Source organism: Micromonospora sp. CNZ286 (assembly GCF_014207755.1).
Map to the genome: position 1 here is coordinate 4,053,865 of NZ_JACHIZ010000001.1, position 461,373 is coordinate 4,515,237.

Annotated in this window: 347 protein-coding genes, 1 tRNA gene, 3 rRNA genes, 14 pseudogenes and 1 riboswitch (2 of these 366 cut by a window edge); of the genes and pseudogenes, 133 read left to right on the top strand and 232 right to left on the bottom strand. The window is 72.1% G+C overall.

Annotated elements, in window-relative coordinates; genetic code table 11:
- The 5 genes from FHX31_RS17875 to FHX31_RS17895 all read right to left on the bottom strand — a co-directional run.
- Positions 1 to 3,321, bottom strand: the 5' end (the start) of a protein-coding gene (locus FHX31_RS17875; protein WP_184976818.1) for a type I polyketide synthase. Its footprint begins 26,493 nt before the window's first position; the window shows 3,321 of its 29,814 coding nt (coding positions 1-3,321); it begins with the start codon at positions 3,319 to 3,321; its stop codon lies beyond the left edge, outside the window.
- 26 nt (positions 3,322 to 3,347) lie between these two features.
- Positions 3,348 to 25,919, bottom strand: coding sequence for a type I polyketide synthase (locus FHX31_RS17880; RefSeq protein WP_184976819.1), 22,572 nt, complete (start codon positions 25,917 to 25,919; stop codon positions 3,348 to 3,350).
- 324 nt (positions 25,920 to 26,243) lie between these two features.
- Complete coding sequence (locus FHX31_RS17885) at positions 26,244 to 27,104, bottom strand: metallophosphoesterase family protein (protein WP_091328799.1); 861 nt, start codon at positions 27,102 to 27,104, stop codon at positions 26,244 to 26,246.
- A gap of 245 nt (positions 27,105 to 27,349) precedes the next feature.
- A complete protein-coding gene (locus FHX31_RS17890) occupies positions 27,350 to 46,621 on the bottom strand; it encodes a type I polyketide synthase (protein ID WP_184976820.1) in 19,272 nt (6,423 codons plus the stop codon).
- 44 nt (positions 46,622 to 46,665) lie between these two features.
- Positions 46,666 to 52,248 (bottom strand): type I polyketide synthase, encoded by a 5,583-nt coding sequence (locus FHX31_RS17895; RefSeq protein WP_184976821.1) that lies wholly within the window; start codon positions 52,246 to 52,248, stop codon positions 46,666 to 46,668.
- Between the two features lie 286 nt (positions 52,249 to 52,534).
- Here FHX31_RS17895 and FHX31_RS17900 point away from each other — a divergent pair, with 286 nt between their 5' ends.
- Positions 52,535 to 53,296 carry a thioesterase II family protein gene (locus FHX31_RS17900; RefSeq protein WP_013477282.1) on the top strand — a complete coding sequence of 254 codons (762 nt, stop codon included), beginning with the start codon at positions 52,535 to 52,537 and terminating at the stop codon, positions 53,294 to 53,296.
- 66 nt (positions 53,297 to 53,362) lie between these two features.
- Here the strand turns inward: FHX31_RS17900 and FHX31_RS17905 are convergent, their stop codons facing one another.
- From FHX31_RS17905 to FHX31_RS17915, 3 genes are all read right to left on the bottom strand, one after another.
- Positions 53,363 to 54,250 (bottom strand): class I SAM-dependent methyltransferase, encoded by an 888-nt coding sequence (locus FHX31_RS17905; protein WP_013285627.1) that lies wholly within the window; start codon positions 54,248 to 54,250, stop codon positions 53,363 to 53,365.
- A gap of 29 nt (positions 54,251 to 54,279) precedes the next feature.
- Positions 54,280 to 55,842, bottom strand: coding sequence for a bifunctional 3-(3-hydroxy-phenyl)propionate/3-hydroxycinnamic acid hydroxylase MhpA (gene mhpA, locus FHX31_RS17910; RefSeq protein WP_184976822.1), 1,563 nt, complete (start codon positions 55,840 to 55,842; stop codon positions 54,280 to 54,282).
- Between the two features lie 70 nt (positions 55,843 to 55,912).
- Positions 55,913 to 70,753, bottom strand: a complete 14,841-nt coding sequence (locus FHX31_RS17915; protein WP_184976823.1) for a type I polyketide synthase — start codon at positions 70,751 to 70,753, stop codon at positions 55,913 to 55,915.
- A 224-nt stretch (positions 70,754 to 70,977) separates the two neighbouring features.
- Between FHX31_RS17915 and FHX31_RS17920 the strand changes: the two genes are divergently transcribed.
- Both FHX31_RS17920 and FHX31_RS17925 read left to right on the top strand, forming a co-directional pair.
- Positions 70,978 to 71,811, top strand: a complete 834-nt coding sequence (locus FHX31_RS17920) for a hypothetical protein (RefSeq protein WP_232236800.1) — start codon at positions 70,978 to 70,980, stop codon at positions 71,809 to 71,811.
- Positions 71,792 to 72,832: a 3-dehydroquinate synthase family protein gene (locus tag FHX31_RS17925; protein WP_184976824.1), complete on the top strand. Its 1,041-nt coding sequence runs from the start codon at positions 71,792 to 71,794 to the stop codon at positions 72,830 to 72,832. The genes FHX31_RS17920 and FHX31_RS17925 overlap by 20 nt, the downstream gene beginning before the upstream one ends.
- Before the next feature lie 100 nt (positions 72,833 to 72,932).
- Here FHX31_RS17925 and FHX31_RS17930 read toward each other — a convergent pair whose 3' ends face one another.
- Positions 72,933 to 74,123, bottom strand: a complete 1,191-nt coding sequence (locus FHX31_RS17930; protein WP_013285622.1) for an ATP-grasp domain-containing protein — start codon at positions 74,121 to 74,123, stop codon at positions 72,933 to 72,935.
- A gap of 896 nt (positions 74,124 to 75,019) precedes the next feature.
- Here FHX31_RS17930 and FHX31_RS17935 point away from each other — a divergent pair.
- Positions 75,020 to 78,622, top strand: coding sequence for a non-ribosomal peptide synthetase (locus FHX31_RS17935; protein WP_486481691.1), 3,603 nt, complete (start codon positions 75,020 to 75,022; stop codon positions 78,620 to 78,622).
- A gap of 127 nt (positions 78,623 to 78,749) precedes the next feature.
- Positions 78,750 to 82,451, top strand: a complete 3,702-nt coding sequence (locus tag FHX31_RS17940; protein WP_184976826.1) for a non-ribosomal peptide synthetase — start codon at positions 78,750 to 78,752, stop codon at positions 82,449 to 82,451.
- A gap of 75 nt (positions 82,452 to 82,526) precedes the next feature.
- Here FHX31_RS17940 and FHX31_RS17945 read toward each other — a convergent pair whose 3' ends face one another.
- Genes FHX31_RS17945 through FHX31_RS17955 form a run of 3 tightly spaced genes read right to left on the bottom strand, consistent with a single transcriptional unit; the run spans position 82,527 to position 85,550 of the window.
- Positions 82,527 to 83,222, bottom strand: coding sequence for an HAD-IA family hydrolase (locus tag FHX31_RS17945; protein WP_013477291.1), 696 nt, complete (start codon positions 83,220 to 83,222; stop codon positions 82,527 to 82,529).
- Between the two features lie 37 nt (positions 83,223 to 83,259).
- Positions 83,260 to 84,390 carry a Gfo/Idh/MocA family protein gene (locus FHX31_RS17950; protein WP_013477292.1) on the bottom strand — a complete coding sequence of 377 codons (1,131 nt, stop codon included), beginning with the start codon at positions 84,388 to 84,390 and terminating at the stop codon, positions 83,260 to 83,262.
- On the bottom strand, positions 84,387 to 85,550 hold the full coding sequence (locus FHX31_RS17955) for a DegT/DnrJ/EryC1/StrS family aminotransferase (protein ID WP_013477293.1): 1,164 nt from the start codon (positions 85,548 to 85,550) through the stop codon (positions 84,387 to 84,389). The genes FHX31_RS17950 and FHX31_RS17955 overlap by 4 nt, the downstream gene beginning before the upstream one ends.
- A 332-nt stretch (positions 85,551 to 85,882) precedes the next feature.
- Between FHX31_RS17955 and FHX31_RS17960 the strand changes: the two genes are divergently transcribed.
- The 4 genes from FHX31_RS17960 to FHX31_RS17975 all read left to right on the top strand — a co-directional run bounded on the left by FHX31_RS17960 (position 85,883) and on the right by FHX31_RS17975 (position 88,275).
- A complete protein-coding gene (locus FHX31_RS17960) occupies positions 85,883 to 86,314 on the top strand; it encodes a type II 3-dehydroquinate dehydratase (RefSeq protein WP_013285616.1) in 432 nt (143 codons plus the stop codon).
- Between the two features lie 91 nt (positions 86,315 to 86,405).
- Entirely contained in the window at positions 86,406 to 86,759 is a 354-nt protein-coding gene (locus tag FHX31_RS17965; protein ID WP_013285615.1) for a DoxX family protein, read from the top strand.
- A gap of 8 nt (positions 86,760 to 86,767) precedes the next feature.
- The gene (locus FHX31_RS17970; protein ID WP_184976827.1) at positions 86,768 to 87,703 is read left to right on the top strand and encodes an ROK family protein; all 936 of its coding nucleotides are present in this window, start codon (positions 86,768 to 86,770) and stop codon (positions 87,701 to 87,703) included.
- 11 nt (positions 87,704 to 87,714) lie between these two features.
- Positions 87,715 to 88,275 (top strand): NADPH-dependent FMN reductase, encoded by a 561-nt coding sequence (locus FHX31_RS17975; RefSeq protein ID WP_013285613.1) that lies wholly within the window; start codon positions 87,715 to 87,717, stop codon positions 88,273 to 88,275.
- 139 nt (positions 88,276 to 88,414) lie between these two features.
- Here the strand turns inward: FHX31_RS17975 and FHX31_RS17980 are convergent, their stop codons facing one another.
- From FHX31_RS17980 to FHX31_RS17990, 3 genes are all read right to left on the bottom strand, one after another.
- Positions 88,415 to 89,638 (bottom strand): glycosyltransferase, encoded by a 1,224-nt coding sequence (locus FHX31_RS17980; protein ID WP_013285612.1) that lies wholly within the window; start codon positions 89,636 to 89,638, stop codon positions 88,415 to 88,417.
- Positions 89,639 to 89,728: 90 nt separating this feature from the next.
- Positions 89,729 to 91,141: a glycosyltransferase family 2 protein gene (locus FHX31_RS17985; RefSeq protein ID WP_184976828.1), complete on the bottom strand. Its 1,413-nt coding sequence runs from the start codon at positions 91,139 to 91,141 to the stop codon at positions 89,729 to 89,731.
- A gap of 301 nt (positions 91,142 to 91,442) precedes the next feature.
- The gene (locus tag FHX31_RS17990; protein WP_184976829.1) at positions 91,443 to 92,057 is read right to left on the bottom strand and encodes a TetR/AcrR family transcriptional regulator; all 615 of its coding nucleotides are present in this window, start codon (positions 92,055 to 92,057) and stop codon (positions 91,443 to 91,445) included.
- A 297-nt stretch (positions 92,058 to 92,354) separates the two neighbouring features.
- Here FHX31_RS17990 and FHX31_RS17995 point away from each other — a divergent pair, with 297 nt between their 5' ends.
- Positions 92,355 to 92,501: a hypothetical protein gene (locus tag FHX31_RS17995; RefSeq protein ID WP_184976830.1), complete on the top strand. Its 147-nt coding sequence runs from the start codon at positions 92,355 to 92,357 to the stop codon at positions 92,499 to 92,501.
- A 273-nt stretch (positions 92,502 to 92,774) separates the two neighbouring features.
- On the top strand, positions 92,775 to 94,301 hold the full coding sequence (locus tag FHX31_RS18000; protein ID WP_184976831.1) for an FAD-dependent monooxygenase: 1,527 nt from the start codon (positions 92,775 to 92,777) through the stop codon (positions 94,299 to 94,301).
- Positions 94,302 to 94,384: 83 nt separating this feature from the next.
- Here FHX31_RS18000 and FHX31_RS18005 read toward each other — a convergent pair whose 3' ends face one another.
- On the bottom strand, positions 94,385 to 94,996 hold the full coding sequence (locus tag FHX31_RS18005) for a TetR/AcrR family transcriptional regulator (RefSeq protein WP_071095660.1): 612 nt from the start codon (positions 94,994 to 94,996) through the stop codon (positions 94,385 to 94,387).
- A 130-nt stretch (positions 94,997 to 95,126) separates the two neighbouring features.
- Between FHX31_RS18005 and FHX31_RS18010 the strand changes: the two are divergent.
- A pseudogene (locus FHX31_RS18010) lies at positions 95,127 to 95,988 on the top strand (SDR family oxidoreductase).
- Between the two features lie 105 nt (positions 95,989 to 96,093).
- Positions 96,094 to 97,749 carry a ribosomal protection-like ABC-F family protein gene (gene abc-f / locus FHX31_RS18015; protein ID WP_184976832.1) on the top strand — a complete coding sequence of 552 codons (1,656 nt, stop codon included), beginning with the start codon at positions 96,094 to 96,096 and terminating at the stop codon, positions 97,747 to 97,749.
- A gap of 893 nt (positions 97,750 to 98,642) precedes the next feature.
- Here abc-f and FHX31_RS18020 read toward each other — a convergent pair.
- From FHX31_RS18020 to FHX31_RS18030, 3 genes are all read right to left on the bottom strand, one after another.
- Positions 98,643 to 99,818 (bottom strand): zinc-dependent alcohol dehydrogenase, encoded by a 1,176-nt coding sequence (locus FHX31_RS18020; protein WP_184976833.1) that lies wholly within the window; start codon positions 99,816 to 99,818, stop codon positions 98,643 to 98,645.
- The gene (locus tag FHX31_RS32730; RefSeq protein ID WP_184976834.1) at positions 99,815 to 100,735 is read right to left on the bottom strand and encodes an SRPBCC family protein; all 921 of its coding nucleotides are present in this window, start codon (positions 100,733 to 100,735) and stop codon (positions 99,815 to 99,817) included. Before FHX31_RS32730 ends, FHX31_RS18020 begins: the two co-directional genes overlap by 4 nt.
- Positions 100,736 to 101,167: 432 nt before the next feature.
- Positions 101,168 to 102,277, bottom strand: coding sequence for a hypothetical protein (locus tag FHX31_RS18030; RefSeq protein ID WP_184976835.1), 1,110 nt, complete (start codon positions 102,275 to 102,277; stop codon positions 101,168 to 101,170).
- A gap of 597 nt (positions 102,278 to 102,874) precedes the next feature.
- Here FHX31_RS18030 and FHX31_RS18035 point away from each other — a divergent pair.
- Positions 102,875 to 103,699: an aldo/keto reductase gene (locus FHX31_RS18035; protein WP_402881383.1), complete on the top strand. Its 825-nt coding sequence runs from the start codon at positions 102,875 to 102,877 to the stop codon at positions 103,697 to 103,699.
- A 675-nt stretch (positions 103,700 to 104,374) separates the two neighbouring features.
- Positions 104,375 to 105,262, top strand: a complete 888-nt coding sequence (locus FHX31_RS18040; protein WP_184976837.1) for a hypothetical protein — start codon at positions 104,375 to 104,377, stop codon at positions 105,260 to 105,262.
- Positions 105,263 to 105,602: 340 nt separating this feature from the next.
- Here FHX31_RS18040 and FHX31_RS18045 read toward each other — a convergent pair whose 3' ends face one another.
- On the bottom strand, positions 105,603 to 106,286 hold the full coding sequence (locus tag FHX31_RS18045) for a TMEM175 family protein (RefSeq protein ID WP_402881380.1): 684 nt from the start codon (positions 106,284 to 106,286) through the stop codon (positions 105,603 to 105,605).
- 399 nt (positions 106,287 to 106,685) lie between these two features.
- On the opposite strand from FHX31_RS18045, the gene FHX31_RS18055 reads away from it, so the two are divergent.
- A complete protein-coding gene (locus tag FHX31_RS18055; RefSeq protein WP_184976839.1) occupies positions 106,686 to 107,786 on the top strand; it encodes an L-dopachrome tautomerase-related protein in 1,101 nt (366 codons plus the stop codon).
- A 680-nt stretch (positions 107,787 to 108,466) separates the two neighbouring features.
- On the opposite strand, the gene FHX31_RS18060 is transcribed toward FHX31_RS18055, so the two are convergent.
- Complete coding sequence (locus FHX31_RS18060; protein WP_184976840.1) at positions 108,467 to 108,877, bottom strand: hypothetical protein; 411 nt, start codon at positions 108,875 to 108,877, stop codon at positions 108,467 to 108,469.
- On the opposite strand from FHX31_RS18060, the gene FHX31_RS18065 reads away from it, so the two are divergent.
- A complete protein-coding gene (locus FHX31_RS18065; RefSeq protein WP_402881376.1) occupies positions 108,876 to 109,256 on the top strand; it encodes a hypothetical protein in 381 nt (126 codons plus the stop codon). The genes FHX31_RS18060 and FHX31_RS18065 overlap by 2 nt on opposite strands.
- Before the next feature lie 213 nt (positions 109,257 to 109,469).
- On the opposite strand, the gene FHX31_RS18070 is transcribed toward FHX31_RS18065, so the two are convergent.
- Positions 109,470 to 109,784, bottom strand: a complete 315-nt coding sequence (locus tag FHX31_RS18070; RefSeq protein ID WP_184976841.1) for a YrhB domain-containing protein — start codon at positions 109,782 to 109,784, stop codon at positions 109,470 to 109,472.
- 175 nt (positions 109,785 to 109,959) lie between these two features.
- Between FHX31_RS18070 and FHX31_RS18075 the strand changes: the two genes are divergently transcribed.
- The 4 genes from FHX31_RS18075 to FHX31_RS18085 all read left to right on the top strand — a co-directional run bounded on the left by FHX31_RS18075 (position 109,960) and on the right by FHX31_RS18085 (position 114,283).
- Complete coding sequence (locus FHX31_RS18075) at positions 109,960 to 110,352, top strand: hypothetical protein (RefSeq protein ID WP_184976842.1); 393 nt, start codon at positions 109,960 to 109,962, stop codon at positions 110,350 to 110,352.
- Position 110,353: 1 nt separating this feature from the next.
- Positions 110,354 to 111,319, top strand: coding sequence for a hypothetical protein (locus tag FHX31_RS32735; RefSeq protein ID WP_402881372.1), 966 nt, complete (start codon positions 110,354 to 110,356; stop codon positions 111,317 to 111,319).
- Between the two features lie 121 nt (positions 111,320 to 111,440).
- Positions 111,441 to 112,784, top strand: a complete 1,344-nt coding sequence (locus tag FHX31_RS18080) for a DUF4132 domain-containing protein (RefSeq protein ID WP_402881391.1) — start codon at positions 111,441 to 111,443, stop codon at positions 112,782 to 112,784.
- Entirely contained in the window at positions 112,781 to 114,283 is a 1,503-nt protein-coding gene (locus tag FHX31_RS18085) for a hypothetical protein (RefSeq protein WP_151013924.1), read from the top strand. Before FHX31_RS18080 ends, FHX31_RS18085 begins: the two co-directional genes overlap by 4 nt.
- A gap of 603 nt (positions 114,284 to 114,886) precedes the next feature.
- Here the strand turns inward: FHX31_RS18085 and FHX31_RS18090 are convergent.
- The 3 genes from FHX31_RS18090 to FHX31_RS18100 all read right to left on the bottom strand — a co-directional run bounded on the left by FHX31_RS18090 (position 114,887) and on the right by FHX31_RS18100 (position 118,035).
- Positions 114,887 to 115,669, bottom strand: coding sequence for a transposase family protein (locus FHX31_RS18090; protein WP_091331585.1), 783 nt, complete (start codon positions 115,667 to 115,669; stop codon positions 114,887 to 114,889).
- Between the two features lie 260 nt (positions 115,670 to 115,929).
- Positions 115,930 to 116,795, bottom strand: a protein-coding gene (locus FHX31_RS18095) for an IS5 family transposase (RefSeq protein ID WP_013474031.1) whose coding sequence is annotated in 2 segments (ribosomal slippage) — positions 115,930 to 116,462 and positions 116,462 to 116,795 — 867 coding nt in all. Because the reading frame shifts where the segments join, the coding sequence is not laid out codon by codon here.
- Between the two features lie 13 nt (positions 116,796 to 116,808).
- The gene (locus FHX31_RS18100; protein WP_184976844.1) at positions 116,809 to 118,035 is read right to left on the bottom strand and encodes an ATP-binding protein; all 1,227 of its coding nucleotides are present in this window, start codon (positions 118,033 to 118,035) and stop codon (positions 116,809 to 116,811) included.
- Positions 118,036 to 118,493: 458 nt separating this feature from the next.
- Here FHX31_RS18100 and FHX31_RS18105 point away from each other — a divergent pair, with 458 nt between their 5' ends.
- The gene (locus FHX31_RS18105; protein ID WP_184976845.1) at positions 118,494 to 119,024 is read left to right on the top strand and encodes a hypothetical protein; all 531 of its coding nucleotides are present in this window, start codon (positions 118,494 to 118,496) and stop codon (positions 119,022 to 119,024) included.
- A 57-nt stretch (positions 119,025 to 119,081) separates the two neighbouring features.
- On the opposite strand, the pseudogene FHX31_RS18110 reads toward FHX31_RS18105, so the two are convergent.
- Positions 119,082 to 119,222 (bottom strand): annotated as a pseudogene (locus FHX31_RS18110) (IS5 family transposase); the annotation flags it as partial.
- Here FHX31_RS18110 and FHX31_RS18115 point away from each other — a divergent pair.
- Together FHX31_RS18115 and FHX31_RS18120 are read left to right on the top strand one after the other, a co-directional pair.
- Positions 119,194 to 119,648: pseudogene (locus tag FHX31_RS18115) on the top strand (IS5 family transposase); the annotation flags it as partial. The pseudogenes FHX31_RS18110 and FHX31_RS18115 sit on opposite strands and share 29 nt — an antisense overlap.
- A 161-nt stretch (positions 119,649 to 119,809) precedes the next feature.
- Positions 119,810 to 120,709: a 2-hydroxyacid dehydrogenase gene (locus tag FHX31_RS18120; RefSeq protein WP_084213228.1), complete on the top strand. Its 900-nt coding sequence runs from the start codon at positions 119,810 to 119,812 to the stop codon at positions 120,707 to 120,709.
- Between the two features lie 251 nt (positions 120,710 to 120,960).
- Here the strand turns inward: FHX31_RS18120 and FHX31_RS18125 are convergent, their stop codons facing one another.
- Entirely contained in the window at positions 120,961 to 121,107 is a 147-nt protein-coding gene (locus FHX31_RS18125; RefSeq protein ID WP_170215199.1) for an alpha/beta fold hydrolase family protein, read from the bottom strand.
- A gap of 122 nt (positions 121,108 to 121,229) precedes the next feature.
- Between FHX31_RS18125 and FHX31_RS32740 the strand changes: the two are divergent.
- Positions 121,230 to 121,451 (top strand): annotated as a pseudogene (locus FHX31_RS32740) (transposase); the annotation flags it as partial.
- Between the two features lie 45 nt (positions 121,452 to 121,496).
- On the opposite strand, the pseudogene FHX31_RS18135 reads toward FHX31_RS32740, so the two are convergent.
- A pseudogene (locus tag FHX31_RS18135) lies at positions 121,497 to 122,333 on the bottom strand (IS5 family transposase).
- 20 nt (positions 122,334 to 122,353) lie between these two features.
- On the opposite strand from FHX31_RS18135, the gene FHX31_RS18140 reads away from it, so the two are divergent.
- Positions 122,354 to 122,677 (top strand): hypothetical protein, encoded by a 324-nt coding sequence (locus FHX31_RS18140; RefSeq protein WP_184976847.1) that lies wholly within the window; start codon positions 122,354 to 122,356, stop codon positions 122,675 to 122,677.
- Between the two features lie 94 nt (positions 122,678 to 122,771).
- Here FHX31_RS18140 and FHX31_RS18145 read toward each other — a convergent pair whose 3' ends face one another.
- Together FHX31_RS18145 and FHX31_RS18150 are read right to left on the bottom strand one after the other, a co-directional pair.
- Positions 122,772 to 123,140 carry a hypothetical protein gene (locus FHX31_RS18145; protein ID WP_184977894.1) on the bottom strand — a complete coding sequence of 123 codons (369 nt, stop codon included), beginning with the start codon at positions 123,138 to 123,140 and terminating at the stop codon, positions 122,772 to 122,774.
- Complete coding sequence (locus FHX31_RS18150) at positions 123,025 to 123,492, bottom strand: NIPSNAP family protein (protein ID WP_184976848.1); 468 nt, start codon at positions 123,490 to 123,492, stop codon at positions 123,025 to 123,027. Before FHX31_RS18150 ends, FHX31_RS18145 begins: the two co-directional genes overlap by 116 nt.
- A 118-nt stretch (positions 123,493 to 123,610) precedes the next feature.
- Here FHX31_RS18150 and FHX31_RS18155 point away from each other — a divergent pair, with 118 nt between their 5' ends.
- From FHX31_RS18155 to FHX31_RS18180, 6 genes and pseudogenes are all read left to right on the top strand, one after another.
- Positions 123,611 to 124,186, top strand: a complete 576-nt coding sequence (locus tag FHX31_RS18155) for an Rrf2 family transcriptional regulator (RefSeq protein WP_123111895.1) — start codon at positions 123,611 to 123,613, stop codon at positions 124,184 to 124,186.
- A gap of 149 nt (positions 124,187 to 124,335) precedes the next feature.
- Positions 124,336 to 124,431, top strand: a pseudogene (locus FHX31_RS32745) (IS5/IS1182 family transposase); the annotation flags it as partial.
- A 601-nt stretch (positions 124,432 to 125,032) separates the two neighbouring features.
- Positions 125,033 to 127,870, top strand: coding sequence for a LuxR family transcriptional regulator (locus tag FHX31_RS18165; protein WP_221488096.1), 2,838 nt, complete (start codon positions 125,033 to 125,035; stop codon positions 127,868 to 127,870).
- Positions 127,871 to 127,873: 3 nt separating this feature from the next.
- Positions 127,874 to 128,752: an alpha/beta hydrolase gene (locus FHX31_RS18170; RefSeq protein WP_030504793.1), complete on the top strand. Its 879-nt coding sequence runs from the start codon at positions 127,874 to 127,876 to the stop codon at positions 128,750 to 128,752.
- 262 nt (positions 128,753 to 129,014) lie between these two features.
- A complete protein-coding gene (locus tag FHX31_RS18175; protein ID WP_387034063.1) occupies positions 129,015 to 129,770 on the top strand; it encodes an ABC transporter ATP-binding protein in 756 nt (251 codons plus the stop codon).
- Complete coding sequence (locus FHX31_RS18180; protein ID WP_184976849.1) at positions 129,767 to 131,386, top strand: hypothetical protein; 1,620 nt, start codon at positions 129,767 to 129,769, stop codon at positions 131,384 to 131,386. The genes FHX31_RS18175 and FHX31_RS18180 overlap by 4 nt, the downstream gene beginning before the upstream one ends.
- 18 nt (positions 131,387 to 131,404) lie before the next feature.
- Here FHX31_RS18180 and FHX31_RS18185 read toward each other — a convergent pair whose 3' ends face one another.
- The gene (locus tag FHX31_RS18185; protein WP_221489009.1) at positions 131,405 to 132,610 is read right to left on the bottom strand and encodes an IS256 family transposase; all 1,206 of its coding nucleotides are present in this window, start codon (positions 132,608 to 132,610) and stop codon (positions 131,405 to 131,407) included.
- 244 nt (positions 132,611 to 132,854) lie between these two features.
- Between FHX31_RS18185 and FHX31_RS18190 the strand changes: the two genes are divergently transcribed.
- Positions 132,855 to 133,637, top strand: a complete 783-nt coding sequence (locus FHX31_RS18190) for an IS5/IS1182 family transposase (protein WP_013473820.1) — start codon at positions 132,855 to 132,857, stop codon at positions 133,635 to 133,637.
- Positions 133,638 to 133,797: 160 nt separating this feature from the next.
- Here the strand turns inward: FHX31_RS18190 and FHX31_RS18195 are convergent, their stop codons facing one another.
- Together FHX31_RS18195 and FHX31_RS18200 are read right to left on the bottom strand one after the other, a co-directional pair.
- Positions 133,798 to 134,547, bottom strand: a complete 750-nt coding sequence (locus tag FHX31_RS18195) for a cation efflux transmembrane domain-containing protein (RefSeq protein ID WP_184976851.1) — start codon at positions 134,545 to 134,547, stop codon at positions 133,798 to 133,800.
- On the bottom strand, positions 134,547 to 134,876 hold the full coding sequence (locus FHX31_RS18200; RefSeq protein ID WP_375547166.1) for an ArsR/SmtB family transcription factor: 330 nt from the start codon (positions 134,874 to 134,876) through the stop codon (positions 134,547 to 134,549). Before FHX31_RS18200 ends, FHX31_RS18195 begins: the two co-directional genes overlap by 1 nt.
- 226 nt (positions 134,877 to 135,102) lie before the next feature.
- Between FHX31_RS18200 and FHX31_RS18205 the strand changes: the two genes are divergently transcribed.
- On the top strand, positions 135,103 to 135,330 hold the full coding sequence (locus FHX31_RS18205) for an NUDIX domain-containing protein (protein ID WP_486481720.1): 228 nt from the start codon (positions 135,103 to 135,105) through the stop codon (positions 135,328 to 135,330).
- A 105-nt stretch (positions 135,331 to 135,435) separates the two neighbouring features.
- The gene (locus FHX31_RS18210) at positions 135,436 to 136,218 is read left to right on the top strand and encodes a transposase family protein (protein ID WP_091331585.1); all 783 of its coding nucleotides are present in this window, start codon (positions 135,436 to 135,438) and stop codon (positions 136,216 to 136,218) included.
- Between the two features lie 801 nt (positions 136,219 to 137,019).
- Here FHX31_RS18210 and FHX31_RS18215 read toward each other — a convergent pair.
- Together FHX31_RS18215 and FHX31_RS18220 are read right to left on the bottom strand one after the other, a co-directional pair.
- Positions 137,020 to 137,550, bottom strand: a complete 531-nt coding sequence (locus tag FHX31_RS18215) for a hypothetical protein (protein ID WP_184976852.1) — start codon at positions 137,548 to 137,550, stop codon at positions 137,020 to 137,022.
- A complete protein-coding gene (locus FHX31_RS18220; RefSeq protein ID WP_184976853.1) occupies positions 137,510 to 146,593 on the bottom strand; it encodes a LamG-like jellyroll fold domain-containing protein in 9,084 nt (3,027 codons plus the stop codon). The genes FHX31_RS18215 and FHX31_RS18220 overlap by 41 nt, the downstream gene beginning before the upstream one ends.
- Before the next feature lie 939 nt (positions 146,594 to 147,532).
- Between FHX31_RS18220 and FHX31_RS18225 the strand changes: the two genes are divergently transcribed.
- Positions 147,533 to 148,546, top strand: coding sequence for an HNH endonuclease (locus FHX31_RS18225; RefSeq protein WP_184976854.1), 1,014 nt, complete (start codon positions 147,533 to 147,535; stop codon positions 148,544 to 148,546).
- 234 nt (positions 148,547 to 148,780) lie between these two features.
- Here the strand turns inward: FHX31_RS18225 and FHX31_RS18230 are convergent, their stop codons facing one another.
- From FHX31_RS18230 to FHX31_RS18250, 5 genes and pseudogenes are all read right to left on the bottom strand, one after another.
- The gene (locus FHX31_RS18230; protein WP_184976855.1) at positions 148,781 to 149,902 is read right to left on the bottom strand and encodes a restriction endonuclease; all 1,122 of its coding nucleotides are present in this window, start codon (positions 149,900 to 149,902) and stop codon (positions 148,781 to 148,783) included.
- 70 nt (positions 149,903 to 149,972) lie between these two features.
- A complete protein-coding gene (locus tag FHX31_RS18235; RefSeq protein WP_084588886.1) occupies positions 149,973 to 150,752 on the bottom strand; it encodes a transposase family protein in 780 nt (259 codons plus the stop codon).
- Between the two features lie 43 nt (positions 150,753 to 150,795).
- Complete coding sequence (locus FHX31_RS18240) at positions 150,796 to 151,542, bottom strand: EVE domain-containing protein (RefSeq protein ID WP_184976856.1); 747 nt, start codon at positions 151,540 to 151,542, stop codon at positions 150,796 to 150,798.
- A gap of 194 nt (positions 151,543 to 151,736) precedes the next feature.
- Positions 151,737 to 152,264 (bottom strand): annotated as a pseudogene (locus FHX31_RS18245) (transposase); the annotation flags it as partial.
- Between the two features lie 76 nt (positions 152,265 to 152,340).
- A complete protein-coding gene (locus FHX31_RS18250) occupies positions 152,341 to 152,700 on the bottom strand; it encodes a hypothetical protein (protein WP_184976857.1) in 360 nt (119 codons plus the stop codon).
- A 240-nt stretch (positions 152,701 to 152,940) separates the two neighbouring features.
- Here FHX31_RS18250 and FHX31_RS18255 point away from each other — a divergent pair, with 240 nt between their 5' ends.
- Both FHX31_RS18255 and FHX31_RS18260 read left to right on the top strand, forming a co-directional pair.
- Positions 152,941 to 153,996 (top strand): DUF6236 family protein, encoded by a 1,056-nt coding sequence (locus FHX31_RS18255; RefSeq protein WP_184976858.1) that lies wholly within the window; start codon positions 152,941 to 152,943, stop codon positions 153,994 to 153,996.
- Positions 153,997 to 154,368: 372 nt separating this feature from the next.
- Positions 154,369 to 154,767, top strand: a complete 399-nt coding sequence (locus FHX31_RS18260) for a hypothetical protein (protein ID WP_184976859.1) — start codon at positions 154,369 to 154,371, stop codon at positions 154,765 to 154,767.
- Here the strand turns inward: FHX31_RS18260 and FHX31_RS18265 are convergent.
- The 8 genes and pseudogenes from FHX31_RS18265 to FHX31_RS32750 form a co-directional block, all read right to left on the bottom strand.
- Positions 154,764 to 154,937: an FAD-dependent monooxygenase gene (locus FHX31_RS18265; RefSeq protein ID WP_184976860.1), complete on the bottom strand. Its 174-nt coding sequence runs from the start codon at positions 154,935 to 154,937 to the stop codon at positions 154,764 to 154,766. The two genes, FHX31_RS18260 and FHX31_RS18265, sit on opposite strands and share 4 nt — an antisense overlap.
- A gap of 157 nt (positions 154,938 to 155,094) precedes the next feature.
- A pseudogene (locus FHX31_RS18270) lies at positions 155,095 to 155,403 on the bottom strand (transposase family protein); the annotation flags it as partial.
- Between the two features lie 126 nt (positions 155,404 to 155,529).
- Entirely contained in the window at positions 155,530 to 160,164 is a 4,635-nt protein-coding gene (locus FHX31_RS18275) for an SAV_2336 N-terminal domain-related protein (RefSeq protein WP_184976861.1), read from the bottom strand.
- Positions 160,161 to 161,120, bottom strand: coding sequence for an AAA family ATPase (locus FHX31_RS18280; protein WP_221488097.1), 960 nt, complete (start codon positions 161,118 to 161,120; stop codon positions 160,161 to 160,163). The genes FHX31_RS18275 and FHX31_RS18280 overlap by 4 nt, the downstream gene beginning before the upstream one ends.
- A 13-nt stretch (positions 161,121 to 161,133) precedes the next feature.
- On the bottom strand, positions 161,134 to 163,212 hold the full coding sequence (locus tag FHX31_RS18285) for a trypsin-like peptidase domain-containing protein (protein ID WP_184976862.1): 2,079 nt from the start codon (positions 163,210 to 163,212) through the stop codon (positions 161,134 to 161,136).
- A gap of 4 nt (positions 163,213 to 163,216) precedes the next feature.
- Complete coding sequence (locus FHX31_RS18290) at positions 163,217 to 163,540, bottom strand: trypco2 family protein (RefSeq protein WP_184976863.1); 324 nt, start codon at positions 163,538 to 163,540, stop codon at positions 163,217 to 163,219.
- A gap of 702 nt (positions 163,541 to 164,242) precedes the next feature.
- A complete protein-coding gene (locus tag FHX31_RS18295; RefSeq protein WP_184976864.1) occupies positions 164,243 to 165,055 on the bottom strand; it encodes a hypothetical protein in 813 nt (270 codons plus the stop codon).
- 66 nt (positions 165,056 to 165,121) lie between these two features.
- Positions 165,122 to 165,250 carry a hypothetical protein gene (locus FHX31_RS32750; protein ID WP_486481692.1) on the bottom strand — a complete coding sequence of 43 codons (129 nt, stop codon included), beginning with the start codon at positions 165,248 to 165,250 and terminating at the stop codon, positions 165,122 to 165,124.
- Between the two features lie 323 nt (positions 165,251 to 165,573).
- On the opposite strand from FHX31_RS32750, the gene FHX31_RS18300 reads away from it, so the two are divergent.
- Both FHX31_RS18300 and FHX31_RS18305 read left to right on the top strand, forming a co-directional pair.
- A complete protein-coding gene (locus tag FHX31_RS18300) occupies positions 165,574 to 166,224 on the top strand; it encodes a DUF6308 family protein (protein WP_184976865.1) in 651 nt (216 codons plus the stop codon).
- Positions 166,225 to 166,427: 203 nt separating this feature from the next.
- Positions 166,428 to 167,744 carry an ISL3 family transposase gene (locus FHX31_RS18305; RefSeq protein WP_184976866.1) on the top strand — a complete coding sequence of 439 codons (1,317 nt, stop codon included), beginning with the start codon at positions 166,428 to 166,430 and terminating at the stop codon, positions 167,742 to 167,744.
- Here FHX31_RS18305 and FHX31_RS18310 read toward each other — a convergent pair.
- The 4 genes and pseudogenes from FHX31_RS18310 to FHX31_RS18325 form a co-directional block, all read right to left on the bottom strand.
- Positions 167,741 to 168,529: a restriction endonuclease subunit S gene (locus tag FHX31_RS18310; RefSeq protein WP_184976867.1), complete on the bottom strand. Its 789-nt coding sequence runs from the start codon at positions 168,527 to 168,529 to the stop codon at positions 167,741 to 167,743. The two genes, FHX31_RS18305 and FHX31_RS18310, sit on opposite strands and share 4 nt — an antisense overlap.
- Entirely contained in the window at positions 168,526 to 168,846 is a 321-nt protein-coding gene (locus tag FHX31_RS18315; RefSeq protein WP_184976868.1) for a hypothetical protein, read from the bottom strand. The genes FHX31_RS18310 and FHX31_RS18315 overlap by 4 nt, the downstream gene beginning before the upstream one ends.
- A gap of 5 nt (positions 168,847 to 168,851) precedes the next feature.
- Positions 168,852 to 169,823 carry an IS481 family transposase gene (locus FHX31_RS18320; protein ID WP_184976869.1) on the bottom strand — a complete coding sequence of 324 codons (972 nt, stop codon included), beginning with the start codon at positions 169,821 to 169,823 and terminating at the stop codon, positions 168,852 to 168,854.
- Positions 169,824 to 170,524: 701 nt separating this feature from the next.
- Positions 170,525 to 172,055 (bottom strand): annotated as a pseudogene (locus FHX31_RS18325) (type I restriction-modification system subunit M); the annotation flags it as partial.
- Positions 172,056 to 172,433: 378 nt separating this feature from the next.
- Between FHX31_RS18325 and FHX31_RS18330 the strand changes: the two are divergent.
- Positions 172,434 to 172,673 (top strand): annotated as a pseudogene (locus tag FHX31_RS18330) (integrase core domain-containing protein); the annotation flags it as partial.
- 54 nt (positions 172,674 to 172,727) lie between these two features.
- Here FHX31_RS18330 and FHX31_RS18335 read toward each other — a convergent pair.
- Together FHX31_RS18335 and FHX31_RS32755 are read right to left on the bottom strand one after the other, a co-directional pair.
- Positions 172,728 to 173,519 carry a hypothetical protein gene (locus FHX31_RS18335; protein ID WP_184976871.1) on the bottom strand — a complete coding sequence of 264 codons (792 nt, stop codon included), beginning with the start codon at positions 173,517 to 173,519 and terminating at the stop codon, positions 172,728 to 172,730.
- Positions 173,520 to 173,763: 244 nt separating this feature from the next.
- Positions 173,764 to 173,856: pseudogene (locus FHX31_RS32755) on the bottom strand (transposase); the annotation flags it as partial.
- A gap of 560 nt (positions 173,857 to 174,416) precedes the next feature.
- Here FHX31_RS32755 and FHX31_RS18345 point away from each other — a divergent pair.
- From FHX31_RS18345 to FHX31_RS18365, 5 genes are all read left to right on the top strand, one after another.
- Positions 174,417 to 175,265: an MvdC/MvdD family ATP grasp protein gene (locus FHX31_RS18345; protein ID WP_184976872.1), complete on the top strand. Its 849-nt coding sequence runs from the start codon at positions 174,417 to 174,419 to the stop codon at positions 175,263 to 175,265.
- On the top strand, positions 175,265 to 176,014 hold the full coding sequence (locus FHX31_RS18350; RefSeq protein ID WP_184976873.1) for a hypothetical protein: 750 nt from the start codon (positions 175,265 to 175,267) through the stop codon (positions 176,012 to 176,014). Before FHX31_RS18345 ends, FHX31_RS18350 begins: the two co-directional genes overlap by 1 nt.
- Positions 176,015 to 176,367: 353 nt before the next feature.
- A complete protein-coding gene (locus tag FHX31_RS18355) occupies positions 176,368 to 177,588 on the top strand; it encodes a hypothetical protein (protein WP_184976874.1) in 1,221 nt (406 codons plus the stop codon).
- 440 nt (positions 177,589 to 178,028) lie between these two features.
- Positions 178,029 to 178,643: a superoxide dismutase gene (locus FHX31_RS18360; RefSeq protein WP_184976875.1), complete on the top strand. Its 615-nt coding sequence runs from the start codon at positions 178,029 to 178,031 to the stop codon at positions 178,641 to 178,643.
- A 5-nt stretch (positions 178,644 to 178,648) separates the two neighbouring features.
- The gene (locus FHX31_RS18365; protein WP_184976876.1) at positions 178,649 to 178,909 is read left to right on the top strand and encodes a superoxide dismutase; all 261 of its coding nucleotides are present in this window, start codon (positions 178,649 to 178,651) and stop codon (positions 178,907 to 178,909) included.
- A gap of 63 nt (positions 178,910 to 178,972) precedes the next feature.
- Here the strand turns inward: FHX31_RS18365 and FHX31_RS18370 are convergent, their stop codons facing one another.
- The 3 genes from FHX31_RS18370 to FHX31_RS18380 are packed head-to-tail and all read right to left on the bottom strand — an operon-like array spanning position 178,973 to position 181,756.
- Complete coding sequence (locus FHX31_RS18370) at positions 178,973 to 179,509, bottom strand: NifU family protein (RefSeq protein ID WP_184976877.1); 537 nt, start codon at positions 179,507 to 179,509, stop codon at positions 178,973 to 178,975.
- Between the two features lie 4 nt (positions 179,510 to 179,513).
- Complete coding sequence (gene feoB / locus FHX31_RS18375) at positions 179,514 to 181,466, bottom strand: ferrous iron transporter B (protein WP_184976878.1); 1,953 nt, start codon at positions 181,464 to 181,466, stop codon at positions 179,514 to 179,516.
- Positions 181,463 to 181,756, bottom strand: coding sequence for a FeoA family protein (locus FHX31_RS18380; protein ID WP_402882180.1), 294 nt, complete (start codon positions 181,754 to 181,756; stop codon positions 181,463 to 181,465). Before FHX31_RS18380 ends, feoB begins: the two co-directional genes overlap by 4 nt.
- Positions 181,757 to 181,883: 127 nt before the next feature.
- Between FHX31_RS18380 and FHX31_RS18385 the strand changes: the two genes are divergently transcribed.
- The 5 genes from FHX31_RS18385 (at position 181,884) to FHX31_RS18405 (ending at position 186,087) form a co-directional block, all read left to right on the top strand.
- Positions 181,884 to 182,561 carry a response regulator transcription factor gene (locus FHX31_RS18385; protein WP_184976879.1) on the top strand — a complete coding sequence of 226 codons (678 nt, stop codon included), beginning with the start codon at positions 181,884 to 181,886 and terminating at the stop codon, positions 182,559 to 182,561.
- Between the two features lie 2 nt (positions 182,562 to 182,563).
- Positions 182,564 to 183,949, top strand: a complete 1,386-nt coding sequence (locus FHX31_RS18390; protein WP_184976880.1) for a sensor histidine kinase — start codon at positions 182,564 to 182,566, stop codon at positions 183,947 to 183,949.
- A 102-nt stretch (positions 183,950 to 184,051) separates the two neighbouring features.
- Entirely contained in the window at positions 184,052 to 184,594 is a 543-nt protein-coding gene (locus tag FHX31_RS18395; RefSeq protein ID WP_184976881.1) for a phosphatase PAP2 family protein, read from the top strand.
- A 33-nt stretch (positions 184,595 to 184,627) separates the two neighbouring features.
- Complete coding sequence (locus tag FHX31_RS18400; RefSeq protein ID WP_184976882.1) at positions 184,628 to 185,314, top strand: DedA family protein; 687 nt, start codon at positions 184,628 to 184,630, stop codon at positions 185,312 to 185,314.
- Positions 185,315 to 185,340: 26 nt separating this feature from the next.
- Complete coding sequence (locus FHX31_RS18405; RefSeq protein ID WP_184976883.1) at positions 185,341 to 186,087, top strand: ABC transporter permease; 747 nt, start codon at positions 185,341 to 185,343, stop codon at positions 186,085 to 186,087.
- On the opposite strand, the gene FHX31_RS18410 is transcribed toward FHX31_RS18405, so the two are convergent.
- The 8 genes from FHX31_RS18410 to FHX31_RS18445 form a co-directional block, all read right to left on the bottom strand.
- Positions 186,080 to 186,982, bottom strand: a complete 903-nt coding sequence (locus FHX31_RS18410; protein WP_402882285.1) for a COG4705 family protein — start codon at positions 186,980 to 186,982, stop codon at positions 186,080 to 186,082. The two genes, FHX31_RS18405 and FHX31_RS18410, sit on opposite strands and share 8 nt — an antisense overlap.
- 891 nt (positions 186,983 to 187,873) lie before the next feature.
- Positions 187,874 to 189,178 carry an AcrVA2 family anti-CRISPR protein gene (locus FHX31_RS18415; RefSeq protein WP_184976884.1) on the bottom strand — a complete coding sequence of 435 codons (1,305 nt, stop codon included), beginning with the start codon at positions 189,176 to 189,178 and terminating at the stop codon, positions 187,874 to 187,876.
- Complete coding sequence (locus FHX31_RS18420) at positions 189,175 to 189,858, bottom strand: GGDEF domain-containing protein (RefSeq protein ID WP_184976885.1); 684 nt, start codon at positions 189,856 to 189,858, stop codon at positions 189,175 to 189,177. The genes FHX31_RS18415 and FHX31_RS18420 overlap by 4 nt, the downstream gene beginning before the upstream one ends.
- Before the next feature lie 242 nt (positions 189,859 to 190,100).
- On the bottom strand, positions 190,101 to 190,379 hold the full coding sequence (locus FHX31_RS18425) for a hypothetical protein (protein WP_184976886.1): 279 nt from the start codon (positions 190,377 to 190,379) through the stop codon (positions 190,101 to 190,103).
- A gap of 232 nt (positions 190,380 to 190,611) precedes the next feature.
- On the bottom strand, positions 190,612 to 191,064 hold the full coding sequence (locus FHX31_RS18430; protein ID WP_184976887.1) for a hypothetical protein: 453 nt from the start codon (positions 191,062 to 191,064) through the stop codon (positions 190,612 to 190,614).
- Between the two features lie 5 nt (positions 191,065 to 191,069).
- Positions 191,070 to 192,116: a DUF4192 domain-containing protein gene (locus FHX31_RS18435; RefSeq protein WP_402882280.1), complete on the bottom strand. Its 1,047-nt coding sequence runs from the start codon at positions 192,114 to 192,116 to the stop codon at positions 191,070 to 191,072.
- A 419-nt stretch (positions 192,117 to 192,535) separates the two neighbouring features.
- The gene (locus FHX31_RS18440) at positions 192,536 to 193,378 is read right to left on the bottom strand and encodes a TRM11 family SAM-dependent methyltransferase (RefSeq protein ID WP_184976888.1); all 843 of its coding nucleotides are present in this window, start codon (positions 193,376 to 193,378) and stop codon (positions 192,536 to 192,538) included.
- Positions 193,371 to 193,880 (bottom strand): hypothetical protein, encoded by a 510-nt coding sequence (locus tag FHX31_RS18445; protein WP_486481693.1) that lies wholly within the window; start codon positions 193,878 to 193,880, stop codon positions 193,371 to 193,373. The genes FHX31_RS18440 and FHX31_RS18445 overlap by 8 nt, the downstream gene beginning before the upstream one ends.
- A gap of 387 nt (positions 193,881 to 194,267) precedes the next feature.
- Between FHX31_RS18445 and FHX31_RS18450 the strand changes: the two genes are divergently transcribed.
- Entirely contained in the window at positions 194,268 to 194,996 is a 729-nt protein-coding gene (locus tag FHX31_RS18450) for a hypothetical protein (protein ID WP_221488099.1), read from the top strand.
- Between the two features lie 167 nt (positions 194,997 to 195,163).
- Here the strand turns inward: FHX31_RS18450 and FHX31_RS18455 are convergent, their stop codons facing one another.
- Positions 195,164 to 197,137, bottom strand: coding sequence for a hypothetical protein (locus FHX31_RS18455; protein ID WP_041784359.1), 1,974 nt, complete (start codon positions 197,135 to 197,137; stop codon positions 195,164 to 195,166).
- A 400-nt stretch (positions 197,138 to 197,537) separates the two neighbouring features.
- Between FHX31_RS18455 and FHX31_RS18460 the strand changes: the two genes are divergently transcribed.
- The 14 genes from FHX31_RS18460 (at position 197,538) to FHX31_RS18525 (ending at position 214,703) form a co-directional block, all read left to right on the top strand.
- Positions 197,538 to 197,828, top strand: coding sequence for a pilin (locus FHX31_RS18460; protein WP_013477380.1), 291 nt, complete (start codon positions 197,538 to 197,540; stop codon positions 197,826 to 197,828).
- A gap of 2 nt (positions 197,829 to 197,830) precedes the next feature.
- Positions 197,831 to 198,811, top strand: coding sequence for a conjugal transfer protein TrbL family protein (locus FHX31_RS18465; RefSeq protein WP_013477381.1), 981 nt, complete (start codon positions 197,831 to 197,833; stop codon positions 198,809 to 198,811).
- Positions 198,812 to 198,814: 3 nt separating this feature from the next.
- Positions 198,815 to 199,708 carry a PrgI family protein gene (locus tag FHX31_RS18470; protein WP_184976890.1) on the top strand — a complete coding sequence of 298 codons (894 nt, stop codon included), beginning with the start codon at positions 198,815 to 198,817 and terminating at the stop codon, positions 199,706 to 199,708.
- A complete protein-coding gene (locus FHX31_RS18475) occupies positions 199,705 to 201,456 on the top strand; it encodes a VirB4 family type IV secretion system protein (RefSeq protein WP_184976891.1) in 1,752 nt (583 codons plus the stop codon). The genes FHX31_RS18470 and FHX31_RS18475 overlap by 4 nt, the downstream gene beginning before the upstream one ends.
- The gene (locus FHX31_RS18480; RefSeq protein ID WP_184976892.1) at positions 201,453 to 203,912 is read left to right on the top strand and encodes a type IV secretion system DNA-binding domain-containing protein; all 2,460 of its coding nucleotides are present in this window, start codon (positions 201,453 to 201,455) and stop codon (positions 203,910 to 203,912) included. Before FHX31_RS18475 ends, FHX31_RS18480 begins: the two co-directional genes overlap by 4 nt.
- Positions 203,913 to 204,113: 201 nt before the next feature.
- Positions 204,114 to 204,965 carry a replication-relaxation family protein gene (locus FHX31_RS18485; RefSeq protein WP_184976893.1) on the top strand — a complete coding sequence of 284 codons (852 nt, stop codon included), beginning with the start codon at positions 204,114 to 204,116 and terminating at the stop codon, positions 204,963 to 204,965.
- A 307-nt stretch (positions 204,966 to 205,272) separates the two neighbouring features.
- A complete protein-coding gene (locus tag FHX31_RS18490) occupies positions 205,273 to 205,968 on the top strand; it encodes a hypothetical protein (RefSeq protein ID WP_184976894.1) in 696 nt (231 codons plus the stop codon).
- Positions 205,969 to 206,054: 86 nt separating this feature from the next.
- Positions 206,055 to 206,783: a hypothetical protein gene (locus FHX31_RS18495; protein ID WP_184976895.1), complete on the top strand. Its 729-nt coding sequence runs from the start codon at positions 206,055 to 206,057 to the stop codon at positions 206,781 to 206,783.
- A 14-nt stretch (positions 206,784 to 206,797) separates the two neighbouring features.
- Positions 206,798 to 207,391, top strand: a complete 594-nt coding sequence (locus tag FHX31_RS18500) for a hypothetical protein (RefSeq protein ID WP_184976896.1) — start codon at positions 206,798 to 206,800, stop codon at positions 207,389 to 207,391.
- 39 nt (positions 207,392 to 207,430) lie between these two features.
- Positions 207,431 to 208,792: a MarR family transcriptional regulator gene (locus FHX31_RS18505; protein WP_486481694.1), complete on the top strand. Its 1,362-nt coding sequence runs from the start codon at positions 207,431 to 207,433 to the stop codon at positions 208,790 to 208,792.
- A 66-nt stretch (positions 208,793 to 208,858) separates the two neighbouring features.
- Entirely contained in the window at positions 208,859 to 209,848 is a 990-nt protein-coding gene (locus tag FHX31_RS18510) for a DUF932 domain-containing protein (protein WP_184976897.1), read from the top strand.
- Positions 209,849 to 210,030: 182 nt separating this feature from the next.
- A complete protein-coding gene (locus FHX31_RS18515; RefSeq protein WP_184977895.1) occupies positions 210,031 to 210,228 on the top strand; it encodes a hypothetical protein in 198 nt (65 codons plus the stop codon).
- Positions 210,229 to 210,240: 12 nt separating this feature from the next.
- Positions 210,241 to 211,269, top strand: a complete 1,029-nt coding sequence (locus FHX31_RS18520; protein ID WP_184976898.1) for a C40 family peptidase — start codon at positions 210,241 to 210,243, stop codon at positions 211,267 to 211,269.
- A 554-nt stretch (positions 211,270 to 211,823) separates the two neighbouring features.
- Complete coding sequence (locus tag FHX31_RS18525; protein WP_184976899.1) at positions 211,824 to 214,703, top strand: hypothetical protein; 2,880 nt, start codon at positions 211,824 to 211,826, stop codon at positions 214,701 to 214,703.
- A gap of 291 nt (positions 214,704 to 214,994) precedes the next feature.
- On the opposite strand, the gene FHX31_RS18530 is transcribed toward FHX31_RS18525, so the two are convergent.
- The 4 genes and pseudogenes from FHX31_RS18530 to FHX31_RS18545 form a co-directional block, all read right to left on the bottom strand.
- Entirely contained in the window at positions 214,995 to 215,462 is a 468-nt protein-coding gene (locus FHX31_RS18530) for an NUDIX hydrolase (protein ID WP_184976900.1), read from the bottom strand.
- A 185-nt stretch (positions 215,463 to 215,647) separates the two neighbouring features.
- Positions 215,648 to 215,740: pseudogene (locus FHX31_RS18535) on the bottom strand (VOC family protein); the annotation flags it as partial.
- A 98-nt stretch (positions 215,741 to 215,838) separates the two neighbouring features.
- Positions 215,839 to 216,333, bottom strand: a complete 495-nt coding sequence (locus FHX31_RS18540) for a transposase (RefSeq protein ID WP_184976901.1) — start codon at positions 216,331 to 216,333, stop codon at positions 215,839 to 215,841.
- A gap of 47 nt (positions 216,334 to 216,380) precedes the next feature.
- Complete coding sequence (locus FHX31_RS18545) at positions 216,381 to 216,755, bottom strand: IS110 family transposase (protein ID WP_184977827.1); 375 nt, start codon at positions 216,753 to 216,755, stop codon at positions 216,381 to 216,383.
- Here FHX31_RS18545 and FHX31_RS18550 point away from each other — a divergent pair.
- Positions 216,728 to 216,934 (top strand): transposase, encoded by a 207-nt coding sequence (locus FHX31_RS18550; protein WP_184976902.1) that lies wholly within the window; start codon positions 216,728 to 216,730, stop codon positions 216,932 to 216,934. The genes FHX31_RS18545 and FHX31_RS18550 overlap by 28 nt on opposite strands.
- 254 nt (positions 216,935 to 217,188) lie before the next feature.
- Positions 217,189 to 217,362: a hypothetical protein gene (locus FHX31_RS18555; RefSeq protein ID WP_184976903.1), complete on the top strand. Its 174-nt coding sequence runs from the start codon at positions 217,189 to 217,191 to the stop codon at positions 217,360 to 217,362.
- 6 nt (positions 217,363 to 217,368) lie between these two features.
- Here FHX31_RS18555 and FHX31_RS18560 read toward each other — a convergent pair whose 3' ends face one another.
- Both FHX31_RS18560 and FHX31_RS18565 read right to left on the bottom strand, forming a co-directional pair.
- Positions 217,369 to 218,202: a hypothetical protein gene (locus FHX31_RS18560; RefSeq protein ID WP_184976904.1), complete on the bottom strand. Its 834-nt coding sequence runs from the start codon at positions 218,200 to 218,202 to the stop codon at positions 217,369 to 217,371.
- A complete protein-coding gene (locus FHX31_RS18565; RefSeq protein WP_184976905.1) occupies positions 218,199 to 222,086 on the bottom strand; it encodes a P-loop domain-containing protein in 3,888 nt (1,295 codons plus the stop codon). Before FHX31_RS18565 ends, FHX31_RS18560 begins: the two co-directional genes overlap by 4 nt.
- Positions 222,087 to 222,189: 103 nt before the next feature.
- Between FHX31_RS18565 and FHX31_RS18570 the strand changes: the two genes are divergently transcribed.
- On the top strand, positions 222,190 to 222,720 hold the full coding sequence (locus tag FHX31_RS18570; RefSeq protein WP_184976906.1) for a hypothetical protein: 531 nt from the start codon (positions 222,190 to 222,192) through the stop codon (positions 222,718 to 222,720).
- Between the two features lie 513 nt (positions 222,721 to 223,233).
- Here FHX31_RS18570 and FHX31_RS18575 read toward each other — a convergent pair.
- Positions 223,234 to 223,764: a hypothetical protein gene (locus FHX31_RS18575; protein WP_184976907.1), complete on the bottom strand. Its 531-nt coding sequence runs from the start codon at positions 223,762 to 223,764 to the stop codon at positions 223,234 to 223,236.
- 301 nt (positions 223,765 to 224,065) lie between these two features.
- Here FHX31_RS18575 and FHX31_RS18580 point away from each other — a divergent pair.
- Positions 224,066 to 224,931, top strand: a protein-coding gene (locus tag FHX31_RS18580) for an IS5 family transposase (protein ID WP_013474031.1) whose coding sequence is annotated in 2 segments (ribosomal slippage) — positions 224,066 to 224,399 and positions 224,399 to 224,931 — 867 coding nt in all. Because the reading frame shifts where the segments join, the coding sequence is not laid out codon by codon here.
- Here FHX31_RS18580 and FHX31_RS18585 read toward each other — a convergent pair.
- Together FHX31_RS18585 and FHX31_RS18590 are read right to left on the bottom strand one after the other, a co-directional pair.
- Complete coding sequence (locus FHX31_RS18585; protein ID WP_184976908.1) at positions 224,915 to 225,454, bottom strand: HEAT repeat domain-containing protein; 540 nt, start codon at positions 225,452 to 225,454, stop codon at positions 224,915 to 224,917. The two genes, FHX31_RS18580 and FHX31_RS18585, sit on opposite strands and share 17 nt — an antisense overlap.
- A 179-nt stretch (positions 225,455 to 225,633) precedes the next feature.
- A complete protein-coding gene (locus FHX31_RS18590; RefSeq protein ID WP_184976909.1) occupies positions 225,634 to 225,786 on the bottom strand; it encodes an SMI1/KNR4 family protein in 153 nt (50 codons plus the stop codon).
- A gap of 146 nt (positions 225,787 to 225,932) precedes the next feature.
- Here FHX31_RS18590 and FHX31_RS18595 point away from each other — a divergent pair, with 146 nt between their 5' ends.
- Positions 225,933 to 227,177 carry an IS256 family transposase gene (locus FHX31_RS18595; protein ID WP_013284934.1) on the top strand — a complete coding sequence of 415 codons (1,245 nt, stop codon included), beginning with the start codon at positions 225,933 to 225,935 and terminating at the stop codon, positions 227,175 to 227,177.
- Between the two features lie 311 nt (positions 227,178 to 227,488).
- On the opposite strand, the gene FHX31_RS32445 is transcribed toward FHX31_RS18595, so the two are convergent.
- Complete coding sequence (locus FHX31_RS32445; RefSeq protein WP_221488100.1) at positions 227,489 to 228,535, bottom strand: BTAD domain-containing putative transcriptional regulator; 1,047 nt, start codon at positions 228,533 to 228,535, stop codon at positions 227,489 to 227,491.
- A 113-nt stretch (positions 228,536 to 228,648) separates the two neighbouring features.
- Here FHX31_RS32445 and FHX31_RS32450 point away from each other — a divergent pair, with 113 nt between their 5' ends.
- A complete protein-coding gene (locus FHX31_RS32450; protein WP_221488101.1) occupies positions 228,649 to 229,047 on the top strand; it encodes a hypothetical protein in 399 nt (132 codons plus the stop codon).
- Between the two features lie 451 nt (positions 229,048 to 229,498).
- Here the strand turns inward: FHX31_RS32450 and FHX31_RS32455 are convergent, their stop codons facing one another.
- On the bottom strand, positions 229,499 to 229,801 hold the full coding sequence (locus FHX31_RS32455) for a hypothetical protein (RefSeq protein ID WP_221488102.1): 303 nt from the start codon (positions 229,799 to 229,801) through the stop codon (positions 229,499 to 229,501).
- Positions 229,802 to 230,259: 458 nt separating this feature from the next.
- On the opposite strand from FHX31_RS32455, the gene FHX31_RS18605 reads away from it, so the two are divergent.
- Positions 230,260 to 231,063: an IS5 family transposase gene (locus FHX31_RS18605; protein ID WP_486481695.1), complete on the top strand. Its 804-nt coding sequence runs from the start codon at positions 230,260 to 230,262 to the stop codon at positions 231,061 to 231,063.
- A gap of 77 nt (positions 231,064 to 231,140) precedes the next feature.
- Here the strand turns inward: FHX31_RS18605 and FHX31_RS18610 are convergent, their stop codons facing one another.
- Positions 231,141 to 231,617 (bottom strand): hypothetical protein, encoded by a 477-nt coding sequence (locus FHX31_RS18610; protein ID WP_184976910.1) that lies wholly within the window; start codon positions 231,615 to 231,617, stop codon positions 231,141 to 231,143.
- 510 nt (positions 231,618 to 232,127) lie between these two features.
- Here FHX31_RS18610 and FHX31_RS18615 point away from each other — a divergent pair.
- Positions 232,128 to 233,336, top strand: a pseudogene (locus FHX31_RS18615) (IS256 family transposase).
- A gap of 311 nt (positions 233,337 to 233,647) precedes the next feature.
- Here the strand turns inward: FHX31_RS18615 and FHX31_RS32760 are convergent.
- On the bottom strand, positions 233,648 to 235,039 hold the full coding sequence (locus tag FHX31_RS32760) for an AfsR/SARP family transcriptional regulator (protein ID WP_402884145.1): 1,392 nt from the start codon (positions 235,037 to 235,039) through the stop codon (positions 233,648 to 233,650).
- A 2-nt stretch (positions 235,040 to 235,041) separates the two neighbouring features.
- Entirely contained in the window at positions 235,042 to 236,223 is a 1,182-nt protein-coding gene (locus tag FHX31_RS32765; RefSeq protein WP_402884146.1) for a LysM peptidoglycan-binding domain-containing protein, read from the bottom strand.
- 167 nt (positions 236,224 to 236,390) lie between these two features.
- Here FHX31_RS32765 and FHX31_RS18625 point away from each other — a divergent pair.
- The 4 genes from FHX31_RS18625 (at position 236,391) to FHX31_RS18640 (ending at position 241,599) form a co-directional block, all read left to right on the top strand.
- Positions 236,391 to 237,256, top strand: a protein-coding gene (locus FHX31_RS18625; RefSeq protein WP_013474031.1) for an IS5 family transposase whose coding sequence is annotated in 2 segments (ribosomal slippage) — positions 236,391 to 236,724 and positions 236,724 to 237,256 — 867 coding nt in all. Because the reading frame shifts where the segments join, the coding sequence is not laid out codon by codon here.
- A gap of 215 nt (positions 237,257 to 237,471) precedes the next feature.
- Positions 237,472 to 239,394: an Hsp70 family protein gene (locus FHX31_RS18630; protein ID WP_184976911.1), complete on the top strand. Its 1,923-nt coding sequence runs from the start codon at positions 237,472 to 237,474 to the stop codon at positions 239,392 to 239,394.
- A 780-nt stretch (positions 239,395 to 240,174) separates the two neighbouring features.
- Entirely contained in the window at positions 240,175 to 240,384 is a 210-nt protein-coding gene (locus FHX31_RS18635; protein ID WP_030504821.1) for a helix-turn-helix transcriptional regulator, read from the top strand.
- Positions 240,385 to 240,387: 3 nt separating this feature from the next.
- Positions 240,388 to 241,599 carry a tyrosine-type recombinase/integrase gene (locus FHX31_RS18640; protein ID WP_184976912.1) on the top strand — a complete coding sequence of 404 codons (1,212 nt, stop codon included), beginning with the start codon at positions 240,388 to 240,390 and terminating at the stop codon, positions 241,597 to 241,599.
- 112 nt (positions 241,600 to 241,711) lie between these two features.
- On the opposite strand, the gene FHX31_RS18645 is transcribed toward FHX31_RS18640, so the two are convergent.
- The 9 genes from FHX31_RS18645 to ald all read right to left on the bottom strand — a co-directional run bounded on the left by FHX31_RS18645 (position 241,712) and on the right by ald (position 250,295).
- A tRNA-Pro gene (locus tag FHX31_RS18645) sits at positions 241,712 to 241,788 on the bottom strand.
- Between the two features lie 148 nt (positions 241,789 to 241,936).
- Positions 241,937 to 243,343: a ribosome biogenesis GTPase Der gene (gene der / locus FHX31_RS18650; RefSeq protein WP_013285600.1), complete on the bottom strand. Its 1,407-nt coding sequence runs from the start codon at positions 243,341 to 243,343 to the stop codon at positions 241,937 to 241,939.
- Complete coding sequence (gene cmk / locus FHX31_RS18655; protein ID WP_013285599.1) at positions 243,340 to 244,020, bottom strand: (d)CMP kinase; 681 nt, start codon at positions 244,018 to 244,020, stop codon at positions 243,340 to 243,342. The genes der and cmk overlap by 4 nt, the downstream gene beginning before the upstream one ends.
- Before the next feature lie 171 nt (positions 244,021 to 244,191).
- The gene (locus tag FHX31_RS18660) at positions 244,192 to 244,962 is read right to left on the bottom strand and encodes a pseudouridine synthase (RefSeq protein ID WP_030274358.1); all 771 of its coding nucleotides are present in this window, start codon (positions 244,960 to 244,962) and stop codon (positions 244,192 to 244,194) included.
- Positions 244,949 to 245,947, bottom strand: coding sequence for an SMC-Scp complex subunit ScpB (scpB, locus tag FHX31_RS18665; protein WP_184976913.1), 999 nt, complete (start codon positions 245,945 to 245,947; stop codon positions 244,949 to 244,951). Before scpB ends, FHX31_RS18660 begins: the two co-directional genes overlap by 14 nt.
- A 4-nt stretch (positions 245,948 to 245,951) precedes the next feature.
- Positions 245,952 to 246,977, bottom strand: coding sequence for a segregation and condensation protein A (locus tag FHX31_RS18670; RefSeq protein ID WP_221489021.1), 1,026 nt, complete (start codon positions 246,975 to 246,977; stop codon positions 245,952 to 245,954).
- A gap of 101 nt (positions 246,978 to 247,078) precedes the next feature.
- The gene (locus FHX31_RS18675; RefSeq protein ID WP_013285595.1) at positions 247,079 to 248,002 is read right to left on the bottom strand and encodes a ParA family protein; all 924 of its coding nucleotides are present in this window, start codon (positions 248,000 to 248,002) and stop codon (positions 247,079 to 247,081) included.
- 194 nt (positions 248,003 to 248,196) lie between these two features.
- Positions 248,197 to 249,168, bottom strand: coding sequence for a site-specific tyrosine recombinase XerD (locus FHX31_RS18680; RefSeq protein WP_091328886.1), 972 nt, complete (start codon positions 249,166 to 249,168; stop codon positions 248,197 to 248,199).
- 11 nt (positions 249,169 to 249,179) lie between these two features.
- Positions 249,180 to 250,295, bottom strand: coding sequence for an alanine dehydrogenase (gene ald, locus FHX31_RS18685; protein ID WP_013285593.1), 1,116 nt, complete (start codon positions 250,293 to 250,295; stop codon positions 249,180 to 249,182).
- Between the two features lie 288 nt (positions 250,296 to 250,583).
- Here ald and FHX31_RS18690 point away from each other — a divergent pair, with 288 nt between their 5' ends.
- A complete protein-coding gene (locus FHX31_RS18690; RefSeq protein ID WP_030274369.1) occupies positions 250,584 to 250,835 on the top strand; it encodes a TM2 domain-containing protein in 252 nt (83 codons plus the stop codon).
- Between the two features lie 63 nt (positions 250,836 to 250,898).
- On the opposite strand, the gene FHX31_RS18695 is transcribed toward FHX31_RS18690, so the two are convergent.
- From FHX31_RS18695 to recN, 9 genes are all read right to left on the bottom strand, one after another.
- Positions 250,899 to 251,504: an NUDIX domain-containing protein gene (locus tag FHX31_RS18695; RefSeq protein ID WP_013285591.1), complete on the bottom strand. Its 606-nt coding sequence runs from the start codon at positions 251,502 to 251,504 to the stop codon at positions 250,899 to 250,901.
- A gap of 34 nt (positions 251,505 to 251,538) precedes the next feature.
- Entirely contained in the window at positions 251,539 to 253,269 is a 1,731-nt protein-coding gene (gene pyrG / locus FHX31_RS18700; RefSeq protein ID WP_013285590.1) for a CTP synthase, read from the bottom strand.
- A gap of 356 nt (positions 253,270 to 253,625) precedes the next feature.
- Positions 253,626 to 256,142, bottom strand: coding sequence for a hypothetical protein (locus tag FHX31_RS18705; protein WP_184976915.1), 2,517 nt, complete (start codon positions 256,140 to 256,142; stop codon positions 253,626 to 253,628).
- Positions 256,142 to 257,275 (bottom strand): glycosyltransferase family 4 protein, encoded by a 1,134-nt coding sequence (locus FHX31_RS18710; RefSeq protein WP_013477408.1) that lies wholly within the window; start codon positions 257,273 to 257,275, stop codon positions 256,142 to 256,144. Before FHX31_RS18710 ends, FHX31_RS18705 begins: the two co-directional genes overlap by 1 nt.
- Positions 257,272 to 258,969 carry a lipid II flippase MurJ gene (gene murJ, locus FHX31_RS18715; RefSeq protein ID WP_184976916.1) on the bottom strand — a complete coding sequence of 566 codons (1,698 nt, stop codon included), beginning with the start codon at positions 258,967 to 258,969 and terminating at the stop codon, positions 257,272 to 257,274. Before murJ ends, FHX31_RS18710 begins: the two co-directional genes overlap by 4 nt.
- A gap of 1 nt (position 258,970) precedes the next feature.
- Positions 258,971 to 259,834 (bottom strand): hypothetical protein, encoded by an 864-nt coding sequence (locus tag FHX31_RS18720; RefSeq protein ID WP_013477410.1) that lies wholly within the window; start codon positions 259,832 to 259,834, stop codon positions 258,971 to 258,973.
- Positions 259,835 to 259,895: 61 nt separating this feature from the next.
- Complete coding sequence (locus FHX31_RS18725) at positions 259,896 to 260,837, bottom strand: copper transporter (protein WP_013285585.1); 942 nt, start codon at positions 260,835 to 260,837, stop codon at positions 259,896 to 259,898.
- A gap of 27 nt (positions 260,838 to 260,864) precedes the next feature.
- Entirely contained in the window at positions 260,865 to 262,043 is a 1,179-nt protein-coding gene (gene steA / locus FHX31_RS18730; protein ID WP_013477411.1) for a putative cytokinetic ring protein SteA, read from the bottom strand.
- Between the two features lie 118 nt (positions 262,044 to 262,161).
- The gene (recN, locus tag FHX31_RS18735; RefSeq protein ID WP_013285583.1) at positions 262,162 to 263,919 is read right to left on the bottom strand and encodes a DNA repair protein RecN; all 1,758 of its coding nucleotides are present in this window, start codon (positions 263,917 to 263,919) and stop codon (positions 262,162 to 262,164) included.
- A 79-nt stretch (positions 263,920 to 263,998) separates the two neighbouring features.
- Between recN and FHX31_RS18740 the strand changes: the two genes are divergently transcribed.
- Positions 263,999 to 264,973 carry a helix-turn-helix domain-containing protein gene (locus FHX31_RS18740; protein ID WP_013285582.1) on the top strand — a complete coding sequence of 325 codons (975 nt, stop codon included), beginning with the start codon at positions 263,999 to 264,001 and terminating at the stop codon, positions 264,971 to 264,973.
- A 46-nt stretch (positions 264,974 to 265,019) separates the two neighbouring features.
- Here FHX31_RS18740 and FHX31_RS18745 read toward each other — a convergent pair whose 3' ends face one another.
- From FHX31_RS18745 to FHX31_RS18765, 5 genes are all read right to left on the bottom strand, one after another.
- Positions 265,020 to 268,748, bottom strand: coding sequence for a S8 family serine peptidase (locus FHX31_RS18745; protein ID WP_184976917.1), 3,729 nt, complete (start codon positions 268,746 to 268,748; stop codon positions 265,020 to 265,022).
- Positions 268,749 to 269,216: 468 nt separating this feature from the next.
- Positions 269,217 to 270,101 (bottom strand): NAD kinase, encoded by an 885-nt coding sequence (locus tag FHX31_RS18750; RefSeq protein WP_013285580.1) that lies wholly within the window; start codon positions 270,099 to 270,101, stop codon positions 269,217 to 269,219.
- The gene (locus tag FHX31_RS18755) at positions 270,098 to 270,946 is read right to left on the bottom strand and encodes a TlyA family RNA methyltransferase (protein ID WP_013477413.1); all 849 of its coding nucleotides are present in this window, start codon (positions 270,944 to 270,946) and stop codon (positions 270,098 to 270,100) included. Before FHX31_RS18755 ends, FHX31_RS18750 begins: the two co-directional genes overlap by 4 nt.
- A gap of 21 nt (positions 270,947 to 270,967) precedes the next feature.
- Positions 270,968 to 271,195, bottom strand: coding sequence for a hypothetical protein (locus tag FHX31_RS18760; protein ID WP_013477414.1), 228 nt, complete (start codon positions 271,193 to 271,195; stop codon positions 270,968 to 270,970).
- A complete protein-coding gene (locus tag FHX31_RS18765; RefSeq protein ID WP_091328896.1) occupies positions 271,192 to 271,758 on the bottom strand; it encodes a phasin family protein in 567 nt (188 codons plus the stop codon). Before FHX31_RS18765 ends, FHX31_RS18760 begins: the two co-directional genes overlap by 4 nt.
- Before the next feature lie 111 nt (positions 271,759 to 271,869).
- Between FHX31_RS18765 and FHX31_RS18770 the strand changes: the two genes are divergently transcribed.
- The gene (locus FHX31_RS18770; protein ID WP_013285576.1) at positions 271,870 to 272,205 is read left to right on the top strand and encodes an SCP2 sterol-binding domain-containing protein; all 336 of its coding nucleotides are present in this window, start codon (positions 271,870 to 271,872) and stop codon (positions 272,203 to 272,205) included.
- Positions 272,206 to 272,218: 13 nt separating this feature from the next.
- On the opposite strand, the gene FHX31_RS18775 is transcribed toward FHX31_RS18770, so the two are convergent.
- Together FHX31_RS18775 and FHX31_RS18780 are read right to left on the bottom strand one after the other, a co-directional pair.
- Complete coding sequence (locus FHX31_RS18775; RefSeq protein WP_327653073.1) at positions 272,219 to 273,289, bottom strand: HAD-IIA family hydrolase; 1,071 nt, start codon at positions 273,287 to 273,289, stop codon at positions 272,219 to 272,221.
- Entirely contained in the window at positions 273,286 to 274,296 is a 1,011-nt protein-coding gene (locus tag FHX31_RS18780) for a Replicase polyprotein 1ab (RefSeq protein WP_402884579.1), read from the bottom strand. The genes FHX31_RS18775 and FHX31_RS18780 overlap by 4 nt, the downstream gene beginning before the upstream one ends.
- Between FHX31_RS18780 and FHX31_RS18785 the strand changes: the two genes are divergently transcribed.
- On the top strand, positions 274,273 to 275,928 hold the full coding sequence (locus FHX31_RS18785; protein ID WP_184977896.1) for a hypothetical protein: 1,656 nt from the start codon (positions 274,273 to 274,275) through the stop codon (positions 275,926 to 275,928). The genes FHX31_RS18780 and FHX31_RS18785 overlap by 24 nt on opposite strands.
- 94 nt (positions 275,929 to 276,022) lie before the next feature.
- On the opposite strand, the gene rrf is transcribed toward FHX31_RS18785, so the two are convergent.
- From rrf to tyrS, 4 genes are all read right to left on the bottom strand, one after another.
- Positions 276,023 to 276,139, bottom strand: a 5S ribosomal RNA gene (rrf, locus tag FHX31_RS18790).
- Positions 276,140 to 276,214: 75 nt separating this feature from the next.
- Positions 276,215 to 279,324: ribosomal RNA gene (locus FHX31_RS18795) — 23S ribosomal RNA — on the bottom strand.
- Between the two features lie 375 nt (positions 279,325 to 279,699).
- Positions 279,700 to 281,214 (bottom strand): 16S ribosomal RNA (locus FHX31_RS18800).
- Together the 16S, 23S and 5S rRNA genes form the textbook arrangement of a ribosomal RNA operon.
- 607 nt (positions 281,215 to 281,821) lie before the next feature.
- Positions 281,822 to 283,105: a tyrosine--tRNA ligase gene (gene tyrS, locus FHX31_RS18805; RefSeq protein ID WP_030271096.1), complete on the bottom strand. Its 1,284-nt coding sequence runs from the start codon at positions 283,103 to 283,105 to the stop codon at positions 281,822 to 281,824.
- Between the two features lie 101 nt (positions 283,106 to 283,206).
- Between tyrS and FHX31_RS18810 the strand changes: the two genes are divergently transcribed.
- The 4 genes from FHX31_RS18810 to FHX31_RS18825 all read left to right on the top strand — a co-directional run bounded on the left by FHX31_RS18810 (position 283,207) and on the right by FHX31_RS18825 (position 285,590).
- A complete protein-coding gene (locus FHX31_RS18810; RefSeq protein ID WP_013285572.1) occupies positions 283,207 to 283,596 on the top strand; it encodes a PaaI family thioesterase in 390 nt (129 codons plus the stop codon).
- A gap of 86 nt (positions 283,597 to 283,682) precedes the next feature.
- On the top strand, positions 283,683 to 284,909 hold the full coding sequence (locus FHX31_RS18815) for an NRAMP family divalent metal transporter (protein ID WP_184976918.1): 1,227 nt from the start codon (positions 283,683 to 283,685) through the stop codon (positions 284,907 to 284,909).
- Positions 284,906 to 285,286 carry a hypothetical protein gene (locus FHX31_RS18820; protein ID WP_013285570.1) on the top strand — a complete coding sequence of 127 codons (381 nt, stop codon included), beginning with the start codon at positions 284,906 to 284,908 and terminating at the stop codon, positions 285,284 to 285,286. The genes FHX31_RS18815 and FHX31_RS18820 overlap by 4 nt, the downstream gene beginning before the upstream one ends.
- Complete coding sequence (locus FHX31_RS18825) at positions 285,273 to 285,590, top strand: hypothetical protein (RefSeq protein ID WP_013285569.1); 318 nt, start codon at positions 285,273 to 285,275, stop codon at positions 285,588 to 285,590. Before FHX31_RS18820 ends, FHX31_RS18825 begins: the two co-directional genes overlap by 14 nt.
- A 30-nt stretch (positions 285,591 to 285,620) precedes the next feature.
- Here the strand turns inward: FHX31_RS18825 and FHX31_RS18830 are convergent, their stop codons facing one another.
- The 3 genes from FHX31_RS18830 to FHX31_RS18840 all read right to left on the bottom strand — a co-directional run bounded on the left by FHX31_RS18830 (position 285,621) and on the right by FHX31_RS18840 (position 288,271).
- On the bottom strand, positions 285,621 to 286,976 hold the full coding sequence (locus FHX31_RS18830) for a hemolysin family protein (RefSeq protein ID WP_184976919.1): 1,356 nt from the start codon (positions 286,974 to 286,976) through the stop codon (positions 285,621 to 285,623).
- A gap of 146 nt (positions 286,977 to 287,122) precedes the next feature.
- A complete protein-coding gene (locus FHX31_RS18835; protein WP_114920033.1) occupies positions 287,123 to 287,758 on the bottom strand; it encodes a hypothetical protein in 636 nt (211 codons plus the stop codon).
- Positions 287,759 to 287,767: 9 nt separating this feature from the next.
- Positions 287,768 to 288,271 (bottom strand): GNAT family N-acetyltransferase, encoded by a 504-nt coding sequence (locus FHX31_RS18840; protein WP_047894418.1) that lies wholly within the window; start codon positions 288,269 to 288,271, stop codon positions 287,768 to 287,770.
- Between the two features lie 133 nt (positions 288,272 to 288,404).
- Between FHX31_RS18840 and ppdK the strand changes: the two genes are divergently transcribed.
- From ppdK to pflA, 5 genes are all read left to right on the top strand, one after another.
- Positions 288,405 to 291,065: a pyruvate, phosphate dikinase gene (ppdK, locus tag FHX31_RS18845; RefSeq protein WP_184976920.1), complete on the top strand. Its 2,661-nt coding sequence runs from the start codon at positions 288,405 to 288,407 to the stop codon at positions 291,063 to 291,065.
- 12 nt (positions 291,066 to 291,077) lie between these two features.
- Positions 291,078 to 291,521: a hypothetical protein gene (locus FHX31_RS18850; RefSeq protein WP_030271088.1), complete on the top strand. Its 444-nt coding sequence runs from the start codon at positions 291,078 to 291,080 to the stop codon at positions 291,519 to 291,521.
- Between the two features lie 167 nt (positions 291,522 to 291,688).
- Complete coding sequence (adhP, locus tag FHX31_RS18855; RefSeq protein ID WP_091328909.1) at positions 291,689 to 292,699, top strand: alcohol dehydrogenase AdhP; 1,011 nt, start codon at positions 291,689 to 291,691, stop codon at positions 292,697 to 292,699.
- Positions 292,700 to 292,765: 66 nt separating this feature from the next.
- Positions 292,766 to 295,009: a formate C-acetyltransferase gene (gene pflB, locus FHX31_RS18860; RefSeq protein ID WP_123109675.1), complete on the top strand. Its 2,244-nt coding sequence runs from the start codon at positions 292,766 to 292,768 to the stop codon at positions 295,007 to 295,009.
- Positions 295,006 to 295,791 carry a pyruvate formate-lyase-activating protein gene (gene pflA / locus FHX31_RS18865; RefSeq protein WP_184976921.1) on the top strand — a complete coding sequence of 262 codons (786 nt, stop codon included), beginning with the start codon at positions 295,006 to 295,008 and terminating at the stop codon, positions 295,789 to 295,791. The genes pflB and pflA overlap by 4 nt, the downstream gene beginning before the upstream one ends.
- 12 nt (positions 295,792 to 295,803) lie before the next feature.
- On the opposite strand, the gene FHX31_RS18870 is transcribed toward pflA, so the two are convergent.
- On the bottom strand, positions 295,804 to 296,274 hold the full coding sequence (locus FHX31_RS18870) for a cyclic nucleotide-binding domain-containing protein (protein WP_013285560.1): 471 nt from the start codon (positions 296,272 to 296,274) through the stop codon (positions 295,804 to 295,806).
- A gap of 158 nt (positions 296,275 to 296,432) precedes the next feature.
- Here FHX31_RS18870 and FHX31_RS18875 point away from each other — a divergent pair, with 158 nt between their 5' ends.
- On the top strand, positions 296,433 to 297,341 hold the full coding sequence (locus FHX31_RS18875) for a universal stress protein (RefSeq protein WP_013285559.1): 909 nt from the start codon (positions 296,433 to 296,435) through the stop codon (positions 297,339 to 297,341).
- A gap of 70 nt (positions 297,342 to 297,411) precedes the next feature.
- Positions 297,412 to 298,296: a universal stress protein gene (locus tag FHX31_RS18880; protein WP_184976922.1), complete on the top strand. Its 885-nt coding sequence runs from the start codon at positions 297,412 to 297,414 to the stop codon at positions 298,294 to 298,296.
- 177 nt (positions 298,297 to 298,473) lie between these two features.
- On the opposite strand, the gene FHX31_RS18885 is transcribed toward FHX31_RS18880, so the two are convergent.
- A complete protein-coding gene (locus tag FHX31_RS18885; protein ID WP_013285557.1) occupies positions 298,474 to 299,100 on the bottom strand; it encodes a CE1759 family FMN reductase in 627 nt (208 codons plus the stop codon).
- Positions 299,097 to 300,194 (bottom strand): LLM class flavin-dependent oxidoreductase, encoded by a 1,098-nt coding sequence (locus tag FHX31_RS18890; protein WP_013474920.1) that lies wholly within the window; start codon positions 300,192 to 300,194, stop codon positions 299,097 to 299,099. The genes FHX31_RS18885 and FHX31_RS18890 overlap by 4 nt, the downstream gene beginning before the upstream one ends.
- Before the next feature lie 139 nt (positions 300,195 to 300,333).
- On the opposite strand from FHX31_RS18890, the gene FHX31_RS18895 reads away from it, so the two are divergent.
- From FHX31_RS18895 to FHX31_RS18905, 3 genes are all read left to right on the top strand, one after another.
- On the top strand, positions 300,334 to 300,972 hold the full coding sequence (locus tag FHX31_RS18895; RefSeq protein ID WP_184976923.1) for a DNA-3-methyladenine glycosylase: 639 nt from the start codon (positions 300,334 to 300,336) through the stop codon (positions 300,970 to 300,972).
- A 154-nt stretch (positions 300,973 to 301,126) separates the two neighbouring features.
- Complete coding sequence (locus FHX31_RS18900) at positions 301,127 to 301,552, top strand: hypothetical protein (RefSeq protein WP_013285554.1); 426 nt, start codon at positions 301,127 to 301,129, stop codon at positions 301,550 to 301,552.
- Between the two features lie 72 nt (positions 301,553 to 301,624).
- Entirely contained in the window at positions 301,625 to 301,978 is a 354-nt protein-coding gene (locus tag FHX31_RS18905) for an MmcQ/YjbR family DNA-binding protein (RefSeq protein ID WP_013285553.1), read from the top strand.
- 277 nt (positions 301,979 to 302,255) lie between these two features.
- Here the strand turns inward: FHX31_RS18905 and argH are convergent, their stop codons facing one another.
- The 25 genes and pseudogenes from argH to rpe form a co-directional block, all read right to left on the bottom strand.
- Positions 302,256 to 303,719, bottom strand: a complete 1,464-nt coding sequence (gene argH, locus FHX31_RS18910; RefSeq protein WP_030271078.1) for an argininosuccinate lyase — start codon at positions 303,717 to 303,719, stop codon at positions 302,256 to 302,258.
- 14 nt (positions 303,720 to 303,733) lie between these two features.
- A complete protein-coding gene (locus FHX31_RS18915; protein ID WP_030271077.1) occupies positions 303,734 to 304,939 on the bottom strand; it encodes an argininosuccinate synthase in 1,206 nt (401 codons plus the stop codon).
- Positions 304,936 to 305,448 carry an arginine repressor gene (locus FHX31_RS18920; protein WP_030271075.1) on the bottom strand — a complete coding sequence of 171 codons (513 nt, stop codon included), beginning with the start codon at positions 305,446 to 305,448 and terminating at the stop codon, positions 304,936 to 304,938. The genes FHX31_RS18915 and FHX31_RS18920 overlap by 4 nt, the downstream gene beginning before the upstream one ends.
- Positions 305,445 to 306,371, bottom strand: a complete 927-nt coding sequence (gene argF, locus FHX31_RS18925) for an ornithine carbamoyltransferase (protein WP_030271073.1) — start codon at positions 306,369 to 306,371, stop codon at positions 305,445 to 305,447. Before argF ends, FHX31_RS18920 begins: the two co-directional genes overlap by 4 nt.
- Entirely contained in the window at positions 306,368 to 307,567 is a 1,200-nt protein-coding gene (locus FHX31_RS18930) for an acetylornithine transaminase (protein WP_184976924.1), read from the bottom strand. The genes argF and FHX31_RS18930 overlap by 4 nt, the downstream gene beginning before the upstream one ends.
- Positions 307,564 to 308,451 (bottom strand): acetylglutamate kinase, encoded by an 888-nt coding sequence (argB, locus tag FHX31_RS18935; RefSeq protein ID WP_013285547.1) that lies wholly within the window; start codon positions 308,449 to 308,451, stop codon positions 307,564 to 307,566. The genes FHX31_RS18930 and argB overlap by 4 nt, the downstream gene beginning before the upstream one ends.
- Entirely contained in the window at positions 308,448 to 309,620 is a 1,173-nt protein-coding gene (gene argJ, locus FHX31_RS18940; RefSeq protein WP_123109669.1) for a bifunctional glutamate N-acetyltransferase/amino-acid acetyltransferase ArgJ, read from the bottom strand. Before argJ ends, argB begins: the two co-directional genes overlap by 4 nt.
- Positions 309,617 to 310,618 carry an N-acetyl-gamma-glutamyl-phosphate reductase gene (gene argC / locus FHX31_RS18945; protein ID WP_184976925.1) on the bottom strand — a complete coding sequence of 334 codons (1,002 nt, stop codon included), beginning with the start codon at positions 310,616 to 310,618 and terminating at the stop codon, positions 309,617 to 309,619. Before argC ends, argJ begins: the two co-directional genes overlap by 4 nt.
- Before the next feature lie 172 nt (positions 310,619 to 310,790).
- On the bottom strand, positions 310,791 to 313,352 hold the full coding sequence (locus FHX31_RS18950; protein ID WP_184976926.1) for a phenylalanine--tRNA ligase subunit beta: 2,562 nt from the start codon (positions 313,350 to 313,352) through the stop codon (positions 310,791 to 310,793).
- A gap of 26 nt (positions 313,353 to 313,378) precedes the next feature.
- The gene (gene pheS, locus FHX31_RS18955) at positions 313,379 to 314,440 is read right to left on the bottom strand and encodes a phenylalanine--tRNA ligase subunit alpha (RefSeq protein ID WP_013474913.1); all 1,062 of its coding nucleotides are present in this window, start codon (positions 314,438 to 314,440) and stop codon (positions 313,379 to 313,381) included.
- Between the two features lie 168 nt (positions 314,441 to 314,608).
- Positions 314,609 to 315,493, bottom strand: coding sequence for a TrmH family RNA methyltransferase (locus FHX31_RS18960; RefSeq protein WP_184976927.1), 885 nt, complete (start codon positions 315,491 to 315,493; stop codon positions 314,609 to 314,611).
- Between the two features lie 32 nt (positions 315,494 to 315,525).
- Positions 315,526 to 315,918: a 50S ribosomal protein L20 gene (gene rplT / locus FHX31_RS18965; RefSeq protein ID WP_013285541.1), complete on the bottom strand. Its 393-nt coding sequence runs from the start codon at positions 315,916 to 315,918 to the stop codon at positions 315,526 to 315,528.
- A 32-nt stretch (positions 315,919 to 315,950) separates the two neighbouring features.
- Positions 315,951 to 316,145, bottom strand: a complete 195-nt coding sequence (gene rpmI, locus FHX31_RS18970; protein ID WP_007075851.1) for a 50S ribosomal protein L35 — start codon at positions 316,143 to 316,145, stop codon at positions 315,951 to 315,953.
- Between the two features lie 20 nt (positions 316,146 to 316,165).
- Positions 316,166 to 316,813: a translation initiation factor IF-3 gene (infC, locus tag FHX31_RS18975; protein ID WP_013285540.1), complete on the bottom strand. Its 648-nt coding sequence runs from the start codon at positions 316,811 to 316,813 to the stop codon at positions 316,166 to 316,168.
- 325 nt (positions 316,814 to 317,138) lie between these two features.
- A complete protein-coding gene (locus FHX31_RS18980) occupies positions 317,139 to 317,612 on the bottom strand; it encodes a PH domain-containing protein (RefSeq protein WP_030271068.1) in 474 nt (157 codons plus the stop codon).
- Entirely contained in the window at positions 317,609 to 318,571 is a 963-nt protein-coding gene (locus FHX31_RS18985) for a DMT family transporter (protein WP_013474911.1), read from the bottom strand. The genes FHX31_RS18980 and FHX31_RS18985 overlap by 4 nt, the downstream gene beginning before the upstream one ends.
- The gene (gene hisG / locus FHX31_RS18990; RefSeq protein WP_013285537.1) at positions 318,568 to 319,413 is read right to left on the bottom strand and encodes an ATP phosphoribosyltransferase; all 846 of its coding nucleotides are present in this window, start codon (positions 319,411 to 319,413) and stop codon (positions 318,568 to 318,570) included. The genes FHX31_RS18985 and hisG overlap by 4 nt, the downstream gene beginning before the upstream one ends.
- A 43-nt stretch (positions 319,414 to 319,456) precedes the next feature.
- Entirely contained in the window at positions 319,457 to 319,720 is a 264-nt protein-coding gene (locus FHX31_RS18995; RefSeq protein WP_013285536.1) for a phosphoribosyl-ATP diphosphatase, read from the bottom strand.
- Between the two features lie 44 nt (positions 319,721 to 319,764).
- Positions 319,765 to 320,262 (bottom strand): 6,7-dimethyl-8-ribityllumazine synthase, encoded by a 498-nt coding sequence (ribH, locus tag FHX31_RS19000; protein WP_013474910.1) that lies wholly within the window; start codon positions 320,260 to 320,262, stop codon positions 319,765 to 319,767.
- 4 nt (positions 320,263 to 320,266) lie between these two features.
- Positions 320,267 to 321,532 (bottom strand): bifunctional 3,4-dihydroxy-2-butanone-4-phosphate synthase/GTP cyclohydrolase II, encoded by a 1,266-nt coding sequence (locus tag FHX31_RS19005; RefSeq protein ID WP_184976928.1) that lies wholly within the window; start codon positions 321,530 to 321,532, stop codon positions 320,267 to 320,269.
- On the bottom strand, positions 321,529 to 322,224 hold the full coding sequence (pnuC, locus tag FHX31_RS19010; protein WP_013285533.1) for a nicotinamide riboside transporter PnuC: 696 nt from the start codon (positions 322,222 to 322,224) through the stop codon (positions 321,529 to 321,531). Before pnuC ends, FHX31_RS19005 begins: the two co-directional genes overlap by 4 nt.
- Positions 322,214 to 322,835 (bottom strand): annotated as a pseudogene (locus tag FHX31_RS19015) (riboflavin synthase); the annotation flags it as partial. The gene pnuC and the pseudogene FHX31_RS19015, both read right to left, overlap by 11 nt.
- A 1-nt stretch (position 322,836) precedes the next feature.
- On the bottom strand, positions 322,837 to 323,898 hold the full coding sequence (ribD, locus tag FHX31_RS19020) for a bifunctional diaminohydroxyphosphoribosylaminopyrimidine deaminase/5-amino-6-(5-phosphoribosylamino)uracil reductase RibD (RefSeq protein ID WP_184976929.1): 1,062 nt from the start codon (positions 323,896 to 323,898) through the stop codon (positions 322,837 to 322,839).
- Between the two features lie 170 nt (positions 323,899 to 324,068).
- A riboswitch (FMN riboswitch) is annotated at positions 324,069 to 324,241 on the bottom strand.
- Between the two features lie 73 nt (positions 324,242 to 324,314).
- Positions 324,315 to 325,271 carry a response regulator gene (locus FHX31_RS19025; protein WP_013285530.1) on the bottom strand — a complete coding sequence of 319 codons (957 nt, stop codon included), beginning with the start codon at positions 325,269 to 325,271 and terminating at the stop codon, positions 324,315 to 324,317.
- A 1-nt stretch (position 325,272) separates the two neighbouring features.
- The gene (rpe, locus tag FHX31_RS19030) at positions 325,273 to 325,953 is read right to left on the bottom strand and encodes a ribulose-phosphate 3-epimerase (RefSeq protein WP_013285529.1); all 681 of its coding nucleotides are present in this window, start codon (positions 325,951 to 325,953) and stop codon (positions 325,273 to 325,275) included.
- A 261-nt stretch (positions 325,954 to 326,214) separates the two neighbouring features.
- Between rpe and FHX31_RS19035 the strand changes: the two genes are divergently transcribed.
- Together FHX31_RS19035 and FHX31_RS19040 are read left to right on the top strand one after the other, a co-directional pair.
- Entirely contained in the window at positions 326,215 to 327,102 is an 888-nt protein-coding gene (locus tag FHX31_RS19035; protein WP_013285528.1) for a septum formation family protein, read from the top strand.
- Between the two features lie 77 nt (positions 327,103 to 327,179).
- Positions 327,180 to 328,070: a septum formation family protein gene (locus tag FHX31_RS19040; protein WP_013285527.1), complete on the top strand. Its 891-nt coding sequence runs from the start codon at positions 327,180 to 327,182 to the stop codon at positions 328,068 to 328,070.
- A gap of 43 nt (positions 328,071 to 328,113) precedes the next feature.
- Here FHX31_RS19040 and FHX31_RS19045 read toward each other — a convergent pair whose 3' ends face one another.
- The 20 genes from FHX31_RS19045 to pyrR all read right to left on the bottom strand — a co-directional run bounded on the left by FHX31_RS19045 (position 328,114) and on the right by pyrR (position 352,639).
- A complete protein-coding gene (locus tag FHX31_RS19045; RefSeq protein WP_013285526.1) occupies positions 328,114 to 329,862 on the bottom strand; it encodes a M28 family metallopeptidase in 1,749 nt (582 codons plus the stop codon).
- A 236-nt stretch (positions 329,863 to 330,098) separates the two neighbouring features.
- Positions 330,099 to 331,718 carry an RsmB/NOP family class I SAM-dependent RNA methyltransferase gene (locus FHX31_RS19050; protein ID WP_114920017.1) on the bottom strand — a complete coding sequence of 540 codons (1,620 nt, stop codon included), beginning with the start codon at positions 331,716 to 331,718 and terminating at the stop codon, positions 330,099 to 330,101.
- Positions 331,715 to 332,641, bottom strand: coding sequence for a methionyl-tRNA formyltransferase (fmt, locus tag FHX31_RS19055; protein WP_047892442.1), 927 nt, complete (start codon positions 332,639 to 332,641; stop codon positions 331,715 to 331,717). Before fmt ends, FHX31_RS19050 begins: the two co-directional genes overlap by 4 nt.
- A gap of 5 nt (positions 332,642 to 332,646) precedes the next feature.
- Complete coding sequence (def, locus tag FHX31_RS19060; RefSeq protein ID WP_013285523.1) at positions 332,647 to 333,207, bottom strand: peptide deformylase; 561 nt, start codon at positions 333,205 to 333,207, stop codon at positions 332,647 to 332,649.
- A gap of 42 nt (positions 333,208 to 333,249) precedes the next feature.
- Positions 333,250 to 334,512 (bottom strand): cytochrome P450, encoded by a 1,263-nt coding sequence (locus FHX31_RS19065; protein ID WP_184976930.1) that lies wholly within the window; start codon positions 334,510 to 334,512, stop codon positions 333,250 to 333,252.
- 94 nt (positions 334,513 to 334,606) lie between these two features.
- Positions 334,607 to 335,587, bottom strand: coding sequence for an AAA family ATPase (locus FHX31_RS19070; protein WP_013285521.1), 981 nt, complete (start codon positions 335,585 to 335,587; stop codon positions 334,607 to 334,609).
- A 229-nt stretch (positions 335,588 to 335,816) separates the two neighbouring features.
- Positions 335,817 to 337,874 carry a primosomal protein N' gene (locus tag FHX31_RS19075; protein WP_184976931.1) on the bottom strand — a complete coding sequence of 686 codons (2,058 nt, stop codon included), beginning with the start codon at positions 337,872 to 337,874 and terminating at the stop codon, positions 335,817 to 335,819.
- A 59-nt stretch (positions 337,875 to 337,933) separates the two neighbouring features.
- Positions 337,934 to 339,124 carry a methionine adenosyltransferase gene (gene metK / locus FHX31_RS19080; RefSeq protein WP_013285519.1) on the bottom strand — a complete coding sequence of 397 codons (1,191 nt, stop codon included), beginning with the start codon at positions 339,122 to 339,124 and terminating at the stop codon, positions 337,934 to 337,936.
- A gap of 97 nt (positions 339,125 to 339,221) precedes the next feature.
- The gene (gene coaBC, locus FHX31_RS19085) at positions 339,222 to 340,430 is read right to left on the bottom strand and encodes a bifunctional phosphopantothenoylcysteine decarboxylase/phosphopantothenate--cysteine ligase CoaBC (RefSeq protein WP_184976932.1); all 1,209 of its coding nucleotides are present in this window, start codon (positions 340,428 to 340,430) and stop codon (positions 339,222 to 339,224) included.
- A gap of 14 nt (positions 340,431 to 340,444) precedes the next feature.
- The gene (rpoZ, locus tag FHX31_RS19090) at positions 340,445 to 340,711 is read right to left on the bottom strand and encodes a DNA-directed RNA polymerase subunit omega (RefSeq protein ID WP_013285517.1); all 267 of its coding nucleotides are present in this window, start codon (positions 340,709 to 340,711) and stop codon (positions 340,445 to 340,447) included.
- A 3-nt stretch (positions 340,712 to 340,714) separates the two neighbouring features.
- Complete coding sequence (locus FHX31_RS19095) at positions 340,715 to 341,266, bottom strand: nucleoside/nucleotide kinase family protein (RefSeq protein ID WP_013285516.1); 552 nt, start codon at positions 341,264 to 341,266, stop codon at positions 340,715 to 340,717.
- Positions 341,267 to 341,291: 25 nt separating this feature from the next.
- Positions 341,292 to 341,609, bottom strand: coding sequence for an integration host factor, actinobacterial type (gene mihF / locus FHX31_RS19100; protein ID WP_013285515.1), 318 nt, complete (start codon positions 341,607 to 341,609; stop codon positions 341,292 to 341,294).
- Positions 341,610 to 341,784: 175 nt separating this feature from the next.
- Positions 341,785 to 342,624: an orotidine-5'-phosphate decarboxylase gene (gene pyrF / locus FHX31_RS19105; protein WP_184976933.1), complete on the bottom strand. Its 840-nt coding sequence runs from the start codon at positions 342,622 to 342,624 to the stop codon at positions 341,785 to 341,787.
- Between the two features lie 85 nt (positions 342,625 to 342,709).
- Positions 342,710 to 343,984: an adenosylmethionine--8-amino-7-oxononanoate transaminase gene (locus FHX31_RS19110; protein WP_184976934.1), complete on the bottom strand. Its 1,275-nt coding sequence runs from the start codon at positions 343,982 to 343,984 to the stop codon at positions 342,710 to 342,712.
- 102 nt (positions 343,985 to 344,086) lie between these two features.
- A complete protein-coding gene (locus FHX31_RS19115) occupies positions 344,087 to 345,094 on the bottom strand; it encodes a quinone-dependent dihydroorotate dehydrogenase (RefSeq protein ID WP_013285512.1) in 1,008 nt (335 codons plus the stop codon).
- Between the two features lie 130 nt (positions 345,095 to 345,224).
- The gene (gene carB, locus FHX31_RS19120) at positions 345,225 to 348,572 is read right to left on the bottom strand and encodes a carbamoyl-phosphate synthase large subunit (RefSeq protein ID WP_184976935.1); all 3,348 of its coding nucleotides are present in this window, start codon (positions 348,570 to 348,572) and stop codon (positions 345,225 to 345,227) included.
- Complete coding sequence (gene carA, locus FHX31_RS19125; RefSeq protein ID WP_030271042.1) at positions 348,565 to 349,737, bottom strand: glutamine-hydrolyzing carbamoyl-phosphate synthase small subunit; 1,173 nt, start codon at positions 349,735 to 349,737, stop codon at positions 348,565 to 348,567. Before carA ends, carB begins: the two co-directional genes overlap by 8 nt.
- Before the next feature lie 61 nt (positions 349,738 to 349,798).
- Positions 349,799 to 351,076: a dihydroorotase gene (locus FHX31_RS19130; RefSeq protein WP_184976936.1), complete on the bottom strand. Its 1,278-nt coding sequence runs from the start codon at positions 351,074 to 351,076 to the stop codon at positions 349,799 to 349,801.
- The gene (locus FHX31_RS19135; RefSeq protein WP_013285507.1) at positions 351,073 to 351,999 is read right to left on the bottom strand and encodes an aspartate carbamoyltransferase catalytic subunit; all 927 of its coding nucleotides are present in this window, start codon (positions 351,997 to 351,999) and stop codon (positions 351,073 to 351,075) included. The genes FHX31_RS19130 and FHX31_RS19135 overlap by 4 nt, the downstream gene beginning before the upstream one ends.
- A 58-nt stretch (positions 352,000 to 352,057) precedes the next feature.
- On the bottom strand, positions 352,058 to 352,639 hold the full coding sequence (pyrR, locus tag FHX31_RS19140) for a bifunctional pyr operon transcriptional regulator/uracil phosphoribosyltransferase PyrR (RefSeq protein WP_013285506.1): 582 nt from the start codon (positions 352,637 to 352,639) through the stop codon (positions 352,058 to 352,060).
- Between the two features lie 286 nt (positions 352,640 to 352,925).
- Here pyrR and bldD point away from each other — a divergent pair, with 286 nt between their 5' ends.
- Positions 352,926 to 353,414, top strand: a complete 489-nt coding sequence (bldD, locus tag FHX31_RS19145) for a transcriptional regulator BldD (RefSeq protein WP_013285505.1) — start codon at positions 352,926 to 352,928, stop codon at positions 353,412 to 353,414.
- A gap of 62 nt (positions 353,415 to 353,476) precedes the next feature.
- Here the strand turns inward: bldD and nusB are convergent, their stop codons facing one another.
- The 4 genes from nusB to aroB form a co-directional block, all read right to left on the bottom strand.
- Positions 353,477 to 353,887 (bottom strand): transcription antitermination factor NusB, encoded by a 411-nt coding sequence (gene nusB / locus FHX31_RS19150; RefSeq protein WP_174361785.1) that lies wholly within the window; start codon positions 353,885 to 353,887, stop codon positions 353,477 to 353,479.
- A 23-nt stretch (positions 353,888 to 353,910) separates the two neighbouring features.
- The gene (gene efp / locus FHX31_RS19155) at positions 353,911 to 354,468 is read right to left on the bottom strand and encodes an elongation factor P (RefSeq protein WP_013285503.1); all 558 of its coding nucleotides are present in this window, start codon (positions 354,466 to 354,468) and stop codon (positions 353,911 to 353,913) included.
- Positions 354,469 to 354,554: 86 nt separating this feature from the next.
- Positions 354,555 to 354,995, bottom strand: coding sequence for a type II 3-dehydroquinate dehydratase (gene aroQ, locus FHX31_RS19160; RefSeq protein WP_013285502.1), 441 nt, complete (start codon positions 354,993 to 354,995; stop codon positions 354,555 to 354,557).
- Complete coding sequence (gene aroB / locus FHX31_RS19165) at positions 354,992 to 356,068, bottom strand: 3-dehydroquinate synthase (protein WP_013474895.1); 1,077 nt, start codon at positions 356,066 to 356,068, stop codon at positions 354,992 to 354,994. The genes aroQ and aroB overlap by 4 nt, the downstream gene beginning before the upstream one ends.
- A gap of 92 nt (positions 356,069 to 356,160) precedes the next feature.
- Between aroB and FHX31_RS19170 the strand changes: the two genes are divergently transcribed.
- The gene (locus tag FHX31_RS19170; protein ID WP_013474894.1) at positions 356,161 to 356,703 is read left to right on the top strand and encodes a DUF2243 domain-containing protein; all 543 of its coding nucleotides are present in this window, start codon (positions 356,161 to 356,163) and stop codon (positions 356,701 to 356,703) included.
- Positions 356,700 to 357,503, top strand: coding sequence for a cytochrome c oxidase assembly protein (locus tag FHX31_RS19175; RefSeq protein ID WP_184976937.1), 804 nt, complete (start codon positions 356,700 to 356,702; stop codon positions 357,501 to 357,503). Before FHX31_RS19170 ends, FHX31_RS19175 begins: the two co-directional genes overlap by 4 nt.
- On the opposite strand, the gene FHX31_RS19180 is transcribed toward FHX31_RS19175, so the two are convergent.
- From FHX31_RS19180 to FHX31_RS19230, 11 genes are all read right to left on the bottom strand, one after another.
- A complete protein-coding gene (locus FHX31_RS19180; protein ID WP_013474892.1) occupies positions 357,493 to 358,002 on the bottom strand; it encodes a shikimate kinase in 510 nt (169 codons plus the stop codon). The genes FHX31_RS19175 and FHX31_RS19180 overlap by 11 nt on opposite strands.
- On the bottom strand, positions 357,999 to 359,177 hold the full coding sequence (aroC, locus tag FHX31_RS19185) for a chorismate synthase (protein WP_013285497.1): 1,179 nt from the start codon (positions 359,175 to 359,177) through the stop codon (positions 357,999 to 358,001). Before aroC ends, FHX31_RS19180 begins: the two co-directional genes overlap by 4 nt.
- A 158-nt stretch (positions 359,178 to 359,335) precedes the next feature.
- Positions 359,336 to 360,148 carry a shikimate dehydrogenase gene (locus FHX31_RS19190; protein ID WP_184976938.1) on the bottom strand — a complete coding sequence of 271 codons (813 nt, stop codon included), beginning with the start codon at positions 360,146 to 360,148 and terminating at the stop codon, positions 359,336 to 359,338.
- Positions 360,148 to 361,347 carry an endolytic transglycosylase MltG gene (gene mltG, locus FHX31_RS19195; RefSeq protein WP_013285495.1) on the bottom strand — a complete coding sequence of 400 codons (1,200 nt, stop codon included), beginning with the start codon at positions 361,345 to 361,347 and terminating at the stop codon, positions 360,148 to 360,150. The genes FHX31_RS19190 and mltG overlap by 1 nt, the downstream gene beginning before the upstream one ends.
- On the bottom strand, positions 361,344 to 361,805 hold the full coding sequence (gene ruvX, locus FHX31_RS19200; protein ID WP_013474890.1) for a Holliday junction resolvase RuvX: 462 nt from the start codon (positions 361,803 to 361,805) through the stop codon (positions 361,344 to 361,346). Before ruvX ends, mltG begins: the two co-directional genes overlap by 4 nt.
- Before the next feature lie 184 nt (positions 361,806 to 361,989).
- A complete protein-coding gene (alaS, locus tag FHX31_RS19205) occupies positions 361,990 to 364,671 on the bottom strand; it encodes an alanine--tRNA ligase (RefSeq protein ID WP_013474888.1) in 2,682 nt (893 codons plus the stop codon).
- A complete protein-coding gene (locus tag FHX31_RS19210) occupies positions 364,668 to 364,973 on the bottom strand; it encodes a hypothetical protein (protein ID WP_013285491.1) in 306 nt (101 codons plus the stop codon). The genes alaS and FHX31_RS19210 overlap by 4 nt, the downstream gene beginning before the upstream one ends.
- Positions 364,974 to 365,005: 32 nt before the next feature.
- Complete coding sequence (locus FHX31_RS19215) at positions 365,006 to 365,467, bottom strand: DUF948 domain-containing protein (protein ID WP_013285490.1); 462 nt, start codon at positions 365,465 to 365,467, stop codon at positions 365,006 to 365,008.
- A 146-nt stretch (positions 365,468 to 365,613) separates the two neighbouring features.
- Positions 365,614 to 366,231 carry a hypothetical protein gene (locus FHX31_RS19220; RefSeq protein ID WP_013285489.1) on the bottom strand — a complete coding sequence of 206 codons (618 nt, stop codon included), beginning with the start codon at positions 366,229 to 366,231 and terminating at the stop codon, positions 365,614 to 365,616.
- Between the two features lie 2,912 nt (positions 366,232 to 369,143).
- A complete protein-coding gene (locus FHX31_RS19225; RefSeq protein ID WP_184976939.1) occupies positions 369,144 to 370,634 on the bottom strand; it encodes a replication-associated recombination protein A in 1,491 nt (496 codons plus the stop codon).
- A 74-nt stretch (positions 370,635 to 370,708) separates the two neighbouring features.
- Entirely contained in the window at positions 370,709 to 370,921 is a 213-nt protein-coding gene (locus FHX31_RS19230; RefSeq protein ID WP_013285485.1) for a hypothetical protein, read from the bottom strand.
- A gap of 132 nt (positions 370,922 to 371,053) precedes the next feature.
- Here FHX31_RS19230 and FHX31_RS19235 point away from each other — a divergent pair, with 132 nt between their 5' ends.
- Positions 371,054 to 371,794: a GNAT family N-acetyltransferase gene (locus tag FHX31_RS19235; RefSeq protein WP_184976940.1), complete on the top strand. Its 741-nt coding sequence runs from the start codon at positions 371,054 to 371,056 to the stop codon at positions 371,792 to 371,794.
- Positions 371,795 to 371,881: 87 nt separating this feature from the next.
- Here FHX31_RS19235 and FHX31_RS19240 read toward each other — a convergent pair whose 3' ends face one another.
- The 4 genes from FHX31_RS19240 to aspS all read right to left on the bottom strand — a co-directional run bounded on the left by FHX31_RS19240 (position 371,882) and on the right by aspS (position 376,592).
- On the bottom strand, positions 371,882 to 373,231 hold the full coding sequence (locus tag FHX31_RS19240; protein WP_091328949.1) for an MFS transporter: 1,350 nt from the start codon (positions 373,229 to 373,231) through the stop codon (positions 371,882 to 371,884).
- Positions 373,228 to 373,851, bottom strand: a complete 624-nt coding sequence (locus FHX31_RS19245) for an ArsR/SmtB family transcription factor (RefSeq protein WP_184976941.1) — start codon at positions 373,849 to 373,851, stop codon at positions 373,228 to 373,230. The genes FHX31_RS19240 and FHX31_RS19245 overlap by 4 nt, the downstream gene beginning before the upstream one ends.
- A gap of 61 nt (positions 373,852 to 373,912) precedes the next feature.
- Positions 373,913 to 374,722, bottom strand: coding sequence for a sugar nucleotide-binding protein (locus FHX31_RS19250; protein WP_184976942.1), 810 nt, complete (start codon positions 374,720 to 374,722; stop codon positions 373,913 to 373,915).
- A 64-nt stretch (positions 374,723 to 374,786) separates the two neighbouring features.
- On the bottom strand, positions 374,787 to 376,592 hold the full coding sequence (aspS, locus tag FHX31_RS19255) for an aspartate--tRNA ligase (RefSeq protein WP_114920002.1): 1,806 nt from the start codon (positions 376,590 to 376,592) through the stop codon (positions 374,787 to 374,789).
- Between the two features lie 149 nt (positions 376,593 to 376,741).
- On the opposite strand from aspS, the gene FHX31_RS19260 reads away from it, so the two are divergent.
- Positions 376,742 to 377,440: a DUF998 domain-containing protein gene (locus FHX31_RS19260; RefSeq protein WP_049794876.1), complete on the top strand. Its 699-nt coding sequence runs from the start codon at positions 376,742 to 376,744 to the stop codon at positions 377,438 to 377,440.
- 59 nt (positions 377,441 to 377,499) lie between these two features.
- Here FHX31_RS19260 and FHX31_RS19265 read toward each other — a convergent pair whose 3' ends face one another.
- Complete coding sequence (locus FHX31_RS19265) at positions 377,500 to 378,549, bottom strand: S1 family peptidase (RefSeq protein ID WP_013285478.1); 1,050 nt, start codon at positions 378,547 to 378,549, stop codon at positions 377,500 to 377,502.
- A gap of 202 nt (positions 378,550 to 378,751) precedes the next feature.
- Complete coding sequence (locus FHX31_RS19270; protein ID WP_071095749.1) at positions 378,752 to 379,228, bottom strand: winged helix-turn-helix transcriptional regulator; 477 nt, start codon at positions 379,226 to 379,228, stop codon at positions 378,752 to 378,754.
- Positions 379,229 to 379,284: 56 nt separating this feature from the next.
- Here FHX31_RS19270 and FHX31_RS19275 point away from each other — a divergent pair, with 56 nt between their 5' ends.
- Entirely contained in the window at positions 379,285 to 379,785 is a 501-nt protein-coding gene (locus FHX31_RS19275; RefSeq protein WP_013285476.1) for a PaaI family thioesterase, read from the top strand.
- 113 nt (positions 379,786 to 379,898) lie between these two features.
- On the opposite strand, the gene FHX31_RS19280 is transcribed toward FHX31_RS19275, so the two are convergent.
- The 3 genes from FHX31_RS19280 to FHX31_RS19290 are packed head-to-tail and all read right to left on the bottom strand — an operon-like array spanning position 379,899 to position 382,992.
- Positions 379,899 to 380,840 carry an acyl-ACP desaturase gene (locus FHX31_RS19280; protein ID WP_013474878.1) on the bottom strand — a complete coding sequence of 314 codons (942 nt, stop codon included), beginning with the start codon at positions 380,838 to 380,840 and terminating at the stop codon, positions 379,899 to 379,901.
- 51 nt (positions 380,841 to 380,891) lie between these two features.
- Complete coding sequence (gene hisS, locus FHX31_RS19285; RefSeq protein WP_114919999.1) at positions 380,892 to 382,232, bottom strand: histidine--tRNA ligase; 1,341 nt, start codon at positions 382,230 to 382,232, stop codon at positions 380,892 to 380,894.
- Positions 382,233 to 382,272: 40 nt separating this feature from the next.
- Positions 382,273 to 382,992, bottom strand: a complete 720-nt coding sequence (locus FHX31_RS19290; protein ID WP_030271023.1) for an MBL fold metallo-hydrolase — start codon at positions 382,990 to 382,992, stop codon at positions 382,273 to 382,275.
- Positions 382,993 to 383,228: 236 nt separating this feature from the next.
- On the opposite strand from FHX31_RS19290, the gene FHX31_RS19295 reads away from it, so the two are divergent.
- Both FHX31_RS19295 and FHX31_RS19300 read left to right on the top strand, forming a co-directional pair.
- Entirely contained in the window at positions 383,229 to 384,098 is an 870-nt protein-coding gene (locus FHX31_RS19295; RefSeq protein WP_114919998.1) for a peptidylprolyl isomerase, read from the top strand.
- Positions 384,099 to 384,192: 94 nt separating this feature from the next.
- Complete coding sequence (locus FHX31_RS19300) at positions 384,193 to 385,035, top strand: peptidylprolyl isomerase (protein WP_114919997.1); 843 nt, start codon at positions 384,193 to 384,195, stop codon at positions 385,033 to 385,035.
- 71 nt (positions 385,036 to 385,106) lie between these two features.
- Here FHX31_RS19300 and FHX31_RS19305 read toward each other — a convergent pair whose 3' ends face one another.
- From FHX31_RS19305 to ruvC, 8 genes are all read right to left on the bottom strand, one after another.
- On the bottom strand, positions 385,107 to 387,578 hold the full coding sequence (locus FHX31_RS19305; protein WP_013285470.1) for a RelA/SpoT family protein: 2,472 nt from the start codon (positions 387,576 to 387,578) through the stop codon (positions 385,107 to 385,109).
- Positions 387,579 to 387,804: 226 nt separating this feature from the next.
- Complete coding sequence (locus tag FHX31_RS19310; RefSeq protein ID WP_184976943.1) at positions 387,805 to 388,371, bottom strand: adenine phosphoribosyltransferase; 567 nt, start codon at positions 388,369 to 388,371, stop codon at positions 387,805 to 387,807.
- Positions 388,372 to 388,468: 97 nt separating this feature from the next.
- On the bottom strand, positions 388,469 to 389,656 hold the full coding sequence (secF, locus tag FHX31_RS19315; RefSeq protein ID WP_184976944.1) for a protein translocase subunit SecF: 1,188 nt from the start codon (positions 389,654 to 389,656) through the stop codon (positions 388,469 to 388,471).
- A gap of 1 nt (position 389,657) precedes the next feature.
- Positions 389,658 to 391,565, bottom strand: a complete 1,908-nt coding sequence (secD, locus tag FHX31_RS19320; RefSeq protein ID WP_184976945.1) for a protein translocase subunit SecD — start codon at positions 391,563 to 391,565, stop codon at positions 389,658 to 389,660.
- Between the two features lie 224 nt (positions 391,566 to 391,789).
- Positions 391,790 to 392,134: a preprotein translocase subunit YajC gene (gene yajC / locus FHX31_RS19325; RefSeq protein ID WP_036345294.1), complete on the bottom strand. Its 345-nt coding sequence runs from the start codon at positions 392,132 to 392,134 to the stop codon at positions 391,790 to 391,792.
- Positions 392,135 to 392,274: 140 nt separating this feature from the next.
- Complete coding sequence (gene ruvB, locus FHX31_RS19330) at positions 392,275 to 393,339, bottom strand: Holliday junction branch migration DNA helicase RuvB (RefSeq protein ID WP_013285465.1); 1,065 nt, start codon at positions 393,337 to 393,339, stop codon at positions 392,275 to 392,277.
- A complete protein-coding gene (ruvA, locus tag FHX31_RS19335) occupies positions 393,336 to 393,938 on the bottom strand; it encodes a Holliday junction branch migration protein RuvA (RefSeq protein WP_013285464.1) in 603 nt (200 codons plus the stop codon). The genes ruvB and ruvA overlap by 4 nt, the downstream gene beginning before the upstream one ends.
- On the bottom strand, positions 393,935 to 394,462 hold the full coding sequence (gene ruvC, locus FHX31_RS19340; protein ID WP_013474872.1) for a crossover junction endodeoxyribonuclease RuvC: 528 nt from the start codon (positions 394,460 to 394,462) through the stop codon (positions 393,935 to 393,937). Before ruvC ends, ruvA begins: the two co-directional genes overlap by 4 nt.
- 184 nt (positions 394,463 to 394,646) lie before the next feature.
- Between ruvC and FHX31_RS19345 the strand changes: the two genes are divergently transcribed.
- Positions 394,647 to 395,429 carry a 3-hydroxybutyrate dehydrogenase gene (locus FHX31_RS19345; protein ID WP_047892838.1) on the top strand — a complete coding sequence of 261 codons (783 nt, stop codon included), beginning with the start codon at positions 394,647 to 394,649 and terminating at the stop codon, positions 395,427 to 395,429.
- 14 nt (positions 395,430 to 395,443) lie between these two features.
- Positions 395,444 to 397,363, top strand: a complete 1,920-nt coding sequence (locus FHX31_RS19350; RefSeq protein WP_013285461.1) for a helix-turn-helix domain-containing protein — start codon at positions 395,444 to 395,446, stop codon at positions 397,361 to 397,363.
- Between the two features lie 37 nt (positions 397,364 to 397,400).
- Here the strand turns inward: FHX31_RS19350 and FHX31_RS19355 are convergent, their stop codons facing one another.
- From FHX31_RS19355 to FHX31_RS19365, 3 genes are all read right to left on the bottom strand, one after another.
- Entirely contained in the window at positions 397,401 to 398,009 is a 609-nt protein-coding gene (locus FHX31_RS19355) for a TetR/AcrR family transcriptional regulator (RefSeq protein ID WP_013474870.1), read from the bottom strand.
- An 11-nt stretch (positions 398,010 to 398,020) separates the two neighbouring features.
- Positions 398,021 to 399,586 (bottom strand): MFS transporter, encoded by a 1,566-nt coding sequence (locus FHX31_RS19360; RefSeq protein WP_123109644.1) that lies wholly within the window; start codon positions 399,584 to 399,586, stop codon positions 398,021 to 398,023.
- Positions 399,587 to 399,705: 119 nt separating this feature from the next.
- Positions 399,706 to 400,767 carry an FAD-dependent monooxygenase gene (locus FHX31_RS19365; RefSeq protein WP_184976946.1) on the bottom strand — a complete coding sequence of 354 codons (1,062 nt, stop codon included), beginning with the start codon at positions 400,765 to 400,767 and terminating at the stop codon, positions 399,706 to 399,708.
- A 54-nt stretch (positions 400,768 to 400,821) separates the two neighbouring features.
- On the opposite strand from FHX31_RS19365, the gene FHX31_RS19370 reads away from it, so the two are divergent.
- Positions 400,822 to 401,379, top strand: coding sequence for a TetR/AcrR family transcriptional regulator (locus FHX31_RS19370; protein ID WP_184976947.1), 558 nt, complete (start codon positions 400,822 to 400,824; stop codon positions 401,377 to 401,379).
- 58 nt (positions 401,380 to 401,437) lie between these two features.
- On the opposite strand, the gene FHX31_RS19375 is transcribed toward FHX31_RS19370, so the two are convergent.
- The 4 genes from FHX31_RS19375 to FHX31_RS19390 all read right to left on the bottom strand — a co-directional run bounded on the left by FHX31_RS19375 (position 401,438) and on the right by FHX31_RS19390 (position 405,384).
- Positions 401,438 to 402,079: a transcriptional regulator gene (locus FHX31_RS19375; protein WP_232236670.1), complete on the bottom strand. Its 642-nt coding sequence runs from the start codon at positions 402,077 to 402,079 to the stop codon at positions 401,438 to 401,440.
- A gap of 90 nt (positions 402,080 to 402,169) precedes the next feature.
- Positions 402,170 to 403,246 (bottom strand): alcohol dehydrogenase catalytic domain-containing protein, encoded by a 1,077-nt coding sequence (locus FHX31_RS19380; protein ID WP_457604112.1) that lies wholly within the window; start codon positions 403,244 to 403,246, stop codon positions 402,170 to 402,172.
- Entirely contained in the window at positions 403,243 to 404,685 is a 1,443-nt protein-coding gene (locus tag FHX31_RS19385) for an aldehyde dehydrogenase family protein (RefSeq protein WP_184976948.1), read from the bottom strand. The genes FHX31_RS19380 and FHX31_RS19385 overlap by 4 nt, the downstream gene beginning before the upstream one ends.
- A 45-nt stretch (positions 404,686 to 404,730) precedes the next feature.
- Positions 404,731 to 405,384 (bottom strand): TetR/AcrR family transcriptional regulator, encoded by a 654-nt coding sequence (locus FHX31_RS19390; RefSeq protein ID WP_013285453.1) that lies wholly within the window; start codon positions 405,382 to 405,384, stop codon positions 404,731 to 404,733.
- An 87-nt stretch (positions 405,385 to 405,471) separates the two neighbouring features.
- Here FHX31_RS19390 and FHX31_RS19395 point away from each other — a divergent pair, with 87 nt between their 5' ends.
- A complete protein-coding gene (locus tag FHX31_RS19395; RefSeq protein ID WP_071095773.1) occupies positions 405,472 to 406,644 on the top strand; it encodes an acyl-CoA dehydrogenase family protein in 1,173 nt (390 codons plus the stop codon).
- Positions 406,645 to 406,648: 4 nt separating this feature from the next.
- Here the strand turns inward: FHX31_RS19395 and FHX31_RS19400 are convergent, their stop codons facing one another.
- Both FHX31_RS19400 and FHX31_RS19405 read right to left on the bottom strand, forming a co-directional pair.
- Positions 406,649 to 407,686, bottom strand: a complete 1,038-nt coding sequence (locus FHX31_RS19400; RefSeq protein ID WP_184976949.1) for an aminotransferase class V-fold PLP-dependent enzyme — start codon at positions 407,684 to 407,686, stop codon at positions 406,649 to 406,651.
- Positions 407,687 to 408,030: 344 nt separating this feature from the next.
- The gene (locus tag FHX31_RS19405) at positions 408,031 to 408,915 is read right to left on the bottom strand and encodes a hypothetical protein (RefSeq protein ID WP_184976950.1); all 885 of its coding nucleotides are present in this window, start codon (positions 408,913 to 408,915) and stop codon (positions 408,031 to 408,033) included.
- A gap of 913 nt (positions 408,916 to 409,828) precedes the next feature.
- Here FHX31_RS19405 and FHX31_RS32770 point away from each other — a divergent pair.
- Positions 409,829 to 410,770: a golvesin C-terminal-like domain-containing protein gene (locus FHX31_RS32770; protein ID WP_402883359.1), complete on the top strand. Its 942-nt coding sequence runs from the start codon at positions 409,829 to 409,831 to the stop codon at positions 410,768 to 410,770.
- 39 nt (positions 410,771 to 410,809) lie between these two features.
- On the opposite strand, the gene dnaE is transcribed toward FHX31_RS32770, so the two are convergent.
- The gene (gene dnaE / locus FHX31_RS19415; RefSeq protein ID WP_184976951.1) at positions 410,810 to 414,343 is read right to left on the bottom strand and encodes a DNA polymerase III subunit alpha; all 3,534 of its coding nucleotides are present in this window, start codon (positions 414,341 to 414,343) and stop codon (positions 410,810 to 410,812) included.
- 184 nt (positions 414,344 to 414,527) lie between these two features.
- Between dnaE and FHX31_RS19420 the strand changes: the two genes are divergently transcribed.
- The 4 genes from FHX31_RS19420 (at position 414,528) to FHX31_RS19435 (ending at position 417,057) form a co-directional block, all read left to right on the top strand.
- A complete protein-coding gene (locus tag FHX31_RS19420; protein WP_013474861.1) occupies positions 414,528 to 414,869 on the top strand; it encodes a PadR family transcriptional regulator in 342 nt (113 codons plus the stop codon).
- Positions 414,866 to 415,810 carry a permease prefix domain 1-containing protein gene (locus tag FHX31_RS19425; RefSeq protein WP_184976952.1) on the top strand — a complete coding sequence of 315 codons (945 nt, stop codon included), beginning with the start codon at positions 414,866 to 414,868 and terminating at the stop codon, positions 415,808 to 415,810. The genes FHX31_RS19420 and FHX31_RS19425 overlap by 4 nt, the downstream gene beginning before the upstream one ends.
- Before the next feature lie 145 nt (positions 415,811 to 415,955).
- Positions 415,956 to 416,495 carry an RNA polymerase sigma factor gene (locus FHX31_RS19430; protein WP_047893756.1) on the top strand — a complete coding sequence of 180 codons (540 nt, stop codon included), beginning with the start codon at positions 415,956 to 415,958 and terminating at the stop codon, positions 416,493 to 416,495.
- On the top strand, positions 416,488 to 417,057 hold the full coding sequence (locus tag FHX31_RS19435) for a hypothetical protein (protein ID WP_013285444.1): 570 nt from the start codon (positions 416,488 to 416,490) through the stop codon (positions 417,055 to 417,057). The genes FHX31_RS19430 and FHX31_RS19435 overlap by 8 nt, the downstream gene beginning before the upstream one ends.
- Before the next feature lie 9 nt (positions 417,058 to 417,066).
- On the opposite strand, the gene FHX31_RS19440 is transcribed toward FHX31_RS19435, so the two are convergent.
- Positions 417,067 to 418,431 (bottom strand): serine/threonine-protein kinase, encoded by a 1,365-nt coding sequence (locus FHX31_RS19440; RefSeq protein WP_184976953.1) that lies wholly within the window; start codon positions 418,429 to 418,431, stop codon positions 417,067 to 417,069.
- Positions 418,432 to 418,549: 118 nt separating this feature from the next.
- Between FHX31_RS19440 and FHX31_RS19445 the strand changes: the two genes are divergently transcribed.
- A complete protein-coding gene (locus FHX31_RS19445; RefSeq protein ID WP_114919988.1) occupies positions 418,550 to 419,149 on the top strand; it encodes a hypothetical protein in 600 nt (199 codons plus the stop codon).
- Between the two features lie 52 nt (positions 419,150 to 419,201).
- Here FHX31_RS19445 and FHX31_RS19450 read toward each other — a convergent pair whose 3' ends face one another.
- Positions 419,202 to 419,762, bottom strand: coding sequence for a GNAT family N-acetyltransferase (locus FHX31_RS19450; protein WP_114921240.1), 561 nt, complete (start codon positions 419,760 to 419,762; stop codon positions 419,202 to 419,204).
- 87 nt (positions 419,763 to 419,849) lie between these two features.
- Here FHX31_RS19450 and FHX31_RS19455 point away from each other — a divergent pair, with 87 nt between their 5' ends.
- From FHX31_RS19455 to FHX31_RS19470, 4 genes are all read left to right on the top strand, one after another.
- On the top strand, positions 419,850 to 421,136 hold the full coding sequence (locus FHX31_RS19455; RefSeq protein ID WP_184976954.1) for a sensor histidine kinase: 1,287 nt from the start codon (positions 419,850 to 419,852) through the stop codon (positions 421,134 to 421,136).
- Positions 421,133 to 421,810, top strand: coding sequence for a response regulator (locus FHX31_RS19460; protein ID WP_184976955.1), 678 nt, complete (start codon positions 421,133 to 421,135; stop codon positions 421,808 to 421,810). Before FHX31_RS19455 ends, FHX31_RS19460 begins: the two co-directional genes overlap by 4 nt.
- Positions 421,811 to 421,891: 81 nt before the next feature.
- Positions 421,892 to 422,785: an ABC transporter ATP-binding protein gene (locus FHX31_RS19465; protein WP_013474854.1), complete on the top strand. Its 894-nt coding sequence runs from the start codon at positions 421,892 to 421,894 to the stop codon at positions 422,783 to 422,785.
- On the top strand, positions 422,782 to 423,843 hold the full coding sequence (locus FHX31_RS19470) for an ABC transporter permease (protein WP_013285437.1): 1,062 nt from the start codon (positions 422,782 to 422,784) through the stop codon (positions 423,841 to 423,843). Before FHX31_RS19465 ends, FHX31_RS19470 begins: the two co-directional genes overlap by 4 nt.
- Positions 423,844 to 423,910: 67 nt before the next feature.
- On the opposite strand, the gene FHX31_RS19475 is transcribed toward FHX31_RS19470, so the two are convergent.
- The 7 genes from FHX31_RS19475 to pgsA form a co-directional block, all read right to left on the bottom strand.
- Positions 423,911 to 424,660 (bottom strand): YebC/PmpR family DNA-binding transcriptional regulator, encoded by a 750-nt coding sequence (locus FHX31_RS19475; RefSeq protein ID WP_013285436.1) that lies wholly within the window; start codon positions 424,658 to 424,660, stop codon positions 423,911 to 423,913.
- Between the two features lie 230 nt (positions 424,661 to 424,890).
- Positions 424,891 to 425,496: a pyridoxal 5'-phosphate synthase glutaminase subunit PdxT gene (pdxT, locus tag FHX31_RS19480; RefSeq protein WP_013285435.1), complete on the bottom strand. Its 606-nt coding sequence runs from the start codon at positions 425,494 to 425,496 to the stop codon at positions 424,891 to 424,893.
- A gap of 73 nt (positions 425,497 to 425,569) precedes the next feature.
- Positions 425,570 to 426,481: a pyridoxal 5'-phosphate synthase lyase subunit PdxS gene (gene pdxS / locus FHX31_RS19485; protein WP_184976956.1), complete on the bottom strand. Its 912-nt coding sequence runs from the start codon at positions 426,479 to 426,481 to the stop codon at positions 425,570 to 425,572.
- A 126-nt stretch (positions 426,482 to 426,607) separates the two neighbouring features.
- Complete coding sequence (locus tag FHX31_RS19490) at positions 426,608 to 427,111, bottom strand: hypothetical protein (protein ID WP_013285433.1); 504 nt, start codon at positions 427,109 to 427,111, stop codon at positions 426,608 to 426,610.
- 83 nt (positions 427,112 to 427,194) lie between these two features.
- Positions 427,195 to 428,355 carry a glycosyltransferase family 4 protein gene (locus FHX31_RS19495; RefSeq protein ID WP_184976957.1) on the bottom strand — a complete coding sequence of 387 codons (1,161 nt, stop codon included), beginning with the start codon at positions 428,353 to 428,355 and terminating at the stop codon, positions 427,195 to 427,197.
- A gap of 9 nt (positions 428,356 to 428,364) precedes the next feature.
- The gene (locus FHX31_RS19500; RefSeq protein ID WP_184976958.1) at positions 428,365 to 429,297 is read right to left on the bottom strand and encodes a phosphatidylinositol mannoside acyltransferase; all 933 of its coding nucleotides are present in this window, start codon (positions 429,295 to 429,297) and stop codon (positions 428,365 to 428,367) included.
- Positions 429,294 to 429,914: a phosphatidylinositol phosphate synthase gene (pgsA, locus tag FHX31_RS19505; RefSeq protein WP_013285430.1), complete on the bottom strand. Its 621-nt coding sequence runs from the start codon at positions 429,912 to 429,914 to the stop codon at positions 429,294 to 429,296. Before pgsA ends, FHX31_RS19500 begins: the two co-directional genes overlap by 4 nt.
- 252 nt (positions 429,915 to 430,166) lie before the next feature.
- Between pgsA and FHX31_RS19510 the strand changes: the two genes are divergently transcribed.
- Positions 430,167 to 432,323: an elongation factor G-like protein EF-G2 gene (locus tag FHX31_RS19510; RefSeq protein ID WP_013474852.1), complete on the top strand. Its 2,157-nt coding sequence runs from the start codon at positions 430,167 to 430,169 to the stop codon at positions 432,321 to 432,323.
- Positions 432,324 to 432,484: 161 nt separating this feature from the next.
- Here the strand turns inward: FHX31_RS19510 and FHX31_RS19515 are convergent, their stop codons facing one another.
- The 4 genes from FHX31_RS19515 to thrS form a co-directional block, all read right to left on the bottom strand.
- A complete protein-coding gene (locus FHX31_RS19515) occupies positions 432,485 to 433,486 on the bottom strand; it encodes an aldo/keto reductase (RefSeq protein ID WP_184977831.1) in 1,002 nt (333 codons plus the stop codon).
- Positions 433,487 to 433,746: 260 nt separating this feature from the next.
- Positions 433,747 to 434,370, bottom strand: coding sequence for a CG0192-related protein (locus tag FHX31_RS19520; protein WP_184976959.1), 624 nt, complete (start codon positions 434,368 to 434,370; stop codon positions 433,747 to 433,749).
- Between the two features lie 32 nt (positions 434,371 to 434,402).
- Entirely contained in the window at positions 434,403 to 434,963 is a 561-nt protein-coding gene (locus tag FHX31_RS19525; protein ID WP_013285426.1) for an HIT family protein, read from the bottom strand.
- A 74-nt stretch (positions 434,964 to 435,037) separates the two neighbouring features.
- Positions 435,038 to 437,056, bottom strand: coding sequence for a threonine--tRNA ligase (gene thrS, locus FHX31_RS19530; RefSeq protein ID WP_030270305.1), 2,019 nt, complete (start codon positions 437,054 to 437,056; stop codon positions 435,038 to 435,040).
- A 203-nt stretch (positions 437,057 to 437,259) separates the two neighbouring features.
- Here thrS and FHX31_RS19535 point away from each other — a divergent pair, with 203 nt between their 5' ends.
- A complete protein-coding gene (locus tag FHX31_RS19535; RefSeq protein WP_184976960.1) occupies positions 437,260 to 438,198 on the top strand; it encodes a DUF1775 domain-containing protein in 939 nt (312 codons plus the stop codon).
- A 110-nt stretch (positions 438,199 to 438,308) separates the two neighbouring features.
- Here FHX31_RS19535 and FHX31_RS19540 read toward each other — a convergent pair whose 3' ends face one another.
- On the bottom strand, positions 438,309 to 439,238 hold the full coding sequence (locus tag FHX31_RS19540) for an ADP-ribosylglycohydrolase family protein (protein WP_013474848.1): 930 nt from the start codon (positions 439,236 to 439,238) through the stop codon (positions 438,309 to 438,311).
- 73 nt (positions 439,239 to 439,311) lie between these two features.
- On the opposite strand from FHX31_RS19540, the gene FHX31_RS19545 reads away from it, so the two are divergent.
- The 3 genes from FHX31_RS19545 (at position 439,312) to FHX31_RS19555 (ending at position 441,926) form a co-directional block, all read left to right on the top strand.
- Positions 439,312 to 440,001: a response regulator transcription factor gene (locus FHX31_RS19545; protein WP_013285422.1), complete on the top strand. Its 690-nt coding sequence runs from the start codon at positions 439,312 to 439,314 to the stop codon at positions 439,999 to 440,001.
- 29 nt (positions 440,002 to 440,030) lie between these two features.
- Positions 440,031 to 441,422: a HAMP domain-containing sensor histidine kinase gene (locus FHX31_RS19550; RefSeq protein ID WP_176739827.1), complete on the top strand. Its 1,392-nt coding sequence runs from the start codon at positions 440,031 to 440,033 to the stop codon at positions 441,420 to 441,422.
- A gap of 228 nt (positions 441,423 to 441,650) precedes the next feature.
- A complete protein-coding gene (locus FHX31_RS19555; RefSeq protein WP_114919980.1) occupies positions 441,651 to 441,926 on the top strand; it encodes a hypothetical protein in 276 nt (91 codons plus the stop codon).
- Here FHX31_RS19555 and FHX31_RS19560 read toward each other — a convergent pair.
- Positions 441,883 to 442,908 (bottom strand): adenosine deaminase, encoded by a 1,026-nt coding sequence (locus FHX31_RS19560; protein WP_071095795.1) that lies wholly within the window; start codon positions 442,906 to 442,908, stop codon positions 441,883 to 441,885. The two genes, FHX31_RS19555 and FHX31_RS19560, sit on opposite strands and share 44 nt — an antisense overlap.
- On the bottom strand, positions 442,905 to 443,696 hold the full coding sequence (locus FHX31_RS19565; protein ID WP_184976961.1) for a trans-aconitate 2-methyltransferase: 792 nt from the start codon (positions 443,694 to 443,696) through the stop codon (positions 442,905 to 442,907). Before FHX31_RS19565 ends, FHX31_RS19560 begins: the two co-directional genes overlap by 4 nt.
- Before the next feature lie 84 nt (positions 443,697 to 443,780).
- Here FHX31_RS19565 and FHX31_RS19570 point away from each other — a divergent pair, with 84 nt between their 5' ends.
- Both FHX31_RS19570 and FHX31_RS19575 read left to right on the top strand, forming a co-directional pair.
- Positions 443,781 to 444,764: an aldo/keto reductase gene (locus FHX31_RS19570; RefSeq protein WP_013474845.1), complete on the top strand. Its 984-nt coding sequence runs from the start codon at positions 443,781 to 443,783 to the stop codon at positions 444,762 to 444,764.
- Positions 444,765 to 444,846: 82 nt separating this feature from the next.
- A complete protein-coding gene (locus tag FHX31_RS19575) occupies positions 444,847 to 445,038 on the top strand; it encodes a hypothetical protein (protein ID WP_013285417.1) in 192 nt (63 codons plus the stop codon).
- An 81-nt stretch (positions 445,039 to 445,119) separates the two neighbouring features.
- Here FHX31_RS19575 and FHX31_RS19580 read toward each other — a convergent pair whose 3' ends face one another.
- The 7 genes from FHX31_RS19580 to FHX31_RS19610 form a co-directional block, all read right to left on the bottom strand.
- A complete protein-coding gene (locus FHX31_RS19580) occupies positions 445,120 to 445,323 on the bottom strand; it encodes a cold-shock protein (RefSeq protein ID WP_007075740.1) in 204 nt (67 codons plus the stop codon).
- A 287-nt stretch (positions 445,324 to 445,610) separates the two neighbouring features.
- Positions 445,611 to 445,883: a DUF4235 domain-containing protein gene (locus FHX31_RS19585; protein WP_013285416.1), complete on the bottom strand. Its 273-nt coding sequence runs from the start codon at positions 445,881 to 445,883 to the stop codon at positions 445,611 to 445,613.
- On the bottom strand, positions 445,880 to 446,221 hold the full coding sequence (locus FHX31_RS19590) for a DUF3618 domain-containing protein (protein ID WP_013285415.1): 342 nt from the start codon (positions 446,219 to 446,221) through the stop codon (positions 445,880 to 445,882). Before FHX31_RS19590 ends, FHX31_RS19585 begins: the two co-directional genes overlap by 4 nt.
- Entirely contained in the window at positions 446,218 to 446,652 is a 435-nt protein-coding gene (locus tag FHX31_RS19595) for a phage holin family protein (protein ID WP_013474843.1), read from the bottom strand. Before FHX31_RS19595 ends, FHX31_RS19590 begins: the two co-directional genes overlap by 4 nt.
- Positions 446,653 to 446,893: 241 nt before the next feature.
- A complete protein-coding gene (locus FHX31_RS19600; protein WP_013474842.1) occupies positions 446,894 to 448,090 on the bottom strand; it encodes a mechanosensitive ion channel family protein in 1,197 nt (398 codons plus the stop codon).
- A 77-nt stretch (positions 448,091 to 448,167) separates the two neighbouring features.
- Entirely contained in the window at positions 448,168 to 448,989 is an 822-nt protein-coding gene (locus FHX31_RS19605) for a DUF1206 domain-containing protein (protein ID WP_013474841.1), read from the bottom strand.
- A gap of 65 nt (positions 448,990 to 449,054) precedes the next feature.
- On the bottom strand, positions 449,055 to 449,414 hold the full coding sequence (locus FHX31_RS19610; protein WP_013474840.1) for a hypothetical protein: 360 nt from the start codon (positions 449,412 to 449,414) through the stop codon (positions 449,055 to 449,057).
- A gap of 99 nt (positions 449,415 to 449,513) precedes the next feature.
- On the opposite strand from FHX31_RS19610, the gene FHX31_RS19615 reads away from it, so the two are divergent.
- Together FHX31_RS19615 and FHX31_RS19620 are read left to right on the top strand one after the other, a co-directional pair.
- Positions 449,514 to 450,740 carry a cysteine desulfurase-like protein gene (locus tag FHX31_RS19615; RefSeq protein WP_013474839.1) on the top strand — a complete coding sequence of 409 codons (1,227 nt, stop codon included), beginning with the start codon at positions 449,514 to 449,516 and terminating at the stop codon, positions 450,738 to 450,740.
- On the top strand, positions 450,737 to 451,024 hold the full coding sequence (locus tag FHX31_RS19620) for a GNAT family N-acetyltransferase (protein WP_184976962.1): 288 nt from the start codon (positions 450,737 to 450,739) through the stop codon (positions 451,022 to 451,024). The genes FHX31_RS19615 and FHX31_RS19620 overlap by 4 nt, the downstream gene beginning before the upstream one ends.
- Positions 451,025 to 451,069: 45 nt before the next feature.
- On the opposite strand, the gene FHX31_RS19625 is transcribed toward FHX31_RS19620, so the two are convergent.
- On the bottom strand, positions 451,070 to 452,569 hold the full coding sequence (locus FHX31_RS19625; RefSeq protein WP_184976963.1) for a glycoside hydrolase family 3 protein: 1,500 nt from the start codon (positions 452,567 to 452,569) through the stop codon (positions 451,070 to 451,072).
- A gap of 139 nt (positions 452,570 to 452,708) precedes the next feature.
- Here FHX31_RS19625 and FHX31_RS32775 point away from each other — a divergent pair, with 139 nt between their 5' ends.
- The 4 genes from FHX31_RS32775 (at position 452,709) to FHX31_RS19640 (ending at position 456,266) form a co-directional block, all read left to right on the top strand.
- On the top strand, positions 452,709 to 452,831 hold the full coding sequence (locus tag FHX31_RS32775) for a hypothetical protein (protein WP_013285408.1): 123 nt from the start codon (positions 452,709 to 452,711) through the stop codon (positions 452,829 to 452,831).
- Positions 452,832 to 452,898: 67 nt separating this feature from the next.
- Entirely contained in the window at positions 452,899 to 454,530 is a 1,632-nt protein-coding gene (locus FHX31_RS19630; protein WP_013285407.1) for a RecQ family ATP-dependent DNA helicase, read from the top strand.
- A 63-nt stretch (positions 454,531 to 454,593) separates the two neighbouring features.
- Complete coding sequence (locus FHX31_RS19635) at positions 454,594 to 455,097, top strand: hypothetical protein (RefSeq protein ID WP_013285406.1); 504 nt, start codon at positions 454,594 to 454,596, stop codon at positions 455,095 to 455,097.
- A 125-nt stretch (positions 455,098 to 455,222) separates the two neighbouring features.
- Positions 455,223 to 456,266 (top strand): AraC-like ligand-binding domain-containing protein, encoded by a 1,044-nt coding sequence (locus FHX31_RS19640; RefSeq protein WP_013285405.1) that lies wholly within the window; start codon positions 455,223 to 455,225, stop codon positions 456,264 to 456,266.
- A gap of 177 nt (positions 456,267 to 456,443) precedes the next feature.
- Here FHX31_RS19640 and FHX31_RS19645 read toward each other — a convergent pair whose 3' ends face one another.
- The 6 genes in view from FHX31_RS19645 to FHX31_RS19670 are tightly spaced (at most 55 nt apart) and all read right to left on the bottom strand, a layout consistent with a single transcriptional unit that may run on beyond the window.
- Complete coding sequence (locus FHX31_RS19645) at positions 456,444 to 457,433, bottom strand: DNA topoisomerase IB (protein ID WP_013285404.1); 990 nt, start codon at positions 457,431 to 457,433, stop codon at positions 456,444 to 456,446.
- Positions 457,417 to 458,376, bottom strand: a complete 960-nt coding sequence (locus FHX31_RS19650; protein WP_184976964.1) for a glycosyltransferase family 9 protein — start codon at positions 458,374 to 458,376, stop codon at positions 457,417 to 457,419. Before FHX31_RS19650 ends, FHX31_RS19645 begins: the two co-directional genes overlap by 17 nt.
- The gene (locus FHX31_RS19655) at positions 458,373 to 459,074 is read right to left on the bottom strand and encodes an SDR family oxidoreductase (protein WP_013285402.1); all 702 of its coding nucleotides are present in this window, start codon (positions 459,072 to 459,074) and stop codon (positions 458,373 to 458,375) included. The genes FHX31_RS19650 and FHX31_RS19655 overlap by 4 nt, the downstream gene beginning before the upstream one ends.
- Before the next feature lie 55 nt (positions 459,075 to 459,129).
- Positions 459,130 to 460,620 (bottom strand): PfkB family carbohydrate kinase, encoded by a 1,491-nt coding sequence (locus FHX31_RS19660; RefSeq protein WP_013285401.1) that lies wholly within the window; start codon positions 460,618 to 460,620, stop codon positions 459,130 to 459,132.
- Positions 460,617 to 461,309, bottom strand: a complete 693-nt coding sequence (locus FHX31_RS19665; RefSeq protein ID WP_184976965.1) for a D-sedoheptulose-7-phosphate isomerase — start codon at positions 461,307 to 461,309, stop codon at positions 460,617 to 460,619. The genes FHX31_RS19660 and FHX31_RS19665 overlap by 4 nt, the downstream gene beginning before the upstream one ends.
- A protein-coding gene (locus tag FHX31_RS19670; protein ID WP_013285399.1) for a glycosyltransferase crosses the window boundary here: on the bottom strand, positions 461,309 to 461,373 show its 3' portion. Its footprint extends 1,153 nt past the window's final position; only the last 65 of its 1,218 coding nucleotides appear in the window; its start codon lies beyond the right edge, outside the window — the gene reads right to left on this strand; it ends in the stop codon at positions 461,309 to 461,311. The genes FHX31_RS19665 and FHX31_RS19670 overlap by 1 nt, the downstream gene beginning before the upstream one ends.

Consider the following 461,373-nt stretch of genomic DNA (forward strand, 5'->3'; position numbering starts at 1 on the left):
GGCCTGCACCAGCGTCATCGTGGCGGCCGTGCCGAGCGGCACCGCCGGCCGCCCGGGGTGGGGCCGCTCCAGCAGGCCCAGCAGGGAGACGATCCCGGTGAACGGGGCGTTCCCCACGGTCTGGGCCACCCGCGACGTCACCTGGTCGCGCTCGGCGAGCGGGTCCACCGCCAGCCGGGACACCTCGCCGCCGGCGGCGCTCAGCGCCCCCGCGAGCGCCCCGGCCCACTCGGTCGTGGCGGCGTCGTCGGCGGGCTCCACGAGCAGCCAGCGGCCCGACGGGGTGACCGGTGCGGGGGCGGCGGTCCGCTTCCACACCACCCGGTACGACCAGCCGTCGACGACGGCGTCCCGCAGCCGCGCCCTGCGCCAGGACGACAGCACCGGCAGGGCCGGGGCGAGCACGTCCAGGGCCGCGCCGTCGACGCCGATCTGCGCCGCGAGCGCCGCCACGTCGGAGCGCTCGACGGCCGACCAGAACTCGACGTCCACCACGTCCGGGCTGACCGGGCCGGTGGCCGAGGCCGGCATCTGCTCGGGCCAGTAGCGCCGCCGCTGGAACGCGTATGTGGGCAGGGCGACCGGGGTCGCTCCGGTGCCGGCGTAGAGGGCCGCCCAGTCGACGGGTGTTCCGTTGACGTGCAGCTCGGACAGGGCGGCGAGCAGGGCCCGCGACTCGGGGCGGTCGGCGCGCAGGGCGGGTACGGCGACGACCGGGGTGTCGTCGTCGGCGTCCGCCGGCTCCCGCCCGCTCAGCACGTCCCGGGTCATGGCGGTCAGGACGCTGCGCGGGCCGACCTCCAGGAACGTGTCCACCCCGGCGGTGCGCAGCGCGGCGACCCCGTCGGCGAAACGCACAGCCTCCCGGACGTGCCGCACCCAGTAGTCGGGACTACGGATCTCGTCGACGTCGGCCAGCGCACCGGTCACGTTCGACACGACCGGCAACGCCGGCGCCTCGAACGTCAACCCGTCCAGGACCACCCGGAACTCATCCAGCATCGGCTCCATCAACGGACTGTGGAACGCATGACTCACCGACAACCGGCGCGTCCGCACACCCCGCCCACGCCAGACCCGCTCCACCTCGTCGAGCGCCTCCACCGCACCGGAGACCACCACCGACGTCGGCCCGTTGACCGCCGCGACCCCCACACCGGTCGAGCCGTCCAGCGTCGCCAGCACATCGGCCTCGGCCGCCGCAACGGCCAGCATCCCGCCACCGGCCGGCAACGCCTGCATCAACCGGCCCCGCGCCGCCACAAGCTCACACGCATCCGCCAGCGACAACACCCCCGCCACATGCGCCGCCGTGACCTCGCCGATCGAATGACCGCCGACCATGTCGGGGGCGACGCCGAAGGACTCGACGAGCCGGAACAGCGCCACCTCGACCGCGAACAGACCGGCCTGCGTGAACACCGTCCGGTCCAGCAGCTCCGCCTCGGCGGAACCCTCGGGTGCGAACAGCACCTCCTTGAGCGGGCGCGGCAGCAGCGCGTCGAGCTGTGCGCACACCTCGTCCAGCGCGGCGGCGAAGACCGGGAACTCCGCGTACAACTCCCGGCCCATGCCGGCGCGCTGCGCGCCCTGACCCGAGAAGAGCACCGCGAGCGGACCCCGGTCGGCGGCCTGCCCGGCGACCAGCGCGCCGGACGGCTGCCCGGCGGCCAGGGCGCGCAGCCCGGCCAGCAGCTCCTCGCGGTCGGTGGCGGTGAGCACCGCGCGGTGTTCCAGCGCGGAGCGCGACACGACCGACGACCAGCCGACGTCCACGGTGCGGAGGGCCTCGTCGTCCTCCAGCCACCGGGTCCAGCGGCCCGCCTGCGCGCCGAGCGCGGCCTCGGAGCGGGCGGAGAGCAGCACGGGCACCGCCGGCAGGGCGACTGTGGGTGCCGGTCCGGCGTCGGCGGGCTCGACGGCATCCGGCGTCGGTGGCTCCTCGATGATGGTGTGCGCGTTCGTGCCGGAGATGCCGAACGACGACACGGCCGCCCGGCGGGGACGGTCGGTCGCCGGCCACGGCGTCGCCTCCGTCACCAGCGACACCTCGCCGGCCGACCAGTCCACCTTCGACGTCGGCTCGTCGACGTGCAGGGTGGACGGCACCAGCCCGTGCCGCATCGCCATCACCATCTTGATCACACCGGCCACGCCTGCGGCGGACTGACTGTGACCGATGTTCGACTTGATCGAGCCGAGCAGCAACGGCCGGTCGGCGGGGCGGTCCCGCCCGTACGTGGCCAGCAGGGCCTGCGCCTCGATCGGATCGCCGAGGACGGTGCCGGTGCCGTGCGCCTCGACGGCGTCCACGTCGGCCGTGGTCAGCCGGGCGTTCGCGAGGGCCTGCCGGATCACCCGCTGCTGGGCGGGGCCGTTGGGGGCGGTGAGGCCGTTGGACGCGCCGTCCTGGTTGACGGCGCTGCCCCGGATCACGGCGAGGATCGGGTGTCCCTTGCGCTGCGCGTCCGACAGCCGCTCCACCAGCAGGATGCCGACGCCCTCGGACCAGCCCGTGCCGTCGGCGGCGGCGGCGAACGACTTGCAGCGGCCGTCGGGGGCGAGCCCCCGCTGCCGGGAGAAACCCACGAACGGGCCGGGGGTGGCCATGACGCACACGCCGCCGGCCAGGGCCAGGTCGAAGTCGCCCTGCCGCAGCGCCTGGCACGCCAGGTGCAGGGCGACCAGCGACGACGAGCAGGCGGTGTCGACGGTGACCGCGGGGCCCTCCAGGCCGAGGGCGTACGCGATCCGGCCGGAGACGACGCTGGTGGCCGTACCGGTCAGCAGGTAGCCCTCGTCGGCGCCCTCGGCCTCGCTCTGCGGGCCCATGCCGTAGCCGTTGGCGGCGGTGCCGACGAAGACGCCGACCTTCTGCCCCCGCATCGAGGCGGGTGCGATGCCGGCGTGCTCGAACGCCTCCCACGACGTCTCCAGCAGCAGCCGCTGCTGGGGGTCCATCGCCACGGCCTCGCGGGGCGAGATGCCGAAGAACTCGGCGTCGAAGTCGGCCGCGTCGTAGAGGAAGCCGCCCTCGCGGGTCGTGGAGCGGCCGGCGCGGTCGGCGTCCGGGTCGTACAGGTTGTCCAGGTCCCAGCCCCGGTCCGTCGGGAAGCCGCCGATCGCGTCGCTGCCGGAGGCCACCAGGTCCCAGAGCTGCTCGGGGCTGGCGACGCCGCCCGGGTAGCGGCAGGACATCGCGACGATCGCGATCGGCTCCCGGGCGGCGGCGGTCAGCTGCTGGTTGAGCTGGCGGAGGCGGCCCGTCTCCTTGAGCGACGCGCGAAGCGCCTCGACGACCTTGTCTGCGGACGTAGACATCATGAGCTCCGTACTGGGGACAACGGTCAGGAATCGGTTCCGTCAAGCGCCAGCCTGACGAGGGTGTCGGTGTCGAGGTCGTCGAGGTCCAGGGCCTCGTCGGTGGGCTCGGCCCCGGTACCGCCGTCGGCGTCGGCGAGGTTGAGCAGCAGGTCCAGCAGCCCCGCCTCGCGCAGGCGGGCCAGCGGTATCGCCGCGAGCGTCTGCCGGACGGCCGCCTCCGCCGGGTCGCCGTCGTCCGCCTGCGCCGCCTCGGGCAGCAGGCCGTCGAGCAGGTTCTCGGCGAGCACGGCCGGGGTCGGGTGGTCGAAGACGAGGGTCGCGGGCAGTGACAGGCCGGTGGCGCCGGCCAGTCGGTTGCGCAGCTCGACCGCCGTCAGCGAGTCGAATCCGAGTTCCTTGAACGCCCGCTGGGGCTTGACCCGGTCCGTGCCCGCGTGACCGAGCACGGCCGAGGCGTGGGTACGGACCAGGTCGACCAGGTGCCGGACCCGCTCGGGGCGGGGCAGGGTGAGCAGGTGCTCCCGCAGGGCATCGGCAGCGCCGGGCTGCTGCTCCCCGGCGTGGGCGTGCAGCGCCTCCCGGGCCTCGGCGATGTCGTCGAGCAGCGGCCGGGCGCGGGCCGAGGCGTACGCCGGGGCGAAGACCGCCCAGTCGACGTCCGCCACGGTCAGTGCCGCCCTGGGCAGGCCGGCGGCGTACCGCATGGCGTGCACGGCGTCGGCCGGCGCCATGGCGGTCAGGCCGCGCCGGGCCAGCATCTGCTGGGCTTCGCCGGTGGCCATGCCGCCGTCGGCCCACGGTCCCCAGGCCACGGACGTCGCCGCCAGGCCCCGGCCGCGCCGCTGCTCCGCGAGCGCGTCGAGGAAGGCGTTGCCGGCGGCGTACGCGGACTGCCCGCCGCTGCCCCACACCCCGGCGATGGAGGAGAAGAGCACGAACGCGTCCAGCGGCCGGTCGCCGAGCAGGGCGTCCAGGTGCAGCGCGCCGGCCACCTTGCCGTCGAGCACGCCCGCGAACGCGGCCAGGTCGGTTTCGGCGATCAGCCCGGACTCGCCGGCGCCCGCCGCGTGGACCACGGCCGTCAGCGGCGCGGGATCCTCGTCGAGGCGGGCCAGCAGCTCCGCCACCTGGTCGCGATCGGCGACGTCGCAGGCCACGACCGACGCCCGTACGCCCTGGGCGGTGAGCTCCCCGCACAGCTCGGCCGCCCCGGGGGCGCGCTCGCCCCGGCGGCTGGTCAGCACGACGTGCTCCGCCCCGTTGGCCGCCGCCCAGCGGGCCACGTGCGCGCCCAGCGCGCCGGTGCCGCCGGTGACCAGCACGGTGCCGGACGGCCGCCACCGCTGCGCCGCGTCGGGAACGGTGGGTGCCGAGCGGACCAGGCGACGGACGAACACCCCGGAGGGGCGCACGGCCAGCTGGTCCTCGTCGCCGGCGCCGGTCACCACCCGCACCAGCCGGTCCCAGGCCGTCGCGTCGACCTGCTCGGGCAGGTCCACCAGCCCGCCCCATAGGTGGGGGTGTTCCAGGCCCGCCACGAGCCCCAGGCCCCAGAGCCCGCTCTGGGCGACGGCGTGCACGGTGTCCCCGTCGCCGGTGCTGACCGCGCCCCGGGTCAGGCACCACAGCCGGGTCGTCGCCCCGGTGTCGTGCAGCGCCTGGAGCAGCAGCAGCGTGGCGGCCGCCCCGACCGGCACGGCCGGGTGGGCGGGGTGCGGCTGGTCGCGGAGGCCGAGCAGGGAGAGCACGCCGGTGACGGGGCCGTCGGCCAGCGCGTCGCCCAGCCGTCGGGCGAGGCCCACCCGGTCGGTGCCGACCGGGTCGACGGTGAGCCGGACCACGTCGGCGCCGACCTCGGCGAGGGCCTTGGTCACCGCCTCCGCCCGGGTGCCCTCCGCCAGGTCGTCCTGCGCCGTCACGAGCAGCCACACACCGGGCCGCGCCGGTTCGGCGGTGATGTCGGTGCGCTTCCATCCGACCCGGTACGACCACGCGTCCAGGACGGCCCGCTGCGTACGCGCCCGGTGCCAGTTCGACAGGACCGGCAGGGCCGGGGTGAGGGCGTCCAGGGCGGTGCCGTCGTCGCCGAACTGCGCGGCCAGGGCGTTCAGGTCGCCGCGTTCGACGGCGTTCCAGAAGTCGGCGTCGCCGCCGTGGGTCGCCGTCTGTCGCGGCCGGCTCGCCGGCTCGGGCCAGTACCGCTCGCGGTGGAAGGCGTACGTGGGCAGGTCGACCCGGGCGGCACCGGTGTCGGTGAACCACTGCGTCCAGGACACCGGGACGCCGTGGACGTGCAGCTCGGCCAGGGCGTGCAGCAACGCCTGCGTCTCGGACCGGTCCCGGCGCTGCACGGCCACCGCGAGCGCGTCCTCGGCGAGCACGTCGGCGTTCATCGCGGTCAGCACACTCTGCGGGCCGACCTCCAGGAACGTGTCCACACCCGCCTCACGCAACGCGGTCACCCCGTCGGCGTAGCGCACAGCCTCCCGCACATGCCGCACCCAGTACTCCGGGCTGCGGATCTCCTCGGCGTCAGCCAGCGCACCGGTCACATTCGACACCACCGGCAACAACGGCGCTGCGAAGGCCAGCCCCTCCAGCACCGCCCGGAACTCCGCCAGCATCGGCTCCATCAACGGACTGTGGAACGCATGACTCACCGCCAACCGACGCGTCCGCACACCCCGCCCACGCCAGACCCGCTCCACCTCATCCAACGCCTCCACCGCACCCGACACCACCACAGCAGCCGGACCGTTGACCGCCGCAACACCGACGTCCGCCAACCCCGCGATCGACTCCCCCACCGAAGCCTCGTCCGCCGCCACCGCCAACATCCCGCCACCCGCCGGCAACGCCTGCATCAACCGACCCCGCGCCGCCACAAGCTCACACGCATCCGCGAGCGACAACACCCCCGCCACATACGCCGCCGTCACCTCACCGATCGAGTGACCGGCCACCACGTCGGGAACGATCCCGAACGACTCCACCAGACGGAACAACGCCACCTCGACCGCGAACAACCCGGCCTGCGTGAACACCGTCCGATCCAACAACTCCGCCTCAGCAGTCCCCGCCGACGCGAACAACACCCCGCGCAACGGACACGGCAACAACGAATCCAGATGTCCGCACACCTCATCCAACGCCGCCGCGAACACCGGGAACCCGCCATACAACTCCCGGCCCATACCCACACGCTGCGCACCCTGACCCGAAAACAACAGCGCAAGCTGACCACGCTGACCCGCCGCGCCGGTCACGACAGCTCCCGACGGATCGCCGGCCGCCACGGCCGCGAGACCCGCCAACAGCTCATCCCGGCTCGCGCCGGACACAACCGCCCGGTGCTCCAGCACAGACCGCGACGCCACCGACGACCACGCCACATCCACCACACGCGGAGCCTCGCCGGCCGCCAGCCACCCCGCCCACCGACCCGCCTGCGCCGACAGCCCGGCCACGTCGCGGGCCGACAACAGCACCGGCACGACCGCCGGCACCTCGCGTGCGACGACCTCACCCTCGATCGTCCCGGCCGGCGGCTGCTCGATGATCACGTGCGCGTTCGTGCCGGAGATCCCGAACGACGACACCGCCGCCCGACGCGGCCGGTCCACCCGCGGCCACGGAGTGGGCTCGGTCGCGAGGGCCACCGCCCCCGCCGACCAGTCGATGTGCGGGGACGGCTCGTCCACGTGCAGGGTCGGCGGGACGAGGCCGTGGCGCATCGCCATGACCATCTTGATCACACCGGCGACACCGGCTGCCGCCTGTGCGTGCCCGATGTTCGACTTCACCGAGCCGAGCCACAACGGCTCCCGCCCCTGCCGGTCCTGCCCGTACGTCGCCAGGACGGCCTGCGCCTCGATCGGATCACCCAGCGTCGTACCCGTACCGTGCGCCTCGACCACGTCCACATCGGACGGCGACAGCCGCGCCGACGCCAGGGCCTGCCGGATCACCCGCTGCTGCGACGGGCCGTTCGGCGCGGTCAGCCCGTTCGACGCACCGTCCTGGTTCACGGCGCTGCCGCGTACGACCGCCAGGATCCGCCGTCCCTCACGCTGGGCGTCCGACAGGCGTTGCACCAGGAGCACGCCCACGCCCTCGGACCAGCCCGTGCCGTCGGCCGACGCGGCGAACGACCGGCACCGGCCGTCGGCCGACAGGCCCCGCTGCCGGGAGAACTCCACGAAGGTGCCGGGCGTGGCCATCACCGTCACGCCGCCGGCCAGCGCCAGGTCGCACTCGCCGCTGCGCAGCGCCTGCACCGCGAGGTGCAACGCCACCAGGCTGGACGAGCAGGCCGTGTCCACGGTCACCGCCGGGCCTTCGAGCCCGAACGTGTACGCCACCCGGCCCGACAGCACGCTGCCCGAGTTGCCGGTGCCGATGTAGCCCTCGACCTCGGGCGTCTCCATCAGGCGCGTCGAGTAGTCGTGGTAGATGACGCCCGCGAAGACACCGGTCCGGCTGCCCCGCAGGCCCGACGGGTCCAGGCCCGCCGACTCGAACGTCTCCCAGGACGCCTCCAGCAGCAGCCGGTGCTGCGGGTCCATGGCGAGGGCCTCGCGCGGCGAGATGCCGAAGAAGCCGGGGTCGAACTCCGCCGCGCCGTACAGGAAGCCGCCGTGGCGGGTGTACGAGGTGCCGGCGTGGTCGGGGTCCGGGTCGTACAGGGACTCCAGGTCCCAGCCCCGGTCGGCCGGGAACTCCCCGATGCCCTCCCCACCGGTGCTGACCAGCCTCCACAGCTCGTCGGGAGACTCCACCCCGCCGGGGTAGCGGCAGGCCATGCCGACGATCGCGATCGCCTCGTCGGCGTCGCCGGCCGTCGCCTCTTCGGCCGCGACGGCACCGGACCGGGTGCCGGCGAGTTCCGCGTACACGTGGGCCGCCAGGACCTGCGGGGACGGGTAGTCGAACACCAGGGTCGAGGTGAGGCGCAGGCCGGTCGCGCCGTTCACCCGGTTACGCAGCTCGACGGCGGTCAGCGAGTCGAAGCCCAGGTCCTTGAACGCCCGGTCCGCCGGCACCGCCTCGGCGCCGCCGTGCCCGAGGACCTGCGCGACCAGGCCCCGGATCAGCTCGTCGACCTGTGCGAGGCCCTCCTCGGCGCTGAGCCCGGTGAGGCGCTCGGCCCATCCGCCGGGGGCGCCCTGGCCGGCGCGGCGGCGGGTCGTCGCCACGTCGACCAGGTTGCGCAGCATCGGCGGTACGACCGCGCCGGCGGCTGCCGCCCGCAGCGCGGGTACGTCGATCGCGGCCGGCACCAGCACCGCCCGCTCCGCCCCCACGGCGGCGTCGAAGAGTTCCAGGCCGGTGCGGGCGTTCATCGGCCGCAGGCCGGCGCGTGCCGTACGGGCCCGGTCGTTGCCGCCGATCGACGCGGCCATGCCTGCCGTGTCCCACATCCCCCACGCCAGACTCACCGCCGGCAACCCGAGCTGCCGCCGATACACCGCCAACCCGTCCAGGAACGCGTTACCCGCCGCATACCCCGACTGACCCGGCGAACCCAGCACACCCGCAACCGACGAGAACACCACGAACAAGTCGAGATCCAGACCCGCCGTCGCCTCATGCAACAACCAACCCGCCGACACCTTCGGCGCCAACACCCCCGCCAACCGCTCCGCCGTCAGCCCCTCCACCACACCGTCATCCAACACACCAGCCGTGTGCACCACACCCGCCAGCCGACCCTCGGCGGCCACCTCCGCCACCAGACCGAACACCTGGTCCCGGTCCGTCACGTCACAGGCAACGACCCGCACCGACGCACCCAACGCCGACAACCGCTCCGACAACTCACCCGCACCGGCGGCCTCCGGGCCGCGCCGCGACACCAGCACCAGCGACCGCACGCCGTGCACCGACACCAGATGCTCCGCGACCAACGCACCCAACGCACCCGTACCGCCGGTGACCAGCACCGCACCGTCACCCACGACCGGCGTCTCCACCGACGCCGCAGCGACCGCACGCACCAGACGCGGCACGAACACCTCGCCCGAGCGGACGGCCAACTGGCCGCCGGCCGGGTCCGCGGCGAAGCGGGCCAGGACGCCCAGCGTGCCGGGGTCGATCGCGTCGTCGACGTCGGCCAGGACGATACGGCCCGGGTGCTCGGACTGCGCGGAGCGCAGCAGGCCCCACACCGCCGCCGCGGCCAGGTCGGTCACCCGGTCCCCGTCGCGGACGGCCAGCGCGCCCCGGGTCACCACCACGAGCTTCGAGTCGGCCAGCGCGTCGACGGCCAGCCACGCCTGCACCAGGCCCAGCACGTCGGCGGTGACCGTGCGGACGGTCCGCGCCGGGTCGCCGTCGTCGGCGGGCGACGCGGCCGGCGTGAAGAGCAGCAGGCGCGGCGGGGCGATGCCGGCGTCGATGGCGGCGCGCAGCTGCCGGATCGTCTCGGCGGAAGGGCCGCCGGGAACGCCCGGCAGGGCCGGCCCGCCCAGCACCGCCCAGCCCGACGCGTCGTCGACCGGGTCGGCCTCCTCGGCCTGCCAGGCCACCTCGAACAGGGAACGCGACGCCGCGCTCGGGGCGGCCACGCCGGTCAGCTCCCGCAGGACGAGGGAGTCCACAGACACCACCGGCGCGCCCGCCTCGTCGCGGGCGGTCAGCCGCACCGCGGAGCCGTTGCGGGTCAACCGCACCCGCAGCAGCCTCGCGCCGGAGGCGTGCACCTGCACGCCCTCGAACGCGAACGGTACGCGCGGCCCGCCCGACTCCTCGGTGCCGGGCAGCAGCCCGATCGGGTGCAGGGCGGCGTCCAGCAGCGCCGGGTGCACGCCGAAGCGCGCCGCCTCGGTCGCCGCGTCGTCCGGCAGGACCACCTCGGCGAAGACGTCGTCCTCGCCGGTCCACACCCGGCGCAGCCCCTGGAACGCCGGCCCGTACGACAGGCCGTGTTCGAGCAGCGCCGGATACCAGCCGGTCAGGTCCACCTCGGTGGCGCCGGCGGGCGGCCAGGCGGCCGGCTGCGGTTCGTCGGCCGTGGCCGGTTCCAGCACGCCCTCCGCGTGCCGGGTCCAGCCCGCCTCGGGATCGTCGTCGGGGCGGGAGTAGACGGCGACGGGACGCTGCGGGGACTCCGACGCGGACACCCGCACCTGGATCCGTACGGCGCCGGACTCGGGGAGCACCAGCGGCACGAGCACCGTCAGGTCCCGCAGCCGCGGCAGGTCCGCCTCGTCGCCGGCGCGGACGGCCAGCTCCACGAGGGCCGTGCCCGGGACCAGCGTCACGCCGGAGACGACGTGGTCGGCCAGCCAGGGGTGGGTGGTCGGGGAGATCCGGCCGGTCAGCACGATCTCGTCGTCGCCGGCCAGGTCCACGGCAGCGCCGAGCAGCCCGTGCTCGGCCACGCCGAGGCCGGCGCCGCTGACGTCGCCGGCGCGCAGCCGGCCCACGGCCGGCCAGAAGCGCTGCCGCTGGAACGGGTACGTCGGCAGGTCGACGGGGCGGGTTCCGGCCGGCAGGAGCGCGGTCCAGGTGACCGGCGTGCCGTGCGCGTACAGCTCCGCAAGCGCATGGACCAGCGACGCCGGCTCGGGTCGGCCGGGGCGCAGGGTCGCCACGACCGTCGCCGCGTCGTCGTCCGGCAGGCAGGCGCCCACCATGCCGGCGAGCACCGCGTCGGGGCCCAGTTCGAGGAACGTACGGACGTTGCGCTCACGCAGGCTCGCGACCCCGTCGGCGAACCGGACGGTCTCCCGTAGGTGGCGGACCCAGTAGTCGGGGGTGCCGATCTCGTCGGGGTCCGCGATCCGGCCGGTCAGGTTCGACACGATCGGCAGGACGGGCCAGTGGAACGTCAGCCCGTCGAGCACCTGCCGGAACTCGGCCAGCATCGGCTCCATGAGCGGGCTGTGGAACGCGTGGCTGACGGTCAGCCGGCGCGTACGCACACCCCGGTCCGTCCAGGCCCGCTGCACCTCGTCGAGGGCCTCGGCGGCGCCGGAGACCACCACGGCGGTGGGGCCGTTGACGGCGGCGACGCCGACCCGGTCGGCGAACGGGACGATCGACTCGGCCACCGCCGCCTCGTCGGCTGCCACGGCGAGCATGCCACCACCGGCCGGCAAAGCCTGCATCAGCCGACCCCGCGCCGCGACCAGCGCGCACGCGTCGGCCAGGGAGAACACACCCGCCACATGCGCCGCCGCGATCTCACCGATGGAGTGCCCGGCCACCAGGTCCGGCACGACACCCAACGACTCGACCAACCGGAACAACGCCACCTCGACCGCGAACAGCCCCGCCTGGGTGAACACCGTCTGGTCCAGCAGCCCCGCCTCAGGCGTACCCACCCCGGCGAACAACACCTCCCGCAGCGCACGCGGCAACAGCGGATCCAGGTGAGCACACACCTCGTCCAGGGCCGCGGCGAACACCGGGAACGCCCCGTACAGCTCACGACCCATACCGGCGCGCTGCGCGCCCTGACCGGAGAAGAGGACGGCGGTGCGGCCGCTGCGGGCGATTCCCCGCACGACGGCGGCCGAGGGCTCGTCGTCGGCCAGCGCGCCGAGGGCGGCGAGCAGTCCGGCGCGGTCGCCGGGCAGCAGCACGGCGCGGTGCTCGAAGGCGCTGCGGGCGGTGGCGAGCGCCCGGCCGACGTCGGCGACGGTCAGGTCCGGCTCGCCGTCGACGAGGGTCCGCAGCCGGCGCGCCTGCTCGTGCAGGGCGGCGGCGTCGCGGGCCGACAGGACGCAGGCGACGAGGTCGCCCGGGACGCCCGTGGCGGGTGCGGCCTGCGCCGGGGCGGGCTCGGGGGCCTGCTCGACGATGGTGTGGGCGTTGGTGCCGCTGATGCCGAACGACGACACCGCCGCGCGGCGGGGCCGGTCGACGGCCGGCCACGGCCGCGCCTCGGTGAGAAGGGCGACCGACCCGGCCGTCCAGTCGATGTGCGGGGACGGCTTCTCGGCGTGCAGGGTCGGCGGCAGGATGCCGTGCCGCATGGCCAGCACCATCTTGATCACACCGGCGACACCGGCCGCCGCCTGGGCGTGGCCGATGTTCGACTTGACCGACCCCAGCCACAGTGGATGGTCCTGCGGTCGGCCCTGCCCGTACGTGGCCAGCAGCGCCTGCGCCTCGATCGGGTCTCCGAGGGCGGTGCCGGTGCCGTGCGCCTCGACGGCGTCGACGTCGGTGGTGGCGAGCCGGGCGTTGGCGAGCGCCTGCCGGATCACCCGCTGCTGGGCGGGGCCGTTCGGCGCGGTCAGGCCGCTGCTGGCGCCGTCCTGGTTGACGGCGCTGCCCCGGACGACGGCGAGCACCCGGTGGCCGTTGCGCTGCGCGTCGGAGAGGCGCTCCAGCAGGAGCATGCCGACGCCCTCGGCGAAGCCGGTGCCGTCGGCGCCTGCGCCGAACGCCTTGCACCGCCCGTCGGGCGACAGGCCGCGCTGCCGGGAGAACTCGGTGAGCATGCCGGGGGTGGACATGACGCTCACCCCGCCGGCGAGGGCGAGGCGGCACTCGTCCTGCCGCAGCGCCTGGGTGGCCAGGTGCAGCGCCACCAGCGACGACGAGCAGGCGGTGTCGACGGTGACGGCGGGGCCCTCCAGGCCGAACAGGTACGAGATGCGGCCGGAGGCGACGCTGCCGGCGCTGCCGTTGCCGACGTGGCCGTCCAGGTCGTCGGTGCCGCCGGCGGCCTGGGAGGCGTAGTCGTGGTAGATGAGCCCGACGTAGACGCCGGTGCTGCTGCCCCGCGCCGAGTGGGGGTCGATCCCGGCCCGCTCGAATGCCTCCCAGGAGGTCTCCAGCAGCAGCCGCTGCTGCGGGTCCATCGCCAGGGCCTCGCGGGGGGAGATCCCGAAGAAGGCGGCGTCGAACTGGGCGGCGTCGTGGAGGAAGCCGCCCTGCCGCGGTACGGCGTCCGGGTCCTGGTCGCCGGCGCGCAGGTCGTCGAGGTTCCAGCCCCGGTCGGTGGGGAAGGGCGAGATGACGTCGGTGCCGGCGGTGACCACGTCCCACAGCTGCTCGGGGGTCTGCACGTCGCCGGGGAACCGGCAGGCCATGCCGATGATGGCGATCGGTTCGTCGAGGGCGGCGGCGGTGCCGGCCGCCACGGGCCGGTCCACGGTCGCCGCGCCGCCGAGCTCCCGGTCCAGGAACTCGGCGAGCACCACGGGGGTCGGGTAGTCGAACGCCACGGTCGCGGGCAGCCGCAGGCCGGTGGCGGCGGAGAGCCGGTTGCGCAGTTCCACCGAGGTGAGCGAGTCGAAGCCCAGTTCCTTGAAGGCGCGCTGGGCGTCGACGGTCTCGGCCGAGCGGTGCCCGAGCACTGCAGCCACGCTGGTGGCCACCAGGTCGAGCAGGTGGGAGCGCCGCTCCGCCGGGCCGAGCGTCGCCAGCCGGTCCCGTACGGAGGCGGTGTCCGCGAGGCCGCGCCCCACCGCGCGCCGGGCCGGTCCGCCCGCGCGGACGAGGTCCCGCAGCAGGCTGGGCACGTTCTGGCCGGTCGGCCGCGACGCCGGCGGCAGGTTCATGAGGACGAGGTGCGCCGCGTCGCGCTGTCGCGCCAGCTCGTACAGTGCCACGCCCTGCCGGTCCGTCAGCGGGGCGCTGGTGGCGCGGATCGCCTTGCGGTGCTCGCTGCCGCCCAGGTGGGCGGTCATGGCGCTGCTGGTGGCCCACATGCCCCAGGCGATGCTGGTGGCGGGCAGCCCCTGCTCGCGCCGGTGCTCGGCGAGGGCGTCGAGGAACGCGTTCGCCGCCGCGTAGTTGCCCTGCCCCGGCGAGCCGAGGGTGGCCGCCACCGACGAGAACAGCACGAACGCCGACAGGTCCAGATGCGCGGTGGCCTCGTGCAACACCCAACCCGCGTCCACCTTCGGCGCCAGCACCGTACGCAGAGCGGACTCGTCCAGCGAACCGATGGTCGCGTCCGCGATCACCCCGGCGGTGTGCACCACAGCCGTCAACGGGTGCCCCGGGTCGATCCCGGCGACCAGCTCGGCGACCTGGGCGGGGTCGCTGACGTCGACGGCCACGGCGGTGACGTCGGCGCCCGCGTCGGTCAGCTCCCGGAGCAGGGTGGCGTACGCGTCGTCCCGGCCGGGTGCGCGGCGGGAGGCCAGCAGCAGGTGCCGGGCCTGGCCGGTGGCGACGAGGTGCCGCGCGAACACGCCGGCGAGGGCGCCACCGGCGCCGGTGACGAGCACGGTGCCGTCCGGGTCGGCGGGGGCGGGCACCCGCAGGACGACCTTGCCGATGTGGCGGGCCTGACTCATGTGGCGCAGTGCCTGCCGGGCCTGGCGTACGTCCCACGCCCGCAGGGGCAGCGGGCGCAGCGCGCCCCGCGCGAACAGGTCGAGCAGCTCGGCGAGCATCTCCCCGATGCGCCGGTGCCCGGCCTCGTTGAGGTCGAACGCGCGGTAGGTGACGCCCGGGTGCCCGGCGGCGACCGCCTCCGGGTCGCGTACGTCGGCCTTGCCCATCTCCACGAACCGGCCGCCGCGCGGCAGCAGCCGCAGCGACGCGTCCACGAAGCCACCGGCGAGGGCGTCGAGCACCACGTCCATCCCGGCGCCGCCGGTGGCCGCGCCGAAGGTCTGCTCGAACTCGGTGGTCCGCGACGACGCGATCCGCTCCTCGGCCACCCCGAGTTCCCGCAGCACGCCCCACTTCCCGGGGCTCGCCGTCGCGTGGACGGTGGCGCCGAGGTGGTGGGCGAGCTGGATCGCGGCCATCCCGACGCCACCCGCGCCGTTGTGGATCAGCACCGACTCACCGGCCCGCAGGTCGGCCAGGTCCCGCAGCGCGTAGTACGCGGTCAGGAACACCACCGGCACGGAGGCGGCCTGCGCGAAGGACCAACCGGCGGGGATCCTCGCCACGAGGTCGCGGGTGGCGATCACCTCGGGGGCGAAGGCCGGCTCGAACATGCCGAGCACGCGGTCGCCGGGGACCAGGTCGGTCACGCCCGGGCCGACCTCGATCACGACGCCCGCGCCCTCGCTGCCCAGCACGGCCGCCGGATCCGGGTACATGCCCAGCCCGATCAGCACGTCACGGAAGTTCACGCCGGCCGCGCGCACCGCGATGCGCACCTGACCCGCGTCCAGGGCGACGGAGGTGGCGGGCACCATGCCGACACCGTCGAGGGTTCCGGGGCTGACCGCCCCGACCCGCCACAGTCCGTCCGGCGGGACGAGTTCGTCGGCGGCCTGGCCGGCGGGCCGGCCCAGGCGGGGCGTGCGCACCTCGTCGCCGCGTACGGCCACCTGGCCGCCGGTCGGCGAGGGGTTCTCGGCGACGGCGGCGAGCACGGCGAGGGTGGCCGGGGTGAGGTCCCCGTCGACGTCGGCGAGGACGATCCGCCCCGGGTGCTCGGACTGCGCCGAGCGCAGCAGACCCCAGACCGCCGCGCCGGGCAGGTCCCGCACCGCGTCCGCCGGGGTGGCGGCCACCGCCGCGCGGGTCAGCACCACGAGCGTGGTGTCGGCCAGCGCCTCGCTGTCCAGCCAGCGGTGCAGCACGGCCAGGACACGGGCGGTGGCCGTACGGACTTCGTCGGGCAGGTCGCCCTCCGGGGTGCCGGCGGGCACGGGGACCACGAGCGCGCGGGGCGCCTCGACCGTGCCGGCCGCGACCGCCGCGGTCAGCTCGTCGACGGTCGGGAACACCGGCGTGGCGAGGCCCGCCGGGGCGGGTCCGTCGCCGAGCAGCGCCCAGCCGGAGACGTCCCGCGCCGGGGTGACCGCCTCGACCGGCCACGTCACCTCGAACAGCGACCGCTGCGCGGCCTCCGCGCCGGTGGCGTCGGTCATCTCCCGCATGGCGAGCGACTCGACTGACACCACGGGCGCGCCGGACTCGTCGCCGGCCACCAGCCGCACGCGCGAGCCCACCCGGGTCAGCCGTACCCGCAGCGTCCTGGCGCCGGAGGCGTGCACCTGCACGCCCTCGAACGCGAACGGCACGCGCGGTCCGCCGGAGCGCTCGGCCGTCAGCAGCCCGACGGGGTGCAGGGCGGCGTCCAGCAGCGCCGGGTGCACGGCGAAGCCGGCGGCGTCGTCGGCCGCCTCGTCCGGCAGGGCGACCTCGGCGTACGCCTCGTCGCCGGCGGTCCACAGCCGCCGCAGGCCCCGGAACGCCGGCCCGTAGGCCAGGCCGCGCTCCGCGAGCGCCGGATACCAGCCGGCGAGGTCCACCTCGGTGCCCCCGGCCGGCGGCCAGGAGCCCAGCGTCGGCTCGTCGGTGGCCTGCTCCAGCAGACCGTCGGCGTGCCGCGTCCAGGAGTCCCCGGGGTCGCCGTCGGGCTGCGAGTGCACCGCCACGCTCCGGGTTCCGGAGCCGTCGGCCGCGCCGACGCGCACCTGCACGCGGACCGCGCCCGGGTTCGGCAGCACCAGCGGCGCGGCGACGGTCAGCTCCCGCACCCGGGAGGTGCCGACCTCGTCGCCGGCGCGCACCGCGAGCTCGACCAGGGCCGTGCCCGGCAGCACCACGGCGCCGCCGACCACGTGGTCGGCCAGCCACGGGTGCGTGGACGCCGACAGCCGGCCGGTCAGCACGACCTCGTCGTCGCCGGCGAGGCGCACCGCCGCGCCGAGCAGCCCGTGCCCGGCCGCGCCCAGCCCCGCGCCCGACACGTCGCCGGTGGCGGAGCGGTCCAGCGCCGGCCAGAACCGGTCCCGCTGGAAGGCGTACGTGGGCAGGTCGACAGGGGTGGCGCCGGAGCCGGCGAAGACGCGCGACCAGTCGACGGGCACACCGGCGACGTGCAGCTCGCCGAGGTTGGCCAGCAGCTGCCGCGGTCCGTGCTCGTCGCGGCGCAGCGAGCCCACCACCACGCCGCCGCCGGCCGCCCGGTCGAGCGCGTCCTGCACCGCGATCTTGAGTACGGGGTGCGGGCTGACCTCGACGAAGGTCCGGAAGCCCTGCTCGATCAGCTGCTCCACGACCGGCGCCAGCCGGACTGTTTCCCGCAGGTTGCGGTACCAGTAGTCGGCGTCGAGCCCGGCGGTGTCGATCGGCTCGCCCGTGACGGTGGAGTGGAAGGCCACGGTGCTGGTGCGGGGGTCCACAGTGCCGAACCCGGCGGTCACCTCGTCGCGGATCGGGTCGACGTGGCCGCTGTGCGCCGCGAAGTCGACGGCGACCTGACGGGCGCGGACGTCGCGCTCGGCGCAGTGCGCGAGCAGCTCGGCGACCGACGCCGAGTCGCCCGCGACCACGGTCACGGCGGCGCCGTTGAGGGCGGCGACGGAGAGGCTGCCCCGCCACGGCGCGATGAGCCGCTCGGTGTCGGCGGCCGGGAGCGGGACGGAGACCATGCCGCCGCGACCCGCGATCGCCAGCAGGCCGCGGCTGCGCGCCACGACGAGCCGCGCGGCTTCGGCGAGGGTCAACGCGCCGGCGACGCAGGCCGCGGCGAGTTCCCCCTGCGAGTGCCCGACGACGGCGGCCGGTTCCACGCCGCACGAGCGCCAGAGCTGCGCGAGGGACACCATGACGGAGAAGAGCGCGGGCTGGACCACGTCCACCCGGTCCAGGGGTGGCGCGCCGGGCGCCTGCCGCAGCACGTCCTCCAGGGACCAGTCGACCAGCCGGGACAGTTCCTCGGCGCACTCGCCCATCCGCTGCCGGAAGACCGGCGAGGTCTCCATCAGGTCCAGCGCCATCGACGTCCACTGGGAGCCCTGGCCGGGGAAGACGAAGACGACCTTCGACGCGGCGTCCGCGCCCGCCGGGGAGCTGCCGCCGTCGGCGAGGGCGGCCAGGCGGGCGAGCGCGTCGTCCCGGTCGGCGGCCACGACGACCGCCCGGTACGGGTGGTGCGCCCGCTGGGTGGCCAGGGAGAAGCCGAGGTCGCGCGGGTCGAGGCCGGCGTCGCCGGCGAGCCGTTCGCCGAGGCGGGCGGCCTGCGCCCGGAGCGCGCGGGGGCTTCTGCCGGAGACCGGCAGGGGTACGGCGGCGGGCCCGACCAGGCCGGGAACGTGCCCCGCCGGTGCGGGCGTCGCCGGGGCCGGCTCGTCGGGCGCCTGCTCGATGACGGTGTGCGCGTTGGTGCCGCTGATGCCGAACGACGACACGGCGGCCCGGCGCGGCCGGTCGACGGCGGGCCACGGCCGGGCCTCGGTGAGCAGGGCGACGGCCCCGGCGCTCCAGTCGACGTGGGGCGAGGGCTGGTCCACGTGCAGGGTCGGCGGCAGCACGCCGTGCCGAATCGCCAGCACCATCTTGATCACGCCGGCTACCCCGGCCGCCGCCTGGGAGTGGCCGATGTTCGACTTGATCGAGCCGAGCCAGAGCGGCTCGCCGTCGGCGCGGTCCTGCCCGTAGGTGGCCAGCACCGCCTGCGCCTCGATCGGGTCGCCGAGGACGGTGCCGGTGCCGTGCGCCTCGACGGCGTCCACGTCGGCCGGGTCGAGCCGCGCGTTCTCCAGGGCCTGGCGGATGACCCGCTGCTGGGACGGGCCGTTCGGGGCGGTCAGCCCGTTCGACGCGCCGTCGGAGTTGACCGCGGAGCCGCGCAGCACCGCGAGCACCCGGTGGCCGTTGCGCCGGGCGTCGGAGAGGCGCTCCACGAGCAGCATGCCGACGCCCTCGGACCAGCCGGTGCCGTCCGCGCCGGCGGCGAACGCCTTGCACCGCCCGTCGGGGGCCAGCCCGCCCTGCCGGGAGAATTCGGAGAACATGCCGGGCTGCGCCATGAGTGCCACCCCGCCGGCCAGGGCCATGTCGCACTCGCCGCCGCGCAGCGCCTGGGCGGCGAGGTGCAGCGCCACCAGGGACGAGGAGCAGGCGGTGTCGACGGTGACCGCCGGGCCTTCGAGGCCGAACATGTAGGCGACCCGTCCGGAGGCGACGCTGCCCGCCGTGCCGGTCAGCAGGTGCCCCTCGAGGCCGTCCAGGTCGTCACGTCCGCTGGTGGCGTAGCCGGAGGAGGCGGCGCCGACGAAGACACCGGTGGCGGTGCCGCTGAGGGCGGCGGGGTCGATGCGGGCGTACTCGAAGCTCTCCCAGGCGGTCTCCAGCAGCAGCCGCTGCTGCGGGTCCATGGCGAGGGCCTCGCGGGGGCTGATGTTGAAGAAGCCGGCGTCGAAGTCGGCCGCGTCGTAGAGGAAGCCGCCCTGGTGGGTGACGGTGCCGCCGGCCTGGTCGCCGTCCGTGCCGTACAGCCGGTCGAGGTCCCAGCCGCGGTCGGCCGGGAAGTCGCCGACGGCGTCGGCCCCGGAGGTGACGAGCTGCCACAGCTGCTCGGGGGTGGCGACGCCGCCGGGGTAACGGCAGGCCATGCCGATGATGGCGATCGGCTCGTCGGCGTCGGCGGTGACGACCGTACGGACGGTGGCGCCGGTGCCCGTGGCCGGGCCGAGCTGCGCGAACAGGTGCTCGGCCAGCCGGGCCGGGGTGGGGTGGTCGAAGGCCAGCGTGGCGGTCAGCCGCAGCCCGGTGGCCGCACCGAGGCGGTTGCGCAGTTCCACCGAGGTCAGCGAGTCGAAGCCCAGGTCCTTGAAGGCCCGGGCGGCGGGAACCGACTGCGCCGAGGCGTGCCCCAGCACCGTGGCGGCCTGGCCGCAGACCAGGTCGACGAGCGCCTGGCGGGCATCGGCCTCGGAGAGGCCGGCGAGTCGCTCGCGCCACGACGCGCCGGCGGTCGGCCGGTCGCCGGCGGTACGGCGTCGGCCGCCGCCGCGCAGCAGGTGCCGCATCAGCGGCGGCACACCGCTGGCCTCGCCGGTGACGTGGAGTCGGGCCGCGACGACGACCGGCCGGGCGGCCGGCAGGGCGGCGTCGAAGAGTTCGGCGCCCTCGGCCGGGGAGAGCCGGCTCATCCCGACGCGCCGCAGCCGCTGCTGGTCGTCGCCGTCGAGGTGGGCGGTCATCGTGCTGTCGGTGGCCCACATGCCCCAGGCGATGCTGGTGGCGGGCAGCCCCTGCTCGCGCCGGTACTCGGCGAGGGCGTCGAGGAACGCGTTCGCCGCCGCGTAGTTGCCCTGCCCCGGCGAGCCGAGGGTGGCCGCCACCGACGAGAACAGCACGAACGCCGACAGGTCCAGATGCGCGGTGGCCTCGTGCAACACCCAACCCGCGTCCACCTTCGGCGCCAGCACCGTACGCAGAGCGGACTCGTCCAGCGAACCGATGGTCGCGTCCGCGATCACCCCGGCGGTGTGCACCACAGCCGTCAACGGGTGCCCCGGGTCGATCCCGGCGACCAGCTCGGCGACCTGGGCGGGGTCGCTGACGTCGACGGCCACGGCGGTGACGTCGGCGCCCGCGTCGGTCAGCTCCCGGAGCAGGGTGGCGTACGCGTCGTCCCGGCCGGGTGCGCGGCGGGAGGCCAGCAGCAGGTGCCGGGCCTGGCCGGTGGCGACGAGGTGCCGCGCGAACACGCCCGCGAGAGCGCCCCCGGCGCCGGTGACCAGCACGGTGCCCTCGGGGTCCACGGGCGCGGGGATGCGCAGCACCACCTTGCCGACGTGGCGGGCCTGGCTGACGTGCCGCAGCGCCTGCCGGGCCTGACGCACGTCCCACGCCCGTACGGGCAGCGGGCGCAGCGCGCCCCGCGCGAACAGGTCGAGCAGCTCGGTGAGCATCTCCCCGATACGGGTGCTGCCCGCCTCGTTGAGGTCGAACGCGCGGTAGACCACGCCCGGATGCCCGGCGGCGACCGCCTCCGGGTCGCGTACGTCGGCCTTGCCCATCTCCACGAACCGGCCGCCGCGCGGCAGCAGCCGCAGCGACGCGTCCACGAACTCACCGGCCAACGCGTCGAGCACCACGTCGACGCCGGCACCGCCGGTGGCCGCCCCGAAGGTCTGCTCGAACTCGGTGGTCCGCGACGACGCGATCCGCTCCTCGGCCACCCCGAGTTCCCGCAGCACGCCCCACTTCCCGGGGCTCGCCGTCGCGTGGACGGTGGCGCCGAGGTGGTGGGCGAGCTGGATCGCGGCCATCCCGACGCCACCCGCGCCGTTGTGGATCAGCACCGACTCACCGGCCCGCAGCCCGGCGAGGTCCCGCAGCGCGTAGTACGCGGTCAGGAAGACCAGCGGAACCGACGCGGCCTGGGTGAAGGACCAGTCGGCGGGCATCCTGGCGATCCGCTGCCGATGTGCCACCGCCTGCGGGCTGAAGCCGAGTTCGAACATGCCGAGCACGCGGTCGCCGGGAGCCAGGTCGGTCACGCCCGGGCCGACCTCGACCACGACGCCCGCGCCCTCGCTGCCCAGCACGGCCGCCGGATCCGGGTACATGCCCAGCCCGATCAGCACGTCACGGAAGTTCACGCCGGCCGCGCGCACCGCGATGCGCACCTGGTCCTCGCCCAGCTCGGCGAGCGTGGCCGGCACCGGCGCGATCCCGTCCAGGGTGCCGCCGGTGACGGGGGCGAGGTGCCACGGGCCGGGCGGCGGCGTCAGCTCGTCGCCCGCGGGTCGCGCCAGCCTCGGCACGAGGGTCCGCTCGCCACGCACCGCAAGCTGGCCGCCGGAGACCGACGGGTCGACCGCCGCCCCGGCCAGCACGGCGAGGGTCGCGGAGGTCAGCTCGCCGTCGATGTCGGCGAGGACGATCCGCCCCGGGTGCTCGGACTGCGCCGAGCGCAGCAGGCCCCAGACGGCGGCGGCGGCCAGGTCGCCGACCCGATCGTCGTCCGCGGCGGCCACCGCGCCGCGGGTCACCACCACGAGCTTCGACTCCGCCAGCGCGTCGGCGGCGACCCAGGCGCGCAGCACGTCCAGGACGGAGCCGGTGAGCGTCCGTACGGCCTCCGGCACGGCGACGCCGGGGTCGCCGGCCGGCACCGGCAGCAGCACCTGCCGGGCCGTGGTGCCGGCCGCCGCCAGGGTCGCCACGTCCGCGAAGACCGGCAGCTCCGCCAGCGCGGCCGGGACGGCACCGCCCAGCGCCGCCCAGCCCGCGAGGTCGTCCACGCCGTCGATCTGCTCCGACTGCCAGGTCACCTCGTACAGCGAGCGGGCGGCGGCGCCCCGGGTCGCCGTCGCGGTCATCTCCCGCAGCACCAGCGAGTCCACCGACACCACCGGCGCGTTCGAGCCGTCGCAGGCGACCAGCCGCACCCCGGAGCCGTCCCGGGTCAGCCGCACCCGCAGCGTCCGGGCGCCCGAGGCGTGCACCTGCACGCCCTCGAACGCGAACGGCACGCGCGGGCCGCCCGTGGCCTCGGCCGCGAGCAGCAGCGCCACCGGGTGCAGCGCGGCGTCCAGCAGCGCCGGGTGCACCCCGAACGCGCCCGCCTCGCCGGCCGTCCCGTCCGGCAGCGCCACCTCGGCGTACGCCTCGCCGTCGGCCGCCCAGGCCCGCCGTACGCCCTGGAACACCGGCCCGTACGACAGGCCGTGCTCCGCCAGTGCCGGATACCAGCCGGTCAGGTCCACCTCGGTCGCGCCCGCCGGCGGCCACTCGCCGAGGCCCGGCTCGTCGGTCGACACCGGTTCGAGCAGGCCGTCGGCGTGCCGCACCCACTCGGTCTCGTCGTCCTCGGGCTGGGAGTACACGGACACCGTCCGCACGGCGGCTTCGTCGGCCGCGCCGACGCGCACCTGGACCCGTACCGCGCCGGACGCGGGCAGCACCAACGGCGCCGCCACGGTCAGCTCCCGTACCCGCGACGCGCCGACCTCGTCGCCGGCGCGGACCGCCAGCTCCACCAGGGCGGTGCCCGGCACCACCACGGCGCCGGCGATCACGTGGTCGGCCAGCCACGGGTGCGTCGACGTCGACAGCCGGCCGGTCAGCACCACCTCGTCGTCGCCGGCGAGCCGCACCGCCGCGCCGAGCAGCGGGTGCCCCGCGACGCCGAGGCCGGCGCCCGACACGTCGCCGACCCGCCACGGCAGCACCTCGGGCCAGAACCGCTCCCGCTGGAAGGCGTACGTGGGCAGGTCGACCCGGGCGGCGCCGGTGTCGGCGAACCACTCCCGCCAGGACACCGGCACCCCGTGCACGTGCAGCTCGGCGAGGGCGTGCAGCAGCGCCTGCGCCTCGGGCCGGTCCGGGCGCTGGGCGGCGACGGCGAGCACGTCGTCGCCGGGCAGCGCGTCGGCCGTCATCGCGGTCAGTACGCTCCGCGGCCCGACCTCCAGGAACGTGTCGACCCCGGCGTCGCGCAGCGCGGCGAGCCCGTCGGCGTAGCGGACCGCCTCGCGGACGTGGCGAACCCAGTAGTCCGGGGTGCGGATCTCGTCGGCGTCGGCGAGCGCACCTGTCACGTTCGACACCATCGGCAGCGCGGGCGCGGCGAAGGTCAGCCGCTCGACGATGCCGCGGAAGCGCTCCAGCACCGGCTCCATCAGCGGGCTGTGGAACGCGTGGCTGACGGTCAGCCGGCGGGTACGCGCGCCCCGGTCCCGCCAGACGCGCTCGACCTCGTCGAGGGCGTCGACGGCGCCGGAGACCACGACGGAGGCCGGGCCGTTGACGGCGGCGATGCCGACCCGGTCGGTCAGCCCGGCGATCGACTCCGCCACGGCCGCCTCGTCGGCGGCCACGGCGAGCATGCCCCCGCCGGACGGCAGCGCCTGCATCAGCCGGCCCCGCGCCGCCACCAGCAGGCAGGCGTCCTGGAGCGACAGCACCCCGGCCACGTGCGCGGCGGCGATCTCCCCGATCGAGTGCCCGCCCACGTAGTCCGGCGCGACGCCCATCGACTCGACCAGCCGGAACAGCGCCACCTCGACGGCGAAGAGTCCGGCCTGGGTGAACGCGGTCTGGTCCAGCAGCTCCGCCTCGGCGGAGCCCTCCGGTGCGAACAGCACCTCCTTGAGCGGGCGCGGCAGAACCCGGTCGAAGTGCCCGCACGCCTCGTCGAGGGCGGCGGCGAAGACGGGGAACTCGGCGTACAGCTCACGGCCCATGCCGGCGCGCTGCGCGCCCTGGCCGGAGAAGAGCACCGCCAGCGGACCCCGGTCCCCGGCCTGGCCGGCGACCACGATGCCCGACGGCTCGCCGGCCGCCAGGGACCGCAGGCCCGCCAGCAGACCCGTGCGGTCCCCGGCGAGCAGCACCGCGCGCCGGTCGAGCGTCGTGCGGGCCACCGCCGAGGAGAAGGCCACGTCGAGCGGGCGCTGTCGCTCGTCGCCGGTCAGCCGGCGGACCCACCGGTCGGCCTGGGCGGCGAGCGCGGCCGGCTGCGCGGCGGAGAGCAGCACGGGCACGACGGTGGGACGACGGGACCAGGTGGCGTCGTCGCCGGCCGGGTCGGGGGCCGGCGCCTGCTCCAGAATCAGGTGGGCGTTCGTGCCGCTCATGCCGAAGGACGACACGGCGGCCCTGCGGACGTGCTCGCCGCCGGCCCACGGGCGCGCCTCGTCGAGCAGGGCCACCGCGCCGGTCGACCAGTCGATGTGCGGTGAGGGCCGGTCCACGTGCAGGGTGGGCGGCAGCACGCCGTGCCGCATCGCCATCACCATCTTGATGACGCCGCCGGCGCCGGCCGCGGCCTGGGGGTGGCCGATGTTCGACTTCAGCGAGCCCAGCCACAGCGGGCGGTCGGCGGTGCGGCTCTGCCCGTACGTGGCCAGCAGCGCCTGTGCCTCGATCGGGTCGCCGAGCCGGGTGCCCGTGCCGTGCGCCTCGACGGCGTCCACGTCGGACGGGCTGAGCCGGGCGTTCTCCAGCGCCTGCCGGATGACCCGCTGCTGCGAGGGGCCGTTGGGGGCGGTCAGCCCGCTGCTGGCGCCGTCCTGGTTGACGGCGCTGCCCCGGATCACCGCCAGGACGGGGTGCCCGTTGCGCCGGGCGTCGGAGAGCTTCTCGACGAGCAGCATGGCGACGCCCTCGGACCAGCCGGTCCCGTCGGCGTCGGCGGAGAACGCCTTGCACCGCCCGTCGGAGGCGAGCCCCCGCTGGCGGGAGAACTCGACGAAGGCACCCGGCGTGGCCAGCACTGTGACGCCGCCGGCCACGGCGAGGGAGCACTCGCCGTCGCGCAGGGCCTGACCGGCGAGGTGCAGGGCGACCAGCGACGAGGAGCAGGCGGTGTCGATGGTGACGGCCGGCCCCTCCAGCCCGAAGGAGTACGCCAGCCGGCCGGACATGACGCTCGCGGCGGTGCCGGTGAGGACGTAGCCCTCCGTGCCCTCGGGCAGTTGCCGCAGCACGGACGTGTAGTCCTGCCCCGCGGTGCCGACGAACACCCCCGTACGGCTGCCCCGCACCGACGCGGCGTCGATGCCGGCCCGCTCGAAGACCTCCCAGGTCACCTCGAGCAGGAGCCGCTGCTGCGGGTCCATGGCCAGCGCCTCGCGCGGCGAGATCCCGAACAGGGTCGGGTCGAACAGGCCGGCGTCGCGCAGGAAGCCGCCCCGGTTGCTGTACGTGGTGCCGGGGCGGTCGGGGTCGGGGTCGTAGAGCCCGTCGAGGTCCCAGCCCCGGTCGTCGGGGAATGTGCCGGTGGCGTCCACCCCGCCGGCGACGAGGTCCCAGAGGTCCTCCGGTGAGGCGACGCCGCCGGGGAAACGGCAGGCCATGCCGACGATCGCGATCGGCTCGGCGTCCTCGTCCTCCAGCTCGGTCAGGCGCCGACGCGCCAGGCGGAGCTCGGAGGTCACCCACTTCAGGTGTTCGAGGAGCTTGTCTTCGTCCGCCATGACCCACCCGCCCAGAGCTTGCTATCGATCGGAATCTGCCGATTCGTTGACCACACCACCGCCGACGGCCGGCTTCGTGCACAGGTGGGCGGAGACGCGGCCGTTCGGCTCACGGACCCCACACCTGTTCCTGATTCCGGTTGTCGTGCCTGCTCAGGCGCCCGCCACGCCGGACAGGTCCGCCGACACATGCCCGCCACCGTGACTGGACGGTACTGAGCGCCAAAGGCCCGCCCAACCCCTAGAGAACCCCTGATCGACCGGCCCGCGAGCGGCGTCGCGGCAGGCCCGGCGAGCGGCGGTGACCAGCGCCGCGAGGGCCGCTCAGGCGGGCTGTCCGGCGGCCGACGGCAGGATGCGGCGCAGCCGGCCGGGAGGCGTCGAGCGGCGGCGCCACTCCCGTGGGTAGCCGACCGAGACCTCTTCGAACCGGACCCCGTCGTACCAGGTGGTGCGCGGGATGTGCAGGTGGCCGTAGACGGCGACGCGGGCGTCGAAGCGGACGTGCCAGTCGGCCGTGGCCTCGGTGCCGCACCACTGGGCGAACTCGGGGTACCGCAGGATCCGGGTGGGCTCGCGCACGAGCGGGAAGTGGTTGACCAGGACGGTGGGCAGCCCACCGCGCTCGGCGGTCAGCCGCCGCTCCGTCAGGGCCAGCCGCGCCCGGCACCAGGCGTCCCGCGTCGGGTACGGGTCAGGATGCAGCAGGATCTCGTCGGTGCAGACCACGCCGACCTCGTGGGCCCGTGCCAGGGCCTGCTCCTTCGTGTACGTCCCCGGGGGCCGGAAGGTGTAGTCGTAGAGCAGGAACAGCGGCGCGATCAGGACCGGGTCGTCGCCCTGCTGGTCCCAGACGGGGTACGGGTCCTCCGGGGTGACGACCCCGAGCCCCCGGCACAGTTGCACCAGATGCTGGTAGCGCGCGTCCCCCCGCAGCTGGATCGGGTCCTCGCGGGGAGTCCACAGCTCGTGGTTGCCGGGGGCCCAGATGACCTTGGCGAAGCGGCGGCTGAGGAGTCCCAGCGCCCACTCGATGTCGCCGACGAACTCCCCGACGTCGCCGGCGACGACGAGCCAGTCGCCGGCGCGCTCCGGCCGCAGCCGCTCGACGATGGCCTTGTTCTCCGCGTGCACCACGTGCAGGTCGCTGATGGCGAGCAGTTGAGGCAAGCCGGATCCGGCCATGCGGACCTCCCGTCCATCCGGGGCACCGCACGCACCCACATCCGTACCGCTCGGCTGCCGGTGGGCAGGGCGAGACGGCCTGGCGTGCTCCGACCCTACGGAGCCGGGCCCGCACCGGCACACCCCTAGACGGGATACGTGGACCCCTAGGCAGCCGCGCCTGCCCGACGGCGCCGGTCAGGCGTCCGGCACCGTCGGGTGTCCCTTTCCCCGGCCCGTCCCGCCCGGGGTCGGGCAGTGTCCGCTCAGGACTTGCCGAACTCCCGCTGGATGATGTCGAAGAGCTCGTCCCGGCTGGCCGACTCCAACTCCTCCGCGGCGGCCGGCGCCGGTGCGGTGGCGGCGGGTCGGCCCCGCCACCGGGTCAGCAGGTCCTCCAGCCGACCGACGACCGCGTCGTCGACCTGGTCGCCCGGCAGCCCGCCGAGGAGCTTGTCGAGGCGTTCGATCTCGGCCACGATCGGCAACGCCGGCTGCTCGGGCGCCAACTCGGCCCGCAGGTGACCGGCGAGCGCGTTCGGGGTGGGATGGTCGAAGACGAGGGTGGCGGGCAGTCCGATGCCCGTTGCGGCGGTCAGCCGGTTGCGCAGCTCGACTGCGGTGAGCGAGTCGAAGCCCAGTTCGAGGAAGCCGCGGGCGGGCCTGATCCCGCTCGGCGTGGTGTGTCCCAGCACCGCCGCGGCGGTGCCGCGGACCAGGTCGAGCAGGATGCGGTCGCGCTCCGACCCGGAGGCGGCGGCGAGCCGCTCGCGCAGCGCCGACGCCGCGCCGCGGTCCTCGCCCTTCGGCGCCTCCTCGGCCTGTGCGGGCTGTGCTTCGGGGATGTCGGTGAACAACCGCGACGGACGCAACGCCGTGAACGACGGCACAAACCGATCCCACCGCACATCCGCCACCACCACCTGCCCCTCACCACCATCCAACGCCCGCTGCAACGCCACCACCGCCAACTCCGGAGCCATCCCCGGCAAACCACGCCGACTCAACTGCTCCCCCGCCACCCCCACCGCCATACCCGCCTCAGCCCACGGCCCCCACGCCACCGACGTCCCCACCAACCCACGCCCACGCCGCGACACCACCAACCCATCCACAAACGCATTCGCCGCCGCATACCCCACCTGACCCGCAGAACCCCACACCCCCGCAATCGACGAAAACACCACAAACGCATCCAAATCCAAACCAGCAGTCAACTCATCCAACACCACCGCACCACCAACCTTCGCCCGCAACACCTCCTCCACCTCACCCACACCCACCTCACCCAACGGCGTCAACTGCGCCACACCAGCCGCATGCACCACCGCCCGCAACCGCTCACCCCGACCCACCAAATCCCCCAACAACCCCGCCACCGCACCACGATCCGCCACATCACAACCCACCACCGACACCCGCACACCCAAACCCTCCAACCGCCCCACCAACTCACCCACACCCGACGCGCCACCACCACCCCGACTCACCAACACCACATGCTCCGCACCCACACCCACCGCCCACAACGCCACCCGCGCACCCAACGCCCCCGTACCACCCGTCACCAACACCGTCCCCGACAACCGAAAACCACCACCAACACCCGCACCCACACCCGCACCCGAACCCGCACCCGCACGCACCAACCGCCGCACAAACACACCCGACGACCGCAACGCCACCTGATCCTCAACCCCCGACGACAACACCCCACACAACCGACCCCACACACCCCCACCCAACACACCCGGCAAATCCACCAAACCACCCCACCGCAACGGCACCTCCAAACCCACCACCCGACCCAAACCCCACACCGCAGAACCCGCGACATCCGCCAGCTCGTCCGAGCCGCCGACCGACACCGCCCCGCGCGTCAGCCACCACAACCGGCCCGACCCACCGACGTCGGTCAGCGCCTGCACCACGGCCAGCGCCGTCGACACCTCGGCGGCGGCCGGAACCGGGGACGCCTCCCGCGGCTCGGCCAGCGACAGCAGGGACACCACGTGGGCGTCCCGGGCGTCGGAGCTCATCGCCTCCAGCAGCAGCCGCGCCACCCGGTCGCGGTCGGCGCCGGCCGGGACCAGCACCGGGACCGCCCGGTCGGCCCGGGCAGCCAGCGCCGCGGCCACCGGGTGGTCCTCCTGCCCGGGCGCCATCAGCAGCAGCCAGGTTCCCGCCAACGTCGCGGAGTCCGGCACGGCGGCCGTACGCCACGTCGCCCGGTACCGCCAGGAGTCGACGACCGCCCGCTGCTGCGTCGCCCGCCGCCACCGGGCGAGCTTGGGCAGCAGCGCCGTGGACGGCTCGTCCGCGCCCACGGCGAGATCCTCGCCCAGCACGCCGAGGTCCCCGGACTCGACCGCCGCCCAGAACTCCTCGTCGGACGGGGCGTCGGCCCGCTCCGGAGCCGAGCCGGGCTGGGGGTCCTCCAGCCAGTAGCGCTGCCGGTCGAAGGCGTAGGTGGGCAGTTCCACCGCGCGCGGCCGGGTGCCGGTCTGGCCGAGGTACGCCGCCCAGTCGACGGCCACGCCGGCGGCCCAGAGCTGCCCGGCGGCACTGGTGAGGGTGGTGACGTCGGGCTGGCTGCGGCGCAGCGTGGCGACGTACCGCACGTCGTCGGCCGTGTCCGCCTCGGCGGCCATGGCGGTGAGGACCGCGTCCGGGCCGACCTCCAGGAAGGTGTCCACCCCCTGTGCCCGCAACGCCGCCACACCGTCGGCGAAGCGCACCGGCTGCCGCACGTGCCGCACCCAGTAGCCGGGCTCGGTGATCTCTGCGGCGTCCGCGACCGCGCCGGTCACGTTCGACACGATCGGGATCCTCGGCGACCGCCAGTCGAGCCCCGCCACCACCGACCGGAACTCCTCCAGCATCGGCTCCATCAACCGCGAGTGGAACGCGTGACTGACCGCCAGTTCCTTCGTCCGCCAACCCCGCTCGCGAGCGGTCGCCACCACCGACGCCATCTCGCCGACGGCACCCGACACCACCACCGACGCCGGACCGTTCACCGCCGCCACGTCCACCGCCGCGCCGGTCACGCCGATCAGCTCGGCGACAGCCTCCTCCGACGCGCCGACCGCCGCCATCACCCCACCAGCCGGCAACGCCTGCATCAACCGGCCCCGCGCCGCCACCAGGGTGCACGCATCCGCCAGGGACAGCATCCCGGACACGTACGCGGCCGTCACCTCACCGATCGAATGACCCGCCAAGTAGTCCGCCCGCACACCCCACGACGCGAGCAACTCCCACAACGCCACCTCGACCGCGAACAACCCCGCCTGCGCGAACACGGTCTGATCCAACAGAGCCGCAGTCTCCGAACCCGGCTCCGCGAACACCACCTCGCGCAACGCACGCGGCAGGCGCGGATCGATCTCCGCGCACACCGCGTCGAACGCCGACGCGAACACCGGAAACGCGTCGTACAGCTCCCGGCCCATGCCCACGCGCTGCGAACCCTGACCCGTGAACAACACCGCCCGACGACCCGCCGACACCACACCCGAGACCCGGCCCTCGGCCACCGCCGCGAGGCCCGCCGCCAGCTCGTCGACGTCCGAGCCCCACACCACCGCCCGATGCTCCAACGCCGCCCGCGACGTCGCCAACGACCACGACACATCCACCGGCGACAGACCACGACCACGCACGAACGACGCCAACCGCCCGGCCTGACCCGACAGACCCCGCTCCGAACGACCCGACACCACCCACGGCACCGGCACCGCGACCGGCGCGACGGGCGCGACCGGTGCCGGGGCGGCCTCGGGCTGCTCGATGATCACGTGCGCGTTCGTGCCCGAGATACCGAACGACGACACACCCGCACGCCGGGGACGCCCCACGCCCGGCCACTCACGCGAGGCCGTCACCAACTCCACCGCACCCGACGACCAATCCACATGCGACGACGGCACATCCACATGCAAAGACGCCGGCACCACCCCATGCCGCATCGCCAAGACCATCTTGATGATCCCAGCCACCCCCGCAGCCGCCTGCGTATGACCGATGTTCGACTTCACCGACCCCAGCAACAACGGCACATCCCGACCCTGCCCATACGTCGCCAACAACGCCTGCGCCTCGATCGGATCACCCAACGACGTACCCGTACCATGCGCCTCCACCACATCCACATCAGCCGCCGACAAACCCGCAAACGCCAGAGCCTGCCGGATCACCCGCTGCTGCGACGGACCATTCGGCGCCGTCAAACCATTCGACGCACCATCCTGATTCACCGCCGAACCCCGCACCACCGCCAACACCCGACGCCCGTCACGTTGCGCGTCCGACAGCCGCTGCACCACGAGCACCCCGACGCCCTCGGACCAGCCCGTGCCGTCCGCGGCGTCGGAGAACGACTTGCAGCGGCCGTCGGCGGACAGGCCGCCCTGGATCGAGAACTCGGCGAACGTGCCCGGTGAGGCCATCACGGTGACGCCGCCGGCCAGGGCGAGGTCGCACTCGCCCGACCGCAGCGCCTGCGCCGCCAGGTGCAACGCCACCAGCGACGACGAACACGCCGTGTCCACAGTCACCGCCGGACCCTCGAAACCGAACGAGTACGCCACCCGACCCGACAACACGCTTGTCGCGTTGCCGGTGAGCAGGTGGCCGCCGACCTCCTGGGCCCGACCGACCGACCCGCTGGCGTACCCCTGGAAGCTGGCCCCGGCGAAGACGCCGACCGCGCCGCCCCGCAGGGTGGTCGGGTCGATGCCCGCCGACTCGACGGCCTCCCACGAGGTCTCCAGCAGCAGCCGCTGCTGCGGGTCCATGGCGAGCGCCTCCCGCGGCGAGATGCCGAAGAACTCGGCGTCGAACTCGCCGGCGTCGTAGACGAAGCCGCCCCTGCGGGCGAAGGACGTGTCGGACAGGCCGCTGCTGAGGAAGCTGTCCCAGCCCCGGTCGAGGGGGAACTCGGAGATGCCGTCGCGTCCCGTGGCGAGCAGTTGCCACAGTTCTTCCGGGGACGCGACGCCACCCGGGAGGCGGCAGCCCATGCCGACGATCACGATCGGGTCGTCGTCGACGGTGGCGACCCTGCGGTCGGCCGGCGCGTCGCCCGATGCTCCGAGCACGGTCTCCCGGATGAAGGCGACCAGGGCGGCCGGCGTCGGGTGGTCGAAGACGAGGGTGGAGGGCAACGCGAGGCCCGTCGCGGCGGTCAGCCGGTTGCGCAGCTCGACTGCGGTGAGCGAGTCGAAGCCGAGACGCTGGAACGCCCGGTCCGGCCGCACCGCCTCCACGGTGGCGTGGCCGAGCACCGTGGCGACCTGGGAGCGTACGAAGTCCAGGAGGGACGCCTCGACCTCCGGCGACGTCAGGGCCGCGAGCCGCTCGCGCAGTGCGGAGGCCCGGTCGGTGGGGCCCGTCTCGGCTCGGGACGCCGCCTCGATCGCCGCCTGTGCTTCGGGGATGTCGGCGAACAGACGCGACGGACGCAACGCCGTGAACGACGGCACAAACCGATCCCACCGCACATCCGCCACCACCACCTGCCCCTCACCACCATCCAACGCCCGCTGCAACGCCACCACCGCCAACTCCGGAGCCATCCCCGGCAACCCACGCCGACTCAACTGCTCCCCCGCCACCCCCACCGCCATACCCGCCTCAGCCCACGGCCCCCACGCCACCGACGTCCCCACCAACCCACGCCCACGCCGCGACACCACCAACCCATCCACAAACGCATTCGCCGCCGCATACCCCACCTGACCCGCAGAACCCCACACCCCCGCAATCGACGAAAACACCACAAACGCATCCAAATCCAAACCAGCAGTCAACTCATCCAACACCACCGCACCACCAACCTTCGCCCGCAACACCTCCTCCACCTCACCCACACCCACCTCACCCAACGGCGTCAACTGCGCCACACCAGCCGCATGCACCACCGCCCGCAACCGCTCACCCCGACCCACCAAATCCCCCAACAACCCCGCCACCGCACCACGATCCGCCACATCACAACCCACCACCGACACCCGCACACCCAAACCCTCCAACCGCCCCACCAACTCACCCACACCCGACGCGCCACCACCACCCCGACTCACCAACACCACATGCTCCGCACCCACACCCACCGCCCACAACGCCACCCGCGCACCCAACGCCCCCGTACCACCCGTCACCAACACCGTCCCCGACAACCGAAAACCACCACCAACACCCGCACCCACACCCGCACCCGAACCCGCACCCGCACGCACCAACCGCCGCACAAACACACCCGACGACCGCAACGCCACCTGATCCTCAACCCCCGACGACAACACCCCACACAACCGACCCCACACACCCCCACCCAACACACCCGGCAAATCCACCAAACCACCCCACCGCAACGGCACCTCCAAACCCACCACCCGACCCAAACCCCACACCGCACCACCGTCCAGGTCGGTCAGAGGCTCGGAGTCGTCCACGGAGACGGCACCGCTGGTCAACCACCACAGCCGACCCTCGACCTCGGTGACTGCAAGCGCCTGCGCGACCGCCAGTGCCTCGACGACACCGGCGCCGGCCAGCGACATCAGCGAGATCATCCCGGCGACCGGTCCTGCGGCCGCCGAGGCGGCGGACAGCCGACGCGCGATCCCGTCCCGGTCCAGCTCGTCCAGCACCACGGGGATCATCTCGGCACCCCGCTCCGCCAGCCCGGCCAGCAACGGGTGGTCCTCCTGGCCGGGGACCATCAGCACCAGCCAGGAGCCGGTCAGGTTCTCGTTCCCGGTCACGTCCTGGCGCCGCCAGACCACGCGGTAGCGCCAGGAGTCCACAGTCGACCGCTGCTGTGCGGCCCGCCGCCACTGCGCGAGCTTCGGCAGGACCGCGCTGAACGGTTCGTCCGCACCGACGCCCAGCTCGCCGCCGACCAGGTCGGGGTCGCCGGACTCCACGGCCGCCCAGAACCGCCCGTCGAGAGCTTCGCCGTGCGCGTCCCGGCGGGCCACGGGCACCGCCTCGGGCCAGTACCAGGTGTGATCGAAGGCGTACGTGGGCAGGTCGACCACGCCCGGCCGGGCACCGGCCTGGCCGTGGTACGCAGCCCAGTCGACCGGCACACCCGCCACCCACAACTGCCCCAGCGCCGACGTCAACACGCCGACCTCCGGCTGATCCCGCCGCGACACCGCGACACACCGCACCCCGGCATCAGCGACGATCTCCGCCACCATCGCCGTCAACGTCGCATCCGGGCCGATCTCCAGGAACGTGTCCACGCCCTGCCCCCGCAGAGCAGCCACCCCGTCGGCGAACCGCACGGGCTGCCGCACATGCCGCACCCAGTACTCCGGGTCAACCAACTCCAGCGGCTCCGCGACCGCGCCGGTCACGTTCGACACGATCGGGATCCTCGGCACCCGCCAGTCCAGCCCTGCCACCACCGACGCGAACTCCTCCAGCATCGGCTCCATCAACCGCGAGTGGAACGCGTGACTGACCGCCAGTTCCTTGACCCGCCAACCCCGCTCACGCGAGGCCGCCACCACCGAAGCGACCTCGCCGGCGGCACCCGACACCACCACCGACGCCGGACCGTTCACCGCCGCGATATCCACGCCCGCACCGGTCACGCCGATCAGCTCACCAACCGACTCCTCCGACGCACCCACCGCTGCCATCACACCGCCGCTGGGCAGGGCCTGCATCAACCGGCCCCGCGCCGCCACCAGGGTGCACGCATCCGCCAGGGACAACATCCCGGACACGTACGCGGCCGTCACCTCACCGATCGAGTGACCCGCCAGGTAGTCCGCCCGCACACCCCACGACGCGAGCAACTCCCACAACGCCACCTCGATTGCGAACAGGCCCGCCTGCGCGAACACGGTCTGATCCAACAGAGCCCCATCGGCGGTGCCCGTCTCCGCGAACACCACCTCGCGCAACGCACGCGGCAGGCGCGGATCGATCTCCGCGCACACCGCGTCGAACGCCGACGCGAACACCGGGAACGCGTCGTACAGCTCCCGACCCATACCCGCACGCTGCGAACCCTGACCCGTGAACAACACCGCCCGACGACCCGCCGACACCACACCCGCCGACCGGCCCTCGGCCACCGCCGCGAGGCCCGCCGCCAGCTCGTCGACGTCCGAGCCCCACACCACCGCCCGATGCTCCAACGCCGCCCGCGACGTCACCAGCGACCACGACACATCCACCGGCGACAGACCACGACCACGCACGAACGACGCCAACCGCCCGGCCTGACCCGACAGACCCCGCTCCGAACGCCCCGACACCACCCACGGCACCGGCAGAGCCACGGAAGCGCCCCCGGCAGATGCCGGGAAAGACTCCGGCTCCGCCGCGACCTCGGGGACGGCCTCGGGCTCCGGCTGCTCGAGAATCACGTGCGCGTTCGTGCCCGAGATGCCGAACGACGACACACCCGCCCGCCGAGCCCGGCCAACACCCGGCCACTGCCGCGACTCGGTCACCAACTCCACCGCACCCGACGACCAGTCCACATGCGACGACGGCACATCCACATGCAAAGACGCCGGCACCACCCCATACCGCATCGCCAAGACCATCTTGATGACGCCCGCCACCCCCGCAGCCGCCTGCGTATGACCGATGTTCGACTTCACCGACCCCAGCAACAACGGCACATCCCGACCCTGCCCATACGTCGCCAACAACGCCTGCGCCTCGATCGGATCACCCAACGACGTACCCGTACCATGCGCCTCCACCACATCCACATCAGCCGCCGACAAACCCGCAAACGCCAGAGCCTGCCGGATCACCCGCTGCTGCGACGGACCATTCGGCGCCGTCAAACCATTCGACGCACCATCCTGATTCACCGCCGAACCCCGCACCACCGCCAACACCCGACGCCCGTCACGTTGCGCGTCCGACAGCCGCTGCACCACGAGCACCCCGACGCCTTCGCCCCACGCGGTGCCGTCCGCAGACTCGGCGAAGGCCTTGCAGCGGCCGTCCGCCGACAGCCCGCCCTGGCGGGAGAACTCGATGAAGGCGCCGGGGGTGGCCATCACGGTGACGCCGCCGGCCAGGGCGAGGTCGCACTCGCCCGACCGCAGCGCCTGCGCCGCCAGGTGCAACGCCACCAGCGACGACGAACACGCCGTGTCCACAGTCACCGCCGGACCCTCGAACCCGAACGAGTACGCCACCCGGCCCGACAACACGCTCGCGGAGGCGCCGGTCGCGCCGAATCCGGCGAGCGCCTCCCCGGCCTGGCGTACGACGGTCTCGTAGTCCTGGCCGTTGGTGCCGGCGAACACCCCGACGCGGCTGCCGCGCAGCGCGAGGGGTTCGATCCGGGCGTCTTCGAACGCCTCCCAGGAGACCTCCAGCAGCAGCCGCTGCTGCGGGTCCATGGCGAGCGCCTCCCGCGGCGAGATGCCGAAGAACTCCGCGTCGAAGCCACCCGCGTCGGCCAGGAACGCCCCGCGCGAGACGTAGGAGTCGGTGCCGGCCAGCGACTCCAGGTCCCAGTGCCGGTTGGCCGGGAAGTCCGACATCGCGTCGGCACCGGCCGTCAGCAGGTCCCAGAGCCCCTCCGGGGACTCGGCTCCGGCCGGGAATCGGCAGCCCATGCCGACGATGACGATCGGGTCGTCGCCCACGACGGGGCCGGTGGCGGCGGGGACGGGCAGCGCCTGCCCGCCGAGCAGCTCGGCGTGGATGTGGCCGGCCAGGGCGGCGGAGTTCGGGTAGTCGAAGGCGAGCGTGGTCGGCAGCGCGAGGCCGGTCGCCACGTCGAGCCGGTTGCGCAGCTCGACGGCTGCCAGCGAGGTGAAGCCGAGATCCTGGAACGCCCGGTCCGGCGCCACCCGCTCGACGGACTCGTGGCCGAGCACGGCGGCGACCTCGGCGCGTACCAGCTCACCGAGGACGCGCAACTGCTCCGTGCCGGGCATCCCCGACAGGCGGAGGCGCAGGTCGGCCGCCGGCACTGGGGCGTCGGCGGGCACCGCCGCGCCGGCCTCGGCCAGCAGGTCGCGGACCAGCGGGTGGGCGCGCCGAGGACCGGTGGCGGCCACCCGGGCCCAGTCGATGTCGGCCACCACGAGGTACGTCTCGTCGCGGTCCAGCGCCCGGCTGAAGGCGCGCACGGTTGTCTCCGGCGCCATCGCGCCGAAACCGGTGCGGCTGAGCCGCTGTTCGAAGTCGCCCGCGCTCACCCCGCCGTCGGCCCACAGGCCCCAGGCGAGCGAGGTCGCCGGCAGCCCCTCGGCGCGGCGGCGCTGCGCCAGGGCGTCGAGGAACGCGTTGCCCGGCGCATACGTGGCCTGGCCGGCGGCGCCCATGAGGCCGGCGAGGGAGGAGAAGAGGACGAAGGCGGAGAGGTCGCTGCCCCGGGTCAGCTCGTCCAGGTTGCGCGCGGCGTCGACCTTCGCCCGCAGGGCGGTGGCCAGCTGGTCGACACTCACGGCGTCGACGACGTTGTCGTCGAGGGCCGCGGCGGTGTGCACGACCGCGCTCAGCGGAAGCTCAGCGGGGATCGAGTCGAGCAGCGTCGCGAGCGCGGCCCGGTCGGCCACGTCGCAGGACGCGAGGGTGACCCGGGTGCCGAGCCCGGCGAGTTCCTCGGCGAGGGCGGTCGCGCCGGGCGCCTCGCCACCCCGCCGGCTGACCAGGAGGAGGTGTTCGGCTCCTTCGGCGGCCAGCGCGCGGGCGATGTGTCCCCCGAGTGCCCCGGTGCCGCCGGTGATCAGCACCGTGCCGCGCGGCGTCCAGGAACCGCGCGCACCGGTGTCGCCGTACGTCGCACGAACGAGCCGGCGGGCGTGGCCGCCGGTGCCGCGCAGGGCGATCTCGTCCTCCTGGCCGGTGCCGGCGATCAGCGTCCGGAGCATGCGCACGACGCCCTGGTCGGGCTGCTCGGGGAGGTCGACGAGCCCGCCCCACCGGTGCGGGTGCTCGGCGCGCAGCACGCTGCCGAAGCCCCACGCCATGGCCTGCACGGGGTCGACGTGCCGGTCGCGGGATCCGACGGAGACCGCGCCGCGGGTGGCGATCCAGAGCCGGGCGGTGATCCCGGCGTCGCCGAGCGCCTGCGCGAGCGCGACCGTGCCGGCGAGGCCCGTCGGCACGGAGGCGGCCCCGGCGTACGGCCGGGTGTCGAGGGCCAGCAGGGAGAGTACGGGCAGCACGTCCCCGTCGCGGCCGGTCGACGCCTCGGCGAGGTCATGGGCGAGGCGCTTGCGGTCGCACGTGGCGTCGACCTCGACGATCCGCCCGCCGGCGGCGCCGAGGGCGGCGGCCCAGTCCGTCACGGCCGCGTCGGCGTCGGCCGGTACGACGAGCAGGAAGTCGGTCGCCTCGGCGCGGGCGGCGTCGTCCGTGAGCGGCTGCCAGGCCACCCGGTAGCGCCAGGAGTCGAGGGCCGCCTCGGCGTCCCGGCGGCGTCGCCAGGTGGACAGCGCCGGCAGCACGTCCGCGAGCGGGGCGTCGGCGTCGACGGCCAGGCTCTCGGCGAGGGTCGTCAGGTCCTCCGCCTCGATCGCCCGCCAGAAGTCCTCGTCGGCGGCGGTACGCCGGGCGGCGGGGGGACGGTAGGACCGCGTCGCGGCATTGATCCAGTAACGTCGATGGTCGAAGGCGTACGTGGGCAGGTCGACCACGCCCGGCCGGGCGCCGGTCTGACCGTGATAGGCGGCCCAGTCGACCGGCACACCCGCCACCCACAACTGCCCCAACGCCGCCGTCACCGCAGCGAGCTCCGACTGGTCCCGCCGCGACGCCGGAACCCGCCGCACCCCCGCATCCGCGACGATCTCCGCCACCATCGCCGTCAACGTCGCATCCGGGCCCACCTCCAGGAAGGTGTCCACCCCCAGCGCCCGCAACGCCGCCACACCGTCGGCGAAGCGCACCGGCTGCCGCACGTGCCGCACCCAGTACTCCGGATCCACCAGCTCCAACGGGTCCGCCACGGAACCCGTCACGTTCGACACCACCGCGACGCGCGGCACCCGCCAGTCGAGCCCCGCCACCACCGACCGGAACTCCTCCAGCATCGGCTCCATCAGGCGGGAGTGGAACGCGTGACTGACCGAGAGTTCCTTGACCCGCCAACCCCGCTCGCGAGCGGTCGCCACCACCGACGCCACCTCGCCGACGGCACCCGACACCACCACCGACGCCGGACCGTTCACCGCCGCGACGTCGACCGCCGCTTCCGCAGCATCGATGATCTCCCGCACCGCGGACTCGGGCGCACCCACCGCCGCCATCACCCCACCAGCCGGCAGCGCCTGCATCAACCGGCCCCGCGCCGCCACCAGGGTGCACGCATCCGCCAGGGACAACATCCCGGACACGTACGCCGCCGTCACCTCACCGATCGAATGACCCGCCAGGTAGTCCGCCCGCACACCCCACGACGACAACAACTCCCACAACGCCACCTCGACCGCGAACAACCCCGCCTGCGCGAACACGGTCTGATCCAACAGAGCCCCATCGGCGGTGCCCGTCTCCGCGAACACCACCTCGCGCAACGCACGCGGCAACAAGCCGTCAAAACGGGCGCACACCTCGTCGAACGACGCCGCGAACACCGGAAACGCGTCGTACAGCTCCCGGCCCATGCCCGCACGCTGCGAACCCTGACCCGTGAACAACACCGCCCGACGACCCGCCGACACCACACCCGAGACCCGGCCCTCGGCCACCGCCGCGAGGCCCGCCGCCAGCTCGTCGACGTCCGAGCCCCACACCACCGCCCGATGCTCCAACGCCGCCCGCGACGTCGCCAACGACCACGACACGTCCGCCACCGCAAGGCCGGACCGTTCCCGCACGAACGACGCCAACCGCGCCGCCTGACCCACCAGACCCCGCTCGGAGCGCCCCGACACCACCCACGGCACCGGCAACCCGACGGGCGCGGCAGACGCCGCGGCGGGCTCCGGCTCCGGCTGCTCGATGATCACGTGGGCGTTCGTGCCGGAGATGCCGAACGACGACACGGCAGCCCTGCGTGCGCGGCCCGCACCCGGCCACTCGCGCGCCTGGGTCACCAGCTCCACCGCACCCGACGACCAGTCCACATGCGACGAGGGCTCGTCCACGTGCAGCGTCGCCGGCACGGTCCCGTACCGCATCGCCAAGACCATCTTGATGACGCCCGCCACCCCGGCGGCGGCCTGCGTGTGACCGATGTTCGACTTCACCGACCCCAGCAGCAGCGCGTCCCGGTCGTCGCGGTCCTGCCCGTACGTGGCGAGCAGCGCCTGGGCCTCGATGGGGTCGCCCAGCGTCGTGCCCGTGCCGTGCGCCTCCACGACGTCGACGTCGGCGACACCCAGCCGGGCGTTCGCGAGGGCCTGGCGGATCACCCGCTGCTGCGAGGGGCCGTTCGGCGCCGTCAACCCGTTCGACGCACCGTCCTGGTTGACGGCCGTGCCCCGCACGACCGCGAGGACCCGGCGCCCGTCGCGCCGCGCGTCCGACAGCCGCTGCACCAGCAGCACGCCGACGCCCTCGGACCAGCCCGTGCCGTCCGCCGCGTCGGAGAACGACTTGCACCGGCCGTCGGGGGCCATGCCCCGCTGGCGGGAGAAGTCGATGAACGTCTCGGGCGTCGCCATCACGGTGACGCCACCGGCCAGGGCCAGGTCGCACTCGCCCGACCGCAGCGCCTGCACCGCCAGATGCAACGCCACCAGCGACGACGAACACGCCGTGTCCACAGTCACCGCCGGACCCTCGAACCCGAACGAATACGCCACCCGACCCGACAACACGCTGCTGGCGGTGCCGACGCCGAGGTAGCCGTCGAGGGCCTCCGGAACGTCGGCCAGCCCGGCGGCGTGGTTGTGGTACATCATGCCGGCGAACACGCCGACGGGGCGGCCCCACAGCGCGAGCGGGTCGATCCGGGCGTCCTCGATGGCCTCCCACGCGGTCTCCAGCAGCAGCCGCTGCTGCGGGTCCATGGCGAGCGCCTCGTGCGGCGAGATCTTGAACAGGCTGGCGTCGAAGTCGCCGGCGTCGGCCAGGAAGCCGCCCTCGCGGGCGTAGCTGCTGCCCCGGCGCGCGCCGGACGGGTCGTACAGGTCGGCGACGTCCCAGCCCCGGTCGGCGGGGAAACCGGTGATGCCGTCCCCACCGGCCACGAGGAGGTCCCACAACTGCTCGGGGCTGCGCACGCCGCCGGGGTAGCGGCAGCTCATGCCGACGATCGCGATCGGCTCGTCGAGCGCCGCGACGGCGGCGACCGGGGTCGCCTGGGCGTCGGCCCCGGTTCCGGTCTCGGCGTCCAGGTGCTCGGCGAGGGCGAGCGGGGTCGGGTGGTCGAAGACCAGGGTCGCCGGCAGGCGCAGGCCGGTGACCGCGCCCAGGCGGTTGCGCAGTTCGACGGCGGTCAGCGAGTCGAAGCCCAGCTCGGTGAACGGGCGTCCGGCCTCGACGGCTGCGGCGTCGGCGTACCCCAGGACCGTCGCGACCTGGTCGAGGACGAGCCGCAGCAGGGCCGCGGCGCGCTCCTCGCGGTCGAGCCCGGCCAGCCGCTCGGTCAGGGCGGCGGTCTCCGCCGGGCCGGAGCGCGCGGCGCGGCGCCGGGGCGCGCGGACCAGGCCGCGCAGGACCGACGGCAGGGTGCCCGCCTCGGCCTGGGCGCGCAGCGCCGGCCCGTCCAGCACCATCGGCACCGTCGCGGGCAGGCCGGTGAGCAGCGCGGCGTCGAGCAGGGCGAGGCCGTCCGCCTCGGGAAGCGGCCGTACGCCCGCGCGGGCCAGCCGGTCGGTGTCGGCCCGGTCGAGGCCGGCTGTCATGCCGCCGCCCGACTCGGCCCACGGTCCCCAGGCCAGCGAGTGCGCGGGGAGGCCCGCGGCCCGCCGCCGGTGCGCGAGCGCGTCCAGGAAGGCGTTGGCCGCCGCGTAGTTGGCCTGGCCGGGGCTGCCGGTCACGCCCGCCGCCGAGGAGTACGTGACGAAGAGCGCGAGGCGGCTGCCGGCGGTCAGGTCGTGCAGGTGCGCGGCGGCGTCCACCTTCGGCCGGAGCACCTCGTCGAGGGACTCGGCGGTGAGCGAGGTCAGGGTGCGGTCGGCCAGCACGCCCGCGGTGTGCACCACGCCGGTGAGCGGGTGCGCGGGGTCGATCCGGTCCAGCAGCGCGGCGAGGGCGTCGGGGTCGGCGGCGTCGCACGCCTCGACCGTCGCGGTGGCGCCCAGGTCGGCGAGGTCGGCGAGCAGGTCGGCGGCGCCGGCCGCGGCGGGCCCGCGCCTGTTGGTCAGCACCAGGTGGCGGACCCCGTGCCGGGTGACGAGGTGGCGGGCGACGAGCGCGCCCAGGGCACCGGTGCCGCCGGTGACCAGCACCGTGCCGTCCGGGTCCAGCGCCGGCGCCGGCGCGTCGGGTTCCGGGGTGGCGACGAACCGGGGCACCCGGACCACGCCGTCGCGCACCGCCGCTTGCGGCTCGTCGGCCGACAGCAGGCCGGCGAGGGCGGAGGCGGAGCTCTCCTCGTCGTCGAGGTCGACGACGAGGAACCGGCCGGGGTGTTCGGCCTGGGCGGACCGGAGCAGGCCCCACACGGCGGCGCCGGCCAGGTCGGCCACGTCGGCGTCGGCGTCCACGGCGACGGCGCCGCGGGTGAGGACCACCAGCCGGGATCCGCCGGTGTGGCGCTCGGCGGCGAGCCAGCCCTGGAGCACGGCGAGGACCTCGGCGAGCAGGTCGTGGACCGGGCCGGGGCCGGTCGCGGCAGCGCCGGCCGCCTGGTACAGCACGACGTCGGGCACCCCCGCGTCGCAGAGCGCGGCGAGGTCGGCGTGCCGGTCGGCGGTCACGCCGGTCGGCAGCGGCGTGGGGCGGTCGCCGAGCACCGCCCAGGTCGTGCGGTCGGGCGCGCCCACGCCGCCGGCGTGCCGGGGCCAGTCGAGGCGGAACAGCGCGCGGCGCCACGGGGATCCGCCGGCGGTGAGCTCCCCCGCCGGCAGGGGCCGCAGCACCAGGGAGCCGATCCGGGCGACGGGCGCACCGGTCGCGTCGGCGACCAGCATGGACACCGTGTCCGCACCGGTGGGGGTCAGCCGTACCCGCAGCGTGTCCGCACCGTGGGCGGACAGGGTCACGTCGGACCAGGCGAACGGCATCCGGGCCTCGCCGGGGTCGACGATGCCGAACCCGACCGCCTGCACGGCGGCGTCGAGCAACGCCGGGTGCAGCCCGTACGCGCCGGCCTCGTCGGCCGCCGGCTCGGGCAGCGCCACCTCGGCATACACGTCGGTGCCGACGCGCCAGGCGGCGCGCAGCCCGGAGAAGGCCGGGCCGTACGCGAAACCGGCCCGCGCCGCCCGCCCGGTCAGCTCCGACACGTCCAGGGAGGTGGCGTCGCTCGGCGGCCACTGCGCCGGCGTGCCGGTGTCCTCATCCGGCTCCGGGGTGAGCAGGCCGGTGGCGTGTCGCACCCAGATGTCGTCGGTGCCGGCGCGGCGGGCGTGGACGGTGAGCTGCCACGCTCCGCCACCGGCGCGTTCGGCGGCGACCTGCACGTCGACGCCGCCAGTCTCGGGCAGCACCAGCGGCGCCTGGAGGGTCAGCTCGGCGAGCCGTTCGGCGCCGACCTCCGCGCCGGCCTGCAGCGCCAGCTCCACGAACCCGGTGCCGGGCAGGAGCACGACGTCGCGCAGGGCGTGGTCGGCCAGCCAGGGCTGGGTCTCCACGGACAACCTGCCGGTGAGCGTCACCTCGTCGCCGTCGGCCGAGCGGAACACCGCGCCGAGCAGCGGGTGGCCGGTCGGGGTCAGCCCGGCGGCGGTCACGTCGGCGGGCTGCGGCAGGGGCAGCAGCCAGTAGCGTTCGCGTTGGAACGCGTACGTGGGCAGGTCGACCGGCACGGGCGGGCCGGCGAACAGGGCCGCCCAGTTCACCGGCACGCCCCGGGTCCACAGGGTGGCCGCGGCGGCCAGGGCGCTCGTCGCCTCGTCGTGCTCGGCGCGCAGCACGGGGACGCAGACCGCCTGGTCCGCGCCGACGATCTCCTGGGTGAGCGCGCAGAGCGCCCCGCCCGGTCCCACCTCGACGTACGCGCCCACACCCAGCTCACGCAGGGCGGTCACGGCGGCGTCGAAGCGGACCGTGTCGCGGACGTTGCGCAGCCAGTACGCCGGGGAGCACACCTCTTCGGGGTCGAGCACCGCTCCGGTCACTGTGGAGACCACGGGGATGCGGGGCGCGGCGAAGGCCAGTTGCCCGAGCACGTCGCCGAACGCGTCGAGCATCGGGTCCATGCGGGCGGAGTGGAACGCGTGGCTGACCCGCAGCCGCCTGGTGCTGCGGCCGAGGGCCGCGAAGTGCGCGGCGACCGCCAGCACGGCGTCCTCGTCGCCGGAGACGACGACGGACTCCGGGCCGTTGACGGCGGCCAGCCGGGCGCCGGCCGTCCCGGCGACGGTGGCCAGGTGCGCGCGCACCTCCGCCTCGGTGGCACGGATCGACACCATGGCGCCACCGGTGGGCAGCGCCTGCATCAGGGTGCCCCGGGCGGCCACCAGGCGGGCGGCGTCGGGCAGCGACAGGACGCCGGCGATGTGCGCGGCGGCCACCTCGCCGACCGAGTGCCCGGCCACGAAGTCCGGCACGACACCCCAGGACTCGACGAGCCGGTAGGCGGCGACCTCGACGGCGAAGAGCGCCGCCTGGGCGTACCCGGTGCGGTCGAGAACGTCGGCGGGGCCGTCGAGCACGCCGCGCAGCGGCCGGTCGAGGTGCTTGTCCAGCTCTGCGCAGGCGGCGTCGAATGCCTCGGCGAAGGCCGGGAAGGCGGCGTACAACCGCTGGCCCATGCCGACGCGCTGGGCGCCCTGGCCGGTGCAGAGCACCGCGACGCGGGTGGGGCCGGCGACCCCGCGCCGCACGGACGCCGCCGGGACCCCGTCGGCCAGCGCGCCGAGCCCGGCGAGCAGCTCGTCCCGGTCGGCACCGAGCAGCACCGCCCGGTGTTCCAGGACGGACCGGCCGGTGGCCAGGGCCCGGCCCACGGCGGCCGGCGTGGCATCGGGGTGCTCGGCGAGCCAGGAGCGCAGCCGGTCGGCCTGGGCACCGAGCGCTGCGGCGCTGCGCGCGGAGACGACCCACGGCAGCGGGTCGGGGCCGGTGACGGCGTCGGTGGCCGGCTGCGGCGCGGGCGGGGCGGCCTCGACGATGACGTGGGCGTTGGTGCCACTGACGCCGAACGAGGAGACGCCGGCGCGCATGGGCCTCGTCGCGCTCGGCCACGGGCGCGGCTCGCGGAGCAGGCTCACCGCGCCGGCCGACCAGTCGACGTGCGGGGACGGCTCGTCGACGTGCAGGGTGCGCGGCAGGACGCCGTGACGCATCGCCATGACCATCTTGATGACGCCGGCGACGCCGGCGGCGGCCTGGGTGTGCCCGAGGTTCGACTTGATCGACCCGAGCCACAGGGGCTGGTCGTCGGCCCGGTCCCGGCCGTACGTGGCGAGCAGGGCCTGCGCCTCGATGGGGTCGCCGAGGCGGGTGCCGGTGCCGTGGGCCTCGACGGCGTCCACGTCAGCCGGGGCGAGCCGGGCGTTGGCGAGGGCCTGGCGGATCACGCGTTGCTGCGACGGGCCGTGCGGCGCGGTGAGGCCGTTGGAGGCGCCGTCCTGGTTGACCGCGCTGCCGCGCACCACGGCGAGCACCCGGTGGCCGTTGCGCTGGGCGTCGGAGAGCCGCTCCAGCAGCAGCAGCCCGGCACCCTCGCTCCAGCCGGTGCCGTCGGCGGTGGCCGCGAAGGACTTGCACCGCCCGTCCGGGGACAGGCCGCGCTGCCGGCTGAAGCCGATGAACGTGTCGGGGCTGGACATGACGGTGACGCCGCCGGCCAACGCGAGGGTGCACTCGCCGGAGCGCAGCGCCTGCACGGCGAGGTGCAGCGCCACCAGTGAGGACGAGCAGGCGGTGTCGACGGTGACGGCCGGGCCCTCGAACCCGAAGGTGTACGAGATCCGGCCGGAGACGACGCTGCCGTGGTTGCCCGTGCCGACGAACGCCTCCACCTCCTGCGGTACGCCGTTGAGCCGGGAGACGTAGTCGTGGTACATGACGCCCGTGAAGACGCCGGTGCGGCTGCCCTTGAGCGAGTCCACGGCGAGGCCGGCCCGCTCGACCGTCTCCCAGGCGACCTCCAGCAGGAGGCGCTGCTGCGGGTCCATGGCCAGCGCCTCGCGGGGCGAGATGCCGAAGAACCCGCCGTCGAACTCGCCGGCGTCGTGCAGGAATCCGCCCTCGCGGGTGTACGACTTGCCGTGCGCGTCCGGGTCGGGGTCGTAGAGGTTCTCCACGTCCCAGCCCCGGTCCGCCGGGAAGGGTGTGACGGCGTCGACGCCGGACTCGACCAGCCGCCACAGCGCCTCCGGAGTCCGCACCCCGCCCGGGTAGCGGCAGCCCATCCCCACGATCGCGATCGGCTCGTGGTTCTGCTCGTCGACGGCCCGCAGGCGTTCGCTGGTCTCGTGCAGGTCAGCGGTGACGCGCTTGAGGTACTCGCGGAGCTTGGCTTCGTTCGCCATCGGGTTGATCACCTGTCGCTAAGGGGCAAGCGGCGGACTCGGGCTCAGGATCGGCCGAACTTCTGATCGATGAAGTCGAACAGCTCGTCGTCCGAGGCGTCATCGAGGGCCTGGCTGACGTCGTCGGGCCGGGCGGTGGCGTCGCTCCACCGGGTGACCAGCGTCCGGAGGCGGACCGCCACGGCGGTACGCGTCTCGTCGTCGGCGGCCAGCCGCTCCAGCTCTTCCGGCGCGGTCGCGGCGAACGCGGCCTCCAGCCGGTCCAGCTCGGCGAGCAGGCCCGGTTCGGGCTTCGGCGGGACGGCGTCGACCAGCAGGAAGTCGGCGAGGGCGGCGGGCGTGGGGCAGTCGAAGATCAGGCTCGCCGGCAGCCGGATGCCGGTGAGGGCGGTCAGCCGGTTGCGCAGCTCCACGGCCGTCAGCGAGTCGAAGCCGAGGCCGGTGAACGTCTGCCCGGACGGTACGACGGTGGCCGGCGGGTAGCCGAGCACCTCGATGACCTGCGCCTTGACGAGTTCCTCCACCAGCCGGCCGCGTTCAGCCTCGGGCGTGCCGGCGAGGCGCTGCGCGAAGGACGGACCGCCGTCGCCGCCGCCCTCGACGACGCGCCGCCGGGCCCGGACCAGGCCGCGCAGCGGCGCCGGGAGCTGGCCGGCGTCGGCCTGGCGGCGCAGCGCGGCGAGGTCGAGCAGCGCCGGCACCAGGTGGGGGCGTCCACCGTGCAGGCCGGCGTCGAAGAGGCGCAGCGCCTGGCCGGTGTCGAGCGGGCTGAGGCCGTTGCGGCTCATCCGCTGCCGCTGGGCGGCGTCGAGTGCGCCCGTCATGCCGCTGTCCGCGGCCCAGAGGCCCCAGGCCAGGGACGTGGCGGCGAGGCCGGAGGCGTGCCGGTGCCCGGCGAGGCCGTCGAGGAACGCGTTCGCGGCGGCGTAGTTGCCCTGCCCGGGGCCGCCGAGGACGCCGGCGACCGACGAGAAGAGGACGAACATCGCCAGCGGCCGCGATCGGGTCAGCTCGTGCAGGTGCCAGGCGGCGTCGGCCTTGGCGGAGAGGACGGCTGACAGCCGGCCGGGGGTCAGCGCCGAGATCACCGCGTCGTCGAGGACGCCGGCGGCGTGCACCACGCCGGTGAGCGGGTGCTCGGCGGGAACGTCGTCCAGCACCGCGGCCAGGCGGTCCCGGTCCGCCACGTCGGCGGCGACCAGGCGGGCCTGCGCACCCAGCGCGGCCAGCTCGGCGAGCAGCTCCGCGGCGCCGGGGGCGTCGGTTCCGCGGCGGCTGACCAGCAGCAGATGGCGCACCTTGTGCGTACTGACCAGGTGCCGGGCCAGCAGACCGCCGAGGGCGCCGGTGGCTCCGGTGACCAGGACCGTCCCGTCGGGGTCGAGGCCGGCGGCCGGCGCCGGGTCGAGGACGGCTGGCGCGAGCCGGGGCGTCAGCACCTGCTCGTCCCGGACCGCCAGTTGGGGTTCGCCGGTGGCGACCGCACGGGCCACCAGGTCCACGGTGCAGGACTCCGGCTGCCGCGCCTCGTCGAGGTCCACGAGCACGAAGCGGTCGGGGTGCTCGGCCTGGGCCGAACGCAGCAGGCCCCAGACCGCCGCGCCGGGCAGGTCGCCCGCACGGCAGGTGTCGCCGGCGGAGACGGCCCCGCGGGTCAGCACGACCAGCCGCCGCGCCGCCAGCCGGTCGTCGGCGAGCCAGCCCTGGACGGCGGTCAGCACTGCGGTGAGCCGGCTGCGCGTCGCGGCGGGGACCGGGGCGTGCTCGTCGTCGGCGTACGCGGCGAGCAGCACCAGTTCCGGGTCGATCCGGCCGGAGTCGACCGCCTCCGCCAGCTCGGCGAGCCTGTACCTGGCGATCTCGGACAGGTCGGACGGTGCGTCGCCGAGGAGCACCACCCGGACGGTCGCCGGGGTTCCCGGCCGCACGCTCTGCCAGCTGACGGCGTACAGCGAGTCGGCGGCGGAGTCACCGGCGCGCACCTGGTCGGCGGTGACGGGGCGAGAGACCAGGGAGTCTATCCGGGCGACGGGTGCGCCGGCCGGGTCGGTCAGGGTCAGGGTCACGCCGCCGCCGCTGCGCCGGGCGCGTACCCGCAGCGCGGTCGCGCCGACCGCCGAGAGGGTGACGCCGGTCCAGGCGAAGGGCAGGCGTACGCCGGAGGCATCCTCCCCGTCGGAGTCGAGCAGACCGACGATGTGCAGCGCCGCGTCCAGCAGGGCGGGATGCAGGCCGAAGCCGGCGACCTCGGTGCCGTCGGGCACCGCCACCTCGGCGCACACCTCGTCGTCGGTGCGCCAGACGGCGCGCAGGCCACGGAAGAGCGGACCGTACTCGACGCCCAGACGGGACAGTTCGGTGTAGATGCCGTCGACCGCGACGGCGGTGGCGGCGCTGGGCGGCCACGGCGCCGGATCGGACCTGTCGGGCTGCGGTACGGCCGGGGCGAGGATGCCCGCCGCGTGACGGTCCCACTCGCCGTCCGGGTCGGCGGCGGCTCGGGAGTGGATGGTGACCGTCCGGCGACCGTCCTCGTCCACCGCGCCCAGCTTCACCTGCACCGCCCGGGTGCCGTCCTCGGCGAGCGCCAGCGGAGCCTGGAGGGTCAGCTCGTCGAGGGTGTCGCAGCCGACCTGCGCGCCCGCGTGCAGGACCATCTCGACCAGGGCGGCGCCGGGCACCACCACCGAGTCCCAGACGACATGTTCGGCGAGCCACGGGTGTGTCAGTACGGAGAGTTCGGTGCCGAAGACCCGTACGTCGTCGTCGGCCACGCGTACGGCGGCGTCGAGCAGCGTGTGGTCGACGGGGCGGACGCCGAGCCCGGGCGCCGCCTCAGCCCCCGTAGTGGTGTTGAGCCAGTAGCGCTGATGGTCGAAGGCGTACGTGGGCAGGGCGATGGTGCGGGGACGTGCCCCGGCCGCCCGCTCGGGGCCGGACCCGTCGAGGGCGGTGAGGTATCCGGTCCAGTCGACGTGGCCGCCGGTGACGTACCATTCGGCGAGGGCGGCGCGCAGCGTGTCGGCCTCGGAGTGGCCGGCACGCATCGTGGCGACGTACCGCACGTCGCCGGCCGCCTCCACACAGTCCTGCGCCATGGCGGTGAGTACGGCGTCGGGGCCGATCTCGAGGAACTGCACGACGTCCTGCTGGTGGAGCGTGCGCACCGCGTCGGCGAACCGCACGGGCTGGCGTACGTGCCGGACCCAGTAGCCCGGGTCGGTGAGTTCGTCCGCCTCCGCCACCGCGCCCGTCACGTTCGACACGACCGGCACCCGCGGCACCCGCGGCACCCGCCAATCCAACCCGGACACCACCGACGCGAACTCATCCAACATCGGATCCATCAACCGCGAGTGGAACGCGTGACTGACCGCCAGTTCCTTGACCCGCCAACCCCGCTCACGCGAGGCCGCCACCACCGAAGCGACCTCGCCGGCGGCACCCGACACCACCACCGACGCCGGACCGTTCACCGCCGCCACGTCCACCGCCGCGCCGGTCACGCCGATCAGCCCGGCGACAGCCTCCTCCGACGCACCCACCGCCGCCATCACCCCACCAGCCGGCAACGCCTGCATCAGACGACCCCGCGCCGCCACCAACGTGCACGCATCCGACAGCGACAACATCCCGGACACGTACGCCGCCGTCACCTCACCGATCGAATGACCCGCCAGGAAATCAGCCCGCACACCCCACGACGCCAACAACTCCCACAACGCCACCTCGACCGCGAACAGACCAGCCTGGGCAAAGACGGTCTGATCCACCAGGGCAGCCTCATCCGACCCCGCCTGCGCGAACACCACATCCCGCAACGCACGCGGCAACACACCATCGAAACGGGCGCACACCTCGTCGAACGCCGACGCGAACACCGGAAACGTCTCGTACAGCTCCCGGCCCATACCCGCACGCTGCGAACCCTGACCCGTGAACAACACCGCCCGACGACCCGCCGACACCACACCCGACACCGCCGAGCCGCCTTCAGCAACAGCCGACAGACCAACGGCAAGCTCGTCCACCGACGAACCCCACACCACCGCACGATGTTCCAACGCCGCCCGCGACGTCACCAGCGACCACGACACATCCAGCGGCGACACATCCGACTCACGCACGAACGACGCCAACCGCGCCGCCTGACCCACCAGACCTCGTTCCGAACGACCCGACACCACCCAAGGCACCGGCACCCCGACCGCCGCCACCCCGCCCTCGAGGTCGGCCCCGGTTTCAGCCTCCGGCTGCTCCAAAATCACGTGCGCGTTCGTCCCCGAGATACCGAACGACGACACACCCGCCCGCCGGGGACGCCCCACGCCCGGCCACTGCCGAGACTCGGTCACCAACTCCACCGCACCCGACGACCAGTCCACATGCGACGACGGCGCATCCACGTGCAAAGACGCCGGCACCACCCCATACCGCATCGCCAAGACCATCTTGATGATCCCAGCCACCCCCGCAGCCGCCTGCGTATGACCGATGTTCGACTTCACCGATCCCAGCAACAACGGCACATCCCGACCCTGCCCGTACGTCGCCAGCAACGCCTGCGCCTCGATCGGATCACCCAACGTCGTACCCGTACCGTGCGCCTCCACCACGTCGACGTCCGCCACACCCAAACCCGCGTTGGCGAGCGCCTGCCGGATCACCCGCTGCTGCGACGGACCGTTCGGCGCCGTCAACCCGTTCGACGCACCATCCTGATTCACCGCCGTGCCCCGCACCACCGCCAACACCCGACGCCCCTCACGTTGCGCGTCCGACAACCGCTGCACCAACAACATCCCGACACCCTCGGCGAGCGCTGTGCCGTCCGCCGCGTCGGCGAACGCCCGGCACCGGGCCACCGGGGACAGGTTTCCCTGCCTGGTGAAATCGATGAACACCGCAGGGGTGGGCATGACCGTGACGCCGCCGGCCAGCGCGAGATCGCACTCGCCGGACCGCAGCGCCTGCACCGCCAGGTGCAACGCCACCAGCGACGACGAACACGCCGTGTCCACGGTCACCGCCGGACCCTCGAACCCGAACGAATACGCCACCCGGCCCGAGGCGATGCTGCCCGCGTTGCCGAGGCCGAGGTAGTCCTCCACGCCCGCCGGCGGGGTCTGCGGCGGATGCGCGTACCCGCTGTGGGTCATGCCGGCGAAGACCCCGGCCCGGGCGTTCTTCAGGCTGGTGGGGTCGATTCCCGCCGACTCGACGGCCTCCCACGAGGTCTCCAGCAGCAGCCGCTGCTGCGGGTCCATGGCGAGCGCCTCACGCGGCGAGACCTCGAACAGCCGGGAGTCGAACTCGGCGGCGTCGGCCACGAATCCGCCCTCGCGGACCGAGGAGGTGCCCGGCCGGGACCGCTCCGGGTCGTAGAGCGCGTTGAGGTCCCAGCCACGGTCGGTGGGGAAGGAGGCGATCGCGTCACCGCCGGACGAGACGAGGTCCCACAGCTCCTCGGCCGTGCGCACCCCGCCGGGAAACCGGCAGCCGATACCGACGATCGCGATGGGCTGCTGCGCGTCGGCCTCGACGTCCCGGAGCCGTTGCCGGGTCCGCCGCAGGTCGGCGGTGACTCTCTTGAGGTACTCCCGGAGCTTCTCTTCGGTGTCCATCATCCCAGCCCATCGCGATTCACGGCGGAGACTCGACGTAAGCGACGGTACGAATGCGCAGAGTTCTCAGGCGACACCTGTGTCTGTCGTTCGGCTCGCTCGGCCGAGAGCCACGCAGATCCCCATCTGCCGGGAGAAGTTATTGGTTACGCGCGAGCGCGGACAACCCCTAACCAGGCAACCGACCAGCTAGGGGTGTCCGGTCCCGACCCGCCGCACTAGCGTCGCCTCGACCGGGTCCACGCCCGATCCGGTCGGCAACCGCAGCCGCCGGAAGGACCACCAGAGGATGACCACGCCAGAAACCGACAACGGCTTGTGGGTGCGACGCTTCCACCCCGCCCCGGGCGGCGCGAGGCGCCTGGTGTGCCTGCCCCACGCCGGCGGGTCGGCAAGCTTCTACTTCCCGGTGTCCCGCGGTCTCTCCCCCGCGGTGGAGGTGCTGTCGATCCAGTACCCGGGGCGGCAGGACCGGCGCCACGAGAAGTGCATCGGCGACATCCACGACCTCGCGCGCGAGGTGTTCACCGTGCTGCGGCCCTGGCGGGACGAGCCGCTGGCCATCTTCGGGCACAGCATGGGGGCCAGCCTCGGCTTCGAACTCGCCCGGCTCATCGAGCAGGACGGCGGCAGCGTCGCGCATCTGTTCGCGTCCGGGCGCCGGGCGCCGTCGAAGTCACGGCACGAGACGGTGCACCTGCTCGACGACGAGGGGCTGCTGGCCGACGTCCGGAAGCTGAGCGGCACCAACTCCGCCGTCCTCGGGGACCCGGAGATGCTGCGCGCCGCGTTGCCGGCGATCCGCAACGACTACCGGGCCGCCGAGCGGTACACCTACCGGCCGGGGCCGCCGCTGAGCTGCCCGATCACCGTCCTCACCGGGGACGACGACCCGAAGACGACTGTCGACGAGGCTCGGGCGTGGTCGGACCACACCACTGGAGCGTTCGACCTGAAGGTCTACCCGGGCGGGCACTTCTTCCTGGCCGAGCACCAGCCGGCGATCCTGCGGGCCGTCTCGGCAACCCTGAGCGCGGCACCGGCGGTCTGATCTCACGCCGACGGGGCCCGTCCACCGGTCGTCACGACCGGTGGACGGGCCCCTCGGTACGCGCTGTCACCGCTTGTGGCCGACCGCGATCACGTAGTCGAGCTGCGCCAGCTCACGCTTCATGAGGTCCTGGTTCTTCCAGTGGGCCGCCATGCTCTTGCGGACGGCCGGCTTGACGACGGCCCGGAACGCGGGGTCGTTGGTCCGCTCGGCCATGTACGCCCGCCAGCCCTCCCACGTCCGGTCCTTGATCGAGCGGACCTCCGGGTTGGCGAAGCCGGCCTCGACCAGCTCCTGCCGGTACGTGTCCCGGTCGTGCCAGTTCTCCTTGGGAATGCTGAACTTGACGAAACTCAGCGGGCCGGACTGGATGGCCGCGCGGACGACGTCGCCGCTGACCGGGATGATGTCGGCTGTGGCGAGCACGCCGCCCGGGCGCAGCACCCGCAGCGCCTCGGCGAAGAACGCGCTGCGCGGGTAGAAGTGGAAGGCGGACTCCAGGGCGACGACCCGGTCGAAGGTGTTGTCCTCGAAGGGCAGTTCGGTGGCGCTGCCGAGCCGGAAGTCGGTCCGGTCGGCGAGCCCCTCCTCCTGCGCCCGGCGCTGCGCCGCCTCGACGTGGTGCGGGGTGATGTTCAGGCCGTACACCTTGGCGACCTGGCGCTCGCGCAGCCACTTGAAGTCCTGGTCCCCGTAGCCGAAGCCGACGTCGAGCACGGTGTCGTCCGGCTTGAGCCCGGCGGCGTCGGCCAGCTTGTCGGCCAGCGCGTCGGCGGCCGTGTCGATGTCGGTGACCCCGTCGGACCAGTAGCCCACGTTCATGTAGTGGGTACGGCGGGCCGCGAACTCCACATCGGGTGACTGGATCTCGTAGAAGCGCCGGACCCGGGTGATGGGGTCGGCGGTGAAGACCGTGCGGATCGCCCGGCCGGCGATCTTCAGGTTCTCGAACATGTCGGTTCCTTCCGGTGGGTGGATGCCGATCAGCCGCGCCGGATCTGCCGGCGCAGATCCTCGACGAGCGCGGGCACAGCGGCCGGGTCGGCGGCGGTGCCGAAGACGTAGAAGTCGGGCCGGACGAGGACCGCCACCGCGTCGTACCGCTTGAGGTGGGCCAGGTACACGTCGTCGAGGTCGAAGGCGGTCGGCGCGGCGCCGGATCCGGGTGCGGGCGCACCGGCGGGAACGATCCGGACGACCCGCGCGCCGAGCGCGTCCAGGAAGGCCCGGGCGTCGGCGTCGAGCAGGTCGTCGGGGTCCTCGGCGCAGAGCAGGACGAAGCCGGTGCCGACGACCTCGTCGAAGAGCCCGGCGCGGCCGTCGACCTCGACGCGACCCTGCGGCATCGGGGCGCCGGCGGCCTCGCAGCCGCTGTGCCGGACCCCGCCGGACAGGGGCTCCAGCAGGGACCGGGTGCGCGGGCGGGCGGTACGCCGGCGCAGCTCGGCGAGCATCGCGGCGTCGCGGCCGGCCGCGGCGGCGCGGTCGGTCTCGCAGATCACAGTGCCCGAGTCGATGGACATCCGGATGGCGTGCTGCACGTGCGCGCAGCGCTCCTCCTGGTAGGTGTCCAGCAGAGCCTCGTCGGCCAGGCCGCGGTGCACCAGGTCGAGCTTCCAGGCGAGGTTGAGGGCGTCGCGGAAGCCCGAACTCATCCCCTGCCCCATGAACGGCGGCATCACGTGCGCCGCGTCGCCGGCGAGCAGGATCCGCCCGGAACGCCAGCGCTCGGCCGAGCATGCCTGGGTGGTGTAGACGCCGTACCGCTCCAGGGTGGCGTTGTCCGGGGTGATGTCGAAGAGGCCGAGCAGCCGCCACACACTCTCGGCGCTCTCGAACTCCTCCCGGCTCTCCCCCGGCACCCGCATGAACTCCCACCGCCGGTGTCCCGGGCCGGCCGACACGGCCGTGCGGGGCCGCGCCGGGTCGCAGACCTGCAGGTTGTTCGGCTTGAACTCGCGGGCCTCGTGCGGGACCACGTCGCAGACCAGCCAGTCGTACGTGAAGCCGAGGTCGGTGACGCCGCTGCCCAGGTGCTCCCGCACGAAGCTGTTGGCCCCGTCGCAGCCGATGACCCAGCGGGCCGCGCGGACCTCCTCGCCGTCCGGGCCGGCGATGGTCACCTCGACCCCGTCGGCGTGCTCGACCAGGCCCGTCACCTGGTACGGGCGCAGCACCGTGACACCCGGCAACTCCGCGCCCCGCTCGGCGAGCAGCGCCTCCAGTCCCGGCTGGTAGAAGGAGACCGAGTCGGGCCAGCCCATCGGCCCGTCGCCGGTGACCTTGACGTGCAGCAGGGTCCGGCCGAAGCCGTTCTTGAAGGTGTACTCGCCCGACGACTCCACCACCGGGCCGAGGCGGTCGGCGACGCCGGCGGCGGCCAGGACACGGCTCGCCTCCCCGTCGTACGACACCGCGCGGGGGAAGTTGTACGGGGTGGCCCACCGCTCGACCGCCGTGACGGTGAGCCCTCGCTGCGCCAGCAGGATCGTGAGCATCTCACCGACGGGGCCGTAGCCCACGATCAGGACGTCGGTCCTCAGCATCGGTATCGGTTCCTCGGGGGTCGGTCGGACACGGGGTCGGCTTGTGGCGTGCGGGGCGGCCGGACGGCCATCAGATACCGAGTTCGGAGTCGATGAGGTCGAACAGGTCGTCGTCGCTGGCCAGTTCGAGGTCGAGGTCGGGATCGCCGCCCGAGCCGGCGCGCATCGTCCGCCACTTGGCGATCAGCACCTCCAGGCGGGACCCGATCTGGTCGTGCAGCTCCGGTTCCACAGTGGCCTCGGTCAGCGAGCGCTCCAGGTTCTCCAGGTCCGCGAGGACCGGCGGGACCGCCGGTCCGGTGTCCGGCGCCAGCTCGGACACCAGGTACGTGGCCAGCTCGTTCGGGTCCGGGTAGTCGAAGATCAGCGTGGCCGGCAGGCGCAGGCCGGTGGCCGTGGTCAGCCGGTTGCGCAGCTCGACGGCGGTCAGCGAGTCGAAGCCGATCTGACTGAACGCCCGGCCCGGGGCCACCGCCGCCCGGCTGCCGTGCCCGAGCACGCTCGCCGCCTGCTCGCGTACCAGGTCGACCACCAGGGTGTGGCGCTCAGGCCCGTCGAGCGCCGCCAGCTGGTCGGCGAGCGTACGCCCGCCGCCGGTCGGGGTGGCCGCCCGCGCGGTCGGCCGCTCCCGGCGCAGCAGCCCACGCAGCAGCGCCGGTGGCCGCTCGACCCGCTCGCCGAGCGCGGCGACGTCGATCCTCGTCGGCACCAGCACCGGCTCGGCCAGCCGCAGGCCCGCGTCGAACAGGGCCATCCCCAGCTCGGACGGGATGGCGAGCTGCCCGTCGCGGGCGGTGATCCGGGGATCGGTGCGGTCCAGCTTGGCGGTCATCTCACTGGCCTGCTCCCACAGCCCCCAGGCGAACGACCGGCCCGGCAGCCCTTCGGCGCAGCGGGCCAGGGCGAGCGCGTCGAGGAAGGCGTTCGCCGCGGCGTAGTTCGCCTGACCGGGTACGCCGAAGACGCCGGCGCCGGAGGAGAAGAGCACGAACCCGGCGAGGTCGAGGTGACGGGTGAGCTCGTGCAGGTGCCACGCGGCGTCGAGCTTCGGCGCGAAGACCGTGTCGACGCGCTGCGGGGTGAGGGCGGTGACCACCCCGTCGTCGAGCACTCCGGCGAGGTGCACGACGGCAGTCAGCGGGTGCCGGTCCGGTACCGCCGCCAGCACCCCGGCGAGGTCGTCCCGGTCGGACACGTCGGCTGCCACCACCGTGGCCTCGGCACCCAGGGCCCGCAGCTCGTCGACCGCCTCAGCCGCACCGGGGGCCCGCTCGCCGCGGCGGCTGACCAGCAGCAGCCGCCGGACGCCGTGCGTCTCGACCAGCCGCCGGGCGACCAGCCGGCCCAGGGTTCCGGTACCTCCGGTCAGCAGCACCGTGCCGTCGGGATCCCACTCCCGGGGCATGGTGAGCACCACCTTGCCGACGTGCCGGGCCTGGCTGACGTGCCGGAACGCCTCCGGTGCCTGGCGGACGTCCCACACCTGGGTGGGCAGCGGGGTGAGTATCCCGCGCTCGAAGAGCTCCAGCAGCACGACGAGCATGCGCTGCACCTCGTCGGGCTCCTCCAAGGTCAGGTCGAAGGCGGTGTAGGCCACCCCCGGGTGGTCGGCGGCGACGCGGTCGGCATCGCGGATGTCGGTCTTGCCCATCTCGACGAACCGCCCGCCGCGCGGCAGCAGCCGCAGCGAGGCGTCGACGAACTCGCGGGCCAGCGAGTCCAGGACGACGTCGACGCCCCGGCCGCCGGTGGCGGCGGCGAAGCGGGTCTCGAAGTCGAGGGTCCGGGACGAGGCCAGGTGTTCGTCGTCGAGACCGAGCGCGCGCAGAGCGCCCCACTTGGCGGGACTGGCGGTGGCGTACACCTCGGCCCCGAGGTGGCGGGCGAGCTGCACGGCGGCCATGCCGACGCCACCGGCCGCCGCGTGCACCAGCACCGACTCGCCGCGGGTGAGCCCGGCCAGGTTGACCAGCCCGTGGTAGGCGGTCAGGAAGACCACCGGCACGGAGGCGGCCTCCACATACGACCAGCCGACCGGCATCGGGGCCAGCAGGCGGCGGTCGGTGACCGCGACGGGCCCGAAGCAGCCCACGAAGACCCCGAACACGTGGTCGCCGGGCCGCAGGTCGGTCACCTCGGCGCCCACCTCGACGACCTCGCCGGCACCCTCGCCGCCGAGCGGTCCCGCGTCGCCAGGGTAGAGGCCGAGTGCATTGAGCACGTCGCGGAAGTTGAGGCCGGCGGCGCGGACGCGTACCCGGACCTCGCGGGGGCCGAGCGCGGCGTCGGCGGCGTCGGTGGCGACCAGAGTGAGGTTCTCCAGGCTGCCCCGCACCGGCGCGTCCAGCCGCCACGCGGCGGCGGGTGGTGCGGACAGCTCACCGGCCGACCCGGCCCGCGCCAACCGCGGCACGTACGCCGCGCCGACCCGGATCGCGGCCTGCGGCTCGTCCGCCGCCAGCAGGGCGGCCACCTCATCGGGGCCGATCCCGTCGTGGTCGACGTCGACGACGACGATCTGGCCCGGGTTCTCCGACTGGGCGGAGCGCACCAGACCCCACGCCGCCGCGGCGGCCGGGTCGGTCACCTCGCCGGCGTGGTGCACGGCCACCGCGCCTCGGGTCACCAGCAGCAGCCGCGACGCCGCCCAGCGGGGCTCGGTGAGCCAACGCCGGACCAGGTCGAGGGCCTGTACGGCGGCATGGCGTGCCGCGCGGGCGGCGGGCTGCGCGGGGTCCGCGTCGAGCGGCACGAGCACCGCCGCGGGCAGAGCCAGGCCCGCGTCCACGGCGCCGGCGAGCCCGTCCAACCCATGGTGCAGCGGGAACCCGTCCAGGCCGGGGGCGACGGTCACGGCGTCGACCGGAGTGGCCGACTCGACGGGCGGCAGCGGCGTCCAGTCGACGCGGAACAGGGCGTCGCGGGTGGCGCGATCGTCGGCGACGGCCAGCTCGGTGGCGGAGATCGGGCGCATCGTCAGGGCGGCCACCTCGGCCACCGGGGCGCCGGTCGGATCGGCGACGGTCAGCGCGATGGCGTGCGGCCCGACCCGGTTCAGCCGTACCCGCAGGGCGGTCGCCCCGGTGGCGTGCAGGCTCACGCCGCTCCAGGCGAACGGCAGCAGGAGCTGGCCGGCCCCGGCCCCGGCGAGCCCGCCGAAGTGCGCGGCGTGCAGGGCGGCGTCGAACAGGGCGGGATGCAGGCCGTACCGGTCGGCGTCGACCCGCTGGGCCGCCGGCAGCTCCACCTCGGCGTAGACCTCATCGCCGCTGGTCCACACCGCGCGCAGGCCCTGGAACGCCGGCCCGTACTCGTACCCGTCGGCTTCCAGGCCGGCGTAGAAGCCGGTCAGGTCCACGGGCCGGGTGTCGGGCGGCGGCCAGACGGTGAGCTGCGGAGACACCGCGGGCTGATCGGCGCGGAGGGTGGCGCTGGCGTGCCGGGTCCACGGCTGTCCCGCCGGCGCGTCGGCGGGCCGGGAGTGCACGGTCACCGGGCGGCGTCCGTCGCCGGCGCCCGCGCCGACCGCCACCTGCACCTGCGTCGCTCCGCCGGCGGGCAGGGTCAGCGGCGCCTCGATGACCATCTCGTCGAGGAACGGGTAGCCGACCTCGTCGCCGGCGCGCAGGCAGAACTCCACCAGGCCGGTGCCGGGCACCAGCACGCTGCCGGTGACCCGGTGATCGGCCAGCCACGGCTGCGCGTCGGCCGACAGCCGCCCGGTGAACAGGTGGCCTCTCGTCTCGGCCAGCACGACCGACGCGCCGAGCAGCGGATGACCGGCGGTGTCCAGACCCGCGGCGCCGACGTCGCCGGGGCCGGAGATCGGCCGGGGCCAGTAGCGGCGGTGGGCGAACGCGTAGGTGGGCAGGTCGACGCGCCGGCCGCCGGCCAGTGCGGGCCGCCAGTCCACCGCGACCCCGGACACGTGGAGCTGGGCCAGGGAGAGCAGGAACCGCTCAAGGCCGCCCTGGTCGCGTTGCACCGAGCCGACCACCACGGCATCGCCGTCGTGGTCGGCGAGGGTCTCCTCGACGCCGACGGTGAGCACCGGGTGCGGGCTGCACTCGACGTACGCGTCGTGGCCCTCGGCGGCCAGCGAACGGATCGCCCGTTCCAGCTCGACGGGCCGGCGCAGGTTGCGGTACCAGTAGTCGGGCCCCATCTCCTCGCCGTCGAGCCAGCGCAGGTCGGTGGTGGAGAACAGCGGCACGGCGGCCGGACCGGGGGTGATGCCGGCCAGCACCTCGGCCAGCTCGTCGCGGATGCGTTCCACCTGGGCGGAGTGGGAGGCGTAGTCGACGGCGATCCGACGCACCCGGGTCTGCTCGCCGGCCAACTCGGCGAGCAGCTCCTCGACCGCCTCCGGCTCGCCGGACACCACGACGGCGGCCGGCCCGTTCACGGCGGCGACCGAGATCCGCTCGCCGAAACGGGCGATCCGGTCGCGGACCGTGTCGGCGGGCAGCGCGACGGAGGCCATCGCCCCGTGCCCGGCCAGAGCCCGCAGCGCGCGGCTGCGCAGCGCCACCACCCGGGCCGCGTCGGGCAGGGACAGCACCCCCGCGACGCAGGCGGCGGCGATCTCGCCCTGGGAGTGGCCGACCACGGCGGCCGGCTGCACACCGTACGAGCGCCACAGCTCGGCCAGCGACACCATCATCGCGAACAGGGCGGGCTGCACGACGTCGACCTCGTCGAGGCCGGGCGCGCCGGGCGCCTGGCGCAGCACGTCCACCAGCGACCAGTCCAGGTACGGTCGCAGCGCCGCGTCGCAGGCCGCCATGCGTTCGGCGAACACGGGGGCCTGGTCGAGCAGGTCCAACCCCATGCCGAGCCACTGTGCGCCCTGCCCGGGGAAGACGAAGACGCAGCGGCCCGCGGGGCGGGCCTCGCCGCGCGTGACCGCCGGGTCGGGCCGGCCCTCGACGAGCGCGTCGAGGGCGTCGGCGGCCCGCTGCGCCGAAGCGGCGACCAGCACCGCCCGGGAGTCGAAGGTGCCTCGGGTGGTGGCCAGCGACCAGGCCACGTCGAGGGGCCGCCGGCCGGGCCGGGCGGCGAGGTCCGCCCGCAGCCGGCGCGCCTGGCCGATGAGCGCCTGCGGGGTACGCGCCGACAGCAGCCATGGCAGCGCACGCTCCTGCGGCGGCTCGGATCCGGCGGCCTCCGGCGTCGTTTCGGCGACCGACTCGACGATCACGTGGGCGTTGGTGCCGCTGATGCCGAACGACGAGACGCCGGCGCGCACCGGCCGGTCCGCCGCCGGCCACGGGCGGGCCTCGGTGAGCAGCTCCACCGCGCCCGAGTCCCAGTCGATCCGCGAGCTGCGGCGCTCGGCGTGCAGGGTGCGCGGCAGGACGCCGTGACGCATCGCCATGACCATCTTGAGCACGCCGGCGACGCCGGCCGCGGCCTGGGTGTGCCCGAGGTTGGACTTGACCGAGCCGAGCAGCACCGGCGGTGCGCCGGGCGGACGCTGCCCGTACGTGGCGAGGATCGCCTCGGCCTCGATGGGGTCGCCGAGCGACGTGCCGGTGCCGTGGGCCTCCACCACGTCCACCTCGGCGGCGGTCAGCCCGGCGGCGGCGAGCGCGGCCTTGATGACCCGTTCCTGCGACGGCCCGTTCGGGGCGGTCAGCCCATTGGACGCGCCGTCGGAGTTGACCGCCGAGCCGCGTACGACGGCCAGGACCGGGTGGCCCCGGCGGCGGGCGTCGGAGAGCCGCTCGACCACCAGCATCCCCACGCCCTCGGACATGCCGAAGCCGTCGGCGTCCTCGGCGAACGCCTTGCACCGCCCGTCGGCGGCGAGACCCCGCTGGCGGCTGAAACCGGTCAGCCCGGCCGGGGTGGCCATCACGGACACGCCACCGGCCAGCGCCAGGTCGCAGTCGCCCTGGCGCAGCGCCTGCACGGCCAGGTGCAGCGCCACCAGGGAGGCGGAGCAGGCGGTGTCCACGGTGATGGCTGGTCCCTCCAGCCCGAGCGCGTAGGCGACCCGGCCGGAGAGGACGCTGCCGGCGGTGCCGGTGAGCAGGTGCCCCTCGTCGGCGGTGACCTCGCCGTCGTCGGAGACGACGCCGGGGGCGACCCGGCCGGCGTAGTCCTGCCCGTGGGTGCCGGCGAAGACACCGGTCCGGCTGCCCCGCAGGGTGGCCGGGTCGATGCCGCCGCGCTCCAGCGCCTCCCAGGAGGTCTCCAGCAGCAGCCGGTGCTGCGGGTCCATGGCGAGGGCCTCGCGGGGGCTGATGCCGAAGAACTCGGCGTCGAAGTCGGCGATGCCGGTGAGGAACCCGCCGGAACGCACGTACGACCGGCCGGGCGTGCCGGGCACCGGGTCGTAGAGGTCGGCCAGCGGCCAGCCCCGGTCGTCGGGCAGGTCGCCGATGACGTCGGCGCCCGCGTCGAGCAGCCGCCACAGCTCCTCCGGGGAGCCGATACCGCCAGGGAAACGGCAGGCCATCGCGACGACGGCGACCGGCTCGTCCAGGGCGACGGTGCTCGCGTCGGTGACCCCGGTGGCCGCGGTGCCGAGCAGCCGGGCGTGCAGGTGCGCGGCGAGCAGCTCGGGAGTGGGGTGGTTGAACACGGCGTGCGGGGCGAGCCGGACGCCGGTGACGGCGGTGAGCCGGTTGCTCAGCTCCACGGCCATCAGCGAGTCGAAGCCGAGGTCCTTGAACGGGCGGCGCGGCTCGACCTGCTCGGGCCCGGCGTGCCCGACCACTGTGGCGCACCGGGTACGGACGAGGTCCAGCAGCAGCTCGGCGCGCTCGGGCTCGGCGAGTTCGGCCAGCCGGTCGGCGAAGCCCTTCGCGGCGGCGGGCGCGGAGGCGGCGTTGACCGCCCGGCGGGGCGGCGGGGGCAGCAGTGCCCGCAGCAGGGCGGGCACCTCGCCGGAGGTCCGTACGGCAGCCAGGTCGAGCCCGATCGGTACGAGCGCCGGCCGGTCCACGTCCAGGGCGGCGTCGAACAGCGCCAGTCCGGCAGCCGTGTCGAGGGGGCGGGTGCCGCCGCGGGCGAGCCGGGCCAGGTCGGCCGGGCTGAGCCGGCCCGCCATCCCGTCCCGGGCGGCCCACAGCCCCCAGGCCAGGGCGCTGCCCGGCAGGCCCTGGGCACGGCGGTGCGCGGCGAGCGCGTCGAGGAACGCGTTGCCGGCGGCGTAGTTGCCCTGGCCGGGGCTGCCGAAGGTGGCGGCGGCCGAGGAGAAGAGCACGAACGCGGCCAGGTCGAGGCCGGCGGTGAGTTCGTGCAGGTGCCAGGCACCGTGCACCTTGGAGCGCAGAGCCCGTGCCCAGCGGGCGGGGTCGAGGTCGGTGATCAGGGCGTCATCGGTGGCCCCGGCTGCGTGCACGACGGCGACGAGCCGGCCGGCCAGTGGGGCGATCACCTCGGCGAGCGCCGCCCGGTCGGCGACGTCGGCCGCGACCACCCGGACTGTGACGCCGGCGTCGGTCAGTGCTGTCGTCCAGTCGCCGGACCGGCCGCTGCGGCTGACGAGCACCAGTTCGGTGACGCCGTGCGCAGTGGCGAGGTGGGTGGCGACCTGCCGGCCGATCCCGCCGGTGCCGCCGGTGACGAGTACGGTGCCACCGGCCAGGGCCGCCCGCGGCGTACCGGCCGGGGTCTGCGCCACGGGGCGGAGGCGGGGCAGCAGCGCACGCCCGTCGCGGACGGCCACCTCGGGTTCGTCCTCGGCGGCGGCCAGCGCCGAGCGGATGGCGGCGTCGTCGGTGGTGTCGAGGCTGAGCAGGAGGAAGCGGTCGGGTTGCTCGGCCTGGGCGACGCGGAGCAGCCCGGCCACCGGGGCGTGCACCGGGTCGCCGTCGCGCAGGGCGAGGGCCAGGCGGGTGGTCTCCGCGCGAGGGTCGGCCAGCCAGGTCTGGAGGACGCCCAGCACGGCGAGGCTCACGGCGTGCGCCCGGTCGGGCACCGGCCGGCCCGGCTCGCCGTCGCCGACCCGCAGCACGAGCAGCGGCGGCAACGGCCCGTCCGGGGGCGTGTCGTCGGCGATCGTCCAGGAGGGCGCCGGGGTCGCCGGGAACGCCGCGGGCAGCCAGTCGACGACATACAGTCCGGCGGGGGTGGCCGCCGTCGTCGGCGGGCCGGCGGGCGGCAGGTCCACCGCCCGCAGCACCACCCGGTCGGCATCGAGCACGGGCCTGCCCGCGTCGTCGACGGCGCTCAGCGTCACCGCGTCCGCCCCGCCGGGGGCCAGGCAGACACGCAGCGCGTGCGCTCCGACGGCGTGGCGGCGCACGCCCGCCCACTCGGTGGGCAGCAGCCGAGCGGTGGGCCCGGCGTCGGCGACGGGCGCGAAGTCGGCGAGCGGGAGCAGGCGCAGCGCCGCCTCCAGCACCAGCGGGTGCACGCCGTACCGCTCGGCGTCCGGGTCGCGGGCGTCCTCCGGCAGGCGTACGTCGACGAAGAGCCGGTCGGCGGTGACCCAGGCGCCCCGGACCAGCTCCCCGGCCAGCGCGCGGTGCTGTGGTGCGCTCAGATCCACCGGCCGGGCCCCGGTGGGCGGCCAGACGGGGGCGAAGGCGCCCCGACCGCTCCCCGGGTCGACGGGCGCGAGCACGGCCTCGGCGACCGCACGCCAGGGCAGCCCCTCGCCGGCCCGGACGTGGCAGTGCGCCACCCGGTGTCCGTGCCCGTCCGGCGCGCCGACACCGATCTGCACGTCGAGGGTCGCCTCGGTGGGCAGCGGCACCGGCTCGGGGACGTGCAGCCGCCGCACGCTCGGGGCGCCGAGCTGGTCGCCGAGGTGGGCGAACATGTCCAGCAGGGCGGAGGCGGGCAGCAGCGGGGCCGTGCCGTCGCCGGGTGCGGCCAGCCACGGTGAGGTGGCCGTTGACACCTGCCCGGTGCAGACCACCTGCGCGGTGCCGGCGACCGCCAGCAGCCCGCCGAGCAGCGGGTGCCCGACGTCGGCCAGCCCGGCGCCGCCGGGACCGCCGACACCGGTGGGAGCGGGCAGCCAGTAGTGCCGGCGCTGGAAGGCGTACGTGGGCAGGTCGACGCGGCGGTGCGGGCCGGGGCCGGCGAGGACGGCACGGTCCACGGCGACGCCCCGCACGTACAGCCGCGCCACGGCGGCGAGCAGCGCCTCGGCCTCCCCGGCGGTGTCCCGTACGGCGGGGACGAAGGCCAGTTCGTCGGCCTCGGCGACGAGGCAGTCCTGGGCCATGGCGGTGAGTACGCCGGCCGGGCCGATCTCCAGGAAGGTGGTGACGCCTTGCCCGTGCAGGGCCCGTACCCCGTCGTGGAAGCGGACGGTGCCCCGCACGTGCGCCACCCAGTGCTCGGGCGAGCAGAGCCGGGCCGGGTCGACGGGGTGACCGGTCAGGTTGGACACCACCGGCAGGTGCGGGGTGCGGTACGTGAGGCCGGCGGCCACCGCGCGGAACTCGTCGAGCATCGGGTCCATGCGCGGCGAGTGGAACGCGTGCGACACCCGCAGCCGGCTGGTGCGGCGCCCGGCCGCGCGCAGCGTGTCCGCGACGGCCAGCACCGCGTCGGTGTCGCCGGAGAGGACGACGCTGGTGGGGCCGTTGACGGCGGCCAGGCCCACCCGGTCGGTGAGGTACGCGGCGACCTCGGCCTCGTCGGCCTCGACGGCGACCATCGCGCCCCCGGCGGGCAGCTGCTGCATCAGCCGGGCACGGGCGGCGACCAGCGCCGCCGCGTCGGCGAGGGAGAACACCCCGGCGACGTGCGCGGCGGCCAGCTCGCCGACGGAGTGGCCGAGCACCGCATCGGGGCTCACACCCCAGGACTCCAGGAGGCGGTAGAGCGCCACCTCGAAGGCGAACAGCCCGGGCTGGGTGTACAGGGTCTCGTCGAGCAGGCCGGCCGGTTCGGTGCCCTCGGCGGCGAGGACGACGTCCGCGACGGGGTACGGGGCGTGGCCGGCCAGGCAGCGATCGAGTTCGGCGCAGGCGGCGTCGAAGGCGGTGGCGAAGACGGGGTACGCCGCGCACAGCTCGCGGCCCATCCCGGCGCGCTGGCCGCCCTGCCCGCCGAAGAGCAGGCCGAGTCGGCCGTCGACGACCCGGCCGGTCGACACGCTCGGCAGGTCCGGGTCCGGGCCGCTGCGGGCCAGCGCACCGAGCCCCGTCCGGGCGGACTCCGCGTCGCCGGCCAGCACCACGGCCCGGTGTTCGAGGGCCGCGCGCGTGGTGGCGAGGGCGTGCCCGACGTCGACCGGGCCGGCGTGCGCCCCCGGCCCGTCGAACCACGCCAGCAAACGGGCCGCCTGACCACGCAGCGCCTCGTCGGAGGCCGCCGAGAGCAGCCACGGCACGGGCGGCCGGACGGTGCCGGGCGACGGCGGCCCGGCGGCGTCCTCGGCGGTGGCCGGCGGGTCGGCGGGCGCCTCGACGATGACGTGCGCGTTGGTGCCGCTGATGCCGAACGACGAGATGCCGGCTCGGCGAGGCCGGCGTACGTCGGGCCACGAGCGGGCCTCGGTGAGCACCTCGACCGCGCCGGCCGACCAGTCCACCTCGGACGTCGGGGCGTCCACGTGCAGGGTGCGCGGCAGCGTCCCGTGCCGCATGGCGAGCACCATCTTGATCACCCCGGCGGCACCGGCGGCGGCCTGGGTGTGGCCGAGGTTGGACTTCAGCGACCCCAGCCGCAGCGGTTCCGCGTCGCCGCGTCCCACTCCGTACGTGGCGAGCAGCGCCTGGGCCTCGATGGGGTCGCCGAGCGACGTGCCGGTGCCGTGGGCCTCGACCACGTCCACGTCGGCGGCGGAGAGCCCGGCCGCCTCCAGCGCCCGGCGGATGACCCGCTCCTGGGCGGGCCCGTTGGGGGCGGTCAGCCCGTTGGACGCGCCGTCGGAGTTGACGGCGGAGCCCCGCAGCACGGCGAGGACGGGGTGCCCGTGCCGGCGGGCGTCGGAGAGCCGTTCCAGCAGCAGCACCGCGACGCCCTCGGACCAGCCGGTGCCGTCGGCGCCGTCGGCGAACGCCTTGCACCGGCCGTCCGGGGCGAGCCCGCGCTGCCGGCTGAACTCCACGAACGCCTGCGGGGTGCCCATCACCGCCACGCCGCCGGCCACGGCGAGGGAGCAGTCCCCGGCGCGCAGCGCCTGGGCCGCCAGGTGCAGCGCCACCAGCGACGAGGAGCACGCCGTGTCGACGGTGACCGCCGGCCCCTCCAGCCCCAGCGCGTAGGCGACCCGGCCGGAGACGACGCTGCCGGCGGTGCCGACGCCGAGGTAGCCCTCGGTGCCGGGCGGCGCCTGGCGCAGGTTCGCGGCGTAGTCGTGGTGCATGACGCCGGTGAAGACGCCCGTGGCGCTGCCACGCAGCGAGGTGGGGTCGATGCCGGCCCGCTCGAACAGCTCCCAGGCGGTCTCCAGCAGCAGCCGCTGCTGCGGGTCCATGGCGAGCGCCTCGCGCGGGCTGATCGCGAACAGGGTGGCGTCGAACTCCGCGGCGCCGGTGAGGAAGCCACCGACCCGGGCGTACGAGGTGCCGGGGCGGTCGGGGTCGTCGGAGAAGAGGTTCGCCAGGTCCCAGCCCCGGTCCGTGGGGAACTCCGTGAGTCCTTCCCGGCCCTGGTCGACCAGATCCCACAGCTCCTCGGGGGAGGCGACGCCGCCGGGGAGCCGGCAGGCCATGGCCACGACGACCACCGGGTCGTCCCCCGTGGACGGCACCGCCGCCGGGTCCGTCGTGGGAGCGGCCTGCGCGGCGGCACCCCGCAGGCGGGCGGCGAGGTGCCGGGCGAGGGCCTGCGGGCTGGGCCGGTCGAACGCGACAGTGGCGGAGAGCCGTACCCCGGTGGCCCGGGCCAGCCGGTCGCGCAGGGCGACCGCGGCGACCGAGGTGAAGCCGAGTTCCTTGAACGCGCGGCCGGGGCGGACCGCGGCCGGGCCGGGCAGCCCGGCCACCTGGGCGGTGGCGGTGCGGACCAGGTCGAGCAGGAGCCGGTCCCCCTCGGCGGTGGTGAGCCCGGCCAGCCGGCGGCGCAGCTCGGCGGCGTCCCGGTCGTCCGTGGCGTCGCCGGGCTCCGCGACGGGCCCACGCCAGGCCGGGTGGGCGGCGTCGACGTGGCCCGCCGGGCGGGCGAGCACGACCAGGTCGTTGCCGTCGTGGGCCACGTCGAACGCGGCGAGGTCGGCGCGCACGGCCGCCGGCACGGTGCCCGCTCCGGGTCCGGTCGCCGCCGGGACGCCGGGCAACGACCCGCCCTCGGCGGGCCCGGTCGTGCCGACGAGCCGGGCCGGATGACCGGCGGCCCGACGGCGGGCGACCAGGGCGTGCAGGGCCCCGACGGCCGAGGCGGCCCGCTCCCGGCCCGCGGCGCCCAGCAGCAGGGCGGACGGCACGAGGACGGTGAACGTCGCCCCCGGGTGCCGGCTCGCCGAGTCCAGCCTCGCGGCGAGCCGGAGCAGCCGGGCGGCGCCCTCGACGTCGGCCAGGTCGTCGCCGCACGGGCCGAGGAAGACCGCGCCGAACGCCTCGTCGCCCACCCGCTCGGCGGGCAGCACGACGGCTTCCGCACCGGTGGCGGTGAGTTCGGCGGCCAGGTCCGCCACGGCCGGGGCGGGCGTCGCGCCGGTGGACAGCAGCCGCAGCCGGCGGACGCGGTGCGCGGCGACGAGGTGCCGGGCCAGCGCGGCGCCGGTCGGTCCGTCGGCACCGGTGACCAGCACCGGGCGCTCCGGGTCGGCCACGGTCGCCGGCCGTGCCGGCGCGGTCGCCGGTGCGGGCACGAGGGCCGCGTGCCGGGCTGCCCCGCCCCGCAGGGCGACCTGCGCGGCACCAGCGTCCACGACGGCGGGCAGCAGGGCGAGCGAGCGGGCCGAAGCGTCGTGGTCGACCAGCACGATCCGGTCCGGGTATGCGGCCTGCAGGCTGCGCCCGACCGCCCAGACGGCACCGGCCGCCGGATCCGGCCCGGCCCACCCGGCGGCGTCGCCCGCCCCGGTGGCCGCGTCGCCGGACAGGCCGTGCGCGCCGGGCCGGGTCGCCCCGTCGCTGGCCGGGCCGGTCAAGAGCACCAGCCGGGTGCCGGCGAAGCCGTCGTCGTCGAGCCAGCCACGCAGCCGGCCGGCGAGATCCGCCGCGTCGGCGTCGGCCGGCCCGGCCAGCAGCACCGTCACGTCGGGGGCGTCGGGGGCCGCCCGCAGGGTGACCAGGTCCCGGTGGGCCCGGAACCGCTCCCCCGGCGACGCCGCGCGCAGCGGCTCCACCAGCGGCTCGCTCCCGGCGCCGACAAGCGCCCAGCGGCGGGCCGGGCCGGCGGCGTCCTGCGCGGCCGCCGGAACGGGCGCCGTCACCTGCGGTACGGCGGCCAGGTCCAGCGGTCGCCAGGCGAGCAGGCTGAGCGCCTCGTGGTGGCTGCCGTTGACCGCCCGCAGCCGCGCCGGCCCGTCGGACAGGAGCCGGCGGGTGACCTTGCCGGACGGGGTGCGGGGCACCTGCCCGATCTCGTACAGCGCTTCGGGAACCTTGTGGTAACTGAGCCTCTCCCGGCAGGCTGCGAACCCCGCGGCGGGGTCGAAGCCCTCCGGCCCCGGCACCACGAACGCCACCGGCACCTCGCCGAGCACCTCATGCGGCCGGCCGGTCACCGCCACGTCGGCGACGCCGGGCACCGCGCGCAGCACCTCCTCCACCTCGGCCGGGTGGATCTTCTCCCCGCCCCGGATGATCAGCTCCTGGTGGCGGCCGGTGACGAAGATGTTGCCGTCGGCGTCGCGGCGGGCCAGGTCGCCGGTGCGGTACCAGCCGTCGCGCAGGGCGGCGGCGGTGACCGCCGGCAGGTTGTGGTAACCGAGCATGACGCTCGGACCGCTGACCCAGACCTCCCCCTCGGCGCCGGTCGGCACGTCCAGACCCGTCTGCGGGCTGACCAGGCGCACCTCGACGCCAGGCACCGCGCGTCCACAGGAGCCCTCGACCCGGGGCTGCTCCGGCCGGGTGACGGCGATCGAGCCGCAGGTCTCCGTGCTGCCGTACGCGTCGAGCAGCGGCGCGTCGAAGACCTCGTCGAACGCCCGCCGCAGCGCGCCGGTGGTGATCGCCCCGCCGACCAGGCAGACCCGCAGGGCCGGGGCGCGGAAGCCGGTCTCCCGGGCGGCGGTGACCAGGTGGTGGTACATGGCCGGCACACCGGCGAGCACTGTGGCCTCGTCCTCGTCGACCGCGCGCAGCACGTCGTCGGCGGAGAAGCCGTCGATGAGCCGGGCCGTGGCCCCGACCGCCGTCACGCTGAGCACGCACCCGATGTGGGAGAGGCTGTGAAACAGCGGCAGTGGCCAGACCACCCGGTCGGCGGCGGTGAGCCCGGGGATCGGCACGTAGCAGGCGGCGACCGACCAGAGGCAGGTGCGCTGGGTGGAGAGCACACCCTTGGGCCGGCCGGTGGTGCCGGAGGTGTAGAGCATCCAGGCCACCTCGTCGAGGCCCAGGTCGTCGCGGGCGCCCACGGCCGGCTCGGTATCGACCAGGTCGCGCCAGGCGACGACCTCGTCCGGAACCGGGCTGTCCCCGGTGACCACGATCCGCAGGGCCGGCCGGGAGGTACGCAGCCGCAGCATCTGGTCGAGGTGGCGCGGGTCGGTGACCACCAGCACCGCACCGGAGTCGTCCAGCAGATGGGCCAGTTCCGCGTCGGTGCTGTGCGGGTTCACCGGCACGCCGACCGCGGCGGCCCGCGTGACGGCCAGCCAGGTCTCCACCGTCTCCACGCGGTTGCCGAGGCAGAAGGCCACCCGGTCGCCCCGGGCGACCCCGGCCGCCGCCAGGTGACCGGCCAGCCGACGGGTCCGCGCCGCCAGGTCGGCGTATCCGACCGCCCGGCGGTCGTCGCGGAATGCGACCTTGTTCCCCAACCTGGCGGCGTGCGCCTCGATCAGATCGGACAACGGCTGGATCAGGTCGCTCCGAAGCATGTCACCACATCCATCCGTCGGCGAGACTCCTCATCCGCGGCGTAGACCTCGCTCGCCGTAGCGGCCCAAGTCTTCCGAGCACCCTGCCGACGTCCTACCCCTGTCACCCCCTAAGTCGTCCCCAGTTCGGAGCGCCGATCGGGTGGTGGAGCGGGCCTGCGGGCCGATGATGGGGCGACCCCGCAGACCGTCGAGTCCCGTGCTCCACCCGCCCGTCAGCCGAGGTGCCGTCGTTGGAACGCTGCTGGTTGTTCGCCCGTTCGGCCGTACCGGCCGACGGCTGCCCGGGCACGCGGCTGACCGAGCTGGTCGGCACCGTCCTGACCGGTCTGGTCGCCGCCGCCCGCCGAGCCGATCCCGGCATGAACTGGTTCTTCGACCCGGAGGGCTCCCCCGCCGAGCGTCTGAGCCTCGGCTTCCATGCCGTCCCCGCCGCGCTCGACGCGGTACGGGCGGGGCTGCTCGCGTACGACCCGGGAGCGTCCCTCGCCAGCGACCGGCGCGTCGTGCGCGACCCCGCCCGGGGCGGCCCGCTCGCGTTCGCGGGCAGCGAACTGGCCCTCACCCTGCTCGGCGGGGACGTGCCCTGGCTGGCCGGCGGCGAGCTGCCGCTGGCCGTGGCGCACCTGCGACACCTGACCGGGCTGATGCCGGCGGCCGACCGCCTGGCGTTCCTCTTCCTGCACTGGCAGGAGCGCAGCCAGCGGCTCACCGGCGCACAGCGGCGGGACCTGGCCGCGCAGGCCGACGACGGGGCGGAGAAGATCGTCCTGTCGGCCGGTGACCTACCGCTGGGCGGGGATGTGGCAGTGGCGTGGCAGCGCTACCTGGACCGGGTGACCGACGTGGTGGGCCACGACCACCCGACGGCGCCGTCCGGTTTCCTGCTGGCGCACCACGCGCAGCTCACCCACGATCGGTGGGGCATCCGGCCGGAGGTCGACTCGCTGGCCGCGCTGGCGCTGCGCCTGTCGATGGTGCGGGGCCGCCCGGCCGCGACCGCGCCGGTCCGCGTTCCGCAGAGGAGGCAGCAACCACATGCACGCGCCGGTACCTGACCGTCCCGCCGCCGGCGAGCCGGCCCACGTCGAGGTGGCGCTCGGGGAACGGTCGTACCCGGTGCTGATCGGTCCCGGCGTGCGCCACCGGCTCCCGGCGGAGGTGGCGCGGACCGGCGCCCGACGGGTCGTGGTGGTCTCGGCCCGGCCACCGGAGTGGACGCCCGACCCGGGCGTGCCGCACCGGGTGGTGCCGGCCCGCGACGGCGAGCACGACAAGAACCTGACCACTGTGGAACAGCTCTGCCGAGCGTTCGCCGAGTTCGGGCTGACCCGGACGGACGCGGTGGTCTCCTGCGGCGGCGGCACCACCACGGACGTGGTCGGGCTGGCCGCCGGTCTGTACCACCGGGGCGTCCCGGTGATCCACTTGCCGACCTCGCTGCTGGCCCAGGTGGACGCCAGCGTCGGTGGGAAGACCGCCGTCAACCTTCCGGAGGGCAAGAACCTCGTGGGCGTGTACTGGCAGCCCCGGGCTGTGCTCTGCGACACCGAGCACCTGGGGACGCTGCCGCAGCGGGAGTGGCGCAACGGGTACGGGGAGATCGCCCGGGCGCACTTCATCGGTGCCGGCGATCTGCGTGACCGGCCGGTGGCGGAGCAGATCGCCGCGTCAGTGGCGTTGAAGGCCCGGGTGGTGGCCGCGGACGAGCGGGACTCCGGCCTGCGGCACATCCTCAACTACGGCCACACGCTCGGGCACGCGTTGGAGCGGGCCACCGACTTCGGCCTGCGCCACGGCGAGGCGGTCGGCGTCGGCACGGTCTTCGCGGGCCGGCTGGCCGGCGTCCTCGGCCGGGTACCGGCCGAGCGGGTGGCCGAGCACCACGACGTGGTGGCGGGCTACGGGCTCGACACCACGCTGCCCGCCGGCGTCGACCACGACGAGCTGATCGCGCTGATGCGCCGGGACAAGAAGGCCACCTCGGGCCTGTCCTTCGTCCTGGACGGACCGGGCGGAGTCGAACTGGTCGCCGACGTCCCCGAGGTCGCTGTGCGTACCGCACTCGCCGGCATGTGAGGCCGGCACCGTCCGGTGCCCGTTCGCCGGCCGGCGCCGCGGGGCGGCCGGGCCGGCGAACGGATGACGAGCCGCCGGAGCCGAGCCCCGGATCGGCGCGTCAGCTACCCAGGGCCCGCTGGATCTGCGCCACCAGCACGCCGCAGGCGTACCGGTCCGCGGCCCCGACCATGCCGACAATGGTCGCCGGCAGCGGGCCGTTGTCCGTCTCCGCCGGGTCGTGGTGCATGAACACGACGAACTGCCCCCGGTCGATGAACGGTGCGAGGATCGGTTCGGCGTCGACGCCGGGGGCCAGTGAGAAGAACGTGGTCATGGCGCATGGATGCTGGTCCAGCAGCGAACCGCGGTGCAGCAGCGAGGTGGTGGCCCCGCTGACCCGGAAGTTCGGGTCGATGACCCGCAGGGCGCCGTCGCGGCCGATCCCGGCGTCGAAGGAGCAGTAGCCCCGGTACCCGAGCTCACTGGCCTTCCGGACCCCTACGGTCAGCGCTTCGACCAGCTCCTCCGGGGGCTGGTCGTCGTCCATCACACAACCGACCCACGTCGAGGTGGGCTGCGGCAGGTGTACGGACGAACCGAAGTAGTGCACCGCTCCGCTGTCGGTCACGCCGAACTGGATACCCCAGATGGTCTGGAAGGGCACCTCCTCTTCGACGATCCACTGCTCGCTCACCTGTTCCAACTGGTTGAACAGGGAACGGTTCCGCCGGTCCCGCAACCGACGGGTGAAGATCGCAATTCCGCTGGACACCTCGACCCCGGCCGGTTTGATGACCGCCGGCCGGCGGTCGCGCGCCACGATACGGCGCACTTCGGCGGGGGTGGCGACCTGCCGGCGGGGCAGATACTCCGGCGCGACCAGAGTCTCCAGCACGGTCTTGTTGTTGAGGCGGGCGAGCAGATCTGCGGGCACCCGGGCGCGAGCGGCCCGCAGTCGCGGGTCATGCGGAGGAAACTGGAACTCCAGCATCTCGCCCCGCTCGACGGCTTCCCGCGCGTACCGCACCGCCTGCGCGCCGGAACGGAATGCCCGCAGGTCGCTGGGCGTCTTCAGACCACTCCGGCTGAGCAGACGCAGCGACTTGTCCGCGCTGGAGCCGGTGCTGCAGATCGCCGCCGACTGGTGCGGAAGGGTCAGGTGCAGACCCGTGATCATGTCCAGGCCGTTGTAGAGAGCGGCGCCCGCGCCGGCGAGATAGGGGCTGTCGGCGGTGGCCGACGGGTCGGGCGGCCGGGCCAGGACCACCCCGTCGTGTGCGAACACCTGTACCTGGATGGGCACCTGCATTTAGTCTCCTGACATGCCGGCCCGGTGCGGGCCTCGGGGTGGCGGTGAAACCGGTGCGCCACGGCCACGAACAGCGGAGAACGTGGCCGAAGGGGTGGCTCCCGGTCCTGATCCGGCCGCTCGGCCGCGAGAGCCGGGCGTGCCGCGTGCACCGACCGGACGGTCGTGAGCTGGACCGGCCGGGAAGCCGGCTGGCTTATGGCCAGCGTTGCGGCGGCGAGGTGCACACCGCCGGTCAGCGGCTGAGTTTCCAGCCACCGACCGGCGTCATGATCGAAAGATCATAGTCACTATGCATTGCCCCGGGATGGGCCAGACAGGCGAACGCGAACGGCTCTTTCGCCGCCGAAGCCGCCGATACTCCTAGCGGGGCCATCGACTCGGGCTGACCGAAAAGCTGTTCTTCAGAAGAGCTGGAGTCGCCGGACGGCGCTGTCGCAGCCCGCGCTGTCGAGTGCCCGGATCCGGACGGCCACGCCCCCCTGCCAGCTCACATCGCCGGCCCGGCCTCGACGCGGCCGGCGGGCACCGCCGACACGTCCCAGGCCTGCCCGGGGAGGAGATCTCCGGCTGATGCGCTAGGGGTCGACGTGCCGATCTCTAGGGGTGTACGCCACTCCACAGCGCTTCGTATGGTCGGGCCCCATCGGCTCGTCGTTCCCACTCTCAGCGCACCGGATCGGGTGGCCCGCGAGCGGTGCCGCCCGTCAACGCGCCTCGCGCCACCCCCGCCGTCCGGCGTGCGGCATCCCGGCTGACCGATCGTCGCGGCCCTGCGCCTTTCGGTCGTCCCCTTTCGATCGGAGGTCGAGCTGTTGTCTGTCGGGTTCGATGGCGCCCAGGCCGCGGACGGCGCGGTTGCTCTGGAGCTCGTGGGGGACCTGCGGAGGCCGGCGGTGTGGCCCGCGCGGGCGGCCTCGGTGCACCGGGTACTGCCCGCCTGGCCGTCGCGCGTGACACCGGCCGGGCACGTCGTGGTGGCGGGGCTCGTGGCGGTCCTGGCCCGCTGGACCGGCCAGGACGAGGTGGTGCTCGGGCTGGCCCCGGCCGGCGGGGTGGTGGCGCGGGTGGACGTCTCGGGCGACCCGGGATTCGGGGAGTTGGCGGCGCGGGTGGGACTGGCGTGGACGGCGCCGGTGGCGGTTCCGAACCGGCCGGACCCGGTGGCGGTGGAGTTGGCCGACGGCCCGGTGGCGGAGACGGGACCGGCCGCGGTGGACGTCGACATGGTGGTACGCGTGGCGGCGGACGGGTCCGTGCTGCGGGTGGACTACGCGGTGGAGGGATTCTCCGCGCAGTTCGTACAGGGACTCGTGGATCAGGTCGTCGTGCTCGTCTCCGCCGGGACGGCGGCGCCGCAGGTAGCCCTGTCGAGGTTGCCGTTGCTGGACGCCGCGGAACGGGAGCGGTTGCTGACGTGGGGATGCGGCCCGGTGCGGGAGATCCCGGGTGAGCCGATCCACGAGCTCGTGCTGGGCTGGGCGCAACGGTCGCCGGAGGCGGTGGCGGGTGTCGCGGGTGACGAGGTGCTGACGTACGGGGAACTGGATCGCCGGTCAGGACTGCTGGCGGCGTACCTGCGGTCGGTGGGTGTCCGTGCCGGTGACGTGGTGTCCGTGGCGCTGGAGCGCGGGTTGTGGTCGCTGGTGGCCGCGATGGGCGTGCTGCGGGCGGGTGCCGCGTACACGCCGATGGACGTGTCGTGGCCCGCGGAGCGGATGCGGGTGCTGCTGGCCGACCACGGCGCGCGGGTGGTGTTGACGGTCGGTGCGGTAGCGCCCCGGATCCCCGCCGGGGACGGGGTCACGGTGGTGGCGCTGGACGACGGCTGGCCTGCGGTACCGGCCGGTGCGGCGACGGATCTGCCTGTGGTGCCGGTGGACGCTCCGGCGTTCGTCATCTACACGTCGGGTTCGACAGGCACGCCGAAGGGCGTGGTGCTGTCGCACGAGAGGCTGACGAACTTCCTGGCGTGGATGACCGACGAGTGCGCCATCGGCCCCGGCAGCCGGATGCTGCACTCGGCGGCACCGGTCTTCGACGCCGCGTTCGGGGAGATGTTCGCCGCGCTCACCGGCGGGGGTTGCGTCGTCGTGTGCCCGCGCGACGATCTGCTCGACGCGCGCCGGCTCACCGATCTGGTCAACAGCCACGGCGTCACGCACACGTTCGGCCCGGCCACCAACATCGCCCCGCTCGACCCGGCCGCCTGTCCCGGCCTCCGCTGCATCATCTTCGGCGGCGAGGCCGTCCCGCCGCGGTTGGCCCAGCGGTGGCTGACGGCGGGCACGCGGGTGGTCAACGCGTACGGGCCGGCCGAGATCGCCGTGGCGTGCACCTGGTTCGACGCGTCGGCCGGGTGGGGTGGCGCGTACGTACCGATCGGCTGGCCGATGCCGAACCGGCAGGTCCGCGTCGTCGACGCGAACCTCGACCTCATGCCGGCCGGGGTTCCCGGGGAGATCCTGATCGCCGGCTTCGGCGTCGCCGACGGTTACCTCAACCGTCCCGAACTGACCGCCCAGCGGTTCGTCACCGACCCGTACGGCGGCGGGCTCGCCTACCGCAGCGGCGACCTGGGGAGATGGAACAGCGCGGGCGCACTGGAGATCCTCGGCCGGATGGACCACCAGGTGAAGGTCAACGGCATCCGCATCGAGCTGGGCGAGATCGAGAGCATCCTCGCCCAGCACCCGGAGGTGGAGACCGCCGTCGTCGTCCGCCGCGAGGACCGGGGCGTGGCCCGACTCGTCGCGTACGTCACCGGGCGCGACGGCCGCACCCCGGCCACCGGCGACCTGCGCGACCACGCCGCGGCCCACCTGCCCAGCTACATGGTCCCCGCCGCCGTCGTCACCCTCGACCGGTTCCCCCTCGGCGGCACCGGCAAGATCGACCGGAATGCCCTTCCCGCACCCGGCGCCCAACGCCCCGACCTCGGCGTGCCGTACGTGGAGCCGGCCACCGAGGGCGAGCGCCTCGTCGCGGAGGTGTTCGCGAGCGTGCTCGGCATCGAGCGGGTCGGCGCCCGCGACAGCTTCTTCCACCTCGGCGGCACGTCGTTGCAGTCCGCAGCCGTCGCCACAGGCATCGACGAGGCCGCCGACGTGGTCGTGCCCGTCTCGCAGATCCACCGCACCCCCACCCCGCACGAGCTGGCCCGGTGGCTCGCCACCGCCCCCCGCCGTACGGACACCGGCTCGACCGCCGGACAGACCCGGCAGCGCCCGGGACCGGTCCCGCTCGCGCAGCAGGTGGCGAAGTGCCTGATGTCGCCGCTGGAGGTCGTCGTCCCGGTCACCTGGTGGATCGAGGGTGAGCTGGACCTACGGGCCCTGATGGCCGCCCTCGGCGACCTACACCACCGCCACCAGGCCCTGCACGCCCGCTACCGGCGCACCGACCCACCAACAGCAATCATCCCCCCCAACCCCGGCATGCCCCAGCTACGGCTACTCGCCGACGCCGCCACCGAACACGACGCCCTCGACCAACTCGCCGAAGCAGTACAGCAACCACTCGACTACACCCAGGGCCGCAACTGGCGCGCCGCCCTGATCCGAAACAAAACCACCAACCGAATCCTGTTCGGCATCGGCATCCACCACATCGCCTTCGACGGCTGGTCATACGGACTACTCGTACGAGACCTCAGCCACGCCTACACCGCACGACAAGCCGGCCACACACCCACCTGGCAACACCCCGCACCCACACTGCACCAGTCCTACGACGAATACACCCGCCTACGCGACGCCGCCGACCTGCAAACCCAACGAACCTACTGGCGCGAACAACTACGCGACCTGCCCCGCCAAGGCACGGGCCCGGCCACCGCGCCCCTGGAACAGGCCCTCGCCTGGGGACCGAAGGCGGGCCACACCGTCACCGTCACCCCCGAGGTGCTCGACCGCTGGGACCGGGCCGCCCGCGACCACCGCTTCAGCCGCTCCAGCTACTTCGTGGCGGCCTTCGCCTCGGCGCTGCGCGCCATCCATCAGCAGGACGACATCGCCCTGCTGATGGTGGTGGCCAAGCGCGGCAGCCGCGTCCTCGACTCCGCGTTCACCACCCGGCTCAACCTCAACTGCGTGCGGGTGCGCTTCGACGGGCCGCAGGACGACAAGCTGGTCCTGCGGGTCGACGAGACGATCCGCGATCTCATGCGGGCCCAGGACGTTCCCTTCGCGGAGACCGCCGACGATCCCGCCGCCGGGCTCTCCGGCGAGGTGGTCGCGAGCCTGCCGACGTTCGTGTTCCAGGACAACGTGGTGGTGCCGCTGGAGCTGCCCGGCTGCCGGGCCGAGGAGGTCGTCGACCCGTACGCCCGGGAGGTGCCCAACGGGCTCACGGTCGAGGTGCTGCCCCGCGTCGACCATGCTCTCCTGCGCGTCACCATCCGCACCGACTACCTGCCGTACAGCTTCGCCGAGGAGCTGAACCATCACATGCTGCGCTTCCTCGAAGACGGGCCGGCGGGTACACCCACCGCCGGCTGACCGTCCGCCTTTGCGTACCGGACCGCTCGTCGTCGCGTGGCACGCGGCCCGTTGTCCCGAGAGTTCGTGGTTGTCCCCTCCGGCGCACCCCTCTGGGTGGCGCCGGCCCTGATCGGAGGCTGGCTCAATGTCTGTCGGAATCGTCGGTGCGCAGGCCACGGATGTCGCTGGGCCCGGCTTCGAGATCCTCGACCTGATGGGGGACCTGCGCCGGCCGGCCGCGTGGCCGGCCCGGGCGGCCTCCGCGTACCGGCCGGTCGACCTGCCCGTCCCGGCGGGGGCGCGCTCCCCCGGCGCGGTGCTGCTGGCCGGTCTGCTGGGGGTGCTGGCCCGGTACACCCGCCAGGCCGAGGTGACGGTCGGTCTGTCGTCGGGCGGCGTGCTGCGGGTCGACGTCGCGGATGAACCGGGCTTCGGCGAGCTGACGTCGCGGGTGGCCGCGGCGCTGACCGGCCCGGTCACGCGTGACACGGGCGCGGCGGGGCCGGTGGTGGTCGGGCTGGTGGACGCCCCGGTGGCCGAGGTGGGGCCGGACGTGGTGGACGTGGACATCGTGGTGACCGTCGCGGGGGACGGGTCGGCGCTCCGGGTGGACTACGCTGCCGACGGCTTCTCGGCGGACTGGGTGCGGGGTCTGGTGGACCAGACCGTGTCGTTGCTGTCGGCCGGGGTCCGCGAACCCGGAATGCCGCTGGGCGCGCTGCCGCTGCTGGACGCGACCGAGCGCGAGCGGCTGCTCGCGTGGGGCCGGGGCCCGGCCCGCCCGGTGCCGGGTGAGCCGCTGCACGAGCTGGTGCTCGAGTGGGCGCGACGCACGCCGGACGCGGTGGCCGGAGTCGCCGCCGGGGAGGTGCTGACGTACGCGGAGCTGGCCCGTCGCTCGGGGGCGCTGGCCGCGCAGCTACGGTCGATGGGCGTACGGCCCGGGGACGTGGTGTCGCTGGCGTTGGACCGCAGCATGTGGACCCTCGTCGCCACCCTGGCGGTGCTGCGCGCCGGGGCGGCGTACACGCCGATGGACGTATCCTGGCCGGCGGACCGGATGCGGATGCTGCTGGCCGACCACGGCGCTCGGGTCGTCCTCACCGTCGGCGAGGTCGCCCCGCGTGTCCCCAGACCTGACGGCGTACGGGTCGTCGCCCTCGATGTCGACTGGCCCACCCTGGCGGCGGCCGAGGCGGCCGACCTGCCGGTGGTGGCCCCGTCCCGGCCGGCGTTCGTGATCTACACGTCCGGCTCGACCGGGACACCGAAGGGTGTCGTGCTGACCCACGAGCACCTGACGAACTTCGTCACCTGGATGCGGGAGGAGTGCGCGGTCGGCCCGGACAGCCGCATGCTCCATTCCTGCTCCCCGGTCTTCGACGTGGCCCTCGGCGAGATCTACACCGCGCTGACCTCCGGCGCCCGCGTCGTCGTCAGCTCCCGCGACGACCTGCTCGACGCCCGCCGGTTGACGGAGCTGATCGCCAAGGAGCAGGCCACCCACGCGTTCTGCCCACCCACGAACCTCGCCGCCGTCGATCCCGCCGACTGCCCCAGCCTGACGTGCGTGACCCTCGCCGGGGAACCCATTCCGCCCCGCATGGCGCAACGCTGGACGGCCGCCGGTGCCCGCCTGATCAACGCGTACGGGCCCGCGGAGGCCTCCGTCGCCTGCACCTGGTTCGACGCGTCCAAGGGCTGGCCCGGCGCGTACGTGCCCATCGGCCGACCCATGCCCAACCGGCAGATCCGCGTCGTCGACGCCAATCTCGACCTCGTCCCCATGGGCGTCCCCGGCGAGATCCTCATCACCGGCGCCGGCGTCGCCGACGGTTACCTCAACCGCCCCGAACTGACCGCCCAGCGGTTCGTCACCGACCCGTACGGCGGCGGGACCGCCTACCGCACCGGCGACCTCGGCCGGTGGAACGCCGCCGGAGCGCTGGAGATCCTCGGCCGGATGGACCACCAGGTCAAGGTCAACGGCATCCGCATCGAACTCGGTGAGATCGAGGCGACTCTCGAACAACACCCGGACGTCGGCACCGCCGTCGTCACCCGTCGCGAGGACCAGGGCACCGCCCGGCTCGTCGGCTACGTCACCGGACGCGACGGACGCGTCCCCGTCACCGCCGACCTGCGGGCACACGCCGCTGCCGTGCTCCCGCCCTACATGGTTCCCGCCGTGATCATGGTCCTGGACCGGTTCCCCACCGGCGGCACCGGCAAGATCGACCGACGGGCGCTACCGGAGCCGGGCTCGCGCCGTCCCGATCTCGACGTGCCGTACACCGAACCGGCCACCGACTCCGAACGCCTCGTCGCGGGGATCTTCGCGACGGTGCTCGGGCTGGACCGGGTCGGGGCACTCGACGGGTTCTTCCACCTCGGCGGCACCTCCCTGCAGTCCGCCGCCGTCGCTGTCGCCCTCGACGAGGCCGCCGACGTCGCCGTGCCCGTCTCGCAGATCCACCGCACCCCCACCCCGCAGGGGCTGGCCCGCTGGCTCACCACCGCCCCCCGCCGCCCCGGGGCCGAGCCGGCGCCGTCCGTCACCGGCCGTCCCGGCCCGTCGAAGCCCGTCCCGCTGACCCCGTCCGTCGCGAAGTGCGTCGTGCTCCCCTTCGAACTGGTCTGCCCGACCACCTGGTGGATCGAGGGTGAACTGGACCTACGGGCCCTGATGGCCGCCCTCGGCGACCTACACCACCGCCACCAGGCCCTGCACGCCCGCTACCGGCGCACCGACCCACCAACAGCAATCATCCCACCCAACCCCGGCATGCCCCAGCTACGGCTACTCGCCGACGCCGCCACCGAACACGACGCCCTCGACCAACTCGCCGAAGCAGTACAGCAACCACTCGACTACACCCAGGGCCGCAACTGGCGCGCCGCCCTGATCCGAAACAAAACCACCAACCGAATCCTGTTCGGCATCGGCATCCACCACATCGCCTTCGACGGCTGGTCATACGGACTACTCGTACGAGACCTCAGCCACGCCTACACCGCACGACAAGCCGGCCACACACCCACCTGGCAACACCCCGCACCCACACTGCACCAGTCCTACGACGAATACACCCGCCTACGCGACGCCGCCGACCTGCAAACCCAACGAACCTACTGGCGCGAACAACTACGCGACCTGCCCCGCCAAGGCACGGGCCGGCCGCAGGAGATCCTGGAACAGACCCCGACCTGGGGCCCCAAGACCGGGCACATCGTCGCCGTCCCGCCCGAGCTGGTGCGGCGCTGGGACCGAGCCGCCGTCGAACACCGCTTCGGCCGTTCCACCTACTTCGCCGCCGCCTACGCCTCGGCGCTACGCGCCATCCACGGGCAGGACGACATCGCCCTGCTGATGATCGTCGCCCAGCGCGGCAGCCGCGTCCTCGACTCCGCCTTCACGAGCAGGATCAGCAGCAACTGTCTCCGGGTCCGGTTCGGCGGCCCGGAGAAACACCTGATGCGGGGCCTCCAGCAGGCCGCGGACGACCTGATGGCCGCACAGGACGTCTCCTTCCTGGAGATGGTCACCGACGACCCGGTCCTCGACCTGCCCCGCGAGGTGATCAACAGCCTGCCCTCGTTCGCCTACCAGGACAACCTCGTCCTCCCGCTGGACCTGCCCGGCTGCCGGACCGAGGAGGTCGTCGAACCGTACGCCCGGGAGTGGTCCGGTGCCTGCGTCGCCGAGGTGCTGCCCGGCGACGAGAGTGTCCTCCTGCGGGTCACCATCCGTACCGATCTGGTCCCGGCCCCCGTCGCCGAGATCCTGGCCACCGGCATGCTGCGCTTCCTGGAAGCCGGCCCCGAGGCGGTCAGCGACACCCGCTGACCGCCGCTTGCCGGCAGGCTCGGCGGCAGCGCGCCGTGCGGCCCGCGCGAGCAGCCCGGCGCGCTCCGGTCCGGGTCAGTGGACGAGGGCCGCCGGGCAGTGCGCCAGCAACTCCGCCGGGGCGTGCACGACCAGGTCGGGGCCGGCGGCGAGCAGCGCCGCGATGTCCCCGCCGTGCCACGTCGTGGCGACGGCCGTCGCCCCGGCGTCCCGGCCGCTGAGCAGGTCGATCACCGCGTCGCCCACCATCATGGCCTCGTGCGGCGGCACGTCGAGGTTGCCCAGTGCCTGGAGCACGATGTCCGGGGCAGGCTTGGGACGGGCCACCTCGTCGGAGCCGATCACCTGGCCGAAGAGGCCCAGCACGCCGAGTTGGTCGAGCAGGGAGCGGGCCCGCGGGCCGGCCTTGCCGGTGGCGATCCCCATTCGGATGCCACGCGAGTGCAGGGTCTCCAGGGTCTCCCGGACGCCGGGGAAGAGCGGCACGAGGTGGGCCATCCGGTAACTCTCGCGGACGAACGGCTCCTCCATCTCCAGGGGCAGCCCCATCAGGCGCATGATGTCCGGGAAGTACCGGCCCATGTGCCGGTTGTACTCCTCGAACGGTGCCGGCCCGTCGCCCACCACCTCGGCGTACGCGATGCTGAACGCCTCACGCATGACGGCCGAACTGTCGACGATGACGCCGTCGAGGTCGAACACGACCGCGCGGATCGGGCCGCGCGCCGGCGACGGCGGGGTCACCTCGACTGTGGACGATGGACGGCTCATGGCTGCTCCCGGAAGGGGTTGGGGCCGAGGGTGGTTCTCACCCGGCGCGATGGCCCACCAGTGCGTGCTGGCGCTCCGGCCGGGTGGGCCGGGCGCACTGGTAGATCCGTTCGATGATGTCGATGGTCCGGCGGGCCTCGACGACGGCCGCGCCCCGGGCGGCCGGGTCGGCGAGCAGCCCGGGCAGGGCGTCGAGCTGGTGGTCGTACTCCGCGCCGATCGGCTCCCCGGGCAGCGGCAGCCGCGCGGTCCGGCCGTCGCGGGTACGCGTCAGCACCGGCGTGGGCTCCCGGTTGGGACTGAAGCCGAACGTGCAGCGCAGCGTCGCCGACCCCGCGGCGCCGTGCACGGTGACGGTGGTGCGGTCCAGCGACTCGTGCGAGGCCCAGCAGGCGTGCAGGGCGACGGAGGCGCCGGTGTCGGTGAGCAGGAAACCCCGGGCGGTGTCCTCGACGTCGCCGGGAACGTGGCCTGCGGTGTCGGCCCCGCCGCGCCAGGCGGCGTGGGCGGCGCTGTCGTTGACGAAGTCGTCCGAGACGCTGCCGATCGCGTGAGTGACCCGGGCCGGGCCGAGCAGCGGCAGCACCGTGTCGAGCAGGTGCCAGCCGAGGTCCACCAGCGCGCCCCCGCCGGACTGGTCGCGGCGGGTGAACCAGCCGCCCGCGTCGGGCACCCCTCGGGCGCGAACCCAGGCCACATCGACGTGCCGGATCGGGCCCAGCCCGCCGGCCACGTCGGCCAGCGCCCGGATGTCGGCCCGGTAACGGGCAGCGCTGCCGGCCAGCAGCACCGCGCCGCCGTCGCGCTCCGCGTCGGCCAGGATGCCCGCCTCGGCGGAGGTCAGGCAGACCGGCTTCTCCAGGAACACCGGTACGCCCCGGCGCAGCAGCCGGACGGCGACGACCGCGTGCAGGTGGTTCGGTACGGCGACCACCGCCAGGTCGACCGTTCCGGCGGGCAGGTCCTCGACGTCGGCGTACGCGGACGCGACGGCGTGGGTGTCGCGGGCCTGATCGCGCACCACGGGCTGCGGGTCGACCACGGCGACCACCTCGAAGCCGGGGTGTGCGGCGAGCCGGGGCAGCCAGATCTCCCGCCCGGCCCAGCCGAGGCCGACCACCGCGACCCGCACCGGCCGGCCGGCCGCGGCCGGGGGCCGGGCCGTCATCCGGCGAGGACGTCGGCGAGCACGGCGGCGATCTCGTGCATCTGCTGCTCCGTGCCGAGCAGGGTGCGGTGGTGCAGCCAGACGCAGTCGGAGTGGATCTGCTCGGTGTTGGGGCAGCGGGCCGCGATCGCCTCTACCGACTCGTCGGACGCGCCGGCCATCCAGAAGCCCTCGCACCGGTAGATCGCCCGGAACGCCACGAACGCCGGGACGCCCCGGGCGATGAGCGCGTCCACCACGGCACGGCGGCGCTCGATGCCGATCCCGGGGACACGGAACATCGCCATGTAGTGCGGGTTGCGGTCGGTGCGGGGGTCGGTCGCCTGCGGGACGACGCCCGGGATCTCGGCGAGCAGGCTCGACAGCAGCGGCCAGCGCTGCTCGCGCAGCGCGATCTGCTCGTCGAGGCGGGTCAGCTGGGCGCGTAGCACAGCGGCGGTGAACTCGCTCATCCGGTAGTTCGAGCCGGTGGTGCTGTGCAGGTATTCGCGGTCGGTGCGGGGCCGGCCGCAGCTGTGCACGAGGAATGCCCGCTCGCGCAGTTCCTCGTCGGGGAAGACGACCGCTCCGCCCTCGCCGGCGGTCATGAGCTTGCCGTTCTGGAAGCTGAAGGCGGCCACCGAGCCGAGCGCGCCGGCCCGCCGGCCCCGCCACTGCGCGCCGTGGGCGTGTGCCGCGTCCTGCAGCAGAGCCACCCCGGCGTCGGCGGCGAGCTTGTCGAGCGCGTCCATGTCGGCGAACTGCCCGGCCATGTGCACCGGCATGATCACCTTGGTACGGGGGGTGATCGCGGCCTCGACGGCGGCGGGGTCGACGCAGTAGGTGTCCAGGTCGACGTCGACCGGCACGGCGACCGCGCCGAGACGCTGCGCGGCCAGCGAGGACGAGATGAACGTGAAGGCCGGGACGATCACCTCAGTACCGGGGCCGACGCCGAGCACCTCCAGCGCGACTTCCAGCGCGTGGGTGCCGTTGGTGACGGCGAGCGCGTGGGGGCTGCCGTGGTAGTCACCGAACTCCCGCTCGAAGGAGTCGACCTCACTGCCGCCCATCCGCCACCACTGACCCTGTTCGAGGGCGCGGATCAGTCCGGTTCGCTCCTCGTCGCCGTACTGCGGCCACTCGGGGAACTCGGACACCGTCGAGGGCTGACCACTCATGACTTCCCACTTCCCAACTCGGGCAGACCAGGGGCTTCGACTGACCATCGGGCGGGACGACCCGAGACCGCCGGTACGCGGTCCGGGCACAGCGGAGCACCGGATGGCCGCGCGGTACGTGACGCCTCCGTCCGGAGCCGGCGGCGTCGCTCAGCAGGGAGGACGGTAACCGACGCGGATACGCGGTCACCGCCCCTAACAGCCCCTAGCCACCCCTTAGTCCACCCGCGCCTCGGGCGCCGCCGGTTCGCCGGGAGCCGTTGGCGTAGTAAGACTGCGGTGACCAGTCATCAGGCTCTGCGGGACCAGGGCCGTGCCCCACGAGGTGAAGCGTGTCGGACGTACTGCTGCTGAACGGCCCGAACCTGGGCATTCTCGGCCGGCGGGAACCGGAGATCTACGGCACCGACACCCTGGACGACATCCAACGCGCCGTCGGCGAGGAGGTCGCCACCCGGGGCTGGGGTGTGGTCGCCGAGCAGCACGACTGCGAGGGTGCGCTGATCCGCACGATCCAGAACAGCTACGACACGGTGGGCGCGATCGTCAACCCGGGCGCCCTGATGATCGCGGGCTGGAGCCTGCGCGACGCGCTGGCCAACTACCCCCGGCCCTTCGTCGAGGTGCATCTGTCCAACGTGTGGGCGCGGGAGAGCTTCCGGCACGACTCGGTGATCGCCCCGCTGGCCAGCGGGGTGATCGTCGGGCTCGGAGCGCTGGGCTACCGGCTGGCCGCGCGCGCCCTCACCGCGACCGTCCGATGACGACCGGGCACCCCGCCGTCCAGTGCCGTGGGCGCCGGCGTGCCGGCAGCGCGGTCGTCCGCACGTCCCGACTCTTCCCGAAGGACCTCACGTGGAGATCTCCGTCCTCGTCCTGACCCTCGTCCTCGCCGCCGTGTTCGTGGGCACCGCCGTGCCGAAGCTCACCGGGCAGGCACAGATGCGCGAGCGGATGGACCACCTCGGCGTCTCGCCGGGGCTGACACGCGCGCTGGGGGTGCTCGAACTCGCCGCGGTCGCCGGGCTACTGCTCGGCCTGCTCTGGCCGCCCCTGGGCATCGCCGCGGCGATCGGTCTCGCCCTGCAGATGGCGGGCGCGGTCGTCTACCACTCCCGGGCCAAGGACCCGGCCGCGACGATCCTGACGCCGGTGATCTTTGCCGTGGCCGCCCTCGCGCTCGTCTACCTGCACGTGCGGCTGGGCTGAGGCCGGCCGTGTCCGGTCCGCAGCGCCACGGCCGCGTCCTCGGCATCGACGTCGGCGGCACCAAGGTCGCGTTGCGCGCGGAGGCGCCCAGGCAGCCGGCGTACGACCGCACCTTCCGCTGGCCCCGGACTGCCGACCCGGCCGCCGACCTGACGGTGCTGGCCGTCGAGGTGGACCGGCTGCGCGACCGGTGGGGACCGGTGGACGCGGTCGGGGTGGCCATGCCGGCGACCACTGACACCGGTGGCACCGTCACCACTTGGCCCGGGCGCCCCGGCTGGGTGGGCCTCGACCTCACCGGCGCGCTGCGCCGCCTCTTTCCCGACGCGGCAACCGCCGTCGCCGACGATGGTGATCTCGCCGCCCTTGCAGAGGCGCGCTGCGCCGGCGCGGACGACGTGGTCTACCTGGGCGTCGGCACCGGGATCGGCGGTGGCGTCGTACTGGCCGGCCGGCCGGTGCCGGGCCGGTCCTCCGCCGAGATCGGTCACGTGGTCGTCGCTCTCGATGGTGAGCGCTGCGACTGCGACCGGCATGGCTGCCTCCAGTCCATCGCGTCCGGCCCCGCCACCCTGCGCCGTGCTGCCGCCCGCCGGGGCGGCGAGGTGGGCTTCGATGACCTGCGGGCCGGACTCGACGGGCGCGAGCCCTGGGCGGTGGCGGCGGTCGAGGAGAGCTGCCGGGCGCTGGCGGCGGCGGTGGTGAGCCTCGGCGAGATCCTCGATCCGGCGCTGGCGATCGTGGGCGGCGGGTTCGCCGCCGGCCTGCCCGGCTTCGTGCCGCTCGTCGCGGAACGGGCACGCCGCGCCGGCCGGCCCGGGCGTCCGGCGCCACCGGTGCGTCCCGCCGCCCTCGGCGGGCTGTCGTCCCTGCACGGCGCGGTGGAGCTGGCTCGTGACCTGACCGGCACGCCGGCTCCCGCGCGCCCCACCCCCATCGCGTAGAGGAGAGCAGCATGGTCAGGATCGGTGTCATCGTCGGCAGCACGCGACCCGGCCGCAAGGCCGACGCCGTGGCCCGCTGGGTGCGCGACGTCGCCGCCAAGCGGGGCGACGCCACTGTCGAGCTGGTCGACATCGCCGACTACGCCCTGCCACACTTCGACGAGGTGCTGCCACCGTCGATGGCGCCGTCGCGACGCCCCGCCGTACGCCGCTGGGCGACGACCGTGGCCGGGTTCGACGGCTTCGTCTTCGTCACGCCGGAGTACAACCACTCCATCCCGGGCGCACTGAAGGATTCCCTCGACTTCCTCTACCAGGAGTGGCAGCACGCCGCCGCCGGCCTCGTCAGCTACGGCGTGCACGGCGGCACCCGGGCGGCGGAGCACCTGCGGCTGGTGCTCGGGCAGCTCGGCGTCGCCGACGTCCGCTCCCAGGTCGCGCTCTCTCTGACGACCGACTTCGTCAACTTCCGCGACTTCCGGCCGGCCGCGCACCACGAGCAGGCCCTCGGCACCATGCTCGACGAGGTGGTCGCCTGGGCCGGCACACTGCGGACGCTGCGCCGGGCCTGACGCCGCTGCGGCTGCGCGGGCCGGTGACGGGGGTCGGGCATCCAGCGTCGACCCGCCCGCTCGGCACGGCACGGCACCGGTCGCCTGGGTCCGTGGCCGGGCCCCGCCCGGTCGTGAGCCAGGGGGCGGGGCTGCCCGCTCAGGCTCCCGGTGCGACGACCAACCGCTCCGCGGCGACCTGCGCCGCGTCGGTGCGTACGACGCCGGCGAACTCGCGGGCGCGGGCGGCCACCTCCGGCCGCAGCGCGGCGCCCAGAGCCTCGGTCAGCGACTCGACGGTCGGCACGGAGCCGGGGTGTGCGGTGCCGATGCCGAGCGCGGACACCCGGCGCGCGAAGTAGTGCTGGTCGTACACCTGCGGTACGACGACCTGCGGCGTCCCGGCCCGCGCGGCCGTGGTCGTGGTGCCCGCGCCGCCATGGTGGACCACCACGGCCACCTCCCGGAACAGGTCCTGCTGGTTCACTTCGCCGACCACCAGGCAGTCGGGGGACCGGTCGACCGGCGAGAGCGGCGCCCAGCCCCGGGAGACGACCAGCCGGCAACCGACCGCGCGCACGGCCCGCACGGCCGTCTCCAGCAGACCCGGGGGTGCGGCGACGCTGCCGAATCCGACGTAGACGCACGGCCCGCCGGCGTCCAGGAAGGCCGTCAGCTCGGCGGGCAGGGCCCGCTTGTCGGGCAGGAGCCAGGCGCCCGGTTGGTAGACGGCCGGATCGGCGACGTCCGGCCAGGGTGCCAGGGTCGGGTCGGTGGCCAGCCACGGCCGGTCGGTGTGGATGTGGTCGCTGACGTCGTCGACCGTGCCCAACCCCACCGCCGACCGCAGCGCGTTGAGGGGCGCGGCGAAGGTGTCGTTGACGTGCCGCAGGTTGGCGGCCCACAGGTCGCTGTTGTCGGCCGACGCGGGCGCCGGGACCTCCCCGAACACCGGCAGCGGCAGCGGGGGGTGGTGGGGTGAGGGAAGGGCCGCAGGGCAGAGCGCCGCGAAGACGTACGGGATGCCGCGCTTCTCCGCCACGGTGCGGGCGGCGATCTGGAGGCCCGTCGACGCGACGAGGACGTCACAGTCCCGGGCTGCGGCCGACAGCACCTCGAACTGGATGCCGATGGAGGACTCGGCGAGCTTGCGTACCTGCGCGGGCGAGGGTTTCGGCACGGCGGCCCGCGACCTGGGCGCCGCCGACCTGCGCCAGGGCGGGCCGACGGGCACGAAGGGAATCCTGAAGCTGGCCACCCAGCGGGCGAAGTCGGGCGGGGCGCAGAGGCGGACCTGGTGGCCGAGGGCCGTCAACCGCGACGCGAGCGCCACCAGTGGTTGGACATCGCCGCGCGACCCGAGAGTCGACAGCAGTACGCGCATGATACTCGCCTTTCCGTCTTTTGCGCCGGATCCGGGCGCGGCTGGGCCAGGCCCGACAGCGTTGTCGGGCCTGGCCGCACCGTCGATCTGCTATCCCCGCGTCGTGGAGCGCCCCGGCACCAGGGCAGCGGGTCGCGCTCTGGCGGCGGTCTGGGCGGGTACCCGGCGCGCGGCGCCGGGCGCGGGTCGGAGGGGCCGCAGGATCAGTACGTGGCCGAGCCCCTCGACCGCGCGCAGCTCGGCCGCGCAGGCCGCGGCCTGCGCCTGGCGCAGGTAGTCCAGCGTCTGCGGGTCGGCGGCGCACATCCCCGGCGTCGAGTCGGCGGTGGCGACCAGGTGGACCTCGCCGGCCAGCAGCAGCGAGGCCGAGATGAACTGGCAGAGTTCCGGCCACAGCAGGTACCGCCAGAAGTCCACGCTGATCACCGCGTCCAGGCTGCCCGGCGGCATGGGCGGGGCGACGCCGAGCAGGTGGAAGTTGGTCCGCCCGATCGGTGCGGCGTAGTCGTAGGTCAACGCCGAGGTGGGCAACCCGGAATCGGCGCGGCCGGTGCCGATCCAGAGCGTGCGGTGCCCCCGCACCTGGCCGGCGAGGCGCGCGGCGGCGGGCCCGATGGCGCAGGCCGACCGCTCGACGCACTCGTCGATGAGCGCGCGATAGTGCAGGATGCGCCGGATCGCCTCGTACCCCATGACGGCGGTAAGGAACTCCCACTCCAGGCACGGATAGAGCCGGGCCGCCTGCTGGAAGTTGGCCTTCATCTCCATCCAGTTGCGGGTGATGTTCTTGTGGTGCGGCAGGTGGACGACCCGGGCGTCGTCGTCGTAGCCGAAGTTGACGCCGTCGGGGAGGCTGCGGTCGACGCGGTAGAACAACTCGACGTCCTCCACGCCGTAGCTCAGACCGAACGCCTCGCGGTAACCACCGACCTGGGCGAAGTGAGCGCTGGTCAGCGAGATGTTGTGCGTGTAGGCGATGACCCAGCCGGCCCGGAGCCACTCGCCCCCGTCGTCGGGAAACCCCGTGGCGAACCGCAGGTCGCCGCCGTGCGGGAAGGCGCGTGCGACCGCGTGCGACTCCCCGGCCAGCACTGCCGGCAGGTCAGCGAGGCCGATCTCGTCCCGCCGCCCGATCAGCACCGCCGCGTTGCCGGGCACGCTGTGCCAGGCGAGGTGCCGCTCCAGCAGGTCGGGCACCGCCCACGAGTCGGCGTCGAGGAAGACCAGCAGAGGTGCGCAGGCACGGCGCGCCCCCTCGTTGCGGGCGACGGAGCGGCCCTTGCGCTCGGCGAGTTCCAGCACGCGCAGGCGGAGACCGGCACCCTCGGCGAGCGCCTCGGCGTACCCGTCGGACGAGCCACCGTCCCGGACCACGATCACCTCGAAGCGTTCCGGCGGCAGCGTCTGCCGGGTCAGCGCCCTGAGGGTCAGCGCGAGGCACTGCGGATCCTGGTAGGTCGGCATCACCACGCTCAGCGCCGGAGGGTTGGTGGGCAGCGACATGGCGATCCTCTCCGTCAGACGATCTTGCCGTCGGGGGGCGGCGACATCGTCAGACGATAACTCTCCGCGACGACATCCTTACGCATCAATAGGGGTCTATAGGGGTGCACTGTCCCGACATGACAGTCGCCGCCTGACCGGAACCTAACCACGCGCAGGAGCAGCAGCCGCGACAGGAAGCAGAGGGTTAGATCAACCCGATTCGGCCGGCGAACTCACGTACGCCTGGCAGGTTGCGGCTGTCGCGGCCGAGGAGTTCGGTGGCGAGTTGCTGCGCCCATGGCCGGTAGCGGCCACGCCGTCAACAACGCTCATGGTCACTGCAACGAGTTGATGTGCCGTACGCGGCCATGAACATGTCCAGCAGTCCGTCGACCGCGTTCTCGTCGATGGGGCGGGTTGACAGCAGCCAGCGGTAGTAGAGAGTGCCGCATAGCACCTCGGCGGCGAATTCCAGGTCCGCTCCTGGGGCGAGTTCACCGGCGCGCTGAGCGCGGGTGATCCGGTCGAGGGTGCTCTGCTCGACGGTGGCCAGGAACCGTTCGTGCAGGGTCGCCCGTAGCGTGGAATCGGCCTGCGCCTCGGCGATGACTCCGCGGTAGACGGGGCCGATCGGCGGGCTGGATAGGGCCAGGCTTGAGCGTAGGAACTGTTCGCGCAAATCCGCACGGACGTCCGGGGCGTTGCGGTAGTCCAGATCGCTGGTCCACACGAGGCTGAGCGCGTCGAGCAGCAGCGCCGCGATGGACGGCCAACGCCGGTAGATCGTGTGCTTTCCGACCCCGGCCCGCCTGGCGACCGCCTCGATGCTCAGTCCCGCGTAACCGACCTCCGCGGCCAGATCGAGGGTCACTCGCAGCAGTTCTTCAGTGCGTGCAGCGCCTCGGCGCCGTGGCGTGGCAGGCGTGTCGGTCATGCCGCGATCCTATCGGCACACGGCGTGCCGTTGACAATGCAGCGGGCTGCGTGCGACATTAGGCCCCGATCGGCACGGTGCGTGCCGATGGAGGAGTGTGGTGGCATGTCGCCACCCGCGGGCCCAGGATTGCGCCTCATCAAATCCGCAAGGAGTGATCTGCCATGAGCAGCACCGAAAACAGTGAGCACGAAGGATTCGCGGCCGAGGAGCGGGCCGCGATGAGGACCACGCCCAGGAGTTGAAGAAGGCCGTGCGCCGACGGCCCGCAACCTGTCGGCGACCGCCGACCACCGGATGGCCGCAGCGGCCAAGCCCGACTTCGAGCCGGTAGGGGTGCTGCACCAGGTGAAGGCGCCCACGCTGGTCATCGAGGGCAGCCACGAGCCGGTCAAGCCGGGGCACGGCACGATCATCCCGAGCAGATCCCGGGAGCGCGGCTGATGATCGTGCCGTGCCCCGGCTTGGGCCACATGCTGCCGCCGGAGGCGCACGAGGAACTGGTCGCCGCCATCCTCGCGCACACGGCGGGATGACACGATCAAAGATCGGTCGAGATGAATCTTCATGATTTCACCCGGCAACGCGCCGCTGGGTGAGGAATCGTCAACCGAGGCCAGAATCCACGGAAATGGGGAGTAGCGAAGTGCGTGTGCTGTTGACCGCGTGCGGGTCACGCGGGGATGCGACGGAAGCGTACGAGCGGAGTCGCCAGTGATGAACGCCGACGTGGTCATTGTGGGCGCCGGTCCGACCGGGCTGATGCTAGCCGCTGAGCTGCGTCTGGCCGGTGTGCGACCGCTGCTGCTGGAGCGGCAGCCGCAGCGCCGGGACACCCCCAAGGCCGGTGGTCTCGGCGGGCAAATCCTGGAGCTGCTGCGCTACCGGGGCTTACTGGAACGCTTCGAAGCCGCCTGCCCCGGCCCCGGCCTCGCCCCCCGGTTCCCGTTCGGCGGCGTGCACCTGGACTTCACCCAGCTGCCGGATCCCCCGCTGCACGCCCTGCCGCTGCCGCAACCGCTGCTGGAGCGGCTGCTCGATGAACGCACCGGCGAACTCGGTGTCGACGTCCAACGTGGGCACGAGGTGATCGGGGTAAGCCAGGACGAGGCCGCGGTGACCGTGGAGGTGCGGGGCCCGGACGGGCCGTACCGGATCAACGCCCGCTACCTGGTGGGCTGCGACGGCGCGCGCAGCCGCATCCGCGACTGGGCTGGCATTGGCTTCCCCGGCACCACCTATCCGGAGGTCAACCGGCTGGCCCAGGTCACCCTGCCCGACACGGTGACCGTGCTCGGCAACGGCGATCTCGACGTGCCCGGCTTCGGCACCATCCGCGCCGGCTTCACCCGCACGGACCACGGCCTGCTCGGCGTCGGCTCATCGCCCGACTCCAAGGTCGTCTCGGTCTACACCATCGAAGACGAGAACACCGAATACGACGACGACGTCTCGATGACCGTCACCGAACTGCAGGACAGCGTCCGCCGCGTGCTCGGCGCGCACCTGCCGGTCGCCGAGGCGCTTCGGCTGTCGCGCTTCACCTTCAAGGCCCGCCAAGCCGAGCGCTACCGGGCCGGGCGGACCCTGCTGGCCGGGGATGCGGCGCATCTGTTCCCGGCCACCGGGGTAGCCCTCAACGCCGGCATGCTGGACGCGGTCAACCTGGCCTGGAAGCTGGCCGCCGACCTGCACGGCTGGGCGCCGCCCGGCCTGCTGGACACCTACCACGGCGAACGCAGCCAGGCCGCCGCCCGAACCATGCTGCACACCCGCGCCCAGGTGGCACTCCGGCGCGGGCACGACGCGGCCGCCGAAGCACTGCGGGAGGTCTTCTCCGAACTGCTCACCGACGAGCAGCCGCTGCGTCGCATGGGAGCGCTGGTATCCGGTACCGACATCCGTTACCCGATGCCCGGCGCCGGCCACCACCCGCTGGCCGGCACCTTCGCCCCCGACCTCACCCTGCACACCGACCAGGGTGTCACCAGCGTCGCGGAGCTCATGCCTGGTGCGCAGCCCGTCCTCCTCGACCTCGCCGACCGGCCGGACCTGCGCGAGGCCGCCCGGGACTGGCGGCATCGCGTCAACCTCCACACCGCCAAGACCGACGATCGACCGGCCGACGCGCTCCTGATCCGGCCGGACGGCCACATCGCCTGGGCCGCGACCCTCGATGAACCCGCCGACACCGCCGCGCCCGCGCTGCGCGAAGCGCTCTCCGGCTGGTTCGGCACGCCCTGAAACGACGCCAGATCGCCCACGCTCACGGATGCGGGGCCCCTGACCTTGGCGTCCAGAGGAACTCAAGGGATGTTTCGCAAGCCTCAGCGACGCGGGCGCAGCCCGTTGAGAGCGGTCTCGACGATACTGTCGGCATAGTCGGGGGTGAGCGCTCTGCTGCGCTGGAGCCATCGGTTGAGCAGGGGCCCCCAAAGCATGTCGACGGCCACGTCGAGGTCGAGGTCCTCGGCCAGCTGCCCAGCCCGCTGGGCGCTGCGCAGTCGCTGCTTCTTCAGTTCTCTCATCGGGCTGTCCAGCCGTTCGGCGTAGAGAGCGGCGAGTGTCGAATCATGGGTGATCTCTGTGTTCAGGGCGCGCATCGGCTCGTCGTAGCGCGGATCGTTGAGTTCCTCGATCGTGGCTCGAAGTACCCCCTTCAGGTCTGCCTCCAGATCACCAGTGTCGGGCAGGGCGCTCCCTCCGCCGTCTGGCTGCTCGCTGAGCATGAGGAAGGAATCGAAGAGGACCGCCCCCTTGGAGGGCCACCAGCGGTAGATCGTTTGCTTGCCAACACCCGCCCGGGCTGCGATGCCCTCGATGCTCAGCTTGGCGTATCCCACCTCCTGCACCAGCTCGAAGGCTGCGGCGAGGATGGCCCGCCGGGAGGCTTCGTTCCGGCGGGTCGCGTTGGAGGGGGACGTGCGGTGTGTCGTCATACCGCAACCCTAACAAGCTAACTAGACGAGACGGTCCGTCTTGACCCAGCGCAAGGGGAGTTGATACCGTCGCCATTATGACGAGACGGACCGTCTCGTCTAGTCAACGCAGCCGATCGGAGTCCTGCATATGCACACCCCGAATAGCGCCTCCTCCCGCACCTGGTTCATCACCGGAGCCAGCCGCGGCCTGGGCCGTGCGTTCGCTCTCGCCGCACTGGAGCGCGGCGATCAAGTGGCCGCCGCCGCCCGCACCATCGCCCGGCAGGACTTCGACGACCGGTACGGAGATCGGCTACTTGCCCTTCCCCTGGACGTGACCGACCGCGACGCGGTGTTCGCCGCCGTGAACGCCGCCGTCGAGCACTTCGGTCGGCTCGACATCGTGGTGAACAATGCTGGGACCATGTCCTCGGGCATGGTCGAGGAGTTCACCGAGGCCGAGGCGCGCGCCCAACTGGAGGTCAATCTCTTCGGGGCGATGTGGGTCTGCCAGGCCGTCCTGCCGCACCTGCGGGCCCAGTCATCCGGTCACATCGTGCAGGTCTCCAGCATCGCCGCCCTGGGCGGTTTCCCGAGCACCGGCATGTACAGCGCGAGCAAGTTCGCGCTGGAGGGCATGAGCGAGGCACTGGCGGCGGAGGCCGCGCCGTTCGGTATCAAGCTCAGCATCGTCCAGCCCGGCGGCTACTGGACCAACCTGTACACCAGCATGACGACGACGGCAGCCTTGGCGGAATACGGCCCGTTGCGCGCCGAGCTGGAAAAGCACTGGGCCGAGGGCTCGATCGACAGTGAGCCGCGTCTGGCCGCCGACGCGCTGCTGAAGCTGGTCGACAGCTGAAGACCCGCCGCTGCGGCTGCTGCTCGGCAGCATGGTCTACGACCTGGCCTTCGACATCTGCCAGCGGCGGATGGAGACCTGGGCTGCCTGGGAGCAGGTCAGTCGCGCTGCCGAGCACGCCGTGCCCGCCCCCGAAATCGCTAGTTGACCGACGGACCGGCGTCAACACCGGCCTTTCCGGCACCAGAACCGCCGCACCGCCAACTCCGGCAGCGACAGTCCACTCGACCGCGCCGACATCAGGAGGACGCTCATGCGCATCGGTCATCCCTCATCCGACACTCAACTCGCCCTGTCCGGCGTCACCAAGCGGTATGACGACAGGATCGTGCTGAACGAGGTCTCGCTCACGGTCAAGCCCGGCGAAAAGGTCGGTGTGATCGGCGACAACGGGTCCGGAAAATCCACTCTGCTGCGCCTGCTCGCCGGACGAAGCCGACCCGACAACGGCTCCGTCACCGTCGCGGCGCCCGGTGGCGTCGGCTATCTGGCCCAGACCCTGGACCTGCCCGGAACGGCCCTCGTCGGCGACGCCGTCGATCTCGCGCTGGCGGACCTGCGCGACCTGGAGCGCCGGATACGGCAGGCCGAGTTCGGCCTGGGTGAGGCCACGCCCGTCGAGCTGGCCCTCTACGGCGAACTGGTCGCCCGGTTCGAAGCCCGCGAGGGATATCAGGCCGACACCCGGGTCGAGATCATGCTGAACGCACTCGGCCTGCCCGGACTGGACCGCAACCGCCTGCTCGGCACCTTGTCGGGCGGGCAGAGGTCCCGGCTCGCGCTGGCCGTGACCCTGGCCGCAGCTCCCGAGGTGCTGCTCCTCGACGAACCCACCAATGACCTCGACGACCAGGCCGCCGCCTGGCTGGAGAGCCACCTGCGAAATCACCGGGGTACCTTGATCGCGGTCACTCACGACCGGCTTTTCCTGGAGCGGGTCACCTCCACCATCCTGGAGGTAGACCACGATCTGTCCACTGTTCACCGTTACGGCAACGGCTACACCGGATTCCTGGAGGCCAAGGCGGCGGCCAAGGCACGCTGGGCGAGAGAGCACCAGGAGTGGCGCGCCGAGTTGATCCGCCAGGAAGGGCTGGCTGATTCTCATGCGAAACGGCTGGCCGCCATCCCGCGCAAGGCCCCGGCCGCCTTCAGCGGGGCGGGCGCGTTTCGCGCCAGATCACGGGCGCACGGGGCGATGAGCAGGATCCGCGGCGCTCGTGCACGGCTGAAACGGCTCCATCTGAACCGAGTTCCGCCGCCTCCGCCGCCTTTGCGGTTCACCGCCCACGTCACCGTTGCCGACATCGGCACCGCCGGCCCTCTCGTGGAACTGACGGACGTGCGTGTCGGCGAGCGCCTGTACGTCGAGTCACTGCGGATCCAACCGGGAGCACGCCTGCTGGTGACCGGACCCAACGGAGCGGGCAAGACCACGCTCCTGCGCGTCTTGGCCGGCGAACTCGCCCCCGACACCGGCACAGTCCGCCAGGCTCCCCGCGTGGGTCACCTGCGTCAGCAGAACGGCATGGTGTACAACTCAGGCACGGTCCTGGAAGCGTTCGCGGCAGGGCGACCGGGAGATCCAGCCGAACACGCCGATGCGCTACTCGCGCTGGGACTGCTCCGCGCCACCCATCTCGCCTCGCCGGTCAAAGCTCTCTCTCCCGGACTGCGTCGCAGGCTCGAACTCGCCCGCATGGTCAGCGAACCGGCCGATCTGCTGCTCCTGGACGAACCCACCAACCACCTGTCCCCAGACCTGATGGACGACTTGCAGAATGCTCTGACCGATTACGAGGGTTCACTCGTCATCGTCACCCACGACCGGCGCATGCGGGCTGCCTTCACCGGCTCCCACCTAGAGCTCAAGGCGGGCAGGGCGACCCTGCCCCACATCGCTGTGTGACCACGACGGGGCCCGCTCGTCGTTCACAAGCACATCCTGGCTGACCCGGGCAACGACCCGCACGTCATCAACCTGAGGGGCCGGCTCCAGTGCGGAACGACATGGCTGATATCGGCGGGTAATCCCGCATAGGTGAGCCGAGTTCTGCCGTCGCCGCCGGGACGGACCGCGCCAACGCCCGGCCACTCGCTCCGCTGCCCGAACCGATCATCGCCCCGGACGCTCGCCCACCTTGCACATCCACCGACGTAACCGGTCGGTGGCATCCTCCATGAGTACGGACATGCCGCTTGACCTGCCTGGATGGAAACCTCGGCAGGCACAGGGCCAGCTTCTACACCACTCACCCGGCGTCGTGGCAGCTGCCGACACCTAGGCACTTGATTCGAGATCAAGGAAGCAACATGCCGGCCCATCCGGCATTGGCGCGGAGCCGCAGGCCAAAGCCGGTGAACGCCGAGGGGAACGACCTCAACCCGCGGCACGGTTACCGCCATCAAAGATCATTCGCTACCGGATGTTACCGCCGTTACCTGGGAAGATCTCCATCTCCCCAGGTCAACCGGTCGGGACGGCCGGATTCGAACCGACGACCCCTTGACCCCCAGTTTTACAACGATTCTGTCACGCCATACCGGAACAGGTCGAAGCATCCTAGAAGCCCGACAGACGACGGCCCGAATTGCTGTCCCATCCCGCTTGGTACCGCCTCATCCGCAGGTGGCGATCTTCTCAGTTACCGGGTTCGTTACCGCGGATCGTCAAGCGCTTCCCATGCCAGGAAGTTCGGCCGGGCTCCTGCGTCGCGCGACTGTCGGCAGCTTCTCCCATCGATCGGCAGACTCCGACCGACCCCGCATTCGGCCACCGTGGTGGCCGAATGCGGGTGCTTGTCAGGGTTTGAGGACGACCTTCTCGCAGTGGTCCTGCTTGTTCTTGAAGATCTCGAAGCCGCGTTCGGCCTCGTCGAGCGGCAGGGTGTGGGTGATGACCCGGGTCGGATCGATCTCGCCGCGCTCGATGCGCTGCAGCAACGGCTTCATGTAGCGCTGCACGTGGCATTGCCCCGTACGCAGGGTCAGCGAGCGGTTCATCCACGCGCCGACCGGGAACTTGTCGAGGAAGCCGCCGTACACGCCGATCACCGACACGATCCCACCGCTGCGGCACGACAGGATCGCCTGCCGCAGCGCGTGGGGGCGCTCGGTCTCGGAGCGGACCGCCTGCTTGACCCGGTCGTAGGCGTGGACGTGCGCGCTGCCGTGGCTGGCCTCCATGCCGACCGCGTCGATGCACTTGTCCGGTCCCCGCCCGCCGGTCAGTTCCAGCAGCCGGGACCGCACATCGACCTCGTCGAAATTGATCGTCTTGTGGCCCGCCCGTTCCGCCATCTGCAGCCGGTACGGCTCCTTGTCGATGGCGATGACCGTCGCGGCGCCGAGCACCCGGGCACTGTCCATGGCGAACTGCCCGACCGGGCCTGCGCCCCACACCGCTACCACGTCGGTGGACTGGATGTCGCACAAGTCCGCGCCCATGTAGCCGGTCGGCAGGATGTCGGAGAGGAACAGCGCCTGCTCGTCGGTCAGATCGGACTCGATCTTCAGCGGACCGACGTCGGCGAACGGCACCCGCGCATACTGTGCCTGACCTCCGGCGAAGCCGCCCGTCAGACGGGAATAGCCGAACATCCCGGCGACCGGGTGACCGAACATCTTCTCCGAGATCCCGGCGTTGGGATTGGAGTTCTCACAGCAGGAGTAGAGCTCGGCGGCGCACGCGCCGCAGGCGCCGCAGGCGATCGGGAACGGCACGACGACCCGGTCGCCGACCCGTAGCTTGTCCGCGGGCACTCCTGAGCCGACCTCGATCACCTCGCCCATGAACTCGTGGCCCATGACGTCGCCGTCCTGCATCGTGGGCACATATCCGTCCACCAGGTGCAGGTCCGAGCCGCAGATCGCGGTGGAGGTGATCTTTACGATCGCGTCGCGGTTGTTCAGGATCTTCGGGTCCGGCACGTCACGGACCTTGACCTTGTTGCGGCCCGCCCAGGTGTTCGCCCTCACGCGTGCGCTCCCTTCGCGAGCTCGGAATCCGACAGCGGTTGCGCCGGACGCTGCGGGAACTCCTTGCGAGCCCGCTTGCCCCAGGGGGCGCCGTCGGAGCGGACCACCTCGCCGGTCTCCAGCACCTGCTTGAGCCGGCGCAGGTCGTCGTCGAGCTGCTGGTGCGGTTCCTCGCCGAAGTACTTGGCGACCGCCTTGCCGACCGCACCACCCGGCATGTCGTAGGTCAGCAGGACCTGCACCTCGGTGCTCACACCATCCGGTGCGGGCACGAACCGGACCGTACCGGCGTTCGGCACATCGGCGTTCCCGGTCGACCGCCACGCGATCTTCTCGCCGGCCACCTCGTCGACGATCTCCGCGTCCCACTCGACGCTCTTACCGAACGGAGCGGCGGCGAACCAATGACTCGTACGGTCACCGGTGACGCGAACCTCCTCGAGATGAGCCATGAACGTCGGAAGGTGACCCAGATCGCGCCAGAACGCATAGACCTCCGATGGAGGCTTGCGAACGGTCGTCGCGGCCGTCAACTCCATGGATCCTCCTCTGCGTGCGCCTCGCACCGCCGGCACGGAGCCGATCTCCTTCGCCCGGGTGGCCTGCACAGCGGTCAGCAGATCCACCACAGTGATCCCGACGATGGCGCCAGTGACAGCGACGAGCCGCCGCCGGCGGCGCCCGCAACGGTGGGCGATGGCCATTCCGAGCGCGGTCAGGTCCATCGCGTCACCCACGACCCGGGTCCACACCCAGACGCTCTTGCGCCGGCTCGTCAGGAGCCCGGCCGCGTGTACCAGTTCCCGCGCCCCGACCAGCGGAGCCACCGCCCGAGACGTCGCCGAGTCGTCCACGCCGCTGATCCGGCGCACCGTCTCCGGCGCCGCCAGTTGTGCCACGCCCAGACCCAGACTCATCCAGCCGAGCCTCCGCCCCCGCTGCTGCGCCTCGTCCTGCCTTGCCCTCGCTGCCTCTCGATTCGCCAGTTGAGTCACGGGTAACCTCCGTGTCCGATCGCACCTGGCCGAGCATTCCGGTCCACGGCGAACCGGAGCCCGAACTAGCGGGGCCGGAATACCCCCCGAGTACCACCTGAACCCGCCAATCGATCGCTGCACGGAAATCGTATGGCTGGCCCGGGCCGCCCGTGCGGGCACTCATCGTGACGGTAACCAGCCTGCGGACATCGGGACTGGCTCCGACCACGCAGACCGGATGCCCCCCGTGTGGTGGGCCGCCGAGTCGCTTCCGCAGCAGCCTGCGGTCGCCGACATGCCCGCCCCGTCACGCCCCACCTGTGTGACGTCGCGACTCGGGGCATGCGCCCGCTCACCCCCGCGCGCAGTGGGTCATCCGTCCGTCTCATCCCGCCAGCCGCCGGGTTCCGGGTGGTAGCCGTAAGCGGCAGCCCGCACCGTTTCCTCGTCCTCCAGCCCGGAGCCGATCGCGCCACCGACGGTGGCCAGCGAACTGGTGATCCAGGCAAGCGTCAAGTAGTCGGTGACATCGACCGGTCGCTGCAAGGTCTGTTCCAGCACGGACGTGTCGATCAGCAGCGCCCCGACGAGCACTGTTCCCGCGAACAGCACCAGGTAGGACACCGCCGTGGCCAGCGTAAGGGTGCAGATCGTACCCAGGTTGAACATCCGGGCCAGCTCAGGCGGTGTCTCGCGGCCTGGTTTCTCCCACAGGTCGTGGGCGATGATCAGCCAGGCCACCAACGCGGTCAGCCCGAGTAGCATGATCACGGCGAGCCGGAGTCCGCCGAGCGCATCGCCCATCTGCCAGACGGTGTTCGTGGTGAGCGCGAACGCGGCCGTGCCGAACGCGCCGACCAGCAGCTTGGACAGGCCCAGCAGGGCACGCCCCGGGCGGTTGGCCTTGACCATCCCGGTCAACAGCCGCACCCGGCCGGTCAGCCGCGAGTCGACGTAGCGCAGTTCCCCGGCGTCGGTCTCGCCGACGACCTTGTGGATGGCGGTAACCCGGCTTGCCATCTCGGCCGGTGCCCAGCCGGCCGGCGTCACCCGCTGGTCGGAAGCGTCGGTGAGTAGTCGGCTCACCAGATCCGGAACGGCCGCGCGGGCCGCTCGCAACTGCCCAAGTCCCAGCGCAGGCAGCGACACCACCGCGACTCGGCGACGCGCGGAGGTCTGCGCCACCAGCGGCACCCGCTCGGCGTGCAGCGGCAGGTCGGTCAGGCAGATTGCGACGTCCCACCGGTCGTCGGTACGCCGCTGGGCAACATCGTCGAGCAGCGCCTCAACGCCGCCGTCGCGGCGCGGCGCCACCTCACCCCAGCCTTCCCGGACGGTCCACCGCACGCCGGCGTCCACCCGCTCGGAGAGCCGGCCGGTCAGCTCGGCGGTGAGCCGCGCGGCCACCCGGGCCGGGTAATCCGGCGGGGTCGCCACCAGTCCGACGACGATCTCCGGTCGGTGCCGCTCGCTGTGGATCATCCGTGCTCCTCACTTGTAGCCGGGCATGTCGCCGTCCACTTAGCGACCCGGGGTCGTCGTGACCTCTCCGACCGTTGTCATGGCGCTCCCCTCTCAGTGTCAGCACCCAGGTCTGCCCGCCACTCCGATCTGGGGGAAGTGGGCCGGAATCAGCGATGTCGTAGCTGCGCCGCAAGTCGGAGGAGCCGTTGCGGGACAGCCCGTACGAGCGGAAACAGGAGCAGGACGACCACACCGCTGGCACGTTGACCAGCCAATCAGCCACACCCGTCCCGGCGTGGGCCATGACCCCGGGCAGCGTCCGAAGCCGTTCGACGGCGAAGAACCGGGACGTGACGTGACGTGCCGTTTCGCCGTGCCGACCGGTCGGGGGTGCGTCGCTTGCTCGCGGTCACCCCCACGGTGCGGGCATCGGCGAAGGGGCCGCCCGAGGCCGCTCGAGGGCGGACAATCCGCTAGACGCCCACTGCACAGTGAGAGCCGTCGCGGAGAAGAGGTCACGCTACGAGGGGGTGTACTCCCTGTCGTGGTGGGTAACGCAGGCAACCCACTGGTACCCAGGCTCCCGGAAGGGTCGCCATGCCCCTCGCTGCCGCCGTGATCGAGCTGCCATCCGGCCAGACCATGCCCGTACTCGGCCAGGGAACCTGGTACCTGGGCGAGCGCCCCGCGAGGCGGCAGGACGAAATCGCCGCCCTACGCACCGGGCTCGACCTGGGGATGACCATGATCGACACTGCGGAGATGTACGGTGACGGCGCTTCCGAGGAACTCGTCGGCGAGGCGATCATCGGACGACGCGCCGAGGTCTTTCTGGTCGACAAGGTGCTGCCGTCCAACGCCAGCCGACGGGGAACCGTGCAGGCCTGCCGCCGCAGCCTGCAACGACTCGGCGTCGACCACATCGACCTCTACCTGCTGCACTGGCGCGGCGCGCATCCACTCGCGGAGACGATCGAGGCGTTCGCCGAACTCGTCGACGCCGGTGACATCGGGCAGTGGGGCGTAAGCAACTTCGATCTTTCCGACATGACGGATCTACTCGATGCGGGAGGGAACTCCTGCGCGACCAACCAGATCCTGTACAACCTCACCCGCCGCGGTCCCGAGCATGACCTGCTGCCGTGGCTACGCGAGCACCAGATCGCAGTGATGGCGTACTCCCCCATCGAGCAGGGCCGACTACTCGGCCATCCCCAGGTCGGGGAGGTCGCCGCCCGGCACGGGGCCACGCCGGCTCAGGTGGCGCTGGCCTGGCTGCTGCGGCAGGAGATGGTCGCGGCCATTCCCCGATCGTCCAAGCCGGAACACACACGGGAGAACGCGGAAGCGCGCGACCTGCAGCTGACTGAGGAGGACGTAGCGGCACTCGACACGGCATTCCCACCGCCGGCCGGCCCGCAACCGCTGGAGATGTTGTAGCGCCACCGACCGTTTCATCGGACGGCGCCGGTCGAGGTCGGCGCCATCCGCTCGGCGATCCGGCGGTGCAGGGCGGTGAGCGCCGGGGCTGACGGTGGCGGTCAGTGGCGGCGGGTCGGCCAGCCTGCGAGCCACCTCCGGGAGCCAGGCGAAATCGGCGTCGAGTCGGGAACGACCCCGGCGCGGGCCCGGAACCGCTCCACAGGGAAGAACGCGTCCCCGACTGTTCCTCCAGCAGGTTGGGGGTGCCGCGCCAGGTCGTGGCCAAACGCCAGCCAAGTCGCGCACAGCAACGCGACGATCAGCGGTGGAAGGCGATGGCTACACGCTGGGCCCGTTGTGGTGCTCCTGCAGCGCGTGCGACACGACGATGGCCGAAAACGGCAGCAGCGACTTGGTGAACAGCACGAACAGGTTCATCCAGTGCAGGCCGCGATCGATTTCTGAATGCGCTTGAAGGCCGCCTTGTGGGTGAGCCAGACGACGGCCACGTACGAGTAGGACTTCTCTCAGCGCAGCTGACCCGCCGTCTCCTCGGCGCACCTCTGAGCCGTTTGATGCGTCGGCACACGGGTAGACCGCGACCCGGTCCGAGGGGGTGGGCCGAGGGTCGGAGCCATACCGATGGTGGGCTCCATCCGGTCCGCATGCTAGGCGAGGCCCGAGGAGTACGGGATGGCCGAACCGGAGATTCGGGACACGGGCGCACGGGAGTCGCCCGCGCCACCGCGCGAGCAGGTCGATCGGCAGCGCGATGCCGAGGAGGGCGCGGACGTCGCCGGTCGGGGCCAGAACCTCGGTCCCGCCGGCAAACCAACGGGTGCCGAGCCCGGCAGACGCCCCGCCGCCCCGCAGCGTGGTGAGCACGACCTTCCCCAGCCGGCTGGCGGGCACAGCAGCAAGACGATGACAGACCCGGACGTCGTGCTCCAGGTCCCGCAGGTCAGGGTCGAACAGATCTACGTCGAGGTCGACAACCTGGACGCCTCCGTCTCACTGCGAGCCCGGCTGGGTAGCCTGCTCCAGCTCGACGTGGGCGTTCAAGCGCATCTCGGCACCGTGAAGATCGACATCAAGGGCATCGAGGCCGAAGCGATGCTCGAGGTTCGGCTCGAAGAGGTCCGCGGCATTCTCGACAGCGCCCTCCGCACCATCGAGCGCAACCCGCAGATCATCGAGTCGCTGGTGAAGACGGTGGACACTGCCGTGAACCAGGTCGGGCAGACAACTCAGCAGGTGCTCGGGCCGCAGGGGCCGCTAGCGCAGACGCTCGACCACGTCGGGCAGACAGCGCAGGAGGCGCTGGGGCCCAACGGGCCGCTGTCGCAGACGCTGCAGCAGGCCACCCAGCAGGTCGGTCAACAGCTCGGACAGACCACCCAGCAACTGGCTCAGAACCGCGGGGCGGCGGCCGACGGCGGTGGGGGTCTGGGTGGCGTGCTGGGCGGATCTCCGGCCCGAGTGGCGTGGCAACGGATGAAGAGGATCGTCAACAGCAGCCGGCCACTGAGGCGGGTCACGGCGCGGCTGGTAGAACCGCAGGGGCAACAGCCGCAAAGCTGATCGACGTCCACCGTGGTGCCTAGTACTCCAACGTGACCCGGCTTCGGCGTTGGGCGCGGCATGGGCATGAGGACGGCCACCGCGTTGTCATCGATGGTTTGTCAAGACGACCGAAGATCGTGCGGTGCCCGTGGGCCACAGGCTGGACCCCGCCCGGTGGCGGGTCATTCTGAACGAGGCGGAGACGCGTGTCGCACGCCGGTTCGTGCCGGCGGAGCGCCGCGGAGTTCGTGGAAAGGCTGCTGTCGGGCGTGGAACGCAAAATCTGCTGGCCCCTGGCGGAACGGGCGGGTCACGACGATCGGCAGGCCATGCAGCGGCGTAGCCGGTCGCCGGACCGTCAGCGCCCCGAGGGCGGGGGGCGATGCGCGATCCGGCGGGTGAGAGGCACCTGGTACAGACCGGCGCTGGTGACGGCGTAGAACACCGGCAGCACGACGAAAATCACCAGGCCGGCGAGTGGTGCGACCAGGTACCCAATGAGCCCTGCGGCGGCGTAGAGAATGGCCCCGACCAGTGCCCGCACCCGCTCGGCGGGGAAGTGCCGCTCGCTCACCTCCTCCCGGAGCAGGTCTTCGCGCCGAGCCAGGTAGTGGAAGAACGCCAGCCAGCTCGCGCAGAGCAGCGCGCCGATCAGCGCGTAGAAGGCGACGGCCACGCGTTGGTCCTGCTGGTCGTGCTCCTGAAGCGCGTCCGAGACCACGGCGGTCGGGAACGGCAGCAGCGCGATGGTGAACAAGACGAAGAGGTTCACCCAGTGCAGGCCCCGATCGCTCTCCTTGACCCGATTGAACGCGCCCTTGTGGTTCAGCCAGACGATGGCCACGTAGGCGTACGAGGCGAGATAGGCGAGGTAACCCGGCCACTGCTCCAGTAGCCCCGACAGCAGGCGACCGGGCGCTACGTCCGGCACCCGGAGATCCAGCACGAGCAGCGTGATGATGATGGCGAAGACGGCGTCACTGAACGCTACGGCACGGCTGGTGTCCGACCGGGTGCCGATGTCGTCGGTTGGCCTGCTCACGGCCGGGTGGCTACCCACCGACGCCCACGATAAGCGGCTCCTTCCAACCGAACCAATAGTGCGGATCATGAGGTGGAGGGCGAAGCGGATTGCAAGAATTTGACTGCCAGGCGATCTTGAGCGGTAGGGGCGGAATCTTCACGCGAGGCAGTCAATGAAGGCAGTCGTGTACGACGGGCCGCGGACGGTCAGCGTCAAGGAGGTGCCGGACGCCAGGATCGAGCGACCGACGGACGCCTTGGTACGCATCACGACGACGAACATCTGTGGTTCGGACCGACACATGTACGACGGGCGCAACGGTGACTTCGTTGAGCACGTTCCAGGCCGACAGCACCTAAGCGTTTGCCGCTCAGGGCTTCGGGAAGAAGGCGTCGCGCCGACAGTCAGGAGCAGCGGATGAACGGGCCCCTAGCCGACGAACCCGTCGGCGACCTCGAACTCGTGCACACCTTCGCCGGGCCCATGCCCACCGGGGTGAGCGTCTCGCACACCGGCCGGGTCTTCGTGAACTTCCCCAAGTGGGGCGACGACGTGCCCGCCACGGTGGTCGAGCTGCGCGACGGCCGCGAGGTGCCCTTCCCGGACCAGGACTGGAACCAGCCCGCCCGGGACGACGACGCCGGCGCATTCGTGTCGGTGCAGAGCATCGTGGTGGACCCGGCCGACCGGCTCTGGGTGGTCGACACCGGCAGCCCAATGTTCCGGCCCACGAAGCCGGGCGGGCCCAAACTGGTCCGCGTCGACCTGGACAGCAACTCGGTCGCCCAGGTCATCACCTTCCCGGCCGACGTCGCGCTGCCCTCGACGTACCTCAACGACGTGCGGTTCGACCTGCGCAGGGGTGACGCCGGGATCGCCTACCTCACCGACTCCTCGGACTCCGGGCCAAACGGTATCGTCGTGGTCGACCTGGCCAGCGGCGCGTCCTGGCGGCGGCTGCACGACCACCCGTCCACCAAGGCCGAGCCGCTGTCCACCTACCGGCCCATCGTCGAGGGACGGCCGTTCCTGGAACGCCCAGCCGACGGACCGCCGAAGCCGCTGTCGATGGGGTCGGACGGGATCGCCATCTCGGCCGACGGCTCCCGGCTGCACTACTGTCCCCTCGCCTCCCGCCGCTGGTACAGCGTCGCCACCGACGCGCTCGCCGACCGCGACCTCAGCGAGGACCTGGTCGCCGCCACGGTGGCGGACGAGGGTGACAAGGGCGGCGGCTCCGACGGCCTGGAGACCGACGACGCCGGCAGGTTCTACCTGACCTCGTACGAGAACAACGCCGTGCTGCGCCGCCGGCCGGACGGAGAGTACGAGACCGTCGTGCACGATCCCCGTCTGCTCTGGCCGGACACCATGTCCGTCGCCACGGACGGGCACCTCTACGTCACCGCCAACCAGCTGCACCGGCAGCCGAAGTACCAGCGGGGACAGGACCTGCGGCGCAAGCCGTACGCCCTGTTCCGCACCCGCATCGACGCCGGACCGGTCCTGCTGCGCTGAACCGGCCGGAAGCGACGGGGACCGAGACGCGACGGTGTCCTTCACGGCGCTGTCACGGGCCCGTCCGAGCTTCCCTGACTCGCCGGCATGGACGGGTGACACGGGCGCCGCCGACCGCTGGGGCGCCCGAATTGCCAGGGCTCGACTGCGCAACCGTCCCCCAGGAAGACCAGGACCAGGAGCAGGACCAGGGCAACCGACGACTATGTCGCGCACCGAGGGCTCGTCGAACCGCCCGACGTAACGACAGCTGGCAACGTCTGCAGCGCTTGACGCAGAATCAAGAGACCACAATGCGGCTTCATCCGGGATGCAGATGAAGCCGCAGGTCAGAGCGTTGTACAGCGCGCACGCCGACCGGCCAACCGTCCACGCGGTTACCGCCAATAAAGATCATCCGTTACCGGATGTTACCGCCGTTACCGGAGAAGATCTTCATCTCCCCAGGTCAACCGGTCGGGACGGCCGGATTCGAACCGACGACCCCTTGTAACGGAAAGTAGCCGAAATGGGCTTGTCATTACTTGCCTGAAATGGTCGCTGAGCTGCAAGGACGTCACTGAGCCCTCACCGACTCTTATCACTCTTCGCCGATATTTGGCTTGGGTTTTCGGGGGGTAAACGGGGGCCAGGTTCAACGTCCGCCACGTCTGACCGTCTATCCACCGGTCTTGCCAGCCTTATAGATCGTGCACCGACCGGACTTGCGGCAGCCCGTCCTCGGTCAACACGATCGTCACCGGGACCTCACGCGGTGGCGGTCTCTCGGTGGTATCCCGTAACCCGCGGTGCGCGGGACATTCGCACGATGGCTGCAGCGGGTCAGGACACCCGACGAGGGCAGACATCAGCCGCTGGACCCCGTCGACGTCGACCGGCCACGTCCAGTCCATGTCCCACGGCTCCTCCCACGGCGGGTGGAAGCAATCGTGATCAAAGCGCACCAGAAGTCCAGCACCACACTCCGGGCAGGCCACCACGCTGCTCCAGCGATAGTTGACCTCGTGCCCCGAGGCACCGTGCGGAACGCCCCAACGGCTGATGAGCACCACCGTGCGCTGATCCGCCCGGCACACGACGCAGATGCCCATGGCCGCACCTCCCCTGCCGTACGCCCGCAACCACACTGTAGAGATCGACGACAACCCACGGGACGGGGCGAAGGAGGCGAACGCTGCGAGGATCGAGATGAGGTGGGCTCGGTACCGTGACGAGGTGATTCCGAGTTGTCCCGACTGCCACGCCGCGGGCGTCCCTCTGCTCTTCGGACTCCCGGCGCCGGAAGCCAGAGAGGCTGCAGCCGCAGGCGAGCTTGCGCTCGGCGGATGCTTCCTCCCCGAAGAACCGGTACCGAACTGGCAGTGCCCACGGCAACACCGATGGCACGACGCCGATGAGCGGACATGGAACACGCAACTCCTAGCCGCACTACTCGCACACGGCTACACCGAGCGGGATGACGACGCTTGAGCCGGCAGCAGGCGCGGGCGCCGGCAGCTGCGGTGCTTCGGGCGTCGTCGTCGTAGCCGAAGTTGACGCCGTCGCAGAGACCGTGCTCCCCACCGATAACGGCCTCTTACTCCTACGGGACGTCGCCGCGGGCACGCCAGCACACCATCGACCCGCCTTCGAGACATCGCGCATCCCCCGCTCCGACGCGTGGCTCCCAAAGAGGGCTCGGGCTTACGGCTGCGGGGAGGCGCAGAGTGCGCAGGTGTGTCGGCCGTTGGTGTGCTCAGCGACGTAGTAGTCGATCGATCGAGCCATACCCGTGTGGTGGGCCTGCCCCGTTCTCCGGTCCACAAGGACCGGCGCGTTACCCATGACGGAGTCGAGGAAGGATCCAGTCTCGATGTACCGCACCGACTGGTAGTGGAACACCCAGAAGGCCGGGCGCTCCTCCACGTCAGCGATGGCAAGCGGCGGCACGTCCGGAAACGAGGACATCTCCTGCAGCACCGCCGCCGCGGTGCTTCTCGCCTCCTTCTCCGTAACCACCGCCACATCATGCCCTCAAAGAGGCACGCTGCCGGCAGCGACGACGCCCGGCCCGCCGGGGCATTGCGTGGAACACAGCGGCGGTGACACCCGCTGCCCGGGCGGATGACCGCAGCGGTTCCGTCGGACTGTCGTGCCATGATGCCGCTCACCTCAAGGCAAGGAGCACGGCGCGATGGCCACGGTTACGGTTCGGGACGAGACAGCGACGGGCAGGGCGATCGATCAGTGGCCGTTGGCAGGCCTGCCCGAGCGCATCTCCGCGCGGGAGCTGGTCCGGTTGCGCGTGCGCGAGGAGGTGGCGCGGTTCAACGCCGACCAGGCCGACCTCTTCCGGGGTCTGGTGCGGCCGACCAACGCGGAGGCGACGTTGAACGGCTATCGGGTCGGTCGGGGACGGCGGCTGGACTGGAAGCGTCAGGCGGACGCGGCGTGTGCCGCCTTCGCCCGCAACGGCTTCGTGCTGTTGGTGGGTGATCGCCAGGTCGAGGATCTCGACGAGGAGATCGACCTGCTTGCGGACCCCGAGGTGGCCTTCGTGCGACTCGTCCCCCTGGTAGGTGGCTGAGATGGGTGACTGGACGCGCCTGCTTCCCGCGCTGAGCGCCCCGGATCGCCGGCGGGTGGAAACCGGAATCGCCGAAGCCGACGTCCACGTTCGGCCGCTGCTCCGTCCGATGGACACCTACTTCTGGGCGACGTCGGTGACCCGCACGCCGGAATGGGCGGCCACCAAGGCGTGGCCGGGTGAACTTCGCCGCCGTGCCGCGCTCGCCGTGCACCTGCAGGCGACCACCAGCTCGATCCCGTCCGCGCTGAACGACGTCGTGCGGAGCCTCGCCGACGGCGTGCACGACTGGACCCGGGCGGATCTCCTGTGGAGTCTGGAGGTTGCCGGCCAGGGGCACGGCTACGACAACGGCGCCCACCTGGAGTTGCCGGCGATGATCGCCGTGCGTCTGGCTCCCGCGGACCTGGCGGATCTGGCGCCGGCGCTCTCGGCCCTGTTCGACGAGATCGCCGAGGACTACTTCATGGCAGCCGGGCCACGTCGGCGCGTCGCCATGCTGATCGGAGAGGCGCTCGACCGTGCCACCGGTCGCCGCGTGCCGTCCTGGTTGCTGCACCACGGCGACGAGTTCGGTCCCCTCGTACGCGCCGGCATGGGTGACGTCCTCGCCGCGCCGGGCGTGCCCGAGTTGCTGGCGCACTGCGCCTCGCTCGACAAGCCGGCGCCACCGGCGAAGTGGTTGCGCGTCCTCGACGAACGGCTCACGACCGCGGCCGACGGCGCGAAGGCGGTCCGCGGTCCTGGAGGCGTTCACCGCGCACCGTCGCCGCGTGCACGAAGACTCGGACCGCTTCCTGCGTGGCCTGGTGTGGGCGCTGTCGCGAGAGTCGGACGAAGCGGCGACGGACCTGCTGGCCCGGGTCACCGCCACCGCCTCGGCCGCGCCCCGCCAGGCGTCCGGTTTCCCCCATGCCCAGCGCACCGCGATCGCGGCCGTACAGCTGCTCGCCGGGCGCGACGGTGAGGCACCGGTGCGGACCCTGGCCCGGCTCGCGGCGACCGTGAAGAACAAGGCGGTGCGCGCCCGGGTGCAGTCCGCGCTGGCGCGCCTCGGCGCGTCGCGGGGGTGGTCGCTCAGCGAGGTGATGGAGCTCGCCGTCGACGACCACGGGCTCGACTCCACCGGCAGCCGACTGACCGAGGTCGGCCCTTACGAGGCGACGGTGCGGGTCGTGGGCGAGAAGGCCCGTCTGACCTTTGCTCGCGGCGGCGTTGGGCTGAAGGGCGTCCCGGCCGTGCTCAAGGAGACGCACGCCGACGAGCTGAAGCAGCTACGTGACATGGTGAAGGGCATCAGCGCGACGCTGACCGCCGAGCGGCAGCGGGTGGAGGCGCTGCTGTCCGAGGACCGCGTCTGGGCGTACCCGGACTGGGTGTCCCGCTTCCTCGACCACCCGATAACCGGGACGTACGGGCGGCGGCTGCTCTGGGAGACCAGCACCGACGGGCGCGACTGGTCGGCGGGCCTGCCCCACGAGGACGGCGACGGGTGGACGCTCGCCGGTCTCGACGGGCGACCGGCGCGTGGTGAGCGGGTCCGGCTGTGGCATCCCATCCACGCCTCGGTGGACGAGACCCTCGCCTGGCGGGAACGGGTGCTCGCCACCGGCCTGACGCAGCCGTTCAAGCAGGCATTCCGTGAGGTCTACCTGCTCACGCCGGCCGAGGAGCGGACCGGCTCCTACTCCAACCGGTTCGCCGCGCACATCCTGCGCTACCGCCAGGCGAACGCGCTCATGCGCGCCCGCGGCTGGCAGGCCGGCTACCTCGGCACGTGGGACGGCGGGTACGACAGCGAAGCCACCAAGCTCTTCGGCGGTGGTGCGTGGCGGGCGTCCTTCCACCACCAACTCGTCGACACCGACGACCCGCGCGACTACGACGTCCACTACTGCTCGACCGACCAGGTGCGCTTCGCCCGATCCGACGGCGCGACCTGGCAACCCGCACCGGTCGCGGACGTACCGCCGCTGGTGTTCACCGAGGCGATGCGGGACGTGGACCTGTTCGTCGGCGTCACCTCGATCGCCACCGACCCGCAGTGGGCCGACCGCGGCGAGGACCGGTTCCGGGACTACTGGCACCGCACTGCGGTCGGCGCGCTGAACCCGTCGGCGCAGGTACGTCGCGACGCCCTGGCCCGGCTGCTCCCCCGCATGGCCATCGCCGACCGGGTCACCCTCGCGGACCGATACCTGCACGTACGCGGGAACCTGCGGAGTTACCGGATCCACCTCGGCTCGGGCAACATCATGATGGAGCCCCACGACGCCTACCTGTGCATCGTCCCCGCACGCGGCGGCACCGGACGGCTACACCTGCCGTTCGAGGACGACCCGATGCTGTCGACGATCCTGTCCAAGGCGATCATGCTCGCCGCCGACGACACGATCACCGACCCCACCGTGCTGCGGCAGCTCGCCGCATGACCGACTGGGCGCGACTTGACGTCAGCTACTGCCAGTACGAGGTGACCACCGTGCCCGGCGCGACCGGCCTGGGCATCCACACCATCGGCGACACCCTCCTTCAGGTGGGCGGGCCGAGCCGGCTCACCGGCTTCTGCGGCATCCACACGGGGCCGATCGAGGCACGTCTGCGGGTGCTGCCGGAGCCCCCGACGCAGATCGACGCCGGTTGGGACGCGATCAGCGAGGCGACCCTGTGGAGCCCCAGCGGCCGGTTGTCGGTCATCGGCCTGATGGGCGGCGTCACGGAGACCATCGTCGACGTCGCCGTCCCACGCGGGCTGATCCGAATACGGGTGCACGCCCGTCACCGCCTGCATGAAACGGTACGCACCGACGACGACCCGCCCGAGCAACACGAACTGCACGTCTGGGCGGCGCGCGAGGAGACACCGTGGCGCACCGTGCTGGCCGGCCCCGAGCGTCGCGGCTGGGAGCAAAAACCGGAGAAGGCCGCCGAGTGGGCGATGCTGTCCCTTGTTCCCCGCCCGTCCACCCGGCCGGCGATCCTGCCGCCGCTGCCGCCTGACCCGTACGAGGACGACACTGGTCTCGCCCGGGTGACGGTGGTGCGCCACCGGCCCGCACCGGTCGGCCTGCCGGTGGTTGTGCTGCCCGTCGGTGACCTGCAGGTGCGCCTGGGGCGGATCGACGCAGAAAGTCTCCGGTGGTCATGGGAGACGGCCGACGCGCCGATCTTCCCCGAACCGCTGACCACCCTGCCCGACGACGAGCCCACCACGGTACGGCTGACGACCGGCACGGACGGCGTAACGCTGCGGCACGAGGGAGTGCGGGGCCGGCACGCCGCCGCCCTCGGCCTGATCTGGGACCACCTGCTCGACGGCACCGGGACGTACCCGTGGGTCGAGACTCTGCGGGAGCGGGCCGCCGAGGCGACCGCACGGACGGAGGAGCTCCGCCGGTTCCGGGCCGAACAGGAAGCCGAGCGGTGGGGAGGTCCTCCGCCGTCGAGGCGTGTCCGCGAACTGCGCGGCCAGGCCCAGCCCTTGGCGCGCCTCGACCGTCGGCTGCTCGACCGGATCGACGCGCTGCCCTCCGAGCGCCAGCGGCAGGTGGCCTGCTGGGCAGCCCGCCGCGCGATTCGGGTGGCCGGCCTGGAGCAACTCGGCTGGATCGCCGACGCTCTCGCCGCCGCCGAGGACGGCCGCCCACTGCCCCCCGCCTTCACCGAGCAGCGTGGTGCCGCCGCGTACCGGCGGCTGCTGTCCGACCCGGAGGTACCCCGCACCACCATCCCGCTGCGGCCGAGCCCGACCGCGTTCGGCTCACAGGCTGTCACCGAGATGCTCCAGCAGGCCGCCGCGTTCCCCGCCCTGACCGCGCTGGCCAACGTCGACCCGCTGGCCGCCGCGATCGACGCCGTCTACAACGCAGCGTTCGCCCACGGCGACGACCGCCACCGCTTCCTCACCGAGGCCCATGCCATCCTGCCCTGAGCCTTGATCGCCATCCGCTACCTATCGAGACTGCCATGAAACGGCGGTACACTTTCTGCGACGCTCAAATAGCACCAGCCGCTCAGAGGAACGAGGGACTCGGACCCAAGACAACCTCTTGTCGAGTCCCCTCAGGACTTGTCATTGGTTGTCAAAACTCCTTGTAACGGTAAGTAGCCAAAGCGGGCTGGTTATCACTTGCCTAACGTGGTCGCTGAGCTGCAACGACATCGCTAGCCCTTCACCGTCCCTTGTCACTCTTCGCCAACATCTGGCTCGGGTTTTCGGGGGGGGGGGGGGGGGGGGGGTAAATGGGGGCCAAGGTTGAACCTCCGCCACGTCTGACCGCCTACGGGCCGGGCCCTGCACGTCTCATAGATCGCGTACCGTGACCCTCGCACAGGCGGGCGAGTCTCGACGGTCCCGGCGTTTGCCATGCGTGGAGCTTCTTGGACTTGGCGCGAGGCTCGAAGTCCAAGCGCCCGGACAGCTTAGGCGTGTTAGGCGTGTCGTCCCTAGGGTCGCGGTCGAGCTAAACCCGAGCGACCTTCGCCGCCTCGTCGCGGTTGTCCTCAGCGGCCTCCGCTGACCACTGAGCCATTTTCATCCTGCGTGGCGGTCGGCTTCGACGCGGTGCAGGACGAGGATGGCCTGCACGATCGCGGTCGCTCGGCGTGGGCAGCAGCGCAGCTTGACCAGGATTTTCCAGGTCTTGAGGGTGGCGATCGCGCGTTCGCCGCGGGCGCGGATCTTCGCGTGCGCTCGGTTGACGGCCTTCTGCCGGCGTGACAGCTTCGGCCGGAAGCGGCGCCGCTTGAACGGGGTGCGCACGCTGCCGGGGGCGCCTTGATAGCCCTTGTCCGCGAAGGTCATCACGTCGGTGCTGGCCAGGGCGTCGATGATGCCGTGGGTGCGGGCGGCGGTCAGGTCGTGCGTCGAGGCGGGCAGCGCGGCCGAGGCCCAGACGAGACGCCCGGCCGCGTCGGCGATGACCTGCACGTTCACGCCGTGACGCTTGTGTTTTCCGGAGTAGTACGGCTTCTGGTTGGCGACCCGGTCGATCGGGATCAGGGTGCCGTCGAGGATTGCGTAGGCGAGCAGACGGATCCTGGTCATGGCCGTGGCCAGGTCGTCGGCGGTCGCGGCGAGCAGGTCGATGGCCTCGTGGACATAACGCCAGGCGGTCGTGACGCCGATGTCGAATCCGGCGGCCAGGCGGGTGTAGGTGTCGCCGTTGCGCAGGTGGGCCAGGGCGAGCAGGGCTTGCCGGCCGGGGTCGAGGCGTCGCCACCGAGACCGTTGCTGCTGGCGGCGGGTTCGGATGAGGGCGGCGAGGTGGTTCAGGCTGCGGGTGGACAACGGAATCGCGGCAGGGTAAGACAGCACAGCGAGGCTCCCGGTTGGGGCATCTGATCTTGGTCGATTGCTGTCTTACCGGGAGCCTCGTCCTACCTGGACACCGGCCTCCCACACCGCCCGTGACCTGCGCCGTCACGATGAAAATGGCTCATTGATCACGGCGCGGTTTGTGAAGCGGCACGGTATCGGTCGGACTTGTCGGATGGGCGGTGGGCGTTGATCGAGCCAGTGCCGACCGCGCGGCAGGCAGCGCGGGTGGGGTTAGGGACTAGGGCCTGTCCTGTCGATCATGGAAGCCAGATGATGGCGGCGATGAGGATCAGGCTGGCTCGGTAGAGGGATGCGCGTTTGGCGTAGCGGGTGGCCAGGTCACGCCATTGCTTGAGTCGGTTGAAGCAGCGTTCCACGACGTTGCGTTTGCGGTAGGTCGCCTTGTCGAAGGCGGGTGGTCGCCCGCCGGTGCTGCCCTTGGCGGCGCGGCGGGCGATCTGGTCGCTGCGTTCGGGGATGACGTGCCGGATCCCGCGTTGGCGCAGGGCTCGACGGGTGGAGTCATGGGCGTAGCCCTTGTCCGCGATCAGCACGTCCGGACGTTTGCGGGGCCGGCCCGGTCCGGGCTGGTTGACGCGGATCGCGTCGAGCAGGGCGAGGAGCTGGGGGTTGTCGCCGGCCTGGCCCGGGGTGAGCAGGATCGACAACGGCCGGCCGCGTCCGTCGACTGCGAGGTGGATTTTCGTGCTCAGTCCTCCGCGTGATCGGCCGATGGCCTCGCCATCTTGCGCACCAGGCGTCGCCGGACTTGTCGGGGAGCCCCCTTTTTGCGGGCGCCAGCGGCATGCTGATGCGCCCGCACGATCGACGAGTCGATGCTGATCGTCCACTGCACCGGTGTGCCGTCGTCGTGCACCTGCGCCGCCGCGAGGATCCGATCCCATGTCCCGTCGGCGCTCCACCGACGCAGCCGCTCATGGCAGGTCTTCCACGGCCCGAAACGTTCGGGCAGGTCACGCCACGGCGCACCCGTGCGCAGCTTCCACAAAATCCCGTTGATGACCTGCCGGTGATCTCGCCACCGCCCACGAGCACCGCCCGGCTCCGGTAGCAGCGGCGCGATCACCGCCCACGCCTCATCGGTCAACTCACCACGACGCACCACCGACACATCGTCAACGACCAACCCCTACAAGATCGGCAGGACACGCCCTAGGCACGACCGATTCCAGCACGTGTCCGGCTCGCTCGTGCAGCACGCGTCGCTCCGGCTCCGCAACGGCGTCGTAGATCGCCCGACCTGCCAGCACGTGGCGGAAGGACACCCGCCGGCCGTCGCGCTGGTGCAACAGGCGGTGGGCGGCGGCTTCGGCGAGGCCGGCGTTGAAGTCCGTCGGTGCGAGCGTGCTGATCGACAGCAGCAGTCGCTCGGCGATGGGGTCGGCGGCGACGGCGGCAGCACGCAGCACCGCTTGGGCGCACGCGCTGAGGCGGCTGGCATGTTCGAGCACGGTGTCCCGCACCGTCGGTGGCACCACGATCTGGTCCAGCGCCAGTCGCTTCCAGCTCTGGCCACGGCGGACAAGGTCGCCGCGGCGAGCCATCAACCGCACCAGTTCCTCCACGGCGAGCGGCACTCCCTCGGTGCGGGCGTGCAGGTGCTGAGCAAACTCGTCGGAGACGTGCTGGCCCGCCAGCATCGATGAGGCGAGCGCCGCCGTCTCAGACTGGTCGAGTGGGTCAAGCACGAGCCGGAGCCGCGCCCGGTGCGGCCGTAGCCGTCCCGACAGGCGCAGCAGCCAAGGGTCACCGACCAGATCCTCCGGGCGGTAGGCCACCACCAGGCTGGGGCCCTGACCGTCTCTGTCCGCCAAGAACAGCAGGAATTCCCGGGTCGCGTCGTCGGACCACTGCGCATCGTCGACGACGAGCAGGTTCACACCGAGTCTGTCGAGCAGTTCGGCGAGGGCCCGGAGCACCCGGTGCCGCGACACGCTCGCGTCCTCGGCGGGTTCGAGGGCCGGCGGGAGGTCCGCGGCCCACTCGGGGAACAACGGCCGCAAGGCCCCCGCCAGTCCGCTGAGGCGCAGATCCGCCAGCGTGCCGACGCCGGCACCGAGGACCGCGTCGACGATCGGCCCCAACGTGCAGGGTTCCCGGAGCGGCGGACAGACCGCCGACAGCGTGGAGTGCGCGGCACTGGCGGACGACGAGAGAAACTCGTCCAGCAGGCGCGTCTTCCCGACGCCGGCCTCACCCTCGACAAGCACCAGCGCCGGGGTGGTCGTGAGAACCCGACTCAGCCGAGCCAACTCGTCGTCACGGCCGATCAGGCTCGGGGTCGACACCTCGCCCCTGCCGGCGTCTCCACCCGCACCGCCGTGCGTGACCTCCCCGACCATCACCGCCTCCTCACCGCTGCGTCCCCGCCCTGCCGAAGCTCGACCAGCTACCCGATGCTGATCGTCGGTGGGTAAAGCGGTGACTGCCAGCTCGTCCCTGCTTCGTTGTCGTCGCCGGCACGGCAGCCCCGGCTGGGCCTGACGTCAGCATGCCGCCGAGAGCGGCGACCTGCCCGTGCATTTCCGCGAAGCGAGGCCGGAGTTGGCCGGCGGCGGCGCGTCTGCCGCCACGTCAGTTCGGTCGTCGGCCGCGACGATCGTCACCTCGCGGACTGTAGCGCAGAACGCTGTCCGCCTCGGTCGCCAACGGGTGCCGGGCCGCTGGTCAGGCCCTCTACGGGCTGAAGACGACGCTGCTCGGACATGGACTCATCCTCGTAACTCGCAGGACATGTCCACAATCCTTGGTACACCTCACACCGTCCGGAGCGACGCTCATCTGCCCCTAGACTGCCCCGATGGATGCTGAGTTTGCCGCCAACGCCGCAGCCACCACCGCGATCTTCGGAGTCTTCGGGATTGTCTGGTTCGGCTGGGCGCAGGAGGCACCGCCCAAGTCGTGGCGTCCGTGGCTCGGCATCGGCTCGGTGTTGTCCCTGGCCGCAGCGATCATCGGCGGCATCGTCACCGCACGCACCTGGGACGAGGGCAACTCCGTGGACGAGACGACGGGGCCGGTCTTCGGCGTGATCGTCCTGATCGAGGTGATCCTCTGTGCCGTCGGCGCGATCTGGCTCCAGCAGACCGGCCGCACATCCCTGGTCCCGGTCTGGATCGCCCTGGTCGTCGGCTTGCACTTCATCCCTCTAGCGCCACTTCTGGGCTATCCGGCCCTCGCGATCTGGGCCGTGATCGTTCCCCTGGTCGCGCTCGTCAGCGTAGCCGTCGCCCGACGGTACGACCTGACCCCCAGCGCCGTCGTCGGTGCCGGCACGGGCATGGCCCTCCTGGCCGGATCGGCGACCGCACTGGTGCACGCGCTCACCTAGGCGGTGTCTCGAAGTGTGTAGCCACTCGTTGATCACGGTGACGTGGATGGTGGCTTCTTAGCGGACGGCCAGCTTCTCGTATCGGGTGGCCAGCCCTCGGTGGCGTTTGAGGCGGTTGATGCCGCACTCCACGGCGTGGCGCTGCCGGTAGACCTCGAGGTCGAATGCGGGTGGCCGACCGCCGGCGGAGCCCTTGGCAGGCTCGAAACACCACGTCATCACTGACGCGGGCGGCATCCCCCTTGCCGCGAGCCTGACCGGCGGCAACCGCCACGACGTCACCCAACTGCTGCCCCTGGTCGACAAGGTCCCCCGGATCAACGGGCATCCGCGGCAGGCCCCGGCAGCGGCCCGACCGGACCTATGCAGATCGCGGCTACGACTTCAACAAGTACCGTCGCGAGCTACGGACGCGCGGCATCGCCCGTCATCGCCCGACGCGGAGTTGCCCACGGCTCCGGCCTCGGCACCCGACGCTGGGTCGTCGAGCAGACCATCGCCCTGCTGCACCGGTTCCGCCGCCTGCGCATCCGCTGGGAGATCCGCGACGACATCCACGAAGCCTTCCTCACCCTTGCCTGCGCCATCACCTGCTGGCGCCGCCTCCAATACTCAAAGAGTTAGGAGTTGTAAGACGTGCCATCGGGCATGCGCGTCGATCGCAGGGCTGTTGCAACCGTTCGCGTGACCCGGCTCAGTGATCCTGCGCACGTTCGTGCCGATGAACGGATGTCGGCCGCTGTGCTCCCGGACATCCGACTGTCCGCCGAGGCATGATGATCGGCATGCGTTACCTGCTGCCTCACCCCGACGCCGTGGCCGACCTCAGCGATCTTGACGTCGGGCTTTACGACGGCACGCAACCCCTCCCGGAGAACCTGGACGACGTCGAGTTGTACGCGGTGCCGTACGGGATCATCGATCCGCGCCTGTGTGAGCCGATCACTCAGATGCCTCGGCTCAACGTCGTGCAGACAGTGACCGCTGGTTACGACCACGTCCTGCCATTCCTGCGGCCTGGTCTGACCCTGGCCAACGGCCGGGGCGTTCACGATGCGGCTACCGCCGAACTCGCCGTGGCGCTTACGCTCGCCGCCCGGCGCGGACTGCCGCAACTCGTTCGGGCGGGCGACGAGGGCCGCTGGGACCCGTACTGGTCGCGTGGACTAGCTGACGCCCGGGTTCTCATCGTCGGCTACGGCTCGATCGGAGCCGCGATCGAACGCCGGCTCGCCGGGTTCGAGGTAGCCGTCAGCCGGGTGGCCCGGACTGCCCGCCCCGGGGTCCGGCCGATCTCGGAGATCGCGGACATGCTGCCGCACGCGGACGTCGTCATCCTTTCCGCACCGCTAACCCCGGAAACCGAAGGCATGGTGAACTCGGACTTCCTAGCCAAGATGGCCGACGGGGCCCTGCTGGTAAACGTGTCAAGGGGCCGAGTGGTGGACACCGACGCGCTGCTCACCGAACTCAGCAAAGGCCGGATGCACGCCGCCTTGGACGTTACAGAGCCCGAGCCGCTGCCCGCTGGTCACCCGCTGTGGTCCGCGCCGAATGTCCTTATCAGCCCGCACGTCGGCGGCCTGACCGCTGCGTTGTCACCCCGGGCTCGCCGCTTGTTGGTCAACCAGGTCCGGCGGCACGCCGCCGGCGAACCACTCGCGAACGTTGTCGTCGCGCCATGATCGCCCACTGCAGACGTCCGAGGTAGCGGCGACCCTCGCCCACGGGCACGTACCGCTGATGCTTCAGCCCAGGGCGGACGGGGCCGGTCGAAACAGTGGCCCAGGCTTGAAAGGTCAGACCCGGGTGTATGCATCGGCGTGCTGGGGCAGCTGGTGTTCGAAGCAAGGCTTCCTCTGGTGACGAAGCATGCGTGCAATTGACGCTGGGATCGGTCCAGGCGGCAGGCCAGATCGTGATGCTGCCGGTCGCACTACGCCGGTGCCTCGCTGAAGAACTCGTGCAGAGCGCTCGCCATCAGGTCGGGGGCCGTCGTAGTCGCGAGGTGCGACTCGCCGGGCCAGATAGCTCGGCGAGCTGTGGGCAGGGCGTCGGCGAGAGCCGTCATCGTGGTGGGCATCGGCTCCCATGTGTTTGCGCCTTACATCAACAGCGTCGGAATGGTGATCGAGGACCACTGGGACGGATCTGTACTCTCGTCGGTGAGGTGCCGTGAGGTCGTGCAGCCAGCCGATCGCCGAGCTCCGCACGCGCGGTATCACACCTGTCATCGCCCGACGCGGCATCGCGCACGGCTCTGGACTCGGCACTCGACGCTGGGTCGTCGAGCAGACCATCGCCCTGCTGCACTGGTTCCGCCGCCTCCGAATCCGCTGGGAGATCCGCGACGACATCCACGAAGCGTTCTTCACCCCCGCCTGCGCCGCCATCTGCTGGCGCCGACTCCAACGCTCAAAAAGTTAGGAGTTCTAAGAGGGCATCTGATCTCGTTTGGTGAGGTTGGTCCGATCAGGTGGTTTCGTTTCGCCAGGTTGGGGTGGGTTCTCCGGTGAGGTAGCGGCTCATCGTGTTAGCCATCGCCCAGTGGATCATCGCCCGGGTGCGTTGGGGAAGGGTCTCGTAGTCACGGACGAGTCGTCGGTGCTGCATCAGCCAACCGAAGGTCCGTTCCACGACCACCGCCGGGGCTGGACGTGGAAGCCCTTCCCGGCGTGGCGGGGTACGCGCTTGACGTCGATTCCCAGCCGTGCGCCGTGCGCTCGTACGGCGGTGTTGTAACCGCCGTCGACCCACGCCTTGACCACGTCCGGATGGTCCGTGGACACGCTGGTGAGCAGGTGCCGGCCGGCGGTGGAGTCCTGCACCGACGCGGCGGTGACGATCACGGCGAGGAGCAGGCCAAGGGTGTCGGTGGCGATGTGCCGCTTGCGTCCCTTGATCTTTTTCGCCGCGTCGATGCCCTGGCTGTCCTCGCCGACGTTGGTGAAGGTCTTCACGCTCTGCGAGTCCAGGACCACCGCTGACGGGCTCGCGCGGCGGCCCCGGGCCGTGCGAACCCGTTCCCGCAGCAGGTCGTGGATCCGCTGCGTGGTCCCGTCTGCCTCCCACTTGGCGTAGTAGGCGTACACCGTCTTCGCTGGCGGGAAGTCGTGCGGCAGGTACTCCCAGGCGATCCCTGTCCTTGGCCACGTACAGGATCGCGTTGACGTTCTCCCGGAGATCATGCACCGGCCGGCTGATGCCCGAGCCCACCCGCGCCGCCCGCCACGCGGTCAGGACCGGCTCGATCAACGCCCACCGCTCATCCGACAAGTCCGACCGATACCCACGCCGCTTCGTACCCACGCGGCGATCAACGACCCGAAGTGCCTGACGCCACGGCCGAACGTGAATCAACCGCTACACAGATCAGATGCCCTATAAGAAGGAGAAGCGGGCGACCGACGCCCAAGAAGCGGAAGGAATCAAAGTTCGGCAAGCAGTACGTCGCCAACACCGGACCGGCCAAACGCGCCCGCCGCAACGCCACGTCGGCCGAACAACTGTCGGAGTTGCCGGTCGCCGAGGCTGCCAAGCTCGTCCGCGACCTCGACAAGGCCCAACTGAAGTCGGCACTGCGCCGCGATCGCGACGGCAAGTCCCGCAAGACCCTCATCCAGCAGCTAAAGAAGGAACTCGACCGGCGCTGACGGACGCCCACACCGGGCTCGCGTACCGCCGCCGGTACGCGGGCCGCCTGGCGGAGGCAGCGAGGAAGCAGGCCGGGGCTGGGCGAAGGACCGGTCATCCAGCCACCGCCGGGTGGGGCGGCGCAGCCGTCGGCACCGGGTGGCCCGATGTGGCGGTCGGCTGCAGGTGACTCACCTTGCTTGTCGCCCCGGCATCCGACAGCCGATCGGCGATTCGGCGCCAGCCAGGGTCGTCATCAAGCCGGGCCGCAGCCATGGACCACTGTTCCCCGTCCCGAAACACAGTAAGCGACACCACGAAGCGGCCGTCTCGCACCGGTAGCCGCGGAAAGGTGTTCTCCGCCGGCTCAGTGCGCCACATCGCCACCGGCACGCCCAGAGCCCGCTGGAGGATCGGGTGCCCGGCGGTGGTCAGCCATGCTTCCAGGTCGGCGGTCGGCAGCGACCACACCTGGGCGACCACCCAGGGTCGGGTCGACCGTCGGTCCCGGTTGCCCGGTGGCCACTGACACGCCAGGGCGGTGGTCCGGCTCGGTCGGTCGCAGCAGGAGGACGTCATCGCTGTCGATCATCGTGGCGTTGGCCGCGTCGCGGTGCGCCTGCCACAAGGGCCCGGAATAGAAGGACTCCAGCGCTTCGCGGCGCTGGTCCATGGAGGCGAAGCCTCGGAACCACACGAACCTGTCCGGGTCATTCCGGTCCCGGAACTGTCCGCCCAGCCGCATCCCGGCATGCTCCTGCCCCGCGATGAACCACGGCTGGAAGACCCGCTGAAGGTCATCGAAGTGACCGGGCCGCAGCGCGTAACGCCGCATCTCCACTACGGCACAGCTGGCGAAGTCGGAAGGCTGCACATCGGCCCCTATCTGTAACAGACGTTGTTACGAGTTCTCGTGGTCGGAGGCAGAAGCGCAACCCCTGGACGGAGACCTCATGGCCGGTAACAGTCGCCTCACCGTGGCCGTCCATGCCCTGTGCTGGCTCGCCCTGGCGCAACGGCACGGCCACACCGGACTGACCAGCGACCAGATCGCCGCAAGCCTGGAGAGCAGGCCTGCCGCTGTCCGTCGCGCCCTCGGCCCACTGCGCGATGCCGGGCTGGTCACCACCGACGTCGGACCCGGCGGCGGGTGGTCGCTGCGGATGCCAGCCACCACCGTCACCCTCGCCGACGTGTATGCGGTGGTCGAGCCGGGCCCGGCGTTCGCACTGCACCCGCATCAGCCCCGACGGGACTGCCCCGTCGGGCACGGCATCGCGCCCGTCCTGGACGACATCTACGACCGCGTGGCCCAGGCCGTCACCGGCGAGCTGTCCCGGCACACGATCAGCGAGGTGCTTGACACGCTACTGACGCAGCACCCGCTGCCGATTCCGTGGGCAGGTGTGCCGCCGCGCGCAGCGCTGGAACCTCCGGCTCAGGCGGCACCTCACGAGACGGGCTCGCCGCGACGTGGCGCGAGGGCCACTGAGACCAGCACTGAGACCACAAAGGGAAAGGCCCGGTGACTCGCGAAGAGTCGCCGGGCGTCTCGCCTTTTCAGGAGCGGTGGCGGCGGGAACTGAACCCGCGGAGGGCGTAAGAGGGCATCTGATCTGTGTAGCGGTTGATTCACGTTCGGCCGTGGCGTCAGGCACTTCGGGTCGTTGATCGCCGCGTGGGTACGAAGCGGCGTGGGTATCGGTCGGACTTGTCGGATGAGCGGTGGGCGTTGATCGAGCCGGTCCTGACCGCGTGGCGGGCGGCGCGGGTGGGCTCGGGCATCAGCCCGGAACGCTGGCGCGCTCACCGCACGATATCGGCGCGGTTGGTGCTCCGACGTGTTTGTCTGGCGTACCTAGCGCTGCACTGGAAGCCGTACGCCGACAACCGGATGATCTATAGCGGCCCGCCGACAAGACACGCTGGAACTTGACAGGGAAGTGGGATGCCCGTCCCCCGACGACCGCTTCTGGGCCGACCTTAAAGCCCACAGTCCTGCCGAGTGTGCGGACGCCGTCGCCTTCGACCACGCGATCCGAGACGGCTCCGCGCGGGCCACCGCCGACGGTGGTCTTTACAAGAATTCGGGGCGGTTCAGCGTCGGTTCGACCTGAGGATCGGCTTATGCGCGATCTGTGATTGCGCGGATCTTCGTCAGTGCACAGGTTCACCGCCTTCTGCGGGCGTGACAGCTTCGGTCGGAAGCAGCCGGGGGAACCGAGCCGGCTGCGACCTGCCGGGCTGCGGTGCCCCGCTTGATCGGGGTGCCACGCTGCCGTGGGTTCCCTAGGTGGCCCCTTGCCGGTGAAAGTCATCGCGTCTGTCCTGGTCAATGCCTCGATGATGCCGTGTGTGCGGGCTGCGGTCGGGTCGTGGACCGCATCTCGGTGAAGCCGGACGAGGCGGCCGGTGGCGGCGGCCATGACCTGCACGTTCACGCCGTGTCGCTGTTTGTGAGAAGTGACTCTGTGGGGATGGGACGGCGTGGAAGTCTCCTAGAGTGGTTGTTCGTGCTTTACGGCAGGTCGGCGGAGGTCAGCGCACTCGACAAGGTGATCGCGCGGGCTCGCGACGGCGTTGGTGGTGCGGTGATGTTGCGGGGCGAGGCAGGCGTGGGCAAGACGGCCCTGCTCGACGCGGTAGCCGTGCGTGGCGGCGCGATGCGTGTGCTGCGGACCACCGGCGTCGAGGCTGAGACCGACCTCGCGTTCGCCGCGCTGCACCAGGTGCTGTGGCCGGTGACCGGCATGCTCGACGCGCTGCCCGGACCGCAGCACGACGCTGTGTGCGCGGCGCTGGGGCTCGCCGCAGGCACTGCCGGCGACCGGTACCTGCTGGGCGCTGCCGTGCTCTCGCTGCTGGTCGAAGCCGCCGCACCGGACGGGCTGATCTGTGTGGTCGACGACTTCCAGTGGATCGACCAGGCCTCGGCCGACGCACTGCTGTTCGCCGCTCGGCGGCTGGAGACCGAAAAGATCGCGATGTTGTTCGCCGTGCGCGGGGACGCTCCGGTCAAGGGTGTGCCTCTGACGGTGGAGGTGCGTGGCCTCCCCGGAGCCGCCGCAGCCGAGATGCTGGAGTCCCGCTGCGGTGTGCAGCCCTGTGTGGCGCGGGAACTCGTCACGCTGACCCGCGCGAACCCGCTCGCGCTGGGCGAGATAGCCGCCTGCCTGACACCCGCGCAACTCGCCGGCAGCGAACCGCTGCCCGACCCGCTGCCCGGTGGGACCCGACTGTTCGGCGACCGGGTGGCCGCGTTGTCCGCCTCCGCCCGGCTGCTCGCGCTGGTTGCCACCGTGGAGGCTGACCTCGACCTGGTCCTGCGCGCCACTGACCGGTTGTCCGCCGAGCGGACGGTACTGCCCGGAGAGAACATGGGGGCGTGGACCGGGCGGATGGCGCTGGCCGAGCTGGAGGAGTCCGGGCTGGCCGAGCTTTCGGGTACGCGCGTGCGCTTCTGCCATCCGCTCATCCGGTCGGCGGTGCACGAGGCGGACACCCCGGCCAGGATCCGCCGGGTGCATGCGGTACTGGCGGAACTCACCGAGGGTGAGCGTCGCGCCTGGCACCTGGCCGGAGCCGCCATGGGCCAGGACGAGCAGGCCGCCATCGAGTTGGTGACCGCCGCGGAGCTGGCGCGCGACCGCGGTGGGTACGGCACCGCTGCCGCAGCCCTGGCCCGGGCCGCCGAGCTGACCCCCGAGCCGCGCACCCGTGCTGCCCGCCTGAAGGACGCCGCCGTCGCGGCCTGGCTTGGTGGTCGCCCCGGGCAGGCGGAGTCGCTGCTGGCCGAGGCCCGTGACCAGGCTGGCGCGGATGCCGGCCTCGCAGTGGAAATCGCCCAGCTCAGGGGCAGGTTTGAGTTGAACTCCGGCAACGCCGCCGAGGCCGTGCGGATCCTGGCGGGGGGCGACAGCCTGGAGATGCTGGCCGATGCCGCGGAGGCCGCTTCGTACGTCGGCGACACGGCGGCCATCATCGAGCTCGGGCGGAGGGCGGCAGGGCACCGCGAGGGATTCTTGCGGGACACGGTTGCCGGGATCGGTCTGGCGCTGGATGGCGACGCTGCCGGACCGGGTCTGCTGCGGCGGGCGCTGGCGCGGGTCGGCGAGCTGGGGGAGGCGGCGGAGTACCTGTGGGCGGCGGCCGCGGCCAGCCATCTGGGCGAGTCGGATCTGGCGACCGAGATGGCCGAGCGGGCCGGACGGGTGGCCAGGGTGTCGGGGATGACCGGGCAGCTGCCGGTCGTGCTGGAGTTCGTGGCGACGGCCGAGCGCATCGCCGGGCGGCTGGCAAGCAGCCAGGCCATCTCCGAGGAGGGCCTGGAACTGGCCCGCGAGGCCGGCTATGAGAACACCGTGGCCGCGCACCTGGCCAACCTGGCGGTCCTGGCGGCGCTGCGAGGCGAGGAGGAGATTTGTGAACGGCAGGCCCGCGAGGCGCTGGCCATCGCCATACCGCACCGGGTAGGTCTGCGGGCAGGGGTCGCCGCGTACGCGCTGGCGCTGCTCGACCTGTGCCTGGGACGCTACGCGACGGCGCATGACCGCTTCACGGCCATCGCCGAGGCGGGACCGGGTGTCGGGCATCCCACCGTGGTGTGGCGGACGGCGCCGGATCGTGTCGAGGCCGCCATGGGCGCGGGCGACGAGGTGGGTGCACGGGCGGCGCTCGAGGCGTACGAGCGATGGTCGGCGCACGCCGCGACGCCCGAGTCGCGCGCCCTGCTGGCCCGCTGCCGGGGCTTGGCCGAGTCGTCCGAGGACGCCTTCGGCGAGGCGTTGCGGCTGCACACCAACCCGTTCGAGGCGGCCAGGACGGCTCTGCTGCTGGGTGAGCGCCTGCGCCGCGCGCAGCGGCCGGGCGACGCGCGGACGCATCTGCGGATGGCGTGGGAGACGTTCGAGCGGGCGGGCGCGAGGCCGTGGGCGAGGCGCGCACAGGGTGAACTGCGGGCGGCGGGCGAGAGCGGGCAGGCCCCGGGCTCGGCCGTGCTGGACGCGCTGACCCCGCAGGAGTTGCGCATCGCGGGCCTGGTCGCCGACGGGTTGTCGAGCAAGCAGATCGCCGCCCAGCTGTTCCTGAGCCCCCGCACGGTCGAGTACCACCTGTACAAGATCTATCCGAAGCTGGGCATCGGCTCCCGTACGGAACTGGCGCGACTAGTAGTTCTACAGAAGGCGCCTGCGGCGGAAGAAGACATGCTCTGAGACATGCATGATGTGAACATCTGGAGTGAAGAGTTCGGCGCCGTAACGGATGCGCCGATCCTATTGATCATGGGGTCGATGTCGCAGGGCGTCCTGTGGCCGGACGAGTTCGTCGGCCGCCTTGTCGCCGGAGGCCGCCGGGTAATCCGGTACGACCACCGTGACACTGGCAAGTCGGGCACGGTCGACTTCGCGGCACAGCCGTACACCTGGGACGACATCAAGAACGACGTGTACCGCGTGCTGGACGCCCACAGCCTGGAGAGCGCCCACCTGGTCGGCCACTCGGCCGGCGGGCTACTCGGCCAGTTCATCGCGGTGGAGCAGCCGGACCGGGTACGTTCACTGACCGTCATCGCCTCCTCGCCGCTCGGCGGCGGCGAAGGTCAGGTGATCCTGCGGGCCCTGATGGGGCAGCCGCAGCCCGAGGACAGCCTGCCCGAGCCGACGCCGGAGTTCCTGGCCTTCTACCGGTCGCTGATGACCGCCACACCACCAGAGGACCGGCGCACCCAGATCAACAGCATGATCGCCGAACAGCGCGTGCTGCACGGCACCGGGCTGCCGTTCGACGAGGACGCGGCGCGCCGGCTACAGGAACGAATCTACGACCGGGCCCGCGACCTGACGGCGGTGGCCAACCACCGGCTGGCCGCTGCGGCCAGCCCGGACTTCGAGCCGGTGGGCGTGCTGCACCAACTGAAGGCGCCCACGCTGGTCATCGAGGGCAGCCACGAGCCGGTGAAGCCGGGTCACGGCGCGATCATCGCCGAGCAGATCCCGGGAGCGCGGCTGATGATCACTGCGGGCATGGGACATACGCTTCCGCCGGAGGTGCACGAGGAACTGGCCGTCGCCATCCTCACGCACACCGCCGAGTGATAGCTCATCCGACTGCACAAAACGGTGAACTGGTCGTGTGGTAGCGGAGCCGAACGAACGTCGCTCTGCTGTAGCAGCGGGCGACTGCTGGCGTGCCGTCACTTAGATGGCCGCTCGGCGGTCAGCGCATTTCGTTGTGTATGCGCTGCTCCGGCAACCCGCTTCGACGTCCTGTCGCATGGACGAGATCCGCGGCCTGATCGACGAATAGTGCGGCCGAATTGACCGGTCTGCCGTTCCTTGCCGGAAAGAGACGATGCAAGTGCTCGATTCCACTGTCCCCGCCGTTGAGGTAACTGACCTCACCCAGCGTTTCGGCGCTGTACTCGCCGTCGACCGGGTCAGCTTGAGCATCCCATCGGGAATGTGCTATGGCATCGTCGGCCCGAACGGGGCCGGCAAGACCACCACGCTGACGGCCATGTGCGGGTTGCGGGAGCCGACCTCCGGCACGATCAGGATCGCCGGTCATGACCTACGAACCGATCGGCAAGCCGCGCTCGCCCAGCTCGGAATCATGATGGACGGGCTGTCGCTACCCGAACGGCTGACCGCCACCGAGGTGCTGCGCTACAGCGCCGGGCTGCGTGGGCTGGATGACAGCTGGCGGGTCCGCGCCGAGGACCTGCTGGAGATCCTTGGCCTCGACGCTACTCCACGCACGCTGATCGTGGAGTATTCCACCGGCATGCGCAAGAAGATCAATCTGGCGCTGGCGATGCTGCACCTCCCCCGGGTGCTGGTCCTCGACGAGCCGTTCGAGGCAATCGACCCGGTCTCGGCCCGCTCCATCGAACAGGTGCTCACACAGTACGTCGCCGCCGGCGGCACGGTGGTCATGTCGAGCCACATGATGGACTTCGTCGAACGCAACTGCCGCCGGGTGGCGTTGGTGGCCGGTGGCCGGGTGTTGGTCGAGGGGCCGGTAGACAAGGTGGCAGCGAACGGGACGCTCAACGAACGCTTCGTCGATCTGGTCGGCGCCGATCCGGTCCGCCCGCTGAGGTGGCTGACATGACCCGAGCCCTGTTCGTGCTGAAGCTACGCCTGCTCCGCAACGGCCCGCACAACGAGCGCGGATTCAGCCTGGTCACCGGTATGGCCCTGGCCGCGTTGGTGGTCGTCGGCGCAGCAGTGGCCAACCGCGGACTGCTCCACGAAGGCTGGATCGCCGTGGCGCTCACCGGATGGGGAGGCATGTGGCTGTTCGGCCCTCTGACCCAGCCACGCCACGATCCGTCGGTCATCTCGCGCGACTGGTTACGCGGCTATCCGCTACGGCCATGGCGCGCGGCTCGGGCTTTGTCCTGGACCGAGCTGCTGGGCGTCGGCCCGCTGGTCACGCTGACCTGTCTGTCGTCCCTGGTCGTGCTGGCCGCACCGGGCGGCCTGACGGCGGCCACGATCGGCGCGGTGGCGATGGTGGCACAGCTGTATCTGCTGGTCTGGGCGGGTAAGACGGTGGCGGTGATCGCGGCCTGGCTGTTGCAGACCCGGGCCGGGATGAGGCTGGCCGCCACCCAGACCGCCGTCATGCTCGCGCTGTCGTTCGCTGGCTGGGTGCCGATCGCGGCCTGGTTGCTGCCCCGCCTCGGTCAGAACGACACCACCCTGGTCCTCCCAACCTTCGGGCAGCTACCCGCGCCGATCATCGACGTGCTCGCCCTCCTGCCCACGGGATGGGGGTACCGCGCCGCGATCGCCGCCCGTGACAACGCCGGGACGGAAGCGGTCGTCGTGCCGCTGATGGCCCTCCTGGCCCTGGGTGCACTGCTGCACATGGGCTGGACCACCCTGACAGCGCGGGCCCTACGCCGACCACCTCGTCTCGTGACGCCGCGACGCCCTCACGCACCGGATCGTGGGCTGTCGCTTCCGTTCACGACGCCGCAGGTGTCCGCTGTCGTCTCGCGAGAGCTGGCCACCTGGTCGCGGGATCCCGCGCGCGGTGTGGAACTGCGTAGCGCCTGGCTGACCCCGCTGTTGATGGCGCTCATCATCGGGGTCACCGACTGGAGTTGGGCGCTGCCCCTCGTGGGTTCCGCGGCGGCGGTGTTCGGCGCGATGGTCGCGGTCAACACCTACGCCTTGGACGGCACGGCCCTGTGGCAGCTGCTCACCACACCGGGCGCCCTTCAGGCTGACGTACGCGGCCGGATGGCGGCATGGTTCTTGTTATTCGGCGTACCGTCGATCGTGCTGGCGGCCGTGTTGTGGGCCGTGACCCGCTCTCCGCTGGGCGTCGTCGCCGTCAGCGGCGCCATCGCCGCAGCCGCAGTGGCCTGCGCCGTGGCACCGCTGATCGCGCTCCTGATGCCGGCTGTCGGCACCGATGCCCGCGATCGCCGCTACCCTGGACAACGAGCAGGCGATCCGACCGGTGGACAAATGACGATCTTCCCCGTGGTCCTGCTGGGCGCCATTCTCCCCGGCATCATCGGCGCCACCACCGGGGGTCACTTGTGGGCGCCGGTGCTCGCGGCCATCCTGCTAGCCGCGGTCAGCCTCTCCCTGACCCCCACCCTCACCGCGCGTCTGCTGCAGCGGCGAGGCGCCAGCCTGCTCGACGTGATGGTCTCCAGCGACGCTGCCCTGTTGCACCGCCCTACAAGGGAGTGTCAAGTTAACGGCTGATCTTGGTTGTTGAGGTGGTCAGTGGTTGGCCGGGGTGAGCCGGCCCTCGAACGCGATCTGGAACGCGTTGAGTGGTGCTTTCCAGCGCATGGTCCACCGCCGGCGGCCGGCGCCGGTGGGGTCGAGGCTCATCAACGCCATGTACACGCACTTGAGCGCGGCCTGCTCGTTCGGGAAGTGACCGCGGGCGCGGACGGCCTTGCGGATGCGGGCGTTGACGCTCTCGATCGCGTTCGTGGAGCAGACGACCTTGCGGATCTCCACGTCGAAGGCGAGGAACGGCACGAACTCCGCCCAGGCGTTCTCCCACAACTTCACGATCGCCGGATACTTGCGGCCCCAGGTCTCGGCGAACTCGAGGAACCGCTCGGTCGCGGCGTCCTCGGTGGGCGCGGTGTAGACAGGCTTGAGCGCCTTTGCGATCTTGTCCCAGTCCTGCCGGGCCGCGTACCGGAACGAGTTGCGCAGCAGATGCACCACGCACGTCTGCACGATCGTGCGCGGCCACACCGTCTCCACCGCCTCCGGTAGGCCCTTCAATCCGTCGCAGACGAGCATGAGCACATCGGCCACGCCGCGGTTCTTCAGTTCCGTCAGCACGTGCAGCCAGTGCTTGGCGCCTTCACCGCCGTCACCGGCCCAGATGCCGAGGATGTCACGGTGCCCGTCGACGGTGACCGCCATGGCGAGGTAGATCGGCCGGTTCGCGACCTGACCGTCCCTGATCTTGACGTTGATAGCATCGATGAACACGACCGGATACACCGGGTCGAGGGGCCGGTTCTGCCACTCGGCCATCCCGTCCATCACCTTGTCAGTGATGGTGGAGATGGTCTGCTTCGACACTTCCGCGCCGTACACCTCAGCCAGATGGGCGGCGATCTCCCCGTGCGTCAGCCCCTTGGCCGACAACGACAACACCATGTCATCGACCCCGGTCAGGCGCCGCTGCCGCTTACGCACGATCTGCGGCTCGAACGTCCCCGCCGCGTCACGAGGGACCCGGACCTCGACCGGCCCGACATCGGTGAGCACCGTCTTGGTTCGGCTGCCGTTACGCGTGTTCCCGCTGCCCCGACCAGCAGGATCGTGCTTGTCGTAGCCGACGTGGTCGGTCATCTCACCGTCCAAGGCCGACTCCAGGACCCGCTTCGTGAGCTGCTGTAGCAGCCCACCCTCGCCGGTCAGCTTCAGCCCGTCGCCACGAGCCCGATCGACCAGCATCGCGATCAGCTGCTCATCCGTGACCGCACCCACCGACCCACCGGCCGGCTCCTGCCCCGAGGTGATCTCGGTCGTCATCTGGCGTCTCTCCCTTGATCGGTCGATCAGCCGTTATTTGAGCCTTTTTCATCCTGATCTTGCAGGTCAGCGTGGGTAGGCGGGGGCCGTAGATCGATGAGGGCGAGGCTCCAGGTAAGACAGCAAATCGACCAAAACCCGATGCCCCAACACGGGAGCCTCGCCTGTGCTGTCTTACCCGTCCACGATCTCGTTGTCCAGCCGGACCCTGAACCACCTCGCTGACCGTATCCGCCACCACCGTGACCAGCGTCGATCCAGGTGGCGGCGCCTCGACGCGGGACGGCAGGCACTGCTCGCTCTGGCTCACCTGCGCAACGGTGATACCTACACCCGGCTGGCCGCCGGGTTCGCCGTCGGCGTGAGTACCGCTTGGCGGTACGTGCAGGAAGCGATAGCCCTGCTCGCGATGGCCGCGAACGACCTGGCCACCCCCATCAACCGGATCCGCCGGCTGGCGTACGCGATCCTGGATGGCACCCTGATCCCGATCGACCGGGTCGCCGACCAGCGGCCGTACTACTCGGGGAAGCACAAGCGCCACGGCGTGAACGTGCAGGTCATCGCCGACGCGGCGGGCCGCCTCGTTTGGGCTTCGCCGGCGCTGCCCGGCTCTGTCCACGACCTGACCGCGGCCCGGACCCACGGCATCATCGAGGCGCTGACCAGCGCAGAGGTGACGACCTTCGCGGACAAGGGCTATCAGGGAGCCGGCGGGAGCGTGCGCACGCCGTTCAAGCGGCGCCGCTTCCGGCCCAAGCTGTCACGCCGACAGAAGGCCGTGAACCGGGCCCACGCGAAGATCCGCGCCCGCGGCGAACGGGCGATCGCCACCCTCAAGACCTGGAAGATCCTGGTCAAGCTGCGCTGCTGCCCACGGCGGGCGACCACGATCGTGCAGGCCATCCTCGTTCTGCACCACGTCGAAGCCAACCGCTACGCAGGATGAAAAAGGCTCACTGTCGTCCACATTCGCGACATCTAATCATAGCGGAGCTGACAGTCCCGACTTTCGCTCGTTCCTTCACACGACTCTCACAACTGCTCGCCGACCAGGGCTCGGATGAAGGCGCAGCTGAGCAGGTAGATCCCCAGAACGGCGGCGGCCATCAACGCGGCTCGCCGGTCTCGCCCGTGCCGCAGCAACCGTCGGCGCAGGCAGCGGTCGCAGTGGACCCGGACGGCGGGGCGCTGGCCGAGACGGTGTGCAGGGCGGCGTTCGGGGTGCAGCAGCTGTCGCCCTTCCACGCTTCGCGGCCTTCCTTGACAGCGACGGCCGCGATGACCAGCGCGGCGATCGGGTCGGCCCACGACCAACCGAACAGGCTGTTGACCGCCAGGCCCACCAGCAGGACCGCGGACAGGTAGGTGCACAGCAGGGTCTGCTTCGAGTCGGCCACGGCCGTGCGGGAACCGAGTTCGCGTCCGGTGCGGCGCTGCGCGTACGAAAGCCCCGGCATCACGGCGAGCGACACCGCGGCCAGGACCAGCCCGACCTTGGAATGTTCGGCCTCGGCGCCGCCGATCAGCACGCGCACCGATTCGACGCTGACGTAGGCGGCGAGGGCGAAGAACGAGATCGTGATGATGCGCAGCGCCTTCCTCTCCCGCGCTTCGGGGTCACGGCCGGCGAACTGCCACGCCACCGCCGCCGCCGACGACACCTCGATGATCGAGTCGAGGCCGAAGCCGATCAGCGCGGTCGACGACGCGATCGTCCCGGCGGTGATCGCCACGACCGCCTCGATGACGTTGTAGGTGATGGTGGCAGCGACCAGCAGCTGCACCCGCTTGGTGAGCACGGCCCGCCGGAGCGGGCTGGGGCCGGACGGTGTCAGCTGGAACAGCGGCAGGCTCATCAGCAACAGCCCTTCTCGGCCGAGGCCGGGCACGCGGCCGGGTCGACCGCGAGGACCAAGCCGAGTAGGTCACCCAGGGCGCGCGCCATCCGGGCGTCGGCCAGCTCGTAACGGGTCCGCCGGCCCTGCGCGACCGCCACGACCAGGCCGCACCCGCGCAGGCACGCCAGGTGGTTGGACAGGTTCTGCCGGGTGGTGCCCAGCACCTCTGCCAGCTCAGCCGGGTACCCGGGCTGCTCGCGCAGGGCCAGCAACAGCCGCGCCCGGGTCGGGTCCGACAGGGCATGACCGAAGCGGGCCAGGAGCTGCGCGTGCGTCAACGTCTCCACCCGACAACAGTACATTCGCTGCTGTACAGTTCGCCGGGATCGCCGTGCTGGTTGCCGTCTGCGCCGTCTCAGCTCCCGGTTTGACGATCGTGCCGTGGCTCCCCGATAGACAGGAGCCACGAAGAGGCATAATCACAGGACCACACCCAAGCTGTCCGCGTGCCGCTGCTCTCCGTTAGTCCGGGAAAACCTTGCCTATGGAATCCTGCTGCAGCCTGGAGGACACCTGGAGCCGACCGACACCTCGCTGATCGATGCGGCGATGCGGGAACTGACGGAGGAGACCGGTGTTGATCCCACCGATGTCGCCCCGACCTCACATGTGCCCGTGTACGTCGAATACGGGAAAGTGCCGGCCCGCCCCGACAAAGGCGAACCGGAACACTTTCATCTCGACTTCGGGTACTGCTTCACCACAGCCTGGGGACTGTACAATGAGCCATTTTCATCGTGACGGCGCAGGTCACGGGCGGTGTGGGAGGCCGGTGTCCAGGTAGGACGAGGCTCCCGGTAAGACAGCAATCGACCAAGATCAGATGCCCCAACCGGGAGCCTCGCTGTGCTGTCTTACCCTGCCGCGATTCCGTTGTCCACCCGCAGCCTGAACCACCTCGCCGCCCTCATCCGAACCCGCCGCCAGCAGCAACGGTCTCGGTGGCGACGCCTCGACCCCGGCCGGCAAGCCCTGCTCGCCCTGGCCCACCTGCGCAACGGCGACACCTACACCCGCCTGGCCGCCGGATTCGACATCGGCGTCACGACCGCCTGGCGTTATGTCCACGAGGCCATCGACCTGCTCGCCGCGACCGCCGACGACCTGGCCACGGCCATGACCAGGATCCGTCTGCTCGCCTACGCAATCCTCGACGGCACCCTGATCCCGATCGACCGGGTCGCCAACCAGAAGCCGTACTACTCCGGAAAACACAAGCGTCACGGCGTGAACGTGCAGGTCATCGCCGACGCGGCCGGGCGTCTCGTCTGGGCCTCGGCCGCGCTGCCCGCCTCGACGCACGACCTGACCGCCGCCCGCACCCACGGCATCATCGACGCCCTGGCCAGCACCGACGTGATGACCTTCGCGGACAAGGGCTATCAAGGCGCCCCCGGCAGCGTGCGCACCCCGTTCAAGCGGCGCCGCTTCCGGCCGAAGCTGTCACGCCGGCAGAAGGCCGTCAACCGAGCGCACGCGAAGATCCGCGCCCGCGGCGAACGCGCGATCGCCACCCTCAAGACCTGGAAAATCCTGGTCAAGCTGCGCTGCTGCCCACGCCGAGCGACCGCGATCGTGCAGGCCATCCTCGTCCTGCACCGCGTCGAAGCCGACCGCCACGCAGGATGAAAATGGCTCATAGTACGTGTGGGTGATGGCGACGGTGAGGTCCCGCATCACCTTGGCGCCGGTGAAGTTGCGGACGTCGGTGACGTACTGGATCTGTCCGTCGGGCCCGACCAGGGTCGACTCGCCTGGGATCAGGTCCGCAGCGTCGACCCAGTCGCCGGTGGTGGCGTCCCAGAAGGGATGGTGTGCGGTGGTGTGCAGAACCGATCCGGTCGGTCCGCGGGTACTGCGTTCCCCTTCACCCTCACCGGTGGACCGCGCCGGCTGGTCGGCAGGCTTTGCCGACACGGTCACGTCGGTCAGCTCGGTGTCTCGGTTGACGTGTAGCAGGGTCACCTGCTGATCGCTGTGTTCACCGGTGGTGGGGTCGGTTGTGGCTACCGTGTCACCGATGTTGACCTCAACGATCGGTCGTGCGGTGTCGTCGGCCATCAGGACCCGGGTGTTCGGGTCGAAGCTGTGCCGGTCGCATCCGGCTGCCTTCGGCTCGTTGTCCTGAACACGATCTCGGTCACGCTGGTGCTCGGGCCGGTTCTGCTTCGACGAGGTCCGTTCGGGCTTCTCCTGCCGCTTCGGCGCCTGCTTCGCCTTCGGCGGCGTGGCCGGCTTGGACGGCTTGGGCTTCGGCTTCGGCTCCGTCACTCGATAGGGTGGCTGTCCGCGATCCGAGCGGCGAACTGCTGGCTAGTCTCGCCTTTGAGCCTCGCCGCCGCTCTGGATGCCAATGCGAGCAGTTCTACGCGCTGCCTCGGTGAACCGCCCAGGATCTTGCAGAAGTCTCCACACAACCGGGGCGGTTCACTATCCGGAACGCACCGCGTCCCTCAACTCCTCGAGGATTCCCTGAAGAAATCCATTCAGGTTGGCTCCACAACTCGTAATCCCATTCTCCTCCACTTCATAGACGGATCCTACCCACGCGCCACCACTCAGCCGGCACACCTGACCAGACTCGCCGATCAGCGCGAAAAGACCTCCACCACCATCAGACCCAAATACTACAATTCTACCGTCAAGTGCACCGCGAATCTCCGAGGGCTGCAGCCCTTGAATCCCTTCCAAAACTTCTTCCGCCGAGAGGACGAAAATTCCGTTGCCCACGTCGGGGAGGCTTACTCGCTCCACGACTGCATAAAACTCCAGCAGATCGGCATGCACGGCCATTTCAGCCAGAGATCGAACTCCCGGCAACAAGCTCGCACTTTCCGCTCGCACCACGACGTTTTCGTCCGGCGGATATCCATATTTACCTTCAAATGCCGAAAGATACTGAACCAAAAGGCCGGCGACGTCATCGACCCAACGGCTTAGCCTCTCGCCAGAAATAGGCACCGTACCCCCTGTCAATCTGAGCGGCCACGCTTTCAATCTGAGTTCGCGTCGGGTTCGGATTGAGATCCTTGAACCATTTCCACTGATTAGTAATGTCTTGGTGAACGTTGGCGCCTCGAGACTTCATCCTACTACCAGGCAGACCACGCACATTGGACGGGGCGTCGAAATCGAAGCCAGCGAACTCTGGATGACTCCTATACTCCTGAGGTATCGCATGGTGAGCGTCCCAATCGAGCGGCAGGCGCATGTACCCATTCTTGGCCAGCCAAGCGTTGAACCTGCCACGATAGTTTTCGAGCTTGATTGTCGGAAATTCCGGATCGTATTCAGATTGCGCATCTGATCCAGCGACCGGTGGCGTGCAGTCGCCTTGCCAGATCCCAGCACTTCGACTGCCGTCCGCGCGGAGCAACCCTCCGGAGAAGCATGCGTCTTGGAGTTGCCCCTGCGCCGGGAGGCCGGAGTCCCCACTGAAACTTGGTGCAGATTCGCCATTCCCGTCCGATTGAACACGGGGTGCTGGAAGGTTGTTGGGGTTATTTCCGATCTGGCGGTTGCCGGCGACCATCTGCTCCGACAGCGGGCGGTTGCTGTCGGTCTTATCCGGTCTGGCATTGACGTCGAGAAGCCAGGGGGTGCGGCAGAGTTGGCCACCGGTGAGGCCTGCGGCGAGAGATTTCAGGACGCACGGTGGGATTGGCGGTGGGGTGTTGCAGTTCCTGGTGCAGGGTGCGCCGTTGCCGGGTCCGCTGCCAGCGTTCGGCGCGGTTCCTGGCGGGCTTCCTGGTGCGTAGACCCAGCTACACGAAGCGGAGTGCGGATTCCGTTCGCAGTAGTGCTGCGTAGGCAGACTGGGGGTGCCGCTTCCATAGCCAGGCGACGAGCCAGAGTGGCTTGGTGTGGGAGATGGCTGGCTTGAAGGCGCTGGGCCTGGGCGGGAAAGTGGCCCTCGAGGTGCTTGCGGGCTAGGGCTTGGGTGTGGCTTAGTTTCGCTCCAGCGCCATTGAATATCCGGAGCAGAAACCCCCGTCTTTTTTGTCTGGGTAGCAACATAAAATAGGACAGCGATTCCGACGACGACCAACGCAGCCGACGGGCTGATTGCGCAGGCTCCGCAGTGTCCAGATGGGTCACTCACGGTCGTGGGGCTGGAGTTGGCGTAGCTGTAGCGGTTCGTCTGCGTGACGGGGTCTGGGCTGAGAGTCCAGGTGTCGCGGCTGGTGAAAGCGCCAGCCGAGCTGTCGTACCAGCGGGCGTGGGCGTTGGTTTGGGTGGTGTCGGGGTCGGTCCAGCCGCCTTGGTAGCCGAGGGGCAGGGTGCCGGTGGCTGCGGTGGGCTGGCCGTAGGGCTGATAGGCGCGGGAAGCGGCGAGGTCGCCGGTGCTGGGGTTGGTGGCGGCGGTGAGGTCGTTGTGGATGCGGTCGGTTATGAGGTTGCGCGCGGCGGCGGTGCCGGCCTTGTCGGACAGCGGCTGCCCGTCGGGGCTGCGGAGTATGACGGTGTCTTGGCTCGGTGTGTCGGGCGTGCGGATGGGTTGGTTGGTCAGGTCGTTGTAGAGGAAGGGCAGGGTGTTGCGTTGGGTGAGGCGGTCGAGGGCGTCGTAGGTGTAGTTGATGGTGTAGCCGGTGCTGGTGGCTTGGGTGAGGCGTTCGAAGGCGTCGAATGTGTTGGTGTCGACGGTGGTGCCGGTGGTGTGGGTGGAGAGGGTGCCTCGGGGGGTCCAGGTCCAGGCTTCTGCGGGTTGGGCTGCGCCGTTGGCGGTGGTGGTGCGGTTGCGGGCGTCGTAGGTGGTGGTTCGGGTGCCGGTGGGGTTGGTGACGGTGGTGCGGTTGGAGGCGTTGTCGTAGCCGTAGGTGGTTTGTTGGTTGGTTGGTGATTTCCAGTTGGTGAGTCGGGCGAGGCCGTCGTAGCCGTAGGTGTTGGTGCCGGCTCCGGTGACGCCGGTGGTGGTTTTGGTGAGGAGCAGGTCGTCTTTGTCGTAGGTGTAGGTGGTGGAGGCGGTGGTGGTGCCGTTGGGTTTCTTGTAGGTGTCGGTGGCGAGGCGACCGAGGCTGTCGTAGGTGTAGGCCCGGGTCGGTCCGCCGCTGCCGTAGGTGGTCTGGCCGAGTTGGCCGTTGTTCTTGTAGACGTTGGTGGCGGTGACTCCGGTGAGGGGGTCAGCGGTGGTGGCGAGGGCGCCGGCGGTGTTGTAGGTGAAGGTTGCGGTGCCGGCAGCGTCGGTGCGGTTGGTGAGGTTGCCTTCGCCGTCGTAGGTGTAGGTGGCGTCGCCTGCCGCGCCGGTGACGCTGGTGAGCTGGTCGCGGTCGTTCCAGGTGTAGTTGGTTGCGCCGTTGGGTCCGCCGACGCTGGTGATGCGGCCGTTGAGGTCGTAGCCGAGTTGGCGGGTGGCGGTGGTGGCTTCGGCTCCGGTGCCGGTTTCTTGGGTGAGGTTGCCGAGCTTGTCGTAGGTGAGGATTCGGCTGACGTTGCCGGGGAGTCGGTAGGTGACGGGTTGCCCGGCGGCGTCGTAGGTGGTGGTCCAGGTGCGGTCAGCGGGGTTTGGGTGGGCGGTGGTGGCGGGTTCGATGACTGAGGCGGTCTGGCCCCATGGGGTGTAGGTGTAGGTGGTGGCGCTGGTGTTGCCGTCGACCATGCGGGTGCGTTGGCCGGTCAGGTCGTAGCCGAGTTCGACGGTGACGGCCGTCGTCGCGTCCGCTGGGTTGACGCGCTGAGTGATGGCGGTGAGTTGACCAGCGTTGTCGTACCCGTACTGGCTGGTTCGTCCTTCGCGGCTGGTGACGGTGAGCGGCTGGCTTGCGCCGTTGTAGGTGGCGGTTGCGGTTCGCAGGGTGGTGGCGCAGGCGCCGGTCGTGGTGGTGGTGCAGTCGGCGGTGGCGGTGAGGCGCCCGGCGAGGTCGTAGGTCTGGGTGGTGACGGGGTCGACGTAGGTGGTGTCCTTGCCCTTCACCGAGGTGAGGGGCCGGCCGGCCATGTCGTAGGTGTACTGGGTGAACCGGCCGGTCGGGTCGGTGACTTTGAGTGGCTCGGCGGCGGTGTTGTACGTGGTCGTGGTGGTGTGGTTGAGCGGTGTGGTGACGGTGGTGAGGTTGCCGGCGGGGTCGTAGGCGAGGTTGGTGGTCAGGTAGAGCGTGTTGCCGGTGGTGCGGTCGCTGACGGTGGCCGTGATTTGTTGGCCGAGGTCGTTGTAGGTGGCCGAGGTCGATCCGCCGGTGGGGTCGGCTGCGGACAGTAGGTCCCCGACTCGGTCGTAGGTGTAGGTCCAGACGGGTGTGGTTTTGGGTCCGTCGTCGTCGGGGTCGGGCAGGGTGCGGGTGAGCGGTCGCCCGTAGGGGTCGTAGGTGTGGGTGGTGATCCGGCCGAGGGGGTCGGTGGTGTGGTCGACCAGGCCTTGGTTGTTGTAGGCGGTTTGGTAGGTGCCGGTGAGGGCGACACCGCCTGGAGTGGTGTAGGTCGGCAGGGTGACGTTGGTAGGCCGGCCGGCGGGGTCGACGCTGGCGGTGGTGGTGTTGCCGTTGGCGTCGCGAATGTGGGTGGTGTCGCCGAATGTGTTGTAGCCGATGGTGGTGATGGGCGCGGCGGTGGTGCTGGCGCCGTTATTCCAGGCGGTGCGGGTGGCGCCGGTGGTGGTGACGGGGTTGCCGAGTGGGTCGTAGGTGGCGCTGGTGGTGACGCCGGCCGGGTCGGTGGTGTGGGTGACGAGGCCGCGGGCGTCGCGTTGGTAGGCGGTGGTGAGGTCGGCGGGGGTGCCGCCGGTGTTGGCGACGGTCTCGGTCAGGATCCGGCCGATGTCGTCGTAGGTGTAGCTGGTGGATTCGGCGCGGCCGGGTGAGGCAGCACCGGTGCGCGTGAGGGTGGCGATGGTGCCATCCAGGTTGCGGGTGTAGATGACCGCGCGGTCCAGGCCGGCAGGGTCGAGGTGTTCTTCCTTGATGTAGCCGGCCTTGTCGTAGATCGTCGTGGTGCGGATGTCACCCATGGCGATCTGCAGGTTGGGTTGTCCGGCGGCGTTGTAGTCGCTTTTGCTGAGCTGGGTTTCGCTGGTGATGTCGCCGCTGGTGTTGCGGCGGACCCTGCTGCTGGTGGCGGGCAGGTTGTCGCCGTAGTAGGTGTAGGCGGTTTCGCGGCCCATGGCGTCGACGACGGAGGCGAGGCGGCCGGCGGGGTCGTAGGCGCGGGAGTCCAGGACGAGGCGTGTGGCGGTGGGATTCATCGGGTCGACGCCGTCGCCGACAGCGGCGGTCTCGGTGCGACGGTGTGCCTCGTCGTAGGTGTACTCATAGATGAGGCCGCTGGGTTGGGTGACCTTGGTGAGGTCTCCCCTGCTGTCGTAGTCCTGGTCAACCGTTTTGGCGTCGGGGGTTGTGGTCAGGTCGGGGCGGCCTGCGGCGTCGTAGGTCCAGATCCAGGTGCGGTCGGGGTCGTCGCCGGTGATGTCGTCGATGACCTGGCGGGTACGTAGGCCGAGGTCGTTGTAGGTGTAGGTGCTCTTTGCCTGGTGCGTGACGCCGGTGACCGCGTTGGTGACGGGTGGGCCGGTGGTGGTGGCGACCTGCGACAGGGCGTTGTAGGTGTAGCTGGTGGTGCTGAAGGCGTTCCCGTCGGCGGGGGCAATCGTGATGGTGGTGACGCGGCCGAGTGCGTCGCGGGTGTAGGTGGTGGTCAGCCCAACAGGGTCGACGGTGCGGACCAGGTCACCGGAGGAGTTGTAGTAGTTGCGGGTGGTTTTGCCGTTGCGGGCAGTTGCGGTCAGTTGCAGCCCGGCCGGGATGGTGCCGGTGCCGGCGGGTTCGGCGGCCTCGGAGCCGGTGGAGTAGGTGTAGGACTCCGTGGGCGAGGTGGAGTAGCCGGCGGGTGCGGGGTAGCTGACGGCGGTGATGTGCCCGATGGTGTCGAGGGTGTGCGTGACGCGGTAGGTGGTGTCGGTGGCGGAGGCAGAACGGGCGTCTGCCGTCCAGGTCCGCACGTCGTTACGCGGGTCGAGCGGGTTCGTGGCGTTGAGGTAGTAGCCGGCGTAGCTGGTGTTGCATTCGGTGCTGGTTCTGCAGGTGGTGCGGCCGAGGACGTTGCCGCGGGCGTCGGTGTCGTAGGTGGTGGTGTTGTTGTTGGCGTCGGTGTACTTGGAGACGAATCCGCGGGCGTTGTAGGTCCACTTCTGTTCGCCGAAGGTGTCCTCGCGGCTGACGAGGCGGCCGCCGTGATCAATGTCGTGGCGGTAAGTGATGGGTTCGGCGTTGTCCGGTGCCAGGACAACAACGCGTTTGCCGTTGTCCGGTGTGGGGTTGCCGAGATCCCAGGTGGCGCCGTTGCGGTCGGTCAGGGTGGTCACGCGGCCGCTTGGCCCGTCGTAGGCGACGGTGAGGGCGGTATGTCCGCCGGGATCGGTGACGGTGGTGAGCCGTTGGGTCGCGGTGCGGGCGGCCCAGTGCGCGGAGACCTGGTTGGCGCCGAGGGGGTGCTTGTAGTAGGCGGCTTCGTCGATGAGGCCGGTGAAGGGAAAGTTCCCGGTCGGGGTGCCGGTCCAGCCGCTGCCGCCGCGGCCGTTTCCGATAGAGGCGTGGGCCATGTCGCGGTAGTCGATCAGCTGGCCGGTCAGCTGGCCGATCCTGACGCCGTCGAGGTACAGCTGCTGGGCGTCAACGGCGCCGGAGAGCACGACGTGGTGCCATTGCCCGTCGTCCACGCGGGCCGCGGACGTCATCTGGGTTTGGCTTTGGGTGGTCGTCCAAATCTTGGCCCGCAGCACGCCGTTGGTGTCGACGTAAAGCATGGGCAGTGTCTGGGAAGGGGTGTGGCTGAGGTCGGTGTTCTGCATGCCGAACAGAACGCCGTTCTCGCCGGTGCCGGCCTTGAACCACAGTTCCACGGCGACGCCCATGGAGGTGTTCGTCAGGTTCTTCGGCAGTTCGACGGCGGTGGCGCTTGTAGCGCCGAAGTCAGCGGCGGTGTCCGGAGATCCGGCCAGTGCCCCTGCTACGCCGAGGGTGACGTCTTGATAGGAGCCGTCACGGTCACCGGCTTTCGTGGCGACGACGTTGGTGGCGTCCTGCGTGTCTGCAGCCTCGCCGAGGGGCCAGTAGGCAGCCGGGTTGTCATCGGTGACCACCGAGCGGTAGTGCGACGACGCGGTGTAGGCGTAGGTGGTGCATGACTGTGCAGACAGCGGCGTGCAGACTTGGGTAAGGGTGTCGCCGGTGTAGGTGTAGGTCCACCTGGGCCCGGTCTCGCCACTGGCGGGGGCGTCGGTCGCGACAGAGGTGACGTGGCCGCCGGTCCAGGTCAGGTGCAGTGAACGGTTGCTGCCGTTGTCAGTGATCGTGGTCAGCTCGTTGTTGCTGTTATAGGTGTAGCTCTGGATACGGCCATCGGCGTCTGCGACGGAGGTCAGCCGGCCGTTGGCGTTGAAGATCCGCCGGGTGCCGGTGGAGTCGCGCAGGGTCCAGACGGTCGGGCTGCCAGCGGCGACCAAGGTCAGGGTTGATCCCTGTGGGGAGGCGTAGGTGCCGTCCGGGTTGCGGCCGAAGCGCAGCTGTCCGCCGGAGGCGAGCGTCACCAGAACGTTGTCGGAGCCGTCGGAGTCGGTGGTCAGCCGCTGATCGATCGGGCTGCTCCAACCCGCACCGAACGCCCCGGATGCTCGCAGGTCCTGCGAATTGTAGGTCCGGGTCATCGTCAACGCAGGTCCAGCGACCGCCACGGCAGCGTCGGTCACCGTGGTGGAGTAGTTGCCGACGTACGGGTTGAGGCCCGCCACCGCCGGGTCGTTGCCGGCCCCGGCGAGATGGCTCGACACCTCAGGCTGCGCCACTGTCGGCGTGAACACGTACGGCCCGAGTTCCGGGGTGGATGCCTGGGTGTCGGACAGGGTGACATACCAGTGTGCGGGCTGCTGCCAGGTCAGCAGCCCGGTAGGCACTGCCCAGGCCGTCGACGATCGCCATGCCGTGCTCTGACAGCCGGACGGTGCCGCCGGGGTGCCCTTGCAGATGCGGAACTTCACCTGCCGGCCGCCGGCCGGGGTGTTGTCCGGGTCGAGGTAGTCCACCCACAGGCTCGGGGTGAGGGAGTCGGTGAAGCCGTTATGCGGCGGGAACACGCCACCGTCGCCGACGGTCGGCGCGCCATTGCTCACGGTGAAGGTGCTCTGGCCGAACGGGATGCCGTAGGTGCTGTTGAACGAGGCGCCGGACGGATTCACCATGTCCAGGCGGAGGATGTAGGTCCCCAACCCGAGCGACTCGACCTGGATGGGCACGTCGGCGTACTGGTGCGGGCCGACGTTCTTCGGCATCGCGTAGAGCGGCCCGCTACGCAGAAGCGTCCCGCCGGCGCTGAGAATCTTGTACGTCAGCCGATAACCGTTCGTCGGGGTCCAGGTCGTCGAACCCCAGTTCGTCACCCGTGCCGTAATCCTCCCGGCCGACGCGGCAGTGACCGGCGGGTTGAAGCTCGGCGAGGGAAGCGAGTACTTGGCGCCCTGGTCGGAGTAGTTCAGGTCGATGTATGGGCGGGCCGTGGAGTTCGAGAAGTTCGCCGATGCGAACCGCTTCCAGGCGTAGCTGTCGGTCTCCGACGCCCGCACCGTCAGCCCGTAGAACGCCTCGGTGCCGTGCAGCCACTTCATCACCCGGTCCGGCGGCAGCGAGAAGCCGGCCCAGTTGCCGCTCGGGCAGTCGTAGTAGCCGTGAGCGAACGACCCGGTAGCGAGCCGGTTCGCCGAGTCGTACGACGGGCCTGCCCACGTCTTGGTCGTCGATCCCGACCATGACTTGGTCACCGCGTACACGTTGACGCTGCGGGCTCTGCAGGAGTAGGACCAGAAGTTCCACATCTGCAACGTCGCGCCAAGGACATAGCGGTTCGGCCTCGACGCCTTCAGATCGTTGAAGTGCAGGTACGACGCGGCCCGCTCGGTGCCACCGTTGTACGTGCCCACCAGCAGGTCACCCTCGGCGGAATTGTTGCGGTTGGCGTGGTCACGCTTCGACACGTACGTGTCGTCGGTCTCCGCGTTGTCGGTGAACGAGGGGTCGACAATGACCGGGAACACCCGCGAAGGATCCCGCAGCCAGTGGGCGTCCAGGTCGACCTGCAACAGCCACCCGGAAGCCTGACGCTGCAGCGAGTATCGGACGTTGTCCGTCCGCTCCCCCGTACCACGACGGGGGTGGATGTTCGAATCAACCATGAACCCCGGAGGGACGACACCCCGCACCGCACCACTTGCGTCGGTGAACTCGACTTCACCGGTGGCGTCGTTGAGCGCCGGAGTGACGCCCTTGACGGTCAGCGGGAAGGTCCATGTCGTCGGGGCGTCAGCGGAGTGCAGGACGATCTCTTCCTTAAGGCCCCACTCCATCGGCGTCAGCTTCACGTCTGACGCCGCACGCACACCGACGAACGTGGCCGTCGACTCCTCAACCGACGACGAAACCGCAGCAGCACCGTCAACCGCGAAGGACACCGCAGCGTCCTCGCCCAACGACAATGTCGCCACCTGCGGATCGTTGCTACGCGAGGCGATACTCACATCCGCGGCGGATGCCGGCGCGTACCGGCCATCGACCCGTCGAGACAACCGGTTATCGATCGGCTTCCACGCTCCGGCGCCGTCACGGATGAAGGCCGGACCGTCGTAGACCCGCAGCGTCTTCGTGCCATCAGGATTGACGAACTCGGTCGTGCGCTCCGTACGGGCATCCGACCGCTCGACGGAACGGCCGGCGACGACTCCACCGCTGGCGCCCCCCACCTCCGAGAGCGAAGACGCCTCTTGCCCGGCCTCACCCTGCCCAGGCACCTTCACCGCAGGGAACGTCTGCTCGGCACCGACCGCGCCCGGCACAGGCGGACGCGCTGCGCTGCTTCCGGCTGACCCGGCAAACGACGTCCGCGCGGTTGTCGCCTCATGCGACGGTAACCCCGCTACCCCTGCGCGTTGAGAAGGCTTGACCGCGGTGGCGCCCGCCGGCGCCGCAGGCGATGCCGTCACCGGCTGCGGAGGCACCGCCGACAGCAACGACGCCACCATGCTGAACGTCAACAAACCTGCGAGGGAGTACCTGCGCCGAGCCCAGCGGCCCACAGCCGCAACACTCATGGCGGATCCACGAAACGCACCGGCCACCGCAGTCTCCTCAAGGTCAGCAGGGTGCGCTGACAGTAAAGATCACTAACGGACCAGAGCAAGAGGCAGCACAAACTGCAAGGACGACTCAGCCAAGATCGATCAAATCCGACACGACGATCTACACAGCGTCACTCGCGAGCGGACGTTCAACCAGCTCGAGCTGATGCATTGCGCAGCGAAAGACATCAATCAGGCGGTTCGCGACAGGACGCACCTGGATGACCTGATACCGGTGATCAGGGGGTGTTGCGGGCGGCAAAGCAGATCTGACTCGGACAGCGGGTACCGCGCGGACGGGTAGCCTTGAGACTTATCGGAAGGCGGGCTCGGTCGGCGGGCGAATGTGATCACGGGTGGTACATGACTCGCCCTCAGCCCATGCACGCCGTCGCGAGCAGGCGCAGCCACCCGCCGTGCCTCGCTCTGGGCAGCACGAGCCCGGGCCGCCCGGCCCAACACCCGGCGCTCGGAGGAGCGAGGGTCTTGAACCCAAGACAACCTCTTGTCGAGTCCCCTCAGGACTTGTCATTGGTTGTCAAGACCCCTTGTTACGGTCCGTAGCGGTCACAGCCTTGTCGTTGATTGTCAGAGACAGGCGCTGAGCTGCAATAACACCACCAATCGATAGTCATCGTTCATCACTGATTGTCAGTCGCCAGCGGGGGTTTTCGGGGGGTAAACGGGGGACGGGACGCACGGTCCGGCGGCAGGCCCCGCCCACCGAAATGGCACGCCGGTCACTATCGGCGCTAAGCAGCAGCAGAATGGCACCGAGCGCCGCCACCGGAACCTGCTCGATATGCTCGTCGGCGGCGAGCTACATGTTCCACCGACCGACCTGAGGACCTGTCAGTGACAAGACCGTTGCGTCCCGGCGAGATCGGTTACCGCGGTACTGACGACGTGGTACTCCGCGGCGCCCTCTACGAGGTGTGGAAGAGCCGGTGCGCCTTCTGCACTCGGCCGCAGGCGTTCTACGAGACACAGATCGACCACGTGATCGCCAAAACCACCACCACGGCCGAGTTGCAAGAGCTGATCGACTTCCACGGTCTGACCGTCGACTTTCACCTACACCGGCCAGGTAATCTCGTCCTGATCTGTACGACCTGCAACACCAAGAAGGGCAAGCGCAACCTGCAGGCCAGGTCGATCTCCCTTCTGCTCGACGAGGCTCGAAGCTACACCAGCGAAGTAGACCGCCTCACCCGCGAGCACGTCACTGCCCGCAAGGTCGCCAAGGGCCTCATCACCGCAGTACGCGCCAACTTGAAGGACCCGAAAACCTGCACGGAGTTCCTCGACAACGCTCCAGCCATCGTGCAGACCCTGGCCGTGCTGGATGAGCGTAAAGCCGCCGATTACCTCGTTGACCGCAGCTTCGACCTCGATGGTGTGGACGTGTCGCTGTCGCTCAACGCCCTCGGTCGCACGGCTGAGGCCATCATCGCTTCACTCTGCAGCGGTTCTCTCAGCGAGGCGACGGCGGACGGCGTCGCGCAGGTGCTAGCCAAGCTCACAGAAACGGTAACCTCCCAGTTTCACCGGAGAGGATCGGACGACGCGGACTGGAGGCCCACGGAATCGGAACAGATGGCGATCTCCCTCGACTTCAGCAACTACGCGCGTCGGGGTGACTACCTGGAGGTGAACCTGGAGGGCGTACTATCTGCCGAGTTCGTTGCCAGCGCCGCCCAAAGCAACGACTGGGGCGACGGCCTTGTCGATCTCGCGGCTTGGGGCATCGTCGACTGCACCTTCGCCCTCGCGCTCAGGTGGGACCTGCGGTTCGAGGACGAGCCGGACGCAGATATCGAGGTAGAGATCACCGAAATCTACAGCGACCACTCCGTCACCCGGAACTGACCTACCGACCCGTAGCGTCAGATGTGGGATCGCCTTGGTCATTTGCCGCAACGGACCACCATCACCGAACAGTTCCACATCCTGCTCACGGGCCTGCGCAACCAACGCCTCCGCCTGCTGCCGACCCACCAGACGAGGCTCATCTGGAAAGACAGGGGCGGGCGGCCACCCTGCCGGTCACCGTCGCCGGCGCCCTGGCCGGGCCTGATACAAGGCTAGTTCGGCCGCCACAAGTCATCGGGTCGGATCGATAGAGAGCTGTTGGGCAACGGCCTCGACGCGGCGCTGGGCAACCAGAGCCGTGGTCGTTACCCGATAGCCCTCGCCCTTCGAACCATGGAGTACCCCCAGTAACGGACTGGCCAGCGTGTCCAGCACCGCCTGCAGTTCATCCTCCGTCGTGCCTTCCGCCACCGACTGGTCGGCAAGGATGAGGAGTAGGTCACGGGCGGACAACCGCCCGAACACCGTCGACCGCTCGCGGATGGCCTCACACATGGCAGCCGCGAGGATGATGAGTCTTCCAACCTCCCCAGCACGCTCGTCAACGGCTTCGGTGTCGAGACTGCCGCCGTGGGCGAAGAGTGACCGGTAGTCGTCGACCCCGAGCGGGGTCTTGGCGTGTTGGCGGCAGATGCCGGCGAGCTGATCGGCGGAAATGATCGACACCTTGTGCTGCTTGGCTCGGTCGAGAAGGCGCCTACCCGAGGGATTGGGGGCAACGAGCGCGATGTGGTCCGCATCGTGCTTGTTCTTGTGATCTCCGAGGGTGACCCAGTCGACCTGCTGGTCGCCCACTGTCCCGGAGGCGCTTGTCTTGCAGTCGACCACTACGCGGTAGGAGTCCGTGCGGCCGAGCGTGGCGTCGAGGAGGACGTCTGTCTTGCCAGAGCCTCCGAGCCATTCAGCCTGAAAGCCGAGGAAGGCGAATGCATCTCGCACGGCGCGCTCGAAGCGGTCGGGGTGCGAGCTATCGGTCGCGGAGCTCTTGATTGCATCGGAGATAGCGTCAACGGTGTCAGAGACAGGAGGCGAGACCTCGATCGGAGGCTCCGATCGGAGTGGCTCGACGACGGCCTCTATGGGCAGACGCGCGGCTGGGTCATGAAGTGACAGCTCGGTCAGCAGAGCATGGCCAGCATCTGTCGCCCTCACCTTGCCGTCACCTGTGTCGGCAAGCATCCCGGCAGATTGCAACCAGCCACGTCGGTTGACGACCTGAGTCTGGGTGTCCCACCCCATGCCGTACCGGTCATTGGCGACAGCCAGGAGTTGCTCATTGGTCAGCGGCTCTCGGGCAGCAGCGAGTAGCTCGCCGACAAACTGGCACCGCGCATGAAGAAGCGCAATGACCACCCTGTCGTCGTCGCTAGCTAAGGGACGTCTCGTAACTGGGTGAAGGCGTTGCTCGGCATCAAGCCGATGGTCAGCCGGCGAGGATGATGTTGTGGAGGTTCGCGATGCCGGAAGCGGCGTCGGCCAATGTGTGGGCGGCGCGGCGGTAGTCGCGCAGGATCTTGAAGCACTTCATCCTGGCCAGAGCGTGTTCGACTCCCGCTCGGACGGTGCGGTGCTGGACGTTGAGGGCTTCCTTCCAATCCGGGAGCTGGCTGCCGTCGGTGGGCTTGCGGTACGGCATGATCACCTCGGGGTTGCCGCGGTAGCCGCCGTCGGCCATCACCGGCCGCCCGTCCAGCTTCGCCTTGATGCCGGACGTGCGGTAGACGATGGTGTCGTTGCGGTTGCCCGGCTGCGGGTCGCCGACGGCGAGGACCAGGCGGGTGCTGGCGTCGATGGCGACTTGCAGGTTCGTCGAGTACCGGTAGTTCTTGCTCCGGGCGGCCAAGCGGTGATCGCGGGTGGGGATCAGAGTCCCGTCGACGATCGCGATCTGCTCGACTGGCCGCTTACGCACCGGCGCCAGGGCCAGCAGCGGCGCGAGGGTGTCGATGACCCGATGGGCAGCCGAGTGCGACACCCCGAACAGCGGGCCGATCTGCCGCATTGTCAGGTTCGTACGCCAGTAGGTGGCCACCAGCAGCACCCGATCCGGCAGGTCCAGGGCCCACTGCCGGCCCGGCCGGCCGTCAGCGATGCCGTCACCGCCACGCTCGGCGACCAACCGGACCAGCTTGCGGAACTGGGCGGGCTGCAACCCGGTGAACGGAAAGATCCACTCAGAGTCGGCCGCGGTGATCACCTGCACCCAGGCATCCTGCCCGACCATCCTCAACAGACAGACGGCAGGGTTACGAGACATCCCTTAACCAGCTTTCGGTCCACGGTCCGAGACGACAGATGCCGTCGTGCACCACTACTACGCCGACCTTGCGTAAGAAGGATTCGCGTAGCCGAGCGGCGACTGGCTTGACCTTCAGCACCGTCTCAAGGATCGCCGCCAACTCGGCAGGCGTCGGTCGCTCCTCCGCTACGACCAGGCACACCCTCTTCAAAGAAAGCAGGTAACCGTTGTAGCCGCCGGGCATCGGGAGCACACCCTTTGCGCGTTGCGGCCAGGCGAACGCAGTTGGTAGTGCACTCTTCTCGGCTGGAACGAGTCCAGGGGGAGCCGGAAGGAGGTCGCTCAGGGCCCGCCAGTCGTCCTTCTCCACGGGGAACACCGTCCCGCGCGGCGCAACCAACAGCTGGTGCTGCTGGAACTCAGCGACCGCCCGCACCCTCTCCTTGGAGACGAACGGCACGGCTTGTACTCGCAGGAGCACCCGCGTTGCGTTGTCGGCACTCTCCTCCTCGGCGAGGACGAAGGACTTCTCGGCTGGCTCCATCGGCCGCAGCTGAGGGTCGGCGACGACTCGCCCGAGCCCGACAATGCCCGCATCCTTACCGCTGCGCCAGAGCACCGCCACGTCGCCGACATGAACCTCGCCGGTGTACTGCGGAACTCGCCACCAAATTCGGTCTAGCGCAGTGAGCGCGGCGTCAATGTCGTACAGCTTGGGGTTCGATTGGAAGAACCACACTCGCGCCTGCTCCATACGATCATGTTCCCACCTGCTCTCGCTGCACTCAACGCTGTACATGCCGACGACGTCCGTGCAGGTCGCTGACGCTCTTGACCTTCAAGCTCACCTCGGGCTGATCGCGGGAATAGCTCGCACCCGGACGTCACCCTTGACGAGGCGATAATGCGGCTCGACTGGCGCACTAGGTGTTACGCCCCTTCGGGGCCCGGGCGGTGCGACCAGTCAGTCATCTCCTCGATCACCTTGTCGGTGATCCGTGAGATCGTCTCCTTGCTGACCGAAGCGCCGTAGATCTCGGCGAAGTGAGCGCTGATCTCTCCGGTCGTCAAACCTTTGGCATACATCGACAACACCACCTCGTCGACCCCGGACAGGTGCCGCTGCCGCTTACGCACGATCTGCGGCTCGAACCTGCCGGCCCGGTCCCGAGGCACGTCGATCTGTACCGGACCGGTGGCGTCGGTCAGCACCGTCTTCGACCGGGTCCCGTTGCGGACGTTGCCCGAACCGGCACCGTCGGCTTCGTGTTTGGCATAGCCGAGATGCTCGGTCATCTTCTCGTTCAACGCGGTCTCCAAGACCGTCTTGGTCAACTGCTTCAGCAGCCCATCCGGGCCCGTCAGCGACAGACCCTGCTCCTTCGCGGCCCGCACCAGCTCGGCGGCGGCTTTCGCCTCCGCCGACGGCTCAGGCCGCTTCTTACGTCCGGTCTGGTCGTTCAGTGTCGCGGTCATCACGGCACCCTCCTCACCAGGCACAACGCCCGGCAGGTCAGGCCGGAAATACCGTTAGATCCACAGACCCCACGGCCTAGCCGGTGAGGAACATGCCGGTCACGCCCACCACGGCCAGGATGACCGCGGCAGCGAGCAGGTACGACCGCGGGCGCGGCTCCCGGACGACGTAGGTGGTCAGACCGAACGCGCCGCTGAGGATCGACATGGCGTACCACGGGAAGCTCGCCGGCGTGGCCTGGCCGATGAACAGCATCCAGGGGGCGATAACGGCGACGAAGATGGTGGCGTAGGCGATCGTCTGCCGCAGGTTCCGGTTGGCGGTGTGGTGAAGCCGTCCGACGGACTCCCGGTAGTCCTCCACGGCCGCGGCCCGTTCCTCGTCGCTGATCTGCCGCCGCTTGTTGCGGCTTCCATAGCCCCGACCCCCACTCATGCCGCAGAAGATACCAACGACAGTCACCCTGCCGACGCCCTGAGTAACGAAGGCGGCCGCCTGAGCCGCGAGCAGTTGCGCACGCTGCAGTGGATGGGCGGGGCAGCGTCAGGTGCCGCGCAGGACCCGTCCGAGACAGTGGCCGCTCAGGCCGTGATGTCGTGGGGCGGTGCGGGTCGCCGATGCTCTTGTACTCTCCGGCATGCCTTGAACCATTCCTGCGCAGCAGACGGTAGATTCTTGGGCATCAATCGCCGCAAATTCTTCCCGGTGGGGGTTGGCATGGCTGGGATGCTCTACTACCCGTTCGCAAACGCGCCGGTGCGCGTTCTCCAGCAAGCGATCTTGTACTGGGACGATCTCGCCACGGTCGTAGCTCCAGGATGGGAAGACCGGCTCAGCGCACGGATGAAGGAGGTCCAAGACGCCGGCCTTTACCGGCCGCTCGAGGCGCACCGAGCGTTCGGGCCCTTCGAGCTTCACGAGATCGAAGGGGAACTCGATCATGCGCTTAAGCAAGTGCCGCTCGATGCCCTTATTCCGCCGGCCGAACCGCCACCGGGCGAGTTCAGCACCCTCCACGTGGACAAGCTCCACAAGAGTGTCGTGAAGGAACTGCTTCGGCAAAGGCTTGTCTACCGGCACCCGGACAGCGGTTCGCGGCTGGTCGCCGCGCCGGCGCTGCTGAACGTCGTCGTCAGTCTCATCGCCAGGCGTCTCGCTGCCGGCATCAACGCTCAGTCGGGCTGCACCGGCCCAGAAGGCTTACGCCCCCACACCGACATCAAAGAGGCGCATCTGCTTGGCACTGACCCGGATCTCGGCTACGACGTGACGGCGTGCTGGCAAGTGAACGTGGGTCCGCTTCTGCCAGTACCCCGAGACGACGTGCTGATCGGTGATTTGGTGCGCTTCAGGACGAGGTACAACGCCGAGCGGCAGAGACTGATGCTTGCCATCGACGACCTCCTTCACCAACTGAAGCAGGCGGACCGTCACCCACAGGACGCCTATCGCCTGGTGGAGCGAGAACTGACGGAAGCGACAGCGGAACTGGAGGCCGCGGCACGCAGCACGAGGTGGAGTTGGGTAACCCGTCCGGTCGCAGCGTTTGTCGCCCTCGCCGCCGGATTCGGGGCAGCCGCGCAACCAGATCTGAACGTACCTTTGATGGCTCTCTCCAGCGGAGCAGTCAACGTCGCTACGACACGGTCGAGACGGGATGTCAGTACCGGTGCCGCCGACTACACCTACCTGCATCGCACACAGAAACTGGTTGGAGGGGCCGCCGCCTGAGAACCACGGACAGGTGCCAGCAGGAGCCAACTGGCGGGGCGAAGCAGCCACACGCCGAACTCCCGCACGTCTCGGACCTGGCGCAGCGGCATGCCGACCAGGCGGTCACCGACCCGCACTTAGACGCCCAACCGGCCACTCGGCCGGCCCGCGCCGTCAGCGACGCCCGTCGAGGTCAGCGGGGCCAGAATCACCTGCCGCAGGCGACGCTACGCCCGCCGCAGCGGGTCAGCCGGGCGCTGCAGTTGGCGCGGCCGGGCGACCGAGGAGTCCCCGGCTGGGGACGATCAAAAGGTAACGCGCGACTCACCCGGCGTGTTCACCAGTGCATCGGCCAGTGATAATCAAGCCGTGGCGCGCCGAGGACGACAGGTGAAGACGCCCGACGAGTTGGCTCGGGCAACGGTTGAGGCTGCGCGAGTCAACAGGGCCGGGGCCGTGCGCGCAGCCATCATCAACAGGGATGGGACGCTGCGCGCCGCCAAGATGAACGTGGCCGTAGTCTTGGGCGCTGCGTTGATCGCAGGTACGTGCGCCGTTGTGGGCACCGGCGTTGATGGCTACTTCTCGGTGCAGGCGGCGCGCGTCGGGCCGACCTCGTCGCCCACCTCGTCGGTAGACGAGGGCTATTGGTACCCGATCAACTGGCCCGGTAGCTCGGGCAAGGCAGGCTGGATCCACTCGGACTACGTCTGCGTCGTGGGCGAACTACGCGGCGGCCAGTTGAGACTTCCCGACACCCCCGCCGCCTGCCAGGAGCCGGGTGCCTAGCCCGACGTTGCGAGAGTACCGTGGTAGCTGTCCAGCAGGGCCGGGTCGGCGTCGGTTTGCAGCGCCTGAGCGAGTTTCCAGCCGAGGTTCACCGCGTCTTGGATGCCGGTGTTCATGCCCTGTGCGCCGGCCGGGCTGCGGATGTGCGCGGCAACCCCGGCCAGGAACACCGGTCCGGCCTGCTAGGTGGTGGCGGCCGGTGGTACGGCCAGAAGTTCGTCGCCCATGCCGGGTCGTGCAGCCGCTCTTGTCCTGGTTGGCTGGTGTAGCAGCAAGCCAGCCAAACGATCACCACGCAGCGATGAGTCCGCTAGCTCACACGGTGGCTTGGTAGCCCCTGTCCGCGAACGTCATCACGTCGGCGCTGCTCAGCGCGCCGATGATGCCGTGACTACGGGCGGCGCTCAGGTCATGGGTGGCGCCGGGCAGCGCCGGCGATGCCCAGACCAGGCGACCTGCCGCGTCCGCGATGGCCTGCACGTTCACGCCGTGCCGTTTGTGCTTGCCCGAGTAGTAGGGCTTCTGGTCGGCGACCCGGTCGATCGGGATCAGCGTGCCGTCGAGGATCGTTTATGCCAGCTTACGGATGCGGTCCATCGCCGTAGCCAGGTCGTCGGCCACTGCGGCGAGCAGGTCAGCACCTCCCGATGCTTCCGGAAGGGGTCAGAATTCAGCCGGAACCACGGGGTCAGTTTTCAGGCGGAGCCGACAGGCTCCGGCGGTGAGCCCAGGTCGACGTCGAGTCGGGCGATGTCGAGGGCTTCATACCTCGCCAGTGTGGGGTGATCTGGGTGGTGTCGGTTGGGGGTGCCGGCTTGTTGCGCTGTCTTGCAGGTCGGCCAAGGTGGAGGCTGCCGCGTCGCGGCGTGCGGTGAACGCCCGTGGCTCGGTGGCTGCGAGCTCGTCGAAGTACTGCACACCTTCCGCAACTGCATCCAGGATCTGGTCCGACGTCTCTCCGAGAATGCGCGCTACGTATCCCACCTTCCACAGAGACGTAGCGAGCTCGGGCAAGTAGGCGTCGCGGCTGAAATTGACCAGCTCCCGGTAGAGGGTGACGGCCTCCTGGCTGACTTCCAGCGCTTCGGCCCGCCGACCTACTTCCGCCAACCGCACCGCATGGCTGCTCACCGACCTGGCGAGGTCAGGCAGGTAAGCGGCGGGGTTGGCCTCCGCCAGCCGCCGGTACACCTCGACGGCCTCCTGGCTGACTTCCAGCGCCTCAACCCGACGCCCCACCTCCGCCAACCGCACCGCATGGCTGCTCACCGACCTGGCGAGGTCAGGCAGGTAAGCGTCGCGGCTGAAATTGACCAGCTCCCGGTAGAGGGTGACGGCCTCCTGGCTGACTTCCAGCGCCTCAACCCGACGCCCCACCTCCGCCAACCGCACCGCATGGCTGCTCACCGACCTGGCGAGGTCAGGCAGGTAAGCGGCGGGGTTGGCCTCCGCCAGCCGCCGGTACACCTCGACGGCCTCGATGGTGGCGGTCAACGCCGTTTGTTCATCGCCGGCTTGGGACGGGGTCGCCTCCCACACGAGGCGGCGGATCAGATCGTCCGTCTCCCTCCGCGAAGCCGTGGCCATCGCGTTGAGGTCGATCGGATCGCTGCGGGCGGCCAGCGCCTTGGCCGCCAGCAACGCGTGGAGGAACGACGTGCCGGCGACGTCGGCGATGCGAGCAGCGATCCGGTCGACCGCTCCCGGCGGGGCGGCCCGCACCAGCTCCGATGCCTCTGCCGGGTCGGTCAGGACGCGGCGCACGACAGATCGCAGCGCGTAAGGGTCGGCGTACTGGTCGGTGTCGAGGTCCATGACGACGGGATGCAATTCGGACAACGACTCAAGAAGGACGCGGCGGGTGGCGAGTAACAGCCGCAGACGCCGGCCGGATCGGACGAGCGGCGCGATCAGGTCGTGGAGGAGCCGGCTCGGGTCGCGTGACTCGTCGATCGCGTCGATCGCGACGGCGCCCCAAGGGGTGCGCCGGTCGGCTGCCGACAGCACCGCCGAGAGGTCGGCCGTGAGGCCCCGGCCAGTGCTGTCGATCATGAGGAACGACCCCAGCCGGGCGACTACCTCCTCGGCGGTGGAGCCGGCCGCTGAAACCGTACCGATGATCGCGCCTACCGGTGGCAGGTCCGAGTGGGAAGGCAAGAAGGCACGGCGCATCCGCGGGTCGGACACCGCGGCCACGAAGTTCAACAGTGCAGTTTTGCCAGACCCTGGGTCTCCAGTGACGACCAGCGGTCGGCGGTTCGAGGGATCGGCCAGCCAGGCCGTGATGTCCGCAATCGCGCTGCGCCGCCCGACGAAATCCTCTATAGAAGGCACCTCGACCCGTCGTGGCGACCGGGGGAAGAACGGTATCGCTACAGGACTCAGGAGGATGGCCTCTGCCCGCTGGCTGCGGCCGGGGCGGAGGGACGCGGCCAAGCGGTCGTTGACGCGGGACACCAGCTCATCGAGCCGGAGCAGCGACGGGGCAAACTCCTCGGCCATCCAGTCCCGCATCGCCTTCGACAGCGCTCGAGGGAAAGCGTCCACGTGCGCCTGCGCCTGCGCACCCGTCGACGCGATCACCGCGAACGAGGGCTGGGAGTACCGCCGCGCCAGCGAGGCGAACTCCCGCGCCGCCTGGCCCGCGAATGAGCTGTCCACTATGACGAGGTGATGTTGCACGGGCGAACCCTCGAACAGCGCCTGGGCGAGCTCCGCCACCGCGACGCCCGAGCCCTGTAACCTGCGGGAGACTGAATCGGTACTGAGGAAGCGGTATTCGCCGTTGCTGAGTGTGACGCCGTGGCCGGACAGATAGAGCACCAGCAGGTCGTCGGGCCGGCGGTCGGGCGCCCGGAGGAAACGCGCCACGTCCATGAAGATCGCCTCCCGGGTGGGGGTTGGCGCCCCAATCGCGACGTGGGCGTAACCGAGCGCCGCGAACAGCTCGACGACCTCCGCCGCCGGTTCTGCGGGCAGCGGCGTCAGATTCGGATCGAGGTACTCGGTGACGTTGCACAGCAGCAGGTAGCGGCGGCCATCGCCGGAGAGCGTCCGGTCGGTGACTGTCGGGGTCGCTGGCTGCGATTCGCCGGTGGCGCGCAGGGCGGCCGAGATGGCCGCGCCAGTCACCGGTGAGGCCAGGTAACTCTCCGGCCGGTGGCTGCCTGTACCGCTGACCACATGCTGCGTGACCGGCGAGCCGAACAGTGTCCGCAGCTCAACCCCACTGGCGAAAGCGTCGACGGAATTCACCAGGTCTACCCAGGTGTCGACCGAGCCCGGCCAGCTCCCCCGGCGTGGGGCTGCGGCCGTGGGCGCGGCGGGCGCGGGGTCGAGCCGGTCGAACACCATGGCGCCGCCCAGCGGCGACTCCAGCGTGACCAGAAGCCGTACCGGCCATTCGGGATGCTGGCACAGCGCCTCGTAGGCGACGACCGCGCCGAAGGAGAACGCCACGATCACCCTCGTCTCGTCGGTCACCGCGGCCGCGACCCGGTCACGTGCTGCCTGCCTGACGTCGCCATCGGCGAAGTACTGCGACACGGCGCTCATCGGCCGCAATTCCTCCTCAGACCCGGCTCGCCCCGCCGCCGGGTACTTCGGGTTGTGATCGAAGAGGTCGGCGTAGCGGGCAAGCGAGACTCCGCCGTCGAGCAGCGCCCGGGCCCTATCGCCGTCCCCGCTCGCGCGCAAGCCATCCGCCATGGCCGAGATCCACGCGTCCGCAGTGGCCGCACGCGACCCCCGGATCACCAGATCGGGAACGCAGACAATCACCGCACCCGTCCGCCGCGGCTGCCCCGCCAGCGCAGCCGCCGGCATGCCCGACCCGTCCGGCGCCGGCGTGGCCGGGCCGTGCTGCGGGGAGTCAGCCGGCATGTCGACGTCGAGTCCCAGCCGCATGGCCATGCCGCGGCCCATGGCAGCGAACGGCACCAGGTCCCCGTCCACCGACGTGGTCCCGCGCGGGTCCGCCAGGACAGCGCGCACCGTGTCACCTGACCCGCCGTGGCGTTCGAGGTAGCCGCTGAGTACCTCGTACACATCCCACTCCTGGCTGGTCGTGGTGCCCTCGTAGAGCAGGTCGGCGACGCCGGGGCGGAACCGCAGGAGCAGACTGTCCCGGCCGGTACCGTCCGGTAGCCGCTCCATCAGTCCGCCGACCATGAGCTCCGCGACTTGCCCGGTCTCCGGATGGGGCACCAGGTGCTCGTGCAGCACCCGGATCAGCGGCAGCGACAGCACGGGCGCTCCGGCCAGGATCCGCGCCAAGCGCTGCGCGCCTTCGCTGGCGCGGGCTTGGAACACCCGTACCCGTTGCGCTGCCGACGCGGCGCGCATCGCAGGAGCGGCCGCGGTCGCCTGCCGAGGATGCGCCCGGATCGCCTCGGTCCAGGTGCTGCCGGTCACCACCGCGCGGGTCCAGCGCATGATCGCCTCAGGTCGCAGCCCGAACACCGGCACGGACACAGCGGAATGGTCCTCGTCCTCGTCGCTCCACCAGGCCGTAAGGGTCTGCATCGACGAGTTCGGCGACGCGGGGCGGGGCGACCGGACGGCCGCGGTGGGCTGGCCGATCGCCGTGTACGCCCAGTAAGGCTCGGGCAGCAGGTGCACCAGCGCGGTGGGCATCGCTTGTGCCCACCGCCGCAACACCTGCCACAGCGGGCCGCCGCGCCAGGCGTCCGCGGTGCCGTCGGTGAGTAGGAGCACCAGCCGGCGACCGGCCGGGTCGACGAGGTGATCGGCGTGGTGCACCGCCCCGGCGCTGTCCCGCACCCGCGGCCGGGCGGGCGCGGCAGCGCCCATCGACTGGTCCAGCGACCAGCGCGTGACGGAGCGGAAGGCGCCGGTGCGGCGGAGGGTGCCCTCCAGCTCCGTGATCGTTTCAGCCCACACCATCGCCCCGGGCGTGCGGTCCACGACGACGGCGACGTCGAGTCCGCGTTCGCGCTCTGAACGGGTGACGATGACCAGGCGTTTGGCGTCCGCGGTCGCGTCCACGGTGGCGTCGATGTCCAGGACCGGACGTCCGGGCCGGCGTACGCGGCGGAACAGCGACAGGGCTGTCACCGTGGTCATGCTGGGCGTCGCGATAGGAATCCGGAGTCCCACCTCGATCGCGCGCCCGGTTTCCGTTGTCGCGCCGGGCCGGCCGCCGGGCAGCGAGAGGTCCGCGACGGGCTGCGGGCTGGTGACGTCCGTGGTCGCCTGCGCGGCCCGCGTCGCCGTGGGCGTCGCCGCGTCGGCGTGTTCACGGCCGCTGGTGACGGCCGGTCCCGGGGTGGGCGCGGTGCTCCCGCGGGTGGCCACCAGCCACAGGGCGTCGGCGAGGTGCTCGCCGTCATGGTCGGGGAAGGCTTCGGCGAGGACATGGGCGAGCCGGTCGATCACTGACCGCTCAGCTCCTCCAGCAGCGTGCGCTCCAGCCGCTCGCGGGTAGTGGCGTCGGTGACGTTCTCCTTGCTCACCAGGTAGAGGTAGTTCAGCAGCTGGTCGATGGCTAGCTGCTCGCCGGCGAGCAGGCGCTGGGCGAACTCCTCGATCTTCTTGCGGTCCTTACCCTTAACATTGTCGATGTACCCGTCTACAACGCTCGTTAGGAACCCCTGCTGCGGCGTGGGCATCTCGAAGCGGACGCACCGCCGCAGGAACGGCGGCGGGAAGGTCCGCGCCCCGTTGCTGGTCATTACGATGACCGGCCAGTGGGTGCGGCGCACTACCCCTCCCTCGACCGTGTACGTTGCCCGGTCCGAACCGCGAACCTCGTGGACCACCGCCTCGCCGTCCCTGCGGCGGGCCCCGCGCGCGTCACGCACCAGGGGCGGAACGTCGAACTCGCCCTCCTCCAGGACGTTGAGCAGGTCGCCAGGCAGGTCGAAGTCGCTCTTGTCGATCTCGTCGATGAGCACCGCGCGGGGCTTGAGTCGACTGGCCAGCGCGGTACCGAGCGGCCCGAGGGTCACGTAATCCTCGACTCGCGCGGCGTCATCGCCGTCCGCGCCGGCAGCGCTCTGCGAGGCGTGTAGCCGGCCGAGGGCGTCGTACTGGAACAACCCGTCGATCAACGTGGTGCGCGAGGTAATGTGCCAGTTGAGCGGCTCGCCGAGGCCGAGCTCCGCGGCGACGAGGCTGACCAGCGTCGACTTGCCGGACCCGGGAGCACCAGTGAGCAGCAGCGGGCGACGCAGGTGCAGCGCAGCGTTCACCGCGTCGCGCAGACCGTCGGAGATGACGAACCGGGTGATCGCCACCTCGCGCCACCGCCACGGGGGCGGCTCCGGCAAAGCCTCCCACGCCCGGCCGGTCGGGTCGGACCGTCCGTCGCCGGTGAAGATGCGCCAGGTCACCTCAAGTCCTCCTTCACAATTGTTCCAGGGACATCTGCTCGGCCGCGACCGGCGGCGGCAGGTCGAACTCCGCCCGGCCCCGCGGGTCGTCCCAGACGACCACCGGCAGGTCGGTCAAGTCCGGCAGTTCGTCGGGGATGACCGCCCTGCGTGCGGCGACAGGAATCTGCGACACCCGCCTGGTGATCGACCTCCGTTGACGGGTGTCACCGCCCCGGCGGAACCAGACCAGGAACCCGTAGCCCTCCCTGAGCAGCAAGCGCAGCGGGTCCGATCCGCCGGCGGCCGGGTGACGACCGATCAGCCAGGCGTGCGCCTTGTCGTCCCTGGCCCACCGCTTGAGGCGCGTCTGATCGGCGAGCATGGCGTCGGCGAGCAGGCCAGGAACCTTGGCCCAGCTCGCCCGCGACACCCGCTCCACACACCTGCCGTGCAACGCCGGCACCTGGCGCCGCTGCGACCAGCGCAGCCGCGGCTGGTGGCGGTCGCTGAGCGACTCCCGATCGTCGCCGACGTCGAACAGTGGCCAGTGCTCGATGCCCTCGCCGAGCAGCCCAGCCGGCATGGCGAGGTCCACCAGCAGCGGCCAGGCCGGCGGCACCGTTGCGAACACGTTCTTCAGCGCCTCGACTAAGCCTTCCTTCGTTGTCACCGCAGTGAGCTCACCGGTCAATTCGCTGATCGTCGTCGCGTGACGGGTGGTGTAGGTCCACGTGATCCGGCTCGGCCACGGCGGCGTACCCGGCGACGGCGCTCCGCCCGGGCCCGGCAGGGGCTCGCCGCCGAGATCGATCAGCAACCACGCCGGCGAGCTATGGCGCTCGGTGTAGTGCTCCTCCGCGTCGGCCGGCTGGTGCCCGAGTGACTCGACCCAGCCGGCCAGCGCCGGGCACTCCGAGGGCGGTACACCGAGCGCGGCCGCGACTCCGATGACGAACCTAGCCAGCGCGGCGAGGTTGCCCACCACTGCCCGACGCCGTTCGCAGCGGTCGGCCTCGGCGGCCTCCACCAGCAGCGCGTCCACCGACGCGCCGGTCGGCCACGCGCCCACCTCGCGGCGGTAGATCGCCTGCATCCGGCCGAGCCCCAGGGTGCCGCCGCCAATATCGAGAAGGATGGGCTTGGCCTCGACAGCGTGGCGCAGCGCTGGCACGAGGTCAGACAGCCGGGAGGGCTGCGGGCCGGTTACCACCGCGCACAGCCCGGCGGCGGTCCACCGCGCCGGCGGCGTGACACCAGCCGTGTCGAACGCCGTCCGGTACCTGTCGACCACGTCACGGGAGAGCGCCACCTCGTGATGGTCCGGTGGCACCGGCAGCTCGGCTGGCACCGTCTCGGCGTTGCCGACCCTGCCGCCCGGCAACGCCGCCAGGTCGGCGACGCCGGTGACGCCCAGTCGCGCCCACCAGGCAGCGGGATGTTCCACACCGGGGCCCCACAGCGGGTGGGCGGGGTCACGTTCCACAGCGCGCACCGGTACTGCGGTGATCGTGGACTGTCCTTCCCGCGGAGCGTGCTCGATGACGACTCCGAGCAGGCAACCGTCGGCAATCACGGGGCCTCCCGACATCCCCGACCACGCCGAATCGGTCAGTGTGCGTTCCTCCGGCGGCAAGGGCCGCGGCGCCCACTGCACCAGGACGCTCAGCAGCCCTCCGACCAGCTTCGCCAGCACCGGCACGATGCCGACGGTGTCGACGAGCTCGCGCACTACCACCGGCGACTGTCTCTTGGCGAACCACGGGTAGCCGTACGCATGGCACGGCACCGACGCCTCGAACGCACCGTCGCGGTCGAGGCGGGCCAAGGGCAGTGGAGGCAGATCCACCGACGGGTCGACGATCTCGATCAGGGCGAGGTCCGGGCGGGGGCCGTCCGTGTCACCGACGAAGCGGTGGTCGATCATTGCTTTCCGAAGCCGCTTGCCGGGGGTACGGACCCGCACTGCCGCCGCACCGGCGACGACGTGCGCCGCGGTGAGCACAGTACGACCGGCGACGATGCATCCCGACCCGTACCGATAGCGCGGCGCAGCCGTCTTTCCGAAGTCGGCGATCACCTCCACCAGCCGCGCCTGCAGCGAGACGCCCAATCATCTACCCTTCGAGCTCGTCGCTCGCACTGGCGACCTTGACCGGTAGCCCCGACCGATCGACCGGGCCACCGAACACCACGGTCACCGTTTGCTCATTGCTGCGCTGGCGGCTGCCACCACCTCCCAGCTCCAGCTGCACGACCGGAACTTTGAACCCGGCCTTGCCGTCAGCCGAGCGGGTCGCCGTCACGGTCAACTCCACCGTCATCGACTCCACCGGAAGCTGGATGTCGCCACCGGCACCCGCGGCGCGAGCCTTGAGCAGATCATCACGCAACGCCGCGATTGCTTCCGCCAGCCCGATACCGTCCGACGAGTCTGCCATCCGACCATCCTCCAGCCACTACGAGTGGCAACGACCTTAGCGCCCAGCAACGCAACGGCGCATCGGCCTGACGGACGTGCAGCGCGCGAAGTGCCTCGAACGGACGCGCACGGCTTTCCGGCCCCCGCCGGTTATCGACGCCCAACGATTCTGTACGCCGGCGGTGCGCAGTCGTCGTCCATGGTCATACAGATAGACCTTGAAAGGACGGGTCCGATTACGGCGGCTTGGGGTTGATTGTTCATGCCGGGTCCGGGTGTTGGCGGTACTGCCCGGCCCCTATGGGCAGACCCTGCTAGCCTCCCCGGCAGCAACCGGGCGACGTCGATTCTCAACTCACGGAACCCATACCGACGCCACCACGACGGCCCCCAGCGCCGTGCGTCGATGCGGTATGGGGTGGCGCTGGTGCCGTTGAGTGCTGTTCACGTTGAGAACGAGGAGACTTGAACCCACAACAACCCCTTATCGAGTCCCCTCAGGACTTGTCATTGCTTGCCAAAACCCCTTGTAACGGAAAGTAGCCGAATTGGGCTTGTCATTACTTGCCTGAGGTGGTCGTTGAGCTGCAAGGACGTCACTGAGGCCTCACCGGCTCTTGTCACTCTTCGCCAACATTTGGCTTGGGTTTTCGGGGGGTTAACGGGGGGCCAGGTTGAACGTCCGCCACGTCTGACCTTCTATCCATCGGTCCTGCCAGCGTTATAGATCGTGTACCGGCCGGACCTGCGGCAGCCCGTCCTCGGTCAGCACGATCATCACCGGGACCTCACGCGGTGGCGGTCTCTCGGTGACCTCGCGCAACGTGCGGTGCGCGGCACCTTCGCAGGACGGCTGCAGCGGGTCCGGACACCCGACGAGGGCAGACGTGAGCCGCTGGACCCCGTCGGCGTCGACTGGCCACGACCAGTCCATGTCCCACGGCTCCTCGTCGCCGTCCGCGCGGAGATACGGGTCAGCCCAGGCGGTCCCGGCGGCCACGATCCGTCGGTGCGGGGTGCTGGCGTAGACCCAGATGCGGTCCCCGGCCCGGATCTGATGGAAGCAGGAGGAGAGGTGCCAGTCGTCGTATGCGCCGTCGGCTGGCAGGTTCCCAAACATCTCTGGCACGTCTTGGTCGTAGCCCCACATTTCGGTCCGGTCGTTTACCAGACAGATCCACTCGGCGTCCGGGCGCGCGCGGCCGAGCACCTCGTCGACAAGCCGGTGGCTGTGCCCGGCGCCTTGCACGGTTCCCGCGGTGAGGAGGGCGGAGGTCAGGTGCCGGACTGCGGCGGCGAAGCGCTCGTCGGCGAGCGCCGTAACCAACTGGTCGTACGGACCGCACACCCGAGCCTGGTCCGGTCCCGCGTCCCGGTAGTCCGACCGCTCCTCGGTGAGGCCCGGAAACTCCCGGGACAGGGCTCGGGCGGTCGGCCAGTGTCGGCGGAGCACGGATCGCCGGACGACGACGAACCCCTCGGTTACGTCCTGGGTTTCCGGATCGAGCGGTTGGTGCAGAGCGAAGGTCTCCATCGTTCGCATGCACACCGCGGACAGCCGACGCGGGCTGCTCTTGGTGTTCGGCAGGCAGGAAAGGGTTCAGTACTCCCGCTCCGTGCCGGCCGGGTTGGGCACCGCGACGTCCAGGTACGCCCGGTTCGCCTCGACCACGGCGGAGTAGTACCCGCTCTCGCTCAGCCGCTCGAACTGGTTCTTGCCGTTGGCCACCATATGCTTCGCCGACTCCTCGTCCGGGCCTTGAGGCCGACGACCCGAGCGCCCCCAAGTGGGCGATGAAGGAATGGTGATGCTGGCAAATACGCTGACGAGCACGCTGCCCACCGGAGAAGGCCGGGGGCCAGAACGGGAGCAACAGCCGATGTGGGACGGCCCGCCCGGGTGGCTGTCGTCACCCAAGCGCTTTTCTCGGTGGCCGCCGGGAGGTTGGCACGGCTTATTGGACGGAATCAGGCTGGGACCTGATGGAGACTCCGCCGAGTAATCAGGAAGCAGGCGCCACAGTGGTCCCAATCGAGGTCGCCGGTCGACCGGTGAACGACCCGCTTGGCGTCTTCGTCGGCTACTGCAAGCGACATGCCCGCACGGTCCGCGCCTACGACTGGCTGGCCGGCACGCACCCCGTGCTGACGCCGAAGCTCATCAAGGTAACTCGCGCACCGTACATGGGCAGCAGAATGAGTCGCGAGCAGGAACGCCACCTGCTCCGGTTGAGCGAGACCGCGCCCTGGGACGACGTCCCGCTCGACGCCCACCTCCGCGACGCCGACCCGATGCTCGACGACGGCCACTACGACCGTGCGCTCCGGCTGTACCAGCACTTCTTCCAGGATCGTCCGCGAGGGCTCGGGCACGCGAAGGTGAGCAAGGCCTTACACCTGGTGCGGCCTGGCCTGTTCCTCATCCTCGACAGCGCACTCCTGCGGCGGTACCGGCGGGCCGCCGAGATCGCGGCACGTGAACTGCAGCAGGCAGGCAGCCGGCACGCACCACCGCGGCGGGCCTACTGGGCGGCATACCGCACCGATCTGCTGCGCGCTGCCGAGGGCCTCGCGTTGTTGCGGGGCGCCGCACACGACCACGACGATCCACTGGTCGCCGAGGCGGCAGATCGCCTGTCGGACGTACGCCTGCTGGACATCCTCGCCTGGATGCCGGACCGAAGGGCTTCAACGGCCTCGTGACCGTCAACCCTGCGACGCCAGCACCAATAGGGTAGTCGTAGGGCGTCAGGACCGGGCCTCAGACCGATACGGTCGGCGATATGACGGCTCTTCGAACTTGAGCGGGGTTCGCGGGTGAGTCGACCCGAGCGTGAAGGGCTCGCAGCCCGTCAGTGATCATCTGAGTGTCTAGTTCGGATGGTCACAAGTGAAGAGCTGCGAGCATGGTCAACGATACGACCCGGCTGCTGGGCCTGGACGGCCTGGTCACTGAGCGGGTCGAGGTGGACGTCACCGGCGTCCCGGTGGTGGACCTGTCCACCGGCTGTGAGCAGGCACGATGCTGCCCGCAATGCGGGCAGCGGGCGCTGAAGGTGAAGCAGTGGACCACAACCCGGCCACGGGACCTGCCAGTCGGAGGCCGGACGGTACGGCTGCGCTGGCGCAAACGTCGCTGGTACTGCCCGACGCCAGGCTGTCCGCGTAAGTCGTTCACCGAGCAGGTCGCGCAGGTCCCGGCCCGTGCCCGGCTGACCAGCCGGCTGCGGCAGGCAGCCGGGGCGGCGGTCGCCGACGCGGGTCGCACGATCGTGCAGGCCGCCCGGGACCACGGCATCTCCTGGCCGGTCGTCGCTGCCGCGTTCACCGCCCACGCGAGCGCGGTGTTGCCAGCCGAGCCGGAGCCGGTCGCGGTGCTGGGCATCGACGAGGTGCGCCGCGGCAAGCCGCACTGGATCTGGGATGAGCAGGCCGGTTCGTGGACCGTGACGGCGGACCGCTGGCACGTCGGCTTCTGCGATCTGTCCGGTGGTCAGGGCCTGCTGGCGCAGGTCGAAGGCCGTACCACAGCGGCGGTGACCGGCTGGCTGACCGCCCGCCCTCAGGCCTGGCGTGAGCAGGTGAAGGCGGTGGCGATCGACATGTGCACCGTGTTCAAGTCCGCGATCCGGCAGGTGTTACCGCACGCGGTGCTGGTAGTCGACCACTTCCACATCGTGCAACTGGCCAACCGGGCGGTCACCGAGGTCCGTCGCCGCATGACCCTGACCCAGCGGGGGCGCCGCGGTCGCGGCAGCGACCCGGAATGGCGGATGCGTAACCGGCTGACCCGCTCGGCCGCCCGCATGCCCGGCAAGCACGTCGACCGCCTCGTCGACACCCTCGATGCCCTCCCGGCGGCGATCGGTGCTCCGATCCTGGCCGCGTGGAACGCGAAAGAAGACCTGCTCGACCTGCTCGCGGTCGCCCGCACCCAGCCGAACAGGGAACACGTCCACCGGCTGCTGCACCGCTTCTACGCCCGCTGCTCCGCCTCTGACCTGCCCGAACTCCACCGGCTCGCCACCACGATCGAGACCTGGTGGCCACAAATCCTGGCATTCCTGACGACCGGCATCACCAACGCCGGCTCGGAAGGAACCAACCGGGTTATCAAGACCATCGCCCGCGACGCCTACGGCTTCCGGAACCCCGAAAACCAACGCCTACGCACCCGCACCGCCACCACCCGACGCCACCGCGGACACCTCAACCCCGCTTAAATTCGAAGAGCCCTCAAACTCACGAGGCCCTTGACACCTTCGGCGGTCATGACTGGCGTTCGCATCACGTCCATGAAGTTGACGATCGGCGTTCCGTGGCCGAAGTACTGGCTGGCCTTGTTCAGGCCGTTCTTGAACTCCAGAAGCTGCGAAACAGGCAGCTCGGTCCAAGGCTCGCTGTAGCCCGGCAGACGGGTACGACCCGTGAGGAGATCTTGCATCATGCCTTGCTTGATGGAGCGCCGCTTCGTGATCTGGCGATGGAGCGAGTCAATGAGGTCGTCTGCATCAGCGAGCGCTCCAGCAATCCGGCGCTGCTCGTCCAAGCTTGTTGGAATTCGAAGCGGAATCGACCGAAGCTGGCTCGAATTCAACGACGGCAGCGCAGTGGTGGCCACAAGGCTGGACAGCCTGAAGCCAGTGAGAAGGTAGTGGGCGAAGCGTCCGTCCATCCGCGCAGGATTGACGACATAGGCAGCCATATTGTTGTCTATGCAACTGTCTTGCGTGAGGATTCGCTTCCGCTCAAGGAAGACCGCGGCCCCCACTTTGGCGAAGATGATGGCGCCAGCAGGTATTCGTGTCGCCCCAAGCTGCTTGCGCAAGCTCTCGGAAATGTAGTTGTTAGCGCGGCGCATGAAGATCTCGTTGCCCGCGAGGTTCATGTCAGAGACTTTGAAGAATGGCAACTCGCCCGACTTAGCGCCTTGGAACCGCGTCGGGAACCCGCTACCACCCTTAAAGTAGCCCACGTCTCCGGCAGGTCGATTGACCGCGACGGTCATCCGCGGACTCCCATCTCGGCCAGGTGCTCCCTCACCTTCGCGGTGAGCTCTTCCACCTTGGCGTCAAGGTCGCCAGCGGTGAGCTCGTACCGCTCAGCCAAAGTTCGAAGCCGAGTGACAAGCGCTTGGCCCAGTGTCGTGACCTCTGCCTCGATTCGAGCACCTACCGCCCCGCCCCACTTGTCGTCGATGACAAGCGCCTGGACGTCCTCCGTGGTGAGCTTGGCGTACTGACCCAGAGCCAACTCGTCGAGTTTCATAGTCGCCTCCTTGACCGCCTTCTTCGCAGCGGCCTCAGCGTCGTACAGCTTGACCACGTGCTCTAGGTGTAATGCCCAGCAGCGTTGTTGACGCGGCTGATGGGTGGTTTGCCGCCGAGCGAGGTGTGGTTGCGGTGGTGGTTGTAGGTGTGCAGCCAGGCGGGTAGAGCGTCAGCGCGTTGCTGGTTGTTGGTGAAGGGTTGGGCGTAGGCCCATTCGTCGCACAGGGTGCGGTTGAAGCGTTCGGCTTTGCCGTTGGTCTGTGGTCGGTAGCGGCGGGTGAAGCGGGCGGTGGCACCGAGGTCGGTCAGGGTCTGGTGCCAGGCTCGGCCGCGGCGGTAGGCCAATGCGTTGTCGGTCATGACGCGTTCGACGCGGGTGATTCCGTGGGTGGCGAAGTGCTCGGCGGCGCGGCGGAGGAAGCCGGCACAGGTGTCGGTCTTCTCGTCGGGGTGGATCTCGGCGTAGGCGAGACGGGTGTGGTCGTCGATGGCGCAGTGCACGTAGTCGAAGCCGACACGGCCGGCGGTGCGGGCACGGCGGTGTTCCAGGCTGTCGCGGCCCAAGATGCGCCAGCCGCCGCCGTCGCGAACCCGGCCGAGTTTCTTGACGTCGACGTGGATCAGCTCGCCGGGCCGGTCGCGCTCGTAGCGGCGGATGAGCTGACCGGTGGGCCGGTCGAGCCAGGCCAGGCGGTGTAGACCGTGCCGCGTCAGAACGGCGTGCACCGTCGAGGCCGGCATCCCGAGCAACGGTCCGAGCCGGCGAGCCCCGAGTTTGCGTTCCTGGCGCAGTTGGCAGACCCGCGCCTCCAACTGGGCGGGCGTCTTGTGTGGCTGGTGGTGAGCCCGGCTGGATCGATCCCGCAGACCAGCGTCGCCCTCGGCCCGCCACCGCTGCAGCCACTTGTAGCCGGTGGCCCGAGAACAGCCCAGTTCCTTCACGACGTGGGCCACCGGCCGACCCTGGTCAACGACACGCGTGATGAGCAGCCGCCGGCCGTGGATGGTCAGCCGGGCATTACGGTGGGCCATGGAGACCTCCGGTTCCGTGTGGGCGTCAGCACCTCACACCTCGCCGGAGGTCTCGCCTCGTCTCAAGCCGCCACGCCGTCAACAACCCTCATGGGCATTACATCTAGGGCCTGAAGCTCATCGGGGGCAGCACCCTCGCGCTTGGCGATGCGGAGGCGAGCGGTGGCCTGCGCCTTGGTGATCTTGTCGTCCTCGACGGCTTCCCAGAGCAGACCCTCCTCGACGGCGTGCTCGTCGGTGTAATCCTCGAGCGCCTGCGAGGCAGTCTCCTGCTCGACGATGAGGGCCTCGAGCTCCGTCTTCTTCTCGGGGAAGAAGCGAGCGACGACGTACTCGGGCGGGATAAGGTCCATGACCCAGCGCTTGGCGGTCGCACGGGCACCGGTAACGATGTGCGCGTCCTCGTACTTGCTCTTGTTGTTCTTGTCCTTCCAGGTCCGAGCCAGTCGAGGCTTCGCAGAGCCGTCCCAGCCCTCGCTCACGATGAGCGCGACATCGTCGTGCATCGACGCGTTCCAGTAGCTCATCAGCTGTTCGTACACGCCGTACTCATCAATCAGCGGGCGCGGGCGGAACGCCTCCAACAGCGCCTCAGAGACGTCGTGAATCAACTCGGTAGCGCTAGTCGATTGGGTGATGTCGACGAGCAACTTGCGCTTGTCGGCCCACCAGTCCTCGACGGTCTCCGTCGTGCCCCTCGCGAACGCCTGGTACTCGGATGAATCGGCAACCTTGCCCTGGACATCGGCCTTGTCGACCGTCAGCTGCGAGTAGCCGTCACGGAGCGGCTTGAAGAGCTCGGCCCGCAGGCTCGGGAAGGCGTCCCAGTACGGCTTGAGCAGGTCGAGGTCGCGGTTCGGGATGCCGCCCTGGAGGTGGGCATGCAGGTCCTGGACGTCCTCGGGTCCGGAGCTGTCGATGTAGCGCGGAATGTTGAGGTTGTAGTCGTTCCTGGGATCGCGGATCTCGCTCAGCGGCACCATGCGCGAGTAGCCGTCGATCTCCTTTTGATTCACGAAGGCGTCGACGATCTTGTGCATGTCGCGCGGCCGCAGACGGTTCTTCGGACCGTCTTTCTCGAAGCCCTTGCTGGCGTCGATCATGAAGATGCCGGTCCGCGCTTGGGCGTCCTTCTTGTCGAGCACGATGAGGCAGGCCGGGATGCCGGTGCCGTAGAAGAGGTTTGCGGGGAGGCCGATGATCGCCTTGAGGTACCCGCGCTTGATCAGCTCGGTGCGGATTGTGGCCTCCGCGTTGCCCCGGAAGAGCACACCGTGAGGCAGAACGACCACGCCCTTGCCGGTCGATTTGAGGGACTTGACCATGTGGAGCAAAAACGCGTAGTCGCCGTTCTTGTCCGGCGGCCAGGCATAGCCGTCGAAGCGGCCGTACTCCTTTTCAAAGCCGTTTTTCCAGGTCTTCACCGAGAACGGCGGATTGGCGACCAGGTAGTCGAAGGTCATGAGGTTGTCACCCTCACGGAACTTCGGGTTCGAGAGCGTATTGCCCTGCACGATCTCGTGGGTCTCGTTGCCGTGCAGGATCATGTTCATGCGGGCGAGCGCCCAGGTGGCGTTATCGTTCTCCTGGCCATAGATGGTCAGGCCGTTCGGGGCAGCATCTGCCACCTTGATCAGCAGAGAACCCGACCCGCAGGTCGGGGTCGTAGACGGTGGTCGACTTGGGTGTGCCCGCCGGGATCTGCAGAAGCTGAGCCATGACTCGCGAGACCTCAGCAGGCGTGTAGAACTGCCCCTTGCTCTTACCCGACTGCGTGGCGAAGTGACGCATCAGGTACTCGTAGGCGTCGCCAAGCAGATCGTCCCCCTCGGCCTTGGAGCCGGTGAAGTCCATGTCCTGGAAGATGCCGATGAGATTGGAAACCTTGTCCTGGAGGTCTTTGCCAGAGCCAAGCTTGGTGGGGTCGTCGAAGTCGGCGTTGTTGATCACGCCCTGGAGGTCGTTGGCCTCGGCGAGCCTGCGGATGGCGACGTTGACCTTGTCGCCCACGTCAGACTTGCCCTTGAGCGTGATCAGGTAGTCGAAGGAGCCGTCCTTGGGCACCTCGATGAGCGCATAGGGGTCGGCTTTGGCCTTGTCCGACACGTACTTCACGAACAGCAGCGTCAGGACATAGTCCTTGTACTGGCTGGCGTCCATGCTGCCGCGCAGCTCGTCAGCGCTACTCCACAGTGAGTAGTAGAGATCGGACTTCCTGAGAGCCACTACCACCCCACCCCCCTCTTATCAGCACCGACGCGGTGCAGCTGCCTTGGCCGCGACCCGCCCATGCCGGCCGTCCGATCTGTCCCACTTCGTCACTTCCCCGGCAGAGCGCGCGGGGACTGTCATGGAAGTTACTCTAGGAGCAGCCACCGACAGGAACCCCAGGGGCCACGCCGACCGGCCCGACGCGATGACGCGCAAACGGCTTGCGAGGGAGGGTCCGGCGGCCGGGTCCTGCAGCAGCCAACCGCAGAAGTTGTCATCCGCCGTTCGGCAATCGGATTAATTAACGGCGCAATCAACGGCCGATGTGAGCGCAGCGAATCGCGGTGCATGCCTCGAAGAGGCCCTCGCGATGGGAGGATAAGCGCAACGGAATCCGCTTGTCGCTCGGCCGGCGCGGGCAGTTGGGACAACGCTGTCGCCGAGTCGTTCTTTGCCACGATCAAGACCGAAGTGATCCACCGCCAGCCGCGGCCGACCCGCGCTGCCGCCCGGCAAGCGATATTCGAGTACGTGGAAGGCTGGTACAACACCCGCCGGCGGCACTCCAGCCTCGGCTACCTCAGCCCCCCGCCTACGAAGCCAGCGCCGTCGTCGACCCACTGCCGGCCAGCAAGGTAGCGCGAGATCAACACATCGGCCCTGTCCGTCGAAACGGGTCAAGCCCAGCTCAGGTCACCGCAGGTCAGCGGGCCCGGCGGGCAACGACTGCGTCGCGCGATCGTCGCGCTCACCGGCACGTGGCTGCGGCACCGTCGCCTGGATCGCGGCGGCCGCGAGCGCAACCACGGCCCGGCGGCGCAGCCGCAGCCGCAGCCGCCACCATCGCTGCGGTGTCTCGACGGCTGGAGACAGGTGAGCTTTCACCGCGGTCAACAGCACGTCCATCGCCTCGTACAGCTCGGCGTCGGCCTGGTCCCGAGCGGCCTTGGCCTTCCCCGGCCGCCACAGGTTGACCTGCCCGTACGCCTGGCCGGACTCGGCCGCGACCTGCCCGAGCTTCAACGCCGCCTCGCGGACCTCGCCGTCGGCCAGCACCGCCGCCCGGCCGGCGACCGCGAGCACCCGCTGCAGCGGCGCCTGCAGACCCATCGCGGCGGCCAACTCCCGCTGGTTAGCCCCAATCGCCACCTGGGCCGCCCCAAGCGCATGACCGCTGGTGGTCTTCGCCGCCATGTACTCGAGGAACGCACTGCCCAGCGTCATCAGCTTCGGCTGCCACGAGTTGTGCGCCGGCACGTACACCCGCAGCGCCAAGTGCAGGGCGCCTACCGCCTCGAACAGCTCCTGGCCCAGCTCCTCGATCTTCTTGTTCGTGCTCGCGACCTTGTCGCGGGCACGCTCGCGGGCGCGCTGACGCTCACCGAACCGGTAGGTCAGCCACGTCGCGCCCAGGGCGCACCCGCCGGTGACGATCTGGGGCAGCACATCGACGACACCGGACAGCAGGGTGGAGATCGCACTCATGGACAGCAGGATGGGCCACGGCTGCACCTACCCCAACGCGCCACACCCGACTGGCCGACCTCCCGGCGTCATAGCAGCTCTACCGCGCCAAAGCCGTCGATCGTCTCCTGGTCGAGTGGATGACATGCCCACAGGCTAGACGGCTGTCCGTGTCAACGACGGCTGAAAAGGATCGTGCGGACGAGGGTGGCGCGCGGACGTGGGTGCCTTCGCAAGCAGGTTGCGTAGTAGTGGGCGTGGCCTGGCAGCGTTGCGACAAGGCTCCGCGTAGAGCGGCGCCGATCGCGGCCACAAGGCCGGCGTGGGCGTCGGAGATGACCAGGTGGGCGCCGGTCAGCCGCAGGTGGTGGTCAGGGATCGCAGGAACGCCAGCCAAGTGGCGCCGTCCTCATCGGAGCGAGGTCCGGGCCCGACACTTCGCGTTGGCCGTCCGCGCTGACGCCGACGGCGATCAGGGCGTGGATACAATCCACTGCCCACCGCACTCCGCGGCTCCATGATCGGTTCCGCCGCCACCAGCGTCCTGGTTCTCAAAGCGATACTGAGGAGGGACCTGATGCCCGATAGCATGTGCCGTTCAGGCGACTGATGCTCGCGGTTGGGTGCGGCGTACGGAGGGACTCGTCTACAGATGGATTTGTATCGTTTGCTGGCACAGCAGCAGCATGAAGCCGAACAACCGACCAATGGCGTGCGACCCAACGCTCCGAGACCTCGGCCGAGTCCCGGTCCCATGACGAGCCTCACCGCAACAGCCGAAACCACCGACGAAGGACGCTCCGGACCGTTGTTGGGCTCCATCGCGCCGTGACTCCGCCCACGCCGGTAATCCTCGTCGGAGAGCGAGGAGACCCTCACGTCGAAGCCGTCGCTGAATTACTTCCCGCGCGAGGCACGGTGGTCATCGACGCCACAACGCTGAGCGACGGACTGAGAAGTCTCGATCCAGTCCGTACGGTGCTGGTCGACGTGGTCGGCAGCACGGTCGACGTCAGCTCCGGCAGGCACGCTCGTGGCTGGCTTCGCCGACTCGCGCCTGCGGGGTGGGACCATGGCACTGTTCTCGGTGGGCACGACGCCGCCGTTTTGTCCTCGCGACTGGTTCTGCTTGCTGCCCTGCTGCGTGACCCTTCACTGACCCTGGTGACGCCGGTTGATGAGCTGTTCGCCGCGGAGAACAAGCTGGTGCAGTATCGCGCCGCCTGTGAGACTGGCATCCGTTATCCGACCACCCTGATCAGTGGCAACGTAGTTGACCTTGCTGAACGACTCGGGGAGCCGTTTGTCCTCAAGCCGCTAGGCCCCGGCAATTTCGAGGACCACCTACGCCAGAACGTCGTCTACGTGCGCCCCGTTTTTGCCGCCGACGTCGCCGGAGCCGGTCTGCTCGATGCCCCATTCCTTGCTCAGCGGCTGATCCGCGCGAAGGCCCACCTACGGGTGGTGACCGTCCACGATCAGGCGTGGGTGACCGAACTCGACGGCACCGAACTACCAGTCGACTGGCGTGAGCATCGGCCCGCCCACCGCGCCTTCAAGGTATCCAACGGCTGGACGGAGGTGGAGAACGCCGCCGTGCAGTTGGCCGCTCACCTGGGCGTCGGCTTCAGTAGTCAGGACTGGGTCGTCGACAATGACGGCCCCGCATTCCTCGACCTGAACCCCGGCGGTCAGTGGCTGTTCCTGCCGGACTCCGTGACGACGTCTGTCGCACGTGCCCTCGCCGACTGGCTAGCAGGACGCTAGTGCATGCCATCAAGGGCCGGTTCGCTGAAGCACGCGTATACGGCTGGTATGTGCTGGCGCTGCTTCGACCGGGCGTAGAAGTGCCTACATTCGGTGAACCAGGGGCGTTCACCGCAGATGTCAAACGTTTCACTCCTGACGACCTCAAGATCATCGTCGAAGAAGGCCGCCGCCAGATTGATCGCCAACTGGCAGACCTCGAGAAGAACCGGGCACGTGCCGCCACGCTGCTCACCATCGGTCTTGCTGAACTCGCGGTACTGGCGGCCAGCGCCAACCGCATCTTTCCTCTCGGTGTTCCCGCGCGGGCCGTCTGGGCCGTTAGCGCTCTTCTAGTGGTGCTCACAATCGGCGGCGCCGCGTCTCTGCTCACCTCCCGAGCGGACTTCGGACGCTTGGAAACGCGACAGCTTGCGGTAGGGCCGATGCCAGTCTTGCGTGAGGCGGCCCTCGGCTACGCGCACGCGGTGGGGCCCGGCGAGGAAACCGTCCGTACCCGCATTACGGTACTTCGTGACGGCGTGTTGCTCGCCGTGATTGCGGCGTTGTTGTATGCGGTAATCTGGCCGTTCGTCGCAACAGCGAAAACACAACCTGATCCGGCCCCTAGCCCTTCGTTCTCCGGAGCAAACACATGTCCCGTGACCTGTACACGATCCTCGCCAGATCGGCCGAGCCCGACGACGACCGCAACCCGCAACCGCGCCCCGACAAGCGCAACCCCCACACCGTCCTCACTCATGCGGTAGAGACGATCGACAACGACCGGGCAAGTTACCTCCTGGGCAACATCACCATTTAGCTTGATCTTGAAACTGGGATCGGTGGCACCAGGCGTACGGGAATGGGATCCGTCGGCGGTGCCGCTGAGGTGTTCGGCGGCGTCGACCTTGCCCAGCTCGACACCCCGTCGAGTCAACGATGACGGCGATCTTCCGAAGCCTCTGGCCGGATCTTTCGCTTCACCGCTTCCGGCAGGCCCGGGCGCGGTCACGGCGTTTCCCGCTCCGGCGGAGGTACGGCGACCGGACCGTCGTCATGCCCACGCGAGGCGGTGTAAACGCCTTGCCCCAGGGGCGGAGCCACATGATCTCATGGTCGGATGTCCGTGAAACCACCGCTTGAACTCGGCCCGCAGCACCCTATGTTTGCCATCGCCGCGATCAAGCACATTCCCGCTACCGGTCAGGTGGAAATCACACGAACCGACGGGCGGACCGTACGAGGAAACATCGGGACGACTACGGGACACGATGCCATTCGTGAATCCGTCTTCGTTCCTCGCACGTCATCCTTGAAGATCGAATTGACCAGCGGGACCAACCTCACGATGGAGATCGGCACGCTGCTGACCTCGGTGAACCGGCCGGTGGTCTACCTCGATCAGAACCACTGGATCGACCTCGCCCGGTACTGCACCGGGTCCTCGCAGATCTCCGAGGACCGGGCACGGGTCTGCCGCCGGATCACCGAACTCGTCGAGGCCGGAAAGATCATCCTGCCGGTGTCCGGCGCCCACCTGGTCGAAATCGCCAAGAAGGCCGACCGGCAGCGCCGGGACGTCGCCCAGGTGATGGTGAAGCACTCCCAGGGGTGGCAGATGATCAGCCCCTTGCGGGTACGAGCCCACGAGCTCCATCACCTCTTCGGCTCCGAGCCTGCCGCTCTCGGCAAGTCCCAGGTTTTCACCCTCGATCCCCACGCCCTATGGGCCGACGACAAGAACCGCCAGCGGCCCGCAGACCGCCCGGCCGGCACGCTGCCCGCCGAGATCCAGGGGCTGATCGACCGGATCACCTGGGCCGAGGCGTTGCTGGAGACCTTCGTTGACCCGGAGTCGACGATCTCGGACATCGGCACGGAGATGGCGGAGAAATGGGCGAACTCCTTCCAGGAACTCGCGATCCACGTGCGGAACACCCCTCAAGCCCGGCCGCACCTGCGCGACGTGACCAGAGTGCGGGCGCTGAGCGACTTCATCCAGGACGTCGCCCGGGCAGCTCTCGTTGCCGGCTGGAGCACGGAGGAGTTCCAGCAGTGGTGGACCCTCCGCGCCGAGACCGAGATCGCGGCCATTCCCATGCTCGGGCGATTCCGGGAACTGGTGCACCTACGGCTCTCCAACGCCGACGACAAGTGGCACCGCAACGATCTCAACGACACCCTCTTCCTATGCACGGCCAGCGCCTACGCCGACGTCGTCGTCGGCGAGAAGAAGATGATTAGCTACCTGATGAGAGCGCAGGGAAAGGTGCCGGACGGTGCCCGGCTGTTCCGCCGGATTGAGGATGCGCTACCCGCCATCGAGACGGCAGCAGCCTGAGCCGCACCCAGCGGAGACGGGCATCGCACGGTGCTACCGCTCGGCGCGCGCCCGCGCCCTCGTAGCTCAGGGGGTAGAGCGTCGGTTTCCTAAACCGATGCTCCGTGTGTAGCCGCAGGCCGATGACCTACGGCTCTTCTCTTTTCAGGTGTCCTGCGCCGGTCGCACGTGCGCGCCGCTGTGATCGCCTGCGGAAGCTCAGCGGAGTGCATAAGTGCTGTTCAGCTCTACTTTTTCATCGACCGCTTTTTCGGTCTCTTTCGACGTGCTGCGCCCGACTCGGCGTCTGGTCGTCCCAGCCTGGCCCAGGCTTATTGCCAATTTTTGGCAACTACGTAATGCTGGCGGGAGTGGGCGGGTGCTCCGGCAACGCGATGATCTGAACGACCGCCGGGGTGCCCGCCCAGCTCACGTGACGACGATGGTGCGAGGAGTTGCTGGTGGCCGTCTACTCTCTGCCCGACATGCCGTACGACTACGGTGCGCTGGAGCCGGCGATGTCCGGTGAGATCCTGGAGCTGCACCACAGCAAGCACCACGCCGCGTATGTCAGGGGCAGTAACGACGCTCTGGAGCAGCTGGCCGAGGCCCGCGACAAGGGCGACTTCACGGCGTTGGTCGGGTTGGAGAAGACGTTCGCGTTCAACCTGTCCGGGCACGTGCTGCACTCGATCTTCTGGAACAACCTGTCCCCGGACGGCGGCGACCGCCCCGACGGGGAGCTGGCCGCGGCGATCGACGAGCACTTCGGCTCGTTCGACAGCTTCACCGGGCAGCTCTCGGCGGCGACCAAGAGCGTGCAGGGCTCCGGCTGGGGCGTCCTGGCGTGGGAGCCGCTGGGGCAGCGGTTGATCGTGGAGCAGGTGTACGACCACCACGGCAACGTCGGGCAGGGCTCGACGCCGCTGCTGGTGTTCGACGCGTGGGAGCACGCCTACTACCTGCAGTACCGCAACGTGCGCCCGGACTACGTCGACCGGCTGTGGAACCTCGTGGACTGGGCCGACGTGACCGCCCGCTTCGACGCCGCCCGCGCCGCCGCGCCGAAGCTCTGACCGGCGTGACCGGCCCGCATCCGGCCGCCGCCGACCTTGTGCAGCGCGCCGCCGGGGTCATCGCCGCCCGCCACCGCGGTGACCTCGCCGGCGCGGAGGCGCTGCTCGCGTCGTTCGACTCGGAGCAGACCCGCACACTCGGTTTCTATCTGCTCGCCGACCTCGTCCTCGGGCTCGTCCGCGCCCAGACCGGTCAGTCCCTGGACGACCTGGTCCGGGAACTCACCCTGCTCGTGGCGGCCACACCGCCGCCCCCGCCCGGCTGATGGCGCGCAGCGACGCCGCTGATCGCGTTCGTCCGTCGCGCAACACCGGAAACCCGGTCTGTGTCAGCCTTGGGCCGGGTCAGCGGTGACGCCGCGCAACTGCGGGTGGTGCTTGCGAAGCTGGTCCTCCAGCCCTTGGCGGAGGGTGGTGCGGGCGGCGGGGCAGCCGTGGCAGGCGCCGGCGAGTGCGACGGTGACGGTTCCGTTGCGAACGTCGACGAGCTCGATGTGGCCGCCGTGGGAGCGGGCGAGGTCGCCGACGGATCCGTCGAGCAGCTGCTGGGCGGCGTCGCGCAGCGGGGCGTCGTCCGGTTCGTCGCAGGAGTCCGCCCTTGTCCAGCCGGACGGGTCGGCGAGGGCGGCGTGAAGGGCCGTACGGACCCTGGCGCCGTCGTGTGACCACTGTCGCCCGGGATGCAGCGTGGTGAGGATCGCGGCGGGTTCGACGCGCACCTGGGCGAGGGTGCCGTCGTCGCGCAGGGCGGCGAGCGGGGCGGGCAGGGTGGCAGCGACGCCGGTGAAGGGCAGCACGCCGGCGGGAGTGATCCAGCGCAGTTGCTCGGGGTGGCCCGCGATGGGCTGAGGGTGGATAGGAATCATCAGGTCACCCGGTGAGCAGCGCGGTGATCGTCTTGGCCGTGTAGGCCATGATCCAGGCCAGCGCGGTCAGGTAGGCGAATGCGATCAGGGGCCACTTCCAGCCGCCGGTCTCCCGCCGGATGATGCCGACGGTGGCCATGCACTGCAACGCGAAGGCGAAGTAGACGAGCAGCGCCGCGATTGTCGGTGCGGTGAACAGCGGCTGCCCGGCGTGCGGTCCGTCGGTGTAGGTCATCGCCTGGAGCGCCTTGGACGGTTCGTCGGGGTTCTCCGCGGCGGCCACCTGGCCGAGGGTGGCGACGAACGTCTCCCGTGCCGATTGCGCCGACAGCACGCCGATGTTGATCCGCCAGTCGAAGCCGAGCGGGTCGAAGACCGGCGCGACGAGGTGGCCCAGGGCGGCGGCGTAGCTGTGGTCGGCAACGTAGGCCGAGACCGCGGTCTGATTGCCCGGGTCGACGCCGTGGGCGCGCAGGTCGGCGGTCGAGTGCAGGGGCAGGTTCAGCAGCAGCCAGAGGCTGACGGTGGTGACCGCGATGATGGTGGTGCACTTGCGCAGGAACGATCTGGCCGAGTCGCCGACCGCGATCAGCACCGAGCGGGCCGAGGGGATCCGGTACGGGGGCATCTCCATGTAGAACGGCAGCAGCGGGCCGCTGCGCTCGCCGAGTTTCTTGAACACCCAGGCGGCGGTCATCGCGGAGACCGCGCCGAGCAGGTACATGCCGAACATGACCAGGCCCTGCGCCCCGAACGGCCCCCACCGGGCGGTCGGGTCGACGAGCAGCCCGATCAGCAGCACGTACACCGGCAGCCGAGCCGAGCAGGTCATCAGCGGCGCCGCCATCATGGTGGCCAGGCGGTCCTTTGCCGACGGCAGGGTGCGGGTGGCCATGATGCCCGGGATCGCGCAGGCGAAGGACGACAGCAGGGCCACGAACGCGCGGCCTTCCAGGCCGGCGCGGGCCATCACCCGGTCCATCAGGAACGCGGCGCGCGACATGTAGCCGACGCCCTCGAGCAGGGAGATCAGCAGGAACAGCAGCATGATCTGGGGTACGAAGACGAGCACCGCGCCGATGCCGCCGATGATCGCGTCGCCGAGCAGTCCGGCCAGCCACGGGTTGCCGACGTGGGTGGTGACCAGCCCGGACAGCCATCCGAAGAACGTCTCCACGTAGCCCTGCAGGGGCGCGGCGAGGGTGAACACGGTCTGGAAGAAGGCCACCATGACGGCGAGGAACACGATGGTGCCCCACAGCGGGTGCAGCAGGACCGCGTCGATGCGCTGGGTGATGCGGTGGCGTTCCGGGGCCCGGTAACGGGCGAAGCTCAACACCGACTCCGCCCACGCGTCCGCTTCCGCCGGGTCGTCCGGTGGCGGCAGGGCCGGTGTCGACCACGTCGACCACCGCTCGATCTGGTCACGTAGCTGGTCGATGCCCTGCCCACGGTTGCCGAGCACCCGCACCACGGGCACGCCCAGTGCCTGCTGCAACGCCGACAGGTCCAGCTGGCCCTGCCGTACGGTCATCTCGTCGGTGAAGGTCACCACCAGGCAGGTGGGCAGGCCGTGGCGCAGCACCTGCGCGACGAACCGCAAGGATCGGCGCAGCGTGGTGGCGTCCACCACGACGAGCAGTGCGTCCGGCGGTGTCTCACCGTCGAGGCGGCCGTCGAGCACGTCGACCATGATCTGCTCGTCCGGGCTGATCGGGTCGAGGCTGTAGGTGCCGGGCAGATCCTCGATCAGGTACCGCCGGTCACCGGCCTGAAGGGTGCCGACGAAGCGGGACACCGTCACACCCGGGTAGTTGCCCGTCTTGGCGTGCAGACCGGTCAGCGCGTTGAAGATGCTCGTCTTTCCGGCGTTCGGGCTGCCCGCCAGGGCCAGCCGGGGCAATGCCGTGTCAACGGCGCCACCCCCGACGGCGGTGTGGCAGCCCGGGTCCGTCACCGTACGTCCCGGATCAGTACGTGTGCGGCCTGCGCGCGGCGCAGGCACAGGTCGTAGTCCTTGACCCGGTACACCACCGGGTCCCGCAGCGGGGCGCGACGGACGACCTGCACCGGCGTCCCGGCGGTGAACCCGAGGTCCGCGAGCCGGCGGGCCGTCGCAGGGGGTGCTCCGTCGGCCAGCCCCACGATTGTGGCGCGGCTGCCCGGCGGCAGGTCTGCCAGCCGACCCGGGTCGACGGCATACACCGCGGGTCCGGTTCGTGCGACAGCAGGACGTCTCAGCAGCACCAGCTCACCATAAGGTAAGGCTCGGCTCACCTGCGAGGGCGTGTGACGAATTCCGGCGGCGGTGACCCGTGCGCCTTCGGAGACGTACCGTGCGTGCGGGTGTCGACGTTCGGAAGAGGGTGGGCGGGTGCGGGTGCTGGTCGTCGAGGACGAGACCGCCCTGGCGCAGGTGCTGCGCGCCGGCCTGACCGACGAGGGTTTCGCCGTGGATGTGCACCACACGGGGACTGACGGGCTGTGGGCGGCCACCGAGAACCCGTACGACGTGATCGTGCTGGACATCATGCTGCCCGGTCTCAACGGGTACGAGGTGTGCCGGCGGCTGCGGTCACGGGGCGTGTGGACGCCGGTGTTGATGTTGACCGCCAAGGACGGCGAGTACGACCAGGCGGATGCGTTCGACCTCGGGGCCGACGACTACCTGGTCAAGCCGTTCTCGTTCGTGGTGCTGGTGGCCCGGCTGCGGGCTCTGGTGCGCCGGGGCGCGCCCGCCCGCCCGGTCGTGCTGACCGCCGGGGACCTGAGCGTGGATCCGGCCCGGCGGCAGGTCAGCCGGGCCGGCCAGGCCGTCCGGGTCACCGCCCGGGAGTTCGCGCTGCTGGAGTTCCTGATGCGCCACCGCGGTGACGTGGTGTCCAAACGGCAGATCATCGACAACGTCTGGGACGCCCACTTCGACGGCGACCCCAACATCGTCGAGGTGTACGTCGGCTACCTCCGCCGCAAGATCGACCAACCGTTCGGGCGCCGGGCCATCCAGACCGAGCGGGGCATGGGCTACCGCCTGGCCGCCGATGGCGGCTGAGCATGGCCATCGGGTGGATCCGCCGGCACCTGGGAGTACGGCTGCGTTCGGCGCTGGCCGCCGCCGCGGTCGTGGGGGCGGCCTTCGCCGTCGGCGCGGCGGCGTTCGTCCTCATCGCCCGCGCGGATCTCGCCGGCAACGTGGATGCCGCCGCGCGGCAACGGGCGGTCGAGGTGGTCGCGGCGGTGGCCGCCGGCGACCGGGACGCGCTCGCCCAGACGCTGAAGCCCAGCCCGGGAGAACAGACGCTGGTGCAGGTCCTCGACCCGTCCGGGCGGGTCGAGGCGGCCTCGGCCGCGCTCGGCGACGCCGCGCCGCTGTCCCCGCTACGGCCCCGGCCCGGTCAGCTGCTGCGCGAGCAGCGGCTGCTGCCGTTCGCCGACGAGGACCCCTTCCGGATTGCCGCCGAAGGGGTGGCCACCGGCTCCGGCACCCGCACGGTGCTGGTCGCGCAGTCGCTGCGGCCGGTCAACGAGAGCACCGAGGGGGTCGCGGCGATCCTGGCCGCCGGGCTGGCGCCCATGCTGCTGGTGGTCGGCGCGGCGGTGTTCTGGTTCGTCGGGCGTTCGCTGCGCCCGGTCGAGGCGATCCGCCGACGGGTCGCCGGCATCACCGCCCGTGACCTGCACGCCCGGGTGCCGGTGCCGGCCGCCCGAGACGAGGTTGCGGCGCTCGCCGAGACGATGAACCTGATGCTCGAGCGCCTGGAGACCGCCGCGGCGAGCCAGCGCCGGTTTGTCGCCGACGCCAGCCACGAACTGCGCAGCCCCCTGGCCACCCTGCGCGCTGGCCTCGACCGCCTGGCGCTGGCACCCGTACCGCAGGGGCACGGCGAGCTGGTCGAGTTGCTGCGCCGCGAGACCAGCCGGCTCGGTGATCTCGTCGCGGACCTGCTGCTGCTCGCGCGTATCGACGAGCGGGGCGCCACCGGGCGCCGCGACGACGTCGACCTCGACGATCTCGCCTACACCGAGCGGGAGCGGCTCGCCGGGCAGCACCCGGATCTCATCGTCCGGGTCGACCTCACCCCGGTGCGGGTGACCGGGGACGCCCATGACCTGGGCCGGGCGTTGCGGAATTTGGCCGACAACGCCGCCCGGCACGCCCGCACCCAGGTGACCCTGCGCGTGTCGGTATGCAACGGGTGGGGGTGCGTCGAGGTTACCGACGACGGGCCCGGTGTCCCCGACGCCGACCGGGAGCGCATCTTCGACCGGTTCGTCCGTCTCGACGACAGCCGCACCCGCCCGGAGGGCGGCACCGGCCTGGGCCTCGCCATCACCCGCGAGGTCGTGGCGGCGCACGGCGGCCAGGTGCAGGTGCTGCCCGGTCCGGGCATGACCGTCCGGATCCGGCTGCCCCACCACGTCGCTTCCGAAGATCACTGAACCCCCGACTTCGGCGATTTCAGGCTCCTCTCAGGTGGCTGGCGGCACCCTTGGCCTGATGGGCGCCTGTATGAACCGGAACCCGTCAGCCACGGGGGAGCGATGAACTATCACCTGTTCCAGATCATCAACGCCGTAGCCGGCCGCAGCGATCCCGTCGACGACGTCTTCGAATGGTCGGCGAGGTGGCTGATCTACGTCCTTGCTGCCACGGCGGCCGTACCCGTCCTGGCCCATCTGCGGCACCGGCGCGCCGCCCTGGTGCGCGTCGTCGTCTCCCTCGGGCTGGCCTTCGCCGTCGGGCAGGCCATCGCCGCGCTCAGCACCGAGGTACGGCCGTTCCAGACCCACCCCGTGCACCAGTTGATCCCGCACGCCGCCGGAGCGTCGCTGCCCAGCGACCACGCCACCGCGGCGTTCGCGGTGGCTTTCGCCGTCGGGGCGTTTCTGTCCCGCCGGTGGGGGGTAGCGCTGAGCGTGCTCGCCACCATCATCGGTTTTGCCCGTGTCTGGACCGGAGTGCACTACCCCGGCGACATCCTCGCCGGTGCGCTCGTCGCCGCCGGGGCGGTCACCGCCGTCGACCTCGGTGGACGCGCATGCGACCGCCTGTTCAGCCGCCGCCACTCCGACCCCACCGCCTGAGATCCCCCGCCCCTCGCTCCGGAGGTCCCCGCCATGTCCACGCCTCAAGCGCTGCTCGCCGCGGGCCCCAGCTTCATCGACCCGGAATGGCTGATCTCCACCTTCGGGCTGATCGGGATCCTCGCGATCATCTTCGCCGAATCCGGCGTGCTGATCGGGTTGTTCCTGCCCGGCGACTCGCTGCTGTTCACCGCCGGGCTCCTCGTCGCCGACGGCCGCTACCTGCACCAGCCGCTCTGGCTCGTCTGCCTCCTCGTGGCCGTCGCCGCCATCGCCGGTGACCAGGTCGGCTACCTGTTCGGCAAGCGGGTGGGCCCGAGCCTGTTCCGTCGGCCCAACTCCCGGCTGTTCAAGCAGGAGAACGTTCACCGGGCCAACGCCTTCTTCGCCCGCTACGGCGCCCGCTCGATCGTGCTGGCCCGCTTCGTGCCGATCGTGCGGACCTTCACCCCCGTGGTCGCCGGGGTCAGCCGCATGCACTACCGCACCTTCGTCACCTACAACGTCCTCGGCGCCCTGCTGTGGGGAACGGGCGTCACCGTGCTCGGCTACTTCCTCGGGCAGATCAGCTTCGTCAAGTCGAACATCGAGTTCATTCTGATCGCCATCGTGCTGGTCTCCGTCGTGCCGATCGGCATCCAGTTCCTGCGCGCCCGCCGCCGCTCGGCAACCCCGGTCACCGAGGCGACGGTGTCCGGAAACGCCTCCCGTAGGGACTGAACGACCGCTGAGGCGACACCGACCGGATGACCTCGACGATGCTGGTACTCGGGCCGAGACTCGCCGTCGCGCTGGTGCTGCTGACCGCCGCCGCGGCCGCCATCGCCACCGTCGGACGGCTCGGGCACGGCAGACAGATCGCCGTCGCCGCCGCCCGCGCCGCGCTGCAACTGGCCGCCGTGTCCCTGGTGATCACCGCGATCGTCGGCTCGCTGTGGGCCACCGCCGCGTTCGTCCTGCTCATGTGCGCTGTCGCCGCCAGCACCTCCGGCCGGCGGATCACCGGCGGCCCGTACGGCTGGTGGGCGGGCGTCCCGATCGCCACCGCCAACCTGACCGTCGTCACCGCGCTGCTCCTGGCCGGGCTGGTGCCCCTGCGCGGCATCGCGATCATTCCGATCGCCGGCATCCTGACCGGCGGCGCGATGACCGCGACCAGCCTCGCCGGGCGGCGCTTCAACGACGATCTGCACGCCCGGCGCGGCGAGGTCGAAGCGGCGCTCGCGCTGGGCCTGCTTCCCCGCGAGGCCCGGCTGCTCGTCTGCCGTCCCGCCGCCAGCCAGGCACTGGTCCCCGCCCTGGACCAGACCCGCACCGTCGGTCTGGTCACCCTCCCCGGCGCCTTCGTCGGCGTTCTGCTCGGCGGCGCCAGCCCGCTGACCGCGGGCATAACCCAACTGTTCGTCCTCGTCGGCCTGCTCGCTGTCGAAGCCGCCGCCACAGTTCTCACCATTGAGGTGATGGCCCGGGGGCGGCTCCGCCCGGTCAGCTGACGCCGTCGTACTGATTCAGGGTGGCCAGCAGGGTGTCCACCGCGGAGGCGCAGTCGCCCCGCACCGGGCTCGACGCACGCAGGGCCGTCAGGACCGCATCGATCTGGTCGTCGAGTTGGTGCCACCTGGCCGAATCACGGGGTTTCAGCCCCGCCTCGGCGTCGTCCCAGGCGACCTCGAGATCCTTTACCCGGGCTTTTCCGCCCGCCAGGTCGTTCTGCGCGACCTTCTCCTTGACGTCGGTGACGATCACCGCGAACTTGCTCAGGTTGCCCAGCTTCGTGGTGGGACGAGCCTGCTGCGGGAGGGCCGCGGGGGCGCCGTGCTCGGCTCCGGCCTGTGCGGTCGTCATGGGCGCAGGCTCGGCGGTGGGCGTCGTGTCCGCAGCCGGGCGCAGTCCCCACCCGGCCATCGCGACAGCTACGACGGCCCACAGGTAGTCCTGCCGGTAGCCGCCCAGCGGCCCCGCGCCCTTGACTGCCACCCCGTGCCGAGTGGCCAGGACCTGTTCACGGGTGACCAGGACCACGATCGTGCCGAAGAACAGCAGGCTGGTCACGCTCGCGCCCAGCCCCAGACCGCCGAAGTCCTTGTCCTGCGTCAGCAGGTCACCGAGCGAGGCGCCGAGCGGGCGGGTGAGCACGTAGGCGATCCAGAACGTCAGCACCTGCCCGGCGCCCAGCCGGTAGGCCACCCACGTCGCCGCGATCAGGCCCCCGAAGATCAGCACCCCGTTGCGGAAGCCCAGGTTGAGTTCCTCGGTGGCTAGGTCACCGGCGGCGGTGCCGAGCGCGAATGTGGTGAGGATCGCGCCCCAGTAGAACGCCTCGCGGCGCGGGGTGTCGATGGAGGTGATCGCGAGCGTGCGGGCCTGGTAGTGGTTAAGGGCCTCCACGGGCGTCCAGCCGTTGAGTTTGGCGAGCCGACGCAGAGCCCGCCCGACGAGCAGCGGGCGCCGCCGACGCGGGCGCGGCCGAGGTACGTGTCGCGGTTACAGTTTCGGCAGTGGATCTCGATGCCGATGAGAGTCTGGGTCGGGTGGCGTCGTCGTAGGTCCACTGCTCGTGGCAGATCGGGTGCCGACCGCCGGGCACATGCAGCCCGAAGGGCTCGCCGGCTTGGTCAAGCGCCCGGCGGCGCAGTCGCTGCCACTCCGACCGTGGCAGCACGTCTCGCAGGTTGCGGCCCCCCAGCGGCCGTGGAACAAGCTCCACCCGCAACCGAGGGCCGGCTCACCGCTGTAGGTGTGACTCACCCGCCCGCGATGCCTCATCGTCGCGCATCCCGACCAGGGCCAGCCGTCGGAGGAGTCGGTGAGCGACCGGTTGGACATCGACACCCGTGGTCGACCGGGTACGCCGCCGTGACGCCGTTGACGGGGATCGACGAGCATGATGCTGGGCGTGGAGGAGTGCCGCGTTTCCCGAGGTTAGGAGCGCGAGCCGGTTGGCGCTGCTCCCAATCTGCTCCCAATTTAAGGGGCAACAACGCGAAAGCCCGTTACCGGTTGTTCCGGTGACGGGCTCGCTACCTGCAAACATTTACGGTGGGCGATACTGGGATCGAACCAGTGACCTCTTCGGTGTGAACGTAGTCGTCTACTCGGCCGGGACCCGGACGACGAAGCGTCTCCATCGCCGAGTCATAGAGGCGCGCTTCCTTGGCTTTCGCGGCTCAGTGCCGGGTGAGTGTCGGTCGATCTCGCCGTGGAGGCTGCTGTACGCAGAGGTGAGTCCTTGCTATCGGTGGTGACAGGGGACGGCCCCTGTCACCACCTGACATCAGGTCATGCTGGTCGTGGGGTGGGCAGCTCACCCTGCGGTTTGCGGCTGCTGAGCATGCGAACGGTGGTGCTGGTCTTCACCGGTGACTCGGCTGGCCCTTTCAGGAATGGGTTGATGTAGACCGGGCGGCGAAGCGATCGGCCTGGGCCGTGGGCTTGGTTACGCCAGTGGCCGGAGACCCAGAACCGGCTGCTCTGACGGCGCCCTTGCTCCCCTGGTTCCGCGTCGGCTGCGTCGCTCGGGCTGCGGCGGCCGCGGATCCGCACGATGCGTACCTCTGGTTGGTCCCGCTTGGTGCGGGCGTAGGCCTTGGCGATGGCTTTGTCGACCCTCGCGACGTCGACCTCTGCGGCCTTCTGCGTGATCAGCAGCCATGTAGCGATCAGGGTTGCCGCGGGGTGGTCGGCATCGATCAGCTGCTGCTCGCTGAGGTGGGCGGCCGTCATGGGTACGAGCCAGCCGACTTGCTCCCGGAGCCGTTGCAGGGGTTTGCCGTCGAGCCCTGCTCCGATGGCGCGGTAGAGGACCAGCTGCCAGCCGTCGTTGGCCGCGGTCCAGGAGGCGGCGGTGATCTGGTGTGGGGTCACGGGCCGCGACCAGGTGATGAGTACGTTGGCCGGCGGGCCGATGTCGTGGCCAATGGCCAGATTGGTGAGTTGGGTGGCAGCGTGTTCGGCGAGGTCGGTGAAGTCGTCGTCGATCCAGTACAGGCGCGACTGGTCGAGTCCGTCAGCGACCTGGCCGCGTGCTCCGGTGAGTCCGAGCGCAGCGGGCAGGTCGTCGTTGCTCCGGTAGAAGTGGGTAAGCCGGTCGCGCACCTTGGGCAGATCCTTGGCTGCGATGGATGACGCTGGCCAGGGGGTCGTGGTGAGGAGCGTGCGGTCGGGGAGACGGTCGTCGAGGAACGCCAGGTGCAGCTCCTCGATGCGCCCTCGTACCTCCGGGTTGGTGCCGACGTCGAGGGCTTGGACGGCGCGGTCGACGACCAGGTCTGGGCGGTCGTCGTCGATGTGGGTTTGGCAGGTGGCGCATGCTGCCCACGTCTCGCCGAAGTTCTGCACGAGAGTGGCGGTGGAGCCGATGGCGACGGCGGTGACGTTGCCGCCGTGCAGCGTCCAGATCGGGTACGGGTCGCCGCAGAAGTCGCAGGTCCGGCGGACGGTGGCGAGGTGGCTGACCGGGACGGGTATGGGGGTGTGTCCGTCGGTGGCGAGGTGGACCGGGTGAACGTGGGTGGGTGGTGTGCCGAGGGTGTTGAGCGGGACCAGGCAGGTGCGGCAGGCCATCTCCTCGGGCGGGGCGGTCATGCTGGGGCTCCGTCGATCGGGCGTCGGCGGTCGCGTAGGCGTGGTCCGCGGCGGTGGGGCGCGGGTGGCATGGTCATGCCTGGCTGGTAGGTGGCGTGACGGTTCCGCCCGTTGCGCTTGGCGTGGTACATGGCGACGTCGGCCCGGTGGAGCGCGACGTCGGTGAGCGGATCGGTGGCTTCGGCGAGGGCCAGGCCGATGCTGGCGGTGACGAAATGCTCGTCGGTGCCGAAGGGGATGGGCTCGGCGATGATCGTCGCGAGCGCGTCGGCGATGCGGTCCGGGTCGCCAGCGTGAGTTGGAAGGAGGACGGCGTATTCGTCGCCGGCGAGCCGTGCGGCGGCGCCGCCGTGGAGGGCGGCGAGGTCGGTGATGCGGTCGCCGATGGTGATGAGGAGTTGGTCGCCGTGGTCGTGGCCGTGGGTGTCGTTGACGGTTTTGAAGTCGTCGAGGTCGATCAGGGCGACGGTGATCGGCTGGGCGGGGGTTTGTTCGGTGAGGGCGGTGTGGGCGGTGTGGAGGCCGGCGCGGTTGAGCATGCCGGTGAGCGGGTCGTGGAGCATGGAGCGGTGGGTGTCGGCGAGTTGGTGGCGTAGGCGGTGGATGGTCGGCCAGGCGGTGAGCCGGCCCAGGGTGTAGGCCACGACCGCGGTGGCGATCATGAGCAGTGGTCGGGACACTGGGGTCCTCCTTTCGGGAGAACCCGGGACGCGGTCGTTTGGTAGGCGGCGCGTCCCGGGTCCTGATACGACGACGGCCCGCCTGTGGCGGGCCGGTTTCGGTTCTTGCTGCAAGGACTCGCGGCGCTGGTGGCGAGAGCGTTCGGGCCAGGGGCAGGCCGGCGGCGCCGGACAGAGGGACGTCGCACCGCACTTCAGGTACGACAGCAGCCCGTCACCAGGTGACTGGTCCCGAGATGCTGTCAGCGGCGTACCGGGTGCTTGGCCTGGTCGGCGCGGAGTCTGGCCGGGAGGTCGGCGGGGATCTCGGCGTAGGGCTCAAGGGCCGAGAGCACTTCGGCCGGGTCGAGAATGGTCTCGACCCGGCCGAGGTGGATGACGTCGGGTTGCCGATTGGGCTCGGTTACCGGGTCCCAGGTGAAGTTGACGAGGGTGGCGACGTAGGTGCGGTGTGGGCTCCAGCCGACCTGGATCGTGTACCGGTCGAAGCCCGGCTTGGGCATGAGGGTGTAGAGGCTCATGGGTTCCTTTCGTGGGGATCTCGCGACGTTGCCGAGTCGCTGCCTCCGATGGCCTGCTGGCTGCGAAGGCTGGCGCGGAGACCGCCAGTGGCACTGGTTTTCCGGCGCCGCACTCCCCTGCTCTTGACCCCTCGGGGAAGGCTGGCGGCGCTCGGGCCTGTCAGGCGCGGTCTGCGGTAGGCGCGAGGGGAGGCTGATGTCCCTGGCGGCAGGCGTCCCTCGGGCCGGGGACTCAGGCCGGACGGTGTCGGGCGCGTTCTTCCGCCGCTTCGATGATCTTGTCGCGGCGTGCGGCGGGAAGGCTGGCGAGCAGGTCGACGTAGTGCTGTTCCTGTGGGGTGAGCGGTTCGGCGAAGGCCTGCTTGTAGGCAAGCCGAGCTGCTTCGTGCTCGACCTCGATCGGGCCGCTGTGGTCGTAGGCGGACGCGACCTCGCGCAGTTGCGCGGCTGCGGCGAGAGGGTCTCGGGACAGCGAGGTGTCGTAGAGACGGAAGTTCGCGGGCAGGTCGGCTGCGGTAATGGCGGCGATCAGGCAGTGGTCGGCTTGGACGCTGTAGGGCCACGAGTTGCCGTGGGTGGGTGTTTCGCCGCGGGCGCGCAGGGCGGCACGCTCGGCATACCAGCGCAACCGAGCTTCTTCGGCTCTGCCGGCGAGGGCCAGCAGGATGGCGCGCACCGGATCCATGATCTTTACTCCTGTTCCATCGGGTCGTCGAGCAGGGCGGACGGTTCGGAGTCGACGTCGGCAAGGGCCTCCTCGACGACGGTTGGGGGCACGCCGGCGTACAGGGCTTGAAGGACCGTCTCGGCGAACTGGCAGCTGCCGTCGATACCGAGGGCGTGTTCGGCGGCCATGGCCGCGAGGACACCGTCGCCGCAGCGCCAGGCGGTGACGGCGAGCAGGGTGGCCGGCGCCGGTACGAGCGGCTCGTCGGCGCGGCGGGTGATGTCGGCCCAGAAGTCGACGTGCCGGCTATGCGCCTCGGTGAGGCCGACGGCGAGGTCCCGGATATCCCGGTCGACCAGCAGAGTGGTCAGCCACGCCACCTCGTCGTTGGTGAGTCGTGCTCCCGCGTCGTGTCGACGTAGCGCGTCGCGAACGGCCCGCTCGCCGGCCTCATACATCGCGGTGCCGCCGGCGACGCGCAATGCCTCCAGTCGGATGCGCGCCTCGCGGCTGGCCCGTTGGATGACGCCGCGTGCGGCGCCGCTGACCGGGGTGATCTGGTCGGCGACCGATGCCCGGTCGGGTCGGACGACGACGCCCGCGATGGTCGCTCGGACGGCGACCGTTGATGCGATGGGGTCGAAGTGGGTTCCCTGGGGCGGGCAGCAGGCGGGGTTGGCGCAGATGAGGCTGAACAGGCGATCCCCGGCGATACGCAGCAGGTCGAGGACGGGCAGTCCGGCGGCGACGAAGGCGTCGCTGAGGGCGCGCAGCGCCGGGTCGATGGGGTCCGGCGTGCCGTAGCCGATGATCACCACGTGGGTGAGCGGTTGTTGCCGCTGCACGACGGGGATGAGCTGATCGGCGAAGGCGTCCAGTTGATGTGCGTGCTCTGCGCCGGTCGGTAGATCACCGCGGGCGGCGAAGACGATCCGTCGGTCGTTGCAGGCGATGACGACGGCGCTGCCGTCGCTGGGATGAAAGCCGATGAGGTAGGGCACTGCAGCGGCCAGATCGGCCGGCGAGCGGACTGTCACTTTGTTCTCGGGTAACGACACGATGACCTCCACGATGTGACTCAGGTCGAGCGGATGGGATTACCGACGGGACGCGGGCCGGGCGGGGTGCGAAGACCTGATGCCGGCTGGTGGTGCCGGCGTCGGCGTCCGGCTGGTGACGTACAGCAGCAGGCGGCCACCCGAGTGGTGGCCGCCTGACCGACGGTTGGAGCGTCCGATCGCCAAAGGCGCGAGCGGACTTGATGGATTGCGGCGTGCTGAGGCTGGCGATGGCGGCCGACCGGGGGCGGTGGGCGCGATGCCGTCGCGGACGCGTCAGACGAGCGCGAGAGGAAGAGAAAAGAAGGAGCCCTCAGGCTATTCGGGCTCCCGCAGGCAGGGCCCGACGTGTCAGACCTGGCCATCTGTCAGGGCCTGACAGCCCAACCGCCGCGATGCTGGCAGCTCGGCCGCGGCGCCCACGGAGGCGCCTATGGGCGCCGTAGGACGAGGACGTCCTCGTGTGCGATCAAGTGCATGGGAATGCCGTCGTCGCGGGCGCGGCGCACAGCCAGCAGCACGAACATGTTCGCCCGGTGGACGATCTGCCCGTCGCGGACAGCGGCGAGCATCGCCGCGCACCTCTGCACCGGGATCAGCCCGACCGACCTGGCGACGGTGAGCAGCTCGCCCGGCAGATCTATCAGGTCGTCGCGCTGGCGGCGCACCGGCCGGCAAGTGATCACGACGATCCCGCCGGGGCGCAGAAGCCGGTAGCTGGCGGCGAGGATCGCGGCGAACCCATCGAGCAGACGCGACCAACCACCGTAGGCGAGGTTGCCGCTCTGCCGGTCCCCGTAGTGGTGGTGTCGCTTGCGCACGCCGGCGCTCGTCGTCTGGACCAGGCCATGAGTGCCGCGTCCGTAGGGCGGCGAGGTGAGCACGAGCGCGACTTGGCCGACGATGGTGGCGGGTACCAGGTCGAGCAGGCCGGTGGCGTCGCCGGTGAACACCCGCGCGGTTCCGGGGGCGTTTTGCCCCGTGGCAAGAGCGATGTTGGCCCCGGCGATGGCGGTGTAGCGGGGTTCGATGTCGATGCCGAGTCCATGACGGCCGAGGTGCATGGCCTCGACCAGGGTGGTCCCGACCCCGCACATCGGGTCGAACACCAGATCCCCCGGCCGGCTGTAGGTGGCGATGGCATGAGCAGCCGCGTGGGGCAGCATCTTGGCCGGATGGCTCGACGTCGTCGGAATGTACCGGCCGCGCCGCTGGTCGCGGGCGGGTATCTGGCAGGTCAGCCACACCGAGGTGATCGGAAGCGAGTCACCCATGGCCGTCGCCGCGCTGCGTGGTGCCTCGGGTCAGGATCAGCACGTCGGTGTGGATGTCGAGGTGCGTGCGCAGGCCACGCCGGGGCGGTCGGTCAGCCGCCACGACGTGCTGCAGATACATCAGTCCGCTCCGCTTGGCGGCGACGACCACGTCGACAGGCAGGGCAACGTTGTCGTGCGGCAGCAGCACCGCGACACAGCCACCAGGCAGCAAACTCGCACGGCAGCGGGTGAAGAACTCTTCCGGTGCGGCGGCCTCGTGGGGCGGCCAGCCGGAGACGATCAGCGTCGCCGGTTCCGGGCCCCGCTCTCCAGGACCCGCCAGGGTCAGATGGGCACGGCGCTGCGTGCCGATAATCGCGCGGGCCAACTGCGGCCCCACCGTCAAGTCGATGATCAGATCGGATGGGTGGCTGAGATTGTGGACCAGCCGCACGCCCATCGCGTTGGACATGGTCTCCCCCGCCTGCGGCGCGGGGACCGGCCACACGGTGATCGGCACGGGCGGGTCGCCGGGCACCACATCCCCTACAGGATCGGGTGCGCGACGTGGATTCTTGTCGGTCATAGGCACGTGGCCCCCGGACCGGCGGACGTACTGACGATTCCCAGGGCCACGCTGACAGGCCGATCGAACCCACCCCCGGTCTGACAGGACCCATCACCCCGGCGGCAAGCGGCGCCAGGTCAGCAGGTCGACCCACTCTGACCGGTGTGGACCTGACAGGGTCGGATCGGACACGACCCGTCCGACCCTGACAACCGACTCTGGTGTCAGGCTGAGCTGTCCCAATCGAGGGCCTCGGGAACGTCGCACCAGGCGACGTCCTCCGGTCGAGGGGACCTCACCGTGGCACCAACGACGCATGCAACGCCGACCCACACGGCGTTGAGCGCCGCCGAGAAGGCGTTCGAGCTGCTGACCTGCGAACCCGCACCGCTGATGTTCGACGCACGGCCAGTGCCAGGCCTGCCGGACAGGCCACTGCCCTTGGACGAGCTACGCACGTTGCTGCTCGGCGAGCATCACAGCAGCGACACCACCGACGTGCTGTGGCGACAGCTGGCCCACCACGCCCGCGAGTGGGGGCCGGCCTGGGTCGTAGGCGCGATCGGCGTCGCGCTCCCGGCGCTGACGCACCTCGCGGCAAGGATCAGCCGCGGCAGGCCGAGGCACGCCGACGACGTGGACTCCGAAGTCCTCGCTGGCTTCCTTGACGCTCTCCGCACCGCAGACCTTGCGCCGCCGCGGTTATGGCTCCGGTTGTGCTGGGCCGCCTGGCGCGCCGCGGTCGCGGTCGTCAAGGTCGACGACGGTGAGGAACTGCCACCCGACCTCGCTACCGGCTCGCGGTCACCCAGAATGCCCTACGGGCATCCTGACCTGCTGCTCGGCCGGGCAGCAGCCGCCGGCCTGATCACCCCCGACACCGCCGAACTGATCAGCGCGACCCGTTTCGGCGACGCCCTGATCGAGCACTTGGCCAGCGAGCAAGGCGTGACCGCATCTGCACTGCGGATGCGCCGGCGTCGCGCCGAGCACCTCGTGGCCGCCGCTGTCAGCCGGGGCGACCTGTCCGGCCCAAGTCCTTCCGACTACCGCGCTCACAGGCCCTGACTATGGCTGTGGGCTAACCGAGCCCTCGGGACGGGGAGAGACCGATTGAACCGCGAGGACCCAACCCGCGCCTGCTCCGCTCGGCGCGCGGCAGATGAGGGCGTTCTTAGCTATCGGCTCCAGGGTTGGCGAGTTTAGTGACGATATGTCGAGCGCAGGTGGTCCGGCTACGGGGTGCGCGGTCGGCGGCGAAGTGTGTGTCGTAGGTGCGTCACACGCAGTCGCCAGGCCAGTCGTTCGGCGGTGACTGCCGCCCGGCCAAGCCAGGCGCCGCGCTCCCTCGGCGCTCTACCGATCGGGTTGCTGAGCAACGCGGTGATTTCGTCGCGATCCCGCCGATCGCCGGTGCGGATCTGTGTGATTGGCGCCGGTCCGGCGACAACGGCGAGGAGGGTCACCGCGCGCAGGACGAGAACGGCATAGGCGGGGGTGAGGGGTGTGGGCAGGCCGTGGGCGATGTCGTTGCGCAGGTTCGCCCCCCAAGGCCCGGCGAGCAACCACGTGAAGAAGTACGCCCATGATTCGTCCAGGGCGATGTCTTCGAGCTTGGCAAGCAGGCTGTAGAGGCCGGGATAGCCGCCAGGGCTGTTTGCGGCTTCGGCGCGGTAGATGCCTTCATCGAGTTCGATCAGCAATGCGCGGGCAGCAGCCTCGAACTTGGGGGTGGCCAGATGCAGGCACGACTCGATGTCGCGGTGCCAAAAATGCCGGAAGGCCTTGGCAAGGCTGCGGGCCAAGGCTGGATCGCGGGCACCGCGAGTGAGTAGATAGTCGACCAAGCCGTCCTCAGTGGGAATGCCGTAGCGGTCGGCGAGCCGATACATGCCGGTGGCGACAAGCCGGCCGTAGTTCTCTGCGCGGACCTCGGCGAAGAAGGCGAGCTCCTGCTTCTCGACGTCCGCCTCGGTAGCAGCGCTTGCTCGGGGCAGGCCGTCGGCGAACCGAACCGGGCGCAGAATCAGGCTCAGGAAGTTGTCGTCGCGGGTGTCCGCAGCGAGCGCGCGCAGCACGGCGATGTCGCCAGTCGGGCACCTGCTCTCGAGGAACTCGTCCATGGCCTCCTGCCAGTCGGCAGGGCGGGTGAACAAATCCAGGAATGGCTCGATTCGGTGAGCGGGTACCTCCGTGGAAGCGGCGATTGTCTGCCACGGCATGTCGATGCTCTGCATTCCCGCGACGGCTCGGCGTTCGAGATCACCGAGGCCGCGATCGCGGGCGATCTGCGCGGCCGTGGTGAGCCGGGCCATCCGTACCATAGGGCTCGGGGCTGTGTCGGCGTCACGAAAATAGGCGTTGACTTCGTCGCGGGCAATGGCCCGCAGGGTGGCGGGGTCCTGGGTACGGGTGCGGCGATAGCGTGCGACAGCGGTCGCGGTCCTGCCGTGCTGGCACACAGTCGCAGCGCGACGGAGCAGGTCATCGACATCGATCGGGTCTGAGGCCAGCGGCGCCTTTTTCGACCGCAGGGGTCCGCGGGCCAGTGCCGCCAGAATCGGTAAGAGTATCCCGGGCCGTTCGCCGGGGCCGTCGGTGATGACGTCGTCGGCGACCTGCGCGAGCAGGACGCGAGTCTGCTCCGCAAGTTCCACGCCGTTGATCTGGCGTGTCAGAGTCCAGGCACGCAGTAGGAACTCTAGGCGGCGCATGTCGATGTCGCCGGTGCCGGCGAGCTGTACGTAGGCCCGCGCGGCCCGGTCGGCATGACGCCCCGCACCAGGCACCCGCCGACACCAGAGCAGATCATTGAACTGGGCGATCGCCGCGGGTTCGCGAGCGTTGCCAGCGACGGCCTGCCATAGCTGAATCACCGGTTCGGTCAGGTCCCGGACGGCCGGTAGCAGTCCATTCCCGCCCACCTTCAGCTCGCAGCCAGGCTCCTCATCACCTCGAGCAAGGCGCAAGGAATACGTCACCGCCCGGCACAGCTCACGCTGCAGCGCGGCGACATCACCGAGTTCGTCGGGAGCCGTGGCTTCCGCGATGGCGGCAGCAGCGGTCCACGCCCTGGCATCCCCGGCCAAAGCGCGATCAACGACGCCAATCGCGAAGCTCACGTGTGCAGGCAGAAAAGTGTAGGGGACCGCCTCGGCTGGCACCTCGTCGGTGGCATTGGGCTGCGCTTCCTCGTGTTCTTCACTCATGCCCTTGCCCTTCGCCCGTTTCCGAAGACCGAGAGTTACAGCTGCACGGCATCTTGTCACCTCGATCGGCTGCGCTGAGCCAGCGCCGGCCGTCCTGAGCAAGGCCAAGGGCCGAATGTTCGCCCGCTCGCTGACCAGTCGTGTCAGGGCGTGACAGGCGACAGGCGGGTTCGATCTGTCTGACAGCGCAGTTCTGGGCGGTGCATGTCCTGCATGGCATGCCCGCCCGGCGGGGGTCGTTCGCGCGGCGGGTCTGAGGTGAGTTTGGCATGGCTGGCGCGGCGTACTGACACCGCGATCCCTGCGCTAGATCGCAAGGGAGGAGCGCCCCCACCGACTCACATCGTTCCCTCCCGAGATCCCCGCCGGGCGGCACACAGAACCGGTTTGGAGTGCCGTCATGCACCTGACGCTGTCCGTCCTGTCGGAGGTCGCCGCCGCGCCACAGCCGGTGGCGGTCAATTCCATCAATCAGGTCATCTCGAACATCACCGGCTGGATCATGGGCATCATCGCGTTGGTCGCGACGATGTTCCTGGTCATCGGCGGTCTGCGGTACATGGCCGCCGGCGGTGACCCGGCCCAGGTCGAGCAGGCCAAGGGCAACTTCAAGTCCGCGTTGGTCGGCTACGCCTTGGCCGTGTTGGCCCCGGTGATCCTGCAGGTGTTGCAGGGCATCCTCGGCGGCTGAGGATGACCACCTGGGTGATGAACGATCTGGTCCGCTGGCTCGCCGAGCGGGTGATCGATCTTCTTGGTGGCCTGCTGGCCTTCCTGACGTCCTCGATCTTCGTATCGCCGGATGTGACCGGGCTGCCGCAGGTGCAGTCGATCGCCGGGAAGAGCGCCCTCGTGGTCGACGCCTGCTTCATTCTCGCAATCATCGCCGCGGGCGCCGCGGTCATGCTGGGCGACACCGTCGAGACCCGCTACACGGTCAAGCAGCTCGTGCCGCGGCTCGTGGTCGGGTTGGTCCTGTCGACGTTCGCGGTTCCGTTGACCGGCATGCTCATCGAGGTGGCGAACGCGTTGACCACGTCGCTTGCCGGCGTGGACGCCCCGACGACCGAGGCGGTCACCTTCGTCAAGGCGCGGCTCGCTTCCACGGTGGGGGACCCGAGTTCAGGCCTGCTGATGCTGATCATCGGGCTGCTGATCGTGGTGCTGATGTTCCTGCTCGTCGGCGGCTGGCTGACCCGCATCGCGGTGCTGGTCGTGTTGGCCGGTGTCGCGCCGGTGGCCTTGGCGTGCCACGCGACCCCTTGGACCGAGGGGGTCGCGCAGTTGTGGTGGCGGTCGGTGCTGGGCTGTCTTGCCACCCCGACGCTCCAGGCGGTCACCTTCTCGGCCGGCGTCAACCTGGTGATCGATCCGCGGGGGAACCTGCCGGTCCTGCTCGGCCTGCCTGGCTCCGACACCCTGAACCTGCTGCTCGTGGTCGTCGTGCTGTGGATGACGGTCAGGATTCCGAGCCTGGTGCGGCGGTTCTCCGGTCAGCAGGGCCGCAGCGTCGGCATCGGCGGCGTCGTCCTGCGAACGGTGGCCCTGCAGGGGATGACCCGCAACCTGGGCCGACTCAGAGCCGCCCCGGTCCGGCGCACACCGCTGGCGTCGAGCAACCCCATCCGCCCGCCCTACCGCCACATGCCCGGCGTCTACCCCAGCCCGGAGTGATCAATGAACAATCTGGATGATGCGGCGCCGCGTGCGGTGGTGCCGGCCAACGTCAACGAGCCCGACCGGGTCGCGTTCGGGCTCACCTTCCGTCAGCTCGGCATCATCGGCGGCGTCGACTTGGCCGCTGCCGGTGTCTACCGCTCGTTCGGGCCTCTGCTGCCGCGGCCCGTGTGGCTCGTCGGCGGCGCTGTCGTGTTCGCTGTCGCGGTCGTGGTGGCGCTCGGCCGCCGCGACGGCCTGCCCTTGGACGTGTGGCTGCGGCACGCCTTCACGCTCTCGCACAGCCCTCGTGTGCTGACACCCGGGACGGCCCGGGCCGTCCCGGGCTTGGCCGTGGAGGGGAAGCCGGTCGTCCCGGCGCTGTTGCGGTCGCCGGTGACGGCGGTCAGCCCCGCTGGTGTGCTCACCAGCGGGGGCAGCGACAAGGTGGTGATCGCCTGCGGCACCACCAACATTCACCTGCGCACCGGCGGGGAGCAGGGCGCGTTGCTGGACGGGTTCGGCCGGTTCCTCAACGGCCTGACCGGGCCGGCGCAGATCGTCGTGGCCGCGCAGCGCCACGACCTCGGCGCACACGCGCATGCTGTCGCCGATCACGCCCGGTGCCTGCCGCACCCGGCGCTGCAGGCCGCCGCCGAGGACCACGCCCGATTCCTGCTGGAGCTCGACGGTGAGCGTGATCCGTTGCGCCGGCAGGTCCTGGCGGTCGTCACCGGCGCGCAAGCGGGCGACACCGCGGTGCGGGCGTTGTCCGGGCTCGGCGTGCACGCCGCCGTGTTGGACGGGTCTGCGGTGTGCGCCGCGCTCGCGGGCGCGGTCGACCCGTTCTCCCCACCGGTGCCCGGCCCGCGCGCGGTGCCCGGCGTCCCCATCACCTTGCGGAGCAGCACATGAACCTGGTGAAGACCCCCAAGAAGAGTGTCCGAGGCGTAGAGGGCATGCCGTCGCCGGCCGCGTTGTCGGTCACCCCGTCGCATGTGCGGGTCGGTGACGGGTACGCCGCCACCTACGTCGTGTGCGGCTACCCGGCGGAGGTCGGCCCGGCGTGGCTCGACCCGCTGCTGTCCTATCCGGGACGCGTCGACGTCGCCGTGCACCTGGAGCCGGTGGTGCCGCAGTTGGCCGCGCCGATGCTGAAGCGTCAACGCGCCCGCCTCGAATCCTCCCGCCGCCTCGACGCCGACGCCGGCCGGCTGGGCGATCCGATGGTCGAGGCCGCCGCAGCCGACGCCGCCGACCTGGCTGAGCGGGTTGCCCGTGGGGCGGCGAAGTTGTTCGAGGTCGCCATCTACGTCACCCTCCATGCCCGCACCCTCGACGACCTGGCCACCCTCACCGCGGGCGTGAAGTCCGCTGCGGCGAGCGTGCTGTTGGACCTGCAGCCGGCGACGTTCCGCCACCAGCAGGGCTGGCTCTCGACGCTGCCGGTCGGGGTGGATCCGCTGCGGATGCGCCGCGTGCTGGACACCACCGCTCTCGCGGCGGCGTTTCCCCTCGCCTCCCCGGACCTTCCCGCCCCCACCCCCGGCGACATAGCCCCGGCGGAGGGGGTGTTGTACGGGGTGAACACGACCTCGAACGGGGTGTTGGTGTGGAACCGGTGGGCGCAGGACAACCACAACTCGGTCGTCCTCGCCCGCTCCGGGGCGGGCAAGAGTTACTTCGTCAAGCTCGACGTTCTGCGCAACCTGTATCAGGGCACGACCGTCAGCGTCATCGACCCGGAGGACGAGTACACCCCTTTGGCCGACCACGTCGGCGGCACGGTCGTGCAGCTGGGCGTGCCGGGGGTGCGCATCAACCCGCTTGACCTGCCCGACGACCGGCGGCCGGATACGCTCACCCGACGGGGCCTGTACCTGCACACGTTGATCGCGGTCATGCTGGGCGCGGCCCCGCCGCCGGCCGAACGCGCCGCCTTGGACCGGGCCATCACCGCCACCTACGCCCGTGCCGGCATCAACGCCGACCCGGGCACCTGGACGAAGCCCGCTCCCCTGCTGCGTGACTTGGCCGAGGTGCTCGCCGGGGACGGGGATCCGGCCGCCGGGCAGCTGGCCGCTCGGCTCGCTCCCTGGACGGTGGGGAACTTCGCCGGCCTGTTCGACGGACCCACCACCACGGTCCCGCACGGGCACCTGGTGGTCTGGTCGCTGCGACACCTGCCCGACGAGCTGCGGACTATCGGCACGCTGTTGGCGCTCGACTCGATCTGGTCGGGCATCGACACCACGCCCGCCGGCGCTGGCCGGGGCCGGCATCTGGTGGTGGTGGATGAGGCGTGGCTGCTGATGCGCGACGGCGAGGGCGCGCGGTTTCTGTTCCGGATGGCGAAGGCGGCTCGCAAGCGGTCGGCGGGGCTGTGCGTCGTCACGCAGGACGCGGCGGATGTGCTGTCGACCGACCTCGGGCTCGCCGTGGTGTCCAACGCCGCGACGCAGGTGCTGATGCGCCAGAGCACCCAGTCCATTGACGCCGTCGTGGAGGCGTTCAACCTCACCGCGGGTGAGGCGCGGCTGCTGCTGGCCGCGCCCCGGGGCGAGGGGCTGCTCGTCGCGGGCCGGTCACGGATCCCGTTCCGTGCCGTCGGTTCGGCCGCGGAGCACACGATCGCTGTCACCGGCATCGGGGTGACCGAGTGACCGCCACCCCGGGCTGGCCCGCCGAGATGGGGCATTGGGTGCTCGCCCGGCCGTGGCTGGCCTTCGTCGCCGCCGCGATCGTTGTCGCGGCGGTGTTCGGGCTTGACCAGGTGCTCGCTTGGCGGCACCGGCGGTTCACCGCCGGCGCGCGATGGCTGACCATCGCCGCCCCACCGCAGGTCACCGCCGAGGCCGCCGCAGCGTTCTGGACCACCCTCACCGGCGTCCTCACACCGTCGGTGTGGCGCCGGCGGGTGTTCGGCTACCCGCATGTTGGCTGGGAGTACACGTGGACCGGCCGCGCGCTGACCATTCGGGTCTGGGTGCCGGGCACGGTGCCGCCCGGCGCGGTCGAGGCCGCCGTCCGCGCGGCCTGGCCCGCCGCCACCATCACCACCACAGATGCCGACGCGCCGATCCCGCCGCAGGTCGGTGAGGGGGTGGGTGGGGCGCACTGGCCGCAGCACCCCGATGGGCTGCCGCTGCGCAGCGACCACGACACCGATCCGCTGCGGGCGCTGCTCGCCGCCGGCGCCGAGGTCGGCCCCCACGAGCACGCCTGCGTGCAGATCCTCGCCCGGCCGGCGCCAGCCCGCCGCGTCCGAGCCGCCCGCCGGGCCGCGGCAACCGCCGCCACCCACCCACGCGGGCAGCCGGACCTGGCCGCGCGGGCGGTGTCGGGTACGGCGAGACTGGCCGTCGAGCCGCTGCTGTGGCTGCTCGACGTGTTTACGCCCAGCCCGTCCAGGCCGCCGCGCGCCTCGGCGGGTCGGGTGGCCGAGCGGGATCCGGTGGCTGCCGCTGAGGCCCGCACGGTGGTGGAGAAGGCGGTGCGGGTGCCGCACTTCGAGATCGCGGTCCGGTTCGCCGTCGCCCGCGACCCGGACACCAAACCACCGGATGCGGGGCGGGCCAGGCAGACCCGTCAGCGGCTGATCGGGCTGGGGCACACCATCGCCTCGGCCGCCGCCACGTACACGGGCCCGAACCGGCTGCGGCGGATGAAGATGCCCCACCCGGTCGCCACCCTCGCCGGGCGCCGGCTGCGGCGGGGGTTCCTGGCCACCGTGGCGGAACTCGCGGCCCTCGCCGCGCTGCCGCAAGACCTCGCCGTGCCCGGCCTGGACCGCGCCCGAGCCAAGGCCGTGCCGGCGCCCGTGCAGGTCCCCGGCGGTGGGCGTGGCGTCAAGATGCTCGGCCGCGCGCAGATGGGCCGGCACAAGGTCGGGTTGACCGTCACCGACGCCCGCCAGCACGTGCACGTGGTCGGCAAGACCGGCGTCGGGAAGTCCACGCTGCTGCTGAACATGATCCTCGGTGACATCAAAGCCGGTCGGGGCACGGTGGTCATCGACCCGCGCGGAGACCTGATCACCGACATCCTCGACCGGCTCCCCGCCACCTCCGCGGACAAGATCGTGATCATCGACCCGGACCAGGAGAACCCCGGCTGCTTCAACCCGCTCGATGACCGGGGGGACCCGCACCTGGCGGTGGACAACCTGGTGGGGATCTTCGCGAAGATCTTCCAAGGGCAGTGGGGGCCGCGGATGGACGACACGATGCGGGTGGCGTGCCTGACGCTGATGCGCCACGCCAAACCGACGCTGAGCCTGGTGCCGTCGCTGTTGCAGGACAAGGACTTCCGGGCCCGGTTCACCCACGGCCTGGACGACCCGGACGGTCTCGGCGGGTTCTGGGTCTGGTACGACGGCATCAACGAGCAGTTCCGCGGGCAGGTCATTGCCCCGGTCCTGGCCCGGCTGCGGGCGTTTCTGTTGCGCGACTTCGTCAAGTCGGTCATCGGCAACGCGCACAGCTCGTTCGACATGGGTCGGGTGCTCGACGGCGGGGTGCTGCTGTGCCGGCTGCCCAAGGGGGTGCTCGGGGAGGAGACGACGCGGATCCTGGGCTCGCTGATTGTCGCTCGCGTCTGGCAGGCCGCCATCGCCCGCGCCAGCATCCCGGAGGACCAGCGCCGCGACGCCGTGCTGTACGTCGACGAGTGTCAGAACTTCCTGACCCTGCCCGGCTCGGTCGGGGACATGCTGGCCGAGGCGCGAGGGTTCCGGCTGGGTCTGGTGCTGGCGCACCAGGACCTGGCGCAGCTACCGAAGGATGTCGCCGCGGCGGTGTCCGCCAACGCCCGGTCGAAGCTGTTCTTCAACGTCGACCCGGCCGACGCCCGGGAGCTGTCGCGCCACACCAGACCGGAGCTCGACGAGCACGACCTCGCCCACCTCGACGTCTACACCGCCGCCGCGCGGCTGCTGGTCGGCAACCGGGAGCTGCCTGCGTTCACGTTCACCACCAATCCGCCGGCGGAGGTGGTGGGTGAGGCGACCGCGATCCGTCAGGAGTGCGCCGCCGCGCACCGCCGCGTCGACGGTGAGCCGCCGATGCAGCAGGTCGCCCGCTCGGCGATGAAACGGCGGATGTCCAGCCGAGAGCGCTAAGCAACGGCCTGCTCGTTTCGGGCCTCGTCCGGGTGCTGCAGTGAGGGCTCGCCTGGGGGTGTCGGCGAGACGAGACCTGACCCGAGCCCTCCTCTACCGGCCTGTCAGATGCCTGACCTGCCCGTACCCGGCCTGCCGTCGGCCTGCCCGCGAGATCAACTCGTCCAGACTCCCTACCGGGACTCTCTCCCAGGGGTGCCCATGCCGCAATCACTATCTTCTGACCTGCTGGCCATCTACCCGCACATCACCAACCGGGACCGGCAGCTACTCCAACTCCTCGACGACCATCAGGTCCTGACCACCGATCAGATCCACCAGCTGTTCTTCCTGGCCCGACGTACCTGCCAGATCCGCCTCAGCGAGCTGTACGGGCTGGGCCTGCTGGACCGGTTCCGGTTCGCGCGCACCGGCGGCGGCAGCCAGCCGTGGCACTGGACCCTCGGCCACAACGGACACCGGTTCCAGGCCGCCGCCCACGAACGACCCGAGCCGACCGCCCGGGCGAGCCGGCAAGCCGTGCAACGGGTGTCGGCCAGCCCGACCCTGACCCACCTGCTCACCGTCAACGAGTTCTTCGTCCGGCTCCAGACCCACACCCGGCGCCATCCCGAGGCGCGTCTGGACCGGTGGTGGTCGGAGCGGACCACCACCCGGCAGTTCCGCACCATCACCGCCGACGGCCACGGCATCTGGACCGCCGCCGGCGCCAGCGTCGGGTTCTGGCTGGAAGTCGACACCGGCACCGAGCCGCTAGGCCGGCTGATCGGCAAACTCGACCGCTACGCCACCCTGACCCGACGCGTCGGCATCCGGTACCCGGTGCTGTTCTGGCTCGGCAGCGCCGCCCGGGAGGAACACCTGCACCGGCTCCTACGCGGCCGACGCGGCGACGTCCTCGTCGCCACCGCCACCCACGAGACGGACCCAGCCGAAGCGGTGTGGCTGCCGGTCGGCGCCACCGGCCGAGTCGGACTCGCGCAGCTACCCACCGACCACGGTCAGCCGGTGGCGGACAACCCCAACTTCGACGACGGAGTCTTCGTCCTCTGACACGACCTGTCAGCCGACCCGCCGGAATCTGTCAACGCAGGTGAAGCACATGATCACGATTACTGGTCGAGGGCGTGCTGTCAGGTCACGACGCTACGGTGCAGCTTCTTCTCTTCTGTTCGCACCGCAGCCCGTCTGTTCTCCCCGGATCTGCCCGCGCCAGCGGGTCACCCTCAGCCCACCATCCGGTCGGCCCCGTGACCCCGCCCCGCGCCATTCCCGGCAGCACTCCGCCACAGACGCCGCATCCCGGTGGCACCACCACACCCGCAGTCGAACCGCGCCTTCGCGAAGGGAGCACCCCGTCATGCCCGCACCCACCAACACGTCCCTCACCGACCAGGTCATCACCGTCTGCTTCGCCCCCGGCCAGGACGCCGACTGGTTCGCCGCCTCCGAAAAGGTCCACGACCTTCTGCAGGCCAACGGCACGCCGTCGCGCCGCTACCGCGTCCGACACCGCCGCCTCATCGGCTGGCTGACCCGCTTCATCGGCTACTACCTGCTCGACGCCGCCCGCCGCTTCGGCGCGATCACCATCGCCGCCGGCGGCCGCAAGAGCCGCCTCGACCTGACCGGCACCGCCGCCACCGCCGCACACGACGCCGCCCTGCGCTGGCGTGCCTGGCACACCCACGTCGCCGCGACCACTCCCCCGGCCCGGCCGTTTGAGGACTACCTCGCCCAGCACCACACCGATCCCGCCAAGGTCAGCGCCCACGAGGCCCGCCGACGCTTCGAGCAGCAACCCCGCGTCCTGGCGATGCTCGCCCACCACCTCGACCCATACGAACTGCCCGCCTACCAAGCCGGCGAAGCCACCTACACCGGCCTGCACTGGCGTATCGCCCTAGTCGGCGACGCGCTGATCACCACCGACGGTCGCCTCCTCACCCCCGCAGGCGGCGCCGTCGCCGACCGATTCCGCTTCCTCAACGACGCCTGCGCCTACCTGCGCAGCCTCGACCCACGCGCGCGGCTGTGCGCCGTCACCATCGCCTGACACCCCCCGACCCGAAACACCACGGCCGGTCGCAGCCCTGCTGCGACCGGCCTTCGCCATGTCCCACCGTTGGAAGGAGACCCCTGATGTTCCTGACCGATCCGGTGCTGCGGCGTATCGCCGCCGACACCAACGACGTCCTGCCCGAGCAGCAGTGGCGCCACGACACCGCCACCGACGAACCGATCGGCGACCTCGCCCGCCTCCTGCACAAGGCCGCGCTTGACTTCACCGACAGCACCACCAACTTCGACCAGGCCCTCACCAGGCTGGGTGCACTCGCCGAAACAGGCCGACGAGGACTGGCTGCGCACGCCGGCCTCTACGTCCCCGGTCACCACCAGGTCGTCACCGATGCGCTCGCCGCCCGCGAGCGGCACACCGTCCTCGGCGTCACGCTCACCGCCTGCTACCGCGCATGGCGCAACCACCGGCCGATGAACGAAGGCGACGAGCGGCACCTGCTTCTGCGGCGTTGCGACCCGTCACGTGGCGTGGCGACCCTGCAGCGCAAGGATCCGGACACGTGGCTGGTGATACCCGACGCCGAAGCCGCCGCCGTCTTCGACATCCCCTACCCGCAGCGCATCGTCGGCGAGGTCACCCACACCGAACGGGGATGGGTCCCGACTGCCTACGTCGCCCGTGCGCATCAGGTCCCGCTCGCCACGGTGTATTCCCTGCCGATCCGGGGTGAGCTCACCTCGGCCTGCCGGACGCTGCTGCGCTGGTGGAACCTGCGCCACTCCGACGCCTGGCACAACCGCACTCCCGCACAGCTCACCCCCGCCGAACTCGCCCACCTCACCGACTGACGCGGGGCAGCGTGATGCCGCACCTCAACCTGGTCGAGCGGTGGATCACCGCGGCGACCGGCCGCACCCTCGACCAACACGCCGTCGACCCCATCCCCGCCGCCGCACACCTACCCGAGGCCGCCGACGATCTCCGGCACCTACGCGACGAGCTGCTGCTCGCCGTCGACCACCTGCGCACCAGACTCCTCAACGAAGACGACCTACACGCATCCGCCGCCGCCATCACGGGATCGGCGAAGACGATCCAGACCCTGGCCGGCGAGTACGGCAACACCCGCGCTCGGATCGACGCCCTCATCGGCGACGAGACGCGGACCGCCTACGCGCTGACCCACCCTGGGCAGCAGGTACGTCGGCGCTACCTCGACCCCGGCGACACCGTGCTGGTCGTTCTGCCGCACACCGACTCCTGCCGCGCGCTCAACCTCGCCGGACACACCTCCCACATCAGGGTGGGCAGCTCCGACGCCCGGTGTCGGCCGCCCGGCAGCGTCAGCTCGGTACGGCTGTCCCACAGCGACGCCGGCATCTACCGGGACCGCACCGAGGACCGCCTCTACACGCTGCAGCCCGCAGCAGGCACACCCACCACCTCAGGCCGGTAATCGACCGGTCTCATCCCGGCGCCCTTCACCGGGCGACGAATGGCACACCTCGCACGGCACTGCGCTCCCGACGCGCGCCTGCCACCCCGGTTATCACCCGCGACCCGGCTCACCATCCGGGCGGCCTCACTCACGCCGCTATCCGAACTACGTCCCCAAGGAAGGAACACCATGAAAGACCTGTCCCTGACGCCTGCAGCGCAGGCTGTCCTCGACGCCCTAACCGATCTCGGTCAGGGCGATGTCCACGAGCTGGCCGACCGCGCCGGAAAGGCGCGCTCGACCACCGACAAGGCACTCAAGATCCTGGCCGATGCCGGCTTGATCGTTCCGGTGGACACCGACGCCGATGCGGCCGACGGCGCGTCCACCCGGTGGGCCCTGCCCGCCCCGGACGGCGCCGCCGCTGCGAAACCGGACGCTGCCGTCGATCTCGGCGACCAGCAGACCGCCGCCGCGGACGAGAACGAGCAGCTCACCGGATCGCACCTCGACACCTCGGCGAGCGAACCTGCCAACGGCGGCGCAGCTGATCCATCCCGCGACGGCCACGCGGACAAAGCGCCGGATGAGGCGGGAGACGAAACCGACCAGGACCACAGCCGCGAACGCGACGACGACAGCAGCGAGGCCGGTGAGAGCTCCGCCGTCGCTGCGGTGCAGCCGGCGCGGCCCGGTGACCGCAAGGTCATGGCCATCAAGGGAGTCCTGGCCGACTACGGCGACGCCGGTGCCACCATCGACCTCATCGTGGCCGAAAGCGGCATCGGACACGCCACCGCGTCCCGGCTGCTGACCGCGATGGAACAGGCCGACGCCGCCCGTCGACTGCCCGGCCTACCCGAGCGGTGGATCGCCGGCCCGACCAGAGCCAGCGAGGTGGACCCGAACCCGGAGCCGCCCCGCTGCCCGCTGTGCTCCCAGGTCATCCGCGGCCAAGCAAGCATGCCGATCGCCGCAGCGGCGGTGCTGCCCCTGATCCGACCGGACGGCACGCTGCACGTCGTCAACGCAGAAGGCGAAACCCACGTCGTCGCCCTGCCGCTGCGCGCACCCGCCCGCACGCCGCGCGTCGCCCGCAGCACCGGCCCGCGCGGTGACGGGACCGTCAACGCCGACGGCAGCCCACCGTTCGGCCGAGGCGAACTGGAAAGACTCACCCTCGACGTCCTGGCCGCCAACCCCGGCCAGCAGATGACCCCGCAGGACATCGCCACCGTGCTCGCCGGCCAACTCGGCCGCGCTATCAGCTCCGGGGCCGTGCGGAACAACTGCACCAAGGCCGCCGCCAGCGGCCGGATCGTCCTGGTCTCCGACGCGCCGCTGACCTTCGTCCACCCGGCGCAACCCGACAGCGACAACCCCGTCGCAACCGGCGCGGGCAGCACCGACCGGTCCTGACCAGCGCCACTTCCCTGGGGCCGAGCCGCGTGCTCGGCCCCGCCAGCACATTGAGAGGAGCATCCCGTGCCGCACGAACTCGAGACCTACACCGACGGAACGACTGCCTTTGCCAGCGCACGCCTGTCGGCCTGGCACCAGCTCGGCACCGTCACCCAGGAAACGATGAAGGCCGAAGAGATCATGGCCGCCGCCCGCCTTGGCGACTGGGGCGTCCGCACCATCCGCACCGTCGGCATCGACATCATCAACGGCGCCGAGGTACAAATCCCCGCCGACGACAAGCGAATGACCGTACGCCGCAACCCGGTCACCGGCCAGACCGAATACCTGGGCATCGTCGGTACCGACTACACGGTCGTCCAGAACGAGCAGTGCGCCGAGATGCTCGACCGGCTCGTCGATCAGGTCGGCGGCGCCCACTTCGAAACCGCCGGCAGCCTGCGCCGCGGCAAGAGCGTGTTCGTCACGATGAAGCTGCCCGACGCGATGGAGATCGCCGGGGTGGACCGCCTCGACCTGTACCTCATCGGCACCACCTCCCACGACGGCAGCGCCGCCCTGCGGGTAGACGCCAGCCCGATCCGGGTGGTCTGCGCCAACACCCAACGCGCCGCCTTCCAGCACGCCGTCGGCCACTACACCTTCCGGCACACCTCCAACGTCAACTCCCAGATCAGCCAGGCCCGCGAAGCCCTGGGCCTGATGTGGACCTACATGGAGACCTTCGAGAAAGCCGCCGAACGGATGCTCAACGCGGAGCTGACCATCCGCGAGTTCGAAAACGTCGTCGCGCAGGTATGGCCGATCAAGGACACCGCGTCCGAGCAGGCCAAAAACAACGCCAAGCAACGCCTCGGCACCCTCAAGTACCTGATCCGCGAGGCCGACACCCAGAAAGCCATCACCGGCAGCCGGTGGGCCGGATACCAGGCCATCACCGAATACCTCGACCACTACCAGCCCGCCAAGAACGACCTCGTCCGCGCTAACCGGGTGCTGACCGGCAACACCGGCGACCTGAAAGTCGCCGCCTTCGACCTACTGAAGATCTGACCGCACGACCACACCTCCGGGGCAGCGGTCACCTTGCGCCGCTGCCCCGGCGCCGAAGAAACGGGCACCTCACGTAACGCGGCCCAGCACGCGAAGGCTCGATGCATACCAAAGGACCCGCCGATGACCGGCCACCTCCGCCACCCCCGCGACAGTCGGCATGTGGCCTGCCTGCCACCGACATGCAGCGGTGGGAAGCCGACAACCCGCCGCGCTTCGACGGCACCCGCGAGGACTGCTACACCCTGCTGCCCGAGGCCGCCCGACCCGACGACACCAACCACCCGACGGGCGACGCCACGCAATGCACCGCGCCTGCCGCGCCGCCGATGAGCCTGCTCACGACGGCTCCTGTCCGATCCGCCGTCCAGCGATATTGAGAGGCCGCCGCCATGACCAGAGCCATCACCGGCATTGTCAGCCTCGTCGTCGTTGCCTGCCTCGGCCTGCCCATGCTCCTGCTGACAGCCGTCATGGGCGGCGGCTCCAGGGGGTGCGGCACCGCCGCCACACCCAACATGCATCCCTCCGGGCAACCGCCTACCGTCGGCGCCTGGGATGCCGAGCAACTTGACGTAGCCGCGACCATCATCGACACCGGCGTCACCAAGGGCGTCCCTCAATGGGGCTGGGTCATCGCCATCGCCACCGCCATGCAGGAATCCAGCCTCCGCAATCTGCCCCATATGGGCGCCCGCAACGACCACGACTCCATCGGCGTTTTCCAACAGCGCCCAAGCCAGGGATGGGGCACCGTCGCGCAACTTTCTGACCCCGCTTATCAAGCGGGCAAGTTCTTCGACAAGCTGCTCACGATCTCCGGCTGGGAGTCGATGCCGCTCACCCAGGCCGCCCAGGCGGTCCAAGCATCGGCCTACCCCAACGCGTACGCCACATGGACCAACGATGCCCTCCGCCTCGTGGAGCAGCTCACCGACACCCTCGCCGACTGCACCCCCGATGCACTGGCCGCCCTACCGGCCGGATTCACGCTGCCCTCCGACACCCCGCCAGCCGTGACAACCGCGGTGTTCTGGGCCGTTGCCCAGCTCGGCACGCCCTACCACTTCGGCGGCACGTGCACCGACCCGCACTCCAACGACCTCCACAAACAGTGCGACTGCTCATCCCTGATGCAAGCGGCCTACCGAGCAGCCGGCATCTTTATCCCCCGTACCACCACCAAGCAGGCAGACGCCGGCACACCAGTAGCCAGCCCGACGCGCCTGCTACCCGGCGACCTCATTCTGATCCCCGGCAGCAACGGCACCCCGGCCCACCCACGCCACGTCGGCATGTACCTCGGCGAAGGACTCATCATCCAAGCCCCGCAGACCGGCGACGTCGTCAAGATCACTCAGCTGAGCAGCTGGAACGACCAGATCGCCAAGATCCGACGGATCGTCCAGGAGCCTGCTTGAGAAGGGCACGTTCCTGGGTTCGGGACAGTCAGTGCCGCCGGATGCCGCTTGCCGACCGCCGTGGCCCTCGCATCTGCTCAACCATCGACTGAAGCGCGACTCGACGATCCAGGTGCGGTGGCTCCGGATGACCGTGCCCATGATCGAGCAAGAGAGGGTGGCAGCCCGTTCGAGCCGGGCCGAGTCCGGAGGACGCCTCGCCGTTGGAGGGGCGTCCTCGAGCCCTCTTGGAGCGCGGGACAGCGGCACGAGAGGACGTCAGACAACGTCTTCGACGGAATCTCCTCCGCGACACCAACACATCCACCGCCCGTCCGGTGAAGCCGCTAACCGGGCAATCTCTGGTCCGGCCGATCAGCGATCACCGGTCCGGCCCCGCCCACGCCTAAATGAACAACGTTGGTGCTGGCGCACCAACAGCCGCGCTCATCTCAGCTCGCCTCAGGAGCACGGTCATGTCGCGCGTCCGCCGGAGTACGGACCCGCAGCCTCCCGCCGAGGACGGCTCCGCTCCATTCGCGTGATTGGTTGCGGGTAAACGCTAAGATCATCCAGTGCCACGCAGCTACAAGGATCGAACGCTGAAGCTCCTCTTTGGCACGGCGGCTCACTGCGCGTACCCCGGGTGCGCGAGCCCGATCATCTTCAAGGACCGAGGACTGCTGACCCCGACGGCGCAGATCGCGCACATCCGGTCCGAGTCGCCCGAAGGGCCGCGCCACGACTCGGCGTATACGGGCGACATCAATGGCTTCGAGAACTTGCTTCTCCTCTGCGGCGTGCATCACCCTGCGGTTGACCAGCATGATTCGGCGTACACGACCGAGGAGCTGCTGGAGTGGAAAGAGCAGCAGAAACGCCAGGGTGACCGCTTTGTGCGCGACGCGGACCTCGCGGCGATCGCGCGGCGCGTTAACGGCGTTCCGCCAGTCACGCCGGACGCGGTGCTTCGCGGTCCGATCGCCCATCTGGGTGAGGCGGAGCGGCTTCAGCAGGCAGAAGAGCGAGTGGCGGAGTCTCCTCTGGAGGCGGCGTCGCTGTTCGCCGAGGTGGCGTCGAGACTCGAGGCCTCGCCGTTCGCCCGGCATGCGATCCTGCTCCGGGCCCGCCAGTGCGAGGCGCTCGAATCCGGCGGGGACTTCGAATCTGCCGCCTCCCTGCGCCTCAACCTGGGATGGGCTCTCCACACCTACGGAAACTCGTTCGCCGTGGCGGAGCACATACGCAAGCTAGACAGCAATCGCCAACACCTGTCCGAGTCGATCCTCCGATCAAGCAGCGCGCTTTCCTACGTCGCTGCATTCGGTTATAACCACGCCGTCTGCATCGATGACGTAGCTACTGCTTTCGATGCACTCCAGAGCACTGACATGAAATATACCGAAAGTGCATTGATGCTCGCGGAACAGTGCATCGTGTGGCGCCGTGTCGATCTCTTGAGCACGCGGATGGACCGCCTGCGGGATGCCGCTTTGGCGACCCCTCTCGACGATGATCACCTGACGATCCGGGCGCGCATTCTGATGTGCCTCGCCGAAGTAGCCGACGACTGGAGTCGACTTGACGGCGCTAAAGGACACTATCCGCCGAATGCCGTCGCATGGATCGCCGCTCGTCATGCGCGGCATCTGGCGATCAAGGGGCGGACGGGCGAAGCGCTCCGGCGATGGCAAGACGCCATCGACGTGGCGGTCCAGGCCGGACTCAACGACTCCGCCGCGTCCTGGCTCTATGCCACGGTCTGGGTCGCGAGGCAGAATTTCGGCCCGCAGATGAAAGCGGCGGACACTCACCTGGTCGCACAGGCGCTCAAGGTCGGCGGCAGCGGCTCAGTGCTGCCGGAGCCACAGCCGTACGCCTCACGGGCGAAGTCCAACATCCTCGACAAGCGGTGGCCCGACGCGCGACACAACCTGCACCAGCACCTCTCCTATGCGGTACTGAGCGCCGACTGGCAGGAAGAGTTCCTGGCACACCAGCGGTTCGGGGACCTGTACACGGAAACCGGACAGTGGACCGACGCGATCAGGCACTACGTTTACGGCAGCTACTCGCAGAAGTTGAAGGCCCTGGTCGGCCGGTTGCCCGACGAGCCGCTCGACTTCCATCCACCGTCAGACGATCAGCCGGCATGGGAACGCGTGGCGTCCTTCCGCTTTGTGTCGGTGGCCGCCGAGCTCATCCCCGAGGAGACGGCCCGGGAGTGGGCAAGTGCGTCATATCGCGAGCTCACCACGAAGGAGTTCTCACGCTCACCCATTGACACGTGGGGGCCTGCCTTTGGGGCGTTCGCCGGAACCTGCGGCGCCGCATCGCTGGAAGAGGCAGAAGGATTTCTAAACCTGACGCAGGACCACCTATCCGAGTCGACGCCCGACTCGTTCTTCGCGTTCTATGAGGAATACATCACGGCAGCGGTTGCCATTGCCGAAAGTCATCCTTCGCTGAGCGCCCGGGTGATCGACGCTTTGTGCGACGCCGTATTGCTGAACAATCATATTGCCGACCACGCGTCCGGCAAAGGAGAGCTTCTCTTCCGTTCGAATCCACCACACGTTTCGGAGCGCCTAGCGTCAGCGGCCTCAGAGGGAAATCGGTATGCCGCACTCACGCTCGTGCTCGCCGGTAGCGACGTCGAGCCGGTATTGGCGGCTGCTCGCTCTAGCTTCGAGCGCGACTCGCAGCCCTTCGTGTTCAACCCTGGCGTTACCACCTTCGGCACGACACTGAAGGAAACCGCCCTGCTGGTGCGGACTCTTGACGACAGAGACCGGACTACCTTCACCCATGCAATGCTGGACAGGGTGGCCGAGGTGCGCGACGCCGCCGAAAATCGTTCCGATGCCCTCATAGCGATTCTGTACCTCGCTCCCACGTTGCCGGCGGCGACGCGGTCCGCGACGTTTGACGCGCTGATGGGCTTCGTCCGGGAACCGACGGAGAGCTTGGTCGCGTTTGGGACCGAAAACGGCCCATTCGCCCGCTTCAAGTTCACCGCTGGCACGCCGCCGCTCGCTGCTCTCGCCTTGCGCGTCGCGGCCGCCCTCGCGACCACCCAGGAGCAGTTCACGCAGGTGCAGGAACTGGCGATCTCCCTGATGTATGGCGCACGGGACACCGACTGGCTCCACATCGCGCACGCACTGATCGCCCTCCCAGTGGAGGCCCTCCAGATCGACCTCCCGGTCTTCGCCGCGCATCCCAATAAGGCCCCCCGGGCCTTCGCCGCGCGCGTGTGGGTGCGCGCACCCAGCCAGTGGCCCAATCTAGGCGTCAAGCTGGCGAAGGACCCAGAGCCAGCTGTCAGATATGCGCTGGCCAGCTCCCTGAACGACAGCCCTGAGCACGACGAGGTCCGGCACCTGCTCCAAGCCGACCACCGAAGGCAAATCGCCCGAACCGCAAGAGCCCAAGCTGGGCGCCCCAGAACCTGACGCCGGGGATGAAGCTAACGGTTAATGCCGGACGACCTACCTCGCGCGCCGGTCCCTCGCCGAGCACCTCTCGAAACTACCTAAAGCGCTCCGGGTTGCCGGGGCTCCAGCCGTCGAGCTACAGCGCACGGAGTGCGACGAAGCCGCCGACGGACGATGTGCGGTCGGCGGCAGATGCGAGCGCCGAAATTCGCCAGTCGGCGGGTCCGCGGCATCTGGATCTGCGTTGGGCGTCAGTACCGCGTCTTGCCTCACGTCCAGCGAAATCGTGCAGCTGCACCGGCGGCGGACTCAGTGCTGAAGCAGGCCACCGACCGGGACGGGGACGACGTGGCCGGTCGGGGGAAGGTTCTGCGCGAGTTCCAGCCCGACGTCGACCAGCGACGATCGGCGCAGGCGGGCGACATCCGGTATTGAGGTCCAGACCGACTCGGCGATTTCGCCGTTCGGCTCGGGGCGCAGTGTGCCACCAGTAACGCGGACTCGGTAGAAGACGCCGATGTTCTGGTGCTCGATTCCCAGCCGCGCCTCGGTGGCGGGAATCACCCTCGAGTCCACGCCCAGCAAGCGTTCAACCAGCGCGTCGCAGCCGGTCTCTTCGGCGACCTCGCGGATCACCGCATCGAACGGATCCTCCGCGTGCTCCACCTTGCCCCCCGGAAGGGTCCAGTTGGTGTCGCCGGTCGGTGATACATAGCGGGTGAGCAGTACCCGCCCATCCTCGATGCACACGGCATAAGCCGCCAGCCGGAAACTCATCGGCACCTCCGGCCGGACCCTACGCCACCGTTGGGATCGTATCTGGTCCATGCGCCGGCGATCAGGTGCACGCTCATCGGCAGGACCGCGCGTCGAGCGCCGCCATGCCCGTCACTTAACGTGAAGCGGGCTGACGTGGTCAGGATGTGTGAGCGTTGGCGACTCGGCTGGCAAGTTCGGCGACGTCAAATGGCGCCGAGGAGGTCCCACCGGTTGCCGGCAATGTCGAGGAAGACCGCGACCCGCCCATAGGGCTCGGTCCGCGGTTCCGGGACGAACTCTGCCTGCATGAGGGGCCTCCTTCGTCGTTAGACGTGAGCACCCCGAGCATCCCGCCCGGGACCCACGAGGAGCGAGGCCCCGCTCCTTCATGCCATCAAGGCGTTGGGAGCAGAGAGGTCTCCGTGTCTTTGATCATGGTGGGGTAGACGACGTCGGCCAGGCGCCGCTTCAGGCAGCGCATGGCTTCTTTGTGGGTCTTTCCTGCGGCTCGTTTGGGCTGGTAGTAGTCCCGGCCCGGGGTCGCTCGTTTGATCTGGGCCATTGCCATCACGTGCAGGGCGTAGTTCAGCTGCCGGTCGCCAGCGCGCGAGAGGCGGTGGCGTCGGATGTCACCGGATGACAATTCTATCGGCGCGACACCGCAGTACGAGGCAACCGCGGACTCCGACCGGAACCTGTTGACGGCTCCGGAGCGGGCCAGGATCTTCGCGGCGGTGACGTCGCCGATGCCATGCAGATCGGTCAGGATGGTGCCGGACGCTGCGACCGCGGCGGACAGCGTCGCTGTTGCCTCGGCTATGCGCCGATCGAGGCGGCGTACCTCGCCGAGTAGTTCCACGGCGACGTGGCGCATGGTGCGGGCCAACACGGCCCGTGGGCGGATGCTGCGTAGCGCAGCGGCTGCGCTGTCGGCGGTCAGTCCGCGGGTAGGCCGGCGGGAATGAGCTGTGCCAGCAGCGCATGCAGACGGTTGACGATCTGGGTGCGGCTGCGAACGAGGTCATCGCGGTGTTCGGTGAGGCATCGCAGGGCGGCGATGGCCTCATCCACCACGGCGGTGTTGAGTCGAGCAGCGGTGTGCGCGGCGATTCCGACCGAGAGGGCGTCGGCCTGGTCGGTCTTGCGGCCGTGCCCGGTCGAGAGCATCCGGACGCGGCGGGCGAGCTTCGCGGGCACATCAACCACGTTGATGTGGTCGGCGGTCAGTTTGGCGGTCAGCGTGGCGCCGAGGCCGGTGGCGCCCTCGACCGCCCAGACGGCGTGTGACCAGCGGCCGGCGAATCGGCGCAGTCGCCGGTAACCGTCGCGAGCAGGTACGCCACCGGCTCTCCCGTGCCGGGAACCGGCAGATCAACCGGGTGCTGCACATCATGGCCACCGTCCAGCTGCGCAGCCCCACCGAAGGACGCGCCTATTTCGACTGGAAGAAGGCCTCCGGCAAGACGTCATGGAGGCGATGCGCGCGCTGAAACGACGCCTGTCCGACATCATCTACCGGCGCATGATCAGCAACGCGGTGGCCGAGGCGGCGGGCCCGGGAGGACACCGGGGAACGACTACTGACTCCAGCGTGACCGACTCTCATCCCCCAGCCGGCTCTTCGGAGCAGTCACTTCCCGGACCCGCCGAGACCCAGGATAAAACTCTCCTCCCGGCGGTGTCTTGATGACACAGAGGGGAGCCAGATCAGGATGCCCACTCGACTCAGTAACCAGCACCAACCGTGGCCGCTCCTGAGCGGTCAGCCGGCGCGTCGCTCGTCAAACTCATGGATTGGCCACCGGCGGCGGCCGTCACCGGGTTGGGCGAACTTCTTGCAGTTGTCTCATCCGGAGCCACCTACATGGCCATCAACTACGCCTTCGACCTGGGCGTTGGCACCCGGCGCGCCAACTGACCGGTCTCAGATGAAACAGGAGGTCGGCCCGGCTTGCGACGCCCACCGCGGCACGGCGTAGATCGCCACGCCGGGCCCGCGATGGGCGTCGAAGCGGACGCTGACCACGGTCAGGTGGGCAGCGTCGGCGCCGATCGCCGCTGCCCATCGGGCATATTCGGCGGTCCGCAGCCGAGGCAGGCGGGCTGGCAGGGCGGTCGGCGTGAGGCCCGTGGCGGCGGCGAGCAGTTCGACGCTGCGCATCGTGCCGCCGGTGGTGACCATGACGGAGCCGGCGGGCAGCACCGTGCGTCCACCGGCGACGCTGTGCAGGGCCTTCCGCATGCCGGGCACTCCGGGCAGGTCGCCGGGCCTAACGTCCTCGGTGACGGCCAGGTAGGAGCGGCGTGTCGGCACACCGTCCCGGACGCCGATGCCGGTGAAGACCGGGCGCAGGCCGTGCCCGGCGAGCGCGACGTCCTCGACGTACGCCTCGACGCCGGTGAGGCCCGCAGGGCCGGCGGTGATCCCGAAGAAGGCGCCGAAGCGCCGCGCGCGGCCGTCCTTCGCGATCACCTGCCGGCCGGTCAGCCGGTGCATCAGCTCCGCCGTGCGCCGGCGCCGGTCCGGAGCCGGGCGGTTGAGGAACAGTTGGGCGGTCACCCGCAGTTCATCCGGGTGCCAGGTCGAGAATGAATACTCCAATGGCGGGAACCCGGGGGTCAGCGAGTTGCGTGCCGGGTCGGTGCCGGCCCAGCCCAGCGAAGCGCGCAGCAGGGCGGTCACCTCCGACGGCAGGCGAGCGCGCAGAGAGGCGGCATGCCGTTCCAGGGCCGCAATGGCGCGTTCCTCGGTGGTCATGCGGTTACGGCGGCGAGCAGGCGGTTCTCCACGCCGGCGTCGCCACTGAGCACCGCGAGCAGCGCGAGCAGGTCGGCGTAGTCGATGTTGACAAGGCTCCGGTCCATCAGGATTTCTTCAAAGGCACGGCGGGCGGCGGCATCCCCGCGCAGCGCGGCGACGACGAGGATCTCGGCCACCGAGCCGAGGGCGCTGCCGCGGACACGGGTCAGCTCCGGCCGCAGTTCGGCGAGCTCTGCATACCAGCCGCAGCGTGCGGCAATCTCGGCCAGCTCCACGAATGCGTTCAACCGGGAAGCCGAAGTCTGCACGTTGCCCGCGGCGTTCCGGGCGCTGCCGTACCAGTGCTGTGCCCGCTTCCCGTCACCCGCGTGGTGGTAGGCCTCCGCTACATGAGCGCACACCTGACAGAGTCGGCGGCTTTCCTTATCGGAGTCTCGGGTGTATTCGTCGGCACGGGGGAAGTGGCCGCGGAAGGCGTCCCAGCTCATGTTCGACATCTCCGCCTCGTGCGCCCAGGTCCGCATCAGCCGCAGGGCCGTGTCCACGCTTTCGTGATCGCCGAGGTCGGCGGCGAGGTGGGCGAGACGGGCGGCGCCGGCCTCGTCCGAGAAGCTGTCTGCATACTGGCCCCGTTCCATCCTGATCTCCGCGACCATCTGGTCGAGGGCGTCTTCAAGGCTCGCCTGCGCGGCTGGCAGCTCTCGGTTTAACAGGCCAGGTTGGCCGGCAGCGCGCAGATACCGGATTCGCGCCGCCTGCGACTCGACCGGATCGCGGCCCTCCGCCGTCCCCGGCTCGGGCGGCTGGCCCAGTGCGCTGCGCAGGGCCCGCAACTGCTCGACTTCCGCCGACCGGATCAGGCTGTTCGGCACGTCGGGCGGGAGGAGCACGATGCGCGAACCCCACGTCGTCGTCGCCAGCTTGACGGCTCTCCGCGCCTCCTTTGGCAGACCCGCCCGCAAGAGGTTGCGAACGAGCCGGGCCTGGTCGCCCGGGAGCCGCGCGTCCTCCGCGCGGGCGGAGAACTCGGCCACTGCCCGCCGCCCGAGCTTCTCGGCCCGCTTCCGGTCGCCGCGCCGATGAGCCGCCCAGGCTAGAAGCGACAAGGTGGTGGCGCTGGCCCGGTGCGTACCGTCACCCGCACGCACCAGCTGCGCCGAGACGGCCGCCAGCAACCGGTCGAAGTCGTTGTCGAGCAGCACGAGCATCGTCTGCGCCGTCAGCCCGCCTTTCTGGTCGTCGGCCGCCTGCCTGGCCGACGCAAGCACGGCCGCGGCCGCTGCCTCGTCGGGCTCGGCGTCGTGCACGTAGGAGAGCGCGCGAATGTATTCGGTCGGGTTGGCAGACCGCATGTTCTCCGCCTCGCGGGCGGCCTCAACCGTCCGGCCGTCCGCGCAGAGCGCCCGCACCAGCGCGAGTCGCAGCCCTACGTCGCAACCGCCGTGGAAGGCGTCGAGGTGACCCGCGTACATCTCCCACACGTAGTCTTGGTCGCCCGTTTTGGACAGTTCGACGATCCGGTCGAGCAATTCCGGCACCCGCGGATCGTTCACGGTTTGGAGGTAGCGGACATAATGCATGAGGCACCAGGGATACCCGGGCGTGCGCGCTATCTCGCCCTCGCCCGCCTCGCGGAGCCGATCGACTGCGGCACCGCTGTTCACCGTCGCATCGACGACGTGGCCGAGCAGGACGTCATCCGCACCCGTGCGGTAACGGTAGATGCCGTCCTTGTCGGTCAGATCCCGGCGCGTTTCCTCGAAGCGGCCCCGAGCCGCCTCAGCAACCAAGACCGCAGCCGGCACGTCCGGCGTCAGCAGGTAGGACTTCAACGGGGAGGCGTCGCCGTCACGGCCTAATGCGCGGTCGTACCGCCGCTGGCGGGTCTCGAAGTCATCCATGATGAGCCCGCCCAGGTCGGACATGAAGCTGGCAGGAGCGCCGGCCAGGGCGAACTGGGTGACGATCTCGGTGAAGGCCCGCGCCCGGGGCAGCGCCTCGTCGATACACAGCACCGGCACGACGGCGAAATCCGGCTTGATCCACTCCAGCAGGAAATAGCCCAGATAGCCGAGCATGAAGTCATCCGAGACCGCCAGCACCGCTTGCGCCTGCTCGACACCCAGGGCCGGCAGGAAAGGGGCGAGTAGCATCGCTAGGGCGGCCTGCCAGCCGTCGCCGACCGTGCCGAAGCCGGAACGCCCGATCACCGTCGCCACCGGCCCGGCGTCATCAGGGTTGCGCATCCCCATCGCCGCCAAGATCAGCAGGTGCCAGAGCAGGGAGCTCTCCTCCGGGTACGACCGGGCCTTGGCCACCCCCGCATCGAGCCCCCACGTCAGCGCCGCCTGCACCGGTGTCACCGCGTCGGTGTCGGCCTGCGCGCCGACCAGGGCGATCACCAGTACCGCGACCCGGTCGGCCTCCCCCGCGCCGAGCGACGACTCCAGCGCCAGCGTGATCGTGGCCAGGTGCGGCTCGCGATCCGGGTCGGCGCCCCGCTGCGCGGCCAGAAACGGTTCCGAGGTCGCCAGCGCGTAGAGCCGGTCGCGCAGCGCCCGCAGCCGCGACCTGGTCCAGCCGGTGCCCTCCAACGCCGACATCAGGTGGTGCGGCAGATGCCGGACGTAGTAGAGGTCGTCGCATCCCGCCCAGTCGTCCGTCCACTCCGCGAACGCGAAGTCGGCGATCCGGTGGTGCCCCTCGGCCGCTTCCAGCAGCGCGTCGGGCCCCTTCACCAGGAACTCGGCGAACGACCGGTGGTAGAGCATCCACGGACCACCGGGCGGGCCCTGCAGATATTGGCGGAGCACCCGGATGACGTCGAGCACCGACTGCTCCGAGGTGTCGAGCAGCCCGGCGAGCTGACCGGCGGAGAAGCCCTCCCCCTGCACGGCCACGAGCAGCGACAACATCGGCCGGAAGTCGCGGCGCCAGCGCTCCTCGGCGTCCAGGTTGCCGAGCGGCCGGATCTCCCGGCGCAGGAACTGACCGTAGAGGTCCTCCAAGCCGCCGGGCAGCGTACGCACGTCGTCGAGATCGGCGAGCGCCCGCCGGCCCGCGATCAGCTCGGCGGTCAGATGGTGCACGTACAGGAAGCTGCCGGCGCCGAGCCGGGAAAGCCGGCGTGCGTGGCGCTCTCGTTCCGCGCCGTCGGTGACCAGGTCGCGAAGCCGGTGGGCGGCGTATTCCGCCAGGTCGCCCTCGGCGTCCGGCGCGTCCGCGACGAGATCCAGCGACGCGGCACCGGCGATCCGCGCCTGCGCTGCGGTGACCCGCTCGTCGTGCCGGGAGGTAACGACGAAGCGCGCCGGCAGCCCGTCGATGCCGTCGAGCACGAGCTCGGCGATCGTGCGGTGAGCCCGATAGGTGAGCGCCTCGTCCAGCGCGTCGACGACCACGACGGGCAGCGGCTCTGGAGCCAGCCGGGCGAGCGGCCGCGCGACGAGCCGCTCGAACGCTTCATCCGCGGAAACGTTGGCGATGGTGATCCGCACGCCGATGACCGTCCCGTTCGGATGAACCGTCCCGGCTGACGCGGAGCCCTCGATGTGGACGTCGCCGGTCCGGCCGGAAAGCTCGGTGCTCACCCGCATTAGCGCATCGGTGAAGCCCGGCAGGGTCTGGCTGAGCTGCTCGGCCACCGACTCGGCAAAGCGCACCGGGTCACAGCTGCGGCGATCGGTCGCGCGGCACCGGTGCACGGCCACCCCGACGGTGCCGGTGACCGGCTCCTCGCCCCAGAGATGATCGACGGCGGCGGACTTGCCGGCACCGGGATGCCCGGTGATGAACAGGTAGCGCGCATCCGACCCGGCCCAGCTCCGGACTGCCTCGGCCAGCCACGCCCGCCCGATGAAAGGCTCGTCCACACCCGCCATGAACCGATATTAGTGTCCACTGGCGTCCGGTTCCGGCGCCCGCCTTGACGGTCCGCCGCCCGCGGTCGATGCTCCGCCCATGGTAGAACCGCTGAGCTGGGCCGTGCTCGGTGCGCTGGTCGCGACCGAGGGCATCAAATTTCTCTACGGTCAGGCGACAGAGGTGCTGAAACGCCGGCGCGAACGCAAGGCCGGCAAGGAGGCGGAGGCCGCGGAGCCCATCGCCGTTCCGGCCGACGCGCCGCTGCAGGGGAGGCTGGAGCCGCCACAGGTCGACTTCGACGTCGCCGACCGGCTGCAGGACGAGATCAAGGCGCTGCGGTCCGCCCTAGCCGACTACGCCGACGGCCTGGCCGACCCCGAACCCGGTGACCAGGAACTGGCCGCAGCCGCGAACGGCCTGCGGGAGGCGCTCGAGGTGGTCTACGGGCAGCGCATCACCTTCCAGGGTGAAGACCGCGAGCCGTCCGGGCCGGTGGTCATCAACAGGGTCGAGGCGGAAAATGTCGCGGGTAAGGTCGCCGGTGTCCGGGCACGGCTGGTCCGCAGCGGCCGCGTCGAGGCGACCGTCAAGGTCAAAGAGGTCCAGCAGGGCGGCGAGGTCATCGGCGGAGACTTCGACACAATAGAGTGACACCAGCGGCACCCTGTGCTCGCAACCGGGACCGCTGGGACTCCACCCAGTTCACCTGCACGGCTCGCAGGCATGGGCGGAGTTCGTGGCCCTGAACGCCTTCGACATCGCCTTCGAAGGACGCCTGTCCGCAGGCCGCAAGTAGCCGTCAACAACCCGAGTTACACCGTTCGTTTGGCCCTGTCTCACTTTCGGTGGTGACGGAGGGTGCTGTTATCCGAGGAGGATGCGGTGGCGGAGCAGGGTGAAGCCTGCTCGTCCGTGCATTTGACGGTACAGTCGATGCCGCCGGATGCCGCTTGCCGGGCGCCGTGGCCCCTCACATCTGCTCAACCATCGGCTCAAGTGCGACTCGACGATCCAGGTCCGACACTCACGACGAATGATCGGTAGACGCGGACTGACACCCGGATCGCGGCATGTGCGTGCACACGACTCGTGCGCCTGTGAGGGTGCATCCTGCGGTGGGTGCCGCTATCAGGGCGATTGGTTCCCGATTGCTGGGGGCGGCGGTTACTCGCGTCCCACGGCGTTAACCCGTGCCCGGTCGCCGTTGAAGTCCGGGTTGAGGCGGTCGGCCAGGCAGGACCGGTGCGCGGCGAACGACGCACATCCCGCTTTCTCGCTGCTGCGCACATCGACAGTGACGCCGTCGCCGCCGGGGCTGAGGATCGTGAGCTGGCCGCAGCATCCGCACGGCCAGCTGAACTCGCGCAGGTCCGCGGCACGCATCGTCAGGCGTATCCAGACGGGCGGGTGGTACCGGCTGATCTCTTGGACGACCGCGTCGACCTGCTCGCCTACCGGCGGGTACTCCTCGGGTAGTGCCCGAGGAGCGCCGGACGGGCTGTCGATGAAGCCGGCGTCTACCGACGCGCCCACCGTTTCATGTCCGAGGACCTCGGCCATGACCCCCCAACGCTCATGGCTCATGACCCTCGCCCGGACAGCGGTGCCCACCACCAGGTCACCGCCAACGCTGTCGAAACGCTGCATCGGCTGATCGTCGCGCACCACCTCGTCAGCGGCACAGCGGGCGGGCATGCCCACTCCAGTCGGTGGGCAGCCCCATCGACGGCCCAGATACGACTTGCAGCACGTCCGCTCGCTCGGCGGCAGATCCGGATATGGAGCGTCCGACTCGCGGGAACCGGATCCACAGCCGACATGCTCGTAGGAAGGAGTTCCGTCTACCGATGCGACAAGTCAAGCAGCCGCTGGATGGTGTCACGCACCGACCGGTCGTCCTCCACGCGTAGATGGTCGGCGAGAATACGCCGTAGCTTGGGGCTTAGGGCGTGTCCTGCCGATCTTGTAGGGGTTGGTCGTTGACGATGTGTCGGTGGTGCGTCGTGGTGAGTTGACCGATGAGGCGTGGGCGGTGATCGCGCCGCTGCTACCGGAGCCGGGCGGTGCTCGTGGGCGGTGGCGAGATCACCGGCAGGTCATCAACGGGATTTTGTGGAAGCTGCGCACGGGTGCGCCGTGGCGTGACCTGCCCGAACGTTTCGGGCCGTGGAAGACCTGCCATGAGCGGCTGCGTCGGTGGAGCGCCGACGGGACATGGGATCGGATCCTCGCGGCGGCGCAGGTGCACGACGACGGCACACCGGTGCAGTGGACGATCAGCATCGACTCGTCGATCGTGCGGGCGCATCAGCATGCCGCTGGCGCCCGCAAAAAGGGGGCTCCCCGACAAGTCCGGCGACGCCTGGTGCGCAAGATGGCGAGGCCATCGGCCGATCACGCGGAGGACTGAGCACGAAAATCCACCTCGCAGTCGACGGACGCGGCCGGCCGTTGTCGATCCTGCTCACCCCGGGCCAGGCCGGCGACAACCCCCAGCTCCTCGCCCTGCTCGACGCGATCCGCGTCAACCAGCCCGGACCGGGCCGGCCCCGCAAACGTCCGGACGTGCTGATCGCGGACAAGGGCTACGCCCATGACTCCACCCGTCGAGCCCTGCGCCAACGCGGGATCCGGCACGTCATCCCCGAACGCAGCGACCAGATCGCCCGCCGCGCCGCCAAGGGCAGCACCGGCGGGCGACCACCCGCCTTCGACAAGGCGACCTACCGCAAACGCAACGTCGTGGAACGCTGCTTCAACCGACTCAAGCAATGGCGTGACCTGGCCACCCGCTACGCCAAACGCGCATCCCTCTACCGAGCCAGCCTGATCCTCATCGCCGCCATCATCTGGCTTCCATGATCGACAGGACAGGCCCTAGCCGCATGCCTTGCCGGGTGTTGGTGGTCATGAGGATCGCCGCGAGGCGTCGAACGTCGGGTACTGGATCTGTCAGCGCTGCGGGCAGGAGATCACGGCCCTGCTCACCCTGCGCCTGCAGCGCAGGCAAGATCGTTTTTCGTACGATCGGGTGTGGTTCCGCCGACAGCGCCTGCGCCAGGACGTCGAGAAGCGATGGGCTTGGCCGGGGATAGGTGATGAACGTGTACGCGGCAGCGTTGCGTCGCGTTGCGAATGAGCCGTTGATAAGCGTGTCCACGAGCTCTTGCTCGTCGCCGGCCATCTGGTGTGAGAACCAGGTCAGATCACGATGCCCGGCCAGGGTGAAGTCCAGCCAACGCTCGTACCAGGCCAGGAAGTCCGCATCGGTGTGGAAGTGAGGCACGACGTCGCTGCCAGCGACGACCTCGACCAGACGGCCGCGGCCGGACCCGGTGACGACAAGCAGGGTGTATTGGGTGCATCCTCCCCAGACAACCGCCATCGTACCGGGGAAAGGAAGCGTCGGCCCACCCTCACCGCCGGACCAGGGCGAGACGTACGAGTCAGGCACGAGGGGGAATGGCTCGGCGAGATGACTGTGGACTCCCGTGCGCGGGGGTACCCACCTGTCCATGGGCAGCAGCCCGTAGGTCGGGCCATATCCGCCATGTCCGATGCGGGTTACGAACTGTCTAAATTCTCGGGCAGTCGGATGCTGTGCAGGTCCTCGAAGCTCGAGACCTGCTGCTCGGCGAGTGCGGGGTTGAGAACGGGCTTCTCGGCCGAGGGCAGGGCTGCAAGTTTGGCCTGAATCCGGGCGATCCTGTCGTCCATCAGTGCTTCTTCACGCATCAGGGGGTGAGGTTGCGTCCACGGGAGTGGTGTACGACTTGCCCGTGATGGGCGTGTTGCGTAGATGAGAGACGGCCATCGCGTCGATCCTTCAAGACGACCAAGTCAGAGAAGGAGAAGAGGACGCGATGGCCGCTTCAGAGAGTGTGAACCCTGTTGACCTGCTGCGCGAGCAGATCGAGGGCGCGTCGTCGGACGTGTTGCAAGCGATGATCAAGACGTTCGTGCAGGCGGTGATGTCCGCCGAGGCCGACGCGATCTGCGGCGCCGGGTACGGGCAGCGCAGCGATGAGCGGGTCAACTCGCGCAACGGTTACCGGCCTCGGGAATGGGACACCCGCGCCGGCACGATCGACCTGGCGATCCCGAAGCTGCGACACGGCAGCTACTTCCCGGAGTGGTTGCTGACCCACCGGCGTCGGGCCGAGCAGGCCCTGGTCTCGGTCGTGGCCACGAGCTATCTGCTGGGGGTGTCGACTCGGCGGGTGGAGAAGCTGGTCGAGCAGCTCGGGATCCGGCAGCTGTCCAAGTCGCAGGTCTCGGAGATGGCCGCGCATCTGGACGCGCAGGTGGAGGCGTTCCGCAACCGACCCTTGGACGCCGCCCACTACACGTTTGTGTGGATGGACGCCCTGACGATGAAGGTCCGCGAGCACGGCCGGACCGTCAACGTCCACGCCCTGATCGCGGTTGGGGTCAACGCCGACGGCGGCCGTGAAGTGCTGGGCCTGGACGTGGCCTCCGACGAGGACGGCGCCGGCTGGTTGGCGTTCCTGCGCAGCCTGACCGCCCGAGGCCTGTCCGGTGTCCGCCTGGTCATCTCCGACGCCCACGCCGGCCTCGTGGCCGCGATCGGGGCGGCTTTGCCGGGAGCTTCGTGGCAGCGGTGCAGGACCCACTATCTGCGCAACCTGCTGACGAAGGTGCCCAAGTCGGCGCAGCCGTGGATCGCCACCCTGGTCCGCACGATCTTCGACCAGCCCGACGCCGACGCTGTCCGCGCCCAGTTCGACCGGGTCGTGACCACGATCGAAGCGAAGTTCCCGGCCGCGGCCGAGCACCTCGACGCCGCCCGCGACGACCTCCTGGCGTTCACCGGCTTCCCCCGCGAGATCTGGCGCCAGATCTGGTCGAACAACCCACAGGAGCGGCTCAACAAGGAAATCCGCCGTCGCACCGACGTCGTCGGGATCTTCCCGAACCGGGCGGCGATCATCCGCCTCGTCGGCGCCGTCCTGGCCGAGCAGACCGACGAGTGGACCGAAGGACGCCGCTACATGGGCCTCGAACTACTCGCTAAAGCCCGCCTGATCACCATCGACACAGACCAACACGCCACCGACCAGACCGACCCGACCTCGATCGCCGCATAACATCAGACCGGATCACGCGATGGCCGTCTCTTACACCACCAGCGCGGACGCGACCGGGGGTGAATCGGGGCAGAAGCATAGCCCGTGGGCTGGCTGCACGACTGGCATCGACCAGCCGGGAGGCATTGCCCCCAGCGAGGGCTTCGGTCGTGCAATTCAGATGCACGGTTCTCGGCAGATCCGGACGCCACCTGAGTGCCATGAACCGCCGAGGCCGAGGCTCGAGTCGTTAGGGTGGGTGGCGAGTCCGCATCGTCCGGCTCCCCGACCCGTCATGTCCCTGGACACCGGATCGTGGCGTTGTGGCGCGTTTAGGTCAGGTCGTCCACCTCCGCCCCGAGGCGGGCGGCTAGGGCGATCGTGTCTTCGCTCGGTTGAGCGTCGAGGTCGGCGAGCACTCTCGTCAGGGCGCGCAGAAGAGTACGAATGCCGTCCGCATCGCCGAGGGCGTACCGGGCCTGCATAGCCTTGGTGTAGAGGGCTTCGTTGTACCGGTCCAGGACGATGGCTTTGTTCAGCAGGTCAGATGCGGCCTGCGGGTCTGGCTTGAGCAGGTCTTCGGCGAGGAGTAGGTGGGCTTCGGTGCCCCAGCGGCGTACCGTCTCGCGGTGGGGCTGGAGCCACTCGTAGTCCTGCCCCTCGGCCAGTGGCGCGTCGTAGAGTTCGCAGGCGGCGGTCAAGAGTTCGTGGCGTCGTGGTCCGGTGGCGAAGGTGGCGCGGCGCATGAGGTCTCGGAGAGTCCACACGTCGATGTCGACTGTCGTCGGGTCGAGTCGATACCGGCCGGCGGTTTTGATGACGTAGGCGTTTTTCGTCTCGGCGGTGCCGGCGCGGCCGAGGACGTGTCGCAGGTTTGAGGCGTTGGTGTGTACGCGTTGGTCGGCTTGGCTGAGGCGGGCGTCGGGTTCGAGGTATTCGCCGATGTCGCGGGTGGTGACGCCGTCGGGGTGGCAGGCCAGGAAGACGGCGAGTTCGAGGGCTTTGGCCCGCAGCGGTCGGCCCGGTTTGGTGATGTCCTCGATCCGCGGCGTTCCGAGCACTCGAAGTCGGGCCTTCCCGGCGACGGTGTCGGAGGGGGTTGGGGTCGGCGCGGGCTGGTCCTGAGGTGCGGTGGCGTTGCGGCTGGCCTGCAGGGCAATGACCGTGGCCGGTCTCGCTGGCGAGGTTGTCGCTGGAGGTTCTCCGGTTTGTGCTTCTCGCAGCGTGGTCAGGGTCTGGATCGCTGTGGTGGGTTCGAGCACGGGCAGGCGCGGCGGTAGCGGTTCGGTTGGCTGACCGGATATGAGGGTGGTCTGTCCGCCTGGGGCTACGTCAATGGTGACGCCGGGGTGCCACTCACCGAGCAGTACCCCGAACACCTGCCTGCTGGCGCCCGCGGCCAGAGCCGCTTTGACGCGGGCTGCGGCTGCTGCGGCTGGTGTCTCTGTGATGAGGACGACCGGAGACAGAACTCTACTTCCGGAGCCTTAGGTTGTTGCTGCTCATCGGGGTCGGTCAACGTCTGTTCGTCGAGAAGGCGGCTGCGGTGCAGCAGCAGGGTCTCGATCGTGGTGAGGGCGTCGTCGAGGGTGTCGGTGATGTGCAGGCGCGGCCATGGGCTGACGGTCGTCATTTCGGTGCCGAGCAGCGTGGTGAGGGTGGCGGCGTCGATGACGACTTCGCCGCGCGCGTTGGGGTGTTGCGGGTCGCCGGAAGCCAGCACTGCTACGAGGGTCGCGCGTGCGGCGGGAGCTGCGCCGTCGCCGACGAGGCCGACGCCACCGGACGGCAGCGGGACAAGGGCGGCCACTGGTGGCCCGTCGTCGGGTGCGGGAGTTCGGGGTTTCGGGCCACGGCACGGCGTAGCTCGGCCACCGAGGGCGGCAGGTGAGTGGGTGGGTCGTCGTGGAGGTCACCGGTGTAGCGGCGCCGGCGCTGTCGCCACACCAGGGCAGCTGCCGCGCTGATGGCGGCGGCGAGGGACCAGGGCAGCCACTCCGCGGAGGTCAGCTGCAGACCCGCTGGTGGTCGGCGTCCTGCGGGCGTTGCGCGCCGTCGGCTTCCGGCGAGGACGAAGGCCGCGTGGGAGCGTCGGTGGGTGACCCGGAATCCGGTGCGGTGGGTGTGGTCGGCGAAGAGCTCCTGGGCGTGGCGGCCGTCTCGTGGATGTCCGGTGTGGGTGGATCGGTGGGCTGCGGGGCTTCCGGCGGGTTGCTCCGCGGTGGGGAGGGTGCGACGGTGCCAGGTCGCGGTGAGCGCGGGCGGCGGCCCGGGATGGCGGTCTGTGGGGGTTGGCATCGGCGGGTAGCCGCAGTTCCCAGCCCGGGTAGATCAAGTCGCAGTCACGCAGTGTGCCGCCGACCTGGGGGGAAGTGGCGATGCTTGTTCATGCGGCAGATTTCCGGCCAGCGGCCGGCGTCACCGAGCCACTGCTTGGCGATCTTCGACAGGGTGTCGTGTCGCTCGACGGTATACAGGTAGCGGGTGTTGCCGACCTGAATCAGTGCCGGCCCCTGCGCGAGAGCTTGCTGAGGAACAGCCGCTGCCTCGGCCGCGTCGACGGCCGCCGGTGGTCGAACGCCGCCGGTGTTCAGTTGGCCGACGGAGGTGACGGCGATCGCCGCGGTGCCGGCCAGGCCAAACACGAGCCGGTGCAGTGAAGCGGGAAGCCGTAACACCGGGATCCGCCATCGGGTTACCAGCGCGATCAGCTCGGGCGATCAGCAGCAGCGCGAGGCATGGCCCACAACAGCCACACCGCCCAGACAGCCGCGCCGGCCATGACGGTCGAGGTGAACCGTTCGTTCGGCTGATCAAACCATGCCACCACCTGCGTCCACGACGGCCACCTCCGCAGCGGGTTCCCGTCAAGGGACACCAGCAACGCCGGTACCCGGCCAGGAACACGGCTGTGGACACGGTGGCCCGGACTGGTCGGATCACGGAGGACATACGCCCCGCTGTGTGGCGCGGCGGTGTCGACACGGGCGGGACATACACCGTGGGACGCGCGTATTCGGCTAGGGCGTGTCCTGCCGATCTTGTAGGGGTTGGTCGTTGACGATGTGTCGGTGGTGCGTCGTGGTGAGTTGACCGATGAGGCGTGGGCGGTGATCGCGCCGCTGCTACGGAGCCGGGCGGTGCTCGTGGGCGGTGGCGAGATCACCGGCAGGTCATCAACGGGATTTTGTGGAAGCTGCGCACGGGTGCGCCGTGGCGTGACCTGCCCGAACGTTTCGGGCCGTGGAAGACCTGCCATGAGCGGCTGCGTCGGTGGAGCGCCGACGGGACATGGGATCGGATCCTCGCGGCGGCGCAGGTGCACGACGACGGCACACCGGTGCAGTGGGACGATCAGCATCGACTCGTCGATCGTGCGGGCGCATCAGCATGCCGCTGGCGCCCGCAAAAAGGGGGCTCCCCGACAAGTCCGGCGACGCCTGGTGCGCAAGATGGCGAGGCCATCGGCCGATCACGCGGAGGACTGAGCACGAAAATCCACCTCGCAGTCGACGGACGCGGCCGGCCGTTGTCGATCCTGCTCACCCCGGGCCAGGCCGGCGACAACCCCCAGCTCCTCGCCCTGCTCGACGCGATCCGCGTCAACCAGCCCGGACCGGTCCGGCCCCGCAAACGTCCGGACGTGCTGATCGCGGACAAGGGCTACGCCCATGACTCCACCCGTCGAGCCCTGCGCCAACGCGGGATCCGGCACGTCATCCCCGAACGCAGCGACCAGATCGCCCGCCGCGCCGCCAAGGGCAGCACCGGCGGCGACCACCCGCCTTCGACAAGGCGACCTACCGCAAACGCAACGTCGTGGAACGCTGCTTCAACCGACTCAAGCAATGGCGTGACCTGGCCACCCGCTACGCCAAACGCGCATCCCTCTACCGAGCCAGCCTGATCCTCATCGCCGCCATCATCTGGCTTCCATGATCGACAGGACAGGCCCTAGCCGCATGCCTTGCCGGGTGTTGGTGGTCATGAGGATCGCCGCGAGGCGTCGACGTCGGGTACTGGATCTGTCAGCGCTGCGGGCAGGAGATCACGGCCCTGCTCACCCTGCGCCTGCAGCGCAGGCAAGATCGTTTTTCGTACGATCGGGTGTGGTTCCGCCGACAGCGCCTGCGCCAGGACGTCGAGAAGCGATGGGCTTGGCCGGGGATAGGTGATGAACGTGTACGCGGCAGCGTTGCGTCGCGTTGCGAATGAGCCGTTGATAAGCGTGTCCACGAGCTCTTGCTCGTCGCCGGCCATCTGGTGTGAGAACCAGGTCAGATCACGATGCCCGGCCAGGGTGAAGTCCAGCCAACGCTCGTACCAGGCCAGGAAGTCCGCATCGGTGTGGAAGTGAGGCACGACGTCGCTGCCAGCGACGACCTCGACCAGACGGCCGCGGCCGGACCCGGTGACGACAAGCAGGGTGTATTGGGTGCATCCTCCCCAGACAACCGCCATCGTACCGGGGAAAGGAAGCGTCGGCCCACCCTCACCGCCGGACCAGGGCGAGACGTACGAGTCAGGCACGAGGGGGAATGGCTCGGCGAGATGACTGTGGACTCCCGTGCGCGGGGGTACCCACCTGTCCATGGGCAGCAGCCCGTAGGTCGGGCCATATCCGCCATGTCCGATGCGGGTTACGAACTGTCTAAATTCTCGGGCAGTCGATGCTGTGCAGGTCCTCGAAGCTCGAGACCTGCTGCTCGGCGAGTGCGGGGTTGAGAACGGGCCTTCTCGGCCGAGGGCAGGGCTGCAAGTTTGGCCTGAATCCGGGCGATCCTGTCGTCCATCAGTGCTTCTTCACGCATCAGGGGGTGAGGTTGCGTCCACGGGAGTGGTGTACGACTTGCCCGTGATGGGCGTGTTGCGTAGATGAGAGACGGCCATCGCGTCGATCCTTCAAGACGACCAAGTCAGAGAAGGAGAAGAGGACGCGATGGCCGCTTCAGAGAGTGTGAACCTGTTGACCTGCTGCGCGAGCAGATCGAGGGCGCGTCGTCGGACGTGTTGCAAGCGATGATCAAGACGTTCGTGCAGGCGGTGATGTCCGCCGAGGCCGACGCGATCTGCGGCGCCGGGTACGGCAGCGCAGCGATGAGCGGGTCAACTCGCGCAACGGTTACCGGCCTCGGGAATGGACACCCGCGCCGGCACGATCGACCTGGCGATCCCGAAGCTGCGACACGGCAGCTACTTCCCGGAGTGGTTGCTGACCCACCGGCGTCGGGCCGAGCAGGCCCTGGTCTCGGTCGTGGCCACGAGCTATCTGCTGGGGGTGTCGACTCGGCGGGTGGAGAGCTGGTCGAGCAGCTCGGGATCCGGCAGCTGTCCAAGTCGCAGGTCTCGGAGATGGCCGCGCATCTGGACGCGCAGGTGGAGGCGTTCCGCAACCGACCCTTGGACGCCGCCCACTACACGTTTGTGTGGATGGACGCCCTGACGATGAAGGTCCGCGAGCACGGCCGGACCGTCAACGTCCACGCCCTGATCGCGGTTGGGGTCAACGCCGACGGCGGCCGTGAAGTGCTGGGCCTGGACGTGGCCTCCGACGAGGACGGCGCCGGCTGGTTGGCGTTCCTGCGCAGCCTGACCGCCCGAGGCCTGTCCGGTGTCCGCCTGGTCATCTCCGACGCCCACGCCGGCCTCGTGGCCGCGATCGGGGCGGCTTTGCCGGGAGCTTCGTGGCAGCGGTGCAGGACCCACTATCTGCGCAACCTGCTGACGAAGGTGCCCAAGTCGGCGCAGCCGTGGATCGCCACCCTGGTCCGCACGATCTTCGACCAGCCCGACGCCGACGCTGTCCGCGCCCAGTTCGACCGGGTCGTGACCACGATCGAAGCGAAGTTCCCGGCCGCGGCCGAGCACCTCGACGCCGCCCGCGACGACCTCCTGGCGTTCACCGGCTTCCCCCGCGAGATCTGGCGCCAGATCTGGTCGAACAACCCACAGGAGCGGCTCAACAAGGAAATCCGCCGTCGCACCGACGTCGTCGGGATCTTCCCGAACCGGGCGGCGATCATCCGCCTCGTCGGCGCCGTCCTGGCCGAGCAGACCGACGAGTGGACCGAAGGACGCCGCTACATGGGCCTCGAACTACTCGCTAAAGCCCGCCTGATCACCATCGACACAGACCAACACGCCACCGACCAGACCGACCCGACCTCGATCGCCGCATAACATCAGACCGGATCACGCGATGGCCGTCTCTTACACCACCAGCGCGGACGCGACCGGGGGTGAATCGGGGCAGAAGCATAGCCCGTGGGCTGGCTGCACGACTGGCATCGACCAGCCGGGAGGCATTGCCCCCAGCGAGGGCTTCGGTCGTGCAATTCAGATGCACGGTTCTCGGCAGATCCGGACGCCACCTGAGTGCCATGAACCGCCGAGGCCGAGGCTCGAGTCGTTAGGGTGGGTGGCGAGTCCGCATCGTCCGGCTCCCCGACCCGTCATGTCCCTGGACACCGGATCGTGGCGTTGTGGCGCGTTTAGGTCAGGTCGTCCACCTCCGCCCCGAGGCGGGCGGCTAGGGCGATCGTGTCTTCGCTCGGTTGAGCGTCGAGGTCGGCGAGCACTCTCGTCAGGGCGCGCAGAAGAGTACGAATGCCGTCCGCATCGCCGAGGGCGTACCGGGCCTGCATAGCCTTGGTGTAGAGGGCTTCGTTGTACCGGTCCAGGACGATGGCTTTGTTCAGCAGGTCAGATGCGGCCTGCGGGTCTGGCTTGAGCAGGTCTTCGGCGAGGAGTAGGTGGGCTTCGGTGCCCCAGCGGCGTACCGTCTCGCGGTGGGGCTGGAGCCACTCGTAGTCCTGCCCCTCGGCCAGTGGCGCGTCGTAGAGTTCGCAGGCGGCGGTCAAGAGTTCGTGGCGTCGTGGTCCGGTGGCGAAGGTGGCGCGGCGCATGAGGTCTCGGAGAGTCCACACGTCGATGTCGACTGTCGTCGGGTCGAGTCGATACCGGCCGGCGGTTTTGATGACGTAGGCGTTTTTCGTCTCGGCGGTGCCGGCGCGGCCGAGGACGTGTCGCAGGTTTGAGGCGTTGGTGTGTACGCGTTGGTCGGCTTGGCTGAGGCGGGCGTCGGGTTCGAGGTATTCGCCGATGTCGCGGGTGGTGACGCCGTCGGGGTGGCAGGCCAGGAAGACGGCGAGTTCGAGGGCTTTGGCCCGCAGCGGTCGGCCCGGTTTGGTGATGTCCTCGATCCGCGGCGTTCCGAGCACTCGAAGTCGGGCCTTCCCGGCGACGGTGTCGGAGGGGGTTGGGGTCGGCGCGGGCTGGTCCTGAGGTGCGGTGGCGTTGCGGCTGGCCTGCAGGGCAATGACCGTGGCCGGTCTCGCTGGCGAGGTTGTCGCTGGAGGTTCTCCGGTTTGTGCTTCTCGCAGCGTGGTCAGGGTCTGGATCGCTGTGGTGGGTTCGAGCACGGGCAGGCGCGGCGGTAGCGGTTCGGTTGGCTGACCGGATATGAGGGTGGTCTGTCCGCCTGGGGCTACGTCAATGGTGACGCCGGGGTGCCACTCACCGAGCAGTACCCCGAACACCTGCCTGCTGGCGCCCGCGGCCAGAGCCGCTTTGACGCGGGCTGCGGCTGCTGCGGCTGGTGTCTCTGTGATGAGGACGACCGGAGACAGAACCTCTACTTCCGGAGCCTTAGGTTGTTGCTGCTCATCGGGGTCGGTCAACGTCTGTTCGTCGAGAAGGCGGCTGCGGTGCAGCAGCAGGGTCTCGATCGTGGTGAGGGCGTCGTCGAGGGTGTCGGTGATGTGCAGGCGCGGCCATGGGCTGACGGTCGTCATTTCGGTGCCGAGCAGCGTGGTGAGGGTGGCGGCGTCGATGACGACTTCGCCGCGCGCGTTGGGGTGTTGCGGGTCGCCGGAAGCCAGCACTGCTACGAGGGTCGCGCGTGCGGCGGGAGCTGCGCCGTCGCCGACGAGGCCGACGCCACCGGACGGCAGCGGGACAAGGGCGGCCACTGGTGGCCCGTCGTCGGGTGCGGGAGTTCGGGGTTTCGGGCCACGGCACGGCGTAGCTCGGCCACCGAGGGCGGCAGGTGAGTGGGTGGGTCGTCGTGGAGGTCACCGGTGTAGCGGCGCCGGCGCTGTCGCCACACCAGGGCAGCTGCCGCGCTGATGGCGGCGGCGAGGGACCAGGGCAGCCACTCCGCGGAGGTCAGCTGCAGACCCCGCTGGTGGTCGGCGTCCTGCGGGCGTTGCGCGCCGTCGGCTTCCGGCGAGGACGAAGGCCGCGTGGGAGCGTCGGTGGGTGACCCGGAATCCGGTGCGGTGGGTGTGGTCGGCGAAGAGCTCCTGGGCGTGGCGGCCGTCTCGTGGATGTCCGGTGTGGGTGGATCGGTGGGCTGCGGGGCTTCCGGCGGGTTGCTCCGCGGTGGGGAGGGTGCGACGGTGCCAGGTCGCGGTGAGCGCGGGCGGCGGCCCGGGATGGCGGTCTGTGGGGGTTGGGCATCGGCGGGTAGCCGCAGTTCCCAGCCCGGGTAGATCAAGTCGCAGTCACGCAGTGTGCCGCCGACCTGGGGGAAGTGGCGATGCTTGTTCATGCGGCAGATTTCCGGCCAGCGGCCGGCGTCACCGAGCCACTGCTTGGCGATCTTCGACAGGGTGTCGTGTCGCTCGACGGTATACAGGTAGCGGGTGTTGCCGACCTGAATCAGTGCCGGCCCCTGCGCGAGAGCTTGCTGAGGAACAGCCGCTGCCTCGGCCGCGTCGACGGCCGCCGGTGGTCGAACGCCGCCGGTGTTCAGTTGGCCGACGGAGGTGACGGCGATCGCCGCGGTGCCGGCCAGGCCAAACACGAGCCGGTGCAGTGAAGCGGGAAGCCGTAACACCGGGATCCGCCATCGGGTTACCAGCGCGATCAGCTCGGCGATCAGCAGCAGCGCGAGCATGGCCCACAACAGCCACACCGCCCAGACAGCCGCGCCGGCCAGGACGGTCGAGGTGAACCGTTCGTTCGGCTGATCAAACCATGCCACCACCTGCGTCCACGACGGCCACCTCCGCAGCGGGTTCCCGTCAAGGGACACCAGCAACGCCGGTACCCCGGCCAGGAACACGGCTGTGGACACGGTGGCCCGGACTGGTCGGATCACGGAGGACATACGCCCCGCTGTGTGGCGCGGCGGTGTCGACACGGGCGGGACATACACCGTGGGACGCGCGTATTCGGCTAGGGCGTGTCCTGCCGATCTTGTAGGGGTTGGTCGTTGACGATGTGTCGGTGGTGCGTCGTGGTGAGTTGACCGATGAGGCGTGGGCGGTGATCGCGCCGCTGCTACCGGAGCCGGGCGGTGCTCGTGGGCGGTGGCGAGATCACCGGCAGGTCATCAACGGGATTTTGTGGAAGCTGCGCACGGGTGCGCCGTGGCGTGACCTGCCCGAACGTTTCGGGCCGTGGAAGACCTGCCATGAGCGGCTGCGTCGGTGGAGCGCCGACGGGACATGGGATCGGATCCTCGCGGCGGCGCAGGTGCACGACGACGGCACACCGGTGCAGTGGACGATCAGCATCGACTCGTCGATCGTGCGGGCGCATCAGCATGCCGCTGGCGCCCGCAAAAAGGGGGCTCCCCGACAAGTCCGGCGACGCCTGGTGCGCAAGATGGCGAGGCCATCGGCCGATCACGCGGAGGACTGAGCACGAAAATCCACCTCGCAGTCGACGGACGCGGCCGGCCGTTGTCGATCCTGCTCACCCCGGGCCAGGCCGGCGACAACCCCCAGCTCCTCGCCCTGCTCGACGCGATCCGCGTCAACCAGCCCGGACCGGGCCGGCCCCGCAAACGTCCGGACGTGCTGATCGCGGACAAGGGCTACGCCCATGACTCCACCCGTCGAGCCCTGCGCCAACGCGGGATCCGGCACGTCATCCCCGAACGCAGCGACCAGATCGCCCGCCGCGCCGCCAAGGGCAGCACCGGCGGGCGACCACCCGCCTTCGACAAGGCGACCTACCGCAAACGCAACGTCGTGGAACGCTGCTTCAACCGACTCAAGCAATGGCGTGACCTGGCCACCCGCTACGCCAAACGCGCATCCCTCTACCGAGCCAGCCTGATCCTCATCGCCGCCATCATCTGGCTTCCATGATCGACAGGACAGGCCCTAGCCGGTTGCCGCTGTCCGGGGATTGCTGCGACATCCTGTCCGTCCCCCCGCTTGGTAGATCCCTTTCCTCTCGCATACACGGCGATACCCATCGAGGGCCATCTCCTCAGGAAGGATTCTCACCATGCGCGCACAATCGATCACGGGACGGGAACGTGGTTGACGATCTACGCCCCGGTCGGGAGAGACTGCCTCGCATGCCAAGCGGGGGCACGCGACTATCGATCGATCTCACGTCGTCGGCAATCGCCGCCACCGTCGACCGCGATGGCACCCGGATCCCCGTCCTGCTCAACGGCCGCATCGTCATGCCGCACGGCATCGTGATCGACCCCGCCGGTCAACTACACCCCGGCGTCAGCGGGCTGCCGGAGCCCTCGGTAGGTCACCAGTTCATCCGCGACCCGGTGGGCCTCCTGCACGCGGCTGACGCCGAGCCGCCGGTGGACGCCGTACAGCTGCTCGCCGGGCAGCTGTGGTACGTCGCTGACCAGGCAGTCCGCCAAGTCGCCGTACCGGTCGCCGCTCTGACCGTGACCATCCCGTCGGCCTGGGGACCGCGCCGACGGGGGCATCTCACCGACGCGGCAGCCCGGGCGGGCCTCCCCGCACCGGCCATGGTCACCGCGCCAGCAGCACTCGCCGCTTACGCGACCGCCGGCCACGTCCCGGATGGCTCATGTCTGCTGATCTGCGACGCCGATCGGCGTCCAATCACGTTGACCGTCCTGCAAGTCAGCCCCGACGGGTACGAGGAACTCGCCACCCGCCAGGTGAGCCCGAGCCGCGACCTGGACCGAGACCTCGCGCAGCACCTCTTGACCCGTAGCATCGCAGACGACCCCCCACAACGAACCGAAAGAGGGGCCATACCCGAGCCAGCCGACGCGGCACTGCTGGAGTCCATCCGCCAGGCCAGGACCGCCCTCTCCACTCAGGAACGCGCACCCGTTCTCCTGCCCTCGCCCCGCCCACCGGCCGTTCTGACCCGCGACGATGTCACCGCCGCAGCGCAGCCCCTCCTCGACGATGCCGCCAATGCGGTCCAAGGCATCCTCGACGCCGCCGACATCGGCCAGCAGCACCTCAGCCACGTGATCCACCGGGAAGCCAGAGCAATCCCGGGCCTGCAGGAACGCCTCGTGGCCGTCACCGGGCACACTCCGATCGCCCTCGACGGTCACTCCCACGCCCTCGCTGACGGCGCCCTCGCGCTCACCGCAGCCCATCACCAGACAGCAAGCACCGCCAACGACACCGCGCTGCCACGTGTTCGGCTCCGCGTCCGTGACCTGACCAGCGCCATCATCCTGGGCGTCTGCTCGCTCACCGTGCTCCTACAGACTATCCTCACCGCGGACATCGTCACGACCTACTCCGTCCAGGTCGTCGGCGTCCGCCTCTCCCTGCCTCAACTGGGCGTCGCCGGTGCCCTCACCATGCTCACCGCATTCGCCGTGGCGCACCTCGCCCCCACCACCTGGCTCGCCGGCACCACCGACGCAGCCACCTCCGAACCCACCACCGGCCACCTCATCCGACGCGGATACCTCGCCGCCGCCGTCGGCGGATCAACCGCCGCCGCCCTCTACGGCCTCGCCACCGGCACCGCCGTCCAGTTCGGCTATGAGCCATACCTGAAATGGACGCTCGGCTCCGCACTCCCCCTCGCCGCCTGCGCGGCGATCATCGCCGCCACCGCTCCCCGCATCGCGGCTCCGCACCTGTCCGACTGGCTCGCGCGCACCCGTCCGGCGGCCCTGCCCGCCGCCATCGCCGCCACCGGTATCTGTCTCATGCGCGCGGCGATCACCCTCACCCCACCGGTCGACCTGACTGGCATGCCCGGCCTCATCGGCAGCGCCGGAGCGGCACTGCTCGGCATCGCCACCGCCCTGACCACCAGCCGAAGCCGCACCACCCGCACCATCACGGTCCCCGGCCTCGCCATCGGCTACGCCATCGTCTTCACCAGCGATACCAGCAGCGCTCTGCTGGTCGGTTACCTCGTCGCCCTCACCTGGTGGGCCGTTCAACTCGCCGCTTACACATTGCGGCTCGCCTACCCCGGTGCCGGGCAGGCATTGCGCCGGCTCGCGGGCAGCAGCCACACAGCCTGACGAGTCGTCAGAGCAAACACCGGCGCTAACCCTCGGGACTCACCCCTGTCCGGCAAATGACGGCGCCACCGGGGTGAGCACCAGGCAGCGCTCCAACAGATGACGGCCCGCCGAGATCGGCGGGCCGTCCATTCAAACTAGCCAGCCTGCCGAGCCTCTCTGCTCGGCGGGCCATCCGCGCATGCCCTCTGGAGCAAGGAGGTCACCGGTTCCACGCGCCCGGATATCGCAGACCACGACCAGCACCAACCCACACATCAGCCTGACCGAAAGGCAATTGACGATGAGAACACTCCAGAGCTTCCCAATCTGCATCGAGATGACCGGGTGCGCGAGCACCGCGACCCGGATCGCGCGTTTCCACACCCAGCTCGGTACGGGGACGCACCGCGTCTCGCAACCGGCGAGCGAGGGCTCGACTGACGCCCTCTGCCCGCCATCCAGCGGTCCGCAGGACCAGGGGGACGCCGTCCGTCCGCGATCGACACCGAGCCTGCCATGCCTCTTCGAGGACGAGCCCAGCCCTTGGCTTGACCCATGGGGGACACAACGGCTGGATAGACGGCCACAGCTGTCAGATGCCGCACCCGCGGGTCATAGCGACGGCCCCGTTCACCCCCGGCCCCAGCAGCGCCGGGCCAACAAAAGGAAGCATGATCCATGCCCGCCCCGACCCCGAACCGGCCCGGAATTCAGACCAGGTGCCGACGAACGCCGGCCGACTGCCAACCGCACGACGCGGCGCTGGCAGCCCGGTTCGACCGACGTCCTGGACGGGCGATGAACGGCCCCGCCGCCTCCGAATGGCGGCCAGACCCGCTCCTGACCATCGACGACCTCGCGGCCTGGTTGGGCAAGCCCAAGAACACCCTCTACGCATGGCACAGCCGAGGCAAGGGCCCTCGCGCCATCCGCGTCGGCAACACCCTGCGCTACCGGCGCAGCGAGGTCGAGCGCTGGCTCGAAGACCACACCGACGCGGAGCGGTGAACCATGGCCCGACCTGAACTGGCCATCGGCACCTCCGGAAAAATCCGGATCGAGAAACTCGGTCCGAAGAGATTCCGGGCACGCGCCCGGTTCCGCGACTACGACGGCATCACCCGCGACATCGAGGCCACCGACACCACCGGGCCGGCCGCCGAACGGGCCTTGAAGGTCAAACTCCGCGACCGTGCCACCCCCACCGACGACGAGATCACCCGCGAAACGCGCATCAGTGCCCTCGCCGAACTGTGGGTCGAAGAGATCACCGCCGAGGAGCGCATCGCGCCACAGACCATCCACCGATACGCGACCAGCGTCCGCACCTCGATCTTGCCCGCCCTCGGCAACCTCCGAGTCCGGGAAGCCAGCGTCGGACGCCTCGACCGGTTCCTGCGCGACATCGCCAAGGACCGCCCTTCAGCCGCCAAAGGCGTGAAGGTGGTACTCAGTCAGATGTTCGCTCTGGCCGTACGCCACGGCGCCATCCCCACCAACCCGGTCCGCGACACCGGCCGGCTCCGCAAACCCCGCCGCACCGTCGTCGTCCTGTCCGCCGAGCAACTCCAAGCCGTCCGTACGGCGATCCGCGAATGGCAGCGACCGATCCCTGGTAAGCCCGGGCCTCGGCACAGCGGCGACCTGGCCGACGTCGTCGACCTCATGCTCGCCACCGGCGCCCGTATCGGCGAGATCCTCGCCCTCCGCTGGGAGGACCTGGACCTCGCCGCCGAACGACCAACCCTGACGATCTGCGGAACGCTGGTCTTCATCAAGAGCCAGGGCTTCTTCCGACAGCCCTGGACCAAGAGCGACGCCGGCTACCGGAGGGTCGTCCTCCCCCGGTTCGCGGTCGGCATGCTCATGGCCCGCAAACTCACCGCCGCGAACAACCCCCACGACGCGATCTTCGCTTCCCGACGAGGCACCTGGCTCTCCCCCAACAACGTCCGCCGTCAGTGGCGCCAGGCCCGCGCCGAAGCCGACCTCGACTGGGTCACCCCGCACACCTTCCGAAAGACCGTCGCCACCCTCATCAAGGAGGAGATCGATACCAAGAGCGCGGCAGCGCAACTCGGGCACTCCAGCGAGGAGGTCACCGACACCTACTACATCGCCAAGCCGGTACAAGCCCCAGACGTGTCCGGCATCCTCGAACGGCTCGGCAGCCACCCGAGCACCCAAGGATCGTCGCCAGGAGACAACGATGCACACCGATGATGAACTTGGTTGCCGCACCGCGTAAACGGGGGGTTTTCGGGGGGCGGTTCAAATCTCCATCGAAGAAAGTCAAAGCCCTGACCAGTGTTCCCGCTGGTCAGGGCTTTTTCTTTGGTCGGGACGGCCGGATTCGAACCGACGACCCCTTGACCCCCAGTCAAGTGCGCTACCAAGCTGCGCCACGTCCCGATGCCCCCGCCAGGTCTCCCCCGCGGCAGCCGGTACAGCTTAGCGCAGGATCTTCGCACCGTGCGCAGAGGCCCCTCCCGCGCCGCGCGCCACACCCCCTAGAGCGTCCTAGGAGGGTGGCGTGCGGCAACAAGCGGCGACCAGAGGGTCAGCCGTGGGCCTTGCCTCGGCCACCGGGGCCGAGCTTCTTGCGCGGGCGTACCGAGATCTCGATCGGGCTGCCCTCGTAGCCGAACTCCTCGCGGAGCTTGCGCTCGACGAAGCGCTGGTAGCCGGCGTCCAGCGGCCCGGTGGTGAACAGCACGAACCGCGGCGGCGCCGCCCCGGCCTGGGTGGCGAACAGGATGCGTGGCGCGCGTCCGCCGCGTACCGGGTGCGGGGTGGCCTGGACCAGCGCGGTGAGCCACTGGTTGAGCTGCGCGGTCGGGATGCGCGTCTCCCAGCTGGCCAGGGCCTTGCGCAGCGCGGGCGCGAGCTTGTCGACGGCGCGGCCGGTCTTCGCGGACAGGTTCAGCCGGATCGCCCAGGGGATGCGTCGCAGCTCCCGGTCGATCTCCTTGTCCAGGTAGTAGCGGCGGTCGCCGTCGACCAGGTCCCACTTGTTGAACGCGATGACCAGCGCCCGGCCGGACTCGACCACCATGGTGAGGATCCGCTGGTCCTGCTCGCTGATCACCTCGCTGGAGTCGATCAGCACCACGGCGACCTCGGCCGCCTCGATCGCCGAGGCGGTGCGCAGGCTGGCGTAGTACTCGGTGCCGCTGGCCTTGCCGACCCGCTTGCGCAGACCGGCGGTGTCGACCAGCTGCCACGTCTCGCCGCCGATCTCGACCAGGCTGTCGACCGGGTCGACTGTGGTGCCCGCGACCGAGTCGACGACCGCCCGCTCCTCGCCGGAGAAACGGTTGAGCAGGCTGGACTTGCCGACGTTGGGGCGGCCGACCAGGGCTACCCGGCGCGGGCCGCGCGGCCGGTTCTCCACGATCTTCGGCGCCTCTGGTAGCGCGTCCAGGATGGCGTCGAGCAGGTCGCCGGAGCCGCGGCCGTGCAGCGCCGACACCGGGAACGGCTCACCGAGGCCGAGCGACCACAGCGAGGTCGCCTCCATCTCGATGGTGGTGTTGTCGGCCTTGTTCGCGACCAGGATCACCGGCTTGGCGCTGCGGCGCAGCATCTTCACCGCGGCCTCGTCCACGTCGGTCGAGCCGACCATGGCGTCCACCACGAACAGCACCACGTCGGCGGTGACCACCGCGATCTCGGCCTGGGCGGCGATGGCCGCGGCCCGGTCCTTGGCGTCGGGTTCCCAGCCGCCGGTGTCCACGACTGTGAACGCCCGGCCGTTCCACTGCGCGTCGTAGGGCACCCGGTCCCGGGTCACGCCGGGGATGTCCTCCACGACCGCCTGCCGACGGCCGATGATGCGGTTGACGAGCGTGGACTTGCCGACGTTGGGGCGGCCGACCACTGCCACCACGGGCTGCGGGCCGGTCGGCTCACCGGAGTCGGCCTCCGGCTCGCGCAACTCCACCCAGCCTTCGAAGTCCTCGCTCACGCGGCACCCCGCTCGGTGAGCATGTCCCGCAGACGCGCCACGACCTCGTCGATGCCCAGCTCGGTGGTGTCCAGCACCACCGCGTCGGGGGCCTGCTGCAGCGGGTTGACCTTGCGGGTCGAGTCGAGCCGGTCCCGGCGGGCCAGGTCGGCGGCGGTCGCCGCGACGTCGGCGGCGTCCTCGGCGCTGCGCCGCTTCGCGCGCGCCGCCTCGGAGGCGGTCAGGTACACCTTCAGGTCCGCGTCCGGCGCGACCACCGAGCCGATGTCCCGGCCTTCGACCACGATCCGGCCCGCGTCGGCGATCACCCGCCGCTGCCGGTCCACGAGCAGCTCGCGTACGGCGGCGACGGCGGCCACCGCGGAGACGGCTCCGGTCACCTCGGCGCCGCGGATGGCGGTGGACACGTCGGTGCCGTCGACTGTCACGGCGTACCCCTGGGGGTCGGTGCCGATGCGGAGGTCGGCCTCGGCGGCGACCTTTGCCACCGACTCGGCGTCGGTGAGTTCCACGCCGGAGCGCAGGACCGCCCAGGTCAGCGCCCGGTACATGGCGCCGGTGTCGAGGTAGCGGGCGCCGAGGCCCGTGGCCAGTCGCCGCGACACGGTGGACTTACCCGAACCGGACGGCCCGTCCACAGCGACCACGCATCGCCCGGCCGGTACGTTTTCCTCCACCGTTGTCCTCCTCAGCCCGTACCTCGCGGGTCGCCCGGTTTGCCGGGCGCCGTTGAGCGGATGTTCCGTCTTGAATCATGCCCGCGCCGCGCGGGCGTCCCACCGGGCCGGCGTGTGCCGGCCCGCGGACCGCGTCGAAGCCTACCGGGAGCCGTACCCCGATCGTCGGGGTCAGTCACCCACGGCCTTGAACAGGGCGGCGACCTCCGCGTTGGTCAGCCGCCGCATCCGCCCGGTGCGCAGGTCGCCGAGCTTGATCGGACCGATCGAGGTACGGATCAGACGGCTCACCGGGTGTCCCACCTCGGCCATCAGGCGCCGGACGATGTGCTTGCGCCCCTCGTGCAGGGTCAGCTCCACCTGGGCGGTTTTGCCAAGCGTGTCGACCAGCTTGAACCCGTCGACCTTCACCGGCCCGTCCTCCAGCTCGACGCCGGCGGTCAGCCGCTTGCTCAGGTTGCGCGGGATCGGCCCGGCCACCTCGGCGAGGTAGGTCTTGAGTACCTCGTACGACGGGTGCATGAGCTTGTGGGCGAGGGTGCCGTCGTTGGTGAGCAGGAGCAGGCCCTCGCTGTCGGCGTCCAGTCGCCCGACGTGGTAGACCCGCTGCTCCAGTCGCGCGCCGATGAAGTCGGCGAGCTCGGTGCGGCCCTTCTCGTCGGCCATGGTGGTGACCACCCCGCGCGGCTTGTTCATCGCCACGTAGACCAGGCGGACGTCGGCCTGGAGCCGCTCTCCGTCGACGACGATCACGTCGCGGGCCGGGTCGGCCTTGTCGCCGAGCTGCGCCACCCGCCCGTTGACTGTGACCCGGCGCCGGAAGATCAGGTCTTCACAGGCGCGCCGGGAACCCACCCCCGCGGCGGCGAGCACCTTCTGGAGGCGCTCGGCGCCCTCGTACACGGGGGCGTCGGGCTTCGGGGCACGGTCATCGCGTCGCATCGGCAAGCTCTTCTACGTCGTCGGGAAGGAACGGGGCGAGCGGCGGCAGGTCGTCCACCGAGTTCAGCCCCAGCTTCTCCAGGAACATGGTGGTGGTCCGGTAGAGGTAGGCGCCGCTGTCCGCTTCGGTGCCGCACTCCTCGACCAGGCCGCGACCCACCAGGGTACGGAGCACCCCGTCGCAGTTGACACCCCGGATGGCCGAGATGCGCGAACGGGTCACCGGCTGCCGGTAGGCAACCACGGCGAGGGTCTCCAGCGCGGCCTGGGTCAGCCGCACGGACTGCCCGTCCAGTACGAACCGTTCCACGTACGTCGCGTATTCCGGCCGGGTGTAGAGACGCCAGCCACCCGCGGCCCGGCGCAGGTCGAACCCGTGCCCGGCCGCTGTGTATCCGGCGGCGATCTCGTCGAGCATCGCGCCGACCCGTTCCGGCGCCTGTTCGAGGATCTCGGCCAGGACCAGCTCGCTGACCGGCTGGTCCACCACGAGCAGGATCGCCTCCAGGGCGCCGCGCAGCTCCGCGTCGTCCAGGACGGGCGCGGGCGCCGGTTCCGGCACGGCCCGCCGCCGTCCCCGCTTAGGGGGTACGCCGTCAGCCCCCGCTCCCCCGCCCGCCCGCTGCTCCGCGTCCCGCGCGGGCATGCCGACGTCGTCCCCCACCTCTCCCGAGATCTTGGTACGGTCCCGCCCTTCAAAGGGCGCTCCCGTACCAAGATCCGGCGTGGCTGGGCCGGTTGTGGCGATCTTGGAAGGAATGGGCCCCTCTGGGGGCCCTTCGCTTCCAAGATCCGCCGAGGAATCCGGTGTCGCGTCGAGATCTGCTTCCCGGTAACCGGCGGTGTCCGCGATCTCGAGGTCCGGGTGCTCGGCGGGCGGGTCGGAGTCGTCCGGCGCCGGCTTGGGCGGGGCGGGGCGCTCCCACGGGGGCACCCAGGCGGCGGCCTGGTCGGCCAGGGAGTCGCGCCGTTCCTCGTCGCTCATCCGTTCACTCCTGCGTCGGTGCGGGTTCGTCCGCCGTCTCGGTGGGCACGGCGGCGTCGGATGCGGCGGCTGCGGCGACGTCGCCCGGCACGGCGCCAGCGGATTCGGCGGCATCGCCGGCCACCGCGGCAGCGTCCTCGGCCGGAGCAGCCGAGTCGTCGGCCGGCGCAGCGGGGACGGACGTGGTCGTGGGTTCGGGGCTGCCGGCGTACTCGTCGACCGTCAGCTCGGCATCGCCGTCGGCCGGGCCGGTCCAGCGGACAGTGAGTTCCTCCAGCGCCTGCTCCTGCACGAACGCCACAAGCCCCTGCCGGTACAGCTCCAGCAGCGCCAGGAACCGGGCCACCACCTCGAGCGTCATCTCGCAGTCGGCGCAGAGCAGCGAGAACGTGGCGACCCCGGCGCGGCGCAGCCGGTCGGCGATGATGCCGGCGTGTTCCCGGACACTGACCCGGACCATGTGCACGTGGGCGATCGAGACCTCGGGCACCGGTTTCGGGCTCATCGCCTTGACCGCGAGCGTGCGCAGCCGCTCCGGACCGATGCCGAGCACCAGGTCGGGCAGCGCCTCGGCGTACCGCGGTTCGAGTGTGACCGCCCGCGGGTAGCGCCGGCCGCCGACCGCCTCCAGCTCGGCGATGTGCGCGGCGGCCTCCTTGTACGCCTTGTACTGCAGCAGCCGGGCGAACAGCAGGTCCCGCGCCTCCAGCAGCGCCAGGTCCTCCTCGTCCTCGACCTCGGCCGAGGGCAGCAGCCGGGCCGCCTTCAGGTCCAGCAGTGTCGCGGCGACGAGCAGGAACTCGCTCGTCTCGTCCAGGTCCCACTGGTCGCCCATGGCGCGCAGGTACGCGATGAACTCGTCGGTGACCTTGTGCAGCGCGACCTCGGTGACGTCCAGCTTGTGCTTGCTGATCAGCTGGAGCAGCAGGTCGAACGGGCCGGTGAAGTTGTCGAGCCGGACCGTGAAGCCACTCGTCTGTTCGCCGGTGCCCGGCTCGGCGGGCACCACACCGTCGACCTCGGCGGCCAGCTCCGCGGCGACGGCGGGGTCGCCGGGGCCGTGCGGCGGGTCGAGGGGCGGTGCGGTCACCGGGAAACCGTAGACGACGCGGCGGGCGGCCGGCGTGCGCCCTACCGGTCCGCCTGGGCGGCGATGACCTCCCGGGCGAGCTGCCGGTAGTTGCGCGCGCCGGAGGAGGCCGGGTCGAGGGTGGTGATCGGTGCACCGGCCACCGTGGACTCGGGGAACTTCACCGTCTTGGTGATGACGGTCTGGTAGACCTTGTCGCCGAACGCCTCGACCACCCGCTGGAGCACCTGGCGGCAGTGGGTGGTGCGGCTGTCGTACATGGTGGCGAGGATGCCTTCGAGTTCCAGGTCGAAGTTGAGCCGCTCGCGCACCTTGTCGATGGTGTCGAGCAGCAGCGCCACACCGCGCAGACTGAAGAACTCGCACTCCAGCGGGATGAGCACGCCGTGCGCGACGGTCAGCGCGTTGATCGCCAGCAGGCCCAGCGAGGGCTGGCAGTCGATCAGGATGAAGTCGTACTCCTTGCGGATGGTCCGCAGCACCCGCGCCAGGGCCATCTCCCGGGCGACCTCGTTGACCAGCTGGATCTCGGCGGCGGAGAGGTCGATGTTGGCGGGCAGCAGGTGCAGCCCGGCCACGTCGGTCTTGATGAGGACGTCCTCGGCGGTGACGTCGTCCTGCATCAGCAGGTTGTAGACCGACAGGTCCAGGTTGTGCGGGTTGACGCCCAGCCCGACGGAGAGGGCGCCCTGCGGGTCGAAGTCGACGAGCAGCACCTTGCGGCCGTACTCGGCCAGGGCCGCGCCCAGGTTGATGGTCGTCGTGGTCTTGCCGACGCCGCCCTTCTGGTTGGCCATCGCGATGATCCGCGCCGGGCCGTGCCGGTCGGTCGGCATGGGTTCGGGGATCGGCTTGCGCATGGTGTACGCGGCCGGGTCGGCGGGGCCGAGATCGGCACCGAGCGTCGCCTGCTGCTCACGGAGCTCCGACGTCCAGGTCTCGGCACGGTCACCGTTTCCTGCCATGTCCTCGTTGCCCCCTCCCGACGACCACCCGGCGTCGGAGCCGTCCGACGTCCCTCGCGGCGCCGCTGCGCACCCCCGGTCCGTCGTACCTGGAGGCCCGCGCCGATGCCGACTGTACGCCACCGGCCAGCAGCGCGTTCGGTAGCGGGTCGGCGTGTCGGCCGCCCGTCAGCCAGGTCCGGCCACGTCGGCACTCAGCGGGCGCGGGGGTGGGCTGTCGCGTACACCTCGCGCAGCCGCTCCACAGTCACCAGCGTGTAGACCTGGGTGGTGGTCACCGAGGCGTGGCCGAGCAGTTCCTGCACCACCCGCACGTCCGCGCCGCCGTCGAGCAGGTGGGTGGCGTACGAGTGGCGCAGCGTGTGCGGGGAGACCGCGTCGGGCCCGTCGACCGGCAGGCCGGCACGTGCGGCGGCGGTGCGCAGCACGGCCCAGGCGCCCTGCCGGGTGAGCGGGCCGCCACGCGCGTTGACGAAGACCGCGTGGGTGCCGCGCCCGGCGGCGAGCAGTGCCGGGCGGCCCCGGACCAGCCAGGCGCGCAGCGCGTCGGCCGCGTACCCGCCGACCGGGACCAGCCGGGTCCGGCCGCCCTTGCCGCGCAGCAGCACCGTGCCGGCGTCCAGGTCGAGGTCGTCGACGGACGCGCCGACCGCCTCGGAGATGCGCGCGCCGGTGCCGTACAGGAATTCCAGCAGCGCCCGGTCGCGCAGCGCGCGGGCGGCGGCGTCGCCGCTGGCGCCGGGTGTGCCGGCGGCCTCCAGCAGCCGCAGGACCGCGTCGACGGGCAGCGCGCGGGGCAGCCGTCGCGGCGGCGCGGGCGGGCGGACGTCGCGGCTGGGATCGGCGCCGGCGAGTCCCTCGCGCAGCGCGAAGCGGTGCAGGCCGCGGACCGCGCTGGCCGCGCGGGCGGCGGAGGAGACGGCGAGCGGCGGGTGGTCGTCGTCGCCGGCGCGCAGCCGGGCCAGGTGGGCCTCGACCTGCGCGGGCCCGGCGGCGGCCAGGTCGTCCACCCCGGCTGCGGCCAATGTGGCGAGGTAGCGGTCCAGGTCCCGGCGGTACGAGGCGAGCGTGTTCGCGGACAGCCCGCGTTCGACGGTGAGGTGGTCCAGATAGGTCCGGACCGCACGGCGCAGGGCCGGCGCGGGTTCCGCGCCGGCCCTGCGCACAGCGGCGTCGGTCAGCTCAGCACCTCGTCCAGCGGCAGCACGTCCATGCCGTGCGCCTCGGCGACCGGGCCGTAGACAACCTTGCCGGCGTGGGTGTTCAGACCGAGGGCCAGCGCCGGGTCGTTGCGCAGCGCCTGCTGCCAGCCCTGGTTCGCCAGTTCGAGGGCGTACGGCAGGGTGACGTTCGTCAGCGCGTAGGTGCTGGTGTTCGGCACCGCCCCGGGCATGTTCGCCACGCAGTAGAAGATCGAGTCGTGGACCTTGTAGACCGGGTCGGCGTGCGTGGTCGGGCGCGAGTCCTCGAAGCAGCCACCCTGGTCGATGGCGATGTCGACGAGCACGCTGCCCGGCTTCATCCGGGAGACCAGCTCGTTGGAGATGAGCTTCGGGGCCTTCGCGCCGGGCACCAGCACCGCGCCGATGACCAGGTCCGCGTCGAGCACGGCCCGCTCGATCTCGTACGCGTTGGAGGCGACGGTCTGCAGGTGGCCCCGGTAGATGGCGTCGGCCTGGCGCAGCCGGGCCACGTTCTTGTCCAGCAGCAGCACCTCGGACTGCAGGCCCAGCGCGATGGCGGCGGCGTTCAGGCCGGACACGCCCGCGCCGATGACCACGGTCTTGGCCGCGTACACGCCGGAGACGCCGCCGGGCAGCACGCCCCGCCCGCCGCCGGTACGCATCATGTAGAAGGCGCCCACCTGCGGGGCGAGGCGGCCGGCCACCTCGGACATCGGGGCGAGCAGCGGCAGCGAGCGGTCGGGCAGCTCGACCGTCTCGTACGCGATGCCGGTGACCTTCCGGTCGACCAGCGCGTCGGTGCACTCGCGGGACGCGGCCAGGTGCAGGTAGGTGAACAGCACCTGCCCCTCGCGCATCCGGTGGTACTCCTCGGCGATCGGCTCCTTGACCTTGAGCACCAGATCGGCGGTGTCCCACACCTCGTCGGCGGTGGCCAGGATCTTCGCGCCGGCGGCGGCGAACTCGTCGTCGGTGATGCTGGAACCGACTCCGGCGCCTGCCTCCACGAAGACCTCGTGGCCGTGGCGGGTGAACTCGTTGACGCCGGCGGGCGTGATCGCCACCCGGTACTCGTGGTTCTTGACCTCGCGGGGGATTCCGACCTTCACGATGCAGACACCTTCCTCCGGGGCGGCTCACCCCCGACTGCGCGGCCGCGCCGGCTCCGTTGCCGGCGCGGTCCGCCTGTCCCGCCGGCGGCAGTCTAGGCCCGTGGGAAGCCCACGGGCGGCGACACTGTGACATCCGGTGCCCGCTGGTCCTGACGGTGTGTCAGGCATGCCTCGGACTGCCCGGTGGAGACGCCATCCGCCGAGAGGACAAAGTTCGATGACATCTTCCCATCGGCTGAGCGGCGAGGCCGACAGGACGTGAAGCGATCACTATTGTGTCCGCTCATGACCACTCCTTATCAGCAGTACCCGCAGGGCGTCTCCGACAAGAGCAAGGTCGTCGCGGGTGTGCTTCAGATCCTGCTCGGCGGCTTCGGCATCGGCCGGTTCTACATGGGCGACACCAAGACCGGTGTCATCCAGCTCATCGTCACGCTCGTGACGTGCGGCTTCGGCGCGATCTGGGGCCTCGTCGACGGCATCCTGATCCTCGTCAACGGCGGTGTCGACGGGCAGGGACGCCCTCTGCGCGACTGACCACAGGCGCACGGAAGGGGCCGCCCGGCGCAGTGCGCCGGGCGGCCCCTCGTCGTTTGCGGATCAGCGCGGCAGCGGCGCCTCCGGGCGGCGCAGCTCGGTGAAGCCGGTGTCGCGGGCGCGGGCGGCGGCGAGCAGCCCGGCCACGCAGGACGCGTTGGTGATCTCGCCGGCCAGCACCATCCGCACCGCCTCGTCCAGGTCCACGCGGACCACCTGGAGGTCGGCCTCCTCGTCGTGCCGGTCGTGCCGCTGATCGGCCGGCACGTCGGCGAGGTCGCGGGCCAGGAACACCCGCACCACCTCGTCGGCGAAACCGGGCGAGCTGTGCAGGTCGACGAGCACGTCGACGCGCCCGGCGGTCAGGTCCGCCTCCTCGGCCAGCTCCCGCAGCGCGGCGGCGGCCAGGTCCTCGCCGCCGACGTCCATCAGCCCGGCGGGCAGCTCCCACAGGTGCCGGCCGACCGGGTGCCGGTACTGGCGGATCAGCACCACCTGACCGGCGTCGTCGAGCGCCACCACGGCGACCGCGCCGACGTGCCGCACGTAGTCGCGGGTCGCGCTGCCGCCGCCGGGCATGGTGACGTCGTCGCTGACCACGGAGAAGATCCGGCCGGACCAGATCTCCCGGCGGCCGGTCACCTCGTACCGGTGCTCGACGCCACTCACGCCGCCTCCCCGCGCGCCCGCGCGGACCGGCCGCTCACTTCGCGGACGCCTTCGCGCCACCGCCGCGGCCGGCCTTCTTCGACGCGCCGTCCAGGTCCACCGGCAGCTGGTCGGCCTGCGAGTACGCCACGGCGGCGCCGACGAACGCGGCGAACAGCGGGTGCGGCCGGGTGGGGCGGCTCTTGAGCTCCGGGTGCGCCTGGGTGGCCACGAAGAAGGGGTGCAGGTTGCGGTCCAGCTCGACGAACTCGACCAGCCGCCCGTCCGGCGACGTGCCGGAGATGGTCAGACCGGCCTTGGTGAGCTGGTCGCGGTAGGCGTTGTTCACCTCGTACCGGTGCCGGTGCCGCTCGCTGACCTCGGTGCTGCCGTACGCCTCGGCGACGATCGAGCCCTCGGCCAGCTTCGCCGGGTACGCCCCGAGCCGCATGGTGCCGCCCAGGTCGCCACGCCCGGCGACGATGTCCTCCTGGTCGGCCATGGTGGCGATGACCGGGTGCACGGCCTCCTCGTCGAACTCCAGCGAGTTCGCCCCGTCGAGGTTGGCCAGGTGCCGGGCCACCTCGATGGTCATGCACTGGAGGCCGAGGCAGAGGCCCAGCAGCGGGATGCCGTTCTCCCGCGCGTACCGGGCGGTGCCGACCTTGCCCTCGATGCCGCGGACGCCGAAGCCGCCGGGGATCACGATGCCGTCGACGCCGGACAGCGCGGCGGCGGCGCCCGCCGGGGTCACGCAGTCGTCGCTGGGCACCCACTTGAGCTGCACCCGGGCGCGGTGGCCGAACCCGGCCGCCCGGATCGCCTCGCTGACCGACAGGTACGCGTCGGGCAGGTCGACGTACTTGCCGACCAGCGCGACGGTGATCGTGTGCCGGGGCTGGTGCACCCGCTCCAGCAGGTCGTCCCAGCGGGTCCAGTCCACGTCGCGGAACGACAGGCCGAGCCGGCGCACCACGTACGCGTCGAGGCCCTCGCGGTGCAGCACCTTCGGGATGTCGTAGATGCTCGGCGCGTCCGGCGCGGCGGTGACCGCCTCCCGGTCGACGTCGCAGTACAGCGACAGCTTCTCCTTGACCTTCTCCGGGATCTCCCGGTCGCAGCGCAGCACCAGCGCGTCGGGCTGGATGCCGATGCTGCGCAGCTGCGCCACCGAGTGCTGGGTCGGCTTGGTCTTCAGCTCGCCCGACGGCGCCAGGTACGGCACCAGCGACACGTGCAGGTAGAAGCAGTTGTCCCGGCCCAGGTCGTGGCGGATCTGCCGGATCGACTCCAGGAACGGCAGCGACTCGATGTCGCCGACAGTGCCGCCGACCTCGGTGATCACCACGTCGGGCACCTGGCCGTCGGCGTCCGGGTCCGCCATGCCGCGGATGCGGGCCTTGATCTCGTTGGTGATGTGCGGGATGACCTGCACCGTGTCGCCGAGGTACTCCCCGCGCCGCTCCTTGGCGATCACCGCCGAGTAGATCTGGCCGGTGGTGACGTTCGCCTTGCCGGAGAGGTCCCGGTCGAGGAACCGCTCGTAGTGCCCGACGTCGAGGTCGGTCTCGGCGCCGTCCTCGGTGACGAAGACCTCGCCGTGCTGGAACGGGTTCATCGTCCCGGGGTCGACGTTCAGGTACGGGTCGAGCTTCTGCATCACCACGCGCAGTCCGCGCGCGGTCAGCAGACTGCCGAGGCTGGAGGCGGTGAGGCCCTTACCCAGCGAGGAGGCGACGCCCCCGGTGACGAAAATGTGCCTGGTCGTCCGTGCTGTTGGGGCCAAGGCCTGCTCCCGTGTCGTCCGTAGCGGTCGTGCGAACCGCCGTGCCGATCAGCAGAGTGATCACGCGATCCACGGGATTCCACGGTAACACCATCCGGACCGTGAGCCGGCGTCGCACCCGCTGTCGGCGCACGTGAGGCCGGTGCCGGCCCTCCCCCGGCGCTCCCCTGGCCCTCTCCCGGCCCTCCTCCGGCCCTCCGTCCGGCCCGGGTCCGGCCCGGGTCCGGCCCGGGTCCGGCCCGGGTCCGGGCCCTTGATCGACACCAGCTCGCCGATGTGGTGCCTTCCACCGGGCCTCGACCCCGCCACCTCCCCGAACCGGCGGGCGGCAGACCTGGCGGGCCACGCGGGCGGGGTCAGCGGGCAGGGATGTCCGAGGACGCCGGGGTCGGCTGTGCGGGCACCTGCGCCCCGCGGGCCGTGCCCGCGGCGCGCGGCCCGTCCGGCGCCTCCGTGCCAGCGGAGCGCGTTCCGTCCGGGCCAGCGGGGCGCGGCCCGTCCGGCGCCTCCGTGCCTGCGGAGTCCTGCCCGTCCGGTCCGGCCGGCTCCCCGGCCTCCCCCGGGTCGCCGGCACCGTCGCCGGCCGCACCGTCGGCGGCCACACCATCACCGGCCGCACCGTCGGCGGCCGAGCCGTCACCGGCCGAGCCGTCGCCCGCCGACCGACCACCACCCGCACCGTCGCCGGCCGGGCCGCCGGCCGCGCCGCCCCTGGAGGAGTCGTCCGGTCCGCCCGGTGGGACCGCGCCCGTCTCGCCGCCGCCACGCCCGCTGTCGGGCACCGTACGGTCGGTGGAGTGGTCGAGCACCCGCAGCGCCGCCAGGGCCGCCATGGGCACCACGAGGGCCGCCGCCGCGCCGGCCACGTCCAGCGCCGACCCGCCGAGGAGGCCGCCCAGCCCGACGGCCACGCCGGTGCCGGCCATCGCCGCCCGGATCGCCGGGTAGATGCCGAACAGCCGCATCAGCCCGCCCCAGGGCTGGAGCAGCGCGAGCCAGACCAGCGCGGCCCCGGCCAGGGCCAGCACGGTGAGCGGGCTGTTCACCAGTGTCTGGATGTTGGAGCTGCTGGACCGGTGCACGGTGAGCCCGCCGGTGCCGTCGCCCACAGCGGCCAGGAACCGGCCCAGGCTGCCCCGCTCGTCCGCGGGACGGCCCAGGTCGACCAGGGCGAAGCCGACGGTGACCGCCAGCGCGGCCATGGTCGCCCAGGCCAGCCGGCTCACTGTCAGCCAGCCGCCGCTGCAGATCGCGGCCGCGACGCTGACCCCGGCGGTGAGCGCGATCGCGCCGATCGAGTCGGCCCCCAGGTACGGGCTGCCCACTATCACCACGGCGAGCCCGCCGACCGTCACCATCACCATCGGCCGCCAGCCCTTGCGGAACCGCTGGGCGAGCCAGCCGCCGCACAGCAGCGCCCCGGCGATGAACACGCCCAGCCCGACGGTGCCGAGCCCGGCGTACCGGCCACCCTCCAGCGCCGAGTAGCCGACCACGCCGTTGAGCTGCAACCGGGAGCCGGTGAGCACGTCCACTCCGACGACGAGCGTGGCCAGCCCGGCGACCGCCCCGAGCGGACCGAGCGTGCGCTCGTGTCCGGGACTGAACCGGACCGCGGCGGTGCCACCGACGATGAGCAGCGCGGTCACCGAGGCGTACCAGAGGCCCGCGTGGTCGCCGCGCCACCAGGGCACGGCGTCGGCGAGCAACGCTGCGGGCACTGCCAGCGCGGCGGCGATCAGCAGCAGCTCCACCACCGCCACGATCCGCGGGGACACCGGTTCCGGCCCGTGCGGTCCGGCGAGCCGGCGGGCGCGGCGCAGCAGCGGCAGCACCGCCACCGCGAGGGCGAGCTGGGCGGCGGCGAGCAGCGTGAAGAACCAGCCGGCGACGCGGCGCTGGGCGGCTGCCTCCCGGTCCGCGTCGGCCGGCGCCTCGATCGCGGCCCGCAGGTCGTCCGGCCGGTCGTCGACAGTCACCGCGGGCCGGCCGAGGAACGCCCGTTCCGGCATCGGCTTGTCGAGCACGGCGAGCACGGTCGGGGCCAGGTCGATCAGTTGCAGGTAGCCGGACCGGGCGGTGCTGGGCGAGGTCAGCCAGCCGCCTTCCCAGCCGGGTCCGTCGGCGATCGCGACGTGCAGCCGCGCCGGGGAGTCGGTGTCGGACACGCCCGCGACGAGCACCAGCGAGCGCGGCGGCCGGGCGGCGAGCACCCGGGCCAGCCGGGCGTCGGCCTGCCGCGCCTGGGCGGCCCGTACCTCCGGGTCGTCGTCGTCGACGGTGCCGACGTCGACGACGCTCAGCACGCAGGAGCCGAGCAGTTCCGCCGGCTTCTCCGGGAGCGCGGGCGCGTACCTGTCGACCCGGCCGAACGGGCGGGCGGCGGCCACGGCGGCGCCCGGACCGACGGCCACCGAGCAGCGCACCGACTCGGCCAGCGCGCCGGGTGTGGCGCCCCAGGAGAGCTGCTCCTGGTTGTGCGCCACCGCGCTGGGCTGGTCGGGCAGGTTCGCGCCGATGCCGTCGGGCCGCTCGACTGTCACACCGGTGGCCGGGCAGCCACCGCCCGGGCGGGCGCCGGGCCAGGCGGCGAAGTTCCCCGCGCCGAGCGTGAGCCAGCCGTCGACCGGGCAGGTGGGGCGGTGCGCGGAGCGTACCGAGAGCGACCCGATCGCGCCCTGCTCGGCCATCCGCCACAGCGTCGGCGTGTTCTCCGGGTCGACGTCGTCCCACCGCAGGCCCGCCGCGCCGACGAGCACCACGAAGTCGGCGCCGGGCCGGGCCGCACCCTCGTCCGGGCGGGCGGAGAGCGCGGTGATGCCCAGCGCCACCACGACCAGCGTCAGCAGCACCGGGGTCAGTCTGCGCAGCATCAGCGGTTCCCGGTGGAGAGCTGGGGTGTCAGCTCGGCGTAGAGGCCGGCGAGCGCGGCCACGGTGTCCGCCTCGGTGGGCCAGGTCGCGGCCCGCGCCAGGCCGCGACGGCCCAGATCGGCCCGGCGTACGGGGTCGTCGAGCAGGTCGCGCACGGCCGCGTCGACGGCGTCCACGTCGCCCGGCGGCACCAGCACCGCCGCGTCGCCGACCAGGTCCGGCAGCCCGCCGACGGCGGTCGCGACGAGCGGTACGCCCGCCCGCAGCGCCTCCTGCGCGAACAGCTGGCGAGCCTCCCAGTCGCTCGTCACCACCGCCAGGTCGGCGGCGCCCAGCAGGTCCGCCACGTCGGTACGGTGCCCGAGCAGCGTCACCGGCGCGCGGGCGGCCGAGATCCGGGCGGCCAGCGGCAGGTACGCCGGACCGCTGCCGGCGATCACCACGAGCGGGGCGGGAGTACGGGTCCGCCAGCGGGCGGCGGCGTCGATCAGCACGTCGTACCGCTTCTGCGGGTGCAGCCGGCCCACCGAGAGGATCAGCTGCTGGTCGGCGGCGACGGCGAACTCGGCGCGTACCGCCGTGCGGCGGCGCCGCGGCGCGGGCAGCGCCGGCGCCGCGACCGGGGCCAGGCGGGCGTCGGCGGCGCCGAGGGAAGCGGCGCGGTCGACAAGGTCGGCGGAGGCGCCCAGCGCGACCCGCACGGACCGGGCGACGACCCGCTCGACCAGCCGGGACACCGCGCCGCGCAGGCCACCGGCGAGGACCGCGTTGTGCCAGGTGACGACCAGCGGCGCGGCGGGACGGGCGAGCGCGGCCACCAGGCCGGCGCGCAGCCCGTGCGCGTGCACCACGTCGACGGGTGTGTCAGCGAGCGCCCGGCGCAGCGCGGTGACCGCGCGCGCGTCGCCCGGCGTGGGGCTGGCCGGGATCTCCACCGGCGTGAACCGGGCCCCGGCGCCGGTGAAGTCGAACTGTTCCTCGGTGGCGGCCGGGCCGCAGACCAGCACGGACGCGCCGGCCTCGGTCAGCCCACGGGTGATCGAGCGCACGTGCTGCCCGACCCCGCCGGTGCTGGAGGCGAGCACCAGGGCCACCGACCCGGGCCAGCGCGGTGCCGGCGAGGCGTCCGTCATGAGGAAACGGTCTCCCTTCCGTCACCCCGCTCGCCGGGGTGCTGCTGCGCCGGCGGGCCGTCGTCCCCGCCGGCCGGGCGTCGCCGGCGCAGCCGGCGGGTCACGGTCGCGAGCAGCGGCCGCAGGTCGCGGGCGTCGGTCAGCCAGGCGACGGCGAGGAACAGGACACCGACCACGACCCCGGACAGCATGCCCTGCGCGAGGGCCCACGGTGTCGTCGGGGTGCCGTCACCGAGCCCGGCGAGTCCCGCCGAGACGGCCGCTCCGCCGGCTCCGGCGACGACGGCCGCGAGCAGCCCGGCGGCGCCGGCCCGGCCGACACCGGCCAGCGCCTGGCCACCGGCGGCCCGCCGGACCGCGGCGATCAGCAGCACGCCGAGCAGCAGCATGCCGGCCGAGGTCGCCAGCGTCACCGCGAGCACCCGGTCGGCCAGCGGCGCCACCTGCGCGGACACCACGGCGAGCGCGGGCACGCTGAGCCAGCCGAGCGCTGTGGCCACTGTGGCCGCGCGGGTCTCTCCCCGCGCGTACAGCGCGCGGGTGAGCACCGCGAACAGGCCGTAGCCGACCAGGCCGGGCGCGAAACCGGCGATCCCGGCCGCCGCGGTACGCGCGTCGAGCGCATCGGAGAAGAAGAAGTGCCCGACCGGGATCGCGGTGCCGACGAGCGCGGCGGCGCCGAGCAGGCTGAGCAGCACGACCCCGCGTACCGCCGGGGCCAGGGTCTCCCGGTAGGCGCGCTCGTCGCCGGTGGCCCGGGCCGCGACGAGCGTCGGGTACGCGGCCACCGCGAGCGGCACGGCCAGCACCGCCCAGGGCAGGAAGTAGACGGTCTGGGCGAGGTTGTAGACGCTGACGTCGGCGGTCCGGCCGTAGGTGACCTGATTGAGCGCGACGACCAGGGCGATCTGCTGGGCGGCCACGGTGACCGCCCCGGCGACCACCAGACCGCCGACCCGGGCGCGGGCGTCGGCAGGGAAGCGGTAGCCCGGCCGGATCCGCAGCCGCAGGCGGCGCACCGGGATCAGCAGCGACAGTGAGAGCACCACCACGCCGAGCGTGGTGCCGGCGGACAGCAGCAGCTCGCCGCCGCGCCCGGCCTCCCCGATCGTGGCCAGCCGCCCCTGCTGCGCGGTGAAGCCCAGGTAGACGGCGATGACCGTGACGCTCGACAGCAGCGGCGCGATCACCGGCCAGGCGAAGCGGCGGTGCGCCTGGAGCACACCGGTCAGCACGATCCCCACGCCGTACAGCGGCAGCTGCGGCGCGAAGACCCGCAGCATCCGCGCCCCGGACGCCTGCTGGGCCTCGCTGAGACCGTTCCCGATCAGGCCCGGCAGCGGGTCGGCGAACAGCGCCAGCAGCACCGCCAGCGGGACCAGCAGGCTCAGCGTCCAGGTCAGCAGCGCGCCGGTGGTGGCGGCCACCGCGCGCCGGTCACCCGCCTCGACGGCGCCGGCCAGCAGCGGTACGACGAGACTGGCGAGCGCCCCACCGGCGACGATCTCGAAGATGAAGTTCGGGACGTAGTTGGCCACCAGGTAGGCGCTGCCGAGATCGGTGGGGCCCAGCATCCAGGTGAACACGGCGGTACGGCCGAAGCCGGCGAGCCGGCTGAGGACGGTGAGGACGGCGATGAGGGCGGCCGCCCCGGCGACCCGGCCGGCGGCGGCGAGAGGAGCCGGTTTCGTCACGTCAGTCCGGGAGCCGGCCCAGCTCGTCGAGGTGCCGCAGTCCCGGGGTCCGCGCGATGACCTGGGTGAAGCTGACCTTCTCGCTGGCCGCGGTGAGCGCGGCGAGCACGGCCAGCACGCCGGCCCGGCCCAGCGGCCCCGTACGCGCGGCGAGGCTCACGCCGAGCAGCGCGCCGAGCGCGTTGGCGCCGCTGTCGCCCACCATGACGCGCTCGCCGAGGTCGTCGCCGACCAGCGCGGCCGACGCGCCCACAGCGCCCGCGGCGAGGCCGCCGTACGGGCCGGCGGTCAGCGGCGCGCCGAGCAGCATGCCGGACTTCAACGCCCGGCCGGGCCGCAGGTCGAGCAGGTTGACCAGGTTGGCGGTGCCGGCCACCACGCCGGCGCCGAGCAGCACGTCGAGCCCGCGGCCGAACGCACCGGCCTGCTGGCGGCGCGGGTGCGCGGCGACCCGCCGGTCGGCGGCGAGCAGCGCGGCGGCGCCCAGCCCGGCCACGCCCACCCCGGCGACCTTGACCATCCCGGCGGTGACCTGACCCTCGCGCAGCGCGGCGAGATGCCCGGCGAACCCCTTCGCGGCCTTCTGTTCGGGGCGGGCGCCGACCACGTCGTCGTAGAGGCCGACAGCGCCCGCGCCGAGCCCGGCGACGAGCGCGGCGGCGCCGGCCGGGGCGCTACCGGCGCCCAGCGCGGCCCCGGTGGCCGCGCCGACGGCCAAAGCCGGACCGGCGGCCAGGGTCACCGTGCGGCCCCGGTAGTTGGTGCGCTCCAACGCCGGCCCGCCCGGCGACGTACGCGTCTGACGCAGCACGTAGCGGGCGGCCAGCGCTCCCGCGCCCACGGCCAGCAGCCGACCCAGTCTCACGGGACCTCCTCGATCCGGACTTCGAACGCGACGCGGGCACGGACCGGGCGGCCCGGAGCGGTCACCGGGGCAGTGTAGGCACCCGGGCGGCGGCGTTGTCGCCCACGCCGTACTGGCCGGTCTTCTTCTCGGTGAGCTGCTGCGCCAGGGCGAGGCTGGTGACCAGCTGGCCCTGCACGGTGTTGGCGTTGTCGACGGTGGAGATGGTCTGCGACAGCACCGGGTCGCCGCGGACCACGGAGACCAGGTTCCCGCCGGTCGAGCCCATGCCGGCGACCACGAGCGCGCCGGCCCGGTCGAACTGCTCGGCGATCTTCACCACCGACTCGTCCTTCTTCGCCGAGTCCTTGTCCACGTACGGCTGGCCGGTGACCATCACCACCGCCTCGGCGGCGGTGGAGATCCGGTCCGCCGGGGTGAGGTAGCCGGCGGTGGCGTACTGCTCCAGCACGGCGCGCCGGTCGGCGTCGCTGACCGGCGGGCTCCCGGCCGGGCGGTCCACCAGCACGTTGGCCAGCAGCGCGCTGGAGGTCTCCACGCCGTGCCCGTTACCGGGCAGGTTGCCGGTGGGGGCGCTGTTCGGGCGGGCGGCGGTGACCGCCAGCTCCAGCAGGTTGTTGTTGCTGTCCGGGTTGACGAACTTGTCCTGCACGTCGATGCGGCCGGTGACGTCGGCGCCGGCGGTCTGGAGCATCTTCACCACGCCCTCGGCCTGGTCCCGGCCGCTGGGCAGGGTGAGCACCAGCACCCGGCGGCCGGTCAGCTTGCCGGGCAGGACGAGCTGGGCCATCTCGGCGGCGAAGTCCTCCTCGGTCTCCAGCTGCTTCTGCATGCTGTTGACCGACTGGCGCATCAGCGAGTTGTCCTTGCGCAGGCCGTTGACGTTCTCCCGGAGCGAGTCGGCGACCGGCCCGTTGAGGGCGGCTGTGCCGACCACCAGGCCGATCGCCAGCGCCAGGAACACCGCGGTCAGGGACACCACGTGGTAGCGAAAGTTGATCACGCTTGCAGCCTCTTGATCGTCGGGGAGCTAGAAGAGCTGGCCGAGCTGGAACACGAAATTGTCCCACCATTCGGAGACCACGCCCAGATACGCCTTCCCGACGGTGGAGACCGCCACCGCGGAGGCCATCGCGGCCACCGCCGACAGGACCAGCAGCAGCAGCGACGACCCGGAGATGCTCTGCCGGTAGAGCCGGCTGACGCCCTTGGCGTCGACCAGCTTGCCACCGACCTTCAGCCGGGTCAGGAACGTCGACGCCATGCCGCCGCGCCCCTTGTCGAGGAACTCCACCAGGGTGGCGTGCGTGCCGACCGCCACCAGCAGCGACGCGCCCTTCTCGTCGGCCAGCAGCATGGCCAGGTCCTCGCTGGTGGCCGCCGCCGGGAAGGTGATCGCCGGTACGCCGAGCCCGTTGACCCGGGCCAGGCCCGGCGCCCGCCCGTCCGGGTAGGCGTGCACGATCACCTCGGCGCCGCAGCGCAGCACGTCGTCGGTGACCGAGTCCATGTCCCCGATGATCATGTCTGGGGTGTAGCCCGCCTCGACCAGCGCGTCGGCGCCGCCGTCCACGCCGATGAGCACCGGCTTGAACTCCCGGATGTACGGGCGCAGCACGTCCAGGTCGGCCTTGTAGTCGTAGCCGCGCACCACGATCAGGCAGTGCCGGCCCTGGATCTGGGTCTGGATCTCCGGCACGCCGACGCCGTCGAGCAGCAGGTCGCGTTCCTGGCGCAGGTAGTCCATCGTGTTGGCGGCGAACGCCTCCAACTGCACCGACAGGCCCTCCCGGGCGTCGGCCATCGACTTGGCCACTGTTTCGGCGTCCTGCAACGAGCCGTGCGCGACCGGATCGTCGCCGACGAAGACGGTGTTGCCCTCGATGCGGACCCGGTCGCCCTCGCGGACCTGCTCGAAGACGCTCTCGCCGAGGTCGTCCAGCAGCGGGATGCCGGCCGAGACCAGCACCTCCGGGCCGAGGTTGGGATAGCGGCCGGAGACCGACGGCTTGGCGTTGAGGACCGCCGCCACACCCACCGCGACGAGCGAGTCGGCCGCCACCCGGTCCAGGTCGACGTGGTCGATGACCGCGATGTCGCCGGGTCGCAGCCGCCCGACCAGCCGTTTCGTCCGGCGGTCGAGGCGCGCGGTGCCGACGATGGAGCCCGGCTCCGGGTTCCGGCTCCGGCGCAGTGTGGGTAGACGCATCGTGACCATCCTGGCATGTGAGGCAGGTTTTGCTGTCGCGACATGCCTGAGCAGGGCCGCCTACCCAGGGAAGCACACCGGAACCCGCGCCGGTGTGCTTGCGCTCACAATCGGGGTATCACGGACGCCTTTCCTTGGCCGCCACGGCCAGGAGCTCCTCGGCATGGGCGATACCCAGATCCGAGTCCGGCAAACCGGCGAGCATCCGGGCCAGTTCCCGGGCGCGCTCGGTGTCCTCCACCACGCGCACCCCGCTCGTGGTGACCGCTCCCCCGGTGTCCTTGGCCACCACCAGATGCCGGTCGGCGAACGCGGCGACCTGCGGCAGGTGCGTGACCACGAGCACCTGGTGACTGCGGGCCAGCCGGGCCAGCCGACGGCCGATCTCCACCGCGGCCTGGCCGCCGACACCGGCGTCGACCTCGTCGAACACCAGCGTGGGCGGGCCGCCGGAGCCGGCGAAGACCACCTCGATGGCGAGCATCACCCGGGACAGCTCACCGCCGGACGCGCCCTTCTGCAACGGCAGCGCCGGCGCGCCCGGGTGCGCCAGCAGCCGCAGCTCCACCTCGTCGGCGCCGTCCGCGCCGACGCCGGTCTCGACGCCGTTGACAGGCAGGCTCGGCTCGGACCGGCCCGCCGGTCGCGGCAGCACCGCCACCTCGATGCGGGCGTGCGGCATCGCCAGCCCGGCCAGCTCGACTGTCACCTCCTCGGCGAAGCGGACCGCCGCCTCCCGCCGGGACGCCGACACCCGGCCGGCCAGGTCGGCCACCTCACCGGCGAGCCGGGTCGCCTCGCGGTCCAGCTCGTCCAGCAGCTCGTCGGAGGTGTCCAGATCGGACAGCCGCGTGCGGGCCCGCTCGGCCCACGCCACCACGCCGTCGACGTCGTCGGCGTACTTGCGGGTGAGCGCGCGCAGCGCGGCCCGCCGCTCGTAGACGGTCTGCAGGCGGGCCGGGTCGGCGTCCAGCGCGGCCAGGTAGGCCGACAGCTCCGCGGCCACGTCGGTGACGAGCGTGGCCGCCTCCTCCAGCCGGGCCGCCAGCTCACCCAGCGCCGGGTCGGTGCCGGCCTGCGCCTCCAGCGTGCGCCGCGCGGTGCCGAGCAGCACCGTCGCGTCCGGCGTCTCGTCGGTCGCCTCGACGCCGCCGGCCACGCACTGCTGCGCCACCTGCGCGGCGGTACGCAACCCCTCGGCGTGCTCCAGCCGCTGCGCCTCGGCCTTCAGCTCGTCGTCCTCCCCCGGCTGCGGGTCGACCCGGGTGATCTCGTCCAGGCCCAGCCGCAGCAGGTCGGCCTCCTGGTTGCGCTCGCGGGCGTTGCGCCGCCGGTCGGCCAGGTCGTCGACGACGGTGCGCCACCGGGCGTACGTCTCGCGCAGCGCGTCGAGCAGCTTCTCGTGCTCGGGCCCGGCGAACCGGTCGAGCGAGGCGCGCTGCTCGGCCGGGCGCAGCAGCCGCAGCTGGTCGGACTGGCCGTGCACTGCGAGCACCTGCTCGCCGACCTCGCCGAGCGTGGACACCGGCATGGCGCGCCCGCCCAGGTGCGCCCGGGAGCGGCCCTCGATGGTCACGGTGCGGCTGAGCAGCAGCGAGCCGTCCTCGTCGGGCTCGCCGCCGGCGTCGAGGATGCGGGCGTGCACCGCCTCGGCCACCCGGCCGCTCAGGCGCAGCCGGCCCTCCACCGCCGCGCGGCCCGGCTGGGCGCGCACCCGGCCGGCGTCGGCGCGGCCGCCGAAGAGCAGGCCGAGGCCGGTCACCACCATGGTCTTGCCGGCGCCGGTCTCGCCGGTGATGACGTTCATCCCCGCGGCCAGCGGCAGCGTGGTGTCCTCGATGACGCCCAGTCCGGTGATGCGCAGCTCTTCCAGCACAGCACCCGACAGTAGCCCCGCCGTGTGACAGTTGACCAGCCGGCAGGGCGAGCCGCAGGCACCCGTACAGTTCAGCCCCGTGCTGGAGGAGATCGGCCTGACCCCGGACGAGGAGGAGCTCTACCGCAGCCTGGTACGGGCGAACACGGCCCGGGCCGGTGAGCTCGCACAGCGGCTGGGACGGCCCCGCGCGGAGGTCGCCGCCCGGCTGGACGCCTTGCGGGACAAGGGTCTCGTGCTGCCGACCGGGCCGGAACCGGACGCGCCGCTGCGGCCGCTCGCGCCGGACGTGCCGTTGGGCGAGGCGCTGCTGCGCCGCCAGTCCGCGCTGGAGGAGGCCCGCGCCGCTGTCAGCCGGCTCGCCGAGGACTACCGGGCCGGGATGCGCCGCCACGACGCCGCGCACCTGGTCGAGGTGGTCACCGGCGCGCGGGGGCTGCGGGAACGGCTGCGCGAGCTGCAGAACGGCGCGCGCGAGGAGGTGCTCTGGTTCTGCCGGGCGAACCCGCTGGCGATGCCCGGACCGGAGAACGTCGAGGAGTTCGACGCGCTCGCCCGCGGCGTGCGCTACCGGGCCATCTACGAACGGGCCATGCTGCTGGAGCCGGGCGCGCTCGCGGACGTGGAGCGGGGCGTACGCGCCGGGGAGCAGGCCCGGGTGCTGGACCGGCTGCCGGTGCGACTGGCCGTGGTGGACGGTCGTACCGCGGTGTGCCCGTTGGTGCCCGACCGCGACGGCGGGGAGCCGACAGCCGCGGTGATCGGCCGCAGCCAGTTGCTGGACGCCCTGCTGGCGCTCTTCGAGAGCCACTGGCTGATGGCGACGCCGCTCGGCACGCCCGCCGACCGGGCCGCCACCGGCTACCAGCCCGACGGCGACGAGGCGCGGCTGCTGTCGCTGTTCGTCGCCGGGGTGCCGGACAAGTCGATCGCGTCACAGCTCGGGGTGAGCCGGCGTACCGTGCAGCGGCGGCTGGCCGACCTGATGGCCGCCGCCGGTGTGGACACCCGGCCCGGGCTGGCGTTCCAGGCCGCCCGGCGCGGCTGGATCTGACCGGGGCCGGGGCGGGACGGCCCCAGGACCGCCCCGCCCCGGCGTCTCATCGCAGCCCGTACGCGTCGATCACGGTCTGCGTCACGGTGCTGCCGGACCGGTCCCGCGCCGAGACGCGCAGCGACACCGTGCCGCGCCCGGCCGGCACCTCGGCGGTGAACCGGGTGCCGGAGCCGCGTACCGGCGCCGTACGCCAGGTGCGTCCGCCGTCGAACGACACCTCGGCGCGTACCGTCGTGCCGGCCGGCGCGGGCAGGCCGGCCGGGTGGCGCAGCGTCAGCCCGACTGTGTGCTTCCGCCTGCCGGGCACCTCGCCGCGCAGGTCGGCCGGCACCCGGTAGTCGACCTGGAGCAGCGGCAGCGGCCGGGCCGCGTCACCGGACGGGCGGGCCGAGGTGAACTCCCACGCCGTCTCGGTACGGGTCGCCCACCGCCATTCCGCCGACGACCGTGCCGTCGTCACGTCGAGGCGGTAGCGGGCCGGACCGGCGGTGGCAGGCACCGGCGCCCAGCCGGCGGACAGGTCGGCGATCGGCTGCCCGTCGCGGCTGACCCGGCGGGTCACCGTGTCCTGCTCCTCCGACCGGTTGTCCACGCCGGCGTGACCGTCGGCGTCGACGAACTCGGCCACCCTCAGGTCGAGCGTGTCAGCGGTCCGGCTCGGCGCGGCCGCACCGGCCGGCACGGCGGGACGCACCAGCGGCGTGTGCCACGACTCGGTGGTCCGGTCGGTGGCCGCGTAGCGCCGGGGCCGGTCGGACAGGCCGCCGGTCAGCGTCCCCATGGTGGAGAACATCAGCCGGTGCAGCACCCGGTGCTGCCACCACGAGTCACCGGAGCTGACGTACTCCCGCCGGGTCGTCCCGGTACGCACCATCCGCTGGTCGTCGTTCCAGGAGAACTCCTGCCAGGGCCGCCACCCGAACCGCTGCTCGGTGGCCCAGTCCAGGCCGCCGGTGTCGCCGTAGCGCGCGGTCACCTCGGCCGTGTTCGCGGCGGTGACCCGGTGGAGGATCCGCTCCGGCACCCGGCCCTTCGACACCTGGAACACGTCGTAGAGGTACGGGCTGTCAACGGTGAGCGTCAGGTCCATCCGGGCCCGGCCGGTACGCGCCGCCGCGAGCATCCGCTGCCCGTCGTCGTACGCCACCGCGAGCGCCGGTGCCGGCAGCCGGTCCCCGGTCGGACGCCACACCGTCCACGCGCTCTGGTCCGCCGGCCGGACGATCAGCACCGCCTTCGCGCCGGCCGCCGCCGCGGCGGCCACCTGTTCCTCCTCGGACCGGTCGGCGGACGCGGTGAGCAGCGCCGCCGCGCCCCGCACGCCGGCCAGCTCACCGGGTGCGCCGGTGCCGGCGGCGACCAGGCGTAGCCGCTGCCGCCCGGCCGGGGCCGGTGACTGGCCCATCAGGTTGACGTCCAGCGCGCCGGACACGCCGCTGACGTCGATGTCGACCATCGGTGCGACGAGTTGCCAGCGCGAGGAGAACTCGAACTCGCCGTGGCGCACCTGCCGGGTCGGGGTGACGTTGAGCTGCTGCACGGTGCTGAACGTCATCACGCCGTGGTCGACCTGCCGGCCGTTGCCGAACACCCGGTGCTGGTAGAAGCTCAGGACGGCCCGCTGCTCGGACGGTTTCGGCGTCTCGATCCGTACCGGCGTGCCGCGCCGCGGGTCGAGCACCACCGTGAGGTCCCGGTCCACTGTCAGCTCCGGGTCGGTGACCAGGGTGAGCTGCTCGTCCAGCGGCGCGCCGTGCTCGATCAGCGCGTGCAGCAGGTACGGCCCCTCCTCCACCTGGATCCGCCACTCGTCGCCGACGCCGAGCCAGCCCATCGCGTCCGACTCCGGGTGCTCGCCGAACAGCGTCACCACCGGCGACGATCCGGGCCGCCCGGCCGGGTCCAGCGCGCGCAGCGTCACCGTGTGCTGCGGGCCGCTGAGCGTGAGCCCGACCGCGGTACGCACCGTCACGCCGTCCGTGCCGGTGGCGACCAGCCAGCCGCCGTGCGGGCCCCGGTCCAGCCGGGCCGGGTCGGCGCGCAGCGGCACGTCCACACCGCCGCCGGCCGGCACCGTCACCGTGCCGGCGTCGAGTGTCAGGCCGTCGGTCTCGGCCGCGCCGCTGTCCAGGTTGCGCAGCTCCAGCGCCAGACGCAGCGTCTGCGCGGCTTCGGTGCCGTTGACGTAGCGCACCGTCCGGGTCGCCGCCGGCCCGCCGGTGGTCAGCCGGCCGAAGTCGGCGGTGGCCGTGCCGTACACCCGCTGGCGCAGCGCCCGGGCCACGTCGACCCGCCCGGCGCCCTGCTCGAACACCGTCGCGCCGGTGCTCGGGCGGGTGGTGCTGACCAGCGCGTCCTTCAGTTGCGCGGCGCTCCACCCGGGGTGCTCCTGGGCGAGTACGGCGGCCGCGCCCGCGACGTGCGGCGTGGCCATCGAGGTGCCCGAGGCGCGGGTGTAGGCGTCGTCCACAGGCGTACCCATGGTGGTGCCGGCGGCGCGGGCGGCGACGATGCCGACGCCCGGTGCGGTGATCTCCGGCTTCAGGCCGTTGTCGCCCAGGCGCGGGCCGCGGCTGGAGAAGTCGGCGAGCACGTCGTCGCGGTCGACGGCGCCGACGGTGAGCGCGGCGGTGGCCGCGCCGGGCGAGCCGACGCTGCGCGGCTCACCGTCGTTGCCGGCGGCGATCACGAACAGCGCGCCGGTTTCGGCGGTGAGGTCGTTCACGGCCTGGCTCATCGGGTCGGTGCCGTCGGTGGGCGCGCCGCCGAGGCTCATGCTGACCACCTTGGCGCCGGAGCGCGCGGCCCACTCCATGCCGGCGATGATGCCGGAGTCGTAGCCGGAGCCGGAGTCGTCGAGCACCTTGCCGACCAGCAGCCGCGCGCCGGGCGCGACGCCCTTGCGCAGCCCTGCGGAGGCCGCGCCGCTGCCGGCGACGGTGGCCGCCACGTGGGTGCCGTGGCCGTGGCCGTCCCGGGCGCTGCCGCCGCCGGTGAAGTCGCGCGCCTCGGCGACGCGGCCGGCCAGGTCGGGGTGGTCGGCGTCCACGCCGGTGTCGAGCACCGCGACCCGCACGCCGGCGCCGTCGCGCCCGGCCGCCCACGCGGCGGGCGCACCGATCTGCGGGACGCTGTGCTCCAGCGCCACCCGGGCCCGCCCGTCCAGCCACACGCGCTCCACGCCCGCGCCGAGCCGGACCGGTCCGGCACCCGCGGTGCGGGCCTGCGGCGTCTCCCGCAGCGACGTCCACAGCGCGCCCAGGTCGTCCTTGTCGACACGCAGCGCGGCGCCGTTGATGCTGGACAGCGGACGGGACTCGGCGGCGACGGCGAGGGGGCGCACCCGCCCGGCGGCCGGTTCCCGGTAGCGCACGATCAGCGGCAGCGCCGTGAGGCCCGCGTCGCCGTAGCCCTGCTCGGCCAGTTCCTGCACGTCGAACAGGTCCGGGTCGAGCACGCCCGCCGACACGTACGGCACGACGTCGGCGGGGAGCACCCGCAGCCCGCCGTCGGCCTGCGTGGTCTGGAAGACGATCCGGTCCCGGCCCGGCCCGGGGTGGACAGTGGCGGCGATCCGGCCCGGCGCGGCCTGGACCAGCTCGACCTGGTCGCCGGTGATCAGCGTGACGCGGGCGGGCGGCGCGCCCGGGGCGGATGTGCCCGGGGGCGGGCCGGCGGGCCGGGCGGGCGGTACGGCGGACGCCGGTACGGCGAGCCCGACCACCAACGCCCCGGCCGCGCCGGCGGCGAGCCAGCGGGGGAACCGGTGCATGTGACGCTCCTCTACTCCGAGGCCGGCCTCGTGAGACCGGCGATCGGAGTCTGCGACGGCGTCCGCCACCTGGTCACCGGGTACGGGCCGCCGCACCGGCGACATGTCGCCAGGTGGACACGAGCACGACGGAGTGGAGGCCGGGACGCCGGAGACCGTGTCGCCCAGCTCGCGTGCCGCCGCTTCCTCCGGCGGCGGCCCTGCGACCTGTCGGCCCGGCCGGGGTCGACACCCGACCGGACACGGCGTGCCGGTCCGCCCGCCGCGGCCGGCTACGACGCTCCGGCGTCCCGACCGTCGCGGCCCCGACCACCCCCTGGCCGAGCCCGCGACAGGTGGGCCGCATCCGGGAAGCGGCGGGCCTCACCGCCGCGCCCGGACTCACCTCTTCGCGGCCCGTACGCCCACCGTAACGCGCGCGAGCGCCGGGACCGGTGGGCCGAACGGAGATTTCCGCTGAGCCGCTGGTCAGCGACGGTTGCCCCGCCAGCCCTGGACGGGAAGGTCGAACTTGGCCACCAGCCGGTCGGTGAACGGACGGGCCCGCAGCCGCACGATGCGCACCGGCAGCGTGCCCCGGCGCACAGTCACCCGGGCGCCCGGCGGCAGGTCGTAGACGCGCCGCCCGTCGCAGCAGAGCACGGCCAGTGTGGTGAACGGGTCGACGGTGATGACGAACGTCGACGTGGGCGCGGTCACCAGCGGGCGGCTGAACAACGCGTGCGCGCTGATCGGCACCAGCAGCAGCGCCTCCACCTCGGGCCAGACCACCGGCCCGCCGCCGGAGAACGCGTACGCGGTCGAGCCGGTGGGGGTCGCGCAGATCACGCCGTCGCAGCCGTACCGGGACAGCGGCCGGCCGTCCACGTCGACGAGCAGCTCCAGCATCTGGGCGCGTTCGCCCTTCTCCACGCTGATCTCGTTGAGCGCCCACGACTCGATGGTCGGCCCGCCCTCGAACTCGGCTGTGACGTCCAGGGTGAGCCGTTCGTCCACCGTGTAGTTGCGGTCGACCACGTCACGGACGGCGGTGTCCAGGTCGTCGATCTCCGCCTCGGCGAGGAAGCCGACCTTGCCCAGGTTGATGCCGAGCAGCGGCACCTTGGCCGGGCGGGCCAGCTCGGCGGCGCGCAGGAACGTGCCGTCCCCGCCGAGCGCGAACACGATCTCGGCGCCCTCGGCGGCCTCCGGGCCGGTCACCGGCACCACGCCCGGCAGGTCCAGGTCGTCGGCCTCCTCGGCCACCACACGCACCTCGAACCCGGCGGCGATCAGGTCGGCTGCCACCGCGCGGGCGTGCTCGGTGCTGCGTCGACGGCCGGTGTGCGTGACCAGCAGCGCGGTACGGCTCACCCGGACACCTCCTCGGTCGTGGCCGCCGTCGCGGCGGCGCCCTGCGGGCCGGCGGCCACCACCGCGCGGACCCGCTCCGGATCCGCGGCGGGCGCGTCCCCGCGCAACCATACGAAGAACTCGACGTTGCCGCTCGGCCCGGGCAGCGGGCTGGCCGCGACACCGGCCAGGCCGAGGCCCAGCCCGGCGGCGGCAGCGGCCACGTCCAGCACCGCCTCGGCGCGCAGCGCCGGATCGCGGACCACACCGCCGGCGCCGACGCGCTCCTTGCCGACCTCGAACTGCGGCTTCACCATCAGCGCCAGGTCACCGCCGGGCCCGGTGCACGCCGCAAGCGCCGGCAGCACCAGCCGCAGCGAGATGAACGACAGGTCGGCCACCGTCAGGTCGACCGGGCCGCCGATCGCCTCCGGCGTGAGGGTACGCACGTTCGTGCGCTCGAACACCCGCACCCGCTCGTCGGTCCGCAGCGACCAGGCGAGCTGCCCGTAGCCGACGTCCACGGCGACCACCTCGGCGGCGCCGCCGCGCAGCAGCACGTCGGTGAAACCGCCTGTCGACGCGCCCGCGTCCAGGCAGCGCCGGCCGGTGACGGTCAGCCCGCCGGGGGCGAACGCGGCGAGCGCGCCGGCCAGCTTGTGGCCGCCCCGGGAGACGTACTCCTGTGCCGGGTCCTCGCCGGTGACCAGCAGCGGGTCGGCCGGGTCGACCATCGCCGCGGGCTTGCGCGCCTGCACTCCGCGCAGCTGGACGCGACCGGCCTCCACGAGCGCGGCGGCCTGTTCCCGGGAGCGGGCCAGCCCGCGCCGGACCAGTTCGGCGTCCAGCCGGGTACGACGAGCCATCAGGTGTGTCTCCGCCTCTGCTCAGGCCTGGTCGATGGTGGCGAGGGTCTCGCGCAGCGTCTCGTACGCCGCCTCGTACTGGGCGATCTGGTCGGCCGGGGCGAGCGCCTCGGCGTTGGCCATGCCGAGTACGGCCGCGTCCACCGCCGGGTGCCGCGCCTCGCCGATCTCCTCGGCCGGCGCGGGGCGTACCCCCGGGGGCGGTCCGGGCCGCGGACCCTGCGGCGGGCCGGGCCGGGGCGCGGTCACGAGCCGGCCGCCCGGCGCCCGGTGGCCTTCTTCGCCGGCCGGGCGGGCGCGGCGGGCGAGCCGTCGGCGGGGGTACGGGCCACGGTGGCCGGCGGCTTCTTCGCGATCGCCTTCTTGGCCACCGCCTTCTTCGCCACCGCCTTCGTCGGCGTCGTCGCGGGGGCCTTGGCCGGGGTCGTCGCCGGGGAGGACTCGGCGGCGGGCGAACCGGTCTTCGGCGGCTCGGCTGCCCCGGACGGCGTGTCGCCCGGCCCGAGGTGGCCGCGCGCCTCGCGCAGCTGCCGCTCCAGGTCGTGCACCCGGCGGGTCAGCTCGGCGACCTCGTCGGCGGTGGCCAGCCCGACCGCGCCCAGCGCCCGGTCCACCTCGAAGCGGACCAGCTTGGTCAGCGACTCCCGGTTCGCCAGGCCGGTCGCGACCAGTTCCTCGGCGAGCGTCTGGAGCTGGGCGGCGGTCGCGCCGCCCTGGCCGACGACGCGCATGACCGCGTCCTGTGCCTTCTTCCGGGGCGCCTCCGTCAGGCCCATGGCCAGCTCGAGGTAGGCGCGCCACGCGTCCTGCATGCCTGAGTCCTTCCGCGGGGCGAGGTGTGCAGGTGCCACGCTACCGGGCACCCCGGACACCCCATTGCGGTACGGTGCCGGGAACGGCGTGGTTCGTGGTGAGGAGACGATGTGGCCAGCGTGGACGAGTGCCGGCAGGCGTTGCACGACCTGGCCGCGCGGCTGGACCGCAACGCCGAGGCACAGGGACGCATCGACCTCGACCGCACCCTGGCCTGCCGGATCACCGACCTCGGCACCGCGTTCCACGGGCGGCTGGAGGGTGGCCGGCTGGTCGACCTGTCCGACGGCGACGACCCGAAGGCCAAGATCGCGCTGAGCACCGGCAGCGACGACCTCGTCGCGCTGGTGCACGGCCGGCTCGACGTCATGTCGGCGGTGGCCTCCCGGCGGGTGTCGATCAAGGCGAACCCGTTCGACCTGATGAAGCTCCGCAAGCTGCTCTGAGCGGCCCGGCGCCTCAGTCGTCCAGACCGAACGCGGCGAGGGCCTCCTCCGCCGCCGTGGACTGCGCCCGGACGCGCGGCCCGGCCCCGGTCGACCAGGCCACCGCGCAGAGCGCCGCGAGGGCCTCCAGCGGCGGTCCCGCGCCGTCGAGCACGAGGTCCGCGCCGGCCTCCGTCACCGACCAGCCGTCGTCTGCGGCCCGGCCCGGCACCGCCACCACTGCGGCCGGGTCGAACAGGCCCGCCAGGTCGAACGAGACGTACGCGGGGCGGCGCTCCTCGGGTGCGGCCAGCAGCTCGGCGGCGTCGCTGACCCCGGTGAGCACCAGCAGGCTGTCCAGCCCGGCCCGGCGGGCGCCCTCGATGTCGGTGTCCAGCCGGTCGCCCACCACGAGCGTGCGCCCGGTCCCGGCCCGCCGCGCGGCGGTGGTGAACAGCGCCGGCTCCGGCTTGCCCACCACCACGTCCGGGTCGCGGCCGAGCGCGGTCCGCAGCACCGCGACGAGCGAGCCGTTGCCCGGCAGCGGGCCACGCGGGCTGGGCAGCGTGCGGTCGGTGTTGGTGGCGTACCAGGGCGCGCCCGCCCGTACCGCCAGGGACGCCTCGGCCAGGTCGGACCAGCCGACCTGCGGGCCGTAGCCCTGGGCCACCGCGGCGGGCTCCTCATCAGCAGTGGCGACCGGCCGCAGGCCCACCGCGCGCAGCTCGGCGCGCAGCGCCTCCGCGCCGACCACGAGCACGGGTGCGCCCTCGGGCAGCCGGTCGCGGAGCAGTTCGGCGGTGGCCGCCGCGGAGGTGAGCACCTCCGCCGGCCGGGCCGCGACGCCCATGCCGGTGAGCAGGTCGGCCACCTCGCTGGAGCGGCGGGAGGCGTTGTTGGTCGCGTACGCGACCGCGCGCCCCTCGGCGTGCAGCCGGCCGACCGCCTCGACCGCGCCGGGAATGGGCCGGTCGATCAGGTAGATGACGCCGTCCAGGTCGAAGACGACGAGCGAGTACGCGTCGACCAGCCGACCGCCCGCCCCGGCGCGGTCGGGTTCGCCCCGATCCGCGCCGGAGGCGGTGTCACCGGCGTACCCGGTCATCGGCGGTCCGCCGCCTCGCCCTCGCCGTCCGCGGCGTCATCGGGCGCGGGCCGGTCGGCCTTGCCGTCCGGGGTGACGTCGGCGGCCGGCGCCTGGGCGTCGGCGGCCGGTGCGGTGGCCGGATCCTCGGTCGTGGCGGTGGTGGTCGGCGTGTCGGCGGCGAGCGAGCCGGCCTCGGTGTCGGTCAGCTCGTCGTCGGCCAGATCGCCGGCGTCCCGGTCCCGGTAGCCGGCCCGTGCCGCGTCCCCGTCGACGCCCGAGGTGTCGTCGTCGCCGCTCAGCGGCGCGTCGTCATCCCGGTCGTCGTCGTCCTCGTCCTCGTCGTCCTCGTCCTCGTCGTCGTCGAGGTCGTCGTCGTCGCGGACGTCCTCGGCCGACGCCTCGGACGCGTCGGTGTCGCCCTCCGGCTCGTCGTCGCCCTCGATGACCACGCCGTCCAGCTCCAGCAGCCGCTCGGCGGCGTCGGTCTCCCCCTCGGAGTCGACGTCGGCGGCCCGGGAGAACCACTCCCGCGCCTCCTCGCGCCGGTCCACCGCCAGCAGGGCGTCCGCGTACGCGTAGCGCAGCCGCGCCGCCCACGGGTCGGTCGAGTCGCCGGTCAGCTCGCGCACCTGGAGCATCGCCACCGCGGCGTCCTTCTGCCCGAGGTCGCCGCGCGCCCCGGCGGCCACGATCAGCAGCTCGATCGCGACGGCCTGGTCGAGCTTGTCCCGGTCCGCGCCGCGGAACAGGTCGATGGCCCGCTCGGGCCGGCCCAGCGCCCGCTCGCAGTCCGCCAGCACCGCCAGGTGGCTCTGCAGGCCGCTCATCCGGTGGTACGTCCGCAGCTCGGCGATGGCGGTCTGCCACTCACCCGCGTGGTACGCGGCCAGCCCGACGGCCTCCCGCACGGCGGCGATCCGCGACGCGAGCCTGCGGGCCGCCATGGCGTGCGCCAGCGCCAGCACCGGGTCCTCGTCGATCAGCAGACCGGTCGCGACCAGGTGCCGGGCGACAGTCTCCGCCACCGGCTTGGCCAGGGAGAGAAGCTCCGCCCGGACGGCCGAGTCGAGGTCGCTCGCGACGACGTCGTCCGGCAGCTCCGGCGCCTCACCGGTACGCCCCTCGCCACGCTCGTCCTGGCGCTCCCGCTGCGGGCCGTAGTTGCCGGTCCGGCGGTCGTCGCCGCCCGGCCGGTCGCCGTAGCCACGGCGCTCACCGTCCCGCTCACCCCGGTAGCCGCCCGGCCGCCGGTCATCGCGACGGTCGTCGCGCCGGAAGCCACGGTCACGGTCGCCGCCGCGGAAGCCGCCGTCGCGGCGCTCGCCGCCGGCGTAGCTCTCCCGGCGGTTGTCGCCACCCTGGTAGCCGCCCTCGCGACGGTCGCCGCCCCGGAAACCGCCCTCGCGGGCGCCGCCTTCACGACGATCCCCACCACGGAAGCCACCCTCACGGTCGCCACCGCGGAAACCGCCTTCACGACGGTCACCGCCCCGGAAACCACCTTCACGGGCGCCGCCCTCACGACGATCCCCACCACGGAAGCCACCCTCACGGTCGCCACCACGGAACCCGCCTTCACGACGGTCACCGCCCCGGAAACCACCGTCGCGGTCGCCACCGCGGAAACCGCCCTCACGACGGTCACCGCCACGGAAGCCACCCTCACGGTCGCCACCGCGGAAACCGCCCTCGCGGGCACCGCCTTCACGACGGTCCCCACCGCGGAAGCCACCCTCGCGGCGGTCACCGCCCCGGAAGCCACCCTCACGGCGGTCGCCACCGGCGAAGCCGCCCTCACGGCGGTCGCTACCGCGGAAACCGCCCTCACGGTCACCGCCACGGAAGCCACCCTCACGGGCGCCGCCCTCACGACGGTCACCACCGCGGAAGCCACCCTCACGGCGGTCCCCACCGCGGAAACCGCCCTCACGGTCACCGCCACGGAAACCGCCCTCGCGCCGGTCGCCACCGCGGAAGCCGCCCTCACGGTCACCACCGCGGAAGCCACCTTCACGACGGTCGCCGCCCCGGAAGCCACCGTCACGGGCGCCGCCCTCACGACGGTCCCCACCACGGAAACCGCCCTCGCGCCGGTCGCCACCGCCGAAGCCGCCCTCACGGCGGTCACCGCCGCGGAAGTTGCCGTCGCGGGTGCCGCCTTCGCGGCGGTCGCCGCCACGGAAGCCACCCTCGCGACGCTCACCGCCGCGGAAACCGCCGTCACGGTCGCCGCCCCGGAAGCCGCCTTCGCGACGGTCGCCGCCCGGACGGCTTCCACTCCGGAAGCCACCCTCACGGTCGCCGCCACGGAAGCCGCCCTCACGCCGGTCACCGCCGCCGGAGCCGCCTTCACGGCGGTCACCGCCACGGAAGCCACCCTCGCGACGCTCACCGCCGCGGAAACCGCCGTCACGGTCGCCAACGCGGAAACCGCCCTCGCGGCGATCGCCACCGCGGAAACCGCCTTCACGACGGTCACCGCCACGGGCGCCACTGTCACGGTCGCCACCACGGAAGCCACCCGGGCGGTCGTCGCGGCCGCCCCGGTACGAGGGACGGTCATCGCGACGGCCGTCGCGGCCGGCGTCACCACGCCCCTGGCCGCGGTCGGCGCGATCCTCGTAACGACGGGGGCGGTCCCCGCCCTGGGGTCCTGAGCTCACAGGTACATCCTTCCTGATGGCGTTTCCGCCGAGAACGCTAACGCAGTCGAGGGCCGCCCCTGCTGGGGCGGCCCTCGACTGGAAGATTGTCCGGCGGTGTCCTACTCTCCCACACCCTCCCGAGTGCAGTACCATCGGCGCTGGAGGGCTTAGCTTCCGGGTTCGGAATGTGACCGGGCGTTTCCCCTCCGCCATGACCGCCGTAACTCTATGAACATGTCAACCAACCCTGATGGGTGGTGGTTTGTTCAGAGTTGCACAGTGGACGCGTAGCAGCTTAGTAGTCAAGTCCTCGGCCTATTAGTACCGGTCAACTGAACCCGTTACCGGGCTTACATTTCCGGCCTATCAACCCAGTCGTCTAGCTGGGGGCCTTACCCCACAAATGTGGGTGGGATACCTCATCTTGAAGCGAGCTTCCCGCTTAGATGCTTTCAGCGGTTATCCCTTCCGAACGTAGCTAACCAGCCGTGCCCCTGGCGGGACAACTGGCACACCAGAGGTTCGTCCGTCCCGGTCCTCTCGTACTAGGGACAGCCCTTCTCAAGTATCCTACGCGCACGGCGGATAGGGACCGAACTGTCTCACGACGTTCTAAACCCAGCTCGCGTACCGCTTTAATGGGCGAACAGCCCAACCCTTGGGACCTGCTACAGCCCCAGGATGCGACGAGCCGACATCGAGGTGCCAAACCATCCCGTCGATATGGACTCTTGGGGAAGATCAGCCTGTTATCCCCGGGGTACCTTTTATCCGTTGAGCGACACCGCTTCCACATGCCAGTGCCGGATCACTAGTCCCGACTTTCGTCCCTGCTCGACCTGTCAGTCTCACAGTCAAGCTCCCTTGTGCACTTGCACTCAACACCTGATTGCCAACCAGGCTGAGGGAACCTTTGGGCGCCTCCGTTACCCTTTAGGAGGCAACCGCCCCAGTTAAACTACCCACCAGACACTGTCCCTGAACCGGATAACGGTCCGAAGTTAGATACCCAAATCAACCAGAGTGGTATTTCAAGATTGCCTCCACCCATACTGGCGTATGGACTTCACCGGCTCCCACCTATCCTACACAAGCTAATTCAGATACCAATGTCAAGCTATAGTAAAGGTCCCGGGGTCTTTCCGTCCTGCCGCGCGTAACGAGCATCTTTACTCGTAATGCAATTTCGCCGGGCCTGTGGTTGAGACAGTGGGGAAGTCGTTACGCCATTCGTGCAGGTCGGAACTTACCCGACAAGGAATTTCGCTACCTTAGGATGGTTATAGTTACCACCGCCGTTTACTGGCGCTTAAGTTCTCCGCTTCGCTCGTGAGAGCTAACAGGTCCCCTTAACGTTCCAGCACCGGGCAGGCGTCAGTCCATATACATCGAATTACTTCTTCGCATGGACCTGTGTTTTTAGTAAACAGTCGCTTCCCCCTGCTCTCTGCGGCCATACAACGCTCCACCCGCGCGGGGCTTCACGTCTCCGGCCCCCCTTCTCCCTAAGTTACGGGGGCAATTTGCCGAGTTCCTTAACCACAGTTCGCCCGATCGCCTCGGTATTCTCTACCTGACCACCTGTGTCGGTTTGGGGTACGGGCCGCTAAGAACTCGCTAGAGGCTTTTCTCGGCAGCATAGGATCACTGACTTCACCTGAATCGGCTCGGCATCACGTCTCAGCCTATGTGGCGTGCGGATTTGCCTACACGCCGGCCTACACGCTTACCCCGGCACAACCACCGGCCGGGCTCAGCTACCTTCCTGCGTCACCCCATCGCTTGACTACTACCCGCCAGGTTCCCACGCTCCCCACCATTGGTCCGAAGACCGCCGGCAGTTCGGGTGGTTAGCACAACGAGGTTCGTCAGGGTCGCTCTTTCGCGGGTACGGGAATATCAACCCGTTGTCCATCGACTACGCCTCTCGGCCTCGCCTTAGGTCCCGACTCACCCAGGGCGGATTAGCCTGGCCCTGGAACCCTTGGTCATCCGGCGGAAGGGTTTCTCACCCTTCTTTCGCTACTCATGCCTGCATTCTCACTCGTGCCGCGTCCACAACTGGGTCACCCCGCTGCTTCACCCCCGGCACGACGCTCCCCTACCCATCCACACACCTGCATACCCCATCAAGGAGGCACGAAGTTAAAATGTGAATGCCACAGCTTCGGCGGTGTGCTTGAGCCCCGCTACATTGTCGGCGCGGAACCACTTGACCAGTGAGCTATTACGCACTCTTTAAAGGGTGGCTGCTTCTAAGCCAACCTCCTGGTTGTCTATGCGACCCCACATCCTTTTCCACTTAGCACACGCTTAGGGGCCTTAGCTGGTGATCTGGGCTGTTTCCCTCTCGACTACGAAGCTTATCCCCCGCAGTCTCACTGCCGCGCTCTCACTTACCGGCATTCGGAGTTTGGCTGATTTCGGTAAGCTTGTGGGCCCCCTAGACCATCCAGTGCTCTACCTCCGGCAAGAAACACGCGACGCTGCACCTAAATGCATTTCGGGGAGAACCAGCTATCACGGAGTTTGATTGGCCTTTCACCCCTAACCACAGGTCATCCCCCAACTTTTCAACGTTGGTGGGTTCGGCCCTCCACGCGGTCTTACCCGCGCTTCAGCCTGCCCATGGCTAGATCACTCCGCTTCGGGTCTAGAGCATGCGACTAAAAACGCCCTATTCAGACTCGCTTTCGCTACGGCTCCCCCACACGGGTTAACCTCGCCACATGCCACTAACTCGCAGGCTCATTCTTCAAAAGGCACGCCGTCACCCCGCAAGGCTCCGACGGATTGTAGGCGAACGGTTTCAGGTACTATTTCACTCCCCTCCCGGGGTACTTTTCACCATTCCCTCACGGTACTCGTCCGCTATCGGTCACCAGGAAGTATTTAGGCTTACCAGGTGGTCCTGGCAGATTCACGGCAGATTTCAGGAGTCCGCCGCTACTCGGGAACACCCACAGAAGACCAGCAGCTTTCACCTACCGGACTATCACCGTCTACGGTCAGCCATTCCAGACTGTTCGACTAGCCACTGGCTTTGTAACTTCTCCAACAGATGTCAGTCTGTTGAGCAGGGTCCCACAACCCCGACCACGCAACCCCTGACAGGTATCACACGCCGCCGGTTTAGCCTCAATCCGCTTTCGCTCGCCACTACTCACGGAATCACTATTTGTTTTCTCTTCCTACGGGTACTGAGATGTTTCACTTCCCCGCGTTCCCCCCACACACCCTATGTGTTCAGGTGCGGGTGACATCACATGACTGATGCCGGGTTTCCCCATTCGGACACCCTGGGATCACAGCTTGGTTGACAGCTCCCCCAGGCCTATCGCGGCCTCCCACGTCCTTCATCGGCTCCTGGTGCCAAGGCATCCACCGTTCGCCCTTGACAACTTGACCACAAAGATGCTCGCGTCCACTGTGCAATTCTCAACAAACAACCAACCCACAACCCACAGCCCCACACCTGAAACCACCACATGGTCACGGTTTGCGAGACCAGGCCATGCCTGGCGCCTGACAGACCCTTCGGTCCGTCTCAAGGCTCTGAAAGACAACCACTCGGGTTGTTCCTTCAGGACCCAACAGGGTGCTTACATCCTTCACCAGCCGCACCACAGTCTCGTTCCCACCACCCCGAAGAGCAGCTGTACTAGAGGAACCACGGCCGTTGCCGGCGCCGAACTTGCCAGTGTCTCCGCCATCTGAGCACCCCGACCCGACATTCGCGGGCCGCGGGCTCCATGCCACCTTTCGGTGGATGGTGCTCCTTAGAAAGGAGGTGATCCAGCCGCACCTTCCGGTACGGCTACCTTGTTACGACTTCGTCCCAATCGCCAGCCCCACCTTCGACGGCTCCCTCCACAAGGGTTGGGCCACCGGCTTCGGGTGTTGCCGACTTTCGTGACGTGACGGGCGGTGTGTACAAGGCCCGGGAACGTATTCACCGCAGCGTTGCTGATCTGCGATTACTAGCGACTCCGACTTCACGGGGTCGAGTTGCAGACCCCGATCCGAACTGAGACCGGCTTTTTGGGATTCGCTCCACCTCACGGTATCGCAGCCCATTGTACCGGCCATTGTAGCATGCGTGAAGCCCTGGACATAAGGGGCATGATGACTTGACGTCATCCCCACCTTCCTCCGAGTTGACCCCGGCAGTCTTCGATGAGTCCCCGCCATAACGCGCTGGCAACATCGAACGAGGGTTGCGCTCGTTGCGGGACTTAACCCAACATCTCACGACACGAGCTGACGACAGCCATGCACCACCTGTGACCGCCCCCGAAGGACCTGCCATCTCTGACAGTTTTGCGGCCATGTCAAACCCAGGTAAGGTTCTTCGCGTTGCATCGAATTAATCCGCATGCTCCGCCGCTTGTGCGGGCCCCCGTCAATTCCTTTGAGTTTTAGCCTTGCGGCCGTACTCCCCAGGCGGGGCGCTTAATGCGTTAGCTGCGGCACAGGGAACCGGAGAGGCCCCCCACACCTAGCGCCCAACGTTTACAGCGTGGACTACCAGGGTATCTAATCCTGTTCGCTCCCCACGCTTTCGCTCCTCAGCGTCAGTATCGGCCCAGAGACCCGCCTTCGCCACCGGTGTTCCTCCTGATATCTGCGCATTTCACCGCTACACCAGGAATTCCAGTCTCCCCTACCGAACTCTAGCCTGCCCGTATCGACCGCAGGCTTGGGGTTGAGCCCCAAGTTTTCACGGTCGACGCGACAAGCCGCCTACGAGCTCTTTACGCCCAATAAATCCGGACAACGCTCGCGCCCTACGTCTTACCGCGGCTGCTGGCACGTAGTTGGCCGGCGCTTCTTCTGCAGGTACCGTCACTTACGCTTCGTCCCTGCTGAAAGAGGTTTACAACCCGAAGGCCGTCATCCCTCACGCGGCGTCGCTGCATCAGGCTTCCGCCCATTGTGCAATATTCCCCACTGCTGCCTCCCGTAGGAGTCTGGGCCGTGTCTCAGTCCCAGTGTGGCCGGTCGCCCTCTCAGGCCGGCTACCCGTCGTCGCCTTGGTAGGCCATCACCCCACCAACAAGCTGATAGGCCGCGAGCCCATCCCAAGCCGAAAAACTTTCCACCACCAACCATGCGGTCAGAGGTCATATTCGGTATTAGCCCCGGTTTCCCGGGGTTATCCCAAAGCCTGGGGCAGGTTGCTCACGTGTTACTCACCCGTTCGCCGCTCGAGTACCCCGAAGGGCCTTTCCGCTCGACTTGCATGTGTTAAGCACGCCGCCAGCGTTCGTCCTGAGCCAGGATCAAACTCTCCAACAAAAACTTGTCGAACAGCATCCTGGCAACAAAAGTGTTGCCAAAGGAATCCCAACCAGCCAAACCAAAACGCCTGACCAGTACGGGGTATAAAACAATTGGCACTGGCTTTACAAGCACCCTGTTGAGTTCTCAAAGAACAACCACACACCAACCACCAGGCCCCACAACCGCGGAACCCCCAGCCGGGGCATTTCGTTCAACCACCCGCCGCTCTCGCGCCGGGCACTTTTACTACGTTACCCGGTGGTTTCTGCCGTGTCAAACCGGTGTCAACCAGTTTGTCGTGCGTCACCTTTTACCGGGCACCCCGATTCAACCGACTTCCGTCGGTCGTTCCGAGGAATTCGGTAGGCCGGCCGCCCGCGGTTTTCCCGCTGGCCCGTCCGTTTCCCTACCGGCCGAGAACCTTACCCGGTCGGTTCCGCCTCGCCAAATCCGCCTCCCGGCGAATCCGGGGCACCACCCGGTTCTCAGGTCCTGCGCTCCGGCCTTCCAGGTCTTTCGCCCTGTTTCGTCCGTTCCGCGCTGGCAGAGAGAAAGTTACGCGCCCAGCGGAGTGATCGTCAAATCCGCTGGGCGCGTCCCGCGTCACACAGTCGACAGGCGGCTATCCGCGCAGCTCGACGCCCGCGAACGAGCGCTTGCCCCGGCGCAGTACGAGGTAGCGGCCGTGCAGCAGGTCGTCCGCCGACACGGTGGCGTCCACCTCGGAGATACGCGTGTTGTTGACGTACGCGCCGCCCTCGGCGATGACCCGCCGTGCCTCCTTCATGCTCGGCACCAGGCCCGACTCCTTGAGCAGGCCGGCCACGTCCGGCAGCTCGTCGAGGTGCACCAGGCCGGCCTCGGTCAGCGCGGCGCGCAGCGTCTCCGGGGCCAGCTCGTCGAGCGAGCCGCGCCCGAACAGCGCCTGGCTCGCGGCGACCGCCTGGGCCATCTCCCGCTCGCCGTGCACGAGCGTGGTCAGCTCCTCGGCGAGCGCCCGCTGGGCCAGGCGCGCCTGCGGGCGTTCCGCTGTGGCCTTCTCAAGTTCCTCCAGCTCCTCACGGGAGCGGAAGCTGAAGTACCGCAGGTAGCGGCTGACGTCCCGGTCGTCGGCGTTGACCCAGAACTGGTAGAACGCGTACGGGCTGGTCATCTGCGGGTCGAGCCAGATCGTGCCGGTCTCGCTCTTGCCGAACTTGGTGCCGTCGGCCTTGGTGACCAGCGGCGTGGTGAACGCCTCCACCGGCCCGGCGCCGCGCCGCCGGATGTAGTCCACCCCGGCGGTGATGTTGCCCCACTGGTCGGAGCCGCCGTACTGGAGCCGGCAGCCGTGCCGGCGGTGCAGCTCGAAGTAGTCGTTGGCCTGGAGGAGCTGGTAGCTGAACTCGGTGTAGCTGATGCCCGTCTCCAGCCGCGCCTTGACCACCTCGCGGGCGAGCATCTTGTTCACCGGGAAGTGCTTGCCGACGTCCCGGAGGAACTCCACCACCGACATCTCGCCGGTCCAGTCCAGGTTGTTGACCAGTTGCGCCGCGTTCTCCCCGGAGTACGTGACGAACGGCGAGAGCTGCTCGCGGATGCGCTCCACCCAGCCGGCGATCACCTCGGGCGGGTTCAGCGTCCGCTCCGCGCTCTCCTTCGGGTCGCCGATCTGCCCGGTGGCGCCACCGACGAGCAGCAGCGGACGGTGCCCGGCCTGCTGGAGCCGGCGGGCCATGACGACCTGCATCAGGTTGCCGATGTGCAGGCTCGGCGCGGTGGGGTCGAAGCCCACGTAGAAGGTGGTGCTCCCGCCGTCGAGCAGCTCGCGCAGTTCGTCGAGGCCGGTCGAGTCCTGGATCAGGCCCCGCCACAGCAGGTCGTCGGTCAGGGAGTCCCGCCCCTGCGGGAGGTTGCTGTCGGTCACGGTCACCGATTCTCCCCCATCACCGGGCCCGGCCCGTACCGGGTTTGCCGAGGTGCGGCCGACTAGGCTGGCGGCGCCGTCGAACGCGAGGAGGAACCGCGGTGGACATGCCGAACATGACCGGTGGCTTCGTGGCCCTGCTGGGCCTGACGTTCGACGAGGTCAGCGGGGACCGGGTGGTGATCCGCTGGAAGGTGCGCCCGGAGCTGCACCAGCCGTACGGGATCCAGCACGGCGGCGTCTACTGCTCGGTGGTGGAGACGGCGGCGAGCATCGGCGGCGCGCTCTGGCTGGGCGACAAGGGCAACGTGGTCGGGGTGTCGAACCAGACCGACTTCCTGCGCGCGGTGCGGGACGGCGAGCTGACGGCTGTCGGCACGCCGGTGCACCGGGGCCGCAGCCAGCAGCTATGGCTCGTGGAGATCACCGACGCCGACAGCCGGCTGGTGGCGCGCGGTCAGGTACGGCTGCAGAACCTCACCGCCGCCTGACATCCGCGGGCTCGCCGATTCAGCCCGAAAAGGGGCACTGACGCCGATATCGTCGCCTCGGTGAGGACATCCGCTCCCGATCCGACGTGAGGAAGCTGTTCGCCGCCACGCTCGGCGTGCTGTCGGCGGTCGGCGGCTTCGTCGACATCGGTGACCTGGTGGCGGCCACTCAGGCCGGCGCGCTGTTCGGCATGGCCCACACCTGGGTGCTGCTGGTCGGGGTGGTCGGCATCTGCGCGTACGCGGAGATGGCCGGCCGGATCGCGGCGGTGAGCGGACGGGCGGTGTTCGACCTGGTCCGGGAGCGTCTCGGGCCGCGCGTGGCGCTGCTCAACCTGGTCGCGTCGTGGCTGGTCACTGTGGTCACACTCGCCGCGGAGCTGGGTGGGGTGGCGCTCGCGCTGCAACTGGCGACCCGGCTGAGCCACCTGTTCTGGGTGCCGCTCGCGGCGCTGGCCGTCTGGCTGGTGCTGTGGCGGCTGCGGTTCGAGCTGATGGAGCGGATCTTCGGCCTGGCCGGGCTGACCCTGCTGGTGTTCGCTGTCGCGCTGGTGGCGCTGCCGACCGACTGGCCGGCACTCGGGCAGGGCGTGTGGCAGGTCAGCGCGTCCGGGCACGGCTGGCCGCTGTACTGGTTCGTGGCTGTGGCGTTGTTCGCCTCGACTGTGAGCCCGTACGAGGTGTTCTTCTTCTCCTCCGGCGGCGTCGAGGAGCGGTGGGGCGCGGCGGACCTGGCACGGGCCCGCTCGAACGTGCTGATCGGTTTCCCGGTGGGCGGGTTCCTGGCGTTGTCGCTGGTCGCCGTGGCGACGGTGGCCTACCACCCGTCCGAGGCGTCGTTGGGCACGCTCGACGAGGTGGCGCGGCCGGTGGCGACGGCGCTCGGCGGCGCCGGCCTGGCCACCGCGGTGCTGGCGTTCTTCGCGGTGACGTTCGGCGCGGCGCTGGAGACCGGGCTGTCGGCGGCGTACGCGGCGGCGCAGTACTTCGGGTGGCAGTGGGGCAAGCGGGTCCGCCCCCGGGAGGCGGCCCGGTTCCACAGCGTGCTGCTCGTCGGTCTGCTGCTCGGTGTGGTGATGCTGATGACGACTGTGGACCCGGTGCGGCTGACCGAGTACATGCTGGTGCTGAGCGCGGTGGTGCTGCCGCTGACGTACCTGCCGATCCTGGTCGTGGCCAACGACCGCGGGTATCTCGGCGACCGGGTCAACGGGCGGTGGCTGAACCTGCTCGGCGCGGTGTTCCTGCTGCTCATCGTCGCGGCCTCGGTGGCGGCGATCCCACTGGCGATCATGACGGGGATGGGGCCATGAGGGTTCAGCTCGCCAGGCGGCTGCTCGACCGGCAGATCGTCGACGTGGACGGGTTGCTGGTCGGGCGCGTCGACGACATCGCGTTCGCCGTCGACGACGAGGGCTACCCGTACGTGGACAGCCTGCTCACCGGGCAGGGCGCGCTCGGCGAGCGGATCGGCGGGCGGGTCGGGCGGCTGCTGGTGGCGGTGGCGGACCGGTTCACCGACGACCCGCCGGTGCCGCCGTTGCGCGTACCGCTGTCCCAGGTCGCCCGGGTGGACAGTGCGGTGCGGCTGCGCTGCCCGGCGACGGACCTGCCGCCGTCACCGGTGGAGGCGTGGCTGCGCCGGCACCTGATCGAGCGCATTCCGGGGTCCGGTCGTGCGAGCGGGTGAGCTGCTCGGCCGCACCGCGTACGACCTGCACGGGCGGCGGCTGGGCCGGGTGGTGGACGTGGTGGTGCGCGGCGGGTGGCCGCCGGACCGGCTGCGGATCACCGACGTGATCGTCGCCGGGCACTGGTGGACCCGGGTGATCAGCCGGCTGATCGGCCCCGAGCTGCACCCGTCCGGGCCGTGGCTGCTGCGGGTGATCGCCCGGTTGGTCGGGCGGAGCACCCGCCAGCTGCCCGCCGACGCGGTGCAGCTGCTTCCGCCGGTGCCCGGCTTCCCGTTCGGCCCGCCGGCCGGGCACCGCTGAGCCGGGCGCCGGGGGCCCGGCCGGGGCCGGTCAGCGGCGTGCCTCGTCGAGTTCGGGGGCGTCGGCCGGGCCGGCGGCGCCGTCGGTGGTGTCGCCGTCCGGGGAGCCGTCGTGGCGGCCGCGGCGGCGGACGTGCACCTCGGTGATGGCCCGCTGGTCGACGCCGGCCACCGACAGCTCCCAGCCGTCCACGGTCACCCGCTCCCCCGCCACCGTCGGGATGTGCCCGAGGCAGATCAGCACCAGCCCGGCGACAGTGGTGTAGTCGCCCGCCGGCCGGTTCGGCAGCTCCACGCCGAGGTCGGTCAGGTCGTGCACCGGGAACGTGCCGGGCAGCACCAGCGTGCCGTCGGCCTCGGTGCGCACGGCGCGCAGGTCCCGGTCGGTCTCGTCGTAAATTTCGCCGACGATCTCCTCCAGGATGTCCTCCAGCGTCACGATCCCGTCGACCGCGCCGCGCTCGTCGACCACGAGCGCGATGTGCTGGCGCTCGGCCTTGAACTGGCGCAGCGCGTCGACCACCGGCAGCGAGTCGGGCAGCAGCATCGGCGGTCGGGCGATCTCGTCGACCGGCCGGTCGTCGGAGACGCCGACCAGGTCCCGCAGGTGGATCACGCCCACCGCCTCGTCCAGGCCGCCGTGGCGGACCACCGGCGCCCGGGAGTGGCCGGTCGCCGCCAGGACGAGCCGCGCGGCCTCCGCGGTGGTGCCGCTGTCGAGCGTGAAGACCTGCAACCGGGGTACGAGCACCGCCCGCAACTGCCGGTCGGCGATCTCCACCGCGCCGGCGATGATCGTGCGCTGTTCCTTGGTGAAGCCGTGGTTGCCGGCCACGATGTCGCGCAGCTCGTCCGGGCCGATCTCGTCCGGCTCGGCCTTCGGGTCCAGGCCGAACAGGCGTACCACCAGGTCGGTGGTCGCGCCCAGCAGCCAGACGGCGGGCCGGGTGATGCTGGACAGCACGTCCAGCGGCCGGGCCACCAGCAGCGCCCACCGCTCGGCCGACTGCATGGCGATCCGCTTCGGGGCCAGCTCACCGAAGACGAGCGTGACGAACGTGAGCACCAGCGTGACCGCGACGATGGCGACGGTCTCGGCGGCGTTGCCGAAGACGCCCAGCAGCGGGACGAGCGGCCGGGCCAGGGACACCGCGGCGGCGGCGGAGGCCAGGAACCCGGCGAGTGTGATGCCGATCTGGATCGTGGCCAGGAACCGGTTCGGGTCCTTCGCGAGACGGGCGAGGGTCCGTCCGCCGCGGCTGCTGCGCTCCAGCCGCTGCACCTGGCTGTCGCGCAGGGAGACCAGGGCCATCTCGCTGCCGGCGAACACCGCGTTGAGGATCACCAGCACACCGACCAGGGCAAGCTGGCTCCAGTAGCTCTGCACGACCGGTTATCTCCCTCGGCCCGATCCGGGTCGGCCGATGGCCGACTCGCCGGCCGGTAGATCCGGTCGGCGTGGCCCTCTGTTGCCCCGCGGGCCCGCGCCTGAATCCTGTGTGATCACTGAACGTCGGGCGGCGGGTGCCGAGTTCACCCGCTCGTGGCGGGGGCCGGCAGGTCGAGCACGTACGCGCCGCCCTCGGGGCGGAACCCGAGCCGGTGGTAGTAGGGGGCGATCATGCCGGGCGGGCTGACCACCCGGCGGAAGCCCCGGTCGGTGAACAGCCGGCTGCGCCGGTAGACGAACTCCCCCGGCGTGAAGTCGCGGAACGGCGGTGTCACGTAGTCCAGGTCGATCTGGGCCACCCCGCCCGGTTCGGCGTGCGAGAGCATCACGCCGACCACCTCGTCGGCGCGTACCACGAGGAACGCCGAGCGGTCGGCGGCGGCCGGATCCCAGCGGAAGCCCGGGTTGAACCGGGCGATGTCGGCGGCGTGCACCCGCAGCGTGTGCGCCAGGAACGCGTCGCCGGTGCCCACCTCGACCACCTGGTAGGTCTGCTCGTCGTGCCGGGTCGCCAGCAGCTTGCGCAGGTACCAGACGTTGATCACGGCGAGCACCACGTTCAGCCCGACCATCGGCCAGACCTGCACGGCGGTGTTGTAGCCGATCAGGATGAGGCAGCCGACCAGGTTGAGCGCGCGCAGCCGCAGGATCCGGGTCTGCAGCAGGGACCAGACCAGCAGCGCGGAGCCGGCCCAGCCGACGAGTTCCAGCCAGTTCACCCGGGGAGACTAGCGGTCTGCCTGGTCAGCCCCCTCGGCGGGCAGCTCCAGGACGTACTCCTCGACCTCGGTGCCGCGGCCCGCGGCGTACCCGGAGTCCTCGCCGATCACGACGAAGCCGCACTTGCGCAGCACCGCGAGCGAGGCGGCGTTGTCCTTGGCGGCGCGGGCGTGCAGCGGCCGGTGCGGCACCTCGCGCAGCAGCGCGCGCAGCGCGGCGGTGGCGTGGCCCCGCCCCCAGTGCGCCGCGTCGATCCAGTAGCTGACCTCGGTCTGCTCGCCGACCGGGAACGCGGCCACCCGCCCGACCAGCCGGCCGCCGACGACGACGGCGCGGTTCACGATCCGCTCGTCGGCGCGGATGCGCGCCCAGTGCGCGTCGAACGCGGCCCGGTCGGACGGGTCCTTCGGGCCGAACGCGGCCATCCAGTTCGCCTGCGGGTCCTGCTCGTGGGCGAAGAAGGCGGGCAGGTCGTCGTCGCGCACCGGGCGGAGCAGCACCTCGTTGGTCACGGCCGGAACGATACGGGCACCCCCCGACACTCTCGGGACCTCCGGCCCGGTGTGTGTCCCGTCCGGCCCTGCCGCGCCGCCGCCCGGCCCGGCTACCAAGGAGGTGGAACGACTCAGCCGAGGAGGCCGGACCATGTCGAAGTACGTCTACGACTTCATCGAGGGTGACCGCAGCCGGGCCGACCTGCTCGGCGGCAAGGGCGCGAACCTCGCCGAGATGACCCGGCTCGGGTTGCCGGTGCCGCCCGGGTTCACAGTCACCACCGACGCGTGCCGGGCGTACCTGGCCACCGGCGCGCCGCCGGACGGCCTGTACGAGGAGATCAACGCGCATCTGCGGGAGGTCGAGGCGCGGCTGGACCGGTGGCTGGGCGACCCACGTGACCCGCTGCTGCTGGCGGTGCGCTCCGGCGGGCGGTACTCGATGCCGGGGATGATGGAGACGATCCTCGACATCGGGCTCAACGACGCCACCGTGGCCGGGCTGGCCGCCCGCACCGGTGACGAGCGGTTCGCCTGGGACTCGTACCGGCGGCTGATCCAGATGTTCGGCCGGACCGTGCACGGCATCCCGGCCGAGGAGTTCGAGCACGAGCTGGCCGCGCTGCGGGCCACCGCCGGGCCGGGCGGGCCGGGCGCCGGGCAGTTGCGCGACCTGGTCGAGACGTACAAGAAGATCTTCACCCGGCACGTCGGGCACGACTTCCCGCAGGCCCCGCACGAGCAGCTGTTCCTGGCCGTACGCGCGGTGTTCGAGTCCTGGCACTCGGAGCGGGCCCGGATCTACCGGCGGCAGGAGCGCATCCCGGACGACCTGGGCACCGCCGTCAACGTGATGGCGATGGTGTTCGGCAACCTCGGCCCGGACTCCGGCACCGGTGTGGCCTTCACCCGCGACCCGGCCACCGGCGCCCCCGGCGTGTACGGCGACTACCTGACCGACGCGCAGGGCGAGGACGTGGTGGCGGGCATCCGCAACACGGTGCCGCTGACCGAGCTGGAGCGGCTGGACCCGGCGAGTTTCCACCGGCTGCGGGAGATCATGGCGACGCTGGAGCGGCACTACCGCGACCTGTGCGACGTCGAGTTCACCATCGAGCGCGGCCGGCTGTGGATGCTCCAGACCCGGGTCGGCAAGCGCACCGCGGCGGCGGCGTTCGTGATCGCCGCGCAACTGGCCGAGGAGGGCCTGATCACGGCCGACGAGGCGCTGACCCGGGTCAGCGGGGCGCAGCTCGCCCAGCTGATGTTCCCGGCCTTCGACGCCGCCGGCGCGCCCGAGCCGCTCGCGGTCGGCGTCGGCGCCTCGCCCGGCGCCGCGGTCGGCCGGGTGGTCTTCGACTCCGCCGCCGCGGCGGCGGCCGACGGACCGGTGATCCTGGTCCGGCCGGAGACCAACCCGGACGACCTGCCCGGCATGATCGCCGCGGCCGGGGTGCTCACCTCGCGCGGCGGGAAGACCTCGCACGCCGCGGTGGTGGCGCGGGGCATGGGCCGGACCTGCGTGTGCGGCGCGGAGGCGCTGCGCATCGACGTCGAGCGCGGCGAGTTCACCGTGGGCGAGCAGGTGGTGCGCGCCGGCGACCTGATCTCGATCGACGGGACCAGCGGGCGGATCTGGCTCGGCGAGGTGCCGGTGCAGCCGTCCCCGGTGGCCCGGTACCTGACCGGTGAGCTGCGGCCGGAGGCCGACCCGCTGATCGCCGCCGTGCACCGGCTGCTCGGCCACGCCGACGCGGTCCGCACGCTCGGCGTCCGCGCCAACGCCGACACCCCGGACGACGCCCGCCGGGCCCGCGAGCTGGGCGCCGCCGGGATCGGGCTGTGCCGCACCGAGCACATGTTCCTCGGCGAGCGCCGGGAACTGGTCGAGCGGCTGATCCTGGCCGACGGCCCGGCCGAGGTCGGCGCCGCGCTGGACGAGCTGCTGCCGTTGCAGCGGGCCGACTTCGTCGGACTGCTCACCGCGATGGACGGGCTGCCGGTGACCGTCCGGCTGCTCGACCCGCCGCTGCACGAGTTCCTGCCTCCGCTCGCCGAGCTGACCGCCCGGGTGGCGGGCGCGCAGGCGCGCGGCGAGGAACCGGGCCACGACGGCGTGCTGCTGACGGCGGTGCGGCGCATGCACGAGACGAACCCGATGCTGGGGCTGCGGGGCGTACGGCTCGGGCTGGTGGTGCCGGGCCTGTTCGCGATGCAGGTGCGGGCGCTGGCCGAGGCGGCCGCGCAGCGGGTCCGGGCCGGCGGTGACCCGCGCCCGGAGATCATGGTGCCGCTCGTCGGTGACGTGCGGGAACTCGCCGCGGTGGCGGACGAGGCACGGCGGGTGCTGGCCGAGGTGCCTGACGCACCGGACATCCCGGTCGGCACCATGATCGAGACGCCCCGGGCGGCGCTGACCGCCGGGGACATCGCCGCCGAGGCGCACTTCTTCTCCTTCGGCACCAACGACCTGACGCAGATGACCTGGGCGTTCTCCCGGGACGACGTGGAGGGCGCGTTCTTCTCCACGTACCTGGAGCGGGGGATCTTCCCGGTGTCGCCGTTCGAGAGCATCGACGCCACCGGCGTGGGCCGGCTGGTCCGCCTCGCCGTCGCCGAGGGGCGGGCGGCCCGGCCGGACCTGACCGTCGGCGTCTGCGGTGAGCACGGCGGCGACCCGGAATCGATCGGGTTCTTCGCCGACGCCGGGCTCGACTACGTCTCCTGCTCGCCGTACCGGGTGCCGGTGGCACGGCTGGCCGCCGGCCGGGCCGCTGTCGAGGCCCGCACCGAGAAGTCCGACTCCCGCTAGGAGGGCAGCACCATGACCGCCATCTTCAACCCGACCGGACCGGCTGTCACGCCGCTCCCCCGGCCCGCGCCGCCGCCGGCCGCGACTCCCGCCCCCGCCCCGGCCGGGCCGGTCGGCCCGGTGCTGGAACTGCCCGGGGACGCCGCGCTGGTGCCGGTGAACCGTGACGGCCGCCCGGTCGGCGTCTTCGTCGCGGCCGGCGGCCGGGTCCGCTACCGGCGCGTGGTCGAACCCGACCAGTTGGTCGCCGCCGCCACCGGCGCGTTCGCGGTGGCCGCGCTCACCGCCGCCGTGGCGGTGTGGTCGCGGCGCCGCCCGCCGTCGGTCGGCACCGTCACCATGGGTCCGGGCGGATGGGTCAGCCTGCGCGGCGTGCCGGCGCCGCGGCTGCGCCCGGACCACAGGCCCTGGTGGGCGCGCCTGCTGCGGGCCCGCCGCCTGGTCGTCGACCGCTGACCACCCCAGGGGTACGGCCGCCGGTACGTCACCGGCGGCCGTACCGCCGTTCCCCCGCGCGCCCGCGAGGAGGGCCGTTGGTCCCGGGTCACCGCGGTCCTGCGCCCCTGCCCGGACGCTCCCGGGTGGACGACGCTGAGGGGGAGAACGAGAGAGGGAGGCCCCCGATGCGCGCCAGTGTCGTCACCGCGTTCGACCGTCCGATGGAGATCACCGAGCGGCCCGTGCCGGAGGTCGGCCCGGGCGAGATCCTGGTCCGCATCGAAGCCAGCGGACTCTGCCACACCGACATCCACGCCGCCCGCGGCGAATGGCCGGTGAAGCCCACCCCGCCGTTCGTCCCCGGACACGAGGGCGTCGGCCTGGTCGAGAAGGTCGGCCCCGGCGTCACCGAGCACGCCGTCGGCGACCGCGTCGCGCTGCCCTGGCTCGGCTGGGCCTGCGGCACCTGCAAGTACTGCGTGACCGGCTGGGAGACGCTGTGCGAGTCGCAGCGCAACACCGGCTACAGCATCGACGGCGCGCACGCCGAGTACGCGGTCGCCGCCGCCCGGTACGCGGTGCGCGTGCCCGACGGCGTGGACCCGTTCGAGGCCGCGCCGCTGACCTGCGCGGGCGTCACCACGTACAAGGCCGTCAAGGTCGCCGGGGTGCGGCCGGGCGAGCGGGTCGCGATCTTCGGCATCGGCGGCCTGGGTCACCTCGCCCAGCAGTACGCCCAGATCTTCGGCGCCGAGACGATCGCGGTGGACGTGACCGCCGAGAAGCTGGAGCTGGCCACCTCGCTCGGCGCCGCGCACACCGTCGACGCCGCCACCACCGACCCGGTCGAGCGGATCACCGCGCTGGGCGGCGTGGACGTGGCGATCGTGCTGGCTGCGAGCCCTCGCGTGATCGAGCAGGCGCACCGCTCGCTGCGCCGCGGCGGCCGGCTGGTGCTGGTGTCGCTGCCCGCCGACAACGCGATCACCCTGCCCGTCTTCGAGACGGTGCTCAAGGGCATCACGGTGCTCGGCTCGATCGTCGGCACCCGCGCCGACCTGGCCGAGGTCTTCGCGCTGCACGCCGCCGGCCGTACCCGGGTCGTCTACGAGACCCGCAAGCTGGACGACATCAACGACGCGGTGGACGACGTCCTCGCCGGCCGGGTCGCCGCCCGGCTCGTGCTCCAGCCCTGACCCCCGTCCCCGGTCCCCGCACCCGGCGGGGACCGGGCCACCGCCGACGCCCGGAGAGGGACCGACATGACCGCCACCGAACCCCTGGCCCCCTGGCGCGGATTCCACGCCGGAGCGTGGCAGGAGACAGTCGACGTGGCCGACTTCGTCCGCCACAACCACGAGCCGTACACCGGGGACGCGTCGTTCCTCACCGGGCCGACGCCGCGCACGCTCGCGGTGTGGGACCGGCTGCGGGAGATGTTCGGCGAGGAGCGGCGGCGCGGCGTGTACGACGTCGACGCGGCCACCCCGTCGACCATCACCTCGCACGCACCGGGCTACATCGACCGGGAGCGGGAGCTGATCGTCGGGTTGCAGACCGACGCGCCGCTGCGGCGGGCGATCATGCCGGCCGGCGGGCTGCGGATGGTGGAGACGGCGCTGCGGGCGTACGGACGCGAACCGGACCCGCGGGTGCACGAGATCTTCACCCGGTACCGCCGCACGCACAACGACGCGGTCTTCGACGCGTACCCGCAGGACGTGCTGGCCGCGCGGCGCTCGCACGTCATCACCGGGCTGCCCGACGCGTACGGGCGCGGGCGGATCATCGGCGACTACCGCCGGGTGGCGCTGTACGGCGTGGACCGGCTGGTCGAGGAGCGCCGCGCACTCAAGGCGGCGCTGGACGACCGGCGCAGCACCGACGACGTGATCCGCGACCGGGAGGAACTGGCCGAGCAGATCCGCGCGCTCGGTGAGCTGAAGGAGATGGCCGCCTCGTACGGCTTCGACATCTCCCGCCCGGCCGCCACCGGCGCGCAGGCGATCCAGTGGCTCTACTTCGCCTACCTGGCCGCCACGAAGGAGCAGAACGGGGCCGCGATGTCGCTCGGCCGCACCGCCGGTTTCGTCGACGCGTACCTGCGGCGGGACATCGCCGAGGGGCGGCTCGACGAGAGCGGCGCGCAGGAGCTGATCGACGACTTCGTGATCAAGCTGCGGATCATCCGCTTCCTGCGCACCCCCGAGTACGACCAGCTGTTCTCCGGCGACCCGACCTGGGTCACCGAGTCGCTCGGCGGGATGGGCGCGGACGGCCGGCCGCTGGTCACCCGCACCGCGTTCCGCTATCTCCAGACGCTCTACAACCTCGGCCCGGCGCCCGAGCCGAACCTGACTGTGCTCTGGTCGCCGCGGCTGCCCGAGGGGTTCAAGCGGTTCTGCGCCCAGGTGTCGCTGGACACCAGCGCCATCCAGTACGAGAACGACGAGCTGATCCGCCCGGCGTACGACGACGACACCGCGATCGCCTGCTGCGTGTCGGCCATGCGGGTCGGCCGGGACATGCAGTTCTTCGGCGCCCGGGCGAACCTGGCGAAGGCGCTGCTGTACGCGATCAACGGCGGCCGGGACGAGCTGACCGGCACGCAGGTGGCCCCGCCGGCCGCGCCGGTCGGCGGCGAGACGCTCGACTACGACGAGGTGCTGGCCGCGTACGACCGGACACTGGACTGGCTGGCGCAGACGTACGTGGACGCGCTGAACGTGATCCACCACCAGCACGACAGGTACGCGTACGAGCGGCTGGAGATGGCGCTGCACGACCACCCGGTGCGCCGGTTCATGGCCACCGGCATCGCCGGCCTGTCGGTCGCCGTGGACAGCCTGTCGGCCATCCGGTACGGCCGGGTGAAGGTGCTGCGCGACGCCACCGGCCTGGCCGTCGACTTCGCCGTCGAGGGCGAGTTCCCGACGTACGGCAACGACGACGACCGGGCCGACGAGATCGCGGTGTGGCTGGTCGAGACGTTCGCGGAGAAGCTGCGCCGGCAGCGCACGTACCGCGACGCGGAGCTGACCATGTCGGTGCTCACCATCACCTCGAACGTGGTGTACGGCAAGCACACCGGCAACACGCCGGACGGCCGGCGCGCCGGTGAGCCGTTCGCGCCGGGGGCGAACCCGATGAACGGGCGGGACACGCACGGCCTGGTCGCGTCGGCGCTGTCGGTGGCGAAGCTGCCGTACGACGCGGCCCGCGACGGCATCTCGCTGACCGGCACCGTGACGCCGGACGGCCTGGGTCACACCCGCGACGAGCGGATCGCGAACCTGGCCGGTGTGCTCGACGGCTACGCCGACGCCGGCGGGTTCCACCTCAACGTCAACGTGCTGGACCGGGCCACGCTGCTGGACGCGATGGCGCACCCGGAGCGGTACCCGCAGCTCACCGTCCGGGTGTCCGGGTACGCGGTGAACTTCGTCCGGCTCACGCCGGAGCAGCAGCGCGACGTGGTGTCGCGGACCTTCCACGGGTCGCTGTGAACGGCCGCCTGCCCGCGCCGCCGGAGGTGACTCCGGCGGCGCCGGGTGCCGTCTCCGGCGCGGTGCACTCGTGGGACACCTCGGTCGGGGTGGACGGGCCGGGCACCCGGTTCGTGGTGTTCCTGGCCGGCTGCCCGCTGCGCTGCCGCTACTGCCACAGCCCGGACACCTGGTACGGCCGCAGCGGCCGCCGCCGCACCGTGGACGAGATGGTCACGCTCGCCACCCGGTACCGCCGGTTCATCCAGGTGGCGGGCGGTGGCGTCACTGTCAGCGGCGGGGAGCCGCTGCTGCAACCGGCGTTCACCCGGGAACTGCTACGCCGCTGCCACGACGACCTCGGCCTGCACACCGCGCTGGACACGTCCGGCTTCCTCGGCGTCCGCGCCGACGACGCGCTGCTGGACGCCACCGACCTGGTGCTGCTCGACGTGAAGGCGGGCAACCCGCAGACGTACCGCCGGGTCACCGGCACCGGCCGGCTCGCGCCGACGCTGCGGTTCGCGCAACGGCTCGCCGACCGGGGTACGCCCATCTGGATCCGGTACGTGCTGGTGCCCGGGCTGACCGACGCGGTCGACGAGGTGGAGCGGGTGGCCGACGTGGCCGCCGGGCTGGCGACGGTGCAGCGCGTCGAGGTGCTGCCGTTCCACCGGCTCGGCGCCCACAAGTACGCCGAGCTGGGCCTGACGTTCCCGCTGGCGGACACCGAGCCGCCGGATGCCGGCCTGCTGACCCGGGTACGCGGCCAGTTCGCCGCCCGCGGTCTCACCGTCACCTGACGGCGCGCCGGTTCAGCTGGCCGCCGCCGTCGGGTAGCCGTACAGGTCGAGCAGCCGGACCCGGGACGCCTGGAGGCGGTCCACCACCACGCTCATGAACCGGGTGGTGAGCTGACGGCCGAGCGTGTCGTCGGACTCCATCAGCCGGCGTACCCCGTCGGCGTCGAGTTCGACGGCGGTGCTGCGCTGGGTGGCGACCGCGCCGAACTGCCAGCGGTACGGCGGGAACAGCCAGGACCAGCCGAGCACGCCGCCCGGCCCGATCGTCTCGATGCCCACGTCACCGCGGCCCGGCACCGGGAAGTCGAGCGCCACCTGGCCGCCGCGGACCAGCCAGAACCGGTCGGCCGGCTGGCCGGCGCGGAACAGCCGGTGCCCGGGATGCCAGACCACCGGGCGGGCGTAACCGGTGAGCCGGGGCAGCCACTCGTCGGGCAGCCCGGCCAGGAAGGGGTGGACGCGGAGCATCTCCAGCGGGGTCATCGCGCCTCCAGGGTCGACAGGAGGGGAGCACTGGTCCCATTCCACCCCGCCGCCGCCCCGGCCGGTAGGGGCCGATGGTCCCGGACGTGCCGGGCGGATCGACTCTGCCCAGGTGGGGGCCGTCGGCGCAGGCTGAGGGGGAACCGAAGGAGGACGTGATGACCGACAGAACCGGTGCCCCCGTCGTGGTGGGCGTGGACGGCTCCCCGTCCGCGCTGGACGCGGTACGGCTGGCCGCACGCGAGGCGGTGCTGCGGCACCGGCCGCTGCGGGTGGTGAACGCCTTCCTGTGGCCCCTGGTCGGCACGCCGCTGGGCATGGTCGCCCCGGTGCTGCCCGACATCGAGCTGCGCCAGGAGGCCGAGAAGCTGGTCGAGGAGGCGGTGGACGAGGCCCGCAAGGTCGACGCGGAGCTGGCGGTGACCGGCGCGGTCGTCGACGGCGGGCCGGTGGCGGTGCTGCTGCGGGAGAGCCGCGACGCCGCGCTGCTCGTGCTGGGTCACCGGGGACTGGGCGGCTTCGCCGAGCTGCTCGTCGGCTCCGCCGCGGTGCAGCTCTCCGCCCGCGCGGACTGCCCGGTGCTCGTGGCCCGGGGTGAGGCCCGCGCCGACGGCCCGGTGGTGGTCGGCGTGGACGGCTCCGCGCTGTCGAACGAGGCGGTCGGGTTCGCGTTCGCCGAGGCCGCGGCGCGCGGCGCCGAGCTGGTCGTGGTGCACACCTGGCTGTACCCGCAGCCGGTGACCTACCGGGAGGCGTTCGGCGACGTCGTGCCGCTGGCGTACGACCCGCAGGAGCTGCGCGCCGACGAGCAGCGGGTGCTGGCCGAGGCGATCGCCGGCTGGGCCGAGCGGTACCCGGAGGTCACGGTACGGCCGAAGCTGGTCGCCGCCGCCACCCCGTCCCGGGTGCTCGTCGAGGAGTCCGTCGGCGCGCAGCTGACGGTGGTCGGCGCGCACGGGCGCGGTAGCCTCGGTGCGCTGCTGCTCGGCTCGGTCAGCCACGCCGTGCTGCACCACTGCCACAGCCCGCTCGCCGTCGTCCGGCACCGGGGCGACCGGACCCACTGAGCCGGTTCCCCGGCCCGGGCGGGGCCGGCAGCGCCACAATGGCCTGAGCCGACCGGAGGGAAAGCACCAGATGAACCGACCCGTCGTGGCGGGAGTGGACGGATCGCCGTCCAGCCTGGCCGCCGCCGACCTGGCCGCCGCGACCGCCGTCGCCCGTTCCCGGCCGCTGCTGCTCGTGCACGGCTACCTGCACCCGATGGGGTACGGCGTGCCGCTCAACCCGTACGACCTGGGGGTGCCGGCGCCCACCGCGGAGTCGGAGAAGATGCTGGAGTCGGTCGCCGCCGACCTGGCCGAGCGGCACCCGGGCCTGCGGGTGCAGGTGCGCCAGGTCGCCGGCGGCCCCGGCGCCACGATGGTCGAGGAGTCCCGCCGCGCCGAACTGGTCGTGGTGGGCAGCCGGGGCGTGGGCGGCTTCGCCGGCCTGCTGCTCGGCTCGGTCAGCGGGCAGCTCGCGCAGCACGGGCACTGCCCGGTGCTGATCGTCCGCCCGGAGGAGCAGCCGATCCCGGTGGACGGTCCGGTGCTGGTCGGCGTGGACGGCTCCGACTCGGCCGCGTACGCGATCGAGCTGGCGGCGGACGAGGCCGACCGGCGCGACGCGGAGCTGGTGCTGATGCACGTCCGGTCGCCCGAACGCGGCGCAGTCGCGCCGGAGGTCGCGGCGGAGGCGTCCACCGCGGCGCGGGCCGAGGCGGCCGGGCTGCTGGCCGAGGCCGCGGCCCGGGTCCGGGCGGCGCACCCGGACCTGCGCGTGGCGGAACGGGCCGTGACCGCCGCCTCGCCGGAGACCGCGCTCCGGGAGGCCAGCGGTGAGGCGTCGCTCGTGGTGGTCGGTTCCCGGGGCCGGGGCGGCTTCGCCGGGCTGCTGCTCGGCTCGGTCAGCCAGGCGCTGGTGCAACACTCCCACTGCCCGGTGCTCGTCGCCCACCGGCCGGAGCCGGCCGAGGACTGACGCGCCGCGCGGCTGGCCGGCCCGCTCCGGTCCGGTCCGCCCGGCCAGAGAGATGTCCTGCAAGCGTTATGACTGAGAGGCATATTCATGCCTCTCAGTCATAACGATCTCTCCGCGTGGTTCGCCGGCGACGGCCACGGCCGGTAGCTGTCGGGTCCGCGCCGACCCGCCCAGGCGTCAGGACGGATCGCGGCCGGCGAGCAGGTCGGCGAAGTCGGTGGTGAGCGCGAACGGGTCAGCCGGGCCGGTCGCGGGCGGGCGGCGGTCCACCTGCTCGGCCAGCTCGGCTCCGGCCCGGCGGATCCGGGACCGCAGCGCGCTGTCGCCGTCGTCGCCGGCCCAGTCCTCCGGTGCGGCGAAGACCGCCGTGGGCAGTGTCGCGGCCCGCAGGTACGTGAACATCGGCCGGACCGCGTGCTCCAGGGCCAGCGAGTGCCGGGCGGTGCCGCCGGTCGCCCCGAGCAGCACCGGCTTGCCGGCCAGCGCGTCCCGGTCGACCACGTCGAAGAACGACTTGAACAGCCCGTTGTACGACGCGTTGAAGATCGGCGTCACCGCGATCAGCCCGTCGGCGGCCGCCACCTCGTCGAGCGTCCGCCGCAGCGCGGCCGGGGCGAAGCCGGTGAGCAGGTGGTTCACCACGTCGTGGGCGTGCTCGCGCAGCTCGACCACGCGCAGTTCCACAGTGGCGCCGCGGCCGGCCAGCTCGTCGCGGGCGGCCGCGGCGAGCTGGTCGGCGAGCAGGCGGGTCGACGACGGCTGGCCGAGACCGGCCGAGACGACCGCGAGGGTACGGCTGGTCATCGCTGCTCCCCGGCCGGGGCGGCGTCGCGGGCGGCCAGCAGACTCGCGTGGGTGGGCGCCTCGGGCACGTGCGCGGGACGCAGCGAGTCGAACTCCTTGCGCAGCACCGGCACCACCTCCTCGCCCAGCAGGTCGAGCTGCTCCAGCACCGTCTTCAGCGGCAGCCCGGCGTGGTCGATCAGGAACAGCTGCCGCTGGTAGTCGCCGACGTACTCGCGGAAGCCCAGCGTGCGGTCGATGACCTGCTGCGGGCTGCCCACGGTCAGCGGCGTCTCGCGGGTGAACTCCTCCAGCGACGGCCCGTGCCCGTAGACCGGGGCGTTGTCGAAGTAGGGGCGGAACTCGCGTACCGCGTCCTGGGAGTTGCGGCGCATGAACACCTGCCCGCCGAGGCCGACGACGGCCTGGTCCGGCGAGCCGTGGCCGTAGTGCGCGTACCGCTCCCGGTAGAGGCCGACCATCCGCTGGGTGTGCTCCTTGGGCCAGAAGATGTGGTTGGCGAAGAAGCCGTCGCCGTAGTACGCGGCCTGCTCGGCGATCTCCGGGCTGCGGATGGAGCCGTGCCAGACGAACGGCGGTACGCCGTCGAGCGGGCGCGGGGTCGAGGTGAACGACTGCAGCGGCGTACGGAACCGGCCCTTCCAGTCGACCACGTCCTCGCGCCACAGCCGGTGCAGCAGGTCGTAGTTCTCGATGGCCAGCGGGATGCCGTTGCGGATGTCCTGCCCGAACCACGGGTAGACCGGGCCGGTGTTGCCGCGGCCCATCATCAGGTCCACCCGGCCGTCGGCAAGGTGCTGGAGCATCGCATAGTCCTCGGCGATCTTCACCGGGTCGTTCGTGGTGATCAGCGTGGTCGAGGTGGACAGCAGCAGCCGTTCGGTGCGCGCGGCGATCCAGCCGAGCATGGTGGTCGGCGACGACGGCACGAACGGCGGGTTGTGGTGCTCGCCGGTGGCGAAGACGTCGAGGCCGACCTCTTCGGCCTTGAGCGCGATGGCGGTCATGGCCTTGATCCGCTCACGCTCGGACGGCATCCGCCCGTTCGTGGGGTCGACGGTGACGTCACCGACGGTGAAGACTCCGAACTGCATGACCAGCTCCTCGCGTGGGGTCCGGACCGGTCGGCCCGGGATCGCTCCTCACAACATATTTGACGAGTCAACTATTCCGGTGGCCGCCCACCCCCGCGTGGCCCGGATCACGCGCCGCCCACCGACTACCCTTGCCGCGATGACGTACCCCTGGCTCGACGCACCCGCCGCGCAGGTCGCCGACACCGCGCGGACGCTGCTCGGCTGGACCGTGTCGTCCGGCGGCGTCACCGTCCGGCTCACCGAGGTCGAGGCGTACGCGGGCACCGGCGAGGACCCGGCGTCGCACGCCCACCGCGGGCCGACGCCGCGCAACAGGGTCATGTTCGGGCCCGCCGGGCACGTCTACGTGTACTTCGTGTTCGGCATGCACTGGTGCGCGAACATCGTCTGCGGTCGCGACGGCGAGGCGGCGGCGGTGCTGTTGCGCGCGGGCGAGGTGGTCGACGGCATCGAGACCGCTCGCGAGCGCCGGCCGCGCGCCGCCGACCGGGAGCTGGCCCGCGGGCCGGCCCGGCTGGTCACCGCGCTCGGGCTCGGGCGGGAGGCGAACGGCACCTCGGCGATCGACGGCAGCGGCCCGCTGCTGCTGACGCCACCGGCGAGCCCCGTCGACCCGGCGCGGATCGTCTCCGGGCCACGCGTCGGGGTCGCCGCCGCGCACGACCTGCCGTGGCGGTTCTGGCTGGCGGACGAGCCCAGCGTCAGCGTCTACCGGCGGCACACGCCGCGCCGCCGGCCCGCTCCGGCCGCCCCGGTGCGGAACTCACCGGCCTGAATCGGCCGTTCCGGGCAACCCGGAACACCCCGCGGCGCGTCTGTCGTGCATGACGCGCCGTCTTCTCACCACGCCCCGGAGGCACGGCGTTGTGCACGAATGACTTTCAACAGGGTGTTGACAACAGGTCATTCTTGGGTGTGGGATGGACGGCATGGTCACCGTGGACAACGACCCGTTCACCGCTCCGGATGCTGCCCAGGCCCGGGCGCACCGCAACTACGCGGCGCTGCTGCGGATCGCCGAGCGGCACGCCGGCACCAACTCCCGCCGCCGGCGCTACGCCCACCCGGACGTGCCCGACGCCTACGAGGCGGCCACGCTGGTGATGGCGCTGGCCGGGGGCGCCGAGCTGGACGAGGGTGAGGAGCCCGTCGACCAGGCCGACCTGATGGCCGCGCTGACGCTGATCCCGCACGTGCGGGCCGAGGTGGACGCGCTGGAGGCCGGCCTGTTGCAGGTGGCCCGCGGGCGGGGCATGACCTGGCAGGCGATCGCCTTCGGGCTGGGGCTGGGCAGCGCCCAGGCGGCCCGGCAGCGCTACGAGCGGCTCACCGTCCGCACCGGCACCGGCGACTGACCGGCCGCCCGGCAGCGCGGGCTGTCACAGCGGCGGGCGAGACTGTGCCGGACGACGGCACGGGAGGACGCGATGACGCGCGAGGAGATGCTGGCCTACTGCCTGGCCAAGCCGGGAGCCTGGCTCGACCGGCCGTGGGAGGGCGACGAGGTGGTGAAGGTGGGCAGCCGCATCTTCGCGTTCCTCGGCTCCCCCGACGGTGAGGCCCGTCTCGGGGTGAAGTGCGGGGCGTCCCGGGAGGTGGCCGACGAGTGGCTGCACCGGTTCCCGGCCGACGCACGCCCCTCCCCCTACATCGGCCGGTCGGGCTGGAACACGCTGCGGCTCTCCGGCGGCATCCCGGACGACGAGCTGATCGAGGCGGCCGACGGTTCGTACGACGCGGTGGTGGCCAAGCTCCCGAAACGCGAGCGCCCCACCGGCTGACCGGAGAACCGGACGGAGCACCGAACAGCGCTGGATCGGACGGTGCACCGAGCGGCGGAGTCCGAAGTCCGAGACCGCAGCCCGAGGTCCCGCAAGGCAGGATCCGCATTCCACAAGGCAGGACCGCTGTAGATCTTGGAAGCTTAGCGCCCCTATGGGGGCCATTTCGTACCAAGATCTCGGCGCGGGGCGCGCGGGGCGCCGCGTCGGGCGCCCGGCGTGGGGCGTGCGGCTGGTCCGGGACGGGGCGAGCCCTGCCCCGGACCAGCCGCGCAGGTCAGCGGGGTACGACCCGCTCGGCGGCCCACTCCCGCCAGCCGGTCAGCTTGTCCGCCGCGGCGGCGAGCTGGTCGGCGACCGGGCCGGGGCCGGTGGAGCCGGGCGTGATGCGGGCGGCGAGCGCCGAGCGCACCGAGAGCACGTCGCGCACCGAGGGGTCCAGGTGCTCGCTCACCGCGGCCAGGTCGGCGTCGGACACCTCGTCCAGCGCGCAGTCGCGGGCCGCGCACAGCGCCACCAGCTTGCCGGTGATCTCGTGCGCGTCGCGGAACGGCACGTTGCGCCGCACCAGCCAGTCGGCGACCTCGGTGGCCAGCGAGAAGCCCGACGGCGCGCTCGCGACCAGCCGGTCCACCCGGACCGTCATCGTGGAGATCATCCCGGCCAGCGCGGGCAGCAGCAGCTCCAGCGTGTCGACCGCGTCGAACGCCGGCTCCTTGTCCTCCTGCATGTCCCGGTCGTACGTCATGGGCAGGCCCTTGAGCATGGTGAGCACGCTCATCAGGCCGCCGACCAGGCGGCCGGACTTGCCCCGGGCCAGCTCGGCGATGTCCGCGTTCTTCTTCTGCGGCATGATCGACGAGCCGGTGGCGAAGGCGTCGTCCAGCTCGACCCAGCCGAACTCCTGCGAGGTCCAGAGCACCACCTCCTCGCCGAGGCGGGACAGGTGCACGCCGATCATCGCGGTGACGAACAGGAACTCGGCCACGAAGTCGCGGTCGGCGACCGCGTCCATCGAGTTGGCGAACGAGGTGCGGAAACCCAGCTCCTTCGCGACCGCCACCGGGTCCAGCGGCAGTCCCGAGCCGGCCAGCGCGCCCGCGCCGAGCGGGCTGATCGCGGTCCGCTCGTCCCAGTCGCGCATCCGTTCCAGGTCGCGCAGCAGCGGCTGCACGTGGGCCAGCAGCCAGTGCCCGAACGTCACCGGCTGGGCGTGCTGCAGGTGCGTCATGCCCGGCGCGGCGGTGTCCACGTGCCGTTCCGCCTGCTCGACGAGGGCCTCGGCCAGCTCGACCAGCCGGGCCGCCACGCCGCGGGCGTGGTCGCGCAGGTAGAGCCGCAGGTCGGTGGCGACCTGGTCGTTGCGGGACCGGCCGGCGCGCAGCTTGCCGCCGAGGCTGCCGAGCCGTTCCAGCAGGCCGCGTTCCAGCGCGGTGTGCACGTCCTCGTCGTCGACGGTCGGGCGGAACGCGCCGGAGGCGCAGGCCGCCTCCAGGTCGTCCAGCGCCGCCAGCATCCGGCCCAGTTCGTCCGGGTCGAGCAGGCCGGCGCCGGCGAGGACCCGGGCGTGCGCGCGGGAACCGGCGATGTCGTACGGGGCGAGGCGCCAGTCGAACTGGACGCTCACCGACAGCCGCGCGAGCGCCTCGGCGGGCCCGCCGGCGAACCGGCCGCCCCAGAGGCTCGTCCGGTTGGCGGGGGCGCTGTTCTCGGTCAGGCTCTTGTCGTCCACCCCACCCATTGTGGTGCCCCCCATCAGGCCCCTCCCATCCGGGCGTCCCGTTGCGCGGCCATCGTGCTGGGCAGTCCCCACAGTCGTACGAATCCCTTCGCCAGCGACTGGTCGAACGTGTCGCCGGTGTCGTAGGTGGCAAGGCCGAAGTCGTAGAGGCTCGCCTCGGAGCGCCGGCCGGTGACGACCGCCCGGCCGCCGTGCAGCCGCAGCCGTACCTCGCCGGTGACGTGCCGCTGCGCGTCGTGGATGAACGCGTCCAGCGACCGCTTCAGCGGCGAGAACCAGAGCCCGTCGTAGACCAGCTCACCCCAGCGCTGGTCGACGCCGCGCTTGAACCGGGCCAGGTCCCGCTCGACTGTGACCGCCTCCAGCTCCTGGTGGGCGGTGATCAGGGCGAGCGCGCCGGGCGCCTCGTACACCTCGCGGCTCTTGATGCCGACCAGCCGGTCCTCGACCATGTCGAGCCGGCCCACGCCGTGCGCCCCGGCCCGCCGGTTCAGCTCCCGGATCGCCTGGTACGGGGTGACCGTCTCGCCGTCGATCGCGACCGGGACGCCGTCGTCGAACGTGATCACCACGTCGTCCGGGTCGCGTTCCGACGCCGGGTCCTCGGTGTACGCGTAGAGGTCCTCGACCGGTGCGTTCCAGATGTCCTCCAGGAAGCCGGTCTCCACGGCCCGGCCCCACAGGTTCTGGTCGATCGAGTACGGCGACTTCGCCGACACGTCGATCGGCAGCCCCTTCTCCTCGGCGTACGCGATCGCCTTGTCCCGGGTCCAGGCGAAGTCCCGGGCCGGCGCGACGACCTTCAGGTCGGGCGCGAGGGCGGCCAGGCCGACCTCGAACCGGACCTGGTCGTTGCCCTTGCCGGTGCAGCCGTGCGACACGATCGTGCCGCCGTGGGCGCGCGCCGCCGCGACCAGGTGCTTGACGATCAGCGGCCGGGACAGCGCGGACACCAGCGGGTAGCGGTCCATGTAAAGGGCGTTGGCCCGGATCGCCGGCAGGCAGTAGTCGGCGGCGAACTCGTCGCGGGCGTCGACCACCTCGGACTCGACGGCGCCGCAGTCGAGCGCGCGCTGCCGGATCACTGTCATGTCCTCGCCGCCCTGGCCGACGTCGACAGCGACCGCGATCACCTCCGCGCCGGTCCGCTCGGCCAGGTACGGGATGGCGACCGAGGTGTCCAGGCCCCCGGAGTACGCGAGGACGACCCGCTCGGTCACGAGGTGCCCCCTTCGACTGGGTCGTCGCGGCGGGCCCACGCGGCGAGCCGCTCACCCAGCGCGGCGCCGCCGTCGGCCTCGCGGGCCACGACGAGGATGGTGTCGTCGCCGGCGATGGTGCCGACGATCTCGGACAGGCCGGCCCGGTCCAGTGCGCTGGCGAGGTACTGCGCCGCGCCCGGCGGGGTACGCAGCACCGCGATGTTGCCGCTGGAGTCGACGCCGTTGAGCAGCTCCCGCAGCAGCCGGACCAGCCGGGCCGGCGCGCCCTCGGCGTCGCGCAGCGGCCGGTGCCCGTCCTCCGGGATCAGGTAGACGCCCCGCCCGTCACCGCCGCGCGCGGTCACCGCCCCCAGCTCCTTCAGGTCGCGCGACAGGGTGGCCTGGGTGACCTGGATGCCGTCCCCGGCGAGCAGGTCGGCCAGCTCGGTCTGCGAGTGGATGGGGGTGTCGCGGATCAGCTCGACGATGCGGGCGTGCCGCGCGGCGCGGGTCAGCGGAGCGGTCATGCGGATTCCTCCAGGAGAAACGTCAGCAGCGCCTTCTGGGCGTGCAGCCGATTCTCCGCCTGGTCGAACACCGCGCTGTGCGGGCCGTCGAGCGCCTCGTCGGTGATCTCCTCGCCCCGGTGGGCGGGCAGGCAGTGCAACACGATCACGTCGGCGTCGGCGTGGCCGAGCAGCGCGGCGTTGACCTGGTACGGCAGGAACGGCGTGGTCCGGTCCAGTCCGTCCTCCTCCTGCCCCATCGACGTCCAGGTGTCGGTGGCGACGACGTGCGCGCCGCGTACCGCCTCGGCCGGGTCGGTGAGCACCTGGACCGAACCGCCCGTGGTGGCGGCGATCTTCTCGGCGCGGGCCACGATCTCCGGGTCGGGCTGGAACCCGGCCGGGCCGGCGATCCGCACGTGCATCCCGGCGGTCGCGCCGGCCAGCAGGTACGAGTGCGCCATGTTGTTCGCCGCGTCGCCCACGTACGTGAGGATCCGCCCGGCGGTCCCGCCGAACCGTTCCCGCACGGTGAGCAGATCGGCCAGCAGCTGGCAGGGGTGGTACGTGTCGGTCAGCGCGTTGACCACCGGCACCGTCGCGTGCGCGGCGACCTCGGCGATCCGGTCGTCGCCGTGGGTGCGCAGCACGATCGCGGCGACGTAGCGGGACAGCACCCGGCCCGCGTCGGCGAGCGTCTCGCCCCTGCCGAAGTGGGTGACCTGGGTGTCCACCACGAGCGGGTGCCCGCCCAGCTCGGCGATGCCCACGTCGAAGGAGATCCGGGTGCGCAGGCTCTGCTTGTCGAACAGCACCGCCACCGACTTCGGCCCGGTCAGGGGCTGGTGCGCGTACCGGTCGGCCTTCATGCGGGCGGCGAGGTCGAGCACGGCGGCCTGCTCGGCGGGCGTGAGGTCGTCGTCGCGCAGGAAGTGGCGGATCATGCGGGAGCCTCCGTCGGGGTCGTGGCGTCGGGCGCGGCGGCGGACAGCGCGGCCGGCAGCGCGGCGAGGAACGCGTCGGCCTGGGCCGCGGTGAGGATCAGCGGCGGGGCGAGCCGGACCACGTCCGGCTGCACCGGGTTGACCAGGAAGCCCGCCTCGCGCAGCGCTGCCGCGGCGGCGGCGGAGACCGGCTGGTCGAGCACGATGCCGAGCAGCAGGCCGGAGCCGCGTACCTCACGGACCAGCGGGTGCCCGAGCGCCTCGACGCCCCGGCGCAGCCGCTCGCCGATCCGCTTGACGTGGTCGAGCAGGCCCTCGTGCGCGATCGTGGAGACGACAGCGAGCGCGGCGGCGCAGCTGATCGGGTTGCCGCCGAACGTGGTGCCGTGCGAGCCGGGGGTGAGCAGGTCGGCGGCCCGGCCGAAGGCCAGGCAGGCGCCCAGCGGCAGCCCGCCGCCGAGGCCCTTGGCGAGCGTGACGACGTCCGGCTCGACGCCCTCGGCCTGGTGGGCGAACCAGTGGCCGGTCCGGCCGACGCCGGTCTGCACCTCGTCGAGCACCAGCAGCGCGCCGTGCGCGGCGGTGATCCGCCGGGCCGCGGCGAGGTAGCCGGGCGGCGGGACGATCACGCCGTTCTCGCCCTGGATCGGCTCGATGATCAGCATGGCGGTGTCGTCGGTGACCGCCTCGGCCAGCGCGTCGGCGTCGCCGAACGGCACGTGGGTCACGTCGCCGGGCAGCGGGCGGAACGGGTCGGCCTTCGCGGGCTGCCCTGTGAGCGCCAGCGCGCCCATGGTCCGGCCGTGGAACCCACCGTGGGTGGCGACCATGTGCCGGCGGCCGGTGAGCCGGGACAGCTTGAACGCGGCCTCGTTGGCCTCCGCGCCGGAGTTGGCGAAGAACACCCGGCCCGGGCGGCCGGCCAGCGCGAGCAGCAGTTCGGCCAGCGCCACCGGCGGCTCGGCGACGAACAGGTTCGACACGTGCCCGAGCGTCGCGACCTGCTTGCTGACGGCGGCGACCACCGCCGGGTGGGCGTGGCCGAGCGCGTTGACGGCGATGCCGCCGAGCAGGTCGACGTACTCCCGGCCGGTCTCGTCGACCACGACGGCGCCGGAGCCGGAGACGAGCGCCAGCGGCGGCGTGCCGTAGTTGTCCATCATGGTGGCGTTCCACCGCTGCACCAGCGTGCTCATGACTCGATCACCATCGTTCCGAAGCCCTCCGACGTGAACACTTCCAGCAGCGTGGAGTGGGCGACCCGGCCGTCGACGACGTGCGCGGCGGGTACTCCCCCGCGCACCGCCCGCAGGCAGGCCTCCATCTTCGGGACCATGCCCGACTCCAGGGACGGCAGCAGCTTCGCCAGGTCGTCCGCGGTGATCTCGCTGATCAGGCTGGACGTGTCGGGCCAATCGGCGTACAGGCCGGGCACGTCGGTCAGCACGACCAGCTTGCGGGCGTCCAGCGCCACCGCCAGCGCGGCGGCGGCGGTGTCCGCGTTGAGGTTGTGCAGCACCCCGTCGGCGTCCGGCGCGACTGTCGAGATGACCGGGATCCGGCCGGCCTCGATCAGGTCGGTGACCGCCGAGACGTTCACCGACTCCACGTCGCCGACCTGGCCCACGTCGACCGCTTCGCCGTCCACGTACGCGGGGCGGCGCACCGCCGTGAACAGCCCGGCGTCCTCACCGGAGAGGCCGACCGCGTACGGGCCGTGCGCGTTGATCAGCCCGACCAGTTCCCGGCCGACCTGACCGACCAGGACCATCCGGACCACGTCCATCGCCTCCGGGGTGGTGACCCGCAGGCCGCCCCGGAACTCGCTGGCGATGCCGAGGCGGCCGAGCATGGCGGAGATCTGCGGGCCGCCGCCGTGCACCACGACCGGCTTCAGGCCGGCGTAGCGCAGGAACACCATGTCGGCGGCGAACGCCCGCTGGAGTTCGGGGTCGACCATGGCGTTGCCGCCGTACTTGACCACGACCGTGGCGCCGGAGAAACGGGCCAGCCAGGGCAGCGCCTCGATCAGCGTGGCGGCCTTGGCCTGGGCCCGGGTGAGGTCAGCGGAGAGGTTCATGTGGAGTAGGCCGAGTTCTCGTGGACGTACGCGTGGGAAAGATCGTTGGTCCAGATGGTGGCGGCGTCGGCGCCGGCGTGCAGGTCGATCCGGACCGTGACGCCGCGGCCGGTGAGGTCCACCTTGGCGCGGTCCTCGGCGGCGGCGCCGCCCCGGCACACCCAGATGCCGTTGACCGCGACGTCCACGCCGTCCGGCTCGAACACGGCGGCCGTGGTGCCGACCGCGGCGAGGATCCGTCCCCAGTTCGGGTCGTTGCCGAACAGCGCGGTCTTCACCAGGTTGTTGCGGGCCACCGTGCGGCCCACCTCGACCGCGTCGTCCTCGCTCGCCGCGCCGACCACCTCGATCGCGACCTCCTTCGTCGCGCCCTCCGCGTCGGCCAGGAGCTGCTGGGCCAGGTCGTGGCAGGCCGCGGTGACCGCGGCCGTCAGCTCGGCCTCGGTCGGCTCGATGCCGGAGGCGCCGCTGGCCAGCAGCAGCACCGTGTCGTTGGTGGACATGCAGCCGTCGGAATCGATCCGGTCGAACGTGATCCGGGTGGCGGCGCGCAGCGCGGCGTCCAGGGCGTCCGGCCCGGCCACCGCGTCGGTGGTGAGCACGCAGAGCATGGTGGCCATGGCCGGGGCGAGCATGCCCGCGCCCTTCGCCATGCCGCCGACGGTCCAGCCCGTACCCTGCGCCACAGTCGTCTTGGGCCGGGTGTCGGTGGTCATGATCGCCTCGGCGGCCGCCGGGCCGCCGTCGCGGGACAGGCCGCGCACCGCCTCGCGTACGCCGGGAAGCAGTTTGTCCATCGGCAGCCGCTCGCCGATCAGGCCGGTCGAGCAGACCGCGACCTCGCCCGCGCCGACGATCAGCCGCGCGTTCGCCGCGGTGATCGCGGCGGCGGTGTGCTCGGCGGTGGCGTGGGTGTCCTGGAAGCCGGCCGGGCCGGTGCAGGCGTTCGCGCCGCCGGAGTTGAGCACCACGGCGCGCACGACGCCGCCGTGCACGACCTGCTGGCTCCACAGCACCGGCGCGGCCTTGACCCGGTTGGCGGTGAACACACCGGCCACACCGGCGTCCGGGCCGTCGTTGATCACGAGGGCGACGTCGGCGGCGCCGGAGGACTTCAGTCCGGCCGCGACACCTGCGGCGCGGAACCCACGGGGGACGGTGACGCTCACGGGGCCACTCCAAACACGGACAGACCGGTGGTCTCGGGGAGACCCACCATCAGATTGGCGTTCTGCACGGCCTGACCGGCCGCGCCCTTGCCCAGGTTGTCGATAGCGCTGACCACGATCACCCGGCCCGAGTCGACGTCCACAGTCGCCTGGAGGTGGCAGGAGTTCGAGCCGGCGGTGGCCGCGGTGTGCGGCCACGATCCCTCGGGCAGCACGTGCACGAACGGCGCGTCGGCGTAGGCGGCGGCCAGCACCGCGCGCGGGTCGGCGTCGCCGGTGGGCACCGCGGTGACGGTGGACAGGATGCCCCGGGGCATCGGCGCCAGCACCGGGGTGAAGGACAGGCCGGTCGCGCCGGTGGCCTGCTTGATCTCCGGCACGTGCTGGTGCGCGCCCACCTTGTAGGGGGTCAGATCGCCCATCACCTCGCTGCCGAGCAGGTGCGCCTTGGCGGCCCGGCCCGCGCCGGAGGTGCCGGAGGCGGCGACCACCACCACGTCGTCGGGGCGTACCGCGCCGGCGGCGACCAGCGGTGCCAGCGCCAGCGTGGTCGCCACCGCGTAGCAGCCGGTGCTGGCGACCCGCGTCGCGGCGGCGATCTCGGCCCGCTGTCCGGGCAGCTCGGGCAGCCCGTAGGTCCAGGCCCCGGCGTGCTCGCCGCCGTAGTAGCGGAACCAGGCGCCGGCGTCGCGCAGCCGGTGGTCCGCGCCCAGGTCGACCACCGTGACCGAGTCGGGCAGCGCCGCAGCGAGCGCTGCGGACTGCCCGTGCGGCAGGGCCAGGAAGACCAGGTCCGCGTCGGCGAGGGTCGCCGGTTCGGTGGCGGCGAACACGAGGTCGAGGCCCGCGAGATGCGGGTGTACGGCTGTGACGGGCTGGCCGGCCTGGCTGTGCGCGGTGGCGGCGATCAGCTCGAACTCGGGGTGACCGGCGAGCAGGCGCAGCAGTTCGCCCCCGGCGTATCCACTCGCCCCGGCCACGGCAACCCGAATGCCCATACCCACCTCCGCATGACTATGCAGAGAAGAGTACCGGGCGGGGCAGCGCCACCGCAAGGTCATACGGCGCGTTGCATAGCCATGAGATGACGTTCACCAGCGGCTCGCGTGAGCCGGCGTGTTAAAAGGGGCCCCCTCCTCTACCGGAGGCGTTAAGAGGGGGCCCCTCCTTTCATGCGCCGCGCAGGGTGGCGCCGAAGCGCTCGGCGGCTACCGCTACCGCCGCGTCGCGCGCGGCCACCGCCTCCTCGCCCGCGAGGGTCCGGTCCGGGGCGCGGAACGTCAGCTTGTACGCCAGCGACTTGCGTCCCTCGCCGAGCTGCTCGGAGGTGTAGACGTCGAACAGGCGGACGTCCTCCAGCAGCGCGCCCGCGCCCTCGACCAGTGCCGCCCGCACGTCGGCCGCCGGCACCGCGTCGTCCACCACCAGCGCCACGTCGATCAGGGCCGGCGGGAACGTGGAGATGGTCGGCCCGGCCGCCAGCGGGGCGGCGGGCAGCGCGTCCAGGTCCAGTTCCATGGCGCTGGTACGCCGGGGCAGCTCCAGCGCGGCCAGCACGGCCGGGTGCAGCTCACCGGCGTGGCCGACGACCACGTCGTCCACCACCAGTTCGGCGCAGCGGCCCGGGTGCCAGGGCGCCCGCTCGCCGGCCCGTACCGTCACCCGGTCGGCGGGGATCCCGGCGGCGTCGAGCACCGCCCGGCCCGCCTCGACGGCGTCCGCCCAGCCGGCCGTGCGGCCCGCGCCCCACCAGCCGGCCGGTTCGATCTCGCCGGTGAGCGCCACCGCGACGTGCCGGGGCTGGGCGGGAACGACCGCGTCGGCGGCGGCGAACTCCTCGTCGGTGGGCCGCCGGTCCACGCCCATCGCGGGCGGGGTGCCGGCACCGGGACGCGGGTGGAAGACCGTGCCGATCTCGTAGATCGCCACGTCCCGCTGGCCCCGGCCGACGTTGCGCTTGACGATGCCGAGCAGCGGGCCGAGCAGCGTGGTGCGCAGCAGCGGCTCCTCCTCCGACAGCGGGTTCGCCAGCCGTACCGCGGGGCGGCGCGGGTCGTCGGCGGGCAGGCCGAGCTGGTCGACCAGTTCCGGCGCGACGAACGGCTGCGCCAGCACCTCGACGTAGCCGCGCTCGGCGAGCGAGCGGGCGACGGCCCGGCGGCGCTGCTGCTGCCAGGTCAGGCCCCGGCCGGGCGGCGCGGTGGGCAGCACCGACGGCACGCGGTCGTAGCCGTCGAGGCGTACCACCTCCTCCACCAGGTCGGCCGGGTCGGTCAGGTCGGGCCGCCAGCTCGGCGGCGTGACGGTCAGCACCTCACCGGCACCGGCGCCCGGGCCGACCCCGGCCGTGCCGACGGCGCCCGGGTCCTCGGCGAGCCGGTCGGTGCCGCGGGTGACGGTGCAGCCGACCTGCTCCAGCAGCTCCACCACCCGGTCCGGCGAATAGGTCACGCCGACGCGCCGCGACGGCAGGTCCACCGGCAGCGTGACAGGCGTACGCGGCGCGACGTGGTCGATGTCGAGCACCTCTTCGCCAGCCGTACCACCGGCGAGGTCGGTGAGCAGCCGGACCGCCTTCTCCAGCGCGACCAGTGGCAGCGCCGGGTCCACGCCCCGCTCCCAGCGCTTCGCGGCCTCGCTGAACAGCTTGTGCCGCCGCGCGGTACGGCCGACGGTGGCCGGATCCCAGTGCGCCGCCTCGAACAGCACGTTCGTGGTGGAGGCGAGCACCTCGCTGGTCTCGCCGCCCATCACCGCGGCGAGCGAGATCGGACCGCTCTCGTCGCAGATGACCAGGTCCTCGGCGGACAGCGTGCGGTTCACCCCGTCCAGCGTGGTCAGCTTCTCCCCCGCCTCGGCGCGGCGCACCACGAGCGTCCCGGCGATCCGGTCCGCGTCGAAGGCGTGCATCGGCTGGCCGAGTTCGAGCATCAGGTAGTTGGTGATGTCGACGGCGAGCGAGATGCTGCGCACCCCGGCCACCGTGAGCCGCTGCCGCATCCAGCCGGGCGTCTCGACCGTCGGGTCGACGCCGCGCACCATCCGCGCCGCGAACCGGTCGCAGCCGACCGGGTCACGGACCTCGACCGGGTACGCCGGCTCGGCGGTCGCGCCGGGCGCGGGCGCGTCGGCCGGGTCGCGGAACGGCACGCCGAGCGCGTGCGACAGCTCCCGGGCGATGCCGCGCACGCTCAGCGCGTACCCGCGGTCCGGGGTGATCTCCATCTCGACCACGACGTCGTCCAGGCCGACGACGGGCCGGGCGTCGTCGCCGGACTGGGCCTTGACGTCCTCGGGCAGCACGACGATGCCCGAGTGGTCGTCGCCGAGCCCCAGCTCCTGCGCCGAGCAGATCATGCCGTGGGAGTTGCGCCCGTACGTCTTGCGCGCGCCGATCGCGAACCCGCCGGGCAGCACGCCGCCGGGGAGGATCACCACGACCTTGTCGCCCACGGCGAAGTTGCGCGCCCCGCAGACGATCTCCTGCGGCTCACCGGTGCCGTTCGCGGCGCCGACGTCGACCCGGCAGAAGCGGATCGGCTTCTTGAAGCCGGTCAGCTCCTCGATCTCCAGGACCTCGCCGACGACCAGCGGGCCGGTGACCGACTCGCGCAGGTCCACCACGGACTCGACCTCGATGCCGAGGTCGACCAGCGCCTGCTCCAGGTCGCCGGTGGGCAGGTCGGCCGGCAGGTCCACGTACTCCCGCAGCCAACTGACAGAGACTCGCATGACTGTTAAACCACCGTTCCCGTAGCTCAGGCGCCGAACGCGCGGGTGAACCGCACGTCGCCCTCGGCCATGTCCCGCATGTCACTGACGCCGTGCCGGACCATCACGGTCCGGTCGATGCCCATGCCGAACGCGAATCCGGAGTAGACCTCCGGGTCGATGCCGCAGGCACGCAGCACCCGCGGGTTGACCATGCCGCAGCCGCCCCACTCGACCCACTGCGGACCGTCCCGGTGCTCCGGGAACCAGACGTCGAACTCCGCCGACGGCTCGGTGAACGGGAAGTAGTGCGGCCGCCAGCGTGTCTTCGCACCCTCGCCGAACATGGCCCGGGCGAAGTGGTCGAGCGTGCCGCGCAGGTGCGCCATGGTGATGCCCTTGTCCACCACGAGGCCTTCGACCTGGTGGAACACCGGCGCGTGGGTGGCGTCCAGCTCGTCGGTGCGGTAGACGCGGCCGGGCACGACCACGTAGATCGGCGGCTTGCGGCTGAGCATGGTGCGCGCCTGCACCGGCGACGTGTGGGTGCGGAGAACAAGGCCCGAGCCTTCGGGTGCGATGTGGAACGTGTCCATCAGGCCGCGCGCCGGGTGGTCGGCCGGGATGTTCAGCGCGTCGAAGTTGGTCCACTCCAGCTCGACCTCGGGGCCCTCGGCCACCTCGTACCCCATGCCGATGAACAGGTCGCTGATCTGCTCCATCAGCACGCTCAGCGGGTGGCGGGCTCCGCGCGGCCGGCGGTCGTACGGCAGGGTCACGTCGACCCGCTCCTCGACCAGTACCCGCGCGGCCCGTTCCCGGTCCAGGATCTCCTGCCGGGCGGCGTACGCGGACTCGATGGCCCGGCGGGCCTCGTTGACCCGCTTGCCGGCGTCGGCCTTCGCGGCCGGCGGCAGCGCGCCGATCTCCCGGCGGGCCAGCGACACCGGGGACCGGTCACCGAGGTGCGCGGGGCGCAGCGCGGTGAGCGCGTCCGGGTCGGCGGCCTCGGCGAACGCCTTCTCGGCGTCTGCCACGGCCCCGGCCAGGGCGTCCGGGTCGAGCAGGGCGACCTGCTTCGGGTCGTACGGATCGTTGCGGTAGCTCATGGTGAACGGGCACTCCCTCACGGCGGCGCCGACCCTCGCGGGTGGCTAGGCGAGTCTACGGACGCGCGGCTTCGCCGCAGCCCGCCGGTGGGGAGTCGTGCAGGGGGAAGGGTCAGGCCCGCCGCCCGCCGACACCGGCGGGCTGGCTAAACGAACGCCGTGGCGCGTTCATGACGAGGCGGACTCCCCTGCTGTCTCTCGCGTGCCCCGGGGGACACGCAGTGCTCTGGCGGAAGAATACAGGCAGACGGCCGCCGCCGCAGCCAGGTTCAGGCTCTCCGCGCGCCCGTGCAGCGGCACCCGGACCCGGGCGTCGGCGGCGCCGGTCAGCTCGTCGGGCAGGCCGTGCGCCTCCGAGCCGAACAGCCACGCGGTGGGGGCGGCCAGCCGGCCCGCGTCGGCGAGGTCGTCCAGGTCGCTGTCGCCGTACCCGGTGGTGGCCAGGATCTCCAGGCCGGCGGCCCGCAGCGCCTCGACGGCGGCGAGCGGGTCGGCGGCGCGCACCACGTCGACGTGGAAGAGGCTGCCGGCGGAGGCCCGCACGCACTTGCCGTTGTAGGGGTCGACCGCCTCGCCGGCGAAGATCACAGCGCCCGCGCCCGCCGCGTCGGCGGTACGCAGCACGGTGCCGGCGTTGCCCGGGTCACGGATCCCGGCGAGCACCGCGACCAGGCGCGGCCCGCGCGCCACTGCCTGCTCCAGGGGTACGTCGAGGTGCCGGCACACCGCCACCAGGCCCTGCGGCGCGACGGTCTCGGTGAGCGCCGCGAGCGCGTCGTCGGTCACCTCGGAGACGGGCACGTCGGCGCGGGCGGCGGCGGCCGCGAGGTCGGCGTACCGGTCGAGCGCCGCCGGGGTGCCGAACAGCTCGACCACGGTGCCGGTGCGGGCGAGCGCCTCCCGGACCGCCTGCGGCCCCTCGGCCAGGAACCGGCCGGCCTGGTCGCGGTCGCGCCGGCGCTGCAACCGGCGGGCGGCAACGACCCTCGGGGTACGCGGGGTGAACGGTCCGGGAACGGCGTCGAGGCGCCTCCCCTGCGACTGTGACTGCATGGGAGACGCCTCGATCTGCCGTACGGGGTGGGTCAGGCGGCCTGAGCCGCGGCGCCACCGGTGCCCTCGGCCGCCACGGCGGCGCGGGCCAGCTCGACGATCGCCGCGAACGCGGCGGCGTCGTTGACGGCCATGTCGGCCAGGATCTTCCGGTCGACCTCGATGCCGGCCAGGCGCAGGCCCTGGATCAGGCGGTTGTAGGTCAGGCCGTTGGCCCGGGCGCCGGCGTTGATCCGCTGGATCCAGAGCTGCCGGAAGTCGCCCTTGCGGTCGCGACGGTCCCGGTAGGAGTACTGCATCGAGTGCAGCACCTGCTCCTTGGCCTTGCGGTACAGCCGGGAGCGCTGACCGCGGTAACCGCTCGCGGTCTCCAGCAGGGTACGACGCTTCTTCTGGGCGTTCACAGCCCGCTTGACGCGTGCCATCTCAACTCCTTCTTCGGTTCAGGTGGCTCGCGTCAGCGGCCGAGCAGCTTCTTGATGCGCTTGGTGTCGGCCTTGGCCAGCTCGACGGTGCCGGTCAGCCGACGGGTCTGGGTGCTGGGCTTCTTCTCCAGGTTGTGGCGAAGGCCGGCCTGCTGGGCAACGATCTTGCCCTTGCCGGTCACCTTGACCCGCTTGCCCATACCCGTGTGGCTCTTCATCTTCGGCATTGGAACGTCTTCTCCCCCTGTTACTGGCCGCTGGTCTCAGCGGTCGTGCCGGTCTCACCGGCTGCTGCGGTCTCGCCGGCCGCCGGGGTCTCGCCGGCCGGAGCGGCCGGTTCCTCCGCTGCCCGGTCGCGCGGTCCACCGCGGGACGCCGTGGCGGCGACCGCGGAGGCCTTGACGGCCCGGTGCGGAGCGAGAACCATGATCATGTTTCGGCCGTCCTGCTTCGGCGCGGCCTCGACGTATCCAAGGTCCGTGATCTCGGACTCGAGCCGGCGCAGGAGCCGGTAGCCCAGCTCCGGGCGGCTCTGCTCCCGACCGCGGAACATGATCGTCACCTTGACCTTGTCGCCGGCCTTGAGGAACCGCACCACGTGACCCTTCTTGGTCTCGTAGTCGTGCGGGTCGATCTTCGGCCGGAGCTTCATCTCCTTGATGACGGTCTGCTGCTGGTTACGCCGCGCTTCGCGCGCCTTCAGTGCGCTCTCGTACTTGAACTTGCCGAAGTCCATGAGCTTGCACACCGGCGGGCGCGCCATCGGCGCAACCTCGACCAGGTCCAGGTCGACGTCCGCGGCCAGCTGCAGGGCGCGCTCAAGCGGGACGATGCCCACCTGCTCACCCTCAGGGCCGACCAGTCGGACCTCACGTGCCCGGATCTGCTCGTTCACGCGTGGTTCGACGCTGATGGGGCCTCCTCGAGTCGAGTCTCCTACGGTGCCGACTCCGTGGGCTCCCGGGTGGGAGCCGACCCGGAAAGCAGAAGGCCCCGGCGTATGCCAGGGCCCACTCGACCGGTCGGCACGATCACAGGATCGCGCATCCGGCGTCGGGACGTGCCCGAAACCGGGGACCGGACCCGGCCACCGTGGCGGCGACTCGGGTGGGAGCGGGCGCTCCGCTTCTCGACCGCCCGCGCGTCAGGGACGGGGGCAGTCTGGTCGACTCCGCAACACTACACCCTCGGCCCAGGCCCGCCCAAACCGGGCTCGCTGGTCAGCGGGGTGCCGACTGGCCGGCGGACAGCGCCGCCAGGTGCGCCTGGTGCAGGCGGCGCAACGCGCGGACCGCCTCGACCGCGCTCTCCTTGTCGGCGGCCTGCAAGGCGACCATCGGCAGCAGGTCGTCGTCGTGCAGCTCCAGGCTGGCCCACGGGGCGCCCCTGTCGAACCGGACACCGCGGACGACCTCCCACGGCAGCTCGTACGAGCTGAACACGTTGCGCACCCGGACGCCCCTGGCGTCGGCGATCACGCGAGGGCGGGTGAACAGCAGGAAGCCGAGCGCGCCGAAGACACCCAGGCCGATCATGGCGAACTGGTCGCCGCGCTGGAACGTGCCGTATCCGTTGCCGGTGGCGCCGGTCAGCGACGTCGCGACGAGGCTGAACACCACGATCAGCGTGACGGCCGACACCCAGCAGACGACCCGGACGCGGCGGGGTCGCACGGTCACCACGGAATCGCTCACCCGACCAGTCTGCCATCCGGTTCGGGCGCGCCTTCGGCCGCCACACGGTCCGGGCCACGCCGGCGCAGGCTGGTGACCACCACGGCGAGCAGCGTGAGCAGGGCGCCGGCCAGCACCGGCAGCCGGACACCGGGGCCGCCGGGCAGCACCAGGTCCAGCAGCAGCGCGCCGCCGAGCTGCCCGGCCACCAGCGCCAGGCCGGTACGCAGCACCCCGGCGGCGCGTACCCCGACCAGCAGCGAGAGCACGATGCCGACGCCGAGCAGGCCGCCGACGTAGAGCCACCACTGGGCAGGCCAGCGGGGCTGGCTCGCGAGCGCTCCGGTCAGCGCCGCGACCGCGCCGATCAGCACTGTGCTGACCGCGAAGTTGACAGCGAGGCCGGCGGCCGGGCCGACCGAGGCGGCGACCCGGCCGTTGAGCGCGGACTGCCCCGCCACCGCCAGCCCGCCCAGGACGCAGAGCAGCACCAGCCCGACCGCGAGGTCACCGACCGGGCGGCCGAGCTGGGCGAGGGCCACCGCGCCGACGCCGAGCACCGCGCCGCCGACCCGGGGCACTGTGAGCGGCATCCGTCCGGTCGCGGCCAGCCCGGCCCGGTCCACCGCGAGACCGCCGAGGCTGCCGCCTGCCACCTGGGCGATCGTGAACACCGCCACCCCCAGCACCGGCACCACCACCGGGGCGACCAGCACGATCACCGCGCCGCCCACCCCGCCGAGGTACGCCCACCACGGCAGCCCGGAGCGGCGCAGCCCGGCCAGCCCGGCGCGCATCGACGGCAGCGCCACGATCCCGGCCAGCACCAGCAGGCAGCCGCCGAGGTTGTTGACGACCGCGCCGAGGACCGGGGCACCGGTCCGCTCCCCCATCTCGGCGTTGACCGCGCCCTGGGCGGCCGAGGCCACGCCGCCGGCCACGACCACCGCGAGCGCGGCCGGGAGCGGCAGCGGTCTCACAGCCGGCAGGCGTGGATGTTGGTGACGAGGATCGCGCGGGCGCCCAGCTCGTACAGCTCGTCCATGATCCGGTGCACGTCGTCGCGGAGCACCATCGCCTGCACCGCGACCCAGCCCTCCCGGTGCAGCGGCGAGACGGTGGGCGACTCGATGCCGGGGGTCAGCGAGCTGGCCCGGTCGAGCAGGCCGGCCGGCACGTCGTAGGCGAGCATCACGTACCGGCGGGCGACGAGCACGCCGTGCAGCCGGCGCTGCAACTGCTCCTGCTGCGCGCCGCCGGGAGCACCGGCGCGGCGGACCAGCACCGCCGAGGAGCGCAGCAGCGGCTCACCGAATACCACCAGGCCGGCCTGGCGCAGCGTCGCGCCGGTCTCCACCACGTCGGCGACCACGTCGGCCACGCCGAGGCGGATGGCGTTCTCCACCGCGCCGTCCAGACGGATCACGTCGGCCTTGACGCCCAGCTCGGCCAGGTGCCGCTCGACCAGACCCGGGTACGCGGTGGCGATGCGGTGCCCGCCGAGCTGCTGGACGGAGGCGACGTCGTCGGGACGGGCGGCGAACCGGAACGTGGCCCGCCCGAAGTTGAGGTCGACGATCTCCTCGGCCGGCGCGCCGGAGTCGATCAGCAGGTCGCGGCCGGTGATGCCGACGTCCAGGTCACCGGAGCCGACGTAGGTGGCGATGTCCTTGGGGCGCAGGTAGAAGAACTCGATGTCGTTGGCCTCGTCCCGGCAGACGAGGTCCTTCGGGTCGGTGCGCTGGCGGTAGCCCGCCTCGCGCAGCATCCCGGCGGCCGACTCGGCCAGGGCGCCCTTGTTGGGTACTGCGACACGCAGCATGGGAGTGCTCCTTCGTTCGATCGGATGATCAGCGGACGGGCACTCAGAGATGTCGGTAGACGTCCTTCAGTTCCAGGCCGGTAGCGAGCATCAGCACCTGCGCCTGGTAGAGCAGCTGGGAGATCTCCTCGGCGGCCCGCTCCGGGCCCTCGTGCTCGGCGGCCATCCACGACTCGGCCGCCTCCTCGACGACCTTCTTGCCGATGAAGTGCACGCCCTTGGCGAGCGCCTCGACGGTGCCCGAGCCCGGGGTGCCGGCGGCGGCCTTGGCCTGCAGCTCGGCGAACAACTCCTCGAACGTCTTCACGGAAGGCGATTCTTCCAGCCGCTCCTGGTGACGGGCCGGGTGGGTCAGGCGAAGCCGACCCGCTGGGCGGACTGGGCGTCGAGGGCGCGGACGGCCAGGGCGGCGTCCAGCGCGGCCACGGTCGCCGACCAGCCCTTGTCCTCGGCCGAGCCGGGCAGCCCGGCCCGGTCGCGGGCCTGCTCGACGGTGTCCACCGTGAGGACCCCGTGCGCCACCGGCTTGCCCTCGTCCAGCGCCACCCGGGTCAGCCCCTCGGTGACCGACTTGCAGACGTAGTCGAAGTGCGCCGTCGCGCCGCGTACCACCACGCCGAGCGCGACGACCACGTCGAAGCGGCGGGCCATCGCCTGGGCCACCACCGGCAGCTCCACCGAGCCGGCCACCCGGGCCACCACGGCGCGCGCCCCGCACGCCTGCGCGGCGGCCACCGCACGCTCGGTCATGTGGTCGGTCAGGTCGCCGTGCCACCGGGCGGCCACCACGCCCACAGTCATCCCGGCGGCGTCCACCGCGGTCACGCCCGGCTCACCGAAACCCGCCATCGCCCTACGCTCCGATCTCGTCACCGGCGACCGGGCGGCCCATCGGCGCCTCGGTCACCTCGTCCAGTCCGTCCAGCAGGTGGCCCATCCGGTCCCGCTTCGTGCGCAGGTAGCGCACATTCTCCGGGTTGGAGCGCACCGGCAGCCCCTCCCGGCCGGTCACGGTGAGGCCGTACCCCTCCAGCCCGGCCCGCTTGGCCGGGTTGTTGGTCAGCAGCCGCATCGACCGGACGCCCAGGTCGTAGAGGATCTGCGCACCGGTGCCGTAGTCGCGGGCGTCGGCCGGCAGGCCCAGGTCGAGGTTCGCGTCCACGGTGTCGCGGCCCTGGTCCTGGAGCTGGTACGCCTGGAGCTTGTGCAGCAGGCCGATGCCCCGGCCCTCGTGCCCGCGCACGTAGAGGACCACGCCGCGGCCCTCCTGCGCGACCCGGGCCAGCGCGGCCTGCAACTGCGGCCCGCAGTCGCAGCGCAGCGAGCCGAACACGTCGCCGGTGAGGCACTCGGAGTGCACCCGCACCAGCACGTCCCGCCCGTCGCCGAGGTCGCCCATGACCAGCGCGACGTGCTCGGCCGGGTCGTGCTCGGCGCGGTAGCCGAGCGCCTTGAACACGCCGTACAGGGTGGGCATCCGGGCCTCGGCGGCCAGCTCGACCTGCTTCTCGGTACGCCGCCGGTGTGCGATCAGGTCCGCGATGGTGACGAGCGTCAGCCCGTGCTCGGCGCAGAACTTCTCCAGGTCCGGCAGGCGCATCATGGTGCCGTCGTCGTTCACCAGCTCGCAGAGCACCCCGGCCGGGCGCAGCCCGGCCATCCGGGTCAGGTCCACCGCCGCCTCGGTGTGCCCGGGACGGCGCAGCACCCCGCCGGCGCGGGCGCGCAGCGGCACCACGTGGCCGGGCCGGGCCAGGTCGGTCGGGCCGGTGGCGGCGTCGGCGAGCAGCCGGATGGTGTGCGACCGGTCGGCGGCCGAGATGCCGGTGCTGACGCCCTCCCGGGCGTCCACAGTCACCGTGTACGCGGTGCCGCGCCGGTCCTGGTTGGTGTGGTGCATCGGCGGCAGGTCGAGCCGGTCGCACTCGTCCTCGGTCAGCGGCACGCAGATGTAGCCGGAGGTGTACCGGACCATGAACGCGACCAGCTCCGGGGTGGCCAGCTCGGCCGCGAAGATCAGGTCGCCCTCGTTCTCGCGGTCCTCGTCGTCGACCACGACCACCGGACGCCCGGCGGCGATGTCCGCCACCGCCTGCTCGATCGAACCGAACGTGCTCATGCCACGGCCTCCGAGTACGTCGCCGGGATCGGGGCGGGCGCGGTCGCGACGGCCCGGGAGGTGCGCCACCAGCTGTACAGGCCTGCGGCGCAGAACGCGCCGTAGACCAGGTACATGGCGGCCGACGGGTAGAAGCCACCGCGCAGCAGCAGCGGTACGCCGACCGCGTCGACGGCGATCCAGATCAGCCAGAACTCGACCCAGCCGCGGGCCATGCCGTACGTGGCGAGCAGGCTGCCGACCAGGATCCAGGCGTCCGGCAGCGGCCCCCACGAGCCGAGCGCGGCGAGCACCGGGTACGCGGCGGCGGTGCCGACGGCGGCGGCCACGAGCAGGCCGAGCCGCTCCGGCCAGGTGGCCCAGCGCGGCACCACGGCCGGCTCCTCCCCGCCACCGGCACGCCGGTTGCGCGACCAGCGCCACCAGCCGTACACGCTGACGGCGAAGAAGAAGACCTGCCGGCCGGCCTGGCCGTAGAGGTCGTGCGCCTGCGGGGTGACGAAGACACCGCCGAGGAACACGGTGAACAGCAGCGCGTTGCCGATCATGCCGACCGGCCAGGCCCAGACCACGCGGCGCAGCCCGAGCAGCGCCGAGCCGAGCCCGAAGACGTTGCCGACGATCTCCCGGACCAGCACCGGCGAGCCGGCCACGTGCACCTGGGCGTCGAGCAGCCAGCCGAGCGGGCCCATCACCGGGCACCCCCCGCGCCGCGGTCGCCGAGCAGCCGCTCGACGTACTTGGCCAGCACGTCGACCTCCAGGTTGACCGGGTCGCCGATCCGCTTCGTGCCGAGCACGGTGAGTTTCAGCGTGGTGGGGATCAGCCCGACCGAGAACCAGTCGTCGCCCGCCTCGGCGACGGTGAGCGACACGCCGTCGACGGTGATCGAGCCCTTCTCCACCACGTACCGGGCGAGCCCGGCGGGCAGCCGGAACCGCACGGTCTCCCACTGCGCGGCGGGCTCCCGGGCGACGATCTCGCCGACGCCGTCGACGTGGCCCTGCACCAGGTGCCCGCCGAGACGGCTGTTCAGCGCGGCGGCTCGTTCCAGGTTGACCGGGTCGCCGGGGCGCAGCGCGCCGAGCGCGGTACGGCGCAGCGTCTCTCCCATCACGTCGGCGGTGAACACGCCGCCGTCGACGTCGACCACTGTGAGGCAGACGCCGTTGACGGCGATCGAGTCGCCGTGCCGGGCGTCCGAGGTGACGAGCGGGCCGCGGATGGCGACCAGCGCGGAGTCGTCGCCGGTCTCGGTGCTCCGGACGATCTCGCCCAGTTCCTCGACGATGCCGGTGAACATGTCAGCTCTCCCTCTTCCGGGGCAGCGCGGTGATCCGCAGGTCGGGACCGACCCGCGTAACGTCGGTGATCTCCAGATCGATGGCGTCGGCGATGGTGCTCACGCCCGCGTCGAGCAGCGCGGTCGGGCCGGCGCCGAGCAGCTTCGGCGCGACGTACCCGACGATCCTGTCGACCAGGCCGGCGGCGAGGAACGCGCCGGCCAGCGTCGGCCCGCCCTCCAGCAGCGCGGCCCGCACGCCCCGGTGGTGCAGCTCCGCGAGCAGCGCCGGCAGGTCGACCCGGCCGTCCGGCCCGGCGCCGACCTCCGCGGCGGTGGCGATCCACGTGCGGGCGGCGCCGTCGCGGACCCGGGCGTCGGCCGGGGTACGCCCCGAGCTGTCCACCACCACCCGCAGCGGCTGCCGGATGGCCATGGTGCCGTCGCGCAGGTTGCGGGCGGTCAGCCGGGGGTCGTCGGTGAGCACGGTGCCCACCCCGGCGAGCACCGCGTCGACGGTGCCGCGCAGCGCGTGCACGTCGATCCGGGCCGCCTCGGAGGTGATCCACATGCTGGTGCCGTCGGACGCGGCGGAACGCCCGTCGAGCGTGGCCGCGTACTTCCAGATCACGTACGGCCAGCCGCGGCGCATCGAGGTGAGCCAGGCGACGTTGCCGGCCTCGGCCTCCTGCGCGCGTACCCCCAAAGCGACCTGGACCCCGGCGGCGCGCAGCGTGGCGGCGCCGCCGGAGGCGACCGGGTTGGGGTCGGGCACGGCGATCACCACGCGCGACACCCCGGCGGCGATGAGCGCGTGGCTGCACGGGCCGGTGCGGCCGGTGTGGTCGCAGGGTTCCAGGGTGACCACCGCGGTGCCGCCGCGGGCCCGCGTGCCGGCCTGGGCCAGCGCGACGATCTCCGCGTGCGGGCCGCCGGCGTACGCGTGGAAGCCCTCGCCGACGACCTCGCCGTCGGTGTCGAGCAGCACGCAGCCGACCACCGGGTTGGGGCTCGTGGCGCCGAGGCCCCGCGCGGCCAGTTCGATGGCACGACGCATCGCCTCGTCGACGGAGACGCTCGCCATGGCCGCCTGTCCTCCCGCTCGCCGGTCGCGCGCGGGCGGGGTTCGGGAGGAACGGCCACGAAAGCCGCGGACACGCGGCGGCGGAGAACCCGGGGACGGCGACGCCGACCCCGGGGAGCCCACGCGGCGGCTGAGGGTGCTCAGCGGCCGGCAGAGGCCTCCCCCGTTCCGCGCGCTGTCTCCCATCCGGACTTTCTGGGGGCGGACGAGCCGCACCCCAACCGTCGGCCCCGGATTCTCACCAGGTCCACCGTCCGGCCGAAGCCGTCCGGGTCGCGGGCTTACCACGGTCGGACCGTGGATCACCGCCGGTTCGGAATTTCACCGAGCCCCGCCAGCGCGTGGTGGGTATAGGGGAAGTCTTACACGTTCCGCCCGGGCGCGCGCCACAGAGGCGAGCTACCTCACAGGACCGGTCAGGTGACGCCGCGCCGGCGGTCCACCGCCACGTACGAGCCGGGCTGGCTCTTGGCCACCGTCTTCATCTCCGAGGCCACCGCGATCGCCTCCAGCGGGTCGGTGAACCGCTTGCCGGAATCGGACAGCGACACGCCGATGGAGAGCGTGACGAGCGCGGCGCGGCGGATGTTGCCGCGCCGGTCCTTCAGCTCGACGAAGCCGCGTTCCCGGTCGGTGGCGTCGTAGAGCGCGTCGGCGGCCTTCTCGAAGTCGACGACGGCCCGGCTGGTCAGCGGCCGGACCTGGCTGGGCGCGCAGACGATGACGAAGTCGTCGCCGCCGACGTGGCCGAGGAACGCCGGCGGCAGCCCGATCGACACCACCGCCCGGTGCAGGCTGCGGGCCAGCGCCGAGATGAACTCGTCGCCGCGCACGAAGCCGTACCGGTCGTTGACGCTCTTGAACCGGTCGATGTCGATGTAGCCGACGGCGTAGTCGACGCCGTTGCGTACCCGGTCGCTGATCTCCCGCCGGATCCGGCTGTTGCCGGGCAGCCCGGTCAGCGGCGAGACCTCCCGGAACTCCTTGTTGCGCCGCAGCGTGGAGTTGACCCGGGCCACCAGTTCCAGCGTGTCGAACGGCTTGACCAGGTAGTCGTCCGCGCCGACGCTGAGCCCGTTGACCTTGTCCTGGGTCATCCCCTTGGCGGTCAGCATGATCACCGGCAGGGCCGAGGTCATCGGGTCGGCGCGCAGCCGCCGGGTCAGCTCCAGCCCGTCGATGCGCGGCATCATCAGGTCGACGACTGCGAGGTCGGGCCGCTGCCGTTCGATGACCTCCAGCGCCTCCTGGCCGTCGGCGGCGTGCAGCACCTCGAAGCCGTGCAGGCGCAGGTTGAACTCGACGAAGCGGGCGATGTCCTCGTCGTCGTCGACGACGAGGATCACGTCGGGTCGCTCGCCGGCCGGGTCCATCTCAGGCCCCGGTCATCGCGCGTTCCGCCAGGCCCCGCAGGCGGCGTACCGCCTCCGCGGGATCGTCGGCGCCGTAGACGGCGGTGCCCGCGACGAACGCGTCGGCGCCAGCCGCGGCGGCCTGCTCGATGGTGTCCGCGGCGATGCCGCCGTCGACCTCGATGCGCAGCTCCAGGTGCCCGCTGTCGACGTGCCGGCGGGCCGCGCGCACCTTGTCCAGCAGTTGCGGCAGGAAACGCTGACCGCCGAAGCCGGCCTTGATCGTCATGATCAGCAGCGTGTCGAAGCTCGGCAGCAGTTCGAGGTACGGCTCGATCGGGGTGTCCCGGTCGATCGCCAGCCCGGCCTTCGCCCCGGCCGAGCGCAGGTCCTTGGCCAGCGCCACCGGGTCGTCGCACGCCTCGGCGTGGAACGTGACGTTGTACGCCCCGGCGTCGGCGTACCCGGGCGCCCAGCGGCGCGGGTCGGTGATCATCAGGTGCACGTCGAACGGGATCCCGGTGACGGCGCGCAGGCTCTGCACCACCGGCAGCCCGATGGTCAGGTTGGGTACGAAGTGGTTGTCCATGACGTCGACGTGCAGCCAGTCGGCGGCGGGCTCCACGGCACGGACCTCGTCGGCGAGGCGGGCGAAATCGGCGGCCAGGATGCTGGGCGCGACGATCGGCGGCGGTACGGTCACGGGGCCAGTGTACGAACGCGGTGATCCGGAGGTAGCGGCACGGCTCCCGGAGCGACCAGCGGTGATCCTTCCGTCACCCGTGGTGCACCATCCGGCCGTCCGGAGAAAAAATCGGCACGAATAGTCGCCGGTGACTGGCCGATCGATTGAAAGATGACGAAACTCCTACAGGGACGGTCACGTATGCTGCACGCCCGGGCGCGGGGGACGCCGGTCGGGCCTATGACGACCGGCTGTCATCTCTCCCGGAAGGGGCGGACGATGCGACGGTGGCTCCACGTGCTCGCGCTGGCCGGCGCCGCGACTGCGGTGCTCGCGGGTTGCGCTCAGGTGCATCGGGCCGACGGCGACCTGATCGACGACTGGGCGGCGCTGCCGGTGCCGCAGCTGTTCGTCCCGGCGACCGAGGCGTGCCTGCCCCGGCTGAGCACAGTGGTGGCGGCCGCCACGTACGAGACGGTGAACTGCGCGGGCAGCCACCTGGCCGAGACCGTGCACGTCGGCCGGTTCAGCGGGCCGGCGGCGCAGGGCGTACGCCCCGAACCGGGCTCACCGGCGCTGCGGACCGCGCGCGCCGAGTGCGACCAGCGGGCCCGGGAGATGATCGGCGGGGACTGGCGCGCCGCCCGGCTCACGTTGAACATCGCGCTGCCCACCGTCACCGCCTGGACGTCCGGCGCCCGCTGGTTCCGCTGCGACCTGGCCGAGACCGACAGCATCGACAACACCCGCCCGGTCAACCGGGTCGGCAGCCTGCGGGGCGCGCTGGTCGGCGACAACCCGCTGGTGCACAGGTGCTTCGACCCGAAGCTGATCGGCCAGAACCTCAACTACATGGCCCCGGTGCTGTGCACCGAACCGCACCGGGCGGAGTTCGTCGGCGTGTACGAGGAACGCGACATGAGCTGGGCGGAGTTCACCCGGGGCGCGCCCGCCACGCACCGGCGGTGCATGACGCTCATCGCCGCGTTCGCCGAGGTGCCGGACAACGCCGAGCTGCCGTACCGGGCCGGGTCCATCTTCTACCCGCCGTCGCAGCGGGAGTGGGAGGAGGGCGACCGGGGCGTGCGCTGTTTCCTGTGGAGTGACGACCGCAAGCTGAACCGCTCGGTGCGCGGCGCCGGACCCGAGGGACTCCCGGTCACCTGAGCGGCTGCCGTATGCTGCACCGCCGAGGCGTACCGGTCGACCGGGCGGCGCCGGATGCGCGGGGGAGGTCGGTCGGGATGCGGCGATGGCGGGTGGCGGTCACAGTGGGCGCGGCGCTGGCGCTGGCGCTCGGCGGCTGTGCCGCGCCGGCCGGAGTGGACCGGGACCTGGTCGACGACTGGCCCGCGTTCGCCGCGCCGGTCGGTTTCGTGCCGCAGAGCGGGGCCTGTCATCCCACTGTCGCCGACGTCGGCTACCTCAGCGGCTACCAGCCGGTCGACTGCGCCACCCCGCACCGCACCGAGACGCTGCACGTGGGCACGATGACCGGCGCGGAGGCGGAGCGTTCCGCACCGCCGCGGACCGGCTCGGCCGGCGTGCGCGCCGCGCACGCCGACTGCGCCCGGCAGGTCACCCGGGCCGTCGGCGGGGACTGGCGCGGCGGGCGGCTACGCCTGGCGGTGGTCTTCCCCTCGGCGCTCGCGTGGTCCGGCGGGGCCCGCTGGTACCGCTGCGACGTCGCCGAGATCACCGATCTGGACGAGGGTGCCGTGGCCCAGCGCACCGGCAGTCTGCGGGGTGCGTTGAAGCCCGGCTCGAAGCTCGCGCTCGGCTGCTTCAACCCGAAGCTGAGCAAGGACGAGGTGCAGTCGATGCGGCCGGTGGCCTGCACCAGCAAGCACCACGCCGAGTTCGTCGGCGTCTACCAGGCGCCGGACATCAGCTACGCCGAGTTCGAACGCACGCCGCTGCGCACGCACAAGGCCTGCCGCGGCCTGATCGCCAAGTACGCCGGGCTGCCGAACGACGGCAACATGCAGTACCGGGCCGGCACCATCATCTACCACCCGTTCGAGGAGCAGTGGCGCGACGGTGACCGGGGCGTGCAGTGCTTCCTGTGGGTCTCCGAACGTTCGCTGACCCGGTCGGTCAAGGGCGCGGGCGCGAAGGCGCTGCCGATCACGTGAGACCCGGGCGGGGCGGGCCGGCGCCCACCCCGCCCGGGACCGCTCAGCCGACCTGCAGCGTCACGTCGTCCACGACGAAGCTGGTCTGCAACGAGGAGTCCTCGACCCCGGTCCACTTCAGCGTGACCGTCTGACCGGCGTACGCGGCCAGGTTGAAGGTGCGCTGGGTGTAGCCGGTGGCCTTGTTCAGGTTCGAGTACGTGGCCAGCGTCGTCGAACCGACCTGCACTGTGAGCTTGTCGTACGCGGTCGAGGTGGTCGTCTCGGCCGAGTCGATGTGCAGCCAGAACGAGAACGTGTAGCTGCTGCACCCGGACGGCAGCGTGACCGACTGGGACAGCGTGTCGGTACGCGAGGAGCCGTACCCGTTCATCCACGCCTTGTACGACCCGGTGCGGGCCGCCTGGCTGGAGCTGTTGGTGATCACGCCGGAGCTGGCCGTCCACGGCGTGGTGCCGGACTCGAAGCTGCTGTTGCCGATGAGCTGGCCGCCGGTGCAGCCGCCGCTGCCGCCGGTCACGGTGATCGTGTAGCTGGCGGTGCGGGTGGCCGAGCCGGTGCCGGTCACGGTGAGCGTGAACGTGCCGGTGGTGGCCGTCGACGAGGCGGTGACGGTCATGGTGGCCGAGCCGCCCGAGGTGACCGAGGACGGGCTGAAGCTCACCGAGACGCCGCTCGGAGCGCCGCTGGCGGACAGCGCCACGGTCTGCGCGCTGCCGGCGGTGGTGGCGGTGCTGACCGTGGCGGTGGTGGAGCCGCCCCGGGCGACGCTGCCGGAGGTGGGGCTCACCGAGACGGAGAAGTCGTTGGACGGCGTGCCGCCGCCGACGGCGAGCTGCCAGATCGCGTACGCCACACCGTCAGCGGCCCGGTTGAGGATGGTCGTGTTGATGTTGCTGGTGTTGTCGCAGGAGCGGTGGTAGCACCCGTCGTACGCCGCACCGGCGGTGCCGCCCCACTTGCTGGCCTGCGCCGAGCTCTTGGTGTAGCTGGCGCCCGCCGCGTAGCCGGAGGTCTGGATGCCGGCGTTGGCGAACGAGTAGTCGTCCGAGCGGCCCTGGCCCTCGGTGTTCTCCTCCGGCGAGATGCCGAACGAGTCCCAGTACGCCTTCAGCGGCGCGGCGGTGGCCGAGGTGATCCGGTTGATGAAGTAGCCGCCGTTGGGCGAGCCCACCATGTCGAAGTTGTAGTAGCCCTTGATGTAGCCCCGCTGGGTGGAGCTGAGCTGGTTGACGTAGTGCTTGGAGCCCTGGAGGCCCTGCTCCTCGCCGTTCCACCAGGCGAACCGGACCCGCTTGGTCATGGTCGGGTTCTGCGCGGCCAGCACCAGCGCGTTCTCCAGCAGCACCGACGAGCCGGAGGCGTTGTCGTTGATGCCGGGGCCCGCGGAGACGCCGTCCAGGTGGGCGCCGAACATGACGACCTGGTCGGAGGGGCCCTGCGGCCACTCGGCGATCAGGTTGTTGCCGGGGTAGGTGCAGGTGGAGCAGTTCTGCTCGGTGACCGTGTAGCCGGCGGCCTGCAGCTTGCCCTTGACGTAGTTGACCGACGCCGTGTAACCGGCCGAGCCGGAGCGCCGGTTGCCGCCGTTGCTGGTGGCGATGGAGTTGAACTGGGTGAGGTGGGCCTGGATGTTGCTCAGGGAGACGTCCGGCGCGGCGAGGGCGGCGACGGCCGGGGCGGGGGCGGCGGCCGGAGCGGGCGCGGCGGAGGCGGTGCCGGCCAGGCTCGCCGTCGTCAGGGTGGCGACGAGGGCGAGCGCGAGGCTCGTGGTCGGCGTTCTGCGTCTCATGGAGACTCCTCGTGGGGGTTCGGCGGGCGGGGGTGCCGGGACCGGTGGTCGAAACAGTTACATGCATCGATCAAACAGTCAACGGGCTGTCACATCCCACCGGCCCCCTCTCCCCACCGGGATGCCGCACACGCTCCATCCCTCCCCATTTCTCCGCATGACGATCAAGGAGTTCGTGTCCGGGCACGGCGGCCCAGGCGACACGAACTCCTTGATCGACTGCGAGGAGAGGTGGGTCAGACCCGGCGGAGGACCGCCAGGAACATGGCGTCGGTGCCGTGGCGGTGCGGCCAGAGCTGCACAGTGGGGCCGTCACCCAGGCCCGGCATGCCGGCCGGCAGCAACGGCCGCGCGTCGACGAAGTCGACGTCGAAGCCGCACCGCCGGGCCGCCTCGGTCACCGTCACGTGCGTCTCCACCACGTGCGGCGAACACGTCACGTACGCGACCAGGCCGCCCGGCCGGGCCGCCCGCAGCCCGGCGGTGAGCAGTTCCCGCTGCAACCGGGTCAGCGGCGGCAGGTCCGACGGCTGGCGGCGCCACCGCGACTCCGGGCGACGGCGCAGCGCGCCCAGCCCGGTGCACGGCGCGTCCACGAGCACCCGGTCGAAGTGCTCCTCCGGCAGCTTCGGGTCGCTGCCCACTGTGCGCCCGTCCGTGTGCACCACAGTCACCGGCAGCCCGCGGGTGGCCTGGGCGACCAGCCGGGCCCGGTGCTCGGCCACCTCGACAGCTGTCAGCCGGGCACCACGGGTCGCGGCGAGCGCGCCGAGCAGGCCCGACTTGCCGCCCGGACCGGCGCACAGGTCCAGCCACCGGCCGTCCGGGCCGTCCAGCGGTGCCGCCACCAGCGCGTCCGCCACCAACTGGGAACCCTCGTCCTGCACGTGCGCGCGGCCGTCGGTCACCGCCGGCAGGTCACCCGGCGCGCCGCCGGGCAGGTAGACCGCGTACGGCGAGAACGCGCCGGGCGCGCCGCCCACCTCGTCGGCGAGCGCCACCGGATCGGCCAGACCCGGCCGGGCGCACAGGTGCACCGGCGGGCGCTCGTTGTCCTCGATGAGCAGCCGGGTCGTCTCGCCCATGTCGCCGCCGAGTGCCTCGGCGAACGACCGCACGATCCACTGCGGATGGCTGTACGCGAGCGCGAGGTGCCCGATCGGGTCGGTCTCCGGCGCCGGGGCGAGCTTCGCCACCCAGGCGTCGGCGTCCCGGCTGGTGATCTCCCGCAGCACCGCGTTGGCGAACCCGGTGGCGCCCGGCCCCACCGACCGGACCAGGTCCACGGTGGAGGACACCGCGGCGTGCGCGGGCACCCGGGTGTGCAGGATCTGGTACGCCCCGAGCCGCAGCGCGTCGCGCACCGGCGGGTCGATGCGCTGCACGTCCCGCCCGGCCGCGTCGGTGACGATCGCGTCGAGCGTGCCGGTGTGCCGCAGCGTGCCGTAGGTCAGCTCGGTGGCGAACGCGGCGTCCCGGCCGGTCAGCCCGGCCTCGCGCAGCATCGCCGGGAGCACCAGGTTGGCGTACGCGTCGTCGCGGTGCACCGCCGCGATCGCCTCGTACGCGATCTGCCGGGGCAGGTCGACTGCCGGACGGGCCGGACGCCCGCCCCGCCGGTCCCCACCGACCCGGTCCCCGCCTCGCCGGTCGCCGCGCTCACGGTCACCGCCGAACCGGTCGCCGGCACGCCGGTCCGCGGCGGGCCGGTCGGAGCGCTGCCGGGCGCCACGCTCACGGTCGCCGAAACGGTCGTCACCCCGGCGCTCGAAGGCGGGCCGGTCGCCGTGCTCACGCGCGTACCCCCCGGGACGCTCGCCCTCGACGGGCCGGTCCGGGCGCTGCGGCCCCGTCACGCGAACACCTCGCCGGCGGTGACCCGGGCGCCGCGCGCCCAGTCTCCGGCGGGCATGGCCTTCTTGCCTGCGGCGCGCACCTCGCCGAGGCGCACCGGCGTGGTGGCGGTGCCGACGAGCACGCCGGACTTCTCCACGTGCAGCTCCCCCGGCTTCAGCTCCGGGCCGTCGGGCAGCGGGGTGACCGGGCCGAGCTTGACCCGGTCGTCGCGGAACGTGGTCCACGGGCCGGGCGCGGGCGTGCAGGCGCGGATGCGCCGGTCCACCGCGAACGCGGGGTCGCCCCAGCGGACGCGGGCGTCCTCCACTGTGAGCTTCGGGGCGAGTGAGACCCCGTCGGCCGGCTGCGGCACGGCCCGGGCGGTGCCGGCGCCGATCGCGTCGAGGACCGCGACCAGCAGCCCGGCGCCGGAGTGCGCGAGCCGTTCCAGCAGGTCACCGGAGGTGTCGGCGGGACGGATCTCGTCGGTGACGGTGCCGTACACCGGGCCGGTGTCCAGCCCTTCCTCCAGCTCGAAGACGCTGGCCCCGGTCAGCTCGTCGCCGTGCAGCACGGCGTGCTGCACCGGCGCGGCGCCGCGCCAGGCGGGCAGCAGGGAGAAGTGCAGGTTGATCCAGCCGTGCCGGGGGATCTCCAGCGCCACCGGCGGCACCAGCGCGCCGTAGGCGACCACCGGTACGCAGTCCGGCGCCAGCTCGCGCAGCCGGTCGAGGAACTCCGGCTCACGCGGACGGGCCGGGGTGAGCACCTCGACGCCGTGCGCGTCGGCCCACGCGCCGACCGGCGAGCGGACCAGTCCCCGGCCCCGCCCGGCCGGGGCGTCGGGGCGGGTGACCACGGCGAGCAGCTCGTGCCCGGAGGCGGCGATCGCGTCCAGGGCCGGTACGGCGACAGCCGGCGTGCCGGCGAAGACCAGGCGCATCCGGGTCACCGCCCCAGGCCGAACGGGTTGCCGGCGGCGTGCGGGCTGAGCTTGACCGTCGGCGGCGCGGCCTGGTCGTACCACTCGGCCTGGCGGATCGCCTTCATGGCCTCCTTGCGGCCGGCCGCGTCGAGCCGGTCGACGAAGAGCACCCCGTCGAGGTGGTCGGTCTCGTGCTGCACGCAGCGGGCCATCAGGCCGGTGCCGACGATCTGCAACGGGTCGCCGTAGCCGTTGAAGCCCTTGGCGATCACGTTCTGCCGGCGTTTGGTGTCGAAGTAGAGCCCGGGGATGGACAGGCAGCCCTCCGGGCCGTCCTGTTCCTCGGAGTCGGGGAACTCCAGCACCGGGTTGACCAGGTGGCCGAGGACGTCGTCGACGTCGAAGGTGAACACCCGCAGGCCCACCCCGAGCTGCGGCGCGGCCAGGCCGGCGCCGCTCTGCTCGCGCATCGTGTCGGTCAGATCGGCGATCAGCTTGCGCAGCTCGGCGTCGAAGTCGACGACCGGGTCGGCCGGCGTGCGCAGCACCGGATCGCCGAACAGACGGATGGGCTGGACGGTCACTCGGCGTGGCTCCTTGTCTGGGTCGAACGATGCGCGTCCAGTCTACGGAGTCGGCCCGGCCGCCCCGGGTGGCGTACCGGGAACGGTGACCGGGGCCGCCTTCCGCCCCACGCTCACCGGCAGCGTGGCGTGACCACGCAGGGTGAGCCGGACCCGCCGCTCGGGCCGGCCCGCCACTGCCAGCCCGGGCAGCCGGCGCAGCAGCAGCGGGAACGCCACCTGCGCCTCCAGCCGGGCCAGCGCCGCGCCGAGGCAGTAGTGCGGCCCGGCGCCGAATGAGAGCGGCGCGATCTGCGCCCGCCACGGGTCGAAGCGGGCCGGATCGGGATAGCGGCGGGGATCACGGTTGGCCGCGCCGAGCAGCACGATGACCCAGCTCTCCGGCGGCAGGTCGACGTCGCCGTACCGGGACGGCGCGGTGCTCATCCGCGAGGTGAGCTGCACCGGTGAGTCGTAGCGCAGCAGCTCGTCGACGTACGCGGGCGCGAGGTCGGGCCGCTCGCGCAGCGCCGCCGCGGCGCGCGGATGGTCCAGCAGCGCCACCAGGCCGTTGCCGAGCAGGTTGGTGGTGGTCTCGAAGCCGGCCACCAGCAGCACGATCAGGTTGGCCAGCAGCTCGTCGCCGGAGAGCCGGTCGCCACCGTCGTGCGCCTGGACCAGCGCGGTGGTGAGGTCGTCGGCCGGGGCCCGGCGGCGGGCCGCCACCAGCTCGGTGAAGTAGTCCCGCAGCTCGGTCGCGCCCCGGTCGGCCACCGCCAGCTCGTCGGCTGTGATCTCCGGTTCGAGCACGCCGGTCAGGTCGGTGGCCCAGCGCCGGAACAGCGGCCGGTCCGCCGCCGGCACGCCGAGCAGCGCGCAGATCACGCCGACCGGCAGGGGGTACGCGAACGCGGCCATGAAGTCGACCGGCTCGTCGGCGGCGAGCATCGCGTCGACCAGCTCGTCGGCCTGCGCCCGCACCACGTCGCGCATCGCGGCGATCCGGCGCGGGGTGAACGCGCCGGCGGCCAGCCGCCGCATCCGGCTGTGGTCGGGCGGGTTGGTGCGCAGCATCGACCGGGAGATCGACAGCACGGCCGGGCTCTCCCGCCAGCCGGGCATGAACTGGTCGCGCAGCGCGTCGTCCATCACCCCGAACCGGGCGTCGCGCAGGATCGCGTCGGCCTCGGCGTAGCCGGTGACCACGTAGAAGACCGGCCCGGCCTGGACCACCGGGCCGTGCGCGCGCAGCCGCTCGTACGTCGGATAGGGGTCGAGACGACCCTCGGGGGACATCAGCAGCGCGAGCGCGTCGGTCGGATCCACGATTCCGCCTCCCCAGGCATCGGAGGCCTTCATCATGCTCCGGCCCGCCGGATCGGGTGAACCCGTGACGGCGAGGTGGCGGTGTCCCCGGCGGTCAGGCGCCGGCACCCGGCTCCCCGGCGAGCACCGGGCCGCCGCCGAGCAGCGCGTGCTCCGGCAGCGGCAGCGTGATGCCGTGCGCGTCCTCCCAGTCGTGGATGAGCCCCGGGCGGGCCTGCGCGGTGAAGAAGTCGACGGCGCTGATCCCGCCGACCACCGGCTCGTCCACCTCGGCGACCAGCCGGGCCGGGACCATCGGCAGGCCGGCGCGCACCGCCGCGCTGAGCCGCCGGTGGCCGTCGACGACGAAGAAGTACTCGCCGGTGTAGCCGATGCTCAGCGGCTCCGGCTCCTCGTCGCGTCCGGCCGCCTCGGCGGCGGCGTCGGAGTCCCAGAGGCCGCGCAGCGTCGACACGTCCTCGGTGGGGTACACCCGGTTCGGGTCGAGCAGCAGCAGCGGCCGGCCGGCGCGCAGCACGTCCGCGCCGAGTCGGCCCTCGTAGACGTCGATGACGTGCTGGATGACCTGCTCCGGGTTGGCCCGGGTGGTGTCGCAGACCAGGTCGTAGTTGCGCAGGCGGGCCTTGTCGACGCCGTACCGGACGATGAACCGGCCGCGCTCGCTCTCGCTGCGCTCGCGCAGCTTGGCCCGCGCCTCCTCCAGCGAGGTGTAGCTCTCGGCCGGGCCGGACGGGCGGGCCAGCACCCGCCGGGCCGCCTCGGTCGGCTCGGTGATCATGTGCACCTTGAGCGCGTCGGTGAAGAAGTGCCAGGCCAGGCGGGAGTCCATGACCAGGGACTCGCCGGAGGCGGCGATGTCGCGCTGGAGCTGGTCGACGTACCCGTCGACGGCCTGGTCCAGCTCGGCGTGCAGGTTGAGCTGGAGGGCGGTCATCTGCCGCTCCTGGGCCATCTGGCGGTAGAGGTCGCCGACGCTGACCCGGCGCAGCCCGAGCCGCTTGGCGATCTCGACCGAGACGGTGCTCTTGCCACTGCCGAGGTCACCGTTGAAGACGATCGACTGACGAACGGTCACGACTGGTCCACCCCTGCTCACCGGCTGACTGACGACATCGAATCCGTGTCGGCCCGACGTGCTCTGGCACCCGCCGCGCCGCGTCCCGCGCGGGAAAACCGCACGGCTGGGCATGACGGGCGATGCTATCACCGCCCGCTACTCGATTGCCGGACCAGGTGTGCGGCAAACCCCAGGTCACGACCGTGCGCGAGGGTCCGCGTGCGCACTGTCACGCGATCGCGTCCGATCAGAACAGGGTGAGCGGATCGACCTGGAGCCGTACCGGGTCGGCCGCCTTGCGGGCGCTGCGCTGCCCGGCGGCGGCGTGCAGCGCCTCGGCCATCGCTGCGGCCCGGGACCGGGGCACGCGTACCAGCATCCGCTCCCGGCCCTCGTCGGCCGGCACCGGGCCGAGCACCTCGGCGTCGCCCGGCAGCCGGGCGCCGGCGAGCAGGTCGGCCACCGCCTCGGCCGCGCCGGTGACGCTCGCCATCCGGACCGCCGGCGGGAAGCCCAGCTCGCGCCGCTCGGCCAGTTCCCGGGCCGCGAACCAGGCGGAGTCCCAGCGCAGCAGCGCCTGCACCGGGGCCAGCGCGCCGTCCGCGACCACCACCACCCGGCCACCTGCCGTACCGGGCCGGGCCAGCGCGGCGGCGGCCATCCAGCGCCGCAGCGCCTCCTCGCCGGCCCGCAGGTCGGCCCGGGTCAGCAGCGCCCACGAGTCCAGCAGCAGCACCGCGCCGTACCCGCCCTCCGCGACCGGCTCCGCGCCCGGGGTGGCGATCACCAGCCCGGCGCCGCCCGGCACCGTCGCCAGCACCTCCTCCCGCCCCGAGGTCCGCACCGGCACGCCGGGGAACGCCCGGCCCAGCTCCTCGGCGGTCCGCCGGGCACCGGTCACCGAGGCGCGCAGCCGCCGCCCGCCGCACTCCGGGCAGGCGTACGCGGCGGCCACCCGCCCGCACCAGCGGCAGGCGGGCGTGCCCTGCGCCGACGGCAGCGCGAGCGGCCCGGCGCAGTGCGGGCAGCGGGCCGGGGCGCGGCAGTCGGCACAGGCCACCGACGGCACGTAACCCCGGCGCGGCACCTGCACCAGCACCGGCAGGTCCGCGCGCAGCGCGTCCCGGGCGGTGGTCCAGGCCAGGCTCGGCAGCCGTGCCGAGGCCGCGCCGGGATCGCGGGCCAGTTGCGGGTCGTCGCCGGTGGGCGCCATGGCCGGGGTACGCGCGCGCACCACCGCCCGGTCGGCCACCACCTCGCGCGCCCAGCCGGTCTCCACCAGCAACTGCGCCTCGGCGGTACGGGCGTAGCCGCCGACCACCGCGGCGATGTCGCCGAGCTGCGCCCGGGTGAGCAGCACGTCCCGGGCGTGCGGGTAGGGCGCCCGCGGTTCGGCGTGCAGGTCGTCGCCGTCGTCCCAGATCGCCACCAGGCCGAGCCGCCGCACCGGGGCGAACATCGCCGCCCGGGTGCCGATCACCACGTCCACCCCGCCCGTCCGGGCGGTGAGGAAGGCCCGGTAGCGGCGGGCCGGACCGTCGGCGGCGGCGAGCCGGACGTGGCGTCCCGCGCCGAGCACCGCGGTCAGAGCGGCGTCGAGCCGGTCCAGGTCACGGGCGTCGGCCACCACGACCACGGCACCACGGCCACCGGCCACCGTGGCGGCGACCGCGTCGGCGTACCGGTCGGCCCAGTCCTCCCCCGGCAACGCCGACCAGACCGCGCGGGCGGGCCGGCCGTCGGTGAGCGCGCGCAGCAGCGCCGGCCCGGCCGGGTAGTCCCGCCAGCCGCGCGGATCCACCTCCGCCCGGCCACCCGGCCGGGCCCCCGCGTCGGCGGCCTCGGACGGTACGCCCCCGGGCGCGGTGCCGTCGGCGGTGGCGGTGCCGTCGGCAGGGCTGCGGTCAGGTTCGGTGCCGTCGGCGGGGCTGCCGTCAGGTTCGGTGCCGCCGGGCGCGGGCTCGTCGGTGGGTGGCGTGTACGTCGTGACGGCCTTCTCGGCGCGGGCGTGCCGGGGCGGCACCGCCAGCCGGAGCACGTCGGCGAGGCTGCCGGCGTACCTGTCGGCGACCGCGCGGGCCAGCCGGGCCACCTCCGGGGACAGCACCGGCACCGGGGAGACGACCTTCTCCAGGTACGCGAGCTTCGGGTGCTCGGACGACTCGGCGCGCTCCAGCAGCCAGCCGTCGACGAGCTGCCCGGCGAACCGCACCTTCACCCGCACCCCGGGCCGGGCGTCGGCGTCGAGCGCCTCCGGCACCAGGTAGTCGAACGGGCGGTCGAGGTGGGGCAGCGGCACGTCCACGCAGACGCGCGCGACCGGCGACCCCTGCGCGGGTCGCCGGTCGCGGCGCGTGGTGGCGGTCAGGCTCCCGCGGCCGACTTGAGGTCGGCGGCCCGGTCGGTGCCCTCCCAGGTCAGCTCCGGCAGCTCCCGGCCGAAGTGGCCGTACGCGGCGGTCTGCTGGTAGATCGGGCGCAGCAGGTGCAGGTCCCGGATGATGGCGGCCGGACGCAGGTCGAACACCTCGGCCACGGCCTTCTCGATCGAGGCGACCGGCACGGTCTCGGTGCCGAACGTCTCGATGAACAGGCTCACCGGGTGCGCCTTGCCGATCGCGTACGCGACCTGCGCCTCGCACCGCTCGGCCAGCCCGGCGGCCACAACGTTCTTGGCCACCCAGCGCATCGCGTACGCGGCCGACCGGTCGACCTTCGACGGGTCCTTGCCGGAGAACGCGCCGCCGCCGTGCCGGGCGTACCCGCCGTACGTGTCCACGATGATCTTCCGGCCGGTCAGGCCGGCGTCACCCATCGGGCCGCCGATCTCGAACCGCCCGGTCGGGTTGACCAGCAGCCGGTAGCCCTCGGTCTCCAGGCCGAGGCCCTCCAGCTCCGGGGCGATGACGTGGTCCCGGATGTCCGGGGTGAGCAGCGACTCCAGCGAGATGTCCGCCGCGTGCTGGCTGGACACGACGACGGTGTCGAGCCGGACCGGGCGCAGCCCGTCGTACTCGATGGTGACCTGCGTCTTGCCGTCCGGCCGCAGGTACGGGATCGTGCCGTCCTTGCGGACCGCGGCGAGCCGCCGGGCCAGCCGGTGCGCCAGCGCGATCGGCAGCGGCATCAGCTCGGGCGTCTCGGAGCAGGCGAAGCCGAACATCATGCCCTGGTCGCCGGCACCCTGCGCGTCCAGCGCGCTCTCCGACCCACCGGTACGCAGCTCGAAGGCGTTGTCGACGCCCTGGGCGATGTCCGGCGACTGGGCGCCGATGGACACGCTGACGCCGCAGGAAGCGCCGTCGAAGCCCTTCTTCGACGAGTCGTAGCCGATGCCGAGGATGGTCTCGCGGACGATGGTGGGGATGTCGGCGTACGCCTTGGTGGTCACCTCGCCGGCCACGTGCACCTGACCGGTGGTGATCAACGTCTCCACCGCGACCCGGCTGTGCGGGTCCTGGGCGAGCAGCGCGTCGAGAATGCCGTCACTGATCTGGTCGGCGATCTTGTCCGGGTGGCCCTCCGTGACCGATTCGGACGTGAAGAGACGTGTCACGGCACTCCTAAGCATGTGAAGACTTTTAAAGGTCGCTCGGCGGCAGTTTAGTCATCATCGTTCCGCCGCGACGCGATGAACGCGGGTCGACCAACCGTCAGGAACGCGACGGCAGCCGCTGACAGACGAGGTCCCAGACGGCGTCGGCCAGGGCCTCCTTGGGCTGCTCGGGCAGCCGGTGCACGGCGCCGTCGGCGCCGATCACGGTGGCCGCGTTGGTGTCGGCGCCGAAGACCTTGTCCACGCCGACCTCGTTGACCACGATCATGTCGGCCCCCTTGCGGGCCAGCTTGGCCCGGCCGTTGGCCTCCGCGTCGTCGGTCTCCGCGGCGAAGATCACCAGCACCTGCCCGGGCCGGCGACGCCGCCCCAGCTCGACGGCGATGTCCGGGTTGGTGACCAGCTCGATGGTCGGCGCGACACCGTCGTCGGACTTCTTGATCTTCCCGGTGGCGTAGCTGGCCGGCCGGAAGTCAGCGGGCGCGGCGGCCATCACCACGGCGTCCGCGTCGGCGGCCGCCGCCAGCGTGGCGTCGCGCAGCTCCTCGGTGGTGCCCACCCGGACCAGGTCCGCCCCGGCCGGGTCGGGCAGCGCCACGTTGGCCGCGACGAGCGTGACCCGGGCGCCCCGGGCCACGGCGGCGCGGGCGAACGCGTACCCCTGCTTGCCGGACGACCGGTTGCCCAGGAACCGGACCGGGTCCAGCGGCTCGCGGGTGCCCCCGGCGGTGACCACCACGTGCCGGCCGGCCAGATCGGCCTCGGCCTCGACGCCGCGGGCCAGGGCCCGGCGGGCCACCGCGAAGATCTCCGCCGGGTCGGGCAGGCGGCCCTTGCCGGTGTCCCGCCCGGTGAGCCGGCCCACGGCCGGCTCGATCACGCGGACGCCCCGCGAGCGCAGCGTGGCCACGTTCGCGACGGTCGCCGGGTGCTCCCACATCTCGGTGTGCATGGCCGGGGCCAGCAGCACCGGGCAGCGGGCGGTCAGCAGCGTGTTGGTGAGCAGGTCGTCGGCGAGCCCGTGGGCGGCCTTGGCGAGCAGGTCGGCAGTGGCCGGTGCGACCACGACCAGGTCGGCGTGCTGCCCGAGCCGCACGTGCGGCACCTCGTGCACGTCGGACCAGACGTCGTCGGCGACCGGCCGGCCGGACAGGGCCGCCCAGGTCGGCGCCCCGACGAAGCGGAGCGCCGAGGCGGTCGGCACCACCCGGACCCGGTGACCCGACTCGGTGAAGAGCCGGAGCAGCTCACACGCCTTGTAGGCGGCGATGCCGCCGCCGACCCCGAGGACGATCTCGGCGGGCATCGGCGCTGGCGGGGTTACGGCTGGTCGGTCGGCTCGGCGGTGAGCAGGCCCGCGTTGATCTCGCGCATGGCGATGGAGAGCGGCTTCTCCTGCGGGGTGGTCTCCACCAGCGGGCCGACGTACTCCAGGAGGCCCTCACCGAGCTGGCTGTAGTAGGCGTTGACCTGACGGGCGCGCTTGGCGGCGAAGATGACCAGCGCGTACTTCGAGGTGGTCTTCTCGAGCAGCTCGTCGATCGGCGGGTTGGTGATGCCCTCGGGGTTGGTGGCGATGGATCCCACGAATTAAACCTCTGCGTCTCGTGCGCCGCCCGCGGGCGGTCGGGCCGGAGCCAGGAAGGACGAACCGAGCAATCCTACCAGCTCCGCCGCGGCGCGCTCGGTGTGGTCGTGTGCCACGGCATGGGCGAAGAGGGCCGCGACGTCCGGGTCGGCCCGGTACGCCGGGGGCGCGAGCAGCACCAGCCGGGCGCCGGGCGCCGCCGCCCGTACCGCCAGCGCGCCGGCCAGGTCCAGCGGCAGCAGCACCGGCCGTCCCTCCGCGAGCCGCGCCCGCACCTCGGCCCGGGGCACCCCCCGGCGGTACGGCCCGATCCGGCACCACTCCAGCAGCTCCCCGGCGGCGATCAGCCGGTCGAAGCCGGGCGCGTCGAGGAAGACGCGGTCGACGCCGTCACGCTCGTCCGGACGGGGTGGGCGGGTGGTGGCGACCACCGGCACGCAGACAGACGCAAGGCGCGCCCGGACCGCCTCGACGACACTGCTCCGGCCGGCCCCGGAGGGACCGGACAGGACAGTGAGCCGAGCCGCCGAGCGCGCCTCGTCATCCGTGCTCACCGCTTGTTTCTACACGGCGGGCCGTTCAGTTGGCGGCGAACTCTCCGAGCAGAGCCTTGCGCTGCTGCTCGCCGAGGCCGCGCAGGCGACGGCTGTCCGCGATCTTGAGCTTCTCCATGATCTGGGTGGCCCGGATCTTGCCGATGCCCGGCATCGCCTGGAGCACGGCCGAAACCTTCAGCTTGCCCACGACGTCGTCGGACTCGGCCCGCTCGAGGACGGTGGCGAGGGTGGTCTTGCCCTGCTTGAGCTGCTCCTTCAGCTCAGCGCGGGCCTTGCGGATCTCCGCGGCCTTCTCCAGCGCGGCAGCGCGCTGCTCGGGGGTCAGTGACGGGAGCGGCACCAGTTCTCCTCAGGTCCCTAGTACGGCGGGCTGAGCGCCCCACCGCATCTGTGAAACGTGGTGTCGCTGGCAACCAAAGGGGTCCGTGGTTCCCAGCGCGGGGAAAACTAGCGGTCAACGGAGATTTCGGCAACGTGGACGCGCGATGATCAACCCAAAGTGACCGAGCCGTCAGTCAGTCCGCCGTGCCCAGGGCGGCCCGGCAGTCGGCCAGCACCCGCTCGGTGGCGGCCCGCAGGCCGGTCGGGTCGGGGCCCGCGCCGAGCACCTCCCGGGAGTACGACGGCAGCACCCACGGCAGCGCGGCGCCGAACACGGTACGCAACCCGGCGGGCGTTCCGCCCTGCGCGCCCAGCCCCGGCGCGAGCAGCGGACCGTTGACCGAGTCCAGATCGTGACCCGTCTCACCGACTGTCGCGCCGACCACCAGACCGAAGCTGCCGAGTGGCTCCGCACCGCGGTTGAGCTGGGAAATCTCGTCGATCACGGTCTGCGCGACGGTGCGCCCGTCGGCGCCCACGGCGCGCTGCACGGAGGCACCCTCCGGGTTGGAGGTGAGCGCCAGGACGAAGACCCCGCCACCGTGCTCGGCGGCGGTGGAGAACATCGGGGCGAGCGAACCTACTCCCAGGTAGGGGCTCGCGGTGACCGCGTCGACATACAGAGGGCTGGATGGATCGAGGTACGCCGAGGCGTACGCGGCGACGGTAGAGCCGATGTCACCTCGCTTGACGTCGAGCAGAGTGAGCGCTCCCAAATCTCGCAACTGTCGGATAGTTGACTCAAGCACGCCGACGCCCCGGGCGCCGAAGCGCTCGAAGAACGCCGACTGCGGCTTGACCACGGCGACCCGGTCACCGATCGCCTCCACCACGGTGGCGCAGAACCGCTCCAGGCCCGCCACGTCGTCGGACAGGCCCCACGCGGTCAGCAACCCGGGGTGCGGGTCGATCCCCACGCAGAGCGGCCCTCGTTCCGCCACGGCCCGGTGCAGACGGGCGCCGAACGTCTCCATGCGTCTCTCCCTCTCCCGGCGGCTCCGGGCCGCCTGGCGTGTCCGGCGACGGGCCTCCCGTCGCGCCCTGTCGAACCGGCCGGGCTCAGCCGGCCTTGACCGCCGCGGCCACTCCGGCCGCGATCCGCGCCACGTCCGCGGCGTCGCAGACGTACGGCGGCATCGTGTAGACGAGATCCCGGAACGGGCGCAGCCACACCCCCTCGGCCACCGCGGCGGCGGTCGCCCGGGGCAGGTCCACCTCGTGGTCGAGCTGCACCACCCCGATCGCGCCGAGCACGCGTACGTCGGCCACACCGGGCGCGTCCCGCAACGGCGCCAGGCCGGCCCGCAGGCCCTCGGCGATGCCCGTCACCCGTCCCGCCCAGTCCCCGGCCCGCAGGAGGTCCAGGGAGGCGTTGGCGACGGCGCAGGCGAGCGGGTTGCCCATGAACGTCGGCCCGTGCGCCAGCACCCCGCCGGCGGAGATGGCCCGCGCCACCTCGGGCGTGCACAGCGCCGCGGCGAGCGTCAGGTACCCGCCGGTGAGCGCCTTGCCGACGCAGAGCACGTCCGGGGTGACGCCGGCGTGCTCGGCGGCGAACATCCGGCCGGTCCGGCCGAAGCCGGTGGCGATCTCGTCGAACACCAGCAGGATGCCGTGCCGCCGGGTCACCTCGCGCAGCACGCGCAGATAGTGCGGGTGGTGGAACCGCATCCCCCCGGCGCCCTGGACGACCGGCTCGACGATCACCGCGGCCAGCTCGTCGGCGTGCCGCTCCACCGCCTCCACCAGCGCCGCCTCGTACGCCGGGTCCGGCGCCGCGTCGAAGCCGGGCGGCGGCACCGGCGCGAACACCTGCCGGGGCAGCACGTCGCCCCAGAGGTGGTGCATGCCACCCTCCGGGTCGCAGACGCTCATCGGGTGGAACGTGTCGCCGTGGTAGCCGCCCCGCCAGGTGCCCAGCCGGCGTCGCTGCGGGCGTCCCAGCGCCCGCTGGTACTGCAGGCACATCTTCACCGCCACCTCGACGCTCACCGAGCCGGAGTCGGCCAGGAAGACGTGTTCCAGGCCGTCCGGGGTCAGCTCGACGAGCGTGCGCGCCAGCCGTACGGCGGGCTCGTGGGTGAGCCCGCCGAACATGACGTGGCTCATCCGCCCGAGCTGGTCGGTCACCGCGGCGTCGAGCACCGGGTGCCGGTAGCCGTGGATCGCCGCCCACCACGACGACATCCCGTCGACCAGCTCCCGCCCGTCCGCGAGCCGCAGCCGCACCCCCGCGGCGCTGTCGACCACGTAGGGCGCGCCGGCGCCGGGCATCGGGGCGTACGGGTGCCACACGTGCCGCCGGTCGGCTTCCAGGATCTCCTCGGGCGTCACGTCTCCTCCTTCGACCCTCTCCCCCGCGATCTTGCAGTTGCCGCCCCGGCAGCGCCCGGAATGGGGCGGTGCGCCGGGGCCGGAACTGCAAGATCGCGCGGGTCAGGTTCGGGTTGTGATGGCTCGGGTGAGGGCGGGGCCCCGGTAGATGAAGCCGGTGTAGAGCTGGAGCAGGGAGGCGCCGGCGTCGAACATGCGTGTGGCGTCGTCGGGGTGCAGGATGCCGCCCACGCCGATCACCGGCAGCCGGCCGCCGGTCTCCCGGTGCACGAAGGCGACCATCTCCCGGGCCCGGGCGGTCAGCGGCCGGCCGGACAGCCCGCCGGCCTCGGCGGCGCGCTCCCGGTCGGCCGGGGCGAGCCCGTCTCGGGCGAGTGTGGTGTTGGTGGCGATGACCCCGGCCGCGCCCCGGTCGAGGCACACCTCCAGCAGCTCGGCCACGGCCGGCTCGGTCAGGTCCGGGGCGATCTTCACCAGCACCGGCTTCTCCCCCACCAGCGCGGCGAGCAACGCGTCCAGATGGGACCGGTCCTGAAGCGACCGCAGCCCGGGGGTGTTCGGTGAGGACACGTTCACCGCGAAGTAGTCGCCGTGATCCTTGAGCGCCCGGTACGAGGCGAGGTAGTCCTCGACCGCCTCGTCCAGCGGGGTCACCTTGGACTTGCCGAGCGAGATGCCCAGCGGCACGCCGAGCGGGCGCGGCAACGCGGCCAGCCGGTCCGCCAGCGCCTCGGCACCGGCGTTGTTGAAGCCCATCCGGTTGATCACGGCTTCGCTGTCGCGCAGCCGGAACAGCCGGGGCCGGGGGTTGCCCGGCTGGGCGTGCGCGGTCACGGTGCCGACCTCGACGAAGCCGAAGCCCAGCGCCGGCCAGGCCGGCAGCGCGAGTCCGTTCTTGTCCATCCCGGCCGCCAGCCCGACCGGGTTGGGGAAGCGCACCCCGAACACGGTGCGCGGCGCCGACCGGAAGTACGCCGCCCGCAGCGCGGCGAGGACCGCCGGCTGCCGGGACACCGCGGCCAGCCGCGCCAGCGTCCACTCGTGCGCCCCCTCCGCGTCCCCGCCCGCGAGCGAGAACAGCCGGGGCCGCACCACCTTCTCGAAGATCACGCCCCGGCCCCCCGCCCGGCTCCCCCGGCCCGCCCGGCCCGCCCGGTTTCCCGGTCGATCATGAGGTTGACGGCGATGTGGATCTCCAAATCCGCCGCCAACCTCATGATCGGCGCGTCGAGGCGCGGGGTCACTCGCCCGCCCGGAGGGCGGCGTGGAGATCCTGCAGCGGGCGGACCTTCAGGTCGCCCCGGATGCGGGCCTCGATGCCCATGACGGCGGCTGCGGCGCCGGGAACGGTGGTGACGCACGGGATGTCCACGCTCACCGCCGCGCTGCGGATCTCGTACCCGTCGGAACGGGCGCTCGCCCCGGAACCCTGTGGCGTGTTCACCACCAGCGCCACGTCCCCGCCGAGGATCAGCGAGACCGCGTCCGCGCCCTCACCCGACTCGTAGTGCTTGCGGATCTGCTCGCAGGCGATGCCGTGCCGGCGCAGCACCTCGGCCGTGCCGGTGGTGGCCACGATCTCGAAGCCCAGGTCGGCCAGGCGCTTGATCGGGAAGATCATGCCGCGCTTGTCCCGGTTGGCGACCGAGACGAAGATCTTCCCGGCGGTCGGCAGCGACCCGTACGCGGCGGCCTGCGACTTGGCGAACGCCTGGCCGAAGCCGGTGTCGATGCCCATCACCTCGCCGGTGGACTTCATCTCCGGGCCGAGCAGCACGTCGATGCCCTTGCCGGACGGGGTGCGGAACCGCTTGAACGGCAGCACCGCCTCCTTGACCGCGATCGGCGCGTCGGCCGGCATGGTGCCGCCGTCGCCGGTGGGCGGCAGCATCCCCTCGGCGCGCAGCTGCGCGACGGTGGCGCCGAGCGCGATCCGGGCCGCCGCCTTCGCCAGCGGCACCGCCGTGGCCTTCGAGACGAACGGTACGGTCCGGGAGGCGCGCGGATTGGCCTCCAGCACGTAGAGCATGTCGCCCTGCAGCGCGTACTGGACGTTGAGCAGGCCGCGCACCCCGACGCCGCGGGCGATCTGCTCGGTGTAGTGCCGCACCTGGGCCAGGTGCGAGCCGGCCAGGGTGATCGGCGGCAGCGCGCAGGACGAGTCGCCGGAGTGGATGCCGGCCTCCTCGATGTGCTCCATCACGCCGCCCAGGTAGACGTCGCCGTCGGCGTCCACGAGCGCGTCCACGTCGATCTCGATGGCGTCGTCCAGGAACCGGTCCACCAGCACCGGCCGGTCCGGCGAGATGGCGGTGGCCCGGCCGATGTAGTCGCGCAGCGTGGCGTCGTCGTACACGATCTCCATGCCGCGCCCGCCGAGCACGTACGAGGGGCGGACCAGCACCGGGTACCCGATCTCGTCGGCGATCGCCTTCGCCTCGTCGTACGAGGTGGCCATGCCGTGCGCGGGCGCGCGCAGCCCGGCCCGGGCCAGCACCGCGCCGAACGCGCCACGCTCCTCGGCCAGGTGGATCGACTCCGGGGAGGTGCCGACGATCGGCACCCCGGCGTTCTTGAGCCGCTGCGCCAGGCCCAGCGGGGTCTGCCCGCCGAGCTGCACGATCACCCCGATGACGCCGGGGCCGCCCGCCTCCTTGCCGGAGGAGTCCTCGGCGTGCCAGACCTCCAGCACGTCCTCGAACGTCAGCGGCTCGAAGTAGAGCCGGTCGGCGGTGTCGTAGTCGGTGGAGACGGTCTCCGGGTTGCAGTTGACCATGACGGTCTCGTAGTCCACGGCCCGGAGGGCCTGGACGGCGTGCACACACGAGTAGTCGAACTCGATGCCCTGCCCGATCCGGTTCGGCCCGGAGCCCAGGATGAGCACCTTCGGCCGGGCCGAGGGCGCCACCTCGGTCTCCGAGTCGTACGTCGAGTAGTGGTACGGCGTGGTCGCCTCGAACTCGGCCGCGCAGGTGTCCACCGTCTTGTAGACCGGCCGGACGCCGAGCCGGTGCCGCAGAGTGCGGACGCCGTCCTCGGCGGCCAGCTCGGGACGCAGCGCGGCGAGCTGCCGGTCGGACAGGCCGGCCCGCTTGGCCCGGCGCAGCAGATCGGCGTCGAGCACCGGCGCGTCCACGATCTCGGCGCGCAGCTCGACCAGCGAGGCGATCTGGTCCAGGAACCACGGGTCCATGCCGCCGGACGCCTCGGACACCTCGGCGATCGACGCGCCGAGGCGCAGCGCCCGCTCGACCGTGTAGAGCCGGCCGTCGTGCGGCGTGCGCAGCGCCGCGAGGGTGTTCTCCTTCGTCGCGCCCTCCGGGTCCGGAGTGGTCCAGAAACCGGATGATTTGGTCTCCATCGAGCGCATCGCCTTGTTCAGCGCCTCGGTGAAGTTGCGGCCCAGGCTCATCGCCTCGCCCACCGACTTCATCGTGGTGGTCAGCTCCGGGTCGGCGCCGGGGAACTTCTCGAACGCGAACCGGGGGATCTTCACCACCACGTAGTCGAGCGTCGGCTCGAACGCCGCGGGCGTCTTCAGCGTGATGTCGTTCGGGATCTCGTCGAGCGTGTAGCCGATGGCGAGCTTCGCGGCGATCTTCGCGATCGGGAAGCCGGTGGCCTTCGACGCCAGCGCCGAGGAACGCGACACCCGCGGGTTCATCTCGATCACGACGATCCGGCCGTCGGCCGGGTTCACCGCGAACTGGATGTTGCAGCCGCCGGTGTCCACACCGACCTCGCGCAGCACCGCGATGCCGAGGTCACGCAGCCGCTGGTACTCCCGGTCGGTGAGCGTCATCGACGGCGCGACGGTGACGCTGTCGCCGGTGTGCACACCCATCGGGTCGACGTTCTCGATCGAGCAGACCACCACCACGTTGTCGTGGCGGTCGCGCATCAGTTCGAGCTCGTACTCCTTCCAGCCGAGCACGCTCTCCTCGATGAGCACCTCGTGCACCGGGCTGGCCGCCAGGCCGGAACCGGCGATGCGCTCCAGGTCCTCGTCGGTGTGCGCCATGCCGGAACCGAGGCCGCCCATGGTGAACGACGGCCGGATGACCACCGGCAGGCCCAGGTCGGCGACCGTCTCGCGGACCTCGTCCATCGAGTGGCAGACCCGCGAGCGCGGCACCAGCGCGGACGGATCGTCCAGGCCCAGCCGTACGCCGGCCTTCGCGACGATCTCCTTGAACAGCTGCCGGTCCTCGCCCCGGTTGATCGCCTCGATGTTCGCGCCGATCAGCTCGACGCCGTACTTCTCCAGCACGCCCGCCTCGTGCAGCGCGACAGCGGTGTTCAGCGCGGTCTGCCCGCCGAGCGTCGGCAGCAGCGCGTCCGGGCGCTCCTTGGCGATGACCAGCTCGACGAACTCCGGGGTGATCGGCTCGACGTACGTGGCGTCGGCGAACTCCGGATCCGTCATGATCGTCGCCGGGTTGGAGTTGACCAGGCTGACCCGGATCCCCTCGCTGCGCAGCACGCGGCAGGCCTGGGTGCCGGAGTAGTCGAACTCGCAGGCCTGTCCGATCACGATCGGCCCGGAGCCGATCACCAGGACGTGCTTGAGGTCGGTCCGCTTAGGCATTCTTTCCGCCTTCACTGTGGTTCCGGTCGAAGCCACGGCCTTCGATCAACTCGGCGAAACGGTCGAAGAGGTAGTCCGCGTCGTGCGGGCCGGCCGCCGCCTCCGGGTGGTACTGGACGGTGAAGGCGGGCACGTCCACGGCCCGCAGCCCCTCGACCACGTTGTCATTGAGGCAGACGTGTGACACCTGGACACCGCCGAACTCGGTCTGGATCACCTGATCCGGCACCACGGCGCCGTCCCCGGCGCCCGGCACCTGCACCGCGAAGCCGTGGTTGTGGCTGGTCACCTCGACCTTGCCGGTGGCCCGGTCGAGCACCGGCTGGTTGATGCCGCGGTGGCCGTACCCGAGCTTGTAGGTGCCGAAGCCGAGCGCCCGGCCGAGGATCTGGCTGCCGAAGCAGATCCCGAACAGCGGGATCCGCCGGGTCAGCACCTCCCGGGCCAGCGCCACCGGGCCGTCGGCGGTCGCCGGGTCGCCCGGGCCGGGTGAGAAGAAGACCGCGTCCGCGCCGGTGGCTAGCAGGTCCTCGATGGTCGACCCGGCGGGCAGGACGTGGGTGGTGACGCCGCGGGCGGCGAGCCGGCGCGGCACGTTGCGCTTGATGCCCAGGTCCACAGCCGCCACCGTGAACCGGTGCTCGCCCTGTGCCTCGACGACGTACGGCTTGGCGGTGGTCACCTCGTCGGACAGGTTCGCGCCGACCATCTGCGGCGAGCGGCGGACCCGCTCCAGCAGGGCGGCCGGGTCGTCCTCGACGCTGGAGATGCCGACCCGCATCGCGCCGCGCTCGCGCAGGTGCCGGGTCAGCGCCCGGGTGTCCACGCCGCTGATGCCGACGACGCCCTCGGCGGCGAGCCGGTCCTCCAGGCCGCCGCCGGCCCGCCAGTTGGAGCTGATCCGGGCCGGGTCGCGCACCACGTACCCGGCCACCCAGATCCGGTCGGACTCGTCGTCCTCGCTGTTGACGCCGGTGTTGCCGATGTGCGGCGCGGTCTGCACCACCACCTGCCGGTGGTAGGAGGGGTCGGTGAGCGTCTCCTGGTAGCCGGTCATGCCGGTGTTGAAGACGGCCTCGCCGAAGGTCTCCCCGACGCTGCCGTACGCCTCGCCGTGGAACGTGCGCCCGTCCTCCAGGACGAGGATCGCCGATCTACGCTTCACCATTACCGGGCCCGCCTTTCGTTCGCGACTGCGGGACTCCGCTCCGCTGCGTTCCTCGCGCTCACTTGACAGCCTTTCCGTCCAGGACCGTCGGCTCGCCGCGCAGGAAGGTCGCCACGATGCGACCCGGCAGCGTCATGCGGGCGTACGGGGTGTTGCGACTGCGACTGGCCAGCTCCGCCGGTTCGACGACGCGCCGGGCGGCCGGGTCGACCAGGGTCAGGTTGGCCGGTACGCCGGGCGCCGGGTCGAGGCCGTGCCCGGCCAGCCCGGCGATCCGGGCCGGCGTGCGGGACATCCGCTCGGCGATCAGGTCCCAGCGGGGGCCGAACACGTCGAGCGCGATTGGCAGCGCCGTCTCCAGGCCGAGCATGCCCGGCCGGGCGTACGCCCACTCGCACTCCTTGTCCTCCACGGCGTGCGGCGCGTGGTCGGTGGCGATGATGTCGATCACGCCCTCAGCCAGCGCCTCCCGCAGCGCGGCGATGTCGGTGGCGGTGCGCAGCGGCGGGTTGACCTTGAAGACCGGGTCGTAGCTCTCCGCTTTCTCGTCGGTCAGCAGCAGGTGATGCGGCGTCACCTCGGCGGTGACCCGTACCCCGCGCGCCTTGGCCTGACGCAGCACCTCGACGCTGCCGGCGGTGGAGACGTGGCAGACGTGCAGCCGGCTGCCGACGTGCTCGGCCAGCAGCACGTCCCGGGCGATGATCGCCTCCTCGGCGACGGCCGGCCAGCCGGTCAGGCCGAGGCGGGTGGACACCTCGCCCTCGTGCATCTGCGCGCCCTCGGTCAGCCGGGGCTCCTCGGCGTGCTGGGCGATCACGCCGTCGAACGCCTTGACGTACTCCAGCGCCCGGCGCATCAGCCTCGGGTCGGACACGCAGTGCCCGTCGTCGGAGAAGATCCGCACCCCGGCGGCCGAGTCGGCCATCGCGCCCAGCTCGGCCAGGCGCTCGCCGGCCAGCCCGACGGTGACCGCGCCGATCGGCTGCACGTCGACCAGGCCGGCCTCCCGGCCGAGCCGCCAGACCTGCTCCACCACGCCCGCGGTGTCGGCCACCGGGGAGGTGTTCGCCATCGCGCACACCGCCGTGTAGCCGCCGAGTGCCGCCGCCCGGGAACCGGACTCGACCGTCTCGGCGTCCTCCCGGCCGGGCTCGCGCAGGTGGGTGTGCAGGTCGACCAGGCCGGGCAGCGCGACCAGGCCGGTCGCGTCGATGACTGTGGCGTCGTCCGCGGCGAGCCCGCGGCCCGTCCCGGCCACCACGCCGTCGCGGATGAGCAGGTCGGTCGGCTCGCCGCCGACGATGCTGACGCCTGTGATGAGGTACGCGGTCACCGGTTGTTCCCTCCGAGCAGCAGGTAGAGCACGGCCATCCGCACGGAGACCCCGTTGGCGACCTGTTCGACGATGGTGGAGCGGGGCGAGTCGGCCACCTCGGGCGTGATCTCCATGCCCCGGTTCATCGGGCCGGGGTGCATGACGATCGCGTGCTCGGGCAGCCGGCGCATGCGCGGCCCGTCGAGCCCGTAGCGTCGGGCGTACTCGCGGGCCGACGGGAAGTAGGAGTCACCCATCCGCTCGCGCTGCACCCGCAGCATCATCACCACGTCCACATCTGGGAGAACGGCGTCGAGGTCGTAACAGACGTCGGTGCCGGTGGCCAGGGCGGCGGCGATGTCGACCGGGATGAGGGTGGGCGGGCCGACCAGTGTCACCTTCGCGCCGAGGGTGGACAGCAGCAGCACGTTGGAGCGGGCCACCCGGGAGTGCAGCACGTCGCCGACGATCGCCACGTGCAGGCCGTCGAGGCGGCCCAGCCGGGACCGCATCGTGTACGCGTCGAGCAGCGCCTGGGTGGGGTGCTCGTGGGTGCCGTCACCGGCGTTGACCACCGATCCGTCCACCCACTCGGCGAGCCGGTGCGGCGCGCCGGAGGCGGGGTGCCGGACGACGACCGCGTCCGCGCCCATCGCCTGGAGCGTGAGCGCGGTGTCCTTCAGGCTCTCCCCCTTGGCCACGCTGGAGCCCTTGGCGGAGAAGTTGATCACGTCGGCGCTGAGCCGCTTGGCGGCCGCCTCGAACGAGATCCGGGTGCGGGTGGAGTCCTCGTAGAAGAGGTTGACCACGGTGCGCCCGCGCAGCGCGGGCAGCTTCTTGACCTCGCGGCCGGCCACCGTCGCCATCTCCGCGGCGGTGTCCAGGACCAGGGTGGCGGTGCCGGCGTCCAGATCGGCGCCGGAGAGCAGGTGCCGGATCATGCGTGTCGCCGCCTTTCGTTCGCGACTGCGGGGCTCCGCTTCGCTGCGCTCCTCGCGCTCACAGTGAGCCTCCGTACAGCCGTACCTCGTCACTGCCGTCGGTCTCGGCGAGGGTGACCTTGACGTTCTCGGCCAGCGCGGTGGGGATGTTCTTGCCGACGTAGTCGGCGCGGATCGGCAGCTGGCGGTGGCCGCGGTCGACAAGGACCGCGAGCTGCACGGACGCCGGCCGGCCGACGTCGCTGAGCGCGTCCAGCGCGGCCCGCACGGTGCGGCCGGAGAACAGCACGTCGTCGACGAGGATCACCCGCTTGCCGTCGATCCCGCCGGGCGGCAGGTCGGTCGGGCCGACCGCGCGGGTGGCGTGCCGGCGCAGGTCGTCGCGGTAGAGCGTGATGTCGAGCACGCCGACCGGGACTGTGACGTCCTCGAAGGTGCTGATCCGGGCCGCGAGGCGGTGGGCGAGCGGCACGCCCCGGGTGGGGATGCCGAGCAGCACGGTGTCGGCGGCGCCCTGGGTCTTCTCCAGGATCTGGTGGGCGATGCGGTCGACCACCCGCGACACGTCCGCTGCGGCGAGGATCACCTTCACCGAGGGTTGTCGCGGCGGCGACGAGTGGGCAGCCGGTGGGTAGGCCACGGCGGACCTCCTTCCCCGCCTCACGGGACGGGTCGTTAAAGGACGTCTGGTCTGCTCCGGCAGGCCCGCGCGGGGCCCGGACCGGGGCTTCACGCCACGTTACCAGCGGTCACCGGGCTGCCCGCCGCCGGTCCTGACCTGCTGGTCAGCCCGGAGAAATGGGGACAAGCCACACGTGGGTGCCGGACCCGGTGGACGGCAACACTTGACCACATGTCGCAATCCCCGTACCGTCACGCTCCGTAGCGATAGCTCGGGGAACCCGAACAGCACTGGGAGTGTCCGAATGCCCTCTGAATACGCCAAGTCGCTGGGCGCCCGCCTGCGCTCCATCCGCCAGCAGCAGGGCCTGTCCCTGCAGGGGGTGGAGGAGAAGTCGAACGGGCGGTGGAAGGCCGTGGTGGTCGGCTCGTACGAGCGCGGCGACCGCGCCGTCACCGTGTCCCGCCTGGCGGAGCTGGCCGACTTCTACCGCGTTCCCGTCTCGGAGCTGCTGCCCGACGGCAGCGGGGTGCGTCACGAGCCCACCAGCAAGATCGTCCTGGACCTGGAGCGGCTCTACGACGAGGCCTCCGAGGACCTCGCGTACGTGGCCCGCTACGCGCGCGCCATCCAGCAGCAGCGCGGCGACTACAACGGCCGGGTGCTCTCGATCCGCGCCGACGACCTGCGCGCCCTCGCGATCGTCTACGACGCCTCGCCGTCGGGCCTGATCGAGCGGCTGACCGAGCACGGCGTGCTGGTCGCCGACCCGCGGGCGTTCTTCGCGTCCTGACATCCCCCGTACGACGAAAGGGCCCGTGCCGGTCGGCACGGGCCCTTCGTCGTTGCGGCGCGTCAGCGCGTGGCGTACTCGGCGATCCGGCCGAGGATGCCGTTGAGGAAGCGGGGCGAGTCGTCGGTCGACATCTGCCGGGCCAGCTCCACGGCCTCGCTGATCGCCACCGCGTCGTCGATCTCGTCGACGTAGAGCAGCTCGTACACGGCGATCCGGGCCAGGTTGCGGTCGACCACCGGCATGCGCTCCAGCGTCCACCCCTCGGCGTAGCTGGCGATCGTCTCGTCGATCCGGTCGAGGTGCGCCGCCACGCCCTCGACCAGCCCGACCGCGTAGCCGAGGTGGTCGGGGCGCGGCTGCTCGATCCGTTCCAGGTAACCGGCGAGCACCTCGACCGGCGGGCGGTCCCGCAGGTCGGCCTCGAAGAGCACGTCCAGCGCCCGCTTGCGCGCCTTGCGGCGCGCCGGCATCTGCTGCTTGGGGCCCTCGGCCATCAGGCTCGGCCGAGGTAACGGCCGTCGCGGGTGTCGACCTTGATCTTCTCACCGGTGGTGATGAACAGCGGCACCTGCACGGTCGCGCCGGTCTCGACGGTGGCCGGCTTGTTGCCGCCGGTCGAGCGGTCGCCCTGCAGGCCCGGCTCGGTGTAGGTGACCTCGAGCACGACCGAGGTCGGCAGCTCGATGTACAGCGGCACGCTCTCGTGGGTGGCGACGGTCGCCTCGGCCTCGGGGAGGAGGTAGTTGGCGGCCTCGCCGACGGTGCCGCCGGGGACGGTGATCTGGTCGAACGTCTCCAGATCCATGAAGACGTAGTCCTCGCCGTCGGCGTACAGGTACTGCATGGTGCGCTTGTCCACGGTCGCGGTCTCGACCTTGGTGCCCGCGTTGAAGGTCTTGTCGACCACCTTGCCGGACAGCACGTTCTTCAGCGTGGTGCGCACGAAGGCACCACCCTTACCGGGCTTGACGTGCTGGAACTCGACGACGGCCCACAGCTCGCCGTCCAGGTTGAGTACCAGGCCGTTCTTCAGGTCGTTGGTGGTGGCCATTTCCTGCCTTGATCATCAATTGGCGGACAGACCGGCCAAGTCTACTCGCTCTGTCGAATCGGACTCGCGCCACGGAACGGTCCGGCTCAGGCTCCTGCGGCGAGCCGGGCGGCCAGGTGGTGCAGCGCCAGCCGGTAGCCGTCCACGCCCAGGCCGCAGATCACGCCGGTGGCCACCGCGGAGACCACCGAGTGGTGCCGGAACTCCTCCCGGGCGTGGATGTTGGAGATGTGCACCTCGACCAGGGGGCCGCGCAGCATGGCGCAGGCGTCCCGGACCGCGATCGAGTAGTGCGACCAGGCCGCGGGGTTCAGCACCACCGCCGCCGCCTCGTCGGCCGCCTCGTGCAGCCAGGCGAGCATCTCGTGCTCGGCGTCGGTCTGCCGGACCACCACGTCCAGGCCCAGCTCCCGGCCGTGCCGTTCACAGTCGGCCACGAGCTGGGCGTAGCTGGTCACCCCGTACACGTCGACCTGGCGGGTGCCGAGCCGGCCCAGGTTCGGCCCGTTGAGCACGTACACCCTCACGAGCTGATCTCCGCGTACGCGGCGGCGAGCAGGTCGTCCGGCAGCGCCTCCATGATCGCCGGGCGGGCGAGCCCGTCGAGCACCACGAACCGCAGCCGGCTGCCCCGGGCCTTCTTGTCCACCCGCATCGCGGCGAGCAGCTCCGGCCAGGCGTCGGCCCGGTAGCCGGTGGGCAGGTCGAGCGCGGCCAGCACCCGGCGGTGCCGCTCGGCGTCGGCCGCGTCGAGCCGGCCGGCGAGCCGGGCCAGCGTGGCGGCGTACACCAGGCCGACCGCCACCGCGTGACCGTGCCGCCAGCGGTAGCCCTCAACCTTCTCGATCGCGTGCGCCAGCGTGTGCCCGTAGTTGAGCACCTCGCGTACCCCGGATTCGCGCAGGTCCCCGGCGACCACGCCGGCCTTCACGCGGACCGCGCGTTCGACCAGTTCCCGCAGCACCGGCCCGGCCGGGTCCAGCGCGGCGGCCGGGTCGTCCTCGACCAGGTCGAGGATGACCGGGTCGGCGATCAAACCGCACTTGACCACCTCGGCCATCCCGGCGGCCAGGTCGGCCGGGGGCAGGCTGTCCAGAGTCGCCAGGTCGGCCAGCACGCCGGCCGGCGGGTGGAACGCGCCGACCAGGTTCTTGCCGGCGGCGGTGTTGATGCCGGTCTTGCCGCCCACTGCGGCGTCGACCATGCCGAGCAGCGACGTGGCGACCGGCACCCAGCGCACGCCGCGCAGCCAGGTGGCAGCGACGAACCCGGCCAGGTCGGTGACCGCGCCGCCGCCCACCCCGACCACCGCGTCGGTACGGGTGAACCCGGCGTCGCCGAGCCGGTCCCAGCAGGCCGCCGCCACGTCGACGTGCTTGCCCGCCTCCGCGTCCGGCACCTCGATCAGCAGCGGCGTCACGCCGCCCTCGCGGACACCGTCGGCGAGCCTGTCGGCGAGTGCCTTGAGCGGCGGCGCGTGCAGGAAGGCCACCCGCTCGGCGCCCGGCAGCAGCCGGGGCGGCGGGTTCAGCAGGTCACGTCCCACGAGCACGTCGTACGGCCGCTCGCCGCCGACCGGGATCCGGGTCACCTCGTCCATCGCGGGCAGCCTAGTCCAGCGCGCCGCCCCCGCGCGGCGACTGTCCACTCCCTGGGTGTTTGCCCGGCCGCACCGCGGGTAGGGCGGCCGGAATGAGCGAGACGAGGGCACACGCGACCCGGCCGGAGTCCGCGACGAGCATCCGGCTGCCCGCCACGATCCTCGGCGTCGGGCTGGGCGGCTTCGTCGACGGCATCGTCCTGCACCAGGTCCTCCAGTGGCACCACATGCTCAGCAGCACCGGCAGCGACCGGATCGGCGTGCGTGAGTACCCGGTGGACACCGTGCCCGGGTTGCAGATGAACACGCTCTGGGACGGCCTGTTCCACGTGGTCACCTGGGTGGCGGTGCTGACCGGTCTGGCCCTCCTCTACTCCCGGGTCACCCACTCGCGGGGCCGGCTGTGGCGCTCGCCGATGCTGTGGGGCTGGGCGCTGATCGGCTGGGGCCTGTTCAACCTGGTCGAGGGCATCGTCGACCACCACCTGCTCGGCATCCACCACGTCCGCGGCGGGCCGAACCAGCTCTGGTGGGACCTCGGGTTCCTCGCCCTCGGCGTGGTGCTGATCGCTGTGGGCTGGGCGATCCAGCGCCGGGCCCGCGCGGTGGACCTCTGCCTGCCGGAGCGCCGGTGACAGTGGCCCACGCCGGGCACGTCGACGGTGGCTTCCCGGTGACCGCGCTGATCCCGGTGGCGCTGTTCTGGGCGTACCTGGCCGCCGCGCTGCGGCTGCGCGACCCGGGCCGGCCGGGCTGGCCGCACGCCCGCACCGCGAGCTTCGGTCTGGGCGCGCTGCTGCTGGTGACCGGGCTGCTGTGGCCGGCCGGCGACTTCGTCGGGCACATGTGGCAGCACCTGCTGATCGGCATGCTCGCGCCGCTGGCGCTGGTGCTCGGCGCACCGGTCACGCTGCTGCTGCGCACGCTGGACCGGCGTACCGGCCGGGCCCTGGTCCACCTGCTGCGGCATCCGGTCGCGCGGGTGCTCGGCCACCCGGTGACCGGCCTGCTGCTCACCGCGGGCGGGCTCTGGCTGCTCTACCTCACCCCGCTGTACCGGGCCACCCTGGACAGCCCGGCCCTGCACACGCTGGTGAACCTGCACTTCCTGCTGAGCGGCTGCCTGTTCGCCTGGTCGATCGCCGGGCCGGACCCGGGACCGCACCGCCCGCGCGTACCGGTGCGGCTGGTGGTGATCGGCGTCGGGGTGGCCGCGCACGCCACCATCGCCCAGTTGCTCTACGCCGGGCTGTTCGTGGACGTGCCGGCCACCGCCGCCGAGCTGCGGGCCGGGGCCACGCTCATGTACTACCTGGGCGACCTGGCCGAGATCGCGCTGGCGCTGGCGTTGCTCGCCACCTGGCGGCCCGAACCGGCCCGGCGCCGCCGCGCCGCCCGGTCCGCGCCGACGCGGGCGGCGCAGGTCAGGGTTTGAGCAGGGCGGCGATCTCCTCGGCCAGCTCCTGCGGGGTACGGCCGTCGGTGACCACAGTCGCGGTCGCCACCTCGGCGTAGAGCGGGCGGCGCTGGTCCATCAGGTGCTTGAGCGTGGCGCGCGGGTTCAGCGCGAGCAGCGGCCGCCCGGCGCCCAGACCGACCCGCTTGACCGCGTCGGGCAGCTCCACCGACAGGTGCACCACCGTGTGGCCGATCAGCGCGGCCCGGTTCTCCTCGGCCAGGACCGCGCCGCCGCCGACCGCGAGCACGCCCGCGTGCGACGCGAGCGCCGCCGCCACGGCGGCCCGTTCGAGGGTACGGAAGTGCTCCTCGCCCTCGTCCACGAAGATCTCCGGGATGGGCTTGCCGGCGAGGTTCTCGATGTCGGCGTCGGTGTCCCGGAAGTCGACGCCGAGCGCCTCGGCGAGCGCCGTGCCGACAGTGGTCTTGCCGGAGCCGGGCGCCCCGACCAGCACGCAGACCGGCCGGGTGCTCATTTGATCACCAGGCTGTCGAGGTAACCGTTGAGGTTGCGGCGCATTTCGGCAATCGAGTCGCCGCCGAACTTCTCCACCGCCGCCTCGGCCAGCACCAGCGCGACCATCGCCTCGGCCACCACCGCAGCGGCCGGGACCGCGCACACGTCGGAGCGCTGGTTGATCGCGGTGGCCGGCTCGCCGGTGGTCACGTCGATGGTGGCGAGCGCCCGGTTCAGCGACGAGATCGGCTTCATGGCCGCCTTCACCCGCAGCGGCTCACCCGTGGTGATGCCGCCCTCCAGGCCACCGGCCCGGTCGGTGATCCGCCGCACCCCGGTGGCGGTGGGCACGATCTCGTCGTGCGCCTCCGATCCGCGCGAGCGGGCCTGCTGCCAGCCGTCGCCGATCTCCACGCCCTTGATCGCCTGGATCGACATGAGCGCGGTCGCGAGGCGGGCGTCGAGCTTGCGGTCCCACTGCACGTGGCTGCCCAGGCCCGGCGGCACCCCGTACGCGAGCACCTCGACCACGCCGCCGAGCGTGTCGGCGGCCTTCTTCGCGGCGTCGACCTCGGCGACCATCCGGGCGCTTGCCTCGGCGTCGAGGCAGCGCAGCGGGTCGGCGTCGATGCGCGCGGCGTCCTCCGGCGTGGGGCGCAGCCCCGGCTTGACCGCCACCGGGCCCAGCTCGACCACGTGGGAGACGATCTCGACGCCGAGCGCCTGGCGTACGAGCGCCTTGGCGACGGTGCCCACCGCGACCCGGGCGGCGGTCTCCCGGGCGCTGGCGCGCTCCAAGATCGGCCGGGCGTCGGTGTGCCCGTACTTCTGCATGCCGGCCAGGTCGGCGTGACCCGGGCGGGGACGGGTCAGCGGCGCGTTGCGGGCCTGGCTCGCCAGCTCCTCCGGGTCGACCGGGTCGGCGGCCATCACTGTGCGCCACTTGGGCCACTCGGAGTTGCCGACCCGGATCGCCACCGGGCTGCCGAGCGTCACCCCGTGCCGGAGCCCGCCGATGATCTCGACCTCGTCCTGCTCGAACGACATCCGGGCGCCCCGGCCGTAGCCGAGCCGGCGCCGGGCCAGTTCGCCGGAGATCTCCCCGGTGGTCACCTCGATGCCGGCGGGTACGCCCTCCAGCATCGCGACGAGGGCGGGTCCGTGCGATTCACCTGCAGTCAGCCAGCGCAACACGACGGTCAGTCTGTCACGCCCGGTGGTCACCGGCGTACGCCGCCCGCCGCGTCCCGCCAACCGGACAGGCCACCTCCGTACGCTGGTCCGCCGCCGGACGGGTGAGGTGTTAACAGGGGACCCTTCCTCTACCGGAGGCGTTAAGAAGGGGCCCTTCCTTACACCGGCAGCGCGGCGCGCATCGCGGCGCGTGGGGCGGTGACGCCGGTGAAGTGCTCGAACTGGCCGAACGCCTGGGCCAGCAGCAGGTCCAGCCCGGAGACCACCCGGCATCCGGCGGCGAGCGCCGCCGCCGCGAGCGGCGTGGGCCACGGGTCGTAGACCACGTCGAAGAAGACCGACTCCGGCCGCCAGTCGAAGTTGTCAGCCAGGGGGTCGGCGACGCCCTTGGGCACTGTGGAGATCACCAGGTCGGCGCGGGCGTGGGAGGGTGCGCCGTCCCACTCGGCGCCTGCGAGCGGCACCCCGGCCGCCGCCGCGACCGGGCGCAGCTCGTCGACCGCCTCCGGGCGGCGGGCCACCACAGTCACCTCGGCCGCCCCGATCCGAGCCGCCGCCGCGATGGCCGCCCGGGCGGTGCCACCCGCACCGAGCACGGTGACCACCGCCCCGGCCGTGCAGCCGGCGCCGGTGAGCACCTCGACCATGCCGGTGACGTCGGTGTTGTCCGCGTACCATGTGCCGTCTTGTCGGCGTACCAGCGTGTTGGCGGCGCCGACCGCGGCGGCGACCGGCGAGACCTCGTCGGCCAGGGCGAGTGCCGCTTCCTTGCCCGGCATGGTCACGGACAGGCCGGCCCACTCCGGGCCGAGGCCCGCGACCAGGCCGGGCAGCTCGTCGGCGCCGGCTTCGATCCGGGTGTACGACCAGCCGGTCAGTCCGGCCGCCGCGTACCCGGCGGCGTGGATCACCGGGGAGATCGAGTGGGCGATCGGCTTGCCGACCACCGCAGCGCGGCGAGGATCGGCCATCAGATGATCCCGGCCTCCCTGGCCTTCTGCTCGTTGCGCTTCTGCTCGGCGTAGGTCTCGGCGAACGCGGACCGGCCGTCCCTGCTGATCGCCACGAAGTAGAGCCACTTGCCGTCCGGCGGGCTCAGCGCGCCTTCCAGCGCCTCCTTGCCGGGGTTGTTGATCGGCGAGGGGACCAACCCGCGCAGCTTGCGGTTGTACGGGTTCTTCGGGTTGTCCAGCTCGGCGGCGGTCATGTCCTTGGACGCCTTGGTCTTCTGCCCGGTCAGCTCCAGGTAGTAGTTGACCGTGACGTCCATCTCCAGGCAGTTGCAGGGGAACTCGCCGTAGACCCGGTTGTAGGCCACCCGGGCGACCTTGCCCAGGTCGGCCTTGTTGCCGGCCTCGGCCTGCGCGAGCGAGGCGACGATCAGCGCCTCGTACGGGGTGATGCCCCCGCGATCTTTCTGCACCTTCTCCGCGTACTGCATGCCGGAGGTGACGGTGAGGAAGTTGTCCACCATCAGCTTGAGCACCGTCTCGGCGGTGGCCTTCGGTGGGATCTCGTAGGTGTCCGGGAACAGGAAGCCCTCGATCGACGGGTTGACCTTCTTGCCGTCGGAACGCTTGAACCACCAGTCCGGTACGCCGAGCGCCTCCGGATCCTTCGCCGCGGCCTCGAAGTCCTTGACCGGGATGTCGGTCTTCTCGGAGAGCCGCTTGTAGACCGTCTTGGCGGTGAGGCCCTCGGGAATGGTGATCCCGTTGACGATCTTGTTCTTGAGGTCCAGCAGGGCCACGACCGCCGCGTCACCGCTCATCTGCTTGCGCATCTTGTACGTGCCGGGCTGGATGTTCTTGCTGCGCGAGTTCTCCTCGGCGGCCTCGATGAACGCCTTGGTGCTCTTCACCACGTCGGCCGCGACGAGCGCGTCGGCCATGTCGGCGATCAGCGCGCCCTGCTTGATCTCGACGGTCACCTCGCCGGTGCCGGAGCCGTCGTAGTCGGGTGTGACGAAGTAGTTCTGGACCCGGTCGAAGCCGTAGAACGCGCCGCCGCCGATGCCGCCCAGCAGGACCAGCGCGAGAGCGAGTGCGAGAAGGGTCTTGCCCCGGCCGCCGCCGGACTTGCCCTGGCGACGGCGCACCGCGCCGCGCCGGTGCCGGCCCTTCTCCCCCCTGTCCGGCTCGTCGAACCCCAGATCAAGATCGTCGATCATTGCGTCCGCCTCCGCTGTGCGTCCAGCCAGCTCTGCAGAATCTCCACCGCGGCGGCCTGGTCGACCACCGCTCGTTGGCGCTTTCCCCGGACGCCCCGTTCGGCCAGCCTACGACTCGCGACGACGGTAGACATCCTCTCGTCCGTCAGCGTCACCGGAATCGGCCTCATTACATCAGCCAATCGGCTGGCATATGCTGATACGTTCAGCGCCGCGGGGCCGTGCTTCCCGGCGAGATTGACCGGCAGCCCGACCACGATCCCCACCGCCTCGTGCTCGGCGGCGAGCCGGACCAGCTCGGCCATGTCGGCGGGCACCGCGTCCGGTTCCGCGGTCAGATCACGGGCCAGCGTCACCAGGGGCGTGGCGAGGATGCCGTGCGGATCACAGCGCGCCACCCCCACCCGGACCTGGCCGACGTCGACACCCAGCCGGACGCCACGGGACAGCTCACTCACGGGCGGACACCTCCCCGCCGGTACGGGCCAGGGCGGACCGGGTGGTCCGCCCTGGCGTACATCCGTGCACTCATGCCGTGCCGGCCGGGCATGCCCTCACGGCCCTCGCTCCGCTCGGTGCGTTCGCTCATGCCGTGCCGGCTGGGCATGCGCTCACGGCCCTCGCTCCGCTCGGTGCGTTCGCTCATGCCGTGCCGGCGACCGCCCGCTCGACGGTGACCAGCAGGTTCGGCGCCTCCGTCGCGGGCAGGCCGCCGCCCTGGGCCAGGTCGTCGCTACCGCCGCCCCGGCCGGAGAACGCCGCCTTGACCAGGTCCTTCGCGCTCAGGTTCCGCCCCCGGGCGGCCTGGTTGACGGCCACCACGAGCGACGCCTTGCCGTTGGCCCGGGCGGCCACCGCGACCACAGCCGGGCGGGCCGCGTCGATCCGGCCCCGGATCTCCTGAGCGAGGGTCCGCACGTCGTTCGCCGCCGCGCCCTCCGGCGCCTCGGTGCCGACGTACGCGACGCCGCGCACGTCCTTCGCCTGCGCCGCCAGGGCGCCGGCCCCGCCGAGCACGAGCTGGGCGCGCAGCTTCTCCAGCTCCTTCTCCGCGTCGCGCAGCTGGGTGACCGTCTGCTCCACCCGGTCGGCGACCTGCTCCCCCGGCACCCGGAACAGCTCGGCCAGCCGGGACACCAGCAGGTGCTCACGGGCCAGGAAGCCGAACGCGTCCATGCCGACGAGCGCCTCGATCCGGCGTACCCCGGAACCCACCGACGCCTCGGAGAGGATCTTCACCAGGCCGAGCTGGGCGGAGCGGGCCACGTGCGTGCCGCCGCACAGCTCGCGGGCGTAGTCACCGACCTCGACGACCCGGACCCGCTCGCCGTACTTCTCGCCGAACAGGGCCATCGCCCCGATCCGCCGGGCCTCCTCCTGGCTGGTGACGAACGCGTGCACCTCCAGGTCGGCCAGCAGCACCTCGTTGACCTGCTGCTCGACGTCGTGCAGCACGCTCGGCGCCACACCCGTCGGGGTGTTGAAGTCGAACCGCAGCCGGCCCGGCGCGTTCAGCGAACCCGCCTGGGTCGCCGACTCACCGAGGAAGTTGCGCATCGTCTGGTGCACCAGGTGCGTGGCAGTGTGCGAGCGGGAGATCGCCCGGCGGCGGGACACGTCGATCTCGGCGTACCCGGTCTCCCCGGAACGCACCTCGCCGCGCACCACCTTGGCCCGGTGCACGATCAGGCCGGGCACCGGCTGCTGCACGTCGAAGACCTCGACCTGGCCGCCGCCCACAGTGATGAGCCCCTGGTCGGGCTGCTGGCCACCACCCTCGGCGTAGAACGGGGTGGTGTCGAGCACCAGCTCGATCGTGTCACCCTCGACCGCCGCCGAGACCGCGGCGCCGCCGGACAGCAGCGCGCGTACCCGGGACTCCCGGCTCAGCTCGGTGTAGCCGGTGAACTCCACCGGACCGCCGCCGTCGAGCACCGACCGGTACGCCGACACGTCGGTGTGCCCGGTCTTGCGCGCCTGCGCGTCGGCCTTGGCCCGGCTGCGCTGGTCGGCCATCAGCCGGCGGAAGCCCTCCGCGTCGACCTGCAACCCCTGCTCGGCGGCGATCTCCAGGGTCAGGTCGATCGGGAAGCCGTACGTGTCGTGCAGCTGGAACGCCTTGTCACCGGAGAGCGCCGCCTTGCCGGCCGACTTGGTCTCGGCGATGGCGGTGTCCAGGATCGTGGTGCCGGCGCGCAGCGTGGCCAGGAACGCGTCCTCCTCGGCGTACGCGTACTGGGAGATCCGGCCGAAGTCCTCGGCCAGCTCCGGGTACGACGGCGCCATGCAGTCGCGGGCCACCGGCAGCAGCTCCGGCAGCGCCCGGTCCTGGTAGCCCAGCAGCCGCACCGCCCGGATCGCCCGGCGCATGATCCGCCGCAGCACGTAGCCCCGGCCCTCGTTCGACGGGGTCACCCCGTCGCCGATGAGCATCAGCGAGGTACGCACGTGGTCGGCGATCACCCGCAGCCGTACGTCGTCCGGGTGCGACTCGTTGGCCGCGTGACCGGAGTGCACGCCGTAGCGCTTGCCGGTCAGCTCGGCGGCCCTGTCGAGGATCGGCTTGACCTCGTCGATCTCGTAGAGGTTGTCCACGCCCTGCAGCAGCGAGGCCATCCGCTCCAGGCCCATGCCGGTGTCGATGTTCTTCGCCGGCAGGTCACCGAGGATCGGGAAGTCCTCCTTGCCGACGCCCGGACCGCGCTCGAACTGCATGAAGACGAGGTTCCAGAACTCCAGGTAGCGGTCCTCGTCGACCTCCGGGCCGCCCTCGCGGCCGTAGGCCGGGCCGCGGTCGTAGTACAGCTCGGAGCACGGGCCGCACGGGCCGGGGATGCCCATCGACCAGAAGTTGTCGGCCTTGCCGCGGCGCACGATCCGCTCGGCCGGCACGCCGGTGGCCCGCCAGATGTCGTACGCCTCGTCGTCGTCCAGGTAGACGGTGGCCCAGATCCGCTCCGGGTCCAGCCCGAAGCCGCCCGCCTCGACCGGCTTCGTGGCCAGGTCCCAGGCGAGCGGGATCGCCCCGGACTTGAAGTAGTCACCGAAGGAGAAGTTGCCGTTCATCTGGAAGAACGTGCCGTGCCGGCTGGTCTTGCCGACCTCGTCGATGTCCGGCGTCCGGATGCACTTCTGCACGCTCGTCGCCCGCGCGTACGGCGGGGTCTGCTGGCCCAGGAAGTAGGGCACGAACTGCACCATGCCCGCGTTGATGAACAGCAGGTTCGGGTCGCTGATGGCGGGCAGCGGAGCGGACGGAACCACGGTGTGCCCGTTCGCCTCGAAGTGGGCGAGGAACCGCCGCTTGATCTCCGCCGTCTTCATCGCTGGTGGTCCTCCGGGAAAATCTCTCGGTCACCGATACGCGGGTCCTCCCGCAGCTCGGCGAACTGGTCGTCGTACACCTCGCCGCGGGCGAAGGCCTCGTGGATCTCCTGCTCACGCTCGGCCATGCCGACCCGGACGTCGTCCACGAACGCCCGGAGCGACTCGACCAGACCACCGGCGGACTCGGACAGCCCGCTGGCGATGCCGGCCGGGGTGTACGCCTGCGCCGTCCGGGTGGCCTTGCGCACCACCAGGACGCCCACGGCCAGCCCGATGCCCAGCCAGAACAACCGCCTCATGTTCTCATCCTTCCCGCGTACGCCGGCCGGGGTCAGCGGTTGCCGCGCTTGGCGGCGCGACGCTGCTGCTTGATCGTGTCGCGCACCTCGCGCTCGGTCTCGGCGTGCCGGCGGGCGGAGGCGGCCCGGCGCACGCCGTACCCGAACGCGGCCACCTTGACCAGCGGGTTCGCGGCGGCGGCGGAGACCACGGTGGCCAGGTTCGCCACGTTCGCGGTGACGTTCTGCGCGTGGCTGGTCATGGTGTCCACCTTGGCGAGCTGGAGGTTCACCCCGTCCAGCGAGGTCTGCACCTGCTCCAGCGCCACGTTGACGTTCTTCACAGTGGTGTTCACGTCGCCCAGCAGCGGCGCGGTGCGCTCGTTCACGTCGGTGATCATGCGGGTCGTCGCGTCCACGGTGTGCCGCAGCCGCAGGATCGGCACCGCCAGCACGAGCACCAGCATCAGGAACGCGCCGGCCGCGATCAGCGCAGCGATCTCTCCACCACTCACGCGAAAGTCCTCCTCAAGCAGTGTCCCGGAACCCGACGCCCCGGAACGCGCGACCGTACCTACCCACTTCGCGCCACGCCGACCCGGTCACCGGGCACGGACGGGCGTGCCAGCCCCAGACCCTACCGTCCGTGATGAAAGTCGGCTCACGACGGTGAGGGGGTCGCCTCGCCCAGCGGGTCGTCGGTCAGGGTCGGGTACGGATCCTCACCGGTGAGTGACGGATCGGTGGTCGGCGTCGGTCCGGTGCGCTCGTCGTCGATCGCGTTGCGCACCTTCACCGACACCAACGAGCCGGTGCACTCCGCCGCTGCGGGCGCGGGCGGCGCGGTCGGCGCGGGCGCCCCGTCCACCGGCGGGGGCGTGCAGGTGCGGTCGCGCACCCACAGGTCGAGCGTGAGTTCGTCCCGGCGCCAGCAGGTGTAGCTACCAGGGACCTTCTCGTCCGGGCAACGGTCGACCTTCCAGCGCCGCCAACCGTCCCCGGCCAGCGCCTCCTCGTAGACCGCGACGGTCTCCTTCCACCCCTGCTCCGACTCGACGGAGCGTTCACGCAGGCGGCAGTCCTGGAGGCACCAGCGGCTGCCGCTGACGTTGTCGACCGTGTTGCTCTGTGCCCAGGCGGGCACGGCGAGCGCGTCGAGGGTGTCGAAGACCGGGTCGCGGCTGAGCGTACGCATCCCGAAGTAGAGCGGCACCGCACCGAGCAGCACGAGGCTGACCAGGGCGAGGATGCCCAGCCGCAGCCGGCTGCGTTCGCGCATCTGCCGGCGCAGCTCCGACCGGGCGCCGCGTAGACCACCGGCCTCCGCGCCGCTGTCGTCCGGTCCGGGACCGCCGGGCCGCGGCGCGCCGCCCGCAGCGGGCCGTGGTCCCGCGGGCTCCCCCGGGGGTACGACCACAGCCGCCCGGGCCGCCGCCGGTGTCGCCGCGTTGCCCGGTCCGGTCCGGTCCGGCTCCGCTCCGCGTGGCGTCGCCCGTCCGGTGGTCCGCTCGTCCGGCGCGACCGGGCGGGCCACGCCGGCTGCCGCGCGGGCGGTCACCGGGGCACCGGGCGGCACCGGGCCGTCGCCTGCCGGCCCTCTGGCACCTGGGGCCACCGGCGGACGAGGCCCGGCACCGGGCCGGGTGTCGTCGGGGCGTGCCACCCCGCGTCCGTCGCCACCGGGTCCAGCCGGACCGGCTCCGGGACGGCCGACACCGGCCGGAATCCCCCCCGTGCGATCGACGTCACCACGCGGACCGGGACCGGCCGGACCCGCGGGGGCACCACCGGGACGGCCACCGCCAGCCGGAATCCCGCCCGTGCGCTCGACGTCGCCGCGCGGGCCGGGAGTGGGCGCGACACCGGGGCGGGCCGCGCCGCGGGCCGGGCCGGGCCTACCGGGCGACGGGTCGGACGGCTGAGGCCGGGCCGGGGGCACGACCGGGCCGGGCTGGTCGGGGCGGACCGCCGGTTCGGTGCGCGCCGGCACATCGGGGCCGGGCTGTCCGGGCCGCCGGGACGGCGTACCCGGCTCGGGACGCACCGGCGGGACGGCGACGCCGGCCCGGCCGGCGGGCGCTTCGGAACGGCCGGACGGCTGGTCGGCCGGAGGGCCGGCCGGGCGGCGGGTGACCGGCATGGCGGGGTCGGTGTGTGGCGTGCGACCCGCCTGCCGCAGCCAGTCGGCGGGCCGGTCGGGCCGTTGCGGCCGCGGCTCACCGGCGTCGTCACGGGCGGCCCGGCGACCGGGTGTCTCGGCGCCGACGCCGGTACCGCCCGGCTCGTCGGGCGCGGTCCGGCGGCCGTCGGGCGCGGCACCGCGGCCGGCGGGCGCGCCGCGGCGGCCGGCGGGCGGGGTCGGGCCGGTCGCCGGGCTGCCGGAGACGGGCGCGCCCGGCAGGTCCGGCGCGTTTCCGCTGCGCGGTACGACCGGGGAGCGGTCCGGGGCGGCCCGCCGGCCGGTGCCCGGAGTGGGCACGGCTGCGGTTCCGCCGCCAGGGGCGGGCACGTGGTGGCCGCCGGTGGGCTCGTCGTGCCGGGCGCGTCGCCCGCCACCGGAGACCGGGGCGGCGTCCGGAACGGCTCGTCCGGCCGGCCCGCCGGGTACGACGCCTTCCGGCGCGGCGCGACGGCCCGCACCGGAGACCGGCCGGGTACCGGGCGGAACGTCGTCGGCACGGGCCCGGCGGCCTGCACCGGAGACCGGCCGGGTACCGGGCGGAACGTCGTCGGCACGGGCCCGGCGGCCCGCCCCCGAGACCGGCTGGGTGCCGGGCGCCACGTCATCGGGGCGCGCTCGGCGTCCCCCCTGAACGGGCTGGACGGCGTCGGTGTCCTCGGCGCGCGCCCGGCGGGCACCACCGGAGACCGGCTGGATGCCGGCGGTGTCGTCCGGCCGGGCCCGGCGGCCGCCGGACGGCGGCGGGATCGTCGGATCGGCCTGGTGCGGGACCTCGGGCCCGGCTCCGTGCCGGCCGCGGGGCGTCGGCGGTACGCGGCTGTCGCCGTCGGCGGGCGGGCGGCCCGGGGCGGCGGGTGCCCGGCCGGGCGGCGGCGCAGCGGGCGGGACGCGGGTGCCGGCGACGGGCGGCTGCTGGCCGGTGGGTCCGTCCACGCGGCGGCGGTACGGCGCGTCGGCCGGACGGGGCGCCTCGGGCACGCCGGGCCACGGACCGTCGACGGGGCGGCGCGGGGCGCCGGCTTCGGGGCCGCCCGGCCAGGGGCCGTCACCGGGCCGGCGCGGGGCACCGGTCTCGGGACCGCCGGGGCGCACCGGCGGCGCGGCCGGACCGGGCGTGTCGGGGCGGCGCATGACCGGCGGACGCGGACCGGGCCGGCCACCACCGGGCGGCGTCTCCGGGCCGGGACGGCCACCGCCGGAGGGCGCGTCCACGACCGGTGGGCGGGCCCCCGGCGGCGTGTCCGCGGCCGGACGACCGGGGGCCGGGGGCATGTCCACGCCGGGCCGGCCGGACGGCGGGGCGGTGTCCACGCCGGACCGTCCCGGCGGCGGAGGCGTGTCCATGCCCGGTCGACCGGGGGCCGGGGGCAGGTCGGTACCGGGTCGTCCGGTGACCGGTCCCCCGGGACGGCCGGCGGCCGGGGGCGCAGCCGGGCCCGGACGGCCGGCGGCCGGGGGCGCAGCCGGACCCGGACGGCCGGTCACGGGCGGCAGCGTCGGGTCGGTTCGGCCGACCGGAGCGGGCCCGCCCGGATGGGGCCGGCCGGGCGTGTGCGGCGCGGCGGGCGGCGGAACGGCCCGGCCGGGAGTCTGGGGCGCGCCGGCCGGCGGAGTACCGGGCCGGCCGGCGGGCGAGGGTGGCGGAACCGGCTGACCGGTCGAGGGCGGCGGGGAGCCCGGTGCCGGGGGCCGCGGAGCCTGTCGGCCGCCGGGTGGCATGCCGGGGCCCGGCCCCGGTGCGGCGGCCGGGCGGGGTGGCCGGGGCGGCTCGCCGTCCGGCCAGGACGGATCGGCGTCGGGCCGCGGCGCGGGCACGCCCCCGTCCGGTCCGAGTTCGCCGCCCTGCTGCTTGGCGGTGCGCAGGTCGTCGATCCAGCCGAGTTCCTCGCCGACGACAGTCGGGTCCAGCTCGGGCTCGGCCCGGCCGCGTCCCCACCGGCGGCCCTTGCCGCGCGGGTCGCGCCGCTCGTCGGGGCCGTCCGCCGGCCGCTCCGGACCACGCGCCATCACTACTGACCCCCCTCGGCGGCGTCGCTGCCGCCCTCACTCGCCCCGCTGGACTGCTCGCCGCCCCCCACCCGGGCCCCGTTCGCGGCGGCCGGGGCGCCGGCCTCCGCCCGGGTCGCCGGAGCCGGCAGCCCGCGCACGATCCGGCGCAGCAGCGGCAGCCGGGTGGCCACCGCCCGCTCCGCGCCGTGCCCGCTGGGCTGGTAGTAGTCGGTTCCGACGAGGTCGTCCGGAGCGTACTGCTGGGTGACCACCCCCCGGTGGTCGTCGTGCGGGTAGCGGTAGCCGGCGCCGTGGCCGAGGCCCCGCGCGCCGGAGTAGTGGGCGTCGCGCAGCCCGCGCGGCACCGCGCCGCCACGACCCGCGCGTACGTCGGCGACGGCGGCGCCGATCGCTGTCGTGGCCGAGTTCGACTTCGGCGCGGTGGCCAGGTGGATGACCGCCTGGGCCAGGTTGAGCTGTGCCTCCGGCAGGCCCACGTACTCGACCGCGTGGGCGGCGGCGGTGGCAATGGTCAGCGCGGTGGGATCGGCCATGCCGACGTCCTCACTCGCGAAGATCACCAGCCGGCGGGCGATGAACCGGGCGTCCTCCCCGGCCACCACCATCCGGGCCAGCCAGTGCAGTGCCGCGTCCACGTCCGAGCCGCGCATGCTCTTGATGAACGCGCTCGTCACGTCGTAGTGGGCGTCGCCGTCGCGGTCGTATCGCACCGCCGCCACGTCGACCGCCTGTTCGGCCACTGCGAGGTCGATCCGGCCGGTGCCGAGCGCGGTCGCGGTGGCAGCCGCCGCCTCCAGCGCGGTGAGCGCCTTGCGCACGTCGCCCCCGGCGAGCCGGACCAGGTGGTCCTCCGCCTCCTCGGCCAGGACCAGCGCGCCGCCGAGCCCGCGTTCGTCGGCCACCGCGCGGCGCAGCAGGCCGCGTACGTCGTCGTCGTCGAGGGCCTGGAGGGTGAGCAGCACGCAGCGCGACAGCAGGGGCGAGATGACCGAGAAGTACGGGTTCTCGGTGGTCGCCGCGAGCAGCGTGACAGTGCGGTCCTCGACCGCGGCGAGAAGCGAATCCTGCTGGGTCTTGCTGAACCGGTGCACCTCGTCGATGAACAGCACCGTCGGCGGGCCGCCGGACCGGCGCTGCCGGCGGGCGGTCTCGATCACGGCGCGGACGTCCTTGACGCCCGCGGTGAGCGCGGACATCGCCACGAACCGCCGGTCGGTGGCCCGGGCCACGAGGTGCGCGATGGTGGTCTTGCCGCTGCCCGGCGGCCCCCAGAGGATCACCGACATCGGCGCCGCGCCCTCGACCAGCTGGCGCAGCGGCGCCCCCGGCGCGAGCAGGTGCTCCTGCCCGACCAGCTCGTCGATGCCGGCCGGCCGCATCCGCACCGGCAGGGGCGAGTCCGCCCGGGTGTCGGTGAAGCCGTCGGCGCCGCCCGCGCCCGCGGGTGCGCCGGCCGGCTCGCCGAGGGTGAAGAGGGCGTCCGATTCCATCACGAAGACAGTACCGGGCCGGGCCGACGACGCCGGAATCGCGCCGCCGCCCCGACCCGGGTGGTCTTTTCCGGTCAGCCGCGACCGGGCCGCCGGCCCCGGTACCACCGGCCGCCACCGCCGCCGCGCGGGCCGGAGCCGACCCCGGCGAGGTAGAGCGAGAGCAGCAGGAAGCCGATGAGCATGAGCGTCGTGGTGCTGAACAGATCGGGCGCGCCGAGGTCGGTGTTCATGAAGTCGAGCAGCAGCGCGAAGCCGAACACGATGGCCGCGAGAATGGCGAGCATGTCGTTCCTCCGGTGGGGGTTCCCAGCAGGTCGGCGACGGATGTACCCAATCGGTCTGTTCGTCAATCTCCACCGTGGAACAGGCGGTGCCTCGGCCCTCGGTACCAGCGGGGATGGTCGTACGCTGGCGGAATGATCACGGTCGACGAGTCGCTGACCGAACGGGAGGGGCTGCTCGCCGCGGCCGGCCACCACCCGTACGCCCGGCACGCGCTCCGGCGCGGCGTGGCCGTACGGGGATGGCGGCACGACGGCGCGGTCGGATGGCTGCTGCCACCGGGTGGCTGGTCGGCCGGCGGGGCGGTCGGCGCCCCCGGCCCGGCGCTCGACGTGTTCGCCGCCCAGCGGGCGGACGGGACGCTGCGGGCCGGCCAGTCGGTCAACCTGTCCCACGCCGATCCGGACGAGGTGGCCGCGCGGCTGCCGGTGGCCCGGCTGACCGAGTGGGACCTCCTCTGGGCCACCGGCCCGCCGCCGCACCGGCCGGAGCAGGAGCGGGTGGTACGCCTCACCGAGGCCGACCACCCCGCCCTGGCCGCGCTGATCGAGGAGGCGTTCCCGGCCACCACGTCGCGGCCGGGCGAGCCGGGCATCGTCGACTGGTACGGCATCCGCGACGGTGACCGCCTGCTCGCCTGCGGCGCCGACCGCAGCCGCGGCGACATCGGCTTCCTGGCCGGGCTGACTGTCGCACCGGGGCATCGCGGCCGAGGGCTGGGTGCGGCGCTGACCGCCGGGATGACGTGTGCCCTGTTCGGCAGGTACGACGCCGTGGCGCTGGGCGTCTACCCGGACAACGTCGGCGCGATCCGGCTGTACCGCCGGCTCGGCTTCACCGCCGCCGAACGCCGCACCTCCGTCAAGCTCGCCTGACCCGCGACGCCCCGACGGCGTGGGTGGAACGCCATGGGTGTCGAACGACGTCCGAGACACCCATGGCGTTCCACCCGGCCGGTCGGCTCAGTCGCGGCCGGCGGGAGCGGTCGCGGCCACCGCGGGGGCCGCGTCGAGGGGCGGGCCGGCGTGGCCGGGGCCGCCTACCGTCGACTCCGGTTCGACGGTGACGTCCTGCGTGTTGCGGCGGGCGGCGCGCCAGGCCGGCAGGTAGAGCGGCGCGGCCACGGCGAGCATCACCGCGCCGACGACCATGGCGATGCTGACGCTCGTGGCGTCGGCCAGCGCGGTCAGCGTCACCGCGCCGAGCGCGCCGGCCGGCTGGGCGGCCATCGAGTTCAGCGAGAGCACGCTGGTCCGGTACGGGCCGTCGACCTGCCGGTGCAGCAGTCCCATGTGCAGCGGGTTCGACGCGCCGTGCACGGCGTAGCAGGCCAGGTACGCGATGAGCACGCCGACCGGGCCGGCCAGCAGACCCATGCCGACCACAGTCACGCCCTGCAGGATGCGCATCAGCGCGGCGGCCGGGGCGGCGCCGAGGCGGCGCAGCAGGAACGGGGTGAGCGCGGCACCGGCGGCGTTCGCGAGCCAGGCCGCCGTGCCGGCGGGGCCGAGCAGCGCCGCCGCGCGGTCCGGGTCACCGAGCACGTCGGCGAGGCGTACCGGGAGCAGCGACTCGAAGGTGACCATGCCGAAGCCCCAGAACAGCTCGACGGCGACCAGGGCCGCCAGCACCCGGTTGCGGCGCAGCAGCCCGACGGCCTGCCCGACCATCCGGGGCGCGTCGACCACCGAGGCGCGCAGCGCGGCCGGGCCGGACGCGGGCCGCCGCTCCGCCATCAGCGCCAGCAGCGCCACGATGGAGACGGCCTGGAGCACGGCGGCGACGATCACCGGCAGGGCCAGCGCGCTGACCGGGCCGAACGGGCCGAGCGCGACCAGGCCGCCGCTGAGCAGCGCGCCCGCGCCGATCGCGACACCGATCACGGTGCCGGCCCAGCCGAGGCCGCGCTCGTATTCGGCCTTCGGGTCGACGGCGAGCGTGGCGTCGACGTACCAGGATTCCATCGGGCCGCTGTCGAGCGCCCGGTAGACGCCCTGCAACGCCCAGACCAGGAAGAACATCCAGAACGAGTCGGCGACCGCCATCAGCGCCAGCGAGCCGAGGCCGAGCACCCAGGCGACGACCAGCACCGGCTTGCGGCCGAGCGCGTCGGCGAAGCCGCCGGTGGGCAGCTCCAGCGCCAGCACGACGAGGCCCTGCGCGGTGGCGACCAGGCCGATCTGCGACAGCGTGAGCCCGCGTTCCTGCATCAGCAGGATCATCACCGGCATGAGCAGGCCGCTGGGCAGCCAGCGCAGGCCGTACAGCGTGAGGTAGCGGAACCGGATCTGGCGTACGGACAGCGCGGTCACGGCTTCTCCTCGGTGGACGGCGGGGCGGGCCGCGGGAACGCCGCGTCCATCGGGAGGGCGGCGAGGTAGAGCTGGACCGTCTCGGCGTCGGGATCGTCGGGGTCGGTCTCGTCGCGGTGCCGCTCGAAGAGCGCGAAGACCTCCTCCTTGATCGCTTCGAGCCGGGAGACCGGGATCCGCATGAAGAAGTCGCCCATGCCGAACGCGTCGCGCCAGGCCGGTCCCCACTGGTGCCGCTGGGAGAACCAGCGTTCGGCGTGCCCGGCGAAGAAGCGGACGTAGTCGGCCTCGAGCCACTCGATCGCGGCCCGCGAGTCGGGGTCGTCGTCGAAGTCGCTCGACTCCCAGTTGGTGACGTCGTGCGCGGCCCGCCAGTAGCGCTGCCGGCCGGTGCCGAGGTTGGGGTCCTCGACCACGAGACCGACCTCGGCGAGCTGGCGCAGGTGGTAGCTGGTCGCGCCGCTGTTGGTGCCGAGCATCTCGGCCAGGGCGGTGGCGGTGGACGGGCCTGCCACGCGCAGCGCCCCGATCAGCCGCATGCGCAGCGGCTGGGCCAGCGCGCGAACCTGACGGTGGTCGATGCGTACGGCGCGTTCCTCGGGCCGCTTCTTCTCCTCCATGAGATGCACAATATCTGTGCACACTTTCCGTGCACAAGATGCTTGCAAAGAATCTGTGTAACTAGCCGTACAGCTCGGTGATCCCGCGCAGCCGGGTCCGCAGCAGCCCCGCGGCACGGCTGGAGTCCAGCACCACCTCGCCCGGGCGGTGCAGTCCGGCGGCGGCGATCGTGGTCGTCCGCAGCCCGTCCGCGTCCACCCCGTCGTGCCGGGCCACCAGCAGGCCCAGCTCAGCGCGGCTCACCGCGTCCGGCCCGGCCACGTTCAGCAGCCCCGCGTAGCCGCCCGGCACCAGCTCCAGCACCGCGGCGGCGAGGTCGGCGACGTGCACCGGGCAGCGCAGCTCGTCGGTGAACAACGTGGCCCGGCCGGCCAGCGCGTCCCGGCAGAGCTGGATCTGCTTGCTGCCCTCCCCCACGATCAGCGACGTCCGCACCAGCACCGCGCCCGGATCCACCGCCCGCACCGCCGTCTCCGCCGCCGCCTTCGCCGCCCCGTACGGGTGCAGCGGCGTGGGCACGTCCTCGTCCGCGTACGGCTTCGGGCGCCCGGCGTGCAGCGCGTCGCTGGACAGGTGCACCAGCCGGGCGTCCACCTCGGCGGCGGCGACCGCGATGTGGGCCGCCCCGTCCGCCGTGACCGCCCAGTCGTCGTACCGGTAGGGGGTGGCGACGACCGCGTCGGGGCGTACCCGGGTCAGCAGCTCGCGCACGGCGGCGCGGTCGGTCACGTCGAGCCGGTGCGGCGCGACGCCGGGCACCGCCACGGCGGTGGAGTGGTACGTGCCGGCCACCCGGTGCCCGGCGGCGACCGCCTGCCGGCACACCTCGGCGCCGAGGAAGCCGCTGGCTCCCACCACGAGCAGACGCATCAGTCCCCCTGAAGATCGAAAAGGCCCGCGTCATCATGACGCGGGCCCTTCGACGAGGCGAGGATCAGGTGGGGTCGGCCACCGGGGCGGCCGGGCCGGCGGTGCCGGCGTGCGGGCCGGCCGGCGCCTTCGGCTTGGCGTCGATGCCGGCCTCGGCGCGCTGCTGCCCGGTGATCGGGGTGGGCGCGCCGGTCAGCGGGTCGAAGCCGCCCCGGGTCTTCGGGAACGCGATGACCTCGCGGATCGAGTCCGCGCCGGCCAGCAGCATGCAGACCCGGTCCCAGCCGAACGCGATGCCGCCGTGCGGCGGGGCGCCGTACTTGAACGCCTCCAGCAGGAAGCCGAACTTGTCCTGCGCCTCGTCGGCGGTGATGCCGAGCAGGTCGAACACCCGCTGCTGCACGTCGCCGCGGTGGATACGGATCGAGCCGCCGCCGATCTCGTTGCCGTTGCAGACGATGTCGTACGCGTATGCCAGCGCCCGGTCCGGTGCCTCCTCGAACCGGTCCACCCACTCGGCGTTCGGCGAGGTGAACGGGTGGTGCACGGCGGTCCAGCCGCCCTCGTCAGTGCGCTCGAACATCGGCGCGTCCACGACCCAGCAGAACGCCCAGGCGCTCTCGTCGATCAGGTTCGCCCGCTTGGCGATCTCGATCCGGGCCGCGCCGAGCAGCTCCTGCGCCTCGCGGGTGTTCGTGCTCGCGGCGAAGAAGACCGCGTCGCCGGGCTTCGCGCCGACCGCGTCGGCCAGGCCGGACAGGTGCGCCTCGGACAGGTTCTTCGCCACCGGGCCGCGCGCCTCGCCGGTCTCGGCGTCCAGCACCACGTACGCCAGGCCGCGCGCGCCGCGCGCCTTGGCCCAGTCCTGCCAGCCGTCCAGTTCCTTGCGGGTCTGCGAGGCGCCGCCGGGCATGACCACCGCGCCGACGTAGCCGCCCGCGTCGATCGCGCCGGCGAACACCCGGAACTCGGTGCCGCGCAGGTAGCCGGTCAGCTCGGTCAGCTCCACGCCGTAGCGCAGGTCCGGCTTGTCCGAGCCGTAGCGGGACATGGCGTCGTGCCAGGTGATGCGCGGGATCGGCCGGGCGATCTCGTAGCCGGCGAGGTCCTTCCACAGCGCCGAGACGATCGCCTCGCCGAGGTCGATCACGTCGTCCTCGGTGACGAACGACATCTCGATGTCGAGCTGGGTGAACTCCGGCTGCCGGTCGGCGCGGAAGTCCTCGTCGCGGTAGCAGCGGGCGATCTGGTAGTACCGCTCCATGCCGCCGACCATCAGCAGCTGCTTGAACAGCTGCGGCGACTGCGGCAGCGCGTACCAGCTGCCCGGCTGCAGCCGCACCGGCACCAGGAAGTCGCGGGCGCCCTCCGGGGTGGAGCGGGTCAGCGTCGGCGTCTCGATCTCCAGGAAGTCCCGCTCGTGCAGCACGCCGCGGGCGATCTGGTTGGCCCGCGAGCGCAGCCGCATGGCCTTGGCCGGGCCGCCCCGGCGCAGGTCCAGGTAGCGGTACTTGAGCCGGATGTCGTCGCCGGCCTCGATCTGGTCGTCCACCGGCAGCGGCAGCGGCGCGGCCTCGGAGAGCACCTCCAGCTCGGACGCGGTCACCTCGACCTCGCCGGTGGGCAGGTCCGGGTTCTCGTTGCCCTCCGGGCGGCGGGTCACCTCACCGGTGACCTTGACGCAGAACTCGTTGCGCAGCGCGTGCGCGTCCTCCTCGCGGAACACCACCTGCACGACGCCGGAGGCGTCGCGCAGGTCGACGAAGATGACACCGCCGTGGTCGCGCCGGCGGGCCACCCACCCGGCGAGCGTCACCGTCGAGCCGGCGTCCGCGGCGCGCAGGCTTCCGGCATTGTGGGTACGGATCACGGCTGGCGTCTCCTCAATCTGGTCCACTCACTGCTCCCCCGCATTCTGTCAGGGCGGGCGGGCCCGCTCCCGGGCACCCGTCGAGCCGGTCCGCCCCGACGGTGGCGAAAGCGCCGTGCGGGCCGGGTCCGGCGGTCTACCGTGGCCGGGTGCGTGCCGTACCGAGCTGGGCCGTGGTCACCGCGGCCGCCGCGCCCGCGCTGCTGGTGGCGGGCTGGACGGTGGCGGGCGCCCGCCAGGGGCCGGGGTACGACCCGGTGCGGGACACGATCAGCGAGCTGGCCGGTGAGGGCGCCACCGATCCGTGGCTGATGGGCGGCGCGCTGGTGCTGCTCGGCTGCTGCTACTGCGCCACCGCCGCCGCGCTGCACGCCGCCGGGCTGCCCAGCCGCTTCCTGCTGGCGGTCGGCGGGGTGTCCACCGTCGCGCTCATCGCGTTCCCCCGGCCGCAGGTGGGTGGCTCACCGGCACACGGGGTGGTGGCCACCGTGGCGGTGCTCGCGCTGGCGCTCTGGCCGGCCGGGTCGGCGCTGCGGCTGCCCCGCAGGGTGCCGCGCGAGGTGGCCGCCTCCCCGGCGGGCCGGCCGCCGTGGGCGTTCCGACGGCCGGTGGCGCTGGCCGTGACGGCCGTGCTGCTGGCGTTGTTCGGCTGGTCGGTGGCGGAGGTGACGGGCGGCTCCCGGACCGGGCTGGCCGAGCGGGTGGCGGCGCTCGCGGTGACGCTCTGGCCGCTGGCGGCGGTGCTGTCGGCGCGGCGGGCCCACCGGCACTGGACGGTCCGGCCCTCGGACCCGCCCCGCCCGGACGGCCCGCCCGTCGGTCCGGGCCGCCTCGGGGCAGGCACGTGAGACGGGTACGCGGAACGGGCCGCCGGTCACCCGGCGGCCCGTTCACAGCGGTGCGTGGATCAGAAGACGCTCACGCCGTAGCGGCTGAGGGCCTCGGTGACCGGCTGGAAGTAGGTGGTGCCACCGGTGCGGCAGTTGCCGCTACCACCGGAGGTGAGGCCGAGCGCGACGGTGCCGGCGAACAGCGAGCCGCCGCTGTCGCCCGGCTCGGCGCAGACGTTGGTGCGGATGAGGCCGGAGACGCTGCCCTCGGCGTAGTTCACGGTCGCGTTGAGGGCGGTGACGCTGCCGCTGCGCAGGCCGGTGGTGCTGCCGGAACGGCGGACGGACTGGCCGACGTACGCGTTGCCGGCCGAGGTGATGTCCTGGAAGCTGCCGTTGTAGAGCGACACGTTGCCGGCCGCGTTGGCCGAGTTGTTGTGCCGGACGATGCCGTAGTCGTTGCCCGGGAAGCTGGTGCCGGTCCGGGTGCCGAGCAGGCTGGTCTGCGCGGAGTTGCTGTACCAGCTCGACGAGATGTTGGTGCAGTGACCCGCGGTGAGGAAGTAGTAGGTCGAGCCGCTGCGGACGTTGAACCCGAGCGAGCAACGGCCCCCGCCGCCGGCGTAGATGGCCTGGCCGCCGGAGATCCGGGTGCTGAGCGTGCCGGCCTCGGCCTCGATGCGGATCGCGCCGTTGTGACGGGCGGCGGCGGCCTTGACCCGCTCCAGCTTGGCGCCGGTGACGGTGCTGTCGACGGAGACGACGACCTGGTTCGTGGCCGGGTCGGTCCACCAGGCGGTGCCGGGGATCTTGGCGGAGCGCTCCAGCTCGCTGGTGGCGGCGTTGAGCTTGTCCGCGCCGCGGGCCACGATCTTCGGGATGGCACCGGCGGCGCGCACCTGGCGGGCGGTCGCGGTGTCGGTCACCGTCACGACCATCTTGCCGCTGGCGTCGGCGTACGTGCCGGCCGCGCGGGCACCGAGCTTCTCGACGAGGGTGGCGGCGGCGTCCGGCGAGAGGGCCGTGGGGGCGGCCTGCGCGGGTGCGCCGAGCAGCGAGCCGGTGACCAGGGTGCCGGCGACGGCGACTGCGGCGGCGCGGCGGAGCGTGGACCTCGTGGGTCGCATGTAACAACCTCCGAATGGGGGTGAACGGGCGCTGTCATGGGGGCGCGCCCGAGGACAACCCGGGCGACCTGGGGAAACCGCCCGGGTGCCCAAAGTATTCACATATTTAAGATCGTAAGCAAGCCATGACTTTGCCCGGATTCGCACCCGCGCCCGATGTAACGCCGGAGCAACAACATCGACATCATCTGTCAGAGCCGGTTCAGGGCGTACGGCGACGGGCGCCCGGACCCGGACGGGGCAGCACGTCCCGCGCCTCGGTGATCTCGTGCCCCTCGCCGCAGCGCAAGGCGACCCGGACCTCGGCGCCGCAGTCACGGTGCGCCACGCTCAGCGGCGAGCCCTCCGGGTCGGCCAGGTAGCGGTCACCCCATCCGAGCACCGCGACGAGCACCGGCCACAGGTCCAGCCCCATCTCGGTGAGCCGGTACTCGTGGCGCGGCCGACTGCCCGGCTCGCGGTACGGCTCCCGGCGCAGCACACCGCGCTCGACGAGCATGGCGAGCCGGTTCGTCAGCACCTGGCGCGGAATGCCGGTCCGCACCCGCATGTCGTCGAACCGGCGTACGCCGTTGAAGACCTCGCGGAGCACGACGAGGGTCCACCGCTCGCCGAGGATCTCCATGGCGCGTGCGATGGTGCAGTTCTCCACCGACCAGTCCAGTGCCGCGGGTCTCATGCCGACCAGGCTAGGTCTGATTGACAGACTCAGCAACGCGCTGCGAGGCTGAGTCCATGACGCAGACGCAGGAGCGCACCCGCACGTTCACCTGGTCCGACCCGGCGGCCGGCGCCGCGCACCTGGGCCGGCGCAGCGGCCTGGAGCTGATGCAGGCGATGATCGCCGGCGAGCTGGACGCGCCGCCGATCATGCACCTCGTCGACATGTCCCGGATGGAGGCCGAGGAGGGGCGCGTCGCGGTCGAGCTGCTGCCGCAGGAGTTCCACTACAACCCGCTCGGCACCGTGCACGGCGGCGTCATCTCCACGCTGCTGGACACCGCCGCGGCGTGCGCCGTGCACACCACGCTGCCGGCCGGCGTCGGCTACACGTCGCTGGACCTCAACGTGAAGTTCCTGCGCCCGGTAACCGTCGACACCGGCACGCTGCGCTGCGAGGGCACGGTGCTCCAGCGAGGCCGCCGTACCGCCCTGGCCGAGGCCCGCCTGACGGACCCGGCCGGCCGCCTGGTAGCCCACGCCACCTCGACCTGCCTCATCTTCCCCCTCCCCTGACCGCCCCGCTCGTTCTCGGCGATCTTGCAGTTGCGGCCCCCGCTGCGCCGGTTTCGCGGCAAATGCGGGGGCCGTAAGTGCAAGATCGCGCGGGAGAGGAGGGAGAGGAGGGGTCAGGCCTGGGTCGTCGCGGATACGCGGGCGGCTCGGGCGGCTCGGCGGTCCTCGAAGCGGGACGCCTGGGTCTCAAGGGTCTCCAGGTGGGCGGCGATCTGGTCACGGGCGGCCTCGCCGTCGGCGTTCAGGCCGGTCACGTCGAACAGGTTCCACTGGCGCAGCACCGGCATCACCACCTCGTCGCGGTGCTGGCGCAGGTCGTAGATCCCGGCCAGCGCGATCGCCACCGACTTGCGGGCGAAGCCGTCGATGCCGACACCCGGCATCTGGAAGTTGGCGAGCACGTCGGCGACGGCGCGCATCGCCTGCGACGGCGCCAGCTCGAACGCCGCGCCGAGCAGGTTGCGGTAGAAGACCATGTGCAGGTTCTCGTCCGCGGCCACCCGGGCCAGCAGCGCCTCGCACATCGGGTCGCCGGTGGCCCGGCCGGTGTTGCGGTGCGAGATGCGGGTCGCCAGCTCCTGGAACGACACGTACGCCAGCGAGTGCAGCATCTCCTGGTCGTGGACGTTCTGGTAGCCCGCCGACATGTGCACCATGCGGGCCCGCTCCAGCGCCACCGGGTCCACCGCCCGGGTCACCGTGAGGTAGTCGCGGATCGCCGTGCCGTGCCGCCCCTCCTCGGCGGTCCACCGGTGCACCCAGGTGCCCCACGCGCCGTCGCGCCCGAACAGGGTGGCGATCTCGTGGTGGTACGACGGCAGGTTGTCCTCGGTGAGCAGGTTGACGATCAGCGCGGTACGCGCCACCTCGGGCAGCGTCGAGTCCTCCGGCGACCAGGCCTCGCCGCCCAGCGGACCGTCGAAGGTGCGGCCCTCGCTCCACGGCACGTACTCGTGCGGGAACCACTCCTTGGCCAGCGACAGGTGGCGGTCGAGGTTCTTCTCGACCACCGGCTCGAGTTCGGTGAGCAGAGCGGTCTGGCTGAGCACGGTCACGACGTTCTCCCTACGGTGGCGTAACTTACGCCACCGTAGGTCGAAACGTCGTCAGGCGCCAGTGCCGGCCGGGCCGACCAGCGGTTTCAGGTCCGCCCGGGGCGGCGTCCACTCCCCCGCCGAGGCGGGCACCTGCTCGCCGGAACGGATGTCCTTGACCTCGTCGCCGTCCGCACCGGGGAACCAGACGTACGGGATGCCACGCCGCTCGGCGTACCGGATCTGCTTGCCGAACTTGGCCGCCGACGGGGACACCTCGGTGGGCACACCGCGCGACCGCAGCGCCGCCGCGACCGCGTCGCTGGCCGCCCGGTCCTCCTCGGCGGTGACCGCCACCAGCACGCAGGTCGGCACCGAGCGGGACACCGACAGCGCCTCGGCGCCGAACAGCAGACCGAGCAGCCGGGTCACCCCGATCGAGATGCCCACCCCCGGGAACCGGACGTTGCCCGAGCTGGCCAGGTTGTCGTACCGGCCGCCGGAGCAGATCGAGCCGAACCGCTCGTAGCCGATCATCTGCGTCTCGTAGACCGTACCCGTGTAGTAGTCCAGGCCCCGCGCGATGCGCAGGTCGGCCACGCAGAGGCCGGGCGCGTGCGCAGCGGCGGTCTCCACCACGGCCGTCAGCTCCGCGACGCCCTCGTCCAGCAGCGGGTCGCTCACCCCGAGGCCGCGCACCGCGTCGGCGAAGGAGGCGTCCGGCGCGGAGATCTCGGCCAGCGACAGCACGGCCTTGGCCTGCGCCTCACTCGCCCCGGCGGTGCTCGCCAGCAGCTCCGTCACCCCGGCCGGGCCGATCTTGTCGAGCTTGTCGACGGCGCGCAGCGCCGCCTCCGCGTCGGTCAGCCCGATGCCCCGGTAGAACCCCTCGCAGATCTTGCGGTTGTTGACCTGGATGCGCACCGGCGGGATCGGCAGCGACCGCAGCGCGTCGCCGATGACCAGCGGCATCTCCGCCTCGTAGTGGGCCGGCAGGGTGTCCCGGTCGACGATGTCGATGTCGGCCTGGAGGAACTCCCGGTACCGGCCCTCCTGCGGACGCTCACCGCGCCACACCTTCTGGATCTGGTAGCGGCGGAACGGGAACTGCAGCTTGCCGGCGTTCTCCAGCACGTAGCGGGCGAACGGCACGGTCAGGTCGAAGTGCAGGCCGAGCGCGTCGTCACCGGCCGGGCCGTCGGCGTCGGCCTGCAACCGGCGCAGCAGGTAGACCTCCTTTGCGGTATCCCCCTTCCGCAGTAACTGATCCAGCGGCTCCACCGAGCGGGTCTCCAGCGGCGCGAAGCCGTACAGCTCGAACGTGGCGCGGATGCGATCGAGAACGAACTGCTCGATCATCCGCTGGGCGGTGGTCCACTCCGGGAAGCCGGAAATGGGCGTGGGCTTGCTCATCACGAACTCCTTGAGAACCCGCGCGGGCGCGGGTGAGGGTCTAGAGGCCTCGGGTGGGCGCGGCCGGGCGCGCGCCGCCGGTGCCCGCCACCTCGACGAGGTACGGGTTGGTCGCGCGCTCGCGGCCGATCGTGGTCGCGGGGCCGTGGCCGGGCAGGACGACTGTGTCGTCGGCCAGCGGGAGCACCTTGTCCCGCAGGCTGGACAGCATCCGGGGCATGCTGCCGCCCGGCAGGTCGGTGCGGCCGATCGAGCCGGCGAACAGCACGTCACCGGAGAGGCAGATCTGCTCCGCCTCCCAGCGCGAGCCGGCGCCGGGCAACCGGAACAGCACCGACCCGCCGGTATGGCCGGGGGCGTGGTCGACGGTGATCTCCAACCCGGCCAGCGACAGCGTCGCGCCGTCGGTCAGCTCGGCCACGTCGTCCGGCTCGGCGTACGGCAGCCGGCCGCCGAACAGCTGGGTCAGGTCCATCGACAGCGCCTTGCTCGGGTCGGCCAGCAGCTCCCGGTCGTCCGGGTGGACGTAGGCGGGGATGCCCCGCGCGCCGCAGACCGGGGCGACGGAGAACGTGTGGTCGAGATGGCCGTGGGTGAGCAGCACGGCGGCCGGGTGCAGGCGGTGCTCGGCGAGCACGGCGTCGAGCCGGTCGAGCACCCCGATGCCGGGATCGACCACCACGCACTGCTCCCCCGGCCCGGTCGCCACCACGTAGCAGTTGGTGCCGAAGGCGTCCGCGGGAAAGCCGGCCACGAGCACGTCGCTCCCCTTTCCGTCCGGTCGTCGTCTGCCTGCAGCCTAGTCGTAGCGGCCGGCGAGTTCCGTCCGCCACCGGCCCGGTCCGCCCCGGCCGGGCTGAGACGGCGGGACCTCGTACACCACATTCACAGTCGCTACCCGTACACTCTGGCGGGCGTGTGGCGTGGCGCACCCCGATCGGAACGGCGGACGGCGCCCGGCGCCGGCGGCGATCAGGCAGAGGAAGGGGAGCGCGCGTGGCTTCCAGCAGGGACCGGCAGCGCAAACTGGCGCGCGCCAAGCTCGACCGGCAACTCGCCCGGCGGGCGGCGGTCGCGAAGCGCCGCCGGCAGATCCGGGCCGGCGTGGGCGCCGCGGTGGTGCTCGTGCTGATCGTGGCCGGCTCCGCCTGGGCGCTCGGCGCGTTCGACTCCGAGCCGGAGAAGAAGGCCGCCGAGGACGTCTGCCTCTGGAGCACGGAGGACGGCGCCGTCAACACCAACCTCAAGGACGTCGGCCAGCCGCCCACCACGGGCCTGCCCACCTCCGGCACCCGCCCGATGACGATCACCACCAACCAGGGTGGGCCGATCACCGTCGAGCTGGACCAGACCGACGCGCCGTGCGGCGCGGCGAGCCTGAGCTACCTGGCCGGCCGGTCGTTCTTCGACAACACCACCTGCCACGAGATCACCGCCGAGGGCGCGCTGCGCTGCGGTGACCCGACCGGCACCGGGCTCGGCGGCCCGACCTACTCGTTCTACGACGAGAACGTACCGGCCGCGCCTGAGCCGAGCCCGTCGGCCTCGCCGGCGCCCGGGCAGCCGGCGACGTACCCGAAGGGCACCGTCGCCATGATCGGCAACCCGCCCGGCAGCAACGGCAGCCAGTTCCTGATCTTCTTCAAGGACGCCAGCCCGGCCAAGCCGGCCTACTCGGTGGTCGGCAAGGTCACCGGTGGGCTCGACGTGGTGGAGAAGATCGGCGCCATGCCGACGGTGGACAATGGCAACGGCGCCAAGGTCAAGCCGAAGACGCAGGTGCTGGTCCAGAGCGTCACAGTCGGCGAGCCCGGCGCGGCGCCGGCCGGCAGTCCCGCGCCGTCGCCCAGCGCCAGCGCGGGCTGACCCGACAACCCGATCCGGCGGCCCCGCCGCCGGTGACCCACACGTGACCGGCGGCGCGCGCGCCGACCCCATACGCAGCAGGTGAGGAGTGACCGTGACGTCCACCAGAGACCGCCAGCGCGCGGCGGCGCGGGCCAAGCTCGAGCGGGAGATGGCGGAACGGGCCGGCCGGGCCCGCAAGCGCCGGCAGACCCAGGCGATCGTCGGGGCCGCGGCGGTGCTGGTGCTCGTCGTGGCCGGCACGGTCTGGCTCGTCGCCGCGCTCGGCGACGACGACGACAAGCAGGGCGGCACCACCGCCGATGCCGGGGCCGTCCAGTGCGCGTACACGGAGGTGCCCAAGGAGGGCCGTCCGCCGCAGATCAAGGACGTCGGCCTCCCGCCGACCCAGCAGTCCGGCAAGGGCACCCAGACGATGACCATCGACACCAACCTGGGCCCGATCACCGCCAAGATCGACCGTGCCGCCGTGCCCTGTACCGCCGGTAGCTTCACGCACCTGGCGGAGAAGGGCTTCTTCGACAACACCAAGTGCCACCGGCTGGTCACCGAGGGCATCAAGGTGCTCCAGTGCGGCGACCCGAGCGCCACCGGCAAGGGCTGGCGGGACACCGACGGCACCGGCGGCCCGTCCTACAACCTGGCCGAGGAGAACCTCCCGACCAACAAGCGCCCGCCGTACCCGGAGGGTGTCATCGCGATGGCCAACTCCGGCCAGCCGGGCAGCACGGGCAGCCAGTTCTTCATCGTGTACGGCGACTCGCCGCTCGACCCGAACTACACGGTGCTGGGCACCATCACCGGCGGCATGGACGTGGTGAAGCAGGTCGCCGCGGCCGGTGACGACGGCGCGTTCGCCAAGCAGGCCGGCGGTGGTCACCCGAAGAAGGAGATCACCATGACCAAGGTGACGATGAGCCCGGTCCAGGGCGGCTGACCGCACCCGTACGACGACGAAGCGCCCGCCGGCTGATCGCAGCCGGCGGGCGCTTTCGCGTGCGTGGTGGCTCAGGCCCCCGAGGTGACCCGGTACGCGTCGAACACGCCGTCGACCTTTCGGACGGCGGCCAGCAGGTGCCCGAGGTGCTTCGGGTCGGCCATCTCGAAGCTGAACCGGCTGACCGCCACCCGGTCGCGGGTGGTGGTGACGGTCGCGGAGAGGATGTTCACCCGCTCCTCGGACAGCACCCTCGTCACGTCGGCGAGCAGCTTGTGCCGGTCCAGCGCCTCGACCTGGATGGCGACCAGGAACGTGGAGGCGGAGGTGAGCTTCCAGCTCACCTCGACCACCCGCTCGGGCTGAGCGCGCAGGTCCTCGGCGTTGGCGCAGTCGTCCCGGTGCACGCTGACCCCGCCGGAGCGGGTGACGAACCCGAACACCGAGTCCGGCGGCACCGGCGTGCAGCAGCGGGCCAGCTTGATCCAGACGTCGCTGACACCGCGGACCACGACACCCGGGTCGGCGCTGCTCTGCCGGCTGCGCGGCGGCCGGGTGGCGACGGCGGTCTCGGCGATGTCCTCCGCCGCGCCCTCCTCGCCGCCGTAGGAGGCCATCAGCTTCTGCACGACCGACTGCGCGGAGACCTGGCTGTCGCCGACCGCCGCGTACAGCGAGGCCACGTCGGCCAGATGCAGGTCCCGGGCGATCGCCATCAGCGCGTCCGAGGTGAGCATCCGCTGCAACGGCATGCCCTGCTTGCGCATCGCCTTGACGATCGCGTCCTTGCCGGCCTCGATCGCCTCCTCGCGCCGCTCCTTGTTGAAGTACTGGCGGATCTTGGTACGCGCCCGCGGGCTCTTGACGAAGCCCAGCCAGTCCTGCGTCGGCCCGGCCGTGTCGGACTTCGACGTGAAGATCTCGATCACGTCGCCGTTGGACAGCGTCGACTCCAGCGGCACCAGCTTGCCGTTGACCCGCGCGCCGATGCACTTGTGCCCGACCTCGGTGTGCACCGCGTACGCGAAGTCCACAGGCGTCGACCCGGTCGGCAGCGGGATGACGTCACCCTTCGGGGTGAAGACGTACACCTCCTGGCTGGACAGGTCGAACCGCAGCGCGTCCAGGAACTCGCTCGGGTCCGCCGCCTCACGCTGCCAGTCCAGCAGCTGCCGCAGCCACGTCATCTCGTCGATGTGCGCCGGCGGGCCCACCACCGGGGTGCCCTTGTGCTCCTTGTACTTCCAGTGCGCGGCGATGCCGAACTCGGCGGTGCGGTGCATCGCGTACGTGCGGATCTGCATCTCCACCGGCTTGCCGGTGGGCCCGATGACAGTCGTGTGCAACGACTGGTACATGTTGAACTTGGGCATGGCGATGTAGTCCTTGAACCGGCCCGGCACCGGCTGCCAGTTGGCGTGGATGACCCCCAGCGCCGCATAGCAGTCCCGCACCGTGTCGACCAGGATCCGCACACCGACCAGGTCGTAGATGTCGTTGAAGTCGCGCCCCCGCACGATCATCTTCTGGTAGATCGAGTAGAGGTGCTTCGGCCGGCCGGTGGTCTCCGCCTTGATCTTGGCGGCCTTCAGGTCGGTGGACACCTTCTGCGTCACCTGACGCAGCAGCGCCTCGCGCTGCGGCTGGTGCTCCCCGATCAGCCGGTTGATCTCCTCGAACCGCTTCGGGAACAGCGTGCCGAAGGCCAGATCCTCCAGCTCCCACTTGATCGTGTTCATACCGAGGCGGTGCGCCAGCGGGGCCAGGATCTCCAGCGTCTCCTTGGCCTTCTGTTCCTGCTTGGGGCGGGGCAGGAAGGTGAGCGTCCGCATGTTGTGCAGCCGGTCGGCCAGCTTGATCACCAGGACCCGCGGGTCCTTCGCCATCGCGACGACCATCTTGCGGATGGTCTCCGCCTTGGCCGCGTCGCCGAGCTTGACCTTGTCGAGCTTGGTGACGCCGTCGACGAGCAGCGCGACCTCACCGCCGAAGTCGGCGCGCATCTGGTCGAGCGTGTACTCGGTGTCCTCGATGGTGTCGTGCAGCAGCGCCGCGACCAGCGTGGTGGTGTCCATGCCCAGGTTCGCCAGGATGGTCGCCACGGCGAGCGGGTGCGTGATGTAGGGGTCGCCGGACTTGCGGTACTGACCCGAGTGCCACCGCGCGGCCGTGTCGAAGGCGCGCTGGAGCAGCCGCGCGTCGGCCTTGGGGTGGTTCTCCCGGTGCGTCGCGATCAGCGGCTCCAGCACCTCGCTGACCTGCGAGGTCTGCCAGGGCGCGTTGAACCGGGCCAGCCGGGCGCGTACCCGCCGGCCGGTGGGCGCGTTGGAGAGGGCGAAACCGCTGCCGGGCGTGGACTCGGTGGAACCCTCGGTCGGGAACGGCACCACGACCGCCCCGCCGTCGGCCGTCGCGTCGGACGCGCCGCCGGTGGCGCCGGTCGCCCGGGCCGGCGGGTTGCCGCTGCGCTCGGTCACCGAGCCGTCCGCGTCGCCTGTCGGGTGCACCGTGCCCTCCACCGGAGGGACGACATCGTGGGACACCGGCCTCCTCACCGCTCGCCGGGATGCGCCGGCCGTCCGGCCGACGTCTGGTTCAACCGGCCCGGAGGCCGGTCTTGTTCCACGCGGTCGCCGGGGCCGGGCCCCGGCGCCTTCGCCGCCCCGGACAGCTCGGCCGGGTCGGGCAAAGGGCAATGCTACCCGTACGCAGGGTACGCCACCGCTCCCCCGGACGGTCGGCGCCGACCGGCCCGACGGGCCGGCCTGGTCAAACGGTCAACAGGGCATGGACCGGGCGCTGCGCCAGCCGCTTACGGCCCTCGAGGAAGCCCAGTTCCAGCAGCACGGTGAACCCGGCCACCGTGCCGCCGGCGCGTTCCACCAGGTCGAGCGTCGCCTCGGCGGTCCCGCCGGTGGCGAGCACGTCGTCGAGCACCAGCACCCGGTGGCCCGCGGTGAAGGCGTCCTGGTGCACCTCCAGCGTCGCCTCGCCGTACTCCAGCGCGTAGGAGGCGGAGTGCGTGGCCCGGGGCAGCTTGCCGGCCTTGCGCACCGGCACCACGCCGACGCCGGTGGCGTACGCGACCGCCGCCGCCAGCACGAACCCGCGTGCCTCGATGCCGGCGACGGTGTCGAACGACTCCGGCTCGTGGTACGCGATGATGCCGTCGATCACCGCCCGGAACGCCTCACCGTCGGCGAACAGCGGCATCAGGTCCTTGAACACGACACCCGGCTTGGGGAAGTCCGGCACGTCCAGCAACCGGCTGGCGACGAGCTGGGCGACCTCCGGGCCGCTGTCTCCCCGTACCCCTGTGGTGTGGGTCTCCGTCACTGTGCGTCCCATGTCCTCTCGAAACGACGACGGCGTCCGTCATGCCGTGACATCAGCATGACGGACGCCGTCGGACCGATTCCGTCCGGCCCTGCGGTCAGCGGCGCTTGCCGCCGGGCCGGTTGCCGCCGCCCCCGGCGGGACGGCCGCCGCGGGCACCGCTGGGACGCTTGCCGGCCGGCCGGGCGCCCACCTTGGGTGCGGCGCCGGCCAGCGCCGCCGCCTCCGGGTCGATCGGCGCGTCGGCGGCGGGCGTGGTGGCACGCGGGCCCTTCGGCGTGATCTCGCCCCGGGCGAGCGCGGCCCGGCGGGACAGCACCCGCTTGTTGTGGGCGCTGATCCGCGGGTCCATGTTCTTCAGCAGCACCAGCAGCGGCGTGGCGAGCAGGATCGAGGTCAGGAACGCCACCGCCATACCGACGAACAGCACCAGGCCGAGGTCCTTCAGCGTGCCCGCGCCGAGCAGGCCGGCGCCGATGAACAGCAGACCGCCGACCGGCAGCAGCGCCACGACCGAGGTGTTCAGCGACCGCATGAGGCTCTGGTTGAGCGCCAGGTTGGACGCCTCGCCGTAGGTGACGTTGTTGTTCGCGGTGATGCCGCGTGTGTTCTCCTGCACCTTGTCGAAGACCACCACCACGTCGTAGAGCGCGAAGCCCAGGATCGTGAGGAAGCCGATGATCGTCGACGGGGTGACCTCGAAGCCGACGAGCGAGTAGATGCCCGCGGTGAGGACCAGGTTGGTCAGCAGCGAGACGATGGCGGCGGCCGCCATCCGCCACTCGAAGCGCAGCACCAGGTAGATCGACACCACCGCGATGAAGATCACCAGACCGAGGAAGGCGCGCGAGGTGACCTGGCTGCCCCAGGCCTCGGAGACCTGGCTGCCACTGATCTGGTCGGCCTGGATGCCGAACTCCTGCGCCATCGCGGTCTTGGCGGCGTTCGCCTGCTCCGCGGAGAGCTGCCCGGTACGCATCTCGTAGAACTCGCCGCTGGTGCCGCCGACCTTCTGCGCGCTGACCACCTCGACGCCGGGCGCCTCGTCGGCCAGCACCTCGTCGACGACCTGCTCGGCGCGGTCCAGGGTGCCGACGCTGGCCGGCACCTGGAACGAGTTGCCGCCCGCGAACTCGATGCCCAGCTTGAAGCCGCTGATCGCGAAGCTCAGCACGGCGATCAGCATGAGCACGCCGGCGACGCCGAACCACAGCTTGCGCCGCCCGACGATGTTGAGATCCGCCTCGCCCCGGTAGAGCCGGGCGGCCAGACCGCTCTTAGCCATCTCAGGCCTCCTTCACACGCGGGTTGCGGGCGGTGCCCGGCTCGGCCGACCGGGCCGGCAGCGCCCGGCCCAGACCGCTGACCCGCGGCGACAGGAACGCCCGGGTCCGGGCGAACATCGTCATGATCGGGTGGCGGAAGAGGAACACGACGACCAGGTCGAGCACGGTCGCCAGGCCGAGCGCGAAGGCGAAGCCCTTCACCGCGCCGACCGACACGATGTAGAGCACCACTGCCGACATCAGCGTGATCGCGTTCGCCGAGATGATCGTCCGACGGGCGCGGATCCAGGCGCGCGGCACCGCGCTCCGTGGACTGCGGCCCTCCCGGATCTCGTCCTTCAATCGTTCGAAGTAGATGACGAACGAGTCCGCCGCGACGCCCAGCGAGACGATCATGCCGGCGATGCCGGCGAGCGTGAGCGTGAAGCCGATCGACCGGCCGAGCACCACGAGCGCGCCGAACACCAGCAGCGCGGAGAGCACCAGGCTCAGGAAGATGACCGAGCCGAGCAGCCGGTAGTAGAAGAACGAGTAGATGATGACCAGCAGCATGCCGATGCCCGCGGCCAGCAGACCCGCCTTGAGGTGGCTGTCGCCGAGCGTCGCGGTGACGTTCTGCTGCTCCTGCGGCTCGAACGTCACCGGCAGCGCGCCGTAGCGCAGCTGGCTGGCGAGCGCGTTCGCGGCCTTGTTGTCGAAGCTGCCGGTGATCTGCGAGTCACCGGTCAGCACGCCCTGGATCTCCGGGGACGAGACGATCTCGTTGTCCAGCACCACGGCGACGCGGCACTTGCCGTCCTGGCCGAGCGCGGTCTGGTCGCAGGCCTGGCCCTCGTTGGTGAACGCCTCGCGGGTCAGCGCGGTCCACTTCTCCTGGCCGCTGCCGGTGAAGTTCAGGCTGACCACCCAGGAGCTGGTCTGGTCGAGCTGGGCGGAGGCGTTCTTGACGTCGGTGCCGAGCACCTTCGCGACGTCCAGCAGGTACTTCGCGCCGGACTCGCAGGCGACCGCCTTCTGCTTCTCGTCCTTGATCGAGGCGGCGGGCCGCGAGTCGAGCTGGGCGCAGGTGATGGTCGGGACGTTGAACTGCATCTCCACCGGCAGGACGGCGATCTCCTGCGGGGTGAGCGTGCCGAACGGCTTGAGCTTGTCGGCCAGCGACGGGTCGGTGGTCAGGTCCGCCGGGGCCTGCAGGCCCGAGGCGGCGGCCCAGGCGGCCGCGCCGACCTTCTGCTCGACGGCCTTGCGCTGCTGCTCGATGCTCTGCGGCACCGGCTCGGCGCTGGCGCTCGGGCTCGGCGCGGCGGCGCTCGGCGAGGCCGACGGCGTGGCCGAGGCGCTGGCGCTCGGCGTCGGGGCCATACCGCCCTGCCCGCCGGCGCTCGGCGACCCGCTCACCTTGGGGCTCGTGCTCGCCTTCGGCGACGCGCTGCCCGACGGCGTCGGGCTGGCCGCACCGGACGGGGTCGCGCTCGGGACCGGCGCGGGCGCGGCGGCGGCGCCGCTGCCGTCGGTGGCCTTGAGCACCTTGCGGAAGCGCAGCTCGGCGGCCTCACCGACGTCGGTCAGGTCGCGGTTCTGGCCGGGCAGGGAGATGACGATGTTACGGTTGCCCTCGGTGACCACCTCGGCCTCGGCCACGCCGTAGGCGTTGACCCGGCTCTCGATGATCTGGCGGGCCTCCTCGAGGTTGTCGGCGGTCGGGGGCTTGCCGTCCACCGTGTTGGTGGCCTCGAGCGTCAGCCGGGTGCCGCCGACGAGGTCCAGGCCGAGCCGGGGCTCCAGCCGGTCCTTCCAGCCACCGCTGGCGCCGCCCGAGAAGAACACCAATAGATAGAGGACGACGAAGATGAACCCGAGCACGGCGAGCTGCCGTCCGGGCCGCATCTGTCCCTGAGGTGGTGCCACGGCTGTCCTGTCTCCCTGTACGGTCGCGCCGCTTCCACGGCGGCGACAACTGTCGGGCCGGGGGTGTCCGCCCGACTGCTCCGGCGGGTCGGCACCGGAGGACGGCACGCCGGCTGGTGCGCGGCGCGGGGGCGCCGCACGGGCCGGCCGGATGCCGGCGCCGCGCGCCGACCCCAACTATCCACTTGTACGGATGAATCCGCTGCCCCGTCCGGGACGGGTGGTCACTCCTTGACCGGCTCGGCTTCCTCGGTGATCGTCTCGGCCGCCGGCGCCTCGGCGCGCTTGATCACCCGCGCGACGGCGGGGCGGGCGTACCGGGTCTGCACGCCCGGAGCGACCTCGAGCAGGACCGTCTCGTCCTCGACCGCGGTGACCGTGCCGTGCAGGCCGCCGATGGTGACCACCTCGTCGCCCGGGGCGAGAGCGGACTGCATCTGCTCTGCCTCGCGGCGGCGCTTCTGCTGCGGACGGATCATCATGAAGTACATGACGACGAAAAGCAGAGCGATCATGAGGATCGGCGTCAGACTGCCGGCTCCCCCGCCACTCGCTGCTGCGTAAAGCACGGTGTAGACCTTCCGGTTGGCCTCCACCCCGGCGCCGGAGGGCGCCGCAGCGGAAGCGGATTCTCACGTCCTGTACAAACCGCGGCGAAGTCTAGTCCCTGCTCCTGAGAAGACCGAATGCGGCACAGATCACGAACGGATCACGGCTGGTCGGTCTGCACCGAGAACAGATCGGGCCCCGGAGGGGCATCCGCACCAAATGTACCATTCGGGGGCGTACGGCCCAGATGGCGCCAGGCAGCCTCGGTCGCCACCCGCCCGCGCGGGGTCCGGGCCAGCAGCCCGGCCCGGACCAGGAACGGCTCGCAGACCTCCTCGACCGTGTCCGGCTGCTCGCCCACCGCCACAGCGAGAGTGGACAGGCCCACCGGGCCGCCCCGGAACGAGTCGACGAGCGCGGTCAGCACCGCCCGGTCGAGCCGGTCCAGGCCGAGCGCGTCCACGTCGTAGACGGTCAGCGCGGCCCGTGCGGTCTCCAGCGTGACCACGCCGTCGGCGCGGACCTCGGCGTAGTCGCGGACCCGTCGCAGCAGCCGGTTGGCGATGCGCGGGGTGCCCCGGGACCGGCCCGCGACCTCCGCCGCGCCGTCGGCGGTGATCGGCACGCCGAGGATCCGCGCCGACCGGTGCAGCAGCGTCTCCAGGTCGGCCGGCGCGTAGAAGTCGAGGTGCGCGACGAAGCCGAACCGGTCGCGCATCGGGCCGGTCAGCAGGCCGGAGCGGGTGGTGGCGCCGACGAGCGTGAACGGCTCCACGTCGAGCGGGATGGCGGTGGCACCCGGGCCCTTGCCGACCACCACGTCGACGCGGAAGTCCTCCATGGCGCTGTAGAGCAGTTCCTCGGCCGGCTTGGCGATCCGGTGGATCTCGTCGATGAACAGCACGTCGCCCTCGGCGAGGCCGGTCAGGATCGCGGCCAGGTCGCCGGAGCGCTCGATGGCCGGGCCGCTGGTCACCCGGATCCCGGTGCCCAGCTCGGCGGCGACGATGTTGGCCAGGGTCGTCTTACCGAGGCCAGGCGGTCCCGAGAGGAGGATGTGGTCGGGCGGGGAGCCGCGCCGCATCGCTCCCTGCAACAGCAGGTCGAGCTGGTCGCGGACCCGGTGCTGGGCGATGAACTCGTCCAGCCGCTTCGGGCGGACGCTGGCCTCCGCGTCCAGCTCGGCGTCGTTCACGTACGCCGAGACCAGATTCTCCCCGCTCATCGGTTCCGGCCCAGGAGGCGGATCGCCTGCTTGAGCAGCACCGGCACCGGCGGGGTCTCGCCGTCGACGGTCTCCGCCACCGCGGCCACCGCCTGCTCCGCCTGCCCGGCCGTCCAGCCGAGCCCGACGAGGGCCTGGCGGACCTGCTCCGGCCAGGCGCCCGCGGTCACCCCGGCCGCGCCGTCGGCGCCCACCGGCACCGGGCCGACCCGGTCGCGCAGCTCCAGCACCAGCCGCTCGGCACCCTTCTTGCCGATGCCCGGCACCCGGGTCAGCGCGGCGGTGTCGGCGTTGGCGATGGCCTTGCGGACCGCGTCCGGCGTGTGCACGGCGAGCACCGCCTGGGCCAGCCGGGGACCGACCCCGCTGGCGGTCTGGAGCAGCTCGAACAGCTGCTTGGCGTCGTCGTCGGCGAAGCCGTAGAGGGTGAGCGAGTCCTCCCGGACCACAAGGCTGGTGGCGAGCCGGGCGGGCTGGCCCACGCGCAGGTCGGCGAGCGTGCCGGGGGCGCACTGCACGGCCAGGCCGATGCCGCCCACCTCCACCACCGCGTGATCCGGGCCGGTGGCGGTCACCGTGCCGCGTACGCTCGCGATCATCGCGTCCCTCCTCGTCGGGCCCGTTGCGCGGCCGCGGCCAGCTTGGACCGGGTGCCCCCGCGCCACACGTGACAGATGGCCAGCGCCAGCGCGTCGGCGGCGTCGGCCGGTTTCGGCGGCTCGGGCAGCCGCAGCAGCCGGGTGACCATGGTGGTCATCTGCTTCTTGTCCGCCTGCCCCGAGCCGGTCACCGCCGCCTTGACCTCGCTCGGCGTGTACGTCGTCACGGGCAGCCCGGCCCGGGCCCCGGCGAGCACCGCGACGCCGCTGGCCTGCGCGGTGCCCATCACGGTGCGGACGTTGTGCTGGCTGAACACGCGCTCCACCGCGACCGCGTCCGGCCGGTGCTCGGCGACCAGGTCGGTGAGCGAGCGGTCCAGGTGCAGCAGGCGCAGCGCCAGGTCGTCCTCCGGGTCGGTGTAGACCACGTAGTAGGCCACGAGCGTGCAGGGACGGCCCGGCACGCCCTCGACAACGCCGACCCCGCACCGGGTCAGCCCCGGGTCGACGCCCAGCACGCGCACGCCGCCTCCTCCCCGAGCCGCCAGCAGTACGTGTGTTCGACACACCCTAATGGTGCCCGCCGACGCCGGGACGGCCGGACACGCCGGGCACGGGCGGTGACGCGGCGCACCACACACGCAGACGGTGGAGTATGTGTCGCCGCCCCATGTGCCAGGGGGCACCCGGCTCGTACGTTCATGCGCCATGACGGCAGAACCCGTGGCGGTCCCCCACGTCGTACACGTCGACCTGACCGGTCGCACCGCGCTGGTGACAGGTGGTGGCGGCGGCATCGGACGGGCCTGCGCGCTGCGCCTGGCGGCGGCCGGCGCGACGGTGGTGGTGCTGGACCGCGACGTGGCGGCGGCCGAGGCGGTGGCCGCCGAGGCCGGCGGCCGGGCGGTGGGGATCGACCTGGCCGACCCGGCGGCTGTGGACCGGCTCGACGTCGACGCCGACATCGTGGTCAACAACGCCGGGCTGCAGCACGTCGCGCCGGTGCAGGACTTCCCGGTCGAGCGCTTCGAGTACATCCAGCGGGTGATGGTGGAGGCGCCGTTCCTGCTGATCCGCCGCGCGCTGCCCCTGATGTACGCGAACGGCTGGGGCCGGGTCGTGAACATCTCCTCGGTGCACGGGCTGCGCGCCTCGCCGTTCAAGGCCGCGTACGTCTCGGCCAAGCACGCGCTGGAGGGCCTGTCCAAGGTGGTGGCGCTGGAGGGCGCCGCGCACGGCGTCACGGCCAACTGCATCAACCCGGCGTACGTGCGCACCGCGCTGGTGGAGAGCCAGATCGCCGACCAGGCGGCCACCCACGGCATCGGCGAGGACGAGGTGGTCGAGAAGATCATGCTGGCCCGGGCGGCGATCAAGCGGCTGATCGAGCCGGCGGAGGTGGCCGAACTGGTGGCGTACCTGTGCTCCCCGCCGGCCGCGTTCCTCACCGGCACCTCGATCGCCCTCGACGGGGGCTGGACGGCGAACTAGTGGGCCCGCGCACAATGTCGGTCATGTCGTCGCCGGTGGAGTTCCTGGAGCTGCTGGCGCGCGAGGCCGCCGCGGTCGAGTTCGAGGGCCCGCTGGTGGCCGCGCGCGCCGCCGGCCTGCCCGCCGAACGGCTGGCCGAGCTGGAGCAGGCGAAGGTGGTGGCGCTGCGGGTACGGGCGCTGCTGGCCCGCAGGCGCCGCCGGGAGACCGAGCTGTCCGGCCTGTACGACACCGCGAGCGACCTGGCCGGACTGCGCGACCTCGACGACGTGCTGCGCGCGATCGTGCACCGGGCGCGGATCCTGCTCGGCACCGACGTGGCGTACATGACGCTCAACGACGACGAGCGCGGCGACACGTACATGCGGGTCACCGACGGCTCGATCTCGGCCCGGTTCCAGCGGCTGCGGCTGGAGCTGGGCGACGGGCTCGGCGGGCTGGTCGCGCAGACCGGCACCCCGTACGTCACCTCGAACTACCAGGAGGACGAGCGGTTCCGGCACACCGGGGAGATCGACGGCGGCGTGGGCGAGGAGGGCCTGGTGGCCATCCTCGGCGTGCCGCTGCGGCTCGGGTCCAGCGTGATCGGCGTGCTGTACGCGGCGAACCGCTCGGCCCGCCCGTTCGCCCGCGAGGAGGTGTCGCTGCTGGTGTCGCTCGCGGCGCACGCGGCGGTGGCGATCGACACCGCGCGGCTGCTCGCCGAGACCCGGGCGGCGCTGGCGGAGCTGTCCGCGGCGAACAGCACCATCCGGGCGCACAGCAGCTCGGTGGAGCGCGCCGCCGCTGCGCACGACCGGATGACCGCGCTCGTGGTGCGCGGCGGCGGCATGGAGGACGTGGCGGCGGCGGTCACCGAGGTGCTCGGTGGCGCGCTGCTGGCGCTGGACGCCGAGGGCCGGCGGCTGGCCCGGGTCGGTGAGATCGAGGAGCCGGACCGGGCGGACATCGTGGAGGCGGTCGCCGCGTCCCGTACCGAGGGGCGCAGCGTGCGCCGGGGCCCGCTCTGGTACGCCGCGGTGGTGGCCGGCGCGGAGAACCTGGGCGCGCTGGTGCTGCGCCCGGACGACGAGCTGGTCGACGCCGACCAGCGCATCCTGGAGCGGGCCGCGCTGGTGACCGCGTTGCTGTTGCTGTTCCGCCGGACCGTGGCCGAGGCGGAGGGGCGGGTCCGCGGTGAGCTGCTGGACGACCTGATCGCCCGGCCGCTGCGCGACGCCGACGCGCTGCGCGCGCGGGCCCGCCGGATCGGGGTGGACCTGGACGCCCCGCACGTGCTGGTGGCGGTCGGTGACGACGCGTTCGCCGAGACCGGCTCGGCCCGGCAGCGGGTGCTGTCCTGGGCCACCACGTACGCCTCGACCCGGGGTGGCCTTGCCGCGGCGCGCGCCGGACGGGTGGTGCTGATGCTGCCCGGCCACGACGCCGGCGGTGCGGCCCGCGCGGTGGCCCGGGACCTGTCCCGGGTGACCGGCCGCCCGGTGACCGCCGGGGCGAGCGGGCCGTCGACCGGTCCGGCGTCGCTGGCCGTCACGTTCGCCGAGGCGGAGCGCTGCCTGTCCGCGCTCGGTGCGCTGGGCCGGGCCGGGCAGGGGGCGAGCACCACCGAGCTGGGTTTCGTCGGGCTGCTGCTGGGCGCGGTCGGTGACGCCGGGGACCGGGACGTGGCCCGGTTCCTCGCCACGACTGTGGGGCCGGTGCTGGACTACGACGCCCGGCGGGGCACGGCGCTGGTGAAGACGCTGGAGGCGTACTTCGGGGTGGGCGGCAGCCTGGCTCGCGCCGCCGAGCAGCTGCACGTGCACGTGAACACGGTCACCCAGCGGCTGGAGCGGGTCGGGCACCTGCTCGGCGCGGACTGGCAGCGGCCGGAGCGGGCGCTGGAGGTGCAGCTCGCGCTGCGCCTGCACCGGCTGCGCACGCCCGCCCGCTGAGCGGCCGGACCGCGCCGGGCGGACCGGCCGGCCCGGGTCAGCGGACGCGCAGGCCGTCCAGGACCGTGTCCACGATCCGCTCGGGAAGCATCCGCTCGTCGCGCTCGGGGTGCCAGCGCAGCATCCGCTGGGTGAGCATCGGCGCGGTGAGCAGCGACATGGTCACCTCGATGTCGAGGTCGGCGCGCAGTTCGCCCCGGTCGATCGCGCGGCGCAGCACCTCGCGCATCGCCGCGCGCCGGGGCTCGACGATCGCCTCGTACGCCTGCCGGTGGGCCGAGCTGCGGTTCACCTCGGGCACCAGGCAGGGCATGATCTTGCGGACCCGGGGGTCGGCGTGCTGGCCGACGGCGCCGACGAGCAGCACCAGGTCGTCGCGGACGGAGCGCCCGGCGGTGCGGGGCGCGGGCCCCTTGAGCGTGCGCAACGCGTCCAGCAGCAACGCGTCCTTGCCCGGCCAGCGGCGGTAGATGGTGGCCTTGCCGACTCCGGCGCGGGCCGCGATCGCCTCGATGGACAGCGACTCTATGGTGCTGCCCTCGGCCAGCAGGTCGAGGGTGGCGTCGACGATCGCCTCGTCCGCACGGGTGCTCCGCGGTCGACCGGGCGACCGCGGAGCATCCGCCGTGGAAGTCATGTCAGACATTGTCCACGAACCTACGCGGTACCGGCCAACTCCCTGTCGGTGACCGGCGCCGCGTCGGGGGCGACGACCGGCCGGCCCGGCATCCAGCGCAGCACGATCACGATGCCGAGCGCGGCCACCACCGCTGAGGCGCCCGCCGCCCAGTGCATGGCCGAGACGAACGAGTCGTTGGCCGCGTCGATCAGTCGCGGCCCGTCCTGGCCGAGCCGGCCCGCGACCGCGTACGCCCCGGACACCGACTCGCGGGCCGCGTCGCGCACCGGGGCGGGCAGGGCGGCCACCGCCGGGCCGACCTGGTCGCGGTAGACGGCGGAGAGCACCGAGCCGAGCACCGCCACGCCGAGCGCGCCGGCCACCTGGCGCACGGTGTTGCTGACCGCGGAACCGACACCGGCCTTCTCCCTGGGCAGCGAGGACATGATCGACTCGGTGGCCGGCGGCATGATGTTCGCCATCCCGGCGCCCTGGAGGAAGCCCAGCGCCGAGAAGATCCAGATCGGGGTGTCCGCGTCGATGAAGACGAACGCTGCGAGCGCCACAGTGGTGAGCAGCAGCCCGACGGCCGCGACCGCCCGGCCGCCGTAGCGGCGGACCATCGCCGCGCTGCGCGGCGCGAAGATGAGCTGGGCCGCGGCGAACGGCAGGAACAGCAGGCCGCTCTCCAGCGGGCTGTAGCCGCGCACGAGCTGGAGGTAGAACGCGCCGAAGAACATCACGCCCATGGCAGCGAAGAAGACCAGCCCGACCAGGGCCACCGGCGCGGCGAAGCGGGGCACCCGGAACAGCCGTACGTCCAGCGACGGGTGGTCGCTGCGCAGTTCGTGGGCGACGAACCAGCCGAGCACCGCGAGGCCGCCGAGCACCGCGACCCAGACCTGCGGGCGGCCGAAGCCGTGCTCGCCGCCGTCGATGATGCCGTAGGTGAGGGCGACCAGGCCGACCACCGAGAGCAGCACGCCGAGCAGGTCGACCCGGCCGGGCTTGGGGTCGCGGGACTCGGGGACCAGGGCCGCGACGAGCACCACGCCGAGCGCCACCACCGGCACGTTGATCAGGAAGACCGAGCCCCACCAGAAGTGCTCCAGCAGCGCGCCGCCGAGCACCGGGCCGATCGCCACCGCGAGGCCGACCGCGCCGGCCCAGACGCCGATCGCCTTGGCGCGCTCGCGCGGGTCGAAGACGTTGGAGATGATCGAGAGCGTCACCGGCATGATGGCCGCGCCGCCGACACCCATCAGCGCGCGGGCCGCGATGAGCTGGGCCGGGTCCTGCGCGTACGCGGACAGCAGCGAGGACAGGCCGAAGAGCGCCAGCCCGAGGATCAGGAAGCGGCGGCGGCCGAGCCGGTCACCGAGCACGCCGAAGGTGAACAGCAGCCCGGCGAAGACGAGCGTGTAGGAGTTGATCGCCCACTCCAGCTCGCCCTGGGTGGCGCCGAGGCCGTGCACCGGGTCGGCCAGCGTGCGCAGCGCGACGTTGAGGATGGTGTTGTCGAGGACGACCACGAGGAGGCTGATCACCAGCACCCCGAGGATCGCCCACCTCCTCGGGTGTCCGGTGTTCTCGTGTGGTTCCACGTCCGTGCTCCCCCCGGTTTCCCCGCGTCGGAATACGATACGGGTCAGACTCGTAACGGAGCCGAGCGTAGGTGAGCGGGTTTCGATACGGAACGGGTTCGTATCGAATGTGTCTCAGGTCACGCGGGCGGTCCGGCCGCCAGCGCCAGTCGCAGCAGCGCGTCCCGCACCGGCAGCAGCCGCCGCACGCCGGACAGCCGCCCCGCCCACCGCGCCCCGGCCGCGATCCGCTGCGTCGGACGCCGGCGCCTCCTGTCGTACGCGCGCAGCGCGGCCGGCACGTCCCCGGCGTCGCGCAGGCAGTCGGCGAGCGCCACCGCGTCGATCAGCGCCTGGCAGGCGCCCTGCCCGAGGTCCGGGGTCATCGCGTGCGCGGCGTCGCCGAGCAGTGCCGTCCGGCCGGCCACGTACGACGGCAGCGGCGTGAGGTCGTGGATCTCGTGCCGCAGGATGCCGTCCGGCGTGAGCGCGTCGAGCACCCGCGGCACCGGCGGGTGCCAGTCACCGAAGAGGCGGCGCAGCTCGGCGCGGTCGTCGGGCGGCGCCGGGTGCCCCTCGGGCAGGCGCACCGCGGCGTACCAGTTGGTGCGGCCCGGCCCGGCCGGGGTCAGCCCGAACTTGCGCCCCCGCCCCCAGGTCTCGCCGCCCTCGGCCAGATCCAGGTCGACCACGCCGCGCCAGGCCACCGCGCCCGCGTACCGCAGCGGATACCGCTGCCCGTACATCTGCGCGCGCACCACGCTGTTGATCCCGTCCGCGCCCACCACCAGGTCGTACGCGTCGCGCAGTGACCCCGGGCCGGTCACCGGGGCGCCGAGGCGCAGCGCCGGTCCGGGCAGCGCGCCGGCCAGGACGGCGAGCAGCACCGGCCGGGTGACCAGGTGCACCGGCTCGCCGTGCCGGCGCTCCAGCCGCTCGACGTCGACGGTGGCGATCCGGCTGCCGTCCGGGCGCCGGATCGACCCGCCGGCCTGACGGCTGCCCCGGCGGCGCACCTCGTCGCCGACGCCGAGGGCGTCCAGGGCGCGCATCGCGCCGGGCCAGATGCCCAGCCCGGTGCCGGTGTGCGGCAACGCGGCCGACCGCTCCCGGACCGTCACCTCCCAGCCCGCCGCCCGCAGGCCGATGCCCGCCGCGAGCCCGCCGATCCCGCCCCCGACCACGACCGCGCGTCCGCCCATGCCGTCACCGTACTACAGATGTAGTCGGCTGCACTACGCCTGTAGTCTGTCCGGGTGACCGATCGCCGGCAGCTCCTGCTCGACGCCGCCATCCGGGTGCTCGGCACCGGCGGGCCGCGCCAGCTCACCCACCGGGCCGTGGACGCGGAGGCGGGCCTGCCCGAAGGCTCCGCGTCCAACCGGTTCCGCACCCGGGAGGCGCTGATCACCGGCGTCTTCGACCGGCTGGTCGAGGTGGAGACGGCGGCCTGGCAACGGCTCGCCACGGACCTGCCGCCAGGCGACGTCACCGCGTTCGCCGCGGTGGTCGGCCGGCTGATCCGGGAGTTCACCGACCGGCAGCGGGTGGTCACGCTCGCCCGGTACGCGCTGTTCGTCGAGGCGGCGGTGCGGCCCGATCTGCGCCCGGCCATCGAGGCCGCCCGGGCACGGCTGGCCGGCTGGGGGGAGCCGCTGCTCGCCACGCTCGGCTCGGCCGATCCGCCGGCTCACTTCCGGATGCTGCTGGCACTCGTCGACGGGCTGCTGAGCAACCAGCTCGCCTCCCCCGATGACGGCTTCGACCCGGAGTCGGCCGTCGCCACGCTGGTGCGCGGATTCCGCCCCGGCTGATCCTGGTCACGCCGGTCTGCTCGCGCCTGGCGTCAGTCCGCCGTGTCAGGAGCCGGTGTCAGGTGGCGCCTCCTGCGGCCAGGCAGGCCAGCGTCGCCTCGCCGAGCGTGGTGAGGCGCTGCGGAGCGGCCGAGGAGGGCGGGAACGGCTCGATCCACCCCGGACCGGCGGCGAGCACGCGTACCCCGGGAAGGTCCCGCCGCAGACGGACCAGGCGGTACGCGCGGCCGGTCAGCGGCGTCTGCGACCAGACCACCACCACCCGCGGACGGACCCGGACCACGGCACTGGTCAGCGCGGACCACGGCAGCGCCGGGCCGAGGTGCAGCGCGCCCCGGCCGCGTTCGCGCAGCGCCGCGGCGAGCGCGTGCAGCCCGAGGCAGTGCGTCTCGTGCTCGGCGCCTGCGAGCAGCACGCCCTGGGCGGGAAGCGGCCGGGACGGCTCACGGCCGAACACGTCCAGTCCGACGCGTACCCCCTCGGAGAGGGCGTGCTCGACGGCGATCTCGGCGGCGCTGTCGCCGCGCAGCGTGCCGAGCAGCGGCAGGCAGACCTGTTCCCAGGCGGGCACCACCCCGGCCTCGGCGGCCAGGTCGAGCACCAGCCCGGCGACCCGGTTGTCGTCCAGGTCCTCGGCGGCGGCGGTCAGCCGTTTGCGGGCCGTCTCGACGGCCCCGGCCGGCATGTTCTCGGTCAGCAACGGACGTACCCCCGGGTAGCTCTCCTACCCTGGGGTTCGTCCGCACGGCCCGATCCGGATGCGCCGGCGGCGAATCCGGCCGGAGCCCGGTCAGTCCGGGAACGTGACGACCCAGCGGGCTCCCTCGCCGCGAGCCAGCCGCTCCAGCGCCACGGGCGCCTCGGTCAGCGGCACCGTGCCGCTCACCAGCGGCCCCAGGTCCAGGTCACCGGCGGCGAGCGCGGCAGCCAGCTCCGGGACCTCCCGGTCCGGGTCGGTCGAGCCGTACACCGAGGAGCGCAGCGTGCGCGCGGAGTGGAAGATGTCCAGCGCGGAGAGGCTGAGCATGTCGTCCTTGCCGCCCATGCCGACCACGGTGACCGCTCCCCCGCGCCGCGTCGCCCGCCAGGCGGCGCGGATGGTGACGGACCGGCCGACGCACTCGAACGCGTGGTCCACGCCGCGCCCGTCGGTGCGGGCCCGGATCTCCTTGCCCAGCCGGTCGTCGGAGCGCAGGAAGTCGGTCGCCCCGGCGGCGAGCGCGAGGTCCCGCTTGGCCTCCACCACGTCCACGGCGAGGATCGGCGCCGCGCCGGCCCGCCGCGCGGCGGTCAGCACGGCCAGGCCCACTCCGCCGAGCCCGATCACCGCCACCGACTCGCCGGGGGCGACCCGTGCGGTGTTGCGGACCGCGCCGACGCCGGTGAGCACCGCGCAGCCGAGCACCGCGGCCTGCTCCGGCGGCAGTCCGGCAGGCACCGGTACGGCGGCGTGCTGCGGCACCACCACCTCCTCGGCGAGCGCGCCGAGCCCGAGCGTGACCTGAAGGGGCTCACCGGCGGCCGTCTCGCCGCGAGGTGTCGACGGGTTGGGGTTGGCGGCGCAGAGCCACGGTTCGCCGTGCCGGCAGTGCCAGCAGTCGCGGCAGGCCGGCGCCCAGTTGAGCACCACGGGCGTGCCGGCCGCGAGCGTCGTACCGGGTCCGGCCTCGGCCACCACACCCGTCGCCTCGTGCCCCAGCACCAGCGGGTACGCGGGCGCCAGCGTGCCGTCCACCATGGCCAGATCGGAGTGGCAGATGCCGGCGGCGCGGATGCGTACCCGCAGCTCGCCCGGGCCGGGCGCGGGCAGGCGTACCTCCTCGACCGCCGGTGTGGCGCCCCGGCCGCGTACCACGAGCGCCCTCACCGCTGGATCGCCTTCAGCTCGGTGAACTCCTCCACGCCGTACGCGCCCAGCTCACGGCCGAGGCCGGACTGCTTGTAGCCGCCGAACGGGGCGAGCGGGTTGAACGCGCCGCCGTTGACGTCGACCTGGCCGGTACGCATCCGCCGGGCCACTGCCAGCGCCGCGTCGGAGTCGGCGGACCAGACCGCGCCGGCCAGCCCGTACCGGGAGTTGTTGGCGACGGCGACCGCCTCGTCGGTGTCGGCGAACGGGATCACCGCGAGCACCGGCCCGAACACCTCCTCCTGGGCGAGCGCGCTGTCCGGGTGCACGTCGGCGAAGACGGTGGGCGCGACGAAGTGACCCTGCGGCGGCAGTGGCGCGTCCGGGCCACCGGCGACGAGCCGGGCGCCGTCGGCGAGCGCCCGGTCGACGTGGTCGCGTACCCGCCGGGCCTGCGCGGCGGAGGCGAGCGGGCCGAGCCGGGTGGCCGGGTCGAACGGGTCGCCGAGCCGGTAGCCGGCCACCGCCGCCGCGACCAGGTCCAGGGCCTCGGCGTAGCGGTCGCGGTGTACGAGCATCCGGGTCCAGGCGGTGCAGGTCTGCCCGGAGTTGAGCAGCGCGTTGCCGACGCCGACCTTGACCGCGGTGGGCACGTCGGCGTCGGCCAGGATGACGTTCGCCGACTTGCCGCCGAGTTCCAGCGACACCCGGGCGATCCGCTCGGCGGCCAGGTGGGCGATGCGCCGGCCGGTGGCGGTGGAGCCGGTGAACGAGACCAGGTCGACGTCGGGGTGCGCGGCGAGCGCCTCGCCGACCACCGGGCCGGTGCCGGGCACCAGGTTCACCACGCCGGGCGGCAGCCCGGCGTCGGTGATCGCGTCGAACAGCAGGTACGCGGTCAGCGGCGTCAGCTCGCTGGGCTTGAGCACCACTGTGCAGCCGGCGGCGAGCGCGGGCGCGACCTTGGCGACCACCTGGTGCAGCGGGTAGTTCCACGGGGTGATCGCGCCGACCACGCCGACCGGCTCCCGGACGACGAGCGAGTTGCCGACCGTGTGCTCGGCCGCCGGGCGGGCGGCCAGGTCGACGATGCTCCGCAGCACCGTCAGCGGCAGGCCGGCCTGGACCCGGGTGGCGAACTTGAGCGGGGTGCCCAGCTCGGTCGCCACGGTGCGGGCGATCTCGTCGGCGCGGGCGGCGAGCGCGGTGTGCAGCCGGTCCAGGTGCGCGGCCCGCTGCTCGGGGGCGGTGGCGGCCCAGCCGGGGAACGCGGCACGGGCGGCGGCGACCGCGCGGTCCACGTCGGCCGGTGTGCCGGCGGGCACCTCACCGACGATGCTCCCGGTGGCCGGGTTCTCCACCGGGATGGTGTCGCCCGACGACGGGTCGACCCAGTCACCGTCGACGTGCAGGTGGCGGCGCGTCAGCAGGGCGGGAGGGGCGGCGGCGAGATCCATGGCGTCCTTCGGGGGCGGCGGAAACTAGCGGTGGGAGTTTCGACGCTACTCCGGACCGCCGACCCGTTCCAGCGGGGCGACGGTGGCGGCGTACTCGGCGGCGAGCCCGTGCAGCAGCGCGTCCAGGCCGAGCGTGAACGCGCCCTCGTCCACGCTGCGCTGGTGTCCGGCGAGCCGGTGCGCCTGGTTGAGGTGCGGGTGCGCGGCGTAGAGCGAGGGGTCCTCGACGAAGCCGCGGGCGAACGAGCCGAGCGCTGACCCGGCCACGAAGTAGCGCATCGCGGCGCCGATGTGGGTGGCCCGCGCGGGCGGCCAGCCGGCCCGGACCAACGCGCCGTAGACCGCGTCGGCCATGGCGAGCGCGGCCGGACGGCGGCCCGGCCCCTGCGCCAGGTACGGCACGATGTTCGGGTGGGCGGCCAGCGCGGCCCGGTACGAGCGCGCCCAGCGGCGAAGCGCGTCGAGCCACTCGCACTCGTCGAAGACGCCGATGTCGACTGTCGCCGCGACGCCGTCGGCCACCGCGTCGAGGATCTCCTCCTTGGTGGCGAAGTGGTTGTAGAGCGAGGGGCCGCGGACACCGAGCGCGGCGGCGAGCCGCCGGGTCGAGAGCGCGTCCAGCCCGTCGGCGTCGATCAGCGCCAGCGCGGTCTCGACGATCCGGTCGCGGGTGAGCAGGGCCTGTCGGGGTCGGGGCACCTGGTCATCATCCTCCCTTCGACATCGGGTCTGGACGCGGTAAAACTTCCAGCGCTAGTTTAGAGCCAGTCGACCTGAGGGGGCACCGTGGACTTCGCACTGTCCGACGAGGAACGCGCGATCCGGGACACCGTTCGCACGTTCGTCACCCGCGAGGTGATGCCGCTGGAGGCGGAGGTGCTGCGCCGCGAGCGCGCCCACCAGCCCGGCCTGGACCGCTCCGAGCTGCGCGAACTCCAGCTCAAGGCGAAGAAGTTCGGCTTCTGGGGGCTGGCCACGCCGGAGGAGTACGGCGGGATGGACCTGCCGGCGGTCATGCAGTCGCTGATCTGGACCGAACTGGGCCGCAGCTTCGTGCCGTTCCGCTTCGGCGGCGAGGCCGACAACATCCTGTTCCACGCCACCGAGGAGCAGAAGCGCGAGTTCCTGATCCCCACCATCGAGGGCGAACGGATCTCCTGCTTCGCCATCACCGAGCCCGGCGCGGGCTCCGACGCGGCGAACATCAAGCTGCGCGCCCGCCGCGACGGCGACGACTGGATCCTCGACGGCGAGAAGACGTTCATCACCAACGGCAACGACGCCGACTTCGCCATCGTGGTCGCGGTGACCGACCCGGAGAAGGGCGCCCGCCGCGGCGGCGCCACCGCGTTCCTGGTGGACCGCGCGATGGGCTGGCGCTCCGAGTTCATCCAGACCATGGGCGAGGGCGGCCCGGCCTCACTGATCTTCGACGGCGTACGGGTGCCGCACCGCAACATCCTCGGCGAGATCGGGCAGGGCTTCACGCTCGGCATGGAGTGGATCGGCAAGGGCCGCTACACCATCCCGTCACACGCCATCGGCATCGCCGAGCGCGCCCTGCAGATGGCCATCGACCACGCCAACACGCGGGAGACGTTCGGCGCGCCGATCGCCACCAACCAGGCCATCCAGTGGATGATCGCCGACTCGGAGACCGAGCTGGAGGCGGCCCGCTGGCTGATCCTGCGCTCGGCCTGGACCGTCGACCAGGGCCTCGACCCGCGGCACGCCTCCTCCATGGGCAAGCTCTACGGCGCCGGCATGGTCAACCGGGTGGTGGACCGGGTGCTCCAGATCCACGGCGGCATGGGCTACACCCGTGAGCTGCCGATCGAACGCTGGTACCGGCAGGTCCGGCTGTACCGGATCTTCGAGGGCACCGACGAGATGCAGCGGCTGATCATCTCCCGCGACCTGCTGCGCGGCTACACGAAGATCGGCGGTCACCTGGCCTGAGCAGTCAGCCGGTCAGCGCCTCGACCGCCCGGTCCACGTCCGCCTCGGTCGTGTAGAGGTGGAACGAGGCGCGCACCCGGCCCGCCCGTACCGCCGCGCGCACCCCGGCGCGGGCCAGCCGCTCCTGCGCGTCCGGCACGTCCACGCTGACGATCGCGCTGTCGCCCGGCGGCCGGCCCAGCCCGGTCAGGAACCGGTTGGCCAGCCCCACGTCGTACGCGCGCACCGCCTCCGGGTCGAGGTCGGCGAGCAGTTCCAGCGCCGGGGCGGTGCCCGCGTAGCTGAGCCACGGCGGCGCGACGTCGAACCGGCGCGCGTCGTCGGCCAGGCGCAGCGGCAGCCCGTAGTAGGAGGCGTGCGGCTCGCGGCCCGCGTACCACCCGGCCGCGTCCGGGCGCATCCGCTCGCGCAGCGCCGGGGCCAGGTAGGCGAAGGCCGATCCACGCGGCGACATCAACCACTTGTACGCCCCGACCACCACCGCGTCCGCCCGGTCCGCCGCGAACGGCAGCCACCCGCACGCCTGCGTCGCATCGGCCACCACGAACGCGCCGTGCGCCCGGGCCGCCGCGACGATCTCGTCGTACGGGAGCACTGTGCCGTCGGCGGACTGCACCACGCTGAACGCCACCAGATCGGTGTCGGCGTCGATCGCGTCGACCAGGCCGGCCAGCGGCACGGTGCGTATCCGCACGCCGCGGTCCTGCTGCACCAGCCACGGGAACAGGATCGAGGTGAACTCGGTCTCGGGGACCACCACCGTCGCGCCCGCCGGCAGCCCGGCCGCGATCGGCGCGACGAGTTGTGACGCGCTGGCGCCGATGCTCACGTCGGCGACGTCCACACCGGTCAGCCGGGCGAACGCGGCCCGGGACCGGTCCACCGACTCCTCCCACACCTCGAACGACACCCGCCCGGTCCGCCAGTCGGCGAGCACCCGCTGCACGGCGTCCCACACCGGCTCCGGCGGCAGTCCGTAGGTGGCCGTGTTCAACCAGCCCGGCTCCGGCTGCCACAACTTCTGCGCCTGCTCCAGCTCCATGCCACCGACGCTAACCACCCCCGCCCCCACCCCGGCACCGCCAATCCCACCCCCGTGGCCCCACCCCGCCCGAGCCCGCCCGAGCCCGCCCCACCCCGCCCGCGATCTTGCACTTTCGGCCCCGGCAAATCGTGGCAAACCAGCGATCCGCAGGGCCGAAACTGCAAGATCGCGCGGCACGAGCAGGGGCGCGGGGGCAGAACATGCAGGATCGCGAGGGCGGGCGGGGACGCGACGCACCAGCACACCCCCGCCCGGGCGATCATGAAGTTGGCGGTGTCGGCTGTCCGAATTGTCGCCGCCAACCTCATGATCGTCGCGGTGGGAGGGGCAGTGGGAGGGGGTCAGGTCGGTGGAGGGAGGTCGGCCAGTGCGGCGGCGATCTCTGCGCGGACGCGGGGCAGGGGCCACCCGGCCAGGTCCCGCAGGGAGTGGTGGCGGCGCAGGTGTCGTACCGCGGTCACGCCGACCAGGTAGCCGCAACGCTTCGGCAGGCCGCCGGCCAGCGGCGAGTCACGCATCAGGAAGTACGGGGCGTGGTGGTCGGCGTCGGTGGCGTCGAGGTCGGCGCGTACCCGGCGCAGGATCTCCGGCCACCGGCGGCGGCACTCGTCGAGCCACCGCCGGTGACCGGGGCGGCCGAACCAGAGGTACTCCTCGTCCGGCCGGCCGGCGTCCAGTTCCGCCGTGACCTGCGTGGCGAGCCCTTCGGTGAACAACGCGTTCGCCACCCCGCACTCGGGCCAGTCGCGGATCGCGGCGCCGCGGTCGTGCACCACGTGCGCGGCCTCGTGCCGCACCAGCAGGTCGAGATCCTCCGGCGGCCCGAGCTGTTCCACGGCGAGGAAGAGCGCGTACCTGCCGTTCAGCTCTCCGGCCCAGCCGTTGGCCTGGTTCAGCCCGACCAGCACCACGCACTCGACCGGCCCGCCGTCGCCGGACCAGCCCAGCGCACCGGCCACCGCCGTGACGCCGTCGGGCAGCAGCGCGCGTACCCTCTCGGCTCTTGCCGCCAGGTCGGCGGCGCGGCCGCGGAGCCCGTCCAGGACGGATGCCACGCCGGCGGCGTCGGACCAGTCGCCGTCGCGGCGCAGCACCCGGACCACGTCCGGATGCGCGGCCAGGTAGTGCGCGCTCCACGGCTCCGGCGACGCGGACCGGCGCCCCTCGGCGCAGGCGAGGAAGTCGGGCACCAGGTCGCGGACGCGCAGCAGGTCGGAGGGCGGCATCCGCCCGATGCTGCCCGGCCGTGGCCCGCCGGGCAACACCGCGACGGTACGGGGGCAGCTCACGCCCACCGGGCCGAGGAGTGATCGCCGAGCGCGGTGGACACCGCCTGCGGAACGGGCCGGGGCGCGGCGGCGGGCGGCCCGCGGCGGGCGGCGCGACTGCCGGAGATGCCGCACGCCTGAAGGAAGTCTTCAGCAAAGGGTCCGTTGATGCAAGGTATCGACATAGACGAACGTCACGCTATAGGGTGCGGCGAACCGGCGACGTGAGCCAGTCGCCCCCTGTAGTGGACGAGGAGTGCCTGTGACGATTCGGAGACCCTCGCGTCGGGTGAGCCACCTGCTCGGCGGCGCCATGATCCTCATGATCGGCCTGACCGGCCAGCCGGCCCAGGCCGCGCCACAGCACGGCGCGCAGCCGCTCGCCGCCGCCTTCGACCGGGCCGCCACCGCCTCCGACGTGCCGCGCGACCTGCTCGCCGCGCTCGGGTACGCCGAGACCCGCCTGGACGGCCACGGCGGCGAGCCCAGCGTCTCCGGCGGATACGGCGTGATGCACCTGACCAGCAACCCGAAGGTGCGGACCCTCGACGAGGCCGCGCGCCGGACCCGGCTGGACCGCGCCGAACTGCGTACCCGGGACGCGGCGAACGTGGCCGGCGCGGCGGCGGTGCTGCGCTCCTACGCCGACGAGGCCGGGCTCACCGCGGCGCAGCGCGACGACGTCAACCAGTGGTACGGCCCGATCGCCCGCTACGGCGGCTCGACGGACGCGGCCACCGCCCGGCTGTACGCGGACTCCGTGTTCGACCTGCTCGCCAGGGGCTTCATCGCGACCACCGCCGGCGGCGAGGTCAGCGTGGACGGCCGTCCGGTCGCACCCCAGCGGGGCCGGTACGCCGACGTCGCGCCGCTGGGCACCGGCGACTTCGGCACCCTGAGCACCGACTACGGCCCGGCGGCCTGGATGCCGGCCAACTCGTCCAACTACACGGTCTCCAGCCGCGAGTCGGCGTACCCGATCAACTACATCGTCATCCACACCATGCAGGGCAGCTACGCCGGCTCGATCAGCTGGTTCCAGAACGCCGCCGCCGGCACCAGCGCGCACTACCTGCTCCGCTCCTCCGACGGCGCGGTGACCCAGATGGTGCGGGACAAGGACATCGCCTGGCACGCCGGCAACTGGACCTACAACACCCAGTCGATCGGCATCGAGCACGAGGGGTACGTCGACAACGCCTCCTGGTACACCGACGCGATGTACCGGTCGTCGGCGGCGCTGACCCGGTTCCTGTGCGACAAGTACGGCATCCCGAAGACCCGCAACAACATCATCGGGCACAACCAGGTGCCGGGCGCCACGCACACCGACCCCGGTCCGAACTGGAACTGGACCTACTACATGCAGCTCGTCACCGGCGGCACCACGCCCCCGCCGACCACTTGGTCGACGGTCGTGGACAACACCACCGCCGGCCGGTTCACCGCGAGCGCCAACTGGAGCACCTCGACGTACTCGGCGCAGCGCTACGGCGCCGACTACCGGTACGCCAACCCCGTCGCGGCCAGCGACGCCGCCTGGTACAAGGTGAACATCCCGGCGACCGCCACCTACCGGGTGGAGGTCTGGTATCCGGCCGTCGCCGGCTACAACACCAGCACGCCGTACATCGTCGCGACCACCAGCGGCAACCAGACGGTCTCGGTGAACCAGACAGCCAACGGCGGTACGTGGCGTTCGCTGGGCACCTTCACCCTGGCCGCCGGGGACGCCAACAAGGTGGGTGTCAGCAGGTGGTCCGGCAGCACCGGGTACGTGATCGCCGACGCCGTCCGCATCACCCGCGTCTAGCGGCACGTCCCGGCGTCGCGCCGGAGGCGCTCGGCCCGGTCAGCTCACGTTGGCCGGGCCGAGCACGCTCTTCAGGTCACCCATCAGCGCTGTCGTCGGCGCGACCCGGAACGGGCCGAGGCGCAGCGTGGTGACCTTGCCGCCGTTGAGCAGCTTGACGTGCACCTCGGTGTCGCCGGGGTGCAGCACCAGCGTCTCCTTGAGCCGTTCCACGAGCGGCGGCGTGCAGCGGTGCACCGGGATGGTGAGCGTGATCGGCTTGCTCCCCGGGGTGCTGCTGACGTCCGGCATGGACATGTCCATCGCCATGATGCGCGGGGTGTCGTCGCGCCGGTCCACCCGGCCCTTCACCACCACGATCGCGTCCTCGGCGATGTACTGCCCGATCACCTCGTACGTGTTCGGGAAGAACAGCGTCTCCACGCCACCGGCGAGGTCTTCGAGGGTGGCCGACGCCCAGGCCCGGCCCTGCTTGGTGACCCGGCGCTGCACGCCGGAGAGGATGCCGGCCAGCGTGACCACCGCGCCGTCGGGCACAGTGCCCTCCTCCGACAGCGCGGCGATCGTGGTGTCCGCGGCGGCACCGAGCACGTGCTCCAGACCGAAGAGCGGGTGGTCGGAGACGTACAGACCGAGCATCTCGCGCTCGAACGCGAGCTTGTCGCGCTTGTCCCACTCCCCCTCGCCGATGACCGGCATGACAGTGGTGCTGCCACCGGTGTCCGCCTCGCCGAATCCGGCGCCGAACAGGTCGTACTGGCCGACCGCCTCCTTGCGCTTGACGTCGGCGTACGCGTCGATGGCGTCGGCGTGCACGGCCAGCAGGCCCTTGCGCGGATGCTGGAGCGAGTCGAACGCCCCGGCCTTGATCAGCGATTCGATGGTCTTCTTGTTGCAGACGACGGCGTCGACCTTGGACAGGAAGTCGTAGAAGTCGGTGTAGTCGCCCTTCTCCTCGCGGCACCGCATGATCGAGGCGACCACGTTCGCACCGACGTTGCGTACCGCGCCGAGACCGAAGCGGATCTCCTTGCCGACCGGGGTGAACGGCCCGGCCGAGGTGTTCACGTCCGGCGGGAGCACCTGGATGCGCATCCGGCGGCACTCGGACAGGTACAGGGCCATCTTGTCCTTGTCGTCACCGACGGAGGTGAGCAGCGCGGCCATGTACTCGGCCGGGTAGTGCGCCTTGAGGTACGCGGTCCAGTAGGAGACCAGGCCGTACGCGGCGGAGTGGGCCTTGTTGAACGCGTAACCGGCGAACGGGACCAGCACGTCCCACACGGCCTGGATGGCCTCGTCGGAGTAGCCGCGCTCGCGGCAGCCGTCCCGGAACGGGATGAACTCCTTGTCGAGGATCTCCTTCTTCTTCTTGCCCATCGCCCGGCGCAGCAGGTCGGCCTGGCCGAGCGTGTAGCCGGCGAGGATCTGCGCGGCGCGCTGCACCTGCTCCTGGTAGACGATCAGGCCGTACGTGGGCGCGAGGATCTCGCGCAGCGGCTCCTCCAGCTCCGGGTGGATCGGGGTGATCTCCTGGAGCCCGTTCTTGCGCAGCGCGTAGTTGGTGTGCGAGTCCACGCCCATCGGGCCGGGCCGGTAGAGCGCCAGGACGGCGGAGATGTCCTCGAAGTTGTCCGGCTTCATCAGCCGCAGCAGCGAGCGCATCGGCCCGCCGTCGAGCTGGAACACGCCGAGCGTGTCACCGCGGGCCAGCAGCTCGTACGCCTGCCTGTCGTCGAGCGGCAGGCCGAGCAGGTCCAGCTCCCGGCCGTGGTTGAGCTGGATGTTCTTCACCGCGTCGTCGATGATCGTCAGGTTCCGCAGGCCGAGGAAGTCCATCTTCAGCAGCCCGAGCGACTCGCAGGTCGGGTAGTCGAACTGCGTGATGATGACGCCGTCGGAGTCGCGCCGCATCAGCGGGATGTGCTCGATGATCGGTTCGGCGGACATGATGACGCCGGCGGCGTGCACACCGGTCTGCCGGATCAGGCCCTCGATGCCCTTGGCGGTCTCGATGACCTTCTTGACGTCCGGGTCGGACTCGTAGAGGCCCCGGATCTCGCCCGCCTCGGCGTAGCGCGGGTGCTTCGGGTCGAAGATGCCGGACAGCGGGATGTCCTTGCCCATCACCGCCGGGGGCATGGCCTTGGTGATCCGGTCGCCGACCGCGTACGGGAAGCCGAGCACGCGGGCCGAGTCCTTGATCGCGGCCTTCGCCTTGATCGTGCCGAACGTGGCGATCTGCGCGACCTTGTCCTCGCCCCACTTGTCGGTCACGTACTTGATGACCTCACCGCGCCGGCGCTCGTCGAAGTCGATGTCGACATCGGGCATGGAGACGCGTTCGGGGTTGAGGAACCGCTCGAAGATCAGGCCGTGCGGGATCGGGTCGAGGTCGGTGATGCCCAGCGCGTACGCCACGAGCGAGCCGGCCGCCGAGCCACGCCCCGGGCCGACCGCGATGCCCTGGCTCTTGGCCCACTGGATGAAGTCGGCGACCACGAGGAAGTACGACGGGAAGCCCATCTGGATGATGACGCCCAGCTCGTACTCGGCCTGGACGACGTGGCCCTCGGGGATCCCGTTGGGGAAGCGGCGCGCCAGGCCGGCGAAGGTCTCCTTGCGGAACCAGGATTCCTCGGTCTCGCCCTCGGGGATCGGGAACCGCGGCATCAGGTTGTGGAACGTGAACATGCCGGCCGGGTCGACCTTCTCGGCGACCAGCAGCGTGTTGCGGCAGCCCTGCTGCCACAGCTCGGAGGAGTCGACGGCGCGCATCTGGTCGGCGGACTTGACGAAGTAGCCGCCGCCCTCGAACCGGAACCGGTTCGGGTCGGCCACGTTGCTGCCGGTCTGGACGCAGAGCAGCACGTCGTGCGCCTCGGCCTGCGCCTCGTGCGTGTAGTGCGAGTCGTTGGTGACCACCGGCGGGATGTCGAGCTTGCGGGCGATCTCGGTGAGCCCGTCGCGGACCCGGCGCTCGATGTCGAGGCCGTGGTCCATGATCTCCAGGAAGTAGTTCTCCTTGCCGAAGATGTCCTGGTACGCGGCGGCGACCTTGAGCGCCTCGTCGAACTGGCCCAGCCGCAGCCGGGTCTGCACCGCGCCGGACGGGCAGCCGGTGGTGGCCATGATGCCCTCGGCGTGCTCGGCGATCAGCTCCATGTCCATCCGGGGCCACTTCACGTAGTGGCCCTCCATGGAGGCGCGCGAGTTGAGCTTGAACAGGTTGTGCAGGCCGTCGCGGTTCTTCGCCCACATGGTCATGTGGGTGATCGCGCCGTTACCGGAGACGTCGTCGCTCTTCTGCTCGGGGCGCCCCCACTTGACCCGGGCCTTGTGGAAGCGCGACTCCGGCGCGACGTACGCCTCGACGCCGAGGATGGGCTTGACCCCGGCGTCCATGGCCTGCTTGTAGAAGTCGTTCGCGCCGTGCATGTTGCCGTGGTCGGTGATCGCCACCGCCGGCATGCCGAGCCGCGCCGCCTCGGCGAAGAGGTCCTTGAGCCGGGCCGCCCCGTCGAGCATCGAGTACTCGGTGTGTACGTGCAGATGCGCGAACGAATCGCCCATGCGTGGCGCCCCCCGGGTTGTGGATCAAGCTGCGTCGGAGTCGACCGACCCACCCTACCGAGGTGATCGTGCGGGCTCCACCGTCCGCGCCGAGGGTGGCCCGGGTCTCTCCGACCGGCCGGTGTGCGGCACGCGATGTTGCCCTCTATTGCAATGGTGTGTGGCACACAGTATCGTGTTGCACATGGTCAGCGACGAGGTCCTCCGGACCCACCTCCAGGAGCTACGGCGCGGCACGGTCGTGGTGGCCAGCCTGGTCGCCCTGCGCCGCCCCGACTACGGATACGCCCTGCTGCAACGGCTGGCCGCGCACGGCTTCGCGGTCGACGCCAACACGCTCTACCCGCTGCTGCGCCGGCTCGAGGACCAGGGCCTGCTGACCAGCGAGTGGAACACCGAGGAGAGCCGGCCGCGCAAGTTCTACCGGACCAGCGACGACGGCGAGGCCGTCCTGAACCGCCTGCTCGACGACATGACCGCGGTGCGGACGTCCGTCACCGACCTGATCGAAGGAGCGGAACGATGAGTTCCCTGACCGACCGTTACGTCGCCGCCACCATGCGGACCGTGCCCGCGCAGCGCCGCCTGGAACTGGCCGAGGAACTGCGCGGCTCCATCGCCGACATGATCGACGACCGGACCTCGGGCGGGCAGGACCACGCCTCCGCCGAGCGCGAGGTGCTCACCGAGCTGGGCCACCCGGAGAAGCTCGCGGCCCGCTACAGCGACCGCACCCTGCAACTGATCGGCCCGCGGTACTACCTGACCTGGTGGCGGCTGCTGCGGCTGCTGCTCACGTACATCCCGGCGATCGTGGGCGTGCTCGCCGGCCTCGCCAAGGCGCTCATCGACGGCGAGCCGGGCGCGGCGATCGGCGCGGCGATCGTGGCCGCGATGCAGACCGCGGTCCAGATCGCGTTCTGGGTCACGCTGGTGTTCGCCGTGCTGGAGCGCACCCGCACGCCGCTCGGCCTGCCCGAGTGGACCGTCGACCAGCTCCCCGAGGAGAGCCGGGAACGGCAGATCAGCCACTCCGACAGCATCGCCTCGGTGGTGTTCCTGCTCGTCACCGTCGGCTTCCTGATCGGTCAGCACTTCCAGCGCTGGACCACCGACGACGGTTCCCGGATGGCGGTGCTCGACCCGGCGCTCTGGGGCTTCTGGCTGCCGGCCCTGATCGTGGTGCTGCTGGCCACCGTCGGCCTGGAGATCGCCAAGTACCGGGCCGGGCGGTGGACCTGGCCGCTGGTCGTGGTCAACGCGGTGCTCAACGCGGCATTCGCCGCCCCGGTGCTCTGGCTGCTCGCCACCGACCGGCTGCTCAACCCGGAACTGGTCGAGCGGTTCGCCTGGCTGCGCGACGGCGGGACCGTCGAGTTCGCCCGGGTGGCGGGCGCGGTGGTCGTGCTCGTCGCGATCTGGGACGTGATCGACAGCGCGATCAAGGCCGCCCGCGCCGCGCGCTGACGCCCGCCACCGCGCTCCCCGTCCCGCCCCGGTGCCGTCGGCACCGGGGCGGGACGCCGTCGGCTGCCCGACTCAGCCGGGGCGGCACGGCCTCCCGGGGCATAGCCTGGGGTCCGGACCACCGGCGAGCACTGGGACGCCCCTGATGCCCCTCCCCGACGGCACGGACGAGCTGGCCCGGTCGGCGGCACGCGGCGACCGCGAGGCCCTCGACGCCCTGCTGGCCACCGTACGGCCGGAGGTGCTGCGGCAGTGCGCCCGGCTGCTGCCCCACCGGCAGGACGCCGAGGAGGCCTGCCAGGACGCTCTGCTCGCGCTCGCCCACGGGATCACCGGGTTCGAGGGCCGCTCGTCGTTCGACACCTGGCTGTACCGGATCACCGCCAACCGGGCCCGCTCCACCTACCGGACGTTGCGGCGACGGTGGCAGCGGGAGGCCGGCGGCGTCCCGCTACCGGACCGGCCCGACCCGCGCCGGACCAGCGTGGTCGCCGGCACCCGGCTCGACCTGCTCGACGCCCTCGACGCGGTCCCGCCGGACCTCGCCGAGGCGGTGACCCTGCGCGATGTGCTTGGACTGAGCTACCGGGAGATCGCCGGCCTGCTCGACGTGCCGGAGGGGACCGTGAAGTCCCGCATCCACGAGGCCCGCCGGCAGCTCCGGGCGCGGCTGTCCGATGCGTGACCCGGCCCGCCGTCGGCGCGGTGTCGCGGTCGTCGCACTCGTCGCCCTCGCCGGGACGCCCGCCTGCGCCGACCGCCCGGTCTCGCCGCTGCCGGTACAGCCGGCGGTGACCAGCGCCGTCGCCGCCGCGCCGCCCACCGCCGCGACCTCACCCGGCCCCACCCCGGCACCGCTGGGCACGGGCACGCCGGTCCCGGAGCCGTCGGGGGCCACGCCGACGAGCACGCGTACGCGGTCACGGCCGCCGGTCACGCCCCGGACCACCCGGCCCACCCCGTCGGTACGCACCACGGCGCCGGCCGCGTGCTTCGGGCCGGTCCGCTACGACCTGGTGCTCGCCGAGACCGAGCTGGCACTGCTGAAGTCCCTCTGCTTCGCCGCCGGCGGGATCCTGCGCATCCGGGGGATCGGGCCGGGTGAGGTCACCGTGGACCGGGAGGACCTGGTCTCGCGCAGCTACGAGGCCGGTGTGGTGGACATCCGGTTCGTGCGCACCGGCACGGTGGTGGTCACCATCCCGCAGGACGGCCGCACGTACCCGATCACTGTGGTGGTGGTCTGAGCCCGTCACCTACCCGGTCCGAACTCCGGCGAGCACGCGGTCGGCGAAGTCCGCGCCCGCGTCCGGCGGCGGCACGAGCTGGACGTAGAGCAGACCGGCGCGGCCGGTGGCCGGCCCGGCCGCCTCGACGATCATCGGGCGGCCGGTGGGGCAGGTGTACGTGACCACCGTCCACTCGACGCCACCCTGCCGGCTGCGGCGCGGCGGGGCCGCGGCACAGTCCGCGTGGGCCCGTCCGGCGAGGAAGGCCGCCGGGCCGGCACGACGCGCCTCGCCGGTGGCGAGGCCGACGAAGGCGCCGGGCAGCGTGGGGTCGGCCGCCCAGTTCCCGGGGTCCGGGGAGATCACCAGCGCCGGTTCGAGGTCACCGTCGTCGCCGTACCGTCCCGCCCAGCCGGTCCCCTCGGCCCGCCAGCCGACCGGCAGGACCACTGTCAGCGGCCCGCTGCGGCCCACCGCACCCGCCGGGGCGGGGTGGACCGCGTCCGCCGCGCACGTGCCGGCGACGGCGAGCGCCACCGCGACCCCGGCGACGAGCCGGCCCGGGTGCGGTGCCCACCCCGCCCGCACGGCAGCGGGCCCACCCGTCACCGCGCGCCGCAGCGCCTGCCGGAACGCGTCCGCGTCCGGGTAGCGGTCGGCCGGGCGCACGGCGGTCGCGGTGCGCAGCACCGTGTCCACGGCGGCGGGCACCCCGGCCCGCAGCCGCGAGCCGGCCGCCCGGCCGTCGGCCGCACCGCCCGGTGGCCGATCCCGGCCGAGCAGCCGCAGTCCGAGGCGGCCCAGCCCGAACACGTCGGCGCGGGTGTCGACCACGGCGAGTGGATCGTCCTGCTCCGGCGCCATGTAGCCGGGCGTGCCGGCCCGGGCGGTCAGCCCGGAGGCGGAGGCGAGCGCCTTGGCCAGCCCGAGATCGGCGATCAGCACCCGGTCGCCGCCGGGCGCCGAGTGGAACAGGACGTTGCTCGGCGTCAGGTCACGGTGCACCACCCGGTGCCGGTGCAGCACCGCAACGCCGGCCGCGATCTCGTCGAGGACCGTCAGGGCCCGCCCCACCGGCAGCGGGCCGCGGGCCAGGCGGTCCCGCAGGCTGCCGCCGTCCGCCCAGGCCAGCACGGCGTACGGGCGGCCGTCGGGCAACTCCCCCACGGCGTGCACCCGGACCAGGCGGTGGTGGTCCAGCTTCCGCAGCAACCGCGCCTCGTCGAGGAACCGTTCCCGCACCCGCAGGTCGTGGCTCCAGTTCTCGGCCAGAACCTTGACCGCCACCCGGTCCGCGAGCGCCGGGTCGTACGCGAGCCAGACCGTGGCGAAGGACCCCGTCCCGAGCAGACGCTCCACCCGGTACGCCCCGATCCGCGCCGGTGTGATCATCGCACCACCTCCGGGACCGCCACCCGGACCATCACGTCGACGGTAGGCGATGGACCGAACCGAACCGGTCCGGGCGGAGACCAACAGGACAGGAGAACCCGACCGAAGGAGATCCGCCATGAACCGTCTCCCGTCCACCATCCTCGCCGGCTTGCTGGCGCTGACCGGGATCGCGCCGGTCGCCGTCGGCGCACCGGCCGCCTCCGCCGCTCCCGCGCACTCGGCGACCGCCGCCCGCGGCGACGGCACGCCGGCCCGCGTCCGGCCGACCGTCGCGGAGAACGAGGTGCTCAGCGTCCGTGGCGCCGGCCCGTACCGCATCGGAGCCCGGCTGGACCGGCTCGTCGCGGCCGGACTGATCGACTGGACGGCGCCCGGCTGCCCCGGAGTGGTGCACGCCGGTGCCACCGGCTCCTGGGCCGGGACGATCCTGCTGGCCTTCCGGGACGGCCGGCTCGTGTCAGTGGGCACGGCCACCGCCCCGCCGCGCTCCCCGGCCGGCGGGTCGGTCGGGATGTCCTTCGCCGAGTTGGAGCGCATCTACGGACCGCGCGGCGGCATGATCCGCAACGACGCGGGTGACGCCGAGGCGTACCTGGTCCGGTTCGGGTCGCGGGTCGAGCTGTTCAGCGACCACCCGATCCGGCCCGGTGCCGGCTTCTACGAGGCCGGTGTGGCGTCGTACGTCGAGCGGTCGTTCCGGCAGGGCTGCTGCTGAGCGACGCCGGGGCCCGCCGGACGCGGGCCCGGCCGGCGCGCCGGGCCCGCGCTCAGTCCGCCGCCCGCCACTGGCGGGCCAGCAGCGCGTAGACCACCTCGTCGGTCCACTCCCCCTTGACGAACTCGTTCTCCCGCAGGTGCGCCTCCCGGCGCATGCCCAGCCGCTCCAGCACCCGGGCCGAGGCGGTGTTGCGGGCGTCCAGCCGGCCCACGATCCGGTGCAGCCCCAGCCCGTCGAAGCCGATCCGCAGCAGCTCCCGGGCCGCCTCGGTGGTGTACCCCCGGCCGGTGTGCGCGGGGTGCGCCACGTACCCGATCTCGCCCTGCCGGTGCTCCCCGCTCGTCCAGCTCAGCAGCACGTCGCCGAGGAACTCGCCGGTGTCCGCCAGCGTCACCGCCAGGTTGAGCACGTCGCCGGGGGCGCGCAGCGCGGTCCGCCGGACCAGCCGGCCGATCGCGGCCCGGGCGGCGGCGTCGTCGTACGGCTGGTGGTAGAGGTAGCGGGTCACCTCCGGGCGGCCCCGGTAGTCCCGGACCACGGCGAGGTCGTCGGTGGTGAAGGCGCGCAGCAGCAGGCGCTCGGTGCGTATCGGCAGATCGGGCACGAACACCCCGGCAGGCTACGTCGCGGCTGTCGTCCGGCCCACCCGATCACGCCCCGGGCACCGTACCGGGCGCGGCGGTGGCATGGTCGTACGGTGAGCACCGCACCCACCACCGCCTGGCGCCGGCCGGCTCCCACGGCCGCGCAGTTGCGCGCCGACCTCTGGGTCGGACTCGCGGTCACCGTGCTGGCCCTGTTCGAGCTGACCCTGGCGCGCAGCACCGGGGCCTTCCTGCTCGGCCCTCCGCCGAGCCTCGCCGAGCAGGTCTGGTGGACCGTGGCGGTGACCGCCCCGCTGGCCGTACGGCGGCGGTGGCCCGCCGCCGTCGCGGTGGTCGTCTCGATCGCGTTCATCGCCGGGCAGGCGCGGGCGGTCCCGCTCGCCCAGCTCCCGTCGGGCGCGCTGTTCGCGGCCCTCTTCACGCTCGGCGCGTGGGGTGCCGACCGGCGGCTGGCCGGGCGGCTGCGGGCCGGCGTCATCGTGGCGATGTTCGGCTGGCTCGCGCTGTCCCTCGCGCTGCGGGCCGACCAGATCTCGGCGGCCTCCTTCGCCGACGCCGCCGGTCCGGTGCCGCCGGTGCTCGCCGCCGTGGTGAACGGCGTCTTCTACAACGTGCTGTTCTTCGGGTTCGCCTACTACTCCGGGCAGACCGCCTGGGTGGCCGCGCGTCGCCGGCACGAACTGCGGGAGCAGGCCGAGCAACTGCGCCGCTCACAGGTCGAGGCGCGCGAGCGCGCGGTGATGGGCGAGCGGGTCCGCATCGCCCGCGAGCTGCACGACGTGGTCGCCCACCACGTGTCGGTGATGGGCGTGCAGGCCGCCGCGTGCCGGCGCGTGTTCGACCGTGACCGCGACAAGGCGCGGACCGCCCTGGCCGCGATCGAGGAGACGGCCCGCACCTCGGTCGACGAGCTGCGCCGGATGCTCGGCGTGCTGCGCGACCCGGACGCCGCGGCCGGCGCGACCACGCCGGAGGACACCGCCGGCATCGACCAGGTCGCCGCGCTCGTCGACCGGGCCCGGGACACCGGGCTGCGGGCCGAACTCGGTGTGTACGGGGAACCGGCGCCGCTGCCCCGCTCGGTGTCGCAGGCGGCGTACCGGATCGTGCAGGAGGCGGTGACGAACGTGGTCAAGCACGCTCACGCCACCACGCTGGACGTGCGCATCCGCTATCTGGCGAGGGAGCTGGAGATCGACGTGAGCGACGACGGACACGGGGGCGTACCCGAGGCCGGGGCCGGGCTGGGCCTGATCGGCATGCGGGAGCGGGTCGCCGCGCACGGCGGTGAGGTGGAGGCCGGGCCGCGTCCCGGCGGCGGGTTCCGGGTCCGGGCCCGCATGCCGCTGCCGGTCGAGGCCGCCAGGCGGGCGGCGTGAGCGCCCCGGTGCGGGTGCTGCTCGTCGACGACCAGCACCTGGTCCGGACCGGATTCCGGGTGATCCTGGAGGTCGAGGACGACATCGAGGTGGTCGGCGAGGCCGCCGACGGGCAGCGCGCCGTCTCGATGGCGACCGCGCTTCGGCCGGACGTGGTGCTGATGGATGTGGAGATGCCGGTGCTCGACGGGCTGGAGGCCACCCGCCGGATCACCGCCGACGCGACGCCGGGCGGGCCGGCGGTGCTCATCCTCACCACGTTCGACAGGGACGACTACCTCTTCGCCGCGTTGCGCGCCGGGGCGAGCGGTTTCCTGCTCAAGAACGGCACCCCGGAGGACCTGATCGAGGCGGTCCGGGTGGTGGCGCGCGGCGAGGGACTGATCGCACCGGCGCTCACCCGGCGGGTGATCTCCACCTTCGCCCGGCCCGGGGCGGCGCCACCGGACCCCCGGCACGACGCGGCCACCGCGGACCTGACCCCGCGCGAGCGGGAGGTGCTGGAACTGGTGGCGCGCGGGGCCAGCAACGCCGAGATCGCGGACGTCCTGCGCGTCGGCGAGGCGACTGTGAAGACCCACGTCAGCCGCGTCCTGGCCAAACTCGGGCTGCGCGACCGGGTGCAGGCGGTGGTGTTCGCGTACGAGCACGGGGTGGTGCGGCCCGGCGGGTGAGGCCCGTCCGCCGCGCGACGGACCCCGTGATCGCCCCGTGGTGGGACGACGGGAGCGGGGGCCGGCCGTAGCGTCGGGATCATGACAAGCGTGCTCCGCCTCGACGGCGTCGACCGCAGCTTCGGCGGCCGTCAGGTGCTCAAGGACGTCTCCTTCGACGTGACCGCAGGGCGCATGACCGGATTCGTCGGCGGCAACGGCGCCGGCAAGACCACCACCATGCGGATCATCCTCGGCGTGCTCGCCCCGGACGCCGGGCAGGTGACGTGGCGGGGGCGGCCGCTCGCGCGCGAGGCCCGGGCCCGGTTCGGCTACATGCCGGAGGAACGCGGCCTCTACCCGAAGATGACCCCCCGCGAGCAGGTGGTTCACCTCGGCCGCCTGTACGGGCTGGACGCCGCCGGGGCGCGCCGGCGTACCGACGCGCTGCTGGAGCGGGTCGGTCTCGGCGAGCGGGCCGACGACCTGCTGGAGACGCTGTCGCTGGGTAACCAGCAGCGGGCGCAGATCGCCGCCGCGCTGGTGCACGACCCGGAGGTGCTGATCCTGGACGAGCCGTTCTCCGGGCTCGACCCGCTCGCCGTCGACATGGTGGTGGCGGTGCTGCGGGAACGCGCCGCCGCCGGAGCGCCGGTGCTGTTCTCCAGCCACCAGCTCGACGTGGTGGAACGGCTCTGCGACGACCTGGTGCTCATCGCGGGCGGGACGATCCGGGCCGCCGGCGCCCGCGAGGAGTTGCGCGCCGCGTACACGCTGCCCCGGTTCTCGCTCGTGGTGGACGGCGACGCCGGCTGGCTGCGCGACCAGCCCGGCGTGCGACTGGTCGACCTCGACGGCGCCCGCGCCGTGTTCGAGGTGGACCCGCCCGCCGACGACCAGGCGGTGCTGCGCGCGGCCCTGGCCCGCGGCCCGGTGCGCGCGTTCGGCCCGGTCACCCCGTCCCTCGCCGAGATCTTCCGAGAGGTCAACCAGTGAACACGTTCCAGGCCACCCGGCTGGTCGCGGCCCGCGAGATCAAGGTCAAGGTCCGCGACAAGACGTTCCTCTACAGCACGCTGATCTTCCTGCTGCTCGCCGTCGTCGCCACAGTGGTGCCGGCGATGATGAGCAGCGGTCCGTCCACTGTGGCGGTGACCGCTGCCGGCGCCGAACCGCTGCGCGCGGCGGGGCTGGACGTCCTCGTGGTCGCCGACGACGGCGCCGCCGAGCAGGCGGTACGCGACGGCGACGCGGACGCCGCGGTGGTGGCCGGTCCGCTCGTGGTCGCCGACGAGCGGGCCCCGGACGACGTGGTCTCCGCGCTCAGCGCGGCCCCGCAGGTGAAGCTGCTGGACCCGGACGCGGTGGATCCGCTCGTCGCGTACCTGGTGCCGTTCGCCTTCGCGTTCGTCTTCTTCTTCATGTCCCAGACGTTCGGGTTGCAGATCGCGCAGAGCGTCACCGAGGAGAAGCAGACCCGGATCGTGGAGATCCTGGTGGCCGCCGTGCCGGCCCGGGCGCTGCTGGCCGGCAAGATCCTGGCCGCGGGCGCGCTGGCGCTGGGACAGATCACCCTGATCGCGGCAGTCGCGCTGATCGGCATGCGCCTGACCGACGGCGGCGACCTGCTGGGCCTGATCGCGCCCGCGATCGGCTGGTTCGTGCCGTTCTTCCTGTGCGGCTTCCTGCTGCTCGCGGCGATGTGGGCGGCCGCCGGTGCGCTGGTGAACCGGCAGGAGGACATCGCCGGGGCGTCCACGCCGGTGCAGCTCGCGGTGATGGCGCCGTTCTTCGCGGTGATCTTCCTGAACGACAACGCCGCCGCGATGCGGATCCTGTCGTACCTGCCGATCTCCTCGCCGACCGCGATGCCGGTGCGGCTGTTCACCGGCGACGCGGCGCCGTGGGAGCCGATCGTGTCGCTGGCGCTGCTGCTGCTCGCGGCCGCCGGGTTCCTGCTCGCCGGGGCGCGGATCTACGAGGGTTCGCTGCTGCGCACCAACGGGCGGACCTCGGTGCGGGCGGCGTGGCGGCAGCGGGAGCCGATCGGCTGACCGTGCGAGACGCCGAGCGCCGGCCACCCGGGGATCCGAGGGCCGGCGCTCGGCACGTCGGGCGGGATCAGCCGACTGCGGCCATGACCTCGTCGGAGACGTCGAAGTTGGCGTAGACGTTCTGCACGTCGTCGCAGTCCTCCAGCACGTCGATCAGCTTGAAGATCTTGCGCGCGCCCTCCTCGTCCAGCGGCACGTTCACGCTGGGGATGAGGGAGGACTCGGCCGACTCGTACTCGATGCCGGCGTCCTGCAGCGCGGTGCGGACCGCGACCAGGTCACCCGGCTCGGAGACCACCTCGTACGCCTCGCCGAGGTCGTTGACCTCCTCCGCGCCCGCGTCGAGCACGGCCATCATCACGTCGTCCTCGCTGGTGCCGGCCTTGGGGACGATCACCACGCCCTTGCGGGAGAACATGTACGACACCGAGCCGGCGTCGGCCAGCGAGCCGCCGTTGCGGGTAAGGGCGGTGCGCACCTCGGTCGCGGCGCGGTTGCGGTTGTCGGTGAGGCACTCGATCAGCATCGCCACGCCGTTCGGCCCGTAGCCCTCGTACATGATCGTCTGCCAGTCGGCGCCGCCGGCTTCCAGGCCGGAGCCGCGCTTGACCGCGCGATCGATGTTGTCGTTCGGGACCGAGTTCTTCTTCGCCTTCTGGATGGCGTCGTAGAGAGTCGGGTTGCCGGCCGGGTCACCACCGCCGGTACGGGCCGCCACCTCGACGTTCTTGATCAGCTTGGCGAACATCTTGCCGCGCTTGGCGTCGATGACCGCCTTCTTGTGCTTGGTCGTCGCCCACTTTGAGTGGCCGGACATCTGTTACCTCCGTTGCTACCCGCCGTCTGCATCGACCGCACCGCACACGCCCCGCTCCCCCGCCGGCGCACGTCGAGGTGCCGTGATCTTCGCTGGGAGCCGCGGCGGGCTGATGGCCCTGCCGAATCTCGGCAATCCTACCGGCGAGGGCCGGGTGACTGTCACGCGCCGCACGGCACCGGCCCGCCCGAGGCCGCCCGAACCGGCACAACCAGGGACGGACCGGATGCTCAGGAGGCGGCCCGGACGAGTTCCACGAAGGACCGGTGCAGGCGCAGGTCGCCGGTCAGCTCGGGGTGGAACGACGTGGCCAGCAGGTTGCCCTGCCGTACCGCGACGATCCGGCCCGCCGCCGGCCCCTCGGTCACCCGGCCGAGCACCTCGACGTCCGGGCCGACGCGCTCCACCCAGGGCGCCCTGATGAACACCGCGTGGAACGGCCCGCCGTCGACGCCGGTGAGCGCCACCGGCGCCTCGAACGAGTCGACCTGGCGGCCGAACGCGTTGCGCCGCACCGTCATGTCGACGCCGGCGAATCCGCGCTGGTCGGGGCGGCCGTCCAGCACCTCCGCCGCCAGCATGATCATGCCGGCGCAGGAGCCGTAGACCGGCATGCCGGCGGCGATCCGCTTGTCGATCGGCTCGCGCATCTCGAAGATGTCCACCAGCTTGCTGATCGTGGTCGACTCGCCGCCGGGCACCACCAGGCCGTCGACCGCGTCCAGCTCGCCCGGCCGCCGCACCGGCCGGGCGTCCGCGCCCACCCCGGCCAGCGCGGCGACGTGCTCGCGTACGTCGCCCTGAAGCGCGAGCACGCCGATCACGGGTACGGCCACGATGCTCCCTCCGGGGTGTTAAAAGGGGGCCCCGCCTCTACCGCAGGCGTTAACAGGGGGCCCTTCCTTGCACTCACCAGCCGCGCTCGGCCAGGCGGTGCGGCTGGGGGATCTCGTCGACGTTGATGCCGACCATCGCCTCGCCCAGCCCCCGGGAGACCTTCGCGAGCACGTCCGGGTCGTCGTGGAACGTCGTCGCCTTGACGATCGCGGCGGCCCGCTGAGCCGGGTTGCCGGACTTGAAGATGCCCGAGCCGACGAAGACGCCCTCGGCGCCGAGCTGCATCATCATGGCCGCGTCCGCGGGGGTGGCGATGCCGCCGGCGGTGAACAGCACGACCGGCAGCCTGCCCTGCTCGGCGACCTCCTTGACCAGCTCGTACGGGGCCTGGAGCTCCTTGGCCGCGACGTACAGCTCGTCGGAGGGCAGCGACTGGAGTCGGCGGATCTCCTGCCGGATCTTGCGCATGTGGGTGGTGGCGTTGGAGACGTCACCGGTGCCCGCCTCGCCCTTCGAGCGGATCATCGCGGCGCCCTCGGTGATCCGGCGCAGCGCTTCGCCCAGGTTCGTCGCACCGCACACGAACGGGACGGTGAACGCCCACTTGTCGATGTGGTTGGCGTAGTCGGCCGGGGTCAGCACCTCGGACTCGTCGACGTAGTCGACGCCGAGGGCCTGGAGGACCTGCGCCTCGACGAAGTGGCCGATGCGGGCCTTGGCCATCACCGGGATCGAGACGGCCTGGATGATGCCGTCGATCATGTCCGGGTCGCTCATCCGGGACACGCCGCCCTGCGCGCGGATGTCGGCCGGCACGCGTTCCAGGGCCATCACGGCGACCGCGCCGGCGTCCTCGGCGATCTTCGCCTGCTCGGGGGTGACCACATCCATGATCACACCGCCCTTGAGCATCTCGGCCATGCCGCGCTTGACGCGGGCGGTGCCGACGGCGGTGGCGGTGGTCGGGGCTGCGGATTCAGACACGGGACATCGCTCCTCGGCGTGCTCGGGAGGTGACTGCGCAGGAATGCTACGACCGGCACGGCGCCGATCCGAGCGCCAATCGAACCCCCGGTGGCCTGCCGTGTGGCCCCCGTCACGGCCGGTGCGTCAGCCAGTGGTCACATCCGCGTGCGAGGCCAGCGTGGGGTCGTCGATGTCGAAGTAGCGCGGCCACTCCCGCCCGCGTCCCATCCGGAACAGCCGCACCACCGGACGCCCCCGCGCCGAGCGGGCGTCCCGGACCAGGTCGGTGTGCACCTGCCGGGCCAGCCCCAGCCGCCTGCTGGCCGCGATCACCGCCGCGCAGGCCGGGTCGTCCGGGTCCAGCCGCACCGCGCGCAACTGCCGGGTCAGGTCGTTCTCGGCCGCCTCGCGCTCCTCCGGGGCGGCGTCCAGCGCGATCCGGGCGGCGGCGTACAGCTCCACGCCGTACCGCTGCTCGGCCAGGACCGCGGCGGCGGCCGCGCGGCGCAGCAGGTGCGCGTCCAGCGCGCGGGCCGCCGAGTCCGCGCGGACCTGGAGCCGCTGCACCCGGCCGGAGGTCCAGATCAGGTACGCCGAGAGCAGCCCGAGCACCGCGACCGCGCCCACCACCCACCACATGCCCGGCATCGTAGTGCTGCTCCTCATCCCGGCCGGCCGGCGCGGTGCACCGGTCGACGCGCTCGTCACAGCGGCCGCAGCGGCCACAGCGGTCAGCCCAGACCCGCCCACTCCTGGTCCATGACCCGGCCGTCGGTGGCCTCGATCGCGGCTGCGTATACCTCCAGAACGCGGCGGGCAACCACGGGCCAGTCGAAATTCGCCACCACCTGGTCGCCGCAGGCGGTCAGCCCGGCCCGGCGGCCGTCGTCGTCGAGCAGCTCGGACAGCGCGGCGCCCAGCGCGGCCGCGTCGCCGGTCGGGAACAGCCGGCCGGCCCGCCCGCCGTCGAGCACCCGGCGGAACGCGTCCAGGTCGCTGGCGACCACCGTGGTGCCGGCGGCGAGCGCCTCGGTGAGGATCATCCCGAAGGACTCCCCTCCGGTGTTCGGTGCGACGTAGAGGTGCACGCTGCGCAGCATGCGTGCCTTGTCCGCCTCGGAGACCAGGCCGAGGAACGTGACCCGGTCGCGCAGCCCGGCCGGGAACCGCCCGTACAGCTGGTCGGCGTCACCCGGGCCGGCGACCAGCAGGCGCAGGCCGGGGCGGTGCGGAGCCAGCGCGACGAACGCGTCCCGCAGGATCGGGAAGCCCTTGCGCGGCTCGGTGAAGCGGCCCAGGAACCCCAGCGTGCCGCCGGTGCCCGGGGCACACTCCCCCGGCCAGCCCGGCAGCGGCGGCACCCCGGCGAACTTCGCCACCGCCACCCCGTTGGGGATCTCCACCGCGCCGCCGTCCATGTGCTCGACCTGCACCTTGCGGGCCAGCGCACTGACCGCGATCCGGGCGGTGATCCGCTCCAGCACGATCTGGAGCACGCCCTGCGCGGCCGACATCACCCGGGAGCGGGTCATCGCGGTGTGGAAGGTGGCCACCACCGGGCCGCGGGCGCAGAGCACCGCCAGCATCGACAGGCTCGGCGTGAGCGGCTCGTGCACGTGCAGCACGTCGAACTCGCCACGGGTGATCCAGCGGCGCACCCGGGCGGTGGAGACCGGGCCGAACGCGATCCGGGCCACCGACCCGTTGTACGGCAACGGCACCGCCCGGCCGGCCGACACCACGTACGGCGGCAGCGCCGAATCCTCGTCGGCGGGTGCCAGGACGCTCACCTCGTGACCGAGCCCGAGCAGCGCCTCGGCCAGGTCCATGACGTGGTTCTGCACGCCGCCCGGCACGTCGAACGAGTACGGGCACACGATGCCGATACGCACTGCGCCCCCCTAGACCGTCCCGGTGGTGGCCGGTGGCTGCGCCGACGTGGGCGTACCGTCCCGGCCCTGGTCCAGCCACATCCGCTGCAACATGTGCCAGTCTTGCGGATGCCGGACGATGCCCGCCGCCAGACCGTCGGCAATCCGCTGTGTCACCGTGCGGACCCGCTCGTCGAGCGGCGCGCTGTCCGGGTCCGGCAGCGGCAGCGGGCCCTCGATCGAGGCGCACGCCGCGTCCGGTTCGTACCACATCGAGGCCACGTAGAGCGGGGCGCCGGTGCGGATGGCCAGCAGCGCCGGCCCGGCCGGCATGCGGGTCCGGCCGCCGAAGAAGTCGACCTCCACGCCCCGGGCGGACAGGTCCCGGTCGGCGAGCAGGGGCACCACGTAGCCGGTGCGCAGGCGGTCCACCAGCACGTCGAACGCGGGACGCGGGCCGCCGTGGTTGGGCAGGATCTCCATCCCCAGCCCTTCCCGGAACCCGACGAACCGCTCGTAGACGCCGTCCGGAAGCCGCTCGGCCACCGTGGTCATCGGCCAGCCGGTGGCAGCCACCCAGGCGCCCGCGGCATCCCAGTTGCCGGCATGCGGCAGCGCCACCACGGCGCCCCGCCCGGCGGCCACGTCGGCGGCGAGCAGTTCCTGCCCGTCGAGGCGGAACCCGGCGAGGATCTCGGTGCGGCTCAGGCCGGGCAGCCGGAACGCCTCCATCCAGTACCGGGCGTACGAGCGCAGCCCCGCACGCACCAGCACGTCCAGCTCCGCGTCGGGCATCTCCGGTCCGACCACCCGGCGCAGGTTGGCGCGCAGTCGACGCGTACCCCCGCCGTCCTTGCGGTGGGCGCGGTCGGCGCCCACCCGGAAGGCCGCCGCCGCGACGGGCCGGGGCAGCGCCCGGACCAGGCGCCAGCCCGCGACGAAGCCCGCCTCGGTGAGGTTCACTCGGCGCCGACCCGCTGGGCCTGGCGGTACACGTGGGCCATCCGCTGGCCCACCGTGAAGATCGAGACGGCGGCGAGCAGCCAGAGCGCGATCTCCAGCGCCGGACGGACCCCGACGCCGGTGAGCAGGCCGCCGACGCCGACGATGAGCAGCCGCTCGGTGCGCTCGGCGATGCCCACGTTGCAGGTCATCCCGAGGCCCTCGGCGCGCGCCTTGACGTAGGAGACCAGACCGCCCGCGGCCAGGCAGATCAGCGCCGCCGCCACGCCCGAGTAGTCGTGCTCGGTGGCCAGCCAGTACGCGACCGCGCCGAACACCGCGCTGTCGGCGACCCGGTCCATGCTCGAGTCGAGGAACGCCCCGAACCGGGTCGACCCGCCGCTCATCCGCGCCATCGTGCCGTCGAGCAGATCGGTGAGGGCGAAGACCGTGACGATCAGCGCGCCGGCGACCAGATGGCCGCGCGCGCCGAAGCCGAGCGCGCCCACGAGCACGCCGACGGTGCCGGTCACGGTGACCGCATTGGGGGACACGCCCGCACGCAGCAGCGCGCGGGCGACCGGCTCCACGACGCGGGTCATGCCCGCGCGGGCCGTCACTTGGAAGATCTTCGCCATGGCGGTCCCACGATAACGGCCCGCAACCGCCAGGGACACAGCCGGGCGTACGACCCGCCCGGCGGCCCTTGTGCGGGCACCCCTGCGGGTGTGAGATCGAGCCAGGAGGTGAGCCAGTTCACCGGATCACCGGTCCGCGTTCCCGTCCAGCAGGAGATCACCGGAAGATATCGCCGCGGCGCCCGTCCCGGGTCCGCTCCCCCGTCGCCCGCGGCGGTCGCCACCACCACCGGTTGAGGGAGGTGCGCCGCGATGGCGCAGAAGAACGAGAAGGGTGTCACCGGCGGCGCGCCGGTGGTGACCGAGCCCGGCAGGGTTCGCAACGTGGTGCTCGTCGGGCACTCCGGTGCCGGCAAGACGACGCTCGTCGAGGCGCTGCTGGCCGCCAGTGGCACGATCGGCCGGGCCGGCGCCGTCACCGAGGGCACCACCGTCTGCGACCACGACCCCGCCGCCGTACGCCAGCAGCGTTCGGTGAGCCTGGCGTGCGCCCCGCTGGTGCACCGCGACGTCAAGGTCAACCTGCTGGACACCCCGGGATACGGCGACTTCGTCGGCGAGCTGCGCGCCGGGCTGCGCGCCGCCGACGCGGCCCTGTTCGTGGTCTCCGCCGTCGACGGCATGGACGCCGCCACCGCCGCCCTCTGGGAGGAGTGCGCCGCCGTCGACATGCCCCGGGCGGTGGCCGTCTCCCGGCTGGACCACCCGCGCGCCGACTTCGACGAGGCCGTGGCGCTGTGCCAGCGGGTCTTCGGCGACAACGTGCTGCCGCTCTACCTGCCCATGCTCGGCGACGACGGCGAGTCGGTGGCCGGGCTGATGGGGCTGATCACCCGCCGGGTGTTCGACTACTCCGGCGGGCTGCCCGCGGCGGTACGCGAGCCGGACCCGCAGCACCTGCCGGCCATCCAGGAGTCCCGCGACGAGCTGATCGAGGGGATCATCGCGGAGAGCGAGGACGAGACCCTGATGGACCGCTACCTCGGCGGTGAGGAGATCGACCCCGAGGTGCTGATCACCGACCTGGAGACGGCTGTCGCCCGCGGCCACTTCTACCCGGTGGTGCCGGTCTGCGCGGAGACCGGCGTCGGCCTGGACGCGCTGCTCGACGGCCTGGTCGCGGCGTTCCCGTCGCCGCTGGAGCACGACCTGCCCGCCGTCACCGGCGTGGACGGCTCGCCCCGCCCGCCGCTGACCTGCGACCCGGACGGCCCGCTCGTCGCCGAGGTGGTCAAGACGACTGTCGACCGGCACGTCGGACGGGTCTCGCTGGTGCGCGTCTTCTCCGGCACGCTCCGCCCCGACCAGGTGATCCACGTGTCGGGCCACGGCATGGCCGAGCGCGGCCACCCGGACCACGACGCCGACGAGCGGGTCGGCCACGTCTACAGCCCGCTGGGTGCGACGCTGCGCGAGGTGCCCGCCTGCGTCGCCGGTGATCTGTGCGCGATCACCAAGTCGGGCAGCGCGGAGACCGGCGACACCATCTCGGCCAAGGACGACCCGCTGCTGATCGCGCCCTGGGAGATGCCGGAGCCGCTGCTGCCGGTGGCGATCGTGGCGCGCAGCCGGGCCGACGAGGACGCGCTGGCCCGCAACCTGTCCCGGCTGGTAGCCGGCGACCCGACGCTACGGCTCGAACGCAACCCGGAGACCCACCAGCTTGTGCTCTGGTGCATGGGCGAGGCGCACGCCGACGTGGTGCTCGACCGGCTGCGCGGCGGCGGCGTCGAGCTGGACACCGAACCGGTCCGGGTGCCGCTGCGCGAGACGTTCACCGCCGCCGCGCGCGGGCACGGCCGGCACGTCAAGCAGTCCGGCGGCCACGGCCAGTACGCGGTCTGCGACATCGAGGTGGAGCCGCTGCCCCGGGGCTCAGGCTTCGAGTTCGTCGACCGGGTGGTCGGCGGCGCGGTCCCGCACAACTACATCCCCTCGGTGGAGAAGGGGGTACGGGCGCAGATGGAACGCGGCCTCATCGCCGGCTACCCGGTGGTGGACCTGCGGGTGACGCTGGTCGACGGCAAGGCGCACAGCGTCGACTCCTCCGACGCGGCGTTCCAGACCGCGGGCGCGCTGGCGCTGCGCGACGCCGCCGAGAAGGGCCAGCCGGCGCTGCTGGAGCCGGTCGACGAGATCACCGTACGGGTGCCCGACTCGTCGGTCGGCGCGGTGATGGGCGACCTGTCCGGGCGGCGTGGCCGGGTGCTCGGCACCGAGCCGGACCCGGATGCCGAGGGCCGCACGCTCGTCCGCGCCGAGGTGCCCGCGACCGAACTGCTGCGGTACGCGGTCGAGCTGCGCTCGATGACGGCCGGCACCGGCACGTTCCGCCGTGAGTTCGCCCGCCACGACCCCATGCCCGCCCACCTCGCCGACCAGGCCCGCAAGGAGTCCACCACCCGCTGACCCCGCCCGCGCCCGCCCTCCCTCGCCCGCCCCCGCCCTCCCTCGCGATCTTGCACTTGCGGCCCCCGCAAAGGGGGCATTCCCGACAACATGCGGGCCGCAACTGCAAGATCGCCGCCGACGAGGGCGGGGTGGCGGAGCGGGTGGCGCGGGAGGCTTGGTCAGGGGCGGACGGCGGGGACCGGGGGCATCGGCCAGTGGGGGCGGTCGGCGTCCCGGAGCGCGGCCGAGCGTACCGCCGCCAGTTGCCGCTCCACCTCGGCGAAGTGGCCCGGGGCGAGCGGGCCCCGGGCCAGCGCGGCCGCGTTCTCCTCGACCTGCGCGACGGTACGGGCACCGGGGATCGGCACGGCCCGGTCGCTGCGCGCCCAGATCCACCCGATCGCCCCCTGCGCCAGGGTGCGTCCGTCGGCGGTCAGCGCATCGCGCACGGCGGCGACCCGGCGCAGCCACTCCGGGGCGGGCCGGCCGCTGCGGAACCATTCCAGCCAGGTCGGCCCGAGTCCGCGTACGTCGTCGCGAGGCAGCGTGGACTCCGGCGTGTACTTGCCGGTGAGCAGACCCATACCGAGCGGCCCCCGGGCGAGGCCGGCGAGGTCGTGCTTGTCGCAGACGTCGAGCATGGCCGGGGCGTCCCGGAGCACCGACAGCGCGTGCTGCACGGCGGCGGCGCCGCGGGCGACCTGCGCGAAGGCGGCGGCCCGGTCGGCCCGGTCGGTGCTCCACCCGTACGCCCGGATCAGGCCGGCGTCGACCAGGTCGTCGAGCGTGCCGATGAGCGCCTCGGCCCGGGGCAGCGGCAGGTCGCCCAGGTGCAGTTGGTAGAGGTCGATGCGGTCGGTGCCCAGCCGGCGCAGCGAGCCGGTGACCGCCCGGCGCAGGTAGTGCGGCGAGGCGTTCTCGCCGGTGGCCTGCCGGGTCCGCTCGTCGAACGTGTAACCGAACTTCGTGGCGATGACCGCCTCGTCACGCCGGCCGGCGAGCGCCCGGCCGAGCACCCGCTCGCCGTGCCCGGCGCCGTACGTGTCGGCGGTGTCGAACAGGGTGACGCCGAGGTCGAGCGCGCGGCGGACGGCGCGTACCGACTCGTCGTCGTCGACCCGGCCCCAGCCCAGCGGCCGGGCACCCTCGGCCCACGGGCCGCCGATCGCCCAGCACCCCATGCCGAGGGCGCTCACCTCGATGCCGCTGCGCCCCAACTGTCGCGTGTCGACTGCCACCGCCGCATCCTGTCACCTTCCCGGCGTACACGGGCCGATTCCTGACCCCTGAGCAAGGTCGCGGTCACGCCGCGTGACGCCCGGCGGTGAACGGTCGTGGTGAACGCGATATGCCTCAGAGTCATGAATATGCCTCTGAGGCATATCGGTCCGCTGTCGTCCCTTCGATCCGGCTCCGATGAGGACCGCCGCCCGGCGAGCCGTCAGCGCGCGTACGCCAGCAGCACCGGCTCGTCCTGACCCGGCCAGGCGCCGGCGAGGCCGCCCGCCTCCGGCACGTCGGCCGGTACGGGCCGCCGGACCACCGCCAGCTCGACGTCCCCCACCCGGACCACCGTCACGCCGCCGTCACCCTGACCTGTCGAAACCGGACCCGTCGGCACCGGACGGCCGGTACGGCTGCCGGTCAGCGTCATGCTCACAGGGCGCACCTCACGCTTCCCGTCGACCTCGAAGTACTCCTCCGCCTGACCGGCGTCGGCGAGCACGGCGGCGGCCAGCAGCGGCGCGTACACCGGGTCGCCGCAGGCGTCGTACGCCCAGCGGCGGCCGAGGACCGAGTGCTCGATGACGCCCACCAGGTGCTCGTCCGCCCCGGCCAGCGGCGCGCCCCGGTAGGTCAGCGGCACCTGGAGCACCGGGCCGTCACCGGCGCGCACGAGCAGCGTCTCGATGCCGACCGCGCCGGCCGGGTCGTCGAACCGGTACGCCGCGACGCGGGTGACCGGCGCGCCGGCCTCGCCGGCGAACCACTGCCGGCCGGGCAGCCAGCCGGCGAGCAGCTCCAGTTTCGAGGGGCGCAGTTCCGCGCGGTGCAGGAGAGCCATGCGCGAGATCGTACTGTCGGGGCGGGCCCCCGTCAGGCCGCCGCCCACGCCTTGGCGAGCAGCTCCCGGGTGTCGGCGAGCAGTTGCGGCAGCACCTTCGTCCGGCCGATCACCGGCATGAAGTTGGCGTCGCCGCCCCAGCGCGGCACCACGTGCTGGTGCAGGTGCGCGGCGATGCCCGCGCCCGCCACGCCACCCTGGTTCATGCCCAGGTTGAAGCCGTGCGCGCTGGAGACGTGCCGGACCACCCGCATGGCGGCCTTGGTGAACGCGGCCAGCTCGACCGTCTCCGGCTCGTCCAGCTCGGTGTAGTCGGCCACGTGCCGGTAGGGGCAGACCAGCAGGTGCCCCGGGTTGTACGGGTAGAGGTTGAGCACAGCGAAGACGTGCTCGCCCCGGGCGACCACCAGGCTCTCCTCGGCCGGCAGGCCGGGCGCGAGGCAGAACGGGCAGCCGGCCGGCTTCTCGTAGCCGCCCTCGGGACGGTCCTCGCCGGAGATGTAGGTCATCCGGTGCGGCGTCCAGAGCCGGTCCAGCCCGTCCGCCAGACCGTCGTCGCCGCCGTACCCGGTGTGCCGCTCCGCCCCTGTCACACAGACGATCCTACGATCCGGGCCGGGCCGCCGCCGAACCGCGCCGCCGCCCGGCGGCGCGGTCGGCGGAGCGTCTACTCGGCGGCGGTGGCGGTGGGGCCGGCGTTGGTGCGCGACTCCACCACCTCGCGGACGTGCGCCACCGCCTCGTCGACCGGTACGCCGTTGCGCTGCGAGCCGTCCCGGTAGCGGAACGAGACGGTGCCGGCGGCCACGTCGTCGTCACCGGCGATCACCATGAACGGGATCTTCTGCTGCTGCGCGTTGCGGATCTTCTTCTGCATCCGGTCGTCGCCCAGGTCGACCTCGGCCCGGATGCCGTGCCGGCGCAGCGTCGCGGCGAAGTCGACCAGGTAGTCGCCGTGCTCGTCGCGGATCGGGATGCCGACCACCTGCACCGGCGCCAGCCAGGCCGGGAACGCGCCCGCGTAGTGCTCGGTGAGCACGCCGATGAACCGCTCGATCGACCCGAACTTGGCGCAGTGGATCATCACCGGCTGCTGCCGGGTGCCGTCGGCGGCCTGGTATTCCAGCCCGAAGCCCTTGGGCTGGTTGAAGTCGTACTGGATGGTCGACATCTGCCAGGTCCGGCCGATCGCGTCCTTGGCCTGCACGGAGATCTTCGGGCCGTAGAACGCCGCGCCGCCCGGGTCCGGCACCAGTTCCAGGCCGGTCTCCAGCGCGCACTGCTCCAGTACGGCGGTCGCGGTCGCCCAGTCCTCGTCGGAGCCGACGAACTTGTCCGGCTTCGACTCGTCGCGGGTCGACAGCTCCAGGTAGAAGTCGTCGATGCCGAAGTCGCGCAGCAGGCTGAGCACGAAGCCGAGCAGGTGCTTGATCTCGGACGGCGCCTGCTCGCGGGTGCAGTAGGAGTGTGAGTCGTCCTGGGTGAAGCCGCGTACCCGGGTCAGGCCGTGGATCACGCCCGACTTCTCGTACCGGTAGACCGTCCCGAACTCGAACAGGCGGATCGGCAGTTGCCGGTAGGACCGCCCGCGCGACCGGTAGATCAGGTTGTGCATCGGGCAGTTCATGGCCTTGAGGTAGTAGTCGCTGCCCTCCATCTCCATGGGCGGGAACATCGTGTCCTTGTAGTAGGGCAGGTGTCCCGAGGTGTGGAAGAGACCTTCCTTGGAGATGTGCGGCGTGCCGACGTAGTCGAAGCCCTCCTCGACGTGCCGCGCCCGGACGTAGTCCTCCATCACCCGCTTGAGCACGCCGCCCTTGGGGTGGAAGACCGGCAGGCCGGACCCGATCTCGTCGGGGAAGCTGAACAGGTCGAGGTCCGCGCCGAGCTTGCGGTGGTCGCGGCGGGCGGCCTCCTCCAGAAGCTTCAGGTACGCCTTGAGCTCGTCCCGGGTCGGCCACGCGGTGCCGTACACGCGCTGGAGCTGCGGGTTCTTCTCCGACCCGCGCCAGTACGCGGCGGCCGAGCGCATCAGCTTGAACGCGCCGATCAGCCGGGTGTTGGGCAGGTGCGGGCCCCGGCACAGGTCCGACCAGCAGACCTTGTCCTCGTTCGCGGCGAGGTTGTCGTAGATGGTCAGCTCGCCGCCGCCCACCTCCATCACCTCGGAGGAGTCCAGCCCCTCCCCCTTGACCTCGATCAGCTCCAGCTTGTACGGCTCGGCGGCCAGCTCGGACCGCGCCTCGTCCAGGTCGGCGAACCGGCGGCGGCGGAACCGCTGGCCGGACTTGACGATCTCCTGCATGCGCTTCTCGAGCTTGGTCAGGTCGTCCGGCTGGAACGGCTTGTCGACGCCGAAGTCGTAGTAGAAGCCGTTCTCGATCGGCGGGCCGATGCCGAGCTTCGCGTCCGGGAAGACGTCCTGCACGGCCTGGGCCAGCACGTGGGCGGTGGAGTGGCGCAGCACGTTCAGCCCGTCCGGGCTGTCCAGCGTGACCGGCTCGACCGCGACGTCCTCGGCCGGGCGCCAGTCCAGGTCACGCAGCTGGCCCTGCGGATCGCGGACCACCACGATCGCCTTCGGCCCGCTCATCGGCAGGCCGGCCGCGGCCACCGCGTCGGCCGCCGTGGTCCCGGCGGCGACGACGACGGGGTCGGCCACGACGGGGGTACGGGGTGCGGACACGGTGACTCCTGTCGTCGACGGTACTGGTGGGCCGGTGACCGGCCCCTGCGATGCTATCGGTCGCCCGGACCCGGACCGCCGCCGACGCCGGTGCCCGTCCTCGGCGAGTTCCGTGCCGTGTTGAACCTTTTCGCCCCGCCGCCCGAACTACCAGGTGGGGCCGGAGCCGGTGCCGACCCCAGCCGAGAAGGATGGGGACGACCATGAGGATGATCCGTCAGGGCCGGTGGGCGGCTGCGCTGCTGGCGGCCGTACTTGCCGGGACGGTGGGCTGGCCGGGCGCGGCGAACGCGGCCGGGGTGACCGTCACGACCTCGCCCGCCCAGGTACGCCAGGGCGACGCGATCGAACTGTCGGTGCTGGTCCCGGCGGACAAGCCCGGCACCCGGACCACCCGGATCGAGCTGACCATGCCCGCGGACGCCCCGATCGGCGAGGTGTACCCGCTGTCGGTGCCGGACTGGGCGCCGACCATCACGACCCGCACGCTCGACCAGCCGGTCCCCGGCATGCACGCGGCCGAACTGAACCAGGTGACCCACTCGGTGAACTGGCTGCGGATGCCCGGCACCGGCACCGGGGCGGCCCGGCTGCCGCTGGGCATGGGACCGATGCCCGCCACCGACCGGCTCACGTTCACCGTGACGCAGACGTACGACGACGGCACTGTGGTCCGGTGGGCGGACCCGGCGGGTGGCGCGCACCCCGCGCCGACGCTCGACCTGCTGCCGCCGCTGCCGGGCACCGTGACGCACGACGGCGGCGCCGGTACGAACGGCGGCGCGCACGGCGGTCACGGCGCCGCGGGCGATGCCGGTGGGGCGCAGGGCGGCGCACCGGGCGGCACGGCACCGGTGGCCGGTGCGGCGGACAACGGGCCGAGCGCGGACCTGCTGCTCGGCGGCGGCCTGCTCGCCGGGCTGGCCGGTGGCGCGGCGATCGGCTGGCTGCTCAGCCGCCGCCGGCGCGACACCATGACCCTCCCGCCCGACGACAGCCCTTCCCCCGACGAGCCCGCCGCCACCGGACGCCCGGACACGGACCCCCGCTCCGGCTCCCCCGAGCCGGCCCCCGCCCCCGCCGCCGACGTCCCCGCGACCGTCGAGCCCGTCCCCGCTGGTGGTGCGCGCCGGAACGCATGATCGACCCCACCTCGCCGAGGTGGCTGCATCCCTCCGCCGCCGACCCGGCCACTTCCCCGAACCGGCGCGCGCACCCACGACCACCACGGCCGGCGAGGGAGGGCGGGCGGTCAGGCGGGAGTGGGGAGCCAGGTGGGGAGCGGCTCGCGGGCGGTCAGCCAGCCCTCCGGCACGCCGCCCGGCGCGCCCACCCCGGTGTACGCGGCAACGATCCCGCCCACGATCGCGGCTGTGGTGTCCACGTCGCCGCCCGCCTCGACGCAGGCGCGGATCGCGGCGGGGTAGTCGTGCAGCAGCGTGGCGGCGACCCACAGCGTGAACGGCACGGTGTCCTGCGCGGTGACCCGGGAGCCGTTGCCGAGCGCGTCGGCCGCCTCGGCGGCGGAGTGACCGAGCAGCGCGGCGGCCCGGCGTACCCCGCGGTGCACCTCACCGGCCGGGTCGAGCGCCCCGGCGACGGCGGTGAGCAGCCGGGCCGGGTCGGGGCGGCCGCCGTCGAGGCGGGCGCGGGCGGCGAGCGAGGCGGCGACCGCGACCGCCACCGCACCGGCGACGCCCTCCGGGTGGGCGTGTGTCACCTCGGCGGAGGCGCGGGCCTGCTCGGCGGCGCGGCGGGTGGAATCGGCGTGCCAGGCGCCGAGCGGCGCGACACGCATGGCGGCGCCGTTGCCGCAGGAGCCCTGCCCGTCGAACGCGGACGCGGCGGCCACCGGCCAGGGCGTGCCGGTGCGGATCAGCCGCAGCACCGTCACCGCGCCCGGCCCGTACCCGCGGTACGGCTCGCAGCGCTGCGCGAACGCCAGCGCCAGCCGGTCCCGGTCGATGCGGCCGTCGGCGGCCAGCTCGGCCACCACCGAGCACGCCATCTCGGTGTCGTCGGTCCACTCCCACGGCGGCGCGGGCAGCCGCCCGGCGGCGAGGTCGTCCGGGTGCCGGCCGGGGACGAAGAACTGGGAGCCGAGGGCGTCGCCCACCGACAGGCCGGCCAGCGCGTCGCGGGCGAGCGTGAGGCGGGTGTCGGGGAAGAGCGTGAACGTCATCGCCGTCCCAGCTTGCCCGGTTGGCCGGACCGCCGCAACGCGACCGGCTTGCCACGCCGAGTACGGTGCTGACGTGGCAACCGTCCTGCTGGTCGAAGACGACCACGTCGTGCGCGGCGCCATGCTGCGGTCGCTGACCGACCGCGGGCACGCGGTGCACGCGGTCGGCACCGCGCTGGACGCACTGCGCCGGGTCGCCGCGGAGACGCCGGACCTGGTGGTGCTCGACCTCGGCCTGCCCGACCTGGACGGCTCGGACGCGCTGCGCATGCTGCGCGGCATCACCGATGTGCCGATCATCATCGCCACCGCCCGCGACGACGAGCAGTCGGTGGTACGGCTCCTGCGCGCCGGGGCGGACGACTACATGGTCAAGCCGTTCACCGGGGCGCACCTGGACGCCCGGATCACCACTGTGCTGCGGCGGGCCGGCCGGGCCAGCCGTACCGTCGCGCCGGCCGTGCACACGGTCGGCGGCCTGCGGGTGGACGTGGGCGAGCGCAGCGCGGTGCTGGACGGGGAGGCGCTGGCCCTGACCCGTAAGGAATTCGACCTGCTGGCGTATCTCGCCGCGCGTCCCGGCCGGGTAGTGTCCCGGCGGGAACTCTTGGAGGAGGTATGGCGGCAGCCATCGGTCGGCGAGGACCAGACCATCGACGTTCACCTGTACTGGCTCCGCCGCAAAATGGGCGAGTCCGCGGCGAAGCCGCGCTACCTGCGCACCGTGCGGGGGGTCGGCTTCCGGCTGGTGGCGCCGGACTGAGGTTCAGCCTCGCCGGGCTCACCGCGGGGCTGTGCGGCCTGATCGCGCTCGCCTTCCTCGTCCCGCTCGGGTTCACCCTCGCCGACCGCACCCGCGAGGCGGAGCTGGCCGACGCCGCCCGCCGGGCCGCGCTGGTGACCGGCGCGCTGGCGGTCAGCACGGACACCGCGACGATCGAACGGGCGGTGGCCGCCGCGGCCGGCGACGATCCGGCCATGCGGCCGGTCGTGCACGGCATCGGCGCTGACGAGTCGGCCGGCCGCGCGAACCCGCAGGTGCTCGCCGACGCCGCCGCGCAGCGGCGGTCGGTGGTGACCGAGGTGGACGGCGGGGTGCTGCGGCTGGACCCGGTGGTGCTGGGTGACCGGGTCGCCGTGGTGGAGGTCTTCGTCCCCGACGAGGTGCTCGACTCCGGCGGCGGCGGGCGGTGGCTGCTGCTGCTCGCGATCGGCCTGGCGCTGGTCGGCGCGGCGGTCGCCGTGGTCGACCGGGTGGCGGCCCGGGCCGTGGACGCCACCGGCGACCTGGTCAAGGCGGCGCTCGCGGTGGGTGACGGCGAGCTGGGGGTACGGGTCGAGCCGACCGGCCCGCGTGAGCTGGCCGAGGCCGGGCACGCGTTCAACCGGATGACGGAACGACTGGTGGCGCTGCGTGCCGACGAGCACGAACTGGTCGCCGACCTGTCGCACCGGCTGCGTACGCCGCTGACCGCGCTGCGGCTGGACGCCGAGGCGCTGGAGTCCGACGACACGAGCATCGGCACGTTCAGCGAGGCGGAGCTGGACCGGCGGCGCGGCATCCGGCGTATCCGGCAGGCGATCGTCACGCTGGAGGGCGAGGTCGACCAGCTCATCAAGACGACCCGCAAGGCGGTCGCCCAGGAGTCGGCGCCGGCGTCGTGCGACGTGAGCGAGGTGGTCCGGGACCGGATGGTCTTCTGGTCGGCGCTGGCGGGTGACCAGAACCGGCCGCACCGGGTGGTCGGTGCGCAGTTGCGGATCCCGGCGCCGGTGCCCCGCGCCGAGCTGGCCGCCGCGCTGGACGCGGTGATCGGCAACGTGTTCCGGTACACGCCGCAGGGCACCGCGTTCGAGGTGGCGGTGAGCCGCCGGGACGGCTGGGTGGCGATCCGCATCGACGACGCCGGGGCGGGCATCGCCGACCCGGACCGGGCGTTGCGCCGGGGCGAGAGCGACAAGGGCTCCACCGGGCTCGGGCTGGACATCGCCAAGCGGGTCGCGTTGCAGGCGAACGGTTCGGTGAGCATCGACCGGGCCCGGCTCGGCGGCGCGAGTGTGGTGATGCTGCTGGCCGACCCGGACGCGGCGCCCCGGCCGGTGAACCGGTTCGGGCTGGTCGGGCGGATGGCCCGGGAGGCACGCGAGCCGCGTCCGGGGCGGCGCTGGCCGCGCCCGCGCTGACCGCTGACTGTGTACGGGCGCAAGTTCTCCTTAAAGGTGGTTTAACGACGGCCGGAAAACCGGCGTGAACTGCCAGGATCGCTGACAGAACCCATCAGTTCCGTCGGCCGGGACGCCCCGTAAGACCTTCCGGCCGACGGATCATGCGCGCGGCGGGAGTCCGGTCCCCCCACACCTCGCTCCCGTCGCGCGCGCTCTCCCGTCGATCCCGGGCGCGAGGTGACCGTCATGCCACCGGCCGTCAGTCGTCTGCTCCGCTGGGCCGCCGTCATCGGCCTGGGCATCGCACTCACGCTCGCGGTCTGGCAGGACCCGGTGCTCGCGCACGGTCCCGTCCGGCCCGTGCCCGTCGCTCCCGGTCCCACTGCCGCGCTCGCCGCGCTGGCGCTGTCCGGGCTGATGCTGACCGCGCGGCGCCGGCCGCCCCGGGGATCGCGACGACCGGCACCGGTACGGCCGCTCAGCGTGCCGCGCTCGCCAGGTACGCGTCGATCTCGGCGGTGATCCGGGCCTGCTCGGCCGGCGTCAGGAACGCCGCGGCCACCGCCTCCCGGGCCAGCGCGGCCACCCCGTCCGGGCCGAGCCGCAGCAGCCGGGCGGCCACCGCGTACTCGTCGTTGAGCGTGGTGCCGAACATCGGCGGGTCGTCGGAGTTGATGCTGACCGGCACGCCGGCCTCGACCAGCCGCGGCAGCGGGTGCGCGTCCAGGCTGGGCACGGCGCGGGTGCGCACGTTGGACGTCGGCGAGATCTCCAGCGGGATCCGCCGCTCGGCGAGGTGGGTCAGCAGCGCCGGGTCCTGCGCGGCGGAGATGCCGTGGCCGATCCGCTCGGCGCCCAGTTCGCGCAGCGCGTCCCAGATCGTCTCCGGGCCGGTGGTCTCACCGGCGTGCGGCACCGAACGCAGCCCGGCCGCCCGCGCCTGGTCGAACCACGGCTTGAACTGCGGCCGGGGCACCCCGATCTCGGGGCCGCCGAGGCCGAAGCTGATCAGCCCGTCCGGTCGTTCGTCGAGTGCGATCCGCAGCGTCTGCTCGGCGGCGGGCAGGCCGGCCTCGCCGGGGATGTCGAAGCACCAGCGCAGCGCGATGCCGAAGTCGGCCTCGGCGCGCTTGCGGGCGTCCTCGATCGCCTCGCAGAACGCCGGCGCCGGGATGCCGCGGTTGACGTGCGAGTACGGCGTCACGGTCAGCTCCGCGTAGCGGACCTGCTGGCGGGCCAGTTCCCGGGCGACCTCGTGGGTGAGCAGCCAGACGTCGTCGGCGTCGCGGATCAGGTCCACGACGCTGAGGTAGACCTCGATGAAGTGGGCGAAGTCGCGGAACGCGAAGTAGTCGGCGAGCGCCTCCGGGTCGGCCGGGACCGGGCTGCGCCCCTCGTGCCGGGCGGCCAGCTCGGCGACGATCCGGGGCGAGGCCGAGCCGACGTGGTGCACGTGCAGCTCCACCTTGGGCAGTCCGGCGATGAAGGTGGGCAGGTCGGTCACGAGTTCTCCTCTGCGCGGGCGCCGGTGCGGGCCACCATGAAAATCCGGCGGAACGGGAAGTACACCTGACCCTGCCGCACCGGGTACGCCTGCGCGAGCCGTACCCCCAGCTCGGCGCGGAAGGCGGCCCAGCCGGCGGCGTCCAGCGCGGCGCGGACCGGGCGCAGCGCGGTGCCCTCCATCCAGGCCAGCACCGGGTGGTCGGCGCCGGTGGCGGGCAGCAGATGCACGTACGTAGTCTCCCAGGCGTCGACCGCGCAGCCCGCGCCGGTCAGCAGCGTGGCGTAGCCGACGGGCTCGTCGACGGGGGCCTCGCGCAGCTTCCCGGCGAGCGCGTCCCGCCACCGGTCCCGGGCGGCGACGGAGCGCAGCAGCCGGTGCGACGGCGCGTCGAAGTTGCCGGGGACCTGGAACGCCATCCAGGCGCCGGCCGGCAGCGCGGCCGCCCAGCGGCGGAGCAGGTCGCGGTGTTCCGGCACCCACTGGAGCACGGCGTTGCCGACCAGCACGTCCACGTCGGGCTCCGGCCGCCAGTCGCGGACGTCGGCGACGGCGTACGTGACCGGTCCGCCCTCGGCCGTCGCGCGCTCGATCATCTCCGGGGAGGAGTCCAGGCCGGTGACCCGGCTGCCGGGCCAGCGGGCGGCGAGCGTGGCGGTGAGGGTGCCGGGGCCGCAGCCGAGGTCGACCACGGCGCGCGGGTGCTCGGCGCCGACGCGGGCCAGCAGGTCGTGGAACGGCCGGGAGCGCTCGTCGCCGTAGCGCAGGTAGGCGCGCGGATCCCACATGACAGCCTCCAAACCGTACGTACGTCTTGTTAGACCGTACGGCCCGGCGCGCGCCACGGCAAGCCGCTCACTAGGCTCGACCGGGTGGAACAGCGCAGCTTCGACCGGCTCGGCCGGCACGTCGGCATCATCGGACTCGGCGCGTGGCAGCTCGGCGCGGACTGGGGCGAGGTCAGCGAGGACGCGGCGCTCGCCGTACTGGCCGCCGCCGTCGACGCGGGCGTCACCTTCCTGGACACCGCCGACGTGTACGGCGACGGCCGCAGCGAGGCCCTGATCGGCCGGTTCCTGCGCTCCCGCCCCGGACACGGGCTCACCGTGGCCACCAAGATGGGCCGCCGGGTCGAGCAGACGCCGGAGGCGTACACCCTCGACAACTTCCGGGCCTGGACCGACAGGTCCCGGGCCAACCTCGGCGTCGACACGCTCGACCTGGTGCAGCTGCACTGCCCGCCCACCGCCGTCTTCGCCGACGACCGGGTCTTCGACGCGCTCGACACACTCGTCGCCGAGGGACGCGTGGCCGGGTACGGCGTCAGCGTGGAGACCTGCGACCAGGCGCTCACCGCCATCGCCCGGCCCGGTGTGGCGAGCGTGCAGATCATCCTCAACGCGGTCCGGCACAAGCCGCTGGAGCGGGTGCTGCCCGCCGCCGCTGCCGCCGGGGTCGGGATCATCGCCCGGGTGCCGCTGGCGAGCGGCCTGCTCTCCGGCCGGTACGACGAGAACACCACGTTCCCGGCGAACGACCACCGCACGTTCAACCGGCACGGCGAGTCGTTCGACGTGGGCGAGACGTTCTCCGGCGTGGACTACGACAGCGGCCTGGCGGCGGTACGCCGGCTCGCGCCGCTGGTCGGCGACGACCGCACGATGGCGCAGTTCGCGCTGCGGTGGGTTCTCGACCAGCCCGGCGTCACTGTGGTGATCCCCGGCGCCCGCTCCCCCGAGCAGGCGCGGCGCAACGCCGAGGCGGCCGGGCAGCCGGCACTGACCGAGGTGGAGCTGGCCGCGGTGCGGGCCACCTACGACGAGCTGATCCGCCCGCAGGTGCACGACCGGTGGTGAGCCGGCCGTCCGGCGCGGCGTCGCCGGGCACCCGCGGCGGCGGGCATGCTGGAGCGGGACTGTCGTCGTCGGAGGGGGAACGATGAGGGGTTGGTTCCGGCTCACCCTGGGGCTGCTCGCCGTGGTGCTCGGTGCGCTGTGGACGGTGCTGGGCCTCGGGTACGTCGAGGGCAGCATCATGAGCGACCAGCGGATCTGGGCGCTGGTCGGCCCGGTGCTGGTCCTGTTCGGACTGGCCGGGCTCTGGTGGGGCATGCGGGCGCGACGCCGCTGAGGCACCGGGTAAGGCGAAGCCCCGCCTCCCGTGCGGGATGCGGGGCTTCCGGCACCGGCCGGCGCGGCCGGTGCGGTCAGCTCAGATGGGGCGGACCTGCTCGGCCTGCGGACCCTTCTGACCCTGGGCGATCTCGAACTCCACCCGCTGGTTCTCCTCCAGCGTGCGGTAGCCGCTGGTCTGGATGGCCGAGAAGTGGACGAACACGTCAGCACCCCCGCCGTCGACGGTGATGAAGCCGAAGCCCTTGTCAGCGTTGAACCACTTCACGGTTCCCTGCGCCATGTGTATCTCCTTCTAAAACTGGCGGCCGAGCACGCCGTGCGGCCGATTGGCCGTTTTCGAGCAGCGGCGCCTGAGGCGGCCCCCAATGCAGGAGACTTCTCTCAACCCACGCGTCTCTCAACAGCGTGAGACAGCAAACCACGTACGCAAAAACTTCGCACAGCCTAGCGGACGAAATTCTCCGACATGTGACCTGAAGGTCGCGCGGACGGCGCTGCGCGGCCCGCCGGAGCCATGCGAAAGGCCCCTTTCCCGCGCTCGGGAAAGGGGCCTTTCCGGCCTTTTCGTCAGTCCGGCCAGCGACCGGTCAGACGGCGTACGCCCACCGCCCCGCCCCTGTCGACGGCGGCCCGCACCACCGAGAAGATGGCCCCCTGCAGGGCCGCGGCGGCCAGCACCTCGCCCCAGCGGCGGTCCTCGTCGGTGGCGCTCGGCGCCTCGCCGTCGCCCGCCGTCACCTTCCAGACCTGACGGAAGATCGCCCCGGCGACGGCACCGGCGGCCAGGCCGAGCAGCACCCCCACCGGCTTGTACGCCGCCTTGCCGACCCTGCCACTCACCTGCGCCTCCCTCGGACGATCACCAGCACCACCGCGGTCACCAGCGCGCCGGCCGCGATGGCCGCCCACGGCAACGGGTTGCGCCCGACCGCCTCACCCTTCTCGTACGCCTGCGCCCGGACCAGCCGGGCCCGCTCCGCCGCCCGCCCGCGCACCCGGGCCGCGGTCAGCGACGCCTGCTCCCGCATCCGCGCCTTCGCCGCCTCGGCGGAGTGCCGCACCAGCGCCTTCGGATCGGCCCTGGCCGCGAGCAGCTCCATCGTCTCACCGAGCTCCACCCGGGTCCGGCGGATCTCCTCCCGGAGCGCCGCCACGTCCCCGGTCCCGTTACCGGTCATGCCCGCCTCCCGTCCTTCACCGCGGCGGTGACCGTGTCGACGTCCGCCCGAACGCTGCGGACCGCCGCCTCAGGCACCGGCGGGACGGCACGGCTGACCTGCTTCTTGCCCACCAGCGCCAGGATCCCGGCGAGCAGGAACAGCGCCACCGCCACGATCAGGGCGGCCAGCCACGCCGGCATGACAAGCGCCAGCAGCAGGATCACGGTGGCGACCAGGGCGCCGGCGCCGTAGAGCGCCATCACCCCGCCGCCGCCGAACAGACCGATCCCGATCCCGGCGTGCTTGCCCTTCTGGGTCAGCTCCGCACGGGCCAGGGCCAGCTCGTCCCGCACCAGGCGGGTGACCTGCTCGGTGGCGCGCTGTACCAGTTCGGCGGTGGACGGCTCGCTCCCGGTCCGCGACGTGCTGCGACTCGCGACGTCAGCCATGCTGTCCTCCTTTCGTCATCACCGCGCTGTATGCCCGGAGTCGCCGCCCGTCAATCCTGCGCGGAGCAGCCGGTCCGCCCGGCCGCGCGCCGCCGGAACCCGGTGCCGGGCACCGGATCCGGGGCGTGCGCACCACGTCCCCCGCAACGGCCCGGCCAAACCCGCCCGGCCGGAAAGCCGCTCGTACGCGCCGAACCCCCGGCGCCGTGGGCGGCCGGGGGCTCCGATCGGGGGTACGGGGTCAGCGACGCGCCTCGGCGTGCTCCTCCCGGCCCACGAACACCTCGCTGCGGGCCTCGCCGTCGTCGCTGCCGCCGAAGACACGCGCGTCGTCGGGCGCCTCGGTGCCGGTCGGGCGGCGTACCGGGCGGCGCGGCTGCACCGCCTGCCAGGGCAGCGGGCCGGTGGCCTCGCCGACCTCGGCGCGCAGCCGGGGCAGGGCGGTCGGGCGCTGGTCGCGTACCCAGGTCACCAGGTGCTCGCGGACCAGGCACCGCAGGTCCCACAGGCTGCCCGCGTCGGCGGCGCTGACCAGCGCGCGGACCTTGACCATGCCGCCGGTCGCGTCGGTCACCTGGAGCACGCAGACCCGGCCGTCCCACAGCTCCGTGCCCTCGCACAGGCGGCGCAACTCCTCCCGCATCGCCTGCACCGGAATCGACCAGTCCAGCTCGAACTCTGCGGTGCCGAGCACCGCCGCCTCGGTCCGGGTCCAGTTCTGGAACGGCCGGCTGGTGAAGTACGAGGTGGGCAGGATCAGCCGGCGGTCGTCCCAGATCTGCACCACCACGTAGCTGAGCGTCAGCTCCTCGATCCGGCCCCACTCCCCCTCGACCACCACCACGTCGTCCAGGCGTACCGCGTCGCTGAACGCGAGTTGGAGACCGGCGAAGACGTTGGCGAGCAGGCTCTGTGCGGCCAGCGCGGCGACCGCGGCGATCACACCGGCGGAGGTCAGCACACCGGCGCCGACCCCGCGTACGGCCGGGAACGTCATCAGCATCACGCCGACCGTGAGGATCACGATCACCGCGATGGTGAGCCGGCGCAGCAGCACCACCTGCGTGCGCACCCGGCGGGCGTGCCTGTTGTTCGGCACGTCGACCCGGAACCGGGCCAGCGCGGTGTCCTCCGCCACCACCAGCAGCGAGGCCACCAGCCATGCGGTGGCGGCGATCGTCGCCAGCACCAGCGTGTGCAGGACGAACTGCCGCCACGGGCTGCCGACCGCGTACGCGGTGGTGAACCGGACCGCGAACTGCACCGCCGCCACGGTGAGGGCGAGCTGGAACGCGCGGTGCGCGTGCTCGGTCAGCTCGGTCATCAGCAGCGAGCGGCGGCCGAGGCGGCGGATGACGCGGTGCACCACCTGGGCCAGCACCAACGCGATCGCCGCCGCGGCGAGCGCGGCGGCGACTGTCACGACGTAACTCTGCACGAACTCTCTCTCCCTCCGACCGGGCGGGAATCGGGCAAAGGCCCAATGGTGCCCGGCGGCCCGGGTATCGACCAGGATCAGACCTTGCGGTACCGGGACTGGAAGAAGCAGTAGACACCGAACGCGGCGATGCCGAGCGCCATGAGCGCCAGCAGCCACGGCCCGTACGACTGGTCGCGCAGCGTCCGCAGCGCGGCGTCGAGGCCACGCGCCTTCTCCGGGTCGTAGTTCACAGCGGCGACCACGATCAGCAGGCCGGCGATGGCGAACACGGCGCCCCGGGAGGCGTACCCGGCCATGCCGAGCCGACGGGTGAGCTGGCGGGTCTTCGGGCTCATCTCGCCGGTCTTGAGGTTGCGCTCGAACTTCTTCTTCAGGCCGTAGACGACCATGCCGATGCCGAGCGCGGCGAGCGCGAGCCCGGCCAGGCCGACCAGCCACCGGCCGCCGTCGGAGGCCATCAGCTTCTCGGAGAGCTGCTGCTGCTGGTCGGAGGCGTTGGAGCTGGCGTCCTGGAAGACCTTGATCGCGGTCCAGCCCAGCCAGACGAACACGACGACCCGGACCACCGAGGCGATCCGTTCGAACAGTCGTTCCTTGCCCGTCCTGGACACGTGGCCGGAGATCGCCTCGAAGGCCTGCCAGATCGCCATGGCGAACAGGCCGACCGCCATCGCGATCAGGAGGAACTTCCCGAGCGGCTGTTCACCGAGAGTGCGCAGCGCGCCGTTCTGGTTTCCCTCCTCGCCCGAGTTCCCGAAGGCGATCTGCAGCGCCAGCCAGGCGAGGAGCAGGTGCACGATTCCGTATCCGATGAAGCCGGCACGGGTCAACAGTTCGAGCCACCAGCTGTTTCGAGCCTGGGCGGCGGTGGCTCCGGCGTTCCGGGTGAGAGACATGAGCCCTCAATCTCCCGGCGGGCGATTTTCCAAACGTCGCCGCCCGCCGGGACGGCCGAAACGGATCAGGCGCTGAGGTCGCCGGCGACCCGCACCACCACCTGCTGATCGTTGACGCTGTCCAGGCTGACCTGGAAGCCGGCGACCTCGGTGGCCTGCTGGCCCACTGTGAGCGAGAGCTGTTCCCCGGCGACCTCGACCGTGACCTGGTCGCCTTCGGCGCCGATCAGCTTCGCCTCGACGCCGAGGATCCGGGCGCTGGCCTCCACGCCGCGGTCGAAGGTGATCGTGCAGGCGTCCAGACCGCAGTCGGTCTCGGCGCCTTCGGAGCTGCATCCGGCGAGCAGTGCGGCGCCGAGGGCGAGACCGGCGAGCAGACCGGCGGCGCGACGGGCGGGGGCGGAGGTGGCGCGTCGGATCGTCACCCGTCCAAGGATAGGCGGCGAACGCCACAGCGGCCTCGCGGGCGAGCGCGGGACGGCCACGCCGGGCAGGGCGTCCGGGGTGCGCGCTAGGGTGCCGGAATGGCTTTCGACGTCGCCCGGGTCCGGGCCGCCTACCCTGCCCTGGGCGAGGGATTCGTCCACTTCGACGGTGCCGGGGGCACCCAGACCGCAGCCGCCGTCGTCGAGGCGGTGGCCGGGGCGATGCGCGCCGCGACGGGCAACCGCAGCACCGCCTTCTTGCCCGGCCGCCGGGCGCTGGATCTGGTCGCCGGGGCGCGAGCCGCGGTCGCCGACCTGCTCGGCGCGCAGCCGTCGGGCGTGGTGCTCGGGCCGAGCGCGACAGCGCTGACGTACACGCTGGCCCGGACGCTCGGCGCCGGCTGGCGTCCGGGCGACGAGGTGGTCGTCTCCCGGCTGGACCACGACGCGAACGTCCGCCCGTGGGTGCAGGCCGCGCAGTCGTCCGGCGCCACGGTGCGCTGGGCCGAGTTCGACCCGGCGACCGGTGAGCTGCCCGCCGGTCAGTACGCCGACCTGGTCACCGAGCGCACCCGGCTGGTCGCGGTGACCGCCGGCAGCAACGCGATCGGCACCGTGCCGGACGTGGCGGCGATCGCCAAGACCGCGCACGCCGCCGGCGCGCTGGTGTGCGTGGACGGCGTGCACTCGGTGCCGCACGGCCCGACCGACCTGGCCTCGCTCGGCGCGGACTTCCTGGTGACCAGCGCCTACAAGTGGTCCGGGCCGCACCTGGCGGCGATGGTCGCCGACCCGGCGCGCTGGGAGGCGCTGCGCCCGGCGAAGCTCGTGCCCTCCGCCGACGCGGTGCCGGACCGGTTCGAGTACGGCACGCCGAGCTTCCCGCTGCTGGCCGGGGTGACGGCCGCGGTGGACCACCTGGCCGGCCTGGACCCGGAGGCGACCGGCGACCGGCGGGAGCGGGTACGCGCCGGTCTGGCAGCCGCGCAGGCGCACGAGGAGGCGGTCTTCGACCGGCTGCTCGCCGGGCTGGCCGACCGCCCGTTCGTGACCGTGTACGGCGCACCGGCGCGGCGCTGCCCGACCGTGTCGTTCCGGGTGGCCGGCCTGGCCCCGGCGCAGACGGCGGCGGCGCTGGGCGAGGCGGGCCTGTGCCTGTCGCACGGCGACTACTACGCCTACGAGTACTTCGAGGGCATGGGCCTGCGGGGCAGCGGCGGGGCCGTGCGGGCCAGCGTCTACCACTACAACACCGCCGACGAGGTGGACCGGCTGCTGGCCGAACTGGACCGGCTGGCCGGGCCCGAGGGGAGAATGATCCGGTGAGCTTTCTGGTCGAGGAGAACACCGCCAAGCGCCGCTTCGAGATCCTGGTGGACGACGCGCTGGCCGGGTTCACCGCGTACACGCTCCGGGGCGAGACGCTCGTGTTCACGCACACCGAGGTCGACGACCGGTTCCAGGGTCAGGGCGTCGGGGCAGCGCTGGTCCGGGGCGCTCTGGACCAGGTCCGCGCCCGGGGCGGCCGGGTGGTGCCGCAGTGCCCGTTCGTGGCCTCGTTCATCGAGCGCCACCCGGAGTACACCGACCTGGTGGCAGACAAGCCGTGAGGCCCGGCCCGGCCGGGGGACCTCCCCACCCGGCCGGACCGGGAGTCAGCGCGCCCCGGTCAGCACCTCGGCGGCGGCCCGTGCCGCCGCGGCGGTGGCGCCGTGGGTGGCCAGGTGCACCGCACCGGTGACCAGCTCGGGCACGCCCAGCTCGACCACCACCGCGTCCGGGCGGGCGGCGAGCGCGCGGCGTACCGCGTCCCGCATCCAGTCGTGCCGATGCAGGTCGCGCACCACGAGCACCAGCGGCCGGCCGGCGGGCGCCGCGCCCGGGTCGGCCGGTACGGCGTCGGCGGCGTAGCGGGCGGTGGTGGTGCCGGGCGCCAGGTGGGCCAGCGGTGCGGCGATGCCCCACGGCGTCTCCTCGCCGATGGCGATGTTGCGCGGGGGCGCGAACTCCACGACGTGGGCCGGACCGGTCAGCGGCAGCAGCCCGGCGTCGCCGGTGACCCGGACCGCGCGGCGGGCGGCGGCGAGCCCGATCGGTGAGCCGTCGGCGGGCGGCGTGCCGGTGGCCCGGCGGGCGCGGGCGGCGACGCTCCACGCGGCGAGCTGACCGACGCGCTTGGCCGCCTCGGCGAGCCGCTCCTCGGGCAGCTCCCCGCTGATCACCGCCGCGACGATCGCGTCGCGCAGCTCGCGGGCGTCGGCCTCGGTGGCCCGTTCCCCGCCGACGCAGATCGCGTCCGCGCCGGCCACGAGCGCGCGCACGGCGGCGCCGGTGAAGCCGTACCGGTCGGCCACCGCGCGCATCTCCACCGCGTCGGTGACCACCACGCCGCCGAAGCCCATCTCCTCGCGCAGCAGGCCGCCGAGCACGCGCGGGCTGAGCGTGGCGGGCAGCTCCGGGTCCAGCGCCGGCACCAGCAGGTGGCCGGTCATCACCGCCTGCACCCCGGCGGCCACGGCGGCGCGGAACGGGGCCAACTCGACCGCGTCGAGACGGGCCCGGTCGCCGCCGATGCGGGGCAGGTCGTGGTGCGAGTCGACACGGGTGTCGCCGTGCCCGGGGAAGTGCTTGGCGCAGGCGGCGACGCCGCCGGCCTGGAGGCCGCGTACCCAGGCGGCGGTGTGCCGGGCGACCAGGTCCGGGTCGGCGCCGAAGGAGCGCACCCCGATGACCGGGTTGGCCGGGTTGGAGTTGACGTCGGCGTCCGGGGCGTAGTCCAGCGTGACGCCGACGGCCGCGAGTTCGGCGCCCAGGTCGCGGGCGACCTCCTCGGTCAGGGCCGGGTCGTCGACAGCGCCGAGCGCGTAGTTGCCGGGACGGGAACTGCCCCGGGCGGACTCGATCCGGGTGACGTCGCCGGCCTCCTCGTCGATCGCCACGATGACGTCGGGCCGCTCGGCGCGCAGGTTCGCGGTGAGCGTGGCGACCTGCTCGTGGTCGACGACGTTGCGGGCGAACAGGACCACCGAGCCGAGGCCCTCGCCGAGCCAGCGGCACACCCACGGCGGCGGTGTGGTGCCGACGAACCCCGGTTGCAGGACGGCGGCGGCGAGCGCCGCCAGGTCTCCGGTCGATCCCTCGGTCCGCTCGCTCATGTGCTGTCGTACCCCCGTCTCCCCCACGGACCCGCCGGGGCCGGCGGGTGCTGACATGGTCACACCGCGCAGCTAAATAGTCAACAATCCTTACTGTTAGCCGCTGGCGCCCCCGGACCTCGCGTGGGAGAGTTCCCACATGTCCGCTCTGCCGCTCGCCGACGCCACCAGCGCCGCCGACATCCCCGGCGTACGCCTGCTCGGCCTGGTGGTCGGCGGCCTGTTCCTGCTGATCGCGATCCGGGCCATGTTCCGCCGCTGATCCGCGCCGGGCGGTGAGCGGCGGTGCCGGTTTCGCGCGGGATCGCCGGGGGTAGCTGAGGCGCTTGATGAAACTGACCACGCACTCCTCCAGCCTGCGCCGGGCGGCGCGGAACCTGTTCGGCTGGACCGCGCTGCGGCCCAACCAGCTCGCCGCCATGCGCGCCGTGATGAAGCGCCGTGACGCCCTGGTGGTGCTGCCCACCGGCGCCGGCAAGTCGGCGATCTACCAGATCCCGGCCAGCCTGATCCCCGGGCCGACTGTGGTGATCTCCCCCCTGCTGGCGTTGCAGCAGGACCAGATCGCCGCGCTCAACGAACGGCAGCGCCCGGAGCTGCGCGCGGTGCGGATCAGCTCGGACGAGAGCGCCGCCCAGCAGGCCGAGGCGATCGAGGACATCCGCGCCGGGCGCGCGGAGTTCCTGTTCATCACGCCGGAGGCGCTGAGCAACCCGGACCGGCTCGCCGAGGTCCGCGAGCTGAAGCCGGCGCTGGTGGCGATCGACGAGGCGCACTGCATCTCCGCGTGGGGCCACGACTTCCGGCCGGACTACCTGGCGCTCGGTCACCTGATCGACGGCCTGGGCCGCCCGCCGGTGGTGGCGCTCACCGCGACCGCCTCCCCGCCGGTACGCGACGACATCATCGCCCGGCTGCGGCTGCGCGAGCCGGAGGTGGTGGTCTCCGGGCTGGACCGGCCCAACCTCTTCCTGGAGGTGGCCCACTGCCCGACCGACGACTACCGGTGGCGGCGGCTGATCGCGCTGCTGCGCGACGACGAGCGGCCCGGAATCATCTACGTGCCGACCCGGCGGGCGGCCGAGGAACTGGCCGAGCGGCTCACCGGCGCCGGTTTCCCGGCCGAGTTCTACCACGGCGGCATGCCCACTGCGGCCCGGCACGAGCTGCACGAGGCGTTCCTCGCCGACCGGGTGCCGATCATGGTGGCCACGTCGGCGTTCGGCATGGGCATCGACAAGCCGAACATCGCCTGGGTGGTGCACATGGCGCTGCCCGACTCGCCGGACAGCTACTTCCAGGAGATCGGCCGGGCCGGGCGCGACGGCTCGCCGGCCCGGGTGCTGCTGCTGTGGCGCGCCGAGGACGTCGGCCTCCAGCGTTACTTCAGCGGCGGTCTGCCGGACGAGAAGGAACTGACCGAACTCGCCGCGGTGCTGCGCGGCAAGGCCCGCAACCGCAAGGAGCTGCGCGAGCTGACCGGCCTCGGTCCGCGCAAGCTGGGGCAGTACCTCTCCCTGCTGGAGCAGGTCGGCGCCGCCGAGCCACGGGCCAAGCAGCGCATCGGCGCACCCCGGTACGCGCCGGCGGCCGCCGACTCCGGCCGCGCCGCGCTGGCCGAGGCGGAACGGCAGCAGACAGTGACCCGGTCGCGTACCGACATGATGCGCGCCTTCGCCGAGACCACCGGCTGCCGGGGGCAGGCCCTGCTGGCGTACTTCGGTGAGCAGATGCACGAGGTCTGCGGGCACTGCGACAACTGCCACGCGGGCACCAGTGTGGCGGGTGACGGCGCGGTCGGGCCGTTCCCGGTGCACAGCCAGGTACGCCACCCGGAGTGGGGCGCCGGTCTGGTGCTCAGCTACGAGGAGGACCGGATGACGGTGCTCTTCGACGAGGTGGGCTACAAGACGCTGTCCGTGCGCGTGGTGTCCGAACAGGGCCTGCTGGAGCTGGACTAGCCTGACCCGGGCGCCGCGGGGGCGCCCGTCGACAACGACGACCACGGCGAAAGGGGCCTGATCGTGATCGAGCAGCCGGCGTACACCCGGTTCGGCGTCTCCGACGAGGAGTGGGGACTGCTTGTGGGGCTGCCGCAGTCGGTGCTCACCGCGGCGGCCGCCGCCGAGTCCGACGGCACCCGTCGCACCATGGCCGAGAACGCCGCCGGGCTGGAGACCATCGCCGCCGGCCGGGAGTCGGCCAGCCCGCTGGTCGCCGCGGTGGCCGGTGAGGTCGTCGACCGGGTGGGCGACCCGGAGACCGGCGCGGAGCTGCCGGTGATCACGCCGCAGGACCCGAAGGCGATGATCGAGGACGTGCTGGCCCGGGCCGGGCAGGCGTCCGCGCTGCTCGCCGCGCGGGTGGACGAGGGGCAGGCCGGGGCGTACCGGCACTGGCTGGTGGACATCGCCGAACAGGTGGTGGGCGCGGCCTCCACCGGCGGCATCCTGGGCCTCGGCGGCGACGCGGTGACCGACTCCGAGCGCCGTTTCCGCGACCGGCTGTCCCAGGTGCTGAACGACTGAACGGACTCCTAACAGAGGTTTCCCCGGTCCGTCAATGACGGACGTCACGGCCCCACGGGTGTCGCTTTTCGGCCCCGTGGGGCGTCCTGTTTGTGCAGGGCGTGACGAACACGGGGAGTCGTTCTATGGACGGGAAGCTGCACCGGCAGGTCCTCGACACGCAGGCGCTGCCGCCGCGGGAGCGGTTCGGCATGTGGCTGGACATGATGGCGAGCACCCCGACGCCGCTGCGGGTGCGCACCGCGCACGCCGACGACTTCGTCGCCCGGGCCGAGTTCGTCGACCTGGGCCGGATGCAGCTCATCCGCTACCGCTACCCGTCGGTGGACTGCGTGCGCACCTCGAAACTGATCCAGCGCTCCGACCCCGACTACTACCTGCTCGCGCTGACGCTCAGCGGCACCAGCCAGGCCGACCAGGAGGGGCAGCGCGCCCGGTGCCGCCCCGGCGACCTCACCTTCTACGACTGCTCCCGCCCGCACGAGGTCAGTCACCACGCCGACCCCGCGGGGTCCGCGTACGCCCATTCGATCGTGGCCCTGATGCCGTACGACGCGCTGCCGTTGCCGCCCCGCCGGCTCGCTCCCCTGTTCGCCGGCCGGATGTCCGGCTCCGAGGGCGTCGGCGGGCTGGTCGCCGACTTCCTCATCCGGATCACCGCGAACCCCGAGCAGTACCACGCGGCCGACGCGGAGCGGCTCGGCGCCGTCGGTCTCGACCTGGTCGCCACGCTGCTCGGCCGCAACCTCGTCTCCGAGGACGAGATGCCCACCGAGGTCCGGCGCCGGGCCCTCCAGGCCCAGGTACGCGCGTACGTGCGCCAGCACCTCGGCGACGCCACGCTCGACCCGGGCGCGATCGCCGACGCGCACCACATCTCGGTGCGCTCCCTGCACCGGCTCTTCGAGGACGAGGAGACCACAGTTGCCGCGTACATCAGGGACGAGCGGCTGGCCCGGTGCCGCCGCGACCTCGCCGACCCGGCGCTGAGCGACCGCTCGATCCAGGTCATCGCCGCCCGCTGGGGCTTCCGGGACAAGGCGCACTTCAGCCGGGTCTTCCGGACCACGCAGGGCGAGACGCCGCAGGAGTACCGGGCCCGTCACCTGGAATCGGCACGGATCGTCAACAGCACGGCATCCGCCGTCAACCTGTCCCGTACATACTGAAACCCGGGCCTGTACCGCTCGCGGTGGGCCCGCGGATATCGGGGGGCCGGGCGCGGCGTCCGCGGCGGTCCCGGCCGCGGGCGGCCCCGCCCGGTGATGTTTCCCGGGACCGCACCGGCGGCCGAGATTTCCGGCCCCGTCGCGCTTCCCCCCAGGACCGACGGGGCCGGTCGGCGGTCAGCCGGCCTCCTCCTCCAGCAACGCCAGCACCGACTTCTCCACCGCCTCGCGCGGCATCTCCGGCTGCACCGGCGCCAGCACCCCGTCGTGGTAGAGGTCGACCACGCGCGGGTCCACGTACGAGGTCCGGGCCACAGTCGGGGTGTTGCCGAGCAGTTCGGCCACCGAACGCATCACCCCCGCCACGGCGCGCCTGCGGGCGGTGGCGGAGCGCTGCGGACCCACAGTGGCCAGTTCGGCTGCGGCGAGCACCGTCGCGTGCCAGGTACGGAAGTCCTTCGCCGTCATCTCGCCGCCGCTGGCGTCGCGCAGGTAGTCGTTCACCTCGTCGCTGCGCACGTCGCGCCAGGAGCGGCCGTCCCAGTAGCCGAACAGCCGTTCCTGGGCGCGCCGGCGACGGCGCAGGTTGAGCAGCACCCGGCACAGTTCGGCGTCCTCGATCCGGCGGACCTGGTCGATGCCGCCCTTGGCCGGGAACTCGAACACCACGCAGCCGCCCCGGGAGCGGGCGTGCTCGGGGCGCAGCGTGGACACGCCGAACGTGGGGTCGTCGCCGGTGGCGTACTGGTCGCTGCCGACCCGGAACGCGCCCATGTCGAGCAGCCGGGCGACGGTGGCCAGCACCCGTTCGCGGCGCAGGCCGCGCAGCGCCAGGTCGTGCGTGACCCGGTCGCGCAGCGCGGGCAGCCGGTGCGCCACCTCCAGCACGTGGTCGAACTTGGCCTCGTCGCGCTTGCGCCGCCAGCCCGGGTGGTAGAGGTACTGCTTGCGGCCCGCCGCGTCGATGCCGGTGGCCTGGATGTGGCCGTTCGGGTACGGCGAGATCCACACGTCCCGCCAGGCGGGCGGGATCACCAGCTCGCGCAGCCGGGTCAGCTCCCCGGCGTCGCGCACCGGCTCGCCGGCCGGGTCGAGGAAGAGCCAGCCCTTGCCGCGCCGCCGGCGCGCGTATCCCGGCCGGCCCGGATCGCTACGCCGCAACCGCACCGGAGACCCGTTCCACGTCTGCCACCGCAGCCACCACCTCGTCGATCCCGATGGCATCCAATGTCGGGTGGGTTCCTACCCCGCCCGACCCGGTCGAATCCGGGTTGACGGGCGTGGGCTCGATCGCACCCAGCGCCCGGTGCCGGGGCCGGTCCGGCGGTGGGCCCCAGTGCGCCGCCGGCACCGGCCCGAACAGCACCACCGACGCGGTGCCGTAGCCGGTGGCGAGGTGCGCCACGCCGGTGTCCCCGCTGACCACCAGCCGCGCGCCCGCGACGAGCGCGGCCATCTCGGCCAGTCCGGTCCGGCCGGCCAGCACCGCCTCCGGCGGCAGCCCGGCGTCGCGGGCGACCCTCTCGGCCAGCGCCCGCTCGTCCGGCGATCCGGTGACCGCCACCCGGTGCCCGCGCGCGGCCAGCTCCCGGGCCAGCCCGGCGAACCGGTCCGCCGGCCAGCGCTTCGCCGGGATCTTGCCGCCCGGGTGCAGCAGCGTCACCCCGGCCGGTACGCCGGTCAACGCCGGACGCCGCAGCGCCAGGTCCCCCGGGTCGGCCGGCAGCCCGTACGCGTGCAGCAGGCGGCACCAGCGGCGGACCTCGTGCTCGTCGTCGTCCCAGGCCGGGCCGTCCGGGTGCCCGGCGCCCGGGTTGCTGTGGGCGAACAGCCGGCCGGGGCGTACGGCGGCCAGCGCCCGGTGCGACTGCGGCCCGCGGCCGTGCAGGTTGACCGCCACCTCGGGGGGCGGGCCGGTCCACGCGATCCGGTCCGGCCCGGCGGTGGGCAGCACCCGGTCGACCGCCCCGGTCAGCTCCGCCAGCGGCGCCAGCCAGCCCGGCGCGGCGAGCACCAACTCCCGGCCCGGCAGGCCGGCGCGCAGGCCACGCAGCGCCGGCACGGCGGTGGCCAGGTCGCCGACCCCGAGCGCCCGCAGCACCAGGATCACGGGTACGAGGACTCCTGCGCGGCGCAGACCACCATCTCGCGTACCGCGCAGCCGGCCGGCTGGGACAGCGCGAACATGACGGCGGCGGCGGTGTCGGCCGGCTCGTTGAGCACCGCGTCCGGGCCGGGGCGGTACTGCGCGTCCCGCTCGTCGAAGAACGCGGTCCGCATCCCGCCCGGGATCAGCAGCGTCACGCCGACAGCGCCGGCGAGTTCCGCGGCGAGCGCCCGGGTGAAGCCCACCACCCCGAACTTCGCCGCGCAGTACGCTGTCGCGTCGCTGACCGCCTTCACCCCGAGCGTGGAGGCCACAGTGACGATGCTGCCCCGGGACGCCTCCAGCCAGGGCAGCGCGGCCCGGATCACCGCGGCGGTGGCGAGCAGATCCACTGTGACGATCCGCTCCCAGGTCTCGGCCGGGATGTCGGCCAGCTTCCCGGGCACGTCCATCCCGGCGGCGGTGACCACGGCGTCCAGCCCGCCGGAGCGTTCCGCGAGGTCGCGGGTGGCGGCCTCGGCGGCGCGGGTGTCGGCCAGGTCGCACTCGACCCAGGGCACCCCGTCGGCGGGGCGCTGCCGGTCCAGCACCAGCGGGCGCCCGCCGGCGCGGGCCACCGCGGCGACCACCGCCGCGCCGAGCCCGCTGGAGCCGCCGGTGACCAGGACGGTCGGCCCGGCTCCGGGCGCGCCGGCGCTCACGCCGCCACCGTCGGACCGGCGGGCGCGACCGCGCCGGGTCGGATGCGTCGCTCGTTCATCGTGCTCCCTTCGCCGTGGACCGGACCTGCGCGACGGCCTCGGCCGGGTCGCCCGACGCGGCCGGCCAGCCGCCGCTGCCCCGCCCGGCCCGCGCCGCCGCGATCATGTCGGTGGTCGAGCGCCCGTCGAGGTACGGCACGACCACCGTGTGACCGCCCCAGCGGGCCAGGATCTCCGTCTCGGGCAGCGTCTCCGGGCCGCCGCCGCTGGCGTAGTCGCCGCCCTTGACCCAGATGTCCGGGCGCAGCCAGGACAGCGCCGCCTCCGGTGTCGGCTCGTCGAAGATCAGCACCGCGTCGACGCAGCCGAGCGCGGCGAGCAGCCGCCCCCTGTCGCCCTGCGGCACGACCGGGCGCTCCGGACCCTTGAGCCCCGCCACGCTGGCGTCGGAGTTGAGGCAGACCACCAGGCAGTCGCCGAGCTGCCGGGCCGCCTGGAGCGTCGCCACGTGCCCGGCGTGCAGCAGGTCGAAGCAGCCGCCGGTGGCGACCACCGTTCCGCCGGCCGCACGTACCCGCGCCACCACCTCGCCGGCCGCCCCGGCGCCGATCCGGTCCCCGCCGCCGGTGACCACCGCCGGGGCGACCGCCCGCACCGGCGCGGGCAGCGCGGCGGCGACACCGCCGCCGGCCACGTACGCCGACGCCTCGGTGACCGCCTCCTGCACCGCCTCGGACACGAGCGCGCCCCGGGCCAGGGCCAGCGTCGCGGTGGACGCGAACCGGTCGCCGGCCCCGCAGGTGTCCCCCTCGGCGGGCGGCGCCGGCACCACCAGGGGCGTGGACCCGGCGTGGCTGAGCAGCGCGCCGTCGCCGCCGAGCGTCACCGCCACCGCGCGCGCCTGCCAGCGGCGGCGCAAGGCGTGCGCGCTACGCGACGCGACGGCCAGGCGGGAGCCGCCCGGCGGCGTCTTGGCCAGCTCGCGGGCCTCCGGCTCGTTCGGGGTGGCCAGGTGCACCCCGGGTACGGCGGCCGGCCCGCGCGGATGCGGATCCCAGACCACAGGCGCCCGGGTTGCGGCCAGCGCCGCGCGCAGCGCCGGATGCCCGGCCACGCCCCGGCCGTAGTCGCTCACCAGCACGGCGGACGCGTCGGCGATCAGCCGCAGCACGGCGTCGCTGGGCTGACCGGGCGCACCGGCGCTCCCGCCCCGGTCGTGGCGCAGCAGCACCCGTCCGCGCGCCCGCAGCCGGATCTTCTCCGGGGTGGCGCCGGCCAGCGGAAGCGCGTACAACCGGACCCCGGCGGCGGCGAGCAACGTGCCCAGCCGGGCCCCGCCCGCGTCGTCGGCGACGGCGGTGACCAGCGCGACCTCGGCGCCCTGCGCGGCGGCGAAGACGGCGGCCAGCCCGGCGCCACCGGGCCGGTCGACGGATACGGTCTCGTCCAGCACCGGCACCGGGGAGTCCGGGCAGAGCCGGTTCACCAGACCTTCGACGTCGCGGTCCAGCAGCGTGTCACCGAGCACTACCACCGGTCCCCTCATGCCGGGCCTCCCCGGCCGGCCGGCGCCGTCGGGTCCGGCTCGCCGACGACGACCTCGACACCCGCGCGTACCGGCCCGGCCGCCGGCTGGGCGGCGAGCGCGGCGGGCAGCGCCAGCTCGACGTACTCGCAGAGCACGTGCGAGGCCACCAGGTGCAGTTCCTGCACCACCTGCCCGTCCGGCGAGTCGATCGCCAGATGCTCGTGGCAGAGGTCGGCGAGGGGGTTGGGTGCGGGTCCGGTGAAGGCCCAGCAGCGCAGGCCGGCCTGGTGTGCGGCGTGGGCGGCGGTGAGGAGGTTGGTGCTGGTGCCGCTGGTGGTCATGAGCAGGAGGTGGTCGTGGGACCGGCCGTGGGCGCGGACCTGCCGGGCGAAGGTTTCGTCGTATCCGTAGTCGTTGGCGATGGCGGTGACGGCGCTGGTCTCGGCGTGCAGGGCGATGGCGGAGAGGGGTTGGCGGTCGTGGCGGAGTTTGCCGACGAGTTCGGCGGTGAGGTGCTGGGCTTCGGCGGCGCTGCCGCCGTTGCCCGCCACCAGCAACCGGCCACCGGCGGCGAGCCGCTGCGCCAGCTCCTCGCCCCAGCGGGCCAGCATCTGCTCCGCCTCCCGCAGCGGCAGCAACGCGGCGGCCAGCAGGCTCAGATGGTCCTCCAGCACCGTCGCGCCGGTGGCCGGCGTCCCGGCCGTCATCAGGCGACCACCCGGGTCGGGCGGCGCACGGTGGCCACCTCGCCGTACAGCTCGGTGAGGCGGT

Coding starts and splice junctions, on each gene's coding strand:
- FHX31_RS17880 (WP_184976819.1), bottom strand. CDS start 25,919: ATGGCGGACGAAGACAAGCTCCTCGAACACCTGAAGTGGGTGACCTCC.
- FHX31_RS17885 (WP_091328799.1), bottom strand. CDS start 27,104: ATGGCCGGATCCGGCTTGCCTCAACTGCTCGCCATCAGCGACCTGCAC.
- FHX31_RS17890 (WP_184976820.1), bottom strand. CDS start 46,621: ATGGCGAACGAAGCCAAGCTCCGCGAGTACCTCAAGCGCGTCACCGCT.
- FHX31_RS17895 (WP_184976821.1), bottom strand. CDS start 52,248: ATGATGGACACCGAAGAGAAGCTCCGGGAGTACCTCAAGAGAGTCACC.
- FHX31_RS17900 (WP_013477282.1), top strand. CDS start 52,535: ATGACCACGCCAGAAACCGACAACGGCTTGTGGGTGCGACGCTTCCAC.
- FHX31_RS17905 (WP_013285627.1), bottom strand. CDS start 54,250: ATGTTCGAGAACCTGAAGATCGCCGGCCGGGCGATCCGCACGGTCTTC.
- mhpA (WP_184976822.1), bottom strand. CDS start 55,842: ATGCTGAGGACCGACGTCCTGATCGTGGGCTACGGCCCCGTCGGTGAG.
- FHX31_RS17915 (WP_184976823.1), bottom strand. CDS start 70,753: ATGCTTCGGAGCGACCTGATCCAGCCGTTGTCCGATCTGATCGAGGCG.
- FHX31_RS17925 (WP_184976824.1), top strand. CDS start 71,792: ATGCACGCGCCGGTACCTGACCGTCCCGCCGCCGGCGAGCCGGCCCAC.
- FHX31_RS17930 (WP_013285622.1), bottom strand. CDS start 74,123: ATGCAGGTGCCCATCCAGGTACAGGTGTTCGCACACGACGGGGTGGTC.
- FHX31_RS17940 (WP_184976826.1), top strand. CDS start 78,750: ATGTCTGTCGGAATCGTCGGTGCGCAGGCCACGGATGTCGCTGGGCCC.
- FHX31_RS17945 (WP_013477291.1), bottom strand. CDS start 83,222: ATGAGCCGTCCATCGTCCACAGTCGAGGTGACCCCGCCGTCGCCGGCG.
- FHX31_RS17950 (WP_013477292.1), bottom strand. CDS start 84,390: ATGACGGCCCGGCCCCCGGCCGCGGCCGGCCGGCCGGTGCGGGTCGCG.
- FHX31_RS17955 (WP_013477293.1), bottom strand. CDS start 85,550: ATGAGTGGTCAGCCCTCGACGGTGTCCGAGTTCCCCGAGTGGCCGCAG.
- FHX31_RS17975 (WP_013285613.1), top strand. CDS start 87,715: ATGGTCAGGATCGGTGTCATCGTCGGCAGCACGCGACCCGGCCGCAAG.
- FHX31_RS17980 (WP_013285612.1), bottom strand. CDS start 89,638: ATGCGCGTACTGCTGTCGACTCTCGGGTCGCGCGGCGATGTCCAACCA.
- FHX31_RS17985 (WP_184976828.1), bottom strand. CDS start 91,141: ATGTCGCTGCCCACCAACCCTCCGGCGCTGAGCGTGGTGATGCCGACC.
- FHX31_RS17990 (WP_184976829.1), bottom strand. CDS start 92,057: ATGACCGACACGCCTGCCACGCCACGGCGCCGAGGCGCTGCACGCACT.
- FHX31_RS17995 (WP_184976830.1), top strand. CDS start 92,355: ATGGCCGCAGCGGCCAAGCCCGACTTCGAGCCGGTAGGGGTGCTGCAC.
- FHX31_RS18000 (WP_184976831.1), top strand. CDS start 92,775: ATGAACGCCGACGTGGTCATTGTGGGCGCCGGTCCGACCGGGCTGATG.
- FHX31_RS18005 (WP_071095660.1), bottom strand. CDS start 94,996: ATGACGACACACCGCACGTCCCCCTCCAACGCGACCCGCCGGAACGAA.
- abc-f (WP_184976832.1), top strand. CDS start 96,094: ATGCGCATCGGTCATCCCTCATCCGACACTCAACTCGCCCTGTCCGGC.
- FHX31_RS32730 (WP_184976834.1), bottom strand. CDS start 100,735: ATGAGTCTGGGTCTGGGCGTGGCACAACTGGCGGCGCCGGAGACGGTG.
- FHX31_RS18030 (WP_184976835.1), bottom strand. CDS start 102,277: ATGATCCACAGCGAGCGGCACCGACCGGAGATCGTCGTCGGACTGGTG.
- FHX31_RS18040 (WP_184976837.1), top strand. CDS start 104,375: ATGGCCGAACCGGAGATTCGGGACACGGGCGCACGGGAGTCGCCCGCG.
- FHX31_RS18055 (WP_184976839.1), top strand. CDS start 106,686: ATGAACGGGCCCCTAGCCGACGAACCCGTCGGCGACCTCGAACTCGTG.
- FHX31_RS18065 (WP_402881376.1), top strand. CDS start 108,876: ATGGCCGCACCTCCCCTGCCGTACGCCCGCAACCACACTGTAGAGATC.
- FHX31_RS18060 (WP_184976840.1), bottom strand. CDS start 108,877: ATGGGCATCTGCGTCGTGTGCCGGGCGGATCAGCGCACGGTGGTGCTC.
- FHX31_RS18075 (WP_184976842.1), top strand. CDS start 109,960: ATGGCCACGGTTACGGTTCGGGACGAGACAGCGACGGGCAGGGCGATC.
- FHX31_RS32735 (WP_402881372.1), top strand. CDS start 110,354: ATGGGTGACTGGACGCGCCTGCTTCCCGCGCTGAGCGCCCCGGATCGC.
- FHX31_RS18080 (WP_402881391.1), top strand. CDS start 111,441: ATGGAGCTCGCCGTCGACGACCACGGGCTCGACTCCACCGGCAGCCGA.
- FHX31_RS18085 (WP_151013924.1), top strand. CDS start 112,781: ATGACCGACTGGGCGCGACTTGACGTCAGCTACTGCCAGTACGAGGTG.
- FHX31_RS18100 (WP_184976844.1), bottom strand. CDS start 118,035: ATGGTCGGGGAGGTCACGCACGGCGGTGCGGGTGGAGACGCCGGCAGG.
- FHX31_RS18105 (WP_184976845.1), top strand. CDS start 118,494: ATGGATGCTGAGTTTGCCGCCAACGCCGCAGCCACCACCGCGATCTTC.
- FHX31_RS18120 (WP_084213228.1), top strand. CDS start 119,810: ATGCGTTACCTGCTGCCTCACCCCGACGCCGTGGCCGACCTCAGCGAT.
- FHX31_RS18125 (WP_170215199.1), bottom strand. CDS start 121,107: ATGCCCACCACGATGACGGCTCTCGCCGACGCCCTGCCCACAGCTCGC.
- FHX31_RS18150 (WP_184976848.1), bottom strand. CDS start 123,492: ATGCGGCGTTACGCGCTGCGGCCCGGTCACTTCGATGACCTTCAGCGG.
- FHX31_RS18155 (WP_123111895.1), top strand. CDS start 123,611: ATGGCCGGTAACAGTCGCCTCACCGTGGCCGTCCATGCCCTGTGCTGG.
- FHX31_RS18170 (WP_030504793.1), top strand. CDS start 127,874: ATGCATGATGTGAACATCTGGAGTGAAGAGTTCGGCGCCGTAACGGAT.
- FHX31_RS18180 (WP_184976849.1), top strand. CDS start 129,767: ATGACCCGAGCCCTGTTCGTGCTGAAGCTACGCCTGCTCCGCAACGGC.
- FHX31_RS18185 (WP_221489009.1), bottom strand. CDS start 132,610: ATGCTGGTCGATCGGGCTCGTGGCGACGGGCTGAAGCTGACCGGCGAG.
- FHX31_RS18195 (WP_184976851.1), bottom strand. CDS start 134,547: ATGAGCCTGCCGCTGTTCCAGCTGACACCGTCCGGCCCCAGCCCGCTC.
- FHX31_RS18240 (WP_184976856.1), bottom strand. CDS start 151,542: ATGGAGCAGGCGCGAGTGTGGTTCTTCCAATCGAACCCCAAGCTGTAC.
- FHX31_RS18250 (WP_184976857.1), bottom strand. CDS start 152,700: ATGAGTGGGGGTCGGGGCTATGGAAGCCGCAACAAGCGGCGGCAGATC.
- FHX31_RS18290 (WP_184976863.1), bottom strand. CDS start 163,540: ATGGCAGACTCGTCGGACGGTATCGGGCTGGCGGAAGCAATCGCGGCG.
- FHX31_RS18295 (WP_184976864.1), bottom strand. CDS start 165,055: ATGGAGACCTTCGCTCTGCACCAACCGCTCGATCCGGAAACCCAGGAC.
- FHX31_RS18305 (WP_184976866.1), top strand. CDS start 166,428: ATGGTCAACGATACGACCCGGCTGCTGGGCCTGGACGGCCTGGTCACT.
- FHX31_RS18310 (WP_184976867.1), bottom strand. CDS start 168,529: ATGACCGTCGCGGTCAATCGACCTGCCGGAGACGTGGGCTACTTTAAG.
- FHX31_RS18320 (WP_184976869.1), bottom strand. CDS start 169,823: ATGGCCCACCGTAATGCCCGGCTGACCATCCACGGCCGGCGGCTGCTC.
- FHX31_RS18335 (WP_184976871.1), bottom strand. CDS start 173,519: ATGAGTGCGATCTCCACCCTGCTGTCCGGTGTCGTCGATGTGCTGCCC.
- FHX31_RS18355 (WP_184976874.1), top strand. CDS start 176,368: ATGTCCGTGAAACCACCGCTTGAACTCGGCCCGCAGCACCCTATGTTT.
- FHX31_RS18370 (WP_184976877.1), bottom strand. CDS start 179,509: ATGATTCCTATCCACCCTCAGCCCATCGCGGGCCACCCCGAGCAACTG.
- FHX31_RS18390 (WP_184976880.1), top strand. CDS start 182,564: ATGGCCATCGGGTGGATCCGCCGGCACCTGGGAGTACGGCTGCGTTCG.
- FHX31_RS18395 (WP_184976881.1), top strand. CDS start 184,052: ATGAACTATCACCTGTTCCAGATCATCAACGCCGTAGCCGGCCGCAGC.
- FHX31_RS18400 (WP_184976882.1), top strand. CDS start 184,628: ATGTCCACGCCTCAAGCGCTGCTCGCCGCGGGCCCCAGCTTCATCGAC.
- FHX31_RS18405 (WP_184976883.1), top strand. CDS start 185,341: ATGACCTCGACGATGCTGGTACTCGGGCCGAGACTCGCCGTCGCGCTG.
- FHX31_RS18415 (WP_184976884.1), bottom strand. CDS start 189,178: ATGACCGCCCCGCCCGAGGAGATGGCCTGCCGCACCTGCCTGGTCCCG.
- FHX31_RS18425 (WP_184976886.1), bottom strand. CDS start 190,379: ATGAGCCTCTACACCCTCATGCCCAAGCCGGGCTTCGACCGGTACACG.
- FHX31_RS18430 (WP_184976887.1), bottom strand. CDS start 191,064: ATGGATCCGGTGCGCGCCATCCTGCTGGCCCTCGCCGGCAGAGCCGAA.
- FHX31_RS18440 (WP_184976888.1), bottom strand. CDS start 193,378: ATGGGTGACTCGCTTCCGATCACCTCGGTGTGGCTGACCTGCCAGATA.
- FHX31_RS18455 (WP_041784359.1), bottom strand. CDS start 197,137: ATGAGTGAAGAACACGAGGAAGCGCAGCCCAATGCCACCGACGAGGTG.
- FHX31_RS18460 (WP_013477380.1), top strand. CDS start 197,538: ATGCACCTGACGCTGTCCGTCCTGTCGGAGGTCGCCGCCGCGCCACAG.
- FHX31_RS18465 (WP_013477381.1), top strand. CDS start 197,831: ATGACCACCTGGGTGATGAACGATCTGGTCCGCTGGCTCGCCGAGCGG.
- FHX31_RS18470 (WP_184976890.1), top strand. CDS start 198,815: ATGAACAATCTGGATGATGCGGCGCCGCGTGCGGTGGTGCCGGCCAAC.
- FHX31_RS18475 (WP_184976891.1), top strand. CDS start 199,705: ATGAACCTGGTGAAGACCCCCAAGAAGAGTGTCCGAGGCGTAGAGGGC.
- FHX31_RS18485 (WP_184976893.1), top strand. CDS start 204,114: ATGCCGCAATCACTATCTTCTGACCTGCTGGCCATCTACCCGCACATC.
- FHX31_RS18490 (WP_184976894.1), top strand. CDS start 205,273: ATGCCCGCACCCACCAACACGTCCCTCACCGACCAGGTCATCACCGTC.
- FHX31_RS18495 (WP_184976895.1), top strand. CDS start 206,055: ATGTTCCTGACCGATCCGGTGCTGCGGCGTATCGCCGCCGACACCAAC.
- FHX31_RS18500 (WP_184976896.1), top strand. CDS start 206,798: ATGCCGCACCTCAACCTGGTCGAGCGGTGGATCACCGCGGCGACCGGC.
- FHX31_RS18505 (WP_486481694.1), top strand. CDS start 207,431: ATGGCACACCTCGCACGGCACTGCGCTCCCGACGCGCGCCTGCCACCC.
- FHX31_RS18515 (WP_184977895.1), top strand. CDS start 210,031: ATGCAGCGGTGGGAAGCCGACAACCCGCCGCGCTTCGACGGCACCCGC.
- FHX31_RS18520 (WP_184976898.1), top strand. CDS start 210,241: ATGACCAGAGCCATCACCGGCATTGTCAGCCTCGTCGTCGTTGCCTGC.
- FHX31_RS18530 (WP_184976900.1), bottom strand. CDS start 215,462: ATGAGTTTCCGGCTGGCGGCTTATGCCGTGTGCATCGAGGATGGGCGG.
- FHX31_RS18560 (WP_184976904.1), bottom strand. CDS start 218,202: ATGACCACCGAGGAACGCGCCATTGCGGCCCTGGAACGGCATGCCGCC.
- FHX31_RS18565 (WP_184976905.1), bottom strand. CDS start 222,086: ATGGCGGGTGTGGACGAGCCTTTCATCGGGCGGGCGTGGCTGGCCGAG.
- FHX31_RS18575 (WP_184976907.1), bottom strand. CDS start 223,764: ATGCCCGCCCGCTGTGCCGCTGACGAGGTGGTGCGCGACGATCAGCCG.
- FHX31_RS18585 (WP_184976908.1), bottom strand. CDS start 225,454: ATGGCGGTTGTCTGGGGAGGATGCACCCAATACACCCTGCTTGTCGTC.
- FHX31_RS18590 (WP_184976909.1), bottom strand. CDS start 225,786: ATGGACGACAGGATCGCCCGGATTCAGGCCAAACTTGCAGCCCTGCCC.
- FHX31_RS18595 (WP_013284934.1), top strand. CDS start 225,933: ATGGCCGCTTCAGAGAGTGTGAACCCTGTTGACCTGCTGCGCGAGCAG.
- FHX31_RS18610 (WP_184976910.1), bottom strand. CDS start 231,617: ATGGCGGTTGTCTGGGGAGGATGCACCCAATACACCCTGCTTGTCGTC.
- FHX31_RS18630 (WP_184976911.1), top strand. CDS start 237,472: ATGCCAAGCGGGGGCACGCGACTATCGATCGATCTCACGTCGTCGGCA.
- FHX31_RS18635 (WP_030504821.1), top strand. CDS start 240,175: ATGAACGGCCCCGCCGCCTCCGAATGGCGGCCAGACCCGCTCCTGACC.
- FHX31_RS18640 (WP_184976912.1), top strand. CDS start 240,388: ATGGCCCGACCTGAACTGGCCATCGGCACCTCCGGAAAAATCCGGATC.
- FHX31_RS18660 (WP_030274358.1), bottom strand. CDS start 244,962: ATGCGACGCGATGACCGTGCCCCGAAGCCCGACGCCCCCGTGTACGAG.
- scpB (WP_184976913.1), bottom strand. CDS start 245,947: ATGAGCGACGAGGAACGGCGCGACTCCCTGGCCGACCAGGCCGCCGCC.
- FHX31_RS18675 (WP_013285595.1), bottom strand. CDS start 248,002: ATGGCAGGAAACGGTGACCGTGCCGAGACCTGGACGTCGGAGCTCCGT.
- FHX31_RS18690 (WP_030274369.1), top strand. CDS start 250,584: ATGACCACTCCTTATCAGCAGTACCCGCAGGGCGTCTCCGACAAGAGC.
- FHX31_RS18705 (WP_184976915.1), bottom strand. CDS start 256,142: ATGCTGCGCAGACTGACCCCGGTGCTGCTGACGCTGGTCGTGGTGGCG.
- FHX31_RS18710 (WP_013477408.1), bottom strand. CDS start 257,275: ATGACGGACGCCTCGCCGGCACCGCGCTGGCCCGGGTCGGTGGCCCTG.
- steA (WP_013477411.1), bottom strand. CDS start 262,043: ATGCGTCTACCCACACTGCGCCGGAGCCGGAACCCGGAGCCGGGCTCC.
- FHX31_RS18745 (WP_184976917.1), bottom strand. CDS start 268,748: ATGCACCGGTTCCCCCGCTGGCTCGCCGCCGGCGCGGCCGGGGCGTTG.
- FHX31_RS18755 (WP_013477413.1), bottom strand. CDS start 270,946: ATGGCTCGTCGTACCCGGCTGGACGCCGAACTGGTCCGGCGCGGGCTG.
- FHX31_RS18765 (WP_091328896.1), bottom strand. CDS start 271,758: ATGCAGGACGCGTGGCGCGCCTACCTCGAGCTGGCCATGGGCCTGACG.
- FHX31_RS18775 (WP_327653073.1), bottom strand. CDS start 273,289: ATGACCGGGTACGCCGGTGACACCGCCTCCGGCGCGGATCGGGGCGAA.
- FHX31_RS18820 (WP_013285570.1), top strand. CDS start 284,906: ATGAGGGTTCAGCTCGCCAGGCGGCTGCTCGACCGGCAGATCGTCGAC.
- ppdK (WP_184976920.1), top strand. CDS start 288,405: ATGTCGAAGTACGTCTACGACTTCATCGAGGGTGACCGCAGCCGGGCC.
- FHX31_RS18850 (WP_030271088.1), top strand. CDS start 291,078: ATGACCGCCATCTTCAACCCGACCGGACCGGCTGTCACGCCGCTCCCC.
- adhP (WP_091328909.1), top strand. CDS start 291,689: ATGCGCGCCAGTGTCGTCACCGCGTTCGACCGTCCGATGGAGATCACC.
- pflB (WP_123109675.1), top strand. CDS start 292,766: ATGACCGCCACCGAACCCCTGGCCCCCTGGCGCGGATTCCACGCCGGA.
- FHX31_RS18870 (WP_013285560.1), bottom strand. CDS start 296,274: ATGACCCCGCTGGAGATGCTCCGCGTCCACCCCTTCCTGGCCGGGCTG.
- FHX31_RS18875 (WP_013285559.1), top strand. CDS start 296,433: ATGACCGACAGAACCGGTGCCCCCGTCGTGGTGGGCGTGGACGGCTCC.
- FHX31_RS18880 (WP_184976922.1), top strand. CDS start 297,412: ATGAACCGACCCGTCGTGGCGGGAGTGGACGGATCGCCGTCCAGCCTG.
- FHX31_RS18885 (WP_013285557.1), bottom strand. CDS start 299,100: ATGACCAGCCGTACCCTCGCGGTCGTCTCGGCCGGTCTCGGCCAGCCG.
- FHX31_RS18890 (WP_013474920.1), bottom strand. CDS start 300,194: ATGCAGTTCGGAGTCTTCACCGTCGGTGACGTCACCGTCGACCCCACG.
- FHX31_RS18895 (WP_184976923.1), top strand. CDS start 300,334: ATGACGTACCCCTGGCTCGACGCACCCGCCGCGCAGGTCGCCGACACC.
- FHX31_RS18900 (WP_013285554.1), top strand. CDS start 301,127: ATGGTCACCGTGGACAACGACCCGTTCACCGCTCCGGATGCTGCCCAG.
- FHX31_RS18905 (WP_013285553.1), top strand. CDS start 301,625: ATGACGCGCGAGGAGATGCTGGCCTACTGCCTGGCCAAGCCGGGAGCC.
- argH (WP_030271078.1), bottom strand. CDS start 303,719: ATGGGTGGGGTGGACGACAAGAGCCTGACCGAGAACAGCGCCCCCGCC.
- FHX31_RS18920 (WP_030271075.1), bottom strand. CDS start 305,448: ATGACCGCTCCGCTGACCCGCGCCGCGCGGCACGCCCGCATCGTCGAG.
- argF (WP_030271073.1), bottom strand. CDS start 306,371: ATGATCCGCCACTTCCTGCGCGACGACGACCTCACGCCCGCCGAGCAG.
- FHX31_RS18930 (WP_184976924.1), bottom strand. CDS start 307,567: ATGAGCACGCTGGTGCAGCGGTGGAACGCCACCATGATGGACAACTAC.
- argB (WP_013285547.1), bottom strand. CDS start 308,451: ATGAACCTCTCCGCTGACCTCACCCGGGCCCAGGCCAAGGCCGCCACG.
- argC (WP_184976925.1), bottom strand. CDS start 310,618: ATGGGCATTCGGGTTGCCGTGGCCGGGGCGAGTGGATACGCCGGGGGC.
- FHX31_RS18950 (WP_184976926.1), bottom strand. CDS start 313,352: ATGCGAGTCTCTGTCAGTTGGCTGCGGGAGTACGTGGACCTGCCGGCC.
- pheS (WP_013474913.1), bottom strand. CDS start 314,440: ATGAGCTACCGCAACGATCCGTACGACCCGAAGCAGGTCGCCCTGCTC.
- FHX31_RS18960 (WP_184976927.1), bottom strand. CDS start 315,493: ATGCAGTCACAGTCGCAGGGGAGGCGCCTCGACGCCGTTCCCGGACCG.
- rplT (WP_013285541.1), bottom strand. CDS start 315,918: ATGGCACGCGTCAAGCGGGCTGTGAACGCCCAGAAGAAGCGTCGTACC.
- rpmI (WP_007075851.1), bottom strand. CDS start 316,145: ATGCCGAAGATGAAGAGCCACACGGGTATGGGCAAGCGGGTCAAGGTG.
- hisG (WP_013285537.1), bottom strand. CDS start 319,413: ATGCTGCGTGTCGCAGTACCCAACAAGGGCGCCCTGGCCGAGTCGGCC.
- ribH (WP_013474910.1), bottom strand. CDS start 320,262: ATGGCGGGTTTCGGTGAGCCGGGCGTGACCGCGGTGGACGCCGCCGGG.
- FHX31_RS19005 (WP_184976928.1), bottom strand. CDS start 321,532: ATGAGCACGTTCGGTTCGATCGAGCAGGCGGTGGCGGACATCGCCGCC.
- pnuC (WP_013285533.1), bottom strand. CDS start 322,224: ATGGGCCCGCTCGGCTGGCTGCTCGACGCCCAGGTGCACGTGGCCGGC.
- ribD (WP_184976929.1), bottom strand. CDS start 323,898: ATGGCGAGCGTCTCCGTCGACGAGGCGATGCGTCGTGCCATCGAACTG.
- FHX31_RS19025 (WP_013285530.1), bottom strand. CDS start 325,271: ATGGACCCGGCCGGCGAGCGACCCGACGTGATCCTCGTCGTCGACGAC.
- FHX31_RS19035 (WP_013285528.1), top strand. CDS start 326,215: ATGCGACGGTGGCTCCACGTGCTCGCGCTGGCCGGCGCCGCGACTGCG.
- FHX31_RS19040 (WP_013285527.1), top strand. CDS start 327,180: ATGCGGCGATGGCGGGTGGCGGTCACAGTGGGCGCGGCGCTGGCGCTG.
- FHX31_RS19045 (WP_013285526.1), bottom strand. CDS start 329,862: ATGAGACGCAGAACGCCGACCACGAGCCTCGCGCTCGCCCTCGTCGCC.
- fmt (WP_047892442.1), bottom strand. CDS start 332,641: ATGCGCCTGGTCTTCGCCGGCACGCCGGCTGTCGCCGTACCGGCCCTG.
- coaBC (WP_184976932.1), bottom strand. CDS start 340,430: ATGCCCGCCGAGATCGTCCTCGGGGTCGGCGGCGGCATCGCCGCCTAC.
- pyrF (WP_184976933.1), bottom strand. CDS start 342,624: ATGGAGACGTTCGGCGCCCGTCTGCACCGGGCCGTGGCGGAACGAGGG.
- carB (WP_184976935.1), bottom strand. CDS start 348,572: ATGCCTAAGCGGACCGACCTCAAGCACGTCCTGGTGATCGGCTCCGGG.
- FHX31_RS19135 (WP_013285507.1), bottom strand. CDS start 351,999: ATGATCCGGCACCTGCTCTCCGGCGCCGATCTGGACGCCGGCACCGCC.
- bldD (WP_013285505.1), top strand. CDS start 352,926: ATGCCCTCTGAATACGCCAAGTCGCTGGGCGCCCGCCTGCGCTCCATC.
- nusB (WP_174361785.1), bottom strand. CDS start 353,887: ATGCCGGCGCGCCGCAAGGCGCGCAAGCGGGCGCTGGACGTGCTCTTC.
- efp (WP_013285503.1), bottom strand. CDS start 354,468: ATGGCCACCACCAACGACCTGAAGAACGGCCTGGTACTCAACCTGGAC.
- aroB (WP_013474895.1), bottom strand. CDS start 356,068: ATGGACGAGGTGACCCGGATCCCGGTCGGCGGCGAGCGGCCGTACGAC.
- FHX31_RS19170 (WP_013474894.1), top strand. CDS start 356,161: ATGAGCGAGACGAGGGCACACGCGACCCGGCCGGAGTCCGCGACGAGC.
- FHX31_RS19180 (WP_013474892.1), bottom strand. CDS start 358,002: ATGAGCACCCGGCCGGTCTGCGTGCTGGTCGGGGCGCCCGGCTCCGGC.
- FHX31_RS19190 (WP_184976938.1), bottom strand. CDS start 360,148: ATGGCCGATCCTCGCCGCGCTGCGGTGGTCGGCAAGCCGATCGCCCAC.
- mltG (WP_013285495.1), bottom strand. CDS start 361,347: ATGATCGACGATCTTGATCTGGGGTTCGACGAGCCGGACAGGGGGGAG.
- alaS (WP_013474888.1), bottom strand. CDS start 364,671: ATGAAGACGGCGGAGATCAAGCGGCGGTTCCTCGCCCACTTCGAGGCG.
- FHX31_RS19210 (WP_013285491.1), bottom strand. CDS start 364,973: ATGAGGCGGTTGTTCTGGCTGGGCATCGGGCTGGCCGTGGGCGTCCTG.
- FHX31_RS19220 (WP_013285489.1), bottom strand. CDS start 366,231: ATGCGCGAACGCAGCCGGCTGCGGCTGGGCATCCTCGCCCTGGTCAGC.
- FHX31_RS19225 (WP_184976939.1), bottom strand. CDS start 370,634: ATGGAATCGGACGCCCTCTTCACCCTCGGCGAGCCGGCCGGCGCACCC.
- FHX31_RS19230 (WP_013285485.1), bottom strand. CDS start 370,921: ATGCTCGCCATTCTCGCGGCCATCGTGTTCGGCTTCGCGCTGCTGCTC.
- FHX31_RS19235 (WP_184976940.1), top strand. CDS start 371,054: ATGATCACGGTCGACGAGTCGCTGACCGAACGGGAGGGGCTGCTCGCC.
- FHX31_RS19245 (WP_184976941.1), bottom strand. CDS start 373,851: ATGGAGGAGAAGAAGCGGCCCGAGGAACGCGCCGTACGCATCGACCAC.
- FHX31_RS19250 (WP_184976942.1), bottom strand. CDS start 374,722: ATGCGTCTGCTCGTGGTGGGAGCCAGCGGCTTCCTCGGCGCCGAGGTG.
- FHX31_RS19265 (WP_013285478.1), bottom strand. CDS start 378,549: ATGCGACCCACGAGGTCCACGCTCCGCCGCGCCGCCGCAGTCGCCGTC.
- FHX31_RS19270 (WP_071095749.1), bottom strand. CDS start 379,228: ATGAGACCCGCGGCACTGGACTGGTCGGTGGAGAACTGCACCATCGCA.
- FHX31_RS19275 (WP_013285476.1), top strand. CDS start 379,285: ATGACGCAGACGCAGGAGCGCACCCGCACGTTCACCTGGTCCGACCCG.
- hisS (WP_114919999.1), bottom strand. CDS start 382,232: ATGAGCAAGCCCACGCCCATTTCCGGCTTCCCGGAGTGGACCACCGCC.
- secF (WP_184976944.1), bottom strand. CDS start 389,656: ATGGCTAAGAGCGGTCTGGCCGCCCGGCTCTACCGGGGCGAGGCGGAT.
- ruvB (WP_013285465.1), bottom strand. CDS start 393,339: ATGAGCGGGGAGAATCTGGTCTCGGCGTACGTGAACGACGCCGAGCTG.
- ruvA (WP_013285464.1), bottom strand. CDS start 393,938: ATGATCGCGAGCGTACGCGGCACGGTGACCGCCACCGGCCCGGATCAC.
- FHX31_RS19345 (WP_047892838.1), top strand. CDS start 394,647: ATGACGGCAGAACCCGTGGCGGTCCCCCACGTCGTACACGTCGACCTG.
- FHX31_RS19350 (WP_013285461.1), top strand. CDS start 395,444: ATGTCGGTCATGTCGTCGCCGGTGGAGTTCCTGGAGCTGCTGGCGCGC.
- FHX31_RS19355 (WP_013474870.1), bottom strand. CDS start 398,009: ATGTCTGACATGACTTCCACGGCGGATGCTCCGCGGTCGCCCGGTCGA.
- FHX31_RS19365 (WP_184976946.1), bottom strand. CDS start 400,767: ATGGGCGGACGCGCGGTCGTGGTCGGGGGCGGGATCGGCGGGCTCGCG.
- FHX31_RS19385 (WP_184976948.1), bottom strand. CDS start 404,685: ATGGATCTCGCCGCCGCCCCTCCCGCCCTGCTGACGCGCCGCCACCTG.
- FHX31_RS19400 (WP_184976949.1), bottom strand. CDS start 407,686: ATGGAGCTGGAGCAGGCGCAGAAGTTGTGGCAGCCGGAGCCGGGCTGG.
- FHX31_RS19405 (WP_184976950.1), bottom strand. CDS start 408,915: ATGCCGCCCTCCGACCTGCTGCGCGTCCGCGACCTGGTGCCCGACTTC.
- dnaE (WP_184976951.1), bottom strand. CDS start 414,343: ATGGGCGATTCGTTCGCGCATCTGCACGTACACACCGAGTACTCGATG.
- FHX31_RS19420 (WP_013474861.1), top strand. CDS start 414,528: ATGGTCAGCGACGAGGTCCTCCGGACCCACCTCCAGGAGCTACGGCGC.
- FHX31_RS19425 (WP_184976952.1), top strand. CDS start 414,866: ATGAGTTCCCTGACCGACCGTTACGTCGCCGCCACCATGCGGACCGTG.
- FHX31_RS19430 (WP_047893756.1), top strand. CDS start 415,956: ATGCCCCTCCCCGACGGCACGGACGAGCTGGCCCGGTCGGCGGCACGC.
- FHX31_RS19435 (WP_013285444.1), top strand. CDS start 416,488: ATGCGTGACCCGGCCCGCCGTCGGCGCGGTGTCGCGGTCGTCGCACTC.
- FHX31_RS19440 (WP_184976953.1), bottom strand. CDS start 418,431: ATGATCACACCGGCGCGGATCGGGGCGTACCGGGTGGAGCGTCTGCTC.
- FHX31_RS19445 (WP_114919988.1), top strand. CDS start 418,550: ATGAACCGTCTCCCGTCCACCATCCTCGCCGGCTTGCTGGCGCTGACC.
- FHX31_RS19465 (WP_013474854.1), top strand. CDS start 421,892: ATGACAAGCGTGCTCCGCCTCGACGGCGTCGACCGCAGCTTCGGCGGC.
- FHX31_RS19475 (WP_013285436.1), bottom strand. CDS start 424,660: ATGTCCGGCCACTCAAAGTGGGCGACGACCAAGCACAAGAAGGCGGTC.
- FHX31_RS19490 (WP_013285433.1), bottom strand. CDS start 427,111: ATGCCGGGCATGTGGTGGGTGGTGGGCGCGGTCGCGGTGCTCGGGCTG.
- pgsA (WP_013285430.1), bottom strand. CDS start 429,914: ATGGCGAAGATCTTCCAAGTGACGGCCCGCGCGGGCATGACCCGCGTC.
- FHX31_RS19510 (WP_013474852.1), top strand. CDS start 430,167: ATGGCGCAGAAGAACGAGAAGGGTGTCACCGGCGGCGCGCCGGTGGTG.
- FHX31_RS19515 (WP_184977831.1), bottom strand. CDS start 433,486: ATGGGGTGCTGGGCGATCGGCGGCCCGTGGGCCGAGGGTGCCCGGCCG.
- FHX31_RS19520 (WP_184976959.1), bottom strand. CDS start 434,370: ATGGCTCTCCTGCACCGCGCGGAACTGCGCCCCTCGAAACTGGAGCTG.
- FHX31_RS19535 (WP_184976960.1), top strand. CDS start 437,260: ATGAGGATGATCCGTCAGGGCCGGTGGGCGGCTGCGCTGCTGGCGGCC.
- FHX31_RS19540 (WP_013474848.1), bottom strand. CDS start 439,238: ATGACGTTCACGCTCTTCCCCGACACCCGCCTCACGCTCGCCCGCGAC.
- FHX31_RS19555 (WP_114919980.1), top strand. CDS start 441,651: ATGCCACCGGCCGTCAGTCGTCTGCTCCGCTGGGCCGCCGTCATCGGC.
- FHX31_RS19565 (WP_184976961.1), bottom strand. CDS start 443,696: ATGTGGGATCCGCGCGCCTACCTGCGCTACGGCGACGAGCGCTCCCGG.
- FHX31_RS19575 (WP_013285417.1), top strand. CDS start 444,847: ATGAGGGGTTGGTTCCGGCTCACCCTGGGGCTGCTCGCCGTGGTGCTC.
- FHX31_RS19580 (WP_007075740.1), bottom strand. CDS start 445,323: ATGGCGCAGGGAACCGTGAAGTGGTTCAACGCTGACAAGGGCTTCGGC.
- FHX31_RS19590 (WP_013285415.1), bottom strand. CDS start 446,221: ATGACCGGTAACGGGACCGGGGACGTGGCGGCGCTCCGGGAGGAGATC.
- FHX31_RS19595 (WP_013474843.1), bottom strand. CDS start 446,652: ATGGCTGACGTCGCGAGTCGCAGCACGTCGCGGACCGGGAGCGAGCCG.
- FHX31_RS19605 (WP_013474841.1), bottom strand. CDS start 448,989: ATGTCTCTCACCCGGAACGCCGGAGCCACCGCCGCCCAGGCTCGAAAC.
- FHX31_RS19615 (WP_013474839.1), top strand. CDS start 449,514: ATGGCTTTCGACGTCGCCCGGGTCCGGGCCGCCTACCCTGCCCTGGGC.
- FHX31_RS19625 (WP_184976963.1), bottom strand. CDS start 452,569: ATGAGCGAGCGGACCGAGGGATCGACCGGAGACCTGGCGGCGCTCGCC.
- FHX31_RS32775 (WP_013285408.1), top strand. CDS start 452,709: ATGTCCGCTCTGCCGCTCGCCGACGCCACCAGCGCCGCCGACATCCCC.
- FHX31_RS19630 (WP_013285407.1), top strand. CDS start 452,899: ATGAAACTGACCACGCACTCCTCCAGCCTGCGCCGGGCGGCGCGGAAC.
- FHX31_RS19640 (WP_013285405.1), top strand. CDS start 455,223: ATGGACGGGAAGCTGCACCGGCAGGTCCTCGACACGCAGGCGCTGCCG.
- FHX31_RS19660 (WP_013285401.1), bottom strand. CDS start 460,620: ATGAGGGGACCGGTGGTAGTGCTCGGTGACACGCTGCTGGACCGCGAC.
- FHX31_RS19665 (WP_184976965.1), bottom strand. CDS start 461,309: ATGACGGCCGGGACGCCGGCCACCGGCGCGACGGTGCTGGAGGACCAT.